Raw genomic sequence first — 456408 nt, 5'->3', positions numbered from 1 at the left:
ATCACCGGCATGTTACTGCCGCCGATCAGCTTGCCCGCCAGATTGCCGGACTCGTAGAAGGCCGGGTCTTGCCCGACGATCACGATGGCCGCCAGGCCCAGCACGCCCACGATCAGGTAGAAAAAGCCGATGAAGCCCGTGGCGACGAACACCGATTTACGCGCCTGCCTGGCGTCCGGCACGGTGAAGAAGCGCATCAGGATATGCGGCAGCCCTGCGGTGCCAAATACCAGTCCCAGCGCCAATGAGATCAGCGACAGCGGGTCGGCCACCAGTTTGCTCGGCAGCAGGATCCGCTCGCCATCACGGTGCGCGGCCACGGCTTTTTCAAACAACAGGTCGAAGGAAAAGCCGAACTTGCTCAGCGCCAGGAATGCCAGCAGCGTCCCGCCCACCAGTAGCAAACCGGCCTTGATGATTTGCACCCAGGTGGTGGCGACCATGCCGCCGAAGGTGACGTAGACCGCCATCAACAGCCCCACGGCAACCACCGCATAGTTGTACGGCAGACCGAACAGCAGTTGGATCAACTGCCCTGCTCCCACCATCTGGACCACCAGGTAAAAGCACACCACCGTCAACGAACCGAAGGCCGTCATCGTGCGGATGCGGTTTTGATCGAGGCGGAATGAAGCGATATCGGAGATGGTGATACGCCCCAGGTTGCGGATGCGCTCGGCGAACAGAAACAACAGCAAGGGCCAGGCAACAAAGAAGCTGATCGAGTACAGCACGCCATCGAAGCCGTTGAAGAAGATCATGCTGGTGACCCCCAGCAACGCCGCCGCCGACATGTAGTCACCGGCCAGTGCCAACCCGTTCTGGAAGCCGCTGATGCCACCGCCGGCGGTGTAGAAATCATCCATGGATCGGGTTTTTGAGGCGGCCCAGTACGTGATGCCGAGGGTTGTCACAACGAAGACCAGGAACATGCTGATGGCGGTGATGTTGATCGGCTGTTTCTCGACGCCCTGGATGACGTCACCGGCCATGGCGCGAGCCGCAAATACACAGAGCAGGACGGGAAGGATGAGGTTCATGAGGAGGCGCTTCATACGATGCCCCCCGCGCGGATTTCTGCGGTCAGGTCATCGAATTCACCATTGGCGCGATGGATGTACAGCCCGGTGAACAACCAGGCCCCGACGATGAACACGGCACCTAAAGGCCAACCGATACTGATGATGCTGGTCGCGGAAAGTTTCGTCGCCAGCAACTGGGGCGCGAAGGCGGCAACGAGGATGAACGTGAAGTACGGGACAAGGGTTGCCGCGGTCAGGCTGGCGACGAACGTTCGCTGCCGCGAGACCAGCTCCTTATACCGGGGATGGTTGCGGATTCTGGCTGATTCGGTTGCATGGTTCACGTTGACTCCGTGTAGCAGTGGTAGCGTTATTGTTGTTCCACAGCCTCAGATTCAGACTCGATCCGCCACTGGCTGCGGTATCTGTGCCCCTTAAACCTATGCCCGGCAGATGATCATGTAAAATGATCATTAATGATCCGGCTGATCGCTTTTGGTGAATTTACTACTTTGGATTCCCGCTTCACTTCTCACCCAGCCATTGATTCCGGCGCACAACACCAGCAGCGCGGCAGTCACCAGGAACACGTGGTGCAACCCGAAATGGGCGCCGATCTGGCCACCGATCAGGGGCCCGATCACCTGCCCGGAGAACTGTGCCGATTGCAGATAGCCAAGGATTCTTCCGCTGTCGTGGTCCTCGACCGATTGCCGGATCAGCTTGGCAATCGCCGGCAGCAGCCCGGCTATGGTCATGCCCATCAGGGCGCGCAACACTGCCAGTTGCCACCACTGCGTAACGAATGCCTGGGGCACCATGACGATGGCCGTCAGCACCAGGCATCCGATGATCACATTCCAGCTGCCGACTCGATCGGCCAGTGCCCCCAGCCTGGCGGCAGTCAGGATGCTGCCCAGCGCCGAACAGGCCATTACCACGCCGGCAATCTGCGCCTGATCATCAAGGGCCACGCCCAGATGACCGATGTAGACAGTGATGATCGGTTCGATCGACATGTTGGCCAGCAGCACCATCATTGCCGTCATCAGCAGTGCGCCAATGATCGGCCATCGAGAACCGGCACCTTCGACCGGGATTTTTTTGGCGCGTCGGGCCCCGTCCGAACTACGATCGAACGACTCACGAATCAGTACGATGGTGGTGATCGCCGCCACGGCGATCATTGCGCCGCCAACAAAAAAAGTGCCACGGATACCTACCCACTGCGGGAGGAATCCACCTACCAGCGGCCCGATCAGGTTGCCGGACAACGCCCCCGTCGACAGCACGCCCAGTGCCCAACCGGCCTTTTCCCGTGGCACCTGGGAACCGATCATCACGATCGAAGCCGAGGCATAACCGCCGATGAGCCCGGCGATCAGGCGCAGCGCCACCAGATCGGTAACGTCCCGCGCCAGCCCGATCAGCGACATCACGATCGCCATGCCGATGGCCGCGCGGACCAGCATCGGTTTACGCCCAAAACGATCAGCCAAGCGGCCCCAGAGCGGTGCAGTGATCGCCGTGCCAAAGAATGTCGCGCCGAACGCTACCGCGGACCACTGCACCACATCGGCCTGCTCAGTGACGCCCAGTTGCTGCACATAGAGCGGCAGGAACGGCAACAGCATGCTCAGGCTCACCAATGTGGTGAACGAGCCGAATACACAAACAGCCAGGTTGCGACGCCAATAGGCAAGATTGCGCTCGGCATAATTCATGGGACCAGGTACTCCGCAGGCGAATGCGGCAGACCTTATCTCGCGTCAATATATCTCGTGAAACGATTTATCAAGATCGATGACATCTGTATTAGAGATGCACGCATTCATTACACGGTGTATCAACTGTAATTCCTTGCCGGTGGTATATCTTCGAACCAGAGCTTTTTACAGTGGTCGATGGCGTTCAAATTCCTTCACTCCACGAGCGAACCTTCATGCCCCACGACTTGAATCATCTTGATGCCGCGCTGGCCGCCTACCCACGGGTCGCACTGCTCGAAGGCCCGACCCCGATACAGAAACTGTCCCGCTTGAGCGACTTGCCCGAACTCAATGGCTGTCAGCTCTACGTCAAGCGCGACGACCTGACCGGTCTTGGCGGCGGTGGCAACAAACTGCGCAAACTGGAGTTCCTGCTCGGCGAAGCCTTGGCCGAAGGCGCCGACACACTGGTGACCTGGGGCGGTTTGCAATCCAATCACGCACGACTGACCGCGGCCGTGGCGGCCCGTCATGGCCTCGCCTGCGAGCTGATCCTGACACCCTCGGCCGTGCGCACCGATGACGACTTTTGCCACAACGGCAATGTGCTGCTGGATGCCTTGTTTGGCGCGAAGGTCCATCGGCTGGCTCGGGGTGTCTTGCCCGATGCCTACGCGACGCAGTTGGTCGACACGCTCAAGGGCCAAGGCAAGAGGCCCTTCGTGATGCCCCTCGGCGGGTCCAGCCCTCGGGGCAGCCTGGGTTATGCCGCCTGCGCAGGCGAGATCCTGCGCCAGGCGGAGGCGCTGGATATGCATTTCGAGCAAATCATCGTGCCCAATGGCAGCGCCGGCACGCATTCAGGGTTATTGGCCGGCGTCACCCTGGCTGGCGCCTCGACGCAAATCCTCGGCTACTCGGTGCTGGCGACGGAGGAACAGGCCACGACCACGACCCTGCAAAAAACCCGACAGGTCCTACAGCTACTTGACCGGTCCACGACGCTGGCCGACCACTCGATTCGCGTGGATGGCAGCCAACGCGGAGATGCCTATGGCGCGCCGACCGAAGCGATGCTCGAAGCGGTACGCCTGCTGGCGTCCCAGGAAGGCTTGCTCACCGATCCCGTCTACGGTGGCAAGGCTTTCGCCGGGATGCTCGCGGCTGTACGTCGGGGTGATTACCCGGCGGGCAGCAATCTGCTGTTTGTGATGACCGGCGGCATGCCTGGTCTGTTTGCCTACCGGAGCGCCTTCGAGTGAGGGTCACGCCGCAGCTATAGGGTTTCGACATTCAGGTACAACCGTAAAAGTCAGGTCGGCTGTCAGGCCGCCTCGCTTTGCTGTTGATCGCGAGCGCCCCGTTAACCACGATGGCCGAACGCAGGCATTGCGCAGTGGGGAAACCGGCAGGACGCCGGTTTAGCCGCGCTGGGCCAGGGACGGCCCATCGCGGCGACCCATGGAGCAATGCCGGAGAGAGGGCATGCCGAGCCCAAGCGAGGCACCGAGTGGTGGGGCACAGCCTTTTGCTTCCTTTTTGCTGGGCCGGCACTCCGGCGTTTGAAAAAGGGAGTCGCTGTAAAAGCGAAACCATAAGCCGCCGTTACCGCGGCAATGGATATGTACTCCGACAATAAATCTCACACATAACTTGCTGTGACGCTTCGCATCACCGTTGCGCACGGCTCAATTAATGCGTCGTCAGCGGAACGCGGAGCGTCCCTGGCGGCATTCCCACGCAGAGCGTGGGAACGATCAATCACCAGCAGGCTCGCTCCCACAGGGGATCCAGGTACACCAGTAAAAGTCAGGTCGGCTTTAAGGCCGCCTCGCTTTGGCTTTTGATCTGGGGCGCCCCGTTAACCACGCTGGCCGAACGCAGGCATTGCGCAGTGGGGAAACCGGCAGGACGCCGGTTTAGCCGCGCTGGGCCAGGGACAGCCCATCGCGGCGACCCACGGAGCAATGCCGGAGAGAGGGCATGCCGAGCCACAGCGAGGCACCGAGTGGTGGGGCAAAGCCTTTTGCTTCCTTTTTGGCGTTTGAAAAAGGGAGTCGCTGTAAAAGCGAAACCATAGGTGGCCGTTACCGCAGCAATGGATATGTACGCAGGCAACCAATTTCACACAGGGCTTCTTGTGACGCTTGCATCACCGTTGCGCACGACTCAATTAATGCGTCGTCAGCGGAATGCGGAGCGTCCCTGGCGGCATTCCTTTGCTGCGCGTGGGAACGATCAATCGCCAGCAGGCTCGCTCCCACAGGGGATCCAGGTGCCCCCGTAAAAGTCAGGTCGGCTGTCAGGTCGCCTTCGCGGGCAAGCCTCACTCATACAGGCTTTGTCCAAGTGACGCACCGCATGGACGAAACCACAAGCCGCCGTTACAGCAGCAATGGATCTGTACACAGAAACCTCCCCAGGAAAATCCCAGGGAGGTTATTGACCGATGCAACTCCCAATCAGCTCTTGGCCTTGCTCATCTGGGTAAACAACTCCGTAGGCACTTTCTTGCCATTGGAGGTGAACTGGTTTGTGCGGAATTTGTAGACTTCGCCTTCGGAGAGGAAACCGTCGTTGTTGGTGTCCATGGCCTTGAACTCCTCGCCGCCCTGCGGGGCAACGGTCAGCAGTTCCTTGAGCGAAACGCGGCCGTCGTGGTCGGTGTCGGTACGGGCGAACGAAGCATCGCCGCACTTGCCTTCACCGCACTTGCCTTCGCCGGCCTTGGTCACTTTGGCGCCGGCTTCTTCAGCGCCACACTTGCCTTCGCCACACTTGCCTTCGCCACATTTGCCTTCACTGGTTTTTTCCGCCGAGGCCAGTTGATACCCCTGAGGCAGCGCGTCTGCGGCAAAGGCGTTCGAAGCGAGGTTGAGGCTGCCGGCCAGTGCAACAGCGATCAGGCCAATACGGGATTTGTTTGACATACGGGACATGGTGATTCTCCGGATACTGTGGGCGGTCGAGCCGCATGGGTCATTGCCAAAAGGGCGATAAGCCGTGGTGCGAGGCGCGGTTGCTTTCTCGCTAAGGCAGGGCTATTTGACGGCAACCGTGTATCCCGGATGTATCCGGTTGCAGGGGCATTTGTAAGCCAGTCTGCGTTCGAGGGGGCTGGATACACAGCGATACACGGGCGCGGGTCTTCCCGTCACAGGAGCGGCTATGTACCATCGGCACCGGGCCAATGCTGCCCGCCGCTCGCTCCCGATGGGAAAGGTGAAAGCATCGCTTTTTCGTGCGAACCCTGTCGTATCTCTTGACGGTCGAGGTTTGGCAACGCGAGCACCAAGGCATCTCGGCTACAGGAGCAATGATGTTTTCAATCGAGCAAGCCAAACAAATGGCCAAACAGTTGCGCGCCTCGCTGGAGGAACGCAATCAGGGCCTGTCTCACTCCACCGCGTTGGAACTGGTCGCGCAGCAACTGGGCTACAAGGACTGGAACACTGCGTCTGCGATGCTTCCCCCCACAGCCACCCAGCCCGTATCCACAGTTACATTCGACAGACCCATTCCCATATTGCGTATGTTCGACGAAGCCAAGGCCCGTGAGTTCTATCTCGATTTCCTGGGCTTCAGCATCGAATTCGAACACCGGTTCGAAGCCGACCTGCCACTGTATCTGGGCATCAGCCGCAACGGCCTGCAACTGCACCTTTCCGAACATCATGGCGACGCCAGCCCGGGCTCGACGGTGTTTGTGCCGATGAACAATATCGAACTGCTTCGCGATGAGTTACTTGCCAAGCGCTACGGCTATGGACGTCCGGATATTGTCCAGCAGGGCTGGGGGCAAGTCCTGGAAGTCTACGATCCGTTCGGCAACCGGATCCGGTTCTGCCAGAGCTGATCGGCGCAATCCCTGATGTAAATTGACCCCGGTTTGAGAGTTGTTGACGGTTATTGATTCGGATTATCCGGCCACGGCAGGCAGTCTGATCGATAACTTTCATCACTTGAGAACAGAACACATGAGCATGTCGAATGGATGGATTGCCGGTATTGCCTTGAGCTGCGTGTTTCAGGTCGGTTGTGTCTCCAAAGTGGCGCAGCCGAATCAATACTCCGGCTTCCTCCCCAATTACGAGGGGCTGCAAGAGCAGACTACACCGAGTGAACAGAAGGTACTGCGCTGGACGGCGCCAGGGTTTGATCCACACGCCTACTCCACTGTGGTGTTCGAGCAGGTAGAGCTGTACCCGGCGCCGAAACCGTCCGAGCGCGTCAACCTGAAAACCCTGCAGGACGTACAGACTGCGGCCAGCAACAGTGTCAAATCTGCCTTGATCCCCTACTACACCATTGTATCAAAGGTGCCGCGGGCACCGGCCGATTCACGGACGCTGATCCTGCAAGCGGCAATCACCCACGTCAGCGCCAACAACGAAGGCATGCATTGGTATGAGGCCGTGCCGATCGCCGCCATTGTCGGGGCGACACAAGCTGCCACCGGCCATCGCGATCAGACCGCCGAACTGTACCTGGAAGCCGACCTGGTAGATGCCAGAACCGGTTTGCCGGTCGCCAAGGTGGTTCGCAAGGTGTTCGGTGAAACCGTGAAAAATGCCAGCCAGCCAATTGTCGCCAACGATTTCAAGGTTGCATTCAAAGACATGACGAACGACATGCAAGCACTGCTGTCCGGCCAGTAACAACTCGCTCGAAACCCCATCGCAACATTGAGTGCCCTGCCATCCAGTGTCACGGGATTGCAATGCGATGCAATCGAGCATGGGGTTTCGCAATACCGTTTAACTCGCGGTAACAGACCTTCCAATACCCCTGCCTTGCATTTTTCGGATAGCGCAGATCGCGCGATTCGAGCATCATCACCGCCCCCGATTGAGCCTCCGTGGATTACCCGCGCTTGCCCGCTCATTGCCGTTCACTCCCCGACAAGAACGCACTGCGTCAAATCCGGCCTGTCAAAACCGTCTCTATACTCAGCCCGAACCACCTGAACGGAGGATACCCATGCGCTACGCCTTCAAATTGAAAAACGGTGCCATGGCCCTTTTCGATCCAGATACCGCTTTGCTTACCATCACTACAACCCATGGAGAAGTTCAAAGCTCTACCATAGGTAGAGCCGAATCGCGTCTACTGGACCTGCTGTTGATGGACCCCGGCCAGACCAAAAGCCGTGAGGAAATCATCGATTACACCTGGAATGACCGCGTCGTCGCCTCCGGCAGTTTGAACCAGGCCGTTTTCTCTCTTAGAAACCTGCTTAATGACAGTCGTGATCACGAAATAGTGATGACGGTTCCGCGAAGAGGTTATTGCTTCAACCGTCTCTATGTAATGGATGCACAGGCCGAGTTGCCGACACCTTCAGATGAAGCGGAACCCGTGCCCGCCCTTGAAGCGTTGGCGCCACAGAAAAAAGATGCTCTGCCGGTGCCTGCAGGGAAAACCGGAGCATCAACTTACATTACAAAATTCCAGTTGATCGGCTATGTCCTGACCTTGGGAGTGTGTGCCTACACCGGCTTCCACTCCGGCTTCGACACACCAAAAGTTGAAGTTTCCAGCGTAAAACACAATGAGTTGTCCATCCATGCCGTAGGCCACAATATTGCGGAGGCAGAGGAACTGAGGGATCTTTCGATCGCACAGATCAAACAACTTTCGCTCAATTTAAAGGGCGACGTTTGGCTAAACCTTTTTAAATCCAACTATTCCGTTTCGTGCATTCGCCCAGATCTCAGCACTGCAAACCTGCAATTGAATAGCGAGCAAAAAGACCTTGCACTGATGATTCGGCAATGCTTGGAAGTCACCCTATGAAGTCAATGACACCTTCGACCGCACATTGGATAGTGCTTGCGATCATCAACGCCGCCTGTATCTTTTCCTTGATGTACTCACCCTCTTACTACATGGAAAATATCAGTTATCAAACCATGACCCGACAATGGCTGGAGGATTCGAATCAGCTCAACACTGAAGAGTATCTGACTATCGGCCATGGTCGACTGACACAAACCACCCTGGAAAGCTTGAACGGAAAAATTCGTAACGCGACTATTTCGGCGCAGGTTATCCGGGAAAGCAATCATCACGTCCAGATAAAAATCAATAACGTCAAACTGAGCCAGGACAACGAATTATTCGCCATCGAAAAAACTCCGGATCTGTTTTTCAGGCGTCAATTCATTCTTCAGGAAGGCACTATCCTGAACTACGAATTACTCCCTACCGCCGACAAAAACAGCGTGTGTTTTTATGTGCATGATGTCGGCCGCCTGCGCTGCATGAATCACTGAGGCACCTCAGCAAATCACACCATAACAAAAATAATAATTAGTGATTTGAATCAAGCACCCTCCCCCCACCAAGATCCCGCCTTTATCGTGTTCGCGAGCCGTCAAATCAATGATGACCAAGATCCTGGCAGTTCTATTTCTAGCCGCCTTACCTTTTCATTCAATGGCGTACAATGAATACGCCATCGGCAGCACGGAAATCGAGTTCTACGAAATAGAACTGAGCCCGAACGAAAAAATAAAGTTGAAACACCTGAAAATCCATTCTGAAAATGAACGTAATCAAGGTGACAGCGCGGTTGATGACCCATTGCCCCCCTCGCAAAACACTGACAACGAGAGCGATGAGCTTTCGCTGACTCCCGTTTGAAAATATGAATTTTTGACTTCAACAAACATCGTCAGCACAGGACTATCCGAAGGCAAAGCCGTGACAGTGATACGGCAGACACACTGCTCTGCCTGAAAAATCATCAACAAGGAAAGCACCTCAATGCTGCTTAAAAACCTCGCAAGCGTATCCTTTGGTGTATTGCTTTCGCTCAAGGCCTGGGCCGACGACAAGGAACACTACAAGGCCAACCTGACGCGCATTGAAAGCAACGAAAACAAGCTGATCGAAGAACAATCAAGTTACAAAATTTGTACCGATTATCGCGTGGATGATTTCTTTGCCTTTAATGCCTCAGACCTCGGCCCGTCAAACCAGTCAGCCATCTTTGGCTCGAAAATAGCGCCGTGCAAACTTCAGAGCCTGGTGGAGTTATCCACGAGCGACACGTACGTTTTTGCTGCGGCACTGGAGCTCATGCGGGAGTCGTCGACGTGATGAGCATCGCCCCCTCAAAGCACGAAGTACGCAATAGTGAGCATAAACTCATGCAGGATTGCAGGCGCCAATGCAGTCGACTGCACTTTGATTCAGCTGTCACGCTAATCGGCTTTGTACCTCATGACTGTGTCACCTTGGCCATATCCCAAACCAGGGTTAGTCGACCCACTGTCAACAACCGTGAATTGCGGCCTAACGAAATAATCGTGTTGTATAGCGGCGAGTTTGTACGCTACACCTGCGAGCCGAATGAAACCCTGTTTACCCTGACCACAAATGTAGAACATTACCAACAGTGCGTCGCAAACCATTCATTGATCGACGTCCTTGCAAATCGACAGGCATACCGCTTCCAGGTTGCCAATTTCAAATTAGTACAATCCGCCATTGACGTCTTCAATGCTTACTTGACCTCCACCCATGAAGCTCCGTTGAAACAGCGCAAACGCCATGAACAATCATGTAATGAAGATGCATTGCTGGTTGCCCTGATACGGGCCCTGACACCCGTTGGCCGCTCCGCACTGAGGCCCCCGACCAGAAGGAAGATCGCGACAGAGGCAATTGAGTACATTCATCAAAACACAAACAAGCCATTGAACATGAAGGTGCTGGTAAAACAACTGCAAACCACCACTCGCAGCTTGCATCATGGTTTCGTTGAAACATTCGGCACTTCGCCAATCGCCTACATCAGAAACCTGAGACTCGCCCATGTCCGCCGAGACTTGATCCGCAACACCTGGCCTACAGTCACTGAAACAGCAATGCATTGGAATTTTCATCATCTGAGCCGATTTTCCAAGGCGTATCAGGACGCTTATGGCGAGACGCCCTCGGAAACGTCCAGGCGCAACCGTGCAATGCTGGCAACGCCAGAAAAATAACAATCAATGATTTTCAACCTACCCACTGAATGGCCAGGATTGCTTAGGTCTACTCAAGGGGATAAGCATGCGCTATCGATTAAGTACGCTGCCACTCAAACAGAAAATCATCCTGTGCCTTGCCGCTTATTTATGTGGCGTCGCGTTGGCCTGGATTATTGACGCTTATTAACGCCCTGCATCACCACCCACAACCCGTATAAGGACCCACCTCACATGCTACTTCGAAATCTTGGCTTCGTATCGCTGCTTTCGTTGCTGTCTTTTCAGGCGCTCGCTGATGACAAAGGTTTATACCTCGGCGCTGGCGTCAGCAATATTGAAACCGATAAAACCCATTTGAGTGATGACGACTCCAGCTACAAGGTTTTCGCAGGTTATCGTCTCAACAGCTATCTGGCCTTTGAGGGCGCCTTCGTGGATCTCGGCCAGTTCGAGGACAAGGAACTTGATTTCGACGGTAAATCCGTCCAAGCCAGTGCCCATGTCGGTTTTCCGCTGGGAGATCGGGTGCGTATCTTTGGCAGTGTCGGTGCTCATGCCTGGGATGCGGACGGCAATGCTGCCGACGATGATACGGGCGTCGACCTGACCTACGGTGCCGGCGTTGAATTCGATGTATTTCGCAATATCGGTATCCGCGCGGAATATGAAGTACTGGAAGTCGGCAACATCAACTTGAATCAAACAACCGCCTCTGCTTTCGTTCTCTTCTAACACCCACTTCAATTGAGCGGCCATGTGGGTCGCTCAACCTTGATGTCATCGAAGGCATTGGTTTCCCAGTACTGGCCGTGCACACGCCACGGGGCTTTTCAAAGGCACTCCTGGGCCGCACGTTCGAGTCGCGATGGCCCGAATGTCGAGGCCAGCAACGTGCGTTCGTACAGGAACACCTTGCCGCCGTTCGAGGCCTTGTACGCCTCGAGCACATCGTCGGCGGCAACTTTGCTCGAAACGACGATTCGATAGCTGCGCTGGGTTTGCGAGATCGTTGCGCTCAGCGCGTTGTTCTGCAGTTTCGGCAAGACACAGTGGGCGTAATCCGCCGGCGCCTTTTTCGTTTGCAGCGTCAGCGTCGGGTCATTGGGGGCTGAGGCGCACCCCGACAGCAGCAAGGAGGCGATCAGCGCCAGTCGAGTCAACATCTTCATCACAGGGTTCCACAAGCGTTCTCAATGCACGCCATGTTCCTTGTTTGCCGGCCACAACAGAACTTGTGATGGATGATGATCACTATCAGTGCAACGAATAGTAAAAGACGTCGCCTTCACTCTGCGGATTTGGCCACCGGCTTGCGCTTCAAGGCCTCGCGTCGTTCCTGGCGCTCCAGGGCATAGGCTGCACTCGGCTCGCTGACCAGTTCGTCGCGCCGCAACAATTCACCGCAATGTTCGCACAGCGGCCCCAGCCCGGCAGGCTGCCCGCAACGCTGGTGGGTGTAGCGCACGGCCAGTCCCTCTTGCGGCGTCTTGCACCAGGTCTCACCCCAGGCACGCAAAGCCAGGACCACGGAATAAAACGCCTGCCCCTTCGCCGTGAGATGGTACTCGTAGCGCGGTGGCCGCTCGCTGTAGGCGCGGCGTTCGACCATTTCGTCAGCCTCCAGGCTCTTCAGGCGAGCCGCGACCATCTGCGGGGTACCGCCCGTCTGCGCCTGGATCTCATCGTAGCGATGATTGCGCATGAACAACTCGCGCAACACCAGCACGGTCCAGCGATCGCCGACGACGTCCTCGGCCCGGGCAATCGGACACAAGGTTTCAGGACTAGTCTTTTTTAGCGCCATACGGGCTTGCCTCATTCCAAGTAACTATGATTATCATATCTACACGCTGCCAAGGCAAGCCCATGGCATCGCTCAGCCTATTTCACTGGAGCATCCATCATGTCCAACACGTCCTACCCCCTGGCTCGAACCGCCTACCTGCTGGTCGATCCCTACAACGATTTTTTGTCGGAAGGCGGCAAGATCTTCCCGCTGCTCGAGCCGATCGCCCGGCAAGTCGGGCTGCTCGACAACCTGCGCGCCCTCGACCGTACGGTCCGCGCACTTGACCTGCCGGTGTTCATCGTACCGCACCGGCGCTGGGAACAAGGCGACTACGAGAACTGGGATCACCCGAGTCCCACCCAATGCAAGATCCAGCACATGCACCATTTCGCACGCGGCGAATGGGGTGGTGAATGGCATCCTGATTTCGCGCCCCAGCCAGGCGACATCGTCGTCCAAGAGCATTGGGGGTCGAGCGGTTTTGCCAATACTGACCTGGACTTTCGCCTGAAACAGAAAGGCATCACCCACGTTATCATCGTCGGTCTACTGGCCAATACCTGTATCGAGGCCACCGCCCGTTACGCCCAGGAACTGGGCTACCACGTCACCCTGGTGCGCGACGCCACCGCCGCTTTCAAACCGGAAATGATGCACGCCGCCCATGAATTGAATGGCCCGACCTTCGCCCATTCGATTGTGACGACCGAGCAACTGATCGCCACCCTCAAGCCGTGAGCACGCACATGAAATTGACTGGAAACCTGTTACTCGGCGCCAACGAAGTCCCCGCCAGCGCAGGGACAATGAAAGCGCTCAACCCTGCCACCCATCAATTGATCGAACCGGATTTCGCCTTCGGTGGCGCGGTCGAAGTGGACAGGGCGGCACAGCTTGCCGACGCCGCCTTTGACCACTACAGCCATACCTCGCTCGCCGAGCGTGCGGCATTGCTGGAGCGCATCGCCGACAATCTTGATGTGGTCGCCCAGCCGCTTGCGGCACGGGCCGCGCTGGAAACCGGCCTGCTTGAAGCCCAGCTGCTGGGTGAAGCGGCCAAGGCCGCCACCCAGTTCCGCCAATTCGCCGAAGTGGTGCGCAGGGGCCGCTTCCTCCAGGTGGCCATTGATCCGGCCCAGCCCGAGCGCCAGCCGCGCCCGCGCATGGATCACCGCCTGCAAAGTATCGCCCTCGGCCCGGTGGCAGTGTTCGGCGCGAGCAATTTCCCCATCAGCTACTCAGTAGCCGGAGGCGACACCGCAGCGGCGTTGGCGGCGGGCGCGACGGTGATCGTCAAGGCCCACAACGCACACCCGGGCGCCTCGGAAATCCAGGCCCGGGCCATCCGCCAGGCGGTGCAGGACAGCGGCCTGCCTGAAGGCGTGTTCTCGATGGTGCGCGGCGCCGGCAACGCGATCGGCGAAGCCCTGGTCGATCATCCATTGATCAAGGCGGTGACCTTCACCGGCTCCGAACAGGGCGGCATGGCGCTGTATCGCCGGGCGCAACTACGCCCTGAGCCGATCCCGGTGTTCACCGAGATGGCCAGCGTCAACCCCACGTTCATCCTGCCCCAGGCACTGGCCGTGCGTGGTGCACAGATCGGCGACGGTTTTGTCGAGCGTATGCTGGTCAACGTCGGGCAAGCGTGTCTAAAACCGGCGATCCTGATTGCCATCGCAGGGCCCGGATTCGAACCCTTGCGCGCTGCCATGATCAATCGTGTGGGGATGGCACCGGCACGTCCGATGCTGACGCCGGGCATCCACGGGTCTTACTTGAACGGTCTCGACAAGCTGCAAGGCGCCGATGCCGCGCCCGTCGCCGAAGGCTTGCCCGCCTCGGCAACCCTTGATGGCCAGGCCGCCTTGCTTGAGGTTGACGGCCAGCGTTTTCTTAGCGAAACAGCCCTGGCCCAGGAGGTATTCGGTCCGGCAGCCCTGCTGGTGAAGGTCGAGGATGAGGCGCAAATGCTCGCGGTCGCCCGTGCACTTCGCGGTCAGCTCAGTGCCGCCATGCACCTTGAAGAGGAGGACCTGGGACTGGCCCGTCGCTTGCTGCCGATACTGGAGCGGCGCACTGGACGGATTGTCGTCAACGCCTTCGCCCATCCGCAGGAGGTGTCTTTCGCCAGCGTGCACGGCGGCCCCTTCCCGGCCTCGTCGGACAGCCGTTTCACCTCGGTGGGCATGACCTCCATCGAACGCTTCCTGCGGCCGGTGTGCTATCAGGGCTTCCCCGATGCATTGCTGCCCGAGGCGCTGCGCGACAGCAACCCGCTCGGCGTGCCGCGTAGCATTGACGGTCTTTAAGTGCTGTCGCGCCTGGCAAAAATCTAATGTTGGAGCGGGCAAACCCGCTCCACCAATACATCGACCGTGTTCCGAATCAATTATTGGCGGCAAACCTCCAGATAGGCCGTCATTCAGAAGATACCGCTGGCACATTATCGGACTTGAAAAAACGTAATAACCTGAAACTTCGTCCAACGATCAAACCATTGATAAGCCCGGACCCCAGTGACGACCAGGCCACCAACCCAATTTCGTTGGCCAATTGCGGATGCACCGCCTCTTGGTATCCGCTGTAGTAACGCCACGCGAAGAAGCACCAATACACAATCAGCACTCTGATTGTGCCATCCAGCACCAGCCCCTCACCCTCACGTTTTACGTTGTGGAACGAGTAAAAACGCAAAGCCAGCAACCAGCCAACCAGTAACCCCATCGCATAAACAGAAAGAGGAACCACAAATCCTTGGGAGATTTTCAGCGAGGCTACGGAAATAGCGACAAATATCGCCGGTGTCAGTAGTAACGATTTTTTCGTTTCACGATTCTTGAAGCAGGCAATGACGCCGTAATACGTCACGATAAAGAAAACTGCGTAAACCCACAGTGGTGTGCCACGCAAAATGTCGAGCATAAAAATCCCTTTCGCATTGCCTGTGCCGAGTTAGCAAATTACAGACGGAAGGCAGCTCTCACAAGCCGGCGAGATCCCAAAAAATTGTGGGAAATGGACTAGGACACTGTAATTTTAACCAGAAGACGTGCAACGAATTCGAGGTATCAGTCTCAGGTCAGGATAAGGTAGTCACGGCCCCAATTTGCAAGGCAAATACCTGATTACGCCCATTACGCTTGGCCTGATACAACCCATCATCGGCGCGTGTCAGCAGGGTTTCCAGGTTGTCACCGGTCTGTGCGAGGGCGACACCGAAGGATGCGGTCACGGTGTCCAGCACGGTGTCGGTGCCACGCGCCTTGATGCGCAAGGACTGGACCTTCAGGCGCAGGTGCTCGGCGAAGGCGCAGGCACTGCCCAGGTCGGCGCAATCGGGCAGGACCACGCAGAACTCTTCGCCACCGTAGCGCGCGGCGAAAGCAGTGGCTGGCAACGCGCCGCGCAGTACCTGGGCGACATGCTGCAGCACCCGGTCGCCCAGCGGGTGACCGTACTGATCATTGAATTGCTTGAAGTGGTCGATATCCAGGATCACCAGGGCCACCCCGCGGGAAGCCTTGCCCAGCGCCTGCTCCAGCAGGCGGGTGAACGCCGTGCGGTTGAGCAGTTCGGTCAAGCCATCGAGGGTCGCGGCCAGTTGCGCGCGTTGCAGTTTGTCGCGCAGGGTCTTGATTTCATCCTGCGCCGAGTGCAGTTGCGCGAGGAAGTGCTCCTGCTGGCTCTGCATCAACCGGGTGCTCTGCTGCAGTTCGCTCAAGATGCCCGGCAGGCGGTCGCTGGCCGGTTCATCGAGCATTTCCAGGCACTGCCCCAGGCGGTTCTGGAAAGTGAGACTGCCCTGCACGCTGCGCGAGACGTCGCGCTCCATGCCATCGACCAGGTTGATGACCTGATGCTGCTCTGCGCGGGCATCCTCGAGTTCGTCACGAATGATGTACTGGCGGAACAGCCGGGTCGCAGCCTCTGGCGGGCAACCGTCAAAGTCTCTGACCACCCGGTCCAGGTGGCGAATGAGTTCCGGGTCCTGGCCCTTGCTGTAGGTGTACCAGAGTGCGTAGTGCACGGGATTGGGCGGGATGTTATGGCGAACCATCAGGGGCACGGCCTGCTTGAGCAGGGCCGCCGCCTCGCGGGAGTCTTCCGGATACAGCGCTAGGATATTCGCACGCGTTTCTGATGAGCTCATGTCGTCACTGTGGTCGTTTATCATTGGCATTTCGGACTGTGCGCTGAGCATACCGATACGCCTGAAAAACGGCTATCCCGGTTTGCCTGCAATCCCGCTTTTGTTCCGATCAGAAACCGCACACCACGGCCCCTCACAGGCCAGTGTTCCCGGTTACCCGCAAGCTGCCTGTCTGAAAAATCCTTCGGCGCGCTCTGTCAGACCGCTCTAATTCGTCAATTCCGGCCGGTAACACCGTGCTTTTCCTGGCTGGTCCAGCACACGATATCAATGTGCCGTGCGCACAGGATGGAGCATAACGCTCAACTTCAATTGCTGACTGGACAAGTCGACTTAGGAATACCGGATTATGGAAAGCTGGAAAATCAGGACTCACCTTCTACTGCTGACTACCGCTTTATTACTGGGATTGTTGTGCGTCGGCGGCCTAGGACTCCTGGGCATGCAATCGGCCGTGCACAGCCTGGAAACCGTCTATCTCGATCGAGTCGTACCCTTGCGGGACCTGAAGAAAATCGCCGACCTGTATGCCGTGAACATCGTCGATGCCACCCACAAGGCGCGCAATGGCAACTTCACCAGGGCGGACTCGATGAGCCGGATCGATCAGGCACAAAAGGAAATCGATCTAACGTGGCAAGCCTACAAGTCGACGCAACTGATTGCCGCAGAAACCCGACTGATCGCGCAGATTGATCCACTGATGGCCGCCACCCGCGGTCCGTTGCAAAGTCTGCTGGGCATGCTGCGCCAGAACGACGACGTGGGTCTGGCACGTTTCTCGATCGAGCAGTTGTACCCGCTGTTCGACCCCTTGTCGGATAAGTTTGCCGAATTAATCGAGGTTCAACTGCTGGAAGCCAGGAACCAGTTTGACCAAAACCATATCGCCTACACCGCCAATCTCCGGCTCTGCTTGTTGATTCTCCTGTTGGCGACGCTGGCTGGCGCGGCCTATTCATGGTTCTTTTCCAGACGGCTGGGCCTGCAGCTCGGTGCCGAGCCTGCTGAGCTGGCCGCTATCAGCTCGAACATCGCCCATGGAAAACTGGCACGCACCCAGGATGATCGGCAGGAACCTTCAACCGGTGTCCTGCATTCCGTCCAGGCGATGCGTCATAGCTTGAGCGACATGATCGGCAAGATCGGCCAGGCCTCCGAACAGATCGAAGTGGCCACGCTACAACTGTCCGCGTCCTCGGAACAAGGTCTGAGCAGTGCCGCCCTGCAGAGTGAAGCTGCTTCATCGATGGCCGCCACGGTGGAAGAGCTTTCCGTGAGTATCAAACACATCGCCGACAATGCCTGCCAGGCCCAGAGCACTGCGCACAAAGCCGGTGAAATCACCGACGAAGGCATGGCCGTGATGCATGCGTCCATCGAGGAAATGCAACAGATTGCCGATCTGGTGACGCAGAGTTCGGTGGACATCGATCAACTGGCGATTCAGTCGAACAATATCAGCCTGATTGTCGGTGTGATTCGCGGCATTGCCGAGCAGACCAATCTCCTCGCCCTCAATGCCGCCATCGAAGCGGCGCGCGCCGGTGAACAGGGTCGCGGCTTCGCCGTGGTCGCCGATGAGGTGCGCAGCCTCGCCGCGCGCACCGCCCAGTCCACCACGGAAATCGTGACCTTGGTCAATGCCATACAAAACGGCATGGTCAAAGCGAAGGACAGCATGGCTGCCGGTTGTGAGCGTGTGACCCAAGGCCAGAAACTGGTCGCAAGCGCCGGGCAATCCATGGGGCGGATCAAGGGGGCGCTGGATGAATCCATTGCAGCCGTGAGCTTCATTTCCCTGTCATTGCAGGAACAGCGCGCAGCGAGTGATCATGTCGCCAGCAATGTGGAAAAGGTCGCGCAAAGCGTGGAAGAGAATGCAACGGGCCAAAGCGCAATCGTGCGAACGACCCAGGAGCTCAAGGCGATGTCCGAAGGACTGGGAGCTATGTTGCAGCGGTTCAGTCTGTAGCTGACGCTGACCTGACCTGACCTGAGTTGTGTTGTGTTGTGTTGTGTTGTGTTGACCGAGTACATATCCATTGCTGCGGTAACGGCCACTTATGGTTTCGCCCTTACGGCGACTCCCTTTTTCAAACGCCAAAAAGGAAGCAAAAGGCTTTGCCCCACCACTCGGTGCCTCGCTAGGGCTCGGCATGCCCTCTCTCCGGCATTGCTCCGTGGGTCGCCGCGATGGGCCATCCTTGGCCCAGCGCGGCTAAACCGGCGTCCTGCCGGTTTCCCCACTGCGCAATGCCTGCGTTCGGCCAGCGTGGTTAACGGGGCGCCCAGATCAAAAACAAAAGCGAGGCGGCCTGACAGCCGACCTGACTTTGACGGGTGTACCTCGATCCCCTGGAGCGAGCATGCTCCGGGCGGCGTTACGACGATGGTCGTCAACGATGACGCGGTGTACCTGTCAGCCCGCGGTGCTCTCAGATTCATCGCGAGCATGCTCGCTCCTACAGAAGGTACGCGTATGGCTTCCAATCAGGCCGACCGGTCGGCCGCCTCGCTTTTGATTGTGATCTGGCTTTTGATTTTCTTGCCCCCTCGAGAGGCCGAGTGGAGGTTCTGCGCAGTGGGTAAACCGGCAAGGATGCCGGTTTAGCCGCGCTGGGCCAGGGATGGCCCATCGCGGCGACCCACGGAGCAGGACCGGAGCGAGGGCATGCCGAGCCTTAGCGAGGCACCGAACGCCAGGGGCAAGAGCCCTTGGTTACTTGGGGCCGGGCGGCGTTCCGTTTTTCCAAGTGACTCGCCGTAAGGGCGAAACCCTAAGTGGCCGTTACCGCAGCAACGGATATGTACACCTGAAAGACAATTATCGCCTGCCAGGACGCCTTCGCCGGCAAGCCTGGCTCCTACAGTTCAAATAACAGGTCCGGCTGTCAGGCCACCTTCGCGAGCAAGCACCCACATCTGAACTGAACACGCGAAATCCCAAGCAAAAAACCCGGCTTTTTCAGCCGGGTTTCTTGATTCATTCATTCAACAACACTTCGGTCCGGACTTGCTGCCGTAACGGGCTTCCTGGCGTTCCCGAAAGAACGCCTCGTAATCCATCACCGGCTTGTCCGGGTGCTTGTTTTGCATATGCTCGACGTAGTTGTCGTAATCGGGCATACCCACCATCAGGCGCGCGGCCTGACCGAGGTATTTGCCCAGGCGACTCAGGTCATTGAACATGATCAGGCATCGGCAGCGCTTGGAACGGTGCTTCCTTGTCCGTTCGTTCCTTGGTGCCCCAGGCGGCGATACCGACCTTGAGTGCGAAGAACAGGATGCTGAACACCACGAACAGGAACAACGCGGTCAGCGTGGCGTTGGTGTAGGCGTTGAAGATCACGTGCTGCATCTGGTCAATGCTCTTGGCCGGCGCCAGCACCTGACCGTTGGCCAGGGCATCGCTGTATTTTTTAGCCAAGGCCAGGAAGCCAATGGCCGGGTTGGCATCGAACAGTTTGATGAAACCGGCGGTGGTGGTGCAGATCAGCAGCCATACCGCTGGCAGCAGAGTCACCCACACATACTGCTGACGCTTCATTTTGATCAGCACCACGGTGCCAAGCATCAGGGCAATACCCGCCAGCATCTGGTTGGAGATGCCGAACAATGGCCACAGGGTGTTGATACCCCCCAGCGGATCGATCACGCCCTGATACAGCAGGTAACCCCACATGGCCACGCAACCGGCGGTGGCGATCAGGTTGGCGGTCCAGGATTCGGTGCGCTTGAGCGATGGTACGAAGGAGCCGAGCAAATCCTGGAGCATGAAACGCCCGGCACGAGTACCGGCGTCCACAGCGGTCAGGATGAACAGTGCTTCGAACAGGATCGCGAAGTGGTACCAGAACGCCATGGTGTTCTCACCCGGCAGCACGTGGTGCAGGATCTGCGCGATACCCACGGCCAGCGTCGGCGCACCGCCGGCACGGGCCAGGATGGTGGTTTCACCGATGTCCTTGGCCACTGCTTGCAGCGCCTCCGGAGTAATCGCAAAGCCCCAGCTGCTGACGGTCTGAGCAACCGAAACAGCATCGGAACCCACAATGGCCGCAGGACTGTTCATGGCGAAGTACACGCCCGGATCGATCACCGAGGCAGCCACCATGGCCATGATCGCCACGAACGATTCCATCAGCATGCCGCCGTAACCGATGTACCGGGCATGACCTTCGCTGGCGAGCAATTTTGGCGTGGTGCCAGAAGCGATCAGCGAGTGGAACCCCGATACCGCGCCACAGGCGATGGTGATGAACAGGAACGGGAACATACCGCCCTTCCACACCGGTCCCGTGCCATCGACGAATTGGGTCAGTGCCGGCATTCTCAGCTCGGGCATGGTCACCAGGATACCGATGGCCAAGGCGACGATGGTGCCGATTTTCAGGAACGTGGAGAGGTAATCACGGGGTGCCAGGATCAGCCAGACCGGCAGAACGGCAGCCACGAACCCGTAACCGATCAGCATCCAGGTGATCTGGATACCGGTGAAGGTAAAGGCCTTGGCCCACACCGGGTCAGCAGCAATCTGCCCACCCAGCCAGATCGAGCCCAGCAGCAGGAACACGCCGATGATCGAGATTTCACCGATGCGGCCCGGACGGATGTAGCGCATGTAGATGCCCATGAACATCGCGATCGGGATGGTCGCCATGACCGTGAACATGCCCCACGGGCTCTCGGCCAGGGCCTTGACCACGATCAGCGCCAGCACCGCGAGGATGATGATCATGATCAGGAAGCAGCCGAACAGCGCGATGGTGCCGGGGATGCGGCCCATTTCTTCGCGGACCATGTCGCCCAGCGAACGGCCGTTGCGGCGGGTGGACATGAACAGGACCATGAAGTCCTGCACGGCACCGGCCAGCACCACGCCGGCAATCAGCCACAGCGTGCCGGGCAAGTAGCCCATCTGCGCCGCCAGTACCGGACCGACCAGCGGCCCCGCGCCGGCGATGGCCGCGAAGTGGTGACCGAAGAGCACGTGCTTGTTGGTCGGCACGAAGTCCAGACCATCGTTGTTGAGCACAGCGGGCGTGGCGCGATTGGGGTCCAGTTGCATCACTTTGTTGGCGATGAACAGGCCGTAGTAGCGGTACGCAACGAGGTAGATGGCGACGGCTGCAACGACGATCCACAGGGCGTTGATCGCTTCGCCGCGGCGCAGGGCCACGACACTCAGCGCAATCGCTCCCAGGACAGCCACGGCAAACCAGGCGAGGTGTTTAGCCAGACGGGGCATAGAGGGTCTCCTGCCGACAGCTCGTGACTGCGGCGGTAATTTTTATAATTGTGTCCGCTGTGCGGAGCTGGGCCAATATCCGCGCATGTCGTCCACAAATAAATCCGCGTTACTACGTACGCGGCGTCTACGTAGTTCTACGTAGACGCCGCCGATCTTTCTGTGTGGCGAGCCTTTGTGGCGAGGGGATTTATCCCCGTTGGGGCGCGCAGCGGCCCCAAAAAATCGAGACTGCTACGCAGTCCAACGGGGATAAATCCCCTCGCAACAAAGGCTTCCACAGATCGTGGATTACCCCCGTCAGTCATTCCGTCCAGCAACGCTACAGGTCTGGCGTATCTTTGGCATATGATGCCGGCCCCTCGCGCGGGCAGGAGCAACCATGCAGCTCAAACACAAGATCGTCGCCCTCGGCATTTTGCCGCTGGTGTTGGCCATTGCCGTCATCTGCGCCCTGGTGATTTCCCTCAATCGCCAACTGGGTGATCAACAGGCGCAGCTGATCGAAGACAGCATCCTGATGAGCAAGCGCGCGGAGCTGAAAAACTACGTCGAAATGGCGAAAAGCCTGATCGAGCCGCTGTACGACAACGGCCAGGGCGACGCTCGCGCCCAGCAACAGGTGCTCGAGGAACTGCGCAAGCTCAGCTTTGGCATCAATGGCTACTTCTTCGTCTACGACCATGAAGGCCGCAGCCTGATGCACGCGCGACAGTCGGAACTGGTGGGCAAATACCTGTGGGACATGAAAGACCCGCACGGCCTGCCGGTGATCCAGGCGCTGCTCAAGAGTGCGCAATCGGGCGAAGGTTTCCAACGCTACGCCTGGAACAAACCCTCCTCCGGCCAGGTGACCGACAAACTGGCCTATGTGGTAATGCTCGATCGCTGGGGCTGGATGCTCGGTACCGGCATTTACCTTGAAGATGTCGAGCGCGCCACCCAGCAAGCACGAGCCGAAGTGGCCCAGGGCATCCGCAAGACCATGGTGGCAATTGCCGTGGTGGCGCTGGTGGCGGTGCTGTTTGTCTTCGCCACCGGCATGACCCTCAATGTCAGCGAACATCGCCTGGCGGACAAGAAACTGCAGCGCCTGACCCAGCGGATTGTCAGCCTGCAGGAGGAAGAGCGCTCGAGGGTGTCCCGCGAGCTGCACGACGGCATCAGCCAGGTGCTGGTCTCGATCAAGTTTCAGTTCGAACTCGCCAGCCACTTGCTGGAAAGCGGGCAAAACCACGACAAGGGCCTGGGCGCGTTGAGGGATGCCACCGCGCGCCTGGGTGATGCGATTGGCGAAGTGCGCAGCCTCTCCCACGACTTGCGCTCATCGTTGCTCGATACCCTCGGCCTGTCGGCGGCAATCGGTCAATTGGCCGCTGAGTTCGAACAGCGCAGCGGCCTTACCGTGACCTATGACGACAATGAGTTCGACTGCCAACTGGTCGACGGCGCAGCGGTCTCGTTGTTTCGCATCGTCCAGGAAGGCCTGACCAATATCGAGCGCCACGCCCGGGCCAGGCACGTATCCATTACGCTGCGCGGCTGCGAACAATCGGTGCGGCTGACGGTGGTCGACGACGGAGTCGGTTTCAACGTCGCCCAGGTCGAACGTCGCCACGTCGGCATTGGCTTGCGTAATATTCGTGAACGCGTCGAACATTTTGGTGGCCGCTTCGAACTGATCTCGACGCCCGGACGCAGTGAGCTGGATGTTCTGCTACCGATGAAGCTGCCTGCCAGCAAACGCTGATGCCCCAAAAACAAGAGTGAAGCCTGCAATGAACCTGCCCTCCCCGATCCGCGTCGCCTTGGTCGACGATCACGCCCTGGTCCGTGACGGAATAAAGGCGCTGCTGTCCGTCATGGCCCCCCTGGAAGTGGTTGGCGAAGCCGAAAGTGGCGCCGAAGCCATCGAGATGGTCGGACGCTGCCAGCCCGACCTGCTGCTGGTCGACATCAGCCTGCCGGACATCAACGGCCTGGAACTGACCCGCGTGCTGCGCAGCCAGTACCCGTCGCTAAAGGTATTGGTGCTGAGCATGTACGATAACTATGAGTACGTGAGTGAATCACTGCGCTCGGGCGCCAGTGGCTACGTGTTGAAGAATGCCCCTTCACGGGAAATCATCGCGGCCATCGAAGCCATCTCCAGCGGCGGGACCTTCTACAGCGCCGACATCGCCCAGCGGCTGATCGCCGACAAAAACACCGACAACGAACTGACCCCCCGTGAAAGCCAGGTTTTGTCGAAGATGGCGCAAGGGCTGAACAACAAGGAAATGGCACGGGAACTGGATATCAGCGTGCGCACGGTGGAGACACACCGCTTGAGCATTCGGCGCAAGCTCAACATCGACAAGCCGGCAGCGCTGGTCAAATACGCGATCGATCACGGGCTCATTTCGCGCTAGCGATCATTGACTGCGTCAATAGTCACCATTAACTCAATGAAGTTCTCTTAAAAATTCCACGGCGTAACATCAGCTCCATACCAACCAACAACACCCCGGAGCACACGATCATGAAACGCCAAACCCTCCTCAGCATCGCTTTCTCGGTTTTCGCAATTAACGCTTTTGCCGCAACCTCTGTTCAGCCTGTCGTGGCGGAAGGTGGCTCGGATCGTCTGATTGAAAGCCGAGTGGCTGAAGGTGGTTCGGATCGTTTGATCGAGAATCGTGTAGCTGAAGGCGGTTCGGATCGCCTGATCGAGAATCGCGTCGCTGCCGATGGTTCGGATCGCCTGCAAGGCAACACTGTCGCCGCCGATGGCTCTGACCGCCTGCAAGGCAACACCGTCGCCGCCGATGGCTCGGATCGCCTGCAAGGCAACACCGTCGCCGCCGATGGCTCTGACCGCCTGCAAGGCAACACCGTCGCTGCCGATGGCTCGGACCGCCTGCAAGGCAACACCGTCGCCTGAACCCATCGCTTCACCGCACCCACAAAAAGCCCGGCCTGATCAGCCGGGCTTTTTTAAGTCTGCGCCGCAGGTATCCCGCGTCATCGTTGACGTCCATCGTCGGAACGCCGCCCGGAGCATGCTCGCTCCTACAGAGAAACCAACTGAATGACACCGAATTTCAGGCAAAAAAAATCCCGGGCAGCTGATGGACGCCCGGGACTTAAAAATGCATAAACCGTGGTGGTGAACGCGGGGCGGATATTACGCAATGTTTCGCCCTGTAACAAGATATTTTGATTAACCGTTCAGTTACTAAAATCTGTAACCTGTTAAATAACCAGATATTTTTTACGGTTAACCTCGAAACAACCTTAACTACAGGAACCAGCGATATTCCCGTGCACTGATGTCGTTCAGGAACGCCAAGTGGTCCTGCCGCTTGTTCTCGCAATACACATCGACGAATTCCGCGCCCAAACCTTCACGCAGTTTTTGATGGCCTTGCATGGCTCGCACGGCGTCGAGCATTTCCAGCGGAAAGTCGATGCCGCTGTTGCGGTCATCGTTGAGTGGGGCGATCGGCTCGCGCTCCTGTTCAAGGCCTTGTTCCAGGCCCACCAGGATCGCGGCGAGCACCAGATACGGGTTGGCATCGGCGCCAGCGAGGCGATGTTCGACCCGCAGGTTCCTGGCGTCAGACTCCGGCACCCGCAGGCATGCGTCTCGATCCTCGAAACCCCAACTGGCGCGCGAGGCGACGTTGACCGTGGCGCTCAAGCGGCGCAACGCGTTGTGGTTTGGCGCGAAAATCGGCATGCAGTGCGGCAACACATCCAGGCAACCGGCCACCGCATGGCGCAACGCGCGTTGCCCGTTCGCCGCCAGCAGGTTGTTGCCGGCCTTGTCGTAAAGACTCACGTGCACATGCATGCCGCTGCCGGGGTGCTGCAGGTAAGGCTTGGCCATGAAACTGGCGCGGTAGTTGTGCTTGAGTGCCACGCCTCGCGTGCTGCGGCAGAACAACGCAGCCCAGTCGGCAGCGCGCAGACCATCGTCCAGATGACCGAAATTGATCTCGAACTGACCGGGGCCCAATTCGGCGGTGATCACCGTCGCATCGATGCCTTGCGCACGCGCGGTCTCGACCATTTCGTCGAGCACCGGGGCAAATCGCGAGAGGCGTTCAATGTGCATGTTCGGCTGATCGTCCGCATCGCCGGTCAGCGGGTCGCGGGCAAACTGCGGCAAGCCATCGCGCAACCGACTGTCGAACAGGTAGAACTCAAGTTCGAACGCCACCACCGGAAAAATGCCTTTGCTTCCAAGCCGCGCCAACACCTGCGCCAGGACTTCACGGGGTTCGAAGACGATCGGTTTTTCCGTGCCATCGGAAGTAATCAACATCTGCCCCAGCGGTTGCTTCTCCCAACTCACCAACTTGAGCGTGCCCGGTACCAGGCGACGCAGCGCGTCCGGATCGCCATCGTTGAAGCAGTAGTCGCCAATCTTGAACAGCCCGCCCTGGGTGCCGAGCAACACGCAGTTTTGCGGCAACTTGAGGGCGCTGCCGGCGGCGACTTTTTCGAGCATTTCGATCGGGTAGCGCTTGCCGTAGAAATGCCCCGGAATGTCCAGGGATATCAGGTCGACGAAGCGCACATCGGGGTAGCGCTGACGAAACCCACGCACTTCGGCCAACAAATCAGAGCACACAGCATCCATCGTTTTGTTCCTTGTTGTTTTTATCAGGTGTAGACCCAAAGTACGCGGGTCATTTGGTCTGAGAGGTTGCCGTAGCGGCAGTGGGCATGACTGGCCAGTTGAAAACTGTCGCCAGCGTGCAGGGTCACCGGTTCGTTCTGGTCGAGCCACAGGGTCAGTTCCCCTTCCAGCACATAGCCGCCCTGCTCCGAGCTGTCCTTCATGTGCCGGTCGCCGCTGCTGGCACCGGGCTCCAGCTGGCTTTCGAGCATGGAAAAGGACGCACGCATCTTTGGCGAGACCATGATGTCGGTGATGCCATCGGCGTAATACAACGTGCGGCGCTCATCCGGCCGGGTCACCCACGGTAGGGCCATGGGTTTGGGCAGGCTATAGAAATAGGTGGTCGGCACGCCGAGGGTCTCGCTGATGGCGGTCAGGTCCGCCACCGTCGGGCGGGACAAGCCGCGTTCGACCTGGGAAAGAAAACCCACGGAGCGGCCGATCTTGTCGGCCAGATCCTTCAAGGTGTACTTCTTGTGCTTGCGCAGGTCCTGGATCAGGATCGCCAGCGCCGAAATCTCTTCTTGCATGTCCATCTAAAGGCTTCCAGAAGTGGCCGATTCAAATGCTGTCGCGCAGCCTGTACCAGGCTTTGCCGATGGCTTCCAGCGGTGCTGCCATGTATTTGCCGCCGGGAAAACTGGGGTTGGTCAAACCCTGGTACAGCCCCAGCTCATCCGGCTGGCCGAGAATAGCGTCAGACACCGCCCGTGCCCCGGCCAGGGTCGGCAGCACGCCGTGCCCGGAATAGCCCTGCAACCAATACAAGTCACCGCGCCGACCGATGTCGGGCGTGCGTTTGAGCGTCAGGTCGATGTGACCGCCCCAGGCAAACTCCAATTCAATGCCTTTCAATTGGGGGAACACCCTTTCCAGGCACGGCCGTGTGGCACCGGCGATGTCCTTGGGCATGCCCCCCAGATAGGTGCAACCGCCGCCGAACAGCAGCCGGTTGTCTGGCGTGCGGCGGAAATAGTCGAGCACGAACTGGTTGTCGGTGACGCAGACATTGCTGGGTAGCAGAGCGGCTGCCTGGGCCTCGGACATCGGCGCCGTGGCCACCTGATAGGTACCAACGGGTAGTACGCAACTCGATAGCTGTGGGTCGAGCCGGTCAAGATAGGCATTGCAGGCCAATACCAGGACATCGGCGCGAATGTGTCCGCGTTCAGTCGTCACCACGTAGCCGTTCGAGTCCTCGCGATAATTCAACGCCATGCTTTGTTCATGAATCACACCACCGGCCTGCTCGATCGCGGCGGCCAGTCCCAGTGCCAGTTTCAGCGGGTTCAAATGCCCGCCTTCGGGGTCGTACAAACCGGCCTGGTAACGCTCGCTGGCCACCCATTCGGGCAACTGGGCGCGCTCGATGAAGCGCAAACCGTCATGCCCCCATTTGTGGCTGGCCTCGTGCTGCCACTCGGTCAACAACCCCACCCGCCGTGGCATCACCGAAGTCCAGAGGTGCCCGGGCCGGTAGTCGCAATCGAAACCATGGCGCCTGGGCAATTCGCGCACCTCTTTTGCCGCCCAGCGCATGCCGTCCCACAACCGCCGCGCGCGCTCATGGCCCAGTGCGGCTTCCAGCGGCGGCATGTCGCAGGACCAACCGAGTATGGCCTGGCCGCCATTACGTCCCGACGCGGCCCAGGCGACCCGGCTGGCCTCCAGCAGTGTCACGCGCTTGCCGGCCAGGGCCAGGCGCAACGCCGTGTGCAAACCGCTGAAGCCGGCACCGATGATCAGCACGTCGGTGTCCTGCTCGCCCTCCAACGCCGCTCGATTGACCAGGCGATCGGCGCATGTATGGGCGTAATAGCTGGCGACATGCTGGGTGGATTGCTGAAACATACCGGCTCCATGAAATTTTATAGTTTTAATTTCATGAAAAAATACAGGTTTAATTTCATGCGCGCAAGCGGTGTGGCCAAGGTGGTTGTGAGGAGCCTGACGCCCCGCGGTGTTCTCGGGTTTTTCGCGAGCATGCTCGCTCCTACAGGGCACGTCGGGTTGCCCAATAAAATTCCCAGCAGTTAAAAAACTTTCACAAAACCTCTGGACGTGCCCCCTGCATTTCCCCTATAAAGCCACTAACAGGAATATATTATTCCTGACAAGAAACCGCGCTCATGGAATGAGCCTCGCTGTCCGCTGACATTTTTTCGCTATGCGATGAGCTGCCGCCATCATCCCGAGGACGTGTCATGCAACACGAAAAAAACCATTTCATCATCAAGATCACCTGTCCCGCGGTGTCCGGCATTGTCGCTGCCGTCACCACCTACCTGGCGGACAACAGTTGCTACATCGGGGAGATGGCGCAATTCGACGACGATTTCAGCGGGCGCTTTTTCATGCGTGCGGTGTTCCGTTTCAACGATGGCCACGCAGGGGATATCCAGCAGATCAAGGACGGTTTCAGCGATGTCGCCCAGGCCTTCGACATGCGCTGGGAACTGCATGACACTCGCGAACCGATGCGCGTGCTGCTGATGGTGAGCAAGTTCGACCACTGCCTGACCGACCTGCTCTACCGCTACCACAAGGGCGAGATGGACATGACCATCACCGCCATCGTCTCCAACCACCTCGACCTGCGGCCCATGGCCGAGCGCGAGGGCATTCGCTTCATCTACTTGCCAGTCACCAAGGACACCAAGGCCCGCCAGGAAGCCGAGCTGATGAAGGTGGTCGACGACACTGGCACCGAGCTGGTGGTGCTGGCGCGCTACATGCAAATCCTCTCCGACGACCTGTGCCGGCAACTGTCCGGTCGGGCAATCAACATCCACCATTCGTTCCTGCCAGGTTTCAAGGGCGCCAAGCCGTATCACCAGGCGTACCAGCGCGGCGTGAAGCTGATCGGCGCCACCGCCCACTATGTCACCAGCGATCTCGATGAGGGGCCGATCATCGAACAGGAGGTGCAGCGCGTCGATCACGTCTACCTGCCGGATGACCTCGTGGCCACCGGGCGTGACACCGAGACCGTGGCCCTGTCCAAGGCGGTCAAGTACCACCTGGAGCACCGGGTTTTCCTCAATCAGGACAGAACGGTGATTTTCCGGTGAACACACCCCGACTGATTGACGGCAAAGCCGCCGCCGCGCGGGTGTTGATCGAGGTTCGCAAGGACGTCGAGCGCCTGCGCGCGCAAGACATCCAGCCGGCCCTGGCGGTGATCCTGGTCGGCAGCGACCCGGCCAGCCAGGTGTATGTGCGCAACAAGATTCTGCGCGCAGAAGAGGTCGGCATCCGCTCCCTGGAACATCGGCTGGGCACAGACACCAGCACCGAACAGCTGCTTGACCTGATCGCCAGGCTGAATGCCGATGGCTCGATCCACGGCATTCTCCTGCAATTGCCGCTACCGGCCCAGGTCGATGAACTGCGGGCACTGCAGGCGATCGTCCCAGGCAAGGACGTCGACGGCTTCCACAGTGAAAACGTAGGTGGCCTCAGCCAGGGACGCACCGTGCTCGCGCCCTGCACACCCAGTGGCTGCCTGTACCTGCTGGAGCAGACCTGCGGCGATCTGCGCGGCAAGCATGCAGTGGTGATCGGCCGATCGAACATCGTCGGCAAACCCATGGCGGCGCTATTGCTCAAGGCCGACTGCTCGGTGACGGTCTTGCATTCGCGCAGCCCCGATCCGCAGGCGCTCTGCCGTCAGGCAGACATCGTGATTGCCGCCGTGGGTCGTCCGCGATTGATCGATGCCAGTTGGCTCAAGCCCGGTGCAGTGGTGATCGATGTCGGCATCAATCGTATCGACGACGCCGGTCGCAGCCGCCTGGTCGGCGATGTCGACTTCGACAGCGCCCTGCCCCAGGTCGCGGCGATCACCCCGGTACCCGGTGGTGTCGGGCCGATGACCATTGCCTTCCTGATGAAAAACACCGTGACCGCAGCCCTTATGCAACAGCACAGCCTATCGGAGGCCGTATGCCATTCAATCTCTTGAAGTACGGGCTGAGTTCCGAGTACCCGGTGGAAGTGGATTTGCCGCCGCCGCGTGAATTGAAATCAAGCTATGACGTGGTGATCATCGGTGCCGGTGGCCATGGCCTGGCCACCGCTTATTACCTCGCCAGGTATCACGGCATCACCAACATCGCCGTGCTGGAAAAGTCCTACCTGGGCGGTGGCAACACCGCGCGCAATACCGCAGTGATCCGCTCCAACTACCTGACCAGCGAAGGCGTGCGTTTCTATGCCGAATCGGTGCGAATGTTCCAGGGCCTGTCCAACGAATTCGACTTCAACATCATGTACTCCGAACGCGGCCAACTGACCCTGGCCCACACCGATGCCACCGTGCGTTCGTTCCGCCAGCGGGCCGAGGTCAACAAGCACTTCGGCGGTCGCACTGAAATGATCGACCGCCAGCAGATCCGCGAACTGGTGCCCAGCCTCAACCTCGACCCCGGCCACCTGCCCGTGATCGCCGGTCTCTGGCACATCGACGGCGCCACCGCGCGCCACGACGCGGTGGCCTGGGGCTACGCCAAGCAAGCGGCCAAGCGCGGGGTGGAAATCCATCAGCTCACCGAGGTGCAGGACCTGATCATCGAGAACGGCGCCATCACCGCCGTGAAGACCAACCGCGGCACCATCAAGTGTGGCTGCGCGGTGCAGGCGATTGCCGGGCACAGCTCACTGCTGATGGCCAAGGCCGGGATTCGCTCGCCGATCCAGACCTTCCCGCTGCAAGCCATGGTCACCCAGCCCTTCAAACCCTTCCTCGATCCGCTGGTGAGCTCGTCGGCGCTGCACTGCTACGTGCAACAGACCAGCCGCGGCGAAGTGGTGTTCGGCGGTGGCTCCGATCCGTACCCGCTGTTCAACACCCGATCGACCCTGGACCTGAAGGAAAGCCTGCTGGCCCACGCCATCGAAATGTTCCCGTTCCTGGCCAACGCCAAGCTGATGCGCCAGTGGGCCGGGATCACCGACATGACCCCGGACTACAGCCCGATCATGGGCCTGTCGCCGGTGAAGAATTACTACCTGGACGCCGGTTGGGGCACCTGGGGCTTCAAGGCGACGCCTGTCTGCGGCAAGACCATGGCTGAACTTGTGGCCAGCGGCGGCAAGGTACCGGAGTTGATCAAGCCCTTCGGCCTGGAGCGCTTCTCGACCTTCCGGCAAGTCAACGAAATGGGCGCCACGGCGGCCAGTCACTGAGGCAGAGCGGACCATGAAAATCATCAATTGCCCGCTCAACGGGCCACGCAATATCAGCGAATTCACTTATGGCGGCGAATTCAAGCCGATGCCCGATGCACTGCGCTGCAGCGATGCCGAGTGGGCCGACTACGTGTTCAACACCGACAACCTCGCCGGCGTGGTGCGCGAATGGTGGATGCACACGCCGTCGAGCTACTGGTTTCTCGCCGAACGCCACACCGTCACCGACGAAATCCTGCGCACTTTCGACCCTAAAGAATTTTTCACTGCCCGCGTCGACTTCAACGCCGCCAAGGAGATCGCCGGATGAACCGCCTACCCGCCCCGATGGGCCTGCTGATCGACCGTAACCAGCCGCTCGATTTCAGTTTCGACGGCCAACCCTATCAGGGCTTGCAGGGCGACAGCATCGCCAGCGCCCTGCTCGCCAACGGACGCTTCCTGATTTCCCGCTCGTTCAAGTACCACCGCCCACGTGGCCCGTTGACCATGGCCGGGCAGGACGCCAACAGCCTGGTGCAATTGCCCCAGGAACCCAACGTACTGGCCGATGCCCATGCGCTGGTTGCCGGCTTGCAGGTGACGGCGCAGAACGTCAACGGCTCACTGGACAACGACCGGGATGCTTATCTGGGCAAGTTCTCCAGATTCATGCCGGTGGGCTTCTATTACCGCTCGTTCTACAAGCCCAGGGGCATGTGGAAAGTCTGGGAACCGATCATTCGCAAGAAGGCCGGCCTGGGCGTACTCGACCTGATGTTCAAGCCCGAATATTACGACAAGGCCTACCTGTTCACCGACCTGGCCGTGATCGGCGCCGGTCCCGCCGGACTGCACGCGGCCCTGACCGCGGCCAATGCCGGGGCCAAGGTATTGCTCATCGAGCAACAGCCGGTCCTCGGCGGTTCGCTAACCTATGCCCGCTTCGACATCGCCGGCATTCGCGCCGACGCCTTGCGCCGCGAATTGCTCGCGGCGGTGCAACAGCACGCCAATATTCGCATCCTCACCGAGGCGACCTGCAACGCCTGGTTCACCGACAATTACCTGCCGGTGATTCAAGGAAAACGCATGTACAAGGTGCGCGCCCGACAGTGCCTGGTGTGCAGCGGGGCGTTCGACCAGCCGGTGGTGTTTCGCAACAACGACTTGCCCGGCGTAATGCTGACCAGCGCCGCGCAGCGCCTGATGAAGCTGTACGCGGTCAAGCCGGGCAAACGCGCGGTGGTGCTGACCGGCAACGATGACGGTTACCTCGCCGCGCTGGACTTGTTTGACCAGGGCGTCGAAGTCGCCGCGGTGGTGGACATGCGCCAAGGCCCGGGCGACGTGGCCCTACTGGGCGCGCTGGCGCAACGCAAGATTGCCTGCCAGCTCAACAGTACCGTGTATGAAGCGCTGCACGAAAAAGGCCTGCGCCATGTCAATGGCGTCGACGTGCGCAAGATCACCGCCCAGGGCCAGGTCGCCGAGAGCGGGCAACGCCTGGATTGCGACCTGTTGTGCATGTCCGCCGGCTACATGCCGGTCTATCAACTGCTGTGCCAGGCAGGCGGCAAGCTGGCCTACGACGATCAGCGCGCCGAGTTCACCCTCAGCGGACTGCCGCAGAACCTTGCGGTCGCAGGCTCGGTGAATGGCCGTCACCGCCTCGACAACGTGATCGCCGACGGCGTCAACGCCGGTGCCGACGCCGCCGCTGCGCTGGGGCTGGCAGTCGGTGTGCACCGGGCGCCCTTGGGCAGCGAGGTACGGGTCAACTTCAACTGGCCGATCTTCCCCCACCCCAAGGGCAAGGACTTCGTCGATTTCGACGAGGACCTGCAAGTGGCGGACATCGTCAATGCCACGCGCATCGGTTATCGCGACGTGCAGCTGGTCAAGCGTTATTCCACCGTGGGCATGGGCCCCTCGCAAGGGCGTCACTCGGCCCTGCCGACCGCGCGCCTGGTGGCCTGGGCGACCCAGCGCAACATCAGCGAAACCGGCGTGACCACCGCGCGCCCGCCCTTTGTCGCGGAAAAACTGGCCCATGTGGCCGGTCGCGCGTTCGATCCGTATCGACAGACACCTATGCATGCCCGGCACCTGCAAGCCGGCGCGAAGATGATGCCGGCCGGCATCTGGCAGCGTCCGGCCTACTACGGCAATGCCCGGGACCGCGAGGCATGCATGCAGGCCGAAGCGCTGCATGTGCGCAACAAGGTCGGGATCATCGACGTCTCAACCTTGGGCGGGCTTGATGTGCGTGGCCCGGACGCCGCCGAACTGCTCAACCGGATGTACACCTTCGCCTTCCTCAAGCAGCCGATCGGTCGCTCCCGCTATGCGCTGATGACCAATGAACACGGAGTGGTGATCGACGATGGCGTCTGCGCACGTTTCGCCGACAATCACTTCTACGTCACCGCCACCACCAGCGGCGTGGATCGCATCTACCAGCAGATGCTCAAGTGGAACGCGCAATGGCGCCTGGACGTGGATGTCGCCAACGTCACGGCGGCGATCTGCGCGGTCAATGTCGCCGGTCCCGACTCGCGCAAAGTGCTGGAGAAGGTCTGCACCGACCTCAAACTTAGCGCTCAAGCGTTTCCCTACCTGGGCGTGCGTCAAGGCACCGTGGCCGGGATCAAGGCGCGGCTGTTGCGAGTCGGTTTTGTCGGCGAACTGGGTTATGAAATCCACGTGCCGGCGCGCCATGGCCTGGCGCTGTGGGACGCGCTGATGGAAGCCGGCAAGGCCCATGACATTCGCCCTTTCGGCGTGGAGACCCAGCGTTTGCTGCGCCTGGAAAAAGGCCATGTGATCATCAGCCAGGACACCGATGGCATGACCCATCCCATGGAAATCGACATGGGCTGGGCCGTCAATCGCAACAAGCCGTTCTTCGTCGGGCGGCGCTCGGTGGACATCCTCGAAGCCCAGCCGCAAACACGCAAATTGGTGGGTTTCACCTTGCCCAAGGGCAGCGCGCAACCGCTGGAAGGTCATCTGGTGCTCAACGGCCCGGACATCAGCGGCAACGTCACGTCCTGCGAGTACTCGGCGAGCCTGGGCAAGATCATTGGCCTGGCGTACGCCGGCATCGACCAAAGCACACCTGGGCAACGGATTGCGATCCGTGTCGAAGGTGGGCGTGTGGTCCATGCCGATGTGGTGCCGTTGCCCTTTTTCGACCCTTCCAACCTGCGCCAGGAGCTTTGAGCCATGACCAGCCTGAGACAACAACACAGCGCCGGGCAGCCGGCCCTCGCCCTCCTGCCCACCTGTGCGCTGACGGATCTGACCGACCTGCCCCGGGTCGGATTTCGCGGCGCCGACAGTGCGCGCTATTTGCAGAGTCGGGACTTCGTGCTGCCAGACGCGCCCAACCACGCCGTCACCCAGGTTGACGGCAGCTACGCCGTGCGTTTGTCCCAGACCGAATACCTGCTGCTGGGCAGTGCGCAAGACCAGGGCCAACGCATCGCCGACGAAGAGGCCCGCTGGGAGTTGGACCATCAAGCCAACTACCTGCTGCCACGCCAGGACAGCCATGCCTGGTTCCAGCTGAGCGGTGAACAATTGCCCGAAGTCATGGCCAAACTCTGCGGCGTCGACATGACCCCCCAGGTGTTCGGCCCCGGTGCCGTGGCGCAAACCTCGGCGGCGCGCATCAACGTGATCGTGGTCAATGCCACGTCGGCGCAACAGCCACGCTTGTTCATACTCTGCGACCGGGCATCGAAGGCGTACTTCCACGCGGCGTTGCTGGATGCCATGGAGGAGTTTTCAGGGTCGCCTGGCGCTGGCGAAATAGGCTGCGAAACATCGCAAACCTGTCATTTGTGTCAGTAGGCCCTCCGATTCATCTCCGATTAAATGGCTGGGGCTTGAGTACCCATCGGGGGTGCTTGAGCCTCACTATTGGAGAAGCATCATGTCGACTCTTACCTCCCCTGCCGGTCATCTGGATCGCAGCTTCGGCACTGACGGCACGACAATCCTGGAAGGATCCGACGTAAAAGCCATCGCCGTCCTGAAAGCCCCCGGCCCTCACCAAGGGAAAATCATTGGCGTGTTGGCGGACGGCAACGACTTCAAACTGTTCCGATTGGAAAAAAACGGCCTGCTCGACACCTCATTCGGTACAGGCGGATATCTGCGTTGGGGGTTCGCAGGCAGCCCAGTCCGGTCCACCCCTACCGGCATCACTGAGCTGAGCGGCGATAAATTGCTGGTGACGGGCTACGTTCAAGAAGGAAGCCCGGCAACCCTCTACTACCCTGCGGTAGCTCGCTTCAACGCTGGCGGCTCCATTGATCTTCTTTTCGGCAATGACGGGGTATATGTTTTCAAGGAACCACTGCCCACCGCGCAACCATCATCGGATATCACCCCACAGCAAACCAGCGATGGGGCTAGCGTCTATGTCGTCGACGCCAACGACGACCGAATTCTCTTTGCCTTCAACAGCGGGACATTTCGCCCCTACGCCAATCAAGGCTTGTTGATTCAACTGACGCCTGCCGGCCAGTTGGACACACGCTTCAACGAACAGGGCTATGTGTTCTTCCAGTTCGATGCGCAAAACACCGCATCCATCGGGCTCGCCGTCCGGCAAAACGGAAATTTCATTGTTGTCGGCACTGCCCCCAATCGTGCCTTTCTCGCCGCGTTCACCCCGACCGGGCAAATCGATTCGTCGTTTGGAACCGACGGTTTTGCCGTGCTTGCACAAGCTGCCGGGCCGGTGACACTCACGCAACTGCTCCTGCAACCGGACGACAAGCCGGTTGCGGTCGGCTGGTTCTCGGTGGCGTCTACCCGCAAGGGCTATGTCACACGCACCTTGGCCGACGGCAAGCCGGACAACACGTTCAACAATGCCCTACCCGTGACCATTGAACGCCCGTTCCAGAGTCTGCACCTCAAAAGCGCCCGACTGGACGCCGAACAGGCCATCGTCGTGGCCGGTGAACTGAACACCCGCGCACTGGGCCTGGTGGGAAGGGTAACGCCCCAGGGTTTAATGGACCGCACATTCGGTATTGATGGACTCTCCGATACCGGCATCGACGGCATCCTCAATTACACCAACAGCATGGCCATTCAAGAAGCGGGCGGGATTGTTGTGGCCGGCAGCAAAAACCCGATGGCCGCGGTATGTCGTTACCACGGCTGACGTCTTGCCATTCATTCTGCACGTTGGCGCCAAAAGCATCTGAGTGCATTGGCGGCTGAAAAAACCGGCAAGACCTCACCTGAAGAAATGACTGGGGGTCTTGCCGAACTGTTTCTTGAACATGCTGGTGAACGCACTGGGGCTGTCGTAGCCCAGTTCCCCGGCAATGTCGATGATCTTCTCGCCCACGGCGATGCGCTCCAGGGCCAGTAGCAACCGCGCCTGCTGGCGCCATTGGCCGAAGGTCATCCCGGTGTCCTTGCGGAACAGGCGCTGGATGGTTTTCTCATCGAGGTCCAGGCGTGCGCTCCAGTGCGCCAGGGTCGAACAATCGCCGGGATCGCGTTGCAACGCTGAACACACCACCTTGATCCGTGGGTCCGAGGGCTGAGGCAGATGCAGCGGCAAGGTGGGCAATATCCTCAGTTCATCGAGGATCAGGCGCATGACCCGGCCTTCGCGCGAATCCGCGTCGTAAGGTGAGGTGATAGCCACCGAGACCTTGATCAACTCACTGAGCAACGCCGAAATACTCACCGCCCTGGGTTCAGTCGGCATGTCCGCAAACGCTTCGGGACGCACGAACAGGCTGCGCATCTTCAACGGGCCGACGCAGCGAATCGAGTGAATGTGCCTGCTCGGCATCCATATCCCGCGGCTGGGCGGTACCGTCCACTGGCTCAATCCCGAGTGCACCACCATCACGCCCTCGATAGCGTAGATCAACTGGTGGGCTTGATGGGAGTGCGCTTCGATCACCCAGTTTTCCGGGTAGTCGGTGGCGCTGCTGCTCACATCGCAGACTCGGTCGTCGATCTCTCTGAGGAATTCTTCCAGCGACTTGATCATGACGCCCTTTTTACGATAGTCGACTCCCGAATTGCGCGAGACAGGCAATTGGACGGTCCCTAGGATAACGCCAAACCCTGAAATGGGCAGCGCTTTTGTGCCTGGCACCGAGCCCCCGTCTTACGTTTTTTCTGGAAGGATCCCATGTCCATCAGTACCACTACTTCCCCCACGGCGACAGCTTCAGTGGCCAGCCAAGCCAGCCCGCTGGTGATGCGCGTCATCGGTGCCTGTGCCCTGGCGCATCTGATCAATGACCTGATCCAGGCCGTGCTGCCGTCGATCTACCCGATGCTCAAGGCCACGTACGGCCTGACCTTCACCCAGGTCGGCCTGATCACCCTGACCTTTCAATTGACCGCCTCGCTGCTGCAACCCTGGGTTGGTTACTACACCGACCGCCACCCCAAGCCGTGGCTGTTGCCGGCCGGTATGGTCTGTACCCTGGTCGGCATCCTGATGCTGGCAATGGTCGGCAGCTTCGGGGCGATTCTCGTGGCCTCGGCGCTGGTGGGCATTGGCTCGTCGACCTTCCACCCGGAGACTTCCCGGGTTGCGCGCCTGGCCTCGGGTGGTCGCTACGGTCTGGCCCAGTCGACCTTCCAGGTCGGGGGTAATGCCGGCAGTGCTTTTGGTCCACTGCTGGCAGCGGCCATCGTCATCCCTTATGGCCAGGGCAACGTCGCCTGGTTCGGGCTGTTCGCAGTATTCGCCATCCTCGTGCAATACGGCCTGAGCCGCTGGTACCGCAACCATCTGAACCTGTTCAAGCTCAAGCAGGGCACCAAGGCAACCCATGGCTTGTCGAGACAACGGGTGAGTTTTGCCCTGGTGGTCCTGGCATTGCTGGTGTTCTCCAAGTACTTCTACATGGCCAGCTTCACCAGCTACTTCACGTTCTACCTGATCGAGAAGTTCGACCTGTCGGTGGCCAGCTCGCAACTGTACCTGTTCCTGTTTCTCGGCGCCGTGGCAGCCGGCACCTTCTTCGGTGGGCCGATCGGTGACCGGATCGGGCGCAAGCAAGTGATCTGGTTCTCGATTCTCGGAGCGGCGCCCTTCACCCTCGCCCTGCCCCATGTCGACCTGTTCTGGACGGGCGTGCTGAGCATGGTCATCGGCTTCATCCTCGCCTCGGCCTTCTCGGCCATCGTGGTCTTCGCCCAGGAACTGGTGCCCGGCAACGTCGGCATGATCGCCGGGGTTTTCTTCGGCCTGATGTTCGGTTTTGGCGGCATCGGCGCCGCGCTGCTCGGGCACCTGGCGGATATCCACGGCATCGAATACGTGTATACGCTGTGTTCGTTCCTGCCGCTGCTGGGCATCCTGACGATCCTGTTGCCGTCCACCAAAGGGGTTTAGTGCGGATCCAGGCATTGCGCCAACGTCAAGGCATTGCCCAGTGCCGCGCCGCTGGCGGTGTTGTCGAAGATGCACCAGGCTGACTGTCCTTCGGCAGTGGCTGTTTGCAGCTCGACCCCCAGGCGTTCCAGGCGTGGCAATTCATAAGGGCTGTAGTAGATGCGCGGCGATCCATGCAGGCGCCAGTATTTGAGCCCCGGCCATCCCCGTGGTGTCGAGTCAGTGCTGATACGCGAAGGGTCCACCGCAACCTGCGCGATGTGATAGTGCACCAACAGTGCCTCGGCACCGGTCCAGGACTCGTGTCGGGGCTCGAGCACCACAGGTCCTGGAAAGCACCGCCTGAGGCTGATGAAAAATGCTTCGACGACCGACTCGTCAAATGCCAGCGACGGCGGTAGCTGCACCAGCAGGCAGCCCAGGCGATCACCCAGGCCGGAGCATTGCAGCACGAACTCATCGAGCGCCAGATCGCAGGCCTGCAGGCGCTGCACATGGCTGATCAGCTTGGGCACCTTGACACTGAAACGAAAGCCGGACGGCACGCTGGCCGCCCAACGCTGGTAGGTTTGCTGGCGATGCGGGCGATAAAACGAGCTGTTGATCTCGGCGCAGTTCAGTCGCGCCGCGTAGCGCTGCAAGTGGGTACCTTCAGCTGTAAAGGCGGCTGAATGCTCCCTGCCCAGGCTCCAGCCGGCACACCCGGTGAAAATCGTCCGTTCGTTCACGCCCATTGCCTCTACCAGTGCTTATGACTAAGGGCGCAGCACAGATGCGGCGGTTCATTTTTTCATCGACGGCACCTGATCGATGGTTGCCCGCCATCGGTGATTACCTTTGTGCACAAACAGTTGCAACCAATGGCCATTGATCCCGGTCGACATCGAAAAGCCAGGTTACGGTGAACCTCCCATGGAGAGCTGCAGATGATAGGAGTGATTGTCCCGGTGCATAACGAGGAACAGCGTCTTGAGGAATGCATCGAGTCGCTGCTGGCGGCGGCTTTTCACCAGGACCTGGACCGTGAAGAAGTCAGGATCCTGATCGTCCTGGATGACTGCACGGACACTTCCCTGGACATTGCCCAGGCCTACGGCGTGTGGACGTTGAGCTGCACCCACCGCAACGTTGGAAAAACCCGTGCGCAAGGCGCCGAACACCTGCTGGCGGCGGATGCACGCTGGCTGGCCTTCACCGATGCCGACAGCGTCGTGCCCGATTCCTGGCTGGTTGAGCAGATCAGGTTCAACGCCGATGCGGTCTGTGGCCTGGTCGAAGTCAACGACTGGTCCGAACATTCGGAGCGAGTGCGCGAGCGCTATCACGCCAATTACCACCCCGTTGAGGGCCATCGGCATATCCATGGGGCCAACCTCGGCGTCTCTTCTGCGGCGTATCGCAAGGCGGGCGGATTCCAGGCCTTGCCCGCCCACGAAGATGTGCAGCTGGTCGCCGACCTGGAACGCAGCGGCGCGCGCATCATGTGGACGGCCGGCAACCCGGTCACCACCAGCGCTCGCCAGCATTGCCGGTGCCGGGAAGGCTTTGGCGACTACCTGAAGTCACTGGCCGGGTAACGACTGGCAGGTTTCGGCAAGGTCGATCGAGGTTGCTGTCCGGCTCCAGTATTCGAGCAGGAAATCCGCTTCCTCATGGCGCACCAGAGGATGCAGGTGCAGGCGTTCGGCAAGCGCCGCATGAACATCGCGACCGTCCTGCGAACAACCTTCGATCGGATGCAACCAGTGACAGGCCAGTACGCCGCCCGCCGGGCCGAGGCTGCGCAAGGTGTTTTCGATGACCTGGTGCCACTCGTCCACATCGAGGAAGTACCCCACTTCGCTGAGCACGATGAGGTCAAAGTCACCGTCCGGCCATTGCCGGGGAATACCCGCCTGCTCGACGTGGACATGATGCAGTCCACTCAAGCGCTGGCGCGCCAGGTCGACCGCCTTCGCGTTCAGGTCCTGGCACAGCAACGCGTCGCAGCGCCCGGCCAACTGTACGCTGAGTTCACCGTTGGCACAGGCTGGCTCGAACACACGTTGATAGCGCTGGCGCGGCAGGCTGGCCAGCGTCAGCTCGCGCTTGCGCTTTTCGTACCAGCGGGTCCGGAAGGACCAGGGGTCATCGCTGGCCCCGAACAGTTGTTCGAAGTAGTCGGGGGATACGCTCATAAAAACACCAGTTCAAAAGGCTGCAGCAATCGTTCGAGGGTTTCACCGCTCAACACCGCGGGTGTCTGACCGTCGCGGCTGACCTGCGACGCATGGGCCGCGATGGCCTGGCGCTTGCGCGCCAACACGTGTGGGGCCAGCAGGTATTTGTGCGCCCGCGCCCAAGGGACTCGGGCATCGTTGGGGCGCGCCCAATGCCATGCCCAGACCGGCACTTCAATCAGGCAAGCCTGGTGGCGGGCTACCGCGCAGGCGGTCGCGCGGCCGGTCGCCTCATGATCGCAGTGTCCGTCCCGGCGCCAGGTGGTGATCACACGATCGCCTGGGCGAATCAATGCCGCCAGCCGCTCGACCAACCAAGCCTCCTGCGTTTCTACAGCGCTGTCGGGCAATTCCAGGCGTTGCCAGTCCAGCAAATCGACATCGAGCCCCATGCGGGCGAGCGCGTGGGTACTTTCTATCGGGCGCTGCCGTCGCAGGCGTGTCGGCGTCCAGTGCCGCGATTGCGGGTGGCTGGCTTCGCCATCAGTGACCGCAATCATCAGGACGTCGGCCTCGTTGCCCTGCATTCCCGCGAGGATGCCGGCGCACCCGAGGACTTCATCGTCAGGATGCGGGGCGACGACGACCAGGCGCCGCCCCGCAGGCACCAGTTGTCGATGAGTGATGGTTGGCACCTGCGCCAACCCGTCACTGGCCTGCCATTCGGCCAGTGTTGTCCCCTTCCCCTGAATCAGGTTTTCTTGAGAAGCCGGCCCGGCGATCACAGCGCCCACCCATCGAGCGGCTGCGCGGCGACCTGCTGCCCAAGCTGCGCCAGGTCCTTTTCGGCATGGCTCTGTCGCAGGAATACCGGCAAGTCGGCGGCGAGCCTGGCGAAGTGACTGTCACGACACAATGGCGTGGCACCCAGCCCGCGTGCGACATGTGCAAGCACGCTGTCGACGGCCGCTTCTACTTGGGCACGCAGTCGGCGGACAGGAAGTTGCGCCGAGCGCCGGGGGTTTTCATCGATCCAGAGGGCCGTTTCCCGAAGCGCAGCCCGGGCGCAGCACAATGCCGCATCGACGGCCCCCAGATGCGCCTGGGCATGGGCGTCGCAGTACGGCTGCGTACAATGTTGGCGAAGGTAATCGGCAAGCGCACAAGCGGCGCCGTACCAACACGCGGCAATCCCGGCGCCACCGTGCCAGAAGCCAGGTCTGTCGACATACTGCCCAGGCGACCCGACACAACGGCCCTGCGCACCCTCGAACAGCACGTCGACGCTGGCCGTACGGCCCATGCCAACCGCTTGCCAGCCATCGTCGAGTAGCCTGATTGCCGGCTGCTGCAACGTGACCGCCACCAACTGCGGTTGCATCTGCTCATCCCACGCTGTCACCAGCGCCCGATCGAGTATCGCCGCGCCGGAACACCAGGCCTTGCGGCCCTGCAAGTACACGGTCCCGGCCTGATGGTCGACAATATTAAGCCGGGCAAAGGCCGGCTCGGCCGCCCAAGTGCCCCAAGTGCCCGCGGCCGGCGGCGCGTCGGGTTCGAGCTCGGCCATGATTGCCAGCGCATCGGTATGACCTTCGAACAGCTTGGCCAGTGCCAGATCGCTGGCCGAGACGGCGGCCAGGGTGCGCCAGCGATCCAGGGTTCGGCCTTGCCCGGGCAGAGGCAGGTCGGTAAATCCATCGCTGACGAGCTGCTGCATCAGCGGTTGCAGTGCAGCGTCCGCGATGCTTTTCGAAGGCCGACAGGCGAACCGTTGCAGCAGACGTTCGAGGGTTAACGCGTTGCTCATGGCCCTTTTTCTCCTTGATCGCGACTCAATGCTCTTGATCTTCAGAGCTTGAAATTCAGCGCTTGAAGTTCTGAGCCGGGCAGCCTCCAGGAGTTCATTGCGCAAGCACCTGCGAGTTTTTAGAACCACCCGTTTCCAGGCAATGTCACTCAACAACAGGTCCCTGCAATAGCCTGCCTTTAAAACGCCGGGCAAAGACGGAGGTCACAGATGAACAGGTCGAAAGCGGATGCTCCCGCGCAACAAATGATGTTCCAACACAATGGCTGGGTGCCGAACAACCCTCGCCTGCCGGTGCTGGTCTATCCCAAGGCCATCGCTGTCAAGGGCGACGATCCGGCGGCCCTGTTCGAACAAACCTTCAGTGCCAACGGCTGGCCACCACAATGGCGCTACGGCATTTATGACTTCCATCACTATCACACCGAAGGCCATGAAGTGCTTGGGATAGCCAGCGGTCATGCCCGCCTGATGTTGGGCGGACCTGGCGGCCACGTGCTGCAGGTCAGTGCCGGGGATGTGCTGTTGTTGCCGGCTGGCACCGGGCATTGCAACCTGGATTGCAGCGACGACTTCCTGGTGGTCGGCGCGTATCCACCGAGCCAGCATGCCGACATTTGCCGAGAAGCGCCGAGCGCTGCGCAGTTGCAAAACATCGAAACGCTGCCATTCCCCGACCAGGATCCGGTGCAGGGTGCACACGGCGCGATCAGCGAGTATTGGTGCAAGGGCTAACTTGCGTCAGGCATGGCTGGTGAAAATCTCGAACTCGTAGCGAAGGCCCCGATCCAATGAGTACACACCGGAGGCCAGTACCATGAACAACGATGACCACATCACCCCTGCCGACACCCCGTCCAACGAAGAGGATGACGCCCTTGCGACCCCTCCCCCCGAAACCACCGAGGAGGAGGCCGAGGACCTCAGGCGCAAAGTTGCCGAGATCGAACGCAAGGTAGCGGATGGCAATTGAACCGGCGGTGCATCAATAGCGCCGGGTGACGGTCAACGCGGCCACGGCAATGCGCTCCACCCGTTCATAGCCGGGCTTTAGCAGTTCTTCGCCGAACACGTCAGGGTCCAGTTCGCGATAGGTCCAGCTGAAATTGTCGTCGCCCAGTAGCGGCTGGATGGATTCGAGAAAAGGATCCGTCCCGGCCACCATCGCCACTCCTGTATACAGCAGCAGGCTGCCGCCTTTGTCCAGGCGCGGCAGCGATTCACGCACGATGCGTACCGACAAGGCTTCCCCCAGCGCCCCACCGCCATGACGATACGCCCGTTGCTGGCTGTCGTTCATGTAGGGCGGGTTGGCGATGATCAGGTCGAACAGCCCTTCGACACTGCCCAGCACGTCGCTGTGGTAAGCGCTCACATTCCTGGCTTGGGCCAGCTCGGCATTCACCGCCGACAAACGCAACGCCCGTGGATTGATATCCACCGCCAGCACGTCGGCGTCCGGGCGGGCGCGGGCGACGACCAGTGCTCCGATACCGCTTCCGCAGCCAATGTCCACCGCGCGCCGCACGGGCTCGGAGCGCTGCTGCAGATGCGCTTCGATCAATTGCGCGAAGCGGTAGCTGTCGGGCCCGAAAAACACCGCGTCACTCTGCATCGTCGGGTACGCCGAGTGGGCAATCAACAAGGGACCAAGGCTTGACCAACGTACCGTGCTCCGCCACAGCGAGCCGTCTTTTTCGACGATGGCCGCCTGCTCCAGGTCAGCCAGTTCCTGCGCTGGAAACAGCGTGTGCTCGAACGGCATCGACCAGCCGAATACGTCACGCCGGTCCTTGGCCAAGGGCGGTTCAACGCGTTGGCATACGCGCTCATGGGTCAAGGGCGTCGGGGTGATGAAACGGTAGTCCTGGGCAGCCAGGCGCTTGCCGAGCTCCAGCAAAGTACGATCGGCAATCTGTTGTTCTGACATGCATGACACTCCTGGAATCAGCGCAAACGGGCCACGCATTCAATAAAGCGACGGGTTGCATAGAGCCCGGCGGGACGACAATGGCGCTGTGCGCAGAGCCAAGGGATCAGCAGTTGCAATTGCTGTCGCGGTGACTGGTCGTGCAGGGCGTCTTGCAAGGCCTTGAGCTCGGTATCGTTCGCCCAGGCGTCATCGGCGAAGGCATCATCGGACGGCACCCGGCGTATCGCCCGTTGCTGTTGCGGCGCTTGCCAGTCACCGGCGATCCAGTCGTGCAGCAGTTGTTTTTCGTAGCCACTGAACACGCCGAACATGGCCGCCGTGTCGCCCTCGATCAACTGCCAGAAGCGGCTTTCCCCGGGTGGGCCATGCCGTTTTATCCAGCCCTTGCGTTGCAGGGCGCCGAGAAAATCTTCGGTCTGGCCAGGGGTTGCCAGCCATTGATTGACGGTCTGGCCTTCGATCTGGCAGTAATCGGAATGCATGTGCTGTCCATAGGTACGTTTGCGCTCGAGCATGGCAATCACTTCCTGCTGCAGATCGAAACCTGCAATCACCGCCGTCGAGCCAGGCCCCAGGTCATTGAGTCGATAGCCGACGGCAACGCGCCGATAGAACTCGTCCCGCCCCTCCTCCATGGGCATCAGTTCGAGCAGCGCTTCAATAGCCTTGCGCCCGTGACCGCTGCTGATGTTGTCGATGGTCACGTGCAGGGTGAAATAGTAAGGATCGATCCCCAGCTCACGCAGTTCATAGGCACTGATCAGCAAGTGCAGTGGCAGTTGTTCATAGCCAAGGTTGTAGCCGATCACCTCCGGCATGAACATCGCGCTGCACTGCCCCAGTGCCAGCTGGATTGCGCCTTGGCGAAAATGTTCGTCGAGCAGCCCCTGCCTGTCGCCACAGTCGTGGGCGGCCAGCAGCTTGCGGTAGATGACCACGTGATTCTGCCGCGCATCGCCGTTACCCAATTCTTCCAGATAGGTGCTCAGCAGCCCGTCATAGCGCATGTCCTGCCAATGCTCCAGCACCCCGGCCAGCCATGCACCGTCGACTTCCTTGGTCGGGGCAACACGTTGCAGGAAACACAGGGCATGGGCCTTGTTCGAGAAATACCGACGCGCCCCGCCCTGCTTGCGCGCCTCGAGATAGAGGGCATAGTCACGCGCCACATCGGCACAATGTTGTTCCGTCCATGACGACAACTGGCCTGGCTCTTCAGGCAGATCACAGGGGAGTTCGGCGGCGAGGGCCAGTTGCTCGCGCAGGAACTGTTCGCCCCGCGTGGCTGCTTGCGGGTCGTTGCTGTACAGCAAACCATAGAGTTCACGGTAAGGGCCATCGACGCCGGCATCCGAAAGCGCCGAAGGCGAACCCGACAAGGGCGTGAATAGTGTCATTGGCTGTTCTCCTGGGCAGTGCATCGGGCTATCGCCGGGCGCCTGCGTTTATCGCCTGTCGTCGGACAAAGGTGTTTGTTCATCTGCCTCGGGAAGTTTCCTGTCGCGCTCATTCCAATCCTGCGCGCCGTCGTCATCTTCGAGGTCGGGCTGGGTCAGGGGATCGTATTTACCCGGATCGTCCGACGCAGGTTTTACAGCGCCCTGTGACTTGTCCGGGTCTTGCCCTTTATCCTGGAAGATCGTTTCGCTGGACATGTTTCACCTCACCACGTAGTTCCGGGTTTTCCGGGCCGTACTGGTTTGAAGGTGTCCAGGGGAAAGTGTGCGTTCGAATAGACGAGCGGCATGTGCACTTGTAGGAGCCAGCGGTGCGGCGATCCGACTTGCCGGCGAAAGCGTCATTGAAAATCGCCTTCGTCGGCATGCCGGGTTCCACCAGGTTTTGCGTTCCCCTGAGCCGCCACAGGCTGCGATGTTTTGATCTTCTATTCCCGGGGATCAATTCGATCCAGCGCGCGGTTCACCGCCAACTCCCCCAGCATGATGACTTGCGCAATACCCAACAGGACATTGCGACTCGCCCCCTGCGTGCGATCCGCCAGATCCAGGGCCATGACATTAGCTGAAGCCAGTGACTCACAGGCGTGGGCCAGGAGGGTTTCGGTCTCGAGTTCAGGGTTGACGATGAACATGGTGCAGGGTTTGCGTGGGGTGGCGTTGATGTCGGCGGCTGAGGAGATGGGGTCGTTGCGATTGTTTAAGTCGGTGGGATCAATACGCGGGGGATCGGGAGTGACCTTGGACATATCTCAGGTTCCTAATGGTATGCCACCCTCCTGCTGCTAAACGAAAAGGGAGGCAGCTGCACGCAGGTTAGCAGACCGGGGAACCTAAGAAGCCGGCGCGCCCAAGGGCGCCCTGCGCACAGCCACCATCAAAATGCAGGCGTAAACCTGACTGATGAAAGCGTCATGCGACTTAGGTTATCGCGGGCTGCTAAACCCGATCACTGATGTGCAGTGACACGAATCAAGTTACCGAGCGACCCCAAGGCGCACAAGCCGGCGGATTCTGGCGTAACCGTAGGCAACGACGCAAGACGCTGTGGCTTTCGGGAACTAGCGTAAGGGCCTTCTTACAAACACTCAGAAGCATCCTACGCGTCCATCAGAAACGTCCTATTTCCACCTCGACCCAACTTCGTGAAGGCTTGCGAGGCTCGCGCGCGGATGCTCATAAAAATCCTTTTGCCCGTGCGTGCGCCAGCCCTCTGAAGCTGACCATTTCGCTGCCTGCTCCCCTTTCGTTACAAGGAACGTACACGCCATGGCAACGCTGCTCGACTGGATTTTTGGCCGTCACTACGATTCAAGCACCCCCAGGGTCTGGCCAACCCCTGCCACCCAACCCACTTCGCCAGCGACGACTCCCGAAGCCGAACGCTTGCCGCCGCTGAAAAACTGGTGCCACCCGTTCAAGGACGCGCGCGACCCGTTACAACAGCTGACCCACCTGGCCAACGCCACCGCCGGTTACTACCCTCTGGGCCGCAATGGCCTGTGGCACGGCGGCGTGCATTTCGACAGCGGTACCGCTGCGGGCCTGAAACAGCAGTCCCATGTGCACTGCTTGGCCGACGGCGAAGTGGTGGCTTACCGCATCGATACGTATTCGCCGAAAACGACCTACTTCGTCAATGAAGAAGTTGAAAAACCCTTCTCGCGCAACTTCGTGCTGGTCCGTCATCACCTGCAGCCGCCGAAGCTTGAGGGCAGCACCGATCAGCCACCGAGCTTGATCTTCTACAGCCTGTACTTGCACCTGCAGGATTGGGTGAAGTATGACGACGATCCGAACTTCGCACGGCCGGGATTCTGGCGCGAAGTGCACCGGGTCAAGGCCACGGCGAACGATCCCGATCCTGACGATCCCGAACAACGCGGCGTGTACGTTTACTACCGCCCCCGGTCCGACAAGGTCGCTGACTTCTTGCCCTGCGGCGCCGAGCTGAGCATCAGCGGCGACGGCGAGTACCGACGTCTGGAAAACCGCCTGGGCCCGGCCAGCCTGAGCAACGCCGATAGCTCGCTACGCGGTTACCTCGCGTCCCGGTTCCTGCAGTCGGTGGTGAACGGCGAGCATCGCATCGAAACGGCTAGAGATGCACTCAAGGTGCGCCCGGAAGCGAGCCTGCACCGCAAGGAAATCAGCGAGTTGCCCAAAGGTACGGTCGTCACCGTCAGCGGTGAAGGCGAATTTCGCAAACTGGAACGGGTCACGCAGTGGGTACAGTTCGCTGCGCTGCAAAGCGTGCTGGAACCACTGGCGACAGATCGGATAATGGTCCTCGACACCCCCGTCGCGATCAAGGCCGGAGACTTGATCGGCCACCTCGGCCTGTATCAGGACTGTGACGCGGATCAGCCGGAACAGAAGCTGCACCTGGAAACGTTCAGCGGTGATGACGTCGAGGCGTTCATCGAAGCCAGCCGGGCTTGGGCGCAGCACCTGCCGGAAAAAGACAGGACCTGGCTGAAGCTCGCCAAGGGCACACCCGTGGTGGCGCCAGAAGGACATACCGCTGCGCAAATGCAGATGGCCAGTGATTCCAGCCCGCGCAGTGCGGCCGACCTGTTGATCCCCAAGAAGCTGCTTGATGACCTGCCGGCGGATCGAAAAATCCAGGTGCCTGCGAACCCGACCCGCAAAGCGCGCACCTGGTATCACCTGGAAAACCTGCTTCACGACGCCGACAACAATCTTCTCGATGGCTGGGTGTGTGAAGAGATTGGCGTAACGCCCTGGGTCAGTCCCTGGGCCTGGGAAGGCTATGACGTCATCATCGACTACAGCCGACCCAAACACTTGATGGCCTCTTTTCTCAGCGCAATCGACAGTTTCAGCGACGCGCATCGCGAGCGTTATCGCCCCTTTGCCGAAAAAGACGATAAAGGCCCGATGAAGAACCGGTTGTACGAGATCATCGATCGCAACCGCGACGGCAAGATGACAGCCACTGAACTGCAAGCGGCCCTTGAGCTGCCAGCGCATGCGCAGTCGATTTCGCAGATGATCCTGTATAAGGAAAGCGAATGGTTTCAGCAGCCGAAGATATGGGACGCACTGGATGAATTGCTCGGCCATAGCGGCTCGACGCCGCACTTGAACTGGCTGGCGGAGAAGCAGCGGATTGCAGAGCTGGGGTGGTGGAGGGACGTCGCGGAAAAGGTGGGGCTGCCTTCATGGGGGAGTGCCTATCACTTTCATCCGGTTGGTTTGATGGGGAGTTTTAGTGGTGACCGATTTAAGTTTTCCCTTGAAACTATGAAAAGCATTTACCCGAAGCTTGGTGAAGATCGAAACGGTGATTTGCAAAAAATCGCTGACGAATTAAACGCAAACCTCGACTTCTTCAAGTTAAATACTCCATTGCGAAGAGCTCACTTTTTTGCACAGATAAAACAAGAAACCGGGGAGGCTTTATCGATAGATGAGAGTTTCGCATATAAATCCAGCACATTGATTGACTTGTTCAGTTACTTTCGGAATAACCCGGAAGAAGCAAGGCGATACGGGTACAAAATCAAGACAGGAAAAATCAAAGAAAATGGTGTCTCTATGGGTCGCGCCGATTATGAGGCTATTGCCAATGGGGCATATGGGGGGCGCACCGAACTCGGCAGCCGAGGAATTTCAAGCGGGGATGGTTGGAGGTATAGAGGGCGAGGTTTAAAACAGCTGACAGGATTGCACAATTACACACTATTTCAACGTTGGCACACAAAGCATTCGGCGCAGTGGCCAAACGATTATGCAGACTTTGTTGTGAATCCTGACTTGTTGTTGGAGGTGAAATATGCGGTTCGGTCGGCTGCGAGTTTTTGGCTGAACAATGAGTTATATAAAATAGCAGATAAAGGTAGCGCTTTGGAGGTTGTGGATTCAATAACCACTGTCGTAAATAAACATACGGCAAGCCACCCAGATAGAAGGGGGCACTTTGTTGATCTATTGAAAAAAGGGAATTTAAATTGAAAAAAATACTGATAGTTTGTTTGGCTATTGGATCTTTTGTGAACCCTAAGTCCTGGGCAAAGGATCGATACGTGGACAAAAATTCAACATTATGTGAAAAGGGTGAGGATGTTTACATTAGCTGTGCATTCAACTCCAGTTTGGATCAAGACAACTACTTGGGGAAGGTTGCTTCCATTTGCGCGAAGAACAATACATCTCCTGACAGTGGCTATGTACAGTATCGTTTTGGAAAACCGTCCTACGGTGTTGGTCCGGCAAGAATAGAACTGCAGTATCCAGAGCAAAAAATACCACCAAAGGGAATATTCACAATTTACAATTCGAGCAACTCTGAAAGTACCGGGGTCGCTCTTCGCTTTGCACGTGGCGAATACCTTTATTCATTCGAAAGCCTTAACTCCTTCGGCTACAACGTTGTTGCCAGAAAACAAGACAAAAAAGTTTTTAATAAAAACTGTGACCTTCCTGGGTTAGACTATTTAACCGACGATGCGTATCAAGGCATACAAACAGTAGAACTTGGCACAACAAAGATATCCGATGCGAATAAATGCAGCAGCATTGGTCTTCGGGAAGCTTATAGCTCTATGGATGTAGAACGGGTGAATGCATGTATTGTCTACACAAAAACGGATTTGCAAGCCAATGCGAAACCAACCCGTAAACCTGATGGAATATCCCTTTATTCAGTTATTCCATCTGAAAGCCCAAAGCTTGTTTATGAATTTCCATACTTGGGTACGGAAGGGGTTATCACTGACGCATTTTTTCTTCCCGTTGATGATGGGGGAGAAGAACTATTGTTCGTCGTACATCGCATGGAAATACCAAGGGCGTGGGATCCGGCAAGCGATATTTACGATGTTAGTGTTTTTAGATTGGAGGCGGACACATTACTTCTGGACAAAAAGCTCACTCGTTTTTTTCATTTGGGTGGAGATGAAGTGGATAAGCAGGGAAGAACAACATATGCGTACCCGTATAAAGACAAAAAAAGTGTTGAGAAAACGGTAAGCTCGCCTTTGTTTCACGCCATCCATACTGGCAAAATTATCACCGGCTCCATTATGGAAAAAGCATATCTTTATGAGGGCGGCTCGGAGCCGTTGCTACAATACGCGCCAAATATGTATTTAATTAAGGGGGACAAAGTTTTAGCGGAGGATTCGTGGGGTGGATGGTGCAGGGTTTCATATAAAACAACAATAAAAAAAATCACGAAATGGACACAGTGCAAGTCAATTAATTTTTCAGAGAGTTAGGTGAAAACATGCCAATCAGACTGGATAAACTCCCTCCTCCCGCACTATGCCCTCAACCACCTCGTTTTTTGCTTTGGCTCAGCCTGTTGTTGCTGTTCTGTTTGCTGGGCACAGGAGGAACGCTGTTGCTCGGCGATGAAACCTTACCTCAACGGCCTACGGAGTTCTGGCGCGCGGCCTTGGTCTTTCCAATCCTGAGTTGGTTTGTACTGGGTTTCGGACGAGCGCTGTTATACGTCGGCGAACACGGTGCCGCCGAAGGTTGGGATGAAGCGCGTGAAGAAGACCTGATCCGCAAGACTCGACAGGGCCGCCGCTCGCAACAGGTGTTGGGCGTGAGTTTGCAGACGGTGCTTCAGCAGCCTGGCGATGAGGCATCAACACAACTGGAAGCTCTCCTGAGTGGGACGACGGCGTTGAAGTCCCAAGCGTCCAGAATGGATGGAGCAATACTTCGCCATAGTTGTTTATCGTGCGATGCCGATGAAAATCCGGAAGCGCTATTGCTGAGTATATGGGCGCAGACGCTCGCCGACCTGGCGCCAACGTTGGCGCAATTGCCTGCTGATCAACCGCTGGCCCTGTTGCTGGACGTCGACAGCGGTTTGCCGGAGAGCCAGTGGCGCCGAGTCTGGCGGCAGGCGTGGCGCGAATCCGGTATTCGCCAGCTCGTTACCCCTGTCGATGGCAGCGGACTGACTGCAATGGACCTGTGGCTCGACCGGCGTATCCGCGATCGGGCGTTGCTGTTGGTGGTGGCTGTGCAGTTTGCACCGCAGCAGCCTGAAGGCAAGGCAGAAGCCGCCGTCGGGTTGTTGTTTGGCAACCGCCTGACGCAAACCACCTTAGCGCCGATAGCTTATCTTCACCGCCCGGAACAGGAGCGCACGCCCTCCTCCGATGACCTGTTTTATGCCACGCGCCAGGCCCTTGATTGGGTGCCGCTTGAATCGACATCGATCGAGCGGGTTTGGCGAGTGGGTATCAACGCGCAACGGGCTGTGGATGTCGCGAGCGTACTGAGTAAAGTCCCCATGCCAGTCAATAAAACGGGATTGTGCGACCTCGATGCGATGTTGGGTCATCCAGGCTGTGCGTCACCTTGGCTAGCCATCGCAACTGGGACGCAGGCGATTGCGCGTGGCGCAGGACCGCAATTCATCTTCAGTGGTGGTGCTGCCGCGGCGGGTCTGTGGGGCACGGTGTTGATGCCAGTATCAGCCCCCTTGAAAGCGTAAGCACCGAAAGTCAAAAGATCGCCGCCTGCGACAGCTGCTACAGAGTGAGCAGGCGGCGATCCAACTTGCCGGCGAAGAACGATAACATGGTGCGGCAGATGCACCGCACCGCCGGCTCCTACAATATTTCCGCGCATTCCAGGTTTCAGGTGTGATGAATCTCCCGATCCTTGGTTTCCGGCAGGAAGAAGGTGCCCAGGATGGCCGTCATCACTGCGATGACGATCGGGTACCACAGCCCATAGTAGATATCGCCGGTGGCCGCGACCATGGCGAAGGCCACGGTCGGCAGGAACCCGCCGAACCAGCCGTTGCCGATGTGATAAGGCAGCGACATCGAGGTGTAGCGAATGCGCGCCGGGAACAGTTCCACCAGCCAGGCGGCGATCGGACCATAGACCATGGTCACGTAGATCACCAGGATGGTCAGCAGCAAAAGCACCATCGGGTAGTTGGTCTTGGCCGGATCGGCCTTCTCGGGGTAGCCGGCGTCCTTGAGGGCGGTGCCGAGGGTCGCGACGAAGGCGTCGTTGCGGGTCTTGAAGTCGGCGGCCGGCATGCCGGTGCCTTCGAAGCTTGGGATGACTTTGTCGCCGATGCGCACCTGCGCGACGGTGCCCGGTTCGGCCTTCTCGTTCTTGTAGGGGATGGCCCTTTTCGCCAGCACGGTCTTGGCCAGGTCGCAGGAGCTGGTGAATTTGGCCTTGCCGACCGGGTCGAACTGGAACGAACACTCGTCGGGATCGGCGACCACCGTGACCGGGTTGTTCTCCTGCGCAACGAACACGTCGGGATTACCGTACTGGGTCAACGCATTGAAGATCGGGAAGTAGGTCACCGCTGCGAGGATGCAGCCAGCCATGATGATGCCCTTGCGTCCGATGCGGTCGGACAGGCTGCCGAAAATGACGAAAAATGGCGTACCGATCAACAGCGAACCGGCAATCAGCAGGTTGGCTGTCTGCGCGTCGATCTTGAGCGTTTGCAGCAGGAAGAACAACGCGTAGAACTGCCCGGTGTACCAGACGACGGCCTGGCCGGCGGTACCGCCGAGCAACGCCATGATCACTATCTTGAGGTTCTCCCAGCGGGCGAAGGATTCAGTCAACGGCGCCTTGGAGGACTTGCCTTCGGCCTTCATCTTCAAGAACACCGGCGACTCGCTGAGCTGCAGGCGGATGTAGACCGAGATGATCAACAGCAGGATCGACAGCAGGAAGGGAATCCGCCAGCCCCAGGCCTCAAATGCTTCGTTGCCGAGGACTGTACGGCAGGCCAGGATCACCAGGAGCGAAAGGAACAGGCCGAGGGTGGCGGTGGTCTGTATCCACGAGGTGAAGTAGCCACGCTTGCCTTTGGGTGCATGTTCGGCCACGTAAGTCGCTGCGCCGCCATACTCGCCACCCAGGGCCAGGCCTTGCAACAGGCGCAGGGTGATCAGGATGATCGGCGCCGCCACGCCAATGGTCGCGTAACCGGGCAAAAAGCCCACGACGGCGGTAGAGATACCCATGATCACAATGGTGATCAGGAAGGTGTGCTTGCGCCCGATCATGTCGCCCAGACGGCCGAACACGATGGCGCCGAAGGGGCGAACGGCGAAGCCTGCGGCGAACGCGAGCAAGGCAAAGATGAAGGACGTTGTCTCGTTGACGCCAGCAAAGAAGTGCTTGGCGATAATCGCGGCAAGAGAGCCGTAGAGATAGAAGTCGTACCATTCGAACACGGTGCCCAGGGACGAGGCGAAAATGACCTTGCGCTCCTCCTTGGTGATCCCGCGGTTGGGCGCGCTGCCCGTGGTTGTGTTGTCGATTGCGGCCATGAGTCTTCTCCGTCTTGCTCTTGTTATAGGCCGGAGTACCCACTGTCTTATAGCCGCACCCAGGCCCTAGGGCTGAAGTCATCGGATTACGGATTGCGCAAAGCATGCACACAGGCTGACGGCCTCGCATCGCTGCAAGGTTTCTAGAAGCATAATCGGCTTCTTGCAGATATCCACTCGTCATCATGGGCAAACGGGATCGAGCGAACGAGCTGTCGTGAGCCTGCGAAGGAGACACTGTGCAGTGGGAAGGTATTTTGTTGCGGGGAGAGGATATTCAGAATGCAATCAGCCGCGCTCGTGCAATGCACGAGCGCGGCTGATCAAAAGATGGCAGGGGCGGCTGGATTCGAACCAACGCATGGCAGGATCAAAACCTGCTGCCTTACCGCTTGGCGACGCCCCTGTAGCGGCTACCTGGAGAGCCGTGGATGGCCCCCTGCAGGAATGGGCGGCAATTTATCAACTTTCTTGCCGCCTGGGAACCCCCCTGCATCATTATTTTATTTTAAAACAGCGACTTACCATCAAGGAACGACCTGTGCCATCAATTCAGGCACCGATTCAGGGCGATTGGCGAACCGCTGGGCCAGCACCGCACAGACCATCAACTGAATCTGGTGGAACAGCATCAGCGGCAGGATCAACACGCCGATGGTGCTGCCGGCGAACAGCACCTGGGCCATCGGCACACCTGTGGCCAGGCTTTTCTTCGAACCACAGAAGAGGATGGTGATGCGGTCTTGCTGGTTGAAACCCAAGGCCTTGCCCAGCACGGTGGACGCCAGCAACACCAACCCCAAGACCACACAGCAGGCGACCACCAGCCCGGCCAGATCGCGCAATGGAATCTGGTGCCAGATGCCTTCGATCACCGCTTCGCTGAAAGCGCCGTACACCACCAGCAGGATCGAGCCCTGATCGACAAATTTAAGCCAGCTCTTGTTACGCGCCACCCAGGCACCGATCCAGCGGCGAGCGATCTGCCCGGCAATGAACGGCAGCAGTAACTGCACACTGATTTTCACGATCGCGTCGAGGGTCGAGCCGCCCTCGCCATGCACGTCCAGCAGCAAGGTCACCAGCAATGGCGTGAGAAAGATCCCGAACAGGCTGGACGCTGCCGCACTGCAAATCGCCGCCGGAATGTTGCCTCGCGCCAACGAGGTAAAGGCAATCGCCGACTGCACGGTGGCTGGCAGCGCGCAGAGGTAGAGCATGCCCATGTACAGGTCGGCGCCGATCATCGGCGACAGCACAGGCTTGAGCGCCAGGCCGAGCAGCGGGAACAGGACGAACGTCAGGCCAAAGACCAGCAAGTGCAAGCGCCAGTGGCCGGCGCCGGCAATGATCGACTCGCGGGACAGCTTTGCGCCGTGCAGGAAAAACAGCAGCGCGATAGCGCTATTGGTCAACCAGCCAAAGCCCACGGCCACCTGGCCACTGGCGGGCAGGAGGCTGGCGAGAAGGACCACGCCGATCAGGGTCAGGGTGAAGTTATCGGGCAAGAAACGGGGGCGGGTCATCGGGATCATCCAGGCGGCCGGGAACGTGCGACCACAATAGCGCGCGCCCTGATTGCCGGCTAACGCTAACAAGCCAGGAGATATCGCCTAACGGACAGGACGACACGCTGATCTTCTGTAGGAGCGAGCATGCTCGCGATGAACCTGAGAGCACCGCTGGGTGTCAGGTTGCCAGCGTTATCGTTGACGTTCATCGCGAGCATGCTCGCTCCTACAAGCCATATCATTTAGCCATCACATCGGCCGGTGCCTTCTCGATCATGCTTGTAGTGCCGTGCGAGCGGGAACGCCGGCAACCAGGACTCGCGCCGCACCGTCCAGCTTTCATAGGTTGGCTGCAACTGGTCAGGGGCATCGAGCGAGCCCAGGTTCACTTCGATTTCGTCGTCGCTGCGGGCAAACACCGACGAGCCACAGCGCGGACAGAAATAGCGCCCGGCGTAGTCGCGCGTTTCGCCCTCGATCGTCACCGCGTCCTCAGGGAAGATCGCCGAGGCGTGAAAGAGCGCCCCGTGGTGTTTGCGGCAATCGAGGCAATGACAGAGGCCAACCCGGTAGGGCTGCCCCGACGCCGTAATCCGCACATTGCCGCACAGGCAGCCGCCAGTAAATCGTTGCATGCCTCGCCTCCTCTTCAAAAGTTTGAAAGTAGCCGTTCAACGACTGTAGAGGCTCACAAACCCTGCGCAGCAAAAACTTGCGAAAAGCGACAGTAGGCTAAGCTTACGTCAGCTTATTGCCTACGATGCTCGCGGCGGCAGTTGTTGGTTTTATCTGGAGAGCGTCTGCAACAGCTATCTCAGACAGGCCCAAACAATTTGCGCAGGATTGCCGTGATGACCGAGCCGTTCCTCAGTTTTGACCAACTCAAGCGTGCTGCCGCCTCTGGCGAGATCGATACCGTACTGGTGTGCATGGTCGACATGCAGGGGCGCCTGGTTGGCAAGCGCTTCCAGGTCGAGTTTTTCATCGACAGCGGCCATGAAGAAACCCACTGCTGCAATTACCTGCTGGCCGACGACATCGACATGGAGCCGGTGCCGGGCTATGCCGCCGCCAGTTGGAGCAAAGGCTACGGCGACTTCGTGCTCAAGCCCGACATGCGCACCTTGCGCAAGGTGCCCTGGCTTGAGTGCACGGCGCTGGTCCTGTGTGACGTGCTGGACCATCACCATCGAGAGGACCTGCCCCACAGCCCGCGGGCGATCCTGAAAAAACAGGTCGAGCGCCTGCGTGAACGCGGCTACACCGGCATGTTCGCTTCAGAACTGGAGTTCTACCTGTTCGACGAGAGCTACGAGGCCATCCACAAGCGCAACTACCACAAGCCGAAAACCGCCGGGCACTACATCGAGGATTACAACATCCTGCAGACCACTCGCGAAGAGCCGGTGCTGCGGGCAATTCGCAAGCATCTGCAGGCCAGCGGCATTCCCGTGGAAAACTCCAAGGGTGAATGGGGCCCGGGCCAGGAAGAAATCAACATCCGTTACGCCGACGCGATGACCATGGCCGACCATCACGTCATCATCAAGCATGCGTGCAAGGAGATCGCTCAACTGCAGGGCAAGGCGATCACCTTCATGGCCAAGTGGCGCTATGACGCCGCCGGCTCCAGCAGCCACATCCACAATTCGCTGTGGGACAAGAACGCCAAGAAGCCGCTGTTCTTCGATGCCAAGGCCGAGTTCGGCATGTCCAAGCTGATGCGTGCCTGGGTGGCTGGGCAGCTCAAGTACGCCAACGACATCACCTGCTTTCTCGCGCCCTATATCAATTCCTACAAGCGCTTCCAGGCCGGCACCTTCGCCCCTACCCGCGCAGTGTGGAGCCGGGACAATCGCACCGCGGGCTTTCGCTTGTGCGCCGAGGGCAGCAAATCGATCCGAATCGAATGTCGCATTGGCGGTGCCGATCTCAATCCTTACCTGGCCTTCGCCGCCTTGATCGCTGCCGGGCTGGCGGGCATCGATGAAAAGCTCGAGCTCGCCGCGCCCTTCGAGGGCGATGCCTACGTAGACGAGCATTTGCCCGAGGTCTCCAAGACTTTGCGTGAGGCCAGTGCCGCATTGCAGAAGTCGAGCATGTTGCGCGAGGCCTTCGGTGACGAGGTCATCGATCACTACGTGCACACCGCCGAATGGGAACAGAAGGAGTACGACCGGCGGATTACCGATTGGGAACTGCAGCGCGGTTTCGAGCGCTATTGAGATTGCCATGACCAAGACGATTCAACTCATCTCCCCGGTCGATGGCCGGGTTTATGCTGAACGTCCCTGCGCCGATACCGGCCAGCTCTATCGGGCACTGGCGGCGGCGGCCGATACCCAGGCGCAGTGGAAACGCCGGCCGCTGAACGAACGTGCGGCCATTTGCAGCGCAGCGGTGGACGCAATGCTGGCCATGAAGGATGACATCGTCCCGGAACTGGCCTGGCAGATGGGTCGACCGGTGCGCTTCGGCGCCGGCGAACTGCGTGGTTTCGAAGAACGTGCGCGGCACATGATCGCCATTGCGCCTGAAGCTCTGGCAGCGGTGGAGCCCGGGCCTGTCGCGGGTTTCAAGCGCTATATCAAGCGCGAACCGCTGGGCACGGTGCTGGTGATCGCCCCGTGGAATTACCCTTATTTGACGGCAGTCAACTCGGTCATTCCGGCGCTGATGGCTGGCAACAGCGTCATCCTCAAACACGCTTCGCAAACCCTGCTGGTGGGTGAGCGTTTCGCCGAAGCTTTTCGTCGGGCGCATCTGCCTGAAGGGTTGTTCCAGAACCTGGTGCTTGACCACGCCTCGACTGCGCTGGCCATCGTCTCCGGCGACATACAGCAGGTGAATTTCACCGGCTCGGTGGAGGCCGGCAAGATCGTCCAGCTGGCGACACTCACAGGCTTCATCGGCACAGGCCTGGAGCTCGGCGGCAAGGACCCTGCCTACGTTCGGGCCGATGCCGACCTCGAACACGCGGTGGAAAACCTGGTGGACGGCAGCTTCTTCAACTCGGGACAAAGTTGTTGCGCCGTGGAGCGCATCTATGTCGATCAGGCAATCTATCCGGCCTTCATCCAGCGTTTCGCCGAATTGACCCGCCAGTACGTGCTGGGCAATCCATTGGACCCCGCCACCACCCTCGGACCGATGGTGAATCCACAAGCGGCCGATTTCGTGCGCGGGCAGATCGCCGAGGCATTGAGTGAGGGCGCCAGGGCGCTGATCGACGCGTTAGCCTTCGCCTCCGATGTGCCCGGCAGCGCCTATCTGGCTCCACAAGTGCTGGTGGATGTGAACCATCAGATGTCGGTGATGCGCGATGAAAGCTTCGGGCCAGTGGTCGGCATCATGCCGGTTGCCGGCGACGACGAGGCCGTCGCCTTGATGAACGACAGTGAGTTCGGGCTCAGCGCGTCCATCTGGACCCGGGACCTGGCCGCCGCCGAACGCTTGGGCGAGCAGATCGAAACCGGCACCCTGTTCATGAATCGCTGCGACTACCTGGACCCGGCCCTGGCCTGGACCGGGGTCAAGAACAGTGGCCGCGGCGTGACCCTTTCCCGCTTGGGATACGAACACCTGACCCGTGCCAAATCCTTCCATCTGCGCCACGAGATCTGAGCCATGAGCCTGACTGGAAACTGGAACTACCCCACGAGCATCCGCTTCGGTGTCGGCCGCATCGCGGAACTGGCCGAGGTCTGTCGCAGCCAGGGTATTCAACGCCCGCTGCTGGTCACCGACAGCGGCCTGGGGCGTGCGTCGATCACCACGGCTGCGCTGGACGCCTTGCGCGATGCAGGGCTGGGCGCCGCGCTGTTCTGCGACCTCAAGCCCAACCCGGTCGAAGCCAACCTGGCAGGCGGGCTCGACGCCTGGCGCGCGGGCAACCACGATGGCGTGGTGGCCTTTGGCGGAGGCAGCGGCCTGGACATGGGCAAGCTCATCGCCTTCATGAGTGGCCAGACCCGCCCGGTCTGGGATTTCGAAGACATCGGCGACTACTGGACCCGCGCCGATGAAAGCCGCATTGCCCCGGTCATCGCGGTGCCGACCACTGCAGGTACGGGCTCGGAAGTGGGTCGCGCCGCGGTGATCATCGACGATCGCACCCACACCAAGCGCATCATCTTCCACCCGAAAATGATGCCGCGCGTGGTCATCAGCGATCCCGCCCTGACCGTCGGCATGCCGGCCAAAGTCACTGCCGGCACGGGCATGGACGCCTTGGCGCACTGCCTGGAGTCCTACTGCGCCCCTGGTTTCCACCCCATGGCCGATGGCATTGCGGTCGAAGGCATGCGCCTGGTGAGCAATGCCCTGGTGCGTGCCGTCCACACCCCTTCGGACCTCGATGCACGCGGGCAAATGCTGGCGGCGGCGGCGATGGGCGCCACTGCATTCCAGAAAGGCCTGGGCGGGATGCACGCCCTCGCGCATCCGATCGGCGCGCTGTACGACACCCACCACGGCATGACCAACGCCACACTGATGCCCTACGTGCTGAAGTTCAATCGTCCGGCCATCGAGGAACGCATCACACGCCTGGCGGCGTACCTGCACCTGCCCTCCCCGGGCTTCGACAGCTTCCTGGCCTTCGTCCTCAAATTGCGCAAGGACATCGCCGTGCCGCATACGCTGTTCGAGCTGGGGGTGGATGACCAGCAAGCCGACCTGATCGCCGACATGGCGGTGGTCGACCCGTCGGCCGGCGGCAACCCGCTGCCCTTGACCCGGGCCGGTGTAGCGGAAATTTTCCAGACGGCCCTCCACGGCCGCCTTCTGTAGGAGCGAGCACGCTCGCGATGGACGCCAACGATTACGCGGGGAACCTGACTGTGGGAGCGAGCCTGCTCGCGATGAACCTCAACGATAACGCGGGGAACCTGACGCCCCGAGTAATCGTTAACCTCCATCGCGAGCAGGCTCGCTCCTACACAAAAGCTGGCAGGTTTCACCGATAGGAAACAGGAGCAGTACGACAAGGGGTTGAAAGCCAATCCATCCGGAGCGCCGGATGGCTGCGTATCAAAACCTGAAGGGGCACACGACAATGAACCCAGCAAGCCAGCCCGGCACCGACGCGCACGACGATGACGTCAAGGTCCTGCACAGCATGGGCTACGCCCAGCAGTTGTCGCGAAGAATGGGGGTTTTCTCCAACTTTGCGATTTCCTTTTCGATCATCTGCATCCTTTCCGGTGGCATCAACTCACTGGCCCAGGGCACCTCGGGCGCCGGCGGTGCGTCGATCGGTATCGGCTGGCCGATTGGTTGCCTGATTTCCGGCGTGTTCGCCCTGGCCATGGCGCAGATTTCCTCGGCCTACCCCACCGCAGGCGGCCTGTATCACTGGGGCTCGATCCTCGGCAACCGTTTTACCGGCTGGCTCACGGCCTGGTTCAACCTGCTGGGGCTGGTCACGGTGCTCGGGGCGATCAACGTCGGCACCTATTACTTCTTTTTCGGCGCCTTTGGCCCCACGCTGGGCATGGAAGACACCACCACGACCCGGGTGATTTTCCTGGCGATCCTCACGGGTCTCCAGGCCCTGTGCAATCACCTGGGGATCGGCCTGACCGCCAGGCTCACCGATTTCTCCGGCTACCTGATCTTCGCCACCGCACTGGCGCTGACCATCGTCTGCTTGATATCAGCCCCCAGCTACGAGTTCTCCCGGCTGGTGACCTTCGGCAACTACTCTGGCGCGGCGGGTGGCGGTGTCTGGCCGGAAGTCTCCAACAGCTGGGTCTTCATGCTCGGCCTGCTGCTGCCGATCTACACCATCACTGGCTACGACGCCTCTGCCCACACCTCGGAGGAGACCCGCAATGCGGCCATGTCGGTGCCGCGGGGAATGGTCATGTCGGTGGTCTGGTCGCTGCTGTTCGGCTGGGTGATGCTCAGCGCATTCGTGCTGATGTTGCCGAGCATGGACGAAGCGGCCAAGCAAGGCTGGAGCGTGTTCTTCTGGGCCATGAATACCCAAGTTAACCCGCTGCTCAAGGACGGCTTGTACGTGGCGATTTTCATCTCGCAGGTGCTCTGTGGCCTGGCGACCGTGACCTCGGTTTCACGCATGATCTTCGCGTTTTCCCGCGACGGCGGCCTGCCTTGCTCCAAAGCCCTGGCCTCGGTTTCGCCAACCTTTCGCAGCCCGGTGGCAGCCATTTGGACCGGTGCCACACTGGCGGTGCTGTTCGTCTGGGGATCGTCGGTGATATCGATCGGAGAAACGCCGGTGTACACCATCGTGGTCTCCTGCACGGTGATCTTCCTGTTCTTCTCCTTCATCATTCCCATCGTACTGGGCCTGTTTGCCTACGGGAGCGCAAAATGGCCGACCATGGGGCCGTGGAACATGGGGCGCTTCTGGTACACGGTGTTCGCCCTGCTCTCGGTCGTGTCGATGGTGATCATTTTCGTCATCGGCATCCAGCCACCGAACGACTGGGCGTTGTACATCACCATCGGCTTCCTGGTGTTGACGGCCATCGTCTGGTTCGGTTTCGAAGCGCGACGCTTCCAGGGACCGCCGGTGGGCGACGTGATCCTCAAGCGCCAGGCTGAAATCGCGGCGGCGGAAGCAGCGTTGAACAAACGCTGAAACAACCGCGACTGCCTACCTGTAGGAGCGAGCATGCTCGCGAAAAACCAGAGGGCGCCGCGGGGCATCTGGTTCAACGTGTTATCGTTCACGACCATCGCGAGCATGCTCGCTCCTACAGTGAACCTTGCGCCTGTTCGACAGTAGGCGCCCTCCCGCAGCGCGACGACATGGACGGTCACCATTTCACGCCAGGCTCGCCCCTGCCGATAAGCCTGTTCCTGGCGCAACAGCAAAATCATCATGTGCTCCGTTCGTTCTTTCATACGTCGCAGACTTCACTGCCCGTATCCCCCTGTCTGGAGTTTTCTCAATGCCCTCGCCCCAATCCCTGTCCGCCGCGTTGCTGGGCCTGGCCCTTGTTTGTCCGGCGATCGCCCAGGGCCAGGGCCTGGAGTTGGGGCAAGTGCTGATCGGGGCCGACAACCCGAGTGACGAGGACCAGGGGATCGAGGACGCCAAGGCGCGGCTCGACCAAGTACCCGGCGGCACCAACGTGGTCGACATGCGCCGCCCCCTGCAGGGCCGGGTAGCGAGCAATCAGGATGTACTGGCTTATCAGCCAGGCATCTATGCCCAGTCGGCAGGCAATGAAGGCGTGAAGATCTCGATCCGCGGGTCGGGCATCAACCGTGCGCCGGGCGCCCATGCCTCGGGCCTGTACGCCATGCTCGACGGCCTGCCGCTGACCGGTCCCGGCGGCACGCCCTATGAGCTGCTGGAGCCGCTATGGCTTGACCATGTGGAGGTGCTGCGCGGCGCCAACGGTTTCGACCGCGGTGCCCTGGCCTTGGGCGGGGCCATCGATTACGTCAGCCATACCGGCTACAACGCACCACGGTTGCAGGTACGCTATGCCACGGGCAGCCACGGTTATCAGCAGCGCCAGGTCAGCTCCGGGAAGGTGCTGGGGGACTTCGACTACTACCTGGCCCTGACCGACGCCCGCGCGGACGGCTATCAGGATCACACCGCCAGCGAGAGCCAGGGCGTCATCGCCAACTTCGGCTATCGCTTCAACCCGAACCTGGAAACGCGCGTCTACCTGCGCTACCGCCAGACCGACAACGACCTCGCCGGCCGGGTCACCAAACACTCCATCGAGCACGACCCGCGCGCGGCCAACCCTGCCTACGTGGCGCGCGACGATCGCCGCGAACAGCCGGGCAGCACCTTTATCGGCAACAAGACCACCTGGTTCATCGATGACGATTCGAGCATCCAGGCCGGCCTTGCCTACCATGACTACCCCATGGACTTGCGCGAAGGCCCCAACCGCCTGAAGGTGGCGTACACGGATGTCAGCGGCACCCTCGACTACAAGCGTCGCGACACCCTCTGGGGCCTGCAAAGCCAGAGCACGCTGGGCCTGCGCGTGACCAAGCACCTGCCCAACGCCGGCGCCAGCGAGCAGGTGCGCATCCCCACCGGCAACACGGCCGGTTATGCGCCAGGCACGCCCATGCGCAACTTCACCTACCAGGGTTCGGACAGCGTCCTGCATGCGGGCAATGACCTGGAGATTGCAGACGACCTATGGCTGACCACGGGCCTGGCAGCCATCTACACCCGCCGGGAAAGCGCGGTGACTTACCCGCAAGGCGGTGGCAAGACCAGTCAGGGCGACTGGGACTATGCCCCGCGCCTGGGGCTGCGCTACCAACTCACACCCGACCTGCAACTGTTCGGCAACCTCAGTCGCTCGGTCGAGGCGCCGCACCCCTGGTCGCTGATCTACAGCTCCAACATCCGCTTCCCGGCAGGCAGCGGCCCCGCTACCGGCACCCAGCGCGACCCAATCGAGCTGCAAAACCAGACCGCGACCACCCTGGAACTGGGCGGGCGCGGCGACAGCGCGATGGGCCAATGGAGCCTGGCCTGGTACTACGCCCAGGTACGCCACGAATTGCTCTCGGTGTTACCGGATGCCAACGCCACCACGCCCTACGAACTCAATGCCAGCCCCACCGTCCACCAAGGCGTGGAAGCCAGCCTGTCGAGCAACCTGTGGTCGGGTAACGATGGCGGTCAACTGAGCCTGCGCCAGAGCTACACCTTCAGTGACTTCCATTACCAGGACGACGAGCGCTTCGGCGACAACCGCCTGCCGGGCCTACCGATGCACTACTACCAGGGCGAACTGCGCTACGACTGGCCCCAGGGATTCTTCGCCGCGCTCAACACGCAATGGATGTCCAAGGTGGCGGTCGACTACGCCAACAGCTACTACGCCGATCCCTACGCACTGTTCGGCGCGACCCTGGGCTACAACGCGCCCAAGGGTGACTGGCAGACCTGGGTGGACATGCGCAACCTGACCGACAAGCACTACGCCGCTACCGTCACGCCGGGCTACGACGACAAAGGGCTGGACGCGGCGCGGTCGACGCCGGGTGAAGGTATGGGGGTGTATGTCGGGGTGTCGTGGAGCCTGCTGTAAGACATAGGCAGGAAATCCGGCACCCATGAGTCAACGCCCTGAGCAGATTTTGTAGGAGCTGGCTTGCCAGCGATGAGGCCAGACAGGTAAATGCAATATTCGAGGTCGCCTTCGCCGGCAAGCCGGGCTCCTACAGGCCAGTGGTGATCACGACGCCTCGCCCGGTGCAAACAAAATACCGAAGGAGCCAGGCTTGCCGGCGAAGAGGGCCGAAAGGTCAGCGCAACATTCTACGCAGCCTTCGCCGGTAATCCGGGCCGTTACAGATCAGGCTAAGAGGTTCTCGCCCCCGGATTCTGCCAGAACGCGGGATCGGCACTCTTGAGCCGCTCGACCGCATTGTTGATGTGGTTGAGCGCGGCATGGCGCGCGCCTTCGGGGTCTCGTGCGGCGATGGCCTCGTACACGGCGGAGTGTTCGACATGCACCGTCCTGGCCAGGTCGTGGCGACGCTCTTCATTGGAGCGGGTGATGCGGATCGCTTCCTTGATGTACTGCGCGATGAACTCGTGCAGTGACGGGTACAGCGGATTGCCCGTTGCCCTGGAAATGGAGTGATGGAACGCCAGGTCTTCCTCGACGCCATCGCGCCCCGCCTGCTCGGCGGCATCGATGGCCTTGAGCGCCTGGTGGATGGCCTCCAGTTGCGCCGGCGAATGCCGCTGTGCCGCCAGTGCCGCAGCCTCCCCTTCTATACCGCGACGCAGTTCGGTGACCCGCAATACCGCCTCGATCGAGCCGCTGACGTCCAGGTCGATGGTGAACGCCTTGATGTGCGCACCTTCGCTGACGACGGTGCCGCTGCCTTGGCGGACCTCGACCAGGCCGGCTGACTTCAGGCGCGAGATCGCCTCGCGGATGACCGTCCTGCTCACCCCGAAACGCTCCGAGAGCACGGGCTCAGTGGGCAGGCGAGCACCCGGCAGTACTTCGCCGTTGGCGATATAGGCCTTCAGGGCCGCCGTCACCTGATCGGACAGCGTGCCCTTGGCGGAGTCCTTCAGAACGGCCAGTGCCTCGGCGGAACAGGGGGATTTGTCAGGAGTGGGCATAGGCATCTCTGGGCTCAAATCGGTGAACGGTACTGCATTTTAGACCCGTCGTCCTCTTTGGATTCTACGCCTTGAATTCGTATGACGTATTATGATAAAAAACCGCTGCTCATGTAAATCCGACAAAAACAACGTCACCCACTACAAAAATAAGGATGGGGGAAACACATGACTGAATCAGTGATTCAAACCGGTGCCATCGCGCCCGCCGATCGCTTCGAGGACCTTGCGTATCGCAAAGCCGCGTGGCGTATCCTGCCGCTGTTACTGCTGTGCTACCTCGTCGCCTATCTGGATCGGGTGAACGTGGGTTTCGCCAAACTGCAGATGTCCGACGATCTGCAGTTTTCCGAAGCCGTCTACGGTCTCGGCGCAGGGATCTTCTTCATTGCCTACTTCCTCGTGGAAATTCCCAGCAACCTGATCCTGCATCGCGTCGGTGCGCGGTTGTGGATCGCACGCATCATGATCACCTGGGGCATCATCTCCTCGGCCATGGCCCTGGTCAGTACGCCGATGTCCTTCTACATCATGCGCTTCCTGCTGGGCATCGCCGAGGCCGGGTTCTACCCGGGTGTCATCCTCTACCTGTCCTACTGGTTCCCGACCCATCGCCGCGGCAAGATGTACGCCCTGTTCGCCACGGCAGTGCCGCTCTCGGGACTGATCGGTGCGCCCCTGTCCGGCTGGATCATGAGCGCCTTCAACGGTGACCACGGGTTTGCTGGCTGGCAATGGCTGTTCTTTCTCGAAGGGTTGCCTTCGATCGCCGTCGGTATCCTGGTGATCTTCTGCCTCAGCGACCGCATCTCCAGTGCCGGCTGGCTCACCCGGGAAGAGAAAACCCTGCTGCAAACCCGCATCGACGCCGAAACTGCAGGCCATCAAACCCACAGCCTCAAAGAGGTGTTCCTGCAGCCGCGCATCTGGCTGCTGACGGCGATCTATTTCTGCATGATCGCCGGCTTCTATACCGTGGGCTTCTGGTTGCCGACGCTGATCCGCCAGGCCGGTGTCAGCGATGTCTTGCAGGTCGGCATGCTCACCGCCATTCCTTATGCCGCCGCCGCAATGACCATGATCCTGGTGTCGCGTAGCGCCGACCGGTTGCGCGAGCGTCGCTGGCACCTGGCGCTGACCGCGGTGCTGGGCGGTATCGGCCTGTTCATCTCCGCCACCTGGAGCGACAACTTCACGATTTCGATGATCGGCCTGACCCTGGGTTCCATGGGGGCCATGAGCACCCTGCCGCTGTTCTGGAGCCTGCCTACCGCCTTCCTCGGTGGCACCGCCGCGGCCGCCGGCATTGCCCTGATCAACTCCTGGGGCAACCTCGCGGGTTTCGTCTCGCCGTACCTGATGGGCTTCCTCAAGGACACGACCCACAGCACCACGATCGGCATGTATGTGATGGCAAGCGCGTTGTTCCTCGGCGCCCTGCTGGTCTTCCGAATTCCCGGAAAACTCGTCAACCGTTGACGTTTGGAGTAACTCATGAAAATTCTCGTGACCGGTGCAGCCGGCTTCCTTGGCCGCCGTCTGATCGAAGCCCTGCTGCTGCGCGGCTCGCTGACCGACCGTGCAGGCCAGCCCCAGCCCATCGGGCAAATCGTCGCCTTCGACAGGGTCGCGCTCGAGGGCATCGATGATCCGCGGGTAACGGTGGTGTGTGGCGATATCGCCAACCCTGAAGTGCTGGACAGCCTGATCGACGCCAGCACCGACAGCATCTTCCATTTGGCTGCGGTGGTTTCCAGCCAGGCGGAGGCCGACTTCGAACTGGGCATGCGCATCAACTTCACCGCGACCCAGAACATGCTCGAACGCATTCGCTTGCTCGGTACCTGCCCAAAATGGGTGATGACCAGCTCCGTCGCGGTATTCGGCGGGCAACTGCCGGAACGCGTGCGCGATGATCAGGTGTGGGCACCGCAGAGTTCCTATGGCACGCAAAAAGCCATGAACGACCTGCTACTCGCCGACTACAGCCGACGCGGTTTTGTCGATGGCCGCAGCCTGCGCATGCCGACCATCGTGGTGCGCCCGGGCAAACCCAACCTGGCCGCTTCCAGCTTCGCCAGCGGGATCATCCGCGAACCGCTCAACGGCCAGCCCAGCGTGTGTCCGGTGCCCCTCGATACGCGGCTCTGGCTGATGTCGCCAGCGCAGGCGATCGCCAACCTGATCCATGGTCATGAGCTGGCCGGCGAGCAGATGACCGAGGGTCGGGTGATCAACATGCCGGGCCTGTCGATTACCGTCGAACAGATGATCGATGCCCTGCGCGAGGTCGCTGGTACGGAAGTGGCCGCGCGGATCAGCCTGGAGCGCAATCCGGCGATCGAGCGCATCGTCGGTTCGTGGCCGGGGTCCTTTTGTGCCACCTATTCCCGGGACCTGGGCTTCACCGCAGATGAAGATTTCCGCGCTGTGATCAAGCAGTACATGACTGATTATCTGCCCGGATGAGGAACCCGACATGTTGAATGCCCCTGCCCGCCCTCTGCTGGGCTGCATCGCTGACGATTTCACCGGTGCCACGGACCTTGCCAACATGCTGGTGCGCGGCGGCATGCGCACCGTGCAAAGCATCGGCATACCCGGCGCCGAGGTTGCCGAACACCTCGACGCCGATGCGATCGTCATCGCCCTGAAGTCTCGCACCGTGCCGGCCGCCGACGCCGTTGAGGCGTCGCTCGAAGCGCTGCGCTGGCTGCGCGAACGTGGCTGCGAACAGATTTTCTTCAAGTACTGCTCGACGTTCGACTCGACCGCTGACGGCAACATCGGCCCGGTGAGCGAAGCCTTGCTGGAAGCGCTGGACAGTGATTTCACCCTGGCCTGCCCCGCCTTCCCGGAGAACGGGCGCACGGTCTTTCGTGGGCATTTGTTCGTGCAGGACCAGTTGCTCAGCGAGTCGGGCATGCAGCATCACCCGCTGACACCGATGACAGACGCGAACCTTGTTCGGGTGCTGCAAGCGCAGAGTCAGGGCAAAGTCGGCCTGCTGCGCCATGACACGGTGTCCAAAGGCGTGGAGAGCATTCGCACGCGCATCACGCAGCTTCGCGCCGAGGGTGTGCGCATGGCGATCGCAGATGCGGTGACCGATGCCGACCTGCATCTGCTGGGCGAAGCTTGCGCCGGTCTTGCGCTACTGACGGGTGGTTCAGGGCTGGCGCTGGGCTTGCCGGATAACTTCCGACGGGCTGGCAAACTTCGCGAGCTGGACGCCACCCTGGTACCAAAAGTCGACGGCGGCGAAGTGGTGCTCGCGGGCAGCGCTTCGCAAGCCACCAATGGGCAAGTGGCGAGCTGGCTGCAGGCCGGTCGCCCAGCCTTTCGGATCGACCCTTTGGCCTTGGCGGCGGGAGCGCCGGTCATCGAACAGGCACTGGCCTTCGTCGCTGACACGGCGGAAACGGTACTGATCTACGCCACCAGCTCCCCGGATGAGGTCAAGGCCGTACAACGTGAACTGGGTACCGAGCGCGCGGGGAATATGGTCGAGCAGGCCATGGGCCGGATTGCCAGCGGGCTACACCAGGCCGGGATACGGCGCTTTGTGGTCGCCGGGGGAGAAACCTCCGGGGCCGTGGTGCAAGCCCTGGATATCCAGCTGTTGCAGATCGGTGCGCAAATTGATCCGGGGGTGCCCGCTTGCGTCAGCACGCCCGGCGAACCACTGGCCCTGGCACTCAAGTCTGGCAACTTCGGTGGCCCTGACTTCTTCGCCAAGGCTCTGAAACACCTGGCGGGAGTTCAAGCATGAGCAACGAAAACGCCCTGCGCGAAGAAATCTGTGACGTCGGCAGCCAGTTGTACAGCCGTGGCTACACGGTAGGCAGTGCCGGCAACATCAGCGCCCGGCTCGACGATGGCTGGTTGATCACACCCACGGACGCCTGCCTGGGCCGTCTGGACCCGGCCGCCATTTCCAAGGTCAACCTGGCCGGGGAATGGGTCAGCGGCGACAAACCGTCGAAGACCCTGGGCTTGCACCGTGAGGTCTATGATCGCAACCCGGGTGTCGGCGGCGTGGTCCATACCCATTCCACGCATTTGGTGGCGTTGACGCTGGCCGGGGTCTGGCAGCAGGATGACATCCTGCCGCCGCTGACGCCCTATCAGGTGATGAAGGTCGGGCATATCCCGTTGATCGGCTATGAACGTCCCGGCTCGCCGAAGGTAGCCGAGCGGGTGGCGCAACTGGCCAACAGCGTGCGCGGGGTGATGCTCGAACGCCTGGGTCCGGTGGTGTGGGAAAGCTCGGTGTCGAAGGCCAGTTATGCCCTGGAAGAGCTGGAAGAAACCGCACGCCTGTGGCTGATGAGCAACCCCAAGCCGGCCCCGCTCGACCAGGCCGCGCTGGATGAGCTGCGCGAAGTTTTTGGCGTGCGGTGGTAACCCCCCGGGCCTTGCGCTAAATGCATTTGTAGGAGCGAGCCTGCTCGCGATGGACGACAACGATAACGCTGGAAGCCTGACACCCTGCAGCGCTCTCAGGCTTTTCGCGAGCAGGCTCGCTCCTACAAGCAATGCTGTTTACTTAAGCTTGACGTTATATGTATGGATTGGATTGGATTGGATTGGGAGCTTATCCGTTTCTTCGGTGATGGCGGCTGGCGGTTTCGCTCTTACAGCGACTCACTTTTCCAAACGCCGGAGTGCCGGCCCAGCAAAAAGTAAGCAAAAGGCTTTGCCCCACCACTCGGTGCCTCGCCAGGGCTCGGCATGTCCTCACTCCGGCATTGCTCCGTGGGTCGCCGCGATGGGCCATCCATGGCCCAGCGCGGCTAAACCGGCGTCCTGCCGGTTTCCCCACTGCGCAATGCCTGCGTTCGGCCATCGTGGTTAACGGGGCGCCCAAATCCAAAGCCAAAGCGAGGCGGCCTGACAGCCGACCTGATCTTTTCCGGATGTCCCCTCAAATCCCCTGTAGGAGCCAGGCTTGCCGGCGAAGAACGATAACGCGGTACAACAGGCACACCGCAGCGCCTGGTTCGCCGGCAAGCCTGGCTCCTACAGGGAATTGCGTAGGGCTCCCGATCAGGTCGGCTGTCAGGCCGCCTCGCTTTGGCTGTTGATTTGGCTTTTGATTTTCTTGCCACATCGAGAGGCCGAGTGGAGGTTCTGCGCAGTGGGTAAACCGGCATGGATGCCGGTTTAGCCGCGCAGGGCCATGGATGGCCCATCGCGGCGACCCACGGAGCAGGACCGGAGCGAGGGCATGCCGAGCCCTAGCGAGGCACCGAACGTCAGGGGCAAGAGCCCTTGGTTACTTAGGGCCGGGCGGCGTTCCGTTTTTCCAAGTGACTCGCCGTAAGGGCGAAACCATAGGTGGCCGTTACCGCAGGAATGGATATGTACGCAGTCAACAAAATCCGCATTGGCCGTCAGGACGCCTTCGCCGGCAAGTCGGATCGCCGCACCGCTGACTCCTACAGGTTTTCCAGGTGACTCGCCGCATGGGCGAAACCCTAGGTGGCCGTTACCGCAGCAATGGATATACACCCAATCCAAATATGCGCCTGCAGCACCCAACTTAAAGTGAACAGCATTACGCATCTACAAGGACTTTTTCGCTTAACTGAACCTACGCTGGTATTTTAATTTCAGGAGTCACCATGCCTCGTTTCGCTGCCAACCTCAGCATGCTCTACCCGGAACACGATTTTCTCGACCGCTTCGCCGCGGCCGCTGCCGATGGATTCCAGGCGGTGGAATACCTGTTCCCCTACGACTACAGCGCGCAACAACTTAAACAGCGGCTGGACGACAACGGCCTGGTCCAGGCCCTGTTCAACGCCCCGCCCGGCAATTGGGCGGCAGGCGAAAGAGGCGTCGTCTCCTTGCCTGGCCGTGAAGCGGAGTTTCGCGAAGGTTTCGACCAGGCCCTGGAATATGCCGCGATCCTGGGCAATGACCGCATCCACGTCATGGCCGGGCTGCTGGCGAGCGAAGCAGCCCGTGCCCGACACCACGCGACTTACCTGGAAAACCTCAGCCACGCGGCGACGCAAGCGGCCAAGGTCGGCGTCACTGTGTTGCTGGAGCCGATCAACACCCGCGACATGCCGGGGTTTTTCCTCAACCAGCAGGATCAGGCCCAGGCCGTCTGCAAAGCTGTCGGCATGGCCAATCTCAAGGTCCAGTTCGACATCTACCATTGTCAGATCGTAGAGGGGGACGTGGCGACGAAGCTGCGCCGGGATTTCGCCGGCATCGGCCATATCCAGATCGCGGGAGTGCCGGATCGTCACGAACCGGACCTGCACAACGAGTTGAATTATCCCTACCTGTTCGAGCTCATCGACCAACTGGGCTACAACGGTTGGGTGGGTTGCGAGTACCGGCCGCGCGGCAACACCAGCGAGGGGTTGCAATGGATGCGCGATTGGCAGGCGCGCTGATCTGGCTTCACTTTTCAATGCGCTGAAATCTGCGAAAAACCGCCCCAGCCTTTACAATCACGCCTTTCACCGCAGATCAGAAAGGTTCTACAGGTTATGGCGCTCGACCCTCCCACGATGTTGACGATTTCGACCGCCCTCGCAGCCGCCGCCGCGCTGTACCTGGCGATCGAATGGCGGAGCATTCGCGAACCCTCGCTGCTGTTCTGGAGCGCGGGTTTCGCCACCATCACCCTGGGGTCGACCCTCGCCTTGCTGCGCGGGGCCGGCCTTTTGCTGGCTGGCATCTGGTTCGCCAATGGCCTGCTGGTGGTGGCCCACTGGTGTTTTCTGCTGGGCGTCGCGCGCTTCACGCAGACGCGGCTGTCGCGTGCCTGGTACCTGATCTTCGTCGCCTGGGTGGCCTTGCTGTTGTTGCCGGACGAGCCGTCGTGGTCGAAGGCCATGCTGCTGGCCAATTCGCTGCTGGTCGCCCTGGTGACACTCAGGGCCAGTTTCCTTTTGCGTCCCCATGGCAAGTCGTTGAGCGTGGGGGCGGTGCAACTGCGCTATGTGCTGTTGGCCCATGGGTTGTTCTATCTTGCCAAGTCAATTACCGCCATCGTTCCCGGCACGCTGATCGACCTTGCCGCGTTTCGTGGCGAGATCATTCAGATTTCCCTGGTCGAAGGCGCGATGGCGATCATGCTGATCGCCCTGTCCATGACCGGTACCGAACGCTACAGGCGTGAGAAACGCATCGCCCGGCTGGCCGCCCGTGATCCGTTGACCGCCCTGTACAACCGCCGCGCCCTAGAAGTGCGAGCAGCGCGCCTGCTCGATAACGTCTCCACGGCAAGACCCGGTGCCTTGCTGTTGATCGATATCGACAATTTCAAACAGGTCAACGACCTCTATGGCCATATGGCTGGCGACCGCCTGCTCGTCACACTGAGCGAGATGATCCGTTCGGTCCTGCCTGAAGGCGCACTGGCGGCGCGGCTGGGCGGTGATGAATTCGTGATCCTGCTGGGCAACGCATCGCATGAGCAAATCGTCGGGCTGGGCAGCGCGCTGCGTGAGCAGTTCCACCACGCTGCCGCGCAAGCGTTCGCCACACCGCAAGCGGTAACCCTGAGCATCGGCGCCAACCTGTTCGACCATCCACCAGCCAGCCTCGCGGCATTGATCGAGCAAGGCGATGCGGCGCTCTACCAGTCCAAGCGTGGCGGACGCGACAGCATACGGTTGGTCGATCTGACCTTTGCCAGCAACGAACCGCTTTGATTTCTGAGGATTGCATTGCGCGGTTCGCGTATGAAACTCCGGGGCTCGCGTGCCAATCCAACTTATCCTCCAGCCATTGGACCAAGCGCCGCGGGGCATCAGGTTTCCTGCGTCATCGTTGACGACCATCGCGAGCAAGCTTGCTCCTACAGGGGCCCGGGCAAGATCGCTGTAAATGCGTTTGCCGCGATTCCAGTAGGAGCGAGCACGCTCGCGAAAAACCCGAGCACGATATCTGCGCATGTCTTTACTGCTTCGGCGGCCATGGTGGGCGTATGCATTACGGTGATCGGTATTTTCCAGGTGGTTACCACGCTGAGAAGTGAAGACTCCCTGGGTGATGACTTTCTCGCGATGAACGCCATCCTGCATTTGATTACCACGCGGCTGTCCTACTGGGCATTGCGTACCAGCAACGTGAACCGCAATCATTTCCTGGAAAAACTGGTCGACGTTCTTTTTCTTATCGCCTTGACCTGTACCACGGCCATTGCAGGTTTCATCACCTGGGCGATCACTGTGCATTAGTGTCTGGAACAAGCGCGCGGACGAATCGGCATTCGACTTCCGGTTCTTCGTTGCTGCGGGGTTGTTCAAGCACGAATCCGCACCGGGACAGTACTTTTTTTGAGCCCACATTTTCCTTGAATACATAAGCCACCAGTTGCGTCAGTTGCCAACGCGCCTGCGCTTGCTCGATCAGATGCCTGAGCGCCTGTGTCGCCAGGCCCTGCCCGCACGCGTCGCGACCGATCCGATAGCCCACCTCCGCACAACCAGTCGATGGGTTTATGTCTTTCAAGTTTGCCCGCCCTACAATTGTTCCGCTGCCGTCCTCAATAACAAACGGATGCCAGGTGCCGATGGCAAAACCGGACAAGTAGCCTTCGATATGTTCGGCGACGCCTTGCGATGAGTAAAAAGAAGGGTCGCGCGCATCAATATGCGATTCGAACCATGCACGGTTGTGGATTTCGAAGGCCAGCAAGGCGTCCGTATCCGTACTTTTCAGCTCGCGAATTCTGAATGCGTTCATGCATCAACTCTCCAGTGCTTGAGGCCCGAGCGTGACCGTCTGTCCGGCGTTCCAGCAACCCAGGTCACTGACAATCGAGGCATCGTCTATTCCTGCCTCCTCGCTCAACTCACGAAGCGCGGCTTCGGCGGGTGTTTCACCTGACTCGATGGTGCCTTTGACCAGTTGCACGCCTGCCAGCGGATGGCGAAACAGAAGGATGCGGGGCCCGGCAGTACTCGAGAGGATGACGGGGCAAGCCTTGTTTGGTGACATGGCGACGTCCTTATCGACAATGAAGCCAGCATCATACGGCGTTTGACATGCATTTGTAGGAGCCGGCTTACCCCGTCGAGAGGCTTCGTTCCGGTTCTGCGCAGTGCGGCGGGCCCTGTAGGAGCGAGCATGCTCCGGGCGGCGTTCCGACGAAAAACCTGAGAGCACCGCGGGGTGTCAGGCTCCCCGCGTCATCGTTGACCTCCATCGCGAGCATGCTCGCTCCTACAGGCTTGTCGCCGTGACGGCGAAACCATAGGTGGCCGTTACCGCAGGAATGGATATGTACACCTGAAAGACAATCATCGGCTATCAGGGCAGGACCCACTTTGTGCCAGAAGTGGACGGCAGCTTCAGTGCAGGCTAAAAAGTAACGTTACCGGCGCTGCGTTGGGAGCATTACCCCGACTTTGCAGAGCGCTCGGCACATCCCCTGATAACCCGGCAAAAAAGGAGTTTTGAACGTGACTGAAGAGACAAAAACGAAAGGACCCGCCTCGTACTTCCCTTCAATCGAAAAAAAGTACGGGCACCCGGTCACCCACTGGTTTGATCTGCTCAAGACCGTCAGCAGCAAGAAGCACATGGAAATGGTCGCCTGGCTCAAGACCGAGCACGGCTTGGGGCATGGCCACGCCAACGCGCTGGTCGCCTATTTCCTGGCCAACGCGAAGAATCAGTGACGGGCCTGGATCGGCTGTCCCCTCACGCCAACTTGATCCTGCCCCCCTGAATCTCATCCCGCGCAATCCGCAAGTCGGTGGCGTCCTGATTGAGCCGATGAATCAGGTTGAGCAAGCGTTGGCGCAACACTTCGTCCTTGAGCTGTTCAGCTGCACGCATCACATCCAACGCCGCGCCTTCATTGTTGGTGGCGACGGCGTCGAGCAGTTTGCGCAGGCTTCTTGATGGCCGATTCATGGGTCGTTCCCTGAGTTTTGGTTGAGCCGGATCATAGGCGCGTTATGTTTCGTCCATGTTGCAGCCACAAAAGGTTTGAACGGCATTTTCTGCAGGGATGCGATTGCATGGGCTAATCTGCCTTCACGCTCGACAGACGTCACCGTCCCTCATCAGCCCGAGGCATCGGCCCTATGATCATTTCGTCCGCATCCGACTATCGCGAGGCAGCGCGTCGCAAGCTGCCGCGTTTTTTGTTCGACTACATCGATGGCGGAGCCTATGCCGAGCATACGCTGAGGGCCAACAGCGCCGACCTGACGCAGGTCAGCCTGCGCCAACGTATCCTCAAGAACGTCGAAGCATTGAGCCTGCAAACCACCCTGTTCGATCAACCACTGTCGATGCCCATCGTGTTGGCGCCGGTAGGCCTGACGGGCATGTTTGCCCGTCGGGGAGAGGTGCAGGCGGTCAAGGCCGCCGAGAAAAAAGGCATCCCGTTGTGCCTGTCCACTGTCTCGGTATGCTCGATCGAAGAAGTCTGCGCCAACACTCAACAGCCGATCTGGTTTCAGTTGTATGTCCTCAAGGACCGGGGCTTCATGAGAAATGCGCTGGAGCGCGCCAAGGCTGCCGGCGTGCAGAACCTGGTGTTTACGGTCGATATGCCCACGCCCGGTGCCCGCTATCGCGATGCCCACTCGGGCATGTCCGGTCCCTACGCATCGTCCCGGCGCATGCTGCAGGCCATGACCCGACCCGACTGGGCCTTCAATGTCGGCCTGCTGGGCCGCCCGCATGACCTGGGTAATGTCTCGAAGTATCTGGGCAAGGCGGTTACGCTCGAGGACTACATCGGCTGGCTGGCCAACAACTTCGATCCCTCGATCAGCTGGAGCGACCTGGAGTGGATTCGCGATTTCTGGAAGGGCCCGATGATCATCAAGGGAATTCTCGACCCCGAGGACGCCAGGGATGCGGTGAGTTTTGGCGCGGACGGCATTGTCGTCTCCAACCACGGCGGCCGCCAGCTGGACGGTGTGCTCTCCACGGCCCAAGCCTTGCCGCCTATCATGCAAGCGGTCGGCGATGACCTCAAGGTGCTGGTCGACTCGGGGATCCGCTCGGGACTGGACGTGGTGCGCATGTTGGCCCTGGGAGCAAAGGGGGTACTCCTGGGACGCTCCATGGCCTATGCGTTAGCGGCCGACGGTCAACGCGGGGTGGAAAACATGCTGGATATTTTCGCCAAGGAAATGCGCGTGGCGATGACCTTGACAGGCGTCACCGCCATCGACCGGATCGACGAATCGATTCTGGTGCGTCATCCTCTCAAGTAACCAGCCGACGACGTTCAATCCTGCCAGGAACCGTTCCATGCGCATCGCCTTGCTTTCCGATATCCACTTGTCCGTAGACGCCATGCCATTCCCGGCTGTGGAGGCCGATATCGTGGTCCTGGCCGGTGACATTTCCCGACCGGCCGCGGCCATCGACTGGGCCAGGTCAAGCCCGGCCCCGGTGTTGTACGTGGCGGGCAATCACGAATTTTATGGCAGTGACCTGAGCTCTACCTACGAGCAGTTGCACAGGTTGTCGCAAGGCACTCCGATCCACGTCCTGGAACGCACCGCATACGTTCATCACGGCGTACGCTTCCTGGGCTGTACCCTGTGGTCAGACTACCGTCTCTTCGATCGAGCGGAAGATCGGGCGCAGGGTATCGACATGGCCACCCGGCTGATCCGCGACTTCAGCCGCATCAAGGTTGCGCCTGACTTCCCAGACCTGTTCACGCCGGCCCTTTCCCAGATGCTGTTCATGCAGACGGTCGCCTGGCTGGAAGAATGTTTTGCCGCCGACCCCGGCATCCCCACGGTAGTGATCTCGCATTTCGCGCCGACCCGGTTGAGCATCAGCCCGGCTTTCGCCGATTCGCCGATCAACGCAAGTTTCGTCTCAGACCTGCAGGAGCGGATCGAGGCGTGGCAGCCCGCGCTTTGGCTGCATGGCCATACCCATGGCAGCTTCGATTACCGGATCGGCGACACCCGGGTCATCTGCAATGCCCGTGGCTATGCCAAAGAGGGCGTCAATGAAAATGCTCGATTCAATGCCGCCCATGTGATCGAGCTGAACCTGTGAAACCCGTTGCCATGCTCGGCTGGCGGCCCCTGCCCGCCTCATACCAAAGCATTACCCTGCTACACCCTTGTCCAGTGGTCGCGAGCAATGTTTACCCCTACATTGCCAATACCTGAAGGGCACAGTGCCATAAACCCTTTGGGCCCTGCTCATGGACTCGGCGCAAAAAGCGTATCGCACCGCGCAATGCTGGATTTAGAATCGATCGTGGCCACCCCACTCGCCCCCTTCGGCAGTTTCGCCAACGGACATAGACCCATGGACATCGCACCCCGTTTCATCATTCATGAAACCGCCCACTGGATCCTCAACCACCATATGTCTTCGGCGCTCCCCGGCTATCTGGTGCTGGGCACCCGGCACAACGCCAATTCGCTGTCCGACCTGCCCGAGCAGGCCCTGGTGGAGATGGGCGTGCTGCTCGCCAGCATCCAGAAAACCCTGCAAGCGGAGTTGAAGCCCAAGTGGCTCTATATCAGCCGCTTCGGCCATGACCCACGCTTCCCCATCCATTTTCATTACATACCGGTCTACCAGTGGGTCGAGGACCAGTTCTGGGAGGATGAGCGCTACCGGCTGCTGGAAAACTTCGGCACCAGCGCCGCCGCGCGTACACTGACCGATGGCGCTGAAATGACCCTGTTCATCTGGCGTGAATTTGGCGAGAACTCGCAACTACCGGCCATTGAAGGGCCTTCGATCGACCAAGTCATCGACCATTTGCGCACCTGTTTCAATCCGGTGAACCAGCGCCTGCGTCTTCAAGTCGATCGCTGACTTCGACGAGCGCGGTGCTAACATGACGGGCGTACCCGGATGCCTCACTCAGCGCATCCCCCATCAACACTCGGCAGTCACCGCATGATCGAAGTCACCGAAGTTTCCATTGCCCAACTGCGCGCTGCGCTCGAATCCGGCCAGACCACTGCCGTTGAGCTGGTCCAGGCTTATCTGGCCAGGATCGATGCCTACGACACGCCCCAGACGCCCACCGCGCTCAACGCGGTGGTGGTGCGCAACCCCGACGCCTTGAAAGAGGCACAGGCCAGCGATGCCCGTCGAGCCAAGGGCCAAACGCTGGGCCCGCTCGATGGCATCCCCTATACGGCCAAGGACAGTTATCTGGTCAAGGGGCTCACCGCCGCCTCCGGCAGTCCGGCTTTCAAAGACCTGATCGCCTATCGCGATGCATTCACCGTTGAGCGCTTGCGTGCTGGCGGTGCCATCTGCCTGGGCAAGACCAATATGCCGCCAATGGCCAACGGCGGCATGCAGCGTGGCGTGTACGGCCGCGCAGAAAGCCCGTACAACGCCGACTACCTCACCGCCCCCTTCGCCTCGGGCTCTTCGAACGGCGCAGGGACGGCCACCGCCGCGAGTTTTGCCGCCTTCGGCCTGGCTGAAGAAACCTGGTCGAGCGGTCGCGGCCCTGCGTCCAACAATGGCTTGTGTGCCTACACGCCGTCACGCGGCGTGATCTCGGTGCGCGGCAACTGGCCGTTGACGCCGACCATGGACGTCGTCGTGCCGTTTGCCAGGACCATGGCCGACCTGCTCGAGGTGCTTGACGTGGTGGTGGCCGAGGACCCCGACACCCGCGGCGACCTGTGGCGCATGCAACCCTGGGTGCCGATTCCGCCCGTCGCCTCGGTCCGCCCCGCGTCTTACCAGGACCTGGCCGCCAATGCCGCGGCACTGGCCGGCAAGCGTCTGGGCGTACCACGCATGTACATCAACGCCGACCCTGAAGCCGGCACCAGTGAAGCCCCTGGCATCGGCGGCCCGACCGGGCAGCGCATCCACACCCGGCCTTCGGTGATCGGGCTCTGGGAACAGGCACGCCAGGCCTTGCAGGCCGCCGGCGCCGAAGTCGTCGAGGTCGATTTTCCCCTCGTCTCCAACTGTGAAGGCGATCGCCCCGGTGCACCAACCGTGTTCAATCGCGGGATCGTGTCCAAGGAATTCCTGCATCACGAGCTGTGGGACCTGACGGCCTGGGCGTTCGACGATTTCCTGCAGGCCAACGGCGATCCGAAATTGAACCGTTTGGTGGATGTCGACGGGCCACTGATTTTCCCGCACGACCCGGGCACCTTGCCCAACCGCGAAGGCGACCTGGCCGCCGGCATGGACGAGTACGTGCGCATGGCCGAGCGCGGCATTACCCCGTGGGACCAAATCCCGACGGTGCCTGATGGCCTGCGCGGCCTGGAACAGACCCGCCAGATCGATCTTGAGCAGTGGATGGATGGGCTGGGGCTCGATGCAGTGATTTTCCCGACGGTCGCCGACGTCGGCCCGGCCAATGCCGACGTTGATCCGGCAGCGGCGGACATCGCCTGGAGCAACGGTGTCTGGGTGGCCAACGGCAACCTCGCGATACGTCACCTGGGTGTGCCGACGGTCACCGTGCCGATGGGGGTCATGCCGGATATCGGCATGCCCGTGGGGCTGACCTTTGCCGGTCGCGCCTATGACGACTCGAGCCTGCTGCGCCTGGCGTCGGCGTTCGAGGCCTGTGGTTCGAAGCGCTTGATTCCACCGCGCACGCCACCGCTGGGCAAGTGATAATGCGGTTGGGACTGGAGCGGAACAGGCGCCAGTCCCGCCACCGCCACCGACTGGTGCACTTGGGTGCACATGGCGCTTTATAAAAGTGCAGGCAACCGGTGCGCACCGTTCATTTGAACCGCTGTTCAACGATTCCCTCCTGCACTCCCCTCGCCGACGATCCGCACAAGACCGCGCTTTTCATCCGGCAAAGCCGTGCGCTCGCAGCCCCGCCCGCCTGCGTATCGACAACGATCGCGACCTCAAGGGCATTTCTGGCGCGTGACTTGCTAGGAACACCTCAACCCTGCAGTCAACGCTGATTGCATGCATACGACAAAGGCGCCGTGTGTCCCCCGTTTTTTCTGACGGTGGGCCGCATGGCGCCTTTTTTGTTTCCGGCATCGGCAACGGCCGGCAAAAGATTCGAGGGACGAGGATGACAAGCAAAACCGTACGCAGTGTATGTCCCTATTGTGGTGTGGGCTGCGGCATCGTCATGCAGGTCGAAAACAACCGCGTGGTCAAGGTCAGCGGCGACAAGGAGCACCCGAGCAACGCCGGCAGGCTCTGCACCAAGGGCACCACCTGCGGCCAGGCCATCGCCGAGTCGGGCCGGATGGAACACGCCTACCTGCGCCAGGAACGCCGCCGCGATCCGGTGCGCATTGCCATGGATAAAGCCATCAGCGAGACGGCCAACCGACTGCGCGACACCCTCGATCGCCACGGCCCCGATGCATTGTCGTTCTACGTGTCCGGGCAAATGTCGCTGGAAGCCCAATACCTGATCAACAAACTGGCCAAGGGTTTTGTTGGAACCGCAAACATAGAGTCCAATTCCCGCCTGTGCATGGCCAGCGCCGGCAGCGGCTACAAGCTCTCCCTCGGTTCTGATGGCCCTCCGGGCTCGTATCAGGACTTCGACCAGGCGGACCTGTTTTTCGTCATCGGCGCCAACATGGCCGACTGTCACCCGATTTTGTTCCTGCGCATGATGGACCGGGTCAAGGCCGGAGCGAAGTTGATCGTGGTCGACCCACGGCGCAGCGCCACCGCGGACAAAGCCGACCTGTTCCTGCCGATCAAGCCGGGCACCGACCTGGCATTGCTCAATGGCTTGCTGCATCTGCTGGTGAAAAACGGTCACACCGACCCGGCGTTCATCGCGGCGTTCACCGAAGGCTGGGAGGCCATGCCGGAATTTCTCGAGGACTATCCGCCGGCCAAGGTCGCACACCTCACCGGTCTGCCCGAGGCGGACATTCGCCAGGCCGCGCAATGGATCGGCGAGGCCGCGCAGTGGATGAGCTGCTGGACCATGGGGTTGAACCAGAGCACCCACGGCACCTGGAACACCAACGCCCTGTGCAATCTGCACCTGGCCACCGGCGCAATTTGCCGGCCGGGCAGCGGGCCGTTTTCCCTGACCGGGCAACCGAACGCCATGGGTGGCCGTGAGATGGGCTATATGGGGCCAGGCCTACCCGGCCAGCGTTCCATGCTGGTGGAGGCGGACCGCGCGTTCATCGAAGATTTGTGGAGCATCCCCCGCGACCGCTTGCCGCGCAGCGCCGGTGGCGGCACCGTGTCGATGTTCGAAGACATGAGCGCAGGACGAATCAAGGCCTGCTGGATCATCTGCACCAACCCGGTGGCGTCAGGCCCCAACCGCCAGAAAGTGATCGACGGCCTGCAGGCGGCAGAGCTGGTCATCACCCAGGACGCCTACCTCGACACCGAGACCAACCGTTACGCCGACATCCTGCTGCCCGGCGCGCTCTGGGCCGAGGCCGAGGGCGTTATGATCAACTCCGAGCGCAACCTGACGCTGATGCAAAAAGCCGTGGAGCCCCCGGGCGAGACGCTGCCCGACTGGCAGATCATCGCGCGGGTGGCCTGCGAGATGGGCTTCGCCGCGGCGTTCACCTACAGCACTGCCGACGCGGTGTTCGAAGAGATCAAGCGCGCCTGGAACCCCAAGACCGGCTATGACATTCGCGGCGCCAGCTACCCGCGCCTGCGCAACAAACCTTTGCAATGGCCCTGCGCCAGCGCTAGCGCGGCGGATCGCAATCCGATTCGCTACCTCAACAATGGCGAGAGTCAGGCACTCAGGGTCGAAGCCGACGGCAGCCAGCCGACGATCGTCTTCCCCACCGAGCGCGGCAAAGGCATCTTTCTCGCCCGTCCGCACATGGCGCCAGCGGAAATGCCCGATGAAACCTTTCCCTTCGTGCTCAACACCGGGCGCTTGCAGCATCAGTGGCACACCCTGACCAAGACCGGCAAGGTGGCGACCCTGAACAAGCTCAATCCGGGCCCCTTCGTCGAGATCCATCCCGAGGATGCCAGCGCCCTGGGCATCAAGGACAAGGACCCGGTCGAGGTACGTTCGGTGCGAGGTCGGGCCGTGCTTCCGGCGGTGGTGAGCGACCGCGTGCGCCAGGGCAACTGTTTTGCGCCTTTTCACTGGAACGATGTGTTTGGCGAGAACCTGGCGATCAATGCCGTGACCAACGATGCCGTCGACCCGATCTCGCAGCAGCCCGAATTCAAATTCTGTGCGGTCGCCCTGCAACGTGTCGAACTGATCGACCATCAGTTCCTGCAAACGCCAGCGCCTGCCACCGTCGACTCATCCCCCTTACCAGAGGAACTCGCCATGTCGAGCATCGAGACCTTTGCCGATCTCGCGGGCATCCGTTGCCTGCCCTCCCCGCCATTGAACGACAGTGAACGCACCTACCTCGCCGGTTTTCTCAGTGGCCTGCAATCGCCAGCAGGGCGCCAGGCGGCTGGGGTGCCGGTGCTGCCGCCCAGCGCGCCGTTGGCCACCGAGACTCGTCTGTGGCTGGACGGACTCCTGGGCGGATTGTTCAGTCGGGTTGATGCGGGTGTAGCTGATCAGGCTGCAACTTTGGCGCCCGCCGTTGCAGAAAATGCCCTCGCGGTGACCTTGCTCTGGGCGTCGCAAACCGGCAATGCCGAAACCCTGGCCGAGCGCCTGGCCGCGCGCCTGCGCGATGACGGCTTCGCCGTGGAGCTGAGCGCGATGGCCGACTTCCCCGCCAGCAAGTTGGCCAGCACGCAGAATCTGGCCTTGATCAGCAGCACCTTCGGCGATGGCGATCCGCCGGACAATGGCGAAGGTTTCTGGCACACCCTCAGCACCGCCCAGACGCGTCTGGAGTCATTGCGCTTTGCCGTGCTGGCCCTGGGTGACCCGGCCTACGACCGATTCTGCCAGCACGGCAAACAGCTCGATCAGCGCCTGCAGGAACTGGGCGCCACCCGCCTGCTGGAACGGGTCGATTGCGACACCGAATTCGAGGAGCGCGCCGATACCTGGCTGGCGCAATTGCAGAAGACCCTCAGGCCCGAAGCTGTGGTCGTCGCGCATAGCCACACTGCCGCCAGCGCTGCCCAGACACCCGGCAAGGCCAAGCCCCATGCTTCGCGGCTGCTGGCCAATCTTCACCTGAACCGCCAGAGCCCGCACAAGGAAACCCGCATGTTTTCCCTGGACCTGGCGGATTCTGGACTGGGTTATGAGGCGGGTGACGCGCTGGGCGTCCATCCGCGCAATTGTCCGGAACTGGTCGACGAGTTGCTCGACTTGACCCGGTTAAATGGCGAGACGGCGGTGAGCGTCGATCAATGCGCCGAGGTGTCGTTACGTCAGGCACTGACCGAACACTTCGAAATCGCTCGGCCCAACAGCGACACCCTGGCTTTCATCGCCGAACGCAGCGCCAATCCCGGTTTGAAACAGTTGCTGGGCACTGAGCATAAGGCTCAGTTGAAAGAATGGTTGTGGGGCCGGCAACTGGCGGACGTGCTGCAGGAATATCCACTGGACTGCTCGGCGAGCGAGCTCCTGGGCACCTTCAAGCGCTTGCAGCCGCGCCTGTATTCCATCGCTTCGAGCGCCAAGGCGCATCCACGGGAAGTCCATCTCACCGTGGCGGCGGTGCGCTACGGCAAGCGCAAGGGCGTATCCTCGACCTTCCTCGCCGACCGCGCGCAGGACGCCGAGGTACCGGTTTTCGTCCAGCCAGCCAGACACTTTCGCGTGCCGAACGAAGGTGATGTGCCGATGATCATGATCGGCCCCGGCACCGGGGTCGCGCCCTTCCGCGCCTTCCTGCAGGAGCGCCGGGCGCGGGGCGACCAGGGCAAGAACTGGCTGTTCTTCGGTGAACAGCACGCCGCCAGCGACTTCTACTACCGCGACGAACTGCAAGGCATGCAGCACGATGGCCTGCTGACGCACCTGAGCCTGGCGTTTTCCCGTGACCAGGCCGAGAAAATCTACGTGCAGGATCGCATCCGCGAACAAGGCGCCGAACTCTGGCGCTGGCTGCAGGACGGCGCCCGGTTGTACATCTGTGGAGACGCCAGCTGCATGGCCAAGGACGTCGACCAGGCCTTGCGCCAGGTCGCCCAGCAACACGGTGGACTGGACTCGCAAGGCGCCGCTGATTACTGGCGGCAGATGAGTGAGCAGAAGCGTTATTTGCGGGATGTTTATTGAGTGGTTGGTGGGTGTCGGTGACAGTGCCGACCTTCATCGGCGCCTCTACCAACATTGATCGATGCCACGTCGAAGTTGTTTGGGGAGTACATATCCATTGCTGCGGTAACGGCGGCTTATGGTTTCGCTTTTACAGCGACTCCCTTTTTCAAACACCAAAAAGGAAGCAAAAGGCTTTGCCCCACCACTTGGTGCCTCGCTAGGGCTCGGCATGCCAGAACGAAGGCATTGCTCCGTGGGTCGCCGCGATGGGCCGTCCCTGGCCCAGCGCGGCTAAACCGGCGTCCTGCCGGTTTCCCCACTGCGCGACGCCTGCGTTCGGCCAGCGTGGTTAACGGGGCGCCCAGATCAAAAACAAAAGCGAGGCGGCCTTAAAGCCGACCTGACTTTGACGGGTGTACCTCGATTGATCGTTCCCACGCTCTGCGTGGGAATGCCGCCAGGGACGCTCTGCGTTCCATTGACGACGCGTTAATTGAGCCGTGCGCAGCAGTGATGCGGGGCGTCACAGGAAGCCCTGTGTGAAATTGGTTGTCGGAGTACATATCCATTGCTGCGGTAACGGCCACCTATGGTTTCGCTTTTACAGCGACTCCCTTTTTCAAACGCCAAAAAGGAAGCAAAAGGCTTTGCCCCACCACTTGGTGCCTCGCTTAGGCTCGGCATGCCAGAACGAAGGCATTGCTCCGTGGGTCGCCGCGATGGGCCGTCCCTGGCCCAGCGCGGCTAAACCGGCGTCCTGCCGGTTTACCCACTGCGCAATGCCTGCGTTCGGCCATCGTGGTTAACGGGGCGCCCGCGATCAACAGCAAAGCGAGGCGGCCTTAAAGCCGACCTTACCTTCGCAGATACATCCAATCCCCTGTAGGAGCGAGCATGCTCCGGGCGGCGTTCCGACGATGGGCGTCAACGATAACGCGGGGCACCTGGTAGCCCGCGGTGCTCTCAGGTTCATCGCGAGCAGGCTCGCTCCTACAGGGGATCCAGGTGCACCCGTAACAGTCAGGCGGCGTTTTTCAAGGTAGTTGTCGCGCCAACTGTTTTGCTATGCCGCTTTCTTACCGGTCTGCTGTACCCGATCCGGGTTCAGCAGCACCGTTCCTATCGGCTCCCAGTTGCGTGTTTTTCCAGACCATCGTTCAGGAGTTTTCTGGCGTGCCCGTTCATACAACTGGTGCCGCAGCACCAGGATCTGATGATCTTGCCCGCGATGGCGCTCTGACGGTGTGACGAAGCGGATCCGGCTGTGCCTGTGTTCGGTGTTATACCAGCGCATAAAATCCCTCACCCAAGTCCGTGCAGCGTCCAAGCTGGCGAAGCCTTCTAAGGGCCATTGCGGGCAGTACTTCAGTGTTCTAAACAGTGATTCCGAGTACGGGTTGTCATTGCTTACGCGCGGCCGACCGCGAGAGGGTGTGATCCCCAGCTCATACATTTTGCTTAACAGCGTCACCGATTTCATCGGCGCTCCGTTATCAGAGTGCAGCACTAACGGCTCACGCAGGCACTTCTCGCTGATCACGCTGCGCTGTAGCAGTGCAGCCGCTTTCTCACCACTTTCTTCTTCATAAACCTCCCAGCCCACCGCCTTGCGGCTGTAAATATCCTCGATCAAATACAGGTAGTAATACTTGCCGCGGATCGGCGATGGAAGATACGTGATGTCCCACGACCACACCTGGTTGGGCTTCTCAGCCGCATGTGTTGTCGGCATTACAACCCGCCGGGGTCGTCGGCTGCGGCCTCTATGGTGCTGTTGGCCGGCTGCTCGCAAGACGCGATAAAACGTAGTTTCCGACGCCAGATATCGCGCCTCGTCGGCCAAGCGCGGAACGATCTGGCTCGGAGGCAAATGGGCGTATGTCGGGCTGTTGCACAGCGCCACGATGGCGTGTCGCTCGATTTCGCTTAACGCATTACGCGGCTTGGGCCGCAAAGTGGTGGTGCGCGCATCGGCTTGCAGCTCCTGCGGCTGGGTCCAGCGCTGCAAGGTTCTGAGCGATAGTCCGACCTCTTGGCAGGCCCGTATTTTTCGGGCTCCCGCTACGATCGCTTCGATCAACCAGCCCACCAACAACTGCCGTTCCGGCAAAGAGGTCAGTTGTCCTCGTCGTCGGTCCCCCAGTAATCGTTGAGCTTTTTTCGCAGCACTAACAACGCTGCGGTTTCGGCCAATGCAGCATCTTTACGGCGCAGTTCACGCTCCAGTTCCAGGATCCGTTTCTTGTCTTTGCGCGTCTGTTCATGATCAGCCATTTTTTGCGCCTGAACAGCTTCTTGACCGCTGATACAGGCCTGACGCCAGGCATTGAGCTGTTCGGGGTAAAGGCCGTTTCGACGGCAATATTCGCCCAACTCAAGCTGAGTCAGACTGGCCGTTTCAAGGACAGCTGCAAACCGGGCTTCAGCAGACCATTTATCAGAAAGCAGTATGTCGTCGGGCACTTTACTTCCTTGGTTGGCCATCTTGCGCCAGAGGTACATCGATACATCGCTGACCCCTTCACGTCGACAAACTTCGGCCACGGTCAGGCTCAGCGGGGGAAGCAACATCTTGAGCAATGCAGCTTTACGTTCGGGTGAATAGTACGTCACAACCTATCTCTTTCCGCCCTCGGTGTGCTTTTTTGGGGGTAAATCCGCAGAGGCGACAACTATCCTGACACCGGGGGGGCTTTTGATGTTCTTGCCCCCTCGAGAGGCTGAGAGGAGGTTCTGCGTAGTGGGTAAACCGGCATGGATGCCGGTTTAGCCGCGCTGGGCCAGGGATGGCCCATCGCGGCGACCCACGGAGCAGGACCGGAGCGAGGGCATGCCGAGCCTTAGCGAGGCACCGAACGCCAGGGGCAAGAGCCCTTGGTTACTTGGGGCTTTTCCAAGTGACTCGCCGTAAGGGCGAAACCCTAAGTAGCCGTTACCGAAGCAATGGATATGTACTCAGTCACAAACCCCCATTGGCCGCCAGGACGCCATCGCCGGCAAGCCTGGCTCCTACAAGGGTTTCATTCCGCCGTGAGTGCGTAACGGGCGTTACAGCAGCGACAGGGTGTAGTTGATGATGAAGCGATTCTGCTCAACATTGCGCCCGGCATCGGTGTTCGACTTGCCATTGCGCACGCTGAAGGCAAGCCCCCTGAGCGAACCCGACTGAATCACATAGTCCAGCGTCATATCACGCTCCCACTCAGACTGGTCCGCAGCGTTTTGCGCCTTGATATCCGTGCCCTTGAGATACGCCACTGACGCCTTCAGGCCCGGGATTCCAAGGGGTGCGAAGTCATAGGTGTATTGACCGAAACGGGTTTGCTCCCCGGCGCGGGCAAAGCTCTGGATCATGCGATCGGTGGGCAAGTAGACGCTGCCACCACCCGCGCCTTTATCCACCAGGCTGCCCTGGTTGGGCTGGACGAAGTTGCTGCCATCGCCCACTTGCTGGTAACCGAGCGCCACGGCATGGCCGCCGTTGGTATAGGTAACCATGGCAGCCCAGGTGTCGTTATCGATTTCACCGTTGTTGTCATCGGTGTAACCCGAGACGCGATAGCCTTGAGCTCTACCTGCGGCGGAGCTGTTGGCACCGCTGGAGGTGGTGCGGAAATAGCGCAGGTCCGTGGTGATGGCGCTTGCACTGTCGATGGCCAGGCTGTGTGTCAGGCCGAGGAAGTTCTGGTTGTAGAAATCTTCCAACTGCGCGAAGTAGTACTGTGCCTTCAGCGCCTTGGTCACCTCGTAGTCGCCCCCGGCGAAATAGAACTTGTTGCTGTCCCGGGTACCACCGGCAACCGACAGGCCGGTTCGATCGGTCGAGGCACGACCGACTGCGTGCTCCAGCAACCCGCCGGTCAGGGTCAGGCCATCGATGTCTTTTGACGTGACCTGGCCGCCGGTGAACGATTGCGGCAGCACGCGGGCATCGTTGGACAGCAGTATCGGCAGCTTCGGCAACAACGTGCCGTAACGCAGTTCGGTCTTGGCGATGCGCATCTTCGCCGTGGGACCGAAGCTGCTCCAGGCATCGGCCGCACCGTCGCCCTTCGAGGGAATCATGCCGCTGCCGACGTGGCGACCGGCGCCGCTGTCCAGGGTAATCCCTTGCAACGCCTGGGCATCAAGCCCGAACCCCAGGGTGCCTTGGGTGAATCCCGACTCATAACGCAGCACAAAACCCTGGGCCGCCTCTTCGGTCTTGGAAGGGTCTGCGCTGCCGTCGCGGTTATCGCTGTTAAAGTACAGGGTACGCATGGAAAGGCTGGCCTTGCTGTCTTCCAGAAAGCCGCGTGCGCCAGGCTCTGCTGCCTGTGCGCCGATCGAACCGCCGAACAACAGGATGGCGGCGGGAATTGCTCGTTTGAACATGCGGTACTCCTCAAGAGGGTCACGTCGAAATATTTGTGAAACTCTTAGAACATTTCGAGGCACGAACTTCAAACGAGATGAAAGTAATTTCCGTAGAGGGATAAGAGTTGTCGCAATGAGGTACGCAACCTCATGGTTTTTGAAAAACGACCAGGGGGATTTTCATCGAAATCGGACGTGCCGAAGGCCCCCTGTAGGAGCGAGCATGCTCGCGATGGTCGTCAACGATGACGCTGGCTACCTGACACCCCGAGGTGCTCTCGGGTTTCTCGCGAGCATGCTCGCTCCTACAGTGGGTTATGCGTCACGGTTGCTCAGACCAGCGCCTGTTCCCGGATCAGCTTCTTGTTGATCTTGCCAACGCTGGTCTTGGGAATCTCAGCCACGAACTTGAACTGCTTGGGAATCGCCCATTTATTGATCCGGCCGATCTCGACGAACCCTTGCAGGTGCGCCTCGAGGATCTTGCGGTCCAGGTACTGTCCCGGCTCGCACACCACCAGGGCCATGGGCCGTTCTCCCCATTGCTCATCGGCAATGCCCACCACCGCGACCGACAGCACCGCCTGGTGTTCGCTGATCAGGCTTTCCAGCTCCAGGGAGCTGATCCACTCCCCGCCGGTCTTGATCACGTCCTTGATGCGATCCTTGATTTCCACACCGCCCAACGGGTCGATGGAAGCCATGTCGCCAGTGTGCAACCAGCCGTCCTGCCACAGCTCGGCGCCTTTTTGCGGCTCCTTCAAGTAGCCTTGTGTCAGCCAGGGCGCGCGCACCACGATCTCGCCCAGGGACTCGCCGTCATGGACCACGTCATTGCCACTGGCATCGATGATTTTCAGGTCGACCATCGGCACCGGGGTACCGGTCTTGATGCGTGTCGGCAGTTGCGCCTGGGCCGATAGCTTGCGGTCTTCATCGCGCAGGTAAGTCAGGCACAGCAGCGGGCAGGTTTCCGACATGCCGTAGCCAGCGTGCACCACCATGCCTTTTGCACTGGCTTCGCTGGCAAGACCCAAGGGCAGCGCACTGCCACCCAGGAGCATTTTCCAGCCGTTGAAATCGGCGGACTTGCCTTGCTCACAGGTGAGGAGCATTTGCAGGATGGTCGGCACACAGTGGGAAAACGTCACCTTCTCCTCCTGATAAAGCCGGACCAGGCTATTGGGTTCGTAGCGGCCGGGGTACACCTGCTTGATGCCCATCAGGGTAGCGACGTAAGGCACGCCCCAGGCATGCACATGGAACATCGGCGTGATCGGCATGTACACGTCATCGGAACGCAGCAGCGGCGTCCCCTGGTAGACGCCCAATGTCCCCACGGCATTCAAGGTGTGCAGGACCAACTGGCGATGGGTGAAATACACGCCCTTGGGGTCGCCGGTGGTGCCGGTGGTGTAGAACAGCGTCGCTACCGAATTCTCGTCGAAATCGGGAAAGTCATACTGGTCCGAACACTGCGACAGCAACTGCTCGTACTCGCCCTGCACGGGTAATGAAGTATCGGATGCCTGGTCATCGGTGAGCTGCACAAAGCCTTTGACCGTGGTCAGCCGCCCCTGGATCTGCTCGACCAGCGGCAGGAAATCGTCATGCACCAGCACCAGGTCATCCTCGGCGTGGTTCATGGTGAACAGCACCTGCTCCGGCGACAGGCGAATGTTCACCGTGTGCAGCACCGCGCCAATCATCGGCACGGCGAAGAAGCATTCCAGGTAGCGGTGGCTGTCCCAGTCAAGCAGGGCCACGGTGTCCCCGGCCTTGACCCCGGCCGCAGTCAACGCATTGGCCAGGCGGCGGATGCGCTGGTTGAGGGTCTGGTAGCTGTAGCGCAGCTTGTCGGCGTAGACGATTTCCCGACCCGGTTCGTAGCGCACCCCGGACAGCAGCAATTGCTTGATCAGCAAGGGATAGGCATAGGCGCCTTCGGCGGGTGGAATTATTTTTGTCGCCATCATGATTAAGGTTCCTTGTCCTTTAGAACTGGTCGGCTTGCAGCTCGTAGAGGCAGTCGCTTCCGGCTTTGGCCGATGCGCTCAACGAGTGGATACGTGGCAGCAACCGGGCGAAGTAGAAACGCGCGGTGGCCAGCTTGCTGGTGTAGAAATCGTCCTCGGCATCGCCGCTGACGACGGCCTTGGCCATGCGCGCCCACATGTAGGCGTACGCGGTGTAGCCAAACACGTGCAGGTACTCGACCGAGGCCGCGCCGATTTCATTTGGGTTGCCCTGTGCCCGATCCAGCAGCCACGCGGTCAGTTCATCGAGGGTGTCCACGGCGGCGTTCAACGGCTGGGTGAACTCATCAAGTTCGGCGCTGGCGTTGGCGGTGAAGTTGCGGATTTCCGAAGCAAACAGGCGGTAGAGCGCCCCGCCGCTGCCGACAATCTTGCGCCCGGCCAGGTCCAGGGACTGGATGCCGTTGGTGCCTTCGTAGATTTGCGTGATGCGCACGTCGCGCACCAGTTGCTCCTGGCCCCACTCGCGAATGTAGCCATGCCCGCCGAAAATCATCTGCCCGTGCAGGGTCGTTTCCAGGCCCATGTCGGTGAGGAATGCCTTCGCCACCGGGGTCAGCAACGACACCAGTTCCTGGGCACGCGTGCGGGTTGTCGGGTCTTCGCTGTATTTGGCGATGTCCAGTTGCAGGGCCACGTAGCTGGAGAACGCACGGCCACCTTCGTTCAGGGCCTTCATGGTCAACAGCATGCGCCGTACGTCAGGGTGGACGATGATCGGGTCGGCGGCCTTGTCTTTGTTCTGTGCGCCGGTAGGTGCACGGCTCTGCAAGCGATCACGAGCATAGGCGACGGCGTTCTGATAGGAACGCTCGCCCTGCGCCAGGCCCTGGATGCCCACGCCCAGGCGCTCGTAGTTCATCATGGTGAACATCGCCGCCAGCCCCTTGTTCGGCGCATCGACGATCCAGCCGGTGGCGCCGTCGAAGTTCATCACGCAGGTGGCCGACGCCTTGATCCCCATCTTGTGTTCGATGGAGCCGCAGGACAGCGCATTGTTTTCACCCAGCGATCCGTCGGCGTTGACCAGCACCTTGGGCACCAGGAACAGCGAGATGCCTTTTGGGCCTGCCGGGGCATCGGGCAGTCGCGCCAGTACCAGGTGGATGATGTTTTCGGTCAGGTCGTGGTCGCCGCCGGTGATGAAAATCTTGCTGCCGCTGACCTTGTAGCTGCCATCGGCCTGGGGCTCGGCGCGAGTGCGGATCATGCCCAGGTCGGTGCCGGCATGGGCCTCGGTCAGGCACATGGAACCGGTCCAGGTGCCGGCGTACATGTTCGGCAGGTAACGCTCCTTGAGTTCTTCACTGGCGTGCGCCTTGATCGACAGGCAGGCGCCGGCGGTCAGCATCGGGTACAGGCCGAACGACAGGCTGGCCGCGTTGACCATCTCTTCGACCTGGGCCGAAATCGCCTTGGGCATGCCCATGCCACCGTACTGCGGATCTCCGCCGACACCGACCCAACCGCCTTCGGCGAAGGCTTGATAGGCCTCGGCAAAACCCTCTGGCGCGGTGACCGAACCATTGCTCCAGGTACAGCCCTGCTCGTCGGTGGCGCGGTTCAAGGGTGCGATGACTTCGCCACTGATCTTGCCGGCTTCTTCGAGGATGGCGGCAGCGGTTTCTTCATCGATCACGTCGGCCAGGCCAGGCAAACTGGCCCACAGCCGGGACACCTGGAAGACCTCGTTGAGGACGAAGCGCATGTCGCGCAGGGGAGCTTTGTAATCAGACATCTTGACTTACTCGGAAGTGGTCACGGCATGGGGCATGCCGGGACGTTCAGTGGATTCAATGATTTCGGCTGCCGCAACAGCACCGGGTTGCGGTGCCCGTTCACGCAGCAGGAAGTACGACAGGGCCGGAATCAGGATCAGCGCGCCGAGCATGTTCCAAAGGAACATGAAGGTCAGCAGGATGCCCATGTCGGCCTGGAACTTGATCGGCGACCAGACCCAGCACACCACGCCGGCGGCCAGTGTGATGCCCACCAGCCCGACCACCCGGCCGGTGAACGACACGGCGTTGCGGTACGCCTGGGACAGCGGCAGGCCCTGACGCTGGAAGTGCAATTGCACGCTGAGCAGATACAGTGCGTAGTCCACACCGATCCCCACACCCAAGGCGATCACCGGCAAGGTCGCGACTTTCACGCCGATGCCCATGACCACCATCAGCGCTTCGCACAGGATCGAAGTCAGCACCAGTGGCAGCAGCGCCACCAGCGTGGCGCGCCAGCTGCGGAAAGTGATCAGGCAGAACAGCGTCACCGCCAGGTAGACGTACAGCAGCATGGTACGGTTGGCCTCGCGCACCACGATGTTGGTGGCCGCTTCGATCCCGGCACTGCCGGCCGCCAACAGGAACTGGCGATCGTCAGTACTGTTTTCCTTGGCGAACTTGTCGGCGATCGCCACCACGGCATCCAGGGTCTCCGCCTTGTGATCCTTGAGGAAGGCAATCACCGGCATCAGCGAGCAGTTGTTGTTGAACAGCTCCGGAGAGTTGACCGAGGCTTGCTGCGCGGCATAGTTCAGCACGTCCTGGTTGCGCTGGATGCTGTTGAGCTTGGGGTTGCCTTCATAGGTGCCGGCGGTGATCTGGCGTACCGCGTTGACCAGTGAGGACGTCGCCTGCACACCCGGATACTGCTGCAGCTCCCAGGCCAGGCGGTCCGCGAGGATCAGGGTCTTGTAGTTCAGGCAGCCTTCCGGCGCGGTCTTGATCATCACCGCGAACAGGTCGCTGGACAGCGCGTAGTGGCTGGTGATGTAGGCGTTGTCGCGGTTGTAGCGCGAGTCGGCGCGCAACTCCGGCGCCCCACTTTCAAGGTCGCCGATCTTCAGTTGCAGGCTGACCATGAAGCCGCCAATGCCCATCAGCACCGCGACCAGCACGGCGCCCGTCGCCCACTTGCGCGTGGTGAAACGATCGAGCAGGTCCCAGAGTTTGCCGAAGCCCTTGTGGTGCTCGGCACGGTTGTCGATTTTCAGCGCACGCTCGGCCGCCTTGCGGCCGACGCCGATGTAGGACAGCGCCACCGGCATCAGCAACAGTGAGGTGAAGATCAGTACCGCGACACCGATGCTGGCGGTGATCGCCAGGTCCTGGATCACCGGAATGTCGATCAGCATCAGCACGGCAAAGCCCACGGCGTCAGCCAGCAATGCAGTGACGCCAGCGATGAACAGGCGGCGGAAGGTGTAGCGCGCGGCAATCAGTTTGTGGGTGCCACGGGCGATGTCCTGCATGATGCCGTTCATCTTCTGCGCGGCGTGTGACACACCGATGGCGAAGATCAGGAACGGTACCAGCACCGAGTACGGGTCGATGGCGTAGCCCAGCCAGGCGACGATGCCCAGTTGCCAGACTACCGCGATCAGCGAGCAGCCGACCACCAACAAGGTGCTGCGCACACAACGGGTGTAGGCGTAGATGATGATCAGCGAGGTGACCACGGCCAGCCCGAAGAACATCATCACCTGGATCAGGCCGTCGATCAGGTCGCCCATCAGCTTGGCGAAACCGATCACCCGCACCTTGTACGGGCCCTTGCCCTCTTCCCCGGATTTACGCGCCGCGCTGTCGCCGGCGAATTCGATCTTGTCGCGCAACTGCTCTTCGAGCATCTGCGAGAACTGATGGTAGTTGATGCGCTGGCCACCTGCGGCGGACTTGTCCAGCAGCGGTACGACGAGCATGCTCGACTTGTAGTCGCTGGCGACCAGGCTGCCGACGATGCCGGCGCGGGAAATGTTCTGGCGCAACTGTTCGATTTGCTCAGGTTTGCCCTCATAGGTATCAGGCATCACCGGGCCACCCTGGAAGCCTTGCTCGGTGACTTCAGTCCAGCGTACCGCCGGGCTCCACAAGGACTTCATCCACGCACGGTCGACGCCTTCAGTGAGGAACAACTGGTCGTTGACCTGCTTGAGTACGTCAAGGTACTGAGGGTCGAAAATGTCACCCTGGGTGTTCTCGACCACCACCCGCACCGAGTTGCCCAGGCCGCGCAGCGACTGGCGGTTCTCCAGGAAATTCTGGATGTAGGGCTGGCTCTGCGGAATCATTTTTTCGAAGCTGGGGCGCAGTTCCAGGCGGGTCACCGCCATGAAGCCCAGGACCACGGTGGCCAAGGCCATCAGCAGCATGAACAGCGGACGGTAGTTGAACACCAGCCGTTCGAGCAGGTTGCCGGAGCGGCGGTCGAAATCACGCAGCTCGCGAATCACCGGCATGGCGTCTTGTTTGATATTGCCCATGTCTGGGTTCTCGCTCTTAGGGTTCGAGGGCTGGATCGGCGGCTAACACCTGGGCGCCACGGCTGCCCGCTACCACCAATGCGCCGTCGGCGGACTGGGTGGCACCGGCAACCGGGGTGCGTGCCGGTTGCTGCACCAGGTGCATGTGCGCACCTGTGCCCTGGCTGACCAGCATCTGCCCGCCCTGGGTGAACAGCCGGTAATGGCCACGGGCATCGACGAGGCCGGCGGTAATGCTGATGTGCAGCCCAGTGTCCAACGGGGTCCAGCTCTGCCCGCCGTCGGTACTGCGCAGCACGTTGCCGCGCAAGCCGTAGACGAGCACTTCGCCAGGCTTGCCGATGACACCGAAGAAGCTGCCCTGATAGGGCGTCTCCACGGCGGCGAAGCGTTGAGCCTGCTCATCCCATTTGAGCAACAGGCCTTGTTCGCCGGCGATGTACAGGCTGTCACCAGTGGAGGCGATGGCATTGAGGTGCAAGCCTTGCGGGTTGTCGGTGCGATCCTGCAACGGCGTCCAGCTCATGCCGCCATCGTCAGTGCGCAGGATCAGGTTGAACACGCCGACCACATAGCCGACTTGGTCATTGGCGAACCACACATCGAGTAGCGGTTTATCGGCACCCTGCTCCAGCAGTCGCTGACCTTCGGCGACCAGCAGCGGCCACTGTTCGTTGCCCGGCTCGGCACTGGCCAGCGCCGTGTAATGCTTGACCAGCAAGTTGCCGATCTGGCGGCCGTCGAGTTGCTTGTTCCAGGTCGCGCCAGCGTCGCTCGTGTGCAACACCACACCGTCATTGCCTACCGCCCAGCCCTGGGTGGGGCCGGAAAAACTCACGGCGGTCAAGTCGGCGCTGACCGGTACGGCAGCCTGCTGCCAGTGCTTGCCAGCGTCATCGGAAAACAGGATATGGCCGCGCTGGCCAACGGCGATCACGCGCTCACCGGCGCGGGCCATGCCGGACAGCGGGCTATTGCTGGCCAAGGCACTGACCCTGGCAGGCAGGTCCAGCACATCAACGTAATCGGCTGCGTGGGTGACGCCCTGCAACAGGCCGAGCGCCAGGCCAAACGCCACGTGCTTGAAATTCTTATACGAACACATACCGCGTCCTCTTCGGAAAACCGCGCCGGGACACACAGCCGTGTGCCCGACGTTCGAACCTGGCGCCCGCGACGATCAGCGTCGACCGCGCGGGCACATTTTTGCGGTTGGCTTAGCGAATGCCGCTGCCGGCCAGGGATTCCGACGACCACTGGGCCTTGGAGAGCGGATCGATGTACTTGATGCCGCCGTAAGGGCCGACTACACCGTTGATGTTGTAGGAGCCACCGACCAGGTCGTAGATCATGAAAGGCGTGGAGTCCGGCACCTGCTTGTCATAGCTCTGGCTGAGGAACGCGAAGGAACCACGATAGAGCTGGCCACGGGCGTCATACTGATCCGAGGCCAAAGCGCTCCAGCTGTCTTCGTCGAGGTAGAAGCGGCGCTTGGCATAGATGTGCCGGGCACCGGCCTTGAGGTTGCCTTCCACGACCCATACGCGGTGTTTTTCCCAGCGCACGAAGTCTGGTGCGAGGTGATTGGCGGTGGTCAGCGACTTCGGATCCTGGGCGTAGGTCAGCTTGTAGGTGTTGTAGGGCACGATCATTTCCTGCTTGCCCACCAGCTTCCAGTCGTAGCGATCCAGCGCACCGTTGAACACGAACACATCGTCATAAGTGCCCGCACCCGCAGTCCCTGGGTTCGGCGTGTCGTACGCCAGGTTAGGCGCCAGCTTCACCCGACGCTGCCCCGGCAGGTATTGCCAGGCGCGGCGTGGTTGCTGCAGCGGGTTGGCCGCGTCCTTGAGCATTACCGCCTCGCCGGCGCGACGTGCCGGGCCGGTGTAGGACAGCTTCATCTGGTAGTACACATCGGCGCTGCTGATCGGCTGCGTCAGGTTCTCGTAGATCGGATAGGAGATGAACGCCTGCCCGGTGGTGGCCAGGCTTGGCACGCCGGCGGAGTCAACGTTCCAGGAGTCGTACTTGGAGTTGATGCTCACGCCCTGATAACGCAAGAGGAAGTTCCACATCGCTTCGTTGCCCGATTGCGGAATCGGGAACGGTACGCCCGGCAGCACGTTGTCGATGGCCAACCCGCCTTCGAGTGACTTGGCGCCGCTGGCGTTCTTCACGCCGTTATCGAGGATGGCTTTTGGCAGCGAAACGGTGCGGTGGGTCGGGAACACGTCGACACGGAAAGTCGGAAAGCGCTTGGCCAGTTCCACCGTGGTGGCGGTGAGCATGCCCTTGTACTGGTCGACGTTCTTGCCATCGATCACCAGCAGCGGTTTTTCACTGGCAAACGGGTCCGGGCGCATGCTGTCACCGGCTTTGAAACTGGCTGGCGGCGTGGTCAGGCCACCGTTGTAGGCCGGAATCGAACCATCGGCATTGCCGGCCTTTTCGGCGCCCACCAGGGTCAGGCTGGTGCCCAGCTTGGCAGCGTCCTGGGTTGAAACAGCGGCCTGTACCTGGGCGGCAAGGACCATGGCCAGCGAAGCGGCCAACACGGTTTTCACGAATTTCATCTTGTTATTCTCCTGCTTGCATTGAGCAAATCAGTGGTGCATCAAAAGGTTGTTTTCATCGTCAGGTACACAGCGCCACGGTCCTCAGTCGTGGCACCACCACCGGAAAAGGACGAATAGCCACCGGCGTAACAGGCGTAGTTTTCGTTGCCGCTGAAGGCATTCGGCGCAGCGCCGTCACCTCCGGTCGGGCCAGTACTCACGCCACTGACATTGCACTTGTCGGCCTTGCCGAAAGAGTCCACGTATTTCAGGTCGACGAAGTATTTGTTGTACACAACGGCGCCGAGGCCGACTGCGTAGTTACCGGTGTCCTTGGCACCGCCACCGGAAACCGGTGAAACGCCATCGAGACCGAGGTTGACGGACATCGGTGCGTTGAGGTCGACACCGGGAAACACCTGGTACCAGGTCGGTGTGAAGTTGACCGCGATGCCCCAGTTGTCACGGGTCGGCTGATCGATACCGTGGTAAGTGTCCTTGCCTTTGTAGAGCGCTTCGTTCTTGCTATCGAGCTTGAGCAAGTTGCTGTAGTACAACTCGGCGAGCAGAGTCGCCGAATCGAACACGGGCGTTTTCGGCATGGTCATCAGACCGTTGACCGTCCAGTGCAGGGTGTCGCCGGTGGCGGCCATGCTGTCGCCCTTTTCCGGGGTGTCATAGATCACGCCGGTTCCGGGTGTGCGCGCCGGCAGCAGGCCGAGCCCCTGGCCCAGGCCCAGGGGACTGGTGGTGCTGACGACGGCTGGAATACTGGCCAGCGGCATGTTGTGCCGGACGTTCAGGTCCGAGCCCACGCTCACCCCGCCCACGTCCTTGGACAGGCTCAGGCCAACGATCTTGATGTTGTCGGCATAGGCCATCTGATAGGTGGCGGTGCTCAGCGAGTTGAGCGTATTGATGACCGCGGGCACCTGGCCGGCTGGCCGGGTTCCGTTCGGGTTGGCCGAACTCAGGCCACGGGCATCGAGCCAGGCTTGCGGGAGGATTTCCGAGGTTTCGCGGTAATAGACGCCGAGGGTGCCGTCCAGCCAGGCGGGTGACCATTTGGCCATGAGGCCCCAGTCGCCGCGCTTGTCCGGGGTCAGGTCGTGCCCGCGACGCACGTTGGTCAAGCCGTTGCACGGCGCCAGGCCGCAACCCAGAGGGCTGCCAGGCACGACAGCATTAGTGTTACCCAGCAGGAACGACTGCGCGCCGAAACCGACCAGGTCGGAACCGCCGTAGTAGGTGCCGGCTTCTGGAAGACGCGCTTCATCCCAGTCGAGGAAGTATTGGGCCGCCAGGGTCAACTCAGGGTTGACGGTGAACGACATCGACAGCTGATTGCGCGGTACGAACAGCTCCTTGGCTTCGGTGCCCGGCGACGCGGCCAGCTTGGCCAGGTCCAGGCCGGACTGGCCGTAGCTGATCGAATGCACCGGATTGAGAATGGTCTCGCCCCAGAACACGTTGTGCTGGCCAGCCTTGAAGCTCAGCATCGACTCCTCGCCCACTTCGGTGCTGTAGAACACGAAGGCGTCGAGGATTTCGCCGGACGGACCCGTGTAGTAACGCTGGGCATAGTTGCTCAGGTGCGGGCTGCCATTGCCGACGTTGTCATTGGTGACCCCGGCCAGGCGCGGGTCGTTGGCGATCAGGCCCGAGGTCGAACCGTTGCCGTTGACGAACGGGTTGGAATTGGAACCGGTGTTCTCGTAGGCCTTGTCGTACCAACCGGCGGCGCTTACGCGAAAGCCCATGTGGTTCTGATAAACCACGTCCATCTCGGTCAACAGGTCGACGCGGTTGGTGATGTTGGTGCCAGACCTACGGAAGTTGTAGTCGCCGTCGTTGTTGTTGGGCGTGCCCAACATACGTTTGTCCGCGCTTTCGGTGCGTACGCCGTAGTTGTACTTGACGGTGTTATCCACGCGAACGTTCCAGTCCGGGTTACCTGTCTCGATCTCGACCGCATGGGCCGTCGGCACCGTTGCCGCGAGAATGGCCGAGGCCAGCAAGGTGTAGCGTGAAGCGGTGAACCCGTGACTCTTGTTGTGGTGCATAGCGTTGTCTCCGCCTTTTTGTATTTGTTTTAAGCGCAGCAGGCCCCGCGTAACCCCTTGTTCCAGGGGTTTACGTTTTTCAGGATAGGGGCGGATACCGGATGGCGCGGGCCAACCGGCGCCTGAACTAGCGATCCAGCTCGAGGATCAGGGCTTCGGCTTGCGGCCAGTGCCCGTACCCGGCAGCAGGATTGAGATGACCGACATCGCCCAGGTTGAGCAGCTCGCTACCCCAGCCTTCGGCCAGGTGCGTAACGGCTTGCAGGCTGGCGAGGTGGTCGTTGGTACTGGCGGCCACGAGGCTGCGAAATGGCAGCGGGCCTTTGGGTAGAGGGTCCCACCCCTGGCTACGCAGGGTTTCAGGCGATGGGTAGCCAGACGGCCAAGGGGCATCGAGGTCAGGTGGAGCGGCCAGCAGCGCGCCCTTGATCGGCCGGCTGTGCTGCGCGGCCCAGTGCGCGACCATCAGGACACCGGCGCTATGGGCGACCAGGATCACCGGCCCGTCGATCTGTTCCAGTGCATGCTGGATCGCTTGCACGCGTTTGTTGCAATCGAGCTTGTCGGCCTCCAGCGGCGGCACGCTACGTACCTTGCTCAGCCTGGCTTCAAGCAACGTCTGCCAATGTTCGGCGACGTGCTCACGCAGGCCCGGTACGATCAGAACGGTTGCGGCAGTTTGCAGTTTGTCCACTTCAACACCTACGCTTTCTCGATGACTCGACTGGCTCTGTCGCCAGGGGCTTTTTGTAGGACTGACATTAAAGAGCGCCCACCCCAGGCGCTTTTCATTGGACGTCAGGCACTTTTCTTTTCATGACAAACGTTTCGGTGATGGCGCGGTGCGACCACCGGTCGAATATCTCTGCAAGTTCCGTGCGGGTCACTGTAATCAATGGGTGAGCCTCGATGAGGCAGGTTCAAGAGTGGTAAATCGGACAGCAATGGGCGGGTGCAATCGCTCTCTTAACAACTGTTGCAATTGCTGATGCGCTGGATATAGTCGCCACGCTCATTTGAATTGCAATCGGCCCAGGAAAGACCTTCGCATGACCAAGCTTGTTCGCGCCGCCGTCTTGACCAACTACCTGGAGGTCACCCAATACCTGGGGTTCAACCCACGCGATTTGCTGGCCAGCGTTGGCTTGTCCAGGGCTTTGCTGCAGGCCCCGGAACATCGCATCCCCATCGATTCCGCCGTGCGCCTGCTGGAGGATTCAGCCTCTGCCAGCGGCTGCCAGACCTTCGGTTTGAGCATGGCCGAATCACGCCAGCTCTCGGACTTCGGCGTGGTCAGCCTGCTGCTCAGCCATCAGCGCACGCTGCGCGATGCCTTGCAGGTGGTGGTGCATTACCGGCACTTGATGAATGACTCGCTGGCCATCTTCATTGAAGAGGCCGGCAAGATGGTGATCATTCGCGAAGAGGTGGTCACCGAATCGCCGATGCCCTGTCGACAGGCCACCGAGCTGGCCATCGGCGTGATGTTCCGCCTGTGCGCCGCCCTGCTCGGCTCACACTGGCACCCCTACAGCGTCAACTTCACCCACCAGGCCCCCGACAACCTTCAACTGCACCGCCGCCTGTTCGGCTGCACCCTGGAGTTCGGCAGTGAGTTCAACGGCATCGTCTGCGCCGGCGCCAGCCTGGACATGACCAACCCCAACGCCGACCCTGCCATGGCGCGCTATGCCCAGAGCTACCTCGATTCGCTGCAAAGCCACCAAGGCACTTCGATGCTGTTCGAAGTGCGCAAGGCCATCTACCTGCTGCTGCCGATGGGCCGTGCCACCATCGAACAGGTCGCGCAGAGCCAGGGCATGAACGTGCGCACGCTGCAACGTCGCCTCAAGGATGATGGATGTGCCTTCAACGATGTGATCAACGACGTGCGCCGCGACCTGGTGCTGCGTTACCTGGACAACCCGAATTACTCGCTCAGTCGCATTGCCGACATGCTTGGCTACTCAATGGCGAGTTCGTTTACGCGCTGGTTCATCAGCCAGTTCGGCATGCCTCCGGCGACGTGGCGCGCGCAAAAGCAGGGTTCGGCAAAAGCCCCGTCGGATGCAGCCCCACCCAAGCCCTCCTGATTATCACGCCTGTTGTGGGAGCGGACTTGCTCGCGAAGGCGGCCTGACAGCCGACCAGTCGCTTGCGGTTGTACCCGATCTACTGTGGGAGCGAGCCTGCTCGCGAAAGCGGCCTGTCAGCGGACCAGTCGCTTGCGGTTGTACCCGATCTACTGTGGGAGCGAGCCTGCTCGCGAAGGCGGCCTGACAGCGGACCAATTTCTTTCAGGTGTACATATCCATTCCTGCGGTAACGGCCACTTAGGGTTTCGCTTTTACAGCGAGTCACTTGCCCCCGGTGTCAGGATAGTTGTCGCCTCTGCGGATTTACCCCCAAAAAAGCACACCGAGGGCGGAAAGAGATAGGTTGTGACGTACTATTCACCCGAACGTAAAGCTGCATTGCTCAAGATGTTGCTTCCCCCGCTGAGCCTGACCGTGGCCGAAGTTTGTCGACGTGAAGGGGTCAGCGATGTATCGATGTACCTCTGGCGCAAGATGGCCAACCAAGGAAGTAAAGTGCCCGACGACATACTGCTTTCTGATAAATGGTCTGCTGAAGCCCGGTTTGCAGCTGTCCTTGAAACGGCCAGTCTGACTCAGCTTGAGTTGGGCGAATATTGCCGTCGAAACGGCCTTTACCCCGAACAGCTCAATGCCTGGCGTCAGGCCTGTATCAGCGGTCAAGAAGCTGTTCAGGCGCAAAAAATGGCTGATCATGAACAGACGCGCAAAGACAAGAAACGGATCCTGGAACTGGAGCGTGAACTGCGCCGTAAAGATGCTGCATTGGCCGAAACCGCAGCGTTGTTAGTGCTGCGAAAAAAGCTCAACGATTACTGGGGGACCGACGACGAGGACAACTGACCTCTTTGCCGGAACGGCAGTTGTTGGTGGGCTGGTTGATCGAAGCGATCGTAGCGGGAGCCCGAAAAATACGGGCCTGCCAAGAGGTCGGACTATCGCTCAGAACCTTGCAGCGCTGGACCCAGCCGCAGGAGCTGCAAGCCGATGCGCGCACCACCACTTTGCGGCCCAAGCCGCGTAATGCGTTAAGCGAAATCGAGCGACACGCCATCGTGGCGCTGTGCAACAGCCCGACATACGCCCATTTGCCTCCGAGCCAGATCGTTCCGCGCTTGGCCGACGAGGCGCGATATCTGGCGTCGGAAACTACGTTTTATCGCGTCTTGCGAGCAGCCGGCCAACAGCACCATAGAGGCCGCAGCCGACGACCCCGGCGGGTTGTAATGCCGACAACACATGCGGCTGAGAAGCCCAACCAGGTGTGGTCGTGGGACATCACGTATCTTCCATCGCCGATCCGCGGCAAGTATTACTACCTGTATTTGATCGAGGATATTTACAGCCGCAAGGCGGTGGGCTGGGAGGTTTATGAAGAAGAAAGTGGTGAGAAAGCGGCTGCACTGCTACAGCGCAGCGTGATCAGCGAGAAGTGCCTGCGTGAGCCGTTAGTGCTGCACTCTGATAACGGAGCGCCGATGAAATCGGTGACGCTGTTAAGCAAAATGTATGAGCTGGGGATCACACCCTCTCGCGGTCGGCCGCGCGTAAGCAATGACAACCCGTACTCGGAATCACTGTTTAGAACACTGAAGTACTGCCCGCAATGGCCCTTAGAAGGCTTCGCCAGCTTGGACGCTGCACGGACTTGGGTGAGGGATTTTATGCGCTGGTATAACACCGAACACAGGCACAGCCGGATCCGCTTCGTCACACCGTCAGAGCGCCATCGCGGGCAAGATCATCAGATCCTGGTGCTGCGGCACCAGTTGTATGAACGGGCACGCCAGAAAACTCCTGAACGATGGTCTGGAAAAACACGCAACTGGGAGCCGATAGGAACGGTGCTGCTGAACCCGGATCGGGTACAGCAGACCGGTAAGAAAGCGGCATAGCAAAACAGTTGGCGCGACAACTACCTTGAAAAACGCCGCTTGGAAGAGCCCCAAGTAACCAAGGGCTCTTGCCCCTGGCGTTCGGTGCCTCGCTAAGGCTCGGCATGCCCTCGCTCCGGTCCTGCTCCGTGGGTCGCCGCGATGGGCCATCCTTGGCCCAGCGCGGCTAAACCGGCATCCATGCCGGTTTACCCACTGCGCAGAACCTCCACTCGGCCTCTCGAGGGGGCAAGAACATCAAAAGCCAGATCACCATCAAAAACGAGGCGGCCTTAAAGCCGACCTGACCGGAAGCCATACGCATACCTTCTGTAGGAGCGAGCATGCTCGCGAAAAACCTGAGAGCACTGCGGGCTACCAGGTGCCCGGCGTTATCGTTGACGACCATCGCGACGGTGCGACGATTCGACATGCTCGCTCCTACATGGGGATCCAGGTTCACCCGTAACAGTCAGGTCGGCTTTAAGGCCGCCTCGCTTTGCTGTTGATCGCGAGCGCCCCGTTAACCACGATGGCCGAACGCAGGCGTTGCGCAGTGGGTAAACCGGCAGGACGCCGGTTTAGCCGCGCTGGGCCAGGGATGGCCCATCGCGGCGACCCACGGAGCAATGCCGGAGTGAGGGCATGCCGAGCTCTAGCGAGGCACCGAGTGGTGGGGCAAAGCCTTTTGCTTCCTTTTTGGCGTTTGAAAAAGGGAGTGGCTGTAAAAGCGAAACCGCCAGCCGCCGTTACCGCAGCAATGGATATGTACCCCGACAACCAATTTCACACAGAGCTTCCTGTTACGCCCCGCATCGCCGTTGCGTACGGCTCAACTAATGCGTCGTCAGCGGAACGCGGAGCGTCCCTGGCGGCATTCCCACGCAGAGCGTGGGAACGATCAACGATGAATCGCGAGCAGGCTCGCTCCTACAGGGGTACGTGCTCACTTGAAATCAGGTCGGCTGTCAGGCCGCCTCGCTTTGGCTTTTGATCTGGGTGCCCCGTTAACCACGATGGCCGAACGCAGGCATTGCGCAGTGGGGAAACCGGCAGGACGCCGGTTTAGCCGCGCTGGGCCAGGGACGGCCCATCGCGGCGACCCACGGAGCAATGCCGGAGTGAGGGCATGCCGAGCCCTAGCGAGGCACCGAGTGGTGGGGCAAAGCCTTTTGCTTCCTTTTTGGCGTTTGAAAAAGGGAGTCGCCGTAAGGGCGAAACCATAGGAGGCCGTTACCGCGGCAATGGATATGCACTCCGACAACCAATTTCACACAGGGCTTCCTGTGACGCTTCGCATCACCGCTGCGCACGGCTCAATTAAGGCGTCGTCAGTGGAACGCGGAGCGTCCCTGGCGGCATTCCCACGCAGAGCGTGGGAACGATCAATCAATGTGCTGCCGCCTTCGCGAGCAGGCTCGCTCCCACCGGGGATCCAGGTGCACCGGTCAAAGTCAGGTCGGCTTTAAGGCCGCCTCGCTTTGCTGTTGATCGCGAGCGCCCCGTTAACCACGATGGCCGAACGCAGGCGTTGCGCAGTGGGTAAACCGGCAGGACGCCGGTTTAGCCGCGCTGGGCCAGGGATGGCCCATCGCGGCGACCCACGGAGCAATGCCGGAGTGAGGGCATGCCGAGCTCTAGCGAGGCACCGAGTGGTGGGGCAAAGCCTTTTGCTTCCTTTTTGGCGTTTGAAAAAGGGAGTCGCTGTAAAAGCGAAACCGCCAGCCGCCGTTACCGCAGCAATGGATATGTACCCCGACAACCAATTTCACACAGAGCTTCCTGTTACGCCCCGCATCGCCGTTGCGTACGGCTCAACTAATGCGTCGTCAGCGGAACGCGGAGCGTCCCTGGCGGCATTCCCACGCAGAGCGTGGGAACGATCAATGTGCTGCCGCCTTCGCGAGCAGGCTCGCTCCCACCGGGGATCCAGGTGCACCGGTCAAAGTCAGGTCGGCTTTAAGGCCGCCTCGCTTTGCTGTTGATCGCGAGCGCCCCGTTAACCACGATGGCCGAACGCAGGCATTGCGCAGTGGGGAAACCGGCAGGACGCCGGTTTAGCCGCGCTGGGCCAAGGATGGCCCATCGCGGCGACCCACGGAGCAATGCCGGAGTGAGGGCATGCCGAGCCCTAGCGAGGCACCGAGTGGTGGGGCAAAGCCTTTTGCTTCCTTTTTGGCGTTTGAAAAAGGGAGTCGCCGTAAGGGCGAAACCATAGGAGGCCGTTACCGCGGCAATGGATATGCACTCCGACAATAAATCTCACATAGCTTCCTGTGACGCCCCGCATCACCGTTGCGCACGGCTCAATTAATGCGTCGTCAGCGGAACGCGGAGCGTCCCTGGCGGCATTCCCACGCAGAGCGTGGGAACGATCAATGTGCTGCCGCCTTCGCGAGCAGGCTCGCTCCCACCGGGGATCCAGGTGCATCGGTCAAAGTCAGGTCGGCTTTAAGGCCGCCTCGCTTTGCTGTTGATCGCGGGCGCCCCGTTAACCACGATGGCTGAACGCAGGCATTGCGCAGTGGGGAAACCGGCAGGACGCCGGTTTAGCCGCGCTGGGCCAAGGATGGCCCATCGCGGCGACCCACGGAGCAATGCCGGAGAGAGGGCATGCCGAACCCAAGCGAGGCACCGAGTGGTGGGGCAAAGCCTTTTGCTTCCTTTTTGCTGGGCCGGCACTCCGGCGTTTGAAAAAGGGAGTCGCCGTAAGGGCGAAACCCTAAGTGGCCGTTACCGCAGCAATGGATATGTACTCCGACAGAAAATTTCAAACAGGCCCACCGGGCAAAAAAAACGGCGACTGCTGGTACAGTCGCCGTGAAAAACCAGTGTCATCGACACCGGTCGAGAACACCACCGCAGCTAGGAGCCAACTGCGGTGCGGTCCTCTGCCAGAAAACGATTTACGTCGGCAGTCATAGGCCCCAGTGCAGCAACAACAGCACCAGCACGACGAGGAACACCGTCTCCCCCACCATCAGCAGGATCGGCTTGATGCCCACCGCCGCCAGCTCCTTGAGCTGGGTCTTCATGCCCAAGGCACTGATGGACACCACCAGGCACCAGCGCGACAGCTCATTGATCGAGCCCTGCACCGCCGGGGCTATCCACCCGGTGCTGTTGATGCACGCCAGAATCAGGAAACCGACAGCGAACCATGGCAGCAACGGTGGCCGCTTGCCGGTCGGATCGGCGCCCTGCATGCGCGTGATCATCGCGGCGGTGACGATCACCGGCAGCAGCATGGCGACGCGCATCAGCTTGACCACTGTCGCCGTGTCACCGGTCTCGGTTGACATGCTGTAGCCGGCACCGACCACCTGCGCCACATCGTGGATGGTCGCTCCAAGAAACACCCCGGCCACTTGCGGCGACAGTTGCAGCCAATTGGCGATCATCGGGTAGACGATCATCGCCAACGTCGACAGCGCCGAGACTCCGATCACCGTGAAAAGGGTCGCGCGTTCTTTCTGCGGGTGATTAGGCAGCGCTGCCGCCAGCGCCAATGCGGCCGATGCACCACAGATCGCGGTAGCCCCACCCGTGAGCATGCCGAACAAACGCTGAAAGCCCAGCGCCTTGGCCGCGATTACCGACACGCCGATGGTCACCACCACCAGGATCACCACCAGGGCCACCGGCTTCCAGCCCAGCGCCGCCATCTGTTCGAGGGTGATGCGCATGCCCAGCAGCGCCACCCCGATTCGCAACACGGTGCGTGCGGTGAACTCGATACCGGCCTTGCAGACGCCGTCACCGGCGAGGAAATTCAGGGCCATGCCCAGCAGCAGGGCAAACAGCATGACGGGCGCACCGTAGTGCTCGGACAAGAACGACGCGGCGGCAGCCACGATCAGACTGACGATGAAGCCCGGGGCCAGTTCGCGCGTGCGACTATGGATGCGGGTAAGAGCGATGGCGCTCATGGCGCGGACTCCTCAGGAACTATGACGATGAACGCCTGGCCGTCGATGATCTCGACCGGGTAGTTGTTGACTTTGACCTGCCTGGAATTGAGCAGGTAGCCGCTGTGCAAATCGAAGCGCAAACCATGGGCGCAACATTGGATCACCCGCCCCTCGAGACGTCCGCCACACAGCGAGGCGCCCTGGTGCGGACAGCTGTCGTCGATGGCAAACAGCTGTCCGTCGACGTTGAACAACGCCAGGCTTTTGTCCTCGAACTCGAACAGCGCCCGGCCACCGGCCTGCGGATGTTTGCCGACAGGTACGGGAATGCGCCGGGTCATGCCGGCTGCCGCTCGTGCTCAGGTTCCTTGAGCGCTTCGTTCATCGCGCTGAGCAGCGCCTGGGCAGGTTGTGCACCGATCACCGTTATGCGCCGGTCGAACTGGAAGCTCGGCACACCACTGGTCGCACCAGGTGATCCTGCAAACGGCGTGGCATCGCCCTTCAGGCAATCGAGCACAGCGTCGCTATCGAAACCGCAGGAGCGGGCGATGGCGAGCAAAGTCTCGTGGCACCCCAGGTTCTCGCGCTTGCGGAAGTAAGCGGCGAACAGCCGCTCGAGCAACATTTCACACTGGGCAGCATTGCCCAATGCGCTGATCCGCTCGAACAGGCGATGGGCATCGGCGGTGTTGGGCATCGTCTCGATCTGGGTCAGGTCGATGTTCAGTCCAACCGCCGCGGCAGCCCGTTGTACCTGGGCCTGACGCATGGTCATGGCGTCGGCATTGCCCAGGCGCTTGCGGTAGAAATCGGCGAAAGGCTCACCTTCTACCGGCAACTGTGGCAGCAACTGCACGCCATGCCACTGCGTGCTGATCTGCACATCCGGGTGGCGACTGCGAAACTGTACCTGCGCATGCTCCAGCTGGCGCTTGCCGATCAGGCACCAGGGGCAGATAAAATCGAAAAACACATCAATCTGTAGACGACGACTCACAACTTCACCTCTAACCCGGCTTGGCTGACGCGGTCAGGCACGGTCTGACCCTGAAGACGGGCAATATCTTTGTGGTAATGACACTTGGCGTAGAAGAACACGGCCGCTGCCGCGAGGCTGACCAGTGGCACCAGTTGAAAAGCGGCATGCAGGCCGATGAGGTCCGACACCCTTCCGGTGATGAACGGTCCTGGCGCCAGTCCCAGCATGTTGTTGGCCAATGTCAGCGTGGCGAAGGCCGTGCCATGGACCGAGTAATGGGTCAGGTTGGCAACCATCGCGCCAGCCGGGCCGGTGGTACCGGTGGCAATCAGCATGCCCAGGCAGATCAGTGCCAGCTGCAACGGCCCTGCCTGTAGCGCGAACGCCGCCGACAGCAACAGGCAACTGCCCAGGCAAAACGCGATGGCCAGGCTGACCTTGCGTTCCGGCGAGTTGCGACACAGGCGATCGCTGAGCATGCCGCACAGGATCATCCCGGTACCACTGCACAGCACGATGATTGCGGCCATGCCGCCAGCCTTGTCCGTGGGCATGTCGTAGTAGCGATTGAGGTAGCTGGGAATCCACACCATTACCGTGCCGCCGACGAACAGCTGCAAGCCGCTGCCGATGTAGGTAGCCACCACCGAACGACTGGACCACAGCGTACGCAGCGGACGCTTGGCCGCGGCTACCTTGTTCGCCAACTGGGCTGCACGCTTGGGCGCAATGCGTGCTTCCTTGACGATGATCGGGTACAGGATTGCCAGCAGCAAACCAAACAGCGCCATGCCAGCGAACGACCAGCGCCAGCCAAGCTTGGCGGCGATAGCACCGCCCAACGCCATGCCCAACACCGAGCCAAACATCCCGCCCGCCATGAACGCGCTGGCCAGGGTCGCCCGCATGTGTTTCGGAAACACCGAAATCACCACCGCGATGCCGACACTGCCGTAGGCGGCTTCGCCGACGCCGACCATGAACCGCGCGATGAACATTTGCTGATAGTCCTGCGCCAACGCGCAACCCAGCGTGGCCAGGCTCCACAGCATCGCCATCAGCGCCAGGCTCTTGACCCGGCCAAAGCGGTCAGCCATCAGCGACAGCGGAAATGTCAGCAGGCCAACCATCAGCGCGACAATGCCACTGAGCAGGCCAAGCTGCCCGTCGCTCAAGGCCCATTCGCCCTTGAGCAGCGGGAACACCGCGTTCAGCACCTGGCGTGACATGTAGTCGGAAATCAACAGGCCGAACGTCAGTGCGAAGACAATCCAGGCATATTTACGCGCAACGTTGACGCAACCAGCGTCGTCATCGTCGGCGATTGGGTGAAAGGCCATGCAGCCTCCTCAAAGCTTTTATTTATTTTTGTTATCAAGCGTTTTGCAGTGCGCACGAGGGGTCACGGCCTCTCGTGCGCACCACGGGTCAGCCGCGTTGCGGCACACCTTTTTGCCCGGCCTTGCGGTTGGGCGACATACCGTTGGCCAGCAGGGTCTGCTCGATGCTGTCGTACTTCACGCCGATGCGATAAATCTCGCGGGCTTCTTTGCCCGTGGCGATTTCGCGACCCAGTTCGTGGGCAATGCGCACGGTTTGCTGGATTTGCGCAACCGAGCCGAAACGCTCGCCCTTGTGATCAATGATAGTGTCTTCGTTGCCAACGCGCGGGTGCAGCCCCATGGACATCGCCATGGTGTTGAACGGCAGCACGTTCTTGAGCAGCGATTCGGAGGTCAGGGTGCAGCCATCCGGAACACGGTGGATGAAATTGAAGAAGTTGAACGGGTTCGGACCATCAAAACCACCGCCGATGCCGATCCAGGTCAGGTTCAGCGGGCCTTTGTAGATGCCCTTGCGCACCAGGCGCTCCAGGGTTTCGTAGGCATGAATGCCGGTCAGCTGGAAGTGCGGCTGGATGTCGTTGTCCATCAGGCGCTTGAGGTGCTCGGCAACCCAGGCTGGGCCGGCCGGTACGGTCATTTCGCTGTAGGCAGCCTGGACCAGCGGGTTGGCCAGGGAAGTGCCTTCCAGGTATTCCGGGTACAGCAGTTCCATGATGTTCATCTGGGTGGTGTTGATCGCCACCGTGACCTGGTCAGGTTTTGGCGTCAGCTCGGCCAGCATGTGGCGAGTGTCGTCGGACAGCCACTTGGCGGCTTCGCCATCGCTTTCCGGGGCGAAGGAAATCGAACCACCCACCTGGATGATCATGTCCGGCACGGCTTCGCGCACACCGGCGATCAGCTCGTTGAACTTCGACAGGCGCTTGGAGCCCTTGCCGTCCAGTTCACGTACATGCAGGTGCAGGACCGTGGCGCCGGCTTCATAGCAATCGACCGCTTTCTGGACTTGCTCGTCCATGGTCAACGGGATGTCTTCCGGGAAGTCTTCCGGCATCCATTCCGGGCCGTACGGGGCCACGGTGATGACCACTTTTTCCATGTTTTCGGGGTGCAGGGAATCGTCGAAGAATTGCATGAGTTACTCCAGTTCTTATGATTGTCCCGCCCACCCGGATGCGTGCCGGGCAGGCGTGTTTACGAGTGCGTATGCAGAAAGGGTCGATCAGTACGTCTTGTCGCCGATGATCCCGGCGCGCTCCATCTTGCGATGGCACGGTGGGTAATCCATGACGGCGTAGTGCTGGGTACTGCGGTTGTCCCAGATGGCGATGCTGTTGGGTTTCCAGCGCCAGCGCACTTGATACTCGGGGATATACGCCTGGCTGATCAGGTAGCGCAGCAAATCGCTCGCGCCGGGGTTGGCGTCCTGGCCGAAGCGCACCCGTTCAGGGGTGTGGTAGTTGCTCAAGTGGGTGGTGAAGGCGTTGACGAACAGCACTTTCTCGCCGGTTTCCGGGTGCGTGCGCACCACCGGATGCTCGGCGTCCGGGTACATGGCCTTGAGCGCCAGGCGTTTCTCGATCGGCATCGCCGCACCGAAGCTCGCTTCGATACTGTGGCGGGCGCGCAAGTCGGCAATCTTCAGCTTTACGTCTTCAGGCAAGCGCGCGTAGGCCTCGACCATGTTGACCCACATGGTGTCGCCACCGACCGGTGGGCATTCCACGCAGCGCAGCACGCAACCCATCGGCGGTGCCTCGCGCCAGGTCGCATCGGTGTGCCAGGCGTTTTCGTAGCGGTCCATCGGCTGGTCCGGGTTCTTGTAGATGCGCACCAGCCCCGGGTGCTCCGGATCGCTGCCGGCCACCGGATGGTCCTCCAGTTCGCCGAAGCGCCGGGCGAAGGCCACGTGTTCGGCGCGAGTGATGTCCTGGTCGCGCAGGAACACCACCCGATGCTTGAGCAACTGGGCACGAATCTCGGCAAACAGACCGTCGTCATGCACCGCGTCGGCGAGGTTCACGCCGATCAGTTCGGCGCCGATGCTATAGGTCAATTGTTCGACTTTCATGGCTGGCCGCTCCTTAAATGACGAAAATCGACGAACCGGTTGTCTTGCGCGACTCAAGGTCACGATGCGCTTGTACCGCATCCTGCAAGGCGTAGTGCTGGTTGATCTCGATCTTGATCCGGCCACTGCCGACGTGATCGAACAACTCACCAGCCAGGGCGGCTTTTTCGGCCGGGTCGCTGATGTAGTTGGCCAGGGCCGGACGGGTCAGGTACAGCGAACCTTTCATCGCCAGCATCACCGGGTCGAACGCCGGGATCGGCCCGGATGCAGTACCCACGCAGACCATCAGGCCACGGGGTTTCAACGAATCCAGCGAACCCATGAAGGTGTTCTTGCCAACACTGTCGAACACCACATTGACGCCCACGCCGTCGGTCAATTCGCGAACGCGTGCAGCGACGTCTTCATGGCTGTAATTGATCGTATGGTCGCAACCGTGAGCCCGGGCGATCTCGGCCTTTTGCTCGGTCGACACCGTGCCGATCACGTTCAGCCCGAGCAACTTGGCCCACTGCGAAACGATCAGGCCGACACCGCCAGCGGCGGCGTGCAGCAGAATGCTGTCACCTTCCTTGAAGTCGTAGATGCGGCGCATCAGGTACGAAGACGTCAGGCCGCGCATGGTCATCGCCGCCGCCGTTTCGAAGCTGATGGTTTCCGGCAGCTTGATCAGCGGCGCGGCCGCAATCAGCCGTTCGGTGCTGTAGGCGCCAAGGGTGTTGAGGAAACCGGTATAGGTGACGCGGTCCCCCACCTGGACGTTGGTCACGCCTTCGCCGATGGCCTGGACCACACCGGACGCCTCGACCCCCATGCCGTTGGGCATCGGGATTGGGTAGGTGCCATTGCGAAAGTAGGTGTCGGCATAGTTCAGGCCGACCGCCACATGACGCAGTCGAACCTGGCCTGGACCGGGATCGCCGACTTCGACATCCTCGTAGCGAAGGACTTCGGGACCACCGGTTTCGTAGAAGCGTACGGCCTTGGCCATTTTTCTTATTCTCCAGTCTGCAATATTGGCTGCTGCGTCGATTTGCGCTGATTGGACTGTAGGATGCTGCCTGGTGAGCCGCTTCTCATCAGACGACAATGGCTTTTCATTTCATGACAGTGCTCGCTGTGGCGATGACGGCGGTGGATGACTTCTCCAGTGTCGCTCGCTACCCTTACGGGGTGCCTGACGGCGTTCCAGGTCAAACACACTCCATCCAGACGAGCATGTAATGAAATCCTCCGCAGGTTTGCTGTTGTCGGGCATCGAGCTGGACCGTGCCAGCGCCATCCCCCTTTACCGCCAACTCTACTTGCAGATTCGCAAACAGATTCTCGGGGGGCGGATTCAGGGAGGCGTGCGCCTGCCATCGACCCGCACCTTGAGCAAGGAGCTGGAACTGTCGCGGATCACCATTCTCAATGCATTCGATCAACTGATTGCCGAGGGCTTTCTGGCGTCGCGGACCGGGGCCGGGACCTACGTCGGCACTGAGTGGGAAAGTCGAGGCATTGCCGAGCAACCGCAGCAGCCCGAGCCCCCTCGTTTGTCCGATCTGAGCCAGTCCATGCTGTCGTTGCGCAGCCGGCATTTTCGTGGCGTTTCCTATACCGGTTGGGCGGCGCAAACGCCCATTTCATTCCTGCCCAGCCACAGCGCCTACGACGCGTTCCCGCAACCGGTCTGGAAACGCCTGATGAACCGCCACCTGCACAAGCCGAGCAAAGCCATGCTCGGCTATGGCGAACTGCAAGGGCTGTTGGCCCTGCGCCAGGCCATTGCCGAATACGTTTTCGACGCCCGTGGCATCGACTGCAGTGTCGAACAGGTGGTGATCGTTTCCGGTGCCCAACAAGCCTTCAACCTGCTGGCCATGCTGTTGCTCAACCCCCAGGACAGCGTGTGGATGGAGGACCCGGGGCATATCGCCGCGCGAATCGCGTTCCAGGCCCAAGGCGGTCAAGTAGTGCCGGTGCGTATCGATGAACAGGGCATCGATGTCGAGCAAGGACTGAGCCGCTGCCCTGAAGCTCGCCTGGCTTTTACCACACCGTCTCGCCAGCATCCCCTGGGCGTAACCATGAGCTATGCGCGGCGTCAGGCACTCATCGATTGGGCTGCACACCACCATAGCTGGATCATCGAAGACGATTGCGACAGTGAGTTTCGCTACAACGGCCGCCCGTTGCCGGCACTCTATGCAATGGATCAACGGGCTCGGGTGATCTACGTCGGTACGTTCAGCAAAGTGCTCTTCCCCTCGTTGCGCCTGGGTTACGTGATACTGCCGCAGGATTTGATCGAGCCCTTCTGCACCCTGCGTGCGGTGATGGATCGCAGCCCCGCCACACTGCTGCAGGCGGTGACCGCGGATTTCATGCGCGAAGGTCACTTTCTCGGCCATATTCGCCGTATGCGCGCGCTGTACCAGGCCCGCCAGCAAGCGCTGGTCGAGCAACTGCAACAACAACTCGGCAACTTCTTGCGAATCACCCCGGTGGACGCCGGCATGCACCTGATCGCCTGGCTGCCTCCCGAGCTCGATGACGACGCCATTGCCAAGCAACTGGCGCAACACAACATCCACACCTACGCCCTCTCCGACTACTGCATCGAGCACATCCTGCCGCCGGCCCTGCTGATCGGCTTTGCCGGCACCCCCGAACACCAGGCCCGGGAGCGCGTCGAGGCGCTGACCCGGGCCCTGGACGCGATGGGGTGCCTGACGCAGGCCACTTGAGCACAACAAGTGGTCTTATCAATTAACTGATAATGGATCTATCGAGAGTTCCTGGCTGGCGCGATAAAGGCTGCGCCGCAAGACCCGGTGTCTGAACCAGGAACGACTCGAATGAACAATAAGATCCAGGAACGATTCAACGCTTTGCTTTGCCACAACGTGGTCGAGGAAGACACGGCGCCCGTGCTGACTGACGCACTGGCCCGGCAATTGCTCGAACGACTGGCGCAACTGCGCCTGTTTGCCCACGCCTATCCGCTGCTGACCAACCTCACCCAGGGTCGCGTCACCCCCGTCGACCTGCTCGATTTCGCCTATCGCCACGAGTTGCAAGGCCTGAGCCTGCACTTGCTCGACGGCGAAGCCAACAGCCTGAGCCAGATGACGCCCGCGCAACTGCAGGTGTTTGCCGACAAGGCCCGCGCCCTGGGACTGGACGTGCATCTGGAAATCAGCAGCACACAGAAGAAAGATGTCGACCAGGTGATCGCCATCGCCCGCGCCCTGGGCGTACGCAACATCCGCGTCTACTCGCGCTACGAGGGAACGCTGTCGCGGGTCATGGACCTGATCGAAACCGATCTGCGCTACTTGGCGCAGCAGGCGGATGAGCACGACCTGTACTTCGACTTCGAGCAGCATGAAGAGCTCAAGAGCAACGAGATCGCGCAACTGCTCAAGCGCCTCGACCACCCTCGCCTGCATGCCCTTTTCGACTTCGGCAACATGATCAATGCCTGCGAACAACCCCTGCAGGCATTGCGCAACCTGGCGCCGCACATCCGCCAGGCGCACCTCAAGGGTGTGCGCATTGTCCCCGAGCAAAACGGCTTCGGCCATTACGGCGTGCTGCAAGGCAGCACCGAAGACGACCTGCCCAGCGCCCGCCTGCTGTTCGAGCTGTTGATGCTGGGCGACACGACCCCGCAGGTGATCGCTTTCATCCTCGAACAGGAAAACCACTACGTGGCGCCGGCGTTCCGCCAGTCCGTCGAGGCGGCCGACCCCTTCATCGCCTATCGAGAAATGAGTGAGACACCGCTGCCCGCGGGCTTCTCGCTGGAGCGAATGCTGGCCGACGAGCACCGCTGGGCGAACAACCAGGTGGCCTATGTACGCGGTGTGCTGGCCGAATTGCGCACCCTGGCCGAGCTGACCCTGGCCTGACCCTGCCCAATAAGACCCAAGCCTGAACCCGACGCTTCGAACCGATTACACCCGGAGAACAATAATGACAACTCAAAACAAGGCCAAATGGCTCAGATTCCTGATACTGATCCTCGGTGGCGGCACCATCTACAAACTGGCCAACCTCAAGGACGCCTTCTATGTGCCCATGCAGCAATTCATGGGCTTGAGCCACACTGAAATCGGCCTGTTGCTGAGCGCCAACGCGATCATCGCCACTGCGCTGTTCGTGGTCGGCGGCCTGCTCGCCGATCGCTACGACACGCGCAAACTGATCCCCCTCGGCCTGATCGGCACCGGTAGCCTTGGGTTGTACCTGGCAACCTTTCCCCCCTTCAACAACCTGTTGATCGTGTTCAGCCTGCTGGCGGTGTGTGCCGACTGCCTCTTCTGGCCCTCGTTGCTCAAGGCCATCCGCAACCTGGGGGATGATCAGGAGCAGGGTCGGCTGTTCGGCCTGCTGGAAGGTGGACGTGGTGTCGTCGATACCCTGGTGGCCTTCTGCGCGCTGGGCGTGTTCGTCGCCATGGGGTCGGGTGAAGCCGGCCTGAAATCGGCGATCCTGTTCTACTCGGTGATCGACATTCTGGCCGGGACCCTGACCTGGTTCCTGCTCAAGAGCGGTGGCACAAAAACGACCGCCAAGCCCGGCAACGGCCTGGCCAACCTGTTCGAAGCCATCAAGGTGCCGGGCATCTGGCTGGTCAGCCTCAACGTGTTCATGGTCTACATCGTCTACTGCGGCCTGACCTACTTCATTCCCTACCTCAAGGAAATGTACGGCCTGCCGGTGGCACTGGTGGGCGCCTACGGCATCATCAACCAGTACTTCCTGAAGATCCTCGGTGGCCCTGCCGGCGGTTTCATCGCCGACAAGCAGTTCAAGAGCACCAGCCGCTACCTGAAGTGGGCGTTCCTCGCGCTGCTGCCGCTGATGGGCATCATCCTGCTGATTCCGAAGAACCCGAGCTTCATCTATGCCGGCATGGCCGCCACCCTGTCCTTCGCGCTGATCGTGTTCTCCATGCGCGGCGTGTTCTGGGCGCCGATGGGTGAAGTCGGCATCCCGCAACACATCACCGGCTCGGCCTTCGGCATCGGCTGCCTGATTGGCTATGCACCGGGCATGTTCGCCTACGTGATCTACGGCGCGATCCTCGACCACTTCCCTGGCGAGCAAGGCTATACCTATGTATTCAGCCTGATGAGCGGGTTGGCGATCATTGGCTTCATGGTGTCCAGCCTGCTGTATCAATCGGTGCGCAGGAAGTCCATGGTCAGTGGTGAGGTAAGCGCAGCGCAGGCTTGATCCGACGCTGTGTATCACTGTGTATCTGGACAACGGCGGGATACAGGTGCTTGCACCGGTCCCGCTCTTCGACACAGGCCAGATACGTCATCGTGCTCAAATGCAGGCAGGGTTTGAAGGGGATCGGCTGGGTCCCCTGGCCAGCGGTTTGCAAGGGAGAGATCACGATGAAAATGGCACAGCAGAACGACAACACCGGTAAACCCCGCCGCAGTCTGATCAGCGCTTCGATCCTCGCGCTGAGTCTGTTCGGCGTCCTGGGAGCCGCTCACGGACAAACCTCCGCTACCCTACAGCCTGCTGCGACAGCGGCTGGCGTCACGCAGGCGGCAGATTTGCCATTTGGCCCGCTCAAGCATGTCAACGCCGGCCTGCTCAACGTGGCGTACGCCGAAACGGGCCCGGCCGATGGCCCGGTGGTGATTCTGCTGCACGGTTGGCCGTACGACATACACAGCTATGACGCAGTCGCGCCCTTGTTGGCGGCCAAGGGTTATCGCGTGTTGATGCCCTATGCCCGCGGCTACGGGGACACGCATTTTCTCTCCGAAAAAACCCTGCGCAACGGCCAGCCGGCCGCCCTGGCCAGCGACGTCATCGACTTCATGGACGCGCTGAAAATCAAGCAAGCCGTGCTCGGTGGCTATGATTGGGGCGCACGCTCGGCCGACATCGTTTCGGCGCTGTGGCCAGAACGGGTCAAGGCACTGGTCTCGGTCAGTGGGTACCTGATCGGCAACCAGGCCGCCGGCAAGAACCCGCTGCCACCCAAGGCCGAGCTGCAGTGGTGGTACCAGTTCTACTTCGCCACCGACCGCGGCCGCGCCGGGTACGAGAAAAACACCCATGACTTCGCCAAGCTGATCTGGCAAACGGCCTCGCCAAAATGGGCCTTCGATGACGCCACCTTCGACCGCAGCGCCAAGGCGCTGGAAAACCCCGACCATGTCGACATCACCGTGTTCAACTACCGCTGGCGCCTAGGCCTGGTCCAGGGCGAGAGCCGCTACGAAGCGCTGGAACAGAAACTGGCCACCGCACCTTCCATCAGCGTGCCGACCATCACCCTGGAAGGCGACGCCAACGGCGCACCGCACCCCGCCCCCGAGGATTACGCCAAGCGCTTTACCGGCAAGTACGAATTCCGCCTGATCAGCGGCGGCATCGGCCACAACTTGCCACAGGAAGATCCGCAGGCGTTCGCCAAGGCGGTGATTGATGCGGATCATCTTTGAGGCCCCTGCGATAGGGGGCTGACAGCCGAGCTGGATTTTGTAGACCGAGTACATATCCATTCCTGCGGTAACGGCCACCTAGGGTTTCGCTCTTACAGCGAGTCACTTGGAAAAGCCCCAAGTAACCAAGGGCTCTTGCCCCTGGCGTTCGGTGCCTCGCTAAGGCTCGGCATACCCTCGCTCCGGCCCTGCTCCGTGGGCCCGCCGCGATGGGCCATCCTTGGCCCAGCGCGGCTAAACCGGCATCCATGCCGGTTTACCCACTGCGCAGAACCTCCACTCGGCCTCTCGAGGGGGCAAGAACATCAAAAGCCAGATCAAGATCAACAACCAAAACGAGGCGGCCTTAAAGCCGACCTGATTGCAGGTCTGCCAGCGATCCCATTGTGGGAGCCAGCCTGCTGGCGATGGACTACCAGGCAATGCGTTCATCCAGACAGGGCGCGTTATCGTTAACGTCCATCGCCAGCAGGCTGGCTCCCACAGGGGATTGGGGGTATCTGTAAAAAGTCAGGTCGGCTTTAAGGCCGCCTCGCTTTGGCTTTTGATCTGGGTGCCCCGTTAACCACGATGGCCGAACGCAGGCATTGCGCAGTGGGGAAACCGGCAGGACGCCGGTTTAGCCGCGCTGGGCCAGGGACGGCCCATCGCGGCGACCCACGGAGCAATGCCGGAGAGAGGGCATGCCGAGCCCAAGCGAGGCACCGAGTGGTGGGGCAAAGCCTTTTGGTTCCTTTTTGGCGTTTGAAAAAGGGACTCGCCGTAAGGGCGAAACCATAGGCGGCCGTTACCGCAGCAATGGATATGTACTCAGTCACCAACATCCTGGTCGGCTGTCAGGCCGCCATCACAAGTGCACTGACAATCAAAAACCAGTGCACTTTGCGCCAAGCCAGCCCCTGGTTCGAGCGCGTAGTTTTGTGTCGTGGGTTAGACGTTCGTCCTGACCTCCACCTGAATAACAACAAGATTTCTGGTGACCCATGAGCACAGTAGATCCGATCACCCTGGCAGTCGTGCGTGGCGCGCTCGAAACCGCGCAACGGGAAATGACCATCACCCTTGAGAAAACCGGTCGTTCAAGCGTTTTCAACCTGGCCCACGATTACTCCAACGCACTCTTCGATCACCTTCCGGAAATGATCCTGCAAGGCCAGGACATCCCGATTCACCTCGGATCGCTGATTCCGGCGATGAAATGCGTGGCCGGTTTCTTCGGCGATGACGTCCAGGAAGGCGATGTGATTTATCACAATGACCCCGCTTACATGGGCAGCCATATTCTCGACTGCTGCATGTACAAACCGGTGTTCTACCAAGGCGAGCTGGTGTTCTGGGCGGTGTGCAAAGGTCACCTGACCGACATCGGCGGACCGGTGCCTGCCGGCTACAACCCGGATGCCAGGGAAATCTACGCCGAAGGCTTGCGGATCCCGCCGGTCAAGCTCTGGTCCCAAGGCAAGCGCCGTGAAGACGTGATCAACCTGCTGCTGACCAACATGCGCGCCCGGGCCTATCAGGAAGGCGATCTCAACGCCCAGTACGGCGCCTGCAATGTGGGTGAACGGCATTTGCTGGAACTGCTCGATCGTTATGGCGTGGCGCAGGTGCGTGCGTGTATCGCCGAATTGAAAGACATGGCGGACCGGCACATGCGGGCCTTGCTGCGAGAAGTACCGGATGGCCTCTACAGCGGCACTGCCGTGCTGGAAGACTCGGGCCATGGGCTGGGTGAACTGTCGATCACCGCGCAAGTGGAAATTCGCGGCGACGAGGCGCACATCCTGATCAAAAGTCCGCCGCAGGTGCCGTACTTCATCAACTCCTACGCCGGCAACTCGGTGTCCGGGGTGTACCTGGGGCTGATGATGTTCGCCCAGGTACCGCCACCGTACAACGAAGGGCTGTACCGCTGCGTGACGGTCGACCTCGGCCCGCCGGGCACCTTGTGCAACGCCCAGGAACCGGCGCCCCACGTCAACAGCACCACCACACCGATGGAAACCCTGGCCGACGCGGTGCGCCAGGCCCTGGAACAAGCGGCCCCCGATCGGGTCACGGCCTCCTGGGGCCACGCCAGCGGGATCAACATTGCCGGCCATGATCCGCGCAATGGCAACGACGAGTACGTGACCATGGTGCTCGCCTCGATCATTTCCGGTGCCGGTGCGAACAAGGCCATGGACGGTTGGCCGGCGTGCGGTCCGTTGTGCTGTTTCGGCGCGTTGATGTCCGGTGATATCGAGTTGCTGGAGTACGCCTACCCGATCCTCATCCATCGCTACAGCCTGATGACTGACAGCGGTGGTGCCGGCGAATTTCGCGGTGGTTCTGGCACGCGAATCGAAATCGAACCGCTGGATCACGCGATGACCGTGGTCGGTTTTGGCGAGGGTCGACAACTGCCGACGTCTGGTGCCGCGGACGCGAACAACGTCCTGCTCGAACCGAAGCTGGGCCGATTGATTCACCGCAAGAACGACGGTGAGGAGCAGTCCTTTATCTACAACGCGCAGCTCATCGCGCAACCGGGCGAACGGGTGATCAACATCAACCCTGGCGGCGGTGGCTATGGCGATCCCCTGCGGCGCCCGGTTGCCAGCGTGGCCGACGACGTACGCAACGGCCTGGTGTCCCGCGAAGGCGCCCGCCTGGAATACGGCGTGGTGATCGACGGCAACGGCCAGGTCGATGACGCCGCGACTCGTGCGTGCCGCGCCACGCATTGATCGCCCCCCTTTGAGCTATCTGGAACCCCTGATCATGAGCAAGCAACAATATCGCCTGGGCATCGACGCCGGCGGCACCTTCACCGATTTCATCCTGGCCGATCGCAGCGGCAACGTGCAGTTGTTCAAGGCACCGTCGACGCCCCAGGACGGCACGATCGCCATCCGCAACGGGCTGGCGCAAATCGCTGACGCCATCGGCCGCACCCCCGCCGAAATCATTGGCGACTGTGACCTGTGCATCAACGGCACCACCGTGGCCCTCAACGCGTTGATCGAGAAAACCGGGGTCAAGGTTGGCCTGCTGTGCACCGAAGGGCATGAGGACAGCCTGGAAATCCGCCTGGGCCACAAGGAAGACGGCCATCGCTACGATGCCAGCTACCCGCCGGCCTACATGCTGGTGCCGCGTCATCTGCGGCGCCCCATCGGCGGCAGGATCCTCAGTGACGGCAGCGAATACGCCGCCCTCGACGAAAACGCGATTGCTGAAGCAATCGAGTATTTCCGCGAACAGGACGTCAAGGCCGTGGCCATCTCGTTCGTCTGGTCGGTGCGCAATCCGAGCCACGAACAACGCGCCGCCGAGAGGGTGCGCGCGGCATTGCCGGGTGTATTCGTCTGCACCGGCAACGAAGTGTTCCCGCAGATCCGCGAATACACCCGCACCTCGACCACCGTGGTCAACGCGTACCTGAGCCCGGTCATGGGCCGCTACATCGAACGCATCGACGCCTTGTTCGAAGAGCTCGGCGCGCAGCAGCCCACGCGCTACTTTCAATCCAACGGTGGCCTGGCACCCGGTGTGGTGATGCGCGAACGCGCGGTGAATGCGATCAACTCAGGGCCCGCGTCCGCGCCGCAAGCCGGGTTGTGCGTGGCGCAGCCATTCGGCATAGACAACGTGATCACGGTGGACATGGGCGGCACTTCGTTCGACATCACCTTGAGCAAGTCAGGACGCACCAACTTCAGCAAGGACACTGACTTCCTGCGCTATCGCATCGGCGTGCCGATGATCCAGGTGGAAACCCTCGGCGCCGGAGGCGGCTCGATCGCCTATCTCGACGATTTCGGCATGCTCCAGGTCGGCCCGCGCAGCGCCGGCGCCAACCCGGGACCGGTGTGCTACGGCAAGGGCGGCACCGAGCCGACCGTGACCGACGCCAACCTGGCCCTGGGTTACCTGGCCGACGGCGCGCTGTTGGGCGGCAGCATCCGGCTCAATCGCCAGGCCGCCATAGAGGCGATCCGGAGCAAAATCGCCGAACCCTTGGGCATCAGCTTCGAACGCGCGGCGATCGGCATCATCACCTTGGTCAACCTGAACATGGTCAGTGGCATTCGCCGGGTGTCGGTCGAACGCGGCTATGACCCACGGGACTTTGCCCTGATCGGCGCGGGCGGTGCGGCGGGCATGCACGTCATGCGCCTGGCCGAAGAAATCGGCAGCAAGGTGGTGCTGATTCCGAAAGTGGCTTCCGGGCTGTGCGCCTACGGGCAGATTCTTTCCGATATCCGCTACGACCAATTGACCACGCTGCCGATGCGCCTCGACGACGAACTGGTCGACCTGCCGTTGCTCAACCAGACCTTGCGTGACCTGCGCGAGCGCGGGATGAAAAACCTGCGCGACGATGGCTTTGGCGCTGGTAATAACGTCCAGTGCCTCTACAACCTGGAGATCCGCTACCTCGGTCAGATTCACGAGTGCAGCGTCGAGCTGACCTGCGATCAGCTGGATCAGTCGGGCCTGGTTGCGTTGCGTGAGGCGTTCCATACCCGGCACAAGGCGCTGTTCTCCTACAGCGAAACCGAGAGCCCGGTAGAACTGGTGAACCTCGAGTGCTCGGTAATTGCGCGCCTGCAACGTCCGCCCATGCCGGAACTACCGCCGGCTATCGATGATGTCGCGCCTAAGGCCACCGATCATCGGTCGATGTTGTTCAGCGCCCAGTCGTCCTGGCAGCAAACGCCGGTGTACAACGGTGACCGCTTGCAATCGGGGCAAACGGTAAAAGGCCCCTGCGTGATCGAAGAGGCGACCACCAACATCGTTGTCCCTCCTGGCTGGCAGGCCACGCTCGCGCCATCGGCCACCTACCGGCTGACACCCGGTGATTGACCGCCCGTAGACATTGGCAAATGATGGCAACCCAACGGTGCCGACGGCTTTTTTTGCGTCGGCACCGTCCTCATAATAAAAAAGATACGAGGGCAGCCATGGCCTACAAACTCTCCACACGCTCCTGGCCAGACAGTCAACGCCAGCCGCTCTGGGCCCAGGCCATTGGCAGTGCCTACTTTCCGCTGTCCCTGGAATTCGCACCTGACCGCCCTTTCAGCGGCAGCCTGCAGATCTGGGAAACCGGCAGCACCGCGCTAACCCTTTCTCGCTTGCGCTCCAGCCAACTGGGCTATTCGCGCAGCAAAGCCCAGGTCAGCGAAGACCACGAAGCCTGCTACCTCGTCACCGTACCGCGGCGCAGCGAAGTGCATTTCGAACAGGACGGCCGCGCCTTGCATTGCCAACCGGGTGGTTTCATCTTCGAACGGGGCGACGCGCCCTACCGCTTTCACTATGCCAGCGACAACGATCTGTGGGTGTTCAAGCTCCCCGAACGCGCGCTGCATGGCCAATTGCGCGGAGCCGAACGCTACACGCGCCTGTGCTTCGACGCCAGGCGCGCACTCGGGCGGGTCTTTGTCGACCAACTGGCGATGTGCGCCGCACGTTTCGACGAGTGCGACGAGGCCGCCCGGCATATGCTGCTGGAGCAGGCCCTTTCGACGTTGTTGATGGCATTGCGTGATGATGAGCGGGTGCTGAGCAGCGAAAGCTCGAACCTGGCCGCCCTGCATTTGCAACGCATAGAGCAATACGTCGACCAGCAACTGGGCAACCCGGACCTGGCGCCGCCAATGATCGCAGAGGCCTGTGGGCTGTCCGTACGCTATGTGCATAAACTCTTCAGCACCACGCCCTACAGCCTCGGGGAATGGATTCGCCTGCGCCGCCTTGAGGCGGTCAACAGAGGCCTGCGCGACCCCAACTGCCACCTGTCGATCGGCGAGCTGGCCATGCGCTGGGGCTTCAGCGACCAGGCGCAATTTACCCGAAGCTTTCGCCAGCACTTTGGGTGTACGGCCAGGGAAGTGCGCAGTGGGTTTCGGTTGGCTGCGTCTTCGAATATTGGTGTCTGAGGCAGGTTTCAGCTCTGACAGCCGAGCCGTTCCCTTGGTGTACATATCCATTCCTGCGGTAACGACCACTCAGGGTTCCGCTTTAACTGTAGGAGCCAGGCTTGCCGGCGAAGGCGTCCTGGCAGGCGATAATTGTCTTTCAGGCGTACATATCCATTGCTGCGGTAACGACCACTTGGGGTTTCGCCCTTACGGCGAGTCACTTGGAAAAACGGAACGCCGCCCGGCCCCAAGTAACCAAGGGCTCTTGCCCCTGGCGTTCGGTGCCTCGCTAAGGCTCGGCATACCCTCGCTCCGGTCCTGCTCCGTGGGCCCGCCGCGATGGGCCATCCTTGGCCCAGCGCGGCTAAACCGGCATCCTTGCCGGTTTACCCACTGCGCAGAACCTCCACTCGGCCTCTCGATGGGGCAAGAAAATCAAAAGCCAGATCACAATCAAAAGCGAGGCGGCCGACCGGCCGGCCTGACCGGAAGCCATACGCATACCCTCTGTAGGAGCGAGCATGCTCGCGATGAACCTGAGAGCACCGCGGGCTACCAGGTGCCCCGCGTCATCGTTGACGACCATCGCGACGGTGCGACGATTCGACATGCTCGCTCCTACAGGGGATCCAGGTACACCCGTCAAAGTCAGGTCGGCTTTAAGGCCGCCTCGCTTTGCTTTTGATCGCGGGCGCCCCGTTAACCACGCTGGCCGAACGCAGGCATTGCGTAGTGGGGAAACCGGCAGGACGCCGGTTTAGCCGCGCTGGGCCATGGATGGCCCATCGCGGCGACCCACGGAGCAATGCCGGAGAGAGGGCATGCCGAGCCCCAGCGAGGCACCGAGTGGTGGGGCAAAGCCTTTTGCTTCCTTTTTGGCGTTTGAAAAAGGGAGTCGCTGTAAAAGCGAAACCATAAGTGGCCGTTATCGCAGCAATGGATATGTACTCCGACAACCCATTTCACACAGGGCTTCCTGTGACGCTTCGCATCACCGTTGCGCACGGCTCAATTAATGCGTCGTCAGCGGAACGCGGAGCGTCCCTGGCGGCATTCCCACGCAGAGCGTGGGAACGATCAATCGTCAGCAGGCTCGCTCCCACAGGGGATCCAGGTGCACCCGTCAAAGTCAGGTCGGCTTTAAGGCCGCCTCGCTTTGCTGTTGATCGCGGGCGCCCCGTTAACCACGATGGCCGAACGCAGGCATTGCGTAGTGGGGAAACCGGCAGGACGCCGGTTTAGCCGCGCTGGGCCAGGGACGGCCCATCGCGGCGACCCACGGAGCAATGCCGGAGAGAGGGCATGCCGAGCCCCAGCGAGGCACCGAGTGGTGGGGCACAGCCTTTTGCTTCCTTTTTGGCGTTTGAAAAAGGGAGTCGCTGTAAAAGCGAAACCATAAGTGGCCGTTATCGCAGCAATGGATATGTACTCCGACAACCCATTTCACACAGGGCTTCCTGTGACGCTTCGCATCACCGTTGCGCACGGCTCAATTAATGCGTCGTCAGCGGAACGCGGAGCGTCCCTGGCGGCATTCCTTTGCTGCGCGTGGGAACGATCAATCGTCAGCAGGCTCGCTCCCACAGGGGATCCAGGTGCACCCGTCAAAGTCAGGTCGGCTTTAAGGCCGCCTCGCTTTGCTGTTGATCGCGGGCGCCCCATTAACCACGATGGCCGAACGCAGGCATTGCGCAGTGGGTAAACCGGCAGGACGCCGGTTTAGCCGCGCTGGGCCAGGGATGGCCCATCGCGGCGACCCACGGAGCAATGCCGGAGTGAGGGCATGCCGAGCCTAAGCGAGGCACCAAGTGGTGGGGCAAAGCCTTTTGCTTCCTTTTTGGTGTTTGAAAAAGGGAGTCGCTGTAAAAGCGAAACCATAGGAGGCCGTTATCGCAGCAATGGATATGTACTCCCTGACAGCCGACCGGATTGCTGGTCTGTCCGCAGTCAACCAAACACAGGTCGGCTGTCAGGCCGCCTTCACGGGTAAGCCTCGCTCCTACAGTTTTCATCACCATCCGACCAGAAACTCCTTTCAGGGTATTGCGCATCCAGTATTATGGTATACCATCATACGCACAGACACTTTTTCACCCTGATACGGAGCAGCTCATGAGTTTCGAAATCCGCAAGATCGTCAGCTATGTCGAAGAAACCTTCATTGAAGGCGGCAAGGCCACCGACAAGCCCGTGACCATGGTCGGGCTGGCCGTGGTGATGAAGAACCCTTGGGTGGGCAACGGCTTCGTTGAAGACCTCAAGCCGCAGATCCGCGCCAACTGCTCCGACCTCGGCGCGCTGATGGTCGAGCGCTTGGTGGGCATCATCGGCGGTGCCGAGAAAATCGAAGCGTACGGCAAGGCCGCCGTGGTCGGCGCCGACGGTGAAATCGAACACGCCTCCGCAGTGATCCACACCCTGCGTTTCGGCAACCACTACCGCGAAGCGGTGAAAGCCAAGAGCTACCTGAGCTTCACCAACAAGCGCGGCGGCCCGGGCACCTCCATCCAGATCCCGATGATGCACAAGGACGACGAAGGCCTGCGTTCGCACTACATCACCCTGGAAATGCAGATCGAAGACGCGCCGCGTGCCGACGAAATCGTCGTGGTCCTGGGTTGCGCCGATGGCGGCCGCCTGCACCCACGCATCGGCAATCGCTACATCGACCTGGAAGAACTGGCCGCCGAAAAAGCCCAGTAAGCCGGTCGGTCACTACAACAAAAAGGTATGCAGGAGCGCTCCATGATTCGGCTCACCGCTGAACGCACCCCGGCTGGCACCAGTTACCTGGCGACCGGCCAAGGCCAGCCCGTGGTCTTGATCCACGGCGTGGGCCTGAACAAAGAAATGTGGGGCGGCCAGATCGTTGGCCTGGCCACCCAATACCGCGTGATCGCCTACGACATGCTCGGTCATGGCGCCAGCCCGCGTCCGGAAAGCGGCACGCCGCTGCTCGGTTACGCCGACCAGTTGCTGGAGCTGCTCGATCATTTGCAATTGCCCAAGGCGGCAGTGATCGGTTTCTCCATGGGCGGCCTGGTGGCGCGGGCTTTTGCCCTGCATTACCCGCAGCGCCTGCAGAGCCTTGTGGTGCTCAACAGTGTGTTCAATCGCACCGCCGAGCAACGCGCCGGTGTCATCGCCCGCACAGCCCAGGCGGCCGAACACGGGCCGGATGCCAACGCCGAAGCCGCACTGTCGCGCTGGTTCAGCCGCGAATACCAGGCAGCCAATCCGGCGCAGATCGCCGCTTTGCGCCAGACGCTCGCGCAGAATGATCCGCAGGGCTACCTGACTACTTATGAATTGTTCGCCACCCAGGACATGTACCGCGCCGATGACCTGGCCAGCATCCAGGTGCCGACGCTGGTCGCTACCGGCGAACTCGATCCGGGGTCGACCCCGGAAATGGCCGAGCAACTGGCCGGGCGCATTCCCGGCGCCAAGGTTGCCGTACTCGGCGAGCAGCGGCATATGATGCCCGTAGAATCGCCGCGCCTGGTCAACCAGCTGTTGCTGGAGTTCCTCGACACGGCGCACGCCCGACCAAACCAGATTAAGGGGATCGTTGCATGACTCTCTCACGCTTCCAGATGTGCATCGGCGGTGAATGGGTCGATGCCCTGTCCGGCAAGACTTTTGAAAGCCTCAATCCAGCCCTGGCCGAACCTTGGGCCGAATTGCCCGATGCCGACGAAGCCGACGTCGAGCGCGCCGTACAGGCGGCGCAGAGCGCCTTCGACAGCCCGGCCTGGCGCGGTCTGACCGCCACCGCACGCGGCAAGTTGCTGCGGCGCCTGGGCGACCTGATCGCGGAAAACAAGGAACAACTGGCGCAGCTGGAAAGCCGCGACAACGGCAAGCTGATCCGCGAGACCCGCGGCCAGGTCGGCTATTTGCCGGAGTTCTTCCACTACACCGCAGGCCTGGCCGACAAACTCGAAGGCGGCACCCTGCCCCTCGACAAGCCGGACCTGTTTGCCTACACCGTGCACGAAGCCATGGGCGTGGTCGCCGCGATCATTCCGTGGAACAGTCCGCTGTACCTGACCGCGATCAAACTGGCGCCGGCCCTCGCGGCAGGCAATACCATCGTGATCAAGCCGTCCGAACACGCCTCGGCGACCATTCTGGAACTGGCGCGCCTGGCGCTGGAAGCCGGGATTCCACCGGGAGTGGTCAATGTCGTCACCGGTTACGGCCCGAGCACCGGCGCCGCCCTGACCCGCCATCCGCTGGTACGCAAGATCGCCTTCACCGGCGGCGCGGCCACGGCCCGGCATGTGGTGCGCAGCAGTGCCGAGAACTTCGCGAAATTGTCCCTGGAACTGGGCGGCAAATCGCCGAACATCATTTTCGCCGACGCCGACCTCGACAGCGCGATCAACGGCGCCATCGCCGGGATCTATGCCGCGTCCGGGCAAAGCTGTGTGTCGGGTTCGCGTCTGTTGGTGCAGGACGAAATCTACGACGAATTCGTCGCTCGCCTGGTGGAACGCGCCCAGCGCATCCGCATCGGCAACCCGCAGGAAGACAGCAGTGAAATGGGCCCGATGGCCACTGCCCAGCAACTGGCCGTGGTGGAAGGCCTGGTGGCGGATGCCATTGCCGAAGGTGCGCGTTTGCGCCTCGGTGGCAAGCGTGTGCAGAACCTGGGCGAAGGCTGGTTCTATGAGCCGACCCTGTTCGAATGCGACCGCAACTCGATGAGGATCATGCAGGAAGAAGTCTTTGGTCCGGTGGCCTCGGTCATCCGTTTCAAGGACGAAGCCGAAGCCCTGGCTATTGCCAACGACTCGCAGTTCGGACTCGCCGCCGGCATCTGGACCCGCGACCTGGGCCGTGCCCATCGCCTGGCCCGGGACGTGCGTTCGGGGATCATCTGGGTCAATACCTACCGCGCCGTGTCGGCCATGGCGCCGATCGGCGGCTTCAAGAACAGTGGCTATGGACGCGAAAGCGGCATCGATTCCGTGCTGGCCTACACCGAGCTGAAAACGGTGTGGATCAATCTTTCCCAGGCACCGATGCCTGATCCGTTTGTGATGCGCTAGGAGTCCTGAGAAATGATCGAACCCGGCATTTACAAAGACGTCATGAGCTCGTTCCCTTCCGGGGTCACGGTGGTCACCACCCTGGACCCGGACGGCGGCATCGTCGGCATCACCGCCAGCGCCTTCAGTGCGCTGTCGATCGATCCGGCACTGGTGCTGTTCTGCCCCAACTACGCCTCTGACACGTACCCGATCCTGCGCGACAGCAAGCAATTCGCAATTCATTTGCTGTCCGCCGACCAGACCACCGAAGCCTATGCGTTCGCCGGCAAGGGCAAGGATAAGGCCAATGGCATCGAGTGGCACCTGAGCGAACTGGGCAACCCGTTGCTGCGCAAAGCCACGGCGATCATCGAGTGCGAACTGTGGCGTGAATACGATGGCGGCGACCACGCCATCATCGTCGGCGCGGTAAAGAACCTGATCCTGCCCGAGCAACCGGTGACGCCGATGATCTACCACAAAGGCAAGCTGGGCCCCCTGCCCGCCCTGGCCTGATGGCTCTACACAATGCCCTGTGGGAGCGGGCTTGCTCGCGAAGGCCGAGTGTCAGTTGACATCAATATTGACTGACCCACCGCTTTCGCGAGCAAGCCCGCTCCCACAGGGGCCCGCGTAGGTCTTTTATGTTTCTCCAGGAGCCGGCATGAGCCCAGCAGCCTCGCAACTGTTCCGCCAGCAGGCCTACATCGATGGCCAGTGGCTGGATGCGCCCGATGGGGCGCGACAGGACATTTTCAATCCCGCCACCGGCGAACTCATCGGTAGCGTGCCGAACCTTGGCGCCGAGCACGCCCGCCAAGCCATCGTTGCCGCCAACAACGCCTGGCCGGCCTGGCGCGCCCTGACCGCCAAGGAGCGCAGCAACACCCTCAAGCGCTGGCACGCGCTGATGCTGGAAAACGCCGAAGCCCTTGCTGAAATCCTGACCCTAGAACAAGGCAAACCGTTGGCCGAAGCCAAGGGTGAAATCCTCTACGCCGCCAGTTTCATCGAATGGTTCGCCGAAGAAGCCAAACGCATCTACGGCGACACGATTCCCAGCCACAAGGGCGATGCGCGCATCGTCGTCAGCAAGGAACCGATCGGTGTCGTCGCGGCCATCACGCCGTGGAACTTCCCCGCAGCGATGATCACCCGCAAGGCCGGCCCGGCGCTGGCCGCCGGTTGTCCGTGCATCGTCAAGCCGGCACCGGAGACGCCATTCTCGGCGCTGGCCATGGCGGCGCTGGCCGAACAGGCCGGTATTCCTGCCGGTATTTTCAACGTGATCACCGGCAATGCCATCGCCATCGGCGCTGAGCTGACGGCAAGCCCGTTGGTGCGCAAACTATCGTTCACCGGCTCCACGGCGATTGGCAAGTTGCTGATGGCGCAGTGCGCGCCGACGCTGAAGAAAGTGTCGCTGGAACTGGGCGGCAACGCACCGTTCATTGTCTTCGACGATGCCGACCTTGAGCGTGCGGTAGAAGGCGCGCTGATTGCCAAGTTTCGCAACGCCGGCCAAACCTGTGTCTGCGTCAATCGCTTCCTGGTGCAGGACGGCATACACGACGCCTTTGTCGCGCGCCTGGCCGAACGGGTGTCGCAGCTCAAGGTGGGCAGCGGTTTCGCTGACGGCGTCACACAGGGTCCGCTGATTAACGAGCGCGCCGTGGCCAAGGTTGAAGACCATGTGCAGGACGCACTGGCGCAAGGTGCCCGGTTGGTTTGCGGCGGCGAACGTCATGCGCTGGGCCACGGCTTTTTCCAGCCTACGGTATTGGCCGGCATCACCACTCAGATGAAAGTTGCCCGGGATGAGACCTTCGGCCCTCTCGCCGCGGTGTTTCGTTTCACCAGCGAGGCGCAGGCCGTGCAGATGGCCAACGACACCGAATTCGGGCTCGCTGCCTACTGCTACACCCGCGACCTGGGCCGCGCCTGGCGCATGAGTGAGGCGCTGGAATACGGCATGGTCGGGATCAACGAAGGACTGATTTCCACCGAAGTCGCGCCGTTTGGCGGGATCAAATCCTCGGGCCTGGGTCGTGAAGGCTCCAAGTACGGCATCGAGGATTATCTGGAACTCAAATACACACTAATGGGCGGGCTCTGAAGTGAGTAACGAAAAGTACGAAAAAGGCTTGAAGATCCGCACCCAGGTGCTGGGCGAAGCCTATGTGAACCGCTCCATCGAAAACGCCGATGACTTCACCCGCCCCCTGCAGGAAATGGTCACCGAGTACTGCTGGGGCCACGTGTGGGGCCGTGAGGGTTTGTCGCTTAAAGAGCGCAGCATGATAAACTTGGCGATGATTTCGGCCCTCAATCGGCCTCACGAACTCAAGCTGCACGTGCGTGGTGCCTTGCGTAACGGGCTGAGTCGTGAACAAATACGCGAAATTCTGCTTCAGGTCGGTATTTATTGCGGTGTCCCCGCGGCCGTGGACAGTTTCCGGCTCGCCCGTGAAGCGTTCGCCGAAGCCGATGCCGAGGCCTCCAGTTAACCCTTGGCTATCTGACTGAACGAGCACTAGGATTATTACGATCAAAGTGCTCTTTTTGCATGGACAGCCACATTCAGAGCGGACCCCATGAAACGCCTGCCACTCGACGACAGCTTCAAGGTCAATCGCAACCCCGTTACCCTGCGCGAAATCGTGCTGGATAAACTGCGAAGCGCCATCATGAACTTCCAGCTTCTGCCGGGAGATCGACTGGTCGAACGCGATCTGTGCGATCGCCTGGGCGTGAGCCGCACTTCGGTGCGCGAAGCGCTGCGTCACCTTGAATCCGAAGGCCTGGTGGAGTTCGCCGATGCCAAGGGCCCTCGGGTAGCGATCATCACCCTGGCCGATGCCGTCGATATCTATGAGCTGCGTTGCGTACTGGAAGGCCTGATCGTTCAACTGTTCACCCTGCGTGCCAAGGCCAAGGACATCAAGGCCCTGGAAAAGGCCCTGGAAGAAAACCGCCAGGCCTTGAAGGAAGGCGAACTGCAACAGGTCATCGACTCCGTGCAAGGTTTCTACGACGTCCTGCTCGAAGGCTCTGGCAACCATGTCGCCGCGACCCAGTTGCGTCAACTGCAGGCGCGCATCAGCTACCTGCGCGCGACTTCGGTGTCCCAGGAAAACCGTCGCGGCGCCAGCAACCAGGAAATGGAACGCATGGTCGAAGCGATCAAGAGCGGCGATCCCCTGGCCGCCCACCAGGCTTGCGTCGACCACGTTCGGGCCGCCGCCACCGTCGCCCTCGATTACCTCAAGCGCAAGCAGGAAGAAACCGGGGCGATCCCCGAGATCACCCAGCCCATCGCCCTCAAAGAACCCCGCATAGGTCGTTGATCATGTTCAGCCCGAGCTATTGTCCAAGGTGCGGCAGCAATGACCTCAAGTCACAGTTGCCACCGGGCGATACGCACGAGCGCCTGATGTGCCGCGGCTGCGGCTACATCCACTACGTCAATCCGAAAATCATTGCCGGCTGCATCATCGAGCAGGACGGCAAGTACTTGCTGTGCCAACGCGCAATCCCTCCGCGCCCCGGCACCTGGACCTTGCCGGCGGGCTTCATGGAAGGTGGTGAGACCACCGAGCAGGCGGCGTTGCGCGAGGTCTGGGAAGAGAGCGGCGTGCGCGCGGAAATCCTCTCGCCCTACTCGATCTTCAGCGTGCCTACAATCTGCGAGGTGTACATCATCTTCCGCGCCATCGCGCTGGAGATCACCGGGCAGTACGGACCGGAAACCCTCGACTACAAATTCTTCGCGCCCGAGGACATTCCCTGGGACAGCATCTACTACCCGGCAATCCGGCAGATTCTCGAACGCTACATCGAGGAGCGGCAGGCCGGGGTCTACGGGATCTACATCGGCAACGACGATAGCGGCAAGATTCACTTCATTCGCTGACAGAACGCGACACAATCACTGTAGGAGCTGCCGCAGGCTGCGATCTTTTGATCTTTGGCGCCCTGAAGGCTGCCCGAAGATCAAGATCAAGATCAAAAGATCGCAGCCTGCGGCAGCTCCTACAGGGTTATGCCGGGGCGATTCCTTCGACAATGATCACCTCAGCCCGCGCCACGCCTTCGCGGTGCCCTTTCGCCTCCTGATACAGATCGGATCGATAGCAGGCCAGCGCCTGTTCGTAGGAATCAAATTCGATCACCACGCTGCGCTGCGGCGTCGACCGACCTTCCATCGCTTCGCTGCGCCCGCCACGCGCCAATATCCGACCACCGTATTGGGCAAACGCCTGGGGTGCCCGCTGGGTGTATTGGCTGTATTGATCGGGGTCGGTGATATCCACGTGAGCAATCCAGTACGCCTTCATAGTGACCTCTCTGCTTGTTTTGTATTATGGTATACCACAATATGTCTCCATCAAACATCGAGAATCCCCAAATGGCCTTCAACAGCATCGAAGAAATCATCGAAGACTACCGCCAAGGCAAGATGGTGCTCCTGGTGGACGACGAGGACCGGGAAAATGAAGGCGACCTGCTGCTGGCCGCCGACCGCTGCAGCGCCGAAGCCATCAGCTTCATGGCCCGTGAAGCGCGCGGCCTGATCTGCCTGACCTTGACCGACGAGCATTGCCAGCGCTTGGGCCTCGAGCAGATGGTGCCCAGCAATGGCAGCGTGTTCAGTACCGCATTCACCGTATCGATCGAAGCGGCTGTTGGCGTGACCACCGGCATCTCCGCCGCCGACCGGGCGCGTACCGTGGCCGCTGCCGTTGCCCATGGCGCGAGTGCCGCCGATATCGTGCAGCCCGGCCACATCTTCCCCCTGCGTGCCCGGGAGGGTGGCGTATTGACCCGCGCCGGCCATACCGAAGCCGGTTGCGACCTGGCGCGCCTGGCCGGTTTTACCCCCGCCTCGGTGATCGTCGAAGTGATGAACGATGACGGCACCATGGCCCGCCGCCCGGACCTGGAAGTGTTCGCGCGAAAACACGGAATCAAGATCGGCACCATCGCCGACCTGATCCACTATCGTTTAAGTACCGAGCACACGGTGGTGCGCATCGGCGAGCGCGAGCTGCCGACGGTGCATGGCACCTTTCGTCTGATCACCTTTGAGGATCGCATCGAAGGCGGTGTCCACATGGCAATGGTCATGGGTGATCTGCGCCGCGAGGAAGCGACGCTGGTGCGCGTGCACGTCATCGACCCGTTGCGCGACCTGGTCGGCGCCGAATACAGCGGCCCTTCGAACTGGACGTTGTGGGCGGCTTTGCAGCGAGTGGCTGAGGAAGGTCGCGGCGTCGTGGTGGTCCTGGCCAACCACGAATCGTCGCAAGCGTTGCTGGAGCGGGTGCCGCAATTGACCCAGGCGCCGCGGCAGTTCAGCCGTTCGCAGTCGCGGATCTATTCGGAAGTCGGCACCGGTGCGCAGATCCTGCAGAACCTCGGCGTGGGCAAGCTGAGGCATCTGGGGCCGCCGCTCAAATATGCAGGTTTGACCGGGTATGACCTGGAAGTGGTGGAAAGCATCCCGTTCACCCAGTGATCCTCGGATTTGTGTAGTCCCCTGTGGGAGCGAGCCTGCTCGCGAAGGCGATGTACCCGGCAACATGTGTGTCAACTGACACGCCCTCTTCGCGAGCAGGCTCGCTCCCACAAGGATTGCGATGTTTGCGCGGTACCGGGTACGCCCCGCAGCTCGAAAAAAATGCATTTTTGGCTGATAGCCGGTAAGGCAAAGTGCTTGCACAAAGTTTGGAATACCATAATATGATATTCCATAGACCGGACGTTTTAGCCAAGCGCACCCGCGAGGGAAAGCACTCACAACAGCCCTTGGCACGGTCGCCTTTCAAGGCCAGATGGACCTACTGCTCCCGATAGGCGGGCATTACCAAGCCCGCTCAAAAACACAACAAATGAGGGCGTGAAAATGGTGTTGAACAAACGTGCATCCGCAGTACTGTTCGCAGGCTTGTTGGCCACGGTCAGTCATGTGGCAACGGCTGCTGAAAGCGTCAACTTCGTCAGCTGGGGCGGTAGCACCCAGGATGCACAGAAGCAGGCTTGGGCCGATCCGTTCAGCAAGGCCAGCGGCATCACCGTGGTCCAGGATGGCCCCACCGACTACGGCAAGCTCAAGGCCATGGTCGAAAGCGGCAACGTGCAGTGGGACGTGGTCGACGTCGAAGCTGACTTCGCCTTGCGCGCGGCCTCCGAAGGCCTGCTCGAACCCCTCGATTTCAAAGTCATCGATCGCGACAAGATCGACCCGCGATTCGTCTCCGATCACGGCGTCGGCTCGTTCTTCTTCTCCTTCGTCCTCGGCTACAACGAAGGCAAGTTGGGTGCCAACAAACCCCAGGACTGGTCCGCGCTGTTCGACACCAAGACCTACCCCGGCAAACGCGCCCTGTATAAATGGCCAAGTCCTGGCGTGCTGGAGCTGGCGCTGCTGGCCGATGGCGTCGCCGCCGACAAGCTCTATCCGCTGGACCTGGACCGCGCCTTCAAGAAGCTCGACACCATCAAGAAAGACATCGTCTGGTGGGGCGGCGGCGCTCAGTCGCAACAGCTGCTGGCCTCCGGTGAAGCGAGCATGGGCCAGTTCTGGAACGGCCGCATTCATGCCCTCCAAGAAGACGGTGCGCCGGTTGGCGTGAGCTGGAAACAGAACCTGGTCATGGCCGACATCCTGGTCATTCCAAAGGGTTCGAAGAACAAGGACGCGGCGATGAAGTTCCTGGCCAATGCCAGCAGTGCCAAAGGCCAGGCCGACTTCTCCAACCTGACCGCCTACGCCCCGGTCAACGTCGACAGCGTGGCGCGCCTGGACTCGACCCTGGCGCCCAACCTGCCGACTGCCTACGCCAAGGATCAAATCACTCTTGATTTCGCGTACTGGGCCAAGAACGGTCCTGCTATCGCGACACGGTGGAACGAATGGCTGGTCAAATGAAAATGACGGTAACCGCGTCCCGTCCATCCACGCCGGTCGGGAGCGCCTCCGGCGCTGCCGGCAAGGCGGCTGCGATGACGCAAACCCCGACCCTGGCGCAACGCTGGCGCGGATCGAGCAACCTGATCCCCGCCCTGCTGTTCCTCGGCCTGTTCTTCCTCGCACCACTGATCGGCTTGCTGCTACGCGGCGTGCTGGAACCGACTCCGGGGCTGGGCAACTACGAGCAGTTGTTCGCCAACTCGGCGTATGCCCGTGTCTTGCTCAACACCTTCTCGGTGGCTGGACTGGTGACGCTGTTCAGCCTGCTATTGGGTTTCCCGCTGGCCTGGGCGATCACGTTGGTGCCCCGTGGCTGGGGTCGCTGGATCCTGAACATCGTGCTGTTGTCGATGTGGACCAGCCTGCTCGCCCGCACCTATTCCTGGCTGGTGTTGCTGCAAGCCTCCGGGGTGATCAACAAGGCGTTGATGGCCATGGGCATCATCGATCAGCCGCTGGAGATGGTGCATAACCTCACCGGCGTGGTGATCGGCATGAGCTACATCATGATCCCGTTCATCGTGCTGCCGCTGCAGGCGACCATGCAGGCCATCGACCCGATGATCCTGCAGGCCGGTTCGATCTGCGGGGCCAGTCCGTGGACCAACTTCTTCCGGGTATTCCTGCCGCTGTGCCGGCCGGGGCTGTTCTCCGGTGGCTTGATGGTGTTCGTGATGTCGCTCGGTTACTACGTCACCCCGGCCCTGCTGGGCGGTGCGCAGAACATGATGCTGCCCGAGTTCATCATCCAGCAGGTGCAGTCGTTCCTCAACTGGGGCCTGGCCAGCGCCGGTGCCGCGTTGCTGATCGTCATCACGCTGGTGCTGTTCTACTTCTACCTGAAGCTTCAGCCGGAATCCCCGGTTGGCGCCAGCAACGCGAGGTAAGCCGTCATGCTCCTGACCCCCAATGCCATGAGCCGCCGGATGCGCCTTGGCCTGTACGCCACCACCGGGCTGATCGGGCTGTTCCTGTTGCTACCGATCGTGTTCATCGTCCTGCTGTCATTCGGCTCATCCCAGTGGCTGGTGTTCCCACCACCGGGCTGGACGCTCAAATGGTACGGCCAGTTCTTCTCCAATGCCGACTGGATGAACGCGGCCATGGCCAGCCTCAAGGTCGCGGTACTGACCACGTTCTTTGCCGTGGCCCTGGGCCTGCCGACCGCTTTCGCCCTGGTACGCGGGCGCTTTCCGGGCCGGGAAATGCTCTACGGCCTGTTTACCCTGCCGATGATCGTGCCGCTGGTGATCATTGCGGTCGCGGTGTACGCGTTGTTCCTGAAACTGGGCTACACCGGAACCATGTTCGCGTTCGTGGTCAGCCACGTCATCGTCGCGTTGCCGTTCACCATCATCTCGATCATCAACTCGCTGAAGCTGTTCGACCAGTCGATCGAGGATGCCGCAGTGATTTGCGGCGCCTCGCGCCTGCAAGCGGTATTCAAGGTGACCTTTCCGGCGATTCGCCCGGGCATGGTGGCCGGCGCCCTCTTCGCCTTCCTTGTCTCGTGGGATGAAGTGGTGCTGAGCGTGATGATGGCAAGCCCGACCCTGCAAACCCTCCCCGTGAAAATGTGGACCACCCTGCGCCAGGACCTGACGCCCGTGATCGCCGTCGCCTCGACGCTGCTGATCGGCCTCTCGGTATTGGTCATGGTGATCGCCGCCGCACTGCGCCGGCGCAATGAAATCAGCGCCTGAGCGCGCAGGAGTACGACATGAGTGCATTGATCAAAGATACCGCGCAGCAAAATGACAAGCCCCTGGTGAGCCTGCGCAATTTGAATAAATACTACGGCGACTTTGCTGCCGTGGACGACATCTCGCTGGACATCAAGGACGGTGAATTCCTGACCTTCCTCGGCTCCAGCGGCTCGGGAAAAAGTACTACGCTGTCGATGCTCGCCGGTTTCGAAACCCCGAGCAGCGGCGAGATCCTGGTCAACGGCCAGTCACTGGTCAATGTGCCGCCGCACAAGCGTGACATCGGTATGGTGTTCCAGCGCTACTCGCTGTTCCCGCACCTGTCGGTGCGCGACAACATTGCCTTCCCGCTGGCCATCCGCAAACTGGCCCCGGCCGAGCGTGATCGCCGGGTCGATGCGATGCTCAAGCTGGTGCAGCTTGAGCAATTCGCCCATCGCCGCCCTTCGCAACTCTCCGGCGGCCAGCAGCAACGGGTCGCCATCGCCCGGGCGCTGGTCTACGAGCCACGCATCCTGCTGATGGATGAACCGCTGGGCGCACTGGACAAGAAACTGCGTGAAGATTTGCAGGACGAACTGCGCCAGCTGCATCGGCGCCTGGGCATCACCATCGTCTACGTGACCCACGACCAGGAAGAAGCCATGCGCCTGTCCCAGCGCATCGCCATCTTCAGCCACGGCAAGATCGTCGGCCTGGGCAGCGGTTACGACCTGTACCAGAATCCGCCGAATGCCTTTGTCGCCTCGTTCCTTGGTAACTCGAACTTCCTCAAGCTCAAGGCCCAGGGCAACGCCGTGGCAACGTTTGAGGGGCAGTCGCTGTCGATCCGCCTGACGGCGGGATTGCAAACCAATCAGGATGTGTTGCTGATGGTACGGCCGGAAAAGGCGCTGGCCTTGAGTATCGAACAAGCCGCTCAAGAGCCGTTGGCCGCCGGTTGGAATGAAGTGACGGCCAAGGTGGTGGAAGTGTTGTTCCTGGGGGAAAGCCAGACGTGCAGCGTGGTGACTTCGGGCGGTACGTCGATGACCGTCAAGGCGCTTTCCGCGGCGGGCATGCCCATGAAGGCGGGGGATCCGGTGCGTGTGCGCTGGGCGACTGCCGATGCCTGTGTTTATACCGAATGGGCTGAGAGTGATTTGAACAAGGCTGCTGGGGCGCACTGATTATTTAAGGCCTATTGCGGTGGGCAGCTAATCAAGAGTCCCCTCGGGCCCTGAGCCTGTTGATTGATCGTTCCCACGCTCTGCGTGGGAATGCCGCCAGGGACGCTCCGCGTTCCGCTGACGACGCATTAGTTGAGCCGTACGCAACGGTGATGCGGGGCGTCACAGGAAGCCCTGTGTGAAATGGGTTGCCTGCGTACATATCCATTGCTGCGGTAACGGCCACTTAGGGTTTCGCTTTTACAGCGACTCCCTTTTCCAAACGCCGAAAAGGAAGCAAAAGGCTTTGCCCCACCACTCGGTGCCTCGCTAGGGCTCGGCATGCCCTCACTCCGGCATTGCTCCGTGGGTCGCCGCGATGGGCCATCCATGGCCCAGCGCGGCTAAACCGGCGTCCTGCCGGTTTACCCACTGCGCAACGCCTGCGTTCGGCCATCGTGGTTAACGGGGCGCCCAGATCAAAAACAAAAGCGAGGCGGCCTTAAAGCCGACCTGACTGTTACGGGTGTTTGATCGTTCCCACGCTCTGCGTGGGAATGCCGCCAGGGACGCTCTGCGTTCCACTGACGACGCGTTAATTGAGCCGTGCGCAACGTTGATGCGAAGCGTCACAGGAAGCCCTGTGTGAAATTGGTTGTCGGAGTACATATCCATTGCTGCGGTAACGGCCTCCTATGGTTTCGCTTTTACAGCGACTCCCTTTTTCAAACGCCAAAAAGGAAGCAAAAGGCTTTGCCCCACCACTCGGTGCCTCGCTTGGGCTCGGCATGCCCTCTCTCCGGCATTGCTCCGTGGGTCGCCGCGAAGGGCCATCCCTGGCCCAGCGCGGCTAAACCGGCGTCCTGCCGGTTTCCCCACTGCGCAACGCCTGCGTTCGGCCATCGTGGTTAACGGGGCGCCCGCGATCAAAAGCAAAGCGAGGCGGCCTGACAGCCGACCTGACTGTTACGGGTGAACCTGGATCCCCATGTAGGAGCGAGCATGCTCCGGGCGGCGTTCCGACGATGGTCGTTAACGATGACGCCGGGCACCTGGTAGCCCGCGGTGCCCTCAGGTTCATCGCGAGCATGCTCGCTCCTACAGGGAGTATGCGTATGGCTTCCGATCAGGCCGGCCGGTCGGCCGCCTTGCTTTTGATTGTGATCTGGCTTTTGATTTTCTTGCCCCCTCGAGAGGCCGAGTGGAGGTTCTGCGCAGTGGGTAAACCGGCATGGATGCCGGTTTAGCCGCGCTGGGCCAAGGATGGCCCATCGCGGCGACCCACGGAGCAGGACCGGAGCGAGGGCATGCCGAGCCTTAGCGAGGCACCGAACGCCAGGGGCAAGAGCGTTTGGTTACTTGGGGCCGGGCGGCGTTCCGTTTTTCCAAGTGACTCGCTGTAAAAGCGAAACCATAGGCGGCCGTTACCGCAGCAATGGATATGTACTCAGTCACAAATCCCCATTGGCCGCCAGGACGCCTTCGCCGGCAAGCCTGCCTCCTACAGTAAAAGCGAAACCCTAAGTGGCTGTTACCGCAGCAATGGATATGTGCTCAGTCAACAAATAACAGGTCGGCTGTCAGGCCGCCTTCGCGAGCAGGCTCGCTCCCACAGTTGATCGGGGACAACCGCGAGCCGTGCGGCAATTCCTAGTAAGGCCGTTTCGCCGGCCCCGACTTGTTCAGCACCGTACCGATCAGATTCGCCCTGCCCAGATGATGCAGACTCTCCTCGATCTCTTTCTTAGTATTCATGCCATTGGCAACCACCAGCAAGACACAGTCGAACTTGGGCAGGATAGTTATCACATCATCCGAACTCAGCACCGGCGGCAAATCGAAGATCACAACTCGAGAGTTGTAGCGTTCGCGCAGATCAACGATCAAATCGCCCACCACCGGCGAAGACAGCACCTCGGTGGAGAGCGGAATCGGTTCGCGCGTCGGCAAGACCACAAAGCGCGGCAAGGTCGGATTGACCAGGACTTCTTGCAGCTCTGCTTCGTTGGTCAGGAATTCATTGAGCGATTTTTCCATCGGCAGCCCCAGGTAGCTACCGACCTTGGGACAACGCAGATCGAAATCCACCAGCAGCGCCGTCTTGGTCGTGTGGTGCGCGATACTCATTGCCAGGTTGATCGCCAACACCGACTTGCCCGCCTCCGGCGTCGGCGAGGTGATGGCGAGCGTGCGCCAGCCATTCTCCTCCATGGCCTTCAAGACCTGGGTACGCAGCAGATCGAACGCCCAGCCCATGTTCGAATTCTTGTTGTAGGCGACAATGCGATGGCGCTCCAGGTGCTCGGCCCGCAACGGTACAACCTTGGTTTGTACGTAACTGAGCGCATTGAGCGGTGCAGGCTGTCCGGATGAAGAGAGCACCAGGCCTGACGAAGGCGATTGTTCGCCCTTACCCAGAGGTGGCTTAATAATTTCCATCGCAATATTCCTTATTCAAACCGCGCCAGAGCCTTGAACATCAGCAGATCCAGTGGCATGTAGAAGAAGTGCAGGAGCACCAGAGAGACCACGATCATCAAGACGCCACAGAGCACCAGTATCGTTCGCCACTGTTTGCGACGAGCCAGTTCCGCCTGGGTATGAATGTAGGGAATGGCAACCAGTACGCGCCTGCCCAGCACACTGGTTAGCGCGTCGACACCCCGTACCCGCTGGCTCAGCATCTCCAGCAACATCACCAGTGCACCCGCCCCTACCGGCGCAAGGACAAAGCCCAGGGCCACGACTTTCTTGCGGTTCGGCCGTACCGGTTTTTCCGGCATCAGCGGCGCTTCGAGCAGCACAAAACGCTCGGCTTTGTTTTCCTGCTCCAGGCTTTCGGTAATCTTCGCACTCATCTCCTTGGTGCGAATTTCTTCGTATTTCTTGCGTGCGTTTTCATGGTCGCGCATCAGCGTGACCAGGCCACGTTCCACTTGCGGCGCCTCGAGAATCTGGCTTTCCAGGGTCGCGATCTTGTCCAACAACTGCTGCTTCTGCGCGGCCAGCGATCGCATGCGCTGTTCCGAGGCGGCAATGCGCGCCTGGACCCTGGCAACGTCCAGGCTGACCGGCGTGACGGAACCGCCGCGACCTTGACTGGCCTGCATGGCGGCGATCTTGCGTTTGACCGTCCGAACATCCGGGTGGGCTTCGGTGTAGATCGTCAGCAGCCGGGCGTACTCGGCCTTGAGGCTGGCCAGATCCTCTACCGGTTCAGCGGCCGCACCTGCCGTGCCCTGCTTGATCGATAGACCGGCATGGGCCGCCGACAGTTCCAGGTCCTGGAAGCGCAAATCCTCGTTGGCCGCCTTGTAGTCACGGTCGATATCCTTGAGCTCGAGTTCAGAGCGCGACAACATGTTCATGCGCAGTTCCTGATGCTCAGGCAACGCGTTGCCATGGGCTTGCTTGAAGTCCGCCAGCTTGTTCTCCAGCACTTCCAGTTCAGTGCGCAGCTTGTTCGCCTCCTGGGTCAGGAACTCCGTGGTTTCACTGGCGCGCTCGGTGCGCTGCTTGATGTTCTCATTGAGGAACAGCGTCACCAGTTCGTTGGCCACTTCGTTCGCGACTTCTGGCTCCCTGTGCTCGAAGGCAAGGCGGAAGGCAATCGTTACCTCGCCTCGCCCCTTCACCGCCGCACTGACCAGGGCGACGGAAATCGCATTGCGCATCTCTTCGATCTTTTCGGTCAGGGTCAGGCGCCGGCTGCCCGTTTCGAAAAGATTGTACTTGTTGATGATCGCCTCCAAGTGCTCACGGGTCATCACACGCTGGCGGATGACTTCGATGCGCTCGTCAGCAAAGGTATTATTGTTCCCCGCCACCAGGTCCGGCGAAATCTGCTGAGATTCCACCAGGATAGTTCCGGACGACTGATAGATCGGTGGCATGGAGGTCGCCACCAATACAGCCGCCCCGATTATCACGGCCCCCGTCACAATCAACAGCCAGGCCCGGTGCTTGATTACTGCAATGTAGTCGTTGACCGACATTTCGTATTCAGAGGACATAAATACCACGCTGCTGAAGGTCAGAAGTCGGGGTGACTATAGATCAAGGTCATCCCTATGATGTTGGCATCGGCATTTGGCAAGCCGTCTCGCTCGCGCTCTTTGTAGGTGAAGGATAGGCGTGCAAGCCAAAAAGGCGAGAGCTCGCGACTCACAAACGCGCCGTATGTGCGAAAGGTACTGGGCGCGTCCCCTTTGGTTTTTTGCCAGGAGCCATCAACACCGACACGACTGGTCTCGTCGAGTAGATAACTCCAGTTACCCCGAAGCTCATCGGACTCGACCAGGCCGTTCTCCCCGTTGGCGATCGTGCTGCGACTGGCTTCGGCATTGGTCTCGACACGCTCACCGGTGTAACGCAGGCTCACGCCACCCTGGCCAGTGGGACCACTGTTGCTGTTGGATACCTTGTTCATACCGCCGTACACAGATCCCGTAAACCGCTCGGAGATCTGGTAGTTCACGCCGACCACCGGGGTGTAGCTGTTCGAGGAGCCCAGGGTGCTGGTGTCGTCCTTGGGCTCATAACGCGTCGCTTCGAATCGGGTGAACAGTTCGACCCGCTCATTCCATTGATAAAGCCAGCTGAGACGGTTGGTCAGCTCATCGTAGTTGGTCAGCGAGGCGGTGTCGTATTCGACATGGGTGAGGTCGATTTCGTCGACCAGGCTGCTGCGCTCGGTCACCGCGGATCGCCAGTTACCGCCGATGTTCGAGAGCTTTTGCGTGCCATCGGTCGAGTCTGTGACACCGGTTTGCTGGACTTCAGTGGAAAGCGTCGAACTCTCGATGTATCTCGCCGTGAGTCCATAGCCACCCTTTTCGGTCTCACGCTGCCAACCAAACGATAGCCTCGGGTCTTCTCGATTGGACACGACGTCGGTATCGGACGAGCGCTCCACATTGACACCGAGGCCAAACTTCCACTGGTCCCGATCAAAATTACCCACCAGCGTGTAATCGGGGGCAATGATCGTTCGCGTGATCGCTTTCTCGTCACTCGTCAAGAGCAATGGATTGCTGTCGTGCTCGACTGTCATGGGCAGCGCAACTGCCGACTGCCAGGCGCCGGCGTAGGTCATGCCGGAACATGGCAAAGTCAATATTGCCATCACCACTCCGGTTGTTTGCAATGAACGCAAGTTAATCCTTAATGCATCGCGCAATGTCAGGGAACGACCAGCGTATCGCCGGCCTGAAGTTCAAAGTTAGTGGACATGTCACGTCCGGCGATCAGATCGTCGTAGTTGACGAGCAGTACTTTCTGTTTTTTCCCTTCGCGCCGCAAGAGCTTGATTTCGTCCTTGTCAGCGAACTTGTCCAACCCGCCAGCCTCGCTCAAGGCTTGCAGCACATCGGTCTCACCGTTCATCTGCACCTTGCCGGGCTTGATTACCTTGCCCTGGACATAGACGACATTGCCCTTGGCCTCGGTTACCACAACGCTGACTACCGGATCGGGATAATATTTCGTGAGTTTTTCAGTGATTATCTTTTCAGCTTGAGCCGTATCAAGCCCTTTGACCTTGACCGGCCCCGCCAGCTTCAAAGTGATGTAGCCATTGGGCAGCACATCTACGCGCTCTATTTTTTCCGCTGGCTCGCCCCAAATGGACACTTCAACCTTGTCTCCAGCGTTCAGGAGATAGGAGTTGTCTTCGGCGGCACGGGCCACGCCGGGCAAGATCGCCAGCGCACACAGTGCAGGTAACATTAAACGCAGCATCTGGAATCCTCCGCCTGGTTAGCTCATCTAATGAGGATCAACCGTTACAATCAGCGTCCTCTTTAGGCCTGTAGCACCCACAAGAAAAACCATTTCGCAAAACTCACACTTAAATCTTGCGCCGATTGGCGACAACGATGAAACCTAATAGTGCGGAAGAGAATAACCATACAACCGCAGAGACCGGGACTGCATTGGGCTGAGTGTCGTGAAACGCCGAATCACCCGCCAGCCCCTTGTCTTGTACTGAATTAATCGCGAACGGCTGCTTGGCAACTTCCGTCATTAAACCGTCGCATGCTGAACTATTGACGGAAGCATTTACTCCCGACTTGGATCCATTATCAGCGTTGGAAATTTTGGCACTTTTGGCATCTAGCGAAGAGCCACCATGGACTGTACCAAGGCTCGTCGACGCCGCAGTCGCAGCTTCGGTCGAAGCCACGGCTGCCTGAGTCCTTGCACCCTCGCAAGCGCTACTTATGCGACTAATTTCATAGGGCAAATTGGCTGCTTGGGCAGTGGCAACGGCTACTCCATTCAGAGTCGCAAATAACACAATCAACTTAATGAAAACTGTCGTCCGCATATAACCGCCTCCCTGCGCTGAGGGTTTGGGATGAGTCGATTGAGGAAATCTGAATCAGGCTAAATGGAGCCTATAAGCAGATAGCCAGTACGTCAATAGCACGTCACAATAATAAATAGAAATATAAAACGGCGGCGGATAACGTCAAAAAAACGCCGTAAGCAGCCTAAGTGAATTGTCAGAGACAGCAAGTGTTTATGCATGCAGTGGCCTCTTATAAAAACGCCGTCAAATCACCCATCGCACAAATAAACCAATGCAACGAAGATGCCGTCGAGCGTCGGCGTAGATCGCCTCCCATCGGACAGCCGATCACTGCCACACAGAGCCACGGAACGGGTCTGGGCGAGCGATATTCAGGGCCGGAAAAAATGGCGTCAGGCGCGTCCTTGGTGCACACCCAAGACTTTTCTGGACTCTCGCGCTAAAACAGGCGCGCGCCCAGTGCAACATACAGTTGGCTGTACTCAGCGACCAATTGCTCAAGGGAAAAGCCACGATTTCGCCCGCTGGGGTTGGGAAGGACCCAGACCGCGGCATTGCCGAATGTCTTCGGCTGCGGTCCCCAGGCAGCGTCGCGCTGATCGGACAAGGCGCAGTACGCCGCCTTACCGAGAAACGCCACGAAACGTGGCGCAATACCGGCGATCTTTTGTTCGAAAGCCGCCGCGGCCGCGACAAATTCATGGGCCGACAGCTGGTCCGCCCGCGCCGTCGGCCGCTGGACCACGGCGGTCAAACCACAGCCATGGCGCAGAATGTCCTGGTCTTGCTCCGGCTGAAGTTGATGTGACGTAAAACCGGCGAGGTGCAATGTGCGCCAAAAACGATTGCCCCGACCGGCAAAATGATGCCCCTGGGCCGCGGCAGTCACGCCTGGGTTGATGCCGCAAAAAACCACGTCCAATTGTGGCGCCAGTATATCGTCGAGCCCTTCACTCACCGCAGATCACACCGACCGCATTACGTGCGAGCGCCGTCAATTCCTCACGCGACTTGCCGGCTCGCGCACGGATCGAAATGCTGTGCAGCAGCGATGAAGCGAGCACCGCCAGGGCTCCTGCATCGACATCGTCTTTTAATTCGCCAGATGCAATGGCCCTGCGCAGGCGCGCCTCCAGATCGGCATCCAACCTGCTCAGGCGATCACTGAGCACCGCTCGGATCTGCGGATCCTCGACAGCCTCGGTGGTCGCCGTGCCAATCGCGAAGCAGCCACGTGGCTGACCGTCGCCCGAAAAGTAGATCGACAACTGTCCCTCGTAGAAACGCATCAGCGCCTGGCACAACGTCAGTTGGTTGTCGGCCAGCGCGGCCTGCATGTCGGCGGCGGCAAACTCCCAGTACTGCTCGAGCGCCTTGATGTACAGCGCATGTTTGTCACCAAAGGCCGCATAGAGGCTGGGGCGATTCATCCCGGCCGCGGTGGCGATGCTGTCCAGGGAGGCGCCGGAATAGCCAGTGCTCCAGAACACACCGAGCGCTTGTTGCAACGCTGTCTGCGGGTCATACGCGCGGGGTCGGCCGCGGCCTTTGCCCGCTGTCACTTTATTTTGTGCCATGTCGTATAAAATCCTTGCAGGAAGGTGGATGCGGGGATATTTTTACACAATCGCACAAAAATAAGGAACCACAAATTCCTTGATTCATGTTTGTTCAAGCGCAGCTCAAACCGGGTGTTGCAGCGACGAAACAGCGGTGCCGGAGCGATCCTCCCAAGCACCTGCGGGTTTGCTTTACCACAACATTCATTGACGTCGGTGCCAGGCGATTGCTGCAGGCCCGCCTTCCCGGTTAAAGGTGCATTCGATCATGACTCAATCCATCGACATCAAGGCTTCGCAGGCCTATGAGGCCCAATCGCCGATCAACAAACCCCTGAAGGAGAAGCTGCGGCCTTGGCTCATGGTGGGCCTGCCTACCCTTTTCGCTGTCATTGGCTATGCGTACTACGTGGCTGGCGAACCCTTCGTTACCACCGATAACGCCTACGCCCGGGTGGCCAAGGCCTCGGTCAATGCACGGATTTCCGGGCAGGTCGTGGACATCGCCGTCCAGGACAACCAGAAGGTCAGCAAGGGCCAAGTGCTGTTTCGCCTCGACCCCAAGCCCCTGCATATCGCAATCGATCGTGCGCAAGCGCAACTGAGTGTCGCGCGGCTGCGCATCGATGGGCTCAAGGCCAGCTACCGTCAACAGCAGGCAGAACTGCAATCGGCCAAAGAGTCAGCGGACTTTGACCAGAAGGAATTCGCCCGCAAGAAAGCGCTGGTTGCGACCGACTTTGTTTCCCGGGCCATTTATGAGCGCGCGGAAACCGACCTGAAGATCGCTCGGCAACGCATCGCCTCGATCGAACAACAGATCGCCAGCACCGTCGTCGCCCTGGACGGCAACCCGAACATCGAGGCCGACAGTCACCCTTCGGTGCGGGAAGCCAAGGCGCAGCTCGATGAAGCGCAGCTGTACCTTTCCTACGCCACGGTCTATGCGCCTGCTGACGGCATAGTTGCCAAGGTCGACGACTTGCAGGTGGGCAACTACCTCAACAGCGGCGCACCCGCCTTCGCGTTGATCAGCGACCATGAGATCTGGGTCGAGGCCAACTTCCGGGAAACCCAGGTCACGCACATGCGAGCAGGTCAGGAAGCGCGCATCAGCATCGACACTTACCCCGGGCACGTGTTCAAGGCCCACGTGACCAGCATGAGCCCTGGCGCCGGGTCGGACTTCGCCCTGCTGCCGCCGGAAAACGCCACCGGTAACTGGGTCAAGGTGGTCCAGCGGGTACCGGTTCGCCTCGAACTGGATGACGCGGACCCTGCCCTGCCACTGTTTTCCGGCACCAGTGCCACGGTCGAGGTCGATACCGGACATCGCACGCCATGGTGGCACCCGCTCAAGTCGCTGCTGACCGCAGGTAACTTCTGATGAACGCCCACGCACAGACATCCGCGGATCCGGGCCGTGCGCACTCGCTTCGATTGGCGGTGCTGCTCGCCACTTACATGCAGTCCGCCAACCTGCCGCTGCCCAATGCGGTGCTGCGGCTGATTCAAGGCACCCTGTCGATGACTGACGACCAGGCCGGATGGATTTTCACGGCGTACCTCGCGGCGAGCGCCATTACCCTGCCGATTGCCCAGTGGCTTGCCGGGCGTCTTGGCCTGAAGCTTGTCTATCAAGCCGCGCTGGCTGTCTTCGTCCTCGGCTTGCTGCTCGCGACGGTGGCCACGACGCCGCTGCAATTTATCGGTGCGCGGATCATCCAGGGCCTGGCCAGTGGCGTGCTGGCGCCCCTGTCGATGGCAATTGCCATGGAGACATTGGCGCCCGAGAAGCGCATGAAATTTGGTGCGACCTGGACCGCCATCGTGCTCCTGGGCATCGTCAGCGGCCCGAGCATCGGTGGCTGGATCGCCGAGCATTTCGATTGGCGCCCGATCTTCTACATCAGCCTGCCGTTGTCGGCGTACATCTTTTTGGTCGTGGCCCTGCTACTGGCCGAGAAAAAACCCGAGAAAGCGCCTTCTTTCGACTTCTTCGGTTTCGGCAGTTTCACCCTGGCCTTGATCGGCCTGCAGATGCTGCTCGACCGCGGCGAACGCCTGGACTGGTTCGATTCGCCGGAAATCTGGATCGAGGCACTGGCCTGTGGGTTGGGGTTGTACTTGTTCATGGTGCACGTATTGACCAGCAAGACGCATTTCCTCAACAAGCGCCTGTTCCGTGATCGCAATTTCGTGCTGTCGACGCTGATCTTTTTCGCCGTGGGTTTCGTGCTGCTGTCGACCATGGCGCTGACCTCGCCGATGCTCGATGAAATTCTCGGCTACCCGCCAGACACCACCGGTGCCCTGACCATCCCGCGTGGCATCGGGCTGGTGGGTGCGTTTGTGCTAATGGGCTGGGTGCCCGAGCGTTTCGATCGCCGGCTGTTCGTGGCGGCAGGCGTGGCCCTGGTGATCTTTGCCAACGGACTGATGCTCGACTATTCGCCCTTGATGGACTGGTCGCCGGTGGCGGTTGCCGGGGCCATCCAGGGCATCGGCATCGGCCTGCTGATGCCGGCACTGACCAAGGTCGCGTTCAGCACCCTTGACCCCGCACTTCGGGCGGAGGGGACCGGCCTGTTCAATCTTTCGCGGGTCTACGGCAGCACCCTGGGCGTAGCGATTGTGCAGATTTTCTTCTTCAACAATACCCAGGCGATGCACCTGGCACTGGCCGCCAATGTGACGTCCTATCGCGCTGCCGCGCAGGGGGGCACGGCGTCGATGTCGTTGCCGGCACTCGAAGGGCTTAACCACATGATCACCCACCAGGCCGCGTTCATCGCCGTTATCGGCCAGTTCAAGATCCTGCTGGTGGCGATGCTGGTGGTCAGCCCGCTGGTGGTCTTTCTACGCAAACCGATACCGGCCAACTAATTTTCGTGGAGTCTGTGCAATGAAATCCAGTCGTCTGTTCCCAACGAAAATCGCGGCAGTGTCGGCAATGGTCTTGCTCTCTGCCTGCACCGTCGGCCCTGACTTCAAGGCCCCGCCGGTGAGCCAGTCGCAACACTACGATCAACAGGCCGAGCAGCGCCTTGGCCAGGGGGGTTCGCAGCGCATTGCCCTGGGCAACAAGGTTACCGGGCAATGGTGGTCCGCCTTTGGCTCGCCCAAGCTCGACCAACTGGTACGCCGGGCCATCGACGGCAATCTGGAGCTGGTCGCTGCCGATGCAACGATACGGCAGGCATCACAATCGGTGGCTGCGGCACGAGGTGCGCTGTATCCGCAGGTCGACTTCGCTGCGGCAGCGGGTCGCCAACGGGTGCATAACGCCAAGGAGCCCTCGGTCTCGAACTTCTATGCGATCGGGCCACGGGTCGGTTTCGACCTCGATGTCTTCGGTGGCAACAAGCGGCTCGTCGAACAGCAGCAAGCCTTTAGCGACTTGCAAAAGCATCGTTACGAAGCCGCGTACCTGACCCTGACCGGTGAGGTCGCCAGCCAGGCGTTGCTGGTGGCTTCTGCCAATGCGCAGATGCAGGCCGTGGAGACTTTGCTGGACAACGACACCCGCAACCTCGAACTGGTGCGCGCGGCCCATGCCAGCGGCAGCACCACCCAGGTCGACGTGTCGCTGGCAGAGACCCGGCTTGCCCAGGACCGCACGTTGCTACCGCCCCTGGCCCAGCAACGGGATGCTGCGCGCCATGCGCTGTCGATCCTGACGGGCAATGGCCCGGCTGACTGGATTGCGCCGGACTTTGACCTCGACGAATTTGCCTTGCCGTCGAACGTGCCGGTCAGCCTGCCCTCGGAAATGGCCCACGACCGTCCGGACGTGCGCCAGGCCGAGGCCGAGCTGCACATCGCCAGCGCCGCGGTCGGCGTGGCGACCGCCAATCTCTATCCGCGGGTGACGTTGTCCGCCTCCCTGGCCCAGGCCGCATCAGGCAATGGCGGCGCCGCACTCTGGGGGTTCGCGGCGGGAATCGCCGGGCCGATCTTCAACGGTGGCACCCTCAAGGCGGAACAACAGGCCGCCGTCGAGGGTTACAACGCCACGCTCGCTGGCTACCAGCAGACCGTCATCAGCTCGTTCGGCCAGGTTGCGGATACGCTGCAAGCAATCAACCACGACGCGCAGGAATTTCGCGCCCAGGAGGATGCATTGCAAGCGGCCGACACCAGCTTGCGTCTGAACCGGCAAGCCTATGCCTTGGGCGAGAACAGCACGCTCCAGGTGCTCGAAGCCGAGCGCGCCTATCAACAGGCGCTGCTGAGCCAGATCCGCGTCAAGACCGCGCAATACCTCGACACCGTGCAGCTGTTTGTAGCCCTCGGCGGCAACTCCGTCGGCGTGTTCGAGCAACGGTTGGCCAGCCGCCAGGCACCACAACGTTCGTATCAGTAGAGGCTGCGGCCTCGGTAATTGGAGTCAAGACATGTCCTACGAAGCCTTTCACGATGAACTGCGAGATACCCGGTTTGCCCTCAATCACGGTTCGGCGCAGATGCCCGCCGTGGGTTTCGGCACCCTGTTCAAGGACCTCGGCGTCACCACCCAGGCGATCACCCACGCGCTGGAAACCGGGTTCCGTCATTTCGATTGCGCCGAGCGTTATCGCAACGAGGAATCGGTCGGCGTTGCCCTGCAAGCTTTCATGGACGCGGGGAAGGCCCGGCGCGAAGACCTGTTCATCACCACCAAGCTGTGGAACACCAACCACCGCCCCGAACGGGTGTTGCCGGCCTTTGAAGCCAGTTGCCGACGGCTGCAGGTGGATTACATCGATTGCTATCTGATCCACACGCCCTTCGCGTTCCAGGCCGGGGACGACCAGGACCCCAGGGATGCCTTCGGCCATGTCCTCTACGACTCTGGTGTAACCCTGATCGACACCTGGCGGGCCCTTGAGCAACTGGTCGATCAAGGTCGTTGCAGGTCCATCGGCCTGTCGGACATCACCTTGGAGGCGCTGAAAGAAATCGTCGCCGTGGCGCGAATCAAACCCGCGGTGGTGCAAGTCGAATCCCACCCGTACCTGCCGGAATGGGAATTGCTGGAGTACTGCAAGGAACACGGGATCATCCTCCTGGCCTTCGCGCCGCTGGGCCACGGCATGGAACCGAACGTGCTGGAGGACGAAGTGATCCTGGGCATCGCCCGGCACTTGCAAAGAACCCCGGCCCAGGTCGCACTGGCCTGGGCGGTACAGCGCGGTGTCGCGTTCCTGACCACCTCGGCGACACCCGCCCATATCCAGGAAAACTTCGATATCACCACCCTGCCCCACAGGGCCATGCTGGAAATTCGCCAGGAGATCACAACGCGGATACGCTTCAATTCCGTGGTGGAAACCGGAGTACCGGGGTTCATCCCGCGCAAACAATGACAGGCCTCGAGGGGACGGTCATGTGCCGTCCTTTTTTTCCAGTTGACCCAAGAGGCGACAACGATGGATGTATTCCAGAGCATGCGATTTTTCCTGGCGGTCGCCCAGAGCGGCAGCTTTACCGCAGCCGCGCATTTGCTGGACACCACCACGACCAACGTTTCCAAGGCGGTCTCCAGTCTCGAGGCCCGCCTGCAAACCCGCCTGATCAACCGTACGACCCGGCGCCTGGCCTTGACCGAAGCCGGCACGCGCTATCTGGAACGCTGCGAGAAGATTCTGGAAGAACTGCGAGATGCGGAGGAGGAAGCAGGCACCGCACAGGTCACCCCCGTGGGCCGCCTGAAGATTCACGCGATGTCGGCCATCGGCAACCACTACGTGATCGACGCCATTGCCAAATACCGCGAGACACACCCCTCGGTCCTGTTTGACCTGGCCTTGACCAATCGGCTGCCCGATCTACTGGAAGAAGGTTATGACATGTCGATCGTGCTGGCGCGCGACCTGCCCGACTCAGGCTTCGTCGCCCAGCGGCTGGGCATCACCTACAGCATTCTCTGCGCATCGCCCACGTACCTTGAAAAACGCGGAATACCCGACACGCCGGGTTCGCTTGGCACACATGATTGCCTGAGAATCGTCAACACGGTAATGCCGGCCGAGCACTGGGTATTCGAGGGGCCCGAAGGCGTGGAGGCCGTCAACACACCGGTGTCGCCGTTTCACGTCAATACCGCCGATGCCATGACCGTCGCCATCACCCGTGGCATGGGCATTGGCATCCAGCCGATCGCGTCCGCCGTGGCCGGCCTCAAGGCAGGCACCCTGGTTCGGGTACTGCCGCAGTACCATTTTGAAGAGTTGAACCTGTTTGCCATCTACCCTTCACGAAAATTCGTCGATGCAAAAATAAAAACCTGGGTGGAGTTTCTCAAGGACTACCTGCCCGGGTTGCTGGCTGACGATGACAAAATTGCCCGTTCATCAAGACGCCCTGCAAACATCTGAGGATGGAGTGTCGACCCTCCACCGTCACCGCCGTACTCAACCGTTCGAGCACCCAGTGCCCATGACTTGATACTGCATGACATGGCGCAGGCCCTGGGAGTCTTCGTAGGTCATCTGCGCCGAAACCGGACCACACTCTGGCGCGACATCGGTCACGGAAATGACCTTCTTGATGTCCAGTCTCGAACCGTAGGTGTAGGTCTCGATCGGTGGCTTATTGGCCGAGATTCTGGCATGGCTTTCTTCGGCAAAGGCCTGGGCACCGATGCAACTAAGTGCAAGCAAAATCGCGATTCTTTTCATGGGGTTCACCGTCTCGTTCAGGGTGGATGAGTACCTCTGGAACCCTTGGCCCAGGTTCCTTCGGTAGAGACGATGCTAGGGGATTGCCCGGGCGCCAAACAGCGCCCTGGCGGATAAACACTGTGAACAGAATGCGTAGGAATGCAGGGATCGAAATCTGCAGGAGGTCATCAAACCGCAACCGTCAGCTGTGTTGGCAGCAGACGGTTGCGGTATGTTCACGCATGCCTCAGCGAGGCTCATCAGGCGGCAGTGGCCGCCAGAGCTTCACGCCCCTCTTGTGAAGAACGCCCCTGCTGCGGCAGGCGATCCAGCGCCGGGGCCCAGGCCGGCACGCTCGGCATCTCCTTGCGCAAGCTGTGGATCAGCGTATAGGACATCACCAGCAGCAACATGGCGATCGGCAAACCGGCCGCGATACTCGCCATCTGAATGGCCTTGAGTCCCCCGGCCAGCAACAACCCTGCGGCAATGGCACCTTCAAGAATGCACCAGAGCAGCCTGATCCAGTTCGGCGGATTGGTGCTGCCCAACGCACACAAGGTGCACAGAACCTGGGTGCCGGCATCCGCGGTGGTGACGAAATGCACACCCAGCAACACGCAAACCAGTATCGACAGCGCGGCACCCATGGCCTGGCCATCGAGCGACTGCAGCAAGGTGAACATGGCCGCGGTGGTTTCTTTCTTGGTGGCGAGCAACACGGTGCCGCCTTCGAACTTCGGCTGCTCCTGGGTCACCACCTGGCTGGCGACGGACGCCTGGTAGGCCTGCCTGTCCTGCTGTTCGTTTTTCAGCGCCGCGCCACCGAACACCGACATCCACAGGATGGTCACCAGGGTCGGCACCACCAGCGCCCCGATCACCAGTTCGCGGATGGTCCGGCCTTTGGAAATGCGCGCGATGAACAGGCCGACAAAAGGCCCCCAGGTCATCCACCATGGCCAGTAGAACGCCGTCCACCAGTTTTGCCATTCGCTGTCTTTTTGCGTGTCCATCCAGAAACTCAGGCCAACTATGTTTTGCACATAGTCGCCGGTGGATTCAAACATCAGGTTGAGAATGTAACGGGTGGGACCAATTGCCAACACGGCCAGCATCAGGATGAATGACAGGTACATATTGAGCGTGGAGATACGCTTCATTCCCTTGGACAGTCCGGCCAACAGCGAAATACAAGCAACGATACTGACAAACAGAATGATCGATAACTGCAAGCCGACACTGACCGGAATACCGAATACCTGATGCAATCCGGTATTGATCTGCACCACACCGAGGCCAAGGGACTGGGACACGCCAAAGGCCGTGATGACCACTCCCATGATATCGACCACATGGCCGATCCAGCCGTAGATACGATCGCCAATCAGCGGATAAAGCAGCGATCGCAGGGCCAGCGGCAAACCTTTACGGTAGGCGAAGTACGCCAGGCTCAAGCCAATCATGGAGAAGATCGCCCATGGATGCAGGCCCCAGTGGAACAGGGTGATGCGCATCGCCAGGGTCGCGGACTCGTCCGTCAAGCCCTTGGAAAACGGGTTGTCGGCGTAGTGCAGCATGGGTTCGGCCACGGACCAGAAAATCAGTCCGATGCCCATTCCCGCGCTGAACAGCATGGCAATCCATGAAGCGAAACTGAACTCGGGAATATCCTGTTCGGTGCCAAGTTTTAAGTTGCCGAAACGGCTGATCGATATATAAAGCAGTACGCCAAGCACGCCACTGATCAGGGCGATGTAATACCATTTGAAGTTATGCAGGATAAACACCGAAGCCATTTCAAAAGCCTTGGCTGCCTGCTCGTCTTTAAATGCACAGAACACGACAAATATGATCACCGCTAATATCGAAGCCACGGTCACATTCGGATTAAGGCCTTTCAACAGGCCGGATTGAGCACGCATTGTTTTCCCCTTTTGTTTTTGTTTAAGGGTTTGGATATGTTCCGCAGTTCGCCTATCGCCTGGAATCGACTGACACCAGGACGGTTTCATCTGCAGGTAAATTCCGGTTTATTACGCCTTTGGCAGCGTCACCAAGATCGTTTAAAGCTGACCAGCGCTCAAACCATTTTTCGTCACCGACTCATGAGAAAAACGCATCAATACGACGCAATCAAGCGCCTGTTTCCAGGGTACTTTCGCAGGCCCCCTGTTCGCTCAAGCGCGTGACTTTCGCCTGCCCTACGAACAGGGCCAGCAACACGGCGCTGCCCCCGAGGAAAAAGTAAAAGCTCGACGCGCCGAAGCCTTCCATCAGCGCCCCCGCAATGAGTGGCCCGATACAGGCGCCGACCCCAAAGGTGATCAACAGCATGCCCGAGAGCGAAACGCGCAAGGATGGCTCCATGTTGTCATTGGCCAACGCCACGCCCAGCGGGTACAGGCAGAACTGCAGAAAACCGATGCCGGCACCGAACCACAGCAATGTCGTGAACGATGGCGCTTGAGCGAACCCCAGCGGCAGGCTGATGAGTACCAGCAATACCGCCACCGCGCGGATCAGGATCGCCCGGGGCAGCCGATCCGACAGCCAGCCCAACGGCAACTGGGCCAATAGCCCGGCACCGATGGTCAACGCCAGGAACTGACCGACCTGCGCCGTGCCCAATCCTTGCTTGCTCGCATAGATCGCAGCCAGGCCGTAGAAGCTGCCATTGAGCATGCCCGACACCAGGATCGTCCCCAATGCCTGTGGAACGCGCCGCAGGAACAAGCGCAGGTCAATCGAGGTCACGGGCACCGCCACGGGATGCGCGCTGCGAGTCAGCGCCACCGGCACGGAACACAGGGCGAACACCATCGCCACCGCCAACAGCGCACGGATGCCCAGCCCCTCGTCGAGACTCAGGGCCAATTGCCCGAGCATCATGCCGACGTAGCTGGCGACCATGTACAGCGCCAGGACTCCGCCGCGTTGCTCGGTCCGGGCCTGATCATTGAGCCAGCTTTCCAGAACCATCAATTGGCACATCATGGCCAGTCCCACCAGCGCCCGCAGTACCAGCCAGAAGGCCAGGGACGTGCTGAACTCATGGGCCAGGACCGCCGCCGCAATCGTTGCCGCGCAAGCCGCGTAGGTGCGAATGTGCCCAACCTGAGCGATCAGGCTGCGCCCGACCCAGCCACCCAGCACCATCCCCAGGGCATTGGCGGCCATCAACGCGCCACCCGCCGTTTCGCTTGCACCCAAAGCATTGAGGCGCAGCGCCAGATAGGTCATCAGCAAGGTCGATCCCAATTGCATCAACAAGCTGGCCAGGTAGAGGGCGCCGAAGGTTCTTGTCAGTGTTATCACCGTACCGACTCCCTGAATAAAGGTGGTTCAAGCCAAACCGTGCAGTTGCTTCCAGTTGCCCGGGTGAACCACATACCCGAACAACGCGTGTCCGCCGTAAACCAGTTCGGTGCCTTCGGGAATCCACAGCAACTGGCCGGGTGTGACGGCAAACAGCTCGTCGCCGACCTGCAACTCGAAGCAGCCTTCGATGACGAAAATCACCTCGTCATACAGCACCGTCCAGGCCACTTGCGCCCCTTCCCAGCGGGCAAAACCCACACCGATGTTCGGCGAGACTTCGTTGCTGAGGGCTCGCGCCACATACGCGGCGCCTGGCGGGCCACCTCGAACGGTAAAGTCCAGGTCCCGATGGTCGATGCGCAGCACCCGGCGGCTGCCTTTATCCGCCGGGCTCATAGCTCGCTCCGGCTGTTCCAGGCCGCCAGGCGAATGCGCGAACGAACGCCAAGGCCAAGGAAGGGTTCTGGCGGGTTGAGCGACGGCATGCCGGTCACCGCACGGATATCGTTGAGCTGGGCAGATTCGGCACCCACCGCGAGATCAGCCAGCATTGTCCCGGAGATGGTGCCCCAGGCGGCACCGACGCCGTTGTCGCACGCCGACGCGTAGACACCGTTTTCCAGTTCGCCAAAGAAGTTGGTGAAGTTACGCGAGATGGCGTAGACGCCGCCCCAGGTATGACTGAAAGGCACCTGCGCCAACTGCGGGAAGCGCGCCATGAAGGCCTTGCGATGCGAATCCTGCACTTTCGAACGCATGGCATCGCTGGTGCTGCGACCGTATTTGGGCACGTGCTTGTAGGTGTTGCGGATAATCAGGCGGCGGTCCTGGGTCATGCGCACGGTGGTGCCGGCGTGATCCGCCGGGGTCAGTCCCCAGTCCAGTTGGCCGCCATAGGTCGCCAGCTCCGCATCGGTCAGGGGACGGGTCCAACTGGCGAAGGTCATGACCGGCAACAGGCGATTGCGCAGGTAGCCGAACTCCTGGGTGAAGATGCTCGTGCCCAGGAGCAACTGCGGGGTACGTATCTGCCCTGCCGTGCCGTGCAAGATCCAGCCGCCACGGCCGTCGCGCTCCAGCCGCTGGATGGGTGATTCTTCCAGCAATTCGACGTTGGCCGGCAAGGTCCGGGCCAGGCCCGTGACAAGCGCCGCCGGTTGCATCAGGTAGCAGCCGGGAGTGTAGATGGCGCCGCGATAATGGCCGGTGCCCAACACCTTGGCCAGCTCCGCGCTATCGGCCCGGCGAAACGGTTCGCCGAGGTCGCTCATCAGGCGTTCGAAATGATCCAGGTAAGCCAGGCCACGCTCGCCGACGGCGCCTTGATATTTACCGGCATGGGACCACTGGCAATCGATCCCACGGGTTTCGACCAGGCCTTGCAGCTGCGCAATCGCGGCGCGGTTGAGCGATAGCAAGCGCTGTTTGTGCGCGGGGTCCGGATGCTCGAGGGCGAACTTGTGCGGCAGGTCGATCACGAATCCCGAGTTGCGCCCCGAGGCCCCATGGGCGACCCGTTGCGCATCCACCAACAGGATACGGGCTTGCGGATGATGCTCGGCCAGGCGACGTGCTGCCGCCAGGCCGGCAAAGCCTGCGCCGATGACGGCGTAGTCGGCACGCTGTTCGCCGGACAAGCGCTTGCAGGCCGGTTGCTCGGGCAATGCTGCATACCAGCCGCAACTCGCATCGTCGTAAGGCAGGTTGATCGTGTTTTTCATGTGTCTGGCCTCAGGCAACTGCCTGCTGAGAGTGCTGACAGGACTGCAGCAATGCGCTGCGTTGCGTTTGCGCTTGGCGACCGAGCAGGACAAAACCATTGAGCTGGCCCCGGGCATCGTAGAAACCGGCGCTCAAGCCATCCTCGGTCGGCGTGCAGCGCCATTCACCTTCGCAGGCGCTGGCAGGCGCCAGCAGACACAGCGGCGCGGCCGGGGTTTTTACCGTGACGGGCATCAAGGGGTAGTCGACGGCGGTCGGTTGGCCGAGCAGGGTTTTGCTCAGGGCCTGGATACCCTGGTTGATCGGCGCCAGGTAAGGCAGCAGTTGTCCCCGGATCTCGATGCAGTCACCCAGGGCATAAATGCCCGGTACTGAAGTTTGCAGTTGGGCGTTGACTTGAATGCCGCGTCCAACCGCCACGCCAGCGCTCTCGGCCAGGCTCAGGTCAGGGCGCAGACCAACGGCGGATAACACCAGGTCCGCCTCGAGGGTGCGGCCATCGGCGAGCGTCAGGCGATAGCCCTGCCCGCTGGCGTCGATGGCCTGCAGCGTATTCTGCAAATGCCACCGCACCCCGAGTTCACCCAGCGTATATTGCAGCATCTGCCCGGCCTCGGCGGGCAACAGGCGCTCCATTGGCCAGCGGCCCAGGCCGATGACATCGACGCTAAACCCGTTATGGGCCAGATCGTTGGCAAACTCGCAGCCGATCAGGCCGTCGCCGAGAATGGCGACACGCCGCACGCCGCCCAGGCGTTCGCGGAAGCCCTGATAGTCGTGCAGGTTATTGACGCTGATCAGCGCCGACGTATCGCCCTCGATCGGCAAGCGAATCGGTTGCGCACCGCTGGCGAGGACCAACTGGCCGTATTCCATCTCACCGAAACTGGTACTCAAGCGACGCGCTGAACTGTCGATGCCCAGCACCTTGCAGTGCGGATAAACCCGCAGGTTCAGACGCTGCTCGATGGCCAGCGGTGTTTCGCCGGACAGGGCCTCGGCGCTCTTGCCCTGGGACAACCCGATCGAAAGCGCAGGCTTGGAGTACAGGTGACCGGACTCCTGGGTCAGCACGCGGATCTCGACCTTGGGGTCGGCCTTGCGCAACGCCTGGGCCAGGCCGTAACCGGCATAACCGCTGCCGATGATGACGATCGGCTGGCGCGGCGACGGTGCGGCAACAGGCAGCGGCGGCGCAGTGACCGGCACCGTGGCGACCGTGGCCGCCTGGGCGTATTCACTGATATCGAGCATCTCGAAATCTGCCTTGCTCACGTGGCATTCAGGGCACATCCAGTCTTCGGGGACATCTTCCCAGCGGGTGCCGGCGACGATGCCGTCCTGCGGCCATCCCAGTGCTTCGTCGTAAATCAGGCCACACACGATGCAAAGCCAAGTCTTGAACATGCTATTCACTCCCCGGCGACCCGGATCGCCACGTTTTTGGTGCGCACGTAGCTGTACAAGGCTTCCTGGCCCTTTTCCCGACCAAAGCCCGACAAACCAACGCCGCCAAAAGGCGTTTCAATGCCACCGGCATACCATTCATTGACGAACACCTGGCCGGATTTCAGGCGGCGCGTGCAGCGCATGGCGCGGCTGATGTCCTGGGTGAACACGCCGGCGACCAGGCCAAATTCAGTGCCATTGGCGATGGCAATCGCCTCTTCTTCGGTGTCGAACGGCAGGATCGCCAGGACCGGCCCGAACACTTCTTCCTGGGCAATGCACATCTGCGGGGTAACGTCGCGGAACACGGTCGGGCGCATGAAATGCCCGGCCCGGTCAGCGAATGCTTCACCGCCGGTAACCGCCACCGCGCCGTCTTCCACTGCGCGGCGGCACAAGGCTTCGATGCCCGCCAGTTGCCCGGCGCTGACCACGGGGGTGAGGTCGGCGTTGTCCTGGCCCAGACCGACGCTGAGCCCCTCGGCCATGGCGACCACGGCCTCGACTACCTCTTCATAAATGTCGCGTTGCACCAGCAGCCGCGACATTGCCGAACAGACCTGGCCGGCGTTGAAGAAAATGCCCGACTGGACGCTGGCCAGCAGTTGCTCGCGGTTTGCATCGGCAAAGGCGATCGCCGCGGACTTGCCGCCCAGCTCCATTACGCTGGGAATCGCATGCTGCGCGGCATCACACAGGATCGACTGGCCCGTTGGTACAGAACCGGTGAACACGATCTGGTCGACAGCGCGATGGCTGACCAGATACGCGCCGACTTCGCGGCCGCGGCCGCAGATCAGGTTGACCGCGCCGTCGGGCAAGCCGGCCTTGGCAATGGCGCGGATCAGCACGCACATGCCCAGCGGTGAAAGCTCGGGGGACTTGATGACCACCGCGTTGCCAGCCGCCAGGGCCGGCGCCAGCGAACGGGCGCAGATCGACACCGGGAAGTTCCACGGAACGATCTGTGCCGAAACGCCCATGGGGTCGTACAGGGTAAAGTCCATGTAGCCGTTGCCCAACGGGATCGACGTGCCCTCGATCTTGTCGGCCATGCCGGCGTAATACTCGAAGTAGCGCGCCGCCTCGATGAACTCGTCCCGGGCATCGCTCAGGCGCTTGCCGTTTTCCTGGCACAGCACCCAGGCGCCCTCATCGGCCACTGCGCGAATTTCCTCGGCAATGCGCAGCAGCCAGGTGACGCGTTGCGCCGGACGCACACGGGTCAATTCACCGCTGTCGGCACAGCGGCGCGCCGCCAGCAGCGCACGCTCGGCATCGTCGACGGTAGCCTGGGCAATGGTCGCGAGCGGCTCGGCCGTACCGGGGTTGTTCACTGTCAGGCGCTGGATGCTGTCGCTCCATTGCCCGTCGATGTAATTGAGCCAGTGGGAGGCTATCGGATACATGGGACAACCTCCTCAGGCAGACGGCGTGGTGGCCAGCAGTTGACGGGCGGCCCACTGATGGAAGAAGTGCGTCGGGATGTCCATTTCCGGAGAGAACGCCCCACCCTTGTAGCCTGGGGAATGACGGCCTTTCTGCATGCCTTCGACCGAGCTGATGTCTTCGGCGAACACCACTTTCCAGGACTCCAGGATCGCTTCGCGGCAAGCGCTGAATTCCTCGCTGGTGGCCGCGTCATCACCCACATAGAACAGGCGCAAATGTTCGATCGTGCGCCCCGGCGAAACCGGCTCAAGCTGCATGGCGAACGCATGGTCAGCCTGGATGCCGAGCAGGACGTTAGGGAAGAACGCGACATACTCGGCGTTGCGCAGGCGATCCAGCGGCCAGGCGGGGAATTTCGGCAGATGCGTACCGGCGACATCCGACAGGTTGTAGGCGTAGCTGCCCTGGCCGGCGAAATGCTGGTCGAAAATGATGTTGTAGTGGTCTTCCAGGCGCGAGTACGAGTTCAGGCTCGGGTGCACCCATGGCAGGTGATAGGCCTCGCAGTAGTTCTCGACCGCCAGTTTCCAGTTGCAGTTGATGTCCAGCGTCGTGGCGTCATGGCCCGGGCGGCGGCGCAGCAGGTTCATGCCGTCCTCGCCGAGAAACTGCGTCCAGCGTTGGGTCAGGGGCGCCAGCATGTCTTCGAGCGGTTGTGCGTCGCCGGACAGGTTGATGAACACCATGTCCATCCAGATCGCACTGCGGATGGCTTTCAGGCCATGTTTTTCACAGGCGAAGCGTTCATCCTTGTGCTGGTCGATGCCGCCGACATGGGGCGTGCCACGCAGGCCGCCGTTGAGGTCGTAGGTCCAGGAATGGTAAGGGCAACGGATGACGCCTTGTACCTCACCGGCCTCCTCCACCAGCTTCATGCCGCGGTGGCTGCAAACGTTATGGAACACCTGCACCAGGCCTTCACGGTTACGCATAAGCAGCAACGGCAACCCCATGAAATCGACAGGCTTGACCGAACCGGCCTTGCCCAGGTCACTGGCGAAACCGACACACGCCCAGGTCTTACCCATGACCTGATCGCGCTCGAGCTCGAAGTAGCGTTGTTCGGTGTAGAACTCGTTGCCGAGGCCAGTCGCTTCATGAATCGGATTAAGGACAGTTTCAAGTTGATGCACAGGAATTTGCTGGATGCTGCTCATTATTGTTCTCCCCTGCTGGGCACGGTATTGAAGGGTCGGCAGGCACATGGGCCAAGGTCCGCTGGCAGCAAGTTTGGGAAAACAGAGGGGGTCTCGACAAACGATATTTCCGGCGCCATTCATGACTTTATGTCATAAATAAACGGGAAGTCAGCGCATGCAATGTGGCCGCTCGGCATTGAAAATACCGAGGGTTCGAGGGATTAAAACTAAAGGTGATTCAGTTCGGCTGACGGTTAGCCATGACCGCTTCGTTACTTCGTGTCCTGCGGCGCTGGAAGTTGATTCATCAGCCAACTGCGAAAGCGTTTTACACTCTGCCGCATACCGCCACGCGCCAAGGGCTCCAGCAAGCAGAACTGCGCATCGGTGCACAAAACCGTGTCGAGCGGTCGCACCAAGGCCCCCGTATGCAGGTAATCGTCGACCAGGTTGGACCAGGCCAGCGCGATACCCTGTCCGCTGATAGCAGACTGGATCAACATCGAGTAGCTATTGATATTGATCCGGCGTTTGGGCTCGACGTTTTTCAGGCCCAGGTTGCGGAACCATTCGGGCCAGCCAATCCAGTCACGCTGCGGGTCGTCGAGGAACAGCCAGGTGCAGGCGGCCAGGTCCTCGGGCTGGTTCAAGGCCGGGTGCTTGGCCAGGTAAGCGGGGCTGCACACCGGGAAGACTTCTTCGGAAAACAACGGTGTGACCTGCATGTCCCTGGGCGGTGTCCGGCAGTAATACAAGGCCAGGTCACAGTCCAGGCGAGAGAAATCCTTGACCTGGTCATGGGCGATGATCCGCAGATCGATCTCTTCGTTCTCCCGTTGAAACTCACTCACTTTCGGCAACAGCCACAGTGAAGCCATCGCGGTACTGGTGGCGACCGTCACTTGCTCGGCGCCCTGCCAATGGCGAATTTCACCGGTGGCCTGGGCAATATGCAGCAATGACGCACGGACCGTTTCATAGTACTGGCTGGCTGCGGGGCTGAGGTGAATCGTGCGGGTGGTGCGTTCGAACAGGACCTTGCCCAGATAATCTTCAAGCAGGCGAACTTGTCGACTGATTGCCCCTTGGGTGACGTTCAATTCTTGCGCGGCCAGGGTAAAACTCAAATGGCGCGCTGCCGCTTCAAACGCGACCAGGCTATTGAGTGGCGGTAAAGGGTGGATTTTCATACGAGGCAGGTCACGTCGTTATTTTGGTTTTATCGCGGCAGTCTAGCCCCTGTCGTTGCAGGTGCACAGCGGCAAAAAACACCCTCACTCAAGGCCTGTGCGCCGGATGCTTTCAGGTCCTGGCGACGATACTCCGCAAAATCTGCCGCCAGGACCGTCTTCACTTCAGCGCCAACGAACCAGGCACTCGCGCGTCACCCAGTCATTGCATGCCGGCAGCCGCCCATTGCGGCGTGACGGTCGTGTTGTGGCGCTTGGCTCGCTGAGTCAGCGCCAGCATCGTCAAGAAGCCGAGCATGATCAGAACCGGGTACGCCATCAACAGATCGGAGAGCGAATATTTCCAGGCCAAGGGACGGCCGACGCCGAGCATGGCGGCATACAGCCACGACACCGCCGATAGTGACCCACAAAACAGGGCAAGCATCCGGGCGCTGAATCCGAGTTCGAGCAAGGAGCCTGCCTTTTGCAGGGCCGGCAATACCAGTCGGTGCAGCAGGACGCCGTTATAGGTCAGCAGCACGACAATGATCACCTTGGCGTGAAGCTTCGGATTCATGAAGTATTCCGTGCCTTTGCCGAGGTAGTCGATGCCGATGATGGCAGTGCCCGTCACCCATAAGCAGATCAATGCCACCACGACAGATTTCTGAAGACTCTCCATGTGTGCATTGTCATGTTCAGTGAACACTTTGCGTTTCAATATATCCCTGACCATTGCAATATCACTGGTCAACACCAAACCTATCGCCACACAACAGGCGAGCAAATGAACGTAAACAACGCCCAGCCGCAAAAACTCCATGAATTCTTTATGTTCGATCAGGCTCATAATTGTATTTATCGTCACGGGTATCTCTCCACCTTATTCGACAGTACAGATCGGTCAGTCAGCAGGCTTTTTCCGCTCGACCTTGCTCATACAGGAAAACCGACCAATAGATTATTATTGATATCCTATTGGATCAGTAAGGGAGTTGATGACATCTTAGTTACTACCTCTCAATTTTCGGGTAAAAAAATCCCCATCTGCATTAATTGCATTTGAGGTTCTAATTCCGCTTCTTTTTTTCGATTGCGAGAGCCGGCCATGGATGCCGTGCTGCAGGATCTGAGGCCTACAGCGCGCAAATGTTCATTTTTTAACCACAGCACCGACAAGCGGTAGCGGCATCGGCGCCACCGACATGGATGATCGGTCATCAACTTACGCGTTTAGGCCCATGACAGCTGAGTTCGTTGGATTACATGAGCATTGACACTTATAATTGGATCCACTAGTTGTCGTGGAGAAAAAAGCGGGGGCAATCGCGAGAGGGCTGATTGATATCGCCCGCCAACAAACAGTCATACTATTTTCAGGGCTTGTCGATTTCAAGCATCCCGGGCACAGGAAGATCCCTGTGCTCTCCGGGTCAACTTAGCCTCCAAACATTGCGACACTAACAACCCATTGTTGATCATTTAATATTTATTGAGTCTTGGCGACATTGCTTCTCCAAGCAGTCGCCAAGCGCGTTTTATATCTCAAATCAGACCAACTTCAATGTCACGTTGATGTTGTTGCGGGTGGCCTTGGAGTACGGGCAATACTTGTGCCCGGTGTCGACCAGTTTCTGTGCGGTTTCGCGATCCAGTCCCGGCAGGCTCACATTCAGCCGGGCCTGCAGAAGATAGCCGCCTTCATTGGTACCCAAGTCCACCTCGGCATCGACGGCCACGTCCTTGGGCAATGCCACTTTCAGTTCTTTGGCAGCCACGCCCATCGCGCCAATGAAGCAGGCTGACCAACCGGCGGCGAACAACTGCTCCGGATTAGTGCCACCGCCGCCTGCGCCCGGCGACGACAGCTTGATGTCCAGGATGCCGTCGGAACTGCGCGAGGCGCCGTCCCGGCCGCCGGTGGTATGGGTTTTTGCGGTGTACAGGACTTTGTCGAGCTGGGTCATGATGATCTCCTGATTGAATTGAGGTTTATGCATTGTCAGGTGAATCAGTCTTCCGGCTTGGTGCCAGGCATTCAATATAGACGGCGGTGCCCGACTCAGCGCCCGTTCCGACAAAGGCCCTCCTGCAACACGCAAACTTTGCAGGCGCGAGCAGGCTCGCGATGAAGGTCCACGATTACGCGGGGAGCTTGACACCCCGCGGTGCTCTAAAGTTTTTCGCGAGCATGCTCGCGCCTACTCGCCAACTTGTACTTCACACAATCATCATAAAAACTCTGCCGGACCGCCGCAGGCTTGAGCCGTGTCGGGCTGTCGTAAGTTTGTTCGGTAATGCCCATTGCCATCATCCGCATCCATGACTTGGCGAACTTGTACGACTGGATTTTTTGCCGTGCCGCATACAGCGAAACTCCGGACAACTTGAGTTCCTGGGCTCTTGCCGCCGTACCCGCGCCCCAACTGCACATATAAGTATCATCGGGCTTCAGTTCCCTGGCCTGGGCAGAAACTGTAAGACCCGCAACGCTGAAAGAGATCAGCGCGACCCAGACATTGCGCATTTGCATTCCACCTAACCGCCTGAAAATAAAGCGATTCTGGCAACAAACGGGAAATCTGGGGGCCACCATAATGCCTTCTATGCATTTGATTGACTCGCGTCAGTAAACGAAAGTCATTTTCTTGCGACATTTCAGAACTTTGCTATAGCTAAGCTCTCACCGCCAACTAATGAGGCAACGGAATGTCAGTCGCAAAGAAAATGAGTGTGGGGCAACTGACGATGTTGACCGCGGTCAACATGTTGGGCTCAGGCATTGTGCTACTACCGTCGAAACTGGCGGAAGTCGGGTCGATTTCAATTCTTTCCTGGTTGATTACAGCCACCGGTTCACTGGCATTGGCCTACGCCTTTGCGCGATGCGGGATGCTCAGTCGAAAAACCGGCGGCATGGGGGGATATGCCGAGTACACCTTCGGCAAGGCCGGAAACTACATCACCAACTACACCTATGGCCTCTCGTTGCTGATTGCCAACGTGGCGATCAGCATTACCGCGGTCGGCTACATCCAGGAACTGTTCCACATTGAACTGGACTCACTGCAAGTGGGCCTGGCGACCATCGCATTACTGTGGATCACCACGTTCGCCAACTTTGGCGGTGCGCGAATTACTGGTCGCATTGGCGCAGTCACCGTATGGGGCGTGATTGCGCCGGTAGTGCTGGTGTCGACCATTGGCTGGTTCTGGTTCGACAGCAGCGTGTATGCCGCCGGCTGGAACCCGCACAACATGGCCTGGTACGACGCCGCGGGGGCCTCGGTGGCGATCACCTTGTGGGCATTCCTGGGCCTTGAGTCAGCATGTGCCAACACCGATGCGGTGGAAAACCCCGAGAAGAACGTACCGATTGCGGTGCTCGGCGGCACCCTGGGTGCGGCAGTGATCTACATCGTTTCCACCAACGTGATTGCCGGCATCGTCGATAACCCGGAACTGGCCGCCTCCACCGCACCGTTCGGCCTGGTCTTCGCGAAGATGTTCACCCCACTGGTTGGCGACATTGTGATGGCAGCGATGGTACTGGCCTGCATCGGCTCGCTGCTGGGTTGGCAGTTCACCATTGCCCAGGTCTACAAGAGCTCGGCGGACACCGGTTACTTCCTGTCGATCTTCGCCAAGGCCAACAAGGCCGGGACGCCCATCGTCGGCATGCTGGTGCTGCTGGCGGCGCAGACGGCCCTGGGTTTCCTCACCATCAGCCCGGACCTCAGTAAACAGTTCGACACCCTGGTCAACCTCGCGGTGGTCACCAACCTGGTGCCGTACATCCTCTCCATGGCCGCGTTGATGACCATGCAAAAGGTCTCCAACGTACCCGCCGGCAAGGCGCTGGCTACCAACATCATTGCCTGGGTGGCGGCGGCCTACAGCTACCTGGCGCTCTACAGTTCCGGCGAACAGGCGCTGATGCTCGGCGGTGTGGCGACCATTTTCGGCTACACCCTGTTCGGTTTCGTCAACAACCGCCTGATTCGCCTTGAAGCACTCAACAACAGCGTGCCGACACAAACAGTCAGCGCGCAGCACATCACTGGCCAACCGGTGCCGGTGAATAGCCTGAAAAAAGCCACTCTGGAGATTCACGCATGACGGAATATAAACACTCACTCGGGATGCTCGCGCTGGTGGTCAGCAACCCAGCGGACAAGCGCACGGTGTTTGGTCGCGCCCTGACTCAATTGGTCAGTGACGTAGAGGGACGTGGCGTCAGCGTACTGGCCTCGGAAAGCCTCAGCGATGCCGCGTCGATCCTGCGTTCGGACCCGGCCGTTCAATGCGTGCTGATCAGCTGGGAAATGGACACCAGCGAAGGTCACGAAGACTGCATCAAATTGCTGGTCAAGCTGCGCGAGCGCAACACGCGCGTGCCGGTGTTCCTGATCAGCGACCGCACTACCGCGTCGAGCATTCCGCTCCTGGTCATGCAACACGCCGACGACTTCATCTGGCTGCCGGAAGACACCAGCCGCTTCCTCAGCGGACGTATCCTGGCGGCCATCGAACGCTATCGCCAGGCCGCCCTGCCGCCCATGTTCGGCGCACTGGTGAAGTTTGCCCGGTCCTATGAATATTCCTGGCACACCCCCGGTCATGCCGGTGGCACGGCATTTCTGAAAAGCACGGCGGGACGGGCGTTCTACGAGTTCTTCGGGGAAAACCTGCTGCGTTCCGACCTGTCGATTTCGGTCGGTGAACTCGGTTCGCTGCTCGATCACAGTGGCCCCATCGGCCAGGGCGAGCGCTATGCGGCCAAGGTGTTCGGTGCCCATCGCACGTATTACGTGACCAACGGTTCGTCGATGTCCAACCGCGTGATCCTCATGGCCAGCGTCACGCGTAACCAGATCGCCCTGTGCGACCGCAATTGCCACAAGTCCGCCGAGCATGCGATGACCCTTTCAGGGGCGCTGCCGACCTATCTGGTCCCGACGCGCAACCGCTACGGCATCATCGGCCCGATCCTCCCGCAAACCCTGAGCGCGGAAGGGGTGAAAGCGGCCATCGCCAACAACCCACTGGTCAAGGAAGGCATCGATCCGACGCCGGTCCACGCGATCATCACCAACTCCACCTACGACGGCCTGACCTACAACGTCACCCGCGTCGAAGAACTGCTGGGCCAGAGTGTCGACCGCCTGCATTTCGACGAAGCCTGGTACGGTTATGCGCGCTTCAACCCGCTGTACCAAGACCGCCACGCCATGCACGGCAGCCCGGACGACCACGATGCTTCGAAGCCGACCGTATTCGCCACCCAGTCGACCCACAAGTTGCTGGCGGCCCTGTCGCAGGCCTCGATGATTCACGTGCGCAACGGCCGTAACCCGATCGAGCACGGACGCTTCAACGAGTCGTACATGATGCACGCCTCGACCTCGCCCAACTACGCGATCATGGCCTCCTGCGATGTCAGCTCGGCGATGATGGAAGCGCCCAGCGGGCAGATCCTCACCAGCGAATCCATAGAAGAGGCCGTGTCTTTCCGCCAGGTCATCTCACGCATGCACCACGAGATGTCGAGCAAGGACGACTGGTTCTTCACCTGCTGGCAGCCACCCACCGTGCAAGTGGGCAATGCCACGGTGCCGTTCCACGAAGTCGATCCGCTGCTGCTCAAGACCGAGCCCAAATGCTGGGTCCTGCACCCCAACGAGGTGTGGCACGGCTTTGGCGACATCGAGGAAGGCTACTGCATGCTCGACCCGATCAAGGTCTCGGTGCTCAGCCCTGGCATGGGCGACGACGGCAACCTGCTGGCCACGGGCATCCCGGCCTGTGTACTGACGGCGTACCTCGGACGCCAGGGCATCGTCGTCGAGAAAACCACCGACTTCACAATCCTGTTCCTGTTCTCCATCGGCATCACCAAGGGCAAATGGGGCACGCTGGTCAACGCGCTGCTGGACTTCAAGCGCGACTATGACGACAACGTCGAACTGGAGCTGTGCCTGCCTGACCTGCTGGCCGGTAACCAGACCCGTTACGCCGGCATGGGCCTGAAGGACCTGGCGGACGAAATCTTCGCCGCCATGAAGTTACACAAGACCACCTCGGCCATGGCCCAGGCGTTCGGCACGCTGCCGCAAGCCGTCTTCAGCCCGGTGGAGGCCTACGAGAAACTGGTGCGCAACGACATCGAACTGGTCACCCTGGAACAAGCCGCCGGGCGCATTGCCGCCACCGGCATCGTGCCGTATCCGCCGGGCATTCCCTTGCTGATGCCGGGTGAGAACGCCGGGGCTGCCGACGGGCCGCTGCTGGCCTATCTCAAGGCACTGGAAGCCTTCGACAGGTCCTTCCCGGGGTTCACCCATGACACCCACGGGATCGAAGCCGAGGCCGGGGTTTATCGGATGCTGGTACTGAAATAACAGGGACCCGCAAACCCCCTGTAGGAGCGAGCATGCTCGCGAATAACGTCCAGACAACGCGGGCATCCAGACAGCCCGCGTCATCGTTGACGTCCATCGCGAGCAGGCTCGCTCCTACAGGGATCACATTACCTATGGGCAAATTCGATCACTGCGCTCTATGATTGAATCCCATGATCACCTCTGCCCCGATCCGCCAACCCTGCCCGCCCGGCGCCTGCGACTGCGGGCGTGACCCGCTGCTGGAAACACCGGGTGCGGACGTGCGCATCCTTTTCCTGACCCGCGCGGAAGAAAAGCGCCTGGTCGAACGCCTGGAAAACCTGCAAAGCCTCCAGGACCTCGAACACCTGCAACGGCGGATGTTCGAGCAGTTGGGCATTCGCGTGAACATCGCTCCCGGTTTCAATGAAGTGCGGACCATGCGCGGCATCGGCATTCACATCGACGAACTGCCAGGGTTGTGCCGCAAGACCCGGGCAGCGATCCCGGCGGCGATTCGCCGGGCCATGGAGAAGCGCCCGCAAATCGCCTTCGAGCTGCTCAACGCCAACGACCTGTTGCGTGACACCTGATCGTCTGTTTCAGCGCTGAGACAGCTGCCATACACCCCCTGTAAAAGAGGATCGGCGGTCGTACGTGAAGTGCGTGGCGCTGCTATGCCTTCTGCAGGGAGCAATCGTTTCAGGCCAGACAGGATGACACTGGCAAGGCAAACGTGACCGAGGTCCCGGCGCCAACCCGGTGCGCGAAGACAGGCAGGTGCCAATCCCTGGAAGGAGGTGGCAGATGTTGTTCATCGTCAGCTGGAAAATCAGTTCGGCCAATCGCAACAGCGCGATCGAGCGCTTTCTCAAGACCGGTGGCGCGCCACCGGAAGGCGTCAAGATGCTCGGACGCTGGCACGCAGTGGGTGGCGCGGCCGGTTTTGGCGTGGCCGAGGCCAATGATCCGGTACTGATCCAAAAGTGGGTGCTGCAATGGAGCGACCTGATGACCATGGAGGTCCAGGCGGCACTGACTGACGAACAGATAGCCCCGTTGCTGGCAACCGCTGCCGGCAGGTAATGGTCTCGAGGCGGCGAGACCTGCTCGCCGCCTCGATTCGAAGCGATGCGGCAGAACGCGTTGAGTCCCCTGGAAGCGCTTCTTGAGCCTTAGCCTGAACTATCGGTTTTAACTCACTAATTACTGGATATTTCACGAGACCTACCTACGCTCTTTCGCGTGGGAAACAAATTTCATGGCAGTCAGTGGACTGCTCTCAGGGGAGTTGACACCGGTCGATGGCGACAGCCACCGGTGTCCGTAATGGGAATGCACAAAGGTGACCCCATGCAGCTGAAAAATTGCGCCCTACCCGCCGTCTCATTGCTCGCTCTGTGCTGCCAGCAGGTACAGGCTGGCGGCATCATGCTTTACGAAGTCGGCACCGATAACGTCGGCCTGGCCAACGCCGGTGCCGCCGCCCGGGCCCAGGGCCCTTCCACCATCGCCAGCAACCCGGCGGGCATGAGCTACTTGCCAGGCACGCAGATCACCGCCGGCTTGCAGGTGCTCTACGGCGATATATCGTTCGATCGCGACGATGGCACCAACGTCTCCGGGAGTGGCAGCGGCAACGCCCTTGATCCGTTGCCCGGTGGCAGTTTTTTCGTCAGCCATGAACTGGACGACCACTGGAGCGTGGGGTTCGGCCAGTACGGCGACTTCGGGTTGGCGGTCAATTACGACAATGACTGGTCGGGGCGCTACTTTTCGCAGAATTCCAGCCTGCTCGGCCTGTCGCTGGTGCCCAGCGTGGCGTACCGCTTCAACGATCAGTGGTCGGTGGGTGTCGGCGTCAAAGCCATGTACGGCATGCTCCAGGCCCAGACCGCGATTGACCGCTCGCCCTTCGGCTTCACCGAACGCGGCGACGGCCAGTTCAAATACAAGGACAAGGATTGGGGCTTCGGCGCCAACGTCGGGGTAATCTACGCCCCGCAACCTGGTACCCGCATTGGCCTGACCTACACCAGCAAGGTCGACCTGGAGTTCGAGGACGGGCTGGACATCAAGGGAAACGGACCGCTACTGCAACGTCTGGATGGTACCAACACCGAACTTGATATCACCGTGCCGCAAACCGTGACCCTGAGCCTGTTCCAGCAACTGGACCGGCAATGGGCGCTGCTGGCCTCGATCAACTGGCAGGACTGGTCGGAATTCGGCGATATCGGCGTCCAGGTCGACACCTCGGCAAACGATGCCCGATCCACCAACATCGACGCCGGTTTCAAGGACACCTGGCACCTGTCACTCGGCGCGCAATACCAGGCCACCGAGCAGTGGCTGTGGAACGTCGGTGTGGCTTACGACAGCAGTGCCGTGTCCGACAGCAAGCGTTCGGTGATCGTGCCCATGGCCGAATCCTGGCGCATTGCGACGGGCGCCACCTATGCGCTGAACAAAGACACCGACGTCAACCTCAGTTGGGCCATGGTCTGGATGGGCGACATGCCGGTTGACCAGAGCAAGGACCTGTCTCGCAATAGAATTTCCGGTCAATTCGACAATACCTGGATTCAAGCCGTGACCGGGAACATGACTTGGCGTTTCTGATTATCTGACTACGCTTAGACGAATTACCCAAGGAGCACACCGCACTATGAACCTGTCCCGTAAATTGCTTGTCGGCACTGCCTTGGCCGGGCTTCTGCTCGGCGGTTGTACCTCGAAAGTCACCGAGCGGGAGCAGTACTCCGGCTACCTGTCCAACTACAACAACCTTCAGGAAGTCGAAACGCCCAGCGGTGGCACGGCGATGCGCTGGGTCAGCCCATCGTGGAACCCCGACGCCTATGACACGGTGGCGTTCAACCGCCTGGAGCTCTACCCGGCCCCCAAGCCCAACGAGCGGGTCAACCAGCAGACCCTCAATGACATCCAGAACTACATGACCAGCAAAGCCAAGTCGACACTGGGGCAGAAGTACCGCGTGGTTTCCAGTCCAAGCGCCGCACCCAAGGGAGCGAAAACCCTGGTCATGCGCGCCGCCATCACCGGTGTGAGCGCTTCCAACGAAGGGATGAAATGGTATGAGGTAGTGCCCATCGCCGCCGTCGTCGGTGCGACACAGGCCGCCACCGGTCATCGGGACCAGGACACCGAACTGTTTATCGAAGCAGAGTTCATCGACGCGAAAAGCAACCAGACCGTGGCCAAGGTGGTGCGCAAGGTGTTCGGCAAACAGCTGTCAAACGAAAGCCAGAAAATCACCGCGCAGGATTTCAAGGCGGCGATCGACAAGTTGGGTAGCGACTTCCAGGCCTTCATAAAATAACGCAAGTGCTGTAGGCGCTGCCGCAGGCTGCGATCTTTTGATTCTGTTTTTTCAAGATCAAAAGATCGCAGCCTGCGGCAGCTCCTACTTCATTCCCACTCGCCGTCGCATCTCGGCTGTAATCGTCTGCCGGGTTTTCTTCAGGTCCGCCCAAGGCTCATCGCCCACTTCGGCCAGGCGTTCATGCGCGTTGTGGATGTTCCACTGGTTGCCGCCCTTGAGCGTAGGGACTTCTTCCCGAAAAATCGGCATCGACACCGGCAATCCTTCGCGGGTACGCACGGCGTAGGCGCAGATGGTCGTGGCGCCCAAGCCATTACGCAGGTAGTCGATGAAGATCCGCCCTACCCGGTTCTTCGGCCCCGAAACAGCAGAAAAACGCTCCGGCAGCATCTTGGCCATGTGGCTGACAATGGCGTGGCTGAAGTCCTTGACCTCATCCCAGCCGTGCTTGCGAGTCAGCGGCACTACCAGGTGGATACCCTTGCCGCCGCTGGTCTTGAGGAACGCCTTGAGCCCCAGTTCGTCGAGCACCGTCAGGGTCAACTGAGTGGCCTCGACCATGCGCTTCCATGGCAGCGCCGGGTCCGGGTCGAGGTCGAGGACGAAGCGGTCGGGTTTGTCGAGGTTGTCGGTGGTGGCGTTCCAGGTGTGCAGCTCGACCGTGCTCATCTGCACCGCACCAATCAAGGCTTCGGCGTTGTTGATCACCATCATCGGCTGGCCTGTGAGTTGCTGGTCGAGGGTAGTGATGCCGGGGATCGCCAGGCGTTCGGCGTTTTTCTGGAAAAACAGTTCGCCAGCGATGCCATCCGGTGCACGCACCAGCGCCACGGGTCGGTCCTTGAGCTGAGGCAGAATCCATTCGGCAACACTGGCGTAGTACTGCGCCAGCTGCACTTTGGTCGCGCCCGTGCTGGCGTCGATCACCCGGTCGGGGTGGGTGATGCGTACCTTGCCCTGCTCAAGACCGACTTGAGAGGGTGCTGGTTCGACTTTCTTCTTCGAGGTCGTCGGTTTGGCGACGGTTTTTTTCGCGGGGGTAGTTTTCACGGCAGTCGGTCGCTCCTCGGTAATGTCTTTGGCGGGCTTGTCATCGCGCAGACCATGGAACACCGCATGGCGCACCGAACCGTCCTTGGTCATTTCGGCAAAGGCCACTTCCGCCAGCAGGCTGGGTTTGAGCCAATGCACAGCCTTGAACTCGGCACCGCTGGGCGGGTTGACCACGGCGGCTTTTTTCGTCTGCAAGGGCTTGAGTTGTTGATGAATGCTGTTGAGCGTTGCCTCGGTGAACCCGGTGCCGACCTTGCCTGCGTATCGCAACTCACCGCTGTCGCGGTCGTGCAACCCCAAGAGCAACGCACCGAAGGCACTGCGTGAACCTTTGGGGTCGGTGAAGCCGACGATGACGAATTCCTGTCGATGCTTGCATTTGAGTTTGACCCAGTCACTGCTGCGCCGCGATACATAGGGCGACCCCAGGCGTTTGCCGATGAGGCCTTCCATTTGCATCTGGCAGGCGCTATTGAGCAGGGCTTCCGGGTCTTCGCCAAAGGCGTCGGAGAAGCGCAGCAATGGGTCTTTGCTGGTTTTGAGCACGGTCGAGAGCGCCGCCCTGCGCTCCTCGACGGGCACTTCGCGCAGGTCCACTCCATTGAGATAGGGCAAATCAAACAGGTAGTAGAGGATATTCCCACTGCGGCCCGCTTCGAAGGCATTTTGCAAGGCCTGGAAATCCGGTACGCCTTGCTCGTCGGCCACCACCATTTCACCGTCGAGCCAGGCCGATTCCAGGCCCAGCCCCGCCAGCGCCTTGGCCTGGTCGGGCAGCTTGTGGGTCCAGTCGTGGCCGTTGCGAGTGAAGAGCTTGACCTCGTCATGGTCGATACGCGCCATGATGCGGTAGCCGTCGAACTTGACTTCATAACTCCACTGTCCGCCCGGGGCCTTTTCCACCAGCGTCGCCAGCTCCGGCTTGATCTGGTCAGGCAGTTCGGCCTTGCGCGCGCCTGTGAGTGGTGCGGATTGTTCTTTGCGTGCAGGCGACGCGGGCTGCTTGATGGACTTGGCTTTGGTGGCCTTGGATGCTTTGGGTGTCTTGGGTGTCTTGGCGACGAGAGTCCGTTCGCTGAGCACGCTGTCGGGTTCGGCGACCACCACGTCGTAATCACTTTCCGGCCGGGCGGCACCGTCCTGGTGCTTGATCAGGAACCACTGCTCCTGCTTGCCCGGCATGTGCGTGCGCACCAGGTTCCACAGGCCGCCGAGCTTCTCGCCTTGCAGTTCGAACTTGAGCCGGCCCTTGGCATAGGCCTTCGCCGGATCGTCCTGGGGAATCCACACGCCACGGTCCCAGACGATGACATCCCCCGCGCCGTAGTGACCTTCGGGGATGCTGCCTTCAAAGGTGGCGTAATCCAGCGGATGATCTTCGACATGTACCGCCAAACGCTTGACCTTGGGGTCCAGCGACGGTCCCTTGGGCACCGCCCAACTCTTGAGCGCACCGTCGAGCTCCAGGCGAAAGTCGTAATGCAGGCGCGAAGCATCGTGCTTCTGGATGCAAAACTGCAAGGCATGATCCTTGGTTTTTTTTCTGCCCTTGGGTTTGACGGCGACGGGTTCCGACGTCGCCGAAAAATCGCGCATGCGGTTGTAGTCATCGAGATTTTTGTTCATGGCTCACCCGCGGTTCGCTGCAGGGCGCTGAATCAGCACGTCCCTCTCTCAGCAGAGCGAGCCTTGGCGAAAAAAATTCCATCGCCGTCGAAATTGCCCGGACGGACGGCCCCGTACCGCGGCTGCCGGCCAGCGTTCAAAGCGCCTACAATCGGCGGATGCTGCCTCATCTGCGGAGAGCCATCATGCGCACGGTTCACGTCCTCCAGTCCCCACCGGCATCGGTCAATGTCGTTGGCGAAAAAATTACTGTCCTCGCTGGCGGTGATCTCAGCAAACCGTTTGAAATGCATATCCAGGAAGGCATTCAAGGTGGCGGCCCGCCCCCGCACTTTCACCCATGGGACGAAGCGTTCTACGTGGTCGACGGTCAGGTCGAAGTGACCGTCGAAGGCACCTCCACCACTGTCTCGGCCGGGGGCTATGTGCATATTCCTGCCGGGTCGATTCATGCCTACAAGAACGTCAGCCCCACGGCAAAGATGATCGGCGTGGTCTCCGATCCGCGAGGCGGGCTTTTTTTTACGGCGATGGACCGGTTCAAGGTACCCGAGGATCTTCCGCGGATATTTGAGGTGGCGGAGCGCTTTGGCGTGACCTTCCTGGTGCCCGAACCGCCGATTTCCTGATCGACCGACCTCGCTCTCTGTAGGAGCTGCCGCAGGCTGCGATCTTTTGATCTTCAGCGATTCTTCAGGCGCAAAAGTCAAAAGATCGCAGCCTGCGGCAGCTCCTACAGAGGCCTTCAGGCTGTGCCGTGGGCCTGCTGTTCCAGATGCACCTGCAAGTCCGGCTCGATGCCCAGCGCCGCCGCCAGTTCATCCAGGTAACTGCGCTCGGCATCCTGTTGATCATCCACCAGCATCACGCTGGCCAGGTACATCTCGGCGGCGATGCCGGGGTCGGTTGCCGATTGTGCCACCTCGGCAGGGTCAAGCGGTTTGGCGGCTTCCTCGTCAAGCCACTGCTGCAACTGCGGATCATCGGTGTGCCGGGCGATTTCGGCATTGATCATTTGTGTCTCGGCGTCGTCGAAGCGGCCATCGGCTTTGGCCGCCGCGATCATCGCCCGCAGGATCGCGTGGCTGTGTTCCTCGACTTCCGGGCCCGCCAGCATGTCCACCGTACGCATCGCCTGCTGCGGCGCCTGCTGTTGCTGCGTGGCCTGGCTGCGTTGCCAGGCCTGAAAGGCCTGGAATGCCATCATCCCCAGCGAAGCCAGCGCAGCATAATTGGTACCACCGGCGGAGCGCGATTGCGGCGCACCGCCCATTGGCGATCCTGCGCCCAGCAAGCCACCGAGCAAGCCGCCCAGGCCACCCATGCCGCCAGCGCCCGAACGGCTGGTGCCACCACCGCCCAACAGGCCGCCGAGCAATCCACCCAAGTCACCCAGGCCACCCTGTGCCGACGCCCCACCGCCGCCCCGTTGCGCCATCGAGCCCTGGCCGGCCCGCAGTAATTGTTCGAGCAGATCGCTGGTGTTCATGACGACGTCCTCATCGATGGGAGTGATCCAGTCAGACAACGATAGCCCTCGCGCGTAAATGTGCTACCACCGTCTGGCTGACACATTACCGATTTATCCGCCGTATTTTTCTACGGCGCAGCTAAGATTCATGGGTGGTGAACCTTATTCCCGGATACCCGGTCGATACTTGCAACCCAACCCGGTTTGCCGCCGCCCGCCAGATGAGGGCGTTGACTGGCTTGCTTCACTTTCTGGAGAACGCCCCCGTGATATCGACCCTACACATCGCCAGGCTCAAAGCCTGGGGCGCCCATGGTTTTACCGCCACCGGCGTGGTCACCGCCTTCCTCGCCACCCTCGCCCTGCTCGATAACCAGCCCACCAGTTGCCTGCTGTGGCTGGGTGTGGCCCTGATCGTCGATGGCCTGGACGGCGCACTGGCGCGCAGGGTCAACGTACAGTCGGTGCTGCCGAGTTTCGACGGCTCGATTCTCGACCTGGTGATCGACTACCTGACCTACGTATTCATTCCGGCACTGTTCATCTATCGCTACATCCCGTTGCCGGACTACACACTGCTGCTGACCGTGTCGCTGATCCTGGTGTCGTCGCTGTTCTGTTTCTGCAACGTCAACATGAAAAGCAAGGACAACTACTTCCAGGGCTTCCCCGCCGCCTGGAACGTGGTCGCCCTGTGCCTCTACATCATCGCGCCGTCACCCTGGATCACCTTCCTCACCGTGATCGGCCTGGCCCTGTTGACGCTCACCCGGATGAAATTCCTGCACCCGTTCCGCGTGCGCCGCTTTATGCCGATCAACATTGCCGTGACGGCGATCTGGCTGCTGTGCAGCCTGTCGCTGGTGATCAACCACCCGGTGATCAATCCCATGGTCATGGGGCTTTGGCTGTTGATGTCGGCGTACTTCCTGGGGATCTGCTTCTGGCGCACGGCGCTTGAGTGGTTCGACGAATCGCGGCTCAAGTAGCGCCATGCCTATTCATATCGTGCGCCTCGGCTCTGCGCGAAAACCCGACGAAGGCTTGCGCCTGGGTACGGTGCGCCGTCCACCCCGTGGCGTACCGAAAGCCGAGTTTGCCAGCCGGGATTTCTATGATGTGTGGCAGCCACTGCTGTCGCCCAGCCCGGAGCTGGTACAACAGGCCCAGGCCGCTGAGGACGACAAGGCCTGGAATGCGTTCAGGCGCAAGTTCAAGGCCGAAATGAACCACCCTGCCCCCAGCCAGTTGCTTGATCTGCTGGCGGCCCTTTCGCATAACACTTCCCTGGCCGTGGGGTGTTACTGCGAGGACGAAGCGCATTGTCATCGCTCGGTGTTGCGTGAGTTGCTTGAGGCGCGGGGGGCGGTGGTTGTCTAGATACTCTCGCGGCTGTACCTGATTTTCTGTGGGAGATTCTATGGTTGAGGGGAAGCCCTCAACTGGTTTTCGGTTGGTATTCACTCTGCCCCTTCAGCAGGGCGAATACGATACGAGCGAGCTTGCGAGCCAGCATCACCAGGGCTTGAGTGGTGCTGAAACCCCGATTTCTTTGTTCTTGGTAAAACCCTTTCCAGGCTTCGGTTCGACTCGCCGACATAGCCGCATTGTGCAGAAGGCGGCGGGCTTCTGGATCGCCTCGCTTGGTCAAACTCCGGCGACCATCTTTTTGCCCTGATTTTGACACCCGCAAGTCCATTCCAAGAAAGGCGATAAAGGCATCTGCGTTTCGGAAGTCTCCGCGCTGGAACGCCGTGAGCAAGCGCGCGCCAGTCAAAAATCCAACCCCTTCAACTTTCAAGCAACGCTTCAACTGCCCCAGCAAACCGGCTTCTTTCAGCTGATCGTTGATCGTCTTTTCGATCAGCGTCTCAAGCTGCTGCATGGACTTTATTTGCTCGGAAAAAGCAGCCTTCAGCAAGGGCTCATTCGACCAGCTTTGCACTAGGCCGACCCTGGCCTGGACCAAGGCCGCCCGGCGGCGAAAAAGACTCAGGAGTTGGCGATACAGCGGTGTCGGCGGCGTCCATGGGTGAAGTTCTTCATGCTCGTTCTTCAGATAGCGAGCAAGCAGTTTGGCATCCAGTGCATCGGTTTTGGCACGGACCTTCACACCTTCTCGGTAATGTTTGAGCTCATAGCCGCCCACCATGTAAATCACGCAGCCGGCCTCAAAGGCCAGGTCAGCGAACTCCAGGTGGTAGATGTTGGTGGCTTCAACAGCAATAGCCACACTCCCCGGCAAGTCCTTTAACCACTTGTTGATGCTGGTTTTGTTGTTGGGAATCTCTTCAAGCAGGTCCAGTTCGGCGTGATAAATCACCAATTCTTTCTTGGCGACATCCACGCCCACGATCGGCTTTGAAACAGAAACCGGCATTGCCATAGGTTTTCCTCCGGGATAAGGTTTTAAGCACTTGAAGGGCTCACCCAGAGGCGCAGGCTTGTTCCTATCGTCGGTCTAGGCCAGATGCATTCTTTATCGGCGCTTGGGTGAAAGGAGGAGGGGCGAACTCTCCCACAGTCTGTACTGCGTCAACAGTCAGAATCGAGCCTTGTCCCTCCTCCTCCCTTCAAGTCCTACCATACAAGCGAGCCTGCTCGCGAAGGCGGCCTGACGGCCGACCTGTTATTTGTTGTCTGAGTACATATCCATTGCTGCGGTAACGGCTGGATTTCGCTTTTTACCGTAGGAGCCAGGCTTGCTGGCGAAGGCGTCCTGGCAGACGGTGATTGTCTTTCAGGTGTACATATCCGTTGCTGCGGTAACGGCCACTTAGGTTTTCGCTTTTACTGTAGGAGCCAGGCTTGCCGGCGAAGGCGTTCTGGCAGACGGTGATTGTCTTTCAGGTGTACATATCCGTTCCTGCGGTAACGGCCACTTATGGTTTCGCTTTTACAGCGAGTCACTTGGAACAGCCCCAAGTAACCAAGGGCTCTTGCCCCTGGCGTTCGGTGCCTCGCTAAGGCTCGGCATGCCCTCGCTCCGGTCCCCCCCGGTGTCAGGATAGTTGTCGCCTCTGCGGATTTACCCCCAAAAAAGCACACCGAGGGCGGAAAGAGATAGGTTGTGACGTACTATTCACCCGAACGTAAAGCTGCATTGCTCAAGATGTTGCTTCCCCCGCTGAGCCTGACCGTGGCCGAAGTTTGTCGACGTGAAGGGGTCAGCGATGTATCGATGTACCTCTGGCGCAAGATGGCCAACCAAGGAAGTAAAGTGCCCGACGACATACTGCTTTCTGATAAATGGTCTGCTGAAGCCCGGTTTGCAGCTGTCCTTGAAACGGCCAGTCTGACTCAGCTTGAGTTGGGCGAATATTGCCGTCGAAACGGCCTTTACCCCGAACAGCTCAATGCCTGGCGTCAGGCCTGTATCAGCGGTCAAGAAGCTGTTCAGGCGCAAAAAATGGCTGATCATGAACAGACGCGCAAAGACAAGAAACGGATCCTGGAACTGGAGCGTGAACTGCGCCGTAAAGATGCTGCATTGGCCGAAACCGCAGCGTTGTTAGTGCTGCGAAAAAAGCTCAACGATTACTGGGGGACCGACGACGAGGACAACTGACCTCTTTGCCGGAACGGCAGTTGTTGGTGGGCTGGTTGATCGAAGCGATCGTAGCGGGAGCCCGAAAAATACGGGCCTGCCAAGAGGTCGGACTATCGCTCAGAACCTTGCAGCGCTGGACCCAGCCGCAGGAGCTGCAAGCCGATGCGCGCACCACCACTTTGCGGCCCAAGCCGCGTAATGCGTTAAGCGAAATCGAGCGACACGCCATCGTGGCGCTGTGCAACAGCCCGACATACGCCCATTTGCCTCCGAGCCAGATCGTTCCGCGCTTGGCCGACGAGGCGCGATATCTGGCGTCGGAAACTACGTTTTATCGCGTCTTGCGAGCAGCCGGCCAACAGCACCATAGAGGCCGCAGCCGACGACCCCGGCGGGTTGTAATGCCGACAACACATGCGGCTGAGAAGCCCAACCAGGTGTGGTCGTGGGACATCACGTATCTTCCATCGCCGATCCGCGGCAAGTATTACTACCTGTATTTGATCGAGGATATTTACAGCCGCAAGGCGGTGGGCTGGGAGGTTTATGAAGAAGAAAGTGGTGAGAAAGCGGCTGCACTGCTACAGCGCAGCGTGATCAGCGAGAAGTGCCTGCGTGAGCCGTTAGTGCTGCACTCTGATAACGGAGCGCCGATGAAATCGGTGACGCTGTTAAGCAAAATGTATGAGCTGGGGATCACACCCTCTCGCGGTCGGCCGCGCGTAAGCAATGACAACCCGTACTCGGAATCACTGTTTAGAACACTGAAGTACTGCCCGCAATGGCCCTTAGAAGGCTTCGCCAGCTTGGACGCTGCACGGACTTGGGTGAGGGATTTTATGCGCTGGTATAACACCGAACACAGGCACAGCCGGATCCGCTTCGTCACACCGTCAGAGCGCCATCGCGGGCAAGATCATCAGATCCTGGTGCTGCGGCACCAGTTGTATGAACGGGCACGCCAGAAAACTCCTGAACGATGGTCTGGAAAAACACGCAACTGGGAGCCGATAGGAACGGTGCTGCTGAACCCGGATCGGGTACAGCAGACCGGTAAGAAAGCGGCATAGCAAAACAGTTGGCGCGACAACTACCTTGAAAAACGCCGGTCCTGCTCCGTGGGCTCGCCGCGATGGGCCATCCTTGGCCCAGCGCGGCTAAACCGGCATCCATGCCGGTTTACCCACTGCGCAGAACCTCCACTCGGCCTCTCGAGGGGGCAAGAACATCAAAAGCCAGATCACAATCAAAAGCGAGGCGGCCGACCGGCCGGCCTGATCGGAAGCCATACGCATACCTCCTGTAGGAGCGAGCATGCTCGCGAAAAACCTGAGAGCACCGCGGGCTACCAGGTGCCCCGTGTTATCGTTAACGACCATCGTCGGAACGCCGCCCGGAGCATGCTCGCTCCTACAGGGGATCCAGGGGTATCCGGAAAAACCAGGTCGGCTTTAAGGCCGCCTCGCTTTGCTGTTGATCGCGGGCGCCCCATTAACCACGATGGCCGAACGCAGGCATTGCGCAGTGGGGAAACCGGCAGGACGCCGGTTTAGCCGCGCTGGGCCAGGGAGGGCCCATCGCGGCGACCCACGGAGCAATGCCGGAGAGAGGGCATGCCGAGCCCCAGCGAGGCACCAAGTGGTGGGGCAAAGCCTTTTGCTTCCTTTTTGGCGTTTGAAAAAGGGAGTCGCCGTAAGGGCGAAACCATAGGAGGCCGTTACCGCAGCAATGGATATGCACTCCGACAATAAATCTCACATAGCTTCCTGTGACGCCCCGCATCACCGTTGCGCACGGCTCGATTAATGCGTCGTCAGCGGAACGCGGAGCGTCCCTGGCGGCATTCCCACGCAGAGCGTGGGAACGATCAATCGAGGTACACCCGTAAAAGTCAGGTCGGCTTTAAGGCCGCCTCGCTTTGCTTTTGATCGCGGGCGCCCCGTTAACCACGATGGCCGAACGCAGGCATTGCGCAGTGGGTAAACCGGCAGGACGCCGGTTTAGCCGCGCTGGGCCAGGGACGGCCCATCGCGGCGACCCACGGAGCAATGCCGGAGTGAGGGCATGCCGAGCCGAAGCGAGGCACCGAGTGGTGGGGCAAAGCCTTTTGCTTCCTTTTTGCTGGGCCGGCACTCCGGCGTTTGAAAAAGGGAGTCGCTGTAAAAGCGAAACCATAAGTGGCCGTTACCGCAGCAATGGATATGTACGCAGGCAACCAATTTCACACAGGGCTTCCTGTGACGCCCCCGCATCAACGTTGCGCACGGCTCAATTAATGCGTCGTCAGTGGAACGCGGAGCGTCCCTGGCGGCATTCCCACGCAGAGCGTGGGAACGATCAAAACACAGGCATCACCAAAAGCAGGTCGGCTTTAAGGCCGCCTCGCTTTGCTTTTGATCGAGGGCGCCCCGTTAACCACGCTGGCCGAACGCAGGCATTGCGCAGTGGGGAAACCGGCAGGACGCCGGTTTAGCCGCGCTGGGCCAGGGAGGGCCCATCGCGGCGACCCACGGAGCAATGCCGGAGAGAGGGCATGCCGAGCCCAAGCGAGGCACCGAGTGGTGGGGCAAAGCCTTTTGCTTCCTTTTTGCTGGGCCGGCACTCCGGCGTTTGAAAAAGGGAGTCGCCGTAAGGGCGAAACCATAAGTGGCCGTTACCGCAGCAACGGATATGTACTCAGACAACAATCTCCCACAGGCGTTGACGGACAAACTCAGGGCGTAAGGACGCAAGAAGATCAAGAGGTCTGTTAACTTGATCCACTACACCCCCACCCATCATGGTCAATACTCAAGGATTGAAGCCAAGCCAAACAACCGTCGTCTCTATCCAACGGGAGGTTTGTCATGTCGGGTCAATCTCGCTTCATGCTGGTGACTTCGCCGCTGATGGAACACAGCCCTGCTTTCGACCGGGCGACCGCGCTGGCCAAGGCGGAGGGCGCGGCGTTGCACATCGTGGCCTTCGACTATCTGGAAGGCCTCGCCACGGCTGGCATGGTCAATGAGAAGGCGCTGGAACAGATGCGCCTGGGTTACGTCGATCGCCACCGTCAGTGGCTGGAAGACCAGGCCCGGCCCTTGCGCAAAATCGGCGTAACCGTCACAACGGAAGTAACGTGGGTGCAAAACCCGCTGGAGGAAATCCTGATTCACCTCAAGGAACAGCCGATGGACGTGCTGATCAAGGCGCTGGAGCACCAGTCGTTGCTATCGCGGCTGATCTTCACCCCGCTGGATGTGCATTTGCTGCGTGAGTGTCCGGTGCCGTTACACTTCGTCAGCCACGCGATCAACGCGCTACCGCGCAAAGTGGTCGCAGCCATCGACCCCTTCCATCGTGATGATCACTACAAGACTTTCAACGACCGCATCCTGCACGAAGCCACGAAACTGGCGACTGCGTGCAACGCCGAACTTGATGTGGTCTACGCCTACGACCTCTCGTCCATCAGTTCGGACGAGTTCGGCTTTGACAACGGCTCGGCGTTTTTTTCCTCGACCAAGCACAAGACGCTGTATGACGCGCAGCTGGAAGCCTTCAACGAACTGGCCCAACGCAATGGCATCGCCGAAGCGCAACGGCACATGATCATGGGCAACCCGGCCAAGGTTTTGACCCGCTTTGCCGATGCGTTCAATGTCGACGTAATCGTCATGGGCCGTCTCGGCCATCGCGGCATGGGGCGCCTGATCGGCAGCACGGTGGAGCATCTGCTATACAAAATGCCCTGCAGTGTGTGGGTGGTGTACACCGAGCGGCTGGATGAATGACCGCCCGGTGTATCGCCCCGTAGGAGCCGGGCAAGCCGGCTCCTGCAGCTTCAACGCCTGGTGATGACCACCTCCAGGTATTCACTGGGCACCACCATCGACCTGTCGCCCGCCCGGTTCAGGCGGTTGAGCAGTTCGGTCAGGTCGTCTTCCAGGGCCTTGGCGCCATCAGGGGGCAGCGCCGCGAAGGCCTTGTGGATCGGACCGTACCAGCTGCGGAAGGTATCGATGAAATGCTCGGCCGAGCGATAGCGGAAGTTGAAGGTCCGGCGCGTCACCTGCACCAGGAAGTCGCGCTCGTCAAAGTGCTTGTGCAGCCAGGCTTCAGTGCCCCACTGCGAGGGCGGTTGCGCACCGGGCGGTGGTGGCATGTGCCGGCCGAGGGTCTTGAACATCTGGCCGACGAAACCTTCCGGCGTCCAGTTGGCCAGGCCGATCCGGCCGCCGGGGCGACACACTCGCGCCAGCTCCGCGGCGGCCTTGACCTGATCGGGTGCAAACATCACACCGAAGGTTGAGAGCACGGCGTCAAAACTGGCATCGGCGAAAGGCAACGCTTCGGCGTCAGCCACCTGGAAGGTCACGTTCAGGCGTTCCGCACGGGCACGGTCTTCGCCACGCTCGAGCAATGCAGCCACATAGTCGGTGGACACCACCCGGCAACCGCGACGCGCGGCGGCAAGGGTCGCATTGCCATTGCCGGCGGCAACGTCCAGCACCTGTTCATCACACAACAGGTCGCAGGCCTCGGCCAGTTGCTCACCGACGATCTGCAAGGTAGTGCCGATCACGGCATAGTCGCCACTGGCCCACGCGGCCATTTGGCGGGTTTTCAAGGCAGTAAGATCAATGGGTGTACTCATGGAGGCAATCTCTGGTTTGGAACAGGATCGGGCACACGCTCACTCAGCCGTGGTGGGGTCGATGATGTTCATGACCTGGGAAATGCGATTAGCCGGGAAACCGCCCTGCCGGGCATGCTCCCTGATGAGTTCCTCGTTTGGCGCGATGTACACGCAATACAGTTTGTCGCCTGTGACATAACTCTGCAGCCATTGCAGGTCTGGCAAATCGCGCAACACCTTGCAGGATTTTTGCGAGACAGCTTTCAAATCCCTTTCTGACAGTGCTCCGGCGCCTGGAATCTCGCGTTCAATGACGAACTTGGGCATGGCAACCTCACTTTTTCTTATTGATGACAGAGCCAGGTGGCCCTGTGTGCAAACTATCTCTCCGTCGCTGATCGGCGTCCTGTCCGATCGTCGGCCAACACTGCCCGATCGTCCGGAGAATTCACCTTGGGCCGTGACGCGCTCACAATCAGAAACTCCCGCACGGGAAAACGCCCATGGACGCCCTGTCACAGACCCTGCGCGTCGTCCGCCTGGTCGGCGCGATTTTCATCAACGCCAGGTTCACCGCCCCCTGGTGCTATCAGTCGCCGAGCGCCGACACGGCGGCACCGTTCCTGGAACCCGGCGCCGAACGGGTGGTGATCTTCCACTTGATCACCGAAGGCGAGTGCTACGTCGAACTGGGCGATGATCCTCCGCTGCTGCTCAACCCCGGCGACGTGGTGATATTCCCCCAGGGCCATGCCCATCGCATGAGTTCCAGACCGGGTTTGACGCCCGCCAGCGGTGCGCGGCTCGACGAGGTGCTGGCGCGGCGCCCGCGGCAGTTGAGTTATGGCGGTGGTGGTGCAGTGACACGCCTGGTGTGCGGCTACCTGGCCTGCGACACGCGTTTGGCCGGCATGTTGCTGGCAGGTCTGCCGCCGGTGGTCAGGGTCAATGTGCGCGGTTCGAACGCCGGCATCTGGCTGGAATCTTCGGTCCGTTATGCCCTGGCCGAAGCGCGATCGCCAAGGCCCGGCGGCGAAGGTGTGCTGGCGAAACTGGCCGAGGTGCTCTTCATCGAAGTACTGCGCCTGTACATGCACGAACATGGCGAGGGGCGGACCGGGTGGCTGGCCGGTGTAAGCGACCGGATCGTCGGCGCGGCCCTCAACGCCTTGCACAAGAAACCCTGCCACGCCTGGACGCTGGATGAGCTGGCGCGCACCGCCGGCACCTCTAGATCGGTCCTGGCAGAACGCTTTGCGCAACTGGTGGGGGTCACGCCGATGCAATACCTGACGCAATGGCGGATGTTGCTGGCGGCCAACCTGTTACGCAGCAGTAACAGCTCGTTGATGCGCATCGCCGAAGAGGTGGGGTACCAGACCGACACGGCATTCAGTCGCGCGTTTCGCCGTGAGTATGGCGCGCCGCCGGCGGCGTGGCGGCGTAGTCAGGGCAATCGATCAATGGCTCACGGTGAGGTGAGCCATTGATATCGCAAAAAGATCGCAGCCTGCGGCAGCTCCTACAGTGAACGCATACTCTGTAGGAGCTGCCGCAGGCTGCGATCTTTTGACTTCAAGCCGCTGGAACAGCGGTCTTCGCCTCTTCAAGCAATTGCTGGATCATCTTCTCCTGAGTGTCATAACTACCTTCACCAAAGTGCGTGTACCGCACCTGGCCCTTCGCATCGATCAGGTAGTGGGCAGGCCAGTACTGGTTGTCGAAGTTGCGCCAGATCGCATAGTTGTTGTCGATCGCTACCGGGTAGGTGATGCCGTATTCCTTCACCTTGTCCCGGACGTTGTCGATGATGCGTTCGAACCCGTACTCCGGGGTGTGCACACCGATAACCACCAGGCCGTCTTTCTCATACTTCTTCGCCCAGTCCTTGACGTACGGCAGGGTGTGCTTGCAGTTGATGCAGTCGAAGGTCCAGAAGTCCACCAGCACCACTTTGCCCTTGAGCGATTCGTTGGTCAGCGCTGGCGAGTTGATCCACTCCACCGCACCGGCCAGCGACGGCATCGCGCCTTGGGCGTTGTCCATGGACTCGGCCTTGACCTTGCTGACGAAGTAATCGACGACTTTCGGCACGGTTTCCAACAAGCCTTTTTCGACGCTGCTGATACCTTGCGACGAGGTGTTGGCCAGCAGCACATCATTTGCTCCGGTGGCAATCACCGCTGCGCCGGCCAACACCGCCACACCGGCACCGCGACGCAACCAGCCAGTGACCGGGATCGACGGTTTCAAGCGATTGACCAGGCCACGACCGGCGAAGATCAAGGTGCCCAACGACAACGCGCTACCCAGGCCGTAGGCCACCAGCAACAGACTGGTCCCGGCGTTCGCGCCCTGCAGCATTGCGCTGGTGAGAATCACCCCGAGGATCGGCCCGGCGCAGGGTGCCCAGAGCAGGCCGGTAGCGACACCAATCATGATCGAACTCAGCGGGCCGGACATTGTGCGGCTGTTGGGGTCGATGCGATTGCCCAGCGCCACGAATGGACGCGCCAACCAGTCGCCGACCCGTGCGGAAATCAGCGACAGGGCGAACACCACCATCACGATCAGTGCCACATGACGGCCGGTGTTGCTGGCCTGGATCACCCATTCACTGCTGACCACCGCCAGACTGGAGATCAGGGCAAACGTCAGGGCCATGCCACCCAGGGTCAGCAGGATCGAGGAACGCGTGCGGTCGGCCCCGGCGAACAGGAAGGGAACGACCGGCAGGATGCACGGGCTGAGGACGGTCAATATGCCGCCCAGGAAAGCGATGAGTAACATGGAGATCACCTTGCAAATAGAGGGGGGCAATTCACACCTGTCCCCTGTGGGAGCGAGCCTGCTCGCGAAGAGGTCAGCACATTCAAAATCGCTGCCGACTGACCCTCAGCCTTCGCTAGCAGGCTCACTCCCACATGGATCGGTGGTGTTCTGGATTCACGCGTTGTGTTCTTCCAGCCACTTGCCCTGAGACGTGTGACTGGCGCCGTTTTCTGCCACCACTTGCCCCTGAGGCGTGCGGTTGTAGCCGTCCTCGGCGAGGAAGGCGTCAGCGCCCTTCTGCGCCACCGGCGTCAGTTGAAAGCAGGTGCTGCTGCCGCAAGCGTTTTGCTCTACTGCGGCGTTGGCATGGGCCGCGGCACCGGCGACGGAAAAGGCAATGGCGGTCAAGAATCGGCTGATGGTGTTCATGGCTGTGTTCCTGTCTTCAAAGGGCAATGGGTGTTCGCCGGACTCAGTTGTCCGAATTGCAGTTGTCAGCCAATTTGCGGTAGTCCAGGACCTGGGTCTTGCTCTGGGAATCCAGGTAGGTCAACTGGGCATTCACCACACCGCAGGAAGGCGCAGAGTCCTGTTTCAGCGACAGCACTTTCTTGATGTCCAGGTGCGAGCCATAGCTGTAGCTCATCGGGGTAACATCAGCTTCGGCGCGGGCCGACAAGGTGCATATGTTCAGGGCGGCAAACAGGCAAGCGGCGTAGATGGCTTTGGTGTTCATGGCGGTTTCCTCAAGGTTCATCGTTTGTGGGTAGAGGCGCTTGGGTTTGCCTCGATGGAACCTATTAGAAGCCTGCGAGGTATCCCGTATGTGTCGGGAACCGGCGCGTGTAAATCGGTAAGTATCTGGACCGCTGCGCGATACAGAGGGATACAAAACCCCTGGAAATGGCCGTTTTTGCCTCGGTATGTATCCGCTGACAGGACAGATACACTGCAATACAAAGGACGGCGGGCGAGCGGGCCAAGGCTCGATAGACTGTGCGATATCCCCCACTGACAGAGGCAAGTCCCCATGGAGCACGTCGATCACATTCTCATCGTTGACGATGACCGCGAGATACGCGAGCTGGTGGGCAACTACCTGAAGAAAAACGGCCTGCGCACCACGGTCGTGGCCGATGGAAGGCAGATGCGCAGCTTCCTTGAATCCACGCCGGTGGACCTGATCGTGCTGGACATCATGATGCCGGGCGACGACGGCCTGATGCTCTGCCGCGAGTTGCGCGCCGGCAAACACAAGGCCACGCCGGTGTTGATGCTCACCGCGCGCAACGACGAAACCGACCGCATCATCGGCCTGGAAATGGGCGCCGACGACTACCTGGTCAAGCCCTTCGCCGCCCGTGAACTGCTGGCGCGGATCAACGCCGTATTGCGCCGCACGCGCATGTTGCCACCGAACCTGGTGGTGACCGAATCCAGCCGCTTGCTGGCCTTCGGTCGCTGGCGCCTGGACACGTCCGCCCGGCACCTGCTCGATGGCGACGGCACCATGGTCGCCCTCAGCGGTGCCGAATATCGGTTGCTGCGGGTGTTCCTCGATCATCCGCAACGGGTGCTCAATCGCGACCAATTGCTCAACCTGACCCAGGGCCGCGACGCCGACCTGTTCGATCGTTCCATCGACCTGCTGGTCAGTCGCCTGCGCCAGCGCCTGTTGGACGACGCCCGCGAGCCGGCCTACATCAAGACCGTACGCAGCGAGGGCTACGTGTTTTCCCTGCCGGTGGAAATCGTCGGGGCGCCAGCATGAACCTGTCGCTGCGCTGGCCCCGCACCCTGGCTTCGCGACTGTCGCTGATCTTCCTGATCGGCCTGATCCTCGCCCAGGCGCTGTCCTTCGGTGCGCAGTACTACGAGCGCTATGAAAGCTCGAAAAACACCATGCTCGGCAACCTGGAAACCGACGTCTCGACCTCCATCGCCATCCTCGACCGCCTGCCGGCGCCAGAGCGTGCGAGTTGGCTGCAGCAACTGGATCGGCGCAATTACCGCTATCTGCTCAATGAAGGTTCACCCGGCACCGCCATGGACACGGACATGCTCGAGGCACCGATTGCCATGACCTCGATCAAGAATTCCATCGGCAAGGACTACCCGATGACCTTCAGCGATATTCCCGGGCCTGCGAAGCACTTCCAGGTGCACCTCAAGCTGTCCGACGGCAGCCCATTGACCATCGATGTGCGGCCCTCGATGGTGCCGCTGTCGCCCTGGCTGCCCATGGTGCTGCTCGGGCAATTGGCGCTGATGATTGCCTGCACCTGGCTGGCCGTGAGGATCGCCATCCGCCCCCTCACCCGCCTCGCAGAAGCCGTGGACACCCTCGACCCCAACACCCACCCGGTGCTGCTGGACGAAAAAGGCCCGACCGAAGTGGCCCACGCCGCCAAGGCCTTCAATGCCATGCAGGCACGCATCGCCGCCTACCTCAAGGAACGCATGCAACTGTTGGCGGCGATTTCCCACGACCTGCAGACACCGATCACCCGGATGAAACTGCGCGCCGAGTTCATGGACGACTCAGTTGAGAAAGACAAGCTGTGGAACGACCTGGGCGAGATGGAACATCTGGTGCGAGAAGGCGTGGCGTACGCCCGCAGCGTCCACGGCGCCACCGAAGAAAGTCGACGCACCGACCTGGACTCGTTCCTCGACAGCCTGGTGTTCGATTACCAGGACATGGGCAAGCAGGTGCAACTGAGCGGCAAAAGCGCCATCGTCATCGACACCCGCCCCCACGCCCTGCGGCGAGTGCTGGTGAACCTGACGGACAACGCGCTCAAATTCGCCGGCGCTGCGGAACTGCTGGTTGAGAAGAAAGCCGATGGCAGCGTGTCGGTGAAGGTCATGGACCGCGGCCCGGGCATCGCCGAAGCGGAACTGGCCCAGGTCATGCAGCCGTTCTACCGCGTAGAAAATTCGCGCAACCGCAGCACTGGCGGTACCGGGTTGGGGTTGGCCATCGCGCAACAGCTGGCGTTGGCGATCGGGGGATCGTTGACCTTGAGCAATCGCGAGGGTGGTGGCTTGTGTGCCGAACTCAAGTTGCGTGGGTGACACCTGCTGATCGTTCCCACGCTCTGCGTGGGAATGCCGCCAGGGACGCTCCGCGTTCCGCTAACAACACAAGGCTGGCGTCCTGCGCAATGGTGACGCGGAGCGTCACGGGATGCATTCCCACGCAGAGCGTCACTAGTGTCCGGTAAACATGTTTCATAGCTGAAGGCTGCCTTGGGCAGCCTTCAGCTTTTCTCGCTCCTGCCTTCGTCGATCCCTCAGTTCTGGAGTAGCGGGCCGTTCGTGCAGGACGTGAGATATGCGAACCGTCAGCTCGAACAACGAACCGGTAAATCCTGAACGACGATGGAAAAGGTGCAGTAACAAGTAGCTGATCAAGGCACTGTAAATCTGCAGGCGCACGGCGTTTTCAGAGAAGGCATAGAAGCGTTTGAGTTTCAGATGTTGCTTGATCCACTTGAAAAACAGCTCGATCTTCCAGCGATCTTTGTACAAGCCCGCGACTTCTTCAGCTGTTCTTGCGAAGTCGTTGGTCACTAGGATTAATGGCGTGGCATGTCCCTCGCGCTCAACCACCACGCGTCTTACCGGCGTTTCTCGGTAGTCATTCAGACGCTTACCGCCCAGATGCTTTTTGCCGAACAGAATGACTTCATCGGTCATGACCGGGCTTTGCTCGGCTACGGTCGAGTGCTTGTGCAGCACTTTGATATTGGCGTTTTTCTTCAGGCGGGTGACGAAAAAAGCGCCTTTGGTCTGCAACTGGTGCCACCAGTTGTAATCGCAATAGCCCTTGTCAAAGACATACGTCATGCCGGCCTGAATCGGCATTTCCAGTGCATCGCTCAGGTCGTTGACGTTGGCAGGAGTGATGTTGACGTACACCGGGGCCAACTGTGCCAAATCTAGCCCGACATGTACTTTCAAGCCCTGCGTAATGCGGGTTTTCGTGGCGGCTGTCCAGCCATCGAAGTGAGGTCCGCGCAAAGTGATCGACGTGGAATCAAGCAGGCTAACCATGGCACCGACTTCTTTGCGCTGCTGGCGGCTGATGCCGCGCAACAGCAACTCGCAAAGGTCCTGGAATGGCCGGTAGTCACGCTTGTTCAAGGCATCCGACAGGGTCGAGCGGGCGACGGGACCCGCTTTAAGATGGTAGCTATGCGGGCTTAGAGTTTCGGAGAAAGTCGCCAAGGACCGCAGGCTTAAGGCTTGGGTTACATGACCGCTGACCAGTGTCACCAGCAATTGCCAGGACGTGCAGCGTTTGACGTAGCGATCAGCCTGGTGCCTTTCGGTGGATTGCCGAAAGAACTGGCGCGGGATCGCACTGAGCAGGTGGGCTAAACGGGTGCTGGTAAACATGAGCCAAAATCGAGTCTGAAAAATCCGATTATGACTGACGGCCGCCAACAGCAAGGGGGAGCAAGCTCCCCCTTCGGTTTTTACCGGACACTAGTGACGCAGAGCGTGGGAACGATCATCAAGCAACGACGCCTACGACGCCCTCCCCGTGCATCTGCCGCAACAACCCCAGCCCACTGTCCATAAACACCGTCGATTCCGTCATCCCCGCCTCCGCCGCCAATCCCTGCAACTGCGCACGTCCGGTCTGCCCGGGAAATTCCTCGATACGCTGCAACAACCGAAACGCCAACGGGCTCAATTCAGAAAACTTCACGCTGAAATCCGGGTCCCGACGCACCAGCAGCAATGTCGGCTGATCCGGTGGCGCATCAGGCTGATGATGCGGCCCGACCAACTGCACTGGCCAGGCATACGCCAAGGGCCAGGCCAATGGCGAAACCTGCAACGGACAATCCAGCAGCCCATCGACATCGCCGCCGGGCAACGGCTCGGCTTCGGATTGTTGCAGGACCATTTCCACCCATTCGTAGTGCGCCAGTTCGACCATGAACGGCGGCCAGGGGCCAGCAGCCAGCGCCGCAGGCTCAGAGGCCAGAAACTCGACAAACTCCTGGGCGATTTCGCCGAATTTCGGCGTGTGGGCTCGGTAGTCGCGCAGGAAAATCCGCACCAGCGCCCGCCATTGCGTGTCGCCGAGAATCTTCACCAATACCGGAAAGGTGCCGCCGATCAATGACGACAAGTTGGCGAACACCAGGTCGCGATATACCTGGGCCCGCGCCGGGTCCATTTCCGGCGGTGGCGCGTAACGCTCGGGGTCGCGCACGTAGCGCCCCAGACTGTTTTGCTGCTCTTGCAGGGTGCGCTTAACCACGGTTGACCCCCTCGGTTTGCAACCGGCGAATGGTCTGCAACTCGGCGACCAGTTCGCAAAACGCCGGAAAGTTGAAATCGCGCTCGAGCAAAGTCGGTTGCGCGCCAAATCGGGAATAGGCCTGGGCCAGCAACGACCACACCGCCGGTTTCACCGAAGCGCCATGGGTGTCGATTTTCAAGGTGTCGGACTCATCGAAATGCCCGGCGATGTGCATGGCCACGACACGATTCGCATCGATCCCGGCCAGGAACGTACGCGGGTCGAAACCATGGTTGATCGAGTTGACGTACACATTGTTGACGTCCAGCAACAGGTCGCAATCGGCTTCACGCAGCACGGCGTTGGTGAACGTCACCTCGTCCATGTCCTGCTGCGGTGCGGCATAGTAGGAGACGTTTTCCACCGCCAGGCGGCGGCCGAGAATGTCCTGGGCCTGACGGATGCGCGCGGCGACGTGATGCACCGCCTCTTCGGTAAAGGGCAACGGCAACAGGTCATACAGGTGACCGTCGTCGCTGCAGTAGCTCAAGTGCTCGCTGTACAGCGGCACGTCGTGGTGATCGAGGAAGACCCGCACCTCTTTCAGGAATTCGACATCCAGCGGCGATGGCCCGCCCAGGGACAGGGACAAGCCGTGGCAGGATAACGGGTAGCGCTCGGCCAGGGTTCGAAACGCCAGGCCATGGGCGCCGCCGATGCCGATCCAGTTTTCCGGCGCGACTTCAAGAAAGTCGAAATGGCCGGCCGGGGCGGCCAGCAGGTCTTTGATCAAACCGCGACGCAGGCCGAGCCCGACGCTGGCCTGTGCTGATGTGACAGGGGTTTGCATGATGTCGATCCCAAGGGTTGTCAGAATGTCATCACAGTTAATCGAAGGGATGTATCGGGCCTGTGTGGCGGGTCGACGGAAAACAGCAACGCTTGTATCGCCAGCGGGTCTGTACACACTCTGGTACAAACCCGCATCCAGGCATTACGCCAGGTCGTACTTCTCGCGCACCAGATGACCGATGCCCATGCGATCGAGCACATCCATCGGGCACAGGAAGGTCACGCGCACAGTGCCTGGCAGGCGACTGATGTCGATGGAGCCGGTGATGGTGGCGCGATTGAGCACTTCGTCATAAGGCAGGCCGGTGACGGTGGCGGCTCGGGTCAAGCCGTTTTCCACCGCCAGATTGAGGTTCTCGCCGCTGCCGATGAAGGTGATCGGGCCACTCTGTTCGATCTCGTGCTGGCCCCAGCGCTCTCCCAGCTCCCGGACTTTAGCGCGCTGCCCGGCATCCATCGGGCGCGCCATCGGTGGCAGATCATCAAGGTTTTGCAGAAGGATCGGCCCTTCCAGCGTCAGGTTTTTCACCACTTGCACCACCACCTCGGTTTCCCCGGAACAGTCGGTTGCGTGGCCGGCGATCTCGCCGTTGCCCTGTTGCGCATGCATGTCGCCCATGTAAACGCCGGCCCCCGGAACTTTCACCGGGCAGATCAACACACAGCCTTCGCGGACCGAATTGGTGTCCATGTGGCCGTCGGTCTTGGCCGCGTGCAGCTCTTCGCGGGTCATGCCGAAACGGTGCGGCGCATTGATCAGGTACTGGCCGAAGTCGGCACAGTTGTGCGAGTCGGGAATGTCTCGGGACGGCAGGGTGCCGATGTTTCCAAGGAACGGCCGCATAGGCGCGGCAACCCCGGGGATATCGGCGCGGGCCAGGGACAGGATTGAATGCTGTGCGGCGAATTCCGGCAGCGCCGACATCTCAGAGGCATTGCCGGCCAATCGGTTGGCGATGTCCTGGTTGACCGTCAGGCTGACCTGATTCTGCGCGTCAAAGACGATCACGTAGCCATGACTGAATCGAAATGCGCTGACCTCGGCATCACAGTGGTTGCAGCGAATCGCGTCCTCGCCAATGCCTTCGACATGGCTGGCCGGATGCTCGGTGCCACATTTGGAGCAGAACTTGGAGACGAACGGATCGCCGTTGTAGCGCCCCTCGACAAAGCTCATGACCCCGGAGGAAGTGGCCAGCGACGTGACGCGCATGCTGTTGATCTTGATCGCCACGGCATCGCCGATTTGCGCCCCGGCGATGGCCACCGGTTGCGTCACTTCATGGCCCCCCTCGAAAGCGGGCGTGATCATCGGCCCCCAGCAACCTGGCGGTGTTCCGGTGACCAGGGTGCCGCCATCGGCCAGCGGGCCGAGCATCGGCTGGCTCGGACCAATGATGCCATTGGTGTAGCGATCGACCCGCAGGCGATCGACCGGCGCGGCGTTGAGAGTGGGTTGAGGCACAAGCGTTGTCATGATGATCCCCATCGGAGTCAGGAGCGAATGGTCCTCACAGTTCAGCGCAGGTTTGTATCTGGTCTGTGTTCGGGGGTGGCCTTGAATTGGCGGGGACTGTATCGAGAAACAGTCTGGATACATTGGGATACATGCATAGGGACTGCCAAACACCCTCTCTGTAGGAGCGAGCCTGCTCGCTCCCACAGGGGGCTGCGTCAATCAGGGACATTGGCTTTCGTCGCTTGGGACGGCGCCACAGCCCCTGAGAACTAAACTTAATCCACACAGGACGAGTTGATCGTCCTGTCCATTCCACGACCACCGCCCAGGGGCGAACGCCTCGATAAACACCGCCACTGGACTCTGATCCTGCAAAAGGAGCACACGTGATGGACGAGGCCAAACTCAACGATTTCATGGGCAAACTGGTAGGCGACATGGGCGGCGCGGCGATGCTGGCTAACGTCATCCTTGGTGAAGAGCTCGGCCTGTACCGGGCCATGGCAGACAGCCAGCCAGTCAAGCCCGAAGCTCTCGCCGAGAAGACCGGCTGCAACCCTCGCCTGGTGCGCGAATGGCTCAGCGCCCACGCAGCTTCTGGCTATATGGAACACAGCGACGGTCAATTCCGCCTGCCCGAAGAACAAGCCCTGGCACTGGCCGTCGAAGACTCGCCGGTCTATGTGGCGGGTGGCATCGGCGTAGTTGCATCGTTTTTTCATGACAAGGACAAACTGGTCAAGGCCATGCGTGGCGATGGCGCCCTGGCGTGGGGCGATCACCACCCGTGCATGTTCAGCGGCACCGAACGTTTCTTCCGGCCCGGCTACAAGGCGCACCTAATCGCCGAGTGGTTACCGGCCCTGGACGGTGTGGTAGCCAAACTGGAGGAAGGCGCCAAGGTCGCCGACATTGGCTGCGGTCACGGCGCGTCGACGGTGATCATGGCCCAGGCGTACCCGAACTCGCGGTTCGTTGGTTTCGATTACCACGCGCCGTCCGTCACCGTCGCCACCCAGCGCGCCGAAGAAGGTGGCGTGTCCGGCCGGGCACGGTTCTTCCAGGGTACGGCCAAGAGCTATCCCGGCAACGACTATGACCTGGTCTGCTACTTCGACTGCCTGCACGACATGGGCGACCCGGTGGGCGCGGCCAAGCACGCGTACGAGTCCTTGAAGCCGGATGGCACGGTATTGCTCGTGGAGCCGTTCGCCAACGACTCGCTGGACGACAACATCACCCCGGTCGGCCGGCTGTTCTATGCCGCCTCCACCTTCATCTGCACGCCCAATTCGCTGTCCCAGGAAGTCGGCCTGGGCCTTGGCGCACAAGCAGGTGAAGCACGGTTGCGCAAGGTGTTCAGTGAGGCGGGATTCAGCACATTCCGACGGGCCACGGAGACACCGTTCAACCTGATTCTGGAGGCACGTAAGTAACACGCCCCCCCCCTGTAGGAGCGAGCATGTTCCGGGCGGCGTTCCGACGATTGAAGACGAAAGACCGCGGGGCGTCAGACCGCCAGTGTTATCGTTGACGTCCATCGCGAGCGTGCTCGCTCCTACAGGTTTGCGGGGTATTGAGATGCTCGATAGCCTTATCCACGAACAACTCGACCAGCTCCAACAGCTCATCGCCGACGAGCCGTTCGCGGTCCTGACCGGTGCCGGTATCAGTACCCCGTCGGGCATTCCGGACTACCGTGACAATCAGGGCGTGCGCCGTGGCCGCCAGCCCATGATGTATCAGGAGTTTCTCTCGGCACCCGAATCCCGGCGGCGCTATTGGGCGCGGGCGATGCTTGGCTGGCCGCGGGTGCGCCAGGCGCAACCGAACGTGGCCCACGACACCCTGGCCCGCTTGCAAAGCACGGGACGGATCGGCGGCTTGATCACGCAGAACGTCGATACCCTGCACGACCAGGCCGGCAGCCATGATGTGATCGAACTTCACGGCAGCCTGCACCGGGTACTGTGCCTGGACTGCGCAAGACGCAGCGAGCGCGATTCGATCCAGCAGCTGATGGAAACCCAAAACCCCTACCTCGCAGGCGTGGACGCAGTGCAGGCGCCGGACGGCGACACCTTGCTCGACCCGGCCTTCGAGGCACGCTTCCAGGTTCCGCTCTGCCCGCATTGCAGTGGCGAACGGTTGAAACCGGACGTGGTTTTTTTCGGTGAGAACGTTGCACAGCACACGGCGGCGAAAGCGCTGGCCACGGTGGAAAAGGCCGCCGGGTTGCTGGTGGTTGGCTCGTCGCTGATGGCGTACTCGGCGTTTCGCCTGTGCCGGGCGGTGGTGGATCAGGGCAAGCCGCTGCTGGCGATCAACCTGGGCAAGACACGGGCGGATGACATGCTGGACCTGAAAATAGAAATGTCCTGCGAGCAACTACTGCCTTTGCTGGCACAGCGCCTTAACCCCTGACACCACCCCATCCCCTGTGGGAGCGAGCAGACTCGCTCCCACAGAGATCGGAGATCACTTCATAACACTGCGAAATCCTGCGCCTTGAGCACATCAAATAATGCCTGCGCCGCCGCCGACAACTCCCCTCCCTGCAAGGTCAGCACGCCAATGGCCCGCTCCAACACCGGGTCACGCAAGGTAATGCAATGCGCTCCGAGTTCACGCATCTGACCCACACACAAGGCCGGAACCACGCTCACGCCCAACCCACTGGCAACCATCCGCCCGACCGTCGCCAGTTGATGGCTTTCAAACTCCACCGGCAGCTTCATGCCCCGGGCCTGCAAATGCTCTTCCAGCATCACCCGCACCGTCGACGGGCGCTGCAAGGTAATGAACGGTTCCTCGAGCAAGGTCTGCCAGTCGATTTCCTCGAGCTCGACCAGCGGTGAGTCTTGAGGCACCACTGCCACGAAGCGATCCATGTAAAGTGGCGTGAATTGCAGCGATGAGCTCATGGTCGGCTCGAACGCCACACCGAGTTCCACCTGGCGGTCGCGAACCATTTCCAGCACCTGCTCGTTGATCACGTCGTTGACCGTGACGTTGACTTTCGGATAGCGGACGCGGAATGTCTTGAGGATCGGCGGCAGCAGGTTGCCGGCAAACGAGGGCATGGCCGCCAGGGTCACTCGACCACGCTGCAAGGTGAAGCGCTGGCGCAACTCATCCTCGGCATTGTCCCAATCGGCGATCAGGCGGCGCGCCAGCGGCACCAGGGTTTCGCCTTCTGCGGTCAACGCCACATTGCGTGTGTTGCGGGTGAACAATCGCCCGCCCAGGCCCTCCTCCAATGCCTTGATGGTCAGGCTCAAGGCCGATTGCGACAGGTGCAGGCGCTCGCAGGCCACGGCAAAACTGAGGCTTTGGGCCACAGCCAGGAAGGCGCGGATCTGCTTGACTGTCATGGTCACTGTCTCCAACGCGTTAGATTGTTGAGTTTTATCCATTAATCAACATTAAAAATCAACTTAACAAATGAATCTTGTCGCGCGACACTCAATCCCATTCGGCTAGCCAGCCGCCCACAAAGAATAAAAGAGGTGCATATGGCAGGTTTCGACAAGCGCGTGAGTTCCTACGAGGAAGCCCTGGCCGGTCTTGAAGACGGTATGACCGTGATCGCCGGCGGCTTCGGCCTGTGCGGGATCCCGGAGAACCTGATCAACGAGATCAAGCGCAAAGGCACTCGCGACCTCACCGTCGTTTCCAACAACTGCGGCGTCGACGGTTTCGGCCTCGGCGTGCTGCTGACCGACCGCCAGATCAGCAAAGTGGTGGCCTCCTACGTCGGCGAAAACAAGCTGTTCGAGGAGCAACTGCTCAAGGGCGAAATCGAAGTCATCCTGACCCCGCAAGGCACCCTCGCTGAAAAAATGCGCGCAGGCGGTGCCGGCATCCCGGCCTTCTTCACCGCCACCGGCGTCGGCACTCCAGTCGCCGACGGCAAGGAAGTGCGCGAATTCCATGGCCGCAAGTACCTGATGGAAGAATCCATCACCGGTGACTTCGCCATCGTCAAAGGCTGGAAAGCCGACCATTTCGGTAACGTGATCTATCGCCACACCGCACAGAACTTCAACCCGCTGGCTGCCACCGCCGGCAAGATCACCGTAGTTGAAGTCGAAGAGATCGTCGAACCCGGCGAGCTGGAGCCGTCGCAGATCCACACCCCTGGCATCTACGTCGACCGGATCATCTGCGGCACGTTCGAGAAGCGCATCGAACAGCGCACCGTACGTAAGTGATCCCCTGCCCCCGGACCGAATGAAGGAATAACAACAATGGCACTTTCCCGCGAACAAATGGCTCAACGCGTCGCCCGCGAAATGCAGGACGGCTTCTACGTGAACCTGGGCATCGGCATTCCGACCCTGGTCGCCAACTACATCCCCGAAGGCATGGAAGTCATGCTGCAGTCGGAAAACGGCCTGCTGGGCATGGGTCCTTTTCCAACTGAAGAAACCATCGATGCCGACATGATCAACGCCGGCAAGCAAACCGTGACCGCCCGTATCGGCGCCTCGATCTTTTCCTCGGCCGAGTCCTTCGCGATGATCCGCGGTGGCCACGTTGACCTGACCGTGCTGGGCGCCTTTGAGGTCGACGTGCAAGGCAACATCGCCTCGTGGATGATCCCCGGCAAGCTGGTCAAGGGCATGGGCGGTGCCATGGACCTGGTGGCTGGCGCAGACAACATCATCGTCATCATGACCCACGCGTCCAAGGACGGTGAGTCCAAGCTGCTGTCCCAATGCAGCCTGCCACTGACAGGCGCCGGTTGCATCAAGCGCGTTCTGACGGACCTGGCTTACCTGGAAATCGAGAATGGCGCATTTGTCCTCAAGGAACGCGCACCTGGCGTCAGCGTTGAAGAAATCGTCGCCAAAACCGCTGGTAAACTGATCGTCCCGGACCACGTTCCGGAAATGCAGTTCGCTGACCAGTGAGGAACCATTCCATGCAAGAAGTCGTCATTGTTGCCGCCACGCGCACCGCGATCGGCAGTTTCCAGGGTTCCCTGGCCAATGTTTCCGCCGTTGACCTGGGCGCGGCGGTGATCCGTCAATTGCTGGCACAAACTGGTCTGGACCCGGCCGAAGTCGATGAAGTGATCATGGGTCAGGTGTTGACCGCCGGTGCCGGGCAAAACCCCGCGCGCCAGGCGTCCATCAAGGCAGGCCTGCCGTTTGCCGTGCCGGCCATGACCCTGAACAAGGTCTGTGGCTCGGGCCTCAAGGCCCTGCACCTGGGCGCCCAGGCGATCCGCTGCGGCGACGCCGAGGTGATCATCGCTGGCGGCCAGGAAAACATGAGCCTGGCCAACTACGTCATGCCCGGTGCCCGCACCGGCCTGCGCATGGGTAACGCACAAATCGTCGACACCATGATCAGCGATGGCCTGTGGGATGCGTTCAACGATTACCACATGGGCATCACCGCTGAGAATCTGGTGCAGAAGTACGACATCAGCCGCGAGCAGCAGGATGCCTTCGCTGCCGCTTCCCAGCAGAAAGCCGTGGCCGCCATCGAAGCCGGGCGTTTCGTCGATGAAATCACCCCGATCCTGATCCCACAGCGCAAGGGCGATCCGCTGTCCTTCGCCACCGACGAGCAGCCACGGGCCGGCACCACCGCCGAGTCCCTGGGCAAGCTCAAGCCGGCCTTCAAGAAGGACGGTTCGGTGACCGCTGGCAACGCTTCGTCGCTCAACGACGGCGCCGCGGCCGTGATCCTGATGAGTGCCGAAAAAGCCAAGGCCCTGGGCTTGCCGGTACTGGCAAAAATTGCTGCTTACGCCAACGCTGGCGTGGACCCGGCAATCATGGGCATCGGCCCGGTGTCGGCCACTCGCCGCTGCCTGGACAAGGCTGGCTGGTCTATCGACCAGCTTGAGCTGATCGAAGCCAACGAAGCCTTCGCCGCACAATCGCTGGCCGTGGCCAAGGACCTGGAATGGGACTTGAACAAGGTCAACGTCAACGGCGGTGCTATCGCCCTCGGCCACCCGATCGGTGCCTCGGGCTGCCGCGTCCTGGTGACCCTGCTGCATGAAATGATCAAGCGAGACGCCAAGAAAGGCCTCGCCACCCTGTGCATCGGTGGTGGTCAGGGCGTGGCCTTGGCGCTCGAACGGGCTTAAGACGACAGCGTTTAACAGACGGCGCGGGGACCCACGAAGATCCGCCGCCGCCTGGCAAAACACCCGGTGCGATTCACGTCGTACCGGGTTTCTTTATTGGCTGAACGGCTCGTCCTCCTTGTAGGAGCCAGCGGGCACTCCATTTTGTATACAAAAATTGTTCAACACTAGAGCAAATCACCCCGCCAGATGCTAACGTTGCCGCCCATACACAGGTCGGAGACGTGCGCGTGTTGATGCTCAAATTGCTGGTCATTCCTGGCTTTCTGCTACTGATCTCCCTGGCGGGCAAACGCTGGGGGCCAAGCGTGGCGGGTTGGTTGTCGGGGTTGCCGGTGGTGGTCGGACCTATCCTGTTGTTCCTTGCCATCGAGCAAGGCCAGGCATTCGCCGCCCAGTCGGCCATGGCCGCACTGTCGGCGATGTTCGCGATGATTGCCTTCTGCGTGACCTATGCGCAGGTCGCGCAACGCGCAAAATGGCCGCTGGCATTGACGATCTCGCTCCTGGTATGGGCCTTGGTTGCCGTGGTCCTGTCGTTGCTCCCACCGTCACTCCCCCTCTCGGTGATTGCCGCCGCCACTGCACTGCTGGCCGCGCCACACTTATTCCCGGCCGTGCAGCCGATCGTTTCAGGCCCGGCGCCAAAGTCCGATAAATTGCTGCTGCGCATGATTGCCGGCGCCTTGCTGACGCTGGCTGTCACGTGGCTCGCGAGCACCGTTGGCGACCGCTGGAGCGGCCTGCTCGCCGTGTTCCCGGTGCTGGGCAGTGTGATGGCGGTGTTCTCCCAGCAAACCCGAGGCCCGGCGTTTACCGCCGCGTTACTGCGGGCAACGGCCACCGGTATGTATTCATTTTCCGCTTTTTGCCTGGTCGTCACGCTGACCTTGCCCAGCATGGGCATGATGGGTTTTGGTGTTGGCGTGGCCGTCTCGGTAGCCATGCTCGGCGTCACCAGGCGGTTGCTGGCGAAACCCGCTCCCCAGGCAACACGTTCAACCATTTCGAACGAGTAGCGCAACATCCTCGTACGTCAATCGAACAGGTTTGCTCCACCATCAGCCTCAGTTCCAAACCAATCCCGACTGAGGCCTACACCATGAAATTCTTTTTCCATCCTTCGCCTAACCCGATGAAAGTCGCCCTGCTGCTCGAAGAACTGCAAACGCCCTATGAGTTGATCGGCGTCGACACCTTCAAGGGCGAGCAACACTTGCCAGCCTTCCTCGCGATCAACCCGAACGCCAAGGTTCCGGCCCTGGTTGATGGCGAAGCGACGGTTTTCGACTCCCAGGCCATCCTGCTGCACCTGGCGCAAAAGCATGAGCGTTTCCTGCCCAGCAGCGCTGCCGGCAACGCCGAGCTGCTGTCGTGGTTGATGTTCATTGCCACCGGCCTGTCGCCGTTCTCCGGCCAGGCCGTGCACTTCCTGCATCACGCCCCAGAGGACCTGCCCTACGCGAAAAATCGCTATCTCAAGGAAATCGAACGCCACTATCGCGTACTCGACCAGCGTCTGGCCGACCATCAGTACCTGGCTGGCGACAGCTACAGCATCGCCGACATGGCACTCTGGGGCTGGGCCAACTATGCGCCGTATATCCTTGGCGAAAACGGCTTGGCGGCCTACCCCAACGTCAAGCGCCTGTTTGACGAAATCAGCGCCCGCCCGGCGGCCCAGCGAGCCCTGGGCCTGAAAGAGAAGCTGGTGCTAAAGGCCGAATTCGACGAAGAGACTCGCCGTAACCTGTTCCCGCAGAACCAGGCCCGGTAAGACGTTCACGACATTCGAAGGTGATGAAAATGAGTGATCACGGCGGGCGCCTGCTCTTTGGAGTGAGTGACCGTCCGTTAGCCCGCACTGGAATGCGTCACGACCTCCATGGGATGATCGCGCCCCCACCGCGCGACCATCCCTGGAGTTTTCGAATGTCACTGTTGAGTAAAAAAGCCGTTGTCCTGTTGCTGGCAGCAGCTGCCAGCCTGGGGGCTTTGACTGTGCAGGCGGCCAAGGCCCCCGCCAAAGAGACGGTGCAGGGGCAGAAGGTCTCGATGCTCGACGGCAAGTTCACCTTCACCCTGCCCAAGGGTTTCATCGCCAACCCGTTGCCAGCCAGCCCCACGGGCGCAAGCGGCACCATGTACGCCAATGAAACCACCAAGACCGTGGTGATCGCTGCGCAAAACAGCCTGCCCGAGGGGGTCAAGGTCAAGGACAACGACGGCGAGTTTCTCGACGGCACCGCGGCCGATTTCGACTCGGCGCAACACCAAGCCCTGCCGGACTACAACAAACTCAGCGAAAAAAGCCTGACCCTGAAGGCAACAGGACTGGGCGTGCGCCAGGTCGACAGCACCGCCACCCAGGGCGGCGGCACGACCCTCAACACCACGTTGATGGCGGCATCGGGCAACCACATGACCGTGATTCAGGTCATCTCCCGCCCCGGCGACATGGCGGCCCACGAAACCCTGATCAAGCAGATCGTCAGCGGCAAATAAGCCTCAGGGATTGAGGCGCTGCAGCCAGGCGCTCAAGTCCTTCAGTTCTTCGGCACTGATGCTGTGGCCAACACCTTGGTAAGCGTGGAACTCGGGCTCCAGTGATACGCTTTGCAACAGGCTGTTGGCTTCGGTGCCATCGCTCAAGGGAAGGCGCTGGTCCGCCGTGCCATGGCCGATGAAAATCGCCAGCGACTGGCGCTTTTCATCCGGTTTGAGCTCGGACTGCAGCACCGGCAGGATCCGCCCGCTCAACGCGGCAATCCCGCCCACCGCCTCGGGATGACGCAGGGCGACTTCGTAGGACATGATCGCACCCTGGCTGAAACCCACCAGGAACACCTTATGCGGTTGTGTGTGATATTTGTTCGTCGCCTGTGCGATGAACTCCAGCAGCAACTGGCCGCTGGACTTCAGGTCATCTGTCTCGCCGTTGTAGGCACCTTCGCCTTTCTTGCGAAACCACTGGTAACTTCCCTCTTGCATCACCATCGGCGCCCGCACCGACAGGTAGTTGTATTCGCTGGGTAAGTCATCCTTGATGCCGAACAGATCCTGCTCGTTACTGCCATAGCCGTGGAGAAAAATCACCAGCGGCTGCCCGCTGGAATCGCGGTTGACCTGTTCCATGTACTTGAGCGGCAGATCGGTTTGCAGGGCGGGTTGAGCGTGGACAGTGGCGGATGCCAGCAGCGTGAACAGAGCGAGAAACTTCAGCATAAACCTTCCTTCACCGTGCGCAGGATTCAGGACAGAGCCTAGCACCTTCGTTGGAGCGACTCCCAACATTGGCACGATTGCGGAATCGGACTACAGCAGACAAGGAAACGTCTGATTTACGCACGACAGCCTCGTAGTGAACCCTGTGCGCGGCACTTTGCCACTCCTCCGTCCCATCGGGAGCAGGAGCAATTTGATCGTCATCAGACAAGGAGTTCAAGCAATGGCAAAGGGATATTTCATTCGCAAGGGTGACAAGACCACCTGTGGTGGCGAGGTGCTGGACGCCGATACCCGCGTCATGATGTTTGGCTTCGCCCATGCTCGCGCAGGGGATCCGGTGTCCTGTGGCAAAAATGATGAAACCTACGAAATCGAGGGTGGCATCGCGTTCTTTGGCAGTCACGGGGGCCTGGTGGCGGGCTCGCTGGACAGCCGCAGCGGCTGTCCCTGCAAGGCTGGGCTCGTCCCCTCGTTTACCACCGCCACCTATGAGTCCCGACAGGGTGCTGCGCCACCAGCCGCGAGAAGTGCCCCTCAACAGGAGGCCACGCCAGTGGCCCCCAGCAACCCGGTGACGCCGCGACAATCCAGTTTCACTTCGGCGCGGGCACCCTCACCGACGCTCAGCGAACGGCCAGGAACGGCCTGCGAAAACCATTGGCGCGGCTACCAGCAGCGGGTCGAAAACGTCGTGGCACCGAACGGCAAGCTGATCGCCGACCCGAAGGCGCGCAACAAGGCGATCAATGCCGCCTATGCCCAGCTGTGGCGCCACGACCCGCGTTTCCAGTGGGCCGGGCTGGCGGCCTTCGCCTCGAAACAGGTGGGTTGTGGATTGCTGCACGCGGCCGACACGATCGAGAAAATTCAGGCGGAAGAGGAAACGATACAGCAACTGAAGGACAGCGCCAGACAAGGATTGAGAGGTTTGCTCAGCCCCAGTGAGCGGGAAAAGCGCGCGACCATTCGCGCGTTTGAGCAGCGCCAACGCGAGTATGAAGAGGCCAACCGGGACAACCCGGTGTGGGGCTTCACCCATTGGGGGGCCGACCTTCCCTTGTCCTACTCGCAACGGATGTACCGGTTTGTGTACGAAATGCTGGCCATGGGGAATACCACGCTGTTTCTGGATGTATATCCGCTGCATGTGTTCTACCGGGAGCGGGGGCTGGAGGCGATGAAGGATTGTCTGGGTTCACGTAGCAACATTTATGGGCATGGCCAACATCCCGTGCTGTGGCCGGTCGGGCAGAAAACTCTAGAGTTCGGGATTGACCATGAGGAAATTCTCCTGGCCTTCGAGGCGATTGAGGCGGGTAACATCGCCGAAAGTGTTGAGCATCTGGCCAAACACGAACAGGTCAATATTCTGCAACCAGCGATGTACAGCGACTGGCGATTCAATTCATTGCTGTACAGTAATCATCTTTCCTACCTGGTCGGTTTTCCGTCCGGTGCCGCCGAAGCCATCGAATTGACGTTGGCCAGTCAGTGCCGCCGCATCGATGATGGACGCACCATTGGTTTCAGCAACACCCCCTTTGCCAACCTGGCCGATATCAATCAGCGCATGGCCTTCGTACTGAGGGCAGCGAAGCAGTTTGATGATCTGCTGCACAGCGACCAGAGCGAGCAGATTGAGCGGTCGATTCGGGATATTGCCCTGGGTGGTGGCGTGCGATGAGCCTGTTGCAACGCGTGGGCTCGCGACGTGGTGCGTTGGTAATGGCGGTCGCCGCCCTCCTGACGCTGGCGGCGATTCAAAAACTTTCGGATGAGCCGGAAATCGCTCTCGTGATTGGCGAGCCGTACGAGGCCATGCGCCAGCGCTCCAGCGCAAGAATCGACCCAGTCATACCAGGGCACTCCTGGTTCAATGTTCCCAAGTCTGATGCCCGTCTGCGCTTCGCAGATCCTGAGTTTGGCTTTGTGACTCCGCTGGCCCGTTTCTTCACGGTAGGTTTTGGACGCGATGAACGGATTGACGGTGTCCGCATGTCTCCGCAAGTCGAGCCGCTATTACTCGACGACACCCTCAAGGTTGTGCTGGATCTGCAGGAGCAATGGCGCAACGCTGGCTGGGTACCCATCCGGGTCAAGGACTTCCCCTCATTCGCCGACACCCCGCAATGGCGTGCCCAATTGCAAGGTGTAAAAAACGTCGAAAAAGCTTACTGGCGAGCAGGTGACAAGTACCAACTGATGCTGGTGGTTGGCCGTTTCAAGGACGTCAAGCACCCCACTGAAGAACGCTACCTCATCACCTTGGGCATCCACCGATCACGAGGCGTGCAATGAATCTCCCCTCAATCGTTAATCAACTTCCCAACACGAATCGGCTTGCGCCCCGCCACTTTCGCCTGCCAGGTGCCCGGTTGCGTATAGCGACCACGATCGATCGCGAACAACACGCCACTGGTGCCCGCGCGCACGGTAGTGAGCTTGTCGTTCAGCGGGTCGACCACTTCAAACAGTGCATCACCCTGCTCCACCCATTCACCGGCATCGCGCAGGAAGCTGACCACGCCGTGATGCGGTGCGAATAGGTATTGAGTGCCTTCAAACGGCATGCCCTCACAGCACTCGCTCGGTGCCACGGGCCAGGTGCCCTTGATGAACCCCTGCTCGGCGAGAAAGCCCAGGATCGCCTCGCAATTGGCCCGGGCCTGATCGACCCGGGTATCGCCCAGGCTGCCAAGCTCCAGCGTGGTTGCCAGGTTGGCCGGTGGGATGGCGGCTTCGGGGAAAGCCCTGGCCAGGCGTAACCAGGGCGAAGAGCAGGATTCGTCGAAGGAACTGCCGCCGGAATCTTCGCACAGCAACGCCACCCCGGCTTTCAGGCGCGCCGCCAGCGATTGCCACTGCGGCCAGTGTTGCGGCAAGGCGTAGAGGTGGATTGCCGCGTCGAAGTCGCAATGCAGATCGAGGGTGATGTCGGCGTCGCAGGCGTGGCGCAGCAACAGGCGGTGCATTGCTTCGAGTTGCGACGCCGGGGCCGGCAGGTCGTCGAGTACCTGGCCCATGGCCTGGCGAATCAAGGCGATGTTAGCCTCGGCATCGCTGCCCAGACGATCACCCACCCGCTGCGCTACCGGTGCGCTGAGTTCGACGAACGAGCGGTTGAAGTTCTTGCCGCTGCCCAGTTCGAAGCGACCCATGTGGCTGCCTTGCAGGTGCTGATCGAGACCGATGGGGTTGGCCACCGGCACCAGTTCGATCAGGCCTTGCAGTTGACCCTGGCTTTCCAGTTCCGCCAGGCGCTGCTTGAGCTCCCAGGCCGTGCGCATGCCTGGCAGTTCATCAGCGTGCAGGCTGGCCTGGATATAGACTTTGCGGGTGCCTGCGCCATATCGAAACACGCTGAGGGTGCGCTCGGTCCCCAGGTGGCTCCAGGGCAGTGAATGGTCGATGCGTTGCATGGGAAGACTCCGATTCTCTGTAGGAGCTGCCGCGGGCTGCGATCTTTTGATTTTGATTTTTTAAAAGCAAGATCAAAAGATCGCAGCCTGCGGCAGCTCCTACAGTGAGCAATGTGATAGGGAGGATAAATCATGAGCATAAAAAAATGGCCACCGCGTCAACGGGGCCATTTTTTTGAACGGCTCGATTACTCGCCGTAAACGTCAAACTTGAAGTACTTGTCCTGAACTTGCTTGTACTTGCCGTTGGCGCGGATCTCGGTAATGGCTTTGTTGAACTGCTCGGCCAAGGCGGTATCGCCCTTGCGCACGGCAATCCCGGCGCCACCGCCGAAGTATTTCGGGTCGTTGTACTCAGGCCCCACGAAAGCGAAACCTTTACCGGCGTCGGTCTTCAGGAAACCGTCGTCGAGGTTGACCGAATCGGCCAGCAGTGCGTCGACGCGACCGGACACCATGTCCAGGTTGGCTTCCTGCTGGGAACCGTAGCGCACCAGGATAATCCCTGCCGGTTGCAGCACTTCGGTGGCAAAACGGTCATGGGTACTGGCACGCAGGACACCGACTTTCTTGCCCTTGAGCTCGGTCAACGGATCTTTGACGTCGGAACCTTCCTTCATCACGAAACGCGCCGGGGTGTGGTAGTACTTGATGGTGAAGTCGACGTTTTTCTTGCGATCGTCGGTGATGGTCATGGACGAGAGGATGGCGTCGATTTTCTTGACCTTCAGCGCAGGAATCAGGCCGTCGAACTCTTGCTCGACCCAAGTGCACTTGACGTTCATCTGCTCGCACAGTGCGTCGCCGATGTCCACGTCGAAACCGGTGAGTTTGCCGTCAGGGGTTTTCATCGAGAACGGCGGGTAACCGGCCTCGATACCGATGCGGATGGGCTTGGTATCCGCGGCCACGGCGGTCAGGGACAACATCGACAGTGCCAGGGCACCGAACATCACTAGCTTTTTCATTTATAACTCCTGTGTGCGGAGACTTTTATTGATAGCTTTCGGTCGGTAGCTTGTGGCCGGGAAACCGAAGTGGCCGGCAGTCTAGAGCGGCCTTCACAGGGTAAATTATTTGGAGGCGACAAATATTTACGGAAAGTGGTCAGCGACGCGCAAGCGAATCCAGCATGCGCTAAAGCGGTGCAACGTCCGATAGAAAACCACCTCGCTCCTACAAAGGACGAGGTTTGCCGAGACGTCGATCCGTGGTCGCCACCGACACGTAGGAGCGAGCATGCTCGCGATGGTCGTCAACGATGACGCGGGGTACCTGACACCCCGCGGCGTTCTCAGGTGCATCGCGAGCATGCTCGCTCCTACAGGGGGTCAGCACGCACAGCCGACAGCGGCACTCGCCGCACTCAACGTGAACCCTTCGTCCAGCCACCCGGTCACGCCGCCGATCATTTCCTTGACCGGGTAACCCAGCGCCGCCAGTTTCACCGCTGCCTTGTTCGCACCGTTGCAGTGGGGGCCGGCGCAATAGACCACGAACAGGCTGGTTTTCGGGTAGTCACGCAAACCATCGGCGGTGAGCAGTCGCCCGGGAATGTTGATCGCGCCGGGTACATGCCCCCGGTCGAACGCCAGCGACCCCCGCACATCCACCAGGACAAAATCGACTTCACCGGCCTGTTGGCTGGCGTAGACGTCGGAACAGTCGGTTTCGAATGTCAGGCGGTTGCTGAAATGCATCAAGGCAATGGCTGAAGGGGCGGCTGGTATTTCGCGCACGAGGCTGGTCATGGGCAGGGCTCCGGAAGGTCAGTGGGTGTGAACAGACTTTATCTACGCGGCGCCAGGGGCTAAAGTGGCGCACAAGACACTCACCGGGAATTTTCCGCCAAATGCATGCTTCTCCAGGGCTGGTCGCGATCCTGGCCTACGACGGCCTGTGTACCTTCGAATTCGGCATCGCCGTGGAGATCTTCGGGCTGGCGCGGCCAGAGTTCGATTTCCCTTGGTACAGCCATCAGATCGCGGCCGTCGATCAAGGCCCGATGCGCGCCATGGGCGGCATCCGAGTACTGGCCGATGGCGGCCTGGAGCTGCTGGAACAAGCCCGGACCGTGATCATTCCCGGCTGGCGCGATCGTCATGCAGCCGTGCCTGAGGCATTGCTGATGGCCCTGCGCCAGGCCCATGCGCGGGGCGCGCGGTTACTGTCGATCTGCTCGGGGGTGTTCGTACTGGCCGCTACCGGTTTGCTCGACGGTCGCGGCGCCACCACTCACTGGCGCTACACTGCGGAACTGGCTGAGCGCTTCCCGAATATCCTGGTGGACCCAGGCGTGCTCTATGTCGACTCGGGTCAGTTGATCACCTCGGCCGGCAGCGCAGCCGGTATCGACGCCTGCCTGCATCTGGTGGCGCGGGACTTCGGTACCCAGGTCGCCAACTCGGTGGCGCGGCGCCTGGTGATGTCACCGCAACGCACCGGGGGCCAGGCACAGTTCATTCCGACGCCGGTCAGTCCTACGCCGCGTAGCAATCTTTCGCGCGTCATGCAGTGGGCACGCGAGCGTTTGCACGAACCGCTGGAGGTTCGCGACCTGGCCAGCGAAGCCGCCATGAGCGAGCGCACGTTCCTGCGCCGTTTCACCGAAGCCAGCGGTCAGTCGCCCAAGACCTGGTTGCAACATGAGCGCCTGGGGCGTGCCCGGGAATTGCTGGAAAGCACCGACCAGCACACCGAGCAAATCGCCCAGCTGTGTGGTTATCGTTCAGTGGAAAGCTTTCGCGTGGCATTTCGCAATGTGGTCGGCCTGCCGCCGTCAGTGTACCGGGAACGGTTTGGGCAAACGGACAAGCGCATCTCCTGAGGGGTGCTTCAGGGCTTGCGCAATAGATAGGTGTCCATGATCCAGCCATTGGCCTGCCGGGCCGCCTTGCGCACCCGCTCGATCTGCTGCGCTACCTCCTCGAGCTTGCCGCTGATGAGGATTTCATCCGGCGTCCCGAGGTAGGCGCCCCAGTAAATCTCTGTCTGCCGATCCTCAACATGCTGATAAGCATCCTGGGCGTCGAGCATCACCACCAGACTGTCGGCATCACTCACCTGCCCCGCGGCCAAGCGCCGGCCGGTGGTAATTTCAACCGAGCGGCCTATTTGATTAAGCGCCACCTTGTGCTGCGCGGCCAGCGCCTGGACGCTGGTGATGCCGGGAATTACCTCGAACTCGAAGGCACAGGTGCCTGAAACCAGGATCGCCTGCAGGATGCGAATGGTGCTGTCGTACAACGCCGGGTCGCCCCACACCAGAAAACCGCCGCACTGGTCATCGGCCAGTTCTTCATTGATCAGCCCCTCGAAGGTTCGCTGCTTGGCCAGGTTCAGCGCATCGACGCTGGTTCTGTAGTCGACGTCGCCACGCTCGCGCTCCGGGCTCGAGGCTTCGACAAAACGGTAGTGCGGATCGGTGATATGGCGCTCGCACAGCTCGCGGCGCAGGTCGATCAGCTTATCCTTGCTCTGGCCCTTGTCCATGATAAAAAAAACATCCACCCGATTCAGCGCCTTCACGGCCTGCAGGGTGATGTAGTCAGGGTTGCCGGCGCCGATGCCGATGACCAGCAGTTTTTTCATCAAGGCATTCTCTCGTTATCGTTGCACGACAGCTGGAGCCGCCAGCAACCATGGAACTGCAGGTCTATCGTCGACAGCGGCTCGACATCGATCAGGTTGAAGGCTGAACCCTGCAGCACGTGCATCAATGCGGCACGCATGACGAATGGATGGGTCACGGCAAGTACATGGCCGGGCTGCGCTTCCAGGGTTTTCAACCAGGTGGCGACGCGTTTGCCGACTTGCGCCACCGACTCGCCACCGTGGGGTGCCGAACGTGGGTCGGCAAGCCAGGCCTGAAGTCGTTCGTCCTGGTTTTTTTGCAGGTCGCTGATTCGCATGCCGCGCCAATGACCAAAGTCGCAATCGCGCAGGGCGTCGACGATTTCCACGGGCGTACCGAACAGCTCGGCGGTCTGTCGTGTACGTAACTCTGGAGCACACAGCAGGCGCGATGCCTGCGAGAATCGAGCGCCCCGAGAGCCACGCGCCGATTGCCAATCCATCTCCAGGGGTTCGTCCAAAGGAAAGCGCGCCAGTTTCTGTGCCTGGGTTCGAGCGTGGCAGATCAAGGTCAAACGGGTTGCCTGCACGAAAAAAATCACTCTTTGGGATAAATAGGAAAATCAGTGCCTGGCCGTCAGTCATTGCACAATTGTGCCGTAAGACAGATCGTCTTGGCCGGAAAACCTGCAAATTCGTCATCATTTCAGACCGGCCCACGTGATAGCCTTCCACTTCTTCGGCGTTGACACTTTTGCTCAAGCCTTTCCATTTCCATTGGTGGAACTCATATGTCCAGGCTTTCTCATCAAGATTTGCGCCGCAATTTTCGCCAACTGTTCGCCTCCAACACTTGCTATCACACCGCGTCGGTCTTCGACCCGATGTCGGCACGCATCGCTGCTGACCTCGGTTTCGAGGTGGGGATCCTTGGTGGGTCGGTCGCGTCTTTGCAGGTCCTGGGCGCCCCGGACTTTGCGTTGATCACCCTCAGCGAATTCGCCGAACAGGCCACCCGTATCGGCCGCGTCGCCCAATTGCCGGTGATTGCCGACGCCGACCACGGTTACGGCAACGCGCTCAATGTCATGCGCACCATCGTTGAGCTGGAACGTGCCGGCGTGGCCGCGCTGACCATCGAAGACACCTTGCTGCCAGCACAATTTGGTCGAAAATCCACGGACCTGATCACGGTCGCCGAAGGAGTCGGCAAGATTCGCGCGGCACTGGAAGCCCGGTGCGACTCGGAAATGGCAATCATCGCCCGCACCCATGCAGGCATCCTGCCGGTCCAGGAAATCATCAGCCGCACCAAGCAATACCAAGCCGCCGGCGCGGACGGCATCTGCATGGTGGGGGTAAAGGATTTCGACCACCTAGAGCAGATCGCCGAACACCTGAGCGTGCCCCTGATGCTGGTGACCTACGGCAATCCGTTGTTGCGTGACGACAAACGCCTCGCCGAACTGGGCGTGCGAGTCGTCATCGACGGCCACGGCGCCTACTTCGCCGCCATCAAGGCGACGTACGACAGCCTGCGCGAACAGCGCCAGATATTTACCCAGGCGGCAGATCTCAGCGCTACCGAACTGACGCATACCTACACCCAGCCAGAGGAATACATCCGTTGGGCGGAGGAGTTCATGCATGTTAAAGAGTAAGGGCTGAAGGGTTGGCTCTGGCCGGCTCTTGCTCTTGCTCTTGCTCTTGCTCTTGATCCACCCGCCCTATATCGGGAGGCCTCGTTCCGGTGTTCATCCGGGGAGTGGCGCGCAGCGCCGTTCGACGCAGTCGAACACGCTGCATGTAGGTGCAGCGAAGCCAACCGGAGGGCGTTTGACAAAAGGGACTCGCCGTAAGGGCGAAACCATAAGCCGTCGTTACCGCAGCAATGGATATGTACACAGTCAACAAAACACAGGTCCGCTCTCAGGCCGCCTTCGCTGCGATGCGGCGGCCCGACAGGCCAGCTCCCACAATAGATCAAGTATAGCCACGAGAGATTGCTCGGTTCTCAGGTCGTCATCGCTGGCAAGCCAGCTCCTACAGGGGGCGGCGCAGAAGGTCAGACCGAGTCAAGCAACTCGTGGTGAGGCCGGTCATTACTGCTACAGATAACACGATTACGCCCCGTGGTCTTGGCCTCATAGAGCGCCTGGTCAGCGTCGTTGAGCCACAGGGTCGCGTCAGCGTGGCGTACGTCGAAGGCTGCCAGGCCGATGCTCAAGCTGACTTTCAGTGACGGGTTTTGCTCGTAGCCCAGGGTCGCGAAGCGGTCGCGCAAGGCGTCCATGGCCGCAGCTGCACTGCCCAGGGGCAGGTCGGGAAGAATCACGCAGAACTCGTCGCCGCCATAACGCCCGGCCACATCGCTCACCCGCAGGTTCTGCTTGAGCATCTTGCTCAGTTGCCGCAGCACGATGTCACCGGCAACGTGGCCGTAGGTGTCATTGATGCTTTTGAAGTGGTCGATGTCGATCAGGGCAATGGCCCCGCCCTGCTGCTGGCGTTGGCAGCGCTGGAATTCAATCTCCAACTGATCCTTCCAGGCGCCGTGATTGAGCAGGCCGGTCAGGCTGTCGGTGCGGCTCAGGGCCAGCAGTTCACGCTTTTTCCTGCCGAGGGTATAGGCCTGGCGATAGCAGATCCAGCCCAGTGCGATGGGATAAAAACACATCAAGGGCAAGCAGGCGTAAAGCTGCAGCTGACTGGTTTCTGGAATGAAGGCCGGGGTGAAGATCAACCAGCCGACGCACACGCCGAGTAGCTGCGCCACACTGCCCACCAGGAGAAAACGCAAACCGCCGATGGCGACGTTGTTCATGGCCATCATTGACAAGGTGGTGGCACTGGGCAGCGGATTAAATTGCATGGCGGCGACCCAGAAGCCGCCCATAAAGGCATCGATCAACAAGTTGCGGTGTTCGGCGTGATAAGCGGCCTTGGCACGTCGCGCCCACAGATAGGCCAGGTGAGGCCAAAGCAAGCCGTTGAACAGCATCACCCCCCATACCCAGGGAGCCGGGTCCAGGGGATACATCGCCACACTCACGCAGATCAAACCTAACACCAGGCCAAGGATGCGCGACGTGTAGAGCCTCTTGGCCAGTGAAAGTCCTTTTCCTCCCGTCTTTCCCATTGGGACCTCTGCACCACAGAACGAACCTGTTCACACCGCGATTGCAGGGTGTGCCCGAAGTCTAACAGGGCAACGGCAAATAGCCATCACCGGCTGGCGGGACGAACTCCCGTCGCCTGCAAATCGTTGAATCTGCAGAAACGGCTATACATGAAGTGAAGGACTGAATCACAACGTTGAACAGGAGGCCCATGCACACCTTCGAAGTGCTGATCATCGGCAGCGGTTTTGGCGGCCAGTGCGCGGCGATCAATTTGCTCAAGGCCGGCATCGACGATTTTCGCCTGCTGGAACGACGGAATTTCTTCGGCGGCACCTGGTGCCAGAATACCTACCCGGGCGCCGCAGTCGACGTGCCCTCGCCACTCTATTCGCTGTCGTTCGCGCCCTACCGTTGGACGCAGATGTTCGCCGAACAGGCTGAACTGCACTGCTACACCCGCTACGTGGTGGAGCACTTCGGCCTGCGGGACAAGGTGGAACTGCAGGCCAATGTCGAGCGTGTCGAATGGGACGAAGAACATAAACGCTGGGCGGTTCACACCACCAAGGGCGCTTTTTATGCACAGTTCCTGATCAATGCCACCGGTCCCTTGAGCCAACCGGTGATCCCACACTTCGAAGGTCAGGAACGCTTTAGCGGCAAATCTTTTCATACCAACAATTGGGATCATTCCTACGACTACCGGCAAAAGCGTGTGGCCATCGTCGGCAGTGGCGCCAGCGCAGCCCAAGTGATTCCGGCGATAGCCCCGGATGTCGAGCACCTGCATGTGTTCCAGCGCACGCCGCATTGGGTACTGCCAAGGGCCGACCGCACCTTTGGCCGCTTCCAGCGCTGGTTGCTCGGCCTCAAACCGGCCTACAAGCTGCTGCGCTGGATGATCTACTGGCAATTCGAAACCCGGGTGATTGCCTTCAAATACTCGAAGCCGGCAATCGGCATGGTGCAGCATCAGGCACTGCGCTTTCTCAAACGCCAAGTGCCGGACGCCGAACTGCGGCGTAAACTGACGCCCGACTATACGATCGGCTGCAAGCGGGTAATTCTGTCGAGCACGCTCTACCCCGCGCTGAGTCGCACCAACGTGACATTGCACAGCCGCGAACAGGGCATCAAGGCCATCGATGAAACCGGCATCCTCATGCAGGACGGCCAGCACATCGACCTTGACCTGATCGTCTGGTCCACCGGTTACGACGCTACCGACGGGGTGATTTCCTACCCCGTCACGGGAAAAAACGGCATCTGCCTCAAGGACGTCTGGGCACAATATCCGCGCGCCTATCTCGGCACCAGCCTGCCGGCCTTCCCCAACCTGTTTATCGTCACCGGGCCGAACACTGGAATCGGCCACACATCAGCACTGTTCATCATCGAATCGCAAATGAACTACATCCTCGATTGCATCCGCACGATAAAAGCACGCGGTTTGCGCAGCATCGAAGTACGCCCCGAGGCAGAACGTACCTACACTGAAATGATCCATAGAGAGATGAAACGCACAGTGTGGAAGTCAGGAGGCTGCCACAGTTGGTATCAAAGCAAGAGCGGTCATGTGATTGCCATGTTTCCCGGGTTCAGTTTCAGCTTTCATCGCTTGACCCGAACCCTGAAACCGGCGGACCACATCGTGTCCTGATCAGATAGAAGGAAGACGCTGATGCTTTTACTGGTTGTCGCTATCGCGGTATTTGCCGCCTGGAGCTGGTTGAGCTACCCGGCCATCGGGTACTGGCTGTACGACTTGAGCGTGGCCGTCGAGGCCAAGTTGTACAAATTGCACAAGATCGTCGTGCCCATCGCCGAAATGACCGTCTCGACCTGGCAAGGCGGACCGTATGAGGCGTCCAGCAACGTGTTGATGCTCCACGGCTTCAGTGCCGACAAGAACCTCTGGCTGCGTTTTGCCCGGCACTTTGTCGGCAACTACCGGGTGATCATCCCCGACATCGCCGGCCATGGCGAAACCGGCTTCAAGGCGGGTGGCGGCTATGACATTCCCTTGCAAGCCAAACGCATGATCCAGCTGCTCGATGTCTGCGGGGTCGATAAGGTCCATGTCATCGGCAACTCGATGGGCGGCTACATCGCGGCCTGGCTGGCGGCCAACTATCCGGAGCGCATTGCCTCGCTCGCCCTGTTCGACCCTGCCGGGGTGACCGCGCCAGAACCCAGTGACCTGGAGCGGCATTTGGCCAGGGGCCACAACCCGTTCCTGATCCACTCACGGGAAGAATTCAAATACTTCTATGGCATGACCATGGCCGAACCACCTTGGGTGCCGCGCGTGGTGCTGGATGCCGTCGCCCATCGCTACCAACAGTCGCGTGACGAACTGGAAGAAATCTTCCGCGACTTTCGCGCCAGCCCGCCAATGGAACCCAGGCTGCCAGCGATCAAGGCGCCGGCACTGTTGCTCTGGGGGCGCAAGGATCGCTTGATCGATGTCAGCAGCGTGGCGATCTGGAGCAAGGGCCTGGCGGACCTGCGGGTGGAAATATGGGAAGGCATCGGGCACATGCCGATGCTCGAAGCACCCGCCGGTTCGGCACGCCTGTATCGGGAGTTTTTGGCATCGCTGCGCTCGGAAAGCCCTCAGGATCAACGACTGCACTGAACTGGCAGTCCTTTGCAGAATGAAGTCCGTCAGAAACTTCGTTTGCCGGCGTCGACGAAGGCTGCGATCTTTTCGCCCATCCTTCTCGTCAACGCGCCAGGAATTTTGTTCATGAGCCAGCCAAGCTTCATCAGCCCCGACCTGATCCGCCAACGCTTCTCCAAAGCGATGTCCGACATGTACCGCGAAGAAGTGCCGCTGTACGGCGCGCTGATGGAACTGGTGGAACAGACCAACCGTCACGTGCTGGACAACGACCCGCAAGTGGCCCAGCAGTTGAACAGCACCGGTGAAATCGAGCGCCTGGACCTGGAGCGCCACGGCGCGATCCGCGTTGGCACCGCGGCTGAACTGGCCACCCTGGCCCGCCTGTTCGCGGTCATGGGCATGCAGCCGGTGGGTTATTACGATTTGACCCCGGCCGGGGTGCCAGTGCATTCCACGGCGTTTCGCGCGGTGCATGAAGCGTCCTTGCAGGTCAGCCCGTTCCGGGTGTTCACCTCGCTGCTGCGCCTGGAATTGATCGAAGACCTGGAGCTGCGGGCCTTTGCCCAGTCGGTGCTGGATCAGCGTTCAATCTTCACCGCCGCCGCGCTTACGCTGATCGAACGCGCCGAATCCCAAGGCGGCCTTAGCGAAAAAGAGGCCGATGAGTTCGTCGACCAGGCCCTGGAAACTTTCCGCTGGCACCACAGCGCCACCGTTACCGCCGAGCAGTATCAGAAACTCAGCGCCCAGCATCGCCTGATTGCCGACGTGGTGGCGTTCAAGGGACCGCACATCAATCACCTGACGCCACGCACCCTGGACATCGACATCGTGCAGGCGCAGATGCCAGTGCACGGCATCACCCCCAAAGCGGTGATCGAAGGCCCGCCCCGCCGCCAGTGCCCAATCCTGCTGCGCCAGACCAGTTTCAAGGCGCTTGACGAGCCCGTTGCCTTCACCGATCAATCCGACACTCGCGGCAGCCACAGCGCCCGGTTCGGTGAAATCGAACAACGCGGTGCCGCACTGACGCCCAAGGGCCGGGCGCTGTACGACCGTTTGCTCAATGCCGCCCGGGACGAGCTCAAGGACTTCCCCAACGAAGCCAATGCCGCCCGCTACAACGATTTGATGGCGCAACACTTCAGCGAGTTTCCCGACACCTATGAGGGCATGCGCCAACAGGAACTGGCGTTCTTTCGCTACTTTGTGACGGAAAAAGGCCTGGCTGCGGCTGAACTGAAAACCTTGACGCTCGAAGGTCTGGTCAGCGGCGGGTATCTGCGCGTTGAACCGCTGGTCTACGAGGATTTCCTGCCGGTAAGCGCGGCCGGGATCTTTCAGTCAAACCTGGGCGATGCGGCGCAAACCCACTACGGCGTGCACTCCAACCAGCAGGCGTTCGAAAAAGCCCTGGGGCGTTCGACGATTGATGAACTGCAGTTGTACGCACAAACGCAACAGCGCTCGATCGAGCAGTGCCTGGCCGCCCTGAGTCACTAAACCAACCTGACGACCCTTGTAGGAGCCGGCTTGCCGGCTAAGGCGTCCTTAAGCATGGCGTTGGCCTATCGGGCGACTTCGCCGGCAAGCCGGGCTCCTACAGGATGTTCATTTCAACTTTGATAGCAAAGCCTCGGCCGCGGCCTGTGAAGACGCTGGATTTTGCCCCGTCAGCAGCAGGCCATCGGTCAGCACGTAGCTCGCCCAATCAGGCCCCTTCGAAAAAATCCCGCCCTTGGCCTTCAGCTCGTCCTCCACCAGGAACGGCACGACCTTGGTCAGTTGCACCGCTTCTTCTTCGCTATTGGTAAACCCTGTCACCTTCTTGCCCTTGACCAGAGGTTGGCCGTCGGCGTCCTTGGCATGGCGCAATACACCGGGCGCATGACAGACAGCCGCGACCGGCTTGCCGGCGTTGTAGAACGCTTCGATGAGGGCGATCGAATCACGGTCTTCCGCCAGGTCCCAGAGCGGGCCATGGCCGCCTGGATAGAAAATTGCGTCGTAGTCACCGGCCTTCACCGTGCCCAGCATGACGGTCGAGGCCAATGCGGATTGAGCCGCCGGGTCCTGGCGAAACCGTCGGGTGGCATCGGTTTGCGCATCCGGCTCGTCGCTTTTGGGGTCCAGCGGGGGCTGGCCGCCCTTGGGCGAGGCCAGGGTCAGTTGCGCGCCGGCGTCCTTGAAAACGTAATAGGGTGCAGCGAATTCTTCCAGCCAGAAGCCGGTTTTCTTGCCGGTGTTACCCAACTGATCGTGGGACGTTAGAACCATCAGGATTTTCATGTCGTCGTCACTCCATCTCGGAACTGCAAGAACAACATATAACACTTAGTTACAAGTTTAAGCCCGCGCCCCTCATTCGATTGAAAGTGCAGTCGTACTTTGAAAAAGTGTTCGCCCAGCGCTATGGCCTCGGCAATCCATGCACTGGTAAAGAACCCTGACACTGGGCGAACGGGGTGTATTTTAATAGATGTTTATGGATATGTCCGTGCTTTAAACATGAAATTTGCCGATACATATTCGATTGGATGTCGATTTAAATTCCATTAAAACCAACAATTTAAACCCACCAGTTCGGCCAAAATTGATTGTTCCCACACAAAAGTTGTATAGGAACAATCAGTGAAAAATCACTCAACTTCCGGACTTGCTGGTCACCTGCAGGATGTCGGTGTAAGTCACGTAAACGCTTTGTCCGACTTTCAGGTCCTTCAACTTGGCTTGAACTTCCGGTTTTTCGACAGTGATGGTTTTGGTCTGCCCCGCCGGGTTTTTAAAGGACACCTGGTTTTTCTTCAGGTCGATGTCGGTGATTTGCAGCTGGACTTGAACCTGACGATAAGCTTCGCCGCCAGGCACGCTACCAGGTGCATTGCGGGCTTCGCCGGCACGCTCCGAGCTGCCCGGCAAACCCTTGTCGACATCGGTGTCGAGGTAGGCCGCGACGGAGCGGGTGACCTTGATATCGACCTGATCGCCGGGTTTCAGCTGGCCGAGGTTTTTTGCCTTTTCGGTCAGTTGCACGTGGACCTGACGACCTTCCGGCCCTTCAAGCACCACTTGATGTTTGGCGGCATCGACCGACACGACTTTGGTGCTGACTTGATCAGCCTCCACGACGGCAGACAACGGGATATCTGCGGCAACGGCGCTGAGGCTGGCAGCGGACAACAAGGTAGCAAGGGTGACAGCTTTGGTCAGTGCATGAAGTTTCATAGGCAGAACATTCCCTGTGATGAATGACGACAAACGGCGCCGAAACAAGATCAAACGCCGTGTGTGGGATGAGCATAGACGCTGATCCGGGAGTGTTCGCAGTTTCTTGTACGGTCGATCCGCCGCTGGCGGTCATGCTTCAGGATCATCCAGTTCCCGGGTTACGTTGATCGCCGGTGAGTCCTTGTGGGATTGCTCCGCCCGGGCCTTGAGCGCCTGCCATTGTTCGAGATCTATGGCGCCCTGCCCCAGCAAATCGTCAGCCAGGCGCTGCAAGTCCATGTAATAGGAGTCAGGAGACTGCTGCCAATAAGCCTCGTCTTCAAACAGGCGCTGCCACGCGTCAAGGTCGGGCGGTGTGAGGTCTTCGCGCATGTCGGACTCCTGCGGGGGTGTTCGTACGGTAGAGAGGTGGACGCCGGGCGGAGTTCCGGTTGATTGCACGCAATGCGATTTCCCATGGGAGCTGGCGCAGGCTGCGATCTTTAGACGCTAATAACCGGTCATTTCCAGATACCCCTGCCCACCATGGCTGCCGCTCAACCGCACCGGCCCCTCCCAATAGGGAATGCGCAGATCCATCCAGGCTTTGGGATTCAGGGCGCTGATGACGATATCAAGGTGTTTGCCGGGGATCCGGATCGACCAGCGCACCGGCATCGTGCGCCCGGCCACCTTGGCGGTGTCCTGTGGAGTGAGAAGGATGTCGTCGGCGCTGAGCATTTGCGCCTGGCCCTGGGCGTCGATCCAGGTTCCGGTCAGGTAAGGTTCGCCGCTTTTTTGCCGCATGCGATAGAGCATCACCTGGTCGCCGCTGTCCAGATGCAGGGAAAACCAGTCCCAGCCACTCTGGTTGGCGGTCAGGGGCTGGCTGCTCCATTCCCGGTCGAGCCACGCGGGGCCACGGACCTGGAAACGCTCGCCGTCGATCTCAAGCAGGCCGCTGGCCTGGAAAAACGGCTGGCTGTAGTAATAGGAAGCCTGGCCCTGTTCGGATTTCTGACTGAATCCCTTGTCCCCTTGCAGCACCAGCGGTCCATTCGAGGTCAGTCGCAGTTGATAGCTGAACGCCTTGTCACGGGCACTGAGTTGCAGATCGGCCAACGGGTCGGCCCCCGTTGCCTGACTGCTGAAACGCCAGTCGTCGATCCACGCATTGAAGGGCGCAAGGCTCACGCCGGCCTGCCCTACGCCGCCGCGGGCATAACGCTCGGCGGCGTGATGCACCGAGGCCGAGGTCACCGCCGCGTGGCCCAGCCAGATCGTCTGGCTCGCCCAGCCAGTCGCCTCGGGTGTCGCTTTCAAGGCACTGCGAAACAGCGTCCACTGCACGCCGAATTCGCGTCCCTGCTCATCCTTGAGGTTGGCGGTGACGTACCACCATTCGATACGAAAGCCGTCATGAGGGCCGTGATCCGCCGGGAAGCTGAACACCCTACCGGGCACCACCGGCGTAAAGGCGGTCGCTTGATTGCCGAGGCCGGCAAAACCCTTCTCGACCGGCGCCGGCTGATCGCAACCAGCGAGCAACGCAACGACCAGCCACGCCCAACGCTTAATCCTCATGGGCAAAGGTCCTCAGCAGGTCCGCCGGTTGTGTGCGATACAGCGAATAAAGCGGCCACGCCGACGCCAGCAAGGTCGCCAACAACGCCAGCCCCATCAGCTGCAGCAATTGCAAGGGAAATACCCGCAGCGGCAGACGCCAGCCAAACGCCTGGACGTTGATCACGGTGTCCAGGCACCAGGCCAACGCAATGCCCAGCGGCAACGCCAGTACCAACGTCAGCACCGCCAGCAGCCAGGTTTGCCCGAGGTTGAGCAGCATCAGTTGGCGGCGCGTCACGCCCAGCGCCCACAACGGCGCCAACTGCCCGAGACGGCTCTGGCTTTGCGTCAACAGGCTGATGAACAACGCCACGCCCGCCACGCAAAGGGTCAGGCTATTGAGCGCGGCGGTGGCGGCGAAGGTGCGCTCGAACACCTGCGTCGACCAGCCCTTGAGCCGGGCCTGGTCGACGATGCGACTGTCCTCCAGGGCAAAACGCGCTTGCAGCGCGGTCACGAACGGCGTGATCAATGCCGGCTCGATACGCAGGTTGAAGCGATTCGGTGTCAGTTGCGGCCAGCCACGCAGCAAGTGATTGACGTTGACCAGCAGATGGCCCTTGGGATTGCCGTAGTCGGCATAGATCCCTACGATGCGTGGCGACCAGGGACCGTTGGGCGTGGCAATCGCCACCTGATCGCCGAGCCTGACCTTCAAGCGCCGCGCCAGTTGCTCGCTGAGCATTATCGCGTCGTCCGCCGCCAGGCTGTCCCAAGGCTTGTCGCCCACGGCCTCAAGCAACGGCCAATGCTGGCGATAGGTCGGATGATCGATCACGCCAAACACATCCGCCGGCCAGCCCTGCAATTGAATCGACACCTGCCAGTTGGGCAACACCGCCGTCAGTTGCGGTTGTTGCTGGAGCCAGCCGTACATCTCCCGGGCCGGGGCCGGGTTTTGCGGATTGAGGTAAAGCTCGGCGGTCAGCCGCTGTTCCAGCCAGTCGCTGAAGGTGTGGCGGAAACCGGCGGTCATGCTGCCGGCACCGATGTTGGCTGCCAGGGCCAGTAACAACGCCATCAGCGCCAGGCTCAACGCCGGCAGTTGCTGGCGACAATCGGCGACAAACCACTGACCGAGTACCGACGAGCTGTGGTGCGTCAGCCCATTGAGCACGGCATTGAGTACCACCGGCAACGCTAACGCGGCGCCCAGCAACAGCGTGGCCATCAGCAAGAATCCGCTGGCCAGGCTGTCACCGCGCAACAACGCCAGCAACGCGATGCCCAAGGCAATCGCCGCGACCCAGCCCTGGCGGCGCAGCCAGCGCGCATGGGCCTGATGCCAGGCCTGGGGGTCGGCCAGGGCCAGCAACGGTAAACGCGCTGCACGCCACAAACTGTTGGCTCCCGCGAGCGCGGCGCCGAGCAGGCCCAGGCCGATACCGCTGAGCCACCACAGCGGGCTCAGGCTCAACTGCCCCGCCACTTCGGCACCGTACAACCCGCGCAGGCTGGCGGCGACATCCGGCAGCAACACGCTGGCCAGCAGGTAACCGCTGACGACACCCGCCACGCCGCCGATCAAGGCCAGAGCACCCAGCTCGACGGCCAGGCAGGCGATCAGCATCCGCGCGCTGACGCCGCACGCGCGCAGGGTCCGCAGCAAACCTCGACGCTGTTCCAACGCCAGCCCGATCGCGGCATGCACGATGAACAGGCCGACCACGAACGATAGAAACCCCAAGGCGTCCAGGTTCAGGTGAAAGCTCTCGGTCAGGCGCGCCAGATTATTTTCTTCGTCGCTGGTCTTAAGCTGAAGTTGGCCCTTGAACGAATCGGGCAGTGTCGCGGTGAAATCCTTGGGCAGCAGCAAGCGCGATAGCTGATCGGGCAAACCGAGTATCTGCTGGGCAAAACCGATATCCACCAGCAGCACACCCGGCGCCATGTCAGCCTCGGCGCGCAGGGGCGGCAATGCCTGGCCGTTCAACGCCTGCGGCCGCTCGCCCGGCGCCAATCCCAACGCCTGCAGGGTCTGCGGCGCGATCCAGGTACTGCCTGGCGGGGTGAAAAACTCCACGACCTGTTCGATGGCCAGTGCCTGCCCCGCCACCTCGGAGCCGGCCGGCAGCGACACGGGCTCGATGCCCATCAGTTGCAGGCGCTGATCCTCGTGGCCCTTGAGCGTCAGCCGTCCTTGCAACACCGGCGACACCGGCCAACCGGCACGGCGCAGGTCAACAAACAGCTGCTGGGAAAAGGTCCCGCCACCGGGTGCACTCAGGCTGGCCTGAGGTTCGCCGCCGATCAGCTGACTGGCCCTGGCATAGCTGTCCCGCGCCTGACTGTTCAGTGCTTGCACACCGGTGAGCAGGCTGGTGGCCAGCCACAACCCGGTCAGCACACTGAAAAACTGCACCGGGTGCTGCCGCCAATGGCTGAGCAGTGCGCGCAGGGTTTCACGAAAAATGCGCATCTCAGCGTTCGTCCACGGGCGCCAGCCGGCCGCCGTGCAGCACCACCTTTTCAGCCATGCGGGCTGCCACGCTGGGGCTGTGCGTGACCATCAGCAGGGTCGTCGGGCTGTCATCGAGCAGCTCCAGCAATAACTTCAGCACTTCGTCGCTGGTGGCTTCATCGAGACTGCCGGTAGGCTCGTCGGCCAGCAGCAGTTTCGGTTGCGACGCCAGTGCGCGGCCCAATGCGACCCGTTGTTGCTGGCCGCCGGAAAGCTGTTCAGGATAACGCCGCAGCAAATCATTCAAGCCCAACCGCTGCACCAGATGCGCCTGCCAGCGTGGATCATGGCGCCCGGCCAGGCGTGCTTGAAACGCCAGGTTATCCTCCACCCGCAAACTGCCGATCAGGTTGAACTGCTGGAACACCAGGCCAATCTCAGTGCGCCGCCAGCTCGCCAGTTGCCCCTCGCTCATCTGCTCCAGGCGATGTTCACCGCTGCGGATGCTGCCGCGATCGACCTTGTCCAGCCCGGCGATCAAATGCAACAAGGTGCTTTTGCCGCTGCCCGACTCACCCATCAACGCCAGGCTGCTGCCGGGCTTGAGGGTCAGGTTGACACCTTGCAGCACCGGCAACGGGCCTTGTGGGGTGGCGTAGCTTTTGAAGACATCCTGGACTTCAAGCATGGCAGAACCCGTTCAATGAGCGTGGGCCAAGGATAGCGGCCCGCAATGGTTTTTGTCCGTTGCCGGTTGCGGCCCTGCGCGGCCGTTTCGAATGAAACCGAACGACGCTTCTCGTCGCAATTACTGAACCCGGGTAGCAAAAGATCATAAACCCGCTATTACGTTAGTGATTGCCCTTCATTCATTGCAAATCGTCACAGGTACGCCCCACGATGCGAAATCCACTCAAGCATTCGAGAGCTCGATCTGTTTTTCTTCTGGGTGTTATCTCAATGGGGCTGACTGCTTGCACCAGCGATGAGAAAGCCGCCAATGAAATAACTCGGCCCCCTATCGATGACAGCGAAACGTCGTCTGTGCGCATCACGACGAGTTGGCTACAACACTCACTTAGCCAAACTGGTTGTCTGCAGCGCGCCAGAGCGGCCCTGACAAAAGCGAGATATTTTGTTGAAGCAGGAGAAAGATCAGTCTATGGGTTGCGTGAAGGCATGACTTTTTCGATTCGCTGCGACTATGAAGGCGTTGCATTTTTTGCAGTGGCTTATCGCAAAAGGCCAAGCACTCAAACCCAGGATCGGATCTTGAATGAAATCACCCGGCTGTTTTAGCCCGAGTGCCTGGTTGCAAGCCTACGAGTCAGTCCCCGCGCAGAATCAGCGCATGCGCCCCCTCCCACTCGGCGAAGATCTTTTGCCCGGAGCGCACGCCAAGCAAGTTGTAATCGGCATGCCGTTTCTGCACCTGCAACTCAATCCCGCCGCAGGCTTCGAGATAGATGTTGACCATCGATCCGATGAACTCTTCACCGACGACGGTGCAGTTCAACCGGTTACGTCGCGTAGGCTGCGCGGTCAAGTCGATATGCTCGGCGCTTACGCAGACCGTAACGCGCTCAGCGGGAACAACCGTTTTACCCTCCGGTAGCCGCGCCAGGAATCCACCGTGCTCGGTATCCAGGCAAACCAGCCCGCAATCGTCGAAGCCAACGACAGTGGCATCAAGGATGTTTTTACCGCCAACGAATTCGGCAACAAAGCGATTGTGAGGCTCAAGGAAAACCTCCTGCGGCGTGCCTATCTGTTCGACCCGACCTCGACTCATGATCATCACACGATCGGCCATTGCGAAGGCTTCGGATTGGCTGTGAGTGACGTAGACAAAGGTGATACCCAGGTCCTTCTGCAGTCCAGTCAGCACGCCTTGCATGCGCACACTCAGATGAGCGTCGAGTGCGCTCAGCGGCTCGTCGAGCAGCAGGATTGGCGGTTCGGTGACCAGCGAGCGCGCCAGCGCCACCCGTTGACGCTGGCCACCGGAGAGCAGGCTGATGTCGCGCGTGGCAAACTCTTGCAATCCCAGTCGCTCAAGCCATTCAAGCGACTTCTTGCGTCGCTCTGCCTTGGCCATTCCTCTCATGCGCAGGCCGAATTCGACATTCTCCAGCACGTTCAGAAACGGGAAGAGTGCGAGGTTTTGCCAGACCAGTGGCGTCTCCCGGTCCCAGGAGTAGAGATCGTTTATGCGCTCACCGTTAAGGCGAATTTCCCCTTCACTGGGCTTATCCAACCCCGCGAGCATGCGCAGAGTCGTGGTCTTGCCACAGCCGCTCGATCCCATGATCGCAACGAACTCACCTTTATGGATTTCCAGGTTCATGCGCTCGACAGCCTGGTAGCTGCCGAAATGCTTGACCACGTTGTCGAATACCACCAGCGGTTGAGTCATGTCTGAATCCTTCGTGTCCGGATGATTTTTCAAGGGTGGTATCAGGCACTCGCGGGCTTGCGCCGACGCATCAACAGCAATTGCGCGAGAATCACCAGGGTCATGGTCGTGATGAACACGATCGTGCCGATCGCGTTGATGGTCGGGCTCACCTGCCCTTGCAAGGTGTTGAGGATGCGCACCGGTACCGTCTCGTTGAGTCCCGATACGAACCAGGCGACAGCGAACTCATCGAAGGAAACGGCCATGGTCACGAACAGCGCGGCGAAAATGCTCGGCGCCGTGAACGGCAAGATTACATAGCGCATGGCCTTCCACTGATTGGCCCCCAGGTTCCAGGCCGCAGCCTCGATGTTGGGGTCCATCTGCGCCAGACGCATCCGGATGACCGCCATTGCGAAGGGGGCACACATCACGATGTGGCTGATCATCACGGCGTAAATCTCGCCGGAAAGCCCGATTCGCGACAGGAATGCCAACATCGCCAGCCCCATGATCACCACCGGAATGGTGGGCGGCAGTAGCGCGAGCGCCATGTAGATCGACTTGCCGAAGAACCCGTAACGAAAGTCCGTGTAAGCCGCAGTGAAGCCGAGCAGGGTCGATATCACCGACACGACCACACCCACCGTGAGGCTGTTCCTGAAGGCCTGCCACACCGCTGGGTCGGAGGCGATCGTCTCGTACCAGTGCAGGCTGAAGCCCCCCAGTGGCAAGGAGGGGAAGCGGTCGATGTTGAACGAGAACACGAAACTGCCGGCAATGGGCATGAAGATGAAGATGAACACCAGTACGACAAAACTGCGCAGCAAGAAATTGATCATCCGATGCTCGTTCATGCACGCCTCCGGTAAGCGAAGCGAACCGCGGCAAAAGCCGAGAGGAGCAACGTCGCGATCATCATCGTTGCGATCACCGCCGCCCGTGGCCATTGCTGGCCGGACTTGGTGGTGTCAGTGATCAGCGTACTCAGGGTTGGCGGCTGACCACCGCCCAGATAAAGCGGGCTTACAAAATCGCCGAACGTCAGTATGAAACAGAACAGCGCCGCGACGACGATACCGATCCGCGCCGACGGCACTACCACCAGCAACACCGTTCGCCATCGTCCGCAGCCGAGGTTGTGCGCGGCCTCGATCAACGAGCGGTCGACGTACATCAGGCTGAACAATTGCAGCAAGATCACCAATGGCAGACATAGCGTGAAATAGCCGACATAGGTGCCGAACGCCGTGTTCAGCATGGCAAAGGGCTCCAGGCCGACCAGGCCAAGCGCGGCGTTGAAGATACCGTTGTCGCTGAGAAACACCTGCCATGAATAGGTGCGCACCAGGTAGCTGGTGAAGAACGGTGTGACCAGCAGCAACACCAGCAACTGCTTTGCCGACTCGCGGAACTTGAAGGCGATTGTATAAGCGCAGGGAAAAGCCACCAGGCTGACCAGAACCGTGGCACCCGCCGCCATTGCAAGGGTGTGGACGTACGCATCCCAGAAGAAGCCACGGCTGAGCATGTAACTCCAGTTCTGCCACTCGAACGTCGGCACCATCCGGAAATTGCGTACCAGCCAAAAGCTGATGGCCACCAGAAACACCAGCGGCAATACGAAGAAAATCAATTGCCAGATCAGGATCGGCATCGAGACACAAAGGCCAAACCACGGTAAGCGCCACCCCCTCTTGCTGGTGGCGCGGCGCGTTTCGGCGCGCGCGTTATCGGAGAGCTCCGACGGCGAAGTCTTCAACTTGTCTGAAATCATGGGGACCACCTCCGCGCGGCTCGTCAAGCACCCTTGTATTGCGACCAAAAGTCGTTCCACTCATCCAGGCTTTGCTGGACCGGGAGTTCGCGGTACTTGATGCGACCATCGCGGATGTCGTCCATGACATTGCGCTGACCGAGCACCATGCCTTGGCGCCTGGCTTCGTCGGGATCGGTGCGGTTGAGCAGCTCCCAGCCTTTTTTGCTCGGGATGAGCGCTGGGTAGGCGGCCATCTTCGCCGACTTGACCTGGCCTTCCGGTGAGGTGATGTACTGGATGAACTTCTTCGCCAGATCCGGGCTGTGTGCTTTCCTGGCGATGCAGTAAGACTCCGTCCATTGCAACCCGCCCTCCTTTGGCAGCACGGTTTTCACCGGTGCGCCGGCGCGTTGTAAAACGCCGGTGATCCAGTCACCTATGCCACACATGGCATGGATCTGCCCGTTCTTGAGCGAAGAAAAAGTCCCGCCATAATCGAAGAAGCCACCGACCTGCGGGCGCAGACTCATCATCTTCTGCTGGACGCTTTGCCAGTGCGCGACATCGATATCGTACGGGCGCGCATTACCGCCCATCAAACTGATCTGCCCGAGGTTAGGCAGGTGCCAGTCGAAGTGGCCGACCTTGCCCTTGAGGCTCTGGTCCCAGAACACGTCATAGCTCTGCACCTTGGCTTCGGGAACCTGTTGGGTGTTGTAGGCGATGCCGAGGAAGCCGAAGCGGATCAGCACCGAGTAGAGCTTGTCCCCCTGCCAATGGCCAGGGAAATGCTGGAACTCCGGGTAGAAGTCATCGAAGGGGTAGTCAGCGGGGTCGAGTGGCTCGATGTATTCGGCGGCATTGAGTTGCTGGACGTATTCGGCGTCGGACAAAATCAGATCGAATGTGCCGGGCGGGGATTGCGAGATCAGCCCCAGCATGTTGTCCCCACCGGTGTAGTACTTGGCCCGGACCTTGACCCCGTACATGCGCTCGAAATCGGCGACGATGTCCGGCTCGGCGTGTCCGGCCCATGCAAGGATGACCAGTTCCTTTTCCGCTGCGGCAATGCTTCTCAAGGGCAGCAAGCCGGACAGCGCTGCGGTGCCAGCCAATAGGCTGGTGGTCTTGAGGAATGCACGGCGTGAAAGGTCGATGCGATTTTTCATTATTGTCTCTCCCGGGTGATGGAAGTGCGCTGTCGATTGCCTGCTATCACTGCCAACCCACTCATCATTTGCTGGCTGAATGCATTGCAGCAGTTCGCCATCACCCATTTTTGTGCGCGCCCGACCTGGACTTTGTCAGATCCGACCTCCATCCCCATCAAAAGCGGCACACCCCTATCCGATAATCGGACATAAATGACAAACCATAGGGTGTTTTGTCATTTACGGGTCGGATTTAGACAATTCGGTGCCCCCACCCTCTGATCGAATTGCTGCATGCACCGCCTTCGATTCCTGCAAGCCAAAGGGCCGCTTTAACGGCAGGTAAACACCCCATCCCGCGGCTAACAACCAGCAAGCCATCAACCACTTTCCAAGGGTCTGTAGATGAACAACAGTGTCGTAATTGGAGAACTCACCTGGCCGGAGTACGCAGAGAAGGTCGCCACTGGCTGCCCTATCTTTCTGCCAGTGGGAGCACTGGAGCAGCATGGACATCACATGTGCATGGAGGTCGATGTACTGCTGCCTACCGCGATCTGCAAGGCAGTCGCGCAACAGGTCAACGGCCTGGTGCTGCCTGCCCTGGCCTACGGCTACAAGTCCCAGCAGAAATCAGGCGGCGGCAACCATTTTCCTGGAACCACCAGCCTCGATGGCGCCACGCTGACCAGTACCGTGCAGGACATCATCCGCGAACTTGCACGCCATGGTGCCCGCAAACTGGTGATGATGAACGGTCACTTCGAAAACTCGATGTTCATTGTCGAGGGCATAGACCTTGCCCTGCGAGAACTGCGCTACGGTGGCATCAGTGACTTCAAGGTAGTCGTACTGTCCTACTGGGACTTCGTCAACGATCCGGCCGTCATCGAAAAGCTCTACCCCGATGGATTCCTCGGCTGGGATATCGAACATGGCGGTGTTTTCGAAACGTCGCTGATGCTGGCCCTTCACCCCGACAAGGTCGATTTGAACCGCGCGGTTGACCACCCTCCCGCCACCTTCCCGCCTTACGACGTCTTCCCCGTCATCCCGGAGCGCACACCCGCCTGCGGAACACTGTCATCTCCCAAAGGCTCCAGTCGCGAGAAAGGCGAGCTGATTCTCGAAGTCTGCGTCTCGGGCATCAGCACCGCTGTGCGCGAAGCTTTTGATTTGGACACCTGACGAACATACGGACGTGCCGAACCAAGTATCCACGGTTAATGCTTCCCCCTCCCCAAGTACAATAAAAAGGGTAAGTCTCATGTCCAGCAGCTCAACCTTGGCCCCAGGCCTCAAGCAGCGTCACGTCACCATGCTGTCCATTGCCGGTGCCATTGGCGCCGGCCTGTTCATCGGTTCAGGACACGCCATCGCCTCGGCGGGCCCCGCCGCCATCCTGGCGTATATTTTTTCCGGCACTTTGGTCGTGCTCGTGATGCGCATGCTCGGCGAGATGGCCGTAGCGTCGCCCGATACAGGATCGTTTTCGACCTACGCCGAGCGGGCGATGGGACGCAGTGCCGGCTTCACCATCGGCTGGCTGTACTGGTGGTTCTGGGTGCTGGTCATTCCGATTGAAGCCATCGCCGCTGCCGCCATCCTGCATGCCTGGTTTCCCTCCATTCAGACCTGGGAGTTCGCGATTGCAGTCACCGGCCTGCTGACGTTGACCAACCTGTTCAGTGTCGCCCGGTACGGAGAGTTCGAGTTCTGGTTCGCCATGCTCAAAGTCATCGCGGTGCTGGGGTTTATCGCGCTTGGCGCGCTTGCCCTGGTGGGCGGATTACCGGATACGACGGTCAGTGGTGTCGTTCAATTAAGCCATGAGTTTGGCGGTTTCATGCCCAATGGCATGACCGCTGTCGTCGGTGCGATGCTCACCACGGTGTTCAGCTTCATGGGCACGGAAATTGTCACCATTGCCGCTGCCGAATCGCAAAACCCCTCAAAACAGATCACCCGCGCGACCAACTCCGTCGTCTGGCGAATGGGTATTTTCTATATCGTCTCGGTGTTCCTCATCATCTCCATTGTCCCCTGGAACGACCCCATGCTCATGGAAGTCGGTTCGTACCAGAGAGCGCTCGAGTTGATGAACATTCCACACGCGAAAATGATCGTCGATATCGTCGTGCTGATTGCTGTAGCCAGCTGCCTCAACTCAGCCATCTATACCGCGTCACGCATGGTCTACTCCCTGAGCAAACGCGGTGATGGCCCGCGAGTACTGCAGAAGACTTCTGCTTCTGGAGTGCCCTTTGTGGCGGTGCTGGCCAGTACGGCGGTAGGTTTCCTGACCACGGCACTCAATTACTTTGCACCCAATGAGGTGTTCTCCTTCCTCCTGGCCAGCTCCGGGGCTGTTGCGCTGTTGGTCTATCTGGTGATTGCCGTTTCGCAACTGGTACTGCGTAAAAAGATGAATGCTTCGGGACAACCGATCGCCTTCAAGATGTGGTTTTTCCCCTGGCTCAGCTACCTGGTCATCGCCTGCATCTTGAGTATCCTGGTGGTCATGCTGATCTTGCCGCAGCACCGCATGGAGGTTATTGCGACGGGTGCGCTGACCCTGTCCATCGTCTGTATGGGTGCAATCTTTAACGCCAGGAAGAAGACCGTGCAGGTCCTCGACATTGCGCAAACCGAAAATGCTTAAGCGCAATCCCCGATAGCAACACTCATCCTCGTTCACCTCTTTCCGGCCGCTCGCCACCACGGAGCGGACCGGTTTTTTTTGTTGATCACCCATGCCTTATTTCCCCACGTTTTCCGCGCCCCCTTCAGACAATCCAGACTCATGGCATCTTGCGTGCATATTTCTTTCGTCACGGCCTGTTGACCGGACACTCGGTGTAAAATCCTGAAGCCTGTAGACAGGGCTTACAATCACAAGAACGAGATGACGTTTCCCGTAACGGCAGCTTGCCGCGGAGCACGTCACTGATGCAGTTGAGGAGCGGTAATAATGGCGAAACTCCAGGTGGCGAAACCCGCCGCAGGACGCTCGGCGAATGAACAACAGCCAGTGAAGACCGTGGGTTTCCTGGTCATCCCCAACTTCACAACCATCGGCTTCGCCGCCGCCGTGGAAACCCTGCGCATGGCCAACCTGGCCGCGCGCAAACCGATGTTTCGTACAGTCATCATCGCCGCCAGCCTGGACCCGGTGGCGGCCAGCAACGGCATGCGCATCCTGCCCGACCACAGCATCACCGATGCACCAAAGCTGGACATGCTTTTCGTTGTCGGATCAAACCCGATCGTCTCCAATCACAGCAGCCGACCACTGCTCAATTGGCTACGCAAGCTGGCGCATGATCAGGTGCCACTGGGTGGGATTTGCACCGGCAGCCACTTGTTGGCCCGCGCCGATCTGCTCAAGGGCTATCGTTGCACGATTCACTGGGAAGACATCGAAGCACTGAAGGAACGCTTCCCGGGGATCATCATTTCCAACCAGCTGTTCGAGCTGGACCGTGATCGCTATACCTGCTCCGGTGGCGTGGCTTCCATGGACATGACCCTGCAGTTGATCGCCCGCGAACCCGGTGGTCGGGACATCGCTGCCCACACCGCCGAGTTGCTTTTGTGTGATCGGATCAGGGGGGCGCAGGAACAACAGCGTGTGCCCCTGCGGCAGAAGCTGGGCACCTCGCAGCCCAAGCTCAGCCAGATAGTGGCGATCATGGAAGCCAATCTTGAGGAGCCGGTGGGCCTTGAGGAGCTCGCACGGTTGAACGAGGTGTCGGTGCGCCAGCTGGAACGTTTGTTTCACAAGCACCTGCAACGCACGCCGAGTCAGTACTACCTGGAGTTGCGCCTTGCACGGGCGCGACAGCTGTTGCTGCGCAGCGAATCGCAGGTACGTGACATCGCCCTCGCCTGCGGCTTCGTTTCGCCGGCGCACTTCTCCAAATGCTACAGCCGATTCTTCGGTGTATCGCCTATTGGTGAGCGCAAGCAGGTGGCTGCGGTGCACTGATTCAATATTGATGTTGGCTGGACTGGCCCCTTCGCGAGCAGGCTCGCTCCCACATTGAACCGCGTCCTCCTGGACAACTCGGTCAACTGTGGGAGCGAGCCTGCTCGCGATGGCTTACTCAAGAACACTCAAGACATCAGTCCTGCAAAGCCTTATGCGCCGTCTCCCGACTCGCCAGCATGGCAATCAACGCCACCGCCGCAGCCGCCAGAAGATACCAGGCAGGGGCCATTTTGTTGCCGGTCAGTTGGATCAGCCAGGTCGCGATAAACGGCGCGGTGCCGCCGAACACCGCGTTGGCGATGTTGAAGCTGAAGGCAAAGCCGCTGAAGCGTACGCGAGTGGGGAATATCTCGGCGAGAAAGCACGGCAAGGTGCCGTCGTTCATCGCCAGGATCGCGCCAAACGCAATCTGGATCATCAGAATTACAATCAGGGGCTGATTCTCCAACATCCCGAACAGCGGAAATGTCAGCGCCAGGAACAATACCGAAGCGGTCACCAGCATGGTCTTGCGGCCGAATCGGTCCGACAGCTTGCCCATCAGGAAAATCAACCCGATATAGGTCGCCAGTGACACCGTCGACGCCAGGAACGAATCACTTTCGCTCATGCCCATTTCGGTGGACAGGTAGGTTGGCATGTAGCTGAGCAACAGGTAAAACGCCACGGCATTCAGGCAGGTAGCGCCGATCCCGATCATAACGCTGCGTCGGTGCACGGTCAGCAATTCGCGAACCGGAGCATGGGTCGCGCACTCCTTCGCTTCAAGGCGTTTTTCCATCTCCAGGAACTTGGGCGTGTCTTGCAAACTCATGCGGATATAGCGCCCCACCAGCCCGAATGGCGCCGCCAGCAGAAAGGGTAGACGCCAGCCCCAGCTGTGCAGGTCCTCGACACTCATCCACGCATGCAGGCCGGCGACAAACACCGCACCAAACAGCAAACCCGCCGCCGTGCTCGCCGGGACAATGCTGGTGTACAAACCGCGCTTGCCCTCGGGCGCATACTCGGCGAGAAAGGCCGAAGCCCCGGCGTACTCACCTGAAGCTGAAAAGCCCTGGAACAAGCGAATCAGCAGCAACAAGGCCGGCGCCCACAAGCCGATATGGTTGTAGGTCGGCAGGATGCCGATGCAAAAGGTCGAGACAGACATGATCAGAATCGACCAGGACAGCGCACTGCGCCGCCCGTATCTGTCACCGAAATGCCCCCAGACCAGTCCCCCCAGCGGGCGGACGATGAACGACAGCGCGAACACTGCAAAAGTCGCCAGTAGCGCGGTCGCCTTGTCGGTTTGCGGAAAAAACGTCAGGGCGATGACGGTTGCCAGGTAGCCGTAGGCCGCATAGTCGAACCACTCGACGAAGTTGCCCATGAAGCTGGCACTGGCTGCGCGCCGCAGGGCCTTGCGTTCGGCCGTTTGTTCAAGTTTTTCTGCCATGGTTGGCGTCAGGCTTGAGGTTTGGGTGCTCATTGTGCACCTCCGGTGGTAGAGGTGCGGTTATCGAAATGAAAGGTCGGGACGTAGGACATGACAAAACCCTCTATTGTTTTACTTGGCAGGGTTAAGGCTCGGTAGATGCTGCGCGTTCTTGGGCACGCATGCGCCATTTTTTTCCGGTTTATCTCAGCCACCGGGAAGATTTTTCGCCAATCGTCAAAGCAAAACGCCGCACAGCTTCACTGTGCGGCGCAGGGCCTTACTTCTTGATGATGTTGTGTTCCGGGCCATACGGGAACTTGGTGATGTTTTCCCCGCCCTGCTCGTTGACGATCAGGATGTCGTGTTCACGATACCCGCCGGCACCTGGAAGGCCCTCGGGCAACATGATCATCGGCTCAATGGAGACCACCATCCCCGGCTCCAGCACGGTGTCGATGTCTTCGCGCAGTTCCAGTCCGGCTTCGCGGCCGTAATAGTGGCTCAGCGTGCCGAAGGAGTGGCCGTAACCGAAGGTGCGGTATTGCAGCAGGTCGTGCTCCAGGAAGATCTCGTTCAATTGCAGCGCGATATCGCAGCAGCGCATGCCCGGCTTGATCAGCTTCAGACCGGCCTCGTGCACTTTGACGTTAACTTCCCACAAGCGCAGATGCTCGTCGGAGCAATGGTCCAGGAACAACGTACGTTCCAGCGCGGTGTAGTAACCGGCGATCATCGGGAAGCAATTGAGGCTGAGAATGTCGCCCTTGTTGACCTTGCGCGATGTCACCGGGTTATGCGCGCCGTCGGTGTTGATGCCGGACTGGAACCAGGTCCAGGTGTCCATCAACTCGGAATCCGGGAAGGTGCGGGCAATTTCTCGCACCATGGCCTGGGTAGCGTGCAGGGCCACTTCGTATTCCGGAACCTGGTCACGCAATGCCTCGACGACGGCGGCACCACCGATGTCCGCGATCCGTGCACCATGACGAATGATCGCGTGTTCTTCAGCGGACTTGATCATGCGCATGCGCATGCACGGTGCGGCGATATCCACCAGTTCAGCCTGCGGATAGCGGCTGGCGAGCTTGTCGCGATTGAGCAAGTTCAGATGGTCGAACTCGATACCGATGCGCCCGGCCTTGGGCAAGGCCTGCTGGATCGCGACGAAGTAGTTATCGCGCTGCCAGTCCGTGTAGACGATATTTTCAGTGCCGACGGTACGGCGCCATGGCTGACCGCCGTCGATGTTGGCGCTGATGGTCACCGCGCTGTCCTGGGTCACGACCAGCGCGTACTGACGCCCGAAGGAGCAGTACAGGAAATCGCTGTAGTAGTTGATGTTGTGATAGGACGTGAAGACGGCCGCGTCGATATTGTTCTGCGCCAGGTAAGCCCGCAATTTGGCTTGGCGGTTGGCATATTCTTGGGCCGAGAACGTCGGACTTACCTTTTCGCCGTTCTTGATCTGGATGGTTTTCGGCATTTGCATGTCATTTATCCTTGTCATTGATTGAGCTACAGGAGGCGCCAATCTGGCGGGCCGCTGAAGATCATTCGAACAGATGCAAGGTGAGGTTTTTTGCGCGAATCCGACCTGTAATTGGTCATATCCGCTGTTTGCGAAAGCGTCCCCTCGGGGTTTTGCGCACAAAAAAGCCCCCGGCAAGCGCGGTAAAAGCCGCTTGGCGGGGGCATTGGCAAATGGGTAGCGCGGTCAGTGAGGGAACGACGGCAGGACGACTGGAACTGCTCGCGATGAGGCCGGCGCATTCAACATTGATGCCCGCTGACTCGGCGCCTTCACCCCCATATGGTCGCGAGGATGCGCACCGAAGTACTGGCGATAGCAGCGAAAGAAATGTTGCAGCGAGACGAAACCGCACGCCCTGGCGACATCCGACAGCGACCGCTCGCCGGCATGCAACAACTGCCGCGCCTGTTGAAGCCGCAAGTCCAAGTAGTGTCGGGATGGCGAACAACCCAGGCTACGCTTGAACAGCCGCTCCAGATGGCGACGGGAAATGCCCATGGTCTCGGCCAGTTCATCGATACCCAGCGTTCGGCTCAAGTGCTCGCTCATCAAAGCCAGGGTTGCCTGAAGTTTTTCCGGGGCATCCTGCACGGGCAGTAGGGGCCGGGCCTGGCGTGCTGCATGCTTTGCCATCCGTAGTATCAAGCCACGACCGTGGTACCTTGCGAGAAGCTCGTGCATCAACCCTTGAACAGCCTGCGGGCCGACACACGTCAGGCGTTGGCGGTCGACGCAGAACGGCGCAGCCACCGGTGTCAACTTGCTGAAAGCGGCAAACTCCAGTGATGCAGCGGGCTTTGGCAAGCTGCAACGGACACCCTCCAGGGCACCAATTTGCGCCAGCAGCCAGCCTGCCTCGCCCAATGCCCCGAGGCTGATCGGTTGCGCCGCCCAGTGGCTCAACTGCTGGCGCATGTCTGGATCAAGACGCAGGTTATCGCCACCACAGAGGATCAACACATCGAACGGTTGCCACTGACCCAGTCGAGCGGCGGCGGTTGCGATGCCGTTACTGGCGTTCAGTTGCTGTCTGTCCAGGCTCAGCATTTGCCACTGGCAAACATCGTACCCTGCCAACTGGTTGGCCAGGCGCAGTGGCTCCAGTGCATTGGCCAAGGTGTACATATCAAAGGCTTCCGTCAACCAGAAGCCAATACGCAGCATCGGCGGTCGTGGCCGTTCGGATTCAGTCAATTGCAGCATGTCCTGCTCTCCCGTCGATCAAGGTCACTCAGCACTCGATGGCGCTGACCGCCAATCCGCCACGGGAGGTCTCTTTGTATTTGTCATGCATGTCGGCACCGGTATCGCGCATGGTGCGGATGACCCGGTCCAGCGAAATGAAATGCGTACCGTCACCGCGCAACGCCATCTGTGCGGCATTGATCGCTTTCACCGCTGCGATGGCGTTGCGCTCGATGCAGGGTACCTGCACCAGGCCACCGACAGGGTCACAGGTCAGCCCAAGGTTGTGTTCCAGACCAATTTCCGCAGCGTTTTCCACCTGCTCGGGACTGGCGCCGAGAATTTCTGCCAGGCCGGCAGCGGCCATCGCGCAAGCCGAACCGACTTCGCCCTGGCAACCCACTTCAGCCCCGGAAATCGAGGCATTGCGTTTGCACAGTATGCCCACCGCGGCAGCGGCGAGTAAGTAGTCCACGACATCGCTGTCCCTGGCCTCGGGGCAGAACTTCATGTAGTACTGCAATACCGCCGGAATAATCCCTGCCGCGCCGTTCGTGGGGGCGGTCACCATGCGCCCGCCGGCCGCGTTTTCTTCATTGACTGCCAAGGCGAACAGATTCACCCACTCCATGGCGCTCAACGTCGAACCTATGACATTCGGCTTGCCGATTTCCAGCAGGCTGCGGTGCAGACGCGCCGCGCGGCGCTTCACATTCAACCCACCGGGCAAGACGCCTTCATGCGTGAGTCCGGCATCCACGCAAGTACGCATGGCCTGCCAGATCTGGCCCAATCCCTCGCGGATGTCTTCTTCGCTGCGCCACACCCGTTCGTTCGCCAGCATCAGTTGGGATATCCGTAGCCCATGGACATTACACTGGTTCAACAATTGCGCAGCCGTGCTGAAATCATAGGGCAGCTCGCTCTTGTCCTGGTCAAGCTCGCCAGTAGCGGCTTGCCGTTGATCAACGACAAAGCCACCGCCGATGGAGTAGTAGGTTTCGCACAACAGGGGTTGGTCATCGGCAAATGCGCTCAACGTCATGGCGTTGGGATGGTATTCCAGGTTTTCTTCCAGCAATCGCATGTCCCTCTGCCAGATAAAAGGCACACGGAACTCGCCGGCCAATAGCAGGTATTGCGTCTCGCGCAGTTCCAGCAAGCGTGGCTCGATCAGCAGCGGGTCGACCTTATCCGGCCATTCCCCCATCAACCCCATGATCACCGCTTTATCGGTGCCATGGCCGATACCCGTGGCCGATAGCGAACCATACAACCGCACTTCGATACGCTTCACTTGTGTCAGCATTTTCCGTTCGCGCAGGGCCTCGACAAACAGAGCCCCCGCACGCATTGGGCCGACGGTATGGGAACTGGAGGGGCCGACTCCAATCTTGAACAAGTCAAAAACACTGATAGCCATCGTCGATCTCCGTGCCGCTTCAGAGGTGTCAGGAATTCACCTGATTGTCGGCGTCAGGAGCCATCAAGATGTGTCAGATATCGACCCCTAAGTGCTCGTCAATACCAAATACGAGCTGGATGTGTTGCTACCAGGCGCTGAAGTGGTCCCCTTTAGTGCTTTCGCATACACCGCGCCAACCCCGGTTCAACGCTTTACTGCCACCCAGGTAAAACACATCGGCAACTGCGCCTCCTGCCCCTGGTAGCGATCATAGAGTTCTTCGCGATTGGAATGCGCATACTCCCTGAAATGGCTGATCTGCAGCCCCGCTTCGATGGCGCCGCTGAAGATCGCGCCCAAGGTGTGGACGAACCAGTAGGACGGGGCGGCCTGCTGCTCGACCTTGCCTTCGTAGACGATTGGCTGGTTCTGGACAAAGGGTTCGCGGCGAAAGTACGAACTGGCCAGGCTGTAGGGATCGGCTGCCTCGGGGTCGAACATTTCCAGGAACGGGTGGGTTTCGTAGATCACCAGGGCGCCACCGGGTTTGAGGGTTTGCGCCGCATGGCGAAAGAACTCGCCGATGTCCGGCATCCAGTTCAACACGCCGATGGTGACCAGGGCCACGTCGAAACGCCCCTGCAGTGTTTGTGGCAGGTGGTGAATGTCGGCCTCGATGAACTCAGGCCCATGGGGCGAGCGTGAAGCCAGTTCCCGCGCCTGTTCGAGAAACGCCGCGGACTGGTCGACCCCCACCACGTGTCGAGCCCCCAGGGCGAACAGCGACAGGCTTTCGCGGCCATTGTTACAGCCCAATTGCACCACGTCCTTGCCTGCGATGCCGACCTGGTTCAGCACCCCGGTCAGGGTTTCATCCAGGCAGGAAAAATCCGCGTGTTCCACAGCGCGCCAGTGCGCCTGCCATTCAGGGCTGTCCTTGTGGTGACGGGCGGAATCATTCCAGGCATCGCGGTTGCTGGCGATGGCTTGGTGTTTTGTCGGCATTTCCATTGCAGGCTCCGGCATTCGTTGTTGAATCGAGTGGCCGAGTCTAGATCACGCCTGCAAACGCCCCCATCGCCGCTGTGTAGCGTTTTTGTAACTCGCGCAGCGCCGACGTTCGCCCACGGGAACGCTATAGTTAGTACCCTTGGGGAAATGCGCGAAAACCGACACCGCAGGTGCTGCCATGAACACAACCGTACCCACGCTATTGCTTGCCCTGTGCCTGGCTGCCAGCTGTGCACAGGCGGACGACAGTGCGATGCAAACCGAAGAATCCAGCAGTGAATTCAATTACTACGGAGCGGACCAGCCCTTTGCCCATCCGGTGCCTCCGACCCTGAGCACGGTACCGCCGGGATCCTACATCCCGACTTCGCCCCAGACATTCACCCCGGTTTCGAGCCAGCACGTGTTTTCCGATTCCCGATTGCCAACGGTGGCCGATACCACCGTTCGCGTGTTCATTCGCACCTATGACGCCGAGCACGGCGTCTATGTGAACCAGGAGGTCCTCGATCCGACGTGCATGCTGGCTTGCCGCAGCGGTCAGAACCCAGCCTTGTAGCAAGGCCGTGCCTGCCCTGCGACTGCTCCTCTACCACGACCGTTTGTCCGGGCGCGCCAGGCCGAGTTTCTCGATCCGGTAACGCAGCATGTCTCGGCTCAGGCCTAAAAGTCGTGCGGACTTGGTGACGTTCCAGTCGGTTTTGTCGAGCATCTTGCGCACCATGTCGCGCTCTACCTCCGGCAGGTTCATCGACTCAGTGCCGTTATGGGACGCGCGAGGTTCGATCGGCTGCAACTCGTGGGTGAACATCGCCGGCTCATCCACCAGGCTCAGGCACACGTTCAACTGGTGCGCAGCAATGGTGTCGTGTTGCGCCAGCAGTACCGTCTGTTCAAGCATGTTGCGCAGTTCACGCACATTACCCGGCCAGGTGTAGTTGAGCAGCAACTCTTCGGCCTGGTCGCTGAAACGCAGGTGCGGCTTGCCGTAGCGTTTGCCATGGGATGCCAGGAAGTGCCGGGCCAGCAGCAGGATGTCCTCGCCACGGGCATACAGGCGCGGCACCTTGATCGAAATAATGCGCAGGCGGAAGAACAGGTCGCGGCGGAACTTGCCCTGCTGGACCATTTGCTCAAGGTTGCAATTGGTCGCGCTGATCACCCGCAGGTCGACCTTGCGCTCCTTCACCGAACCCACCCGGCGGATGGTCCGGTCCTCCAGCAGTTTCAGCAATTTGGCCTGCAGTATCAGGTCCATTTCGCCAATTTCATCGAGAAACAGTGTGCCGCCATCGGCCGCTTCCACCAGCCCCAGGCGACGGTCCTTGGCATCGGTGAAGGCGCCCTTCTCGTGCCCGAACAGCTCCGACTCCACCAGGTTGGAAGGAATCGAAGCGCAGTTGAACTCGATGAACGGCCCTTTGCTGCGCGGCCCGTCGAAATGCAGCGCCCGCGCGACCAGTTCCTTGCCGGTGCCGGTCTCGCCTTCCACCAGCACCGGCGGCAGGTCGCTGTTGGCCATGCGCCGCTCAGCGTCGAGCAACTGGGCGATGGTGCCCTTGAGGTAGACCATCGGCGCCGATTCGCCAATCAAGGCCTGCACCCCGGATTTCTGCGCTTCACGCTCCTGATAGAACGACAGGGTGCGCTCCATCCGGTCGGTGGCCAGGGCCTTGTCCAGCAGCAGCTTGAGCTCCGGCAAGGCCACCGGTTTGGTGACGTAGTGGAACGCGCCCTCTTTCATCGCCACCACGGCGTCTTCGACGTTACCGTAGCCGGTCATCATGATCACTTTCAGATCCGGCGCGCTGATGCGCAGCTTCTGGATCAGGTCGTGACCATTCATGCCCGGCAACGAGTTGTCGGTCAGCACGACATCCGGAACGAAGGTACTCAACTGCGACAGTGCGTCTTCGGCCGAGTGGCAGACGGTCACTTCGAAGTTCTTACGCTCCAGGTAGGTCTGGATATTCTCGGCGAGCAGCTCATCATCCTCGACCAGCAGTATGCTGTGCTCCATATTCCCCTCCCGTTGCCACTTTGAAATTGAGACACACGCGGGTTCCTTCCTGCTCTTGGCTGGTCAACTCGACCGAGCCTTCGAATCGCTCCATTATTCTTTTGACCAGCGCCAGGCCCACGCCCAACCCGCCCTGTTTGGTGGTGAAGAACGGCTTGAAGACCATTTGCTGTTGCTGTTTGGTCATGCCCTTGCCGGTGTCGTTGAGAATCATGCGCACCTGACCGGATGCCGGTGTTTCAACGTCGATACTCAATACGCCGCCCTTGGGCATGGCTTCCAGGGCGTTGGCGAAAAGACTATTGAGAATCTGCGTGAGCAACACCTGCTGGCTGACGACCGGTGGAACCGTCATCGGCGTGAAGCGCACCTCGACGTTCGAACGCTGGATCTGCGGGGCGTAGGCGCTCAAGGTGTCGTCAATGGCGAGCACCAGGTCGACGGTTTCATGGTCGTCGTTAACCGGGCGCAAGGACACCAGTAACTCACGGACCCAGCGCGACATGCGATCGACCTGGCTGATGATGTCGCCGATGTTCTTCTGCGCGGTCTGGCTGGCGATTTCCTGGGCCAGCTCGGCGCTGGAACGAATGTTCGCCAGCGGATTGCGCAGGCTATGGGCGACCGCCGAGGACATTTCCCCCAGGGCGACGAAGGTTTCGTTGGCCACCAGTTGTTTCTGCTGGCTGTGCAGCAGCAGGGCCGCACGCCGCACGATCCAGAACAATCCCAGGTAGATGACCGCTCCGCCGAGCAGGGTGGTCAGCCAGATCGCCCTGAACCCGCGCTGGATACGCTCCACCAGGTCCACCGGCTCCTTGTAGACCTCGACCATGGCGACCACTTTGCTTTTATCGGCGTTGAACATCGGAATGTAGTTCTCGACGAACAGGTATTGCGGTTCATGCAGCAGCCGTTGCTCGGGGCGCTCCTCGTCGATCTCATGGTAGCTGGTGGACACCGCTGCCTTCATTTCAAAGGACTCGTCGAGTTCCTCGTCGTTGTCGATGCGCACCCCGATCAGCTCGGGGTTGGTCGACCAGACCACGGTGCGGTCCAGGGCGTAAACCGTGGCCAGGAGGATGTCTGGCAGGTGTTCGACATGATCGAGGAACTCGATACGGGCAGCCGCGCGAGCGCCCGGATCGACGTCGGGATAGGCCGCGTCAGCGCGTGGGTCAAGCATTTCGCCCATGGTTCGGTTCGGCGAAATCGAGGCGTGGCGAATTTCGGCCGCGCCAATGGCTTGCACGAATTGTGCGGTCAGCATGGAGTCACGCTCGATGCTCTCCTCGACCACAAAGCGCGTGGAAATGTAGCCCAGCCCCAAGGCCACGCCGGCAATGATGAAAAAGCTCGCCAGGGAAAACCAGCGCACCAGGTTGAATGGCGATCGCCAATCCTTGCCCTCTGTCGCCGACGTAACCGGCGCAGGTACTTGTGGTGATTCCAGTATCTGCATGGGAGGTCCCGGTTGCTTGAATCAAGCGTTTTCCAGCCGCATTCCCGATCAGTGTAGGTGGCATTGACCGTCACTGGCTGCCCAATAAAACTATTTCGCCACTACTGCACCCGCGCCTTGTCGGGTGCCGCGATTGCTTGTTGATGTTGCGGTTCCTCGGCGCCGACAGTCAGCGGTGTGAGCAACGGCTGCTGGCGGTCGGTTTCTGCCTGCAGGAACTCGATGATCGACTGTACCGAGCGCTCATCCAGGCGCAGGTTGGGCATCGGGATCTTGTCGAAGCGCTCGAACAACGCCGTGGCAATCGGGTCTTTCTCGGCCAGCATGCGGTCGGGCTCGCGAATCCAGCGGTTCAGCCAGGCGGGATCGCGCTGGCGCGTCACGCCAACCAGATCCGGACCGATGCTGCGCATGCCGATGCCCTGCCCGTCCATCGGACCGAGGCTGTGGCACGAGGCGCAACGGGTGCGGAACAATTCTTCGCCGTTACTCGGCGGGCGGATTTCGGGGGCATTGGCGTAGCTTTCGCCAACGCTCGGCTGTTTCCAGTTATGCAAGGTGTTGGCCAATTGGTCGGCCAGGATCCAGGGGTTCTCGAAGGGTGAGGCTTTCATCCAGCGACCGGTTTGCTGGTTGCCGACAATCAGGCTCAGGTTGTGGTCCTTGGTGCGGCCGTTGTCGACGCCTTCGATGAACAACCCGAGCTTTTGCCGCAACTCGGTGACGTCGGAGAACTCCCCGGTAAGAAACTGCCAGCCTGGCCCCACCTGAAAACGTTGCGCGTAGGCCTTGAGCACGGCGGGTGTATCGCTCAAGGGGTCGATGCTGATGGAGTAGAAGAAGATGTCCTTGCCGACCCGGTCGCCGAGCAGCTTCTGCACCTGGCGCAGGCGCGCGGTTTCCAGCGGGCAAGAGTCGCTGCACGACGTGAAGATGAAATTGATCACCACCACCTTGCCCTTGATCAGGTCATCGAAAAAATGCACCTGCCGACCGTCCTGGTCGGTCAACAAGGTGTTGGGGAAATAGTCGCCACCCCATGGGGTGGCGGATTCGGAAACAGAAGCGGGGGAAACCGCTGCGGGTGTCGACGCTGCCTGGTTGGAGACCACCAGTTGGCTGGCCAGCAACCCGGTGACCAGAATCAGCACCAGGTGCATGCCCAGTGCTTGCGCACGTGCGGTAGGCAATTTCATGTCGACACCCTCGCGGTTCATGGTTTGACCGTCACTTTCGGCCCCAGGCCGTCGCCAGTGCGGAAGGTTGGCAGCGCGGCAGAGTTCACGTAGCGCACTCCGTCCCAACTGGGCAGCGGCGTCGGCATCAGCTGCAATTGCCCCGGCTTCTCAAGGTCCCAACGCAGCAGCATGGAGTTGTCCTCGTGCTGGGTGTTGTGACAGTGCTCCATGTAGGTCCCGGCGAATTCACGGAAGTTGATCGCCATCTCGACGCTGTCCAGCCCATCCTTTTCCGAGCCGATGCGATACACGTCCTTGCGTGCCCATTTTTCCCATTCCGGTGGCGCCTTGCCGCCGCGGCTGAGGATGATCCCCTCCTCGAAGTGCACATGCACCGGGTGGCTCCAGCCCGTGCCGCCGGCCTTGATGTTCCACACTTCCAGGGTGCCGTAGCCCGCGACCCCGGCATCGGTCGGACCGCTGGCCAACTGCGCCGAGGCGTTCAGGCGCCGAGGGTCCATGTGGAAACCGAAGCCGCCATCGGTCTTGACCGTCCAGGGCGCTTCATCGGTGCCGTCGGAGCGGCCGAAGGTGAAGGTGCGATGGCGGGCCTTGGCCAGCAACGCCTTGTCGGTGGCGTTGTCGCGATGAATCTTCAGCGGGATCATCACCAGGCCTTCAGCCTTGCCCGGTTTGGCCGGTTCGTAGGCGGCCGGGTCCATGGCCAGGTCCTGGCCGGTGTACGGCTTGACGTTGAGTTGCAACACCTTGCCCACCGCCGGGTCACCCTTGTCCCACATCGGCCCTTTGCTGGTTTGCTTGATCACCGCCTTGTAGTTTTCGGAGAGCGCGTCCGCCAGCGACACCGGTTCTTTCGGACCCTTGCCATCGTCATGCACCAGCAAGTTGACGAAGAACAGCTTGTCCCCGGGCTTGATGCCGTTCTTCGCGAAGTTGACGATGATGTCGAAGCGCTCGGCAATGCCCTGGGTCGGCAGGATGGCGTTGTGGTTCTGTTTGTCGCCGTCGGCGTCGAGGTCCATGCTGCCGTCGAATGGCACGCTGTGCTCCATGATGTTGCCGTCGTTGGCAATCATGTGGAACGGCACGCGGGCATAGGACACACCCGAACCCTTGGGCCCCTGGAACTCGCCGCCGGTGCCTTTGATTTCACGCACCAGCGCCAGTTTGAAGTAGCGCGACACCGAGCCATTGAGCATACGGAAGCGATAGCTGCGGGCGCGTACATCCAGGGTCGGTTTCCACTGCCAGTTGACCAGCACCTGGTCACCGAGGAAGCCGTCGGTGTTGAACGGGTTGAACCACAGCTGGCCATTGGCGTCCCAGGCCTTGTCGGCGAACACCAGGTTCACGTCATAGTCACGGTTGCCCCAAGGCAAGGCGCTGCCGCTGGGGAAACGCAGGTTGACGCCGTCGTTCACCGACTCGTTGCCACGGTCCAGGGCGCTGTAGTAGTTCATCATCGCCGCGTTGCCCTTGTAGACGTTCTGCGCGGTGAAATCGAGCATGTGGTCGTGGAACCAGTGGGTGCTCATGGTTTCGCGCCAGTCGCCACGGATCTTGATCGTGCCGTTCTCGCAGGTCTTGCGGCCCGGGCTCATGTCATTGGTCCACAGGGTTTCGCCCGGCGAGCAAGGGAACGCCGCGCGCGGGTCATGGGCGTCGGTGTTGATGCTGTCGTAACCGGCCAACTGGATCGGCCAGCGATAGTCGTAGTACTGCCCGGGGAAGAAAAACGCGTTGGCATAACCGTCGCTTTCCGCTGGCGCGTGGCCGTTGTGTTCGTGGGTGCTGATGGTGTGCAGGCCAAAGCCCATGTTGGCCGACGGATCGATCGGCAAGCCGTTGTAGTGGCGCATCAGCAACGGTTGGCCATAGCGCACCATCAGCAGTTTGGGCGGCAGCGTGCCGTCGAAGGTCCAGACCGAGTTGTGGTTCTGCACCGGCATGTTGGGGTGAAAGCGTGTATCGACACCCTTGGCCGTACCGTCCGTGGCCGGTACGCCGGCGACGTTGTGGTACAGGCCACCGGGGCCGAACTCGCCCACGGCGTAGCCGTGCATCTGCCGGGCGTCACGCAAGCCACCGTTGATCCGCGCGCCGGTCTGCACGGTCTTGTAGGCGTTTTGCGGATAGAACTCATTCCAGCGCTGATGTGACCAGCCCTTTCCTGGCGGACGACCTTCAGCGGATGAGCCAATACGGCGATTGAGGAAGTATTCGATCTGCGCCTGCCACGGGTTGCGATCCACCACGTTGGCGTACTGGCTGGGGAACGGGGTCAATCCTGGTTGCCGCAGGAAGGCATCAAGCGCAGGTCCCGGTGGTGCGCTGCGGGCCGCGCTGCTGGGGTCTTGCGCCGGTAACGGGCCGATGGCCGCCGCTGGAAACGGCAAGGGTGCCGCCGGTGTGGTGGGGTCGAGTTTTTCCGGGCCGAATTCTTCGAACAACAACAGTTGCTGGGTGAACGGCTGGGCGTTGAACAGCGGGCTCGGCTTACCGTTGGTGGGGTAGTTGAAACTGGTCTGCATGGCAGGCGGCAGGACGTTTTCCACCCGTTCGGTATCGCGTGAGCCCTTGACCCCGTCGGGCAGATCGAAGGCATCCTCGTTGGCATCGGGCATGGTCAGGATGGCGTTCAACGCCCCTGCCCGGTCTTCCGGTTCATCGTAATAGGCAGAGGGATCAGTCGGCTCCGGCTGTCGCTCATCGTCTATGGGGCTGGCACGCAAGGTCCCTGTGCTGAGTATCATCGCCAAGGCGACGCTCAATGGCGTCAACAGACCAAACCATTTCAAGGGGTGCCGCGCTTTTGTGTCCATCACCAGCCGCCTCGTATATATGAAGGGGGTGATGGGGGTTTTGCAAGGAGTCGGCCAAATTTGTAACTGCTTTATACAAAGGTATTAACACTCAGCAAAACAATGGCTTATCAACATCAATGTGCCATGACCGAAATAAACGACTGGGGAATGGCACCCGCTACCGGGGAAAGTTCCCACCCAATTTCAGGGAACCCGTTTGAAAGTCAGGCTGACGTGGGTGCCCTCGCCCTCACGACTTTCAAGGGCCACCGCCCCGCCAAAGCGCTCCATGATGCGCTTGACCAACACCAGCCCGACACCGAGCCCGCCGCGCTTGGTGGTGAAAAACGGCCGGAACGCCATCAGGCGTTGCTCCTCGGTCATGCCTTTGCCCGTATCGCTGACCACCACGCGAACACGCTGGGCATCGACAGGGGCCATCGTAATGGCCAAGGTACCACCTTCGTCCATGGCCTCCAGCGCATTGGCCAGCAAACTGTTGAGGATTTGCGTCAGCTGCACCTGCTGGCTCAGCACCATGGGCGTGCCTTTGGGTTCGAACAGCACATTGACCCGACCCTTGATGATCTGCTGCTCGAAAGCCATCAGGCTGTCGTGCAGCGCCGCCACCAGGTTGACCGGCTCGACGTCGTCATTGAGCGGACGCAACGATTGCAGCAACTCCCGTACCCACTTCGACATGCGATCGACCTGGCCGATGATGTCGTTGATGTTCTTGTGCGCCGGGCCACTGTCGAACTCCAGTGCCAGTTCGGCGCTTGAGCGAATGGTCGCCAGGGGGTTACGCAAGCTGTGGGCAACGGCCGACGACATCTCGCCCAGGGCGACGAAGGTTTCGTTGACGATCAGTTGCTTCTGTTGCGTGGCCAGCAGGATCGCCGCCCGCCGCACGATCCAGTACAACCCCAGGTAAATCAGGCCGCCGCCCAGGGCCGTGGCCATCCATATCAACACCAGGCCGCGCTCCATCCGGTTGATCAGGTCCTTGGGTTCCTTGTAGATCTCGACCATCGCCGTGACGTTCTTGCCTTCGGCATCGAACAGTGGAATGTAGTTTTCAATGAAGATGTATTCCGGCGGCGCGACGAACTTCTGTTCCATGCGAGCCTTGTCGACATCGTGATAACTGGCCGACACGGGCGTCTTCAATGCAAAGGCCTGGTCCAGGTCTTCGTCGGCGTGAATCGTAGTGCCCATCAGGGCCGGGTTGGTCGACCAGATGATCATGCGGTCGGGGGCATAGATGTTCGCCAGGATCACATCCGGCAAATGTTCGATGTGGTCGAGGAATTCGCCCCGGGCGTTGGCGCGGGCCATCGGGTCGACGTCGGGAAAGTCGCGGTCCTTGCGCGGGTCGAGCAGCTCGCCCATGGTCCGCACATTGGGGATCGACACATGGCGCACCTCGGCGGAGGCAATCGCCTGGATGAATTGCGACGTCAACAGGGCATCGCGCTGCACGCTTTCGGTAATCACGAACTTGGTCGACACCGAACCCAACGCCACCGCCACCGTGCCGATCACCGCCATGCTGATGAGCGAAAACCAGCGCAGCAGATTGAACGGCTGTTTGCGCGAGCTCAAGCGAACTTCACCCTGGTCGGACGCCAGTGTCTTTGCAAGCGTGGTCATGGATAGTGTTCCCGCGAACCCCCTATAGGTTTATAGCGCACCGCTAGCCGTTTGCCCGTCATCGGGGCCATTCCTTCCCCATCCCCCCACTCCCCCTCTGCCCCGATCTACCCCCAAAGCTGGGGAAAGAGGCCCGCCCGATCATTCACCGCTCGATCGACGAGCGCAGCGCAAACGCCTGTGTACCGGGGCCCTGGCCGACATTTTCGGAGGTTGGCATGGGAGTTGCCGAAGTGCTCACAACTGACCCATATCCCAAGGGGCAGGTACTCTGATAGAGGGAATACTCATGCACCCTTTACTGTCCAAAACCGCGATCGCCCTGATCGTGAGTGCTCTGGCCCAAGGCGCTGCCCAGGCCGCGCTGTTTGCTGTAGATCCTGGCCCCTACCTGCCAGACAATGGTGGCTTCGCCTCCTGGTATCAGGACAGCCATGGCCGGACACTCGATTTGTGTCTGTCAAAAGCTGTCAGTTCCAGGGTTCCAAGCGCTCCCGGCGCACCGACCTACATGTGCAACCTGCTGCCGGCTCCCGGCGTTTTCGACGACACGCAGCCGGTGGTTTTCCCGACCAACTTTCCCGATGAAGCGTTCTGGTTCACCGGCGACGGCGCCATCGTCGACGCGGCCCGGGGCATCGACCTGGGGTATGTCAGCGCCGTCGAAGCAGCCTTCGCCGCCGAAGAACCCAAAGAGGGTGACCAGGTCAGTTTCGCCCGTATTCGTATCCGGGTCGACGTGCCCACACCCGGCACCTATGTGATCACCCACCCCTACGGGGTTGATGTGTTCAACGTCGACACCCCCGGGCGTCGCGCAATCAACATGACCCGCGACATCGGCATCGGCTCGCCGAAAACCTACGACGGCGCACTCAAGGGCGACATCGGACCGTTCCTGCGCAGCGTCAACGGTCCCTACACCGAAACCAACCCGGTCACCGGTCAAGCCGAGCAGTTCGTGGGTGATCCGAACCTGTCGGAAGCCTTCACCGGCAGCCCGTTCAACACCAACTACATCCGCATCGAAGGGCCTAACGGACTGGACTTGCGCACGACGGTGATGGCCATTTCCGGCAAGTTGTCGACGGTGGTCCGGCCCACTCCGATGATCTCCGAGCGCAGCACTTATTCGCGCAAAGCCGGGGAAAGCGCACCGGTTGCACAGCAGGATGTATTCGTGATGGCCCCGCCACCACCGGCCACCGTGACCCTGGACAGCAATAGCCCGGTGTTGAACCTGACCGAGGCCAACACCACCGGCCACTGGTACGCGCAATCCTCCACAAACCCGACCTTGCCGAGCAGCTTGCAGGTGACCGCCGACAACCACCTGGCCATCCCCAGCAGCACGCCGACCACCCTGTCCATGCCGTTAACCGACCTGGTGGTGATTTCGCAGGCCCAGTACAGCCTCAACAGCGGCCAACTCACCATCGTGGCCTCGACCAGCGATGAAACCTCGCCCCCCGTACTCACCGCCACTTCCGGAACCGGTGCCGCCATCGGCGCCCTGAGCGGCGATGGCGCCGAGAAAATCCTGTCGACCGGCATCACGCCGATTCCACCGGCCAAGGTTACGGTGACGTCATCCAATGGCGGCACTGACACCGAAGAAGTGGTCATCGTGCAATGAACGCTCTCATGCCCAGATCCGCATCAGGAGGCATCATGAACAAGTGGCCACGCTTCGCGCTCAACGCGCTCGGGCTGACTCTTTCGCTGTCCGGCAGTGCGTTCGCGCAACTCGCTGCCGTCGACCCCGGCCCCTACACCTTTGCCACGGGGAAATTCCCCTTGTGGTATCAGGACAACAATCTGCTGTCGATGGAACTGTGCCAGTCCCGCGCCGTGAGTTCGCGGGTACCGAGCACGCCTGGCGCCCCCTCCTACATGTGCATCCTGCTGCCCGAACCGGGAATCTTTGACGACACCCTGCCGATGGTATTTCCGGATAACTGGCCACCGGAAGCGTTCTGGTTCCTCGCCGAGACGGCCATCCCCGACAACGCCGCAGGCTACGGCGTGGATGCCTACGTGGCCGGGATTGAAGCGGCATTCGCTTCGGAAAACCCTGTCGACGGCGACCAGGCAAGCTTCGCGCGGATTCGTATCCGAGTGAACATCCCCATCGCCGGGACCTACACCATCACCCACCCATACGGCGTGGAAGTCGTCAACGTGACCGCTCCGGGCCGTCGTGCGATCAACATCACCAGAGATATCGGCATCGGCGCACCCGGTAATTTCTCTGGCGCAGTCAATGGTGACATTGGGCCGTTCCTGCGCAGCGTCAACGGTCCCTACACCGAAGTGAATCCGGACACCGGCGCCATCGAGACCTACGTCGGCGACCCGAATCTCACCGAAGCAGTCACCGGCAGCCCCAACAACACCAACTTCCTGCGTATCCAGGGCCCGGCCGGGACCATTGAGACCAGCCTGTTCAACCTGTCCGGCAAAGTCCTCGACAACCGGGCGCAAACCCCTGTGGAGGTCAGCCGCGCCACGTATCGCCGCACCTCATCGGGTCCAGGCACTAGCAGTACCCGGGTAGAAGTCTTCGGCAAGTCGGTCAACGGCTCGAGCCTGTGCTTCCGCGAAACCGTGGCCCTGGTTCCGGGACCACCGCAGACACCGTGCCTAACCAGCATGCTCGGCGACAACACCGGTCTGTTCTTCGGTCACCGCCTGACGGGTACCGCCGTGCCTCCAGTCGTAGTGCTCACCGCTACCGACCCGACTGGTGCCACCCGGCCTACGGCAGTATCGAGCAAAGTCAGCGACGTGGTGAAAGTCCAGACCGCGCGCTACAGCTGGGACAATCACAGCCTGCTGATCGCGGCCACTTCGTCTGACGAAGTGGTGGTACCGGACATGGTCGCCCAAGGCTACGGACGGTTGACCAAGTCCGGCACCCTGCAAACCTTGACGGTTGCCGACCTGCCGCAGCCACCGGCCACCGTCACAATCAAATCCGCCTCCGGCGGCAGTGACACCGAGCCAGTGGTCGTCGTCGGCACTGCACCAGACACCGGCGAGAACAAGGCGCCGATTGCTGTCGCTGACAGCGGCAGCACCAGCTTCGGGATCCCGATTACCCTCAGCCTGCTGACTAACGACAGCGACCCGGACGGCAACACACCGCTGAGCATCACCGAGCTGACCCAACCGGCCACCGGCCAGGGCACCGTGGCGTTGAGTGGAACCACGGCCGTCGTCTATACGCCACCAGCCGTGGTGACCGTGCCGCTGACCACAACCTTCACCTACAAGGCGCAAGACATCAAAGGCCTAGCTTCGACTGCTGCGGCGACCGTCACCATCACCGTTGCGCCTAACCAGCCGCCAACGGCCGTCGCTGACGCTGCCGCGACCCTGGGTGTGTCGATACCGATCAACGTGCTGGCCAACGACACCGATCCAGAAGGCAACGTTCCGCTTGCAGTCGCCAGCTTCACTCAACCTCCGACCGGTCGCGGCAGCGTCACCAGTAACGGTACGGTCCTGACCTACAACCCACCGGCCACCGTCACCACGGCCTTCACCACGACCTTCAACTACTTCGCCCGGGACAGCTTCGGTGCTGTGTCGACGGCGCCGGCCACGGTCACGGTGCAAGTCTCGCCACGGCCTGCTGCGGAAACCTTCGCGGTGACAGCGGCCACGGTGACAGCCCGTTCCAACAACCGCTTCAACTGGGACTTCACAGGGACGTCATCGGTGACCACCGGCAATACCATCACCGTCCAGGTGACCACGCCAACCGGGCTGGTGACGCTCGGTAGCACCACGGTGCCGCTGACCGGACGCTGGAGGCTGACAGTGAGCAACAGCACCACGGTGATTCCGTCGGCCAACCCGACCGCCACCATCACCTCGTCCCAAGGCACCGTGCGCACGGTGCAGGTGATCTCGAACTGAGTCCGTGCCCCATCGACTCGCTGAGTTGATGGGGCAGGCCTCCAGCAAAAGGAGCATGCAATGAAAACGTCGACCGCCGCCCTGCTCTGCCTGCTTCTGCTCTGCAGCAGCGCGGGCGTGCGCGCCGACGACTTGATGGAAAACGACGACATTGCACCCGGTGTCGACCTCGGCGAGCTGCCACCACCGGTGGGCCAGCAAGCCCTGATCGACCAGAACGGCCAGGCCAACGTCGCGCTGTTGCAACAGAACGGCCAGTCGCTGCTCGGCCAGATCGTGCAGTCGGGCAGCAATCAGGAAGCCTACATCCTGCAACAAGGCAGCGACCTGATGGCCTTGATCAACCAGCAAGGTTCCGGCAACGCCGCGTCCATCACCCAAACCGGCAGCCACAACCGCGCGCAGATATCCCAGAACGGCAACAACAACGACGCCAGCATTGTCCAGGCCGGCACGGGGCAGCAAAGCGCTGTGACCCAAGCAGGAAATGGAATGAGCGTATCGGTCACTCAATATCGCTAAAGCACTGCACCACTTGGAGGTTTCATCATGTTCAAATTGACGCCCCTCACCGCCGCCATCCTGGTCATAGTCAGTGCTCAAGCATTGGCCAATGACAGCGTGTCGACCCAGAACCAGTTCGGTGACACCAACATCGCCAATGTAACGCAGACGGCGGCACCGATGAGCTCCGCCACCCAGAACCAGTCCGGCACCGGCAACGACGCGGCTTCCGTACAGGACAACGCCACCAGCACCATCGAGCAGAACCAGAGCGGCAACTACAACGCCGGCTACGCCGAGCAACTGTTCGAAAACAACAGCAGCATCATCCAGAACCAGAGCGGTGACACCAACATCAGCCACGCCAGCCAGTCGATCGGGATCGGCGGTGGCCAGGTCCTGCAACAACAGGAAGGCACCGGTAACTTCTCGTTCATCTACCAGGACAGCCAGGAAAACACCACCGGCAAAACCTACCAGTACGGCGACAGCAACGAAGCCAACATCGAACAGATCCAGGTGGGCACGGCCAACAACGCGGTGATCATCCAGTACGGCACCGCCAACTACGCCACCGCCGAACAGATCAACCACATGAACGGCCAGATCGATATCAACCAGTCCGGTGGCACCAACTATGCCTATGGTGATCAGCGCAATGGCGAAGGCGGTAACCTGACCATCAACCAGTATGGCGACGGCAACGGCAGCGAAGTCTGGCAGGACACCCAGGTCGCCAGCAAAACCACCATCGACCAGAACGGCCAGACCAACGAAGCCATCGTCGACCAGAGCTTCGGCGACCACAACGTTGCCCAGGTGATTCAGGTCGGTGATCTCAACGCAATCTATGCCGACCAGTTCGAGTCCATGGGCTCGACCGTGACCCTCAATCAACAGGGCATCGGCAACATCCACTTCACCTACCAGACCGGCACCGACCATGTGCTCAACGCCACATCCACGGGTAACGACAACAAGGTCTACGCCAGCAACTGGAAAGGCCCGGCCACGCAAATGGGCGGCCAGTTCGGCACCAACCAACGCGCCACCGTCAACCAGAACGGCAACGGCAACGTCGCCAACTTCACCCAGAAAAACACCGGCCACATCATGACCACCAACCAGACCGGCTACGGCAACAAAACCACGGTCACCCAAGCCGATTCCTACAACGAGCTGTACTTCGACCAGAACGGCACCGACAACATCCTCATCGCCGACCAGCGCGGCACCAACAACCTGGCCCAGGGCAGCAGCACCGGCACCCACAACACCACCGACGTCAACCAGGAAGGCAGCAGCAACCAGGCGTTCACCACGCAGCTGTATGGCGAAGACAACATGATCACCATCAAGCAGACCGACACCATGAACGTCGCCTATGTGACCCAGGGCGGGACTGGCAACATTGCCAATGTCGACCAGAGTGGCATGACCCAGATGGCGAACGTGCAGCAGTTTGGTTCGGCTAACAGTGCGACTGTGTTGCAGAAGTAACTGCATGGGGTGAAAAACCGCGGCTCTTGAGGGAGGGTCGCGGTTTTTTTGTGGCTACAGACAGGCGTTCACACCTTCTTTTTTTGGACGTCACAATCTTGTAGGAGCCAGGCTTGCCGACGATGGCGGCCTCAAGCCGACCAATCGCTCGCGGCTATACCCGATCTACTGTGGGAGCTGGCCTGCCGGCGATGGCGGCCTTACAGCCGAGCATTCTCTCGCAACTGTACCCGATCTACTGTAGGAGCTGGCTTGCCGGCGATGGCGGCCTGACAGCCGACCTATTATCTATTGACTGAGTACATATCCATTCCCGCGGTAACGGCCACTTAGGGTTTCGCCCTTACGGCGAGTCACTTGCCCCCGGTGTCAGGATAGTTGTCGCCTCTGCGGATTTACCCCCAAAAAAGCACACCGAGGGCGGAAAGAGATAGGTTGTGACGTACTATTCACCCGAACGTAAAGCTGCATTGCTCAAGATGTTGCTTCCCCCGCTGAGCCTGACCGTGGCCGAAGTTTGTCGACGTGAAGGGGTCAGCGATGTATCGATGTACCTCTGGCGCAAGATGGCCAACCAAGGAAGTAAAGTGCCCGACGACATACTGCTTTCTGATAAATGGTCTGCTGAAGCCCGGTTTGCAGCTGTCCTTGAAACGGCCAGTCTGACTCAGCTTGAGTTGGGCGAATATTGCCGTCGAAACGGCCTTTACCCCGAACAGCTCAATGCCTGGCGTCAGGCCTGTATCAGCGGTCAAGAAGCTGTTCAGGCGCAAAAAATGGCTGATCATGAACAGACGCGCAAAGACAAGAAACGGATCCTGGAACTGGAGCGTGAACTGCGCCGTAAAGATGCTGCATTGGCCGAAACCGCAGCGTTGTTAGTGCTGCGAAAAAAGCTCAACGATTACTGGGGGACCGACGACGAGGACAACTGACCTCTTTGCCGGAACGGCAGTTGTTGGTGGGCTGGTTGATCGAAGCGATCGTAGCGGGAGCCCGAAAAATACGGGCCTGCCAAGAGGTCGGACTATCGCTCAGAACCTTGCAGCGCTGGACCCAGCCGCAGGAGCTGCAAGCCGATGCGCGCACCACCACTTTGCGGCCCAAGCCGCGTAATGCGTTAAGCGAAATCGAGCGACACGCCATCGTGGCGCTGTGCAACAGCCCGACATACGCCCATTTGCCTCCGAGCCAGATCGTTCCGCGCTTGGCCGACGAGGCGCGATATCTGGCGTCGGAAACTACGTTTTATCGCGTCTTGCGAGCAGCCGGCCAACAGCACCATAGAGGCCGCAGCCGACGACCCCGGCGGGTTGTAATGCCGACAACACATGCGGCTGAGAAGCCCAACCAGGTGTGGTCGTGGGACATCACGTATCTTCCATCGCCGATCCGCGGCAAGTATTACTACCTGTATTTGATCGAGGATATTTACAGCCGCAAGGCGGTGGGCTGGGAGGTTTATGAAGAAGAAAGTGGTGAGAAAGCGGCTGCACTGCTACAGCGCAGCGTGATCAGCGAGAAGTGCCTGCGTGAGCCGTTAGTGCTGCACTCTGATAACGGAGCGCCGATGAAATCGGTGACGCTGTTAAGCAAAATGTATGAGCTGGGGATCACACCCTCTCGCGGTCGGCCGCGCGTAAGCAATGACAACCCGTACTCGGAATCACTGTTTAGAACACTGAAGTACTGCCCGCAATGGCCCTTAGAAGGCTTCGCCAGCTTGGACGCTGCACGGACTTGGGTGAGGGATTTTATGCGCTGGTATAACACCGAACACAGGCACAGCCGGATCCGCTTCGTCACACCGTCAGAGCGCCATCGCGGGCAAGATCATCAGATCCTGGTGCTGCGGCACCAGTTGTATGAACGGGCACGCCAGAAAACTCCTGAACGATGGTCTGGAAAAACACGCAACTGGGAGCCGATAGGAACGGTGCTGCTGAACCCGGATCGGGTACAGCAGACCGGTAAGAAAGCGGCATAGCAAAACAGTTGGCGCGACAACTACCTTGAAAAACGCCGCTTGGAAAAGCCCCAAGTAACCAAGGGCTCTTGCCCCTGACGTTCGGTGCCTCGCTAAGGCTCGGCATGCCCTCGCTCCGGTCCTGCTCCGTGGGTCGCCGCGATGGGCCATCCTTGGCCCAGCGCGGCTAAACCGGCATCCATGCCGGTTTACCCACTGCGCAGAACCTCCTTTCGGCCTCTCGATGTGGCAAGAAAATCAAAAGCCAAAGCAGAGCAAAAGCCGAAGCGAGGCGGCCTGACAGCCGACCTGATTACAGGTGTGTCCGCGATCCCACTGTAGGAGCGAGCCTGCTCGCGAAAAACGACCTGACAACGCGATCATCCAGACAGGGCGCGTCATCGTTGACGTCCATCGCCAGCAGGCTGGCTCCCACAAGGAATTGAGGGGTATCTGCAAAAGTCAGGTCGGCTGTCAGGCCGCCTCGCTTTTGCTTTGGATTTGGGTGCCCCGTTAACCACGATGGCCGAACGCAGGTATTGCGCAGTGGGGAAACCGGTAGGACGCCGGTTTAGCCGCACTGGGCCAGGGATGGCCCATCGCGGCGACCCACGGCGCATTGCCTTCGTTACGGCATGCCGAGCCCTAGCGAGGCACCGAGTGGTGGGGCCAAGCCTTTTGCTTACTTTTTGCTGGGCCGGCACTCCGGCGTTTGAAAAAGAAGAAAAAAGGGGACAGATTTATTTTCATGATTTGTTTACATTGCTCGAATATAAATCTGTCCCCTTTTTCCTTTTCCCGAATATAAATCTGTCCCCTTTTTCCCGGTCCCCTTTTTCCCTCTTTTTCCGCTCTTTTTCCGGTTGTCCCCTTTTTCCGGTTCTGCGCAGTGGCTAAATCGGCATGGATGCCGGTTTAGCCGCGCTGGGCCAAGGATGGCCCATCGCGGCGGGCCCTGTAGGAGCGAGCATGCTCGCGAAAAACGCCAGAACAACACGGGCATTCAGATAGCCCTCGTCATCGTTGACGACCATCGTCGGAACGCCGCCCGGAGCATGCTCGCTCCTACAGGCTCTTCCAAGTGACTCGCCGTAAGGACGAAACCCTAGGTGGCCGTTACCGCAGGAATGGATATGTACTCCGTCAACAAAATCCAGGTCGTTTGTCAGGTCGCCTTCGCTGGCAAGCCAGCTCCCACAGTTTGGATCGGGTACATCTGCAGGAGCTGGGTCGGCTGTAAGGCCGCCATCGCTGGCAGGCCAGCTCCCACAGTTGATCGAGTACAGCCGTGAGAGATGGGTCGGCTGTCAGGCCGCCTTCGCCGGCAAGCCTGGCTCCTACGGTTTTGGATCGGGTGCATCTGCAGGAGCCTGGTCGGCTGTCGGCCGCCGGGGCTCACTCATCCTCCCCCTCTCCCTCCGGCACCACCCTGTTCTGCGTCAGGTAGCGATCCAGGGTCTCATTCTGCGCAGGCTGGGAGTTGTCCCCCGCCACCTGCCACAAACGTCGCTCGATCCCCTGCGCCAGCATATGCCCCACCGCCGCCTCGATCGCCGACAACACACACAACTGCGCCGGTTCGTTGGTGGTGTAGCCCACCTCGGCCTCAAGCAATTTCTTGAACTCGATGAACTTGAACACGCCAGCACTACGGGCCACGGAGTAGATGGTCTTGCTGGTCATGACGTTGGACAGCACCTGCCCGCTGCGCACGTCCACCGCCCGCAGGTTCACCGTGACCTGGTCGACGCGATACTCCCGGGCAATGTCGATGCCCAGGTAGCGCGCGCCTTCGCCGCCGCTGCGTACGTTGGTGTCGTAGGCGATGATCCCGCCTTCGAGCATCATGTTCGCTGCTTGCAGCGGTGGCAGCTCACCCTGGATGTTCACCGGGGTATTGGGTTTCTTCTGCGAGGCGCGGATGATCTTGCGCTCGGTCAACAGGTTCTGCAGCCCTTCACGCTCGAGCACCACGAACCAGCCGCTGGCCTGCAAGGCGTCCATCAGCATGCTCGCCGCGCCCTGGGTGACGCTGGTGGAAAACGAGCTGGCCGGGGTCGGCTTGTATTGCCCGGTCTGGTCGCGGAAGCCGTAGACCACCGCCATCAACCGGCCCTTGGGTCGTGGCATGTTGATCAAGTCATAGTAGGTCGAGGCCCTTGGGGTCAGGGTCGGGGTTTTGGAGTCCTGCTCGGCCGGCATCGGCTCGCGCAGACTGCACCCTTGTAATGCCGCCAACATCAGCCCTAGCGCTATTATTTTTTTCATGTCCTTAACTCCCCATTGTCCCGATTCCCCTCAAGGGGCCAGTCCATTCACCTGGATTTCCGAAACTTCGCCCGTGGCCCGGTCGGTCACGTTGATCGTCAGCGCACCGGAGTCGTCGACCACGTCGACGATGAAAGCGTCCGTGGACAGGCTCCCCGTGTTGCCGGTGGAGATGTTGTCCAGCAGTTGACCCAGCAAGCGCGATTGCAACTGGGCGCTGAAGCGCTCCAGGGCTGAGGTCCCGGCCGCCGAGGTACGATCCTTCAAGTCGGGATCGTCGTAGTCGTTTTGCGCCTGGGCGTTGTTGAGCAGCCAGGTACCGTTCAACGGGTTGCCGCCAAACGAAGGGTTGACGGGCGTGTACACCAGTTCCGTGCCCTGGACCATGGCGCAAGCACCCAGGCCGAGCATGCATCCACCGGCGCGCTGCAAAAACGTTTTCGCTTTCATAGTTCGTCCCTCTCAAGGTCCGTGGTGTCCTGCAACAAGGCTTCCAGCTTGCGCTGGACAATCTGCCCGCGTACCCAGTCGGCGGCGGCATAGGCCTCGTCCTTGAGCTCCACGGTGTTCGGCGGCAGGAAGCGCCGGTAAACCAGGCGTTGTTGAAATTCCACGGTCACCAGGCTGCCCCAGCGAGCCGAAGGTCGTTCGCGTACCACCAGGTTGAAATCCATCGGGCTGGTGGCACGCAGGCGTTCACTGAACGAGTAATAAAATTCGTGGCCGATGTGCGAGATCGTGTCGTCGACGATGAAGCCGAGCATCTCGTCCTCTTCAGCGGCCCAGGTCACGCAGGTGCTCAACAGCAGGATCATCGCCAGGCAGAAGCGCTTCATGGCTGCAATCCCTCCGGCACTGCGGACTGGCCTTTGGCAGGGCCCGAGGTGCCATCGAGGAAGGCTTTTTCGGCCACGAATTGCCAGTCCTTGTAGCTGGCCATGCCGTTGAAGTCCGACCACTGGCTGGGGAAGTCCGCCTGCTTGAGCGGCTTGTCGGTGGACGAGCTGCTGATGCCGGTGATGCGTCCGTCGAAGCCGCGCATCAGGAACCATTCACCGCCGCCGATCGGGTCCGGGTACAGCTGGCGTATATGGTGTTTGGCGCTGGGGAAACGCTCGTCCTGCAACAGGTCGGCGAGTTCCTTGGGGTACTGGGCCAGGCCTGGCGAACTGCGGTAATAGCTGCGCAGTGCCTGGGCGTACTGGGTGCCGACCCAGAGCAATTGGCGTTCGCGGTCGCGCCGCGAAGCGGTGGACCACAACTCGCCGGCACTGGCCAGGCCCATGCCCATCACCATGATCAGGAACAGCACACCCAGGTAGGTGAAGCCGCCTTGTGCCGCAGGCTTACCACTCGGAATAAAGGCTGCCATCACGCGCCCTCCCTGTGGCACCACTCTTGATATCGGCGACACCGCCGGCCACGCCGTCAGGCGGTGCAACCAAGACCCAGGCGTCCTTGCGTTCGACAATCGGGTCCATCGGCGGATTGCGCAGGTAGCGCTGTTCAACCAGTTGCTCGATGGAGTCGGGATAGCGTCCGGTGTCACCGTAGTAGTGATCCAGTGCTTCGCGCATCGCCGACAGGCTCTGGCGCAGGGTGGTCTCCTTGGAGGCCTCCAGGCTGTTGAAATAGCGCGGCAAGGCGATGGTCATCAGGGTGGCGATGATTGCCATGACCACCATCAGTTCCAATAGGGTAAAACCCCTTTCCCGACGCATATGCTCACCACTCCCGGTAGGCGATGCCGTTGAGACCCTTGCCCCGGGCCTTGGAGTAGACGTCGAAGACGTCCTGGCCTTCCCGCGGGTTTTGAGCCGTACTGTCGTAGGAGCGCAGGCCCCAGCCACCTTCGTCGTCGCGCTTGACCGGTGCCAGCGGGTCATGGGGTACGCGGCGCAGGAAATAGAACTTGGCACCCTTGGCGCTGCGCACATCGCGCACCCCTTCCACCAGCACCTGCAGGTTCGGCGGGTAGCCGCTGCTGTTGAGCGATTTCTCGATGTACCCGGCGTCGAAAGCACGCTTGTAGGCGTCGATGGCATCGCGGATCTGGTACAGCGCGGTACGCAGTTCCTGCTCTTTGCCCCGGCGCACCACGGTCTCGGTCAGCGGCGCGGCCATGCCGGCCAGCAGGCCGATCAACGACAGCGTCACCACGACTTCAATCAAGGTAAAACCGCGTTGCGAGGCGTTCATGATCAAGGCTTCCCAACAGTAACGGTGGTAGCGATCGGTGCGCCCATGCCATTGGCCTTGACCTCTTCAACCTCGACCTTCGAGCGATCCGGTGCCTGGATGTGCATGCTGGTTTCGGTGCCCGTGGTGAATTCCATGTCCGATGGACTCTGGTACGGCAGGTTGCGCACGATCCGCGGGGTGATCGACAACACCAGCTCGGATTTGCTCACGTCGTCCTTGTTGCTGCCGAACAGGCGGCCGAGGCCAGGAATATCGCCAAGACCGGGAATCTTGTTGCCGGTGCTGCCATGGTCGTTGCGCATCAGGCCGGCGAGAATCTGCGTTTCGCCGTCATGCAGGCGCAGGGTGGTCTGCGCGTTGCGGGTATCGACCTGGACCGGAATCGTGCCCTGGCGGGTCGGTTCCAGTGGCGTGGCGTTGCTGACTTCCAGGGCCACCTTGATCGCCACTTCGTTGTTCAAGTGCACGGTGGGCTGCACTTCCAGTTTCAGACCGACGTCCAGGTAAGTCACGCTTTCGGTGATCACCGGTCCCTGGGTCGACGGCACCGACGTGGCGCTTATGATCGGCACGCGCTGGCCGATGTGGATGCGCGCCTGTTCGCGGTTGCTGACGCGGATCACCGGGCTGGCGAGGGTATTGATGTCCTTGTCCTGGGCATTGATCTTGGCCTGTGGCGAGGGCTGGATGGTGATCCGGCTGGAATTGATGCCCTTGAGCTGATCGAGCAGGGTCACCGCCGAACCGTCGCTGTTGACCACGCCGAAGGTGTTCGGCCATTGCAGGCCCAGGTCGAGAATCCGCTGGGTGGCGACCTCCATCACTTCCACTTCCAGCACCACTTCGGGGTTGGACTGATCCTGCGATTGCAGGAGCTTCTCGGCCATGCGCACGGCGTCACCGGTGTCGCGCATGGTCAGGGTGTTGAGGCGTTCGTCGACGAACACGTCGCGGGTCTTGAGCATGGTCTTGACCATGTTCAGCGCGGTATTGGCATCGATACTGGTCAGGTAGAAGGTGCGCATCACCAGCTCCTGGTAATCCTTGAGCTTCTGCGGCGAGTCCGGGTAGATCAGCAGGGTGTTTTCGTTCACCACTTTCTGGTGCAGCTGGTTCTGTTGCAACAGCAGTGCCACGGCGTCTTCGATGCGCACGTCGCGCACGAAGATGGTGGCTTTCATGTCCGGGCGCAGGTCCTTGTCGAAGATGAAGTTCAGGCCGGCGACCTGGGACAGCACTTCGAAGATGGTCTTGAGATTGGCGTCGCGAAATTCCAGGGTTACCGGCTTGTCCAGCTTGGTGCGCAGTTGCGGATAGGCCACCACGTTGCGGCTCTGCACCAGGCGGATATTGCCTTGCAGTTCCAGGGCGCCTTCGTTGTTGGGGTCCAGTTCGAGAATCTGCCTGACCTGACGCTCGGCGCCGTAGATGTCGCCACGGCGCAGGTCGCCACGGGCCAGTTCGAGTTTTTCATCGAGGCTGCGCATGTGTTCGAGCTGGCGCAAGGCGTCCTGGGCGCGGCGGTTGTTCGGTTCGATGGTCAACACCCGGCCGTACCCCATGCGAGCGGACGCGAAATCACGCTGGGTCCGATCCATGTCGGCCTGGGTCAGCAGCGCCGTGATCGCACGGGCACGAGCGCTGTTGAGGGCAATGTGCAGTTCGGTGTCGCGAGGGTTTTCCCGCAGGCCCTCCTCGATCCGGGCCAGGCCGGCTTCGTACTGGCCCTGTTCGATCAGCTCAGAGGCTTCTTCCTTGGCCACCTGCGCCGAGCTGCAGGCAGCCAGCCCTGCACAGAGGCAGAGGCTCATCAGCAAACGGGACTTGTTCATTGCGCGCTCCCCACAGACAAGGTCTGGGACAAATGCAGAGGCAAATAGACCAGGCTCAGTTCCAGATCGGAAATGCCCTCGATCTTCCATGTTTCGTCAATCACATCCCCTTTACGCACGACGTAGATCTTTTCGCCGTTTTGCAAAAACACTTGCAGGTCGGTGCGATCGTCCATCCGGCCGATGAACTGGAACGGCATGGGCGGTGCAGTGGGGACCTGCACCACCGGTGCAACGTTGACCGGTTGTTCGGTGACGCTGGCCAGGGTGGGTGCGGCCTTCCAGCTGCGCGCGGCGAACAGGTCGCCCGCCGGGCTCAGGTCCTTGATCGCCACGGGCGCAGCAGAGGCCTGCGCGGCTGGCAAGGCGCCGCGTTGCTTGCCTTTGACTGGCGTGGCCACAGCGGCCACTTCGACGTCACTGTCGTCAGCCTGTTTAAAGTATTCGGGCACCCAGGTCAGCGCCGCGGCCACACCGAGGAACGCCACCCAACCCACCGCACGTTTGTTGTTCATCATGACCTCGACAGGTAAAGGGTCATGCGGATCCGCCCGTTCAGGTCGGTGTCGGCGATCTTCTTGCGCGAAAGCTCCAGGTCCTCCACCACCACCGCCGGCAACTGGCCGAGCAAGGCATGCATGAAGCGCCGCAGTTGCGGGTAGCTGCCCCGCACCGGCAGGAGGATCTGATAGCGCGCCAGGTGGGTCTTGGGGTCGATGCCCAGCGAGTATTCGCCCCTGGACAGGGTGATGCGCTCCTGGGCGGCCAGCGCGTAGATCTTGTCGATGGCGACGGTGGCCTGGGGCTGGGTTGGCAATTTGCTGCGGAAGTCATCGAGCTGGCGTTGTGGCACGACCGGAGCGGCGATCGAGCCCTCCTCGACCTTGGCCAGGTATTCGCGGGCGTCCTGGGTCTGCTGGCTCAGGTGCTGCAGCGCCTGCCAGTCCGGCAACAAGCCGAACAGGCCGTAGGCCAGCGCCAGCACCAGCAGGGCCAGCCCTGCCAGGCCCGGGACGCCGAGGCTTTGCAGGTATTCGTGGACGATCAATCTAGGGATTTGCATCGCCAATCTCCCAGGTAGCCGACAAGTTGAATTGCACCGGGTGCTCCGGCACGTTGGCGACGATTTCGTGGCTGAGCAACGACACGTCGGAAAGCTCGTCGCAGGCTTCGAGGCGGCGGTGGAAGTCGAGCATGGCGTCCAGGTCGCGTGCCTCGGCGCTGATCCGCACCTGGCCCTTGCGGGCATCCGGGGTCAGGGTCAGCAAGGCAATGTTGTCGCGCGGCATGGCTTCCAGGGTGGCGAACAGGCGCTCCCAAGGGCGGCGCAACTGCTGCGAGACCTTGCGCATCTCGGCCAGGTTCTGCGCCTGCTCGCGGGTTTCGGCCGGGGTCAGGCTGACCTTGCTGCCGGTGTCGCCAGTAAGTACCCGTTGCGTGGTTTGCAGGTGACCTTGCTGTTGTTCGGCCTCACCACTTACTTGTTGTTGGATGACGATGCAGATCAGCGCCAGCACCACGCCACCGACCAGCAGGCTCCAGCCCAGGGGACTGGAGCGGCGGCGCGGCTGAAAGTCGAGCATCAGGGGGCGCATGTCAGGCCACCGTCCGGGACATGACGTACAGGCTGTCGCGTACGCTGGTCCGGCCTTCTTCGAGGGTGCGCAGCTGTACGCCTGGCACTTCAGGGTGCGAGTCGATACGCGCTGGCGCATGCAGGTAGATGTTCAGTGGCCGCTCACTGATGGAAGCCTGCAATTGGCATTCGCGACCGACCAGCGCGCTCAGTGCGGCATCGCTGTCGCTGCTGCCCACCGAGCGCACTGCCGTCCAGCGACCTTCGCGCGCCAGCAACATCACGCTGCGCACAGGTTCGGCGACCACGAACAGGAAGTCGCCGGCGTCGAAGCTTTTGTCGAAGTGGTTGAACGCCGCCATCAGGTACGGTTGCACCGAACGCAGGCGCAAGCCACGGCCACTGACCAGGGCACGCAGGCGTTCGATCAGGTCTTGCGGCAGCGCGCTGGCGATCCGGTCGTAGCCGGCGGGTTCGGCCGACAGCACCAGGCTCCAGGGTTGGTTGGCCGCCCCGTAGAGGTCTTCGAAGCACAGCTGGGCAAACCCGCGCAGTTCGTCGGGGCTGCTGATCTGCTCGCTCCAGGGCACCAGGCAAAAGCGGCTGAAGTGGCCGGAGACCACCACAGTCAACTCGGCACCGGCGCGGGCATGTTCGCCCAGCAGGCGGTCGAGGGTTTCCAGGGCGACCGTCCAGGCCATGAACCCTTCATCGATGAAGCCGACGCTGCCCAGCCACAGGGTGTCGCCACCCTGGCGTTGACCGAGGCCGACACCACTGGCGCCGAGCACGGCGACATAACGCTCACGAGATAAAAGTGACACGATTGATCTCCTCGAGAGTGGTCCGGCCTTGTTGCACCAGTTCCAGCGCCGATTCGCGCAGCAGGCGCAAACCGCGTTTGCAGGCGTGGGCCTTGATTTTCGAAATGGGTTGGCGCTCGACGATCATTTGCCGCAGCTCGTCGTCCAGGTGCAGCAGCTCGGCAATCGCACTGCGTCCGCGGTAGCCGGTGCCACGGCAATGACCGCAACCCTTGCCATGGACGAAGTGGTAGTGCGCGACCTGATGCGGGTCGAGGCCCGAGCTTTGCAGTTCTTCTTCGGTCGGTGCGTAGGGCGTGCTGCACGCGCTGCAAACCAGGCGGATCAGACGCTGGGCCAGCACCGCATTGAGCGCGGAGACCAGGCTGTAGGGGTCGATTTCCATCTGGGTGAAGCGGCCGATCACGTCGAACACGTTGTTGGCGTGGATGGTGGTGAACACCAGGTGCCCGGTGAGTGCCGATTGCACGGCGATCTGGGCAGTGTCGGGGTCGCGGATCTCGCCGACCATGATCTTGTCCGGGTCGTGGCGCAGGATCGAGCGCAGGCCGCGGGCGAAGGTCAGGCCTTTCTTTTCGTTGACCGGGATCTGCAGTACGCCGGGCAGCTGGTACTCCACCGGGTCTTCGATGGTGATGATCTTGTCCACGCCGTGGTTGATCTCGGTGATCATCGCGTACAGCGTGGTGGTCTTGCCGCTGCCGGTGGGGCCGGTGACCAGCACCATGCCGTAGGGTTCGGCAGCCAGGCGGCGCAGTTGACGCAGGGTTTCCTCTTCAAAGCCCAGGGCCTGCAGCTGCACGCCGCAGACCTTGTCGGCCAGGTCCTGCTTGTCGAGCACCCGCAGCACAGCGTCCTCGCCGAAAATGCTCGGCATGATCGACACCCGGAAGTCGATCTGCCGGCCGCTGATGCCGATCTTGAAGCGACCGTCCTGGGGCACGCGTTTTTCGCCGATGTCCAGTTCGGCCATGACCTTGACCCGGGAAATCACCTGTTCGGCGAACTCGCTGCCCTGGATCTTGCTGATGTTGTTGAGCACGCCATCGATGCGGTACTTGATCACCAGGCCGCTGCCGGTGGTGCCCAGGTGGATATCGCTGGCGTGCATCTTCAGCGCGTCGTAGAGGGTCGAGTTGACCAGCTTGACCACCACGCTCGAGTCTTCGCTGATACTGGTCAGGGACAGGCTCTGCAGGGTGTCGGTCTCGGTGTTGCCATCAGCCTGGGCGTTGAGCGATTCCACTGCGTGGAAGCTCTCTTCGTGGCGTGCCAGGTAGGCTTTCAGGTCGTCGGCATGCACCAGGTACAGCGGCGCGCCGTGCAGGCAGTCGTCGATCCAGGCCAGGCGAGCGCTGTCGAAGGGGTCGGCAAACACGCCGATGACCGCATCGTCGTGACGCAGCAGGATGAATTCGCGCTTGAGGCATTGGGCCAGGGTGACCCGGTCGAACACCGGGGTGGCTTGAAACAGGCTGTCGGTGTCGAGCACCGGGTAGTGCAGGGTCGCGCCCAGGCACTGGATAAAGGGCATGGGAGCCAGTTCGCAGAGCGCCCCGAGGGCTTCGAGCATGCGTTCGCCGGAACTGCCAGCCCGGGAGCGAGCCTGGGCCAATTGCTCACTGGTGAATCGAGTCGGTACACAATCGCGCGTTGGCACATCGACGACAAGGGAAAGACGGTCCATGGCTTGCTCTCCAACACCCGGGGCTTAGAGCCCTGTCGGCGCGGCGAGCAATTGCGGCGGATGCCGTAACCTCTTGTCGCGCCATTACTCCCCGGTGAGCAATCGTTCGTCGTCTGGCGCTGTGGAGGCCGTGTTACTTCGTCGGCGATCTGCAAGCACCCAACTACCGTCGTACAACTGCAGCGGGAAACTCTCGTTCCTGCTCTGGCGTCGTTCGACAAAGCCTTCGCTACTGCTCACACCCGCTTTGGGTTCGCGCTGGCGCCCCAGAAGGTCAAGTACTGCACGCGCCAGTTCCGCCAACGGAAACGGTTTGAACAGGATATGGCTGACTCCCAGTTGCCGGGCCCTTTCGCAAACCTCTGCGGTGGGGTGCCCCGTGATCAGCACAAAATGACACTTCCTGTTCTGGCGGACGGCATCGAGCACCTCAAAGCCTTCCATATCGGGCAAGCGGTAATCGAACACCATCACATCGGGTGCGAAATCGTCAGCTTCTACGATTCCTTGCGCACCGTCGTGAGCAATCCGGACTTCCAGCGCTTGCGCCTGCAGGTAACCCTGGAGGTTTTCCGCCAGCAGCTGTTCGTCATCGACAACCAGTACTTTGTTTAACAAGGTGGACTCCTTGAAACCGCAGATCCGAGTTCCGAACCTGGTGGAGTGCGCGTCCTTGATAGGACTAACGCACACTTCATGCCAGGCTGAGAGCCGGTAATTTTATGTATTCATGTCCTTGAATTTAAAAGCAATGCCTTTGCGTCCACATGCCCCACCCCCCAAAAGCGGGGAAAAGCGAACGGATGTGTATCGACGCTTTCCCCCACTGTTGGGGAAAGCTCATTCGTCGTCAATGCGTTCGATTCGATTGCTTGCGCGCAGCTGAGCCAGCGCCTGTAGACGTGCCTGGACCTGTTTCTGTCGGGTAAGGTAGACCCGAACCATTTCAAGTCCCTGCTCTTCTGGGACATCGGCAGCCTCCAATCGGTTCTGCAGCAAGATCAAATGCCAGCCAACCGTCGTGCGCACCGGCTCGCTGACGGCCCCTGGCTTGAGGGCAAAAGCCGCCGCTTCGAACTCCGGCAGCATGCGCCCACGGGTGAAGTAACCCAGATCGCCGCCGGCACTGGCCGAAGCGTCTTCGGAACCGATACGGGCCACACTGGCAAAATCGGCGCCCTGATCAATCGAGGTACGCATTGCCTGCAATCGTAGTCTCGCGGCTTCGACTGTGGAAGCATCCGCACCCTGAGGGACTTTGATCAGGATATGCCTGACCTGGATTTCCTCGGGCCGATTCATCTCGGCGCGGTGTTCCTCATAAAACGCCCGCACCTGTGTTTCGTCCGGCTGTTGCGCCCTGGTGAGTTCGGCAAACATCTGCTGCGCCGCCAGGTCACGACGGGTGTACTCGATGTAGGCGGCCTCATCGAAACCGGCGTCTTCGAGGCGCCGGGCGAACACCTGTGCGCCCCCCATGGCCTGGCGGGTCCGGGCCACCTGGTCTTGCACCGTGGCATCGCTGACCACCACCCCGCGCTTGACCGCTTCCTGCCAGAGCAGCTCCTTGTCGATCAGGGCGTCCAGCGCCGCCTTGCGCAGCTGTTTGTAGGCGCTGGGACTGCGAATGCTGGCGACCGCCCGGCCCTGATCCTCCAGATATTCGGCGAAATAGCGCTCCAGGCGCAGCTGGGAAATTTCCTCGCCATTGACCCTTGCTACCGCCGGGCCATTACTGGAAAACGCAGCGGGCACCCATAGGATCAATAGCACCAGCACAGTCATGAGTTTCATGTTCGGCCTCCGGATCAGGGCATGGCGGCAATAGGTTTGTAGGGGGCGACCAGATAGAAGCGCTGGTCTGGCAGGTCCACGGTGACCACATGGGCGCCGTTCAGGCCCAGGCGTCGACCCGGCCCGAAACTGATCAGCGGGGTCAGGCCGGTGTCGAAGTCATGCAGGCCTTCCAGGGCACTGATCAGTTTTTCCCGGCTGGCATCGCGTCCCGCCTGTTTCATGCCCTCGCTGAGCAACAGCATTGAACTGTAGGCACCGACCTGCAGCACCGCGTGTTCGCCACCGAGCCTCTGGCGCTCGCGCAGCTGCATCAGGGCGATGCGCCCGGTCATCGTCCAGTCGCTTGGCACGAACGGATACGCCAGGAACACCCGTCGGGAAAAATCACTGGGCACCTGCAGCAGATCCCCTGCCACCTGATTCGAGGCGGCGAACAGGTACGGCACCTGCCCCGCGGTCTGCAGCCGCTCGGCCAGGCGACTGAAACCACCACTGCTGCCCATGTAGAACACCGAGCGCGAGCCCAGTGGCAACTCGTCCTGCGCCGACTCGTAGGGTTGCAGGCGCACTTTCTGCCAGTCGTTGTCCTGCAGGTACTGCGCAAGTTTCTCGGCCGCCAGGCGTTGGCCAGGTTCGTTCGGATAGGCAATCAACGTCGGGCCTTGCAGCACGCGCAGACTGGTGGCGGCATAGTTGGCCAGCGCGATCATCTGTTCGCGCAGCCCCGGCAACGGTTCGAAAATCTGCCGGCTGGCCTGGGCCGTACCTTGCAATGACAGCGCCCCGATCAGGGGCACGCCGGCCTGTTCCAGACGCGGCGCCAGTTCGGCACCCAGCGCCGGCACCAGCGGTGCGACCAGCGCGAAAACCTGTTCCTGCTCGATCAACTGGTCCAGCGCCTGCTCGGCGCTGGCACGGTCGGGACCGGGATCCATGATGGTCAGGCGCAACTGCCGGCCATGAATCCCCCCCGCTTCGTTGATCCGCGCCACGCTGCCCCTGAGCACCGCCGCCACGGTGAGGCCCTCTTCGCCCAGCGACCCGCTGCTCGGCAGCAAGGTGCCCAGGTGCAGGCTGTCGGGGCTCAGGCCCGGATCGCGCTCATCGGCCAGGCGCTTGAGGTAGGCCGTCAGGTTGCGCTGATCGCTCATCGACAGCACGAACCGCGGCATCGCCGCGTCCAGCCGGTTGTTGCCCGGATCGCGTCCCTCCTGGACCGCACGGGCCAAAGTGCCCTCGGTATAGGCCGGGTAGGCACGCCCGTTGACCTGCTGTTGACCGTAGATACTGGTCAGCCGCGACCAGCTCAAATCCGGCGGGCGCACCCCGCCTTCCGGGCGGCCGAGGCCATCGCTGCCGTGGCAGTTGGCGCACGGCAGGCTGGTGGCCGGCAGCAGCATGCCCGCTGCCCCGATCCGGGCCATGATCGGCTCACCACTGGCCGATACTCCCTCGCGGTACAGCCGTTTGCCGGCGCTTTCACTGGGCGTCAGCGTCAACGCCTGGGTGTTCAGGCTGATGCCACCGAGAAGAAGCAGGCTGAGGATCAGGGCGTTTTTCATGGCCCGGACTCAGCGACCGGCCACGGGCATTGCCAGCAGCTGCAAGCGCTGGGCAATGCCCGTGGCCGGGGCATCGGGGCGGATCTTGCTCCAGCGCTTGTTCGCCACGTCACCGACGATCAACTGGGTGGAGTGCTGCTCGGGGGACGGTATGACTTGGCCAATGCGCCCAAGGACCAGGTCCATCTGCGCTTTGTCGCCGGTAAGAAAAAGCCAGTGGGGCTCATCGACGCCCTGCTTCAAGGTGTAAGCCTTGAGTACCGCCGGGGTGTCCCGCAGCGGATCACTGGTAAGGGAGATAAAGGTGATGCCGTCCGCCTTGTCGCCAAGCACTTCGCGCACTTGCTTGAGCTTCTGGGTGATCAACGGGCAGGCGTCCGTGCAACTGGTGAAAATCACATTGAGCAGCACCACGCGGTTGTGCAGCGCGTCGCTGTAGAAACGCAGGGTATTGCCGTTCTGGTCCTGCAACGGCGTGTCGGTGAACCAGGTCCTGGCATCGCGGGTGCCACCGGCCGGTTGCGCGGTGGCGGCCACCGTGTCGGAGGCCGGCGCCGCTTGTTCATGCCCTTCATGGGCCAAGGCCAAGGAGCTGGCGAGGCAGGCGCAGAGGCTCAGGGCGATCCAGTCGAGAAGTCTCATGGCTGATGCTCCATGGCGATGGCGGTGTGTTTGGCGTGGGCGTTGCGTTCACCGCTGAGCTTCTCCACTTGGCGGGTCAAGATGCTCGGGTCGGTGAAGCCGTAGTAGCGGGTCCAGTGGCGGCTATTGCCATCCCCGACGAGGATCAGCGGCGCATGATTCTTGAAGTCGCCACTGAAACTGCCCAGGCCCTTGAGGGTTTCGTTGACCGACTGCGTGGAGCCGGTCAGCCAGCTCCAGCCCGGACCGTTCTGGAAGGAGCGGGCATAATCGTTGAGGCGCTTGGCGTCATCGCGCTGCGGATCGATGCTGATCGACACCAGCTGCACTTCGGTGCCGACCCGTGCCCCCAGCTGTTTCTGCACCTTACCCATGATCGAGGACACCACCGGGCAGACCGTGGTGCAACTGGTGTAGATAAAGCTCATGACCACGATCTTGTCGGCCACCAGGTCTTTTTCCAGGCGCACGGTCTTGCCGTTCTGGTCCACCAGCGCGACGTCGGCGAACTTGACCTGAGCGGTCTCGGAACTGGTGCTTTTGGCGGCCATGTTGTGGCCAGCATGTTCATCGGCCGAATGGGCCAGGGCCTGGCCGATACTGGCAGTCAACAGGCAGAGCGTCAGCAGTCCGTGATGTGCGAGTCGGTTCATGTCGATGTCCTCTTCAATGAGCAATGCCGGGGGTCACCCGAACGCTGGCAAACGTCTGGTCGTCGAAATTCGCGCCCAGGGACGCCGCACGCACGTGCAGGTACCAGGCGCCTTGCTGGTCAAGGGTGACCGGGGCTTCGTAGATGCCATTGCCGACGTCCAGTGCCGCGACGTACTGGGGCCGTGAACTGGGCGCCAGGAAGTAGCGCACCTGCACGTCCTTGACCCCGCTGCGCTGGACCTTCTGTTTGCCCTGGACGATGCGAAAGCGCACGACATAAGGGCTACCCAGGGCGGCCGTGGTTTTGTCGAGCATGAACTCGACTTTCGGGATGCCGGCGACGGGGCCCAGGCTTGCGTTCGGCTCAACCACGGCGCTGAAGCAGTGGATGATGTTGGGCTGGTTGAGCAGGAACGCCACGTCGAAGCGCCCCGCCGCCGGCAGCTTGATCCGCGCGCTGTACAGCCCCGGTTCGACTTCGCGCAGGCTGCGGTCGATGACCAGCGCCGCCCGCGCCACTTGCCCGCGATTGGGGTAGCCGGACATCGGCGCGTTCATGCCTTCGGCGTAGAAGTAGGTGGTGTTGTCCACCGGGTTGACCACAAACACCGCGTTGTCGTCCCGCGACACCGCCAGGCTCGACGCCAGCGGCAAGTCGCCGGCCAGGCGCGGCGGTTGCGGCCCGGCTTCGAAGCCCTGGCTGATCGGCTTGCGGCCTTCACCGAGGGACGCCAGGTTGATCATCGTGACCTTGGGCGAGGCCAGTCCGCGCACGTAGGCATAGGCCTTGGTGAACACCACTTGATAGGGTTCGGCGGACACGTCCAGTTCATGGATCAGCGAATCGGTGGCGGCGTCGATCACCGCGGCCTGGTTCTCCAGGGTATTGAGCACGATGCCGAAACGGCCGTCGGCGCTGAAACCCATCGGGCCGAGGCCCTGCTTGATCTTGATCACCCGCCGCACCGACTGGTTCGCCGCGTCGACCACGGTCACCGTGCCGTCCTTGCCATCGGCCACATAGGCCGCGCCGGACAGTGTCGAGTACACCACCGACAGCGGGTGCGAACCGGTCTTGAGCTGCTTGGCGATGGTCAAGGTGGCGACATCGATGATGCTCAGGGTGCCGTCGTCGCGGTTGGTGACAAAGGCGAAGCGGCTGTCCTTGCTGAAGGCGATTTCGTGGTGGCCACTGCCAGTTGCCAGGTGCTTGAGGGTCTTGAGGCTGGCGGTGTCGATCACCGTGATCCCGGAGAGCTCGGCCGACGGGGCATTGTTGCCGACCCACAGCAGGCGCTCGTCCGGTTGCAAGGCCACGCGCACCGGATTGCTGCCCGCGGCCACCGAGTCGAGCAGCTTGAATTGCTCACTGTCGATCACCGCGACTTCACCCGCCGTGGGCATCGACACGAACACCCGTTTGTTGTCCCTGGGGGTGACCCAATCCATCGGCGGTTGCTTGATATCGATGCGGGTCATAGTGCTGGTGATGCCGCCCACCGAGACCGAGGGGTCGACCACCGAGACGCTGGCATCGCGGTTCATCACCATCAGGAAGTAGCTGTTGAGGTCGAGCAGCGGCCGTGCGCCGATACTTGATTTAAGGAACACCCCGACCCGCGCCTTGCAGCTCTGCTCGCGGCCTTGGGCCTGGTCAGCGGCGACGGTCTCTGGGTCGATCCAGGCGCCGGGGGCAACGCCCGCCAGCGGTTGGCCCGACGCCTTGTCGGTGACATTGAAACGCACATCGGCAAATTCACCCTCGCGCAACACGCCGTCTGCAGCCAGCGGCCGCACTTCGAGGGCCACCGACACGCCGTCACGTTCAAGCGTCTGGCCGGTCCAGGTGTCGGGCAGCGCGATGTCGCCAAGCAGGGTCGGTGGCGACGTGCGCCACACCCCGAGCCAGATCAGCGCAACCCCTACGACCAGGGCAACACTGGCGATTTTGATGGTCCTGTTCATGTCACATCTCCCCTTCAGATCTATGCCTGCTTCACCGCGTCCCCCTGTGGGAGCGAGCCTGCTCGCGAAGAGGCCAGCACATCCAGCATTGATGTGTCTGACACTCCGCCTTCGCGAGCAGGCTCGCTCCCACAGGTATTGCGTTGTTTCCCGCCCTACGGCGCCGGCTCCGGATCGTTGGTCACCCGCAACAGCCCCCACAACCCGGAGGTATTGCCGTAGGCGCCGTAGTCGCGGAACAGGTAGTCACCCGGTATCGCGTTGACACCCCCGGCGCTCGGCAGCATGAAGCTGAAGTGCGCTGCCGGCAGGACGCTCTCGCGGGCGCCGATGTACATCGACATCGGGTTGTAGCCGAACCGCACCGAACCCACCCCTGGCGTACCCATCGGATAACCACCGGTATCGCTCTTCTCTGGCTGGAACGGGTTGGTCGACCAGACGTGACCGTCAAGCTGGAAGATGGTGCCGCGACTGCCCCCGGTAGGCATCAGGATGTGCGTGCGGAACGGTTGTCCCGGTCTGGCGTACAGCACTGGCGTTTGTGGGTCACCGCCCACCAGCGCGTTGCTGTAGGCCATGTGTGCATTCACCATGTCGCCGTAGCCCGCGCCGTCGGCACGGCCGAACGGTGCATCCGGGGCCAGGCCGAAGCGGTACCACATCGGTTCGGTCTTGTAGTTGATGGCCATGCTGGAGTTGTCCTGCGGATCGTTCGGCACGCCGAACCCTTCCGCCGCAATCCCTTCCACCGGCCGACCATTGGCCCAGCGAATGTTCAAGGCTTTCTGCCAGACCATCGCAAAGTCGCGGTAGCTGGTTTGCCCAGGTGCGGTGACGGTGGCATTGACCTTGCGCGTGTCTTCCACCCAGGTGGCGCCCACCGGCAGGATGCTCATCGCCCCGGCCAGGCCTTTTTGCGACTGTTTGATCACGTCCGCCGGGGTGATGTTCAAGCCGCCGAACTCGATCGCCGTGGCGTTGATGTTGTCGACATTACGGCCCAGTTGAGTGATCGGTTTGCCTTCACGCTCCAGGTGGCCGGCGTAGTATTGGTAGGTACGGGTCGGGTAGGCCCCGCTGCTGCCGACACGCGGTGGCACGGTCTGGGTCGGGTTGGCGCCGACGTTGGTGCCGTCGGATTTGGTGATGTCGTACGCCAGCAGTTGCGCGTGCAGCCCCACGTGGCTCGACGGCCGCATCAGGTTGTTGCTGAAGGTGGTCGAACCGCTGCCGCTGTTACGATCGCGTTTGACCATGCCTTGCATCACCGCTGTCTGGGTCAGGTCCGGCATGACGCTCGGCAGCCGGTTTTCCAGGGTGATGTTGATGCAATCACCAGCCGCTGCGCGCAGCACCAGCGGTTCGACAGACACACCGGGCTTGAGCTTGCCGGTGGTTGGGTCGAGGTCGGCCTTGCGTACATACAGGATTGCGGTCGGGTCATGCAGCGGCCCGCTTTGCCCACCGATGGTGATGGTTTCACCGTCTTCAGGGTCGGTGACGGTGACCTGGGGAATGCTCACAGTCCGCGAGTTGAACACCAGGGTGCCACCGGCTGGATTCAGCGGCCCGCCCACATGCTGTCCAAGCCCCGCCGGATCACCAATGGTCAGGCCGAGCGGATTGGTCAGAATGTCGTTGGCCAGCGCCGCGACCACTTCATAATTGCGTTGCGGAGTCGGCCGGGTGCCGATGCCATTGGGGTTGGCGCCATACCTTGGGCAAACGCCGTCGAAGGCCACGGTGTTGCGCATACCCGTCGGCTTCGGATTGGTCGGCAAGGCAAACAGATCGTTGCGCTGGGTGGTGTAGTTGCGCATCACACCCCAGATCCCGCTCCAGTAGCCTTCAATCGAAGCGTCCATCGAGTACAGGTAATCCCCGGTGGTCGCAGCCGAACTGGACAGCATCGAGACCGGCGCAATGAAGCCCATCTGCTCGGAGATGCCGATCATCTGCGACGCGCGCCAGCCGGAGTTGGAGCTGTTGCCGAAACCGGAACCACTTTGCAGCCACTTCACGCCGTGCAGGGTGACGTTATGCTCCTCTTCGTGTCCGCCGGCATGCACCCGCAGCCGCACATTGTCGCCGGTGTAGGTACGCAGCATCGGGGTGAACGGATCGCCAGGTTCGGCGCCGCCCTTGTTGATGTGCGGCGGGAACAGCGTGGTGCCGCCGGTGGGGCCGGTGGCCGAGGTGATCAGGTTCGGCGCCAGGTTCATCGCCGGGATCGCACGGTCGGTACGGCTTTGCATGGCGTACGCCAGGTCGCCGCCGAGGCCGTCGGCCTGCATGCCGCGCTTGCCGTCCGGGCCGACCTTGTTCGGGTCGTATACCCGCAGGGCCAGCGGTTCGTTACGGTAGTTGACGACGAACATGCCAGGGTCATCGACCGAGATGGCTTGCGGGCATGGCCGGCTCGGGCAACCCGGAAGTATCCCGCCCTGCACTTCGATAATACCGTCCAACAGGGTACTGGCGTTGTTGCGCACTGGTGGGTTGATCGCGTAGCGGAAGCTGTCGGCGGTGGCCGGGAAGCTTTGCGCATCGGGTTTACCGTCAGGTCCGGCGCCCACGTACACGCCGGCTTCGTAGGCGTGCTGGAAGTCGCTGTATTCGAGGAAGAACTCACGGAAACTGTCGTTCTTGCCGTCGCCATCGATGTCACCGGTAGAAATCACCGCTTGCCACGAAGTCGGCCCGCCGTCCTGGCGCCCGCCGCTGTACAACGGCTCGCCGGTTTCGGCGTGGAACCAGGTGGAACCGGCAGGTTCGGCCAGCACGGTGGCGTACAGGCCAATCTGTTGGTGCGTCGATGGGCCGAGGTGGTCGTGGGTAAAGATGGTGCCCAGGCCACGGTCGACGCCTTTGGCGTTGACCACAGGGTCGACGAACCAGCGCTGCATCGCCGAACGTGCCCCCACCCAATCGGCCCGTCCAAATTGGCCGAAGTACGGGTGGTTCCTGGCTTTCGGGCAAGCCGGCGTGCCATCACGCGGGTCGCTGCCCTGGCACTGGTTGAACTCGCGGATGGCCTGGATGCGTTCTTGCACCGCGCCTGGAGAGAGTACGCCGTCTTCGTAGTTCCAGCCGTTGGACGAGCCATCGGCAGCCACCAGGTCCCACTTCGGCAGGTGAATGTGCTGGCCGATCACGTCGGTCGGCGTGCGCACCTGATAGTCGTCCATCTCATAGGTGGCCGGCACCAGGTTGGTTTGCTGGTACTGCACGCAGTCGAAGGTGTTCATGCGCATCACCAAAGGTTCTGGCGGACGCTGCTTGGTGATCACCGGCCAGGCGTCTTCCCAGAGCGCCAGGATGCGCGCTTGCGGGAAGTGGTAGCCAACCTTGTTGTACACCGCATCGAACTGGATGTTGGCCGCTTTGTAGATGCGCGGACGGTCGGCGGTGAAGCTCGAGGAGCCGATGAAAGACATGCCGTCGAGCCGCTCGCCGCTGTTGAATTCACCGGTGCCGGCGCTGCTGCTCAGGCGTTTCTGGCGGTCGTCCATGCACGGCTCGTAGAACGGCGCACCGGCCATCGGCAAGGCACCGTTGGTGCGGAAGGCCCGTGCCACGATTTGATTGCCCGGCAGCAGGGCGAAGCTTGGGTGGTCCTTCTTGGCGTGGAATGCCATGGCCGCCTGCTCGACTTCGGTGCCCTCTTCCGGCAGGTAAATCGGCTTGGCGCGGGTCACCGTCTTGGAGAAATCCAGTGACGTGGTAATGGTCTCGGCCTCGCCACCGGCAGACACGCCGTCCAGCGCATGGCGCCCCAAACCACCGTCCCAGCCACCGGACTGCGCCGGGTCAAGGTTGGCCCACAAGGCTTTGCCCGTCGCTTTCAAGGCCTGCGCCGTGGCGGCGTCGAGCATGTCCAGCGGCGGAGTCGGCGGGCGTTGACCGACCGAGCTTTCCATGCCGCCGATCCAGAATGGATAGCCAGGGTTTTTCAGCGTGCCATCGGCATTGCGGTTGGCTTCGCTGCGATCCACCAGCGCCAGGGAACCGATGGCCTGTGCACCACCGCTGCCGCCATGGTGCTCGCCGTCATCGTCGTCTTCTTCATCGTCGTCATCGTCGTTTGCGGCCACCAGGGTCTGGCCGATTTTCGGTACGACCGCAACTTTGCCAGGCATCGGTGCCATGGCTTTGCCGGGCAGCGGCACCACCGCCGGGATCGGCGTGCCGGCAACGATCTCGCCATCGGGCAAGGCGCGCGCGCCAGCAGCGGGTTTACCGCTGCGCAGGGCATAAGGCTCGCTGTGGAAACCGTCGGAGCCTTGATGCGAGACTTCAAGCTTGGTGCCTTCTTCAAACACGTCGTGCACCCGCCACATGGCCCACATGCCCTGGGCGAAGTGCGGGTAAAAGTGGCAGTGATAGATCGCATCGCCCGCTACACGGTTGCGGTTGCCCGAACCGCCGTTGGCAATTTCATAGGTGTAGCCTGCACCCGCGCCGATGCCCTGGGCGTCCACATAGTCGGAATTGTCATCGTTGGGGTTGAACAGCCACTGATGCCCGTGCAGGTGGAAGATGTGCTGTTCATGGCCGTTGTGGGTGTTGCGGAACTTGACGAAGTCACCGATATAGCTGTGGCTGACGTTGGACGGCTCTGATGGATACAGCGCCATGGTCGCCTTGACGCCCACCTGATCGGCGTTCGGTGTCTGGCCGGGGGTAATGCCTTCCAGGCCGGCGTTAGCCGGTACGTCCACCAGCATCGCCACGTCGCCGACGGTGTGGGAACTAAGGAAGAACTCTTCGTAGGCGCAGGACAGGCAATCGTGCATCGGGCCTACGCCGAGACGGTTGGCCACGACTTCTGCACCCATGCCGCCAGAGCCGTAGTTGATCATGAACGAATCGCGGGTCGGCTCCAGCACATGGGCCATCACTGGGTCAGCCCAGTAAGCCGGGAAGGCCTGGGTCGCGGCGGTTTCATCCTGGAACTGCGAGGCGAAATCGCGGAATGGTTCCAGTCGATTGGGAAGCGCCGGGTTGCGTTTGCCCAAGGCTTCCAGTGGATAGGTCGAAGGCGGGAAGCTGCCATCGGCATTGCTGCCCATGACGATCGCGTCACTTTCGCTGGAAATGATTTCATTGCCGTCGACCATATTGATGATCGGCGTGCCGGCCTTGCCTTCACGGATCCACGGCTCGCGCTGCGGGTAACGCGCCTGGTAATCGACGATCGGCTGACCGGCCGGGGTGCGGCCGGTGGTCGCCAGGCGCATTTCTTCTTCGGTCACGGTGTTGCGGTAAGTGCGCCCACCCTTGGGCACCACCACGACCTGGCCGAACAGACCGTTGGCCACGTTGCCGGCCGCACCTTCGCCACCGAAGGTTGCGCCACGGCTGCTGGCGGCGAACACCCCTTCGCGTTCGGCATACAAGGTGTAGGAGCGGCTGGCACCCGGCGCGATCAAGCTGTTGGCATTGCGTCCGGTAAATGAAGCGATGTCATCGATGCTGTTGACTGCTTGCATGCCGTTGACCTGGAAACCGACATGGCGGTCGGCGACCTGTTCGTCGACCTTGAAGTTTTCGTTATTGCCGACCTGGATGCCTTCTTCCTCACCCTCCACTTCCTCGCCACCGTCGTGGGAACCGGGGTTGGCCTGATAGGCCAGCAGGTTCTGCAGGTTGATGGTCAGGCAGTCACCGGCGGCCACCCGCAGCACCAGCGGACGCGGACGCTTGTCGGGACGCAGCGACACCTTGCCCGGCACCGCCGCACCGCCCTGTGCCAGTGAGATGTCATGGTCATCGACCACATCGCGGCGCAGGGCGAACATCATGCCGTTGACGTTCTGCGCACCAAGGCGGTTGAACATCAGCGGCTGGTCCAGCGCCACGACGTTGGCCACCAGGTTGCGTTCACAACGTGCTGCCGCTTCGGCCAGCTCGATGCCGAACATCGATGCGGCCATCAACAGCCATGGAAGGACGGATGGAGCGTGAAAAATGCCGGTCATGATCACGGGCCTCACTGTGGGTGCTCACAGGAATAATTCTCGACAAAATCCTTTGAGCAATCTGTATGCCATAAAAATTCTTTATAACTATCAGTAAGTTAGAACAGCCATTTAATTCATCGGGGGATATTCCCCATTAATTCCCCACTTTTTTGCCGGGGCCACCATCCCCCAATGTTGGGGAAACCATCCCCTGTCTGCGATCACAACGGCGCATCGGCGGCCAGTCCCTGCAGACGCCGGTATTGGTTCAAGACGTTGGGCACATAACGCTGGGTTTCGGCGAATGGCGGGATCACCCCGCCACGGCTGATGACCGCCTGAGGCCCTGCGTTATAGGCGGCCACGGCGAGGGCGATGTCGTTGTCGAACAGGTTCATCAAGCGCTTGAGATATTTGGCCCCGCCCTGGATGTTGGCCTTGGGGTCGTAGACGTTTTTCACGCCCAACTCCCGGGCGGTGTCAGGCATCAGTTGCATCAACCCGCCTGCGCCTTTGGGCGATACGGCACCCGCGTCGTAGTGGGATTCGGCCTGGATCACCGCGTGCAGCAGCGCCGCGGGCAACTGGTTGTCCATGGCGGCCTTGGAGACCAGCTCGGCATAGGGTCGCGCGGCGATCATTTGCGGCTGCCGGTCGAGGCTGACCACCGCCGCCTCGACCTCACGGACCACCCGTTCATATTGGCGGCCGGGGCGATGGACGTTGGACAAGACGTAGTCGCCCTTGGCGTCCCTGGAAACGAAGACATCGGCCTGCGCAACGCCGGCCAGCAGCATCATGCCAAGCAATCCTGTGGTGAGAGTTTTCATTGTTCTACCTCCCCTGACCTGCCCCGAAAAATGGGGGTAATGCCCCAATTGCCGGTCGTGTAGCAGCCATACGCAAGCACTGTGCCGAAAGCGCCAGGGCCCGTGGCACGGGGAGTACAGAAGGATGCCCAAGCCTTTGTCCGCCATGTGCATGGCAATTGCATAAGCCTCTATCGCGACCCTTCTGCCGAATGTGTGAGGTCATCATGAAACAGCGACATGCTTTCGCCCTGCGCACGCAGCGCGGGTTCACATTGCTAGAACTGTTGGTGGTGCTGGTGGTGCTGGGGCTGTTGGCCGGCATCGTCGCGCCGAAGTATTTCGCGCAACTGGGCCGCTCCGAAGTGAAGGTGGCCAAGGCGCAAATAGAAGGCCTGGGCAAGGCCCTGGACCTGTACCGCCTGGAGGTCGGCCACTACCCGTCGACCGAGCAGGGTTTGCAGGCACTGGTCACCGCCCCCAGCGATGAAGCCCGCTGGACCGGCCCGTACTTGCAGAAAAAACTCCCGCAGGACCCGTGGGGCCGTAACTACACCTACCGCTACCCTGGTGAAAACGGCGAGTACGACCTGCTGTCCATGGGCAAGGACGGTCAACCCGGCGGTGAAGGCGAAAACGCCGAAGTCACCAGTTGGCAATGATGGGGAATGGCGACCATGCGTTTTCACCTCAAGGCGGTAGGCAAGGCCGGTGTGGTTTCGATGACGGTCGAAGCGCCGGGCGACAGTGAAGCCCGGCGCATCGCCGAAGACCAAGGCCTGCGGGTGGTCAGCCTGCACGCCGAACGACACTGGCGGGCATTGCGCGTCAAGCAGCGTGAAACCTTCAACCTGGTGTTGTTCAGCCAGGAACTGACCACACTGCTCAATGCCGGCCTGCCGTTGATCGATGCGCTGGAAAGCCTGGCGGAAAAAGAGAATGCGCCGCAAGCCCGCAAGACCTTGAGCGAACTGGTGCGCCTGCTTTATGAAGGCAAATCGTTTTCCCAGGCATTGGCCCAACTGTCGGCGGTGTTCCCGCCGCTGTATGTGGCGTTGGTCCAGTCCAGTGAGAAAACCGGTGCCGTGGGCGATGCGCTGGGTCGATATGTCAGCTATCGCCAGCGCATGGACGAGGTTCGCCAGAAGATCGTCAGCGCGTCGATCTACCCCATGCTGTTGCTGGTGGTGGGCGGTGGCGTGGTGCTGTTCTTGATGGGTTATGTCGTGCCGCGCTTCAGCCTGGTGTTCGAAGGACTGGGGTCGAACCTGCCGTGGCTGTCGCAGATCCTGATGAGCAGCGGGATGTTCCTGCACGCCCACCAGGGCGAATTCTTTGGCTCACTGGCGACGATCGTCATCGCCCTCGCCTTCCTCCAGCGCCAACCGGCCTTTCGTCGAGGCCTGGACCGCCTGATCGAAAAACTCCCGGCGGTGCACCAGCGCATCTTCATGTACGAATTGGCGCGCTTCTACCGTTCCCTGGGGATCCTGCTGCAAGGCGGCATTCCACTCGTCACCGCCATGGGCATGGTCCGCAACCTGCTCACCCCGGCCTCCCGATTGCGCCTGGACCAGGCCTGCGAACGGGTGCGCGAGGGGCAGTCGTTGTCGACGGCGCTGGAACTCAATCACCTGGTGACCCCGGTGTCCCTACGCCTGCTGCGCGCCGGCGAGCAGTCCGGCAACCTCGGACAGATGATGGAGCGCAGCGCCGACTTCTACGACGAAGAAATCAGCCGCTGGATCGAATGGTTCGTGCGCCTGTTCGAACCCTTGCTCATGACCTTCATCGGCCTGTTGATCGGGGTCATCGTGATTTTGATGTACATCCCGATATTCGAGCTGGCTTCCAGCATTCACTGAGCCCTCTGGGACGGGGCCTGGCGGTTTGTTGCAGGATTTATCAACGTTGCACCGAATAAAATTTCAAGTTGAGGTGTTAACCGACGTACCTACTGGATTTTCCCGACCGAACGAAGCAGCACGCGGCATGGTTTATCAACGTTGCAAATGAAAAAAGAAGACGGAGATCGATATGCACATGAACAAGCTTTTGTTGGCTGTGGCTATTGGCGCAGTTCTGTCAGCGTCTACCGTACTGATTCCGGACAACTTGTCGGGGGTTTCGAGCGCTCAAGCTAAAGAAGGCGGTAGTGGTGGCGGCGGCGGTGGCCACGGTGGAGGTGGAGGTGGAGGTGGCGGTCACGGCGGCGGCAGTGGCGGTGGCGGCGGTCACGGTGGAGGCAGTGGTGGCGGCGGCGGCGGTCACGGTGGAGGCAGCGGTGGTGGTGGCGGCGGTCACGGTGGAGGCAGTGGTGGTGGCGGCGGTGGTAATGGCGGTGGCCACGGCGGCAATAGCGCCGGCAGCGGTCATGGCGGCAGTGACCATGCTTCGGGACATTCCGGCAGCACAGCCTCGAACTCCGGCCGCAGCGGCACCCATGCCGAACCGGGTGACGACCATGGCGTTCATCAGGCCGGGCATGACGACAAAGGCGTTCACCGCTCCGGCGAGGTAGGCGACGACCATGGCGTGCACCGTGCCGGCGAAGTCGGCGATGATCGCGGCCTGCATGCCGCCGGCGAGCCAGGTGACGATCGTGGCGTCCACGTCGGTGGCGAACCGGGTGACGACAAACGCGTCAACTGACCTGCTTCACCCCCTGTAGGAGCGAGCATGCTCGCGATAAACGTCCAGACAACGGGTGCATTCAGACAGCCCGCGTCATCGTTGACGTCCATCGCGAGCATGCTCGCTCCTACAAGGGGTCCAGGCGGTCACGCAAAAACTCGATCAACGCCTGCACCGGCCGCGAGGACTGCCGATGCTGCGGATACACCGCGGATAACGTTAGTGGTTGCGGTCGAAACTCATCGAGCACCGGCACCAACCGTCCATCCTTAATCGCCGAACCGACAATGAACGTCGGCAAATAGGTAATCCCCATCCCGGCAATCGCCGCGTCCCTGAGCACCTCGCCATTGTTGACCCGCATGCGCCCGGTGACATTGACCAGCAGCGGCTTGCCCTGCCCTTCGAAGCGCCATTGCACCTGACGCCCGTGGCCATACGGCAGGCAGTCATGATGGTGCAAATCATCGGGTTTGAGCGGCGTGCCGCGCTCCGCCAGGTAAGTCGGACTTGCGCAATAGACACGCTGGACAGAGGCGATGCGCCGCGCGATCAGCGTCGAGTCTTCCAAGACTCCGATGCGCAATGCCAGGTCATAGCCTTCGCCGAGCAGATCCACCGGGCGATCGCTCAAGTCCACCTCCACCGTGACATCCCGATAGCGCTGCAAAAATTGCGGCAGCAGACACCCCAGGTGCGCCAGCGCAAACGACAGCGGCGCACTCACTCGCAGGGTGCCGCGCGGTTCGGTGGTCTGCCCGGCGATACCTTGCTCCACCTGCTCCACTTCACCGAGCAAGCGCAAGGCCGACTCGTAGTAACTCTGTCCCAGCGGCGTGACATCCAGCCGCCGGGTCGAGCGATTGAGCAGGCGCACGCCCAGTCGCTCCTCGAGTTGCATCAAGCGGCGGCTGACAAACTGCTTGGACAACCCCAGTTGATCGGCCGCGGCGGTGAAGCTGCCGGAGTCCATCACCTGGCAAAAAATTCGCATATCTTCGAACGGGTTCATTGTCATGCCTTTGGTTGACAGTCAGGCACTTTATAGCGACTTCTCCCCTTTTTATCACCCTACCGCATAACAATGTGGGAGATTCTATGGTTGAGGGGAAGCCCTCAACTGGTTTTCGGTTGGTATTCACTCTGCCCCTTCAGCAGGGCGAATACGATACGAGCGAGCTTGCGAGCCAGCATCACCAGGGCTTGAGTGGTGCTGAAACCCCGATTTCTTTGTTCTTGGTAAAACCCTTTCCAGGCTTCGGTTCGACTCGCCGACATAGCCGCATTGTGCAGAAGGCGGCGGGCTTCTGGATCGCCTCGCTTGGTCAAACTCCGGCGACCATCTTTTTGCCCTGATTTTGACACCCGCAAGTCCATTCCAAGAAAGGCGATAAAGGCATCTGCGTTTCGGAAGTCTCCGCGCTGGAACGCCGTGAGCAAGCGCGCGCCAGTCAAAAATCCAACCCCTTCAACTTTCAAGCAACGCTTCAACTGCCCCAGCAAACCGGCTTCTTTCAGCTGATCGTTGATCGTCTTTTCGATCAGCGTCTCAAGCTGCTGCATGGACTTTATTTGCTCGGAAAAAGCAGCCTTCAGCAAGGGCTCATTCGACCAGCTTTGCACTAGGCCGACCCTGGCCTGGACCAAGGCCGCCCGGCGGCGAAAAAGACTCAGGAGTTGGCGATACAGCGGTGTCGGCGGCGTCCATGGGTGAAGTTCTTCATGCTCGTTCTTCAGATAGCGAGCAAGCAGTTTGGCATCCAGTGCATCGGTTTTGGCACGGACCTTCACACCTTCTCGGTAATGTTTGAGCTCATAGCCGCCCACCATGTAAATCACGCAGCCGGCCTCAAAGGCCAGGTCAGCGAACTCCAGGTGGTAGATGTTGGTGGCTTCAATAGCAATAGCCACACTCCCCGGCAAGTCCTTTAACCACTTGTTGATGCTGGTTTTGTTGTTGGGAATCTCTTCAAGCAGGTCCAGTTCGGCGTGATAAATCACCAATTCTTTCTTGGCGACATCCACGCCCACGATCGGCTTTGAAACAGAAACCGGCATTGCCATAGGTTTTCCTCCGGGATAAGGTTTTAAGCACTTGAAGGGCTCACCCAGAGGCGCAGGCTTGTTCCTATCGTCGGTCTAGGCCAGATGCATTCTTTATCGGCGCTTGGGTGAAAGGAGGAGGGGCGAACTCTCCCACAGTCTGTACTGCGTCAACAGTCAGAATCGAGCCTTGTCCCTCCTCCTCCCTTCAAGTCCTACCATACAAGCGAGCCTGCTCGCGAAGACGACAGGCCAGACACTGTTGCAGTGTCTGTCAAACCGTTTTCGCGAGCAGGCTTGCTCCCACAAGGTTTAGCGTTTTGGCCGACGTTCTTACTTGGCGGTGAACGTGGTGTAGCTGTTGATCAGGTTGCGGTAGTTCGGCAGACGTTCGGACAGCAGGTTGGCCAGGCCTTCCATGTCGTTGCGCCAGTCGCCTTGCAGCTCGCAGGCCACGGAGAACCAGTTCAGCAGATGAGCACCGGCGGCCGACATACGGGCCCAGGCAGCCTGCTGCACGGTGGTGTTGAAGGTGCCGGAAGCGTCCGTCACCACGAACACTTCAAAACCTTCGGCAATGGCCGACAGGGTCGGGAACGCCACGCACACGTCCGTTACCACGCCGGCGATGATCAGTTGCTTGCGACCGGTGGCCTTCACGGCCTTGACGAAATCTTCGTTGTCCCAGGCGTTGATCTGGCCCGGACGGGCAATGAACGGTGCATCCGGGAACTGCGCCTTGAGCTCCGGCACGATCGGACCGTTAGGCCCTTTATCGAAACTGGTGGTGAGGATGGTCGGCAGCTTGAAGAACTTGGCGATGTCGCCCAGGGCCAGCACATTGTTCTTGAACTCGTTAGGCGAGAAATCCTGCACCAGCGAGATCAGGCCGGTCTGGTGATCGACCAGCAGCACAACAGCGTCGTCTTTGTTCAAGCGAGAGTACGGTACGTTGCTCATGAATAAACTCCTTGGTGGATGGTTGTCGCTTGCTGCGCGCGACCAGGAGGTCGGCGCTTATGGGTATTCGTCAAAAAGCAAAGCACGAGCAGCCGAAGGCGCCCCAGAAACCGGCAAAATCACTGACGGGTGCATTCGACAGACGCGCCCGTTCATGGCTGTGCGAGTGCACCGCACAAGGACCGCTGCACTGGTGAACCTGCGCCTGCAACGGCAAGCTCGGCCGCCAGTGCCCCGGTACTTTGACCACCGGCGACCAGTCCGGCAGCACCGGCACGCTGGCAGGTCCCAGCTTCTCGAAATCCCCGGCGGCATACACCACCTTGCCGCCGACCACGGTCAGTACCGACTCGATCCACTTGATCGCTTCTTCCTCGACGCTGAAAAAGTCCGCGCTCAATGCAGCCACGTCCGCCAGTTGTCCAACCTTGATCTGGCCTTTCTTGCCCTGCTCGGAGGAAAACCAGGCGCTGCCATGGGTGAACAGTTCCAGCGCAGTCTGTCGCGACAAGCCCTCGGCGTGCAACGCCAGGCCACCGACGGTGCGACCGCTGACCATCCAGTACAACGAGGTCCAGGGGTTGTAGCTCGACACCCGCGTCGCGTCGGTACCGGCACCGACCGGCACACCTTCGGCCAACATGCGCTGGATCGGTGGCGTGGCTTCGGCCGCCTTGGCACCGTAGCGCTCGACGAAATATTCGCCCTGGAACGCCATGCGATCCTGGATCGCGATGCCGCCACCCAACGCCCTCACCCGCTCGATGTTGCGGGGGGTGATGGTTTCGGCGTGGTCGAAAAACCACGGCAAACCGTTGAACGGAATGTCACGGTTGACCTTCTCGAACACGTCGAGCATGCGGCTGATGGATTCGTCGTAGGTGGCGTGCAAACGGAACGGCCAGCGCTGCTCGACCAGATGGCGCACCACCGGCTCGAGTTCGTCTTCCATGCTTTGCGGCAGGTCTGGGCGCGGTTCGAGGAAGTCCTCGAAATCCGCCGCCGAAAATACCAGCATTTCCCCGGCGCCGTTGTGCCGCAGGTAGTCGTCGCCCTGATGCAACTTGACGCTGCCGGTCCAGTTCTGGAAATCCGCCAGCTCTTCCTTCGGTTTCTGGGTAAACAGGTTGTAGGCGATGCGAATGGTCAGCTGCTGGTCCTTGGCCAACTGCTCGATCACCTGATAGTCGTCCGGATAATTCTGGAAACCACCGCCGGCATCGATGGCGCTGGTCAGTCCCAGGCGATTGAGTTCGCGCATGAACTGGCGCGTCGAGTTGACCTGATACTCCAGTGGCAACTTCGGCCCCTTGGCCAGCGTCGAGTACAAAATCATCGCGTTGGGGCGCGCCACCAGCATGCCGGTGGGGTTGCCATTGGCGTCGCGCACAATCTCGCCACCCGGCGGGTTCGGCGTATCGCGGGTGTAGCCGGCAACCCGCAGCGCCGCACGGTTGAGCAAGGCGCGGTCGTACAAATGCAGGACGAACACCGGGGTATCGGGCGCGGCCTGGTTAAGCTCTTCGAGCGTCGGCATGCGCTTTTCGGCGAACTGGAATTCATTCCAGCCCCCGACCACCCGCACCCATTGCGGCGTTGGCGTCCGGTCGGCCTGCTCCTTGAGCATGCGCAGTGCATCGGCCAGCGACGGCACACCTTCCCAGCGCAGTTCGAGGTTGTAGTTCAAGCCGCCACGGATCAGGTGCAAGTGCGAGTCGTTGAGCCCGGGAATCACGCAACGGCCCTTGAGGTCGATCACTTGCGTGCCCGAGCCACGCAATGCCATGGCCTCGGCATCGCTCCCCACGGCGACAAAGCGGCCATCACGGATGGCTACCGCACTGGCGTGTGGGTTCTCTCGGTCGACGGTATGAAATTGGCCATTGAACAGAATCAGATCGGCGTTCATCGCGTTTCCTTGGGCGAAGTGGATGAGGACAGCCAGGGCGCGAACAAGCGCGTCGCCATCGGCATGAACAGGTACACCACCGACAGCACGATGGTCAGGGTGATCAGGAATGTCGCGACCACGTATTGGGAGAGAAAAGCGTTGAGTTGCAACAACGGCCCCCAGAGCAACGGCACCAGCAAGGTATGCGGCAGAATCACCAACAGCGTGACCACGGCCTGCTTCCAGCGCGGCGGCGGCGAGCCCGTCTCGGCCTGCGGGGCGAACCAGAATTCGTTGACCGGATTGACCTCGGTCTGGTCGCCGTCGGCCAGCATCGGCGTGGCTTCTTTGACCAACGCCTGGCGTTGCGGCGAATCAAGCCAGCGCTGCATCGCGCCGGGGGAACAAAAACGCAAGACGCAGGTGTACATGTCGAGGCCGGCGTTCTTGCCGCGCATCACATCCACACCCAAGTGCCCTTCCTGCTGTCCGGCGACACTGACAATATTGCGCAGCCAAGCCTCGTAGGGCACTTCAAAACCGGCTTTGACCCGGTGTTTGATAACCAGGGTCACGACCTCCTCGAAAGGCGAGTCGGGCACGTTGGAATCAGGCATGACGCAGGGCTCCGGCGAAACGATAGGGGGGGCGAACAGACAACCACGGGAGCTGATCGCCGCTATTGAGTTGGATAGTGCCGTTGCGGAGAAGAAAAAAATTGAATGTACGTGCTGTCTTTGCGAGGGGACGCGCAGCCACGGGACAACAGGGGTCGTTGTGGTCGCGCGCTTGCTCGCGATGGCGCAGCGTGTCAGTGAATATAGCTGTTGAATGACGAACCGCCTTCGCGAGCAGGCTCGCTCCCACAGAGGGTCCGTGTACATCTGCAGGAAACAGGTCGGCTGAAAGGTCGCCTTCGCTGGCAAGCCAGCTCCCACAGGGGGTGGGTACAACTGCTAGATATATTCCGGCTGGCAGGCCGCCTTCGCGAGCAGGCTCGCTCCCACAGTGGGTACGTGTACATCTGCAGGAAACAGGTCGGCTGTAAGGCCGCCTTCGCTGGCAAGCCAGCTCCTACAGAAAAGCAAAAGCAAAGCGGCGTACACCACCCCGCTCTTCACCACTCATCAGGCCGAGCGTTAGCTCGCCTTCAGCTCTTGATCTTGATCTGCCCGCCCCTATCGGGAGGCCTCGTTCCGGTGTTCATCCGGGGAGTGGCGCGCAGCGCCGTTCGACGCAGTCGAACACGCTGCATGTAGGTGCAGCGAAGCCAACCGGAGGGCAGTGTCCCCGGATGGATACCGGAGCGAAGGAACGCCGAGCCTCAGCGAGGGGCCGGACGCTGGGGCAAGACTTTTTGGTTCCTTTTGTGGCGTTTGACAAAAGGGACTCGCCGTAAGGGCGAAACCCTAAGCGGCCGTTACCGCAGCAACGGATATGTACTCAAACAACCAGCAACCTGGTCGGCTACCAGGCCGCCAAGGTCAAGCCAGAACAGCCAAAGGCTCAGACATGAACTGACTGATGCGCGACCGCAACCAACGCTCCGCCGGATCATTGTCATGCACCCCACTCCACGCCATCGACAACTGCGCCGCTGCAATCTCGAACGGCGGATCTTCAGCGCGCAAGCCACACCCCTCCACCAACGCACAAGCTGCATAATCGGGCACCGTGGCAATCATCTCGGTCCCGGCGAGCAACGCGCGCAAACCACTGAACTGCGGAACCCCCAGCACCACTCGACGGGTACGACCAACCTTCGCCAGATCCAGATCGATATTGCCGCTCAGGTCCCCGGAAAACGAGACCATCGCATGGGGACGCGCACAATACTCATCCAGGGTCAGCGTTCCCGGTCGCTTGTCACCGCGCAGCACTTTGCAGGGAATATCGCGCAGTTTCTTGCGCTTGGCATTGGCCGGCAACTCGGTGGTGTAGCTGACGCCCACGGAAATTTCCCCCGACGCCAGCAAGGCCGGCATCAGCAGGTAATTGGCCCGGCGTACCACCACGACAATGCCCGGTGCTTCTTCCTGCAGCTTGCTCAGCAGTGGCGGGAACAACCCGAACTCGGCATCGTCCGACAGGCCAATGCGAAACACATCGCAACTGGTCGCAGGATCGAATTCCTTGGCGCGACTTACCGCGCCGGAAATGGTATCCATCGCCGGTTGCAACTCCTTGAGAATCGCCAATGCCCGCGCCGTCGGCTCCATGCTTCTACCGTTGCGCAACAGCAAAGGGTCATCGAACAGATCGCGCAACCGTCCCAGGGCCGCGCTCACGGCAGGCTGGCCCATGAACAGTTTTTCCGCGACGCGGGTCAGGTTCTTCTCGAACATCAAGGCTTCGAAAATCACCAGAAGGTTCATGTCGACACGGCGCAGATCGTTACGGTTCATAGGCACGGTTCCTTTTTGTGTTGAGCCAGGCGCGAGGCAGCGATTGTGTCTGACTTTACGCAAGAGTGCCCGTCATGGACGAGGAATTAACAACGTTTAACTCGCAACCCAGAGCCCTGGAGTTCAAGAATGAAGCCTACCGACACGGACATTCGCCATGGCTCAGTTGCAGCAAAGCGCCGCCCGCGCGGCAGTCGCACAAACACAAGGCAAAAGCACCAGCGGCCTCAGTCCGCAGCGCGAGCGGTTGGTCAAACGGCTGATCCTCGAGCGCCTCGGAGAAACCCTGCAAGTGACCGAACTGGCCCAGGCCTGTTCGCTGTCGCGCAGTCATTTTTCCCGGGCGTTCAAGTGCAGCACCGGTTGCTCACCCCAGGAATGGATCCGCCAACAACGCATCGCCCGGGCCAAGCTGCTGATCCAGCACACTGACCTGAGCCTGACGCAAATCAGCCTCGAATGCGGCTTCTGCGACCAGGCGCATTTCTGCCACATGTTCACCCGCAGTGAAGGCATCAATCCGTTTGCCTGGCGTTGCCGCACAGTACGCGCCCTTCCCGCCTCACCCGCACAAACAAACCTGCTGGAGCCGGCGATGGCGACTTCACGGATGCCATCGCCGGCATACATCAACCCTTGAGGAATGCCAGCAGATCGGCGTTGAGCTGATCCTTGTGGGTGTCTGTCAGGCCATGGGGCGCGCCAGGGTAGACCAACAGCCGCGAATTTTTCACCAATCCTGCCGACGCGATACCCGCGGCCTCGATCGGCACCACCTGATCGGCGTCGCCGTGCACCACCAGCGTCGGCACGTCGAATTTCTTCAGGTCTTCGGTGAAATCGGTTTCTGAGAATGCCTTGATGCAGTCGTAGGCGTTCTTGTGGCCGGCGGCCATGCCCTGCATCCAGAACCAGTCGATCATGCCCTGGGACGGGGTGGCGCCTGGCTGGTTAAAGCCGAAGAACGGGCCGCTGGCAAGGTCCTTGTACAGCTGCGAGCGATTCACCAGCGAAGCCTGGCGAATGCCGTCGAACACTTCGATCGGCAGGCCGCCGGGATTGGCATCGGTCTTGAGCATCAGCGGTGGCACCGAGGAAATCAGCCCGGCCTTGGCCACCCGCTCGGTGCCGTGACGACCGATGTAGCGCGCCACTTCACCGCCACCGGTGGAGAAACCGAACAGCACGACGTTGTGCAAGTCCAGGTGTTCGATCAATTGCGCCAGGTCATCGGCGTAGGTGTCCATGTCGTTGCCGAACCATGGCTGGCTGGAACGGCCATGTCCACGGCGGTCGTGGGCAATGACGCGGTAGCCCTGGGTGGCCAGGAACAACATCTGCGATTCCCAGCTGTCGGCATTGAGCGGCCAACCGTGGCTGAAGACGATCGGCTGACCGCTCCCCCAATCCTTGAAATAGATCTCGGTGCCGTCGCGGGTGGTGAACGTACTCATGGGGCGTGTTCCTTACGTGGGGTTGAGGTCAATCAATCGGATGTGCGGCGCATTCGCTCGGCCAGCCGCGCCACGCGCTCGCCCAGGTGTGCCGCGGTGCTGCGGTCCTCGGCGGGCGGTGCGAGGTCGGGGGACTGTTCGACATTCGACTGGGCCATGGCGCCCAACGAACTGCCCAGCCGGTTCATCTGGCCGTCGAACTCGCCCGTGGCGGAGCGTGCGGGCAGCAGGTCGAGGCCAACCCAGATCATCGAATGCTGGGCCGCGAAAACCGCCATCTGCAGCAGGGTGTTGAGCTTGTCGCCGCACAGGCAGCCGGAATTGGTGAAGCCGGCAGCCAGCTTGTCGCGCCAGGGTTGCGCCAGGTAAAACGCCGCCGTAGCCTCCATGAAGGCCTTGAAGGCTGCCGAAGCGCTGCCCATGTAGGTCGGGGCACCGAAAATGATCGCGTCGGCGTGGTGCAAACACGCCCAGTGTTCGTCCACGTCTTCGACGGCAATGAGTCGGCAGGTGCTACCCACGTGCCGTTGCACACCCTGGGCCACGGCTTCGGCCATGACCCGGGTGTGCCCGTAACCGCTGTGATAGACCACCACCACGCTGCTCATCTCCGGCGTCCTCCAGACATGTAGAATCCATTTAGGGTTCGCAGTCTTGGCGTAGACCGGACGCACGACGAGTTAAACGTTGTTAATTTTCCCAGGCACGCCAAAAGCCCCGGCGACCCGGATTTAACGCTGCCTCGACCAATGTTCACGGGACCGCCCGCCATTACCTGATACACGACATTCAATGCGTTTGAGCAACAGTCATCCGCGCAGCGCATTGCAAGGCGGCAAAAACCTGAGGAATATGCTCGAAAAGCGCGTCCCAGACGCATGCATACAGGAGTAAACCGTTGACCCTCGCCCCCGAACAGGCTGTGCATTTCGGCCCCTACAGGATCTACCCCGGACGACGTCTGGCGATGGAATCCGAACGGCCCCTGCGCCTGGGCCGACGTGCCATGGACATCCTGTTGATCCTGCTGGAGCACGCCGGGAAAGTTGTCAGCAAGCAGGACCTGATGGCGCAAGTCTGGCCCGACAGCGTGGTGGAAGAGATCAACCTGCGGGTGCACATGGCAGCCTTGCGCAAAGCCCTTGGCGACGGTCAGGCCGGCCAGCGCTACATTGTCACCGTGGCCCAGCGTGGCTACAGCTTTGTTGCACCGTGCTCGCTGGAGCACAGCGGGCAAGACCTACACAGCGACGCCGGGAAATTGAGTGGCCATAACCTGCCCTTGCGCAGCACCCGTCTGATCGGTCGTCAGGTGCTGGTCGACAACCTGGTGGCGCAGCTGCCACGCCAGCGTTTCATCACCCTCGTAGGCCCCGGCGGTATCGGCAAGACCACCGTCGCCCTGCGCGTTGCCGAGCAACTGATCGGCCGTTACCGAGACGGCATCCGCCTGCTGGACCTGGCACCGATCAACGATCCAGCGATGGTCTGTGGTCACCTGGCGACAGTGCTGGAACTGTCCCTGCACGACAGCGAACCGATGAACAGCCTCGCCACGTTCCTGCGCGAACGGCATATGTTGCTGGTCATCGACAACTGCGAACACTTGATCGACAGCGTGGCATTGCTGTGTGAAAGCCTGCTGCGTGGCGCGCCGCAGGTGCATATCCTGGCCACCAGCCGCGAGAGCCTGCGAGCCGAAGGTGAATACGTGCAGCGCCTGGAATCACTGGACTGCCCTCCGCCCATTGCCGTGCTGGACCATACCCAGGCGCTGGGTTTTTCCGCACTGCAGCTGTTTGTCGAGCGGGCCATGGCCAACCACGACAGCTTTGAGCTGACCGACGCCAAATTGCCGCTGGTGATCGATATCTGCCGGCGCCTGGACGGCATTCCGCTGGCCCTGGAACTGGCGGCCGCGCAGGTCGCGAACCTTGGCCTGCAGGGTTTGCTGACGCAGTTGCAGCAAAGCTTTGGCCGACTGACCCACAGCAACCCGACGACCCTGGGCCGGCACCAGACCCTGCGCACGACGCTGGACTGGAGCTTCAACCTGCTCACTGCCTGCGAACAAACCTGCCTGCGTCGACTGGGCATCTTCCGCGGTGGCTTTACCCTTGAATCGGCGGCGGCGGTGATCGTGGGTGAACACATTGAACCGAGCGAAGTGTTTGGCTCGATCACGCAATTGGTGGCCAAGTCGCTGTTGAACGTGGACGTCGGTGACGAAGCGGTTTTCTACCGCCTGCTCGACACCACCCGCAATTATGCCCTGGAAAAACTCGAACAAAGCGCTGAATTGCCCGCCACCCGCGACCGCCACGCCCAGAGATGCCTGGTACTGATGCAGCAGGCGCAAAACGACTGGGAGCATATTCCCACCGGGCAGTGGATCGAGCGGTATGCCCGCAGCCTCGAAGACCTGCGCGCGGCGCTCGACTGGGGGCTGTCTGCGCCAGGCCCGCATGCGTTGGCGATCCGCCTGACCGCGACATCCACGCCACTGTGGCAGGAACTGTCGCTACTGAACGAGTACGGCGGTTATGTGCGCAAGGCCCTGACGCTGCTCGATGCAGCGCCCGAGCCCTGTCCGCGCTTGAAAATGCTGCTGAAACTGGCTTTGGGCAGTACCAGTTATCACGCCCAGGGCGGCACTGCGCAAACCGTCGAAGCCTTCGTCAGCGCACGGGCCCTGGCCATTCAGTGCAACGATGTGGCCGGTCAGTTGCGCGCCATTTCCGGGCACCTGGCCGTCAACCTCAGTTGCGGCCACTATCAAATGGCCCTGGAACAGAGCGAGCAATTCGACCGACTGGGGCTGCACAATGACGCCGCGCTGTCCTTGAGCACCCATCGCCTGCGCGTGCTGACCCTGCACTTTGCCGGCGACCAGCAACGGGCGCGGATGAACGCCGAAGAGGTGATCCAGCGCATGGCCCACAGCGGTCATCTCAATCGCTTCACCCATGGGTTTGGCGTGCAATACGACCAGAGCGTCGCCGCCCTGACCATCCTGGCCCGCATCCTCTGGATTCAAGGCCACCCCGAACAAGCCTGGCGTACGGCCCGCCAGGCGCTGGACGTTGCGCTGCAGATCAACCATGGCACATCGATCTGCTACACCCTGGCCCTGTCGGGCTGCCTGATCGCCCATTACAACGGCGACAACCAAACCGCTCGCGAACTCTTGCGCCTGCTGCTGGAACAAGCGCAGAAGCACTCGGTGCTGTTGTTCTATACCTGGGCTCGACACTATGCGCAGGTCATCGACAGTGCCGACGCCCAGGCGTCACCTCGTCCGGGTGCGGGTTTGATCAAGGAAATCATGGTTACCCTCGACAGCGGCCTGGTCGATGACGATTTACTGCAACGCGCCGAAACCGGCGCGGCAGGCTGGAGCACCGCGGAGATTCTGCGGGCCAGGGCCAATGCGCTGCTGGCGGCCGATTGCCCGGTGAAAAACTGTACCGCCGAGACCCTGTTGATCAAGGCGCTCAACATAGCAAAAGCCCAGGGTGCCCTGGCCTGGGAGCTGCGTAGCGCCACCTCGCTGGCGCGGCTTTGGCAACGCCAGGGCCGCTACCGACAAGCCCGGGACTTGCTGTCGCCGGTCTACCAGCGGTTTACCGAAGGCCATGCCACCCCGGACCTGGTCGCTGTACAACGGTTACTCGCAGAGTTGCAGGGCCACGTGCCTGGCTGATGGTCGGCGGCTGTGACTGACGTAGCCGGCGTAGCGCATTTCGTAGGTGCGCAAGGCCCCGCTCTGTTCGAGTTTTTCCAGGGCATAGCAGCGGGTCGTATTGAGCAAGCGATAACGGGTCACACCGCGGACTTGCTCCAGCGACACCAGCGATTTGAGCGCCAGACTCTCCATGATGCTGGCCAGACTCGACGGCGGCAGCATTGCGCAACTGATCACCTCCAGCGCCGCGTCGTCAGTAAACGCCGACTTGAACACCGCCAGACGCTGCAACACGGTTTGCTCCATCGGTGCCAGCCGCTCATAGCTCCAGTCCAGGGCCGCTTTCAGGGTCTGGTGCCGCGGGACTGCCGTGCGTCGCCCCTGGGTCAGCATCTGAAAGCAGTTATCCAGTTGCGCCTGCAGTCCCACCAGCGCCAGCGCATCGATCTGCGCGGCGGCAAGCTCGATGGCCAAGGGCAAACCATCGAGTCGCCGACAGATTTCGCGCACAGCCTTGAGGTCCTGCTCGCGCAGGGCAAATCCTTGCTGGCGAGCTCGGGCGCGGCTGACGAACAGCTGCACCGCCGAATAGCTCATGACCTCATCGAGACTGCACAATGCCGACGCAGGGGGTACCAACAGCGGCGGTAAAGGCAGGAGCACTTCGTCGGTGACCCGCAGCGGTTCACGACTGGTGACCAGGATCGACAGCCGAGGTGCCGACGTCAGCAACGTCTCGACCAGCGTCCGGCAGCCTTCCAGCAGGTGTTCGCAATTGTCCAGGACCAGCAATGCATGCCAGCGCCCCAGCGCGTCCACGTCCGCGCCGATGCCCAGCGGCAAGGTGCGCGTCAGATGCTCGACCAGTTGCGCCGGGTCATCGATCAGCGCCAGATCCACCCGCCACACGCCATCGCGATAGTGCTGCAACAGCAATTCAGCGACACGCAGCGCAACGGTGGTCTTGCCGATGCCACAGGGCCCGACCAGTGTCATGCAACGGCGCACCGGCAACTGGCGCACCAGACTGCCGACAACTGCGTCGCGACCAGTAATGGGCGTAAGCCGTGCTGGCAAATTGTGCGCCGGGCTCGCAAAGGCGTCGCAGGGCAAAGGAGTCACCTCCAGCGCCTGTCGCACCGGCGCGACAAAGCTGTAGCCACGCTCAGGAATCGTGGCGATGTAGCAATGCCCGTCCTGTCCGTCACGCCCGCCCTGTCCGTCACGAAAAACCCGACGCAGCGCCGCAATGTGCACGCGCAAGTTGATTTCCTCGACCACCGACCTTGGCCAGACCCGGGCAATCAGTTCGTCTTTGCTGACCACCGAGCCTGCACGCTCGACCAGCACCTGCAAGATATCCAACGCGCGCCCGCCCAGGCGCAACGGCTGATCACCCTCCAGGACCAGTCGCTGCTGGAGGTGGAACGCGTAGGGACCGAAGTGCAACACCGTGTCGCTGGTTACGTTTGTAAGGCTGTTCATCCACTGTCACCCGCTGGAAAACTGCTCGGCACGCGCAACCATCCAGGCGCTGCGTACCTTCATTGCAATGAGCTCAGCGGTATCTTGGCAGGCCCAGGTGACGGTACAACAGCCACGGGGGGAGCGTCACGGCCATTAGGGTGCGCACGACGGACAAGGGCGCTAGCTGAATTGCTCGCGATACTGGGTCGGGGTCAGGCCAAGCTTTTCACCGAACAGGAAACGCATGTGCCGCACGCTGCCGAATCCACTTTTGAACGCTACCGTCTTGAGCGGCAAGTCACCGGATTCCAGCAGGCTCCTGGCGCAGTCGATACGTGCGCTTTGCAGAAACTCCATGGGTGTCATGCTCACTTCCCGGGCGAAGACCCTGGCGAAATGCCGCGGGCTCATATTCGCGAGGCCGGCCATGCGCTCAATGCTGAAAGTTTCGTCCAGATGTTCGAGCACATGGTTCTGCACCCGGGTAATCGCCGTTTCGTGCGGAGCCACTGCCGCCATCAACGGGCTGAACTGCGCCTGGCCACCCTGGCGCTTCATGACCACCAACAACACCTTGGCCACATCCTGGGCGACCTTCTTGCCATGGTCTTGGGCGACCACCGCCAGCGCCAGGTCAATGCCGGCGGTGACGCCGCCGGAAGTGATGAGGTTGCGGTCCTGGACATAAATCTGGTCGGTCTCGACCGTCGCCTTGGGGAATGCCTTGATCAACCGGTCGGTGTAATGCCAGTGGGTGGTCACGCGATAGCCGTCGAGCAAACAGGCGTGTCCCAGCACAAACGCCCCGGTACAGATCGAACCATAGGTTTTCGATCGACTGACGTTGTGCTTGAGCCACTCGAGCAAGGGCGGATATTTTTGGTTGTAGGCACCAGGCCCACCGGGCACCAGCAGCAAATCGAAGCCATCACAGGCCTGATCGACAGGCAAGTCTGCCTGCACCTTCACGCCATTGGACGCCCTCAAGGCGCCGGGCTCGGTGCCAAGGGTCGTCAGTACATAGTGGTCATCGGGTTTCAGATAACGATTGGCAATGGAAAACACCTCCATGGGCCCGGCCATGTCGAGCAGGAGAAAGTCGGGGAACAGCACCATTGCTACGGTTTTCATGGGTTCAACATCACTGGAAAAAAAGGATATGTACTGCGCACAGGCACTTGTGGAAGCGGGCTTGCTCCGGGCAGCGTTCCGACGAATGCGGTTTGTCAGTCACCAAAATTATTGAATGTAACACTGCATTCGCGAGCAAGCCCGCTCCCACAGGGTACCGCGCCCTCAGACGCATTTTTGTCAACTTGAACGAGACAGTATTTCAATTTTCAGCTACTTATTGCATCAATCGATAAACATTAACCTTCTCCTCACTCGGACGAATTGACGTCCCCACAGGAGATTTCATCATGCTGACCCTTCGCAAAGCATCGGATCGTGGCCTGGCTAATCACGGTTGGCTGAAGTCGTTCCATACCTTTTCCTTCGCCAGCTATCGCAACCCGAAAGAACAGGGTTTTTCCGACCTGCTGGTGATCAACGATGACCGCGTGGCAGCCGGCAAGGGTTTCGGCCAGCATCCGCACCGCGACATGGAGATTTTCTCCTACGTGCTCGAGGGTGCGCTGGAACATAAGGATACCTTGGGCACTGGCTCGGTGATCCGTCCCGGCGACGTACAGTTGATGAGTGCCGGCAGCGGCGTGGCGCACAGCGAGTACAACCACTCGGACTCGCGGCCCGTGCACTTCCTGCAAATCTGGATCGTCCCTGACGTCAGCGGAGCCAAACCGCGCTATCAGCAAGAACACTTCAGCACGCAGAAGAAACGCGGTCGCCTGCAATTGATTATCTCCCCCGATGGCGCCCAGGGCTCGCTGAAAGTGCGCCAGGATGCGCGAGTGTATGCCGGCCTGATCGATGGCAAGGAAACTGCGACTCTGGAACTGGCCGCCAATCGCTACGCCTACGTGCATGTGGCTCGCGGTCGCGTCGAACTCAACGGCGTGCCGATGCAGGCAGGCGACGGTGTGCGGGTTCGCGAGGAACAGTTGCTGACCTTGAGCAATGGGGTGGATGCCGAGGTGCTGGTGTTCGACTTGCGCCCGCAAGAACTGCCAGAAATGCCATAACAGGCCTACACCAGCCCCTGTAGGAGCGAGCATGCTCCTACAGGTTCCCGGAAAAACCTTCGACAATCTCATCAATCACCGCACGGACCCTCGCGGTATGCCGAAGGTCCGCGTGGGTCACCAGCCACACGTCATACGGCAACGGCCGCGTGCGCTCCGGCCACAGTCGGACCAGCCCATCTTTCTCCCCCACATACACGGGAATCTCCCCGATCCCGATGCCTGCGGCAATCGAACGCCGCACCAGCAGGCTGGAACTCAGGCTCGCGGCAATCCGCCCGCGCACTACGGGTTCGTTGACCAGTGTCATGTCCTTTCCACCTTGCAAATACGGCTGGTAAACCACCAGGTCATGCCCTTCGAATGCCGATCCTGGCGAGGGAATACCGTGGGCATCCACGTAGGCTTGCGAGGCGAACAGGCCCACCGGCCAACGGGCGATTCGCCGGGCTATGAGGTCCGGGTTGTCCGGCCGGGTATTGCGCACGGCGATATCGGCTTCGCGTTTGGCCAGGCTGAGGATTTGTGTCGAGGCGTCCAGTTGCACCCGCACGTCGGGGTGACGTTGATGCAGGCGGGCGACGGCCGGAATCAGGAAGTCGATGGCCAGGGAGTCGGTGGTGGTCACCCTCACAATGCCCGTCAGCCGGTCGTCGAGGCCCTGGATGCGCCGCTGCAGTTCCAGAGCCGAATGCTCCATTTTCTCAACCGCGCGCATCGCCGCTTCGCCCACGGCTGTCAGCGCATACCCATCGCTGGTGCGCAGGAACAACGTGGCGTTCAATGATTTTTCCAGCGCAGTGATGCGCCGCCCCACCGTGGCCTGATCGACACCCAATACCCGCGCGGCACCGCGCAGTGTTGATTCGCGGCAGACCGCGAGAAACACCCGTGCGTCATCCCAATTCATTGGGTCCTCCATAAGATGCATTTATGCATCACCATAACGCGAATTAGCTGCATTAGTGCATCACAGAAGTTGGTTAAGCTGATCACCAGTAAAAATCTGCAGGAGAGCGTTTATGCTCACTCCCTCGAACACCCCACGCAATGCATTCTGGCTACCGATCCTTGCCGGCCTGTGCGCCAGCCTGGTCAGCATTGGCCTGGCACGTTTTGCCTATACGCCGTTGATTCCCTCGCTGATCCAGGCCCATTGGTTTTCCGCCAGCGACGTGGTGTACCTCGGTGCCGCCAACCTGGTGGGCTACCTGATCGGTGCACTGATCGGCCAGCCGCTGGCACGTCGCACGTCCAACAAAAGCGCACTGCGGCTGATGATGCTGGCGGTCACACTGTCGTTCTTCGCCTGTGCGTTCCCCTTGTCGGTGAGCTGGTTTTTCGGCTGGCGTTTACTCTCGGGTGTCGCCGGCGGCGCGATCATGGTGCTGGTGGCGTCGACGGTGTTGCCGCATGTGCCCGCCTCGCGCAGAGGCCTGGCCAGTGGCGCGATCTTTCTCGGCATAGGGCTGGGCATTGCCGGTTCGGGAACGATCGTTCCGCCGTTGCTGAGCCTGGGCCTGCAGCAAACCTGGCTCGGCCTCGGTTTGCTGGCACTGATCCTGACCGCCATCAGCTGGTTTGGCTGGCCGTCAGTTGCACACCAGGCAATGACGACAGAGACGCACCATGGCGCGCCGACCCGCACCCACCCGGGTGTCTACCTGCTGTTTGCCCAATACGCACTCATGGCGGCGGGGCTGGTGCCGGCCATGGTGTTCCTGGTGGATTACGTGGCTCGCGGCCTCGGCGCCGGGCAACATGTCGGCGCACTGATCTGGGTGATGTACGGCCTCGGCGCGATTGTCGGGCCGGTGAGCTATGGTTTTCTTGCGGATCAGTTGGGCGCCAAGCGCAGTATCCGCATGGTGTTGCTGGTGCAGGCGATTGCCGTGGCTGCGCTGTCGGTATCCAGCGCCTTCGCCTCATTGGCCGTGCTGGCGCTGATCCTCGGATCATTCCCCCCAGGCATCGTGCCGCTGGCACTGGCACGGGTTCACGAACTGGTCCCAGGGCATCATCAGCAACAGGTGGTCTGGAGTCGCGCCACTGTGTCCTTCGCCACCTTCCAGGCCATTTCCGGTTTCGCGTATTCGGCCCTGTTCAATGCCATCGGCGGCCAATATGGGCTGATGTTCGAGATTGCGGCCGGAGCCATTGTGGTGGCGTTGTTGCTGGAGTTGGCGGTGCGTTTGATGAATCGACCTGACCCTGTTGTTCAGGCCAGTTGCCCATGAAGGTCAAAAGATCGCAGCCTGCGGCAGCTCCTACAGGTGTCTGCATTCCCATGTAGGAGCTGCCGCAGGCTGCGATCTTTTGATTTTCCACACAGGTAGGTATATGCAATGAATTTGCCTAAAGACATGACCTTGATTGAAATCACCCAACCCGGCGCTCCTGAAGTCCTGCAACCGCGCCAGGTACCCTTGCCCACGGCGGGCGTCGGTGAAGTGCTGATCCGCGTGCACGCCGCCGGGGTCAATCGCCCCGACGTGATCCAGCGCGCCGGCAAGTACCCGATGAAACCCGGCATGAACCCGATCCCGGGACTGGAAGTGGCCGGTGAAGTGGTCGCCGTTGGCGCGCAAGTCAGTGATTTTATCGTCGGCGACAAGGTCTGTGCGCTGACCAATGGCGGCGGCTATGCGCAGTACTGCGTGGTCCCGGCCAGCCAGGCCCTGCCGATACCCGAAGGCATGGACTGGGTGCACGCGGCGGCGGTCCCGGAGACCTTCTTTACGGTGTGGGCCAATCTGTTGGACATGGGCGGCGCCAGCAAAGGCCAGCGCGCGTTGATCCACGGCGGCACCAGCGGCATCGGCACCACCGCGCTGATGTTGTGCCGCGAGTTCGGCATCAAGGCATTCGCCACGGCGGGCAGTGAGGAAAAGTGTGCGGTAATCCGCCAATTGGGCGCCGAAGCGATCAACTATCGCGATCAGGACTTCGTCCAGGTCATTGCGGAAAAAACCGCCGGCAAAGGCGTCAATGTCATCCTCGACATCATGGGCGGCTCGTACCTGAACCAGAATATCGCGGCATTGGGCATGGAAGGTCGACTGGTGATGCTGGGCTTCCTCGGCGGTGCCTTCGGCAAGGATGTCGATTTGCTGGCGATCATGGCCAAGCGCGCCGTGGTCACCGGTTCGCTGTTGCGTTCGCGCACCCGGGAAGAAAAAGCCTCGATCGCCGAACAGCTGCGCGAATATGTTTGGCCGGTACTTGCGGCCGGGCGTTGCCTGCCGATGATCGACCAGGTTTACGCGCTCACCGAGGCGGCACAAGCCCATACGCGGATGGAAGCCGGCGACCACATCGGCAAAATCGTGCTGCGCGTGGACCTGTAGGAGCCGGCTTGCTGGCGATGGCGGTGTGTCAGACAGCATCAATGTCGACTGTGCCATCGCCTTCGTCGCAGCGCCGCCTGGAGCAACCCCGCTCCCACAAGTCGCATTTTTCCCCACCCCGCGCGCGCATCTGTTAAAACGCGCACTTCATGTCCATACCGGTGAACCACCCGATGGCCACTGCCCTCCTCACTCGCCTGCGCCTGCGCTGGCTGCCGCTGCTGTGCATGGCCGCGCTGGTCGTCGGCCTGCCCGTGGGTTGCGGCGCACTCAAGTACAAAGAGCGCGAGTTGCTGTTTCGCATTGAACCGGGCACGGCCCGCTGGTATCGCGGTTTGCCTGGGGACGTGCAGGAATTCGACATCAAGCCCGTCGAGTTCAAGGCCGGGCAAAACCTGCATGCCTGGTGGTGGCCGGCCGCGCGCCGTGACGCGCCATCGATTCTCTACCTGCACGGCGTACGCTGGAACCTGACCGGCCAGGCCTTTCGCATCGAGCAGTTGCGAGCCATGGGCTACTCGGTGCTGGCGATTGACTATCGCGGATTCGGACAGAGCCAGGGCGACCTGCCGTCGGAAGCCAGCGTTTACGAAGATGCCCGGGCCGCCTGGGATCGTTTCACCGCGATGCAACCGGATGCCAGCAAGCGCTTGATCTACGGCCACTCCCTGGGTGGCGCGGTGGCCATCGACCTGGCGGCAGACCTGACCGCCCAGGCGAAAAAGGCAAAACGCCCGGTCCCGGTGCGCGGCCTGGTGATCGAGTCCACCTTCACCTCCCTGGGCGATGCCGTCACTGAAGTCGCGGGCAACAACCTGCCGGAGAACTGGTTGCCGGTGCGCTGGTTGCTGTCGCAGAAGTTCGACTCCATCGACAAGATCGTCGACATCGACATGCCGTTGCTGGTGGTCCATGGCCTGGCCGATCGGTTCATGCCGTCGCGGTTCAGTCAGCAGTTGTTCAATGCGGCCAATGAACCCAAGCGCTTGTTGCTGATACCCGGCGGCACGCACAACAACAGCATGAGCCTGGGCGGCAGCCAGTATCGCCAGGCGCTCGAAGGCCTGATGCGGGCAAAACCGCAGATAGCCGGGGCTAAGGGTTCACGGGGCATGGTGTCACGGGGTGCCCAGGATTCCTGAGTGTTATCGATAACCCCGGGCCTGCAGGTCGAACAGCTGCGCATAACGCCCCCCGGCCGTGACCAGCGTGGCATGATCGCCACGTTCAAGGATGCTGCCCTGATCCAGCACGATGATGTGATCGGCGTTGCGCACGCTGGAAAAACGGTGGGAAATCAGCAGGGTCATGCGACCTTGGGTGTGCTGGCTGAAATGCTCGAACACCGCCGCTTCCGCCGCCGGATCGAGTGCCGAGGTCGGCTCGTCGAGGATCAGGATATCGGCATCGCGGCGCATGTAGGCGCGCGACAGGGCGATTTTCTGCCATTGCCCACCAGACAGCTCCAGCCCTCCGGCAAACCAGCGCCCCAGTTGCGTGGCATAGCCGCGATCGAGGCGCTCGATGAACGGCGCAGCCATGCCTTCGGCGGCGGCTTGCTGCCAGCGCTGCTCATCCTTGAACGCCAACGTGTCGCCCACGCCGATGTTCTCGCCGACGGAAAACTGGTAGCGGATGTAGTCCTGGAAGATCACCCCAATCCGCCGGCGTAGCGCGTCTTCCTCCCAGGCTTGCAGATCGCTGCCATCCAGCAGGATGCGTCCTTGATCGGGCCGATACAGCCGGGTCAACAATTTGATCAGCGTGGTCTTGCCCGAACCGTTCTCCCCCACCAACGCCACACTGTGCCCCGGCACCAGATGCAGGTCGATGCCTGTCAGCGCGGCGCGACTGGCCCCCGGGTAACGAAAGCCGACGTTCTCGAAGCGCAGGCCGTCGCCAGGCACCGCGCCCACGGTCAGATGACCGGTGTCGGCAACCACGGGTTCGGCCAAGTATTCGTAGAGGCTCGACAGGTAGAGGCCATCCTCGTACAAACCACTGATGGCGCTCAGGCTGCTGCTCACCGCCGCCTGTCCTTGCTTGAACAACACCAGGTACATGGTCATCTGGCCGAGGCTGATACTGCCGTGGACCGCGTCGACCACCACCCAGGCATAGGCCAGGTAGAACGCCGCGGTGCCCAGCAGGCCGAGAGCAAATCCCCAGCCATCGCGACGCAGGGTCAGCCGCCGGTCCTCGGCGTAAAGCCTGGCAAAGGTGTCGCGGTAACGCTGCAACAGCAGCGGCGCGAAACCGAACAGCTTGACCTCCTTGATGTAGCCCTCATGGGAAAGCAACGTCTCGATGTAGTTCTGCTGCCGGCTCTCCGGTGCGCGGCGGGTAAACAGGCGAAAGGCATCGCCGGAAAAGTGCGCCTCGGCAAAAAATACCGGCAACGCACCGACCACCAGCAACACCAGGGCCCAAGGTGAAAAATGCACCAGCAACACACCGAAGCTGATCAGCACGATCAGGTTCTGGATCAGCCCCAGCGACTTCATCACCAACGCCAACGGCCGGGTCGAGGCTTCGCGCCGAACCCGCACCAGCTTGTCGTAGAACTCCGAATTCTCGAATTGCACCAGCGATAACGTCTGGGCCTTTTCCAGAATCATCGTGTTGACCTTCTGCCCCAGCTGCACCCGCAACAGCGACTGCTGTACCGACAGCGCCCGCTGGGTGGCGGACAGCAAGGCCAGCACACCCGCTTCCAACAGCACGTAGCGCAGCACCGGCCACAACGGCGCACTGCCCTGCTGCGCGTGCAATTGCATGGCGAAGACCACGGCGTCGACAATGCGCTGGCCCAGCCATGCCGCCAGCGCCGGAAGTACACCGGCGACCAGCGTTGCCAGCACCAGCCCCAGAAACAGCCCCCGGGATGTACCCCAGACAAGGAGCAAGGCACGGCGTGCCTGGTCGAGAAGCGAGGTGACACGGTCAAACATCGGGCTCACCTGTCAGACTCCGCCGAGGTTTCGAGCCGCCCCTCCTGAAACCGCGCCCGATACCGCCCCGGGCTCTCTCCCGTCCACTTCTTGAAGGCCCGGTGAAATGCACTCGGCTCCTGGAAACCCAGTTGTTCGGCGATATCGCCGATACTGGCCTGGCTCCCGCGCAACTGTTCGAATGCCACCGCGCGTCGCACTTCGTCCTTGATCTCCTGATAGGAGCAGCCTTCGCGTTCGAGTTTTCGGCGAAAGGTGCTGGGGCTCAGGTGTTGTTCGAGGGCAAAGGCCTGCAGGGTCGGCCATTGGCTGTAATGGCTGTTGCGCAAGCGCTGGTGTACCTGCGACGCCAGGCCGTGCTGGTTGCGAAAGCGGATCACCAGCCATTGTGGCGCGGTGCGCAAGAACACTTTGAGCGACGCCAGGTCCTGGACCACCGGCAGGCGCAGGTAATGACTGGCGAACTCGATTTCGGTGCGCTCGGCACCAAAGGTCAGGTTCGGCCCCCAGAGCAAACGGTCATCGCTGAGTGACAGGCGCGCATGGCGAAAGTCCGCGCGGTCGATCGGGATGCGCCTCCCACCCAGCCAGCAGAGCAGGCTGATCATCAACACCAGGAACGTCTCTTCGCCGAATCGGCTGACGTCTTCGTTGGCCGCCTGGCTGTCCAGACTGATGACCGCCCGCTTGCCGCGCACGGTCAGCGTGCCGCGAAAATCCCGGAGGAACAGGGCGAAGTTGGCCAGGCACTGGCGCATGGCCTTGTGCAGGTCCGGCTCCTGGATCAAGGCGCGACAAATCAGGGCGAATGCGCCCGGCGGCATGCCATGGGAATCGAGCCCGAAGAACTCGTCATTCAGCTCGCGGATCTGAATCAGCCACAACGCCGCAAAGGCATTGGCCGACACCCGCGAGGTGGGGTCCTGCATCAGCGCCGGATCGATACCGGCCTGTTCCAGCACAGCCCGCACTCGCTGTGGATCGTCCCCCAGCCCGTGGATCATCGCCTGCACGAAGTAGGCGGCTACCGAGTCCTTTTCCCGCATGCGAACGCTTCGCTCCCCATCACCCGAAATGGCAAAAAACATCAGTGCCGTTGAACAGTTTCGGCATAGGCCAACCACTGCGCCGGCTCTAGACTCGCGGCAATAGTACGCTTTCGGCCATCACGACGGCCAAGGTATCGCAAGGTTTATCGAAAGGACGGCAACATGAATCTGCAAAACATTGGGGTGATCGGCGCCGGCACCATGGGCAATGGTATCGCTCAGGTCTGCGCCCTGGCCGGTTTCAACGTGACCCTGCTGGACATCAGCGAGGTTGCCTTGCAAAAAGCCCTCGCCACCGTCGGCAAGAACCTTGACCGGCAAGTCGCCAAGGAAACCCTGAGCGTCGAGCAAAAAAACGCCGCCCTCGACAAGATCCGCACCAGCACCGACTACAGCAGCCTGCACGATGCGCAACTGGTGATCGAAGCCGCCACCGAGAACCTCGACCTGAAACTGCGGGTGCTGCAACAGATTGCCGCGCAGGTCAGCGCCGAGTGCGTGATCGCTTCCAACACTTCGTCGCTGTCGATCACCCAGCTGGCGGCCAGTGTCAGCCAGCCTGAACGCTTCATCGGCTTGCACTTCTTCAACCCGGTGCCGGTGATGGGCCTGATCGAAGTCATTCGCGGCCTGCAAACCAGCGATGCAACCCACACCCTGGCGCTGGACATGGCGACCCGCCTGGGCAAAACCGCAATCACCGCCGGCAACCGCCCGGGGTTCGTGGTCAACCGGATCCTGGTGCCGATGATCAACGAAGCGATCCTGGTACTGCAGGAAGGCCTGGCCAGCGCCGAGGACATCGACGCCGGCATGCGCCTGGGTTGCAACCAGCCTATCGGCCCGCTGGCCCTGGCGGACCTGATCGGCCTGGATACGCTGCTGGCGATCATGCAAGCCTTCTACGAGGGCTTCAACGACAGCAAATACCGCCCGGCGCCATTGCTCAAGGAAATGGTCGCCGCCGGTTACCTGGGACGCAAGACGGGGCGCGGCTTCCATGCCTATGCCTGAGCGTTGCTCGCGTTTCGCCGAATACCGGGACAAGGTGCTGGAGCTGTTCGCCAGCAAGGGTTTCGGTCAGGTGGGCATGCGCGAGCTCGCGACGTGCCTGGGGCTTTCCCCGGGCTCGCTGTATCACCATTACCCGAGCAAACAGCACCTGTTGCTGGATTTGATCGAAGAGTTCTACGAAGAGCTGCTGGCCACGCTGGGGCGCATCAAGCAACAGGCGCCGGCCAAGCGCGACCGACTCAACAGCCTGATTCGCGCGCACCTGAATTTACATCGCGACTTGCCCTGGCATTATCGCCTGGTGGAGCGAGACAGCAGTTGCCTGAACGAAGAGCAGCAGGCTCGGGTGCAAAAATTGCGCGAGCAATACGAGCGCCAGTTGATGGTCCTGCTCGGCGCTCGTTCGAGGTTCAGTGAATCAGGTCTCCTGGCGGCCGGCCATGCCATCGCCGCCCTGCTTAACAGCGCACCCAGCTGGCTGACCGCCCATTCGCTGGACGAAAGCGAGCACGATGAACTGCTGGAGAACCTGGTCGGCGGTGCCATCGAGCGCGTGCTCGCGCCGAGGCGCACGAGCGAGGCTATAAGCCTGGCGCGCCCTATCGAGAAAATATCTAAAAATACCCAGGCTGCCTCCGCGTTTTAGCGCTTTGCTTGCCCAGTCGATGCCATCGGAATTCGCGCTTGCACCCAGCGTCCAATTCGATGTGTACCTTCCACTGACCGGGAGCGCAATCATGAAAATCAATCCCTACCTGATCTTCAACGGCGACTGCAAAGCCGCATTCACCTTCTATGCCGAAAGCCTCAAGGGCCAGCTCGAAGCCATGCTGACCTTCGGCGAAACACCTGCCGCCGAGCACGTCCCCAAGGATCTGCACAACCTGATCATCCACACCCGGCTGGCCGTGGGGGACCAGGCGATCATGGGCTCGGACACCACTCCCGATCGCCCCACCGATGAGATGAGCGGTTGTTCGATTTCGCTGAATGTCGACAGCATCAAGGAGGCTGAACAGGTGTTTTCAGCCCTGTCCGAAGGTGGCAAGGTGCAAATGCCGCTCGAGGCCACCTTCTGGGCCGCGCGTTTTGGCATGTTGGTCGATCGCTTTGGCGTGTCGTGGATGATCAACTGCGAAAAGGACCAGTAACAGGATCGCGCACAGCGCCGCTGTTCAAGTCTTCGAGCAGCTCCGGCCTGGAACGGTCGGGCACTCTGGCAACTCCCGGGCCGTCTGCTACCGTCAACAAGCCACCCGTGTGACAGCGGCCCTTCGGAGGAAACCACCATGCACACCCATGACCCGTCATGGTCCACCCGTCTAAAACTGTCGCTGCTGGCAGGAGGGCTCGCCGCCGCCCTGCTGGCACTCAGCGGTTGCGCGACAGTCGATGCCCAGACCACCGCCTACGTTGGCGTGGAACATCCCGCACCGACACTGCCCAGTGAAATCGTCGTATTGCGCTCCGAGCCCCTGCGCCCACACGTTCGGCTGGGCGAAATATTGATCGACGCCAGTGTTGACCCGGCCCCGCCCATTACCGAGGTCGAGCAGAAACTGCGCGAAGAAGCCGCCAAGCTCGGTGGCGATGCCGTGGTGGTGGTCTATGACCATATCCAGCCGGTAGGTGCCTATCTCAACGGGCCGCTATGGGCTCGCGACGTACAGACCGTCAATGGCCGCAAACTCAAAGGGATCGTGATCAAGTACAAGTGAACAGCAGGCTTTTTTTTCGCTGAAATTGACAACGCGGGGCGCAGTTTCCCCGCGAGTCAGCGGTCGCATTCGTGTCCGCTTACCACCCCTGTCCCCTCCCCAGATCTAGAAAAAACGGCTATCGACAATCAGGCCCGCCTGCGTGTTTGCACGTGAGACTTGCTTGGGCCTGACCTGCCAATAGTGACAGTGACGCTCCGGCATTTTTCGCCCGGCACTGATATGTTTTTTTTCATTTGTTTGATTTATGAAATTTTATGTGCCATTTATAGCCTCGAAAATCCACGGAGCGGTCCCCTTCGACAGATCGGACGATCGCTGCGCGCAACACCCAAACACCTCATCCAGGGAGTCAACAATATGAACAAGACAGAACTTCTAGGTACTCTGGCACTGTGCGCCGCAAGCTTGCTGGCACATGCCGACGACGACAGCCTGCGCATCGGTATCGAAGCCGCCTACCCGCCCTTCTCCTTCAAGACGCCGGAGGGCAATGTCAGTGGTTTCGATTACGACATCGGCAACGCGCTGTGCGAAGAAATGAAGGTCAGGTGCGAATGGGTCATCCAGGAATTCGACGGCATGATCCCCTCACTGAAAGTGCGCAAGATCGATGCCGTGTTGTCGTCGATGTCGATCACTGAGGACCGCATGAAATCCGTCGACTTCAGCAAAAAGTACTACCACACGCCGGGCAAGTTCGCGATGAAGGCCGGCAACGTGATCAACGACCCGCTGGTCGATCTCAAGGGCAAGAAAGTCGGCGTCCAACGTTCCTCGACCTATGACCGTTTCGCCACCGAGCAGCTTGAGAAAGCCGGCGCCTCGATTGTTCGCTACTCCTCACAGAATGAAGCCTTCCTCGACCTGGCGGCGGGTCGCCTGGACGCCACCCTCGCCGACGTCGTCAACACCAACGAGAGCTTCATCAAGACGCCATTGGGTAATGGTTTTGCCCTGGTCGGACCCGACATCAACGACCCCAAATACTTCGGCAAAGGCGCCGGGATTGCAGTGCGTAAAGGCGACAGCGCGAACGTTGCGCGCCTGAGTGCGGCGATTGACGCCATCCGCAGCAATGGCAAGTACCAGCAAGTGATGGCCAAGTACTTCGCGTTCGATATCTACGGCGAATAAGCCTTTACCCCAGACCCTGGCGCAGGCCTGTGCAGGCGCCACTTGTGGCTTGTCTCGTGCGCCTTGCGGCGCTCGCTTGAGGAACTTCAACATGCTCCACGGCTACGGATCGAGCATTCTCGATGGCGCCTGGCTGACCATCAACCTTGCCCTGACCTCCATGACCCTGGCCATTGCCCTGGGCCTGATCGGCGCCGCCTTCCGGTTGTCGCCGTTCAAATGGCTGGCGGTACTGGGCGAAGGCTATACCACCCTGATCCGCGGGATTCCCGACCTGGTGTTGATCCTGCTGATCTTCTATGGCGGCCAGGATCTGGTGAACCGCCTTGCCCTCGCACTGGGCTACACCCGCTACATCGACATCAATCCGTTTATCGCGGGCGTCTGCACCATGGGCTTCATCTTTGGTGCCTACCTCTCGGAAACCTTTCGTGGCGCCTTCATGGCGATCCCCAAGGGCCAGGGCGAGGCCGGCGCGGCCTATGGCATGAGCGGCCTGCAGGTGTTCTGGCGGATCCTGGTGCCGCAGATGATTCGCTTCGCCATTCCCGGCTTCACCAACAACTGGCTGGTGCTGACCAAATCCACTGCGCTGATCTCGGTGATCGGCTTGCAGGACATGATGTTCAAGGCCAAGAACGCGGCGGACGCCACCCATGAGCCGTTCACGTTTTTCCTCACCGCTGCCGCGCTCTACCTGATGCTGACCAGCGTGTCGTTGCTGGTGCTGCGCTATCTGGAAAAACACTACTCGGTCGGCGTCAAAGCCGCCGAACTGTAACGGGGAGCACAGGCATGATTCTCGACTACAACCTGATCTGGGAAAACCTGCCGCTGTATTTCAATGGCGCGCTGGTGACCCTCAAAGTCCTGCTGATTTCCCTGGCCATTGGCCTGGTGCTGGCGATTCCCATCGCGTTGCTGCGCGTATCCCGTTCGCCGCTGCTCAACTTCCCGGCCTGGCTCTACACCTACGTGATTCGCGGCACGCCGATGCTGGTGCAATTGTTCCTGATCTATTACGGGTTGGCGCAGTTCGAAGCGGTACGCCAAAGCGCGCTCTGGCCGTACCTGTCCAGTGCAACTTTCTGCGCTTGCCTGGCCTTTGCGATCAATACCAGTGCCTACAGCGCCGAACTGTTGGCCGGCAGCCTGAAGGCCACCGCCTACGGCGAGATCGAAGCCGCCAAAGCCATGGGCATGTCGCGCTTGACCCTGTACCGGCGGATTCTCCTGCCGTCGGCCCTGCGCCGGGCGTTGCCGCAGTACAGCAACGAAGTGCTGATGATGCTGCAAACCACCAGCCTGGCGTCGATCGTCACGCTGGTCGATATCACGGGAGCCGCGCGAACGGTCAGTTCACGGTTCTATCTGCCGTTCGAGGCGTTCATTACCGCGGGCCTGATCTATCTGGCCCTGACCTTCATCCTGGTTCGTCTGTTCAAGTTGGCCGAGCGCCGCTGGCTGGCCTACCTGGCACCGCGCAAGCACTAAGGAGTCTCATGCAACACATTCAATACCTGTTGCCGTGGAGTGCCTCGGGCACAGAACGAAAGCTCTCGCTGTTCCGTTTTGGCAGCGGCGCGCGCAAGGCCTACATCCAGGCTTCCCTGCACGCCGATGAATTGCCGGGAATGCGCGTCGCCGTCGAACTCAAGCGCCGCCTGCAGGCGCTGGAAGAGCAAGGTCGCCTGAACGGGGTGATCGAATTGGTGCCAATGGCCAATCCGATCGGTATCGCCCAGATGTTCCAGGCCACGCACCAAGGTCGCTTCGAGTTCTCCAGCGGGAAGAATTTCAATCGCGACTTCCCGGAACTCGGCAAGGAAGTCGCGCAGCGACTGGAAGGTCAATTGGGCGACGATGCCGATGCCAACGTCGCCCTGATCCGCCGCGCCATGGGCGATGCCCTCGCCAACTTGCCGGCAGCGACCTCGGAGCTCGACGGTTTGCGTCGCCTGTTGCTGCAGCATGCCTGCGACGCCGATGTGGTGCTGGACCTGCACTGCGACTTCGAGTCGATCATGCTGTTGTATGCCATGCCGCAAAACTGGCCACGCCTGCGCTCGCTGGCCGCCCGCCTGGACGCCGGCGTTGCCCTGTTGGCCGAGGCTGCGGGCGGCAGCGCATTCGATGAAGCCTGCGCACTCCCCTGGCTGCAACTGGCCAAGCGCTTCCCTGAAGCCAATATTTCGCTGGCATGTGTAGCCACCACTATTGAATTGCGCGGCATGGCTGACACCGAACGCGAGACGTGCGTCGACAGCGCGCAAGCCATTCTCGGCTATCTCGCCGAGCAAGGCCTGATCAGCGGTGACTGGCCTGCGTCGCCACCAAGCAGGTGTGAAGCGACACCGTTCGCCGGTGCGCAGTACGCCTACGCGCCACACCCGGGGGTGGTGAGTTATCTGCAACCGCTGGGGGCCCGGGTCAAGGTCGGCGATCCGCTGTTCGAAGTGATTGATCCGCTCACCGACCAGCACAGCGTGGTGCGTGCCAGTACCGACGGCATTCTTTACGCCCGCGAACGCCTGCGCTTTGCCCAGCCCGGCCTGTGGCTGGCGAAAATTGCCGGCAGTACCCCCATTCGCCAAGGCCGCTTGCTCAGCGACTGATAACAGAGAGTCAGAACCATGTACAAGCTGGAAATAAAGGACCTGCACAAAAGCTACGGCACCCATGAAGTACTCAAGGGCGTGTCCCTGGAGGCGAAAGCCGGTGACGTCATCAGCATCATCGGCTCGAGCGGCTCGGGCAAAAGCACCTTCCTGCGTTGCATCAACCTGCTGGAACAACCCAACGCCGGCGACATCGTGCTCAATGGCGAACAGCTCAAGCTGGTGAGCAACAAGCTCGGCGGGCTCAAGGCTGCCGAACCCAGGCAGCTGCAACGCATGCGTTCGCGGTTATCGATGGTGTTTCAGCACTTCAATCTCTGGTCGCACATGAGTGCCCTCGAAAACGTCATGGAAGCACCGGTGCATGTACTGGGCATCGACAAGAAACAGGCGCGGGAAAAGGCCGAGCACTACCTGGACAAGGTCGGCGTGGCACACCGCATGGACGCCTGGCCGGCGCATATGTCCGGAGGTGAGCAACAGCGCGTGGCGATTGCCCGGGCATTGGCGATGGAACCGGAGGTAATGCTGTTCGACGAGCCCACGTCGGCACTCGACCCCGAACTGGTCGGCGAAGTGTTGAAGGTCATGCAGGACCTGGCGCTGGAAGGCCGGACCATGGTGGTCGTGACCCACGAAATGGGCTTTGCCCGCGAGGTGTCGAACCAGTTGGTATTCCTGCACAAGGGCCAGGTCGAGGAACGTGGCGACCCGCGCGAGGTGCTGGTCAACCCGCAGTCCGAACGCCTCCAGCAGTTCCTGGCTGGCAGCTTGAAATAAGCCTTCCGCGCACACCGACTCTTGGCCCGTCGCTGCACACCGAGGGTCGGCTTCGGAACGCTCCGGCCGGGATGTTGCCCACCCAAAAAGTTCTTCACGGAACCGCCTGAAACATCGGTAATTGTCTTGCTCAAGTAAATAACAAACGAGACGGCTGCTTCGGTTGAGAGCAATGGGCCTTTCAATAACCCGTATGCAGAAAAAATTGGAATGGTCAGCGGCCCGGTAGAAAGAACAATACCCGTGAGGTAGCCGACAAAAGCCCCTGTGATTAAGAGCTGCCAAAGCGAAAGAGTGAAATTTCTTGATTTTGCCCAGTGGCGATAGGGAATCATGAGCAGAAAGAACGTCCCGAGGGCTATATCAATCCAGGTTGCTTTCAGGCTCCAGAGTGTGTGTGCACCAAGAGCCGCTGCGGGTACCCCTGTCACCGAATAGGCTAAAAACGCCTTCCAGTGAATATCCTTTCGCCAAAGAATAACCCTTGAAATATTGCCGACGATTGCTGCCACCGCCATGATCGGCACCGCCTGCTTGGGGCCGAAACAAAGGGCGAGCGCAGGCAGAAGCATGATCGAGGCCCCCGTACCGATTACCCCACTGACGACGCCTGAAATGACCCCGATAAACAAAACGAGTAAGTATTCTGTCATTTGTCTTCCAGAGCGAATGTTGGTTTTTTTACTATTTCAACGCCGCTCCAACACACCGATAACTTCACTAACTTAGTAAGTTAATTTTTTCTCAGGGTGATTGCGGATTCGATAAACCAAGCCACCGTGCCAGGCTTCGATTAATTTTTGTATGTGGATGACTCGAGAGATCTTTCTTTATATTTTGTAGGAGTTTTCGCTGACTTTGTTGCATGGTCGTAGTGAAGCCTGAGTACTGCAGCAACTTCAGGCGCGAGTAGCTTGAAATAAGTCATCTGCGCACAGCGAGGGTCGGCTTCGGATACACTCGCGAGCAAGACCTCTGTAGGAGCATGCTCGCTCCTACGGGTCATTCGCCCCACCCCACCTCCAACCCTCAGGACATGTTGAGCCGGATATGCCAACCCCTTCGAAAGACACCACGGTCTATGCCGCGCCAGTGATGCGCAAACTGGCGGAAATCGTTTCCGACCTGCCGCCGTCACTGCGCAAAGTGGCGGACTTTGTCCTGCGTCACCCGCTCAGGGCCGCGACGTTGACCATCGAAGAAATGGCTCAAGAGACATCCACCTCGCCAGCAGCGGTCAATCGACTGGCCAAGGCGCTGAACCTGGGTGGTTACACCGGCATGAAAGCCGAGCTGGTCGCGACGTTGCAGCAGATGGTGTCGCCGGTCGATAAGTTGCGCAACGAACTGGCCCATCGACCGGGTGGTGCATTTGGCCTGCATGAGCAAATCCACAGCGCCAGCAGCAATCTCGCCACGGCGGCGACCAACAACCATGCCGAGACCTTCGAGGCCTTTGTCACTCGCCTGATCGAGGCGCGGAAAATCTACATCCTCGGGTTTGGCAACAGCGTCTACTTCGCCGGTCTCGCCGCCTCTACTCTGATGCCCTTCTGCGCGGACGCAACCGCCATCAGCATGGAGGGCGGCAACGAAAACGCCGCTTACCGGCTGGCTGCCATCACTGATGAGGACGTACTGCTCGCGATCTCCCTGCCGCGCTACTCCCTCGATACGCTGCAACTTGCACGTTTTGCCAACGCGCGCGGCGCCTCGGTATTGGCGATCACCGACTCACCCGCCTCCCCGCTCACCGCCATTGCCGAACACGTGCTGTTTGCCCCGGCTGACCATCCGGTGTTGACCAGTTCCAACATTGCCGTGCTTGCCCTGATCGAAGGACTGGTGGCAGGCGTGATGGCTCGCAACAAGGAAGCCGTGAAGCTGGCCACCGAACTGACCGAAAGCGTGATGTCTTACCTGCACATCCCCACAAGCAACAAATCGCCGAAAAAGTGATGGTTCCCGGGCGCCCGTTGCAACACTTCGGATCTGCCGCCCGTCTGCCACTGCGCACCTTCCTGTGAGCCGTGCTTCAAATACCGTACATCCCCTTGCACGGAAGACTCAAACGATGAACATCACCATTGTCACTCTCATGCTCACGGGCTTGTTGTCGGCTTCGCCGCTTTACGTGCAGGCCGCCGAGAAAACCACCGAGGATGCAACGATTCCACCTTCGGCACTTCCCGGGCTCAACCAGCCGGAATCCAACGAAGAAAAGGCAGATAAAAAGGGCGAGGAAGCAGCGGGTTCAAACGCCGGTGCCGACGCGCACTCCATAAAAAAAGACGCAGCATCGGAGGACGACGGGGAGAATCAAAGGGGTAGCAAGTCTGGCAGTTGACCAACCTCTACCCCTTTTTCAAAAGCCCCGGATGTATCAGTCGTCCCGGTCGTCACGATCGCGATAACGACGGTTGTCGCGATCATCGTCACGACGATCGTATCGATGGTCATACCCTCGGTCATCATCCCGGTCATAGCCACGGCGATGATCATGATCTTGATATCGACCGTACCTTTCTCCGTCTTCCCAGTGAGGTCCGCAGCCTCCCAGCAAGAGCAGGCTGGAAATGGCCAGGGTCATCATTACTGCGCGATTCATTTGAGCATCCTGAAGGTGGGGGGGGGTGAGAGGGTTTCAGCCGCTGGAAAATCCCGCACGGTGTTGAAACCCTGTCTTTGACCATTCAGTAACTCAATGATTCCGCTGGCAAATAAAACTGGCCGGCACGCCCGTGGCGCGAGCCCCGGTTCGGCGTGGTTTAGCCTGGGAAATGCTGGTTGGCAATCACCACCACATCCTGCTCGGTGATCGGCGCAAGTGCCGCCACCGCCCACAGGTCATAAACCGGATGGGCACGCTGGTGGCCTCAGGCTTCTTCATTGCGGGCTAATGAACTGCTTGAAGCCGTCAGCTCCCACCCCATCGGCTCGAACGAACCGATCTTGAGCCTCTTTTCAACGTGCCGACGAGCAGAAAACGGGTCGGCTGGAAACGGTCATGAACCCACCCGCTCCACGCCCTGAAAAAGTCGCCCTTGGAGCGCTCAGCCAAATTTTCAATCAACATCCCGCAAAACAAAAATTCTTACAATCCAATTATGTACTAAAGTAAGGGGTTGAGTGTTTTAATGGGTCTTGAAATGCCAAAGGCCCAATCATGCGCATCAAATTTTCCGGCATTCCTGCATTCGGCATCTACATTGCCCTTGTTTGCCTGTTCGCGGCTGCATGGATCACCCACCCGGCCCCCGAGCACTCGCCCTTTGCCCTGATCAATCCGGCCTCGGCGGTGGCGGATAAGGACGCTAAACCCATCTATACCAGCCGTTTCGCCTCCTCCGGGCTGGTGGACTTCGTGCATTCGGCGGCGGTCACTGCCTTGCCTGACGGTAGCCTGATGGCGGTCTGGTTCGCCGGCACCCGCGAAGGCGCAGCCGATGTTCAGGTGCGCTCCGCCCGTTTCAACCTGAGTACCGGCGAGTGGGGGGAGGAACAGGTCATGGCGACCCGGGACTCGACCCAGCAAAGCACGCGAAAGTACATCCGCAAACTGGGTAACCCGGTCATTGCCCTCGCGCCGGACAACCGCCTGTGGCTGTTCTACGTTTCCGTGTCCATGGGCGGATGGGCCGGTAGCGCGGTCAATGTGATGGTTTCAGACGATTTTGGCGGGCATTGGTCGGCACCACGCCAATTGATCACTTCACCGTTCCTGAACATCAGCACCCTGGTCCGGTCGGCACCGGTGTTCCATGCCGACGGTTCCATCGGCCTGCCGGTCTACCATGAGTTCCTCGGCAAGTTTGCCGAGTACCTGTACTTGAGCGCAGACGGTGATGTGATCGATAAATTCCGCATCAGCCATGGCAATAATTCATTGCAACCGGCGATCGTTCCGCTGGATGGCCAACGCGGCATCGCCTTGTTGCGTTATGCCGGTGACACCCACCACCGGGTCCTGGCGAGCCGCACGGAAGACGCCGGACAAAGCTGGAGCGAACCTTATCCGCTGGTTCCTTCGAACCCCAACTCCTCGTTGGCAGCTGTTGCGACGCCGGACCGCGGGTTGCTGGTAGCGCTCAATGACCTGCAGGATGGACGCTTCAAGCTGAGCCTGTATGGCACCGATGCGAAAATGGACGATTGGCGCCTGTTGCACGACCTGGACAAATCACCGGATCCAGAGGGCGATCCGTATACCCCTCTGGTCTACAAGGAAATCATCGGCAAACAATTCCGTGGCTCCAGTGGCAAGCTGCGCCAGACGCTGGAGGCGCAATTCCTCGCCAACCTCGACAAACGTGTGTGTAAACGCCAGGAATGTGAGTTTGAATATGAATACCCCTACTTCCTCCGCAGTCCCGACGGGATGTATCACCTGGTCTATTCCTGGAACAACACCTTCATCAAGCACGTCACCTTCAACGATGCCTGGCTGGCCGAGCGTCTCCAATGATTAATCTGTGGCAGGCCCATGCCAGTTTCGCGATGATCCTCTTCCTGTTACTGCCGTCTTTTGGCCTGGGCAGGACCTGGCGCATCGCGCTGCTGCTTGCCTTGCTGGCCGCCAGCTTCATACCGCTGGGCGGGTTGTCGCTGGCCGCTTACCTGCGCAGCCATATCGACGACCTTGCGATCACCTCAATGGTGTTCATGGCCTGGGGATGTTTGCGCAGGCTAGGTCTGCTGCCGCCTGAGCGGCAGGGTCAAACCAGCGTATTGATCCTCTTCGCCGCGCTGGCCCTGGTGCTGTACCCCGCAACCCTGGGCCTGAGTGACCTGGACCCTTACCGGCGGGGCTACAGCCCGCGCCCCCTGTTGTTGTTCGTCGCACTGATGACGCTCGGCCTGTTCTACCTGCGCCATTACCTGGCCGTGGTGATGTTGACCTGTGCGACCCTGGCCTTCCTCGTCGGGATCAAACCCTCCCACAACTATTGGGATTACCTGGTCGATCCGTTGCTGGGCCTGTATTGCTGCGTGGCACTGCTGATGCTGGCGGCGCGTCGGCCGTATCGCCGGCTCATCACCCTGCGCGGCGCTTGAACTTCAATGAAATCTCAATAAGGAAACGGGCATGGGCTGGCTGAAATCGAGACGTCTGCATTACTGGCTGGGTGCAACAGCGATCGCCTTCGTGCTGTTCGCACTACTGCGGGTGGTGTTCTTTTTCGGCTTTTCCGGTTTCGACGCCAAAGCCCTGGGCGACGAACATGTGCTGACAACTCTGGGCATCGGCTTTCGTTTCGACTTGCGCCTGGCCATCCTGATCATGCTGCCGCTGGTATTGCTGGCCTGGATCCCGCGCTGGAACCTTGTCGGCAGCCGCCTCCTGCGCGGCATCGCCCGCCTGTACCTGGTAGCCGCCCTCAGCGTCGCGCTGCTGATCTACATCATCGATTTTGGCCACTACGCCTACCTCGGCGTGAGGATCAACGCCACAGTGCTGCGCTTCATCGAGGATGCGCAAATATCCCGTGACATGGTCTGGCAAACCTACCCGGTCATCTGGATCTCACTGGGTTGGCTGGCAACCGTCGCAATCGCGGCACTGGCCCTGGTGCGTCTGGAGCGCGTCACGCTGGACCGTCCACGCAAAACCATTCACCCGCTCTGCGCGACATGGGGCGGTGCAGTGATGGTGGTGCTGGTGCTGCTGGGTATCCTGGGCCGTGTCGAACACCTGAACATCGAGAACCCCGTGCCGCTGCGCTGGAGCGATGCGTTCTTCTCGGGCAACAACCAGGTCGCCGCACTGGGCCTGAACCCGGTGATTTTTTTCTACGACACCGTCAAGGTCGGCCAGTCACGCTATGACGAGGCACAGGTGCGCGAACATTACGCGGTCATGGCTCACTATCTGGGCGTCGACAAACCTGATCCGCAGGCCCTCGACTTCGTCCGCCACCAGACGCCACAACCTTATAAAATCAATGGCTCGCGACCACCTAACGTGATGTTCGTCATGCTCGAGTCGCTGGGCACCAGCGCCGTCGGAGCCTATGGCAACCCGATCAATCCAACGCCCAACATCGATCGCCTGGCCACGCAGAGCTGGTTCTTCAAGCACTTCTATGTGCCGGTCACGGGAACGGCCAAAACCGTCTGGGCCAGCATTACCGGGGTACCTGACGTCACTCGACAGGAAACCGCGACGCGTAATCCACTTATCACCCGGCAAAACACGCTGGTCAATGCCTTCACCGGCTACGACAAGATCTACACCATTGGCGGCAACTCCGGCTGGGCCAACATGAATGCCCTGATCCGGCAAAGCATCGACGGCGTTCGCCTGTTCGACGAGCGCGACTGGAAATCCCCGGTGGTGGATGTGTGGGGCATTTCGGACCTGGACCTGTTCAAGGAAACCGACCAGATCCTGCAAGCGTTGCCCAAGGACAAACCGTTCTTCGCCTATGTGCAAACGGCGGGCAACCACCGCCCATTCACCATTCCAAAGAGCAATGACGGCTTCGAGGTCAAGCACCCTACCCTGGAGCAAGTCCAGGCCGCCGGCTCGCGTAGCGTCGAGCAATACAACGCCGTACGCCTGCTGGACTTCAACATCGGACGCCTGATGGAAATCGCCAAGGCCGGCGGCTGGTACGAAAACACCATTTTCGTGCTGTTTGGCGATCACAACACCCGTATCGCCCAGATCCCCTTCCTGGCCCCGGCCTACGAGCAACTGGGCCTGGAGAGCAACGCGGTGCCGATGATCATCCACGCGCCAGGCCTGATCGGAACACGCAAGGTCGAGGAAGCTGTCGGCCTGGTGGACCTGCTGCCAACCGTGGCAGGCATGGCCGGCCTGGAGTTTCGCAACAGCGGCATGGGCCGCGATATCCAGCAGCCCGCGCCCGAAGGCGAACGTGTGGTGCCATTGGTGTTGCGTGAAGGCACCTTCCCGCTGATTGCCGGCGTGACGCAACACTACATGGTGCAGATGGAACACGACGGCAGCTCGCCAACCCTGCATGACCTGGCCTCACCGACGCCGCTGGACAACGTGGCCGAGCAAAACCCCGAGGAGTTCAAGCGACTGTCACGGTTGACCCGCGCCATGCACGAAACCTCACGGTTGATGCTGTACCAGAACGTACGCGACTAACCACTCAACAGTTACGGTTTTACCGCGGGACCTGCGCCAGTGTGAGGGGCGACGGATGGCCCCTTCGGCGGAACAGTGAAACTCACTGTCGTATGGGTGAGGATCCTGTGCGTCGGGTCGGCTACTTCAAGCAGAACCTTGTGGGCGCCGGGGGTCAGTCCGACCAGGATGATCGGATCTTCACTGGTGTGCGCCCATGTACCTTTCCAGTCGTCGACAGTCACGTGAAGGTGGCCCAGTCGTGGGGATACATCGGCGGCCGCCTTACCGAATACTGGCATGATCCTGGCATGCTCTGTTCGATACTGGATGATGACGACCCCGCGGGCGAGCGGCTCGGCGAGCGGCGGATAGGCAATGAGCCTTGGCGTCGTCTCGGATTCCAATGGCAATATTGCCGGTGGGTGATCGGTGTCGGCCGCCCCTTGACCGAACGCTGCCGTGCAAGACAACACACTCCAGGCAATGGCCAACAGATTTGCGGAAGCCATGGTGGATTTCTCCTAAAGACCGACTTTGCGCTTGAGTTCGGCTTCGTTCCAAAGGCCGCTGAGCGGGCCGCCCGGCAACCCTTCATTGGCTCGCGCCAGCGGGAAAATAACCGGTAAAAAACCGGCGTCGCGCACCAACCGGGCACCCATGTCCCGGGCCTGGGCGTCGTCGGCGAATACTGCAATCGCCTTGTCTTTGCCCGACTGGTCTTTCATCGATGCATAGCCTATGGCGTTGAACGCACGCACCAGGTGTATTCCGGGCAGATATTGCTGGTCCGCCGAGGCGACACCCATCTCCAGCGCCTTGCGCCCGACCTCTGCGTCACGGCCGCCGAACGGGTTGCTGGTGCTCAACACTACCTTGCCGTCCAACTTGCCCTGGACCTTTTCGGACAGCTCTGGCATCGCGCCATAGGGAACACTCAACACGATCACATCGCCCCATGTGGCGGCATCGCTCACCGAGCCCGCCTGAGCGTTTGGGCCAGCGCTATTGACCAGATCCGTCAGCTCCTCGGGGTGGCGCGAGGAAAACATGACCGAGTGCCCGGCCTTTACCCAGAGCGTACCCAGCGTACCGCCAACGTTACCGGAACCGATGACGCCGATCTTCAGGGGGTCCGCCATAGCCTGGCTGACGCACATGACCATGCCGGCGAACATCAAAAAGAAAATTCTGGACATACGCTGTGCTCCTGCGATGGAAAGCAGTCTCCTCTCCACACGGAAAGCGCCTGCAACACCAAGTTGAAGACTAGCTGATTATTGTTATTGCTGATCCTCGAGAGCGCTGGGTAAAACGCTTACCGACCTGCAGTACAAAAAAAATCCCGGAAACAGACGTCTCCGGGATTTTTTTGTAGAAGCCTGGCCGCTAGAAAGTCGCTTGCCTGGCAGTTTCTGCTCAGTGGGATTTTTTTGGCGCGCCGGCTTTACTCAGTCCCTTCGAGTTGTGATCGCCCGGCGTCGATTCCGAAATGGCCCTGGCCTTGTCCAAGCCGCGCGTATCTTTGGAGTGTGCGATGCCTGAAGTCGTGGTGCCGTGCCCCTTGTCACTATTACGATCACTGCCGTAATGATTGCCACTGATGCCGTGGTCGCGAACGGCCTTGCCCGCATGATCACTGCTCAACCCCTTGCCGTGGCCGTTACTGCCGGAATGACCCGAACCACTGTGGCCGGCACCGTTACCGCCGCCATTACCACCGCCATGGCCACCGCCGTTTCCGCCACCATTTCCGCCGCCGTGGCCACCACCACCACCACCACCACCACCACCACCACCACCACCACCACCACCACCACCACCACCGCCACCTTCTTTCGCATAGGCGGCGTTCATGATGGACAGGTCAGCAGGGAGTAACGGGGCGGCTGCAAGCATCAGGGCGCATGACATTACAGCAACGAGACTCTTGTTTTTTAAAAGCATGATTGCTTCCGTGAGGGTTGATTACGCGTATTTTATGACGCGTAAACCCCCTGACAGTTCAAGTCCCGCGACGGACGGAGGCGCCAGCAAGAATCAATCGAAAGCGCCGTTAAGCACTTCATAGATCAGACCGGTAGCGATCGCCACCAGTATCAAGTCGGTGCCCGCCTGCTGCCATTCATACCCGTCATAATGCGGCAGCCTGCCGATCAGCCGGCCATCGAGCTTCTTGGCAATCCCCGGCGGAAGCGGTTTACCGCGGGCGAGGTTCTTTTGAATGCCGGGTGGTAACGCAGGTCCAGGGGCCCAGTAGTCCCGATACCCGTCCACAATGCCAAGAACGCTTCCCCGATTGATGCTTGGGCCATTATCCCAATCACCGCCCCCTGAATGCTTTCCCTGGTTGCCCTGGTTGCCATGCTCCTGGCTGTCTTGCGAATTGCCCTTTGCGTTTCCTTGCCCCTTGCCATTCCCAGGATCGGCCAATGCCAGCGTCGAGGCACAAACCAATGCAACACAGGCAATAGCGGCAACAAACGAGCGATATCTGAACATATCCGTTCTCTCAGAAAGGAAGTACCCCTGGAATGTATACGCTTCGCGGCGAAGCCATGCCAAATTTTAAACAAACGGTTGTGACACGGCCCACAACCCTGGCGCATGCTTAAGCGGTGATCGACCAGCAACAAAGCAACACGTCCTGCCGTACCGGAGTACCCCATGACCACAACCATCGAGGTGCCGCGCATCCAGCGCTTTGCTGCAAACACTGCGGGTCGGGATTTCGCGGCAGGTGACATTCACGGGCACTTCAGCCGATTGCAAGCCGCGCTGGAAGCGGCTGGTTTCGATCCTGTTGTCGACCGCCTGTTCAGCGTCGGAGACCTGATTGATCGTGGACCTGAATGCCGGGACGCACTGGACTGGCTGGCCAAGCCATGGTTTCACCCCGTGCGCGGCAACCATGACGACTTCGTGGTTCACTTCGATACGTGTGACGTCTTTAGCTGGATCTGCAATGGCGGCTCATGGTTCACCGGTTTATCGCCACCTGAGCAGCAAGCGTTCGCGCTGCAGTTCGCCGAACTACCGATTGCTATCGAGATAGAGACGCCTGGCGGATTGGTCGGGATTATTCACGCCGATTGCCCAGTGTCCTCATGGGACCAACTTCGCGCCGAACTGCAATCGCCTGAAAGTGACAAGCAACTGCGAGCCGTACTGCTGCGCTGCATGTGGTCACGAACCCGGATTCAGGCGGGCGATACCCGCGGCGTCCATGGACTTCGCGCCCTGGTAGTTGGCCATACGCCACTCAGGCAGCCTGCGGTGCTGGGCAATGTGTACCACGTCGACACCGCGGGCTGGCTGGACGGTTATTTCACACTGCTGGATCTCACCACCTTGCAGTGCATCCCGCCAATCGATCCGGAACCCGGTTTCGACCAGGCCTGACGCGCCGTTCGTCCAAAGCCCGGCACTCACGATGCGCCGCTGTCTCTCATGTAAAAGCACGGGCATCCTGCGCCTCAGAACGGAGAGCCAGCATGGACATTGACGAAAATGCAGTTGGCAACATGTCACAGCAGGACGTAACGCGAACAACGGACAACGAAACCGGCCACGATCCCCGCAAAGATCAGCCGCAGGTGCCGCTGCCGCCGAACGATGAAGCGCCTGTCGATGACGATATGACAGATGTGGCGGCCAATAACTCGGTGTCGAGCGAGCATCCGCAAGCAGGCACAAGCGCTCAGGACGAAAATGACCAGGAGGCTCGCGGCTTACCCGCGAGCGACCCTGAATCAGGTGCCTGAATCTGTCAGGTTCATTCCAGTTGCCCGCTCAGTGCGGGCTTTCTTTTTTCTCGAATTTACCTGCCATGATCAGTCGTCTTCTTGATCTATCTGATCTAGATAATCAAGGTCATCATCCTCTTCGTCTTCATCTTCTTCATCGTCAAGAATGCCTTGAGCGTCTTGTTCAACCCATGCTTCTTCATCGTGGAATTCATGATCGAGCAGATGGTCGTGCTCGGGTTCTGGAATATCAATCTCATCGCTCATCTACATTTCCTGCATTGGCTGAACTGCGCATAGGGTACTGTAACTGCAGCGGCGCTTGTAACGGCGCGTTCGATGATCGCCAACCATTGCTCACTTGTATTTGTCAGGTTGATTGCGCACTGTTACTCCATCACTTCAGAAATGTTGAGCATGTCAAAGAAGCAGCAGACAAACACCCCTCCAGCATCCGCTGCGGACATTGAACGATCTATCCAGGCCCTGAACAAAATGGCTGAACGACTATGGGGAGATGGCCGGGAAGCTGAGGCAAAAGCCCTTCTCAATGCCCTGGACGCCTTAAACCGGGCGCTTGACCGGATCAGGATTGGAGAGAGTCGAAAGACGCTCCATTGAGAGAATGCCGGGCTTCACGTGATGGGCACACTCCCGTCACGCCTTCGTAACACTTGGCAAGCACACTGCAGTCAGCCAAAGGGATTTGGCCACGTGATTGGAAAGCCCGACCCAGTGTCGGGCTTTTTCTTCTGCGGTGAGATGATCGTTCCCACGCTTTGCGTGGGAACGCATCCTGTGACGCTCCGCGTCACCGTTGCGCATGGCTCATGTCATGCGTCGTCAGCGGAACGCGGAGCGTCCCCGGCGGCATTCCCACGCCGAGCGTGGGAACGATCAGATCCCGGACAGACCTGCAATCAGGTCGACTGTCAGGCCGCCTCGCTCTGGCTTTTGATTTTCTCCTATTTGATTTCGCCATTGCGCTCCCACTAATTGCCGGTATTGCCAGTGTTCAGTTTCACGTTGTCGCCGCTCACATAGCGGGTTTCAGGGCACCCGCTTACTTGAAACAATATTCATAGAGGCACGTCTCGAACCCATACTTGAGGTCGAACTTGCCATCGAGCACGTTGTTTTCCTTCGCATACTGGTCCCACGCGACCAACATTTCCTTCATTTTTGCCGGCTCGGCCTGGGACAGGTCGCGGCTTTCGGTAGGGTCGGCCTTGAGGTTGTACAGCTGCCAGTTGGCGGTGCCGTAGGGTGGGTTGACCAGGGTGATTTTCCAATCGCCCTTGCGCAGCGCCTTGCGGCCGAACAATTCCCAGCCAATCTGACGTTCGGCCATCGCTTGCCCTTCCAGCAACGGGCGCATGCTCTTGCCACTGATGGTTTGCACCGGACGGCCGTGGAATGTTTTGCCCAGTGCCGGTACGCCGGCGAGGTCCAGCAAGGTCGGCATCAGGTCCATCACATGGACCATGTCTTTATTGACGGTGCCTTGCAGGTGGGCCTTTTTCAGCATTTTCGCGCTGATGATCGCCGGCGCACGAATTCCGCCCTCGTTGGTGAAGCCCTTGAACAGTGGGTACGGAGTGGAACTGACCTGGGCCCACTGAGCACCATAGTCGGCATACGAGCCTTTGTGACCGAGATTCTTCAGGCTGTTATCGAACTCGCTGGCGAACCACTCCTTGTTGCCTGGCAGGTCAAGCGGGCTGTTGCCGTCGGCACCGTTGTCGGAGATAAACACAATGAAGGTGTTATCCAGCTTGCCGGTTTTCTCCAGGTACTGGAGCAGTCGACCGATGTGATAGTCCATGTTGGACACCATCGCCGCATAGATCTCCATGTTGCGCGCCTCACGCTTTCGCTGCTCATCGCTCAACTGGCTCCAGTTTGGAAGACCCTTGGCCATGGGTGTGTTGGGCGTCGTATCCGCCGCGACGATACCCAGCTGTTTCTGGCGCTCCAGGCGTGCCTGGCGGATCGGTTCATAGCCTGCGTCGTATCGGCCCTTGTATTTATCCAGCCAGTCATCCGGAGCATGCAGCGGCCAATGCGGGGCGGTATACGACAAGACGGCCATGAACGGCTTGTTGCTGGCTTTGTCGGCTTCGATGTAGTCAATCAGCCGATTGGTGTAGAACTCACTGGAATAGAACCCCTTGGGCACTTCCACCTGTTTGCCGTCTTCGCGATAAATCGCTTTCGGGTCTTTCGCGATGATGGCGTGCTGGTCATCGAAATGACTGGCGCCGCCTTGTACCAGAATGAAGGAGCGGTCAAAACCACGTGCCTTCGGGCTGGTTTCTTCGGTGCGACCCAGGTGCCACTTACCGGTGGTATAAGTGTTGTAGCCCGCGTCCTGAAGCACTTGTCCGACCGTGACCATGCGTTCGTTCAAGTAACCTTCGTAACCAGGCCTGCCTTGCTGGAACGGCTGAAGCAGCTCGCCCATGTTGCCCAGGCCAGCCACGTGGCTGTCGGTACCGGAGAGCATCATCGCCCGAGTCGGCGAACAGGTGGGGGCCGTATGGAAGTTGCCCAGGCGCACACCGTCCCGGGCAAGCGAGTCGAGGCTCGGGGTGCTGATTTCACCGCCGAAACTGCCCAGGTCGCTGTAACCCAGGTCATCGGCGACAATTATCAGGAAGTTCGGGCGCTCGTCTGCGGCCATGGCTGCGGGGCTGCAAACGGCAACCATCAGGGCAAGCGTCAGATGGGTCATCCAGCTCATACGCGCGGTTCCTCAGTTGTTATTATTGGCTGAGCCACCAGTATGCCGAGAGCCCGACGCCGGCCGCTAACGCGGTTGCGCAAGCGCTTATCCAGCCGCGTCGTTATTTGCCCCGACAGCTGGGGAACCGGTCAGCCATCGTTCATCATCCCTGCCTTGGCGGGGGCACGGGACACCCGCTGTCGAGCCTGTTGTCCATGTACCGCAACAACGACACCGTTGATACAGCACTCATTAACCAGACGGGGCAACCCGGACAAACAAGAATAAAGGTTACGCTGATGAATACACCCTCTATCAGCGGCCCGCCTCCTTCAAGGAGCGAGGCTTGCCCTGCCAGGAACATTCCGTTTGCAGCGGAGCCGTTACTGCGCTCGCGCAATATCGAAGATGCCGAGGCGCTGCTCAACAACCATCTTGAAGAACGTCGGATCAGCCTCGGAAGACGAGGAACCCTGGACATTGCTTTCACCTTGCAGTCCTTGCCGCAGATGAAGTTGTTCGGGGCGCAATGGGGCGGTGAAGTCCGCGTGAGCTCTAGCCCCTTGAACAGCTGGCATGGGATTTTACCCTTGCAAGGTACCATCAGCAGTCGTCCCGACGGCCTGCAAGCCAATGGCGGAGAGCTTCTGGTATTCAGCCCTGGGCATGAGGTGGATGTCATCTGGCATGAGGGGGCCAAGGCAATCGTCATTGCCCTGGATGCTGCATTACTGCTCGATCACCTGGAGCGCCACCATCAGACCCACGAGCTGCGGCTCCCGACCCGGACACTGTTGTTCGATAGCAACCATCGCGCCCTGCAGAGCCTTGGCAGCTTGCTGCGCCTGGTGGACAGCGAAACCGGCAACACCTCGGGGTTGCTGGCCAACCCAACCAGCCAGTCTCATGTGCAGCACCTGTTTTGCGAGAACCTGCTGCAACTGATCCCCAGCTTGCATACGGAGCCACAACGTCGCCTGTTGCCGGGCACCGTGAAACGGGTGGTCGATTTTATTCATGCCCATCTCGACCAACCGCTGGACATCACACAGCTGGTAGCCATCAGCGGTACCAGCCGACGCAGCCTGGAACAGGCGTTTCGCAATGGCCTGGGGACCAGCCCGCAACGCTATATCCAGAGTTGCCGGCTGCAGGCGATACGCAAAATACTGCTAAGCCACCAACCTGGAGACCTGCAGTTATCGGCGCTGGCGTTTCACTGGGGTTTTGCGCAACCCAGCCACTTCACCGCGGCCTACAAGCAGGCCTTTGGTGAGTTGCCATCGCAAACACTGGCCAGGCCGGCTTGAGGTTTTACGTCGACTGCGTCCATACGTAGTCATGGCGGCCAGGTCGCTCCAGGCAGAGCGACCGTCACCATGACCTACCAGAATTTCCAGGTATAGGTGGTCATCACTCGGTTTTCATCATAGTCATTGCCATGCTTGAACTGGGCGTTGATGTTCCGCCATTCCATGCCCACATTCTTCAAGGGCCCACTCTGGATCACATACGCCAAAAACAGATCGCGCTCGCTTTCAGCGCTGTCGCTGAGGTCACCACCGCGATCGATGCCCGTGCCGCGCAGGTAACGGGTGGTCAAGGTCAAGCCGGGCACGCCCATGGCCGCGAAATCATAGTCGTATCGCGCCTGCCAGGAACTCTCGTTGGGTTTGATGAAGGCCACGGCCGACCAGTTCACCAGATAAGGTTGCGGCGCGAAGCCATTCAGGGTCGGGAACGTGCTGTCACCCAACATGCGTTGATAACCCACGCCAACACCGTGCCCACCCTTCCTCAAGGTAATCATGGCGCCATAGGAGTGGTTGTCGATTTCGCCGTACAGGGCCTGACCCGCTTCCTTGTTGTTGAAGTAGCGCAAATCGGTCTTCAGGCGATAGCCGCCACCCAGGTCCGAGTTGAGCGTCAGGCCCAGGTAATGCTGCCGGTAAATGTCCTCCAACTGCCCGTAAAAGTAGCTGGCCGAAAGGTTGGGACCGAAGGCGTAGGTGGCACCGGCAAAGTCCAGTCCGTCGCTGGTGTAGCGCGGCCCGCCAGGTTTGGTGAACAGGTACATCTTTTCCCTGTTGGAGGATTCACGGCTGCTGATCTCGGTGAATCGCCCGCCAGTCAGGGTCAGGTTGTCTATCTCGTTGGACTTGACCAGTACGCCATGGAAGGTCGTCACCAACTGCCGTGAGTCGTCCTGGAAGGCCACCGGCAACGTCGGCCGATGTTCACCGACTTTCAGCTCGGTCTTCGAGAAGCGAACTTTGCCGGTCAGTGCCGCCCGGCCGTAATCCTTGGCCTGCTCCCGGCTGCTTTGGCTATAGGGCAAGACACTGTCCGGGCCACGACCGCCGCCACCGTCAAGGCGATAGGCGTATTGCGCGGCCGCATCGAGACCGAACGCCAGCGGCCCCTGGGTGTAACCGGAGGTAAAGCGCAGGTCAAAGCCCTGGCTCCAACTGCCATCGCGCGAGGTTCTCGGGTTGTCGCCCTTGAAGTCGCGGTCGACATAAAAGTTGCGCAATCCCAGGTTCATCTGGCTGTCTTCGACAAAGTCAGCTTGCGCAGCCAACGGCATCATCACGCCGATCAGCCCCATGGCCTTCAGGTTTTTTGCAGCAGAGTAAGCGGACCGCGGCACAGCCGCGTGCATAGGATTCATGGACACCTCTACACATTTTTATTGTTGTTGTAGAGGTTCAGTATCCGCAGTCAGCCCACAGGCCGTTATCGTCTGCGCGTGACGACTAGCTGCGCAGCGCAGGTATTGCAGGCGTTCTACTCGATAGCTTCGTAGGGCAGCCCGACGTAGTTTTCGGCAATGTTGACCAACCCTGCGTGGGAGTTGAAGAAATACTCGCGGTCGGCCTGCTGCATCTTCTGGTCCCACGCGTCCTTGTGCTCGCCGAAGTCGTGCAACAGGTTGGTCATGAACCAGCTGAAACGCTCGCCCTTCCAGACACGGCGCAGTGCCACTTCGGAGTATTTTTCCAGCAGGTCGGTACGCCCCTCCCGATACACCTTGACCAGGATGCGATACAGGTAGCACACGTCCGAGGCGGCCAGGTTCAAGCCCTTGGCACCGGTTGGCGGCACGATGTGGGCAGCGTCGCCGAGCAGGAACAACTTGCCGTACTGCATCGGCTCGACCACGTAGCTGCGCAGCGGCGCGATGCTCTTCTCCAGCGAAGGGCCGGTCACCAGCTTGTCCGCCACCTCGTGTGGCAGACGTGCCTTGAGTTCACCCCAGAAACGCTCATCGGACCATTCTTCGACCTTGTCGGTTAGCGGCACTTGCAGGTAGTAACGGCTGCGGGTCAGCGAGCGTTGACTGCACAACACGAAACCCCGGTCGTGGTGGGCGTAGATCAACTCGTGGTTGACCGGTGGCGTGTCGGATAGAAGTCCCAGCCAGCCGAAAGGATATACGCGCTCGTAGTGGGTAAGCACTTCGTCAGGAATGCTCTTGCGGGCGACCCCGTGGAAGCCGTCACACCCGGCGATGTAATCGCAGTCGATTCGGTGGGTTTGGCCATCTTTCTCGTAGGTGACGTAGGGGCTGTCGCCCTTCATGTCGTGGGGCTGCACGTTTTCGACCGAATAGATGATCGGGGCACCCAGGGCGCTGCGGGCCTCCATCAGATCGCGCGTGACTTCGGTCTGCCCATAGACCATGACAGTCTTGCCACCGGTCAGTGTCTTGAGATCGACATGAATACGCTTGCCGGCCACCAGCAACTCGACGCCCTCGTGGACCAGGCCTTCGGCATCCATGCGTTCGGATACACCTGCTTCGCGCAGCAGGTCGACGGTGCCTTGCTCCAGCACCCCGGCACGAATTCGGCTGAGGACGTAGTCCGGTGTCTGGCGTTCGACGATGACGTTGTCGATGCCGGCGTTATGCAGTAATTGGCCGAGCAGGAGTCCGGAAGGACCAGCGCCGATAATAGCAACCTGAGTTTTCATTATTTTAATCTCTGATATGCGATTTCCAACCGTTTGCAGATGGCGGCCGGATTATTTTGTTTTATTTACCTCCTGCATTTTTACTGATGAAACTTGCAATAAAAGGTGATTTTTCAGGGTAAAATTGCACTTTTACAAATTTGGTTCGATTATCGAACGACCACACACACTGTACGTTTCCGTCCTCAAGGGTGCCGAACACGATGAAAAAAAGTGTCAATAACATCCCGGTGTTCAAGCTGTATGGTGAAAACAAGGCGTGGTCCACCCCGGACTTGCTGCACTGTGAATCCATACCCAAACGCAGCAGCCTGCACCATTGGGAGATCAAGCCGCACCGTCATGCCGACCTGTTCCAGTTGCTCTATGTGCAACGCGGCCAGGCAGTGGTCGAGATCGAGGGCAAGCGTAGTGACGTGTTGGAAGCGGCCATCCAGGTCATTCCGCCGCTGACCGTGCATGGTTTTCAGTTCTCGGAAAAAATCGAGGGTTATGTGCTCACCCTCGGCGCGCCACTGGTGGCCAAACTGGAGTCGCAATTGGGCGCGCCGTTGACCGTCCTGGCGTCTTGCGGGTGCTACCCGGTTGGGCGCGATCGTCGCTATATCAACACTCTGTTTGCCGCCCTGCTGGAGGAATACGAAAGCAGCGCACCGGCGCGCGACGTGCTGATGCACTCATTGGTCAGTGTGCTGATGGTCTGGACCAGCCGCCACAGTCAACTCAGCACGCCGCCAAGCAATCGTGGCGAACGCGACCAGCACTTGCTCAGCCGCTTCATCAAGTTGGTAGAGCAGCACTACCGCGAGCATCTGTCGGTGGAGGTGTTCGCCCAGCGCATCGGTCTCTCCAGCGTGCACCTGAACACCCTGTGCCGCGAACTGGCCGGGCAAACCGCGCTGCAGATCATTCACCAGCGCCTGCTGCTGGAAGCCAAGCGTAATCTGACTTACACCAACATGAGCATCAATCAGTTGTCCGACAGCCTGGGCTTCAGTGACCCGACCTATTTTTCACGCTTCTTTCGCCGTCTCGCTGGCCAGACACCGAATGCCTTCCGCCACGGCGTCGAGCAAAGCGGCGCGTGAACCGTCACGAACTTTGCGCACTCAGTCGAATTTTCTTAACAAGAAGCGTCACAGGTCGCTGCAACCATTAGCAGGGATAATCCATCTTATTGATTTAAAAGGAATAACAATAAAATCCAAGCTGGCACAATAGTTGAGTAGGACAACCTTGCGCAGGCAACAACTGCGGTCCACCACTCATAACAATAAGGTTGTCCTCCCATGCATCACAGACTCCCCCGCTGCACGCCCCTTTCGCTCAGCGCAGCCCTGTTGTTGGCCGGCAGCGCCTCACTGGCCGAGGCTACCGAAGGCGGTGTGTCGTCCTGGCCATTGGGCATTGAAATCTACGGCATGGGTATCCTGCCGCCGCCTGGCACCTACGGTCAGGTTTTCGTCGGCGACTACCTGGCCGATACCCTTCGCGACAACGCGGGCGACAAGGTGGCCGACATCGACCTGCGCGTCACCACCATTGTGCCTCGGTTCATCTGGGTCACCGAACAGCAGGTCTTGGGTGGCAGCCTGGGTTTCCACGCTTTGCTACCGCTCAATGACATGCGGCTGAACATCAAGAACGGCCCGCACGACCACAAGCGCGGCATCGGCGACGCTCACCTCGGCCCGGTGGTCGGGTTCCACCACAGTGACAAGTTCCACACCGCAGTGGGTATCGACTTCGTTCTGCCCACCGCCAGCGAATATGACAAGAACGACCTGATTAACCTCGGCACCAACTATTACACCGCACAAGCGGTGTATGCCATGACCTACATGGACCCCAAGGGTTTCAACGCCGATGTACGCCTGATGTACGATTACAACTTCGAAAATCAGGACACCCACTATCAGTCCGGCCGCGAACTGCACGCCGACTATACCCTTGGCTGGGGTTTGGGCAATGGCTGGGTCCTCGGCGTCGGTGGCCACGCTTACAAGCAGGTGAGCGATGACCAGTGCAGCGCTTCCAACTGCGCCGCCGCAGCCCAGGTCGATGCCGCCGATGGCAACCGTGGCAGCTCCTTCTCCATCGGCCCGGCGGTGCAATACGCCAGCCGGGACGGCTGGTTCCTCAGCGCCAAATGGCAAGATGAATCCGGTGTTCGCAACCGTACCGATGGCCAGGCCTATTGGCTGAAGTTCACTGTCCCGCTCTGAGCCCTGTCGCCAACAAAAATGCCCCGTGAGCATCGAGCCTCGGGGCATTGGGTTCAACCCGGCGCTAGCTTCCCTTGAGGCGATAGCTGACCTGGGCGCGACTCATGCCAAGCATCTGCGCCGCCGCCGTGATGTTGCCACCGGAGCGTTCCATGGCCAGGCGCACCAGGTGCAATTCGATTTCTGCCAGGGGTGTATTGAGCACCCGTTGGCTCCCGGAAACGAAGGCCTGCAGGCCTTCCAATACCGGCTCGCGAAGTGCGTCTGTGGTACCGCCCTCTTCGATGGGTGACCCTGCCTTGCCGGCCCCCTCATCACGGCGCTCGCCAGCCGACAAGCGCCCCTCTGGCGTCAGGCCGATGGCCATTGCCATCAACGGCGCGCCAATCTCGGCCAGATGCACGATATCAATGACCTCGCCATCACCGGCGGATATCACGCCACGCTCGATCAGGTTCTGCAGTTCACGAATATTGCCGGGAAACCGATAAGTCAGCAGTGCGTTGACCAGTCTGGTGCTGAAGCCCGCCAGCCGACGTCCGTGGCGCTGGCTGAAATGACGCAGGAAGTAGCTCATCAGCAGCGGGATATCTTCGCGGCGCTCGCGCAACGGTGGCAGATGAATAGGGAACACATTCAGTCGGTAAAACAAGTCTTCACGAAAACGTCCCGCCTCAACCTCGCGACGCAGATCCAGGTTAGTCGCGGCGATGACCCGTACATCCACCCGGATCGGCGCCGTGCCACCCACGCGCTCGATTTCACCTTCCTGCAAGGCGCGCAAAATCTTGCTCTGCGCACTGAAGCTCAACGTCGCTATTTCGTCGAGGAACAGCGTCCCGCCATGGGCCCGTTCGAAACGACCGGGACGCGAACGCTCAGCGCCGGTAAAGGCGCCGCGCTCGACCCCGAACAGTTCGGCCTCCACCAGGTTCTCCGGCAAGGTCGCGCAGTTGAGCGCCACCAGCGGCTTGTGCTGCCTCGAACTGGATTGGTACAGCGAGCGGGCGAACAACTCTTTGCCGACCCCTGATTCCCCGGTCAACAACACCGTCGCCTGAGTCGGTGCGACCCTTTGCAGCAATTGAGTGGCAACCACGAACGCCGCCGAAATGCCCACCAGCGGTTTGCCATCGGCCGGCTCCTCCAGCTCGGCAATGGTGGTCTCGGTCCCCGAGGCGTAGGTGCTGCGACTGAGGAAGTCGCTCGGGTCCAGATAGGCCAGGTCGGCATCGATGTCGTCCCACTGATCGGCCGGTTTGCCAACGATACGGCAGGCCGGGTGACCCATCGAGCGGCACTCCTGCTCGCGAAAGACGACCAGCCGGCCGAGCAACGACGAGGCGTACCCGCTGGCATAACCGATCTCCATCCAGCAGGCCGGTTCGCCGCCCAGGCCATAGGCTGCAATGTGCTCGTCGTCTTCGAGTGAGTTGTGCCAAAGGAACTCGGAATAGAAGTGTCCAATGCCAGAGTCGATTTCGAAACGCACCACCTCGACATTGACCATGCCTTCGAGCATGTGCAGCCGTGGTCCGGCGCTGTACAGGCTGGTGTCATCACCCTCCGGCCATTGCTCGCTGACCTGGGCAGCGTCACGCGCGCCGGCTTGCCAGCCGATCCGCGTAAGCAGGCCACGTGCCTTGTCGAACCCCAGCGCCTCGATCAGCTCGCGGCGGATGGCCCCGAACGCAGAACCTTGCAGCAGCATCATGCGCTGGCCACACAACCACACGCTGCCATCTTGAGGAGCGAAGGCCACCGTTTCCGCCAACTGCTCAGCAGTGGGAAAGCCGCTGCTGCCAAACTGGCTGGCGCGGTCGACGATCAGGCGCTTCTGCCGGCCAAGCATCTGCTTGAGAAAATCCTCACCGGCAGAGCGACCAGTCTTGGTGTGCGTAGTACGAGTCATGGGCAGTCAACAAGAGGCAGGTAGGTAACCTGTGAGTATGCCCAGCCCTCCAGCGGGGTCAATCCGCTTGCGATCGACTCCACTGCTCCTTGTCGTCCGCCTGCTCGATAACCGCACAGTTTCTGATGACGCTCACCTGGCGTCGAGCTTTCAACAGCGTGCGATTTTCTCTGCATAAATTTGCGCACAACTGCCTTCCAGTCCGAGCCACAGGCAGGATTCAGCGCGACCACAGTACAACTTAACTTATTGTTTATTAAGGAAATATACCTATTAAACAGACATGGCACGATAAATGTTAACAGGCACCTCTGCACATAAATAAAAAAAGAGGTGACCTCGTCATGACCACTACCCCTTTCGTTCGCCCTGCCTACCAGAACCTTGAATTGCAGCCACTCGCCGGACAATGGCGCGCCGGCAGCGCCGGTCGAACGTTGGACGTGTTCGACCCTTTCACTCAGACACGCTTGCTGCAGATCACCCAGGCCAATCGCGAAGACCTCGATGCCGCCTACCGCAAGGCGCGCGTCACCCAGCTCGATTGGGCCACCAAAGGGCCGGCCGAACGGGGCCAGGTGCTGCTCAACGCGGTGAAAATCTTCGACGAGCGTCGTGAAGAAATCATCGATTGGATCATCCGCGAGTCCGGCAGTACGCGCATCAAGGCGCAGATCGAATGGGGCGCCGCGCGCGCTATCACCCTGGAGTCAGCCAGCCTGCCCAGCCGCGTGCATGGGCGCATTCTTGCCTCCAACATCCCTGGCAAGGAAAGCCGCGTCTACCGCACCCCCCTGGGCGTGATCGGTGTGATCAGCCCGTGGAATTTCCCCTTGCACCTGACCGCACGCTCCCTCGCACCGGCCCTGGCGCTGGGCAACGCCGTAGTGGTCAAGCCGGCCAGTGACACCCCCGTCACCGGCGGCCTGTTGCTGGCGCGCATCTTCGAGGAAGCCGGCTTGCCATCTGGCGTGCTCAGTGTCGTCGTCGGTTCCGGCGCGGAAATCGGCGATGCCTTCGTCGAGCACCCGGTCCCGGCGTTCATCTCCTTCACCGGATCGACCCAGGTCGGCCGCAACATCGGCCGCATCGCCAGCGGCGGTGAGCATCTGAAGCACGTTGCCCTGGAACTGGGTGGAAACAGTCCGTTCGTGGTCCTGGCCGATGCCGACGTCGAACAGGCCGTCAGTGCCGCCGTGGTGGGCAAATTCCTCCACCAGGGGCAAATCTGCATGGCGATCAACCGCATCATCGTCGAACAGCCGCTGCTGGAAACCTTCACCCGGCGATTCGTCGAGCGAGTCAAGGCGCTGCCCTACGGCGACCCGAACAAAGCTGAAACGGTGATAGGCCCGGTGATCAACAGCAAGCAACTGGCGGGCCTGCAAGAGAAGATCGCCACGGCCCAAGCCGAAGGCGCCACGCTGCTGGTTGGCGGTGAAGCCCACGGCAACGTCCTGCCGCCGCACGTGTTCGGCAACGTCACCGCCGACATGGACATCGCCCATGAAGAAATCTTTGGCCCTCTGGTCGGCATTCAGTCTGCCCGTGACGCCGAGCATGCCCTGGAACTGGCCAACAGCAGCGAATACGGACTCTCCAGCGCCGTATTCACCTCCAGCCTGGAGCGCGGCGTGCAGTTCGCCCGACGCATCCACGCCGGTATGACCCACGTCAACGACATCCCGGTCAATGACGAACCCAACGCGCCGTTCGGCGGTGAGAAGAACTCCGGGCTCGGTCGCTTCAACGGCGATTGGGCGATCGACGAGTTCACCACTGACCACTGGATCACCTTGCAACATGCGCCAAGGGCGTATCCGTTCTGAGCTGCATGACGCCTCCCATGAACCCACCTGCCAATAAGAAAATGGAGTACGAAATGTCTTCACTCCTCAACAGCTCAGCTGTGAAACGGACCCTGTCTGCCTGCCTTGCCCTGCCCTTGATCGTGCTGGCTGGGAACGCCGCCGCCGATGGCGACGGCGTCTGGAAAGGCGGGGAAAACGTCTATGCCAAGGTGTGCGGCCACTGCCACGAAAAACAGGTCGGCCCGCAAATCACCGGCCGCCAGCTGCCAGCGCAGTACATCACTGCAATTGTGCGCAATGGATTTCGTGCCATGCCGGCCTTCCCTGCCTCGTTCATCGACGATAACTCGCTGCAACAGGTCGCCGAGTACATTTCCAAAACGCCTGCCCCGGCGGCCAAGCCTTGAGGAGCCTGCCATGAACGTCGAACGTCGCACGGTACTGAAGGGCTTGGCATTGAGCAGCCTGGCCGGCATAGCCGTGACCAGCTCCTGCCTGAGCATGGCCGGTAGTGTTCTGGGCGCTCAAGCCCAGCCTGTCTTGCCGACCCTGGTCCTGGTCAACAATGAGGTGGCCGAGTCGGTCTTCCTCCAGGGCGTCAACGCCAGCCCGGGGGGCAAGCAGGTCAAGGTACAGCGTACCGACCTCAGCCTGGACTTCATCCTGGGTTTTGAAAAACGCCTGCGCAGCGGCCAGCCGCAACGCATCATCGGCCTGGTCGACGATGCCAGCGCCGCATTGATCGTCGACTTGGCACGCAGCGCTGGCGCGCGCGTGCAGTGGCTCGGCCAGCACCGCGCCACGCCCCACGCTTCACAGCACCGTCTGCTCAGCGCCGAAGCCGCCAGCGGCTGCGCCCCCCAACTGGGCCTGAGCCTGAACGCCTGTGGCAGCGGCTTCAGCCTGACCGAACAGCGTATGCACAGCCTGCAAGCGCCGTTGCAAGCGTCTGCCACCGCCCGCAACAGAGACAGCTCAGACCAATGGGCCGCCACGCTGGGCTACACCCTTGCAGCCCTTGGCACCACCAGCGACCGGCAGGCACCACTGATTGCCCGCCGACCCGTGCCGCTTACCGGCAATTTCGTTTCGTTTTCGATCGAGGCTTGAAGGAGCTAATCAAATGACTGAGCAAATCAACAAGACCCTGCTCCCGCGCGGCGTCGACAGCGCAAACTTCGAGCAAGCCATCGCCAAGTTCCGCAAACTGCTGGGCGATGACAACGTCCTGGTCAAAGACGATCAACTGATCCCCTACGCCAAGATCATGATGGCCGTGGACAATGCCGAGCACACGCCATCTGCCGCCGTCACCGCCACCACCGTCGAACAGGTGCAGGGCGTGGTGAAGATCTGCAACGAACACAAGATCCCGGTGTGGACCATCTCCACCGGTCGCAACTTCGGTTACGGCTCGGCAGCACCAGGCCAGCGCGGACAGATCATTCTCGACCTGAAGAAGATGAACAAAATCCTCCACGTCGACCCTGAACTGTGTACCGCCCTGGTCGAGCCGGGCGTGACCTATCAGCAGCTCTACGACTACATCCAGGAACACAACCTGCCCTTGATGCTGTCGTTCTCCGCGCCGTCGGCCATCGCCGGTCCCTTGGGCAACACCATGGATCGCGGCGTGGGTTACACACCCTACGGCGAACACTTCCTGATGCAGTGCGGCATGGAGGTTGTGCTGGCCAACGGCGATGTGTACCGCACCGGCATGGGCGGCGTAAAAGGCGACAACGCCTGGCAGGTATTCAAGTGGGGCTATGGCCCGACCCTGGATGGCATGTTCACCCAGGCCAACTACGGCATCTGCACGAAGATGGGCTTCTGGCTGATGCCAAAACCTCCGGTATTCAAACCGTTCGAGATCAAGTTCGAGAACGAATCGGACATCGCCGAGATCGTCGAATTCATCCGCCCGCTGCGCATTGCCCAAGTCATTCCCAATTCGGTAGTGATCGCTGGCGTACTCTGGGAAGCCTCCACCTGCAACACCCGCCGTTCCGACTACACCAGCGAGCCGGGCGCGACCCCCGACGCGATCCTCAAGCAAATCCAGAAAGACAAGAACCTCGGCGCCTGGAACGTCTACGCCGCGCTGTATGGCACCAAGGAGCAGGTCGACGTCAACTGGAACATCGTCACCGGCGCCCTCAAGCAACTGGGCAAAGGCCGGATCGTCACCCAGGAAGAAGCGGGTGATACCCAGCCGTTCAAGTACCGCGCTCAGTTGATGTCAGGCGTGCCTAACCTGCAGGAATTCGGCCTGTACAACTGGCGTGGTGGCGGCGGCTCGATGTGGTTCGCACCGGTGAGCCAGGCCCGGGGCAGCGAGTGCGACAAACAACAGGCCCTGGCCAAGAAGACCCTCAACAAACACGGCCTGGACTACGTCGGCGAGTTCATCGTCGGCTGGCGCGACATGCACCACGTCATCGACGTTTTATATGACCGCACCAACCCTGAAGAGACACAGCGCGCGAACGCCTGCTTCGCCGAGTTGCTGGATGTGTTCGAGAAGGAAGGCTACGCCGTCTACCGCGTCAACACCGCTTTCCAGGAGCGGGTGGCGCAGAGCTACGGCCCGGTCAAACGCAAGCTTGAACATGCCATCAAGCGGGCGCTGGACCCGAACAACATCCTGGCACCGGGCAAGTCGGGCATCGACCTCGCCAACTCATTCTGATTGTGCTTGAGGCTCCGCCAGGACTGTCCTGGCGGGGCTTTTTATCGACAGGGAACACAATGACCTACACACAATTTCTGGTGGCCGCCGCGCTGGTGCTGGCCGCCCCTCTGACACTGGCCCAAGGCGACGTCGCTCAGGGCCAAGCCCTGTTCAAGACTCAGTGCGGCTTCTGCCACAGCCCCGAAGCGGGCAAGAACCTGATGGGGCCGAGCCTGCACGGCGTATTCGATCGCACCAGTGCCCAGGCTCCAGCCTTTACCTATTCCGCCGCCCTGCAAGGCGCCAGCCTGAAGTGGGACGACGCCAATCTGGACAAGTGGCTGACCAGTCCTGCCAGCCTGGTGCCGGGCAATGTGATGATGTTTGCGGGGCAGGCCGACAGGCAGAGTCGTCAGGATCTTATTGCTTATTTGAAGAGTTTGAGGTGAGTAAATCAAGCGTCGGGTCATACATCTGGGCATTGCGCCCATCCCCGTGTTGGCGTTGTTGGGGAGCCTTCACAAGTGACCTGAGTTTGATTTTGATCAAACTATCCATTGCTTTGCCAGCTAGACTGAAAATCAACACGACGTAATAAGTCGAGGTTGTACTTCATGTACTGGTTCCATCGTCACCGCCGCAGCCTATTGCACCTTACCCTCGCGGTATGGGTGCTGGCTGTGGCCGTGATGGCAATCCAGGGGTGTCTGGTACAGCCGATTCACAATTTGGCCGCCCCACACACTATCGAGCAGTATGTGGTGGATGGTCATGCGCTCCACGCCAATGGTTGCCTTCAAAACTGTGAAGACACTGCCACGGCGATAAAACCTTCATTGCAGACGCCAGCAGCGGATCCTGTCCACTGGGCCGCCCTGTTACTGCTAACAGCGGCAGTCCTGATATTGGTGCTTGATCCTGAGCAAAAATCCTCTCTGGCCACCCTTGTACTAAAACGTCCCGCGCCACCAAAAAGCCCGGTACGGCTGACATTCGTCCGTTTCAACGATTAGCCCCCCCTGTCTCAGAGTGGCAGAGCACAGGTTGCTCTGCCCTGCTGCGGCGCTTTTTCGCGACCAAGCCATTCTACTTATCCCTCACAATCTCAGGAGTTCATCATGCAAGTGCATTCTAAATGGGTTCTGGCTGCCGTCCTGGCTAGCAGTGCATTCATGGTCTCTGCCGAGGATGCCCATCACCCGGCCGACTCAACCGTGAGCACTGCTCCGGCATCGACGGCCGTGAACAATGCCATGACCGAGCAAATGCAAAAAATGCAGGCTGCACATGACAAAGCGGCAGCGGCTGAAACGCCAGCTGAGCGCCAGGCCGCCTTGCAAGAAGGCATGAAAGCGATGAAGGACAGCATGTCCATGATGAGCAAGGAACACAGTGCAATGGGTTGCATGGGCATGTCTGGTGCGAAGGACGGCGCAGGCAAAGGGATGATGGACATGATGATGCAGATGATGGAGCAACAGTCGTCCATGATGGAAATGCCAATGAAAAAGTAAATGTGCGGTAGAGCCGCGGAATGTTCTGGGCCATGGGCGCTTTACAGTTCCTTGCAGCCAATTGAGCTAACAACTCAGGTACAGAGCGCCTTACCCTGCTTGTAACTAGCAGCCTGCCCACTTGTGCAACTGTTTATGCCCCACGACCAAGGTGATCATCAGCAAAGGCACGAACGGTAAACACACCAGGCAAGTGAGGAGTACCAACCATGAGCCATACTGAATCGGCCTACGGTCTCTGGTCGCTGGTCATTATCAACTCATTAGTGTTTATCTTGTTCGCCTTCAGCTTCACCCGGCCCAAGACGCGCCGCGATTGGCGCTCCTTTGGCATGTTCTCGGCGTTCCTGGTGGCACTGTTTACCGAAATGTACGGTTTCCCGCTGACTATCTACCTGTTGATGCCCTGGCTCGCTCGTAACTTCCCTGGCATCGACTTCCTCTCGCACGACGCTGGGCATCTGCTCGAAACACTGATGGGCTGGAAGGTCAATCCGCATTGGGGGCCATTCCACATTTTCAGCAACCTGCTGATCGCTGGCGGCTTCTGGTTATTGGCAGCCGCCTGGCGTGTGCTCTACGAGGCCCAAGGTACTGGGCAGCTAGCGGTCGACGGGCCCTATGCGCGGATCCGTCACCCGCAGTACGTCGGTTTCGTGCTGATCATGTTTGGCTTTTTGTTGCAATGGCCCACGTTGATCACCTTGGTAATGTTCCCAATTCTCCTACTGGTCTACATCAAGCTGGCGAAGCGGGAAGAACAGGAGATGCTTGCACGATTCGGCGATGCCTACCGCACTTACCGTGAACGGACACAGGCATTCCTGCCTTGGTCAGCCCGCCGCAGTCCCTCCCCTACTGGCGCCCCTCCGAACTCAGGAAAACAGCCATGAACGCCCCCTGGAAAACCGGCATTTCCTTGGCCCTGACCATGGCCATTTCCTACAGCATCTGTGCGCTGCTCTATGCGCTATGGCCGGTGCAGGGAATCGCCTTTCTCAACGCCTTGTTCCATGGACTCGACTTCGGTCGCTTGCAAGCTCCGCAAGACTACGGTGTGGCGACTTTCGTCGGGCCGCTGCTGGTCTTGAGTGTATGGGGAGCGATGGTCGGCACCTTGTTTGCGTGGTTGTCCGCCAAGCTCCATGGCAGGCCTTGATAGGCGCTTCGAATCAGGAGGCCGTGATGAACCAATCACACATGCAGCACCAACAGGCGCTGGCATCAGGAAAAATGGCAAAAGATCCGATCTGCGGGATGATGGTGGACAAGACCACCGCGTTGTCACGAGAACGTGGCGGGCGCAGCTATTACTTTTGCAGCGATACCTGCCTGCGCACCTTCGAGTCGCCGGAAAATGAACTGAAGGCGATGAAAACCCGCGTGACTATCGCCCTGACCGGGGTACTGGCCTTGGCACTGCTGCGTGCAGGCGCCTTCATTGCACTCGCCGCTGGTGCCACACTGCTGACTTGGGCGCCGATCCCGGCACTCCCCTGGTTCACATGGGGTATATGGCTATTCCTGCTGGTAACACCGGTGCAGTTCATCGGTGGCTGGGGTTTCTATAAGGGGGCGTGGAACGCCATTCGCACCCTAAACATCAACATGGATTTTCTGATCGCCCTCGGCACGTCCGTCGCCTATTTCTATAGCGTCGCGGTGTTGTTCTTCCCAGACGTCCTGCCGGTCAAGGTGTCCGAACGTGACGTCTATTTCGAGGTGTCGGCGGTCATCATCGCCTTCGTGCTGCTGGGCAGGTACATGGAGGAGATCATCAAGACAAAATCCTCAGCCGCAGTACGACGCCTACTTGATCTCAAGCCTGCGATTGCGCACGTGATTCGTGATGGACAGGAGGTCGACTTGCCCGCTGAAAACGTCATGGTCGGCGAGTTTCTGGTGGTCAAGCCTGGCGAGAAGATCCCCACCGATGGCGATGTCAGTGAGGGTCAGTCAACGGTCGATGAGTCCATGCTGACCGGCGAGTCGATGCCGGTCGACAAACACCCGGGCAGCCCGGTAATCGGAGGTACGCTCAATGGCAGTGGCGTGCTCACTTTCAAGGCGAGCAGGATCGGTGCCGACACCGCACTGGCGCAGATTATCAAGATGGTCGAGGAGGCGCAGACCACTACGGCACAGATCCAGCGGTTGGCTGACCAGGTTACCGGCTACTTTGTGCCAGCAGTGGTGGCGGTCGCGTTGTTGGCCCTTGTCGGCTGGTCTCTTGTGGGGAATTTCCCGCAGGGGTTATTGGCCTTTATCGCGGTCCTGATCATTTCCTGCCCCTGCGCATTGGGCGTGGCGACGCCCGCCGCGTTAATGGTCGGTGTTGGCAAGGGCGCCGATAACGGCATCCTTATCCGTGGCGGTGAAGTATTAGAGCGGGCTGAAAAACTGAGTACGGTAGTGTTCGACAAAACCGGCACCATTACCCGAGGAGAACCCAACGTAACCGATGTGATCTCGCTTGGGACCGCGATGGAAAACGAGGTCTTGATGCTCGCCGCCGCCGTGGAGTCCGGTTCAGAACATCCGCTCGGCGCAGCGATAGTGCGCGCCGCACGGCATCGCGGCATCAGCCTGCCGAAGGCGACCGGCATCAGTGGGATCGCCGGTCACGGCATCGAAGGCAGTATCGACAGTCGCAAAATCTGGCTGGGCAACCGACGTTTGTTCGCCCGCCAAGGCATTTCGACCGAGGCTGCCGAGGAGCACCTCATCGGCCTGGAAGCCGATGGCAAGACCGCGATGCTGGTCGGGGTCGACGACCGCTTGCTCGGGGTAATTGCTGTGGCCGATACCATAAAACCTGAAGCGGCTGAAGCCGTTGCGGCATTGCAGGCCAGCGGCATCAAGGTCGTGCTACTGAGCGGCGACAACCACCGGACTGCCGAAGCGGTCGCGCGGCAGGTCGGCATCGAGCGAGTGATTGCCGAGGTCTTGCCCGACGACAAGGCCGCAATGATCCGTCAATTGCAAAGCGAAGGGCAGGTCGTGGCCATGGTTGGCGACGGTGTCAACGATGCACCTGCCCTGGCCACCGCTGACATCGGCATCGCCATCGGCTCGGGTTCCGATGTCGCCAAGGAAACTGGCGGCATCATCCTGCTCAAGAACGATGTACGCGACGTGGTCACCGCGATCAAGCTGTCGCGCGCAACCATGGTCAAGATTAAACAGAACCTGTTCTGGGCATTCATCTACAACAGTATCGGCATTCCAATTGCGGCCTTTGGCCTGCTTAATCCCATCATCGCTGCCGCCGCTATGGCGCTCAGTTCCTTGTCGGTAATCGCCAACTCCGCGCTGCTGAAACGTGCCCGTATTGGCTTGAGTCAGGAGGTTACATAATGAATCGCGAAGTTCTGATTATCTGCCTCCTGGTGAGTGTTGTGGGCATCGCCACCGTGCTTTACCTGCTGGGGTTGACCGGAAAATCGTTTGTCATAGCAGCGATTTTCCTGCTGTGCCCGGTCGTGGTCGGGGTGCAACTTTTCCGAGGTGTCCGCCAATTCGACAAGGACATGGCCGGGGCCAATCGGCAACTGAAAAGGAAGAATCTGCCTTGATACTTTATGCGACTCACCACCCTGAATTTCCGACGCATTGGACACGTAAACCGATGCTCTGGCTCGCTATGCTCACACCTACGATAGCGCTTCAGCAAAATTGGAAGTGGCCTTGCGTCATGACCCTCTCTCCCGTTCCCTGCAAGGAGTGCCATCATGAATCAACATAACTTGCCCCAGCACCGCGCAAGGGGCACCCACTGGTACTTTTTAGGCTTCCTGGCCATCGCCGGCTATTTCCTGTTTGCCGAGCACAGGGCTCACGTCCTTCCCTATCTGCCATTCCTACTGTTACTGGCCTGTCCACTGATGCATTTTTTCATGCATCGTGGGCATGGCGGACATAAACACGGTGAGAGTAATGAACATGCCAATTGCTGTGGACATCAGCACACCAGCGCTCGCAATGGCCAAGAGGCGCACGATGGTCTACCCGATAATCAGACGAAATATCCCGATCGCCCTGCATGACGATTCAACGTCTGTGCGTAATGCCATGAAGCCAGGTGCGCAGAGCCAGGGCGTCGGCTTGAACGCCTGGTTAGATGCACAATACGAGGCGTGTCCACAGTTCGAAGATCGATTGATGACCTAAGCCCGAACGTTTTAGATAACTGCGAGCACTCCACGAAACGCTTCGGCCTCCATCTCCACGAGACTGGAAGATGTACTGCCCTCATGCTCCAGCAGGAATCGTTTGACGAGCTGAAATCCAAGGGAATAGCCCAACCATCTTGGGAGGTCAGATGCACCGAAGAACCACGCGTCGTGGCCATAATCCTTGCGACTCCAGTAGCTTGCCGCCATTGCGACATGGCGTCGAATGTCAGACACATCGAGGCGCTCCCATGGTTCAGGTAAACCACCACAGACTTCCTGTGCAAAAGCGCCCGCCAGTCCCTCCGAAACAAGCGCTTCACCTAAAGACGATCCATAACCTGGCCCATCCCATCGGGCGGCATGGTGTAGCTCATGTGCAAACATTCGTTCGAGCGACGCTTCTTGGTTGGCTCTGAAAATGTCACTTGCAGGATCTACGGTCAAAAAAATAAGGCCTGGTTCCGGCGTATATCCCAGATGCCCCTTTTCTGGAATGACATGAGTGCCAGCTTTCACGATCACATCAAGTGGGCGCAACGGCATCAACGCACTTGCCTTTGCGTAGGTTGCTAACAGGCGGGTGTGAAGCCAATCACGGTGATCGATAAGCGCGCCGCGCGCGTCGATGAAATGGAAATTTATGGATGTCATTATCATGCCTCCTTGCATAAAGCCTTGGGTAACGCGATAAGTCGTCAACTGGATTGTGCCGATCAGCCATGTTCAGACCGACTGAGTTGAGTTCGTTTATTGATCAGTACGAAAATGCATGACCGCTCCAAACATTAACACTTGGCACCCTTCGCTTCTGCCTACGTTTTGCGCCGGAGAAACTTCATGACTATCGACTGGCTCAACTTCACCCCCTGGTCATCCCTCGCAGGCGGCGCTTTGATCGGCTTGGCGGCCAGTCTGTTCGTGGTCGCCAACGGGCGTATTGCAGGCATCAGCGGTCTGATCGGCAGTCTTTTACAGCGTAGAAGCGAGGGGGTGAGTGAGAAAGCACTGTTTCTCCTGGGCCTGCTCATCGCGCCGCTGCTATGGGGCTTGTTCGCCACGCTGCCGCGAATTGAGTTCCACAGCGGCTGGTTCGGACTGATTATTGCCGGTGCATTGGTGGGCATCGGCACACGGTACGGTTCCGGTTGCACCAGTGGCCATGGAGTGTGCGGCATATCGCGCCTGTCGCGGCGATCGATGGTTGCCACTGCGTGCTTCATGTTCAGTGGCTTCGCCACGGTGTATGTCTTGCGTCATCTGCTGGGGGGCTGAACATGATCAAACTGAGCGCATTCATTGCCGGCTTGCTGTTCGGCTTCGGCCTTCTGTTGGCAGGCATGGCCAACCCGGGAAAAGTATTGGCGTTCCTGGATCTGACCGGTGCCTGGGATCCTTCCCTGGCGCTGGTCATGGTTGGAGCGATTGGCGTCGCCATTGCCCCCCTGACCTGGGCACGCCGACAATCCAGCTCGCTGCTGGGACGGCCAATGCAGCTACCGGTCAAGCGTGAACTGGACCCACGCCTGATTGGCGGCAGCCTGTTATTCGGCATTGGTTGGGGAATCGCCGGGATCTGTCCAGGTCCTGCTGTAGTCATACTGCTGACCGGGCACTGGCAAGCCATCGTATTCATGCTAGCCATGCTGGCTGGCATGCTGTTGTTCACTGCGCTGGAGTCCCGGCGCAGCCATTGATCGGTTGGCTGCCATGAACGGTCGGTGGCGCGACCACTGCTGCAGCGTTGGCCGGCGGGAAGATGCGTTCGCCATAGAACCCCTTCGGTATCTGATAAATATCAAGGTTGTTTTTGACAGCCCTGTTAACTAGTGAAGGGTCACAGGCGATCGTCATGCTGAAATCCGTCATGTTGGCGAATGCGGGCTAACGCAAATTCCGCAATCGGTTAACTCAGAATTGGGTTCAGCTCACCCCCACCCAAGGCAGCCATACATGAAAAATAGCAAATTGGCCGTGCTTTTCTTCGTCGCATCCCTAACCCCCGCATGGGCCCTGGCAGCCGAGCCATCTCAACCGACCCAGACGCAGCAACAAACGCCAAATGTTGCCGAGTTCGATAAACAGATGGCTCAGGCGCAAGACACCTTCAAGAAGATGCAGGCACAGATGGAGAAAATCCAGCAAACCCAGGATCCCCAGCAACGGCAAAAGCTCCTTCAGGAGCATTGGGAAACGATGCAACATGGGATGAGCATGATGAATGGCATGTGGGGGCCGGGAATGATGGGCAAAAAACACATGATGGGTGGCGACCACATGATGGGTGCTGGCCACACGATGGGCTGGCACGACTACTCAAACCTGACCCCGGAGCAAAAGAGTCAACGCCAGTACATGATGGAAAGGTACACCGGGATGCAACAGATGATGATGGATCACATGATGTGGCATCAAAACTACATGCAGGGGCAGCCGCCAGCCAAGCCCGGCCAATAAGAACAGCGCAATTACCGCTGCACCGTCGAACCACTGCATCTCGGTTACCTCGGCCCTGAGCGGTTCGACGGCAGCAACCTCTGGGGTTACGACAAAGCGGGCAGGACGACTGGGCGTGAACAGGCAGTTGCCCTTCCCGTCTTTCGCCGGACTGTCGAAAAAGCAACATGAAGTGAATCTAAACGTCGATCAAGCGAGGTGCCTGGTGCGAATCGATGATTGGAATCATGCCAGATGCCTGATTGTCCGCGATCCACTTCCTGGCCAGCTCCACGTCAAAGTGCCAGCCGTGGACTTTTATCAGCACAAGCGCCGCACCGGTGATTCGATAATGCCCGCACTTCGGACAGGCCCTCTCCAGATAATCTTCATCAGCATCAATTGCCGTTGCAGGCCCGTTGCAAATCAAGCAAGTCATGAGCTTCACCTGTTTGGCTGATTGCTCAAATGTAGCTGAACTCAACACCTGATCCTCACGGCGTCTGTCGTTCATTTTAGGCTACGCCTTGCGTTCAAATGTTCGCCTTGGGGACTGGCTGATGGATGAATGAGTTCCAGGCCTCACAAACATCGCGATGCCTCTGAACGGCCAGATCCCAATCGATCCCCGCCATGTCTCGTGATGAAACCAGCAGCATCATGCTTGTAGTTGAAGCATCCAACTCAAGCAGCAGCTCCGCTCAACTTGCTCTGGCTCAGCTACAAGGAGCCGTAAATTCAGGCAACCTTTAATGAGTCGACATGCACTCTCCCATAAGCCATCAGCTGAAGATACTCTCGCCATTTTTGGAAGGCTTGCTGCTGCCTGGTGGAGGCCGCGATCCACTCTGCGCCACCGATTAGCTCGACCGAGATGGCCATCATCTGCTCAATAGCAAGATCAAGTTCATTTGCGAGCTCACGCCCATTCGGCAAATCGAGGATTAGCGGTCGCATAAGGAACCTTTCTTTTTTTGGGCTACTTCATCGACTTGCCAATTGGCTGATCGTGCGTGAGCCCTGACGAACGGTTAACTCCCCCCTGTTCAACCCAATGCCGACCGCCGTGCGCGGCGTGGAGCATTCAATGAAAAAGAACTCATTAAGATGGCTCGAGGGCTGTCTCGGAAGAACTTGGCAGGGGTCAGCAGTCGAACTTACGTTTCAAAACTGGAACGGGGTCAAAGAGCCCGACTTGACTTGCCTAGTTCCAGCCAAGCCAGGCCCTTAGGTGGCCGGGATAGCTCCGTGCAGGGTCGCAGCTGTCGGCCAAAAGGGGCCAAAAGTGACCTTTTAAAATCAAGTCGACAAGGCAACCCGCCCTATCCCGGCAAACTCGACTTCCACTTGCACCCCGGCCGATGCCCAGTAAATACCGGTCCAGCTACCACAAGCCACCAGGTCACCGGCTCGCAAAGGGTTGCCCAATGCCGCAGCGTGACGCGCCAACCACGGCAGCGAACTCAGCGGCTCACCGAATGGATGGCTGCCAACGCCGACGAACTCAGGCTTCCCGTCTACCCGCAACACCGCCTGTTGTCTTGACCAATCCGGCATTTCCCCCATCGTTTGCGGTGCACCGAGTACCAGCGCGCGGTTGAGTTGCTGGTCGGCCAGCCGAAGCAGTGGCGCGGCCTGAGCGCCCTGCAGCCAGCGCGTACCACACAGTTCGATGCCCGGCATCCAGACATCGACCGCCGCACGTGCCATGGCCAGATCCGTGTGCTGGTCGAGGTCGCGCAACAGGCGCACGATCAGCTCTCCCTCGATCCCGAAACCAAAGGCATCGCCCGGCGGAACCTGCCAACCGCAGGGGTGTATCGCCATTGCAGGTACCCCGGCGGCGCTGATCAGCCCTCCCGGTGCGCCGCCCAGTTTCCAGGCCGCTGGCGGCCCGTCGGCGAACCAGCCGAGGGCATCCGCGACCTGATGCTGCACGGCATAGGCTTGGGCTTCGTTAGCCAGTTCCATGGTTGGCAACGGTTGCTGGCGCCCCTCACGCCAACCACGAATCAGGGTGGCGGCGACCTGCGCGACCGCACTCACAATGGCAACTCAGTCTTGCGACGGCGCACTTGCGCCGGCGCCGGGCGCTCGCACGGCAGAAACCGGCCCCGACCCGCCTCACCGCGTGGCTCGCCGTCCCAGACCACCTCACCGCGAGACAGGGTCATGGCCCGCCAGGCGCTCAGCGTCATGCCGGCGTAAGGCGTGTAATCGACGTTGTGGTGCAGCATTTCGTTGCACAGGTGCACCGACTCTCCTTCGTTCCAGATCACCAGGTCGGCATCGGCACCGATAGCGATGCTGCCCTTGCGTGGATACAACCCATACATCTTGGCGGCATTAGTGGAGGTCAGCGCAACAAAGCTTTGCGGGGTAATGCGCCCACTGCGCACGCCTTCGGACCAGAGCAATGCCATGCGGGTTTCGACACCGGGAATGCCGTTGGCGATCTGGTCGAACGACACTTCTTCACCGTGAGCCTTCTTGCCATCAGGGCCATCGAAGCGAAAGGGTGCGTGGTCTGACGAGAAAATCTCGAACGAACCGTTCTCCAGGCCATCCCAGATCACCTGCTGGTTGGCGGCATCGCGCGGCGGCGGGCTGCAGACGCACTTGGCACCTTCGAAGCTGTCGTCACACCCCAGCGAGGCGGCGGTCAGGAACAGGTACTGCGGGCAGGTTTCGGCGTACACCTTCAACCCCTGACTCTGGGCCCAGCGAATCTGCTCCACGGCCTCGCGACCCGACACATGCACGATCAGGATCGGCACATCCACCAGCTCGGCAAGGGCGATGGCGCGATGGGTCGCTTCGCGCTCCACCAGCATCGGCCGCGACGCGGCGTGATAGCGCGGCGCAGTCAGCCCGGCCGCCAGTAGCCGCTCGGTCAGCCAGGCGATGCAATCGCTGTTCTCGGCGTGGAGCATCACCATGGCGCCCTCGCGGCGCGCGACCGACAACGTCTCGAGAATCTCCCGGTCGCCCAGTTTCAGCGCATCATAGGTCATGTAGATCTTGAACGATGTATAGCCCTCAGCAATCAAGGCCGGCAGTTCTTCACGCAGCACCTGCGGGGTGGGATCGGTGACGATCAGGTGGAAGGCATAATCGATCACCGGCTTGTTCCCCGCCCGACGATGGTAGTCATCGACGGCAGAACGCAAGCTTTCGCCCTTCTGCTGACAGGCGAACGGGATGACGGTGGTGGTGCCACCGCAGGCCGCCGAAACCGTGCCGCTGAAAAAGTCGTCGGCCATCACCGAGCCGTCGCCGGTCGGCTGGTCGAGGTGCACGTGGCTGTCGATGCCACCGGGGGTGACATGCCGGCCTGCCGCGTCGATTTCCTGGTGACCTGGCGGCAGGTCCAGGCCAAGGGAGACGATGCGCCCATCCCGAATGCCGATATCGCTGGTAAACGTGTCCGCGGCGGTTACCACGCGGGCGTTGCGAATCACCGTATCGAAAAATTGCATATCAGGCCGCCTTGAAATGACTGTGGTTGAGCGAGCGTGATTGCCACGCAATCAACCGCGCTCAAGCCAGGCACGGGCGATCTCTTCCCGCGTGGCAAACCAGACACCACCGTGTTGCCTGGCATACTCGATGAATTGCTTGATCGCCCTTACCCGCCCGGGACGGCCTACCATGCGCGGGTGCAGCCCGATCGACATCATCCGTGGCCCTTCAGCGGATTCCTCATACAGGACTTCAAAGCTTTCTTTCATGTACTCGAAAAAGTCCGATGCCTGGGAAAGCCCTGGAGAATTCCAGTAGCGGAAATCGTTCACATCAGCGGTGTAAGGCACCACGAGGTGCCGCTTGCCCTCGACCTCGACGAAGTAGGGAACATCGTCGTTGTAGGCATCGGAATCGTAAAGAAAACCGCCCTCCTCGGCGACCAGGCGCCGTGTGTTGACGCTGGCGCCATAGCGGCAATACCAACCAACAGGACGCTTGCCACAGGTGCGCTCGAAGGACTCGATGGCCAAGCGCATGTGTTCACGTTCCTGCTCTTCAGTCAGGCGAAACACCTCTTCCCAGCGATACCCGTGACTGCAAATTTCGTGACCACCGGCCACTGCAGCGCGAGCAACATCGGGATTCTGCTCAAAGGCGACAGCGCAGGCATGAAACGTTGCTCTTACCGATTGCTGATCGAGAATATCCAGAATCCGCCAGATCCCCACGCGCGAGCCGTACTCATACATGGACTCCATCGCCAGATTGCGTGTGCCGTCGGGTATTGAATAGCTACCCCATTCGGTCATGGACTCCTGGTCCGGGTCGCCCATGGCGAGCGAGCGTTCGGAGCCTTCTTCGTAGTTGATCACCAGGCTGATGGCCAATCGTGCGCCATTCGGCCAGGTGCCTTGCGGGCGTTTTCTACCGTAACCCACTAAATCGCGTGCAGGTGAAACCATCGGGATCGTCTCCTGAAGTGACTGGTTAAAAAGTACGTAGCGAAGGTAGCGACTTAGCAGTCGATCTCTTTCAGTCGGTCATGACTGAAGGTGCTATCCGATTGCCACTCGCTAAAGGCCAGCCCCATGGCCAGGGATTGCGCAATACAGAACGACGCGGTAAGCGAACGAAAGCCCAGCAGTTCAGCGTCGTTAACCTCAATCACGGTATCGGCCATCTGCCCGATGGGGCTCAGAACGCTGTCAGTGATCGCCACCAGCGTCACGCCAGCCTGGCGCGCCTGGCGACAAGCCTCAACGGTGTCATTGGCGTACGGCGGAAAGCTCACAGCTATCAATAAATCATCATCGGCAATGGCGCTGACCTGCTCAGGCAAGGTGCCGCCAGCACCGCTGATGTGCACGGTTCTGCGGCCCACACGACTCAATGCGTAGCTCAGATATGCCGCCACCGGAAAGGCGCGACGCATGCCGATAACGAAGGTGGTTCGCGCCACTTGCAGATGAGCGATGGCCGCTTCGATATTGGCCTGCTCCCCCCCTTCAGCCAGGTGTTCCAGGGAAACGATATTGGCCTGACTGAATTCGCGCAAAATCGCGCCGACGTCACTCGGGTCCTCCAGCAACGTCTCACCGCCGTAGTGTCGAATGCGCTCACTGCGTTCGCTTTGGGAGTCGGCAGCCTGTTGCAGCGGTGCACGGAACAGCCGCTGCAAATCCTTGAAACCTGCAAAGCCAAGGGCCTGAGCCAGCCGGATATAAGCGGTGGGCGCGATACTCGAACGCTTACCCAGTTCGGCTACCGTGTTGAGTGCGATCTCATGCGGGTTGTCGATGAGGAATCGGGCAGCATCGCGCAAGCGACCGGTCAGGTGTTCGTGCTGTGCCGCTATACAGTCACGCAGCTCTGCAAGGGTTTCAGGTAAGGCCATGATGAAGGCTCGTCAAATTAGAAGGGTGTAGGCCTGTCAACGCAACGCATCGATTGCTTGATCCAGCGCAGTGATGAGACGGTCGACTTCTTCCAGCGTGTTGTAATGCGCCAACGACACACGCACTACCCCGCCAAACCGATCAAGCCCAAGGGCTTCGATAAGCCGTCGCGCATAGAAGTCACCAAAGCGAATGCCGATCCGGTGCTCATCGACCCTGCGCACAATGGCCTCCGACTGAACCCCCTCAACCACGAAACTGATCGTAGGTACCCGATTGCGGATATGTGCCTTGCCAATAATGCGAACGCCCTCGCGCTGGCGCAAAAACGCTAGCAAGCGCTCGGCAAGCAAATCTTCCTGCACCTCGAAGGCATCGAACGCGGCCTGCATGCACTTGCGCTCGCTGCCTTGGGCGCCAAGACGGGTGCTGATGTCGAGCAGGTAGTCGGTGATACCGATGCAACCGAATGACAACTCGTAGTTGACGTTGCCCGGCTGCAATTTGTAAGGCACCACGTCCTGGCCGATGAAAAAGTGGTTCAGGCTCGGCAGCTCAAGCAACAAATGACGACGCCCCCAGAGCACGGCAAAGTGCGGGCCGAACGTTTTATAGAAGCTGTAGACGTAGAAATCGGCACCGCTGGCCTGCACATCCACCAGTCGGTGTGGCGCATAAGCGACGGCGTCCACGCACAACCTGGCGCCCACTGCATGGACACGCCGCGCCACTTCGGCAACCGGATTGACTGAACCAAGAATATTCGAGGTGTGGGTCATCGCCACATAGCGGGTGTTGTCATTCAACAAAACCTGCAGGTCATCCAGCTCGAGTTCACAACTGTCGGGATTGACTTGCCACACACGCAAGGTCGCGCCACGGCTTTCGCATAACTTGACCCATGGACCGATGTTCGCTTCGTGATCGCAATTGGTGACGATGATTTCATCGCCCGGGACGATTGACGGGGCGATGGCGCGACACAGGATTTGCAACAAGTGGGTGGTCGATCCGCCCATGATCACTTCTTCGGGATGCTCGGCGTTGATCAATTGCATGACCGAGTGACGTGCCTGCATCACTCGCTCGCCAGCGTCGACGGAAGCCTGGTAGGACGCGCCCAATTGCACACTGTTGTTGAGCAGATAATCGCTGACCCTTTGCGCCACGGAGCTCAGCACCATCGAACCACCGGCGTTATCCATGTAGGCAAAGCCACCGGCCAGACCTGGAAATTGCTTGCGAACGTAATCGATATCGAGAGGATTCACTCTACTTTCTCCAGCCGGATTCAGTGATGCAGGATGGCCTGCAGGAACGCTTGTGTGCGTGTTTCCTTAGGTGCGGTAAAAAACGGTTCAGGGATGTTCTGCTCAACAATGCGTCCGCTTTCCATGAAAATGACTCGATCGGCGACCCGACGGGCAAAGCCCATTTCATGAGTGACCACGACCATCGTGACACCGGAGCGAGCGAGGTTTTGCATGACATCGAGCACCTCGCCAACCATTTCCGGGTCCAGCGCGGAAGTCGGTTCATCGAACAGAATCGCCCGAGGTTCCATAGCCATGGTGCGGGCGATTGCCACACGCTGCTGTTGGCCGCCAGACAATTGGCTGGGGTATTTGTGCGCATGATCGGCCATGCCGACCTTGACCAATAATTCCTTGGCCCGGGCATGAGCATCACGCCGACTCAACCCCCGCACCCGAATCGGCGCCAGCGACACATTGTCGAGAACACTGAGGTGCGGATAGAGGTTGAAACTTTGAAACACCATGCCGACTTCGCTGCGGATGGCGGCCAGTCGGGGTCCGTTTTCGACCCGCTCACCTGCCACACGGATATGGCCTTGCTGATAGTCTTCAAGCAGATTGATGCAGCGGATCAAGGTCGATTTCCCCGAGCCGGACGGGCCAAGAATGACCACCACTTCACCTTCTTCAACCTGCAGGTTGATATCACTCAACGCTTTGAAGCTGCCGTAGTACTTGTCTAGCTTTTCGATGTCGATCAATGTGCTCATGCGGTTTTTCCTCCTGAGGCATTACGGCGCTCAACCCAGCTGACCATTTGCACCAACGGCAACAGCAGCAACAGGTACAGCAAGGCAGCTCCTACCAGCGGTGTCGGGTTGGCAGCCAACGCCTGCGCCTGGGTTGCCTGTTTCAACAAGTCAGGCATTGCGACCACCGAGGCAAGCGCCGTGTCTTTCATGACGTTGATGCAATTGCTCGTCATGGGCGGCATTACGATGCGTATGGCCTGGGGTAAAACGACGTCGCGCATGGTGTTGAAAAAGCTCATGCCTTGAGATGCCGAGGCTTCAAACTGGCCACGGGGAATGGCCTCGATACCCGACCGAAAAATCTCCGCGCTGTAAGCGCAGGACACAAGCGAGAGCGCACTGGCAGCGGCCGCAAAAGACGACAGTCGGATACCCACAAAAGGCAGTGCGTAATAGATCAGTACCAGCAAAACCAGCAATGGAATGGAGCGCATGATATCGATGTAGATACGTGCCAGCGCCCGAACGGGTGCGTAGGAATACAACCTCAACAGCGCCAGCAACAGCCCACCCACGAGGCCCAGGGCAATACTTACCACTCCAAGCAGAATGGTGACGCCCAGACCACGCATCATCAGCGGAAGTGACTCGATGAGCACATTCCAATTAAAAAATGTCTGCAAAAGATCCATGGGATACCTCGGTCAATACAAGTGGCGAACGGGCGTCGCCACTTTCATGCAACAGCAGCAAGGCTTACTTGAGAACAGCGGTCACTTGCAGAGTGCTCGAGTCTTTAGCCGCGTCGGTGCCGAACCATTCTTTGTGGATCTTTCCGAGTGTGCCGTCTTCTTTCATCTTGCTGATGATGTCGTTGACCTGATCGCTCATCGCCCAGCCTTTGGCGTGCATCAGCGAATAGCGCTCACCGGTGGGAATGCGAGCGACGATGGTGTATTGCGGCTTGTCCTTGATGTAATAGAGCACCGCGGGAATGTCGCTGAGGTAGCCATCGATGCGCCCGGAAGCCAAATCAAGCATGGCCGGCGATAGCCCCTCATAACGCGAGACGTCGGCGAACTTGTACTCGTCCATGTGTTGGCCAATCCACATGTCACCGGTCGAACCCGTATCGACGCCAACGACCTTATTGTTCATATCAGCCAGGCTCTTGACCTTGGACGTGGTCAGCGCAGTAAGGGACTGATCGCTGTCGAAATAAGGCTGTGCGAAGGCGACTGACTCAAGGCGTTTAGGGGTGATGGTGATGGAGGAGATAGCGATCTCGACACGCTTGGATTGCACGGCACTGAACAGGCCGTTGAATGGAATATTGATGAACTCGACGCTTTTCCCGGCGCGCTTGGCCACCTCTTTTACAACATCGACCTCGAAGCCGACAAACTCACCCTTGGAATCCTGAAACTCCCAGGGCACGTTGCCAACGTTGGCACCTACCGTCCAGTCCGCGGCCCAGGCCGGCAGTGAAACTGCGGCGGTCATGAACAATCCCAACATCACTTTCGCTTTCATGTTTGCTCCCGATTGTTTGTTTTTTTAGGTGCTAACAGCGGTTGATCTCGTGCAACGTGGGATCGAGAGTAAATCAGTGGATTATTTATTTCAATACCACTTATCTGTGAATTTTTTACTCCATAGCCGTGTTCAGTTTTCTTTTACGGTCACGTCCTAAGGGCTGGTGACGGTCGTAACCGACCAAGGTGGCCACGCGCAGCAGACTTCGCGGCGGGCAAAAAACAGCCAGTTTCTGGTGACAGTCGACCGCCGCCCTTCGCAAGAGCCCGCAATCAGCCAAAAACAGCTTTTCGCCAACCGCCAGGTGGAACGCTGCGAGTTACGAAGTGACGCAATCGGCTCTGTGCAGTCTTGTCATCTACTGCCATTGGCCATGAGGTGAACCATGTTGATGCAATTGACCCTGTGGGATAAAAGACGGGGCAAAAATCAGCTCCGTGAGAAAACGATCAGCCATAAAAAAATCCAGTCACCGCTAAGTGACTGGATTTCTTAAAGAATAAATGGTCGGGACGGAGTGATTCGAACACTCGACCCCTAGCACCCCATGCTCGATCTTAAATCGCCATAAGTCATTGTAATTAAACAATAAAAATCTTAATAACAGATGTCAGAGTTAACGGCTTTTCGTGCATTGGCAAACGATAAATCGTGGTCTCTAGGGTAGGTTTTGCGCAGTTTTTGATATGCCCCCCACCCTAGTCTTTCTTTCCAGATACTCAGAACTGGCAGTGCCGGGTGATCGTCTACTTTCGCCATAAGCAGCAGCCTCTCGAAGATGTCTACGAAGCTGGGGGTATTCATTCGGTCGTATTTCGTTGAGGTGAAATTCAATACTCTGAATGTAGCTCGGGCCGAGGCCACCCATAAAGATTGCGCAGCACGGCGGCGTTTACACAACCAGTCATATGCCGCAAACCATTCGTTCCCGGCCTTATTCATATTCAAGGTTGAAGGTGGCGATGGCGCTGAACGGCCCGCGCTCAATAGCCGTGTTGGCTATTGCATCCGGTTCGCCCTGCACATAAGCCTGCACCGTGAGGGTGTTGTTACCGTTGATCAACCGGACACCTTGGCCAGGCTTATTCAAAGGCAGTTTCTGGCCGGCCGGGGTTTCCATACCAATAGCAATGCCGCTGGCTTGGCTAGCACCATCAATTGCCAGCAACCCGGTCAAATGCGGATTTTCAATACCGCTGAAGGTCACCTTAACCGTTTTACCAAGACTTACATCGCACTCTGTCAGGCGTATATCGAACGGCTGGCCGTGGGTGCGCTGGTTGGTATATAGGTACTTGTCGATCACAGTGCCGAAGTCCAGTGTCACGTTCTCGCCTCCGAGCGCAATGACGCAAGGCTCCGCCACCAAGGCGCCATGCAGCCGAACATTCTCGCCTTGCGCCGAGGGGGTATGCAGCAAAGCCAGCGCCAGAGCCAGTGTATACAGATATCTGTTGCGCCAGTTCATTGGTACACCGCCCGCAGGGTCGCAGTGGCCTCAAACGGCCCTTCTATCAGCGTTGCTCCTGCCCGTTTGACCGGTACGGCCGACAGAACCGGCGGGCTGGCCAGCCTGATGGGGATCGGCTTGTTCAATTCAAAGGGCACGCCGTTTTGCTTGATCTGGATCGCCAGGTCAGTCACGTTGCTGGTCACTGCCGCTGCATCGTAATCCGCGGGGGTACCCATGATTTCCAGGGTCATGTCCCGGGCACTCACACTGGGATCACATTTGATCTGGTAATTCATCACTTGCAGATAGTTAACGCCATCCACTTTTTTCACACCCACCCGGTTGCCAAAATCAACATCCACCTGGCCGTCGTTATTGATGTCGCATTGTGGCGGCTCAATCAGAGTGCCGAAGAATTTCATGTTGTCCGCCGCCATGCCCGGCGCACTCAATGCGCTACTAGCCAGTAACAGCAGCATGCCTGCATAAAGCTTCATCACGTCGCGCCTGTTCACCGGTACTCCACCTTCATGACTGCCCCCGCTGAGAAAACACCACCACTCAGGGTGGCGCCTGGACGCTTGACTGGTACCGCCTCAATTTGCGGCCAGTCCGGGTAGGTGAAGCCCTTCGAGCTGTTGATTGGCAGGGCGGTCCCGTTACTTGATATCGCAATGCCGAAGTCGGTGATGTTGGTCGTCAATACGTCGTGGTTAAACGCCGCGCCCGTGCCTTCTATGCGGATATTCATCGCACTGGGTGCACCAGGCGGGCACTTCACCGTGTACGGCACCGGCATTTTTTTATAGTTGCCGTCTACCAGCGTGGTCAGCACGTCATTGCCGAAGTTGACTTCCATAAGAATGTTGCTGTTGATCTCGCACGGCGCTGCCGTGAGGGTTACCGTAACGTTGATGGTGCTGGATGAGGCCGCCATAGCCGGGTGAGCTGTCGTCCCCAATGCGAGCAGAGCGGCGTACAGGGCAACGTAGAGGACACGCCACGTATACCGGCATGACTTTTCACTGGCCATAGCGCTCCCGTTACTCATATCGCATGCTCAGTCGGGCCATACCAGCCCTCGCTTGCGCGACCCGGGTGGCGTCCATGCTTTCCGGCTGAACAGCCTGGTTTGCCAAGCCCATCTCCAGTGTCCGGGAACTGTCTGTCAACGCACCATACCCACGCAACACGCCGGTACTGCCTTTAGTTTGCTGTTGCATGTCTGGCTCCTTCATCGGGTCATGACACCGTTACGCCGGTTAAAATTCTTTCTTGGCGGGCTCGGCCTTGCATTCAGTTCCGCTACAGGTGAACTGCAGTTGCGGGCGACCGCCGTAGTCATTGACGTAGGTCAGCACCGGGTTCAGGCCCAGCACGGAAACCCCTAGGTTCAGAATCTCTTTTCCCTGTGGCGCCACCATCACGGGCTCAAACCCCACGGCGCCAGCGGGGCCGGGTTTGCTGCCGGCGTCGACTATCGTCACGTAATACGGGGTCGGGTTATTCACCTGGTATTTTTCGCCCTGCTTGCTCAACGTCAGTTGTTCCTGCCAGGGCACCATCCCGATGGTTGCGCCCAGCGCCTTGGGCCGATAAAACAGCTTGATGCGCGTCTGCAGTGCCAGCTGCAAGGTGTTGGGCTTTTCGCTCTTGGGCGGGATTTCACGCAGGTTGAAATAGAACAGCGTCTCGCGGTCCTGCACTAACTGATGGACGGCCGGTAAGGCCTGAATCTTGACCTGGCTTTGTGCCCCCGGCTCCAGACGCTGCAGCGGAGGGAGTACGGTCAACGGGCTGGTAATCTTGTTGCCCTGCGCATCTTCCACCCAGCCTTGTGCCAGGTAAGGCAGTGTCTTGTTGTCGTTGCTGATACTGAGGCTGATGGACTTTTCGCCACCGTTAAACACTGCCCGGGTACGATCCAGCGCCACGGCCGCCTGCACCTGCTGCAGGCCCAGCAGGCCAAACAGCAGGCCGCCAGTCACGCAGAAAAGAGGATTGCTACGAATATTCATCGTTTATTACTCACTGTTTGTATCTCTGTAAAAACTTCAAAGGCGGGCCGCTAAAAAGAAGGTCGCAATGGCCTGCCACAGGGCAACCGGTGTAGTTGTTGCAAGCAGTCAACCCGCTGCTTTCTCTGGCGAATTGCCAGCGGGTATCCGGGTGCACGGCAACACCAGTTCTGCCATGCTGCCCTCGGTAATCTGCGCAGGCATCTGCAGCGCACACCGCGCCTGGCCATTCCAGTGCACGCTCATTTGCTCGCCAGGGTTGATGCCGCTGAGGTAGGCGTTGCCATCGTCACTGACGATGCCCACCTCCTGGTCCTTGTGGTTTTTCACCGTGGCTCCAAACGGAACGCTTGAACCATCGCGCAACTGGATCACCACCATCGCTTTCTCACCGGACACCACCTCGAACCGTCGATAGCCAATAGCCCCTTCGGTCAAGGTGGCTTGCGTCACCGAGCGCCCTACTTCGGCGTTTTCCGGCAACTTGTTAACGTCAATGCTGAGCTGGTTGCGGTGATAACTGTTGACGTCGGTGACCACGGCTTTACCAAACCTGTTGGTGCGGATGGCCGAGCCGTAGCCCGAGATCGGGATGTCCGCGACGCCGTCGGTATCGACCAGGATTCGAGTGCCGCCAACCATGTTCGAGCGGTGCAGCGCAGCGCCTTTCAAGGTGGCCGTTGCCCCGCCTTGCAGCGACATACCCACCGAGGCATACCCCCCCTCCTGGTAGCTGGTGTTGGCATTGACCCGCGCCAGGGTTCCGTCATGGGTGTAGAAACCACTAGCGGTGGTGCCGTTACTATTTCTGCCGCCATTGAGCTGATAGCTGTCGCCATTTGCCAAACGATCGTAGTAGCCCACCTGATGACTGTTGGCATCGCGGTCATAGCTGCCGCTGTAGCTGACGGAACTGCTGCCGCCACCCAGTGGCATTGAGAATGAAACATACATACCGTCATCATTGGCACCGCTGTACTTGTTGCGGTACGCCGTTATCGACAGGCTTATACCCCTGAACTGACCGAAGTTGAGGCTCTTGGACAAGGTAAAGGTGTACCGGTCGTTGGCCTGGGTATCCCAATAAGTCTGGTGGTCGTAGTTGAGGTAGGTGCTCACTCCGCTGTCGCTGAAGTTCTGCCTGAAATTGATGTTGTACAGTTCTTTGCTGTTTTCATTCCGGGTGCCGAAGTTACGGGCATCCAGATAATCGCTCATGGACATGTAGTCCTTCTCCGAGAAGCGATACCCGGCAAAGGTCACCTGACTGTCGTACTTGTCGAAGTTTTTCGAATAGCGCAGCCGGTAAGAAGCACCGCTAAGTGTGTCTTGCGCCAGTTGAGGCAGTCGGGCCCGCGACTGGGTAATGTCAAATGACAATGCCCCAAAGGCCATCAGGTCCCGCCCTACCCCCAGGGCCAAGGCTTTGTAATCACCTCCTTCGACACCGCCGCCGTAAATCGACCAGCCGTTGCTCACCCCCCACGAAGCCTCACCGGTGATAAACATGGGCCCATCGGTACTGTGGCTGAAGTCCGAAGGCCGACCGCTGCTGACCTTGTAACGCACCGCCCCTGGCCGGGTCAGGTAGGGAACGCTGGCAGTATCGACAGTAAATGTCTGCACGCTGCCATCTTGCTCTTCTACCCGTACATCCAGTTGCCCGGAAACGGCATCGTTAATGTCTTGAATACGGAACGGCCCCGAGGCAACCTGGGTTTCATACAGCACCCGGCCCTGCTGGGTGATCACCACTTTGGCGTTGGTTCGTGCCACGCCTGCCACTTCGGGGGCATAACCACGCAGGTTAGGCGGCAGCATGCTGTCATCGGTGATCAGGCTGACGCCGGTAAAGCGAAAGCTGTCAAAGATGTCGGAATACAGGAAGTTTTCACCCAGGGAAAACTGCGCCCCAAGGGTTGGAATAGCCTTGTAGGCGTAGTAGCGGCTCCAGTCCCAGCTATTGCCCGGGCCCTGACCATTGCTCCGATGATCCAGCCGCGTTTGCCAGTCGGCACGCAGCCGCCAGGCGCCCATGTTAGCCCCCACGGTGCCGTTACCGCTCAGGTTGTAAGAGGTACCACCGCCCTGTTCCTGGCGCTGGCTTTGGCCATTCATGTAATAGTCAACGAACAGCCCGGGAATGCCTTCGTCCCAGCGCGACGGCGGATCCCAAGTGTCTACGGCATATTCGAGATAAGCCTGCGGTATGTTTACCATCAGGCTGGAAGTGCCCAATTCAGCACGGGCTGTTGCACCCGGCAGACTGTCCAGTGACAGGCATTGCCCCTGGTGCCACCACGTGAGTTTTTTGCTGATGTCCGGTTTCAAACCAAACTGCTCCACCAGCGTCGGACTGAGACAGGCCGCACTCTCATTTGCAACCTGTTCTGAGGGATAAAAAACCACAGACTGTTCAGGCAGTTCCTGCCTGTTAATACGTACGAGCATCGTGTAGTCGCCCGGCATAATATAAGCGCCACGGGAAAAATGGCCCAAGTCCATATTTTCGCGATCTTTAACATCCAGAACATCAATATTGAATTGCACTTCCTGTGCGCTGGCTTGATACCCGACGCAACTGAATGCACAGGTTATGGAAACGCCCAATATACGCGGACGAAAAGGCGCAAGTGCCCAGTTCGGTGCACTCACAACTGAGGAGCCCATATCATTTATATTCACACCGGAAAGTACGCCAGCCACTTACGAGACATGACGCTCACTCAACCACCACCCACGAAAAAGCACAGGACTTGATTAAACGTCTCAGCTCGTACTTTTTGTTGATTACCGAGTCAATGCCGAGAGTCGCTCAAACACCGCGCCTTCCGCCAAGCCCTGTAGTTGGTAAAGCTCATTATTCAGATCAAAAATGCATGTGGAATGCGCCCACATGCATAGCCAAACCGGGCCCGGGAGCCGGTTAGTTGTAGGTCAGCATGAAGTTGGCCACACTGCTGAACTCACCCGGAATGATGGTCGTAGCATCACCACCGTTACCTTTGAGGTAGGCACTGAAGGCCAGAGTGGCATTGGAGGCCCCGATACTTACCAACTGACCAGCAGTGGCTGTACCCAAGGTGATCGCAGTGCCGTTACCATCGGTCAACGCAATACCCGCACCACGAGCGTCACCGGTAATACCGAGCAAACCACCTTGGCCTGCTGCACCGTTAAAGGTCGTTTTGACCGTGGCTGCAGTATCCAGACTGCATTTTTCCAGGCGAATTTCAAAAGGTTTCGGGGCTGAGTTGCCACCATCAACCAGTAACACGTTAGAGACCGAACCCAACTCGACCGTCTGATCAACAGAGTTCGGATCAATAGAGCAAGGCGCATCAATAATAGAACCGGTAAACCGGACTACGCCATTACCTTCGTCTGCAGCCTGTACCGTTGTGATAGTACCGAGCACCAGCGCGGCTGCCAGAGCGCTTTTTTTAAGTTTCATATTTAAGGATTCCTTTATGACAATTATAAGTTTGCGACCATGCCTCTATTTAAAATCCTTTAATAGACGCAGCACCCCATGAAAGGGACGCAGAATGGTATACGGCTAAAGCCCCCGATATCTCTATATCGTTGAGGTGGGATAACTATAGGGGCTCTAACTGTAAATGTAATCAAGACACCTCTTGAATATGAGCAAGAAATTTCTTGTTCTGTATGGATTACCTCTTAGAAAATTTTTTGTACTTATGACCCCCCTAAGGTGTCACAAGAGAGGTTCCTCGTTAGGGGAACTCAACCATATCAGCTTATAGAGCTCGTTTGAGCGAAGTGGCGCTTGCAAAATACCCCCAAGTGGGACCCCATTGTCTTTTGCCCAGAGAAAAATTTTTTTACATTCTCGGGAGTTCACATCAGCAACTGCAATGATTAAACCGATCCCATTATACTTAACAAGCTTCTTTAAATGATCAGCATGTTTTCTGAAGTCAAATCCGTCGTAGACCAAATACTCGAAACGAATCCCTACCTCCAGTAAGCAAATCACCTCTCCGACGCATGAGCACAAGCTAACTGAGTAATATCCCAGCTTATTGAGAGTCTCTGCATACCCGAAATGTGAACCGGAACTATTGCCGAGCACAACAACACGGCTCCTACCCTTAAGCACATCCTGCTCCTAAAAGAAAAGAAGACCCTAGCGTTCATCCATTAGCTTTTCTACGAGATATTTCCCATTACTTCATAGATTATTCTTGATTATTCCGAGCAACCACCCCCCTCCCAATACAAGAAATTTCTTGCCTTTCTTCTAGAAAATTCGTGCCGTCTGTCAGCATCGAGCTTGTTCCCCTAGGGACAATCTCCTGCAATAATGACTGCAGTGACAGAGAAAAAAGTTTCGGACACCCGGAGAACTCATTAATACTCCACCAAGTGTTGTTCAGGCCGCGTGGGTAGAGCGGTGGCTGTCACTGGCCCTTGCTGTCATCCCGATCCATACCAAAGAGAGCTAAGACTCATGAGTAAAACAGTATTGATCGTCGATGATCATCCGGTGATTTGTTTGGCCATCCGTAAAGCTTTAGAAGAGATTGGATATGAGACCATTGGCGAGACAGCTGATGGGATGGACGCCTTGCAAATGATCGAGGCCCTAACGCCTGATATAGTGATTCTGGATATAGGTCTTGAAAAAATGGACGGCCTTGCAGTGTTACAGCGAATCTCCCGGGATAAGCTCGATACCGAGGTGCTCGTATTCACCTCACAGATGAAAGAAACCTACGCCACACGCTGCTTTCAAGCTGGCGCGAGCGGCTTTGTAAGCAAACACGAACCCATTACCCAATTAATCAAGGCGGTCAAAGCCATCGCCGACGGCTACGTGTTATTCCCAAAGGATTCTATGCCGTTCCTCTCTGGCGCAGCTCAAGACGGGGCATCGGGAGACTTAGATAATCTTACAGATCGCGAGATGCAGATTCTAAAATTGCTGGCTAAAGGGGGCTCCAACCGTGACATCGCTGCTACACTCAGCCTAAGCAGCAAAACAGTCAGCGGCCACAAGATTAAACTTCTGATGAAGCTCGGCGTGACCTCTGTGGTCGAGCTGGCCAACATCGCCAAACAGCACAACATCATTTGACCTTGACGTGAAATCGACAATCTCCCGACTTAGCATTCTCGTTCTGCTCATGAGTTTGTTTTGCGTACCGGTCAGGGCCGATACGAACGATCTTCAGCCCATCGCGCGACAACAACTCGATAGCGTGAAAGTTCAGCCTAACGATATAGAGCGGTCTTGGCTCGACCAAAAGAAAGCGCTGATAGTCGGCGTAACCAGCGACTCTTTGCCGCCGTACCGCATCTTTAGTGAACACAATAGCTTTGAAGGTCTCACCGCGGATTACTTGGCAGCACTGCAGAGGGAACTGACGATTGAGATCAAGGTGCGCCCGCTCACCACGGTCGAAGCAGCCTTTGACGCCCTACGCCAGGGACAGATAGATCTGCTGGCCACCGCCACCCCCCAGGAGGCCAACGATTTTGGCGTGCAACTTACGCCACCTTACGGGCAGTCAGAGCTTGCCCTCTTCGCTGACGGAGGGGATCTTCACGAATACAGCATAAATGATCCCCAATTGCGTATCGCAGTGGCTAACAGGGCTGCGCTCTCGTTGTACAAGAGCAATGGCGGTAAAGGGGCGTTCATCATGTATGACACCCCCCTTGCTGCGATGGCCTCGGTGCTGACCGGCGATAATGACGTTTACCTCGGCGATACGCTCTCCACCTACTACTTGTCAAGCCAGTTATTCAGTATTCACTTTGAAATCAACCAGAGCACACGCCTGCCCAAGGTCGATCTTTCTTTTGCCGTTGCCGCCAATAATCCAATACTAGCTGGCCTCCTGAAGCGTGGACTGGGTAGCATCAAGTACCGCCAGATGACCGACGCCCAGTATTTTTGGGGTGACTTTGAGAGCGGGGAGCTAAGTGATTTTCGCCTCCACCTCACCAACGTGGAACGCACATGGATTAACAATGCCGGGGTCGTCAACCTTGCGATCAGTGAAGATCTTGCCCCCTACGCTTTTTTTAACAGTAATGGTCGCTTGAATGGCATTGCTTCAGATCTATTAGGCATCATTCGGCGAAAGACCGATATTCACCTCAAGATTATCCGTGTTAGCTCGCTGAGCGAAGTCAACGCTTTGCTGGACAATGGCAAGGCAAGTATTGGCATACTGATCGAAGCCAGTCAGTCTTCTCTACCCTATCTGCATACCCGGTCCCTTGCCGTAGCGCCCTACCTTTTCGTGATGCACCAGAACCATAAGGTGCTCTTGGAAGCACAAAGCACGGCATCCGTCGCCGTTGCAAAAGGCTATCTGCAAAATGCGCTGATTACCCGCCAATATCCCCATGTCCGGATCCTGAACACCGAAACCATGGGCGAAGCGTTCAATCTTGTCCGGGACGGTAGAGCGGACTATGTCCTAGCACCTGCCAACGTCGCACGCTATTACCTATCCTACAAATACGAATCAAGCCTAAAAATCGGCGGCATCCTCAATGTTGAGGATGCGAAGATCGTATTCGCAGCTCCTAAAAATCAGCCAGAACTGATCTCGATCTTTAACAAGGCAATGATTGAAATCCCTCCGCGCAAGAACCTACAGATAATAGGACGCTGGCGTGCCAACTCTGCTACCGATGAAAAATACTGGGAAGGAATCGGCTCTACAATATGGCGTTCCTTCGAGGTGTTGGGCGCCCTGCTTTTGGTAGCCGGCCTTCTTATCGTAGTTCAACGCCGGCGCATTGTGAAAAAGCGCCACGACCTTGAGCAGCGGCAATTACTACTGGACGAACTGCAGGTAGCTAAGGAGTCCGCGGAAAAGGCCAGCCGAAGCAAATCCGTGTTTCTGGCCACCATGAGCCACGAAATCCGCACCCCGCTTAATGCGATCATTGGCATGCTGGAACTGGTGCTCACCCGCAAGGGCAACGCTGGACTCAACACACAGTCGGTGCACATCGCCTACGACTCGGCGAACCACTTGTTAGCCCTGATTGGCGATATCCTGGACATATCACGCATCGAGTCAGGCAAGCTGAGCTTGTCGCCCGAACCTACCCGCATCAAGGAGCTACTGGAAACCACTAGCAATATATTTTCTGGCCTGGCACGCCAGAAACGCTTGTACCTGCGCTTGGATATATCCCCACTGGCCACTGAACTGGTTTGGGTGGACGCACTGAAAGTCAAACAAATCATCTCCAACCTTCTGAGCAATGCGATCAAATTCACGGAACAAGGCGGTATAGATATTCGTTGCCACGTAACACCTGCGAGCAAGACTTCTCTGCACGTACTTATCAGTGTTAGTGATACCGGCGCTGGCATCCCCGCAGCGCAGATTGATCAGATTTTCAAACCATTTTTTATTACCCGAGATGCAACCAGCGATCCCAATGCTGGCGCTGGCCTGGGCCTGGCAATCTGTAAGGAGCTAAGCGACTTTATGGGGGGACGCCTGGAGGTGGCGAGCGATACGAAGTTCGGCACTCAGATGACCTTCAGTATCGTGCTTGATTGCGTCAGCACCGAGAGCCACATACTCACTGCTGCTCCAGGAGGAACTGTCGGTCTGAGCCAGGATGTGAAGTTGACCGTATTGATTGCTGAAGACCATCTTCCGAGCCAGTATCTGTTGTACCAGCAGCTCTCTTATCTGGGTCATCGCGTGGTTACCGTCAGCAATGGCCTGGAGGGCCTGGCGACGTGGCAAGAGCATGAAATCGACATTGTGCTCACCGACAGCAATATGCCGCAGATGAGTGGTCTCGAAATGGCCCAAAGCATCCGCCGGCTGGAGCAATCCCGAGGTGTCCGCCCGTGCCTCATCATTGGGCTAACCGCGGATGCACAACGCGAAGCGCTTGAGCGCTGCCTGGCTAGCGGCATGGATCATGCTTTGAGCAAGCCGATCACCCTAGCCGACCTCAACCGCTGGATACCCAAGCTCAATACAGACTACCAACAACTCAAAAGTTCGTCGTCGATGAGCACTATCCATGCATACATGGCCGAGCAGGTGATCGATAGCAATGCCAGTGAACGGGTAGCCTTGGAACTTGCTCTGGAAAAAGAAGACTTGGAGGAAATGGCCCGCGTTGCGCACAAGCTCAAAGGTACCGCGTACCTGCTCAACCAATCAGGGATGCTGGAACAGTGCATCGAGGTGGAGGATTTGTGCGTCGAAGGCATGATGTCCATTAATGTAATTGAAGCGGTTACGATCCTGATCCAGTCACTGGAGACAATCAACGAGTCATTACAGTCGAACTGATTCGACGGGCAAGCGGGCAAGCGGGCAAGCGGGCAAGCGGGCAAGCGGGCAAGGAATTTCTGCACACCTTTCCAGAAAATTCTAAAATAGAATACAGATTCGTCTTTCGTGTTGCCAAGGTGAGTTCACATAAGCTTGTGGGGTATACCAATTCAGGCTACCACCATGCGAATAAACTCCTTGAACGCGCTCTTATCGAACTCTATTTACCAGCAACAGCAACCACAGCTACGGCAACCAGGTAGTTTAAATGTATCGAAAACACTAGTCCAACTACCCAGTACCGATGATGTGCAATGGGGCCTACGACGCAGAGAGTTCATTGCATACCTACAACCCAAATTCGATTTACGTACGGGCCAAGTCAACTCGGCAGAAGTCCTAGCCCGCTGGCATCACCCGCGATGGGGGTGCTAAGCCCAGCAACCTTCATTCCGGTGATGAAACGTGACAAATGTCTCGACATGCTACTATTCGAACTTCTGGAACAGAGCCTTGACTGTCAGCTCAGGCTTTACGAGCAAGGTATACTGGTAGGTATGGCATTTAATTTATCCCTTGCTCAATTGATTAACGGAAAACTCGTCGAACATCTGGAAACCCGCTTGCGCCATCACCCTCTGCCGCTTTCGTCACTAACTTTCGAGATTACCGAGGACGGTCCTATCGGAGCAAGTGCTACCAACATTGAACAGCTGAATCGCCTGCACTTGTTAGGAATACGCCTATCGATTGATGACTTTGGTACTGGCTATTCGTCACTTTTACGTCTATGCCAAGTACCGTTCAGTGAAATAAAACTGGCTGAGGAGTTCACCCAGTTAATTGAAGGACCCGGCCACTATCCTGCAGTCATCCGCAATACTTTGGCGCTGGCTGTCGACCTCGATATGGAATTGGTAGTGGAGGGCATTGAAACAACAGTTCAGCGCGATCACTTGTATAAAATGGGAGTGCAGATTGGCCAAGGTTATCTGTGCGCCCAAGCGATGCCGATCCCAGCGTTTGAAAAATGGGGGCAAAATTTTTGCCCTTACTTCAAATCCAAATCAGTGAGCCGACAAAAAAAAGAAACTTTCACCATGCAATTCGACTGCCCTCCAAGCATAGAACAAAATGCAAATATATTTAACAACGACAATTAAGACGATATGCCGCGACAAGGCAACTACAAACAAACACATCACACTAATTTTTTATTATAAGCCAAGGACACTAATGCGCCTATCAATCTTAGCCACCGCATCAATTATGGTACTACTCGCACCTTTGCAGTCAATAGCAGCCACCATTCAGGTATCGGAGACAGGGCCTGGATGTGGAAAACCAATGAACGGAGGCATATGTACCGGCACCATTTTATCTATAGATATAATGAACGGGGACATCAAAGAACATAACAGTAACAACCCAGTACCTAGCTATCAATTTTTTAGACTTTCGCGCCCCTTCGCGTACTTAGCATGTGATGTAAGTGGCAGCTTGGGTTGCCCTCGCCTTAGCTACGTTTGCCGTAATGAATCCGAGGCAAGATCTATGATTCAACGCCTAGTTGGTGCTTCTATTCGTCGGAGCAGTGCACCTGTAAACACTCGAGAGTCTCTCGACTTCCGCTGCGTAAAACCTGGATACTATGGTTGGTTCGATATCTCATACGATATGGCTACTACCCCTCCCACCCCACCTCCTGTCACATGCTCAGCAACTGCTGCTAACATATACTTGACAGGCACAACCACCGAAGTTAAAGCCGGCGGAGCTTATACTTATATCGAATGCAGCGAAAACACTACTGTTAGTCTAGAGATCCAAAAACAGGGTGAGGTTGATTTGAATGGAGCTGGCACAGTAGTGCTGGGCCTCGCCGGCGAAGGATCTTCTGCAACGTTTGATGTACGCGGTTCCAACCCAGTATGGATAGATGCTTCTTACAAGGGGCTTAAGCCACCCGGCACATATACTGGATCGACAGTACTTCAATTGAGTATTCCTTGATTCACATAGTGGGTGTATCCAAATTAGACCACTCCTTTTATTTCGTACCTGAGACTTCTTTTGCGTAGGCCTGACGGGCCTGCAGCGCGATCAATCCTTGGTCGCCGTCGCCGGTGATTCCGATAATTCGTTGAGCATGCGCTGGGTCAAGTCTGGCTCTATGGGCGCCATAAACCACACCGCTGGTGCAGGTGGTGGTTTGCACTGCGTTACCACCAGTTGTGGCGGCGTCGAGTTGGACTGACAGCCGCAGGTCAGCAGTAGCAAGACGATCACGTAGGCGTGCCTGTTTCGTTTTCTCATCGGTAAGGGCTCGATAATGGGATTGGTCACTGGCTGCCAGCCACTGTTCCAGGGCGAGACGCTTGCCCTGCTCTGCAAGGATTTGCGCGGAGTTGGCATTGGCCAGATGGGTGCGCTCGGTTTGGCGGGCGGTTTCTTGGGCGGCCAACTGCTGACCGTAGGCGTTGACCTGCCACGCCCATGCGGCCCACGCGCTGCCAGCCATCAGGACCAGGATGAACAGCAGCACCCCGCCCCACTTCACCGCATCGATCTTCACGCCAACACCTTGAGCGCCCAGGCGTACAGCGCTTGCCGATCGACCGCGCCGTTCTGGCCGCCGTTGATGCGCCGGGTGATCTTGTCGAACTGGTCTGCGTCAGGGAGGTGGCACCACCCTGGCTGCGCAACGCCATAGACTTGGCGCTGATCACTGCTCAACGTCGCTCCGATATTCTGGACATGCGCTTTGACGGTGTTGGATGGCTTCCTGTACCTGGTACAAAAGAAAACTGCCAAGGCCAGTGATACTGCGTGGATTCGTTTCAAGGTGACTGACGAGCTGCAGACCGTCATAACCCGCTGCCAGGACAACATCGCCTCCCCTTTCCTGATTCATCGCAAGCCGCAACGACCGCTGCAGAAGCAGGCGCAGACTAAAGAGCACTGGACGAAGGTTGAGGATTGCTTTCTAACGCGCTCTTTTAAAGAGGCGCGGGCACTTGCTGGCTGTTATGCGGAATGGAAAGAAGAGGAAATGCCGGGCTTTCACGAAGTGCTGTGAGTTAGCAGCGGATTTAGCACCGACCAGGACCTTGCAAGAGATTCCGAGCTGACCGCCAGAAGCCGCGGCCGACGGATCTTTCGAGGGTTCAGCGGCACTCAATCGGTGCCAACTACCTGCAAAATGGTTTGTCACCAAAACAGCAAAAAGTCGGGTGAATTTGCGGTCTGTTTGGCACTGCGGTTTGCGCCCAAAAACGTCGAATTTGGAGGTATGAGTCAGGCTCGCGGACGCGATGGTTTGATTCCAGATCGGCCCCTGGGCCTTGTAATCAAAGGGCTCGGCCGGCGACTAGAGACCTTCCGCAGACCTGGCGATTGCCCAACCACCCTCCCCGCCTCCCCGCGCCCTGTTCCGTTTCCCTAGCGCACAATCGGAAGTCCCGCTTTCGCTGCTTCCGTTTGTCTTCAAAGGCACGGCCCGCGTGACGTACAGCCGGTTTCGCTGATTTTGGATGGTGACCTTTAAGAACGAAGAATCGGAACTGAGCTTCCAGGGTTTCGCGTCGCGCAGGTGAGGAAAAACGCCCTAATCGCCCGGAAACAGGCCGTTTGGCAAGGCTATCTGACATGCGAAAAAACTGAGAAAGGAAGAAAAATATCAGACAGGACTGGTGCCAAAGGCGGCGCGAAAAAGGGCCAAAAGCGGCGTGAACTCACACCAACGGATGATCTAAATCCTCAGTGGGGCAAAAAGTGGGGCAAAAATCAGCTCCGCGAGAAAACGATCAGCCATAAAAAATCCAGTCACCGCTAAGCGACTGGATTTCTTAAAGAATAAATGGTCGGGACGGAGTGATTCGAACACTCGACCCCTAGCACCCCATGCTTGCAAGGGCGCTAAAAAGCTTTACAGATCAGCCCTTTGGAACGGCGCCCACTGCAATCGATGCCGTACCGTACTTAACCGTGATTTACATTTCCCCGCAAAAGTCCCTACAGGCTTTCGACCAGAAAGCCCCTGCATTTCGGCGTTCTGCCGATCGAGCACAATCCACCTATCGCAGTAGTGAATCACCGATTCAACGCTGGTATTCTCGCCGCCACGTTCGCCAGGCATTAAGGGATGCGGGCGAAAATAGAAGCCCCGGAGTTGCGAACCTTCGGGGCTTTGCTTTTTCTGAGACTTCCTACCCGGCATCCACCCACCCCTCATGATGCTACGCTTACCTCTTCACGGAGGATTCGCGATGCCCAACTCAGACCTACTCCCTTCCCTGCTCTTCAAGATCAATGAAAACCAGCTCGCCCTCGAAGCGGCCATCATGGAGCTTTCCAACTGGGTCGAGCAGCGTGGCGCCGCCGACGTCGCCGATAACGTTCGCGGTGCCTTGGACACGATCGATAAAAATGAAGAGTTCATCAAGCTGACGCTCGCAGTGCTGATGACGCCTGATTGATCTACTTTGCATTCCGTCGCCGCCATTCGCCATCGCGCCCGGGCTCGTTTACTGTATATCCAAACAGTATCCGTAAGGCATAATCGTGGACCTCTACGAAATTGAAGACACAAGCGATTGGCTCGGCAGTCCGACCAGGCTGGAAACCGTCAAGCATTACGCAAGCATGCTCGAGGAAGACGTCCAGGATCTAAAGCGTCAGCTGCAGGCGGCAAAGGTAAATATTTCCACCCTGGTTGAAATGAACGACCAGCTATCGAACGAACTCCAAAAGAAGCTGGCATGGATGGCGAACCTGGAGGCGGAAACCACCGACCAGCTTTTCAAGATCCGACGCCTGACACTGGTCCTGGATCAAAAAGAAAGGATCATTCGCGAGCTGCAAGCAGGCAATCAGAGGAGCTGAACATGTGCTGGCGTCTTTCCCGCATGCCCAACTCTCTGGTCAATAACACCAGTGACCACTCGTTTGACGGTACAACGCCGCCCTTCAAGTATTCCACCATGCCTTTGGCGCGCCGTGTGATCAAGCAATTGATTGCGCTTTCGGCCTAGTCAATATCGGTCAGGCACTTGCGCAGCGCCGCCTGATACGCCGGCGGCAAAACCAGCCCGGGCAGCAGCTCTTTGTCGTTACGCATAACGTCCCACCTGGCTCGCAAGCGAGCCGGCGGCGATCTCGAAGTAATCGCCCGTTTCAGCAACCTCCAGCACCCGGCCGGCAAACACCGTGCCGTCCGACAGCACCAGAGCGGCACGGCGGATGCCTTGCGCCTCGAACAGGGCGGCGCCCAGCTGCCGGTCGACCAGCACCGACACCGGCGCGCCGGCGCTGTGACGGCTAACCACCACGTCGACGCCTCGGCGCTCGACCGTGCAGCCGAGCTCAGACGTCTCGCCGAAGATTAGGGTCAGGTCGGCCAGGCCACGGTAGGACAGGGGTTTGCTCATGCCGCTATCCTCAGCCGGCCACGTTGGGCGGCCTCATCGAACAGGTCACATAGCGACACACACATCGAACTGCTTATTTGCTTGGCGCATGAAAGCCCCTCTGCAAATCCCTTGCCCTGATTCATATGCATATCCAGCTCAGCTTCGGTGGTGGCTTTTAGCATTTCCATCAGATACAGGGCGGCGGTGAACTGGGAGTTGTCCTCCAATCCCAGTGCCTTCAGCGCGCCGACCGAGGGAACAAGTTCTGCCGCTTCTGCGGGATTCAACGAAGGCAACATCTTGGCAAGGTAGTTAGGGCACGAGTCAGGCACAAGCAAAGGCTCCGCATTGCAGTGAGGGGTGGGGGCGTCGAAATTACTTTAGCGGGTTTGGTCGCCCAAATCCGACAATTTGGGTGTCGCGACCTCAAAAAGGACCCCCGCTCCCTGCGATACGGGAGGCATCTATTCAACATAAATCATCTTATCGACAGTGACGCCACTACGCGTCGGCATTCAGCTGGGCGCCCGCCTGCTCAAAGGCCGCCTTGGCCTCGCTGCGAAGCGCGTAGTAGGCATCGGAGTCAATTTTGTCTAGGTGAAAGTACCCGTAAAGCTGGCCGCCGACTTAGCCGTAGTCATGTTGCGACTCGCCCAGGGTCGTGCCGGCGGCGTAGCTTTGGATCAGGTCGCGGAGGTCTTAAATATATTCATTAGTCATCGATTCAGTTCTCTGCATTAGTAGGCCGGGACCTCAATCTTAAGCGGTGGGGGTTCGGTTCGTCACCGCCGCCTGCAATGCCAGCACCGCGGTCGCCTTACCCCAAAGTTTCAGGCGATCCGCCTGCCCGTTGAGCCCGCCATTGATGCGTTGTGTGATCGCTTCGAACTGGCCAGCATCCGCCAATTCATTCAGGCCGTTGCTCGACCAGAACCAGGCGGCAGAAAGCGCAGCATAAGCCGGCTGCTCCAGGAGTTCCGGTTTTGCCAGCAGATCCAGGCTCAGGGCCGAGCCGCACGCCTGATAGTTAACCCAGCCGGTGATCTGAATCAGCCCCCTACCCCGATATCGCCAACCATCGCCTGTCACGGCAGGCCCATTGCCCAGGCGCGAGGCATAGACGATGTTCGCTATCTTCTCGGGCTTGCGAGCAACACTGGTTGCCGTCACCAGGTTGAACCGCTTCGGCCAAGTCCTGATCAAAGCATCAGCGCTGTAGTTCAGGTTTTCGACCAGGGTGCGCAACTGGCCGGACTCATGACCGATCTGCGCCAGGAACGCGGCAACACGCAACCGACCTTGAATATTGAAGCGCGCCATCGCTCCATTTAGCGCGGACACAAAAACGCCGGCAACTGGGCCGGCGTTCGGGAGGATCTGCAGCAGTTGCTGCTGGGTTATGGGCATTCCTTTTCTCCAGGCATGAAAAAGCCCGCGCAGTGGCGGGCATTCTTCAGGCACAAAAAGCCGCTTAAGGCGGCTGGTTGTTGCGGCGGGTCAAATCGAGCTAGGCACTTTGTACGATTGGCCTCCTGTCAGCCTCAATCAGGAAAGCCGATAAGAGAGCATCACGCGGTACTTTGCAGCTGTCGGCGATGCTCCTTGTAGCGTTATCTGCACAACCTTGTTGGCTGGATCGCCAAAGCCGGCGCCTGTCTGCCCTGCACCGGTTGACATTATCAAGGCGATAGTCTTGTCTTGATTCAGAACGGCAGGGACTATTGGCAGTGTTGCCGAAAACGAGCAGGTGCTCCCCGAAGCCAGCGAAACGGACACTACGCCGTCTACATGCACGATATTCCCGTTTCGCGTCCACGCCCAGGTTACTGGCGCTGTGACTGTCGGCGTCCCAGTGCCTGGGGTAAGCCCAGGGCTATATTCTCCAAAGTCCGTGTTCACACCCCTCAGCGCCGGGGTGTCCATGACTCGCCCGTAAATCTCGCGAGTGCCCAGGCTGCTTAGGTGATTCAAACCGTTGCCACCGTAAGGCATCTGCCGCGACGCCGCAGGATTTGGCAGGCCCCACGCCTCTTGCGAGGTAAGCAGTTTTTTGTACAGCTTTGGCAGGCCAACGTTGAGTACCACCGACGTCCACGGCCCAGAAGTCAGGTTGTAGTAACCGGTTCGCGGATACATCTCGCCGCCCGCCGCGATGATGTTGAAGCTGACTCGCGCTATGTCCTCCGAGCCATTGAAGCTCAAGGTCAGTACGTTGCCAACCTTGATCACGTCCAGCGTGAAAGATGTTGTAGGGAATACCACACCGGTAGTGAGCGTCTGGTAAAGGCCGTCGCTGTACAGCTGGACTCTTAGGAAACCCTCAGCGGTTTTTTGGATGTAGGCAATATCCCCCGAGTCCGAGTTCGCGCCGACCGCCCCCGTCTTGACGAAAACAGGGTTGGTGGCGCCAACGAGAAACGCTGCGTCATTGGCCGCGGCGCTCCCGTTGAAATTAAGGCTCATTGAGAAATCAATCGTTGACAGACCGGGGGCGAATCGACCCGATGTAACCGGAATTGATGGAAGGATGCGCATCGACGCATTGTCGAGAATGTCGCGTCCATCCAGCACGATGCCGCCCATACGGTTGGCGTCGATCAGACCCTTCTTGTAATACCGCGCCATACTACGAACCAGACCCGCAGCGTAGTCGCGACCTTCTTGACTGGCGCGTGTTCCGCTCGATGCAAAAGCTGGGTCAGGGTCCGGGCACACTGACGGCTGTGTGAAGAAAACAACATCAGGCGACTTGGCGAACGCAGCCAACTTATCAAGGATGGACTTGATGACGGGGCGCTCTGCCGAAGAGCTGTCGTTACTCCCGCAGATGATGTACACGGTATCTGGCGCAAGATCCGCGATGTACTGAAGCCAGTCTCGCCCGGTGTCCGTGTACCAGGACGGAAAAGACGTTGGCTTGCTATTAAGGGCTGCGAAGGTCTGAGACCCAATGCATCGGTTATAAAAGCTGATGTTTTTTTCTGGATTGTATTTGCCAAGCAATCTTTGCAGCATTGGCGTGACACCGCCTCCAGTGTCGATAGAGTCGGCAGCCCATCCACCTGTAGAGCTTCCGACGATAACCACGGTGGGTGCCGGAGCTGCTGAGAAGGCACGCAGGTGCTGAGCAGGGATCAGATCTTGGAAAGGCTCACGCCCAGTAGGCGCCCATTCTGGCATAACTCTCACTCGATAACAGGAATCCCCTGATAACGATCCAGCCCCAACAAACCGTATATTGGTCCGATTTGTCAGCGCAGTATCGCAGATGTAATCCCTGTCTATGCCTACTTCTGATTTTCCCTCGCGCAGAGCGGCATCAATCGACGCCTGTATTATTGCAGAATCGCTTGCACCTTCGCACCATGCCGCCTGTATTCTTCCATCATAAATCCTTTTATAGCGGCGACCTGCTGCCCCAACAATGACTGTGGACTTGTCATCCGCTGAGACCGTGTCAGAAGGATCTAAAATGAAATTGCCGGAGAAGTTGGCATCGGTGATTTTAAAGCCAGTTGCTGTGCCTGTATAAACCCGCAACGCGGCATAGTCCGCAATCTTCTTAGACAGGCTCATCTGGGCGCCGACAGTCTCTCCGTCCCAGCCAACCTGCGCCGCGCCATTGGCTGGATCGGTGTCGTCCTTGATTGCCGCAATGGCCTCAAGGCTTTCATTCACAATCCAGCCGGACGACTTATAGATGTACTCAGCCTGGTTTTCGGTGTTGACGTAACGATCGCCAAGCTGCAAAGGCGTGCCGTCGTCGCGGATGACCGGAGGCGTAGCAACCGACACTAGGAAGCGAGCGGTTCGTCCCGTAGCAAGATCAGCGGAATCCTCTGCTGCCTGTGCTGCCTCCGTTGCGGATTGCATGGCATCTTGAATTGCCTGCGCCGCCATGGCGCGCTTTCCGGTATCAGTCGCTACGCCGCTGGAGTTCTGCCATACAGCATAAATTTCGTCAGCCTCATCAGACTTCACGAGGAAGATCGCCCCGTTTGTGGTTGCAGCGATGCCGGCGGCGGTCGTCGAGTAAATGGTCGAGGCGAAACTGATCTTTTCCGCGCCACCTTCCTGGATGCTGACGATGACCTGTTTCAGGTTCGGGATGGTGCCCGAGTCCGTAGAGATAGGGTCAGCCGTCACCGCGTCATTCGAAAACCGCGAAAGAATATCGCTGCCGATCTCAGCCTTTACCGTGGCAATATCTAGCCGCTGGGTCTGGTCTGCCATGTGTATTTCCTTGGGGCGAATTTAATGAGCGCGACCAGGTTTGGTCCGCGAAAGATTTCGGTTGGGGTTACAGCCAGTTACTGGAGAAGAATTCGCCGCCATTGCTGATCAACATGTCAGCGACCGCATCGAAGATGGTGTCGACCTGGTCGTCGTGCGCATGGGTATCGTCAGCCGTGAAGGCCGAGGCCTCTGTGAGGAAAGGCGCAACCCAATCGGTGGAGGCTACGATCTCGCCACGGTGGTCGCGAACGTGCTCAATCTTGCAACCCTGATCGTCGTAGATGGCTGGCACGAACACCCGGCCCGACTTGAGCCAGGGCACAGCATCCATGCACCTGGTGACTTTGTTGGCCGCCGGGCCGCGCGGCTGGGCCTCGATCGGTATCCCACCCTTCTTGCTGATGGTTTGGATCAGGCCGGTGCCGCTCGATTTGTCCTCGACACGCATGTAACGCAGAGCTGCCGGACGGAACTGATCCCAATCCTTCCACTTCTGCCAAACGCGCAGAGCTTCGGTCTCAAGGTCGCCAGCATCCCACTTCCCGCGGTACACCTCGATGATGTACAGGTTGCCGTCGACACCCAGGCCGCAATGACTGAAAACCGAGTAGTCGTGTTGCTCGCCGGTCTTCTGCGCGGTATCGACGTACACTCCGCGCCAGACCAGGTAAGGCAATTGCTGGTAGGTCTTGAACCAGTCGGCATCGATCATGCCGCCGCTCAGCGCCACCGGCTCCTGCTGGTACTGGCTGACCATGGTATAAGGGTCGCGATCCCAAAGCGCCATCAGATCGGCGACCGTCTCCTTGGCTGGCCAGTAGGACCAGTATTCGACGCCCCCACGGACGATTGAGGGCCCGCTAAAAACGTCACGTTCAGCGTGTTCGCGGATCTCTGCGGGCAGGCCTTCTATATAGTCGCGGGTGACAAGGGCCGGGACTTTGATGTGGCTGAAGTCCAGGCCCATGCCGCCCTTGAGCAGAAAGCCCGAAACGTCATCCGTGTGCAGGCGCTGCTGGGTGCAGATCACTGGCGTGTCAGGTGAGGCGCGCCGGCTGCGCAGGGTATTGGTGACAATGCGCTGGGCTTTGGCCCGCATGGTCGCGCTGAATGCGCTGTCGGCCTTTTCCGGGTCATCCAGGTTGATGAACCCAGTAAAGCCCTCGGAGATATAGCCGCCACGCACACCAGTGATCTGTCCACCGGTGGAGCGGCTGAAGATCTGGTGTTTGTTGCGCCCGTTCTCGTCGGTGATGATCCAGTTGGCCACGTCGGCCTTGCCCAGTTCGCAGGGCCACAGCTCCTGGTATTCGGAGCTGGTGATGATCGACTTGATGCGGTTGGAGTTCTCTTCGACCAGAGATTTGGAGTAGGACACGCTCAGGTTGCGCGTACGGTCGAACTTGGTCATTACGTAGGCTGGCAGGTGGATCGACCAGTATTCAGTCTTGGTGCCGCCTGGGGGCATATTGAAGACGACGTTTTTGAGCTCGCCGGCCAGAACCTGCTTGGCCGTGTAGTCCATGTAGCGGTGGTGCCAGTTGCAAAGAAACTTCATCCCCTGGTTAATCTGGAAGAAGACGCGCATGAAGGCAAGCGGGGAATGCTCGCTGATCAGTTTTGACGCTTCCTTCTCCTCCCGACTCATTGAATCCCAGTCGAGAAGCGCACTCATAGGCGATCGAGCACAGATTCGAGGGTCTTCTTGTCGACCGTGACGCGGGACTTCGTCTCGATAGCACCGCCATTCTTGCCGGTGATTTCAACGATCTTCTTGTCCAGGCCGAGCAGCTTGGCTTTGCCCATGGTGGCCGAGACGGCGGCCGATGTTTGAGGTGTCTCGGCAGCAAGGGCGGCCGTGCGCGCCTCCTCCAGTTCCGCCAGCAACGTATCGACGGTGATCTGGTGCCTATCCATGACTGCTTCCCTTAGCTCGGCGATCCGGGCCTGAACCTGCGGCTTTTGCAGGACGATCCAGCTCTCTCGAGCAGCCGTCTTGTCCGCCATGTTTGTGACGTTGTAGGAACGACGGTAGGCCTCAGAAGCATTGTTCGTCTCCATGTAGACGAGGCAAAACGCCTCCATCTTGTCGGTGAAGCGGCGCTTGCGAGGTCTTTCCATATCTACACCTACGGGTTGATGAGTTTCCACTTGTAGCCGGCCCACTTCGGCATCTTGCCGCCGGTGAACAATGGTGGTTTGACCTCAGTGGTTCGGGCCGGAAGCAGCCAATTGCCGACCACCACCGGGTCGGCATCGGCCAGCGTCTCGCCCATGTACCAGCCACTGGCGTCGTATTGATAAACCGTCTTTTGGCTCATAGGTATCGAATCCATCGAACTTGCGCGAGGTTGGTTGAGCGGGCTTCGGCGCCGCCATTGGAGCCGATGCTGATCGTGTGACTGTGCGAGCCGGCCGGCTGAACAGCGATCCCGTGAGCGTGATCGCCTACGCCATCCACGGTGATCCCGTGAGCGTGATTGCCCGCCGAGGAGCTAGTGAAGGTATTCGTGCCATCGCTTTCTTGGTCGCCAAACACTGCGTTGCCGCCTGACGGAACAAAGGCTGCCGTAATTCGCTCGCGACTGATTGCGGTGTCGTGCGTGTGCCCTCCAGCTCCAGCGCTACTAGCGCTGTGAGCGTGGCCGCCAGCTCCAGCGCTGCTAGCACTGTGAGCGTGATCACCTACATTCGAGCTGCTGGCTGAGTGCGCGTGCGAAAGGTTCTGGCTGGGCTGCAATGTATTGTTCAGGCCTCTGCCGCCATCGATCCCGCGCCCGTCATCCAGGCAGCGCGGGAAGGCGCCGCGCCAGTCCGGCAGACGGAACTGCGTACTCAGTTCGCCGCCGACGTTGTAGGTTGTTCCAATTTTTGAGAACAACTTCGGGTACGCCGTGCGAAACAGTAGCGCGCCGTTTGACTTGAGCCAGCCAGAGTCGGGTGTTCCGTTGTGCGCAACATCCTTGTACTCGCCGACACTGAAGCTCGAGTACAGCGACTGGCCAAGCTGACGCCAGAAGGCCGAACTGGACAATGGGTTATGGCCGGAATTAAGGTCTGAAAGCGACTCGTAGTAGTAGCCATCATCGGCGTAGCATGGCGCGCCCTTGTCGTATATCGCCTGAGGGTGCCAGGTCATGACACCCCGCCGCTCCAGATCCTGCAGTGCGCTATCGACCCGATTGTGCCACCAGTTTTCCTGGCCGGCCGGCGGCGCATCCTTGTCTTGTCCGCCCTCCCAGCCCGTTGAAAGGCGAACATCGCCAGGAGCCTTGAAAGAGTTAAGGCTGTCCTCGGTTTCCACGCCCTGAGCCCAGCGCGTATTGAAAGGCTGTCTTGCCATCAGGCTAAATCTCCAGGGAGGGTGACGTTTGCGAAGGTGTAAACGCGCAGCGAGGTTTGCTCGATCTCGCTGATGTTGGTCGGCAGGACGAATATCGAGTTGAGGCGCGCGCCTTGCGGGCACGGGATGATGTCGAAGTTGTTCAGCAGGTACTCGGTCGTATTGTCTAGTTCCGAGGCGATGCCTATATCAAATGATTTGTCGCCGTTATCAATCAGCGCTGTCACCTTGACATCGATGATCATCTCGACCAGCTGGATGATGCTGTCTGCGGTGCCGTCGCTGATATTGCGGGCGATCTTGGCCTTGATCAGCTTCCGGTACAGATCGTTGTTCAGCGGCGCGTCAACCATGGCGCCATCGCCGATATAGGGCGAGATGTTGTAGTTGGTGTAGGTATCGTTGCCTGCGTAGCCAAACACGTCATACGCGGCGCCGCGCAGAATTGGCCTGGGCATCCCAACGATTCGCCCGATGATGTCTAGACGCTCGCCCGTTACGGTGTCTACGTCATAGCTGGCGTAGATCTGACTCAGCGGCGACTCAAGGTGCTTATTGGCGATCTCGGGCGTTATCGTTAGCCATCGTTCCATGCGTGGCTTGTCTCGGTATTCGTTGATGATGCGCGACCTGGCTCGCGCGACGTGATCCATGATCATGGCGTCACCGTCACTGCGATATTGCCGGCATCAAAGGTGGCGAGCTGGGCAATCGTAGGTTGAATTGGCGTCAATCCCTGTGCGCCGGCGCTAAGGCCGATTGTCAGCGTGACGATGTAGCTGTCGCCATACTTGCCAAGCACTTTGTTGACCGGCGTATAGAGTCGGCCCACCGGCACCACTTCGCCGATGTCATAGCCGTTTTTGTTGAAGCCGATCGTTGATTCGCCGGAAAACAGCCCTTTCGTAGAGTCGGCCACAATGGCCTGCTGAATCTGCGCGGCGATGTCGCTTGGAAGATCGCCTTTTTTCTTCACGTTGACAGCCACGTAAACCGCCAGGCCGACAGCGCGCTGGAATGTCATAACAGCTCGATTGCCGGTGACCGGAGACGTCACGTCGACCTTGACGCCGCTAGAGCCTGGTGCATCCACCCACGTATTGGTTTTGGTGTTGTAGCGCGGAAACATCGGCGTTCCCGGGTTGTGCTTCTCATACATGGCCAGACCAATGTCAGCATCCGACCCGCCGTTGACGATAACCGCGATGCCGCAATAGGGAACCCCGTCAGCGTCGAATGGGTTGACGCTAGTATTTTGCAGAACTACAACGTCAGTCACTCCGGCCACGTTTGCGATATTGCCGATCATGTTGTCGAGCATGTTGCTGCCGGCCAGGGCAACCGAACGATTGCGACGCGCACGAAACTCCTCGTCCGACTCGGCGTCGTCGCCTGGAGCAGCTTCGGAATTGGTGACCGATGACCAGCCCGGGAACGGCGTGCCGATGATGGTCAGATCGCCGGCCGACGCCAAGACGCGGCCCGGGGTTGAGCAGATGGCAAACCCTGTGGCCGTCATGCCGACGCCGATGACGATAGCGGCCGTGGTCAGCCATACGGTGTTATCGACCCGGCTGCGAACTTGGGAGCCTTGAGGAATCCCGACTCCAGCAGGCCCACCCACGGTGATCGGTGCGACAGAGTAGGTCGCATCACGGATCGGCACGCCAGAGATCTTGCCGATGTCGCGCAGGGCTTCGCCCGTTGCGCTGTCGGGGTCTTTGCTGCGGTAGGCAGCGATGACAGCCTCGTCCAGGTTGGTCAGTAGTTCGGAGTCGATGCCGATGCGCTGACCGTCCGGCGAGTCAGGGTCGATGTTCCAGTTCGGATCAATCGCCAGCGTTCTTGTTTTGATGTCGGCCAGGTACTCGTTGAGCGATCGCCCGGTGATGCCTTGATCGGTGATTTCTGCCATTAGATAACCGCCTGCACATAATTGATTTCGGCGCTGTCGCCTGAGCTGCTGACGATTGAGGCGCTCACGGTGAGTTGCCGCGTAGCAATGTCCGTGGTCATGCTGAAGGCCGTCATGCCAGCGCAGCCTGGGGTCAACAGGATTCGGCGGCGAATCACCGACTCACGCGATGCAAGTGCCGAGCCTTTGCCAAGGACGCTGCCGAACCAGTCGGTACCGTCGGCGGTGTCGAGAAACCACTCGCCCAGGAAGAACTTGAGGCGGGTCAGCACGTTTTGCGCGACCTCTTCGGCGCTGTAGCCGGTCAGGAATTCCTGTGGACCCATGGCCAGGTCACCGTCTGTGTCTAATTTGCGTACCGTCATGGATTCACCGGTCCTGATATGTCGTCGCCAACTTCAACACCGATGTGTTCGTGCTCGAGGCCGATGCTGACGCCCTGGTTGTGAATGGTGGTCTCGGTGGTGACGGCCTGCTCGAAGTTGGTCGGCTGTTCAAAATTGACTGGGCACTTGAAATTTGCCGACACGCCATCGAATTCGAGTGTCTTGTTGTCGTGAATCCAGATGTAGGCCGAGCCGTCATTACTGCGCAGGCGAATGCCGTCGTTGGCAAAATTGGTGATAGCGCCAGGGATCGAGCGGATGCCAGGGATGAAGTAGCAGTCATTGATCGAGAATCGCCGCGGCTCGGACTTGATCGCTACGCCGCCCTGATCGACCCACGAGTCGATGCACTCTTTAGAGAAGAACAGAGCGCCCTCGGTGCCATTGGCAACACGGCATTCCAGCGTCCCACCAGCGGCACCCCAGAACTGCACGGGCACACAGATGATTGGCCGGCGCGCTGCCTGATTGTCTTGGTGATCCTCGATCATCAAGCCTATCTGTACTTCAGCCAGCTGGGTCACTGGGTTGAAGCTCAGGACATGCCCCGGAACGCTGGTGTGCATGTTGTCCTTCAGGTACTCGCCAAAAACGCCGCGCAGCATCTTGGTGAACTCTGCCTGCGTTCTTGAGGCGAGCGGATCAGTCATCGGGTAGCCCTTTGGGAAATACCGGCCTGTGCCGCCGCACTGAGGCGCAGGCAGCTGAGTTGGGCCTCCCACTGATCGCCGTGGGAGTCCCCAGCGAACACCAGTGAGTTGACCTTGTAGAAGCCCTCGCCAATCGTGCGGGGGATGTCGTAGAAGAACGCCCCGGAGAACTCGAAACGGGGCGCCATCGATTCCAGCTTGATGGTGTCGCCGAGCTTGATCTTGGGGTTGAGCGCGTAGCGGATGCCAACTTCGGTATCAGTCACCACGGGCGAACCGATCATCCCGGTGCCGGCGCTGATGACGTACACCTGGTTAGCCAGGGCGAATTCGCGCTTGATAACCTTCAGGGCGCCGTTCTCGACCATCCAGTCGAACTGGAATGCCTCAGCCAGTTCGTTCATGCAGGCGGTGGGGCTGCCTTGCAGGACGGTGCCGCGCGATCGGCGCTTGAGTTCGGAGAAGTCGCCGTAGAACTGGATCTCCGCCCCGAACGGCTCGGCGCAGGCCTCGATGATTTGCACCGGGTCGGTTTCAGGCGACAGGGTGAGGTTGATCAGGTTCTGATCGCGCTCCTTGGCTGACGACTTGCAGAAGAAACGGATGCCTTTAGTGGCACCTCCGTCTTCCAGATGCCGCTGCACGTTGACGATCTGCCCGACAAATACCGCGCCAAACTGGCCGGCATAGCCCGCCTCCAGCGAAATAAACTCGTATTTTTTGGTGACGCCATCGCCGAGCATTTGGCGTTCGGCATAGGCGGACACATTGTAGATGGTGATCTCGGCCACGCTGAGCGCATTGCCGGCGAAGTGAGTGGCCTGAAAGGTGATGCGCAGGCCGTCGTTGTCACCCGGGACAATCTCGCCGGTCCGCATTTCGTAAACTCGCGAACCTGTGACCCGCCCAACCTTCAGCCGGTAGCTGCGCAGAAACAGTTCATCACTCATCGGACCACACCAGTAAGTTGGCGACCCCCAGGTTTTCAGGGGTCGGCTGCTCTCCCTCCAGCGTCAGGGAGCCGTAAGTGATTTCTGGCGGCGGATACAGGCCGGCGAGCAGGTCGACGCCAGGCAGAAGAAAGCGCCCAGCGGTCAGGGTTGAGCCTATGGCGGTCAGGATGTTCACGCGGAACACCTCCAAGCGGGCCATCCATTGCAGTTCAATGGTCAGCGTGTTGGTTCCCAGTCGAGCGCTGAACGTCTGCGCGGGCAATGCCTGGATTGCTACCTTGTATCGGCTCATCGGATCACCTCGACCGAAGCTTCACCGGTGGTGACCATTGGCGCGCCCTGCGTGGTTACGGTGTCGTTTTTCATGAGCTGATCCGCCGAGGTGACGCCCTGGCCGACCTTCGAGCGGACGATGCGTGCCTGCTGAAGCTCGGCAATGAACACCAGGCCGTCTTCATTCTCTGGGCGCGTGCGCTCGTCCAAGCGGATCAGCATCATGTCGCGCATGATTTCCTTGCCAGTGTCCAGGTCGAACTTGGCGCGGGCTTCCAGAATGGCGGTCAGCGATGCCCAGGCCGTCGATGCCCTGGTCTCTTCGCTGCCTGACAGCAAATAGGCAGAGACGGCGCTTATCGCGGCGCCACCAATGCCACCAACCGCAGTGGCCACCGCGCCAACGCCCATCATGCCAATGTCGCTCAGGTCCAGGCCGAGAGGGGTATTTGAGACAGCCCCCGTCAGCAGGTAGCGATTCGGCAGGAGGATCGCGTGGTCGTTCATGTTGGCGCCGAACTCGACCGGAAACTGCGTGAGGTATACCGACTTGCTGGTTACCCCTTCGAGTTTGGCGTCAAACTCCAGCGGTCCGATCTTCGGCAGCGTTTTGGTAAAGATGCTCATCAGGCTCATTTTTCAGGGCTCCTGAAGTCCTGCATCGTTTGCTCGGTGAGTTTGCTCAGTTGCTCGGTGTAGAGCTGCTTGACCTTCTCGGTGTCGGCGCCGTGGATGTTGAACTGGCGGTTGTCGACGTAGGATGGCTGGGCAGTCGGCGCCGCCTGACTTTGCGCCGGAGTGATGGGCGCTTGGGGTGATGATTGAACAACCGCATTCACCGTGTATTCCCGAGGCGCTTCACGCTGGGCTGGATTCCATGCTTCAGCCGCGCCGTATGCCGGCTGGGGTTGAGACGTCTTTCGATGAGACTCAAGCCATGTTTTCGCTTGGTCCAGCATGCTTTCTTGCGGCGCTCCAGACTGCTTCAGCTCCTTCTGGACCCTGGCCCAAACAACGGGGTCGCTTAGATCAACAGCCGGCGCACTGGATGCCTGAGTGTCTTTAGGGGCTGAGCGACCGTAGGTGTCAGCCATTTCACCGCGACGCTCAGCTTCACCTTCGTGATCCGCAGGCCGCTCGTAGTATTTCGATACGACTCCCGCCGCTTCGGAAGGGGTAGAGGTCACCCGGAGCTTTTCACCTGCCGCCTTCTCTTTGCCGCGAGTGAGCTCGTGATTGATAAACTCAAGCTGCTCCGCGCCCGAGGCCTGGCGGATGTCCTTGCCGGAGAACTTGGCAAAGTCCGCCTGACGATCTGGATGCCACTGCGCCAAGCCGTAAGCCTGGCCGCCGTCACCCTCAACGTCATGCTTGAAGCCGCTTTCCTGTTCAATGTTGGCGGTGATGCCCATCGCTTGCTCTTCCGTCCACCCCTTGGACCTGAAGAAGTCAATTGTCGCGCCAGCCGCTTCCGTGCCGCCCTTCTTCAGCTTGTTATTCAGCAGCTCGATGTCTTCGTTCTCGTTGAGCTTGCGGGAATAGAACAGTGCCGCCGCACTGCCACCGGCAACCGCCAGCAGAGAGGCCCCACCCGCCGCCGCGGCAGCACCAGCAGTTGCACCAGAGCCACCCAGTCCGATAAGCGCGCGCAACGCCGCCAAGCCCTTGAGTGCAGCACCGCCACCCAACAACGCCATGGCGATCGATACCAGTTCAATATTGTCGGCCAGGCCGCCAAAGAACTCCTTCAGTCCCGAGTCGACCAGGTCCTTGTTATCGCGGTAGAAGGCGACGAAGTCCTCGGCCATGTCGGCAAAGGCCGGTGCCAGCTCGTCGGCAATGGTGTTGCCGATGTCGGTGAATACCAGGTCCAGTTCACTGCTCACCTTGGTCAGGCGGGCCGAATCGTCGATCTGCTTCTGGGTCATCACGGCAAGCTTCCCGCGTGAATCCAGCTGCTTTTCAACCTCGTCACGGCCGCGCATCAGCAGGCGCACGGTTGAATCATCCAGCCCCAGGGCCTGACCAGCCAGGCGCTGATTAAGCTCGCTCATGTGCTCGAACTCGCCGGCAATGTTGGCCATTGCCTCGGCCGTGTCCTGCGCGCCGATGATGGCGTCGGGATTGAGCCCAAGCTTTGCCACGTCACCAAACCATCCGGTGTTCCCGGTGATTGGCGAGGCCATCAGATCTTGCATCTTCTGCATGGCTGCAAAGGCGTCCGAGGCGCTACCGCCTTGAGCCGTGAGCGCCTGACCGAGTGCCTGCACGTTCTGCGTGCTGAGCCCGGTCAGTTTGTTGAAGTTGTTCAGTTCGGTGCCGGCGTTTTTGAAGTCGCCGACCACTTTGTCGATGGCCAGTTTGCTCGCCAGCACAGCGCCAAGCTGCAGGGCTGATTTGGTCAGGCTGCCAAACGCCGTCTCGCCCGCCTGGAACGACTTTTCGTCGACCTTGAGGCCGAGCGCGATGAGAAACGATTCCAAGACCTTCACGGCCGACTCCTTGAAATAAAAAAGCCCCGCGAGTGCAGGGCTAGTTTTGGCGATTGGCTTCGGCCAGGTGGCGGGCGTAGATCATTTCATCCATGACCAGATTCGCCCGCTTGACCCAGCCGAGCGAATAGGTGCCGTCCTGCAGGTCTTTGTAGGTGCATAGTGGCGGGCACAGGCCGGGGATGCCGGTGCATGGTCGCCACAGCTCCCAGTCGACCGCCGGGTTTAGCCGGGCTCCTGACTCGAACCCACCACCTCGGCTGAATCGGTAGATTTCTGGAAGAGGGTCAGGAGACCGGTAAAATCCTCGAAGACGTTACCGAGAGCCATCACCACCAGGGTGAAGTAGGTCTTCAGTCGGCCCGAGAAGTCTTCCATGGTCACGGGGGTGGCTGAACCTTCCTTGAACAGCTTGCCCAGCATGGAGTCGCAGACGAAGTTGAAGTCATCTTCGGGCATGCGCGACAGCATGGTACCGACGATGCCGCCGGCAACCATGAAGGACGACGCCGCGCCAACCTCGGCCAAGGCCAGCCCGCGAATCATCGGCTCGACGCCGTATTTGCCCAGCCGGAACAGCACGGCGCGCTGCTTCTCTGCACTGGGCATGGCGAAGCGGTAGGTCACGCCGTCATGCTCGATTGAGCGGATATGCGATGCGGCATCACTCATACGATCGCCTCTTTGTTGAACTCGGCGATGAAGGTAGCGTCGTTCATACCTGGACCGCCGCGCGCCATCGACTTGCCGCGAGTGAACACGCCTTCAGCAAATACGGCACCCTCCAGGCCGGCAATCGAGGCATATGAACCAGACGCTTCGGTGCCAGCATTGACCATGGCTTGCAGGGCGATAGCCTGCGGACTCCCCGGCATCAGGTTCAGAGTCAGGCGCAGCCCCGGGTTCTTGCGGGTGAACTTGACCGCATTCCCGCCCAGGCCGCGGCTCAGGGTCGATTTGTCGTCGATCTGCTCCACGGTGAAGGGCGGGTCAGTGCGGCCCCAGTCGTCAATCACGCCGACGGTGGTGATGACGACGATGGTGTTTTCTACAGAAAGATCAGTCAGTGCCATGTTCTAGCGCCCCTTATTCAACGTTGGCCGTCAGGTCGACGGTGTGGATGGCGCCGGCACGGAAGATGCGCATGACGATCGGCGCAGCGCCGCGAGCAGCGCGCTCAGCGTCCGAAATCAGCAGGATGTCGTCAGCCTTGGTCAGGATCTGGTAGCCGCGGCTCAGTTTTTCTTCTCCTGTCTCTTCGTCGATGTACAGGCGCTCGCCGAGGTAACCATTGCCGATGAATTTCTCGCCGACCTGAGCGGCAGCGTCGATCAGGACCTGCTGGCCCGCTGGGGTTTGACGAAGCTTGGTCGGAACCTTGGTCAGCGCGTTGTACAGGGCCACCGTCATGACGTTGGTGAAGGCGTCCAGGTTGAAGACGTCGTCGATGTATTCGCCGTTGGCCGATGTGGTCTTCGAGTTGATGATTCGCCCCGCGTCCCTTTCGCCGCCAGTCTCGACAACGGTGTAGAACACCGCTCCTTTCTGCTTCATGGCACCGTATGCGGTAGGGGTCAGGCTTTCGGCGTCGATGCCCGGCAGCTTTTTGTACTCGCCGGTGATGGCCGAGTTCGCTGCATTGAAATTGACGCGGCTGAACACGGCGGCAATCTCGAAACCTTCATACAGTTCGGTCGCATGGCTGGCCACGAGCATACGGCGCGAGCCCTGGGTCACGGCCTTGCTAACGATGTCGGTAGTGGCCGCAGGATCACGCACCGTCGCCTGATTGGTCGTGTACGCGAAGAACTTGCCAGCGGCATCACCAGCGGCACCCAAGGCCAGCACAACAGCATCGTCAGCACGAATCGATGTCTCGAACTCGTACCAATAGAACCAGATGCCTTTGTTGATCGCGTCATTGAACGATTCGACCGGGGTGTCTTCCTCGATGCGCAGGTAGATGCGCAGGGTCTTGGGCTTCGGTACCGCCGAGAACCATGCCAGCGCTGCGGCGTAAGGGTCGGAGGCGATGTTGAACTGGGCGGCCACCTGAGATGGCGAGCCGTAGTCACGGAACGAGCCTTCAGCAAAGGTCGCGTCACTCGACGAATCGAAGTCGGCAAACACCATTCCCGCGCCGAAGTTGGAGGTCCCAAGCCCGGCTGAGTTGATCAGCGTGGTGATGTTGATGATGCTTTCAGCCGGATAAGCCATTTACTTCCCCTTGCGCAGTGGCGCCAGATTGTTCGGTTTGCGCGGAGAACCCCACGCGATAGATGCGCTGCACACGGTCTTCGGCAATCGATTCGCCGTAGAGGTACAGGGTGAGTTGGGCGCGCTCTTCCATCGCCGCCTGGTAGAGCCCGGTCAGGTTGTTGATCGGTGATACGCGGGACCAGCCCAGCTTTGCGGTTCGCAGGAGGGCCTTTATCGGCTCGCGCTTATTCGCCTCGCAGATCGCTGCGGCGTAACCCATCGCGCCAGAGCGGTAGAAGTTGATGCTGAATCCCAGGGTGAACTGGGTGGCGACCTTGGCGATGATGTCCGTGTATTGCGGGTCATCCTCGGCCGGCACGTTGCGTTGCGAGTTGAGCGCCTGGCCGAACTGTTCGGGGTTTTGCAGGCGTACCGCGCAGTAGCTTCCTGCAGGGGCCGCCGTGTTGTTGTCGGCGAGGATCACCTTGTTGGCCGGAAGGCCTGTCGCAGCTACAACGATGCGACACACAGCCTTCGACAGCGCTTTTTCGTCAAGCATCGGTGTGCGCCTCCAGAGTGGCGATCTCGGCCGGGTCCAGCTTGGCCACCACAGCTCGGCAGAAGTTGTGCCAGGGCCTGAAATCAGTGGCGATGGACTTCCACCAGGTGACCGGCTTGTCTGGCGTCTCGGCGAACACCAGGATGTCGGCAAGCTTGCCTGGGGTCGAAACCTCGATGCCCTTGCCGTCATTGCGGTGGATCACCCGCACGTCGTTGATTCGCTCGGCGCCGATCTGCAGGAATTCGATTTCCTTGTCGCTGACCGGCTGCACGTTCGCGTTGAAGGTGTCGTTGTAGGTCAGGGCCAGGACCGGTTCGAAGTCCACGACCTCGCTGGTGTAGCGATTTAGGACAACGCCCTTGTGCGTCACGAAGGGGCCGCTGACGTGGCCGCGCATGTTCAAGCCCATCACAAGCCCTCTTCGATTGGGTCGCCTGCCTCGGCGATGACGTAGCGAATGGATTGGCGGAAGGCGCCGGTGTCGATCAGCGGGTTGTCGGAACCCTTGCCGGCAATCGTCGATGCTGCGTTGGGCGGATCCTTCAGGTCGGTGATTTCCTGCTTGATGTGCCCCTCGGCAAGCTGCCCCATCTGCTCGAGCAGAATGCTCATGGTCATTTCACCGCTGAGCACCTTGGGAATCATCACCTCGGCCAGCCGCAGGTATTGCGGGGTGCCTTTCTCGATGGCCGGGCCAAGCACGGGGCGCGCAGGGATCTTGCCGTCAGCAGAGCCGAAGTTGTTGACCGCCGCGATAGTCGCCAGGGTCAGACCGTCTTCGTAAGTGCCGGCGCCTTTCGGAACGCCGGCCAGCACGCGAGCATCACCTTCCAGCTTCTTGGCCAGTTGCTTCATCGCTTGCTCGACCTGCTGCTTGCCGATCAGGCTAACGGTCGGCCGAATCATACGCAGACGGCCCCCATACCGGCCCGACCCCGCAGGTGAAGGTACTCGACGCCGTAGGGAGTCAGGGCCAGAGCCGCTTCCCACGTCGTCAGGTTGGCGTTCGCCGCCGGGATGGCGTAGGACACCGATTCGTCACGCACGCCCTTGCTGGCCACCGCGTAGGGTGTCGAGGCGCTGCCGCCTGCCGTAGTGGCGTCGGTCGTTGCCGTGTTCCAGGTCAGGTAATGGGCCGCCAGGGCGAACCATCCGCGCTGCAGGAGCGAATAGGGTTTGTAGTCGCCCCAGCGGCAGGCATCGAGCTCGCCGCGTGCGATGTACAGCGCCTTGGTGATCTTGGAATCAGACCAGGCGGCACTGTCGGAAAATTCTTCGTAGAACGCTCGGAAGTCAGCAATGATCGCCGGCGTCACGTCGATGGTCAGTTCAGCCACGGTGCAACCTCCAGAAAACAACAGCCCCGCACTGGGCGGGGCTATCGGTTTTACTTGGCTTTCGAATCAGGCTTTGGTGCCTGCTCGATCTTCAGCCATTTAGCCTTGACGAACAGGCTGTCTTTCAGCTCTTCAGCGGCCTTGTCGTCGAAGTCTTCGATCACTTCGCCTGGCTGGATCGTCAGATCAGCCAGTACCAGCGGGTGAACGCTGGCATTGGTCAGAGTTGCCATGTAACCCCCTTAGATACCGTCGACGTACAGATGGGATGCCGGTACGCGCAGCTCGGTACCAGCGGTGCGGACCACGCCTGCTGCCTCGAACACCAGACCGCCATGCGCAGGGATCGGCGCATTCAGGGTGTAAGGCATTGGGAGGTGGAACTTGGCGAACTGCGGATTCTTGGTGTAGACCATCATGCGGTTGCCACCACCAGCACCGGCGGTTGCCGCCTGCAGGATTGGCTCGATGGTGATCTTCAGCACGCGCTCCAGGTAGCTCACCAAGGTTTCCGAAGTGTTCGGAATTCGGAAGGTGGTCAGCAGGCCGTACTCGGTCAGCGGCAGCAGGATGTGAGTCGGGCGGAAAATCGAGTTGGTCTGAGTGCTGTAAACACGCAGGATCGCGTTGTTCAGCAGGGTCAGGATCTCGTTTGCTGCAGTCTCACCGCCACCGGCCAGGATGGCCGCAATGGTCTTGTTCGCGCCGCCGAGCAGGGTGCCGGTCGCCACAACAGGAACGCCCGGGTACTTCAGCAGGCCGCCATTGGCCAGCGAAGGCCAGCGAGCATCACCGACCATTGCCACACGATCCAACCATTGCTCGGTCAGGGTGCGGACAGCGATTGGCTTCTCGGCCAAGTAATTGATGGCGCCGCCGAAACCGGTGGCGTTCGCCATTTCCTGAGCCTTGCCCACTTCGATCTGGGTGTACTTGTAACCCAGGCCGCCCTGGATCACGTCCACGCCACCGACCTTGGCTGCGATCTCAGCCAGCGGGAAGTCATGGGAGTTATCACCGATTGGCGCCGGCTCACCCTTGTAGTCGAGCACCTTGAACGCGATGGACTCGGTGTAATCCGGGGCCGAGGTATCCACGTTCAGGATCGACGGGTATTTGATTTCGGGGTACGGCTGGCGCAGGACTTCCTGTTCAACGTAGGTCAGTTGACCAATCAGGAAGCCCAGTTGCGCCTGGGGGGAAGAGTCGAAAGTTCGCATTAGTCAGTCCTTAAGCAGCGAGAGTGGTGGTTGCGACAGCCTTGACCTGAACCAGTACCAGCTCGCCCGCGGCGGCGGCAGTCAGGAAGGTGCAGCCGACCAATTCATGGTTGCCAGCGGTGGCGGCGTTGGTGATCTCGCCGGTGGTTGGCAGGGCATAAACCTTGGCGCCTTTGACGGCACCGGCCAGGGTCTTGACCCAGATGCGGCCATGCGAGAGCAGGCTGACTTCTTCGCCTGCGCGGTAGCCGCCGACGGCGTTGCCGCTATCCGACACTTGACCGGTCAGGTAGCTGCCGCTCACGCCGACTGGCTTGCGCACCGAGATACCGAGAAAGAAACCGGCACCGGCGGCAGGCAGCTTGCCCGAGCGGTCTGCGGTGTCAGAGACAACGGCACGACCGAACGGAATGGCGACCGAGGCGACGGCGGAAGTGACGTCCGCCATAGACAGGTCATTGATCTGGCCCTCGTAGGCCTTGCCGGCGTACTGGCCGAAGGTATCAATTGCTACGCCCATTACTTTTCACCCCGCAGGTATTTGTTGTAAGCGTCGGTACCGTCCTGCGTTGGCTTCAGGCCGCGCTTGGCTGCGTCCTCGGCGAAGCGCTTCAGGCTGTCGTTGACTTTCGACTTGTCGTCGTCCTCGTCTTCGTCCTTGGTTTCCTCTGCTTCGTCAGCAGCGGCGTCGAAGGCGGCCAGCACGTAGGCCTCGGACTTGGTTGCCCAGTCGCGGGTTGGCTTGAGCTGCGCCATAGCGACGCGCTTGATTTCGAGCGGGGACACCAGGCCCTTCGCGTCGAACGACTTCACGACACGGGCCGCCAGGGCGATGGTGTCGAGGGTGGACTTCACGCGAGCGCCGATAGCAGCGTCAGAAGTTTCCTTCTTGGCCTCTTCCAGCTTCTCTTCGGCTTCGTCCTTGGTGGCTTCGGCCTTGTCTGCGCGTTCCGACTCTTCATCAGCGAACTTCTGAAGGGCTGCAACGGCGTCTTCGACTACCAGAGCAACCTCTTCGTCTACTGTGATGGAGCGGCTTTTCTTGGAGTCTAAAAAGACTTTCCGTTGTGCCATTGGTACACCTTTCGGTTTGTGGTCAAAAATGCGGGCGACCTTGCCGCCTCGCGCTGCTTCTACAACGGCGACGTGGTTGATCTGGATGTCGCGTTGCTCGAACTCGTAGGCGGTGCCGGATACCGGGTCGATGCCCGGTGCTTCGACGTACTCGGCGAGGTAGCCGGGGGAGAGCTCAGCCTTGCCGGACTGGATGTCGTCAATGGCTGATTGATCCTTGATGATCAGGTCGACCACCAGGTTGTCGCCGTCCTGCTCGACTCCGCGGACGTGGCCCACGGACACTTCCTTGAACGTGGTCGAGTCGACCAGGTCGTCCGGGTGATCGTTGGTCACATCCTTGTCGGGGAACGTCGCCATCGACTCAGGGGCGAACACTTGAGCCGGCGGGCGGTAGACGTTGACGATGCGCTCTGGCCCGTCGAGGTCCAGCTCAGTCGACACGTACTGATAAACACCGGTACGAGCCGCCACTCCCTTCACGCAAAGGAAGCCTTCAGGCGTGACGGTGCGCGACGTAGGCTTGAAGGCCTCGTCGAGAGACATTTTCTTCATGGGTTACCCGTTTTTGTCGGGGAAATAGTTCACGCCGGGAATCATGGCGATGCCGATGCAGCGACAAAGCGGGTGGTGCTTGCCCGGGTGCAGGTTAGTGACACCCTTCCAGGTCGCCCCTTCCGCCACCTTGTAAACCCCAGGCCCGTAGCCGATGTCCTGCCGAGCAATACCCCAGCAGCTGATCTTCGCGTTGGGGTACTTGCCGGACGGGTTACCGGATACCCGCACGTCGTCAGCATCCTGGACCTTGTAGTGCACGATTCCGGCTGCGGTCTGGCGCTGCCGGGTCAGGTCTGAATTGAGCTGTGACACCTGGTCACGCGCAATCAGCTTTGCCCGGCGCGCACTGACACCGGTCTCTTCCTGAATCTGCTTGGCGATGGTGGTCGGTGCGAGGCCGTCCTTCATGCCCCCCAGCACAATCGTCTCGACCTTCTTGAAGTAGTCGGCCGGGATGGACTTGATCAGGTTGACGTTCTCGGCGGTGGAGGCCTCCAGAAAATCCGTCATGCCCTTGGGCTTGGTGACCAGCTGGAAGTCGATGCCCACTGCCTTGTTGATCGAGTCGCGGAAGTCTTCGGCGTTGTCGGCGTCAGCACGACTGATGGTTGTTGCGGCAACCCGCTGGATTTGCGCCTCGAACAGTGGGGAGGTGAAGCGCTGGGACACGCTGCGAATCGACTTGAGGATTTCGTCGGTCCAACTGCCATCCAGTGTCACGCGACTGTCTGCGATGTAGTCGGGCTTCAGGCGCTTCAGCGCGGGCTCAAGCGAAGCGATCAGATCGGTCGCCATCGCCCTGACCAATGCGCGCATCTGACCGAGGTAGTAGCGCTCAGCGTCCTTGCTGGGCATGACCGGTTTAGGCCCCTTCGGCTTTTTCCGGCGTTTTTCCATCAGCACCTGGTTTGTCGCCGTCAGTTTCGCCAAGGGAGAAACCGGGGAGGTCTTTGCCGTCGTCGCCAAGCCCATTGTCCTGGTCCTTTTCGATCTGCTCTTGAGCCTTGATCTGCTCATCGGTGATGGCGTAGGTGCCTTTACCCTGTGCGCGGCGCATGGCATGGCTTGGGCGGATCACACCGCTCTCGATGTTCACCGCATCCGCCTGAGCGTCGGCAAGGTCTTCTTGAGCCTGCTCATTGCCCGAAGGCAGCGACAGCGGATTCCACTCGAACTCGATGCCGTCCGGGTACCTGCCCAGCGCTGAGCGGATCAGCACCTGGTCCAGCGCCTCAAGGTCGAGACGCATTTGGCCGTCCTGCTTGCCTTTGATAGTGCCGTGGTAGGTCTTCAGGTCGCCCTCACCGGTTGAGCTGAGGCCTGCTGCTGACTGGCCCCACAACTCGGTCACCGGCATTTCAGCGGCGCCTGCCGTCCACACCATGAACTGCTCCATGATCTGGCTGAGGCCGGAGAAGCTGATGCTGTTTCGCTCGTACTTCTCGTTGTCCATGTCCAGCAGGCCGAGGTTCACGATCGACTTGAGCATGCCGAACAGGCGATATCGCTCAGTGACCTGACTGCTCTGCGCGCTGGCCAGGGCCCCTTGCAGGTTCTTCACGCCGATGGTGTCGACATTGGCTTCCAGTACCAGGGAGGCAATTCCGCCCTTGGTGGCCACCACATCGCGCAGGTCCGACATGCAGCGGCGTAGGCGACTATCGCCCCATCCCTGCTCGAACATGCGCATGCGGCGCGGCAGGCGAGCCCCAGTGCGGCGGACGATGTGGCTGTAGTGAATATCCTGGGTGCCATTGACCATCATGTAGCTTTCAGGCTGCATCCAGTTCGGCTTAAGCGGGTCTTCCAGGTTGAATTTAATCGGCTGGATGTCCCAGCGATCGAGGACGACCAGATTCTTCAGGCCGCCCTTCTTGATCTTGTTCAGGTCCAGTGGCTTGCTCAGGTCCTGGCCGGTAACCATCAGCAGCGCCGCACCGCCGTACAGGTCAGCCCAGCAGCAGGTATCCAGATAGGCTTGCTGCACACCGAGGCGACGCTCTTCGGATTCGATCTGCTTGGACTGCTTGCCGCTGAACTTACGCCACTCACGCAATGCATCCTCGTTCGGCTTGTCCACGATCCGGCGGGCGATCCAGTTGGACTGATACGCCGCTTCCAGCTCGAACTGATTGACGAACTCGAAGCCGAAAGAGTTGTGCGTGCGCTTGTCTCGACCGGTCCCGAGATTGGCTACCAGGTTCGAGAGGCTGTCGGTGGTGGGCACCATCACGGCCTTGATCTTAATTCGTGGTTTTGCCTCGGTCATAATTAGGTCCTATTCCGCGACACGTTTTCGCGATGCTTGTTTTGTGTCGCGGGATTGGTTACTTGCTCAGCTTCGGCTGGAGGACCACTCGAGCGATCATCACCAGCAGACCCAACACGCCGTAGGCCACCGGTGGCAGCACTGCCTGAAGTTGCGGCATCAGCTGCTCGGCGATACCCAGGGCAGCGATTGCGCCACCCGCCTGCACGCTGGTCATGCTCAGCGCTTGTTTCCAGTTGTCGATCAGTTGCATGAGTCACTCCTGCCGCTTGGGCAATTTGAAATCGGTGAATCGGTCGGCCAGGGCGGCAACCTTCTTCACGCCGAGGGTGCCGATGCCGGCGCCGACGGCAGCTGCGAGGCTTGATGGGAGGTTGAAGTATTCGAGCAGCGGGAATGCCCCGGCTGTGATCGCTCCACACAGGCAGGACTCAAGCACGGCCTGTCGCCTCCCCCCGCCGCCGTAGATGACTCGTAAGAAGGCGATCCAGCACGACAGCGCCGCGGCATAGAGCATCGGTGAGTTCTGGCTAAGCCAGGCCATGATGATGAGCCAGGTTTCTGGGTTCTTCTCTGGCATATGTGACATCCAGCTTCCTCCCTTGCGGGGAGCGAGATTGGTCTGGCGCTCCACACCATCCTCATCCGCTCAGAGCAAAGACGGGGGCATGGGTGCCAGATACGGGAAGACCACTGCGAATGCAGAGGTCCGAATGAGGGCCTATTGGGGCGAGACGAATTGCCGCTCCATGGCGCGGGGAGAAACTGGAGACGCAAAAAACCCCGCTCGGTGGCGGGGTTCTGGGTCAGTTTCGAGTAAGTTGCCGAAGGCAAAACTCTAACAGTGGCGAAATAATGCCGTCAGCCGTGCGGGAAGTCAAGCGGCCTCTTTCATTTTGTAAATCACCCCTCCGATCGGGCTCAGCGCCTTCGCGTCGATGTCGTAGCACGCGTCGAAGCAGAGCTGCACGAATGGCTCCCAGTCTCGGCCCCAGGCAGCGGATGGAAGCTTGATCCCGTACTCGGCATTCATCCAGGTCCTGAACAGCTCGGGCTTGATCAACGGGTCATCATTTGCCGACTGGCCGCCCTGGTGCATGTAGCGGTAGCGACGGAACACCCCCTTGGCCACGTACTCGGCTCGCTCTCTCTTGTCGGCGGTCATGCGCGGTGCCCGGCTGCATGCCAGATTGAACACCGCCTCTTCCGCCTCTTCCCGGTCATCATCGGTCGGCTCGGCCGCATACATGGCGTTGCCGAATGCGCGGAGTTGGCGGTGAAGGCGCGCGATCGCCGATTGAATCTGGCCAGCCAATGCGCCGTGCACTGCGTGATTCGCTGTTGGCCCGCGCTCAGCGCCCTGGACCACTACACCCAACTCGGCGGCGTCGGAGGTCTGGCCCGGGGCCGGGTTGTACGTGCAGTCATGCCATGCCTGGCGTGCAGAATTGATCTTCATGCTGCTCTCCCTTTCAGCTCTCTGGTCTTTGCCCGGTATTCGGCAGTCATCGCCTTCAGCTCTTCGATGGTGTACTTCTTGGCCTCATGCGGGCCTTCCAGCCACTCGACCGACTCGGCGCCGATCCGCTTCACCAGCTCAATCCGGTAATTGACGATGTTCCCGGAAAGTCGGGTATTGCACGGCGAGCACTGGCGGTGGCAGTTGAGCGGCTCGAAACGCAATGCGGGGTTGCTCCCGACGGTCCGGTAGTGGCCTGCGTCGTACTTACCCTGGTGGTGCCGGCCGCAGCTAACGCACGGCAACTGGGCGTCACGGGCGCGTACCCAAGCGTTGAAGGCGATCTGCGTGTCTTTGAGGTAATCGGCCCGACTCTTCAGCCTCTCCTTACGGACCTTGATCTCTTTGCGCTCGAACTGATCCAGAGCCTTCCGCGCCTTCTCCAAGTTCTTCGGCGCATCCAGAATTGCGCAGGTGGGACTACAAACCGCCTGCCCCAGGCGCGCCGGGACGAATGAGGCCCTGCAGGATTCGACTCGGCATTTCTTCAGATTCGGTGCCTTCTTCTCCTTGATGGCTGCCCTCATGCTGCTACCTCGCCCAGCAGATCCGTGAACACCACGCCGCGCTCCGTGAAGTCGGCAACGATGCGATCGGTGTAGGCGATGCCCTGGGCGCGACTGAACAACCGGGTTACCGGGAATCCGTCCGGACCAAACAGCGAGCAGCCCCCCATCATGTCGAGCTTCTGCGCGTAGGACAGGTGACGCATGGTCTGGTACCAGGCCGCGCGGAAGTCGTCCTCCTCGTTCAGCAGGATCTGGACCCCGAAATGCAGCTTGCAGTACCGGCGTGCATCGTCGACGTCGCCGATCTGCGTCATCGCAGCGATGCGCTGGTAGAGCGAGAACCACAAGGCGTTCTGGTCGAGGGTGCGATCCTTGCCTGGACGCAGCGACACAACGACGAACTTCTTGTCACGGTACATGGTGGTCAGGCTGGTGATGGCCTCGGAAAGCTTGGCCTGGCTGTTGACGCTGATCTTGTCGGTCATGACGTCACCGCCATTGTGATCAGGACGCAGAACACGCCGATGGAGAAGCCAGCCATGGTGCAGGCCAGCGTGGTCATGGTTTTGTTGCTCCTCGGCTTACCCATGGGCATGCCCTCCCCGGTTCTTGCGCAAGTCAGCCAGGGCCTTGTTGCCGATCGCCGCCGTAACGCGACCGTCGACCCGTTCCGGCAGGGCCAACGGAATGTTCCGCAGGCTCTCACCGGCCAGCATCATGTGGATTGTGATGTCGTAGTTGCGGTCAAAAATCTTGCGGCTGACCTCTGCCTTCATCGTGTTCAGCGCGTGGAAGCCACACTGGCTGGCAGCGTGGTACACGGCCTGGTGCGACCACTCCCGGCCGCCTGCCATGCTCGGGTGAGCATTGGCGACGGATTCGGCGTAGGCCGCTTCGTGGGACGGAATGCCCAGCGCTTCTGGGGTCGGTTGGCACATCTGGATGAATTTGCCTACCGACGGCGCGAAGTCGCTTCCGAGCTTGCGGCAGTTCTGCAGGCCGAAACGGATCTGCTCGATCTGTTTGATGCCCTCGGCCATGAACGCCTTCACCCAGGTACGCTTGGCGGTCATCAGGGCTTCATCGGTTGGCCATGCCTGCCGCCACGCAGGGAAGATCGCCTGCAATTCCTTGAACAGCGAGTTCACGACATCCGCGGTACCGGTGTCGACCTTGAGCGGGGCAGCCTCCACGGAAGGCAGGTTACCCAGGGTCTGCATCAGCTGATTCGGGGTCTTCATCACAGTACCCCCAAGTCATCAGCCCAGGTCTTGTCGTCAAAATCTGGGCCATTGGCCTGACGACGCGGGGCGAACTGATGGACATTGCTCGCCAGCGCCGGCGAGGGCACTTCGTCTTCCCAGCGCTGACCGTTGAGCCAAGTGGACGGGTGCGGGATGAACTGGCCGTTGTCCTTGGTCCAGGCAGTCGACACGACTTGCTTGGCAAGGCCGTCGGCGATCAGGGTGAACAGGTCGCCAGTGATCTTGAGTTTCTTCCAGGCCTTCTGCGCGGCTGCCTTCCCGACTTTGTTCGGATAGAGCCTCCAGAACGTGGCGAACAAGTCCTCCCCTTCAGGGGGTAGGGGGTGCTCTTTTCTATTCTTATCTGTATCTGTATCTGTATCTATATGGTTGGCATTCCGTTGCAACGGATCTTCAACGATCGTTGAACGGTCGTTGAGTTCCTGTTGTTTTTTGAGTGCTCTCGCCTTCGCTGAGGCCTTTCCGGCATTCGATGCGGTAACCACCTTGCTGTTGACCGCCTCCAAGTCAGCCTCTACACGGAACTGAACCCAGTGAGTTTCGGTGACATGGAAGAACTCATTCAACGTTTCGGCAACGGAAGGCCAACGCTCGTTGGGAATCCGTGCAACCGTGGCGAGCCGATCAATGCGCAAAGGCTTGCCTGTCTGCCAATAGCTGAACAGTAGGAGCATGTAGGCACCATGCTCCTCCGCAGTGAGGTGCGTGGTATCGGCCAGATAATCGGCGACGTAGAACTGCATGTAAGGGAGCGCGGCCATCATGCGACCTCCTGGAGTTTGTACTGAGCCCACAAGCCAGCTACCCAAGTGACGCCCTTGGGAGTGAATTTGGACTGGTTGAAGGCATGACCGCCGTCAGTGGTGCCGGCCCGGACCTCAAAGCGCCCTGCGTCGATGTGAGACTGGTAGGCCTGCCATTCGCCGCCCATGCGGTACATGATTTTTTTGTCGATCAGGAACTCGCGGAACCGCGACTCGTTGGCCTTTAGAAGTTTGGCTGTCTGGCGAAAGCCCTTGAGCCCCGTCGAATCGACGTACCTCTCAACGAAGGCTATTTTCGGAGCTGCCTCAATCAAGGCCTGATTGGCAGCCTGCTGCAGTTCGAACTGTTCAGCCCAGGCACGAGCGGCGGCGGGATTGGAGAAGTCGGGGAGCGTGGCAATGACTCGCGGCCCCTCGAGCTCCTTCAACTTTTGCAGCACGGATCGGCGAACAGCTTTCGATTCGCGCATGCCGACGAGCATGCATTGATCAAGGGTCAGGTCGTAGCTGGCCATGTCCACGCGGCTTTGCGGGTGTGCAATTGTTTTGCACTCCCCCAACTCATCACCGAGCTCGTCTTGCACTCGAATAATGAACTGGTCGTTCCTGACTTTCGGCTCGCCAGCCTGGCTGCGCGCCTCGTTGACCATGTCGCGAAGTTCGATGCTCGAAATAGTCCGCGACACGTTTTGCGATTGCATAAAACGTGTCGCGACATGGTTCTGGGGATTGCTGGTTTCTATTGAATGGTGCATGATTCGCTCCACAAGCGTTGAAGAGAGCCGGGTCACTACCCCGGCTTTTTTTTGCCTACTGAAAACCTCAGTCCCTCTAAAGGGACCTTTTTCCTCAGTCCCTAATAAGAGACTGAGAGCTCACCTTCGCGGTCCGAACTGGACTACGTTGTCGCCCGCTGCCGGCTTCCCTCTCCGCGAGAGAAACCGACCGGCCTTGCGCAAGATCTGCGATGCCAGCTCATCAGTGCTTAACCCCATCTCCGAGGCCCAAAGTTCCAGGTCCTCGAAGTCGTTCTTCCTAAACTGCGCGACCTCAACCTCACGGATTGGCGTTGCATCGTTTGCTGCTGGCATCAGTCCTCCCATGACCTATTCAGGCCCTGAGCTTTTTCTCGCTAATTAACGGCAGGTAGCCGTGCTCTTTCTTGAATGCCAGGGCGGCGAGGATGATCTCGCGCGCCAGCACGCTGTGTTGCGCCTTGAGCTCATGGGCGTATCCCTTGAGCTCATGGAAGTCTTCGTCATCCAGACGAACCTTGACCTGGTGGTCGTGGCGGTGGGCTTTGTCGTCATAGGCCATCAGGTGTTCCCCTGCTTGCTTCTGTGATCGTGTGGTCTGGATGAGCTTTGCGGTTACGCTTCAGGGCCTGCTCAGTCCCTTCTTCGGAAAGGCTTTACTGCTCCCCGCGGATTTCGGGGTTTTGTCCGTTGAGCCAGCTCTCGACGCATCAACTCGGCTGCAAGTTCTTCGGGGGTTATCCCCCTCTTCTCTGCCTCTCGCTCAAGCTGCTCCATCTCTCGCTGGCCCAACTGGACCTGTTCGATAGGCATGGGGCCTCCTTTGGGCCTTCAAGCCACTTGGTGTTCGTCGGTATTCTCCGAAGCCAATGCAGCAAGCTGCGCTTCCAGCAGCTCACGGCACAAAACCGCTCGCTGAGTGCGGTGAAACTTGGCCAGGGCCTGGATTAACTCGAACGTGTCCTCATCAACCCGGACCTTGATCTCCCGGTCATGTAGGTGCTTGGGATTGGCGTACATGCAGGTCTTGCTCCTTGCGATTGAAATTGATTAGGCGGCAGATTTTTGAGACGGGAACGGACGATGCTCTAGGGCCGACAAGCTGCCGTCATCCCCGAGGGTCACGAACACATCACGACCAACACGGATCGCCTTGCTTAAGGCGCCTTGCGTGCAGCCAAGCATTTGAGCGGCCTTCGTATGGCCATGCTGTTTTGCAAATTCGGAAAGCGGGATACGGCGCATAGCGACGTCCTCTACATAGTTTTCGCGCCAATTATGACCGCCGGTATTATCATCAGTCAATACCGGCGATATTGGTTGAGTGAATACCGCAGGTAATATGATTTGCCGATGACTAAAGACTCTCGAAGACTGCCGCTTGCCGAATGGCAATTGGAAGACAGCGACCGCCTGAAAGAAATTTTTCAGAGGAAACGCGGCGCGCTGAAACTCACCCAGGAGAAGCTCGCTGCAGAGCTTGGTGACGGTGTTACGCAAGGCGCTGTCAGCCACTTCATGAATCGTCGCACCGCGTTGAGTCTGAAGGCTGCTGCGGTTTTTGCGCGCATGCTTGAGGTCCCGGTATCCGACTTCAGTCCTACACTTGCTGAGCAACTAGGAAAACTCAGTTCATCGTTAACCCCTTCACATGAGCAGGGAATGGCGAGAGAGCTTGTAGGTGGTGTCGCCGCCAATACGCCATTTCCCGCTGGCGATGACGTCAATCACAGTCTTGACGACCGATACGCCTTCATTCCTCAATACGATGCTAAAGCTGCAGCAGGCATCGGTCATGAGAACCCGCATGTAGAGGTTCGCTCTACCCTGGCATTCAAGCGCGAGTGGTTGAAGGTTAAGGGGGTTAATCCTAATCAGTTGGTCGTCATCTATGCCGATGGCGAGAGCATGTGGCCCACGATCAACGATCGCGACGTTCTCCTGATCGACAGGTCGAAGATCGATCCGATCGACCGACAAGTCTTTGTACTGGCCAGTGCAGACAAAGGCGCGATTGTGAAGCGACTAATAAAGACGACCTTGGGCGGCTGGATCATCAGAAGCGACAATGAGAACAAAGATGAGCACCCGGACCTGATCCTCTCTCGGAAGGAAATCAACGAGCATCGCATCATCGGCCAGGTCATCTGGCGCGGTGGGGATTTATAGGCGTTGTGGTTTGAGGGTGGATTGAGATGGCGCACTCACTTCAATACCAGATTGGCGATTCCATCCGCATCATTGAGGCCGAGGTAGCTAGATTGCTTGATGTGGTGGACGCTCTAAAAGAAGCTGGAAGTGACGAATTGTCTGAATCTGTCTTGTCTCAGGCACACAAAATTCTTGAGGCTGCGATTGCATTGAGAATCGTTGGGGCGGGCTGAGCCCCACAGGGTCGGCTGGCGTGTTATGCAGATAAGGTGAAGGCGGGAAGGATTGTGCGGGGAAGACCCACTCGGTCGAGTCTGAGCGTCTGCACCAACAAAACCATGTACTACTTTTTTTGACAAACCGAAGGCAAGGAACGCGATCTATGGGTAAAATTGAGGGTTATCAACTCGACCTGGCCATACCGATGAATGAACAAGACGTTTTCCACTTCGACGACTCTCGGCCACATTTCGATGGCCTGTGTCGGAAAAACGGCATCACGTATTGGTATGCCCGTGATTTCATGAAAATGGTTGGTTATCAAACCTTTTCAAGCTTTCAAAAGGCCGTCCAAAAAGCAATTGCATCTTGCACTACCCTCGGCATCGACATCATGGAAAACTTCCAGCAGGTCGATCGAGAAATTGACGGAAAAATTGAGCGAGATTACAAGCTTTCGCGTTTCGCGTGCTATTTGACAGCAATGAATGGTGATGGGAAAAAGCCAGAAGTTGCGCGAGCTCAAGCGTATTTTGCTGCCGTAGCAGAGACGTTCAAGCGCTACATCGATCAGGCAGAGGATGTTGAACGCGTACTGATACGCGATGAGATATCGCTACACGAGAAGTCTTTGAGTGGAGTGGCAAAGCAGGCCGGTGTCACCGAGTACCATTTTTTCCAGAACGCGGGATACCGCGGACTGTATAACATGAATATGTCTGACCTAAAAAATAGAAAAGGCTTGATTGGCAAAGAGTCTAGCCGATCCCTACTGGACTTCATGGGCAAGCAGGAGCTTGCTGCCAACCTTTTCCGGGTTACCCAGACTGAAGCAAAAATGGAGAACGAAGGAATACGCGGCCAAAAAGCTGCTGAGCGAGCTGCAGAAGCGGTCGGTAGGAAGGTACGAGAAACCATGATTGAGATCAGTGGAGATGCACCTGAAAGTCTTCCTCTCGCGCGAGACCTCAAACAAGTTAAGAGCGACCTCAAGGCTTCGAGCAAAGAATTCAAAAAGCTGGACAAATAGCGTTGATGAGGAATAGCCCGGCACAATGCCGGGCCTTTCGTTTCTTGATGAGCTGATCGTTATCAGATTGGTTGGGGCTAGGAAGGATCGAAGATAGCGCTCTCACGAAAAGTCCGATTCCACAGGAAATTGGATATCAAGGAGAAGATCATGGCATTGCCAACCCCAACAGATTTACAGCGAATGGCGCTACCTAAGAAATTTACAGCACTTCTTAGTGTCCTGGGCCTTCACAGGCCTGCGCATGTTGACAGCAAGGAATGGCACCAGCTCTGCCAGCTGTACAAGGTGATGTGGGAAGCGAAACAGGGCGATGGCTTTGAAGCCTTGGCAAAAAGGCTTATTGCGCACATCAGCTACTATCAGAAAACCATTGAGGCCGAGGGTGAGGCGTTCGTATCGATTGCCATATCCAGGAAAAAGCGGCGTAAAGCAAATCGTTGCGGTCTATTTATTGGAAATGCATCATTCTCTGACTCTTCTCAGGAGGCTGCACGAAAAAGAAACTCAACTCCAAAAATAGGCTTAGGGGTGAAAAGTATTCTCGCTCCACCTCAACGGACCCGGCGCGAAGAGCTCAAGATCGATAGTCACACACAATTGCCCGAGAAATCACCCTCATCTCATATTTTATACGTAGCCGGCTGGACATTATCAAGCGAACAAGAGTAGCGGAACCTAGTGCAAGTTCTCTGTTCCGCCCTGTCCACCTTCGTCATCTCCACCCTGCACAATACGGTCAGCCAAAAGGAGTTGGTTACGTGATTGGAAAGCCCGGCCAAATGCCGGGCTTTGTAGTGGTGATAGCACGGGGCCAGAATGGTAGGATTACAATCCCTGATATGGAGATCAATCCTTGGACGCCCCTGACAAGAACTGCCCTTTCTGCGCCGAACCCATCAAGGCGGAAGCGATCCGGTGCAAACACTGCCAGGTGAGCCTGCTCACTGGTACAGCTGACGGCGCCCCGCCACCAAAATCCAAAAAGCCGATCTGGCCATGGATCATCCTGACTCCACTGTTAATCCTTGGGACGCTGATGGTCGTCGGCGCCATGTCAGGGCCGCCTGATGAAAAGACAAAGGCCCGCTCAGCGATTGATCTTTGCTGGAAAGGCGTCGACGATGAGCTCCAATCCCTGAGCACTCGCAGATTCGTTCGCGGCACTTGCCAGATGATGGTCGAAAAGTACGAAACGAAATACGGACGGTCTCCGACGCTACGCCGCGAATAGTCCTAATGACAGATCCAGCCCGCCACTGAGCGGGCTTTTTTGTGGGCGCGATAAAAACATGACCGGAGGTATTGACCTGCATACAATACCGGCGGTATTGTGCAGCCATCGCAACCAAGTCCCCCGAAAGGGACCGCCAGCGCGAAGGGCCTCAAAGGGCCTGACCGCTCTTTAGATCTAACGCTTCACCTTGCCGGATCAACACCGGCCCAGATTGAAAGGCAGCGATGAACCGGCCTCAACGGTTCAGAGGGTTGGCAACTGACCCGGGTGTGCAGCGTAAAGCACCGCAAACAGTTTTCTGGTGGGCTGAGCCGCGACCGGTGGAATAATTTGATATAGCCTGTGCGACGCCAGTAGCGTGCTACGGCAAATATTTGTCACTAGCTGGCCTTGGAGACAGGGCCAAACACCACGTCAACTGAGGGCTTTAGATGAAAATTGTTGAAATCATTGAACACGTCGAGCTTTATTGGTCCAACGACCGCTGGAACCTTTCGCTGAGCGGTAGCGCGGAAGGGTTTGCAAGGATTGCACGGGGGCTGATCTACGATCGGACTGGGAGCTTCTACATTGCTCAAAATGAAGGACTAATTAATTTTTGCTCCGCAGGAAGCGACGGGGCATGTGGCGGCAGCTTCACGATGCGCGATGGCTCCATCGAAAATGTAGTTGGTGCATGGAGCAGCAATTCTGACTCCGTCTTCAAGGCAACCGGCATTGATAGTGTCTCGGCATCCTTTAACAACCAGGTAATTGCCTTATCAATCCCAGCACTTAAGGCAATCGGAGTACGGTTTGGGTTCGTGATTAACGAAGTTACAGATGCATACCGCCACCATATCACCCCGATCCCTCCTGCAACCAGAATGACCTTAGTCGACCGCAGCTGAAAAATTTGAATCGACTCTGAAGTCCTGCGATCTAGTCAACTGCCGTGACATCACCGCCACGGCGGTCGGACCATGCACCAATCCGGTTAAGACACCGGCTGCGCCAGAAGGCGAATACTCCTCCAAATGCAATTCAGTGCCCCTACTCTGTAAGTTCATCCTCACAAAGCCCATCGACCAGTGCAATTGCCATCGTCTCCATAGTTAGGGCGGTAGCGCATTCTGCTCTTTTGGGTTCATAGCAAGCAGCTAAATCTCTTCCCCGACACCACCCGCATGCACTCCCCTCCGCGCCCAACGGCAACCAGCGGAATGGATGAGTGCAGCCGAGTTATGTTGGATCAACACCGCGCCACCCTGGAGGCGACCATGAACGCACTCGCAAGAGCACAAGCTGCATACGACTCAAGGTTGCCTCCGGATGATGGCGACAGCGTCCTTGAGACATCCGAAGCTCAGGAATGGGTGATTGAGGCTACTCAGGGCCTCATCGATGGGCACCCGATTGTTGCACCCAGCCCTTATGGGCGCGGCGCCACCCTCGCGAGCCGAGAGCATCTGGCGCGAGACGTTGACGAGCATCTGCAAGCGACTCCCGACTTCGAGCGGAACGTCGCGCAGATCCTCATCGAGATAGTGAGCTGCGGCGACACCGAAAGCCGGCTCTACAAACTGGCGCACGGGGCCCTGGGTTACAGCGACGATTGTGTGGTGACTCGACTGGCCCGGGAAATGGCCGAGCGTAACGCCGACGCCTACTTCGACGCCAAGTGCGAGCAGGATCGAGCAGAAACGGAGTGCGGGTTTTGAGCCCGCATATCACCATCGATCAGGCGCTTGAAGCCCTGGAGCACCCCGGCAGCCGCGACATCGACGACAGCCTCGCCAACGGGCTGCTCGTAAGACTCTTCACCGCCGGCGACATCACCGTTGAAGAATTTCACCACTACAGCGCTCGCCTGCTGAAGATCAGCCGGAAGCGCAAGGAGTTGTCATGAGCACAGCGCCGGTAAAAACGCTGATCGACGAGCAGCTCGAAGGTATCGAGCAGCGCATCGCCATTCTGAGCTTCGGCTTACCCTTCAACGAGGTGATCGGCCGCAAGCGCGAAGAGTTGGTCGCCAACCTGCCGCAGCGCCTGGCTCCGACCATGAAAGGCGGCCGGATCGCGGTAAGGATTCGGCCTTGACCTCCTATCAGCGCGCCAAGCGCATACACACCTGGCGTGGCTTAGCCGTCGCCCTTCTGCTCTTCACTGCCTGGATGCTGGCAAGCGCCTACTCCGGCCAGCTCACTCAATAACCACTACCTTCAAACGCTGCGAGCATCGCGGCAGGGAATCGTCATGTCCGCAAAAACCGAACTGGCCGTAGTGCCGCCGCAAGAAACCGCCCTCGCCGTCTACAGCGCTGAAAAGGGCCTTGAACCTTGGCTCCAGGTGATCCGCTCCAAGATCGATGGCTTCACGCCGGACATCAGCACCCGCAAGGGCCGCGATGCGATCGCCTCAATGGCTTATGCAGTCGCCCGCTCCAAGACGGCCTTGGACGACGTCGGCAAGAAGCTGGTCGCCGACCTGAAGGAAGTCCCGAAGAAGATCGATGCTGAGCGCAAACGCGTTCGCGACACTTTGGACTCATGGCAGGAAGAGGTTCGCCGCCCGCTGAATGAGTGGCAGGCCGCCGAAGATGCCCGGGTCGATAAGCACAACGACGCGATCGAGCGTATCCGACTGCTGGCCGTGGATCTGGACGGCATCACCGCCGAAGACCTGGCCGACCGAGTCGCACAGCTTGAAGCGGTTGCCCTGGGCGATGTCTGGGAAGAGTTCGAGCCGGAAGCGGCCCGCGCCAAGGACAAGGCTCTGACGGTGCTTCGCGCTGCCCTGACCGCCCGCCAGAAGTATGAAGCTGAGCAAGCGGAATTGGCCAGGCTGCGCGCTGAAGCAGAGGCGCGAGCCAAGGCCGACCATGAAGCAGCAATCGCCCGGGAAGCGGCAGAGAAAGCTCAGCGCGAAGCCGAAGAAAAGGCCCAGGCCGAGCGCGATGCGGCCGCTAAGCGTGAGCAGGCGCTGATTGATCAGGCCGCACAGGCTCAGCGCGACGCCGAACGCAAAGTCCGCGAGGCTGAGGCTGCCGCTGCTAACCAGGCCCTGCAGCTGAAGCTGGCCGCCGAACAGGCCGAGCGCCAGAAGCTGCAAGCCGAGGCGGATCGGGTCGAATCCATTCGCCGCGCCGAGCAGGACCGAATTGCAGCCGAGCAGCGTCAGGCCGCAGCGGTTGAGCAAGCTCGACTTGATGAGATCGCCCGCCAGAACAAAGCCGCAGACGAGATCCTGCGCCAAGAAAAGCTGCGCGAGGCGGACAGGGTTCACAAGGGCGCCATCTACAAGGCTTCGAAAGAGGCATTCATGCAGCACGGAATGACCGAAGACTGCGCTCGACTGGCTGTAATGCTGATCGCCAGCGGCTTCATCCCCGCCATCTCCATCAAGTACTGAGGTCGCCATGAGCAATCTTGCAGTGACAGAAAAAGTCGAGCGCTTGCCGGCCATTCAAACCGAGTCGGCGACCATCATGTCGATCATCCAGCAGGTGGCCATGAGCCCCGACGCAGACATCGACAAGATGGAACGCTTGATGGCGATGCATGAGCGCTTCCAAGCCCAGCAGGCCAAGCAGCAGTACGACGATGCGCTGGCCCAGATGCAGGAAGAAATGCCGGTGATCGGCGAACGCGGCGGCATCAAGGACAAGAGCGGCCGGATCCAGAGCACCTACGCGCTCTGGGAAGACATCAACGAGATGATCAAGCCTGTGATGGCCAAGCATGGCTTTGCCCTCACCTTCCGCACCCCGCGTAACGAGCGAGGTATCGAGGTTGAAGGTGTGCTGAGCCATCGCGCCGGGCACCGAGAAATCACCTCGATCGTCCTGCCTGTCGACGCATCGGGCAGCAAAAACGGCGTGCAGGCCGTGGCATCAAGCGTCAGCTACGGCAAGCGCTACACCGCGGGCCTGCTGCTGAACATCACCACTACTGGCGAAGACGACGACGGCAACGGCCCGGCTGCCAAAATCACACCGCGCGTCACCTCCGCCCAGGCCGCGCAGCTCGCGATGCTGCTGGAGAAGTGCAGCGACAAAGCGAAATCCGCTTTCGCCGGCATCCACGGCACACCGACCTCCGTCGAGAAATCTATGTTTGACCAGGTGCTGGCCATGCTCACCAAGTCAGCCACCCAAAACAGCAAAACCACCGAAGGGAAAGACGATGAAAATCATCAGTAACGTTGAGCAAGGGACTCAAGAGTGGCTGGATCTGCGCCTGGGCATCGTGACCTGTTCGGAGCTGGACACCCTGCTGGTCAACGGCAAGGGTGAAGCAGGCTTCGGCGCCGGCGCATTCACTTACATGAATACGCTGATCGGCGAGCGCATCACCGGTGAAGCTGCCGATCCGTTCCAGGGTAACCGCCACACCGAGCGCGGCCATGAATATGAGGGCATCGCCCGCGGCCTGTACCAGTCGCAACTGGACGTCACCACCGAGCAGGTCGGCATCATCCTGAATCACGGGATCGGCTACTCGCCAGACTCGCTAATCGGCGAAGACGGCCTGTGCGAGATCAAGACCAAGCTGCCGAAGTTTCAGGTGGAAGTGATCCTGTCCGGCGAGATCCCCAAGGAGCATGTCGCGCAGTGCCAGGGCGGCTTGTGGGTGTCGGATCGCGAGTGGATCGACTTCGTCAGCTACTGGCCGGGTATGAAGCTGTTTGTGAAGCGTGCCTACCGCGACGAAGTGATGATTCGCAAGATGAACGAGCGCGTCAAAACCTTCTACGAAATCCTCGACGAGCGCATGAACCGCGTGCTCGGCATCGCCGCTTAAGGACATTCCATGCCAACACTTACCGACGTCGGCCGCATTGGCCGTGACGCTGAACTGCGCTACACCCCGGGCGGCGACGCTGTGGTCAATCTGGCCCTGGCGTGCGACTACGGTCGAAAGGGTCAAGATGGCAAGCGGCCGACTCAGTGGGTCGATGCCACCCTCTGGGGGAAGCAGGCCGAAGCCATGGCGCCCTACCTGCTCAAAGGTCAGCAGGTGTACTTCACCATGGACGACGCTCATATCGAAACCTACACCAAGACCGGCGGCGGTGAAGGCTTCAAGCTGACGGGCAAGATCATCTTGATCAAGTTCGTCGGCTCACCGCCTCAGGCGGCCAATCAACCGCAGCAGCAATCCAGGCCACAACAGTCCCGGCAGCAGGCGGCATCCCGGCCAGCGCAGAACCAGCAGGCTGCACCGCCCGACAGCTTCGACGATGACATCCCTTTCGCGCCCCTCCACTATTTGAACGGTGCCTGACATGGACCAAGCAATTGAAGAAGCCGCAAAGCGGCAATGTGGACTGGAGGCGGCGAAAGCTGCCTTCTTTGCATCCGGGGGTCAGGCGCAGCTGATCCCGACAGGGCTTGGCAAGGACAGCCCTGGTGTCGATCAAATCCCGAAGCCGGCGTACGGCTATCGGAACATCGAGGCGCCAAAGAGCAAGCGCGGGCGACTCATCAGCGACGACGAAAAAGCCGCCCTGGCCGCTCAGTTGGTGGAGTGCAAAGCGGCCGGCATGACACGGTACAAGGCCAGCAAGCACCTCGGCATCAGCGAAACGCTATGCCGCAGGCTGATCGCCGACTACTCGCTCGACTTCCCGGCATCAGCCTGATGCGCAGGATGGCACGCGTGCAACAACGCAAACGACAAGCCTGGCTGACATTACCGGCCAGCGGCATAGAAGAAATAGACCATGGCCAAGAGTCGATAGAAACGACCAGCGAACACCGTTGTAACGAAACGGGCCGGAGAAAAGACAATACTGCGCACAGACAGGCATTACTGCTCTGGTTGAATCAGCATAAGAAACAGGATGAGGACATCTAACTAACCAATTTGGGGGCCGATGGCTCGTGCGCCTTAACCAAACCCTTCCCCACAGATGAATCATACGTGAACTGGTAGGCATACGGCCTTCCCCGAACATTCTTGCAGGATACAGTTATATTGAAACTTACATCCACATCATTTTTTGGAAAATTAACTTGGAATTTTTCTCTAGCCTGCGCTCCGACATACCCTGCCGTCAGCACTTCATATTCTGCACTTCCATCAGACCAACAAACTCTCAGACCATAGGCAGCTGCATTAATAATCAAAAAATTAAAATTGAGCCATTCACCGGAATTAGAAATACCGGAGTTCACATAGGCCACATCAACCCTAGGGCGAATAGACTCTTCAATCTCCAACATCTCCAGCTCATGCTTTGCTTTTGCCAACTCCATCTGACCAGTAGATACTTCCAGGGCTTGCCGCTGTTGACTCACGGAGTTCGAAAGTTCAACACATTGCGCGACAAGAGCTTGAGAGCTAATTTTCAGTTCGCGACCTTGCTGATAGTAACCAAGTACTAGCCAAAGAACAGCGAGCGGCCCAAATACGCCCGCGAGAAAATCGCCAAGCTCATTTAAAGGCAAATTGAAAATTTCATTCGCTCGCAAACTAACGATTATTATTGCAGCGCTAATATATATCGACGTAAACAATCCCGCGAGCTGCTCTGCATTCCCCTGAAATAACTTAAGAATCTTTACACCCAGTTTCAATTGAGAACGACGCATTTACAAAAATCCATACGCTTTTTAAAGATTCTAACAGAACATCTAAATAGCCACTACACCACATCCGCCATTATAACGGCATCTGACAGAGGCTTACGTCGCTGGCAGCATGCCTGGACCAAGCACCCACGAAATTGAAGAGGCAGGCCATGGCCAAGTCGCCAACGGAGAGGAAGCGCGATCAGCGAGAACGCGACAAGTTGACCGAGCAAGAAAGGTTGGCTCGCCTCCTGTCACGAAAGATTGTCACGTTGCTTTATCACAACGATGACGCCGCTCTTATTCGAACAATGGCAAGAACCGGCATCGACGAAGAGCAGGATCTGATTTCACGCTTCATCCATGCTGCCGACCGAATGACCGACGAAGAACTCGGTGCGCACATTAGCATTTCGTGACAACCACGCGTGACAACCAACCAAATCACCTACTGTCGCATCCGGTCACGGAGGGCGGCGCCTACCCGAGGTAATCGCAATGCCTGTTCTCCACAGCATCATCCACAAGATCGATAAGAAGCCCGACGGCAGCCCTGCAGTTCTGCACTACAGCGGCGCCGAATTGGTCGAGAGCCAAGCCCGCGACGAGCTGATCAACCAGTTCAACGAAAGCTACAACGCCAAGGCAGGCAAGGCCTGGGGGCTCTTCCACGCAGAATCCGGCACCTTCCCATTCAGTGGTTGGCTCGGCAAATACCTGGCCGGCAACGATGGTTTCGTTTCTTTCAGCGACAACGCCGTCGAACACCTGACGAAGCTGATGGAAGAGTCGAACCTCTCAGTCGGTGGCAACGCCCTGTTCTGCCACTACCAGCAAGGCCTGACCGATTACCTGATCATCGCCCTGGTGCAAGAAACCGAAGCGGTGGTCATGACCGACGCGCTCACGCTGCTACCCGTTCGGCGCCTGGATCTGGATCACATCCACCTGGCGGCCCGAATCAACCTCAGCGAGTGGAAGAGCAATCCAGCATCACGGCAGTACATATCGTTCATCAAGGGCAAGAACGGCCGAAAGGCAAACGATTACTTCCGCGACTTCATTGGCTGTCAGGAAGGTGTCGACGGCCCGGGCGAAACCCGTACCCTGCTCAAGGCGTTCAGAGACTTCGTGGAAAGCGAAGACCTGGGGGAAGAGTCGGCCCGCGAGAAGACTCACGCCTTGGTCAGTTATTCCATGGCCCACGCCAAGCTGGGTGAGCCGATAACCATCGACGAACTGTCCGAGCTGATCGATGAGGACCAGCCGAAGATGTTCGCCGCCTTCATCCGCGAAAAGGACTACGGCCTGTCGGCAACCATTCCCGCCGACAAGAAGACCCTGAACAAATTCAGGCGTTTCACCGGTCGCATCGATGGCCTGTCGATCAGCTTTGAACAGCACCTCCTCGGCTCGAAAATCGAGTTCGACGAAGCTGGCGGCACCCTGACGCTGCGCAGTCTGCCGACCCAGCTCACTGACCAACTCAAGCGCGCAGCCGCCTGATACTCACCGCTATGCCACGCTCTGGACGGAGGGCGGCGCCTGACTGGAGACAACCGTGCCCCCACAATTCGAAAGTCCAAACGGGCTATGGCGGCGACTGGGCTACGCAGTTGAGCGTGGCCCCCGCGGCGAACGCATGATTCGCCGACCAGACGGTTCAACGGTAAGCATCAATACCGAGCATGGTCGCCACACCGGCGAAGTAGCCGCGGCCAGACAAGAGATCACACGCTTGCCGCATGGCGAACTCGAGTGCAAGGCCGCACAGTTCGCCATCTTCGCCTGACCCGCCTTCACCTGTTGGTTTTAATCCTGTTTGGATTTGACTTCTGTTCTGTGCCAGGTAATTGAGCCGCCTTCCCCTAAGTAACCAATTCGCTGCTCGACCACGCGGTAGTGAGCAACAGTGCTGCCTGCTGCATCCAATTCAGAGAAATTCAGAATGTCTTCCCCTGTCGTAATACCGAAAATCGAGTTACCCGAGAAAAGTTGATTCTGCTTTGGTATGCCCAATAGCCTTTTGTAGAACTCATCGCTCACTTGCTGTCTCTCCCTCCGGCTCCATGCCGGGCTGACACAAATACCCCACTTCAACGAATCACGCCAGCCGGCGAGGATCCTCTATGTCCGCACAACAGAAGAAACACCCCTTCGATTTCAAAACCCAGTATGGACTTGGCTTCAGCTCTCAGGACGATGAGATCGTTGTCGACTTCTTCTGTGGTGGCGGCGGTGCTGGTACCGGGTTGGAAATGGGCCTGGGCCGCGCGGTGAATGTCGCGAAGAACCACAGCCCCCAGGCAATCAGCATGCACACCGTAAATCACCCGGGCGCAGTGCACTACACCACCGATGTATTCGAGGGCAATCCAGACACCGAGTGCGACGGCAAGGCCGTGGGCTGGTTCCACATGTCGCCGGACTGCACGCACCACAGCCAGGCCGCCGGCGGCCAGCCGCGCAAGCGCGAGATACGCAATCTTTCATGGATTGGCCTGAAGTGGGCCGGCAAGAAGAAGCCCCGCGTGATCAGCCTGGAAAACGTGAAGCAGATACTTCAGTGGGGGCCGCTGATCGCCAAGCGTGACAAGTCGACCGGCCGGGTTGTGAAGCTGGGCGGCGGCGTGGCAGAACAGGGCGAGGTGGTTCCAGTGCACCAGCAATTCCTGGTACCGGACCCAAAGCGCCGCGGGCAGACCTGGACTGTGTTTGTTGCCGAGCTGCAGCACCTGGGCTACGTCGTGGAGTGGAGGGTGATCAAGGCGTGTGACTTTGGTGCTCCAACCAGCCGAGAACGCCTGTTCATGATCGCTCGATGCGATGGTCAGCCGATTGTCTGGCCAGCCCCAACACACGCCAAGCACCCGGTGAAAGGCCAGCAGAAGTGGCGCACCGCCGCCGAGTGCATCGACTGGACGATCCCGAGTAAAAGCATCTTTGATCGTCCAAAGCCGCTGGCACCGGCCACCCTGCGGCGGATCGCCAAGGGCATGAAGAAGTTCGTCATCGATGCCGCTGACCCGTTTATTGTGCCGATCGCGAACTGGTCCGGCGACAGTGTGCAGTCAGCGCACGATCCGCTGCGCACAGTGACCTCCTGGCCTCGCGGCGGTTCGTTCGCCATGGCCAGCCCGATCATTGCGCCAGCTACGCACCAGGGCAGCGACCGGATCAACGATCCGCACGCCCCGCTGCCGACGGTAACCTGCGCCAACCGCGGCGAGCTGACGCTAATCAGCCCAGTGATGGTTACCGCGGCACACGGCGAAGGAAAGCCCGGCGGTGTCCAGCGCTGGGGCGATGGCAGCAAGTTTGCCGGTGACCCACTTGGCACGGTGACAGCAAGTGGCGGGCACTCAATTGCCGCTGCGCACCTGGTGAAATTCCGGTTTACGGACGAAGGCAAAGCGCTCGACGAGCCGCTGCCAACCATCACCAGCGGTGGAAACTACCAGCGCCCGGCCGGCGCCGCCCACGCCATGGGCATCTCCACGGTGTTCATGGCTCAGATGAATGGCGGATTCAACACCACGGCCGCCAAGAGCATCGAAGACCCGATGACCACTGTGACGAACACAGGTAGCCAGCAGCAGCTCGTGACCGCGAACCTGGTGCACCTGCGCGGCAACTGCGATGCGCGTGACGCAGCTGACCCACTGCACACGATCAGCGCCGGCGGCACTCACCACGGTCTAGTTACCGCATTCATGGAGCGCCAGTTCGGCGCAAGCGTCGGCAAGGCCGTGAACGAACCGGCACCAACCATCACTGCCGGCGGTGGCGGAAAGAGTTCGCTGGTCGAGCTCCAGCTCTCGCCAGAAGTTGAAGCCGGCGCGTTGAGGGTCGCGGCATTCCTGATCAGCTACTACGGCACCGAGAACATGAGCGCCGCCGACGCGCCCGCACCAACGATCACTACCAAGGACCGCCTCGGCCTGGTCACCGTCACCATCAAGGGCACGCCGTACGTGATCGTCGACATCTGCCTGCGAATGCTGCAACCGGCCGAGCTGTACAAGGCCCAGGGCTTTCCCGCCGACTACATCATCAGCCACGGTGCCGACGGCAAGCCGTTCACGAAGACTCAGCAGGTGCACATGTGCGGCAACAGCGTCAGCCCTCCTCCAATGGCAGCTCTTGCAAGGGCGAATGACCCTTGGCGTGTCTCTGACCGGCAGGCAGAGGCGGCTTAGGTCGATTCCGCGCTCCTTTGTAACTCGTAAAGTGTTCGCGTTTATCCATCGTAATCACAGCCCCACATCCGGATGGAGATTTATTACTGATCTACACTGGATAACGCTTCTGCTCAATCAGGAGTAGGAGCATTACTAGTTTGATCACTATGAGATGAGCAGAAAATGAACGTTATGCACTTCTATACCACTAGTACTACTGAACCTGCTGCCGGCTATGTTTCTGAAGGCATCACAGCCAATGTACTAAATCACCAAACTGAAGACGCTTCGGCTTTCAATCGCTGGCGACACCCTGAAAGTAATCTGCATTTTTACACCACCGACCCTAACGGAGAAGCAGCGCCAGCCGCGGGATATGTCTTTGAAAAAATTGAATGCTATGTACCTAACCCAGGCGTTCCCGGAACAATTCCTCTCTACCGCTGGTATAACCCCAACACGGGTGATCACTTATACACCCTAGATAAGGATGGTGAGCTTGGTCCGGCCTCAGGATATGTGGCAGAAGGAATTTCGTGCTACGTATTTCCACTTGGCTCCGATGGAACTGTGCCGCTTTATAGATGGGTGGCGGGGGATCAGACTTGGTGCATTAGACTTTCCCGCTCCTCCCCTGATGGACATCGATATGTTGTCTTTTCAAAAAACGTGCATGTCAGCACCTATGAAGAAGCAAAAGCACTTGCGCAGATAGTTTATGACCAATACAACTTCCAAAGCCTCCCAGAAATGACAGCTAACTTTATTGAGGAACCCAAACTCGGAGGCTGCTAACAACTGCAATAGAGCTAGCCACCTTTAGCTCTGATTTTGTTAATGATAGAAGATGGAGCCTACCCGCCAAAGTATCTAGGATGGAGTAAAAGTAATACGTTTTCTTGGCGGGTCTAAATTCAGGCCTTTCATTTTATACACTTCCAATAGAACTCCCTCCCCCTTCAAAGTCAGCCGCTATAGCGGCAAGGACGAAGTCATGCCTGCAGAAAAGTTGATTGGCCCGGTAGAAGTCACGCGCGACGCGGACGGGTATTGGTATCACCCGGATATCCCCGAATTCGATGAAGACGCCGAAGCATGGAAAGCGTGGCTCGAAACCCAGGGTCTGAAGGTGATCGGCTGGCACATGGAATCCGATTTGGAAGCCCATCCCTACTGGGATGATGAAGCCTGCCACTGCCTCGGCTGGGAACTAGAGCCGCCGCCCGATGATGGCTGGTTCCTGCTCGGCATTTTCGACACTGATAATGGCCCGTATGTGCAGTGGGCACGTCGCGAGGTGACGCCATGAGCCAGGTAAAAGAACGGCCAATCCTGTTCTCGGCCCCGATGGTGCGCGCCATCGTGGAAGGCCGGAAGACGGTCACTCGGCGTGCAGTGAAGTTCCCGCTCAAAGACAAGGCAACCGGCCGCTGGCTGGCCGGCAACGAAATTGGCCCCGTCGAGGTCCGCGACAACAGTCCGTTTGGCCAACCAGGCGAACGGCTGTGGGTGCGTGAAACTTGGGCGCGAATTGGTATTGCTCAGGCCCCGGATCAAGAATGGGTGGTGTATCGCGAGAGCGATAACCGCACGGACTACGGCGGTCCTTGGAAGCCGGGCATCCACATGTTCCGCCGCGACAGCCGCATCCTGCTAGAGATCACCGCCGTCCGAGTCGAGCGGTTGCAGGACATCAGCGAAGAGCAATGCGCGGCTGAAGGTGTGCGGGCTATGCGTGACGACAGTGGTGCGCTGGTCGGCAGAGAAGGTCCAGGTCGGTACGTGACGCCTTGGCCCACCCGCAAGGAGGCCTTCCGCGATATTTGGGAATCCGTCGGCGGCGACTGGGCCGCCAATCCATGGGTGTGGGTCGTCGAGTTCAAGAAGGTGACGCCATGATCGCCCTCGCCTTGTTCGCCTACGTGTACTGCTACAAGGGGCCGCGGTGATGAAGCCAAAGGCGAGCACTACGCTAACGCAGGCTCGCAAACTTAATTTAAACGCCCAAGAGTCCCGTGGTAACCGTAGAAACAACAGCAGTAATTGCTGTAGGCACCCAGGAATTTTTGAATGAATCAAGGATCTCTGCAACCAATCCCTTATTCGGATTCGCGCTCGTCAGCTGGCGAGAAATTTCCGCCAGCCCCTCAGCCAAACCATTCATTTGGGCGACAACAGCTTTGTCAGCGACACCTTGAGCAATGTCTACAGATGAACCATCAACTCGGACTTGGTTACCAATCGTCGTCGATCCCGCCGCTCCACCGGTGGCGCTAATCACCGCCCCGATACCCCCATTCGTGACAAAGCTCTGACCAACCACCTTCAATTGGATTACAAATTGACCAGGGTTGCTTCGAATGCTTTCAGCCAATGCGTCAATTATTGCAGCACCTTCTTTTGAATCCATTCCCATCTCCTTGATTTCGTCTACGAGCTCCATCTGAGCCGCATCGCAGACTGTAACTCAGAAACAAAATGACAACTCACCCTTTCCCACTTACCAGCCTGCCGGCGACGGCGGGCGAGGATTCGCTATGTCCAATCGCAGCGCGGCCCAGGTCGTGCCCATCCTTCCGCGCTTCATTCGCGCCGGCGAGGCTTACGGCTATCTCGGCATGTGCAGAGATGAATTCAACAAAACCGTCCGGCCCAACGTGCGCGAATTCCCGATCGGGAAACAGGGTATTGGCTTCGACCGGATAGAGCTCGACCAGTGGGCGGATGCCTATATCGAAGCCATGGCAATTGAAAAGGCCGCCAATCAGGACAACAATCAGCCCCGCAGTGGGCGCCAAGGAGTCAATAAATGGCGCGAAAAACAATCTCCGGCCTCTACGAGAGGAACGGAATTTGGCACATCGACAAAGTCGTCCGAGGTCAGCGACTTCAAGAAAGCACTGGAGCAAGCGAAAGGCAGGAAGCGGAGCAGTACCTGATCCACCGTTTGGAAAAGCTCAGGCAGGAAAAGGTTTACGGTGTGCGCCAGGTGCGAACCTGGCGTGAGGCGGCCACCAGGTTTCTGGTGGAGTTCAAAGACCAGGCCTCAATTGGCCTTTCGGCCTCGCACATTGAGCAGTTGGACCCGTACATCGGCGATTTACCGATCACCCACATAGATGACGGGACGCTGGCCACGTTCAAGCGGGACCGGCAGAAGCCAGCCAAAACTGAAAAAGGGAAGGTAAAGCCAGGCGTGTCGAACCGGACGGTGAACATCGCCTTGCAGCGCGTCGTTCGAATCTTGAACCTGTGCCACAGGAAGTGGCGAGACGCAGAGAAACGGCCGTGGCTGGATAGCGTGCCGATGATCTCGATGCTGGAGGAGAGGAAGTCGAGCAGGAAGCCCTACCCCATGTCATGGGCAGAGCAGTCGATGCTGTTCTCGGAAATACCTGACCACCTGTTGAGGATGTCGCTCTACAAAGTGAACACGGGCTGCAGGGAGCAGGAAGTCTGCAAGCTTCAGTGGGATTGGGAAATCCGAGTGCCGGAACTGGGAGCGAGTGTATTCCTGATCCCTGCTGACTTTGGCGGGAGGCATGAGAAGTCTGGCGTGAAGAATGGCGACGAGAGGCTGGTGGTGCTGAACAAGGTGGCGATGTCGGTCATCGACGGGCAGCGCGGGCTGCATTCGAAGTATGTCTTCCCGTATGGGCAGCCGGACGAACACGGTCCGACCCCGATGCACCGGATGAATGACACAGCGTGGAAGAAGGCCAGGGTGCGAGCGGCGGCGAAGTGGGAAGTGGAGCACAAGTCACCGGCACACCCCGGGTTCAGATCGATCAGGATTCACGACCTCAAGCACACCTTTGGCAGAAGGCTACGTGCAGCGGGCGTGACACTGGAGGATCGGAAGGCGCTTCTGGGGCACAAGAATGGCAGCGTTACGAGCCACTATTCTACCGCAGAGCTCGAGCAGTTGATTGAGGCGGCAAACAAAGTATCAGCGACCGATTCGAGAGGACCGGCTCTGACAATCTTGAGGAGGAAAACGGGATGAACCCCCGCAAAAGTCCCTGCACATGAAAAAGCCCAACTCGCGAAAGTTGGGCTAAGTCATTGAATTATATGGTCGGGACGGAGTGATTCGAACACTCGACCCCTAGCACCCCATGCTGGGGACTAAAGCGATCTAAGTGCTTGTTTTATAAGGCTAACTGCCCTCTCCGGTAGCGGCAAAACATCCTCTTTTTTGTGCTTATGCAAACGGAAACACGCGGCCTCCAGAGGAGGTTTTGCGCACAACCCTTACGGCGTTCTGCCGACTGAACACAAACCACCTATCGCAATAGTGAGTCCCCGATTCAACGCTGGTATTCTCGCCGCCACGTTCGCCAGGCATTAAGGGATGCGGGTGAAAATAGAAGCCCCGGAGCCGCGAACCTTCGGGGCTTTGCTTTTTCTGAGCCTTCCTACCCGGCATCCACCCGCACCTTATGATGCTACGCTCACCTCTTCACGGAGGATTCGTAATGCCAAACTCAGACCTGCTCCCTTCCCTGCTCTTTAAGATCAATGAAAACCAGTTCGTCCTAGAAGCTGCCATTTTGGAGTTTTCGAACTGGGGTGAGCATCACGGTGCGGCAGAGGTCGCTAACAACGTGCGCGGATTTTGAGACACCATCGATAAAAAATAAGGAAAAAGAATTGGTATGGGCCTTATCCTCTCCCTGCAATTACTGTCTGGTGCCTGCCTGGCGCTGCATGACAGTAACGCTTATATCAAGCTTGGCAGTGTGCACTTCAACCCTAATATATAACCATGATACGATCATCGTATATCACTGGCGGAAAAAATCTAAATTTTACAACTCTACCCCACTGAGAAATAAAATATGAAACTCAAGAAGGCCTGCCCGTTTTGCAGCAAGTCCCACCCAGACATACATTTCACAAAAGAACATATTCTGAGGGATAAATTCAATTCACTATTCCCGGAAACGCCAAGTCACATTACTTGGGAAAACAAAACTCGGAGATCAGACGGCGGCTTTAATATAAAGCCAATTGTTATTCCTCACGGCCCTTTTGACAGCACGGTAAACTCCGTTTGCAATGAGTGCAATGCTGGATGGATGAACACTCTAGAGAATCATGCAGAATCAAGCCTTGTTGAGCTATTTTATGCGCGACGCAATTTCCCTAGCGACGATAATTTAGAAACATTAGCTTTCTGGGCAGCAAAGACCGCTGCAGTAAATGCTTTGAAGCATCGTGATAATCTACCCGGCTTTCCAATCGACCATTATGCAATAATGAAGACACAACTGAAGCCACCACCACTCACTTACGTATGGTATTGCCACACCGCGTTTAACCAGAATACATATTTTAGATATTACAGAGCAGGTCTCCCAGGAAAGCCTGAGAGTTCATTCCACATAACAACAATAAACATAGGCCATGCTTTATTCTCCATAATCGGATCTTCCACGCATGAAATGAACGAAGAGCTCATGCCCGAAATAGAACTGCGAGATAGATTATACGGGAGAGTTTGGCCAGAAGGAGCCCGCCACTCAAGACCTGCAGTAACGATACAGGACAAGTCCCACCTCATCAAGATTGGCGAACTCATATCGTCACACTATTTGCTCTAAGAACACTTCCATAACACACTCTAAGCATAACTCGACATTATGTGTAAGCGCATACTGATCATTATCCTGCGATCCGACTACGACGCACAGAAAGGTCGAGTAAATCATTCGCCAAACATCACCTGGACGTTTACGTTTTAGTTGCGGCGTCAACATCCGCCTTCGTCGACCGAATATCAGCGCCGTTCAGTGCTACGCTGAAATCTTTTCGGGGAGTTCACGATGTCCAATTCTGATCTACTGCCTTCGCTGCTTTTCAAGATCAACGAAAACCAACTGGCGCTCGAAGCCGCCATCTTAGAGCTTTCTAAGTGGGTTGAGCAGCGCGGCGCGGCCGACGTCGCCGATAACGTGCGTGGCGCCCTGGACACGATCGACAAAAATGAAGAGTTCATCAAGTTAACCCTCGCCGTGCTGATGACCCCGGACTGATTTGCATTCCGTCGCCAGCATTCGCCATAGCGCCCCGTCTCGTTTACTGTATATCCAAACAGTACCCGTAAGGCGTAACCGTGGACCCCTACGAAATCGAAGACACCGGCGAATGGCTCGGCAGCCCGACCAGGCTAGAAACCGTGACGCATTACGCAAGCATGCTTGAGGAAGACGTCCAGGATCTAAAGCGTCAGCTGCAGGCGGCAAAGGAAAATATTTCCACGTTGGTGGAAATGAACGACCAGCTGTCGACCGAACTCCAAAAGAAGCTGGCATGGATGGCGAACCTGGAGGCAGAAACCACCGACCAGCTTTTCAAGATCCGAAGCCTGACACTGGTTCTTGATCAAAAAGAAAGGATCATTTGCGAGCTGCAAGCTGGCATTCAGAGGAGCTGAACATGTGCGGACGACTTTCCCAATACGATGGCATTCACGACTTCGTGGCGGCACTCAGCATGCCCAACCCTCTGGTGAACAACACTGGTGACCGGCCGTTCGAGCGTTACAACGCTGCCCCGACAACCCAGCTCGCCATTTTTCACCAGGAAGGCGAATATCTACACGCTGACATGGTTCGTTGGGGATGGCGCCCGCATTGGGCCAAGGACCGCGTCGCACCGATCAATGCCCGAGTGGAGAAAGTCGCCCACGGCCCGTTCTTCCGTGACATCTGGCCGCACCGGGCAATCATCGCCATCAACAACTGGTTTGAATGGGTGGATGAAGGCGGACCGAAAAAGCAGCCCTACCTCATCCGCCGGCGCGACCGGTCGCCAATCCTGTGCGCAGCGATCGGCCAATACCCGAACGCCGAGCATGAGCCAAGCGTGCACGATGGCTTCGTGATAATCACCGCCGACAGCGCCGGTGGGATGGTCGATATCCACGACCGACGGCCTGTGACGCTATCGCCAGAGCTCGCCCGGGAATGGCTCGACCCGGCCACGCCGAAAGAACGCGCCGAACAGATGGTGATGCATCAGGGAGAGCCAACGGAGGCGTTCGAGTGGTTCAAGGTGGACCGTGCCGTCGGCAACGTGCGCAATCAGGGCCCTGCGCTGATCGATCCGTTGGCAACTCCGTCATAAGCCATCTCGCAAGCCGCTCCCCGGGCTCTGGCTTGGTCAGCAATTGCAGCCAGTTCGCCCGCTCTTTCGTCAGCGCGCTTGAACACGTCGGCAAGCACCATTGCGAAGTGGGCAGTTGCCTGGCCTGCGGCGGCAGTGCAGGAATCGCCGCTGGCTTCACTGGCTGCGAGTCGGTTGGCAAGGGCGTCGGCTGCCCCGCGCAGGCTGTCAGCAGAAGTGCGAGCGGCAGCAGCATCAGCCGTCGCTTGATCGATGATGCGTTGGCCATCTTGAACCGCCTTGTTGATTGATTGTTGGTAGGCCTGCTCTTTGGTGCGCTCAGCTGCCTCATTGAGCGCCCTCGCCGCTGCGTCATGGGTGTCGCGGCTGTTCCATTCGGACTGCCACTTCTCATCCGTGACGGTCACGCCGTGGTGATAGACGCCGAACAGCACGGCCGCCACCAGCAGCACCGCAGCTATATAGGGAAGGATCCTCAGCATCGCCCTCATGCCAGTACCTTCAGCGCCGTGCTGTAGAACGAATGGCGCTCGACCATTCCATTCGTACCGCCATTGATGCGCCGGGTGACACCTACGAAGTCGCCTGCATCGGCCAGAGCGTTAAGGTTGCGTGAATGCCAAAACCACGCCGCCGACTTCGCCGCCCACTCGGCCTGCTCGAGCAACTCCGGTGTTCGCAGCAACCGATCATCTGAGAACAGCGCCTTGCTGCAAGCCAGATAGTTGTCGTGCCCGGTGATCTGAATCAGGCCGCGCCCGCGGTACGTCTGGCCGTCCCCATCTGCCTCGGGCGTATTGCCCAGTCGCTTGGCCAGCGGACCGGTATCGTACTTGCTCAGGTACTGGTCACCGCCAAGTTCGCGCACATATCGGAACTGGCCCGACTCATGCCCGACCTGGGCGATGAAGGCTGCCACCCTCATCCGGGTATTGATCTGAAAGCGGTCCATGGCCAGGTTCAGCGCAGACGCAAAAACGCCGGCTTGTTTGCCGGCGTTCGGGAGGATTTGCAGCAGCTGCTGCTTTGTTATTGGCATAACAGTCTCCAATGGGCATAATTCTTTGATTTGAATTTAAATGGATCATACTCAGATGATGGGCACGCTCAGGTTTTTCATGGCTAGCTGTGTGGTGCTATTCCATTTGACTGAGTCCGTTCCAAATATCGGAATGCTGGCAGTAGTGTTTTTTTACGCTATCAGCGGATACCTAATAACTCTCGTACTAAATGAGACGTACAAATTCCAAGTCAAAGCATTCACTGAAAACAGAGTACTCAGGCTTTATCCCGCCTACCTTGTGACACTAGCCGTAGGATTGGGCATATCCCTCTCTGAGTCCTTCAAATCATTCCATCACGTTTGGACGATAACAGGATCGCCCTTAGATATACTCGGGAATGCCCTGATATTCCCATGGGGATTAGTGTCTGGCACTACAATTCATCAATTTCGGGTAATACCATCTTCTTGGTCTGTAGGTGTCGAGCTATGTTGCTACGCTATACTAGTGCTCTTCACGGCCAGAAACATAAAAACAGCAATGACAACTGCCGCACTCGCTGCCATCTGGTACATCTACATAACATACTACGTTACAGATCAACTTTTAAAATATTTCCCTGTCCCCGCTGCAATGCTACCTTTCTCACTAGGGGCAATAGCTTATTTTATCTCAAGGCACTCCGAAATTCTTAGGCAAATAAGCCAAAACCAAAAACTTCAGGCATCGATATTCGCATCATGTCTCATAACCTTTACGGCAATCTGGTATTACTCAATCACAACTAGCACTTTGATTGTCAACCACTGGTCTTACTATGCAAATATGGCTCTGGCCTTCGCGACAGTTGTAGTTGTGAACAAAGCTCGAATGACAGGATTAATTGGACGAATCGATAAATACCTGGGCGACTTGGCTTATCCAATGTTTCTTGGTCATTTTATTTATGCATTTTTTGTTTGGAGGCTGTTCGGTGGCGAACAACGAGGGTGGGTGATTTTTGCAATCGCATACCCGGTGACCATCCTCGCAAGCGCCCTGATCGTCAAGTTTGTCGACCAGCCAATCAATAAGATCAGAAATCGAGTTCGCGATTCTGCTCGCTCGGAAGTAGACCTGCCAGCGCCAATCCAGACCCCCTGATGACTTCATGACCGTATCTGAAACTACTCAACGACTACGACCTCACGTAGGCACAACTGGCCAGGCAGGACTCTCAATAGTGAGATCAGCCAAATTCAGAGCTCGACAGTACGCCTGCCAGGCTTGGGCTGAAGTAGTTTCAGCGTCCGTCGCATTACCCAGTTGAAGGGATACAAGCAATGGGGTCATTGCCTGTGATGCCTGCGCCATCAGATTGACCTTCGTCTTTTCGTTAACGGCAAGAATTTCTTCAGGTGTCAGCGGGGGATCTTCTGGCGCCGGAGGCGCGATAAATTCACCTTTGACATAGCTGTGTCCAATCTGAGCAGAATCCGATTGGATAGCGATGACGCCTTCTTCAGGCGCCCATTCCGTTTCTCCGTCCCAGATGGCAACGTTTACGACCAGTTCAGTAGAAAGCTCAATCAGAGCATATCGATCCATAACACTCACCATTCAATGATTACGATGCCTTGACCACCTTGACCGCCGACCCCGCCGGCCCCGCCGGAGTTGTATGGACCGGTACCGCCCGAGCCGCCGCCACCAAAATTCCCAGGAATGCCAGGATTACCGCCAGAGTTTCCGGAGCGTTGTGGAGGGCCGCCACCACCAAAAGGCGCACTACCACCTGCACCGGAGGTGGCTGGCCAACCGTTTGCAGTAGCTGCGCTAGAACCAGCACCATCAGTACCTGAACCGCCGTTAGGGTAGCCTGTACCGCCTGCGCCGCCACCTACCGGACCACCTGCAGTAGCGGCACGACCTCGGCCGCCACCGCTACCTCCAATGAGGGTTATTAATGACCCGATCACAGTGTTGCCGCCCGCTCCGCCATCAGTGGCGTTGTCAAAGCCTTGACCTCCCCCACCTCCGGCTGCACCTGCCGCACCGACAGTAATAGCGATGACCTGCCCCGGAGTAACTGTTTGTGGGGTGCGCTGAGTGGACTGACCCGCACCGCCACCACCGCCGTTAGAAGCCGCAGCTCCCGCCGTATTGCTGCTCCCCCCACCGCCACCGCCGCCGCCCGCGGCTACGCCAGAGGTATAAATAGTGGTCACGCCAGGCGGCACAGTAAAAGAACCACTCGCAGTGAATCGTTGTACGCCCTTCAGATTGCGAATAGCTGCAAGAATCTGATTTTGCGTGCCCTTAACCGGCGTGATTCCAGCGACTGTGAGCAGCGTAATAAGCTCCTCCTGCACGTCGTTGAGCCAATCGTCAGTTAATACCGTGGCCTGCACCCCTCCCGTGGGGTCGCCCTCTGTAAACTTTTTGTCTACCGTGGCACCAGGGCCGTCGATACGATGCATGGTTGTTCTCCGTAGTGGATGGTCAAGGCGCAGTCATAGCCTGCAGGCGTTCGTTGCTGAGCCGTTTCGGTGAGTAGGTGATCTGGCGGATGTGGCAGTTGGTCGTTGATGCCCCATTCCGACCCAACAACAGGGATGACACGCTAGGCAGTGAGCCAGACGTATCCGTCCCGATAAGAACCCCGTTGGTGGCGCAGGCGAAGTCATCTGTGGAGTAGGCGAAGGCGACTTTCTGCCCTGGAGCGCCCACTGCTGACTGCATGCTCGCTTGGTTCACCGAGCCGACAATCGTCGCTCCGCCAGTCCCCGCTATTCCCGAAGGCGCTACCGACGTCAGGATTCGATCAGAAAGACTGCCCAGCTGAGCAATGGTGGTACCCGACGGGCCAACGTTTGTCGCTTCGGAATAGAGGGTGCCGCGTGCCGGGCTGAACCAAGGCGTCAGCGTGTTCACCGCCGCTACATCGGCAGAGCGCGTAACCGGTACAGTAGTTGTCGGGATATGGGAAAGCAGTGATGCACTCTCCTGAATGTCCGCCCCCCAAAAATATGCTCCCGAAGTCCCGTCCCCGGCATAGGTTGTCGTGGTTCCGATGGCCAGTTGGACGCGCATTAGCAGTCGCGTCTCCGCAGGAGTATCCACGACGCCAGTAAACCAGCAGCGTAGCCATCCGTTGCCTACGTCCTCCACCCCAGCAGTCGGAATGGCCGGATCCTTCGAGGTGATGGACTTTGTGGCAAGGTTGAAAACAATCTGTCGCCCGCCAGTGCTACCCACGGCGTAATACAGGTTCATCCGGATGGATGACCGCTCTCCGGCCTTTAGAAAGCACGACGCGCAGAAAACCTGCCCGGCGGTGTAGGTCCCGTTAATCTGCTGGTCCGCAGTGTGAGAGGTCGTATTTGTACTTTCCACCATCTTGTCTGCAGTTAAAGTGCCGTCAGGCGCGGCCGTAGCATTGGCCGATACCGTTGTCTCAAACTTGATCCACGCGGCGTTATCGAACTGAGCACTAAACCGCAGTAGGTTTGTACGCGCCTCCTCCATTAGCAGACCTTTAGGTGCCAACGTCAGCGGGTCGTAATCGAACCGGGGCTGATTGATCGGTACCATCTCGAACAGGCCTGCTGCGTTGAAACGCCCGGCAGTCGTCGACCGCGTGAACGTGATCAGGCCAGCGAAAGTTGTGTTATTTGCGCCTGACCGATAGGTGTCCTGCACGAAGTTGAGGTCGAGCGTGGCGTCGCCATAGGCGAAGATCGGGATGGTATGCGCCGGTGCCAGCTGACGGATCTTGCACTCGAGAGTGTCGCTGCCCCAAACACGCAGACGCTCACCGGTAACAGAAAGGCCGGCCCGAAAGGGAATCACCGTCACATCCGGGGCATGTATACGCCAGGCGAAGACCCAGTCGCCATTGCTCAATACATCGCCTGCGACGGAGCTGCCCGCGCGAAATGGGCGGAACACTTCGATCGTCACGGCGTATCCAAGGGATGCTGCAAGCTGAATGAAGTAATCCGCCGATTGCCCGCCGGTGCTGGTAAGTTTTGCCAGCAAGGCGTTGCGCCGTCCCTGCAACGTTTCCTCAAGGGTTCCCGAACATTTGTCTGGAAGACCCGCCACGCGTTCCCAGTCTGGGAGCAATTCCAAGGTCGTATTCGGATTCACTTCTTGCGGTAGCGCGCTGGCACGGTCATCAACACGAGCCAGCTCGAGCGACATCCCATCAAGAAGATCGTGCAGTGTGGTACCAGGGTCGCGGGGGAATGCCTGTCCAGGTGGAAGCAGCGCTTTAAGCTGCTCCCTGTATTCAGCAGCTGTCGACATTGCGCCTCCTAGAAGCTGGAGAAAGTAAGGGTGCCTAGAATTGGCATATGGCCGGTGGCGTGCGCCACGTCAGCAGTTGGTGTGACGATCTGGTTGTTGTTCTCGCCGGCGGCAAGCGACACGGCTTCGCGTAGGCGGCTGATCAGGATCGTCCCACCAGGTGCGGAGTCGCGGTCGATGAGATCCGTCAATTCCGCGCGGACAGCGTTTTGAACGGTTGTAGTGTTCGGTGTGAGCTTGATCGTCAGGTTCAAGGAATCGGCGATTGGCGCTGCGACAAAGACCTCGGCAGTCACTGGCGCACGGGCGTTGATATAGGCCTGCACCTCCGCCACCTTGGCCGGTGTTGCAATGATGTCCGGAAGGTCATCACAGACGAACAGGACCGTTACAGTGCCGGCGCCCATCTGGCGCGGGTATACCCAGACCCGGGTGACACCGGCCACTTCCAAAGCCCACATCTGGTAATCAAAATCTGCGCCGCCGTGTGGAGGCTGCTGAATTCGCGCCAGCAACCTGGCCAACAGCCGTTGATCCGACTCCGTGTCGACACCGTTCTCGATCTTGGTTGCTGTTGTCCCTGTCGACTGGATGCCAGCGATCGGTGACAACAGGAAGATCGGCAACCCTGAGCCAAAATTGCCGGCTTCACCAGCCTCCAGCGCCAGAACCGGCACTACCAATGGCCCACTGCCGAATACGGCGTCACCGAGCACCTTGTACTGGACTCCGTCTTGGCGCTGCACAATGGTCCCATCGAGAATGGTGGAACCGGCAGTACCGGAAAAGGCAACCGAACCACTGGCAAAACCGGCAGTCTTGCGAACGACTTTCCAGATGGCAGCCCAACGTTCGAGGTATTCCGTATCAGCGGTGTCGATAACCGATTGCTTGGCGATCCAGTCCAGGTGGCCGTACAGCATATGCACAGCCCCGGCTTCGGACTGGCCGATGACCCCGAGCAGCGATCGCCGAAGCACCGCACTGTCGACGCCGGTCACCCGACTGCTGATGTCGGTGATCACGCGGTCAATGAGCTCGGTGAGTGTTGGTCGAGCAAATGGCATCAGGCAGGCCTCTTCGCGGCTTGAGCCGCCCATTCGTAATTGAAGCGATAGCGAACCGGCGAACCGGTCGGTCGGAAAATATCGACGAGAATCAGCATCCAGCCTTGGGCAACGAACTCCGCTTTCACCTCAACGCGAGTTGCTACCAGGTCCTCCACCATCCAGGCCAATGCCTCCCGGCAATACTGCTGAGCACGCCCAAGGATCTGCGGAAGTTGCTTTTCTCGCGCCAGCAGCCAGAGCAGCGACCCGGTCTGGTCCGACGGTGTGGCGTTACCGATATCGCCCCAGTAACCACGCAGATCATCCTGCGGCAGCTCCACGGGGAGCTGCTCGGCGCTAGCCCGGCGATCGGTGAAGAGGCTGATGATGACTGCCGTCTCTAGGCCGTCATCTCGCGCCAAATCGAAGCCCGACAACAACAGCTCTCCGCCGTTTTCAGTCATTACCATTGCGGCATCAGCCATCAGATCGGCACTCCTGAGGTTCCACTACCGGCAGTAACCCCGTTGTGTTTATGGGTGCTACCGATGTCCTTACCGTTGTTCTTGATGGTGCCGGTGCTGGTGATGTTGCCGATCACTTCAAGATCGCCCACCAGCTTGATCGTCGGCGCCACTGCTTCCAGGTGCTGAACAGCCGTCACCTTCACCATCTCGCGCAGCAACTCGATCTTGTTGCCCAAGTCGTCGTAGATGGCCACCTCACCGGCGAGCAGAGGGATGCGGTACCGGCGGTCATCGACAACCAGGACAATCCCCTGCTCCCGGTTGCCCCCCAGAAAAGCGACCGCAACATCACCGCCTTTCGGGTGACTGGTGAATCCGTAGTTCTGCATGTGCTCAAGCCCATCGCGGAGTTCATCCTTGAGCAACTCAACCTGCACCTGTTGCCTGGGGCCGGAATCATTGACGCCCCGCAGCACGCCACGGGAGAACATCATCATTACGCGGCTGCCAATCTCGCGGAGCGCTTCCCTCATTTCGGTGGATCCTCTTCGCCGATGGCTTCAGCCCAAATGTTGCGCTGACCCTTTTTGCCGGCCTTTGTTTTTTTCGCTTTCTTACCGTCGGGTGGCTCTGGGTCGAAGGCCTGCGGGCTGACGATCTCAAGCTTGGCCGTGGTCCCGCCTTCGCCGCGCTCGTAAGTGACTTGGCGGATTAGCATCCAACCATCCATGCGAAGCCAGGACGATCGGACGTAGACCAGCATGCCGGGTTCCCACAGCGCTCCGCCTGGGCTTTGCCGCCATCCATAGACTGAAACGCTGGCAGCAGCGGACTTGCCAATTCGGCTGTTCGCCTCCCACGTGGCGCGATCCTGCAGGCTTGCAGTTGTGCCGCCGATCTCGGCGACCAGTAGCATTGGTCGATAACGTTTGATGCCGCTGTCGGTAACGCTGCCTTCGATGTGAGCCTCGGTTTCTCCGGTGCTGTCGGGGCTGTAACTTGCCTGACCTTTCACCTGGTAGTTGCTGAACCGCTGGCTGTGATCAATGGTGCCGCTGGCATTGAGGATGTTTTCACCCTGCACCAGAGCAGTTGTGGCGCGCCGAACGCCTGCACGGGTAATCAACAACCCGCCAGCGCCGTCAGGCATTAACAGCGCCTTGCGTTGCCGGGCGTAGCGCTCAATCGCTTTGAAGGCTGTTTCGCCCTGTTGAAGCTTGCAGACCTGAAACGGCTCACCAACGGCTATATCCGCCTTCACCGTCACCCCGAACGGAGCAGCGAGGATCTGCGCAAACTTGAGCAGGTCGATGTTTTTCCATTCATCCGGCGCGTGCACCGCGCTGCAATCCACCAGGTCGGCAACCTTATCCCGGCCCTGCACGTTGATCGTGTGGTCGTTCGCACTGTAGGACGGTTTGAAAATATCCACGTAGCCGATCACCATCGGAAAGCCGGCTAGCCTGACCTCGCACGCATCACCCGGGAGAATCGGCCAGGGCTCTACTTGTGCCAGCGATCGGTTTCCCGCCTCCCATTTTTCGGTGAGCGATGCCGTGAAGGCCGTGGTTGCCGCATCGATCGCACGGGTGACACCAAGAGAAGTCCAGCCGGCGTACTTCATACCGTTGACCAACAGCTCCAAGTCATCCATCTGCGAGTACCTCGAGCTGTTGTCCGCCCATTAAAAAACCCGGGTGTCGCGCTGAATTGCGGTTCGAGATGTCATCGGCGCGTCCGGCGTCGCCGTAGATCTGATAAGCCACCAGCAAGGAAGGCAGCGTTTCACGCGGCACGTACTGAACAATCCGGGCAAGGTTTTGTTCCGGGTTGGGCACGGCCTGAACCACACTGGTACGCAAATCAGACAGTGCGACGTACACTTCATCGTTCGGCGTGACTTCGCTTTCGGCGTCTATACGGTCGACCAGATCCTCTCGGACTTTGATTGCTGCCTGATAGCTGTCGTAAACGGTTGGAACAGGGAGCGTTTGCGTAACACCAGGCGCCGTCTGCGTTGCTCTTTTCGATCCCTGCGGAATACCCAGTGCCGTCCGAGGTACTCCTGTCGATGCCTGCGTGACAGCCGTCGTCGTAACCACCGGGGTTTGCGTAACGACCGCAGCCTTGGCGGCCTCGGCTACAGCCACCTGGCGCACCAGTGCATTCATCGCAATTGCATTGGTGGCCTGCTGCTGGCGGCTTGGCGTTGCGGTACTGCCTGTATAGGTCCTCGGCGAACGGTCAAACAAACTGGTCAGCATGCTGAAAGCGTTTGCTCCAAAAGCGGAGCGAACCGAACCGATCAAACCGGTGATACGGCTGACCATATTCAATGGCTTCTGGACCAAACTTGAAGCGTCGGAAACAAGCCCACGCGCTTGCAGGTAAAAGTCAGATGCTGCCTTCAAGTCACCGGAGAAATTCAAGCCCGGCGCCGCCATGTACTCACCAAGGCCTGCCAGCCCTGACGCAGCAGATTCCGCCACGTAGGCGGGAAATCCTGTGGTCAGGAAGTCAGACAAAAAGCTTGATTCCGCTGCAGCGGTGACGGTGTTGCCCTTGGCGCTGATCGCATTGACGCTATCAACATTTGCCGATGGGTAGGCCGCCTCCCCCGCTTCCAAAAATGTGAGTGCGATAGTGCACTTTCCACCTTCAGCCGCGGTCTCGCTGATGTTCAGGCCGCGACAAACAACGTTCATTTCCCCGCGATACGGGTGAACCAGAGCACCCGGGCCGGCGACCTCGCAGGCTTTGATCAATTCGTCCCGGTTTAGGTGGTAGTCCTTACCGAGCAGATAGCCGACAACCGAAAACTCACGGGACTTCCGACCCAGGTCTTCGGTGTACGGAGTGTCGCGCTGTGCAGTTTCGTGGACGGCTTGACGCCGACCGTGGCTGCTGTCCGCACTTTCCACAAAAAAGGCCACGCCGCGAAAGGTCGCGGCGCGGTAGGTGTCTCGCCAAGTCATGGAAAACTCCGGTTAGGGGGCCATCATTGAGTAACCGAGGTCGGTGTCGAACGTCGCGCCCTGGCTGCCCTCGGTTTTAACCTTGGTGCCTGGCGGCAGGTTGTTCATGTCGACTTGCACCAACACTTTCTGCGCTGGCTGTTCGACTGCCTGCGCAGCGGTCTGACCAACCTGAGCTGCGCGCTGGCCCAACTCAGTGACTGAACGGCGCGGCCCAAGTGCGGCGTTTGGATCGGTGGCCAAGGCTGCGGCGACGCTGGAGGTTCCAGGATCAGCACCCGTCACGTCACCCATCGAGGCACCGTCAATACCCAGCAGCTTTTTCGCCCAATCGGGTAAACCGTTTTTTAACGCAGCGACGGCATCCGATATTTTCGAACCGAGGATTGCTCCCAGGTCCCATCCGGTCAGATATTTGATCAGCCCGCCGAAGGACTCCATCATCAACTTGACCGGGTTGTGCTCGAGCCAAACGTTCACGATGGCACTGAACTTGGTTCCAAGGATTGCACTAAGGTCCCAGGCACTGAGGAATTGGACCAACCCGTTGAATGCCTCCTGCATCAACGTAACCGGGTTGTATTCGTTCCAAACCTTAACAATGGCGTTGAACTTGGCCCCAATGATTGCACTGAGGTCCCAGCTGGTCAGGTATTGAACCAGCCCGTTGAACGCCACCTGTATCAAGGCGACCGGATTGTATTCGTTCCAAACCTTAACAATAGCGCTGAACTTGGTCCCGATGATTGCACTGAGGTCCCAACTGGTCAGATATTGAACCAGCCCGTTAAAAGCCTCCATCATCAAAGTGACCGGGTTGTACTCAAGCCAAAGCTTCACAATACCGTTGATGATGCCGTCGCTGAACGCCGCTTTCACGCCGGCCCATTTCTCCGTGAAGAATGCGACCAGGCCGTCCCAGTTTTTGTAGATTACGTACGCCGCTGCACCAATCGCTAAAACGGCTAGCAGGAACCAACCCACAGGTGTTGTCAGCAAAGCTACACCGACAGTCTTAATTGCTCCAACCAGGCTCACGAGGCTTACAAGCAATCCGCCGCCGATGTATGCACCTAGCACAGCTAACACGATGTTTGCTCCGCCGAATGTGTCGCTTAGCTCGCCAATCACCTTAATCACTGGTTGGATACCGTCGTAAAGGTCATTAATAAAGCCAGTGACCTTTTCGATGTTGCCGGGCAAGTTTTCAGCAAAGCTGGTCGCGAACGCCTCGATCTGCGGTCGGTACTTGACGATGTTGTCGATCAACTTCGAACCGAGAATGTTCAGTTGTGGCACCAGCGAACTGCCTATTGAGTTGCCAACACCGCTCAGAGCGGTATGGAGCGTGTCCAGCGTGTCACCGAAGGTCTCGCCCTCGCGCACGGCGCTATCGGAGATGACGATACCCAAGCGACGAGCTTCGTCCGCCATGTCCTTGATACCCGCGCCACCGCCACGAATCAGTGGCAGCAGCTCAGTAGCACTCTTGCCGAAGATTTTCACCGCTGCTTCCGCCTGCAACGACGGGTCTTTGATCTTGGAGATTCGGTTAACGAACGTGTCGAACAAAGCATCGGTACTTTTCAGTTTGCCTGAAGAGTCTTTGATATTGATGCCCAGCCCCTTGAACATCTCCTTCAGGTCTTTCGAGCCTGCTGTCGCCTTACCGACGTTGATCTGCATTTTTTGCAGCGCACCGCCCAAGGTCTCGGCAGACGACCCCGTCAGCTTCGCCGCGAAGCTTAGCTCCTGGAACCGCTCGCGGCTGATACCCGTGCGCTCGGCGGTGTCGCCGATCGCGCCAGTGGCATCAGCGAAACCCTGGAAGAACAAGTTCAAGGCGGCACCGGTGATGCCCAGTGTCGCCCCTAACCCCAGGATTTTCTTTGCGCTGGAACTGACGGCAGTACCTATTCCGCCAATAGCGCCACCAACACCCTTAAGGCTGTTCGCGAACACTGGCAGACCAGTACGATCAAGTGCGCCGGTCACACCGGCACTGGCTTGCTTAACCTTGGAGAACATGCCGCGCAATGGAGCGGTGAGCTTGTCGACGGCCTTGATGACGACGTCTAGGGAGTATCCTTTGTTTGCCATCCGACCCATTCCTCAGTGCGTTCAAGCCACCAGTCCAGCTGTTCGAAATCCATTTCCATGACTTCCGTGGGCTGAACGCCCATCACCTTGACGACGACAGTCACTCCTGACTCCCACCCCCGAGGTGCTTCAGTAAAAAATCTCGGGCTTCTTGAATCAGGACCGCCTGATCATCCTCGCTGAGCTCTTCGATCATGGCGGTTGGCTGGCCAACCATCTTGGCCGCGAGGTCAATCAGGGTGGCGAAGTCCATGTCGACGCCGCCGCTGCCCTTACCGTCCGAAGTAATGCGCAGCGCGTGGCCACGCAGGTACTTCAACTTCCGGGTGACGGTGACCTCGGTGAAGGATTGCTTGCCAAACTCGGCAGGCTCGACCAACTGGATTACTTTTTCCTTTGCCATTAGCGAACCTCCTCAGCCGACATGCCTTCGAGACGAAGAGCAATGTTGCCCTCTTCGGTGTTGCCGGTGCCCTCGCCGGCGTACCAGGCTTCACGCAGCATGATGACCTTGCCGTTCGCCAGTTCCAGCGTGGCAGTGGCGTCATCAAGGGTGACCAGGTCTTCCAGATTCAACTCATTGCGGTCGGTGATCTCGCCCTCAATGAAAGGAACCTGCGGCACTTCCTTGTAGCCGTGGACGCGATCGCTACCGACCACACCTTCCTTCTTCGGCTTGCCGAGGTTGTAGGTGAAGTTGCCCTTGGCGAAGTACATGTCGCCGTTGAGCTTCAAGGCGATGATCCCGCCGATGCGGTTTTTGCCTGCCATGTTCTATTTCTCCTGGCTGCCGCCGTTACAGGCGGAACTGAATTTTGTTGGCGACGATCCGCAGTTGATTGACCAGGTCCGGCGGCAAGAGCACATCCATCCGGTTCGGGTCACTGGCATTGCGCTCGGCAATGAGATTGGCCTTGAAGTCGTCGATGTTCTCGACCAGGCCCAAATCCTCCCACTCGCGGAACTTGGCGATGGCTTCGGCCTTCATTACGACCGGGGTGACCACCGCCTGGCCGATGCCGTAACGGGTGCCGTCGTCGGCGAGTTTGTGGCGCGGGTACTTGCGCAGGATGTAGTCGCGCCAGTCGTGGCGGATGTACATCAGGGTGAACAGCGTTTCGCTGTCCAAGTAACTGATATCCGATGCGCCAGCTGCATTGGTTTTGTAGGTGGTGATCAAACGCTCGGCGAGCATCACGCCATCGGAGCTCACCTTCGTGGTCGCGATGCCGTCGAACAGCAGCAGGTTGCGCTCCTGGTTGGTCAACCGATTGGCGGCTGCCGGTGGCAGGCACCACACGTAAGGCAGGTTCTGAATCGGGCGAGCTGGATCAATGGCCGCGTAGTACGCAGCGATCGCCATCGTTTCAGCGGCCTTTTCGTAAGCCGGCATCGGCTCGTCGTTGGCCATCGCGATGACCAGGTGTTCGTTGTTGTGGGATCGCCCCAGAGCACTGAGCGTACCCTGCGTACCGCGTGCAGCCGTAAAGGCATGCGCTTCAATCTCACGACCCCACGCGAAGCGACTATCCAACTCTACTTTGAGCTCGGCCAACGTAGCGGCATCGGAATACGCGACGCCCCAGGCGTGGAACCACTCATCACCGATAGCAGCGAGTGCCGTGGCCAGCGAAGGGTTGCTGGTGCCGCCGGCAAGCCCGGTAATGACAAGCGTCACCCCCGCAGGGAGAGCCTGACCGGAGTAGTAATTCACCCGTGCGTTGATGCTGTTGCCAGCTTCGCCTTTATGACGGCAGGTGAGCGTGACCGTGCCGGTAGCGGCCGCAGCGGTAACCGGCATGTCAGCGGCAGCCGTGATGGCCGCGGCGACGGCAGTGGCAATGATCGCGGCAGTGTTGCCGCTGATCACACCAACGGAGACACGCCGGCCAGCGATCATCAGTTCAATGGTGCCCGACGCGGTGGCGGTACCGGTGAATACCAGGGTACCGGTCGCCGCAACGCCGGCGGCATTATCGACCAATGGCATGACTTGCAGCTCGGTGTAGCTATCAACGGCCAAGGCCGCACGGACCATGCCGGCCAGCATCGACCCCGCACCGAACTGGGTGTCGGCTTGTGCAGCGCTGGTGATACGGATCAAAGCGCCCGCAGGCGCGAGGCCGGCGACGAGCTTTTGCCCGATCAGCAGACGACGATAAGTCACAGCCTGAGGGCCACTCACCGCCTGGCTGTTATCAATCTCGCTGTACACGCCTGGCTTGTGCAGGGCGCCGGGGCCCGGGATTGTGTTAAATCCGATGCTCATTGTTTGTCACCCTTGAGTTTCAGGTCCTGCACGGCAGGCTCGACGATTTCAATGTCACCGGCCGCTTCTTTGCGGAGCCAGTAACTGTTCATTTCAACCAGCTTGCCTTCCACAGGCAGGGCCTCATAAGTATCCGGGTCGCGCACCAGGCAGCCGACGGCGGGTTTAACGTGCTGTTGCGTTGTCATGGGTTCAGGTCCTCGATGATCGTTTTGGCACGATCCGCCGGATTGGGTTGCGCGTTACTCAGGCTGTACTCGGTCGTGACCGTGTTCAGGTCCGGCAAGCTCTGGTTGAACAGGTCGTCAGGGTGACGATCGAAGTACTCGGCCTCGAAGATCAGGCGGCAGGCGCCGGTGAGTTGCTCCGACTGATCGAGCAGCACCATGCGAGAACGCACGTATTGCAGGTCATTCGCGGTGTCGCCGAGGGTGTCGTCCATGAGCAACAAGCGCTCGACCTGCCGGGCCAGCGTATCAAGAGTGTCATCCAGCGCATCGTTGCCTTCGGCGTGGATCTCGACCACCAACTCAACGCGGCGCCGATACTCGCGAGGCGCCTGATTAAAGATCTCGCCCGACTCGTCCATCGTGTAAACGATGATCGCCGGGAGCTCGCTCTGCCAGCCGTTGGAAATGAGCGGCCTCACACGGCTGGCATAAACGCTTGCCCCGACATTGGTAGCGCCCAGCAGCACCGCAACGGCCTGCTTTCGGATCATTTCTCTTGGGTGTGCCATGGTCATGCCTTCCGATATAGGTTGTCCGTTCCTTTCTTCTTCCATACTTCAGCGTCTGGAAGTCAGTTTTATCAAGGAAGGAACATGCACCTGTGGGCTACGAATATGCCTCCCAAGCACGTGATGATTACCCCTTCACTTTCGAGCCCACAGGTGCGCTTGCGCCCTCTAACGAATACTCAGGGAAAGCCCGACACGGCTCTCTATATCGCTTTCGCTGGACGCAAGCATGCATGTCCCTGCATGTACTTTAGCGCCGGTGGAGGTTGTTGATGCAAACGCTCCTGTCTCAGAGATTCACTGCTTATGTCGGAATAGATTGGGCCGATACCAAGCACGACGTGTGTTTGCAGGTCGCGGGGGAATCCCGGCGGCACTTCTCTGTGATCGACCACACGCCCCAGTCGATTGATCGCTGGGCGAAATCGTTATTTGAGCGCTACGGCGCTCCGATTGCGATTGCTCTTGAGCTCAACAAAGGCCCGTTGGTGGCGGCCCTGCAAAAGTACGAGTTCTTTTGCCTGTTCCCCATCAATCCGAGTACCTTGGCCAAACACCGTAAAGCCTTTGTCGGCAGCGGTGCCAAGGATGATCCGACCGATGCGCAATGGGCGCTTGAGTTGTTGCTCACCTATCCCCAACGGTTTGCGCAGCTGATGCCGCAAAGCCCGGCGATGCGTATTTTGGCCAGCCTGACAGAACATCGACGGGCACTGGTTGATGAGCGAGTAAAGGTCAGCAACCGCCTGATCTGTACGCTCAAACAGTACTATCCAGCGGCCCTGGAGCTGTTTAGCAATCATGACAGCGTGGTGTTCTGTGACTTTCTGATGCGCTGGCCCACGCTTGAACACCTCAAGCGCTCTCGCCAGAGTACTTTTCTCAAGTTCTTTAACGAGCACAACGCTCGTCACGCTCAACTCAATCAAACGCGCTGGGAAATCATCACCCAAGCGATGCCCTTGACGCAGGACCCGGGGGTAATACGTCCTTCGCAGTTGTACGCAACAGCCTTGGCGTCGCAACTCAAAGGGCTCATTTGCACCCTCAAGGATTTTGATCGCGAGATTCAAGAAACGGCCAACAGCTTGGCCGATTACCCGATCTTCAAGGCACTCCCTGGCGCCGGCCAACATCTTGCACCGCGTCTGATGGTGGCTTTTGGTGAACAGCGTGATCGATTTAGCGACGCCAATGCAATGCAGCGATATGCCGGAATCGCACCCGTGACCCAGCGTAGCGGCAAGAAGACAGTGGTGTATTGGCGCTACCAATGCTCAACCTTCTTGCGTCAGACCTTTGTGGAATGGGCCGCTCACAGCATCACTCAATCAACGTGGGCCGAGGCTTATTATCGGCAGCAGCGGGCTAAAGGCTGCTCATACCAGGCGACCCTGAGAGCACTCGCTTTCAAGTGGATCAGAATCGTCTATAGGTGCTGGAAAACCAGCACCTACTATGACGAAAAGGCTTACTTGCAGGCTTTGACGGGGCGTGGATCCACGTTGGTAGAGGCGCCGATGGAGGTAGTCTCAGGTTGACGGACAGGCTCAGGGCGTGAAGGGGGATCGTCACGCCGGCCACGCCATCGAACTGCGGTTCATTGATCATGTACAACACACCGCGAGCTCGAACCCGGTCACGGTTTGTTGGGTTGTTTGGTAGATCGACCAGGCGAATGCCAAGGATTGGGTTTTGGCTCGACACCGGCGCACCTGTCTCGGGGTCAACGGAGATGTGTGCGGTATCGAACACGGCTTGGGCCAGAGGCACACCAGGCTCTACCCCATCAGTCAGCCAGTACACAGCGCCCTCAGGGTCGAGGGTCGCTGAAGGTTCGCTGAAGGTGCGGATCGAAACGCCAAGCATGCGCTGGGCCATTGAGGCCCAGCCCATTACACCGGTGCCGGAGCAGATACGCCGTTGAGTCGGCAGGCACCGGTCGCGCTCGGGTTGGCCGCAATCTCGGTGGCCATGCCGACCAGCACCAGGCCGGTGGCAGAGACGTTGGTCAGCACTCGGGAGGTGGTGTTCATGTACAGCAGGTCGCCCACTGCCCAGGCTTGGGCGCTGATTTTGTTCAGGCCAAAAACACCTTCGAGCTTGAGCACCACAGGCGCGCCGGCAACTTCGGTGGTGGCTGCCACGCCGATGACCGAACCAACTTTATAAAGCTCACCGGAGACAGTGCCCCCGGCCGGTGCAATAACGGTGAGGCAGTCGCCGCGCTGGATGAAAGTCTTCATGCAAGGTCCCCTTTCGAGACTGAAACTGGAAAACTAAAATGGCGCCATCTGGCGCCCTTTTAGGTCTGCGTATACGCGGTTAAGCGCCTGGGTTTTTGTACGTCCCGCGCCAGTCGATCCATGCCGCACCGAAGACCAGGCGCGCCTTGATTTCCATACCGTCGACCTCGAAGCCTTCGCGTGTTTCGGTGAAGACGCCCGGCTCACCTTCCAGATAGGCGTATTCAAAGGTGTCAATGAGGCCGGCTTCAGTGAACAGGTACCACTGGTTACCCGTGATACGGCCATCCACGATGACGACCAGCGATGTATTACGACCATCGTTGATGTCGGAGTTCTTAGCCGGAACATATTGAGAGCTGGTGAACTGAAAGGCTTCCAACTCCTTGTCAGGGCCGACTACCAAGTAACGTGGCTCGACATTGAGGAAGGCGCCAGCCTTGGATTTTTGCTTGCGCATTGCGGCGCGAGCGGCACCCAGGGTAGTGGTATTGATCGCGCCACCACTGGCAGCCAAGTTGCCGTGAGCAGCAACATAGATCGGGTTGTTGTCAGTGAAGTTAGGGTTGCTGAGGATCAGGTTCCAAACCAGGTTGGATTCAGTCTCAGCTGCGGCCAGGCCATACGCTCGAGGAATGCGGGTGAGTGCACCCAAGTCATCGTTGATAACCGCTTCCCAGGTGATCGCAATGATCTTGCCGAATTTGGTGACGCGGATCGGTGCGCCTTCTTCTTCGAGCTTGCCGTACTTGTACTCGCCGTGTTCTTTGACCTCTTCCAGTGCAGCGATATCACCCAGGGCAGCCCGGGTTGTAGCACGGAAGTCGGGAACAGTGGTCTGCTGCCCAAGCAGGCGCCAGGTCTGTGGAGCTTGGGCGTATGCGTCGCGAAGGGTTCGAGTGACGCCACCGCCGAGCAGGATCGGGAAGTCGCTGGTGGTTTGCATGCCGGCGGCCCGCATGGCGGTGCGGTCACAACCGAGAGCTGCTCGCGCCACTTCCTGTGGAAGCATGCCGCGCGCATTGCCGCCGACAGTTTCTACACACTCACGCGCCAGATCGAGCAAGCGCATGCCGCGGAACTCGCGGGCGCCATCAATCAGGGCGATGGTTGGGTTGCAACGGTTGAGCAACGCGTTCTGCATCGCTTCGCGTTTAGCAGTCAGAACGGTCTGATCCAAACCACCGACGACGGTAGGCTGACTGTTGCGTGTTTCGGTCTGGCTGCCAGCCTGGCGTTCGGCCACTTTGTCGATCAGGGCAGCACTGGCATCCGCGATCGATACGCCGCGGGCTACCAGGTCATCAGCGACATCGTCACCTAGGCCAACCTTTTTCGCCATCTGGCGAATGGTCAGGCTGCGTTTGCGCTCAGCCTCTTCCGCTTGCCGGCGGATCTGCTCCTCGGCCGCGCGCTTTTCTTCTTCAGTCATCGGGTTTTCCTCGGTGGTGTTGGCCACGGCGGCCGGTTGGTCGGGAGGCTGTGGAGCCTCGCGAACTTCAAAAATGGTGTTGAAGCGTTGGCCCTGGTAATCAGCGGCAGTCTTGGCGCTGCGGAACTTGCCGCCGTCGTCGAAGCCGATCGGAACCAAGGAAATTTCCATGGGCTCCCAATCGACGGCGCGATAGGTCGGCAGCTTGTCGTCGGCGCTTTCGGTCACCTCGTATCGGTGCACCGCATACCCGACGCTAATGTTGCGAAGGATTCCGTCTTGAACATCCTTGAAGATCTTTTCGACGTCATCCCGTTGGCTGAAGCGGATAAGAGCACGCCCTTCAGCGCCCTCGATCCAGGCCTTTTCGACGACACCGATCACGGCGTCCAGCTCATAGGAGTTATGGGCGTTGAGGAACGGTGCACCATTATTAAGGCGATCCAGCCGGACAGCGTCTTCGCTGACCTCTAGCTCTTCCATGTAACTGCCAACATCCCAAGACCAGCGCCGACCTTTTGCGCCAGTAGTCCAGGTAAGTTCGACAGTACGCGCGTCAACGTCTACCGATCCCGCACGAACGGCGGCGCGCAGGCTGAGCATTGGTGTTTCATGCGTCTTGTTTGTCGTCGCCTGATTCGGAGTTGGCATCGTCTGGTTTCTCTTCGTTGGTTGGCGGCTGACTGGGTGAGCCGGCGGCCGCGACTCGGCGCGGGTCGCAATCCAGGACCAGGCCGTATTCGTCGATCATTTCGTTGGCTTTCTGGATTTGCTCTGCGTGCCGTTTCGGGTCTGTGATGCCCAATTCCCGCAAAGCGTCGGGCCAGGTAGTGAGTCCATTGCGAACTCGCGTGATAACGTTTTCGGTTTCCGACTTCGGATCGACCATGTCGCGCCGAGGGGGAACCCAGTAAGCCTTGACGTCATCAGTGACGCCGCCGGGCAGCAGAACTTGAGCCTCCATGAACCAACGCCAGACCTGATCGCATAGCTGAGGGATCAGCATTCGCCACTGCCAGACGTCTACGCGCCGGGCAAAGTTGAGCCACCCCATACGACCGCTGGAAAAGTTGACCCCCTTGAGGTCACCGGTCAGCAGCTCGTAAGGGACGCCAAGGCCGACAGCGATGGCATGAAGCGCTTGCCAGGAATAGGTTGTGTATCCATTGAAGGTGGGCGGCGTACCGAAGCTAACCGCTTCCCCCATCGACAATTCCTGAACAATCCCAGGCTCCATTCGATCAATGAGCGCAGGACCCTTCTTCACACCCGTATGGGTTTCAGGGTCCTTGGTAACGAACGCCGCAAAGCAGGCAGCTATCTTCGCCTGCTCCATGACGGCATCTTCCATCTCGTCGAAGCTACTCATGCGCTGGATCACCGGCGCCAGCCAGGTGTAACCACGGGCCTGGCCTGGCCGCTTGCGCAAGAACACATGAATGACATCTTCGGCGGGAACCCGCGTGGACTGCAGGGAGCCCCATGTCGCATTGGAGCCGGGATGTTTATCGAACAACCAGTAAGCCACTCGGCGACCTAGGGCGTCGAACTCGACCCCCTGAATGACTTCATTCAGGCCAAGGATTGCTGCCTTGTTCTCGTCGAGAAAGTCAGCCTCAAGAACCTGGAGTTGAACCGGGACAGGCAGACCGTCGGAACTGAATCGACGCCGGCGACGGATCAAGCATTCGCCGCTTTCAGCGACGGCCTCCATGATCATGTGTTGCAGGCCGTAGAAATCTTCCAGGCCGTCAGCATCGCAGCAGGTGGTTTCTGCCCAAGCCTTCCACAAGTCCATCAAACGCAGACCATCACGGTCGCGCTTGGCCAATGGCAGCGGCACGATACCGGCGCCTACGGCGTTATCAGCGATGCCGGTGATAGCTCGCTCAGCGAACGGGTTGTTACGGCGCTGGTCGCGCGCTCGATTGCGAAGCTTCGCAAGAGCCGGTGCATTCTCTGCGTTCGCATCGGCGCCAGTGGCACGCCACCTATCGTTTCTGCGACCGCCGGCCGCGCCCTCGAACCGACGCTTAATTAGGTCCATCGTCATCTCGGTGCGCAGCTTTTTCAGTCGCGCGTCCGAGCGCTTCGCGGCGTACCCAGGGAACAAGCTGTCGAGCATGCTCATGGGTAAAATCCTTTCGAGAATGATGTGAAGCGGCGTCCGCCGTCGTTGTTCGCGGATAGCCCGAGATCATTGGCCATCAGCTTTAGAATCCGGATCATCTCGTCGAGTGACCGGTAGGTGACGCTCTTGTCGGCGTAGCGGACGGACAACGCGCCTTCGGCGATGGCCGCTTGCAAGGCCTGGTACTGCTCGATTGTGAAAGCCATAAGTCTCGCTACCAGAAGGTTGATTTCTTCCGCGGCCGTTCTTCAGCGTCCGGTTCATTGCCGCCAGTTACAGCTGCAACCAGCAGATCGAGATCAAGCCCGAACCGCTGCTGGCAGATGCGCAGCGCGGCGAGCGCGTACACGAAGCAGTCGAGAGCCTCGTTTCGGCGGCCGCCGCTGTCCCAGCGCATCACGCGCTTGCCTTTGGATATGGCTGCTTTCTTTTTTTCAGAGGTGAGTTGCTTCACTTCCGATTCGTCGCAGATCGCGTCGTTGGCCGGAAGGTGAACCACCCCGGGCTGAGACATGCCCGCCTGGGACGCAGCCGTATCGACGGGGAGCCCCATCCGGCTGTAGAGCAGCTCTTTGGCGTTGTCGGTACCGACCTCGGTGAGGTAGACCTTGTGCACCTTGTTCTTTGTGCGCGGGAAGTTTGCGATCGGCTTGCCGTAGACAGTCGCGCCACGGATTGGAACAACCCAGTGCACGCCGTGCTTGCGGCTCTCCGCATAGACCTCGTCGGCATAGTGGCCGCCGGCGTCCCAGGTCCAGCGCTCCACCTTCATGATGGTGCCGTCCACGCGGGTGAACTGCCGGTGCAACTCAAGCCCCACCTTGCGGCGTAGTTCTTCGCTGGCCGGGTCGCCCATCAAGATGAAACGATGGACCAACCAGGCTTCCTCGCCGGGACCGAACGCCCATACGCGACCCTCGAAACGGTCGTCCTGCGTATCGATACCACCGACAAGGACCAGACCGAGGGCCGGTACCTGTGGGAAAACTTCGCGGCGACCGTACAGAACTTCCGAGTCAAGCTTCTCGCCCTGGTCGTCGTCCCACGTTTCGCCGCGGGTCGTGTTGATGAAGGTGATGAGCTTCGACACATCGCCTTTGATCTTCAGCCATTCCTCGGCCAGGCTGAGCCAGGTACTCCAGGTGCTGTAGATCGCCCAGATACTGAAGCTGACCGAGCGTGGCGTGCGGATGATTTCGTCATCCGCCCCAAACCAGTCCATGCCGTCGCGGGTCCAGATACCGGTGTGCTCGCAGATCCACCGGCCCGTCTTGGACGCCTCGACCATTTCGTTGTGCCAGATGATGCAAGCCGCGTGTTCGCACACGTACCAGGCTTTCTCGGCCTCACCCAGCGCGTTCTTTTCCCACTTCAGGCCGAACTCGCAATCCTTGCCGCCCCACTTGAGCGTCTGCTCTTGCCGGCAGTGCGGGCAGTCAATGTGAAATTTGAGCAGGTACGGTGACTCTTCGACGGCCTTGGTGATCTGGCAGGAGCCGACACGTTTTGGCGTAGAGCCACGAATCGACTTCGGGTAGATCGCACCGTTGAGTCGCTTGTCGCCCAGCGTGATCGGCGCGCCCTCACCCTCGACGCTTTCGTCAAAGTTCGAGAGCTCGTCGTAGATCACCTCGTCAGCGGATTTCTCACGGTAGTTGCGCGAAGCCTTGCCTCCGCGAATCCAGAGGGTTCGCCGGTTGGCGAATATCTTCTGGTCCAGGGTGTTGTCGCTGTGCTTGCGGCCGAACCAAGGAGCCAAGTCGCCAAGCACAGGAACGTCACGGATCATACCGTTGACGTGGCTTTTGCTGATGTCCTCGGCGTCCGGGTCGGTCGGGCTCCACATCATGACGTTGCGGCGCTTGTGCTGGATCTTGTAGCCGATGTTCGCCATCAACAGCTTGGTGTAACCGATCCGCGCCGACTTGATGAAGTTGACGACGTTGATCAGGTCGTTGCCCATGCTGTTCAGGATCGCAACCTGAAACGGCTCGGTCGTCCACTTGCCCTCGTTGTAGGAGGACTCGGCAGACATGTAGAAATTTGCATCCGCCCACTCGACGGCGGTTTGCGGTGGTTCCTTGTAGAGCGCCTGGAGTCCTAGCTTGATCGACTTACGCAGATCATTCAGCCATGGACTCAACGTACTCATCTAATAATTCCGGAAGTTGCTCACCAAAGCTGGCAGCAATATTTCGAGCAAGCGCAATCTCCCGCTCCACCGACTCGATGATCCGAGGGTCAACCTCCGGGTGACGCCGAGTGACGGTCTTGCCGACGGTGTCCAGTTTCGAGCCGATCTGTGCAGCGATTTTGGCGAGTGCGAATGTGGCGAATGGAACCGGCACCAGTTGCTTATCCAGCACCAGGTTCTTCTTCTCCTGGGCGATCCGTTGGGCAGCGGTCAGGCCTCGACGCTCTTCGAGCAGCTTGTACTCGATCATCGGATCGACACCTTCGGTTCCCTCACCCGCCGGTTGTTGTTTCCGTTGTGAGTGGTCAACGCGATTTTCTACCACGTTTTGCACGGTGTAGAACGCCTCTCGACCGATGCGTGCGACGGGCGCAACTCCCCATTTGTCAAAGGCTTGCGGGGAAATCCCGAGGCTCGAGGCCATCTCGGATTTGTTCAACCACCCGCGCTGTTTGGTTGTTTCGTTTTTGGCCATGATTAAACAACAACCAACCTCTGAAAAAAGGTCATACATATTTGATGGGCGGGGCCCGAATTACCCGCATGGGGCTGGGGGTCCGGGAAGGACCCAAAGGGGGGGTACCCCTCCCCCTGCCGGCCATCATCGGGCTGTGGACAGCGCCTGATCCATCGCGCTGGCGAACTCACGCTCACGGTTCGCCTTCACGATGTTGTCTGCGATCTTGTAGAACGGAACGATCACTCGATACCCAGGCTCACTGTCACTGAAGATGAAGACAGGGCGAACAGCATCACCGAACGCCGTCTTCTTCCTCTCCCAAATACCTTGGGTACCATCGACATCACCAGAGAAGTACTTGTCGGCGTTGCCCTTGCGCTTACTGCGTTTACTGCCAGTAGCGTTGGCCTGCACACCACTCACCGTTTCGGCCGCACCGAGGCCCGACAGGATCTTCATGATCGTGCCGCGCGGGACGTTGCCGAATTGGTTGACTGCCGATGGTGCTGGGATTGCGTACTGCCCCGAGTTCATCAGACCTTTCGCGATAAGGGCTTTCTCGAAACGCTTGTGAGGCCGACGACCACCCTTTACTGCTTGTTGCAGATAGGTGTCAGCAGGAACGCCAGACGTCCATGCATCTTTGAAGAAAGTGCGGGCCTCGGGATTGCCCTTCTTGGCGGCCTTCACATAAAGGCTGTTCAGTGTGGTGGCGGTCGGTCGATCAAGCCTCTCTCTCATTACCGAGAGCTCGCCCTTTTTCACCAGCATGGCCAACTTTGTAGCCATCAGCGCAAATGCGAAAGGCAGTTGCTTGGCGCCCAATGTGCGCAAGGCCTTCGAAAGCTCTTCCACATTGGTGCCGGCATCGATCCTGACCATGTTGCACCTCAGCTTTTATGGCGGTCATCTGGTGCATGGCCTTTATTGCAGCCCAGGCAATGCTCGCAATTCAATGTGCGGCACAGCCAAGCCTTGACTCTCTGCCACCAGATAACCATGAAAACATGCCTTATCCCGGCCAACGCCAGAGACACATGCAGCGTCAGGCCGGCAGTCGTCGGGCCGATGAAGATGTTCTGGTTTCGGGTCATCACCACGAAACCACTGATGGCGATCGCCGAGTAGATCAGCTTCCCGAGGATGCCATCCCTGACCCTGCCACTCAGCACACACCAGGTTGCCCACAGCGCTATCACCCCACAGGCGATGGAGCTGATCAATTCGTAATTCATGGTGGATTACCTCCGCCGAACCTCTGGCGGATGAGCGCCCAAAGATCCGCGGCTTTAATGGCGCGATTGATCGCCGCCAGGAGGGAGCCGCCGAAAGTGCCAAGTAGAAAACCGATGCCGGCGACGATGCTCGGCTCAGTCACACCGAGGTATGCGCTGACCATGCCTGTCAGATACAGAGAGCAGGCCACTCCAGTGACCAAGAATATTGCCCAGGCTCGCCAATCAGTGAGGTCGTCCTTGTGCCACCAACTTGCGACGATGGCACCAATCAGGCCCGCGACCAGCCACTCAGCTTTGTCGAACAGGCGGTGCAGAAGATCCATGCGCTCGACTCCGACTGCATGACAGGATTGAATCAGCCCCAGCGGCACTCCCAGCTCGGAGCAATGGGTGTGGTGGGCCGAAAACGAAAAAGCCCCGGCAAATGCCGAGGCTATGGAAATTTTGACTAAAAAGTGGGCTGGCTCAAATGAGCAACAGCTAAGTACTATCGTCGCCTCTCTATCTCAACCCACAAGGAAGAAGCAATGAAACAACGGCAACAGCAAACAGACGCTTTCAAAGTCAAAACCGAATCGGGAAAGGTCTATGGCATAGCTGAGTTCACGCACCAGATCTACCAAGAATTCCTGAACCCTGCGGACAACGGTTGGGCCAACGGAATGAAGCAATACAAAGTAGCTGGCGGCGGCAATGCGAACAAAAAAAGCGAAACGGAGTACGAAATCGTTGCGACCGGCGAACTCGCTGTTCGGATCTGACGAGTATCAGAAACGAAAAAGCCCGACCTATGAGTCGGGCTTTGCTCGCGGAAAAACCGCAAAGTAACTGAAATCTATAGCTCGCCCCCGGCCCTGTCAAGCGGCCGCACGACGAAAATCTAAAGCACCATCGATCCAGGCAATGCCAGCCTTCCAGAGTTGCCGGGTCTTCTCTTCACCGAAACCCAACTTCTTGCCCACATCGACCAGCGCCTTATCCCGGGCAGTGTAGTACTTCATCAGCACGTTTCCGCATTCGGGGTATCGTTTCAACAAACGACCCATCAGGCCGTCAATCATCAAGGCGTCGTCATCAGTGATCATCGGCGTATGCAGGGTGTTCTCGCGAGAGGCGCAGCAGGATACGCCTGAGCCCAGTACAACCCAGCGACCCCAATGCTCCAGCAGGTCTTCCGATGTGCGCTCGGTGAAGCTCTTCGTTCTGGCCATTGATCAATCCCCTGTGTAATTCGATCCGCCGGCACCGCGACGGTTATTGTGTTCGTACTGCGCTGCCGGGCCGGCCATCAGCGACCCGCTCTTCAACTGTTCGATCTGCTGATCTGCGGCCTGGAGTCGAATGCTCAGCTGCGTTACCAGGATCTCCAGCGGCAGCGACTCACCAGTCTCGGCAGCAATCCAACCGGAGGCGTTGCACTGCACGCAGGCCAAGTCGTGGAAGACACCCTTCACCACTGCCCTACCCTTGCAGACAGGGCAACGAGCCAGATCGAGTTGAGCGGCACGAAACGCTGGACCGTGGTTCTTTTTCATCACCGCCCGCCCCCCGCCATTGCGGCGTCGATGTTTTCGTCGCAGGTGCGCCATGCATCACCCGGAATCATGAAGGACAACCCCAGCATGCCCTTCCCTCGATCATCCCAATCCTTCAGCACTCCTATCAGGCGGCGCTGGAGCCAGCGATACCGCTCGGCGTCCTTGCGGAATACATCATCACCAGCCAGGGCGGCTCCGGCGATGCGCAGCACCGCCCGCGACAGATCGGCATGCCCAGATCCGTCACCGCTCGTAATTTTTCCAAACATCTCCACCGAAAAGTTCACAGCCTTGCGCAGCGCCTCGTTCTCGGCCTGGAGGCGTTCGACCTCAGAAATAAACGCTTTTGCCATGCCGTAATCGGTATCGAACAACCGAACGACCTCTTCGACAAAGCGCCGGCCGTGCTCTTCCGGATCCACCAGACAGCGGCGCTCATCAAGAGCCGGCACAAGTTCGGCGAGCCGTTGCAGTTCGGCGAGGTCCGGAAAATCACCCTGAATCATCATTTTTAAACCTCGCCTATGGTTGATTCTTGATTGGCCTCGCAGCCCTTATGTTCTGCGGCTTCCAGCGCATTACCGGAATCTCCCGTTCTAAAGCCGGTCAATCCGTGAATCAGGGCAAAACCCTTCTGGTCTAGATGGGCGTGCCACTGCTCTAGGGCATCACGCTTGCGACTCATCACGTCCGACTGGATGTACACCTTCACGTTGTGCACCATGGCGTGGTTGATCAGCAGCTCACCAATCAGGTAGTCGATGCCGATGTCTGCCCAACCGGTGCGGGCCACCTTGCGCAGGTCATGGCTGGTCCACTCGCCCTGCCCCAACCGCACGAACACGGCGCTGGCCTGGCCTTCACTCAGGGCCTTGCCGTTGCGCGCCGGGAACAGGAACTGGCCGTCGTAGCCCTTGGCGTACTGGCCTTCGCGATAACTGACGAGCAGCGCGCACACTTGCTCGGTCAATGGCAGGTGATGCTCAACACCGGTTTTGGTGTGTTCGGCTGGAATGAACCACTCACGCTCAGCAAGGCTGATGTGCGACCAGCGCGCCTGCCGGGTTTCGCCGATGCGCGTGCCGTGGCAGAGCATCATCAAGGCGAGCATGGCGTCCAGCGGCGCGGGCTCCATGACAGCGGCCAGCTGCTCCAGCAGCCCCGACAGCTGAACCCCACGCAGGCGCGACGGCTTGATCCCGACCTTGGCCTTCGAGAAGTCGCTGAACTTGATGGTCGCCATCGGGTTGGCCGAGATCAGCCCCAGCTTGAACGCCTGCCGGAAGGCCAGGGCCAACAGCTGAAACACCGAGCGCACGTAGTCGATGGAAATGCTTTCCTGCAGCGGCCACATGAGCTGGCTGTCGAGTGTTGCCTTGTCGATACCGGTCAGTGGAAGCTCGCCCAGGCGTGGAATCAGGTGGCATTTGATCGCCGAGGCGCCGGTCTTCTTGCGCTTGCTCGACAGGTTGCGGTCGCGCGACATGCGCTCGGCGTACCAGGTCAGCAGCTCGCCGACATTGACCCACTTCGACAGATTCGCGCCAGTGCCGGCCTCCAGGCGCAGGCGGATGGCCGGCAGCGCAGCAACCACCTGCTTGGTGTTGAGGTCGGGATAGCTGCCGATCAGGTTCCATTCGCCCTTGGTCACCAAGTACCAGGACGCCCGGGCACGAGCCTTGGTGAAACGCAGGTACAGGCCGCGATTCTCGACGTCGCGCAAATCCCGGACATTGCCGGAAGCCTGCCGTTTGATTTCGGCGTCGGACATCTTCACGGCGGCGCTGGTCATGCGGCCACCACTGTAGGAGCGAGCCGCAGGTAGGCGCGGATCTGCTCCATCGTGTCGAAGTGCCCACGGCACACCACCGCCAGATAACCCTGAGCATTGAGCTTGCGAATGCGTTCGTGCTGGCTGGACGAAATCGCGGCGTCGTTTGGTGGCGTGGCCTTGAATTCGATGTACAGACCGAAGAACCCGCCGCGAGCCATCGGCAGAACCAGATCAGGTATGCCGGCTTTCACACCCTGAGCCTTCAACTTCGCAGCAACGGCTTTCACGCGATGCCCGCCGTTCGGGACGTGAAAGATCAGGTCAGCGACATCCGGCATACGGATCCGCAGCTCGGTCATCAGCGCGGCCTGTTCCTGCCCTTCGCGGTCGATAGACTTGGCGCGTACCGGTTTCTGCTTGAACTGCTTCATTACGACGGGCGTCATTCGCGATTACCCCGCGCGATTCGGGCACGGCGCTCGAGACGGCGGATGCCCCACCAAAGGCCGACGGCGGCGACCGTCATGAACGCGATGTACAGATGAAGCAGGATGTCGTTCATGCCTTCTCTCCTGTGGTGATGTCGATTACTTCGAAAGTGCTCGGCCA

General features: G+C 59.7%; 435 protein-coding genes, 2 tRNA genes and 8 pseudogenes (2 of these 445 running past the window's edge). 198 read left to right on the top strand and 247 right to left on the bottom strand.

The window, feature by feature from the left end; all coding sequences use genetic code 11:
* The 3 genes from HGP31_RS13535 to HGP31_RS13525 form a co-directional block, all read right to left on the bottom strand.
* Window positions 1-1055: the 5' portion of a cation acetate symporter gene (locus HGP31_RS13535; RefSeq protein WP_083348898.1), read on the bottom strand. Its footprint begins 619 nt before the window's first position; 1055 of the gene's 1674 nt are visible here — the first part of the coding sequence; it begins with the start codon at window positions 1053-1055; the stop codon falls past the left edge of the window.
* Complete coding sequence (locus HGP31_RS13530) at window positions 1052-1366, bottom strand: DUF485 domain-containing protein (protein ID WP_020800728.1); 315 nt, start codon at window positions 1364-1366, stop codon at window positions 1052-1054. Before HGP31_RS13530 ends, HGP31_RS13535 begins: the two co-directional genes overlap by 4 nt.
* A 129-nt stretch (window positions 1367-1495) precedes the next feature.
* On the bottom strand, window positions 1496-2746 hold the full coding sequence (locus HGP31_RS13525; protein ID WP_083348897.1) for an MFS transporter: 1251 nt from the start codon (window positions 2744-2746) through the stop codon (window positions 1496-1498).
* 218 nt (window positions 2747-2964) lie between these two features.
* Between HGP31_RS13525 and HGP31_RS13520 the strand changes: the two genes are divergently transcribed.
* The gene (locus tag HGP31_RS13520; RefSeq protein ID WP_168757925.1) at window positions 2965-3993 is read left to right on the top strand and encodes a D-cysteine desulfhydrase family protein; all 1029 of its coding nucleotides are present in this window, start codon (window positions 2965-2967) and stop codon (window positions 3991-3993) included.
* Window positions 3994-5193: 1200 nt separating this feature from the next.
* Here HGP31_RS13520 and HGP31_RS13515 read toward each other — a convergent pair.
* Complete coding sequence (locus HGP31_RS13515) at window positions 5194-5670, bottom strand: HvfA family oxazolone/thioamide-modified RiPP metallophore (RefSeq protein ID WP_020801220.1); 477 nt, start codon at window positions 5668-5670, stop codon at window positions 5194-5196.
* A gap of 380 nt (window positions 5671-6050) precedes the next feature.
* On the opposite strand from HGP31_RS13515, the gene HGP31_RS13510 reads away from it, so the two are divergent.
* From HGP31_RS13510 to HGP31_RS13475, 8 genes are all read left to right on the top strand, one after another.
* Window positions 6051-6587 (top strand): glyoxalase superfamily protein, encoded by a 537-nt coding sequence (locus tag HGP31_RS13510; protein WP_083348895.1) that lies wholly within the window; start codon window positions 6051-6053, stop codon window positions 6585-6587.
* Between the two features lie 121 nt (window positions 6588-6708).
* Complete coding sequence (locus tag HGP31_RS13505) at window positions 6709-7389, top strand: DUF3313 domain-containing protein (RefSeq protein WP_168757924.1); 681 nt, start codon at window positions 6709-6711, stop codon at window positions 7387-7389.
* Between the two features lie 322 nt (window positions 7390-7711).
* Entirely contained in the window at window positions 7712-8527 is an 816-nt protein-coding gene (locus tag HGP31_RS13500; RefSeq protein WP_033044057.1) for a winged helix-turn-helix domain-containing protein, read from the top strand.
* Window positions 8524-9006 (top strand): hypothetical protein, encoded by a 483-nt coding sequence (locus tag HGP31_RS13495; protein ID WP_020801225.1) that lies wholly within the window; start codon window positions 8524-8526, stop codon window positions 9004-9006. Before HGP31_RS13500 ends, HGP31_RS13495 begins: the two co-directional genes overlap by 4 nt.
* A gap of 109 nt (window positions 9007-9115) precedes the next feature.
* A complete protein-coding gene (locus HGP31_RS13490; protein ID WP_020801226.1) occupies window positions 9116-9376 on the top strand; it encodes a hypothetical protein in 261 nt (86 codons plus the stop codon).
* Window positions 9377-9499: 123 nt separating this feature from the next.
* Window positions 9500-9835: a hypothetical protein gene (locus tag HGP31_RS13485; RefSeq protein ID WP_020801227.1), complete on the top strand. Its 336-nt coding sequence runs from the start codon at window positions 9500-9502 to the stop codon at window positions 9833-9835.
* Window positions 9835-10725, top strand: a complete 891-nt coding sequence (locus HGP31_RS13480) for an AraC family transcriptional regulator (protein WP_168757923.1) — start codon at window positions 9835-9837, stop codon at window positions 10723-10725. Before HGP31_RS13485 ends, HGP31_RS13480 begins: the two co-directional genes overlap by 1 nt.
* 216 nt (window positions 10726-10941) lie before the next feature.
* Entirely contained in the window at window positions 10942-11442 is a 501-nt protein-coding gene (locus HGP31_RS13475; RefSeq protein ID WP_020801229.1) for a porin family protein, read from the top strand.
* A 98-nt stretch (window positions 11443-11540) separates the two neighbouring features.
* Here HGP31_RS13475 and HGP31_RS13470 read toward each other — a convergent pair whose 3' ends face one another.
* Complete coding sequence (locus HGP31_RS13470; protein WP_168757922.1) at window positions 11541-11879, bottom strand: hypothetical protein; 339 nt, start codon at window positions 11877-11879, stop codon at window positions 11541-11543.
* 116 nt (window positions 11880-11995) lie between these two features.
* Entirely contained in the window at window positions 11996-12514 is a 519-nt protein-coding gene (locus tag HGP31_RS13465; protein WP_168757921.1) for a winged helix-turn-helix transcriptional regulator, read from the bottom strand.
* 99 nt (window positions 12515-12613) lie between these two features.
* Here HGP31_RS13465 and HGP31_RS13460 point away from each other — a divergent pair, with 99 nt between their 5' ends.
* Both HGP31_RS13460 and HGP31_RS13455 read left to right on the top strand, forming a co-directional pair.
* Window positions 12614-13237: a cysteine hydrolase family protein gene (locus HGP31_RS13460; protein ID WP_033040583.1), complete on the top strand. Its 624-nt coding sequence runs from the start codon at window positions 12614-12616 to the stop codon at window positions 13235-13237.
* Window positions 13238-13245: 8 nt separating this feature from the next.
* A complete protein-coding gene (locus HGP31_RS13455; protein ID WP_168757920.1) occupies window positions 13246-14811 on the top strand; it encodes an aldehyde dehydrogenase (NADP(+)) in 1566 nt (521 codons plus the stop codon).
* A 109-nt stretch (window positions 14812-14920) separates the two neighbouring features.
* On the opposite strand, the gene HGP31_RS13450 is transcribed toward HGP31_RS13455, so the two are convergent.
* Together HGP31_RS13450 and HGP31_RS13445 are read right to left on the bottom strand one after the other, a co-directional pair.
* The gene (locus HGP31_RS13450; RefSeq protein ID WP_168757919.1) at window positions 14921-15424 is read right to left on the bottom strand and encodes a hypothetical protein; all 504 of its coding nucleotides are present in this window, start codon (window positions 15422-15424) and stop codon (window positions 14921-14923) included.
* A 157-nt stretch (window positions 15425-15581) separates the two neighbouring features.
* Window positions 15582-16652 (bottom strand): GGDEF domain-containing protein, encoded by a 1071-nt coding sequence (locus HGP31_RS13445; protein ID WP_168757918.1) that lies wholly within the window; start codon window positions 16650-16652, stop codon window positions 15582-15584.
* Window positions 16653-17001: 349 nt separating this feature from the next.
* Between HGP31_RS13445 and HGP31_RS31100 the strand changes: the two genes are divergently transcribed.
* Window positions 17002-18627 carry a methyl-accepting chemotaxis protein gene (locus HGP31_RS31100; protein WP_168757917.1) on the top strand — a complete coding sequence of 542 codons (1626 nt, stop codon included), beginning with the start codon at window positions 17002-17004 and terminating at the stop codon, window positions 18625-18627.
* A 1019-nt stretch (window positions 18628-19646) separates the two neighbouring features.
* Here the strand turns inward: HGP31_RS31100 and HGP31_RS13435 are convergent.
* Both HGP31_RS13435 and HGP31_RS13430 read right to left on the bottom strand, forming a co-directional pair.
* On the bottom strand, window positions 19647-19844 hold the full coding sequence (locus HGP31_RS13435; RefSeq protein ID WP_020801269.1) for a YbdD/YjiX family protein: 198 nt from the start codon (window positions 19842-19844) through the stop codon (window positions 19647-19649).
* Complete coding sequence (locus HGP31_RS13430) at window positions 19834-21903, bottom strand: carbon starvation CstA family protein (protein WP_168757916.1); 2070 nt, start codon at window positions 21901-21903, stop codon at window positions 19834-19836. Before HGP31_RS13430 ends, HGP31_RS13435 begins: the two co-directional genes overlap by 11 nt.
* A gap of 382 nt (window positions 21904-22285) precedes the next feature.
* Here HGP31_RS13430 and HGP31_RS13425 point away from each other — a divergent pair, with 382 nt between their 5' ends.
* The 3 genes from HGP31_RS13425 (at window position 22286) to HGP31_RS13415 (ending at window position 24826) form a co-directional block, all read left to right on the top strand.
* Window positions 22286-23653 (top strand): cache domain-containing protein, encoded by a 1368-nt coding sequence (locus tag HGP31_RS13425; RefSeq protein WP_020801266.1) that lies wholly within the window; start codon window positions 22286-22288, stop codon window positions 23651-23653.
* 28 nt (window positions 23654-23681) lie between these two features.
* Window positions 23682-24314, top strand: a complete 633-nt coding sequence (locus tag HGP31_RS13420) for a response regulator (RefSeq protein WP_020801265.1) — start codon at window positions 23682-23684, stop codon at window positions 24312-24314.
* Between the two features lie 110 nt (window positions 24315-24424).
* Window positions 24425-24826 carry a hypothetical protein gene (locus HGP31_RS13415; protein WP_083348885.1) on the top strand — a complete coding sequence of 134 codons (402 nt, stop codon included), beginning with the start codon at window positions 24425-24427 and terminating at the stop codon, window positions 24824-24826.
* 357 nt (window positions 24827-25183) lie between these two features.
* On the opposite strand, the gene HGP31_RS13410 is transcribed toward HGP31_RS13415, so the two are convergent.
* From HGP31_RS13410 to HGP31_RS13400, 3 genes are read right to left on the bottom strand one after another with little or no spacing between them, the layout of a single operon-like run.
* Window positions 25184-26530 (bottom strand): glutamine synthetase family protein, encoded by a 1347-nt coding sequence (locus HGP31_RS13410; protein WP_168757915.1) that lies wholly within the window; start codon window positions 26528-26530, stop codon window positions 25184-25186.
* 23 nt (window positions 26531-26553) lie between these two features.
* Window positions 26554-27108, bottom strand: coding sequence for a helix-turn-helix domain-containing protein (locus HGP31_RS13405; protein ID WP_020800970.1), 555 nt, complete (start codon window positions 27106-27108; stop codon window positions 26554-26556).
* A 25-nt stretch (window positions 27109-27133) separates the two neighbouring features.
* Window positions 27134-28423, bottom strand: a complete 1290-nt coding sequence (locus tag HGP31_RS13400) for an NAD(P)/FAD-dependent oxidoreductase (RefSeq protein WP_020800971.1) — start codon at window positions 28421-28423, stop codon at window positions 27134-27136.
* 353 nt (window positions 28424-28776) lie between these two features.
* Between HGP31_RS13400 and purU the strand changes: the two genes are divergently transcribed.
* From purU to HGP31_RS13365, 7 genes are all read left to right on the top strand, one after another.
* Window positions 28777-29643 (top strand): formyltetrahydrofolate deformylase, encoded by an 867-nt coding sequence (purU, locus tag HGP31_RS13395; protein WP_151142470.1) that lies wholly within the window; start codon window positions 28777-28779, stop codon window positions 29641-29643.
* Complete coding sequence (gene folD, locus HGP31_RS13390) at window positions 29640-30536, top strand: bifunctional methylenetetrahydrofolate dehydrogenase/methenyltetrahydrofolate cyclohydrolase FolD (protein WP_020800973.1); 897 nt, start codon at window positions 29640-29642, stop codon at window positions 30534-30536. The genes purU and folD overlap by 4 nt, the downstream gene beginning before the upstream one ends.
* Window positions 30518-31759, top strand: a complete 1242-nt coding sequence (locus tag HGP31_RS13385; protein WP_033042854.1) for an FAD-dependent oxidoreductase — start codon at window positions 30518-30520, stop codon at window positions 31757-31759. The genes folD and HGP31_RS13385 overlap by 19 nt, the downstream gene beginning before the upstream one ends.
* 13 nt (window positions 31760-31772) lie before the next feature.
* Window positions 31773-32072 (top strand): sarcosine oxidase subunit delta, encoded by a 300-nt coding sequence (locus tag HGP31_RS13380; protein WP_033042852.1) that lies wholly within the window; start codon window positions 31773-31775, stop codon window positions 32070-32072.
* On the top strand, window positions 32069-34966 hold the full coding sequence (locus HGP31_RS13375; protein ID WP_020800976.1) for a 2Fe-2S iron-sulfur cluster-binding protein: 2898 nt from the start codon (window positions 32069-32071) through the stop codon (window positions 34964-34966). Before HGP31_RS13380 ends, HGP31_RS13375 begins: the two co-directional genes overlap by 4 nt.
* A 3-nt stretch (window positions 34967-34969) precedes the next feature.
* Entirely contained in the window at window positions 34970-35599 is a 630-nt protein-coding gene (locus tag HGP31_RS13370) for a sarcosine oxidase subunit gamma (protein WP_033042850.1), read from the top strand.
* Between the two features lie 82 nt (window positions 35600-35681).
* Window positions 35682-36926 carry an NHL repeat-containing protein gene (locus tag HGP31_RS13365; protein ID WP_033042847.1) on the top strand — a complete coding sequence of 415 codons (1245 nt, stop codon included), beginning with the start codon at window positions 35682-35684 and terminating at the stop codon, window positions 36924-36926.
* 75 nt (window positions 36927-37001) lie between these two features.
* Here the strand turns inward: HGP31_RS13365 and HGP31_RS13360 are convergent, their stop codons facing one another.
* Window positions 37002-37823 carry an AraC family transcriptional regulator gene (locus tag HGP31_RS13360; protein WP_080725346.1) on the bottom strand — a complete coding sequence of 274 codons (822 nt, stop codon included), beginning with the start codon at window positions 37821-37823 and terminating at the stop codon, window positions 37002-37004.
* A gap of 96 nt (window positions 37824-37919) precedes the next feature.
* Here HGP31_RS13360 and HGP31_RS13355 point away from each other — a divergent pair, with 96 nt between their 5' ends.
* Window positions 37920-39137: an MFS transporter gene (locus HGP31_RS13355; protein WP_168757914.1), complete on the top strand. Its 1218-nt coding sequence runs from the start codon at window positions 37920-37922 to the stop codon at window positions 39135-39137.
* On the opposite strand, the gene HGP31_RS13350 is transcribed toward HGP31_RS13355, so the two are convergent.
* Complete coding sequence (locus HGP31_RS13350) at window positions 39134-39871, bottom strand: DUF72 domain-containing protein (protein ID WP_168757913.1); 738 nt, start codon at window positions 39869-39871, stop codon at window positions 39134-39136. The genes HGP31_RS13355 and HGP31_RS13350 overlap by 4 nt on opposite strands.
* A gap of 192 nt (window positions 39872-40063) precedes the next feature.
* Here HGP31_RS13350 and HGP31_RS13345 point away from each other — a divergent pair, with 192 nt between their 5' ends.
* Window positions 40064-40714, top strand: coding sequence for a glycosyltransferase family 2 protein (locus HGP31_RS13345; RefSeq protein ID WP_168757912.1), 651 nt, complete (start codon window positions 40064-40066; stop codon window positions 40712-40714).
* Here HGP31_RS13345 and HGP31_RS13340 read toward each other — a convergent pair.
* The 3 genes from HGP31_RS13340 to HGP31_RS13330 are packed head-to-tail and all read right to left on the bottom strand — an operon-like array spanning window position 40700 to window position 43106.
* Window positions 40700-41314 carry an SAM-dependent methyltransferase gene (locus HGP31_RS13340; RefSeq protein ID WP_168757911.1) on the bottom strand — a complete coding sequence of 205 codons (615 nt, stop codon included), beginning with the start codon at window positions 41312-41314 and terminating at the stop codon, window positions 40700-40702. The genes HGP31_RS13345 and HGP31_RS13340 overlap by 15 nt on opposite strands.
* Window positions 41311-42081 (bottom strand): PIG-L deacetylase family protein, encoded by a 771-nt coding sequence (locus HGP31_RS13335; protein ID WP_168757910.1) that lies wholly within the window; start codon window positions 42079-42081, stop codon window positions 41311-41313. Before HGP31_RS13335 ends, HGP31_RS13340 begins: the two co-directional genes overlap by 4 nt.
* Entirely contained in the window at window positions 42078-43106 is a 1029-nt protein-coding gene (locus HGP31_RS13330; protein WP_168757909.1) for an acyl-CoA dehydrogenase family protein, read from the bottom strand. The genes HGP31_RS13335 and HGP31_RS13330 overlap by 4 nt, the downstream gene beginning before the upstream one ends.
* Before the next feature lie 210 nt (window positions 43107-43316).
* Between HGP31_RS13330 and HGP31_RS13325 the strand changes: the two genes are divergently transcribed.
* Together HGP31_RS13325 and HGP31_RS13320 are read left to right on the top strand one after the other, a co-directional pair.
* Window positions 43317-43841: a cupin gene (locus tag HGP31_RS13325; protein ID WP_151142477.1), complete on the top strand. Its 525-nt coding sequence runs from the start codon at window positions 43317-43319 to the stop codon at window positions 43839-43841.
* An 82-nt stretch (window positions 43842-43923) separates the two neighbouring features.
* A complete protein-coding gene (locus HGP31_RS13320; protein WP_168757908.1) occupies window positions 43924-44079 on the top strand; it encodes a hypothetical protein in 156 nt (51 codons plus the stop codon).
* A gap of 12 nt (window positions 44080-44091) precedes the next feature.
* On the opposite strand, the gene HGP31_RS13315 is transcribed toward HGP31_RS13320, so the two are convergent.
* From HGP31_RS13315 to HGP31_RS13300, 4 genes are all read right to left on the bottom strand, one after another.
* Complete coding sequence (locus HGP31_RS13315; protein WP_168757907.1) at window positions 44092-45036, bottom strand: methyltransferase; 945 nt, start codon at window positions 45034-45036, stop codon at window positions 44092-44094.
* Window positions 45037-45053: 17 nt separating this feature from the next.
* On the bottom strand, window positions 45054-46436 hold the full coding sequence (locus HGP31_RS13310; RefSeq protein WP_020800990.1) for an iron-containing redox enzyme family protein: 1383 nt from the start codon (window positions 46434-46436) through the stop codon (window positions 45054-45056).
* 48 nt (window positions 46437-46484) lie between these two features.
* Entirely contained in the window at window positions 46485-46694 is a 210-nt protein-coding gene (locus tag HGP31_RS13305; RefSeq protein ID WP_020800991.1) for a hypothetical protein, read from the bottom strand.
* Window positions 46695-46924: 230 nt separating this feature from the next.
* On the bottom strand, window positions 46925-47245 hold the full coding sequence (locus HGP31_RS13300) for a DUF6124 family protein (protein ID WP_020800992.1): 321 nt from the start codon (window positions 47243-47245) through the stop codon (window positions 46925-46927).
* Window positions 47246-47765: 520 nt separating this feature from the next.
* On the opposite strand from HGP31_RS13300, the gene HGP31_RS30495 reads away from it, so the two are divergent.
* From HGP31_RS30495 to HGP31_RS13285, 3 genes are all read left to right on the top strand, one after another.
* Window positions 47766-50474 (top strand): glycoside hydrolase family 19 protein, encoded by a 2709-nt coding sequence (locus tag HGP31_RS30495; RefSeq protein ID WP_240963545.1) that lies wholly within the window; start codon window positions 47766-47768, stop codon window positions 50472-50474.
* 71 nt (window positions 50475-50545) lie between these two features.
* Window positions 50546-51739, top strand: a complete 1194-nt coding sequence (locus tag HGP31_RS13290) for a hypothetical protein (RefSeq protein WP_141195470.1) — start codon at window positions 50546-50548, stop codon at window positions 51737-51739.
* A gap of 125 nt (window positions 51740-51864) precedes the next feature.
* A complete protein-coding gene (locus HGP31_RS13285) occupies window positions 51865-52977 on the top strand; it encodes a hypothetical protein (RefSeq protein WP_240963544.1) in 1113 nt (370 codons plus the stop codon).
* Between the two features lie 145 nt (window positions 52978-53122).
* Here HGP31_RS13285 and HGP31_RS13280 read toward each other — a convergent pair whose 3' ends face one another.
* From HGP31_RS13280 to HGP31_RS13265, 4 genes are all read right to left on the bottom strand, one after another.
* The gene (locus tag HGP31_RS13280) at window positions 53123-54799 is read right to left on the bottom strand and encodes an MFS transporter (RefSeq protein WP_168757906.1); all 1677 of its coding nucleotides are present in this window, start codon (window positions 54797-54799) and stop codon (window positions 53123-53125) included.
* A 331-nt stretch (window positions 54800-55130) separates the two neighbouring features.
* Window positions 55131-55205, bottom strand: a tRNA-Gln gene (locus HGP31_RS13275).
* 121 nt (window positions 55206-55326) lie between these two features.
* Entirely contained in the window at window positions 55327-56325 is a 999-nt protein-coding gene (locus HGP31_RS13270; RefSeq protein WP_168757905.1) for a bile acid:sodium symporter family protein, read from the bottom strand.
* A gap of 227 nt (window positions 56326-56552) precedes the next feature.
* On the bottom strand, window positions 56553-56945 hold the full coding sequence (locus tag HGP31_RS13265; RefSeq protein ID WP_020796415.1) for a GFA family protein: 393 nt from the start codon (window positions 56943-56945) through the stop codon (window positions 56553-56555).
* 216 nt (window positions 56946-57161) lie between these two features.
* Here HGP31_RS13265 and HGP31_RS13260 point away from each other — a divergent pair, with 216 nt between their 5' ends.
* From HGP31_RS13260 to HGP31_RS13240, 5 genes are all read left to right on the top strand, one after another.
* On the top strand, window positions 57162-58535 hold the full coding sequence (locus HGP31_RS13260; RefSeq protein ID WP_020796416.1) for a glutamine synthetase family protein: 1374 nt from the start codon (window positions 57162-57164) through the stop codon (window positions 58533-58535).
* A 7-nt stretch (window positions 58536-58542) separates the two neighbouring features.
* Complete coding sequence (locus HGP31_RS13255) at window positions 58543-59934, top strand: aldehyde dehydrogenase family protein (protein ID WP_168757904.1); 1392 nt, start codon at window positions 58543-58545, stop codon at window positions 59932-59934.
* 3 nt (window positions 59935-59937) lie between these two features.
* Window positions 59938-61101, top strand: coding sequence for an iron-containing alcohol dehydrogenase (locus HGP31_RS13250; RefSeq protein WP_168757903.1), 1164 nt, complete (start codon window positions 59938-59940; stop codon window positions 61099-61101).
* A 265-nt stretch (window positions 61102-61366) separates the two neighbouring features.
* Complete coding sequence (locus HGP31_RS13245) at window positions 61367-62920, top strand: amino acid permease (protein WP_168757902.1); 1554 nt, start codon at window positions 61367-61369, stop codon at window positions 62918-62920.
* Between the two features lie 313 nt (window positions 62921-63233).
* Window positions 63234-65360, top strand: a complete 2127-nt coding sequence (locus HGP31_RS13240; protein WP_168757901.1) for a TonB-dependent receptor family protein — start codon at window positions 63234-63236, stop codon at window positions 65358-65360.
* A gap of 272 nt (window positions 65361-65632) precedes the next feature.
* Here HGP31_RS13240 and HGP31_RS13235 read toward each other — a convergent pair whose 3' ends face one another.
* Entirely contained in the window at window positions 65633-66418 is a 786-nt protein-coding gene (locus HGP31_RS13235) for a FadR/GntR family transcriptional regulator (RefSeq protein ID WP_033043139.1), read from the bottom strand.
* 162 nt (window positions 66419-66580) lie between these two features.
* Between HGP31_RS13235 and HGP31_RS13230 the strand changes: the two genes are divergently transcribed.
* The 7 genes from HGP31_RS13230 to HGP31_RS30490 all read left to right on the top strand — a co-directional run bounded on the left by HGP31_RS13230 (window position 66581) and on the right by HGP31_RS30490 (window position 74619).
* Window positions 66581-67891, top strand: a complete 1311-nt coding sequence (locus HGP31_RS13230; protein WP_020796424.1) for an MFS transporter — start codon at window positions 66581-66583, stop codon at window positions 67889-67891.
* Window positions 67892-67906: 15 nt separating this feature from the next.
* Window positions 67907-68881 (top strand): D-erythronate dehydrogenase, encoded by a 975-nt coding sequence (gene denD / locus HGP31_RS13225; protein ID WP_168757900.1) that lies wholly within the window; start codon window positions 67907-67909, stop codon window positions 68879-68881.
* A 10-nt stretch (window positions 68882-68891) separates the two neighbouring features.
* A complete protein-coding gene (gene otnK, locus HGP31_RS13220; protein ID WP_020796426.1) occupies window positions 68892-70184 on the top strand; it encodes a 3-oxo-tetronate kinase in 1293 nt (430 codons plus the stop codon).
* Complete coding sequence (gene otnC, locus HGP31_RS13215; RefSeq protein ID WP_151142485.1) at window positions 70181-70819, top strand: 3-oxo-tetronate 4-phosphate decarboxylase; 639 nt, start codon at window positions 70181-70183, stop codon at window positions 70817-70819. Before otnK ends, otnC begins: the two co-directional genes overlap by 4 nt.
* A gap of 1220 nt (window positions 70820-72039) precedes the next feature.
* On the top strand, window positions 72040-72825 hold the full coding sequence (otnI, locus tag HGP31_RS13210; RefSeq protein ID WP_033044559.1) for a 2-oxo-tetronate isomerase: 786 nt from the start codon (window positions 72040-72042) through the stop codon (window positions 72823-72825).
* 96 nt (window positions 72826-72921) lie between these two features.
* The gene (locus tag HGP31_RS13205) at window positions 72922-74091 is read left to right on the top strand and encodes a GGDEF domain-containing protein (protein WP_168757899.1); all 1170 of its coding nucleotides are present in this window, start codon (window positions 72922-72924) and stop codon (window positions 74089-74091) included.
* A 30-nt stretch (window positions 74092-74121) separates the two neighbouring features.
* Entirely contained in the window at window positions 74122-74619 is a 498-nt protein-coding gene (locus HGP31_RS30490; protein WP_225441922.1) for a hypothetical protein, read from the top strand.
* On the opposite strand, the gene HGP31_RS13195 is transcribed toward HGP31_RS30490, so the two are convergent.
* Together HGP31_RS13195 and HGP31_RS13190 are read right to left on the bottom strand one after the other, a co-directional pair.
* On the bottom strand, window positions 74606-75127 hold the full coding sequence (locus HGP31_RS13195; RefSeq protein WP_151142489.1) for a GNAT family N-acetyltransferase: 522 nt from the start codon (window positions 75125-75127) through the stop codon (window positions 74606-74608). The two genes, HGP31_RS30490 and HGP31_RS13195, sit on opposite strands and share 14 nt — an antisense overlap.
* Before the next feature lie 45 nt (window positions 75128-75172).
* Window positions 75173-75382 (bottom strand): annotated as a pseudogene (locus HGP31_RS13190) (NUDIX domain-containing protein); the annotation flags it as partial.
* A 464-nt stretch (window positions 75383-75846) separates the two neighbouring features.
* On the opposite strand from HGP31_RS13190, the gene HGP31_RS13185 reads away from it, so the two are divergent.
* Window positions 75847-76065: a DUF4287 domain-containing protein gene (locus HGP31_RS13185; protein WP_020800050.1), complete on the top strand. Its 219-nt coding sequence runs from the start codon at window positions 75847-75849 to the stop codon at window positions 76063-76065.
* A 22-nt stretch (window positions 76066-76087) separates the two neighbouring features.
* Here the strand turns inward: HGP31_RS13185 and HGP31_RS13180 are convergent, their stop codons facing one another.
* Window positions 76088-76303 (bottom strand): hypothetical protein, encoded by a 216-nt coding sequence (locus HGP31_RS13180; RefSeq protein ID WP_083348871.1) that lies wholly within the window; start codon window positions 76301-76303, stop codon window positions 76088-76090.
* A 173-nt stretch (window positions 76304-76476) separates the two neighbouring features.
* On the opposite strand from HGP31_RS13180, the gene lldD reads away from it, so the two are divergent.
* The 5 genes from lldD to HGP31_RS13155 all read left to right on the top strand — a co-directional run bounded on the left by lldD (window position 76477) and on the right by HGP31_RS13155 (window position 85514).
* Window positions 76477-77622 carry an FMN-dependent L-lactate dehydrogenase LldD gene (gene lldD, locus HGP31_RS13175; RefSeq protein ID WP_168757898.1) on the top strand — a complete coding sequence of 382 codons (1146 nt, stop codon included), beginning with the start codon at window positions 76477-76479 and terminating at the stop codon, window positions 77620-77622.
* A 37-nt stretch (window positions 77623-77659) separates the two neighbouring features.
* Window positions 77660-78427, top strand: a complete 768-nt coding sequence (locus HGP31_RS13170; RefSeq protein WP_168757897.1) for a metallophosphoesterase — start codon at window positions 77660-77662, stop codon at window positions 78425-78427.
* A 258-nt stretch (window positions 78428-78685) separates the two neighbouring features.
* Complete coding sequence (locus tag HGP31_RS13165; protein ID WP_020800054.1) at window positions 78686-79204, top strand: hypothetical protein; 519 nt, start codon at window positions 78686-78688, stop codon at window positions 79202-79204.
* Between the two features lie 84 nt (window positions 79205-79288).
* Window positions 79289-80995, top strand: coding sequence for an amidase (locus HGP31_RS13160; protein ID WP_083348868.1), 1707 nt, complete (start codon window positions 79289-79291; stop codon window positions 80993-80995).
* 421 nt (window positions 80996-81416) lie between these two features.
* The gene (locus HGP31_RS13155; protein ID WP_168757896.1) at window positions 81417-85514 is read left to right on the top strand and encodes a bifunctional nitrate reductase/sulfite reductase flavoprotein subunit alpha; all 4098 of its coding nucleotides are present in this window, start codon (window positions 81417-81419) and stop codon (window positions 85512-85514) included.
* 1045 nt (window positions 85515-86559) lie between these two features.
* Here HGP31_RS13155 and HGP31_RS13150 read toward each other — a convergent pair.
* Together HGP31_RS13150 and HGP31_RS13145 are read right to left on the bottom strand one after the other, a co-directional pair.
* Window positions 86560-88109, bottom strand: a protein-coding gene (locus HGP31_RS13150) for an IS3 family transposase (protein WP_116287586.1) whose coding sequence is annotated in 2 segments (ribosomal slippage) — window positions 86560-87650 and window positions 87650-88109 — 1551 coding nt in all. Because the reading frame shifts where the segments join, the coding sequence is not laid out codon by codon here.
* 435 nt (window positions 88110-88544) lie between these two features.
* Window positions 88545-89870 (bottom strand): OprD family porin, encoded by a 1326-nt coding sequence (locus HGP31_RS13145; RefSeq protein WP_020800020.1) that lies wholly within the window; start codon window positions 89868-89870, stop codon window positions 88545-88547.
* Window positions 89871-90075: 205 nt separating this feature from the next.
* On the opposite strand from HGP31_RS13145, the pseudogene HGP31_RS30970 reads away from it, so the two are divergent.
* Window positions 90076-90165 (top strand): annotated as a pseudogene (locus HGP31_RS30970) (outer membrane lipoprotein carrier protein LolA); the annotation flags it as partial.
* A gap of 19 nt (window positions 90166-90184) precedes the next feature.
* On the opposite strand, the gene HGP31_RS13140 reads toward HGP31_RS30970, so the two are convergent.
* From HGP31_RS13140 to HGP31_RS13110, 7 genes are all read right to left on the bottom strand, one after another.
* Entirely contained in the window at window positions 90185-91828 is a 1644-nt protein-coding gene (locus tag HGP31_RS13140; RefSeq protein ID WP_020800021.1) for a fatty acid--CoA ligase, read from the bottom strand.
* A 19-nt stretch (window positions 91829-91847) separates the two neighbouring features.
* Window positions 91848-93626, bottom strand: a complete 1779-nt coding sequence (locus HGP31_RS13135) for an acyl-CoA dehydrogenase C-terminal domain-containing protein (RefSeq protein WP_020800022.1) — start codon at window positions 93624-93626, stop codon at window positions 91848-91850.
* A 6-nt stretch (window positions 93627-93632) separates the two neighbouring features.
* Window positions 93633-96152 (bottom strand): efflux RND transporter permease subunit, encoded by a 2520-nt coding sequence (locus HGP31_RS13130; protein ID WP_020800023.1) that lies wholly within the window; start codon window positions 96150-96152, stop codon window positions 93633-93635.
* A gap of 16 nt (window positions 96153-96168) precedes the next feature.
* Window positions 96169-97257, bottom strand: a complete 1089-nt coding sequence (locus tag HGP31_RS13125; protein ID WP_033044348.1) for a WD40/YVTN/BNR-like repeat-containing protein — start codon at window positions 97255-97257, stop codon at window positions 96169-96171.
* 112 nt (window positions 97258-97369) lie between these two features.
* On the bottom strand, window positions 97370-98728 hold the full coding sequence (locus tag HGP31_RS13120; RefSeq protein WP_020800025.1) for a DUF1329 domain-containing protein: 1359 nt from the start codon (window positions 98726-98728) through the stop codon (window positions 97370-97372).
* 41 nt (window positions 98729-98769) lie between these two features.
* Window positions 98770-100773, bottom strand: coding sequence for a DUF1302 domain-containing protein (locus HGP31_RS13115; RefSeq protein WP_168757895.1), 2004 nt, complete (start codon window positions 100771-100773; stop codon window positions 98770-98772).
* A gap of 127 nt (window positions 100774-100900) precedes the next feature.
* Window positions 100901-101467, bottom strand: coding sequence for an RBBP9/YdeN family alpha/beta hydrolase (locus HGP31_RS13110; protein ID WP_020800027.1), 567 nt, complete (start codon window positions 101465-101467; stop codon window positions 100901-100903).
* A 355-nt stretch (window positions 101468-101822) separates the two neighbouring features.
* On the opposite strand from HGP31_RS13110, the gene HGP31_RS13105 reads away from it, so the two are divergent.
* On the top strand, window positions 101823-102866 hold the full coding sequence (locus HGP31_RS13105; RefSeq protein WP_168757894.1) for an AraC family transcriptional regulator: 1044 nt from the start codon (window positions 101823-101825) through the stop codon (window positions 102864-102866).
* Window positions 102867-103214: 348 nt separating this feature from the next.
* Window positions 103215-104764, top strand: a protein-coding gene (locus HGP31_RS13100; protein ID WP_116287586.1) for an IS3 family transposase whose coding sequence is annotated in 2 segments (ribosomal slippage) — window positions 103215-103674 and window positions 103674-104764 — 1551 coding nt in all. Because the reading frame shifts where the segments join, the coding sequence is not laid out codon by codon here.
* 166 nt (window positions 104765-104930) lie between these two features.
* Here HGP31_RS13100 and HGP31_RS13095 read toward each other — a convergent pair.
* The 8 genes from HGP31_RS13095 to HGP31_RS13060 all read right to left on the bottom strand — a co-directional run bounded on the left by HGP31_RS13095 (window position 104931) and on the right by HGP31_RS13060 (window position 114047).
* Window positions 104931-105176 (bottom strand): hypothetical protein, encoded by a 246-nt coding sequence (locus tag HGP31_RS13095; RefSeq protein ID WP_151141892.1) that lies wholly within the window; start codon window positions 105174-105176, stop codon window positions 104931-104933.
* Window positions 105177-107661: 2485 nt separating this feature from the next.
* Window positions 107662-108672: a YeiH family protein gene (locus tag HGP31_RS13090; RefSeq protein WP_020798538.1), complete on the bottom strand. Its 1011-nt coding sequence runs from the start codon at window positions 108670-108672 to the stop codon at window positions 107662-107664.
* Window positions 108669-108995 carry a Rieske (2Fe-2S) protein gene (locus tag HGP31_RS13085; protein WP_020798539.1) on the bottom strand — a complete coding sequence of 109 codons (327 nt, stop codon included), beginning with the start codon at window positions 108993-108995 and terminating at the stop codon, window positions 108669-108671. The genes HGP31_RS13090 and HGP31_RS13085 overlap by 4 nt, the downstream gene beginning before the upstream one ends.
* On the bottom strand, window positions 108992-109654 hold the full coding sequence (locus tag HGP31_RS13080; protein WP_020798540.1) for a DsbA family oxidoreductase: 663 nt from the start codon (window positions 109652-109654) through the stop codon (window positions 108992-108994). Before HGP31_RS13080 ends, HGP31_RS13085 begins: the two co-directional genes overlap by 4 nt.
* Complete coding sequence (locus tag HGP31_RS13075; RefSeq protein ID WP_020798541.1) at window positions 109651-110976, bottom strand: MFS transporter; 1326 nt, start codon at window positions 110974-110976, stop codon at window positions 109651-109653. Before HGP31_RS13075 ends, HGP31_RS13080 begins: the two co-directional genes overlap by 4 nt.
* Before the next feature lie 88 nt (window positions 110977-111064).
* The gene (locus tag HGP31_RS13070; RefSeq protein ID WP_020798542.1) at window positions 111065-112117 is read right to left on the bottom strand and encodes a beta-keto acid cleavage family enzyme; all 1053 of its coding nucleotides are present in this window, start codon (window positions 112115-112117) and stop codon (window positions 111065-111067) included.
* An 87-nt stretch (window positions 112118-112204) separates the two neighbouring features.
* The gene (locus HGP31_RS13065; protein WP_020798543.1) at window positions 112205-113053 is read right to left on the bottom strand and encodes a TauD/TfdA dioxygenase family protein; all 849 of its coding nucleotides are present in this window, start codon (window positions 113051-113053) and stop codon (window positions 112205-112207) included.
* Window positions 113054-113066: 13 nt separating this feature from the next.
* On the bottom strand, window positions 113067-114047 hold the full coding sequence (locus HGP31_RS13060) for a quinone oxidoreductase family protein (protein ID WP_020798544.1): 981 nt from the start codon (window positions 114045-114047) through the stop codon (window positions 113067-113069).
* A gap of 232 nt (window positions 114048-114279) precedes the next feature.
* Between HGP31_RS13060 and pdxR the strand changes: the two genes are divergently transcribed.
* From pdxR to HGP31_RS12985, 15 genes are all read left to right on the top strand, one after another.
* A complete protein-coding gene (gene pdxR / locus HGP31_RS13055) occupies window positions 114280-115788 on the top strand; it encodes a MocR-like pyridoxine biosynthesis transcription factor PdxR (protein ID WP_168757893.1) in 1509 nt (502 codons plus the stop codon).
* 111 nt (window positions 115789-115899) lie between these two features.
* On the top strand, window positions 115900-116955 hold the full coding sequence (locus HGP31_RS13050; protein ID WP_033043381.1) for a sugar phosphate isomerase/epimerase family protein: 1056 nt from the start codon (window positions 115900-115902) through the stop codon (window positions 116953-116955).
* Between the two features lie 64 nt (window positions 116956-117019).
* Window positions 117020-118285, top strand: coding sequence for an MFS transporter (locus HGP31_RS13045; RefSeq protein ID WP_033043380.1), 1266 nt, complete (start codon window positions 117020-117022; stop codon window positions 118283-118285).
* Window positions 118286-118452: 167 nt separating this feature from the next.
* Window positions 118453-119520 (top strand): alpha/beta fold hydrolase, encoded by a 1068-nt coding sequence (locus HGP31_RS13040; RefSeq protein ID WP_020798549.1) that lies wholly within the window; start codon window positions 118453-118455, stop codon window positions 119518-119520.
* Between the two features lie 983 nt (window positions 119521-120503).
* Entirely contained in the window at window positions 120504-122249 is a 1746-nt protein-coding gene (capB, locus tag HGP31_RS13035; protein WP_168757892.1) for a caprolactamase subunit beta, read from the top strand.
* Between the two features lie 34 nt (window positions 122250-122283).
* On the top strand, window positions 122284-124374 hold the full coding sequence (gene capA / locus HGP31_RS13030) for a caprolactamase subunit alpha (protein ID WP_168757891.1): 2091 nt from the start codon (window positions 122284-122286) through the stop codon (window positions 124372-124374).
* A gap of 98 nt (window positions 124375-124472) precedes the next feature.
* Entirely contained in the window at window positions 124473-125453 is a 981-nt protein-coding gene (locus tag HGP31_RS13025; protein ID WP_168757890.1) for an AraC-like ligand-binding domain-containing protein, read from the top strand.
* A gap of 2094 nt (window positions 125454-127547) precedes the next feature.
* Window positions 127548-128138: an amino acid synthesis family protein gene (locus HGP31_RS13020; protein WP_003225712.1), complete on the top strand. Its 591-nt coding sequence runs from the start codon at window positions 127548-127550 to the stop codon at window positions 128136-128138.
* A gap of 42 nt (window positions 128139-128180) precedes the next feature.
* Complete coding sequence (locus HGP31_RS13015; protein WP_020800931.1) at window positions 128181-129014, top strand: alpha/beta fold hydrolase; 834 nt, start codon at window positions 128181-128183, stop codon at window positions 129012-129014.
* Complete coding sequence (locus HGP31_RS13010; RefSeq protein ID WP_168757889.1) at window positions 129011-130492, top strand: aldehyde dehydrogenase; 1482 nt, start codon at window positions 129011-129013, stop codon at window positions 130490-130492. The genes HGP31_RS13015 and HGP31_RS13010 overlap by 4 nt, the downstream gene beginning before the upstream one ends.
* Before the next feature lie 12 nt (window positions 130493-130504).
* Window positions 130505-130990, top strand: a complete 486-nt coding sequence (locus tag HGP31_RS13005; RefSeq protein WP_168757888.1) for a flavin reductase family protein — start codon at window positions 130505-130507, stop codon at window positions 130988-130990.
* Between the two features lie 148 nt (window positions 130991-131138).
* Entirely contained in the window at window positions 131139-132590 is a 1452-nt protein-coding gene (locus HGP31_RS13000) for an NAD-dependent succinate-semialdehyde dehydrogenase (RefSeq protein ID WP_168757887.1), read from the top strand.
* A gap of 1 nt (window position 132591) precedes the next feature.
* The gene (locus tag HGP31_RS12995) at window positions 132592-132981 is read left to right on the top strand and encodes a carboxymuconolactone decarboxylase family protein (RefSeq protein WP_008059553.1); all 390 of its coding nucleotides are present in this window, start codon (window positions 132592-132594) and stop codon (window positions 132979-132981) included.
* 87 nt (window positions 132982-133068) lie between these two features.
* Entirely contained in the window at window positions 133069-133821 is a 753-nt protein-coding gene (locus HGP31_RS12990) for a GntR family transcriptional regulator (protein ID WP_020800935.1), read from the top strand.
* Window positions 133822-133823: 2 nt separating this feature from the next.
* Window positions 133824-134387 carry an NUDIX hydrolase gene (locus tag HGP31_RS12985; protein WP_033043500.1) on the top strand — a complete coding sequence of 188 codons (564 nt, stop codon included), beginning with the start codon at window positions 133824-133826 and terminating at the stop codon, window positions 134385-134387.
* 127 nt (window positions 134388-134514) lie between these two features.
* On the opposite strand, the gene HGP31_RS12980 is transcribed toward HGP31_RS12985, so the two are convergent.
* Window positions 134515-134811, bottom strand: coding sequence for a DUF1330 domain-containing protein (locus HGP31_RS12980; RefSeq protein WP_168757886.1), 297 nt, complete (start codon window positions 134809-134811; stop codon window positions 134515-134517).
* 71 nt (window positions 134812-134882) lie between these two features.
* On the opposite strand from HGP31_RS12980, the gene ribBA reads away from it, so the two are divergent.
* The 5 genes from ribBA (at window position 134883) to HGP31_RS12955 (ending at window position 140322) form a co-directional block, all read left to right on the top strand.
* Window positions 134883-135992, top strand: a complete 1110-nt coding sequence (gene ribBA, locus HGP31_RS12975; RefSeq protein WP_020800938.1) for a bifunctional 3,4-dihydroxy-2-butanone-4-phosphate synthase/GTP cyclohydrolase II — start codon at window positions 134883-134885, stop codon at window positions 135990-135992.
* 387 nt (window positions 135993-136379) lie between these two features.
* Complete coding sequence (locus HGP31_RS12970; protein WP_168757885.1) at window positions 136380-137405, top strand: ABC transporter substrate-binding protein; 1026 nt, start codon at window positions 136380-136382, stop codon at window positions 137403-137405.
* Window positions 137402-138334, top strand: a complete 933-nt coding sequence (locus tag HGP31_RS12965) for an ABC transporter permease (protein WP_042955897.1) — start codon at window positions 137402-137404, stop codon at window positions 138332-138334. Before HGP31_RS12970 ends, HGP31_RS12965 begins: the two co-directional genes overlap by 4 nt.
* 6 nt (window positions 138335-138340) lie before the next feature.
* Window positions 138341-139150 (top strand): ABC transporter permease, encoded by an 810-nt coding sequence (locus HGP31_RS12960; protein ID WP_008059566.1) that lies wholly within the window; start codon window positions 138341-138343, stop codon window positions 139148-139150.
* A gap of 17 nt (window positions 139151-139167) precedes the next feature.
* Complete coding sequence (locus HGP31_RS12955; protein ID WP_168757884.1) at window positions 139168-140322, top strand: ABC transporter ATP-binding protein; 1155 nt, start codon at window positions 139168-139170, stop codon at window positions 140320-140322.
* Window positions 140323-141951: 1629 nt separating this feature from the next.
* Here the strand turns inward: HGP31_RS12955 and HGP31_RS12950 are convergent.
* From HGP31_RS12950 to HGP31_RS12920, 7 genes are all read right to left on the bottom strand, one after another.
* Window positions 141952-142740: a CpsD/CapB family tyrosine-protein kinase gene (locus tag HGP31_RS12950; protein WP_020798147.1), complete on the bottom strand. Its 789-nt coding sequence runs from the start codon at window positions 142738-142740 to the stop codon at window positions 141952-141954.
* An 11-nt stretch (window positions 142741-142751) separates the two neighbouring features.
* The gene (locus tag HGP31_RS12945) at window positions 142752-144314 is read right to left on the bottom strand and encodes a GumC family protein (protein ID WP_020798148.1); all 1563 of its coding nucleotides are present in this window, start codon (window positions 144312-144314) and stop codon (window positions 142752-142754) included.
* A gap of 20 nt (window positions 144315-144334) precedes the next feature.
* Window positions 144335-145426 carry a hypothetical protein gene (locus HGP31_RS12940; protein ID WP_033043908.1) on the bottom strand — a complete coding sequence of 364 codons (1092 nt, stop codon included), beginning with the start codon at window positions 145424-145426 and terminating at the stop codon, window positions 144335-144337.
* Window positions 145427-145482: 56 nt separating this feature from the next.
* Window positions 145483-146040, bottom strand: a complete 558-nt coding sequence (locus HGP31_RS12935) for a polysaccharide biosynthesis/export family protein (protein WP_020798150.1) — start codon at window positions 146038-146040, stop codon at window positions 145483-145485.
* 109 nt (window positions 146041-146149) lie between these two features.
* Window positions 146150-146485 carry a hypothetical protein gene (locus HGP31_RS12930; protein WP_141195465.1) on the bottom strand — a complete coding sequence of 112 codons (336 nt, stop codon included), beginning with the start codon at window positions 146483-146485 and terminating at the stop codon, window positions 146150-146152.
* Window positions 146486-147053: 568 nt separating this feature from the next.
* Entirely contained in the window at window positions 147054-147572 is a 519-nt protein-coding gene (gene mug, locus HGP31_RS12925; protein WP_168757882.1) for a G/U mismatch-specific DNA glycosylase, read from the bottom strand.
* Entirely contained in the window at window positions 147565-148191 is a 627-nt protein-coding gene (locus HGP31_RS12920) for a TetR/AcrR family transcriptional regulator (protein WP_151141882.1), read from the bottom strand. The genes mug and HGP31_RS12920 overlap by 8 nt, the downstream gene beginning before the upstream one ends.
* Window positions 148192-148441: 250 nt before the next feature.
* Here HGP31_RS12920 and HGP31_RS12915 point away from each other — a divergent pair, with 250 nt between their 5' ends.
* From HGP31_RS12915 to HGP31_RS12895, 5 genes are all read left to right on the top strand, one after another.
* The gene (locus tag HGP31_RS12915) at window positions 148442-149560 is read left to right on the top strand and encodes an HlyD family secretion protein (RefSeq protein ID WP_168757881.1); all 1119 of its coding nucleotides are present in this window, start codon (window positions 148442-148444) and stop codon (window positions 149558-149560) included.
* Entirely contained in the window at window positions 149560-151059 is a 1500-nt protein-coding gene (locus HGP31_RS12910) for a DHA2 family efflux MFS transporter permease subunit (RefSeq protein WP_168757880.1), read from the top strand. Before HGP31_RS12915 ends, HGP31_RS12910 begins: the two co-directional genes overlap by 1 nt.
* 19 nt (window positions 151060-151078) lie before the next feature.
* The gene (locus HGP31_RS12905) at window positions 151079-152539 is read left to right on the top strand and encodes an efflux transporter outer membrane subunit (protein WP_168757879.1); all 1461 of its coding nucleotides are present in this window, start codon (window positions 151079-151081) and stop codon (window positions 152537-152539) included.
* A gap of 31 nt (window positions 152540-152570) precedes the next feature.
* Window positions 152571-153521, top strand: a complete 951-nt coding sequence (locus tag HGP31_RS12900; RefSeq protein ID WP_083348846.1) for an aldo/keto reductase — start codon at window positions 152571-152573, stop codon at window positions 153519-153521.
* 63 nt (window positions 153522-153584) lie between these two features.
* Entirely contained in the window at window positions 153585-154532 is a 948-nt protein-coding gene (locus HGP31_RS12895; RefSeq protein WP_083348845.1) for a LysR family transcriptional regulator, read from the top strand.
* 36 nt (window positions 154533-154568) lie between these two features.
* Here HGP31_RS12895 and HGP31_RS12890 read toward each other — a convergent pair whose 3' ends face one another.
* The 12 genes from HGP31_RS12890 to HGP31_RS12835 all read right to left on the bottom strand — a co-directional run bounded on the left by HGP31_RS12890 (window position 154569) and on the right by HGP31_RS12835 (window position 167599).
* Window positions 154569-154835, bottom strand: coding sequence for a DUF2790 domain-containing protein (locus HGP31_RS12890; protein WP_083348844.1), 267 nt, complete (start codon window positions 154833-154835; stop codon window positions 154569-154571).
* A 242-nt stretch (window positions 154836-155077) separates the two neighbouring features.
* Window positions 155078-156742 (bottom strand): BCCT family transporter, encoded by a 1665-nt coding sequence (locus HGP31_RS12885; protein ID WP_083348843.1) that lies wholly within the window; start codon window positions 156740-156742, stop codon window positions 155078-155080.
* A 211-nt stretch (window positions 156743-156953) separates the two neighbouring features.
* Window positions 156954-158135 carry an MFS transporter gene (locus tag HGP31_RS12880; RefSeq protein ID WP_110752967.1) on the bottom strand — a complete coding sequence of 394 codons (1182 nt, stop codon included), beginning with the start codon at window positions 158133-158135 and terminating at the stop codon, window positions 156954-156956.
* 27 nt (window positions 158136-158162) lie between these two features.
* The gene (locus HGP31_RS12875; protein ID WP_083348842.1) at window positions 158163-158534 is read right to left on the bottom strand and encodes an ethanolamine utilization protein EutQ; all 372 of its coding nucleotides are present in this window, start codon (window positions 158532-158534) and stop codon (window positions 158163-158165) included.
* Entirely contained in the window at window positions 158531-159859 is a 1329-nt protein-coding gene (locus HGP31_RS12870; RefSeq protein WP_168757878.1) for an NAD(P)/FAD-dependent oxidoreductase, read from the bottom strand. The genes HGP31_RS12875 and HGP31_RS12870 overlap by 4 nt, the downstream gene beginning before the upstream one ends.
* Window positions 159860-159869: 10 nt before the next feature.
* Window positions 159870-161267 carry an FAD-dependent oxidoreductase gene (locus tag HGP31_RS12865; protein WP_168757877.1) on the bottom strand — a complete coding sequence of 466 codons (1398 nt, stop codon included), beginning with the start codon at window positions 161265-161267 and terminating at the stop codon, window positions 159870-159872.
* Between the two features lie 5 nt (window positions 161268-161272).
* Window positions 161273-162718, bottom strand: a complete 1446-nt coding sequence (locus tag HGP31_RS12860) for an aldehyde dehydrogenase family protein (protein WP_168757876.1) — start codon at window positions 162716-162718, stop codon at window positions 161273-161275.
* Window positions 162719-162730: 12 nt separating this feature from the next.
* The gene (locus tag HGP31_RS12855; protein WP_177411662.1) at window positions 162731-163918 is read right to left on the bottom strand and encodes an aromatic ring-hydroxylating oxygenase subunit alpha; all 1188 of its coding nucleotides are present in this window, start codon (window positions 163916-163918) and stop codon (window positions 162731-162733) included.
* 254 nt (window positions 163919-164172) lie between these two features.
* Window positions 164173-165090 (bottom strand): LysR substrate-binding domain-containing protein, encoded by a 918-nt coding sequence (locus HGP31_RS12850; RefSeq protein WP_168757875.1) that lies wholly within the window; start codon window positions 165088-165090, stop codon window positions 164173-164175.
* Between the two features lie 202 nt (window positions 165091-165292).
* Entirely contained in the window at window positions 165293-165940 is a 648-nt protein-coding gene (locus HGP31_RS12845) for a hypothetical protein (RefSeq protein ID WP_168757874.1), read from the bottom strand.
* Window positions 165941-166622: 682 nt separating this feature from the next.
* Window positions 166623-167039: an organic hydroperoxide resistance protein gene (locus HGP31_RS12840; protein ID WP_033039169.1), complete on the bottom strand. Its 417-nt coding sequence runs from the start codon at window positions 167037-167039 to the stop codon at window positions 166623-166625.
* 206 nt (window positions 167040-167245) lie between these two features.
* A complete protein-coding gene (locus tag HGP31_RS12835) occupies window positions 167246-167599 on the bottom strand; it encodes a hypothetical protein (protein WP_168757873.1) in 354 nt (117 codons plus the stop codon).
* 182 nt (window positions 167600-167781) lie between these two features.
* Between HGP31_RS12835 and potE the strand changes: the two genes are divergently transcribed.
* From potE to HGP31_RS12805, 6 genes are all read left to right on the top strand, one after another.
* Complete coding sequence (potE, locus tag HGP31_RS12830; RefSeq protein ID WP_020798171.1) at window positions 167782-169191, top strand: putrescine-ornithine antiporter; 1410 nt, start codon at window positions 167782-167784, stop codon at window positions 169189-169191.
* On the top strand, window positions 169188-171473 hold the full coding sequence (locus HGP31_RS12825; protein ID WP_168757872.1) for an Orn/Lys/Arg family decarboxylase: 2286 nt from the start codon (window positions 169188-169190) through the stop codon (window positions 171471-171473). The genes potE and HGP31_RS12825 overlap by 4 nt, the downstream gene beginning before the upstream one ends.
* Window positions 171474-171646: 173 nt before the next feature.
* A complete protein-coding gene (locus HGP31_RS12820) occupies window positions 171647-172048 on the top strand; it encodes a hypothetical protein (RefSeq protein ID WP_020798173.1) in 402 nt (133 codons plus the stop codon).
* Between the two features lie 214 nt (window positions 172049-172262).
* Window positions 172263-172541: a DUF3303 domain-containing protein gene (locus HGP31_RS12815; RefSeq protein WP_168757871.1), complete on the top strand. Its 279-nt coding sequence runs from the start codon at window positions 172263-172265 to the stop codon at window positions 172539-172541.
* Window positions 172542-172808: 267 nt separating this feature from the next.
* The gene (locus HGP31_RS12810; RefSeq protein WP_151141862.1) at window positions 172809-174077 is read left to right on the top strand and encodes an OmpP1/FadL family transporter; all 1269 of its coding nucleotides are present in this window, start codon (window positions 172809-172811) and stop codon (window positions 174075-174077) included.
* Between the two features lie 46 nt (window positions 174078-174123).
* A complete protein-coding gene (locus HGP31_RS12805) occupies window positions 174124-174798 on the top strand; it encodes a DUF3313 domain-containing protein (protein WP_020798175.1) in 675 nt (224 codons plus the stop codon).
* 84 nt (window positions 174799-174882) lie between these two features.
* Here HGP31_RS12805 and ligD read toward each other — a convergent pair whose 3' ends face one another.
* Complete coding sequence (gene ligD, locus HGP31_RS12800) at window positions 174883-177480, bottom strand: DNA ligase D (protein WP_168757870.1); 2598 nt, start codon at window positions 177478-177480, stop codon at window positions 174883-174885.
* A 185-nt stretch (window positions 177481-177665) separates the two neighbouring features.
* On the opposite strand from ligD, the gene HGP31_RS12795 reads away from it, so the two are divergent.
* Window positions 177666-178109, top strand: coding sequence for a cupin domain-containing protein (locus HGP31_RS12795; protein ID WP_033041414.1), 444 nt, complete (start codon window positions 177666-177668; stop codon window positions 178107-178109).
* Between the two features lie 116 nt (window positions 178110-178225).
* On the opposite strand, the gene HGP31_RS12790 is transcribed toward HGP31_RS12795, so the two are convergent.
* Window positions 178226-178969, bottom strand: a complete 744-nt coding sequence (locus HGP31_RS12790) for a tellurite resistance TerB family protein (protein WP_168757869.1) — start codon at window positions 178967-178969, stop codon at window positions 178226-178228.
* Window positions 178970-179217: 248 nt separating this feature from the next.
* On the opposite strand from HGP31_RS12790, the gene pcsA reads away from it, so the two are divergent.
* Window positions 179218-179940 (top strand): phosphatidylcholine synthase, encoded by a 723-nt coding sequence (pcsA, locus tag HGP31_RS12785; protein WP_020798292.1) that lies wholly within the window; start codon window positions 179218-179220, stop codon window positions 179938-179940.
* Between the two features lie 4 nt (window positions 179941-179944).
* Entirely contained in the window at window positions 179945-180331 is a 387-nt protein-coding gene (locus tag HGP31_RS12780) for a DUF488 domain-containing protein (protein WP_168757868.1), read from the top strand.
* A gap of 58 nt (window positions 180332-180389) precedes the next feature.
* Here the strand turns inward: HGP31_RS12780 and HGP31_RS12775 are convergent, their stop codons facing one another.
* Window positions 180390-181337 (bottom strand): IS110 family RNA-guided transposase, encoded by a 948-nt coding sequence (locus tag HGP31_RS12775; RefSeq protein WP_168757435.1) that lies wholly within the window; start codon window positions 181335-181337, stop codon window positions 180390-180392.
* A 684-nt stretch (window positions 181338-182021) separates the two neighbouring features.
* Between HGP31_RS12775 and HGP31_RS12770 the strand changes: the two genes are divergently transcribed.
* Window positions 182022-183571 (top strand): IS3 family transposase gene (locus HGP31_RS12770; RefSeq protein ID WP_116287586.1). Its coding sequence is split into 2 segments (ribosomal slippage): window positions 182022-182481 and window positions 182481-183571, totalling 1551 coding nucleotides; the frame shifts between segments, so codons are not numbered across the junction.
* 1776 nt (window positions 183572-185347) lie between these two features.
* Window positions 185348-186274: a universal stress protein gene (locus tag HGP31_RS12765; RefSeq protein WP_020801339.1), complete on the top strand. Its 927-nt coding sequence runs from the start codon at window positions 185348-185350 to the stop codon at window positions 186272-186274.
* Window positions 186275-186324: 50 nt separating this feature from the next.
* On the opposite strand, the gene HGP31_RS12760 is transcribed toward HGP31_RS12765, so the two are convergent.
* Window positions 186325-187137: a class I SAM-dependent methyltransferase gene (locus HGP31_RS12760; protein WP_020801340.1), complete on the bottom strand. Its 813-nt coding sequence runs from the start codon at window positions 187135-187137 to the stop codon at window positions 186325-186327.
* A gap of 39 nt (window positions 187138-187176) precedes the next feature.
* Window positions 187177-187446, bottom strand: a complete 270-nt coding sequence (locus tag HGP31_RS12755) for a DUF4242 domain-containing protein (protein ID WP_020801341.1) — start codon at window positions 187444-187446, stop codon at window positions 187177-187179.
* 176 nt (window positions 187447-187622) lie between these two features.
* On the opposite strand from HGP31_RS12755, the gene HGP31_RS12750 reads away from it, so the two are divergent.
* Entirely contained in the window at window positions 187623-188609 is a 987-nt protein-coding gene (locus tag HGP31_RS12750) for an AraC family transcriptional regulator (protein WP_020801342.1), read from the top strand.
* A gap of 85 nt (window positions 188610-188694) precedes the next feature.
* Here HGP31_RS12750 and HGP31_RS12745 read toward each other — a convergent pair whose 3' ends face one another.
* The 3 genes from HGP31_RS12745 to HGP31_RS12735 all read right to left on the bottom strand — a co-directional run bounded on the left by HGP31_RS12745 (window position 188695) and on the right by HGP31_RS12735 (window position 190627).
* The gene (locus HGP31_RS12745) at window positions 188695-189909 is read right to left on the bottom strand and encodes a cytochrome c biogenesis protein DipZ (RefSeq protein ID WP_020801343.1); all 1215 of its coding nucleotides are present in this window, start codon (window positions 189907-189909) and stop codon (window positions 188695-188697) included.
* 156 nt (window positions 189910-190065) lie between these two features.
* A complete protein-coding gene (locus tag HGP31_RS12740; protein ID WP_020801344.1) occupies window positions 190066-190320 on the bottom strand; it encodes a hypothetical protein in 255 nt (84 codons plus the stop codon).
* A 43-nt stretch (window positions 190321-190363) separates the two neighbouring features.
* On the bottom strand, window positions 190364-190627 hold the full coding sequence (locus tag HGP31_RS12735; protein ID WP_033045036.1) for a DUF2790 domain-containing protein: 264 nt from the start codon (window positions 190625-190627) through the stop codon (window positions 190364-190366).
* A 294-nt stretch (window positions 190628-190921) separates the two neighbouring features.
* Here HGP31_RS12735 and HGP31_RS12730 point away from each other — a divergent pair, with 294 nt between their 5' ends.
* Both HGP31_RS12730 and HGP31_RS12725 read left to right on the top strand, forming a co-directional pair.
* Window positions 190922-191662: a response regulator gene (locus HGP31_RS12730; protein WP_008063067.1), complete on the top strand. Its 741-nt coding sequence runs from the start codon at window positions 190922-190924 to the stop codon at window positions 191660-191662.
* Window positions 191659-192969 carry an ATP-binding protein gene (locus HGP31_RS12725; RefSeq protein ID WP_168757867.1) on the top strand — a complete coding sequence of 437 codons (1311 nt, stop codon included), beginning with the start codon at window positions 191659-191661 and terminating at the stop codon, window positions 192967-192969. Before HGP31_RS12730 ends, HGP31_RS12725 begins: the two co-directional genes overlap by 4 nt.
* Window positions 192970-193125: 156 nt before the next feature.
* Here the strand turns inward: HGP31_RS12725 and HGP31_RS12720 are convergent, their stop codons facing one another.
* From HGP31_RS12720 to HGP31_RS12705, 4 genes are all read right to left on the bottom strand, one after another.
* Window positions 193126-194295, bottom strand: a complete 1170-nt coding sequence (locus HGP31_RS12720) for an IS4 family transposase (protein ID WP_168757130.1) — start codon at window positions 194293-194295, stop codon at window positions 193126-193128.
* Window positions 194296-194413: 118 nt separating this feature from the next.
* Window positions 194414-195172 (bottom strand): HvfC family RiPP maturation protein, encoded by a 759-nt coding sequence (locus HGP31_RS12715; protein WP_020800019.1) that lies wholly within the window; start codon window positions 195170-195172, stop codon window positions 194414-194416.
* A complete protein-coding gene (locus tag HGP31_RS12710) occupies window positions 195165-196004 on the bottom strand; it encodes an HvfB family MNIO-type RiPP peptide maturase (protein ID WP_083348815.1) in 840 nt (279 codons plus the stop codon). The genes HGP31_RS12715 and HGP31_RS12710 overlap by 8 nt, the downstream gene beginning before the upstream one ends.
* A 144-nt stretch (window positions 196005-196148) precedes the next feature.
* Window positions 196149-197483, bottom strand: coding sequence for an acetamidase/formamidase family protein (locus tag HGP31_RS12705; protein WP_052024732.1), 1335 nt, complete (start codon window positions 197481-197483; stop codon window positions 196149-196151).
* A 371-nt stretch (window positions 197484-197854) separates the two neighbouring features.
* Here HGP31_RS12705 and HGP31_RS12700 point away from each other — a divergent pair, with 371 nt between their 5' ends.
* A complete protein-coding gene (locus tag HGP31_RS12700) occupies window positions 197855-198901 on the top strand; it encodes a class I SAM-dependent methyltransferase (protein ID WP_033042194.1) in 1047 nt (348 codons plus the stop codon).
* A 145-nt stretch (window positions 198902-199046) separates the two neighbouring features.
* Window positions 199047-199889: an NAD-dependent protein deacetylase gene (locus HGP31_RS12695; RefSeq protein ID WP_151141848.1), complete on the top strand. Its 843-nt coding sequence runs from the start codon at window positions 199047-199049 to the stop codon at window positions 199887-199889.
* Window positions 199890-199948: 59 nt separating this feature from the next.
* On the opposite strand, the gene HGP31_RS12690 is transcribed toward HGP31_RS12695, so the two are convergent.
* Complete coding sequence (locus tag HGP31_RS12690) at window positions 199949-200839, bottom strand: LysR family transcriptional regulator (protein ID WP_083348813.1); 891 nt, start codon at window positions 200837-200839, stop codon at window positions 199949-199951.
* A gap of 141 nt (window positions 200840-200980) precedes the next feature.
* On the opposite strand from HGP31_RS12690, the gene HGP31_RS12685 reads away from it, so the two are divergent.
* The 6 genes from HGP31_RS12685 to HGP31_RS12660 all read left to right on the top strand — a co-directional run bounded on the left by HGP31_RS12685 (window position 200981) and on the right by HGP31_RS12660 (window position 206079).
* Window positions 200981-201679 carry a CoA transferase subunit A gene (locus HGP31_RS12685; protein ID WP_020800013.1) on the top strand — a complete coding sequence of 233 codons (699 nt, stop codon included), beginning with the start codon at window positions 200981-200983 and terminating at the stop codon, window positions 201677-201679.
* 36 nt (window positions 201680-201715) lie between these two features.
* Window positions 201716-202381 carry a CoA transferase subunit B gene (locus HGP31_RS12680; RefSeq protein ID WP_033042175.1) on the top strand — a complete coding sequence of 222 codons (666 nt, stop codon included), beginning with the start codon at window positions 201716-201718 and terminating at the stop codon, window positions 202379-202381.
* 11 nt (window positions 202382-202392) lie between these two features.
* A complete protein-coding gene (locus HGP31_RS12675; RefSeq protein WP_033042172.1) occupies window positions 202393-203574 on the top strand; it encodes an acetyl-CoA C-acetyltransferase in 1182 nt (393 codons plus the stop codon).
* Window positions 203575-203804: 230 nt separating this feature from the next.
* Window positions 203805-204593: a hypothetical protein gene (locus HGP31_RS12670; RefSeq protein WP_020800010.1), complete on the top strand. Its 789-nt coding sequence runs from the start codon at window positions 203805-203807 to the stop codon at window positions 204591-204593.
* A gap of 83 nt (window positions 204594-204676) precedes the next feature.
* Entirely contained in the window at window positions 204677-205351 is a 675-nt protein-coding gene (locus tag HGP31_RS12665; RefSeq protein ID WP_033042167.1) for a glutathione S-transferase family protein, read from the top strand.
* A gap of 155 nt (window positions 205352-205506) precedes the next feature.
* Window positions 205507-206079, top strand: a complete 573-nt coding sequence (locus tag HGP31_RS12660; protein ID WP_033042166.1) for a DcrB/PsbP domain-containing protein — start codon at window positions 205507-205509, stop codon at window positions 206077-206079.
* Window positions 206080-206082: 3 nt separating this feature from the next.
* On the opposite strand, the gene HGP31_RS12655 is transcribed toward HGP31_RS12660, so the two are convergent.
* Window positions 206083-206799 (bottom strand): alpha/beta hydrolase, encoded by a 717-nt coding sequence (locus tag HGP31_RS12655; protein WP_033042163.1) that lies wholly within the window; start codon window positions 206797-206799, stop codon window positions 206083-206085.
* 223 nt (window positions 206800-207022) lie between these two features.
* Between HGP31_RS12655 and HGP31_RS12650 the strand changes: the two genes are divergently transcribed.
* Complete coding sequence (locus HGP31_RS12650) at window positions 207023-208486, top strand: PAAR domain-containing protein (protein WP_168759167.1); 1464 nt, start codon at window positions 207023-207025, stop codon at window positions 208484-208486.
* Window positions 208483-209100, top strand: coding sequence for a hypothetical protein (locus HGP31_RS12645; RefSeq protein WP_033042159.1), 618 nt, complete (start codon window positions 208483-208485; stop codon window positions 209098-209100). Before HGP31_RS12650 ends, HGP31_RS12645 begins: the two co-directional genes overlap by 4 nt.
* Window positions 209101-209108: 8 nt before the next feature.
* Here the strand turns inward: HGP31_RS12645 and HGP31_RS12640 are convergent, their stop codons facing one another.
* The 3 genes from HGP31_RS12640 to HGP31_RS12630 all read right to left on the bottom strand — a co-directional run bounded on the left by HGP31_RS12640 (window position 209109) and on the right by HGP31_RS12630 (window position 211972).
* Entirely contained in the window at window positions 209109-210221 is a 1113-nt protein-coding gene (locus HGP31_RS12640) for a succinylglutamate desuccinylase/aspartoacylase family protein (protein ID WP_168757866.1), read from the bottom strand.
* Between the two features lie 188 nt (window positions 210222-210409).
* Window positions 210410-211189, bottom strand: coding sequence for an ABC transporter substrate-binding protein (locus HGP31_RS12635; protein ID WP_020800005.1), 780 nt, complete (start codon window positions 211187-211189; stop codon window positions 210410-210412).
* Between the two features lie 363 nt (window positions 211190-211552).
* Window positions 211553-211972, bottom strand: coding sequence for a rhodanese-like domain-containing protein (locus HGP31_RS12630; protein WP_168757865.1), 420 nt, complete (start codon window positions 211970-211972; stop codon window positions 211553-211555).
* 101 nt (window positions 211973-212073) lie between these two features.
* On the opposite strand from HGP31_RS12630, the gene ftrA reads away from it, so the two are divergent.
* Entirely contained in the window at window positions 212074-213048 is a 975-nt protein-coding gene (gene ftrA / locus HGP31_RS12625) for a transcriptional regulator FtrA (RefSeq protein WP_168757864.1), read from the top strand.
* A gap of 8 nt (window positions 213049-213056) precedes the next feature.
* Here the strand turns inward: ftrA and cobF are convergent, their stop codons facing one another.
* The gene (gene cobF, locus HGP31_RS12620; protein ID WP_168757863.1) at window positions 213057-213812 is read right to left on the bottom strand and encodes a precorrin-6A synthase (deacetylating); all 756 of its coding nucleotides are present in this window, start codon (window positions 213810-213812) and stop codon (window positions 213057-213059) included.
* Window positions 213812-214384: a histidine phosphatase family protein gene (locus HGP31_RS12615; RefSeq protein WP_168757862.1), complete on the bottom strand. Its 573-nt coding sequence runs from the start codon at window positions 214382-214384 to the stop codon at window positions 213812-213814. The genes cobF and HGP31_RS12615 overlap by 1 nt, the downstream gene beginning before the upstream one ends.
* 201 nt (window positions 214385-214585) lie before the next feature.
* Here HGP31_RS12615 and HGP31_RS12610 point away from each other — a divergent pair, with 201 nt between their 5' ends.
* Window positions 214586-215455, top strand: a complete 870-nt coding sequence (locus tag HGP31_RS12610) for an isocitrate lyase/PEP mutase family protein (RefSeq protein WP_020800000.1) — start codon at window positions 214586-214588, stop codon at window positions 215453-215455.
* A 404-nt stretch (window positions 215456-215859) separates the two neighbouring features.
* Here HGP31_RS12610 and HGP31_RS12605 read toward each other — a convergent pair whose 3' ends face one another.
* Entirely contained in the window at window positions 215860-216933 is a 1074-nt protein-coding gene (locus HGP31_RS12605) for a diguanylate cyclase (RefSeq protein ID WP_020796266.1), read from the bottom strand.
* Between the two features lie 191 nt (window positions 216934-217124).
* Between HGP31_RS12605 and HGP31_RS12600 the strand changes: the two genes are divergently transcribed.
* From HGP31_RS12600 to hglS, 3 genes are all read left to right on the top strand, one after another.
* Window positions 217125-218576, top strand: a complete 1452-nt coding sequence (locus HGP31_RS12600; RefSeq protein ID WP_168757861.1) for a flavin-containing monooxygenase — start codon at window positions 217125-217127, stop codon at window positions 218574-218576.
* A gap of 21 nt (window positions 218577-218597) precedes the next feature.
* On the top strand, window positions 218598-219554 hold the full coding sequence (locus tag HGP31_RS12595; RefSeq protein ID WP_020796264.1) for an alpha/beta fold hydrolase: 957 nt from the start codon (window positions 218598-218600) through the stop codon (window positions 219552-219554).
* 111 nt (window positions 219555-219665) lie between these two features.
* On the top strand, window positions 219666-221045 hold the full coding sequence (gene hglS, locus HGP31_RS12590) for a 2-oxoadipate dioxygenase/decarboxylase HglS (RefSeq protein ID WP_033044855.1): 1380 nt from the start codon (window positions 219666-219668) through the stop codon (window positions 221043-221045).
* Between the two features lie 108 nt (window positions 221046-221153).
* Here hglS and HGP31_RS12585 read toward each other — a convergent pair whose 3' ends face one another.
* The 6 genes from HGP31_RS12585 to HGP31_RS12560 form a co-directional block, all read right to left on the bottom strand.
* On the bottom strand, window positions 221154-221831 hold the full coding sequence (locus tag HGP31_RS12585; RefSeq protein WP_033044854.1) for a type 1 glutamine amidotransferase domain-containing protein: 678 nt from the start codon (window positions 221829-221831) through the stop codon (window positions 221154-221156).
* A gap of 354 nt (window positions 221832-222185) precedes the next feature.
* Complete coding sequence (locus HGP31_RS12580) at window positions 222186-222767, bottom strand: hypothetical protein (RefSeq protein WP_033044852.1); 582 nt, start codon at window positions 222765-222767, stop codon at window positions 222186-222188.
* 132 nt (window positions 222768-222899) lie between these two features.
* Entirely contained in the window at window positions 222900-223142 is a 243-nt protein-coding gene (locus tag HGP31_RS12575) for a hypothetical protein (protein ID WP_033044851.1), read from the bottom strand.
* Between the two features lie 117 nt (window positions 223143-223259).
* Window positions 223260-224333, bottom strand: coding sequence for a lipocalin-like domain-containing protein (locus HGP31_RS12570; protein ID WP_020796259.1), 1074 nt, complete (start codon window positions 224331-224333; stop codon window positions 223260-223262).
* Window positions 224323-226794: an ABC transporter permease gene (locus tag HGP31_RS12565; protein WP_168757860.1), complete on the bottom strand. Its 2472-nt coding sequence runs from the start codon at window positions 226792-226794 to the stop codon at window positions 224323-224325. The genes HGP31_RS12570 and HGP31_RS12565 overlap by 11 nt, the downstream gene beginning before the upstream one ends.
* Window position 226795: 1 nt before the next feature.
* A complete protein-coding gene (locus HGP31_RS12560) occupies window positions 226796-227464 on the bottom strand; it encodes an ABC transporter ATP-binding protein (protein ID WP_020796257.1) in 669 nt (222 codons plus the stop codon).
* Window positions 227465-227676: 212 nt separating this feature from the next.
* Here HGP31_RS12560 and HGP31_RS12555 point away from each other — a divergent pair, with 212 nt between their 5' ends.
* Complete coding sequence (locus HGP31_RS12555) at window positions 227677-228075, top strand: hypothetical protein (RefSeq protein ID WP_141195463.1); 399 nt, start codon at window positions 227677-227679, stop codon at window positions 228073-228075.
* Window positions 228076-228103: 28 nt separating this feature from the next.
* On the opposite strand, the gene HGP31_RS12550 is transcribed toward HGP31_RS12555, so the two are convergent.
* From HGP31_RS12550 to HGP31_RS12535, 4 genes are read right to left on the bottom strand one after another with little or no spacing between them, the layout of a single operon-like run.
* On the bottom strand, window positions 228104-229192 hold the full coding sequence (locus HGP31_RS12550) for an ABC transporter ATP-binding protein (protein ID WP_168757859.1): 1089 nt from the start codon (window positions 229190-229192) through the stop codon (window positions 228104-228106).
* Between the two features lie 41 nt (window positions 229193-229233).
* Complete coding sequence (locus HGP31_RS12545) at window positions 229234-230031, bottom strand: ABC transporter permease (protein ID WP_168757858.1); 798 nt, start codon at window positions 230029-230031, stop codon at window positions 229234-229236.
* Window positions 230028-230951: an ABC transporter permease gene (locus tag HGP31_RS12540; protein ID WP_042955250.1), complete on the bottom strand. Its 924-nt coding sequence runs from the start codon at window positions 230949-230951 to the stop codon at window positions 230028-230030. The genes HGP31_RS12545 and HGP31_RS12540 overlap by 4 nt, the downstream gene beginning before the upstream one ends.
* Window positions 230952-230974: 23 nt before the next feature.
* Window positions 230975-232102: an extracellular solute-binding protein gene (locus HGP31_RS12535; RefSeq protein ID WP_168757857.1), complete on the bottom strand. Its 1128-nt coding sequence runs from the start codon at window positions 232100-232102 to the stop codon at window positions 230975-230977.
* A gap of 387 nt (window positions 232103-232489) precedes the next feature.
* Here HGP31_RS12535 and HGP31_RS12530 point away from each other — a divergent pair, with 387 nt between their 5' ends.
* The 3 genes from HGP31_RS12530 to HGP31_RS12520 all read left to right on the top strand — a co-directional run bounded on the left by HGP31_RS12530 (window position 232490) and on the right by HGP31_RS12520 (window position 236072).
* On the top strand, window positions 232490-233272 hold the full coding sequence (locus HGP31_RS12530; protein WP_020796250.1) for a creatininase: 783 nt from the start codon (window positions 232490-232492) through the stop codon (window positions 233270-233272).
* A 79-nt stretch (window positions 233273-233351) separates the two neighbouring features.
* On the top strand, window positions 233352-234746 hold the full coding sequence (gene gabP, locus HGP31_RS12525; RefSeq protein ID WP_168757856.1) for a GABA permease: 1395 nt from the start codon (window positions 233352-233354) through the stop codon (window positions 234744-234746).
* A 309-nt stretch (window positions 234747-235055) separates the two neighbouring features.
* Window positions 235056-236072 carry a GlxA family transcriptional regulator gene (locus tag HGP31_RS12520; protein WP_020796248.1) on the top strand — a complete coding sequence of 339 codons (1017 nt, stop codon included), beginning with the start codon at window positions 235056-235058 and terminating at the stop codon, window positions 236070-236072.
* 136 nt (window positions 236073-236208) lie between these two features.
* Here HGP31_RS12520 and HGP31_RS12515 read toward each other — a convergent pair whose 3' ends face one another.
* The 5 genes from HGP31_RS12515 to HGP31_RS12495 form a co-directional block, all read right to left on the bottom strand.
* On the bottom strand, window positions 236209-237549 hold the full coding sequence (locus tag HGP31_RS12515) for an MFS transporter (RefSeq protein WP_020796247.1): 1341 nt from the start codon (window positions 237547-237549) through the stop codon (window positions 236209-236211).
* A 226-nt stretch (window positions 237550-237775) separates the two neighbouring features.
* Window positions 237776-238987 carry a M24 family metallopeptidase gene (locus HGP31_RS12510; RefSeq protein WP_020796246.1) on the bottom strand — a complete coding sequence of 404 codons (1212 nt, stop codon included), beginning with the start codon at window positions 238985-238987 and terminating at the stop codon, window positions 237776-237778.
* Between the two features lie 225 nt (window positions 238988-239212).
* Window positions 239213-240232 (bottom strand): GlxA family transcriptional regulator, encoded by a 1020-nt coding sequence (locus HGP31_RS12505; RefSeq protein ID WP_083348806.1) that lies wholly within the window; start codon window positions 240230-240232, stop codon window positions 239213-239215.
* Window positions 240233-240260: 28 nt separating this feature from the next.
* Window positions 240261-241637: an L-serine ammonia-lyase gene (locus tag HGP31_RS12500; RefSeq protein WP_168757855.1), complete on the bottom strand. Its 1377-nt coding sequence runs from the start codon at window positions 241635-241637 to the stop codon at window positions 240261-240263.
* A gap of 186 nt (window positions 241638-241823) precedes the next feature.
* Window positions 241824-242630, bottom strand: a complete 807-nt coding sequence (locus HGP31_RS12495) for a class I SAM-dependent methyltransferase (RefSeq protein ID WP_151141820.1) — start codon at window positions 242628-242630, stop codon at window positions 241824-241826.
* Between the two features lie 178 nt (window positions 242631-242808).
* Between HGP31_RS12495 and HGP31_RS12490 the strand changes: the two genes are divergently transcribed.
* The gene (locus HGP31_RS12490) at window positions 242809-243189 is read left to right on the top strand and encodes a hypothetical protein (RefSeq protein ID WP_168757854.1); all 381 of its coding nucleotides are present in this window, start codon (window positions 242809-242811) and stop codon (window positions 243187-243189) included.
* A 30-nt stretch (window positions 243190-243219) separates the two neighbouring features.
* On the opposite strand, the gene HGP31_RS12485 is transcribed toward HGP31_RS12490, so the two are convergent.
* From HGP31_RS12485 to HGP31_RS12465, 5 genes are all read right to left on the bottom strand, one after another.
* Complete coding sequence (locus HGP31_RS12485) at window positions 243220-244650, bottom strand: sigma-54-dependent transcriptional regulator (RefSeq protein WP_168757853.1); 1431 nt, start codon at window positions 244648-244650, stop codon at window positions 243220-243222.
* The gene (locus tag HGP31_RS12480; protein ID WP_168757852.1) at window positions 244619-246112 is read right to left on the bottom strand and encodes a sensor histidine kinase; all 1494 of its coding nucleotides are present in this window, start codon (window positions 246110-246112) and stop codon (window positions 244619-244621) included. Before HGP31_RS12480 ends, HGP31_RS12485 begins: the two co-directional genes overlap by 32 nt.
* Before the next feature lie 101 nt (window positions 246113-246213).
* Complete coding sequence (locus HGP31_RS12475; protein WP_240963543.1) at window positions 246214-247308, bottom strand: SCO family protein; 1095 nt, start codon at window positions 247306-247308, stop codon at window positions 246214-246216.
* Window positions 247309-247325: 17 nt separating this feature from the next.
* Window positions 247326-250133 (bottom strand): multicopper oxidase domain-containing protein, encoded by a 2808-nt coding sequence (locus HGP31_RS12470; protein WP_168757850.1) that lies wholly within the window; start codon window positions 250131-250133, stop codon window positions 247326-247328.
* A 186-nt stretch (window positions 250134-250319) separates the two neighbouring features.
* The gene (locus HGP31_RS12465; protein WP_168757849.1) at window positions 250320-251768 is read right to left on the bottom strand and encodes a sensor histidine kinase; all 1449 of its coding nucleotides are present in this window, start codon (window positions 251766-251768) and stop codon (window positions 250320-250322) included.
* A 289-nt stretch (window positions 251769-252057) separates the two neighbouring features.
* Between HGP31_RS12465 and HGP31_RS12460 the strand changes: the two genes are divergently transcribed.
* The 5 genes from HGP31_RS12460 (at window position 252058) to HGP31_RS12440 (ending at window position 259683) form a co-directional block, all read left to right on the top strand.
* Window positions 252058-253404 carry a hypothetical protein gene (locus tag HGP31_RS12460; protein WP_168757848.1) on the top strand — a complete coding sequence of 449 codons (1347 nt, stop codon included), beginning with the start codon at window positions 252058-252060 and terminating at the stop codon, window positions 253402-253404.
* A gap of 35 nt (window positions 253405-253439) precedes the next feature.
* A complete protein-coding gene (locus tag HGP31_RS12455; RefSeq protein WP_168757847.1) occupies window positions 253440-255692 on the top strand; it encodes an Ig-like domain-containing protein in 2253 nt (750 codons plus the stop codon).
* A gap of 60 nt (window positions 255693-255752) precedes the next feature.
* Window positions 255753-256214: a hypothetical protein gene (locus HGP31_RS12450; protein WP_020796234.1), complete on the top strand. Its 462-nt coding sequence runs from the start codon at window positions 255753-255755 to the stop codon at window positions 256212-256214.
* Window positions 256215-256241: 27 nt separating this feature from the next.
* Entirely contained in the window at window positions 256242-257696 is a 1455-nt protein-coding gene (locus HGP31_RS12445) for a curlin (protein WP_168757846.1), read from the top strand.
* 437 nt (window positions 257697-258133) lie between these two features.
* Window positions 258134-259683 (top strand): IS3 family transposase gene (locus HGP31_RS12440; protein ID WP_116287586.1). Its coding sequence is split into 2 segments (ribosomal slippage): window positions 258134-258593 and window positions 258593-259683, totalling 1551 coding nucleotides; the frame shifts between segments, so codons are not numbered across the junction.
* A 1374-nt stretch (window positions 259684-261057) separates the two neighbouring features.
* Here the strand turns inward: HGP31_RS12440 and HGP31_RS12435 are convergent.
* The 20 genes from HGP31_RS12435 to HGP31_RS12340 form a co-directional block, all read right to left on the bottom strand.
* Window positions 261058-261930 (bottom strand): CsgG/HfaB family protein, encoded by an 873-nt coding sequence (locus HGP31_RS12435; RefSeq protein ID WP_020796393.1) that lies wholly within the window; start codon window positions 261928-261930, stop codon window positions 261058-261060.
* A 30-nt stretch (window positions 261931-261960) separates the two neighbouring features.
* Window positions 261961-262380: a curli assembly protein CsgF gene (locus tag HGP31_RS12430; RefSeq protein WP_083348794.1), complete on the bottom strand. Its 420-nt coding sequence runs from the start codon at window positions 262378-262380 to the stop codon at window positions 261961-261963.
* Window positions 262377-262766: a curli production assembly/transport protein CsgE gene (gene csgE / locus HGP31_RS12425; RefSeq protein WP_020796391.1), complete on the bottom strand. Its 390-nt coding sequence runs from the start codon at window positions 262764-262766 to the stop codon at window positions 262377-262379. The genes HGP31_RS12430 and csgE overlap by 4 nt, the downstream gene beginning before the upstream one ends.
* Window positions 262763-263302 (bottom strand): type II secretion system protein, encoded by a 540-nt coding sequence (locus tag HGP31_RS12420; protein ID WP_020796390.1) that lies wholly within the window; start codon window positions 263300-263302, stop codon window positions 262763-262765. The genes csgE and HGP31_RS12420 overlap by 4 nt, the downstream gene beginning before the upstream one ends.
* The gene (locus tag HGP31_RS12415) at window positions 263277-263651 is read right to left on the bottom strand and encodes a type II secretion system protein (protein ID WP_033042927.1); all 375 of its coding nucleotides are present in this window, start codon (window positions 263649-263651) and stop codon (window positions 263277-263279) included. Before HGP31_RS12415 ends, HGP31_RS12420 begins: the two co-directional genes overlap by 26 nt.
* Window positions 263652-263655: 4 nt before the next feature.
* The gene (locus HGP31_RS12410) at window positions 263656-264129 is read right to left on the bottom strand and encodes a type II secretion system protein (protein ID WP_020796388.1); all 474 of its coding nucleotides are present in this window, start codon (window positions 264127-264129) and stop codon (window positions 263656-263658) included.
* 2 nt (window positions 264130-264131) lie between these two features.
* Window positions 264132-265964: a secretin N-terminal domain-containing protein gene (locus tag HGP31_RS12405; RefSeq protein ID WP_168757845.1), complete on the bottom strand. Its 1833-nt coding sequence runs from the start codon at window positions 265962-265964 to the stop codon at window positions 264132-264134.
* A complete protein-coding gene (locus HGP31_RS12400; RefSeq protein WP_020796386.1) occupies window positions 265961-266479 on the bottom strand; it encodes a hypothetical protein in 519 nt (172 codons plus the stop codon). The genes HGP31_RS12405 and HGP31_RS12400 overlap by 4 nt, the downstream gene beginning before the upstream one ends.
* Window positions 266479-267027, bottom strand: coding sequence for a GspMb/PilO family protein (locus tag HGP31_RS12395; RefSeq protein WP_020796385.1), 549 nt, complete (start codon window positions 267025-267027; stop codon window positions 266479-266481). Before HGP31_RS12395 ends, HGP31_RS12400 begins: the two co-directional genes overlap by 1 nt.
* A complete protein-coding gene (locus HGP31_RS12390; RefSeq protein ID WP_168757844.1) occupies window positions 267014-267559 on the bottom strand; it encodes a pilus assembly protein in 546 nt (181 codons plus the stop codon). Before HGP31_RS12390 ends, HGP31_RS12395 begins: the two co-directional genes overlap by 14 nt.
* Window position 267560: 1 nt before the next feature.
* Window positions 267561-268364 (bottom strand): hypothetical protein, encoded by an 804-nt coding sequence (locus tag HGP31_RS12385; protein WP_033042924.1) that lies wholly within the window; start codon window positions 268362-268364, stop codon window positions 267561-267563.
* Window positions 268345-270051, bottom strand: a complete 1707-nt coding sequence (locus HGP31_RS12380; protein WP_168757843.1) for a GspE/PulE family protein — start codon at window positions 270049-270051, stop codon at window positions 268345-268347. The genes HGP31_RS12385 and HGP31_RS12380 overlap by 20 nt, the downstream gene beginning before the upstream one ends.
* Window positions 270052-270135: 84 nt before the next feature.
* The gene (locus tag HGP31_RS12375; protein ID WP_042955259.1) at window positions 270136-270669 is read right to left on the bottom strand and encodes a response regulator; all 534 of its coding nucleotides are present in this window, start codon (window positions 270667-270669) and stop codon (window positions 270136-270138) included.
* 222 nt (window positions 270670-270891) lie between these two features.
* A complete protein-coding gene (locus tag HGP31_RS12370) occupies window positions 270892-271845 on the bottom strand; it encodes a peptidylprolyl isomerase (protein WP_168757842.1) in 954 nt (317 codons plus the stop codon).
* A 14-nt stretch (window positions 271846-271859) separates the two neighbouring features.
* Window positions 271860-273410 carry a cytochrome c/ABC transporter substrate-binding protein gene (locus HGP31_RS12365; RefSeq protein WP_168757841.1) on the bottom strand — a complete coding sequence of 517 codons (1551 nt, stop codon included), beginning with the start codon at window positions 273408-273410 and terminating at the stop codon, window positions 271860-271862.
* A gap of 9 nt (window positions 273411-273419) precedes the next feature.
* The gene (locus tag HGP31_RS12360; protein ID WP_168757840.1) at window positions 273420-274052 is read right to left on the bottom strand and encodes an SCO family protein; all 633 of its coding nucleotides are present in this window, start codon (window positions 274050-274052) and stop codon (window positions 273420-273422) included.
* Window positions 274049-274705 carry an SCO family protein gene (locus HGP31_RS12355; protein ID WP_083348787.1) on the bottom strand — a complete coding sequence of 219 codons (657 nt, stop codon included), beginning with the start codon at window positions 274703-274705 and terminating at the stop codon, window positions 274049-274051. The genes HGP31_RS12360 and HGP31_RS12355 overlap by 4 nt, the downstream gene beginning before the upstream one ends.
* A 13-nt stretch (window positions 274706-274718) precedes the next feature.
* A complete protein-coding gene (locus tag HGP31_RS12350) occupies window positions 274719-276671 on the bottom strand; it encodes a YncE family protein (RefSeq protein ID WP_168757839.1) in 1953 nt (650 codons plus the stop codon).
* A 155-nt stretch (window positions 276672-276826) separates the two neighbouring features.
* Window positions 276827-282655, bottom strand: a complete 5829-nt coding sequence (mnxG, locus tag HGP31_RS12345) for a manganese-oxidizing multicopper oxidase MnxG (RefSeq protein ID WP_168757838.1) — start codon at window positions 282653-282655, stop codon at window positions 276827-276829.
* A gap of 203 nt (window positions 282656-282858) precedes the next feature.
* The gene (locus HGP31_RS12340) at window positions 282859-283467 is read right to left on the bottom strand and encodes a lytic transglycosylase domain-containing protein (protein ID WP_033044659.1); all 609 of its coding nucleotides are present in this window, start codon (window positions 283465-283467) and stop codon (window positions 282859-282861) included.
* Between the two features lie 206 nt (window positions 283468-283673).
* Here HGP31_RS12340 and gspG point away from each other — a divergent pair, with 206 nt between their 5' ends.
* From gspG to HGP31_RS12325, 3 genes are all read left to right on the top strand, one after another.
* Window positions 283674-284108: a type II secretion system major pseudopilin GspG gene (gene gspG / locus HGP31_RS12335; protein WP_020796371.1), complete on the top strand. Its 435-nt coding sequence runs from the start codon at window positions 283674-283676 to the stop codon at window positions 284106-284108.
* A gap of 15 nt (window positions 284109-284123) precedes the next feature.
* A complete protein-coding gene (locus tag HGP31_RS12330) occupies window positions 284124-285311 on the top strand; it encodes a type II secretion system F family protein (protein WP_083350142.1) in 1188 nt (395 codons plus the stop codon).
* A 172-nt stretch (window positions 285312-285483) separates the two neighbouring features.
* A complete protein-coding gene (locus HGP31_RS12325) occupies window positions 285484-286098 on the top strand; it encodes a hypothetical protein (RefSeq protein WP_168757837.1) in 615 nt (204 codons plus the stop codon).
* Between the two features lie 109 nt (window positions 286099-286207).
* Here the strand turns inward: HGP31_RS12325 and HGP31_RS12320 are convergent, their stop codons facing one another.
* From HGP31_RS12320 to HGP31_RS12295, 6 genes are all read right to left on the bottom strand, one after another.
* Window positions 286208-287092 (bottom strand): LysR family transcriptional regulator, encoded by an 885-nt coding sequence (locus HGP31_RS12320; RefSeq protein ID WP_168757836.1) that lies wholly within the window; start codon window positions 287090-287092, stop codon window positions 286208-286210.
* A 104-nt stretch (window positions 287093-287196) separates the two neighbouring features.
* Complete coding sequence (locus tag HGP31_RS12315; protein ID WP_168757207.1) at window positions 287197-288144, bottom strand: IS110 family RNA-guided transposase; 948 nt, start codon at window positions 288142-288144, stop codon at window positions 287197-287199.
* A gap of 312 nt (window positions 288145-288456) precedes the next feature.
* Window positions 288457-289083 (bottom strand): isochorismate family cysteine hydrolase YcaC, encoded by a 627-nt coding sequence (ycaC, locus tag HGP31_RS12310; protein ID WP_020796367.1) that lies wholly within the window; start codon window positions 289081-289083, stop codon window positions 288457-288459.
* Window positions 289084-289153: 70 nt separating this feature from the next.
* Entirely contained in the window at window positions 289154-290992 is a 1839-nt protein-coding gene (locus tag HGP31_RS12305) for an amidohydrolase (RefSeq protein ID WP_168757835.1), read from the bottom strand.
* Complete coding sequence (locus tag HGP31_RS12300; protein ID WP_110753730.1) at window positions 290989-291591, bottom strand: antibiotic biosynthesis monooxygenase; 603 nt, start codon at window positions 291589-291591, stop codon at window positions 290989-290991. The genes HGP31_RS12305 and HGP31_RS12300 overlap by 4 nt, the downstream gene beginning before the upstream one ends.
* 867 nt (window positions 291592-292458) lie before the next feature.
* Window positions 292459-293379 (bottom strand): LysR family transcriptional regulator, encoded by a 921-nt coding sequence (locus HGP31_RS12295; protein ID WP_020800188.1) that lies wholly within the window; start codon window positions 293377-293379, stop codon window positions 292459-292461.
* A gap of 157 nt (window positions 293380-293536) precedes the next feature.
* On the opposite strand from HGP31_RS12295, the gene HGP31_RS12290 reads away from it, so the two are divergent.
* Window positions 293537-294019, top strand: coding sequence for a helix-turn-helix domain-containing protein (locus tag HGP31_RS12290; RefSeq protein WP_168757834.1), 483 nt, complete (start codon window positions 293537-293539; stop codon window positions 294017-294019).
* Here the strand turns inward: HGP31_RS12290 and HGP31_RS12285 are convergent.
* Window positions 294009-294833 carry an alpha/beta fold hydrolase gene (locus tag HGP31_RS12285; protein WP_020800190.1) on the bottom strand — a complete coding sequence of 275 codons (825 nt, stop codon included), beginning with the start codon at window positions 294831-294833 and terminating at the stop codon, window positions 294009-294011. The two genes, HGP31_RS12290 and HGP31_RS12285, sit on opposite strands and share 11 nt — an antisense overlap.
* Before the next feature lie 32 nt (window positions 294834-294865).
* The gene (locus tag HGP31_RS12280; RefSeq protein ID WP_168757833.1) at window positions 294866-295441 is read right to left on the bottom strand and encodes a flavodoxin family protein; all 576 of its coding nucleotides are present in this window, start codon (window positions 295439-295441) and stop codon (window positions 294866-294868) included.
* A gap of 290 nt (window positions 295442-295731) precedes the next feature.
* On the opposite strand from HGP31_RS12280, the gene HGP31_RS12275 reads away from it, so the two are divergent.
* The gene (locus tag HGP31_RS12275) at window positions 295732-298536 is read left to right on the top strand and encodes an ATP-binding protein (RefSeq protein ID WP_168757832.1); all 2805 of its coding nucleotides are present in this window, start codon (window positions 295732-295734) and stop codon (window positions 298534-298536) included.
* Here the strand turns inward: HGP31_RS12275 and HGP31_RS12270 are convergent.
* Window positions 298501-300003, bottom strand: a complete 1503-nt coding sequence (locus HGP31_RS12270; RefSeq protein ID WP_083348780.1) for an ATP-binding protein — start codon at window positions 300001-300003, stop codon at window positions 298501-298503. The genes HGP31_RS12275 and HGP31_RS12270 overlap by 36 nt on opposite strands.
* Before the next feature lie 162 nt (window positions 300004-300165).
* The gene (locus HGP31_RS12265; protein WP_033045225.1) at window positions 300166-301116 is read right to left on the bottom strand and encodes a GlxA family transcriptional regulator; all 951 of its coding nucleotides are present in this window, start codon (window positions 301114-301116) and stop codon (window positions 300166-300168) included.
* A 290-nt stretch (window positions 301117-301406) separates the two neighbouring features.
* On the opposite strand from HGP31_RS12265, the gene HGP31_RS12260 reads away from it, so the two are divergent.
* Window positions 301407-302129 (top strand): pirin family protein, encoded by a 723-nt coding sequence (locus tag HGP31_RS12260; protein WP_020800196.1) that lies wholly within the window; start codon window positions 301407-301409, stop codon window positions 302127-302129.
* A gap of 37 nt (window positions 302130-302166) precedes the next feature.
* Here HGP31_RS12260 and HGP31_RS12255 read toward each other — a convergent pair whose 3' ends face one another.
* Window positions 302167-303039 (bottom strand): LysR family transcriptional regulator, encoded by an 873-nt coding sequence (locus tag HGP31_RS12255; RefSeq protein ID WP_083348778.1) that lies wholly within the window; start codon window positions 303037-303039, stop codon window positions 302167-302169.
* 112 nt (window positions 303040-303151) lie between these two features.
* On the opposite strand from HGP31_RS12255, the gene HGP31_RS12250 reads away from it, so the two are divergent.
* From HGP31_RS12250 to HGP31_RS12240, 3 genes are all read left to right on the top strand, one after another.
* Entirely contained in the window at window positions 303152-304366 is a 1215-nt protein-coding gene (locus HGP31_RS12250; RefSeq protein WP_168757831.1) for a YbfB/YjiJ family MFS transporter, read from the top strand.
* A 108-nt stretch (window positions 304367-304474) separates the two neighbouring features.
* A complete protein-coding gene (locus HGP31_RS12245; protein WP_168757830.1) occupies window positions 304475-305476 on the top strand; it encodes an NAD(P)H-quinone oxidoreductase in 1002 nt (333 codons plus the stop codon).
* Between the two features lie 173 nt (window positions 305477-305649).
* Window positions 305650-306618: an alpha/beta hydrolase gene (locus HGP31_RS12240; RefSeq protein ID WP_168757829.1), complete on the top strand. Its 969-nt coding sequence runs from the start codon at window positions 305650-305652 to the stop codon at window positions 306616-306618.
* Between the two features lie 3 nt (window positions 306619-306621).
* Here the strand turns inward: HGP31_RS12240 and HGP31_RS12235 are convergent, their stop codons facing one another.
* A complete protein-coding gene (locus tag HGP31_RS12235; RefSeq protein WP_020800202.1) occupies window positions 306622-308427 on the bottom strand; it encodes an ABC transporter ATP-binding protein in 1806 nt (601 codons plus the stop codon).
* A 5-nt stretch (window positions 308428-308432) separates the two neighbouring features.
* On the bottom strand, window positions 308433-309473 hold the full coding sequence (locus tag HGP31_RS12230) for an AraC family transcriptional regulator (RefSeq protein WP_020800203.1): 1041 nt from the start codon (window positions 309471-309473) through the stop codon (window positions 308433-308435).
* Between the two features lie 165 nt (window positions 309474-309638).
* On the opposite strand from HGP31_RS12230, the gene HGP31_RS12225 reads away from it, so the two are divergent.
* The 9 genes from HGP31_RS12225 to HGP31_RS12185 all read left to right on the top strand — a co-directional run bounded on the left by HGP31_RS12225 (window position 309639) and on the right by HGP31_RS12185 (window position 316743).
* Entirely contained in the window at window positions 309639-310490 is an 852-nt protein-coding gene (locus HGP31_RS12225) for a 3-hydroxybutyryl-CoA dehydrogenase (RefSeq protein ID WP_020800204.1), read from the top strand.
* Complete coding sequence (locus HGP31_RS12220; protein ID WP_042955777.1) at window positions 310477-311136, top strand: TetR/AcrR family transcriptional regulator; 660 nt, start codon at window positions 310477-310479, stop codon at window positions 311134-311136. The genes HGP31_RS12225 and HGP31_RS12220 overlap by 14 nt, the downstream gene beginning before the upstream one ends.
* Window positions 311137-311227: 91 nt before the next feature.
* A complete protein-coding gene (locus tag HGP31_RS12215) occupies window positions 311228-311641 on the top strand; it encodes a VOC family protein (RefSeq protein WP_168757828.1) in 414 nt (137 codons plus the stop codon).
* 138 nt (window positions 311642-311779) lie between these two features.
* Window positions 311780-312208 (top strand): hypothetical protein, encoded by a 429-nt coding sequence (locus HGP31_RS12210; RefSeq protein ID WP_168757827.1) that lies wholly within the window; start codon window positions 311780-311782, stop codon window positions 312206-312208.
* A 360-nt stretch (window positions 312209-312568) separates the two neighbouring features.
* Window positions 312569-313345 carry an ABC transporter substrate-binding protein gene (locus HGP31_RS12205; RefSeq protein WP_168757826.1) on the top strand — a complete coding sequence of 259 codons (777 nt, stop codon included), beginning with the start codon at window positions 312569-312571 and terminating at the stop codon, window positions 313343-313345.
* A 91-nt stretch (window positions 313346-313436) separates the two neighbouring features.
* The gene (locus tag HGP31_RS12200) at window positions 313437-314126 is read left to right on the top strand and encodes an ABC transporter permease (protein WP_020800209.1); all 690 of its coding nucleotides are present in this window, start codon (window positions 313437-313439) and stop codon (window positions 314124-314126) included.
* Window positions 314127-314140: 14 nt separating this feature from the next.
* Window positions 314141-314839 (top strand): ABC transporter permease, encoded by a 699-nt coding sequence (locus tag HGP31_RS12195; protein ID WP_033045212.1) that lies wholly within the window; start codon window positions 314141-314143, stop codon window positions 314837-314839.
* An 8-nt stretch (window positions 314840-314847) separates the two neighbouring features.
* On the top strand, window positions 314848-315960 hold the full coding sequence (locus HGP31_RS12190) for a succinylglutamate desuccinylase/aspartoacylase family protein (protein WP_168757825.1): 1113 nt from the start codon (window positions 314848-314850) through the stop codon (window positions 315958-315960).
* 18 nt (window positions 315961-315978) lie between these two features.
* The gene (locus HGP31_RS12185; protein WP_110753784.1) at window positions 315979-316743 is read left to right on the top strand and encodes an ABC transporter ATP-binding protein; all 765 of its coding nucleotides are present in this window, start codon (window positions 315979-315981) and stop codon (window positions 316741-316743) included.
* 101 nt (window positions 316744-316844) lie between these two features.
* On the opposite strand, the pseudogene HGP31_RS30965 reads toward HGP31_RS12185, so the two are convergent.
* Window positions 316845-317396, bottom strand: a pseudogene (locus HGP31_RS30965) (sulfite exporter TauE/SafE family protein); the annotation flags it as partial.
* A gap of 397 nt (window positions 317397-317793) precedes the next feature.
* Here HGP31_RS30965 and HGP31_RS12175 point away from each other — a divergent pair.
* The gene (locus HGP31_RS12175) at window positions 317794-318702 is read left to right on the top strand and encodes a MurR/RpiR family transcriptional regulator (protein WP_020800213.1); all 909 of its coding nucleotides are present in this window, start codon (window positions 317794-317796) and stop codon (window positions 318700-318702) included.
* A 115-nt stretch (window positions 318703-318817) separates the two neighbouring features.
* On the top strand, window positions 318818-319090 hold the full coding sequence (locus HGP31_RS12170; protein ID WP_020800214.1) for a hypothetical protein: 273 nt from the start codon (window positions 318818-318820) through the stop codon (window positions 319088-319090).
* A 36-nt stretch (window positions 319091-319126) separates the two neighbouring features.
* On the opposite strand, the gene HGP31_RS12165 is transcribed toward HGP31_RS12170, so the two are convergent.
* Entirely contained in the window at window positions 319127-319351 is a 225-nt protein-coding gene (locus HGP31_RS12165) for a hypothetical protein (protein WP_020800215.1), read from the bottom strand.
* 558 nt (window positions 319352-319909) lie between these two features.
* Here HGP31_RS12165 and HGP31_RS12160 point away from each other — a divergent pair.
* The 3 genes from HGP31_RS12160 to HGP31_RS12150 are packed head-to-tail and all read left to right on the top strand — an operon-like array spanning window position 319910 to window position 323863.
* Window positions 319910-321208 (top strand): sialidase family protein, encoded by a 1299-nt coding sequence (locus tag HGP31_RS12160; RefSeq protein ID WP_020800216.1) that lies wholly within the window; start codon window positions 319910-319912, stop codon window positions 321206-321208.
* Window positions 321205-321798 (top strand): hypothetical protein, encoded by a 594-nt coding sequence (locus HGP31_RS12155; RefSeq protein WP_020800217.1) that lies wholly within the window; start codon window positions 321205-321207, stop codon window positions 321796-321798. Before HGP31_RS12160 ends, HGP31_RS12155 begins: the two co-directional genes overlap by 4 nt.
* Before the next feature lie 31 nt (window positions 321799-321829).
* Window positions 321830-323863, top strand: a complete 2034-nt coding sequence (locus HGP31_RS12150) for an LTA synthase family protein (protein ID WP_168757824.1) — start codon at window positions 321830-321832, stop codon at window positions 323861-323863.
* 11 nt (window positions 323864-323874) lie between these two features.
* On the opposite strand, the gene HGP31_RS12145 is transcribed toward HGP31_RS12150, so the two are convergent.
* The 4 genes from HGP31_RS12145 to HGP31_RS12130 form a co-directional block, all read right to left on the bottom strand.
* Window positions 323875-324354 carry a DUF6130 family protein gene (locus HGP31_RS12145; RefSeq protein ID WP_033039422.1) on the bottom strand — a complete coding sequence of 160 codons (480 nt, stop codon included), beginning with the start codon at window positions 324352-324354 and terminating at the stop codon, window positions 323875-323877.
* Window positions 324355-324366: 12 nt separating this feature from the next.
* Window positions 324367-325041, bottom strand: a complete 675-nt coding sequence (locus HGP31_RS12140; protein ID WP_020800219.1) for an NADPH-dependent F420 reductase — start codon at window positions 325039-325041, stop codon at window positions 324367-324369.
* A gap of 220 nt (window positions 325042-325261) precedes the next feature.
* Complete coding sequence (locus tag HGP31_RS12135) at window positions 325262-325789, bottom strand: hypothetical protein (RefSeq protein ID WP_168757823.1); 528 nt, start codon at window positions 325787-325789, stop codon at window positions 325262-325264.
* A 93-nt stretch (window positions 325790-325882) separates the two neighbouring features.
* A complete protein-coding gene (locus HGP31_RS12130) occupies window positions 325883-326344 on the bottom strand; it encodes an anti-virulence regulator CigR family protein (protein ID WP_168757822.1) in 462 nt (153 codons plus the stop codon).
* A 165-nt stretch (window positions 326345-326509) separates the two neighbouring features.
* Here HGP31_RS12130 and HGP31_RS12125 point away from each other — a divergent pair, with 165 nt between their 5' ends.
* Window positions 326510-327244 (top strand): metallophosphoesterase, encoded by a 735-nt coding sequence (locus tag HGP31_RS12125; RefSeq protein ID WP_033044640.1) that lies wholly within the window; start codon window positions 326510-326512, stop codon window positions 327242-327244.
* Window positions 327245-327336: 92 nt separating this feature from the next.
* Window positions 327337-327606, top strand: a complete 270-nt coding sequence (locus tag HGP31_RS12120; RefSeq protein WP_033044639.1) for a hypothetical protein — start codon at window positions 327337-327339, stop codon at window positions 327604-327606.
* 69 nt (window positions 327607-327675) lie between these two features.
* On the opposite strand, the gene HGP31_RS12115 is transcribed toward HGP31_RS12120, so the two are convergent.
* Entirely contained in the window at window positions 327676-327855 is a 180-nt protein-coding gene (locus HGP31_RS12115) for a hypothetical protein (protein ID WP_020800225.1), read from the bottom strand.
* A gap of 150 nt (window positions 327856-328005) precedes the next feature.
* Here HGP31_RS12115 and HGP31_RS30480 point away from each other — a divergent pair, with 150 nt between their 5' ends.
* Window positions 328006-328209 (top strand): hypothetical protein, encoded by a 204-nt coding sequence (locus HGP31_RS30480; RefSeq protein ID WP_042955784.1) that lies wholly within the window; start codon window positions 328006-328008, stop codon window positions 328207-328209.
* A 442-nt stretch (window positions 328210-328651) separates the two neighbouring features.
* Here HGP31_RS30480 and HGP31_RS12105 read toward each other — a convergent pair whose 3' ends face one another.
* A complete protein-coding gene (locus HGP31_RS12105; protein WP_168757821.1) occupies window positions 328652-330331 on the bottom strand; it encodes an arylsulfatase in 1680 nt (559 codons plus the stop codon).
* Between the two features lie 281 nt (window positions 330332-330612).
* Here HGP31_RS12105 and HGP31_RS12100 point away from each other — a divergent pair, with 281 nt between their 5' ends.
* Window positions 330613-331623: a helix-turn-helix transcriptional regulator gene (locus HGP31_RS12100; protein WP_240963542.1), complete on the top strand. Its 1011-nt coding sequence runs from the start codon at window positions 330613-330615 to the stop codon at window positions 331621-331623.
* 74 nt (window positions 331624-331697) lie between these two features.
* On the opposite strand, the gene HGP31_RS12095 is transcribed toward HGP31_RS12100, so the two are convergent.
* The gene (locus HGP31_RS12095) at window positions 331698-332975 is read right to left on the bottom strand and encodes an OprD family porin (protein ID WP_151144049.1); all 1278 of its coding nucleotides are present in this window, start codon (window positions 332973-332975) and stop codon (window positions 331698-331700) included.
* A 125-nt stretch (window positions 332976-333100) separates the two neighbouring features.
* Window positions 333101-334288, bottom strand: coding sequence for a 4-hydroxybenzoate 3-monooxygenase (pobA, locus tag HGP31_RS12090; protein WP_020800229.1), 1188 nt, complete (start codon window positions 334286-334288; stop codon window positions 333101-333103).
* A 203-nt stretch (window positions 334289-334491) separates the two neighbouring features.
* Between pobA and HGP31_RS12085 the strand changes: the two genes are divergently transcribed.
* Both HGP31_RS12085 and HGP31_RS12080 read left to right on the top strand, forming a co-directional pair.
* Window positions 334492-335376: a helix-turn-helix domain-containing protein gene (locus tag HGP31_RS12085; RefSeq protein ID WP_020800230.1), complete on the top strand. Its 885-nt coding sequence runs from the start codon at window positions 334492-334494 to the stop codon at window positions 335374-335376.
* A 201-nt stretch (window positions 335377-335577) separates the two neighbouring features.
* Window positions 335578-336513 (top strand): SphA family protein, encoded by a 936-nt coding sequence (locus tag HGP31_RS12080; protein WP_168757819.1) that lies wholly within the window; start codon window positions 335578-335580, stop codon window positions 336511-336513.
* 64 nt (window positions 336514-336577) lie between these two features.
* On the opposite strand, the gene HGP31_RS12075 is transcribed toward HGP31_RS12080, so the two are convergent.
* On the bottom strand, window positions 336578-338425 hold the full coding sequence (locus tag HGP31_RS12075; RefSeq protein WP_083348767.1) for a sigma-54-dependent Fis family transcriptional regulator: 1848 nt from the start codon (window positions 338423-338425) through the stop codon (window positions 336578-336580).
* A 344-nt stretch (window positions 338426-338769) separates the two neighbouring features.
* On the opposite strand from HGP31_RS12075, the gene pchA reads away from it, so the two are divergent.
* The 13 genes and pseudogenes from pchA to HGP31_RS12010 all read left to right on the top strand — a co-directional run bounded on the left by pchA (window position 338770) and on the right by HGP31_RS12010 (window position 348470).
* Window positions 338770-340254 carry a 4-hydroxybenzaldehyde dehydrogenase gene (gene pchA / locus HGP31_RS12070; RefSeq protein ID WP_083348766.1) on the top strand — a complete coding sequence of 495 codons (1485 nt, stop codon included), beginning with the start codon at window positions 338770-338772 and terminating at the stop codon, window positions 340252-340254.
* 53 nt (window positions 340255-340307) lie between these two features.
* Window positions 340308-340643: a c-type cytochrome gene (locus HGP31_RS12065; protein ID WP_020800235.1), complete on the top strand. Its 336-nt coding sequence runs from the start codon at window positions 340308-340310 to the stop codon at window positions 340641-340643.
* A gap of 10 nt (window positions 340644-340653) precedes the next feature.
* Window positions 340654-341346 (top strand): hypothetical protein, encoded by a 693-nt coding sequence (locus HGP31_RS12060; RefSeq protein WP_168757818.1) that lies wholly within the window; start codon window positions 340654-340656, stop codon window positions 341344-341346.
* 13 nt (window positions 341347-341359) lie between these two features.
* Window positions 341360-342928 carry an FAD-binding oxidoreductase gene (locus tag HGP31_RS12055; RefSeq protein WP_168757817.1) on the top strand — a complete coding sequence of 523 codons (1569 nt, stop codon included), beginning with the start codon at window positions 341360-341362 and terminating at the stop codon, window positions 342926-342928.
* A gap of 59 nt (window positions 342929-342987) precedes the next feature.
* Entirely contained in the window at window positions 342988-343359 is a 372-nt protein-coding gene (locus HGP31_RS12050) for a c-type cytochrome (protein WP_020800238.1), read from the top strand.
* A 165-nt stretch (window positions 343360-343524) separates the two neighbouring features.
* Window positions 343525-343923, top strand: coding sequence for a hypothetical protein (locus HGP31_RS12045; protein ID WP_033039548.1), 399 nt, complete (start codon window positions 343525-343527; stop codon window positions 343921-343923).
* A 105-nt stretch (window positions 343924-344028) separates the two neighbouring features.
* Window positions 344029-344424, top strand: a complete 396-nt coding sequence (locus HGP31_RS12040; RefSeq protein WP_168757816.1) for a hypothetical protein — start codon at window positions 344029-344031, stop codon at window positions 344422-344424.
* Window positions 344425-344535: 111 nt separating this feature from the next.
* Window positions 344536-344604 (top strand): annotated as a pseudogene (locus HGP31_RS30960) (DUF2933 domain-containing protein); the annotation flags it as partial.
* 29 nt (window positions 344605-344633) lie between these two features.
* Window positions 344634-345317 carry a methyltransferase family protein gene (locus tag HGP31_RS12030; protein ID WP_020800241.1) on the top strand — a complete coding sequence of 228 codons (684 nt, stop codon included), beginning with the start codon at window positions 344634-344636 and terminating at the stop codon, window positions 345315-345317.
* The gene (locus HGP31_RS12025; protein ID WP_020800242.1) at window positions 345314-345583 is read left to right on the top strand and encodes a DUF5676 family membrane protein; all 270 of its coding nucleotides are present in this window, start codon (window positions 345314-345316) and stop codon (window positions 345581-345583) included. The genes HGP31_RS12030 and HGP31_RS12025 overlap by 4 nt, the downstream gene beginning before the upstream one ends.
* 26 nt (window positions 345584-345609) lie before the next feature.
* Complete coding sequence (locus HGP31_RS12020) at window positions 345610-347781, top strand: heavy metal translocating P-type ATPase (RefSeq protein WP_168757815.1); 2172 nt, start codon at window positions 345610-345612, stop codon at window positions 347779-347781.
* On the top strand, window positions 347781-347999 hold the full coding sequence (locus HGP31_RS12015) for a hypothetical protein (RefSeq protein ID WP_020798990.1): 219 nt from the start codon (window positions 347781-347783) through the stop codon (window positions 347997-347999). The genes HGP31_RS12020 and HGP31_RS12015 overlap by 1 nt, the downstream gene beginning before the upstream one ends.
* Before the next feature lie 156 nt (window positions 348000-348155).
* Complete coding sequence (locus HGP31_RS12010; RefSeq protein WP_080725277.1) at window positions 348156-348470, top strand: DUF2933 domain-containing protein; 315 nt, start codon at window positions 348156-348158, stop codon at window positions 348468-348470.
* A gap of 135 nt (window positions 348471-348605) precedes the next feature.
* Here the strand turns inward: HGP31_RS12010 and HGP31_RS12005 are convergent, their stop codons facing one another.
* A complete protein-coding gene (locus HGP31_RS12005; protein WP_110753841.1) occupies window positions 348606-349250 on the bottom strand; it encodes a DUF2268 domain-containing putative Zn-dependent protease in 645 nt (214 codons plus the stop codon).
* A gap of 186 nt (window positions 349251-349436) precedes the next feature.
* On the opposite strand from HGP31_RS12005, the gene HGP31_RS12000 reads away from it, so the two are divergent.
* From HGP31_RS12000 to HGP31_RS11990, 3 genes are all read left to right on the top strand, one after another.
* Window positions 349437-349871, top strand: coding sequence for a YeeE/YedE family protein (locus tag HGP31_RS12000; RefSeq protein WP_168757814.1), 435 nt, complete (start codon window positions 349437-349439; stop codon window positions 349869-349871).
* 2 nt (window positions 349872-349873) lie between these two features.
* Window positions 349874-350293: a DUF6691 family protein gene (locus tag HGP31_RS11995; RefSeq protein ID WP_168757813.1), complete on the top strand. Its 420-nt coding sequence runs from the start codon at window positions 349874-349876 to the stop codon at window positions 350291-350293.
* Window positions 350294-350549: 256 nt separating this feature from the next.
* Entirely contained in the window at window positions 350550-351053 is a 504-nt protein-coding gene (locus tag HGP31_RS11990; RefSeq protein ID WP_168757812.1) for a hypothetical protein, read from the top strand.
* A gap of 178 nt (window positions 351054-351231) precedes the next feature.
* Here the strand turns inward: HGP31_RS11990 and HGP31_RS11985 are convergent, their stop codons facing one another.
* The 17 genes from HGP31_RS11985 to HGP31_RS11905 form a co-directional block, all read right to left on the bottom strand.
* The gene (locus HGP31_RS11985) at window positions 351232-351546 is read right to left on the bottom strand and encodes a hypothetical protein (RefSeq protein ID WP_080725278.1); all 315 of its coding nucleotides are present in this window, start codon (window positions 351544-351546) and stop codon (window positions 351232-351234) included.
* 224 nt (window positions 351547-351770) lie between these two features.
* A complete protein-coding gene (locus HGP31_RS11980; protein ID WP_020798998.1) occupies window positions 351771-351989 on the bottom strand; it encodes a hypothetical protein in 219 nt (72 codons plus the stop codon).
* 342 nt (window positions 351990-352331) lie between these two features.
* Window positions 352332-353078: a fumarylacetoacetate hydrolase family protein gene (locus tag HGP31_RS11975; RefSeq protein WP_168757811.1), complete on the bottom strand. Its 747-nt coding sequence runs from the start codon at window positions 353076-353078 to the stop codon at window positions 352332-352334.
* Window positions 353075-354511 (bottom strand): dihydropyrimidinase, encoded by a 1437-nt coding sequence (gene hydA, locus HGP31_RS11970; RefSeq protein WP_168757810.1) that lies wholly within the window; start codon window positions 354509-354511, stop codon window positions 353075-353077. Before hydA ends, HGP31_RS11975 begins: the two co-directional genes overlap by 4 nt.
* Before the next feature lie 51 nt (window positions 354512-354562).
* Complete coding sequence (locus tag HGP31_RS11965; protein WP_020799001.1) at window positions 354563-355459, bottom strand: allantoinase PuuE; 897 nt, start codon at window positions 355457-355459, stop codon at window positions 354563-354565.
* Between the two features lie 53 nt (window positions 355460-355512).
* Window positions 355513-356391 (bottom strand): MurR/RpiR family transcriptional regulator, encoded by an 879-nt coding sequence (locus HGP31_RS11960; RefSeq protein WP_033040878.1) that lies wholly within the window; start codon window positions 356389-356391, stop codon window positions 355513-355515.
* A 36-nt stretch (window positions 356392-356427) separates the two neighbouring features.
* Window positions 356428-357663: a cysteine desulfurase-like protein gene (locus tag HGP31_RS11955; protein WP_033040880.1), complete on the bottom strand. Its 1236-nt coding sequence runs from the start codon at window positions 357661-357663 to the stop codon at window positions 356428-356430.
* Window positions 357664-357683: 20 nt separating this feature from the next.
* Complete coding sequence (locus tag HGP31_RS11950) at window positions 357684-358418, bottom strand: amino acid ABC transporter ATP-binding protein (protein WP_020799004.1); 735 nt, start codon at window positions 358416-358418, stop codon at window positions 357684-357686.
* Window positions 358415-359092 (bottom strand): amino acid ABC transporter permease, encoded by a 678-nt coding sequence (locus tag HGP31_RS11945; RefSeq protein ID WP_020799005.1) that lies wholly within the window; start codon window positions 359090-359092, stop codon window positions 358415-358417. Before HGP31_RS11945 ends, HGP31_RS11950 begins: the two co-directional genes overlap by 4 nt.
* Before the next feature lie 64 nt (window positions 359093-359156).
* Window positions 359157-359933, bottom strand: coding sequence for a transporter substrate-binding domain-containing protein (locus HGP31_RS11940; RefSeq protein ID WP_168757809.1), 777 nt, complete (start codon window positions 359931-359933; stop codon window positions 359157-359159).
* A 937-nt stretch (window positions 359934-360870) separates the two neighbouring features.
* Entirely contained in the window at window positions 360871-361404 is a 534-nt protein-coding gene (locus HGP31_RS11935; RefSeq protein ID WP_168757808.1) for a fimbrial protein, read from the bottom strand.
* Entirely contained in the window at window positions 361401-361886 is a 486-nt protein-coding gene (locus HGP31_RS11930) for a fimbrial protein (protein ID WP_168757807.1), read from the bottom strand. The genes HGP31_RS11935 and HGP31_RS11930 overlap by 4 nt, the downstream gene beginning before the upstream one ends.
* Before the next feature lie 14 nt (window positions 361887-361900).
* On the bottom strand, window positions 361901-362422 hold the full coding sequence (locus HGP31_RS11925; RefSeq protein ID WP_168757806.1) for a fimbrial protein: 522 nt from the start codon (window positions 362420-362422) through the stop codon (window positions 361901-361903).
* A gap of 10 nt (window positions 362423-362432) precedes the next feature.
* Window positions 362433-362612 (bottom strand): hypothetical protein, encoded by a 180-nt coding sequence (locus tag HGP31_RS11920; protein ID WP_168757805.1) that lies wholly within the window; start codon window positions 362610-362612, stop codon window positions 362433-362435.
* Between the two features lie 39 nt (window positions 362613-362651).
* Window positions 362652-363407 (bottom strand): fimbria/pilus periplasmic chaperone, encoded by a 756-nt coding sequence (locus HGP31_RS11915; protein ID WP_240963541.1) that lies wholly within the window; start codon window positions 363405-363407, stop codon window positions 362652-362654.
* 108 nt (window positions 363408-363515) lie between these two features.
* Complete coding sequence (locus tag HGP31_RS11910) at window positions 363516-366077, bottom strand: outer membrane usher protein (RefSeq protein ID WP_168757804.1); 2562 nt, start codon at window positions 366075-366077, stop codon at window positions 363516-363518.
* A gap of 256 nt (window positions 366078-366333) precedes the next feature.
* Window positions 366334-366861 carry a fimbrial protein gene (locus tag HGP31_RS11905; RefSeq protein ID WP_168757803.1) on the bottom strand — a complete coding sequence of 176 codons (528 nt, stop codon included), beginning with the start codon at window positions 366859-366861 and terminating at the stop codon, window positions 366334-366336.
* Between the two features lie 1020 nt (window positions 366862-367881).
* Between HGP31_RS11905 and HGP31_RS11900 the strand changes: the two genes are divergently transcribed.
* The 3 genes and pseudogenes from HGP31_RS11900 to HGP31_RS11890 all read left to right on the top strand — a co-directional run bounded on the left by HGP31_RS11900 (window position 367882) and on the right by HGP31_RS11890 (window position 372864).
* The gene (locus HGP31_RS11900) at window positions 367882-368508 is read left to right on the top strand and encodes a response regulator transcription factor (protein WP_168757802.1); all 627 of its coding nucleotides are present in this window, start codon (window positions 367882-367884) and stop codon (window positions 368506-368508) included.
* A gap of 7 nt (window positions 368509-368515) precedes the next feature.
* On the top strand, window positions 368516-371719 hold the full coding sequence (locus HGP31_RS11895; RefSeq protein ID WP_240963540.1) for an ATP-binding protein: 3204 nt from the start codon (window positions 368516-368518) through the stop codon (window positions 371717-371719).
* A gap of 165 nt (window positions 371720-371884) precedes the next feature.
* Window positions 371885-372864, top strand: a pseudogene (locus HGP31_RS11890) (EAL domain-containing protein).
* Between the two features lie 887 nt (window positions 372865-373751).
* Here the strand turns inward: HGP31_RS11890 and HGP31_RS11885 are convergent.
* Both HGP31_RS11885 and HGP31_RS11880 read right to left on the bottom strand, forming a co-directional pair.
* Window positions 373752-374276, bottom strand: coding sequence for a lysis system spanin subunit (locus HGP31_RS11885; protein WP_205896197.1), 525 nt, complete (start codon window positions 374274-374276; stop codon window positions 373752-373754).
* Window positions 374273-374377 (bottom strand): annotated as a pseudogene (locus HGP31_RS11880) (glycoside hydrolase family 19 protein); the annotation flags it as partial. The pseudogene HGP31_RS11880 and the gene HGP31_RS11885, both read right to left, overlap by 4 nt.
* Here HGP31_RS11880 and HGP31_RS11875 point away from each other — a divergent pair.
* From HGP31_RS11875 to HGP31_RS11860, 4 genes and pseudogenes are all read left to right on the top strand, one after another.
* Window positions 374366-374774 (top strand): annotated as a pseudogene (locus HGP31_RS11875) (site-specific integrase); the annotation flags it as partial. The pseudogenes HGP31_RS11880 and HGP31_RS11875 overlap by 12 nt on opposite strands.
* Window positions 374775-375969: 1195 nt before the next feature.
* Window positions 375970-376179, top strand: a complete 210-nt coding sequence (locus tag HGP31_RS11870) for a hypothetical protein (protein ID WP_168757801.1) — start codon at window positions 375970-375972, stop codon at window positions 376177-376179.
* Between the two features lie 85 nt (window positions 376180-376264).
* A complete protein-coding gene (locus tag HGP31_RS11865; protein WP_168757800.1) occupies window positions 376265-376585 on the top strand; it encodes a hypothetical protein in 321 nt (106 codons plus the stop codon).
* Window positions 376586-376587: 2 nt separating this feature from the next.
* Window positions 376588-376734: a hypothetical protein gene (locus tag HGP31_RS11860; RefSeq protein ID WP_168757799.1), complete on the top strand. Its 147-nt coding sequence runs from the start codon at window positions 376588-376590 to the stop codon at window positions 376732-376734.
* Between the two features lie 78 nt (window positions 376735-376812).
* Here HGP31_RS11860 and HGP31_RS11855 read toward each other — a convergent pair whose 3' ends face one another.
* From HGP31_RS11855 to HGP31_RS11660, 40 genes are all read right to left on the bottom strand, one after another.
* On the bottom strand, window positions 376813-377130 hold the full coding sequence (locus HGP31_RS11855) for a hypothetical protein (protein ID WP_168757798.1): 318 nt from the start codon (window positions 377128-377130) through the stop codon (window positions 376813-376815).
* Window positions 377127-377444 carry a hypothetical protein gene (locus HGP31_RS11850; RefSeq protein ID WP_168757797.1) on the bottom strand — a complete coding sequence of 106 codons (318 nt, stop codon included), beginning with the start codon at window positions 377442-377444 and terminating at the stop codon, window positions 377127-377129. Before HGP31_RS11850 ends, HGP31_RS11855 begins: the two co-directional genes overlap by 4 nt.
* Before the next feature lie 427 nt (window positions 377445-377871).
* The gene (locus HGP31_RS11845; protein WP_168759163.1) at window positions 377872-378519 is read right to left on the bottom strand and encodes a glycoside hydrolase family 19 protein; all 648 of its coding nucleotides are present in this window, start codon (window positions 378517-378519) and stop codon (window positions 377872-377874) included.
* Window positions 378520-378657: 138 nt separating this feature from the next.
* The gene (locus HGP31_RS11840) at window positions 378658-381345 is read right to left on the bottom strand and encodes an SGNH/GDSL hydrolase family protein (protein WP_168757796.1); all 2688 of its coding nucleotides are present in this window, start codon (window positions 381343-381345) and stop codon (window positions 378658-378660) included.
* Between the two features lie 67 nt (window positions 381346-381412).
* A complete protein-coding gene (gene terL, locus HGP31_RS11835) occupies window positions 381413-383023 on the bottom strand; it encodes a phage terminase large subunit (RefSeq protein WP_168757795.1) in 1611 nt (536 codons plus the stop codon).
* A complete protein-coding gene (locus tag HGP31_RS11830) occupies window positions 383020-383469 on the bottom strand; it encodes a terminase small subunit (RefSeq protein ID WP_168757794.1) in 450 nt (149 codons plus the stop codon). The genes terL and HGP31_RS11830 overlap by 4 nt, the downstream gene beginning before the upstream one ends.
* Before the next feature lie 8 nt (window positions 383470-383477).
* Complete coding sequence (locus HGP31_RS11825; protein WP_168757793.1) at window positions 383478-383669, bottom strand: hypothetical protein; 192 nt, start codon at window positions 383667-383669, stop codon at window positions 383478-383480.
* Complete coding sequence (locus tag HGP31_RS11820) at window positions 383666-384691, bottom strand: phage tail protein (RefSeq protein WP_168757792.1); 1026 nt, start codon at window positions 384689-384691, stop codon at window positions 383666-383668. Before HGP31_RS11820 ends, HGP31_RS11825 begins: the two co-directional genes overlap by 4 nt.
* Complete coding sequence (locus HGP31_RS11815) at window positions 384691-385350, bottom strand: baseplate wedge 1 family protein (protein WP_168757791.1); 660 nt, start codon at window positions 385348-385350, stop codon at window positions 384691-384693. Before HGP31_RS11815 ends, HGP31_RS11820 begins: the two co-directional genes overlap by 1 nt.
* On the bottom strand, window positions 385347-386606 hold the full coding sequence (locus HGP31_RS11810; RefSeq protein WP_168757790.1) for a baseplate J/gp47 family protein: 1260 nt from the start codon (window positions 386604-386606) through the stop codon (window positions 385347-385349). The genes HGP31_RS11815 and HGP31_RS11810 overlap by 4 nt, the downstream gene beginning before the upstream one ends.
* Entirely contained in the window at window positions 386606-386971 is a 366-nt protein-coding gene (locus tag HGP31_RS11805) for a contractile injection system sheath initiator (RefSeq protein ID WP_168757789.1), read from the bottom strand. The genes HGP31_RS11810 and HGP31_RS11805 overlap by 1 nt, the downstream gene beginning before the upstream one ends.
* Window positions 386968-387642 (bottom strand): Gp138 family membrane-puncturing spike protein, encoded by a 675-nt coding sequence (locus tag HGP31_RS11800; protein WP_168757788.1) that lies wholly within the window; start codon window positions 387640-387642, stop codon window positions 386968-386970. Before HGP31_RS11800 ends, HGP31_RS11805 begins: the two co-directional genes overlap by 4 nt.
* Window positions 387639-388592, bottom strand: a complete 954-nt coding sequence (locus HGP31_RS11795; RefSeq protein WP_168757787.1) for a baseplate hub protein — start codon at window positions 388590-388592, stop codon at window positions 387639-387641. Before HGP31_RS11795 ends, HGP31_RS11800 begins: the two co-directional genes overlap by 4 nt.
* Window positions 388585-388887: a phage baseplate plug family protein gene (locus HGP31_RS11790; protein WP_168757786.1), complete on the bottom strand. Its 303-nt coding sequence runs from the start codon at window positions 388885-388887 to the stop codon at window positions 388585-388587. The genes HGP31_RS11795 and HGP31_RS11790 overlap by 8 nt, the downstream gene beginning before the upstream one ends.
* The gene (locus HGP31_RS11785; protein ID WP_168757785.1) at window positions 388884-389504 is read right to left on the bottom strand and encodes a phage baseplate protein; all 621 of its coding nucleotides are present in this window, start codon (window positions 389502-389504) and stop codon (window positions 388884-388886) included. Before HGP31_RS11785 ends, HGP31_RS11790 begins: the two co-directional genes overlap by 4 nt.
* The gene (locus HGP31_RS11780) at window positions 389501-391360 is read right to left on the bottom strand and encodes a phage tail tip lysozyme (RefSeq protein ID WP_240963539.1); all 1860 of its coding nucleotides are present in this window, start codon (window positions 391358-391360) and stop codon (window positions 389501-389503) included. The genes HGP31_RS11785 and HGP31_RS11780 overlap by 4 nt, the downstream gene beginning before the upstream one ends.
* 225 nt (window positions 391361-391585) lie before the next feature.
* Window positions 391586-392032 (bottom strand): phage tail assembly chaperone, encoded by a 447-nt coding sequence (locus tag HGP31_RS11775; protein WP_168757784.1) that lies wholly within the window; start codon window positions 392030-392032, stop codon window positions 391586-391588.
* Window positions 392029-392433, bottom strand: a complete 405-nt coding sequence (locus tag HGP31_RS11770) for a hypothetical protein (RefSeq protein WP_168757783.1) — start codon at window positions 392431-392433, stop codon at window positions 392029-392031. The genes HGP31_RS11775 and HGP31_RS11770 overlap by 4 nt, the downstream gene beginning before the upstream one ends.
* Before the next feature lie 13 nt (window positions 392434-392446).
* Window positions 392447-393577 carry a DUF3383 family protein gene (locus HGP31_RS11765; RefSeq protein WP_168757782.1) on the bottom strand — a complete coding sequence of 377 codons (1131 nt, stop codon included), beginning with the start codon at window positions 393575-393577 and terminating at the stop codon, window positions 392447-392449.
* On the bottom strand, window positions 393561-394118 hold the full coding sequence (locus HGP31_RS11760; RefSeq protein ID WP_168757781.1) for a phage neck terminator protein: 558 nt from the start codon (window positions 394116-394118) through the stop codon (window positions 393561-393563). The genes HGP31_RS11765 and HGP31_RS11760 overlap by 17 nt, the downstream gene beginning before the upstream one ends.
* A complete protein-coding gene (locus tag HGP31_RS11755; RefSeq protein WP_168757780.1) occupies window positions 394111-394530 on the bottom strand; it encodes a hypothetical protein in 420 nt (139 codons plus the stop codon). Before HGP31_RS11755 ends, HGP31_RS11760 begins: the two co-directional genes overlap by 8 nt.
* Window positions 394530-395027, bottom strand: a complete 498-nt coding sequence (locus HGP31_RS11750; RefSeq protein WP_168757779.1) for a hypothetical protein — start codon at window positions 395025-395027, stop codon at window positions 394530-394532. The genes HGP31_RS11755 and HGP31_RS11750 overlap by 1 nt, the downstream gene beginning before the upstream one ends.
* A complete protein-coding gene (locus HGP31_RS11745) occupies window positions 395024-395458 on the bottom strand; it encodes a DUF4054 domain-containing protein (protein ID WP_168757778.1) in 435 nt (144 codons plus the stop codon). Before HGP31_RS11745 ends, HGP31_RS11750 begins: the two co-directional genes overlap by 4 nt.
* 50 nt (window positions 395459-395508) lie before the next feature.
* Complete coding sequence (locus tag HGP31_RS11740) at window positions 395509-395691, bottom strand: hypothetical protein (protein WP_168757777.1); 183 nt, start codon at window positions 395689-395691, stop codon at window positions 395509-395511.
* A gap of 9 nt (window positions 395692-395700) precedes the next feature.
* Complete coding sequence (locus HGP31_RS11735; RefSeq protein WP_168757776.1) at window positions 395701-396678, bottom strand: major capsid family protein; 978 nt, start codon at window positions 396676-396678, stop codon at window positions 395701-395703.
* 10 nt (window positions 396679-396688) lie between these two features.
* Window positions 396689-397198: a structural cement protein Gp24 gene (locus HGP31_RS11730; RefSeq protein WP_168757775.1), complete on the bottom strand. Its 510-nt coding sequence runs from the start codon at window positions 397196-397198 to the stop codon at window positions 396689-396691.
* Window positions 397198-398307 carry a DUF2213 domain-containing protein gene (locus tag HGP31_RS11725; RefSeq protein WP_168757774.1) on the bottom strand — a complete coding sequence of 370 codons (1110 nt, stop codon included), beginning with the start codon at window positions 398305-398307 and terminating at the stop codon, window positions 397198-397200. Before HGP31_RS11725 ends, HGP31_RS11730 begins: the two co-directional genes overlap by 1 nt.
* A gap of 3 nt (window positions 398308-398310) precedes the next feature.
* Complete coding sequence (locus HGP31_RS11720) at window positions 398311-399165, bottom strand: phage head morphogenesis protein (protein ID WP_240963538.1); 855 nt, start codon at window positions 399163-399165, stop codon at window positions 398311-398313.
* Window positions 399166-399172: 7 nt separating this feature from the next.
* Complete coding sequence (locus HGP31_RS11715) at window positions 399173-400579, bottom strand: DUF1073 domain-containing protein (RefSeq protein ID WP_168757773.1); 1407 nt, start codon at window positions 400577-400579, stop codon at window positions 399173-399175.
* Window positions 400580-400637: 58 nt separating this feature from the next.
* The gene (locus tag HGP31_RS11710; RefSeq protein WP_168757772.1) at window positions 400638-400832 is read right to left on the bottom strand and encodes a DUF7940 domain-containing protein; all 195 of its coding nucleotides are present in this window, start codon (window positions 400830-400832) and stop codon (window positions 400638-400640) included.
* A gap of 3 nt (window positions 400833-400835) precedes the next feature.
* Window positions 400836-401168 carry a phage holin, lambda family gene (locus HGP31_RS11705; protein WP_168759160.1) on the bottom strand — a complete coding sequence of 111 codons (333 nt, stop codon included), beginning with the start codon at window positions 401166-401168 and terminating at the stop codon, window positions 400836-400838.
* 288 nt (window positions 401169-401456) lie between these two features.
* A complete protein-coding gene (locus tag HGP31_RS11700) occupies window positions 401457-402038 on the bottom strand; it encodes a hypothetical protein (RefSeq protein WP_168757771.1) in 582 nt (193 codons plus the stop codon).
* Complete coding sequence (locus tag HGP31_RS11695; RefSeq protein ID WP_168757770.1) at window positions 402035-402625, bottom strand: recombination protein NinG; 591 nt, start codon at window positions 402623-402625, stop codon at window positions 402035-402037. Before HGP31_RS11695 ends, HGP31_RS11700 begins: the two co-directional genes overlap by 4 nt.
* Window positions 402622-403092 (bottom strand): hypothetical protein, encoded by a 471-nt coding sequence (locus HGP31_RS11690; RefSeq protein WP_168757769.1) that lies wholly within the window; start codon window positions 403090-403092, stop codon window positions 402622-402624. Before HGP31_RS11690 ends, HGP31_RS11695 begins: the two co-directional genes overlap by 4 nt.
* Before the next feature lie 96 nt (window positions 403093-403188).
* Window positions 403189-403848 (bottom strand): replication protein P, encoded by a 660-nt coding sequence (locus HGP31_RS11685; RefSeq protein WP_168757768.1) that lies wholly within the window; start codon window positions 403846-403848, stop codon window positions 403189-403191.
* Window positions 403848-404636, bottom strand: a complete 789-nt coding sequence (locus HGP31_RS11680; protein ID WP_168757767.1) for a YdaU family protein — start codon at window positions 404634-404636, stop codon at window positions 403848-403850. Before HGP31_RS11680 ends, HGP31_RS11685 begins: the two co-directional genes overlap by 1 nt.
* Window positions 404633-405427, bottom strand: coding sequence for a phage antirepressor KilAC domain-containing protein (locus HGP31_RS11675; protein ID WP_338106383.1), 795 nt, complete (start codon window positions 405425-405427; stop codon window positions 404633-404635). The genes HGP31_RS11680 and HGP31_RS11675 overlap by 4 nt, the downstream gene beginning before the upstream one ends.
* Before the next feature lie 319 nt (window positions 405428-405746).
* Window positions 405747-405953 carry a hypothetical protein gene (locus tag HGP31_RS11670; RefSeq protein WP_168757766.1) on the bottom strand — a complete coding sequence of 69 codons (207 nt, stop codon included), beginning with the start codon at window positions 405951-405953 and terminating at the stop codon, window positions 405747-405749.
* 269 nt (window positions 405954-406222) lie between these two features.
* Window positions 406223-406411 (bottom strand): hypothetical protein, encoded by a 189-nt coding sequence (locus HGP31_RS11665; RefSeq protein WP_168757765.1) that lies wholly within the window; start codon window positions 406409-406411, stop codon window positions 406223-406225.
* A 30-nt stretch (window positions 406412-406441) separates the two neighbouring features.
* Window positions 406442-406636 carry a Cro/CI family transcriptional regulator gene (locus tag HGP31_RS11660; RefSeq protein ID WP_168757764.1) on the bottom strand — a complete coding sequence of 65 codons (195 nt, stop codon included), beginning with the start codon at window positions 406634-406636 and terminating at the stop codon, window positions 406442-406444.
* A gap of 108 nt (window positions 406637-406744) precedes the next feature.
* On the opposite strand from HGP31_RS11660, the gene HGP31_RS11655 reads away from it, so the two are divergent.
* The 15 genes from HGP31_RS11655 (at window position 406745) to HGP31_RS11585 (ending at window position 415865) form a co-directional block, all read left to right on the top strand.
* Complete coding sequence (locus HGP31_RS11655; protein ID WP_168757763.1) at window positions 406745-407560, top strand: LexA family transcriptional regulator; 816 nt, start codon at window positions 406745-406747, stop codon at window positions 407558-407560.
* 26 nt (window positions 407561-407586) lie between these two features.
* Complete coding sequence (locus tag HGP31_RS11650; RefSeq protein WP_168757762.1) at window positions 407587-407775, top strand: hypothetical protein; 189 nt, start codon at window positions 407587-407589, stop codon at window positions 407773-407775.
* Between the two features lie 149 nt (window positions 407776-407924).
* On the top strand, window positions 407925-408791 hold the full coding sequence (locus HGP31_RS11645; protein WP_168757761.1) for a BRO family protein: 867 nt from the start codon (window positions 407925-407927) through the stop codon (window positions 408789-408791).
* A gap of 150 nt (window positions 408792-408941) precedes the next feature.
* Window positions 408942-409463, top strand: coding sequence for a hypothetical protein (locus HGP31_RS11640; protein WP_168757760.1), 522 nt, complete (start codon window positions 408942-408944; stop codon window positions 409461-409463).
* Between the two features lie 184 nt (window positions 409464-409647).
* Complete coding sequence (locus HGP31_RS11635; RefSeq protein ID WP_168757759.1) at window positions 409648-410025, top strand: hypothetical protein; 378 nt, start codon at window positions 409648-409650, stop codon at window positions 410023-410025.
* 434 nt (window positions 410026-410459) lie between these two features.
* Entirely contained in the window at window positions 410460-410918 is a 459-nt protein-coding gene (locus tag HGP31_RS11630; protein WP_168757758.1) for a hypothetical protein, read from the top strand.
* A gap of 369 nt (window positions 410919-411287) precedes the next feature.
* On the top strand, window positions 411288-411728 hold the full coding sequence (locus tag HGP31_RS11625) for a hypothetical protein (RefSeq protein WP_168757757.1): 441 nt from the start codon (window positions 411288-411290) through the stop codon (window positions 411726-411728).
* Entirely contained in the window at window positions 411716-411916 is a 201-nt protein-coding gene (locus HGP31_RS11620; protein ID WP_168757756.1) for a hypothetical protein, read from the top strand. The genes HGP31_RS11625 and HGP31_RS11620 overlap by 13 nt, the downstream gene beginning before the upstream one ends.
* A complete protein-coding gene (locus HGP31_RS11615) occupies window positions 411913-412107 on the top strand; it encodes a hypothetical protein (protein WP_168757755.1) in 195 nt (64 codons plus the stop codon). Before HGP31_RS11620 ends, HGP31_RS11615 begins: the two co-directional genes overlap by 4 nt.
* Window positions 412108-412263: 156 nt before the next feature.
* Window positions 412264-413418 (top strand): coiled-coil domain-containing protein, encoded by a 1155-nt coding sequence (locus HGP31_RS11610; RefSeq protein WP_168757754.1) that lies wholly within the window; start codon window positions 412264-412266, stop codon window positions 413416-413418.
* Window positions 413419-413425: 7 nt separating this feature from the next.
* Window positions 413426-414208, top strand: a complete 783-nt coding sequence (locus HGP31_RS11605; RefSeq protein WP_168757753.1) for an ERF family protein — start codon at window positions 413426-413428, stop codon at window positions 414206-414208.
* Entirely contained in the window at window positions 414192-414809 is a 618-nt protein-coding gene (locus tag HGP31_RS11600) for a lambda exonuclease family protein (RefSeq protein WP_168757752.1), read from the top strand. Before HGP31_RS11605 ends, HGP31_RS11600 begins: the two co-directional genes overlap by 17 nt.
* Before the next feature lie 9 nt (window positions 414810-414818).
* Window positions 414819-415292 (top strand): single-stranded DNA-binding protein, encoded by a 474-nt coding sequence (gene ssb, locus HGP31_RS11595; protein ID WP_168757751.1) that lies wholly within the window; start codon window positions 414819-414821, stop codon window positions 415290-415292.
* Window position 415293: 1 nt separating this feature from the next.
* A complete protein-coding gene (locus tag HGP31_RS11590) occupies window positions 415294-415650 on the top strand; it encodes a hypothetical protein (RefSeq protein ID WP_168757750.1) in 357 nt (118 codons plus the stop codon).
* Window positions 415651-415667: 17 nt separating this feature from the next.
* Window positions 415668-415865, top strand: a complete 198-nt coding sequence (locus HGP31_RS11585) for a hypothetical protein (RefSeq protein ID WP_168757749.1) — start codon at window positions 415668-415670, stop codon at window positions 415863-415865.
* Here the strand turns inward: HGP31_RS11585 and HGP31_RS11580 are convergent.
* Window positions 415862-416602 (bottom strand): hypothetical protein, encoded by a 741-nt coding sequence (locus HGP31_RS11580; RefSeq protein WP_168757748.1) that lies wholly within the window; start codon window positions 416600-416602, stop codon window positions 415862-415864. The genes HGP31_RS11585 and HGP31_RS11580 overlap by 4 nt on opposite strands.
* Before the next feature lie 149 nt (window positions 416603-416751).
* Between HGP31_RS11580 and HGP31_RS11575 the strand changes: the two genes are divergently transcribed.
* The 3 genes from HGP31_RS11575 to HGP31_RS11565 all read left to right on the top strand — a co-directional run bounded on the left by HGP31_RS11575 (window position 416752) and on the right by HGP31_RS11565 (window position 418373).
* Complete coding sequence (locus HGP31_RS11575; protein ID WP_168757747.1) at window positions 416752-417000, top strand: hypothetical protein; 249 nt, start codon at window positions 416752-416754, stop codon at window positions 416998-417000.
* A 79-nt stretch (window positions 417001-417079) separates the two neighbouring features.
* Window positions 417080-418087: a nucleoid-associated protein YejK gene (yejK, locus tag HGP31_RS11570; RefSeq protein WP_168757746.1), complete on the top strand. Its 1008-nt coding sequence runs from the start codon at window positions 417080-417082 to the stop codon at window positions 418085-418087.
* A 136-nt stretch (window positions 418088-418223) separates the two neighbouring features.
* On the top strand, window positions 418224-418373 hold the full coding sequence (locus HGP31_RS11565) for a hypothetical protein (RefSeq protein WP_168757745.1): 150 nt from the start codon (window positions 418224-418226) through the stop codon (window positions 418371-418373).
* A 20-nt stretch (window positions 418374-418393) separates the two neighbouring features.
* Here the strand turns inward: HGP31_RS11565 and HGP31_RS11560 are convergent, their stop codons facing one another.
* Window positions 418394-418627: a hypothetical protein gene (locus HGP31_RS11560; protein WP_168757744.1), complete on the bottom strand. Its 234-nt coding sequence runs from the start codon at window positions 418625-418627 to the stop codon at window positions 418394-418396.
* 83 nt (window positions 418628-418710) lie between these two features.
* Here HGP31_RS11560 and HGP31_RS11555 point away from each other — a divergent pair, with 83 nt between their 5' ends.
* The 4 genes from HGP31_RS11555 (at window position 418711) to HGP31_RS11540 (ending at window position 422661) form a co-directional block, all read left to right on the top strand.
* Window positions 418711-420780 carry a DNA cytosine methyltransferase gene (locus tag HGP31_RS11555; RefSeq protein ID WP_168757743.1) on the top strand — a complete coding sequence of 690 codons (2070 nt, stop codon included), beginning with the start codon at window positions 418711-418713 and terminating at the stop codon, window positions 420778-420780.
* A gap of 165 nt (window positions 420781-420945) precedes the next feature.
* The gene (locus tag HGP31_RS11550; RefSeq protein WP_168757742.1) at window positions 420946-421557 is read left to right on the top strand and encodes a hypothetical protein; all 612 of its coding nucleotides are present in this window, start codon (window positions 420946-420948) and stop codon (window positions 421555-421557) included.
* Window positions 421558-421756: 199 nt separating this feature from the next.
* Entirely contained in the window at window positions 421757-422071 is a 315-nt protein-coding gene (locus tag HGP31_RS11545) for a hypothetical protein (RefSeq protein ID WP_168757741.1), read from the top strand.
* Entirely contained in the window at window positions 422068-422661 is a 594-nt protein-coding gene (locus HGP31_RS11540; RefSeq protein ID WP_168757740.1) for a morphogenetic protein, read from the top strand. Before HGP31_RS11545 ends, HGP31_RS11540 begins: the two co-directional genes overlap by 4 nt.
* A gap of 97 nt (window positions 422662-422758) precedes the next feature.
* On the opposite strand, the gene HGP31_RS11535 is transcribed toward HGP31_RS11540, so the two are convergent.
* The gene (locus HGP31_RS11535; protein WP_168757739.1) at window positions 422759-423172 is read right to left on the bottom strand and encodes a hypothetical protein; all 414 of its coding nucleotides are present in this window, start codon (window positions 423170-423172) and stop codon (window positions 422759-422761) included.
* Window positions 423173-423299: 127 nt separating this feature from the next.
* Between HGP31_RS11535 and HGP31_RS30475 the strand changes: the two genes are divergently transcribed.
* Together HGP31_RS30475 and HGP31_RS11530 are read left to right on the top strand one after the other, a co-directional pair.
* Window positions 423300-423701: a hypothetical protein gene (locus HGP31_RS30475; RefSeq protein ID WP_240963537.1), complete on the top strand. Its 402-nt coding sequence runs from the start codon at window positions 423300-423302 to the stop codon at window positions 423699-423701.
* A complete protein-coding gene (locus tag HGP31_RS11530) occupies window positions 423587-424768 on the top strand; it encodes a tyrosine-type recombinase/integrase (RefSeq protein ID WP_240963557.1) in 1182 nt (393 codons plus the stop codon). Before HGP31_RS30475 ends, HGP31_RS11530 begins: the two co-directional genes overlap by 115 nt.
* Window positions 424769-424837: 69 nt before the next feature.
* Here HGP31_RS11530 and HGP31_RS11525 read toward each other — a convergent pair.
* A tRNA-OTHER gene (locus HGP31_RS11525) sits at window positions 424838-424956 on the bottom strand.
* 284 nt (window positions 424957-425240) lie between these two features.
* Between HGP31_RS11525 and HGP31_RS11520 the strand changes: the two genes are divergently transcribed.
* The 5 genes from HGP31_RS11520 (at window position 425241) to HGP31_RS11500 (ending at window position 427893) form a co-directional block, all read left to right on the top strand.
* Window positions 425241-425384, top strand: coding sequence for a hypothetical protein (locus HGP31_RS11520; RefSeq protein ID WP_168756983.1), 144 nt, complete (start codon window positions 425241-425243; stop codon window positions 425382-425384).
* A 219-nt stretch (window positions 425385-425603) separates the two neighbouring features.
* Window positions 425604-426368, top strand: coding sequence for a hypothetical protein (locus HGP31_RS11515; RefSeq protein ID WP_168757737.1), 765 nt, complete (start codon window positions 425604-425606; stop codon window positions 426366-426368).
* 222 nt (window positions 426369-426590) lie between these two features.
* Window positions 426591-426800 carry a hypothetical protein gene (locus tag HGP31_RS11510; RefSeq protein WP_168757736.1) on the top strand — a complete coding sequence of 70 codons (210 nt, stop codon included), beginning with the start codon at window positions 426591-426593 and terminating at the stop codon, window positions 426798-426800.
* 80 nt (window positions 426801-426880) lie between these two features.
* Window positions 426881-427201 (top strand): hypothetical protein, encoded by a 321-nt coding sequence (locus HGP31_RS11505; protein ID WP_168757735.1) that lies wholly within the window; start codon window positions 426881-426883, stop codon window positions 427199-427201.
* A 2-nt stretch (window positions 427202-427203) separates the two neighbouring features.
* Window positions 427204-427893, top strand: a complete 690-nt coding sequence (locus HGP31_RS11500; protein WP_168757734.1) for an SOS response-associated peptidase family protein — start codon at window positions 427204-427206, stop codon at window positions 427891-427893.
* Here the strand turns inward: HGP31_RS11500 and HGP31_RS11495 are convergent.
* Entirely contained in the window at window positions 427851-428384 is a 534-nt protein-coding gene (locus tag HGP31_RS11495) for a DUF2514 family protein (RefSeq protein ID WP_168757733.1), read from the bottom strand. The genes HGP31_RS11500 and HGP31_RS11495 overlap by 43 nt on opposite strands.
* Entirely contained in the window at window positions 428381-428932 is a 552-nt protein-coding gene (locus HGP31_RS11490; RefSeq protein ID WP_168757732.1) for a glycoside hydrolase family 19 protein, read from the bottom strand. Before HGP31_RS11490 ends, HGP31_RS11495 begins: the two co-directional genes overlap by 4 nt.
* Before the next feature lie 55 nt (window positions 428933-428987).
* Here HGP31_RS11490 and HGP31_RS11485 point away from each other — a divergent pair, with 55 nt between their 5' ends.
* Window positions 428988-430040, top strand: a complete 1053-nt coding sequence (locus tag HGP31_RS11485) for an acyltransferase family protein (RefSeq protein ID WP_168757731.1) — start codon at window positions 428988-428990, stop codon at window positions 430038-430040.
* A gap of 42 nt (window positions 430041-430082) precedes the next feature.
* On the opposite strand, the gene HGP31_RS11480 is transcribed toward HGP31_RS11485, so the two are convergent.
* The 14 genes from HGP31_RS11480 to HGP31_RS11415 all read right to left on the bottom strand — a co-directional run bounded on the left by HGP31_RS11480 (window position 430083) and on the right by HGP31_RS11415 (window position 442786).
* Window positions 430083-430484 (bottom strand): tail fiber assembly protein, encoded by a 402-nt coding sequence (locus HGP31_RS11480; protein ID WP_168757730.1) that lies wholly within the window; start codon window positions 430482-430484, stop codon window positions 430083-430085.
* Window positions 430485-430489: 5 nt separating this feature from the next.
* The gene (locus HGP31_RS31095) at window positions 430490-431356 is read right to left on the bottom strand and encodes a glycine-rich domain-containing protein (RefSeq protein ID WP_476748416.1); all 867 of its coding nucleotides are present in this window, start codon (window positions 431354-431356) and stop codon (window positions 430490-430492) included.
* A gap of 22 nt (window positions 431357-431378) precedes the next feature.
* Complete coding sequence (locus HGP31_RS11470) at window positions 431379-433187, bottom strand: YmfQ family protein (RefSeq protein WP_168757728.1); 1809 nt, start codon at window positions 433185-433187, stop codon at window positions 431379-431381.
* 8 nt (window positions 433188-433195) lie between these two features.
* Window positions 433196-434254, bottom strand: coding sequence for a baseplate J/gp47 family protein (locus HGP31_RS11465; RefSeq protein ID WP_168757727.1), 1059 nt, complete (start codon window positions 434252-434254; stop codon window positions 433196-433198).
* A complete protein-coding gene (locus tag HGP31_RS11460) occupies window positions 434254-434721 on the bottom strand; it encodes a phage GP46 family protein (RefSeq protein ID WP_168757726.1) in 468 nt (155 codons plus the stop codon). Before HGP31_RS11460 ends, HGP31_RS11465 begins: the two co-directional genes overlap by 1 nt.
* Complete coding sequence (locus HGP31_RS11455) at window positions 434721-435236, bottom strand: phage baseplate assembly protein V (protein WP_168757725.1); 516 nt, start codon at window positions 435234-435236, stop codon at window positions 434721-434723. Before HGP31_RS11455 ends, HGP31_RS11460 begins: the two co-directional genes overlap by 1 nt.
* Complete coding sequence (locus HGP31_RS11450; protein ID WP_168757724.1) at window positions 435233-436357, bottom strand: phage baseplate assembly protein; 1125 nt, start codon at window positions 436355-436357, stop codon at window positions 435233-435235. Before HGP31_RS11450 ends, HGP31_RS11455 begins: the two co-directional genes overlap by 4 nt.
* On the bottom strand, window positions 436350-437678 hold the full coding sequence (locus HGP31_RS11445; RefSeq protein ID WP_168757723.1) for a DNA circularization protein: 1329 nt from the start codon (window positions 437676-437678) through the stop codon (window positions 436350-436352). Before HGP31_RS11445 ends, HGP31_RS11450 begins: the two co-directional genes overlap by 8 nt.
* Before the next feature lie 12 nt (window positions 437679-437690).
* Window positions 437691-439778 (bottom strand): phage tail tape measure protein, encoded by a 2088-nt coding sequence (locus HGP31_RS11440; protein ID WP_168757722.1) that lies wholly within the window; start codon window positions 439776-439778, stop codon window positions 437691-437693.
* A 100-nt stretch (window positions 439779-439878) separates the two neighbouring features.
* Window positions 439879-440181 (bottom strand): hypothetical protein, encoded by a 303-nt coding sequence (locus tag HGP31_RS11435; RefSeq protein ID WP_168757721.1) that lies wholly within the window; start codon window positions 440179-440181, stop codon window positions 439879-439881.
* On the bottom strand, window positions 440181-440549 hold the full coding sequence (locus tag HGP31_RS11430; RefSeq protein ID WP_168757720.1) for a phage tail tube protein: 369 nt from the start codon (window positions 440547-440549) through the stop codon (window positions 440181-440183). Before HGP31_RS11430 ends, HGP31_RS11435 begins: the two co-directional genes overlap by 1 nt.
* A gap of 25 nt (window positions 440550-440574) precedes the next feature.
* The gene (locus HGP31_RS11425; protein WP_168757719.1) at window positions 440575-442047 is read right to left on the bottom strand and encodes a phage tail sheath C-terminal domain-containing protein; all 1473 of its coding nucleotides are present in this window, start codon (window positions 442045-442047) and stop codon (window positions 440575-440577) included.
* A complete protein-coding gene (locus tag HGP31_RS11420) occupies window positions 442044-442235 on the bottom strand; it encodes a DUF2635 domain-containing protein (RefSeq protein WP_168757718.1) in 192 nt (63 codons plus the stop codon). The genes HGP31_RS11425 and HGP31_RS11420 overlap by 4 nt, the downstream gene beginning before the upstream one ends.
* Window positions 442232-442786, bottom strand: coding sequence for a hypothetical protein (locus tag HGP31_RS11415; protein WP_168757717.1), 555 nt, complete (start codon window positions 442784-442786; stop codon window positions 442232-442234). The genes HGP31_RS11420 and HGP31_RS11415 overlap by 4 nt, the downstream gene beginning before the upstream one ends.
* A 272-nt stretch (window positions 442787-443058) precedes the next feature.
* Between HGP31_RS11415 and HGP31_RS11410 the strand changes: the two genes are divergently transcribed.
* Entirely contained in the window at window positions 443059-444327 is a 1269-nt protein-coding gene (locus tag HGP31_RS11410) for an IS110 family RNA-guided transposase (protein WP_042955929.1), read from the top strand.
* 49 nt (window positions 444328-444376) lie between these two features.
* Here HGP31_RS11410 and HGP31_RS30955 read toward each other — a convergent pair.
* The 10 genes and pseudogenes from HGP31_RS30955 to HGP31_RS11365 all read right to left on the bottom strand — a co-directional run.
* Window positions 444377-444655: pseudogene (locus HGP31_RS30955) on the bottom strand (head-tail joining protein); the annotation flags it as partial.
* A 26-nt stretch (window positions 444656-444681) separates the two neighbouring features.
* The gene (locus HGP31_RS11405; protein WP_168757716.1) at window positions 444682-445032 is read right to left on the bottom strand and encodes a DUF2190 family protein; all 351 of its coding nucleotides are present in this window, start codon (window positions 445030-445032) and stop codon (window positions 444682-444684) included.
* 79 nt (window positions 445033-445111) lie between these two features.
* Complete coding sequence (locus tag HGP31_RS11400; protein ID WP_168757715.1) at window positions 445112-447067, bottom strand: prohead protease/major capsid protein fusion protein; 1956 nt, start codon at window positions 447065-447067, stop codon at window positions 445112-445114.
* Between the two features lie 7 nt (window positions 447068-447074).
* Complete coding sequence (locus tag HGP31_RS11395) at window positions 447075-448595, bottom strand: phage portal protein (RefSeq protein ID WP_168757714.1); 1521 nt, start codon at window positions 448593-448595, stop codon at window positions 447075-447077.
* Complete coding sequence (locus HGP31_RS11390) at window positions 448592-448801, bottom strand: phage head-tail joining protein (RefSeq protein ID WP_168757713.1); 210 nt, start codon at window positions 448799-448801, stop codon at window positions 448592-448594. The genes HGP31_RS11395 and HGP31_RS11390 overlap by 4 nt, the downstream gene beginning before the upstream one ends.
* Window positions 448802-448809: 8 nt before the next feature.
* On the bottom strand, window positions 448810-450747 hold the full coding sequence (locus tag HGP31_RS11385) for a phage terminase large subunit family protein (RefSeq protein WP_168757712.1): 1938 nt from the start codon (window positions 450745-450747) through the stop codon (window positions 448810-448812).
* Window positions 450719-451264: a terminase small subunit gene (locus HGP31_RS11380; protein WP_168757711.1), complete on the bottom strand. Its 546-nt coding sequence runs from the start codon at window positions 451262-451264 to the stop codon at window positions 450719-450721. Before HGP31_RS11380 ends, HGP31_RS11385 begins: the two co-directional genes overlap by 29 nt.
* A gap of 126 nt (window positions 451265-451390) precedes the next feature.
* Window positions 451391-452131 (bottom strand): hypothetical protein, encoded by a 741-nt coding sequence (locus tag HGP31_RS11375; RefSeq protein WP_168757710.1) that lies wholly within the window; start codon window positions 452129-452131, stop codon window positions 451391-451393.
* Between the two features lie 8 nt (window positions 452132-452139).
* Window positions 452140-452484, bottom strand: coding sequence for a hypothetical protein (locus HGP31_RS11370; RefSeq protein WP_168757709.1), 345 nt, complete (start codon window positions 452482-452484; stop codon window positions 452140-452142).
* Window positions 452481-452810 (bottom strand): MFS transporter, encoded by a 330-nt coding sequence (locus tag HGP31_RS11365; protein WP_168757708.1) that lies wholly within the window; start codon window positions 452808-452810, stop codon window positions 452481-452483. The genes HGP31_RS11370 and HGP31_RS11365 overlap by 4 nt, the downstream gene beginning before the upstream one ends.
* A 204-nt stretch (window positions 452811-453014) precedes the next feature.
* Here HGP31_RS11365 and HGP31_RS11360 point away from each other — a divergent pair, with 204 nt between their 5' ends.
* Window positions 453015-453248 (top strand): hypothetical protein, encoded by a 234-nt coding sequence (locus tag HGP31_RS11360; protein WP_168757707.1) that lies wholly within the window; start codon window positions 453015-453017, stop codon window positions 453246-453248.
* A gap of 96 nt (window positions 453249-453344) precedes the next feature.
* Here HGP31_RS11360 and HGP31_RS11355 read toward each other — a convergent pair whose 3' ends face one another.
* The 6 genes from HGP31_RS11355 to HGP31_RS11330 form a co-directional block, all read right to left on the bottom strand.
* Window positions 453345-453698: an antiterminator Q family protein gene (locus HGP31_RS11355; protein ID WP_168757706.1), complete on the bottom strand. Its 354-nt coding sequence runs from the start codon at window positions 453696-453698 to the stop codon at window positions 453345-453347.
* Window positions 453699-453701: 3 nt separating this feature from the next.
* Window positions 453702-454022, bottom strand: a complete 321-nt coding sequence (locus HGP31_RS11350) for a hypothetical protein (RefSeq protein WP_168757705.1) — start codon at window positions 454020-454022, stop codon at window positions 453702-453704.
* On the bottom strand, window positions 454022-454534 hold the full coding sequence (locus HGP31_RS11345; protein ID WP_168757704.1) for a hypothetical protein: 513 nt from the start codon (window positions 454532-454534) through the stop codon (window positions 454022-454024). The genes HGP31_RS11350 and HGP31_RS11345 overlap by 1 nt, the downstream gene beginning before the upstream one ends.
* Before the next feature lie 2 nt (window positions 454535-454536).
* Complete coding sequence (locus HGP31_RS11340; protein ID WP_168757703.1) at window positions 454537-455817, bottom strand: tyrosine-type recombinase/integrase; 1281 nt, start codon at window positions 455815-455817, stop codon at window positions 454537-454539.
* Entirely contained in the window at window positions 455814-456245 is a 432-nt protein-coding gene (locus HGP31_RS11335) for a VRR-NUC domain-containing protein (RefSeq protein ID WP_168757702.1), read from the bottom strand. Before HGP31_RS11335 ends, HGP31_RS11340 begins: the two co-directional genes overlap by 4 nt.
* A 112-nt stretch (window positions 456246-456357) precedes the next feature.
* Window positions 456358-456408: the end of a hypothetical protein gene (locus HGP31_RS11330; RefSeq protein WP_168757701.1), read on the bottom strand. 153 nt of this gene lie beyond the right edge of the window; 51 of the gene's 204 nt are visible here — the last part of the coding sequence; its start codon lies beyond the right edge, outside the window — the gene reads right to left on this strand; the stop codon is at window positions 456358-456360.

Origin of the sequence: Pseudomonas umsongensis (assembly GCF_012647205.1) — a bacterium.
Taxonomy (GTDB): domain Bacteria; phylum Pseudomonadota; class Gammaproteobacteria; order Pseudomonadales; family Pseudomonadaceae; genus Aquipseudomonas; species Aquipseudomonas umsongensis.
Note: the sequence above shows the minus strand (reverse complement) of the source record. Positions and strands in the feature narration are given on the sequence as shown.

Excerpts from the sequence above, each read along its gene's own strand:
- HGP31_RS13000 (WP_168757887.1), top strand. The coding sequence starts at position 131,139 with ATGAGCCCAGCAGCCTCGCAACTGTTCCGCCAGCAGGCCTACATCGAT.
- HGP31_RS11815 (WP_168757791.1), bottom strand. The coding sequence starts at position 385,350 with ATGATCATGGATCACGTCGCGCGAGCCAGGTCGCGCATCATCAACGAA.
- HGP31_RS13325 (WP_151142477.1), top strand. The coding sequence starts at position 43,317 with ATGAACAGGTCGAAAGCGGATGCTCCCGCGCAACAAATGATGTTCCAA.
- HGP31_RS12235 (WP_020800202.1), bottom strand. The coding sequence starts at position 308,427 with ATGTTTGACCGTGTCACCTCGCTTCTCGACCAGGCACGCCGTGCCTTG.
- HGP31_RS12105 (WP_168757821.1), bottom strand. The coding sequence starts at position 330,331 with ATGAGCTGGATGACCCATCTGACGCTTGCCCTGATGGTTGCCGTTTGC.
- HGP31_RS12950 (WP_020798147.1), bottom strand. The coding sequence starts at position 142,740 with ATGGAAATTATTAAGCCACCTCTGGGTAAGGGCGAACAATCGCCTTCG.
- HGP31_RS12935 (WP_020798150.1), bottom strand. The coding sequence starts at position 146,040 with ATGCTGCGTTTAATGTTACCTGCACTGTGTGCGCTGGCGATCTTGCCC.
- HGP31_RS12875 (WP_083348842.1), bottom strand. The coding sequence starts at position 158,534 with ATGAGCCCGGCGGATAAAGGCAGCCGCCGGGTGCTGCGCATCGACCAT.
- HGP31_RS12480 (WP_168757852.1), bottom strand. The coding sequence starts at position 246,112 with ATGCAGATACTGGAATCACCACAAGTACCTGCGCCGGTTACGTCGGCG.
- HGP31_RS12585 (WP_033044854.1), bottom strand. The coding sequence starts at position 221,831 with ATGAAAATCCTGATGGTTCTAACGTCCCACGATCAGTTGGGTAACACC.
- HGP31_RS13125 (WP_033044348.1), bottom strand. The coding sequence starts at position 97,257 with ATGTGTTCGTATAAGAATTTCAAGCACGTGGCGTTTGGCCTGGCGCTC.
- HGP31_RS12225 (WP_020800204.1), top strand. The coding sequence starts at position 309,639 with ATGAATCTGCAAAACATTGGGGTGATCGGCGCCGGCACCATGGGCAAT.
- HGP31_RS13525 (WP_083348897.1), bottom strand. The coding sequence starts at position 2,746 with ATGAATTATGCCGAGCGCAATCTTGCCTATTGGCGTCGCAACCTGGCT.
- HGP31_RS11600 (WP_168757752.1), top strand. The coding sequence starts at position 414,192 with ATGAAAATCATCAGTAACGTTGAGCAAGGGACTCAAGAGTGGCTGGAT.
- HGP31_RS12265 (WP_033045225.1), bottom strand. The coding sequence starts at position 301,116 with ATGAAAACCGTAGCAATGGTGCTGTTCCCCGACTTTCTCCTGCTCGAC.
- HGP31_RS12040 (WP_168757816.1), top strand. The coding sequence starts at position 344,029 with ATGCAAGTGCATTCTAAATGGGTTCTGGCTGCCGTCCTGGCTAGCAGT.
- HGP31_RS11690 (WP_168757769.1), bottom strand. The coding sequence starts at position 403,092 with ATGACCGACAAGATCAGCGTCAACAGCCAGGCCAAGCTTTCCGAGGCC.
- HGP31_RS12540 (WP_042955250.1), bottom strand. The coding sequence starts at position 230,951 with ATGATTTCAGACAAGTTGAAGACTTCGCCGTCGGAGCTCTCCGATAAC.
- HGP31_RS11990 (WP_168757812.1), top strand. The coding sequence starts at position 350,550 with ATGAAAAATAGCAAATTGGCCGTGCTTTTCTTCGTCGCATCCCTAACC.
- ycaC (WP_020796367.1), bottom strand. The coding sequence starts at position 289,083 with ATGAGCAACGTACCGTACTCTCGCTTGAACAAAGACGACGCTGTTGTG.
- HGP31_RS12510 (WP_020796246.1), bottom strand. The coding sequence starts at position 238,987 with ATGCAAATGCCGAAAACCATCCAGATCAAGAACGGCGAAAAGGTAAGT.
- HGP31_RS11700 (WP_168757771.1), bottom strand. The coding sequence starts at position 402,038 with ATGAAGATCAATTCTGCACGCCAGGCATGGCATGACTGCACGTACAAC.
- HGP31_RS13365 (WP_033042847.1), top strand. The coding sequence starts at position 35,682 with ATGTCGACTCTTACCTCCCCTGCCGGTCATCTGGATCGCAGCTTCGGC.
- HGP31_RS11775 (WP_168757784.1), bottom strand. The coding sequence starts at position 392,032 with ATGAGTGATGCCGCATCGCATATCCGCTCAATCGAGCATGACGGCGTG.
- HGP31_RS12195 (WP_033045212.1), top strand. The coding sequence starts at position 314,141 with ATGATTCTCGACTACAACCTGATCTGGGAAAACCTGCCGCTGTATTTC.
- HGP31_RS30480 (WP_042955784.1), top strand. The coding sequence starts at position 328,006 with ATGTCAAAGAAGCAGCAGACAAACACCCCTCCAGCATCCGCTGCGGAC.
- HGP31_RS13485 (WP_020801227.1), top strand. The coding sequence starts at position 9,500 with ATGCTGCTTAAAAACCTCGCAAGCGTATCCTTTGGTGTATTGCTTTCG.
- HGP31_RS11575 (WP_168757747.1), top strand. The coding sequence starts at position 416,752 with ATGGCCAAGTCGCCAACGGAGAGGAAGCGCGATCAGCGAGAACGCGAC.
- HGP31_RS12140 (WP_020800219.1), bottom strand. The coding sequence starts at position 325,041 with ATGTCCAGAATTTTCTTTTTGATGTTCGCCGGCATGGTCATGTGCGTC.
- HGP31_RS12595 (WP_020796264.1), top strand. The coding sequence starts at position 218,598 with ATGCTTTTACTGGTTGTCGCTATCGCGGTATTTGCCGCCTGGAGCTGG.
- HGP31_RS12605 (WP_020796266.1), bottom strand. The coding sequence starts at position 216,933 with ATGGGAAAGACGGGAGGAAAAGGACTTTCACTGGCCAAGAGGCTCTAC.
- HGP31_RS12020 (WP_168757815.1), top strand. The coding sequence starts at position 345,610 with ATGAACCAATCACACATGCAGCACCAACAGGCGCTGGCATCAGGAAAA.
- HGP31_RS11555 (WP_168757743.1), top strand. The coding sequence starts at position 418,711 with ATGTCCGCACAACAGAAGAAACACCCCTTCGATTTCAAAACCCAGTAT.
- HGP31_RS13105 (WP_168757894.1), top strand. The coding sequence starts at position 101,823 with ATGACCAAGCTTGTTCGCGCCGCCGTCTTGACCAACTACCTGGAGGTC.
- HGP31_RS11905 (WP_168757803.1), bottom strand. The coding sequence starts at position 366,861 with ATGAAACTTAAAAAAAGCGCTCTGGCAGCCGCGCTGGTGCTCGGTACT.
- HGP31_RS13265 (WP_020796415.1), bottom strand. The coding sequence starts at position 56,945 with ATGCAACGATTTACTGGCGGCTGCCTGTGCGGCAATGTGCGGATTACG.
- HGP31_RS13435 (WP_020801269.1), bottom strand. The coding sequence starts at position 19,844 with ATGTTCAATGACCTGAGTCGCCTGGGCAAATACCTCGGTCAGGCCGCG.
- HGP31_RS12005 (WP_110753841.1), bottom strand. The coding sequence starts at position 349,250 with ATGACATCCATAAATTTCCATTTCATCGACGCGCGCGGCGCGCTTATC.
- HGP31_RS31100 (WP_168757917.1), top strand. The coding sequence starts at position 17,002 with ATGGAAAGCTGGAAAATCAGGACTCACCTTCTACTGCTGACTACCGCT.
- HGP31_RS13145 (WP_020800020.1), bottom strand. The coding sequence starts at position 89,870 with ATGTTCAAACGAGCAATTCCCGCCGCCATCCTGTTGTTCGGCGGTTCG.
- HGP31_RS11415 (WP_168757717.1), bottom strand. The coding sequence starts at position 442,786 with ATGGCACACCCAAGAGAAATGATCCGAAAGCAGGCCGTTGCGGTGCTG.
- HGP31_RS11755 (WP_168757780.1), bottom strand. The coding sequence starts at position 394,530 with ATGGGCTTGAACATGCGCGGCCACGTCAGCGGCCCCTTCGTGACGCAC.
- HGP31_RS12835 (WP_168757873.1), bottom strand. The coding sequence starts at position 167,599 with ATGCGCAATGTCTGGGTCGCGCTGATCTCTTTCAGCGTTGCGGGTCTT.
- HGP31_RS11375 (WP_168757710.1), bottom strand. The coding sequence starts at position 452,131 with ATGGTCAGGATCGATGCCGGCACCAATGTGGAAGAGCTTTCGAAGGCC.
- HGP31_RS13415 (WP_083348885.1), top strand. The coding sequence starts at position 24,425 with ATGAAACGCCAAACCCTCCTCAGCATCGCTTTCTCGGTTTTCGCAATT.
- HGP31_RS11545 (WP_168757741.1), top strand. The coding sequence starts at position 421,757 with ATGCCTGCAGAAAAGTTGATTGGCCCGGTAGAAGTCACGCGCGACGCG.
- HGP31_RS11995 (WP_168757813.1), top strand. The coding sequence starts at position 349,874 with ATGATCAAACTGAGCGCATTCATTGCCGGCTTGCTGTTCGGCTTCGGC.
- HGP31_RS12210 (WP_168757827.1), top strand. The coding sequence starts at position 311,780 with ATGCACACCCATGACCCGTCATGGTCCACCCGTCTAAAACTGTCGCTG.
- HGP31_RS11605 (WP_168757753.1), top strand. The coding sequence starts at position 413,426 with ATGAGCAATCTTGCAGTGACAGAAAAAGTCGAGCGCTTGCCGGCCATT.
- HGP31_RS11640 (WP_168757760.1), top strand. The coding sequence starts at position 408,942 with ATGGCATTGCCAACCCCAACAGATTTACAGCGAATGGCGCTACCTAAG.
- ribBA (WP_020800938.1), top strand. The coding sequence starts at position 134,883 with ATGGCCTTCAACAGCATCGAAGAAATCATCGAAGACTACCGCCAAGGC.
- HGP31_RS30475 (WP_240963537.1), top strand. The coding sequence starts at position 423,300 with ATGTCCAATCGCAGCGCGGCCCAGGTCGTGCCCATCCTTCCGCGCTTC.
- HGP31_RS12030 (WP_020800241.1), top strand. The coding sequence starts at position 344,634 with ATGAGCCATACTGAATCGGCCTACGGTCTCTGGTCGCTGGTCATTATC.
- HGP31_RS13205 (WP_168757899.1), top strand. The coding sequence starts at position 72,922 with ATGGCGCTCGACCCTCCCACGATGTTGACGATTTCGACCGCCCTCGCA.
- HGP31_RS12965 (WP_042955897.1), top strand. The coding sequence starts at position 137,402 with ATGAAAATGACGGTAACCGCGTCCCGTCCATCCACGCCGGTCGGGAGC.
- otnC (WP_151142485.1), top strand. The coding sequence starts at position 70,181 with ATGAGCAACGAAAACGCCCTGCGCGAAGAAATCTGTGACGTCGGCAGC.
- HGP31_RS13350 (WP_168757913.1), bottom strand. The coding sequence starts at position 39,871 with ATGGGCGTGAACGAACGGACGATTTTCACCGGGTGTGCCGGCTGGAGC.
- HGP31_RS12490 (WP_168757854.1), top strand. The coding sequence starts at position 242,809 with ATGAACACAACCGTACCCACGCTATTGCTTGCCCTGTGCCTGGCTGCC.
- HGP31_RS12015 (WP_020798990.1), top strand. The coding sequence starts at position 347,781 with ATGAATCGCGAAGTTCTGATTATCTGCCTCCTGGTGAGTGTTGTGGGC.
- HGP31_RS12255 (WP_083348778.1), bottom strand. The coding sequence starts at position 303,039 with ATGAATTGGGATGACGCACGGGTGTTTCTCGCGGTCTGCCGCGAATCA.
- HGP31_RS12860 (WP_168757876.1), bottom strand. The coding sequence starts at position 162,718 with ATGTATCCGATAGCCTCCCACTGGCTCAATTACATCGACGGGCAATGG.
- HGP31_RS12780 (WP_168757868.1), top strand. The coding sequence starts at position 179,945 with ATGCCTATTCATATCGTGCGCCTCGGCTCTGCGCGAAAACCCGACGAA.
- HGP31_RS12905 (WP_168757879.1), top strand. The coding sequence starts at position 151,079 with ATGAAATCCAGTCGTCTGTTCCCAACGAAAATCGCGGCAGTGTCGGCA.
- HGP31_RS11535 (WP_168757739.1), bottom strand. The coding sequence starts at position 423,172 with ATGGATTCAAAAGAAGGTGCTGCAATAATTGACGCATTGGCTGAAAGC.
- HGP31_RS13230 (WP_020796424.1), top strand. The coding sequence starts at position 66,581 with ATGACTGAATCAGTGATTCAAACCGGTGCCATCGCGCCCGCCGATCGC.
- HGP31_RS13315 (WP_168757907.1), bottom strand. The coding sequence starts at position 45,036 with ATGTCAGAACAACAGATTGCCGATCGTACTTTGCTGGAGCTCGGCAAG.
- HGP31_RS13135 (WP_020800022.1), bottom strand. The coding sequence starts at position 93,626 with ATGTCTGATTACAAAGCTCCCCTGCGCGACATGCGCTTCGTCCTCAAC.
- HGP31_RS12060 (WP_168757818.1), top strand. The coding sequence starts at position 340,654 with ATGAACGTCGAACGTCGCACGGTACTGAAGGGCTTGGCATTGAGCAGC.
- HGP31_RS13015 (WP_020800931.1), top strand. The coding sequence starts at position 128,181 with ATGATTCGGCTCACCGCTGAACGCACCCCGGCTGGCACCAGTTACCTG.
- HGP31_RS12420 (WP_020796390.1), bottom strand. The coding sequence starts at position 263,302 with ATGGCAGCCTTTATTCCGAGTGGTAAGCCTGCGGCACAAGGCGGCTTC.
- HGP31_RS11610 (WP_168757754.1), top strand. The coding sequence starts at position 412,264 with ATGTCCGCAAAAACCGAACTGGCCGTAGTGCCGCCGCAAGAAACCGCC.
- HGP31_RS12300 (WP_110753730.1), bottom strand. The coding sequence starts at position 291,591 with ATGCCTGATTCCAACGTGCCCGACTCGCCTTTCGAGGAGGTCGTGACC.
- HGP31_RS11480 (WP_168757730.1), bottom strand. The coding sequence starts at position 430,484 with ATGGATCGATATGCTCTGATTGAGCTTTCTACTGAACTGGTCGTAAAC.
- HGP31_RS12960 (WP_008059566.1), top strand. The coding sequence starts at position 138,341 with ATGCTCCTGACCCCCAATGCCATGAGCCGCCGGATGCGCCTTGGCCTG.
- HGP31_RS12325 (WP_168757837.1), top strand. The coding sequence starts at position 285,484 with ATGCACATGAACAAGCTTTTGTTGGCTGTGGCTATTGGCGCAGTTCTG.
- HGP31_RS12370 (WP_168757842.1), bottom strand. The coding sequence starts at position 271,845 with ATGAAACTCATGACTGTGCTGGTGCTATTGATCCTATGGGTGCCCGCT.
- HGP31_RS11650 (WP_168757762.1), top strand. The coding sequence starts at position 407,587 with ATGGCGCACTCACTTCAATACCAGATTGGCGATTCCATCCGCATCATT.
- HGP31_RS11435 (WP_168757721.1), bottom strand. The coding sequence starts at position 440,181 with ATGGCAAAGGAAAAAGTAATCCAGTTGGTCGAGCCTGCCGAGTTTGGC.
- HGP31_RS12010 (WP_080725277.1), top strand. The coding sequence starts at position 348,156 with ATGAATCAACATAACTTGCCCCAGCACCGCGCAAGGGGCACCCACTGG.
- HGP31_RS11335 (WP_168757702.1), bottom strand. The coding sequence starts at position 456,245 with ATGACGCCCGTCGTAATGAAGCAGTTCAAGCAGAAACCGGTACGCGCC.
- HGP31_RS13510 (WP_083348895.1), top strand. The coding sequence starts at position 6,051 with ATGTTTTCAATCGAGCAAGCCAAACAAATGGCCAAACAGTTGCGCGCC.
- HGP31_RS11385 (WP_168757712.1), bottom strand. The coding sequence starts at position 450,747 with ATGAGTACGTTGAGTCCATGGCTGAATGATCTGCGTAAGTCGATCAAG.
- HGP31_RS12470 (WP_168757850.1), bottom strand. The coding sequence starts at position 250,133 with ATGGACACAAAAGCGCGGCACCCCTTGAAATGGTTTGGTCTGTTGACG.
- HGP31_RS11980 (WP_020798998.1), bottom strand. The coding sequence starts at position 351,989 with ATGCGACCGCTAATCCTCGATTTGCCGAATGGGCGTGAGCTCGCAAAT.
- HGP31_RS13155 (WP_168757896.1), top strand. The coding sequence starts at position 81,417 with ATGACAAGCAAAACCGTACGCAGTGTATGTCCCTATTGTGGTGTGGGC.
- HGP31_RS12270 (WP_083348780.1), bottom strand. The coding sequence starts at position 300,003 with ATGAACAGCCTTACAAACGTAACCAGCGACACGGTGTTGCACTTCGGT.
- HGP31_RS13460 (WP_033040583.1), top strand. The coding sequence starts at position 12,614 with ATGTCCAACACGTCCTACCCCCTGGCTCGAACCGCCTACCTGCTGGTC.
- HGP31_RS12745 (WP_020801343.1), bottom strand. The coding sequence starts at position 189,909 with ATGTTACTCATCGCTTTCCTGGGCGGCATATTGACCGTCCTCAGCCCG.
- HGP31_RS11735 (WP_168757776.1), bottom strand. The coding sequence starts at position 396,678 with ATGCGAACTTTCGACTCTTCCCCCCAGGCGCAACTGGGCTTCCTGATT.
- HGP31_RS11740 (WP_168757777.1), bottom strand. The coding sequence starts at position 395,691 with ATGGCAACTCTGACCAATGCCAGCGTTCACCCGCTGGTACTGGCTGAT.
- HGP31_RS13240 (WP_168757901.1), top strand. The coding sequence starts at position 63,234 with ATGCCCTCGCCCCAATCCCTGTCCGCCGCGTTGCTGGGCCTGGCCCTT.
- HGP31_RS11965 (WP_020799001.1), bottom strand. The coding sequence starts at position 355,459 with ATGGTTTCACCTGCACGCGATTTAGTGGGTTACGGTAGAAAACGCCCG.
- HGP31_RS13520 (WP_168757925.1), top strand. The coding sequence starts at position 2,965 with ATGCCCCACGACTTGAATCATCTTGATGCCGCGCTGGCCGCCTACCCA.
- ssb (WP_168757751.1), top strand. The coding sequence starts at position 414,819 with ATGCCAACACTTACCGACGTCGGCCGCATTGGCCGTGACGCTGAACTG.
- HGP31_RS13405 (WP_020800970.1), bottom strand. The coding sequence starts at position 27,108 with ATGGACATGCAAGAAGAGATTTCGGCGCTGGCGATCCTGATCCAGGAC.
- HGP31_RS12855 (WP_177411662.1), bottom strand. The coding sequence starts at position 163,918 with ATGAGCAGCATCCAGCAAATTCCTGTGCATCAACTTGAAACTGTCCTT.
- HGP31_RS13430 (WP_168757916.1), bottom strand. The coding sequence starts at position 21,903 with ATGCCCCGTCTGGCTAAACACCTCGCCTGGTTTGCCGTGGCTGTCCTG.
- HGP31_RS12170 (WP_020800214.1), top strand. The coding sequence starts at position 318,818 with ATGAACATCACCATTGTCACTCTCATGCTCACGGGCTTGTTGTCGGCT.
- pchA (WP_083348766.1), top strand. The coding sequence starts at position 338,770 with ATGACCACTACCCCTTTCGTTCGCCCTGCCTACCAGAACCTTGAATTG.
- HGP31_RS12515 (WP_020796247.1), bottom strand. The coding sequence starts at position 237,549 with ATGAGCACCCAAACCTCAAGCCTGACGCCAACCATGGCAGAAAAACTT.
- HGP31_RS11665 (WP_168757765.1), bottom strand. The coding sequence starts at position 406,411 with ATGTACGCCAATCCCAAGCACCTACATGACCGGGAGATCAAGGTCCGG.
- HGP31_RS13050 (WP_033043381.1), top strand. The coding sequence starts at position 115,900 with ATGAACAATAAGATCCAGGAACGATTCAACGCTTTGCTTTGCCACAAC.
- HGP31_RS13445 (WP_168757918.1), bottom strand. The coding sequence starts at position 16,652 with ATGAGCTCATCAGAAACGCGTGCGAATATCCTAGCGCTGTATCCGGAA.
- HGP31_RS12330 (WP_083350142.1), top strand. The coding sequence starts at position 284,124 with ATGCGTTTTCACCTCAAGGCGGTAGGCAAGGCCGGTGTGGTTTCGATG.
- HGP31_RS12215 (WP_168757828.1), top strand. The coding sequence starts at position 311,228 with ATGAAAATCAATCCCTACCTGATCTTCAACGGCGACTGCAAAGCCGCA.
- HGP31_RS12245 (WP_168757830.1), top strand. The coding sequence starts at position 304,475 with ATGAATTTGCCTAAAGACATGACCTTGATTGAAATCACCCAACCCGGC.
- HGP31_RS11715 (WP_168757773.1), bottom strand. The coding sequence starts at position 400,579 with ATGACCGAGGCAAAACCACGAATTAAGATCAAGGCCGTGATGGTGCCC.
- HGP31_RS13340 (WP_168757911.1), bottom strand. The coding sequence starts at position 41,314 with ATGAGCGTATCCCCCGACTACTTCGAACAACTGTTCGGGGCCAGCGAT.
- HGP31_RS11580 (WP_168757748.1), bottom strand. The coding sequence starts at position 416,602 with ATGCGTCGTTCTCAATTGAAACTGGGTGTAAAGATTCTTAAGTTATTT.
- HGP31_RS11565 (WP_168757745.1), top strand. The coding sequence starts at position 418,224 with ATGATTCGCCGACCAGACGGTTCAACGGTAAGCATCAATACCGAGCAT.
- HGP31_RS12870 (WP_168757878.1), bottom strand. The coding sequence starts at position 159,859 with ATGAAAAACACGATCAACCTGCCTTACGACGATGCGAGTTGCGGCTGG.
- HGP31_RS13170 (WP_168757897.1), top strand. The coding sequence starts at position 77,660 with ATGCGCATCGCCTTGCTTTCCGATATCCACTTGTCCGTAGACGCCATG.
- HGP31_RS11750 (WP_168757779.1), bottom strand. The coding sequence starts at position 395,027 with ATGATTCGGCCGACCGTTAGCCTGATCGGCAAGCAGCAGGTCGAGCAA.
- HGP31_RS13455 (WP_168757920.1), top strand. The coding sequence starts at position 13,246 with ATGAAATTGACTGGAAACCTGTTACTCGGCGCCAACGAAGTCCCCGCC.
- HGP31_RS12580 (WP_033044852.1), bottom strand. The coding sequence starts at position 222,767 with ATGAAACTTCATGCACTGACCAAAGCTGTCACCCTTGCTACCTTGTTG.
- HGP31_RS12970 (WP_168757885.1), top strand. The coding sequence starts at position 136,380 with ATGGTGTTGAACAAACGTGCATCCGCAGTACTGTTCGCAGGCTTGTTG.
- HGP31_RS12915 (WP_168757881.1), top strand. The coding sequence starts at position 148,442 with ATGACTCAATCCATCGACATCAAGGCTTCGCAGGCCTATGAGGCCCAA.
- HGP31_RS12305 (WP_168757835.1), bottom strand. The coding sequence starts at position 290,992 with ATGAACGCCGATCTGATTCTGTTCAATGGCCAATTTCATACCGTCGAC.
- HGP31_RS13300 (WP_020800992.1), bottom strand. The coding sequence starts at position 47,245 with ATGTCCAAGGTCACTCCCGATCCCCCGCGTATTGATCCCACCGACTTA.
- HGP31_RS12290 (WP_168757834.1), top strand. The coding sequence starts at position 293,537 with ATGGCTCAGTTGCAGCAAAGCGCCGCCCGCGCGGCAGTCGCACAAACA.
- HGP31_RS12560 (WP_020796257.1), bottom strand. The coding sequence starts at position 227,464 with ATGCTTGAAGTCCAGGATGTCTTCAAAAGCTACGCCACCCCACAAGGC.
- HGP31_RS12685 (WP_020800013.1), top strand. The coding sequence starts at position 200,981 with ATGGCAGGTTTCGACAAGCGCGTGAGTTCCTACGAGGAAGCCCTGGCC.
- HGP31_RS13420 (WP_020801265.1), top strand. The coding sequence starts at position 23,682 with ATGAACCTGCCCTCCCCGATCCGCGTCGCCTTGGTCGACGATCACGCC.
- HGP31_RS12360 (WP_168757840.1), bottom strand. The coding sequence starts at position 274,052 with ATGAGACTTCTCGACTGGATCGCCCTGAGCCTCTGCGCCTGCCTCGCC.
- HGP31_RS12130 (WP_168757822.1), bottom strand. The coding sequence starts at position 326,344 with ATGTTCAGATATCGCTCGTTTGTTGCCGCTATTGCCTGTGTTGCATTG.
- HGP31_RS12650 (WP_168759167.1), top strand. The coding sequence starts at position 207,023 with ATGGCAAAGGGATATTTCATTCGCAAGGGTGACAAGACCACCTGTGGT.
- HGP31_RS13040 (WP_020798549.1), top strand. The coding sequence starts at position 118,453 with ATGAAAATGGCACAGCAGAACGACAACACCGGTAAACCCCGCCGCAGT.
- HGP31_RS12660 (WP_033042166.1), top strand. The coding sequence starts at position 205,507 with ATGTCACTGTTGAGTAAAAAAGCCGTTGTCCTGTTGCTGGCAGCAGCT.
- HGP31_RS11730 (WP_168757775.1), bottom strand. The coding sequence starts at position 397,198 with ATGGGCGTAGCAATTGATACCTTCGGCCAGTACGCCGGCAAGGCCTAC.
- ftrA (WP_168757864.1), top strand. The coding sequence starts at position 212,074 with ATGCATGCTTCTCCAGGGCTGGTCGCGATCCTGGCCTACGACGGCCTG.
- HGP31_RS11625 (WP_168757757.1), top strand. The coding sequence starts at position 411,288 with ATGAACGCACTCGCAAGAGCACAAGCTGCATACGACTCAAGGTTGCCT.
- HGP31_RS11350 (WP_168757705.1), bottom strand. The coding sequence starts at position 454,022 with ATGAAAAAGAACCACGGTCCAGCGTTTCGTGCCGCTCAACTCGATCTG.
- HGP31_RS12150 (WP_168757824.1), top strand. The coding sequence starts at position 321,830 with ATGGGCTGGCTGAAATCGAGACGTCTGCATTACTGGCTGGGTGCAACA.
- HGP31_RS11355 (WP_168757706.1), bottom strand. The coding sequence starts at position 453,698 with ATGGCCAGAACGAAGAGCTTCACCGAGCGCACATCGGAAGACCTGCTG.
- HGP31_RS12575 (WP_033044851.1), bottom strand. The coding sequence starts at position 223,142 with ATGCGCGAAGACCTCACACCGCCCGACCTTGACGCGTGGCAGCGCCTG.
- HGP31_RS12220 (WP_042955777.1), top strand. The coding sequence starts at position 310,477 with ATGCCTATGCCTGAGCGTTGCTCGCGTTTCGCCGAATACCGGGACAAG.
- csgE (WP_020796391.1), bottom strand. The coding sequence starts at position 262,766 with ATGAAGCGCTTCTGCCTGGCGATGATCCTGCTGTTGAGCACCTGCGTG.
- HGP31_RS11825 (WP_168757793.1), bottom strand. The coding sequence starts at position 383,669 with ATGAGCCAAAAGACGGTTTATCAATACGACGCCAGTGGCTGGTACATG.
- HGP31_RS12920 (WP_151141882.1), bottom strand. The coding sequence starts at position 148,191 with ATGGCACAAAATAAAGTGACAGCGGGCAAAGGCCGCGGCCGACCCCGC.
- HGP31_RS30495 (WP_240963545.1), top strand. The coding sequence starts at position 47,766 with ATGGCAACGCTGCTCGACTGGATTTTTGGCCGTCACTACGATTCAAGC.
- HGP31_RS13160 (WP_083348868.1), top strand. The coding sequence starts at position 79,289 with ATGATCGAAGTCACCGAAGTTTCCATTGCCCAACTGCGCGCTGCGCTC.
- HGP31_RS12460 (WP_168757848.1), top strand. The coding sequence starts at position 252,058 with ATGCACCCTTTACTGTCCAAAACCGCGATCGCCCTGATCGTGAGTGCT.
- HGP31_RS12395 (WP_020796385.1), bottom strand. The coding sequence starts at position 267,027 with ATGCAAATCCCTAGATTGATCGTCCACGAATACCTGCAAAGCCTCGGC.
- HGP31_RS12085 (WP_020800230.1), top strand. The coding sequence starts at position 334,492 with ATGAAAAAAAGTGTCAATAACATCCCGGTGTTCAAGCTGTATGGTGAA.
- HGP31_RS12065 (WP_020800235.1), top strand. The coding sequence starts at position 340,308 with ATGTCTTCACTCCTCAACAGCTCAGCTGTGAAACGGACCCTGTCTGCC.
- HGP31_RS12165 (WP_020800215.1), bottom strand. The coding sequence starts at position 319,351 with ATGAATCGCGCAGTAATGATGACCCTGGCCATTTCCAGCCTGCTCTTG.
- HGP31_RS12730 (WP_008063067.1), top strand. The coding sequence starts at position 190,922 with ATGGAGCACGTCGATCACATTCTCATCGTTGACGATGACCGCGAGATA.
- HGP31_RS12080 (WP_168757819.1), top strand. The coding sequence starts at position 335,578 with ATGCATCACAGACTCCCCCGCTGCACGCCCCTTTCGCTCAGCGCAGCC.
- HGP31_RS12630 (WP_168757865.1), bottom strand. The coding sequence starts at position 211,972 with ATGACCAGCCTCGTGCGCGAAATACCAGCCGCCCCTTCAGCCATTGCC.
- HGP31_RS11920 (WP_168757805.1), bottom strand. The coding sequence starts at position 362,612 with ATGCAACAGCAAACTAAAGGCAGTACCGGCGTGTTGCGTGGGTATGGT.
- HGP31_RS11455 (WP_168757725.1), bottom strand. The coding sequence starts at position 435,236 with ATGAGGGAAGCGCTCCGCGAGATTGGCAGCCGCGTAATGATGATGTTC.
- HGP31_RS11960 (WP_033040878.1), bottom strand. The coding sequence starts at position 356,391 with ATGGCCTTACCTGAAACCCTTGCAGAGCTGCGTGACTGTATAGCGGCA.
- HGP31_RS11720 (WP_240963538.1), bottom strand. The coding sequence starts at position 399,165 with ATGCCCAGCAAGGACGCTGAGCGCTACTACCTCGGTCAGATGCGCGCA.
- HGP31_RS12465 (WP_168757849.1), bottom strand. The coding sequence starts at position 251,768 with ATGACCACGCTTGCAAAGACACTGGCGTCCGACCAGGGTGAAGTTCGC.
- HGP31_RS12665 (WP_033042167.1), top strand. The coding sequence starts at position 204,677 with ATGAAATTCTTTTTCCATCCTTCGCCTAACCCGATGAAAGTCGCCCTG.
- HGP31_RS11340 (WP_168757703.1), bottom strand. The coding sequence starts at position 455,817 with ATGACCAGCGCCGCCGTGAAGATGTCCGACGCCGAAATCAAACGGCAG.
- HGP31_RS11445 (WP_168757723.1), bottom strand. The coding sequence starts at position 437,678 with ATGACTTGGCGAGACACCTACCGCGCCGCGACCTTTCGCGGCGTGGCC.
- HGP31_RS12250 (WP_168757831.1), top strand. The coding sequence starts at position 303,152 with ATGCTCACTCCCTCGAACACCCCACGCAATGCATTCTGGCTACCGATC.
- HGP31_RS11405 (WP_168757716.1), bottom strand. The coding sequence starts at position 445,032 with ATGAAGACTTTCATCCAGCGCGGCGACTGCCTCACCGTTATTGCACCG.
- HGP31_RS11800 (WP_168757788.1), bottom strand. The coding sequence starts at position 387,642 with ATGACTGATCCGCTCGCCTCAAGAACGCAGGCAGAGTTCACCAAGATG.
- HGP31_RS13370 (WP_033042850.1), top strand. The coding sequence starts at position 34,970 with ATGACCAGCCTGAGACAACAACACAGCGCCGGGCAGCCGGCCCTCGCC.
- HGP31_RS12075 (WP_083348767.1), bottom strand. The coding sequence starts at position 338,425 with ATGACTCGTACTACGCACACCAAGACTGGTCGCTCTGCCGGTGAGGAT.
- HGP31_RS12155 (WP_020800217.1), top strand. The coding sequence starts at position 321,205 with ATGATTAATCTGTGGCAGGCCCATGCCAGTTTCGCGATGATCCTCTTC.
- HGP31_RS13235 (WP_033043139.1), bottom strand. The coding sequence starts at position 66,418 with ATGCCTATGCCCACTCCTGACAAATCCCCCTGTTCCGCCGAGGCACTG.
- HGP31_RS11515 (WP_168757737.1), top strand. The coding sequence starts at position 425,604 with ATGAAACTCAAGAAGGCCTGCCCGTTTTGCAGCAAGTCCCACCCAGAC.
- HGP31_RS13465 (WP_168757921.1), bottom strand. The coding sequence starts at position 12,514 with ATGGCGCTAAAAAAGACTAGTCCTGAAACCTTGTGTCCGATTGCCCGG.
- HGP31_RS11540 (WP_168757740.1), top strand. The coding sequence starts at position 422,068 with ATGAGCCAGGTAAAAGAACGGCCAATCCTGTTCTCGGCCCCGATGGTG.
- HGP31_RS13075 (WP_020798541.1), bottom strand. The coding sequence starts at position 110,976 with ATGGCCTTTCACCCAATCGCCGACGATGACGACGCTGGTTGCGTCAAC.
- HGP31_RS12350 (WP_168757839.1), bottom strand. The coding sequence starts at position 276,671 with ATGAACAGGACCATCAAAATCGCCAGTGTTGCCCTGGTCGTAGGGGTT.
- capB (WP_168757892.1), top strand. The coding sequence starts at position 120,504 with ATGAGCACAGTAGATCCGATCACCCTGGCAGTCGTGCGTGGCGCGCTC.
- HGP31_RS11510 (WP_168757736.1), top strand. The coding sequence starts at position 426,591 with ATGTCCAATTCTGATCTACTGCCTTCGCTGCTTTTCAAGATCAACGAA.
- HGP31_RS11490 (WP_168757732.1), bottom strand. The coding sequence starts at position 428,932 with ATGCCAATAACAAAGCAGCAGCTGCTGCAAATCCTCCCGAACGCCGGC.
- HGP31_RS11810 (WP_168757790.1), bottom strand. The coding sequence starts at position 386,606 with ATGGCAGAAATCACCGATCAAGGCATCACCGGGCGATCGCTCAACGAG.
- HGP31_RS11925 (WP_168757806.1), bottom strand. The coding sequence starts at position 362,422 with ATGGCCAGTGAAAAGTCATGCCGGTATACGTGGCGTGTCCTCTACGTT.
- HGP31_RS11870 (WP_168757801.1), top strand. The coding sequence starts at position 375,970 with ATGCCCAACTCAGACCTACTCCCTTCCCTGCTCTTCAAGATCAATGAA.
- HGP31_RS12435 (WP_020796393.1), bottom strand. The coding sequence starts at position 261,930 with ATGAAAAAAATAATAGCGCTAGGGCTGATGTTGGCGGCATTACAAGGG.
- denD (WP_168757900.1), top strand. The coding sequence starts at position 67,907 with ATGAAAATTCTCGTGACCGGTGCAGCCGGCTTCCTTGGCCGCCGTCTG.
- HGP31_RS12355 (WP_083348787.1), bottom strand. The coding sequence starts at position 274,705 with ATGAACCGACTCGCACATCACGGACTGCTGACGCTCTGCCTGTTGACT.
- HGP31_RS13475 (WP_020801229.1), top strand. The coding sequence starts at position 10,942 with ATGCTACTTCGAAATCTTGGCTTCGTATCGCTGCTTTCGTTGCTGTCT.
- HGP31_RS12645 (WP_033042159.1), top strand. The coding sequence starts at position 208,483 with ATGAGCCTGTTGCAACGCGTGGGCTCGCGACGTGGTGCGTTGGTAATG.
- HGP31_RS12570 (WP_020796259.1), bottom strand. The coding sequence starts at position 224,333 with ATGAGGATTAAGCGTTGGGCGTGGCTGGTCGTTGCGTTGCTCGCTGGT.
- HGP31_RS13260 (WP_020796416.1), top strand. The coding sequence starts at position 57,162 with ATGACCGAGCCGTTCCTCAGTTTTGACCAACTCAAGCGTGCTGCCGCC.
- HGP31_RS12390 (WP_168757844.1), bottom strand. The coding sequence starts at position 267,559 with ATGCGCCCCCTGATGCTCGACTTTCAGCCGCGCCGCCGCTCCAGTCCC.
- otnI (WP_033044559.1), top strand. The coding sequence starts at position 72,040 with ATGCCTCGTTTCGCTGCCAACCTCAGCATGCTCTACCCGGAACACGAT.
- HGP31_RS11805 (WP_168757789.1), bottom strand. The coding sequence starts at position 386,971 with ATGACGGTACGCAAATTAGACACAGACGGTGACCTGGCCATGGGTCCA.
- HGP31_RS11430 (WP_168757720.1), bottom strand. The coding sequence starts at position 440,549 with ATGGCAGGCAAAAACCGCATCGGCGGGATCATCGCCTTGAAGCTCAAC.
- HGP31_RS12690 (WP_083348813.1), bottom strand. The coding sequence starts at position 200,839 with ATGACAGTCAAGCAGATCCGCGCCTTCCTGGCTGTGGCCCAAAGCCTC.
- HGP31_RS11935 (WP_168757808.1), bottom strand. The coding sequence starts at position 361,404 with ATGAACTGGCGCAACAGATATCTGTATACACTGGCTCTGGCGCTGGCT.
- HGP31_RS12285 (WP_020800190.1), bottom strand. The coding sequence starts at position 294,833 with ATGAGTACGTTCACCACCCGCGACGGCACCGAGATCTATTTCAAGGAT.
- HGP31_RS11940 (WP_168757809.1), bottom strand. The coding sequence starts at position 359,933 with ATGAAAGCGAAAGTGATGTTGGGATTGTTCATGACCGCCGCAGTTTCA.
- HGP31_RS12850 (WP_168757875.1), bottom strand. The coding sequence starts at position 165,090 with ATGAAAATCCACCCTTTACCGCCACTCAATAGCCTGGTCGCGTTTGAA.
- HGP31_RS13165 (WP_020800054.1), top strand. The coding sequence starts at position 78,686 with ATGGACATCGCACCCCGTTTCATCATTCATGAAACCGCCCACTGGATC.
- pobA (WP_020800229.1), bottom strand. The coding sequence starts at position 334,288 with ATGAAAACTCAGGTTGCTATTATCGGCGCTGGTCCTTCCGGACTCCTG.
- HGP31_RS13400 (WP_020800971.1), bottom strand. The coding sequence starts at position 28,423 with ATGTTTCAGCAATCCACCCAGCATGTCGCCAGCTATTACGCCCATACA.
- HGP31_RS11365 (WP_168757708.1), bottom strand. The coding sequence starts at position 452,810 with ATGGATCTTCTGCACCGCCTGTTCGACAAAGCTGAGTGGCTGGTCGCG.
- gspG (WP_020796371.1), top strand. The coding sequence starts at position 283,674 with ATGAAACAGCGACATGCTTTCGCCCTGCGCACGCAGCGCGGGTTCACA.
- HGP31_RS12190 (WP_168757825.1), top strand. The coding sequence starts at position 314,848 with ATGCAACACATTCAATACCTGTTGCCGTGGAGTGCCTCGGGCACAGAA.
- HGP31_RS11710 (WP_168757772.1), bottom strand. The coding sequence starts at position 400,832 with ATGCAACTGATCGACAACTGGAAACAAGCGCTGAGCATGACCAGCGTG.
- HGP31_RS12555 (WP_141195463.1), top strand. The coding sequence starts at position 227,677 with ATGCGAAATCCACTCAAGCATTCGAGAGCTCGATCTGTTTTTCTTCTG.
- HGP31_RS11985 (WP_080725278.1), bottom strand. The coding sequence starts at position 351,546 with ATGAACGACAGACGCCGTGAGGATCAGGTGTTGAGTTCAGCTACATTT.
- HGP31_RS13380 (WP_033042852.1), top strand. The coding sequence starts at position 31,773 with ATGAAAATCATCAATTGCCCGCTCAACGGGCCACGCAATATCAGCGAA.
- HGP31_RS11680 (WP_168757767.1), bottom strand. The coding sequence starts at position 404,636 with ATGATGGCCGCGCTCCCTTACATGCAGTTCTACGTCGCCGATTATCTG.
- HGP31_RS12695 (WP_151141848.1), top strand. The coding sequence starts at position 199,047 with ATGCTCGATAGCCTTATCCACGAACAACTCGACCAGCTCCAACAGCTC.
- HGP31_RS11900 (WP_168757802.1), top strand. The coding sequence starts at position 367,882 with ATGAGTAAAACAGTATTGATCGTCGATGATCATCCGGTGATTTGTTTG.
- HGP31_RS12500 (WP_168757855.1), bottom strand. The coding sequence starts at position 241,637 with ATGGCTATCAGTGTTTTTGACTTGTTCAAGATTGGAGTCGGCCCCTCC.
- HGP31_RS11465 (WP_168757727.1), bottom strand. The coding sequence starts at position 434,254 with ATGCCATTTGCTCGACCAACACTCACCGAGCTCATTGACCGCGTGATC.
- HGP31_RS12725 (WP_168757867.1), top strand. The coding sequence starts at position 191,659 with ATGAACCTGTCGCTGCGCTGGCCCCGCACCCTGGCTTCGCGACTGTCG.
- HGP31_RS13060 (WP_020798544.1), bottom strand. The coding sequence starts at position 114,047 with ATGGCCAAGGCCGTACGCTTCTACGAAACCGGTGGTCCCGAAGTCCTT.
- HGP31_RS12025 (WP_020800242.1), top strand. The coding sequence starts at position 345,314 with ATGAACGCCCCCTGGAAAACCGGCATTTCCTTGGCCCTGACCATGGCC.
- HGP31_RS12775 (WP_168757435.1), bottom strand. The coding sequence starts at position 181,337 with ATGGCAATGCCGGTTTCTGTTTCAAAGCCGATCGTGGGCGTGGATGTC.
- HGP31_RS12940 (WP_033043908.1), bottom strand. The coding sequence starts at position 145,426 with ATGGCAATATTGACTTTGCCATGTTCCGGCATGACCTACGCCGGCGCC.
- HGP31_RS13330 (WP_168757909.1), bottom strand. The coding sequence starts at position 43,106 with ATGAGCAACGCGTTAACCCTCGAACGTCTGCTGCAACGGTTCGCCTGT.
- HGP31_RS11390 (WP_168757713.1), bottom strand. The coding sequence starts at position 448,801 with ATGGCTTTCACAATCGAGCAGTACCAGGCCTTGCAAGCGGCCATCGCC.
- HGP31_RS13305 (WP_020800991.1), bottom strand. The coding sequence starts at position 46,694 with ATGTCCAGCGAAACGATCTTCCAGGATAAAGGGCAAGACCCGGACAAG.
- HGP31_RS11765 (WP_168757782.1), bottom strand. The coding sequence starts at position 393,577 with ATGGCTTATCCGGCTGAAAGCATCATCAACATCACCACGCTGATCAAC.
- HGP31_RS13270 (WP_168757905.1), bottom strand. The coding sequence starts at position 56,325 with ATGACCCGCCCCCGTTTCTTGCCCGATAACTTCACCCTGACCCTGATC.
- HGP31_RS12865 (WP_168757877.1), bottom strand. The coding sequence starts at position 161,267 with ATGTTCAAGACTTGGCTTTGCATCGTGTGTGGCCTGATTTACGACGAA.
- HGP31_RS12115 (WP_020800225.1), bottom strand. The coding sequence starts at position 327,855 with ATGAGCGATGAGATTGATATTCCAGAACCCGAGCACGACCATCTGCTC.
- HGP31_RS12000 (WP_168757814.1), top strand. The coding sequence starts at position 349,437 with ATGACTATCGACTGGCTCAACTTCACCCCCTGGTCATCCCTCGCAGGC.
- HGP31_RS12550 (WP_168757859.1), bottom strand. The coding sequence starts at position 229,192 with ATGACTCAACCGCTGGTGGTATTCGACAACGTGGTCAAGCATTTCGGC.
- HGP31_RS12045 (WP_033039548.1), top strand. The coding sequence starts at position 343,525 with ATGTACTGGTTCCATCGTCACCGCCGCAGCCTATTGCACCTTACCCTC.
- HGP31_RS13245 (WP_168757902.1), top strand. The coding sequence starts at position 61,367 with ATGAACCCAGCAAGCCAGCCCGGCACCGACGCGCACGACGATGACGTC.
- HGP31_RS12205 (WP_168757826.1), top strand. The coding sequence starts at position 312,569 with ATGAACAAGACAGAACTTCTAGGTACTCTGGCACTGTGCGCCGCAAGC.
- yejK (WP_168757746.1), top strand. The coding sequence starts at position 417,080 with ATGCCTGTTCTCCACAGCATCATCCACAAGATCGATAAGAAGCCCGAC.
- HGP31_RS11345 (WP_168757704.1), bottom strand. The coding sequence starts at position 454,534 with ATGATGATTCAGGGTGATTTTCCGGACCTCGCCGAACTGCAACGGCTC.
- HGP31_RS12530 (WP_020796250.1), top strand. The coding sequence starts at position 232,490 with ATGAACAACAGTGTCGTAATTGGAGAACTCACCTGGCCGGAGTACGCA.
- HGP31_RS13095 (WP_151141892.1), bottom strand. The coding sequence starts at position 105,176 with ATGTCGAATCGTCGCACCGTCGCGATGGTCGTCAACGATAACGCCGGG.
- HGP31_RS12755 (WP_020801341.1), bottom strand. The coding sequence starts at position 187,446 with ATGCCCAAGTTCGTCATTGAACGCGAGATTCCAGGCGCCGGAGCACTG.
- HGP31_RS11855 (WP_168757798.1), bottom strand. The coding sequence starts at position 377,130 with ATGAGCAAACCCCTGTCCTACCGTGGCCTGGCCGACCTGACCCTAATC.
- terL (WP_168757795.1), bottom strand. The coding sequence starts at position 383,023 with ATGAGTGCGCTTCTCGACTGGGATTCAATGAGTCGGGAGGAGAAGGAA.
- HGP31_RS11705 (WP_168759160.1), bottom strand. The coding sequence starts at position 401,168 with ATGTCACATATGCCAGAGAAGAACCCAGAAACCTGGCTCATCATCATG.
- HGP31_RS12450 (WP_020796234.1), top strand. The coding sequence starts at position 255,753 with ATGAAAACGTCGACCGCCGCCCTGCTCTGCCTGCTTCTGCTCTGCAGC.
- HGP31_RS12495 (WP_151141820.1), bottom strand. The coding sequence starts at position 242,630 with ATGGAAATGCCGACAAAACACCAAGCCATCGCCAGCAACCGCGATGCC.
- HGP31_RS11910 (WP_168757804.1), bottom strand. The coding sequence starts at position 366,077 with ATGGGCTCCTCAGTTGTGAGTGCACCGAACTGGGCACTTGCGCCTTTT.
- HGP31_RS13085 (WP_020798539.1), bottom strand. The coding sequence starts at position 108,995 with ATGACCCGGCGCATTCCCGTACCTGTCGGCAAACATCCGCAGGCCGGT.
- lldD (WP_168757898.1), top strand. The coding sequence starts at position 76,477 with ATGATCATTTCGTCCGCATCCGACTATCGCGAGGCAGCGCGTCGCAAG.
- HGP31_RS13045 (WP_033043380.1), top strand. The coding sequence starts at position 117,020 with ATGACAACTCAAAACAAGGCCAAATGGCTCAGATTCCTGATACTGATC.
- HGP31_RS12700 (WP_033042194.1), top strand. The coding sequence starts at position 197,855 with ATGGACGAGGCCAAACTCAACGATTTCATGGGCAAACTGGTAGGCGAC.
- HGP31_RS12635 (WP_020800005.1), bottom strand. The coding sequence starts at position 211,189 with ATGAAAAAGCTAGTGATGTTCGGTGCCCTGGCACTGTCGATGTTGTCC.
- HGP31_RS12815 (WP_168757871.1), top strand. The coding sequence starts at position 172,263 with ATGTTGTTCATCGTCAGCTGGAAAATCAGTTCGGCCAATCGCAACAGC.
- HGP31_RS12410 (WP_020796388.1), bottom strand. The coding sequence starts at position 264,129 with ATGAACGCCTCGCAACGCGGTTTTACCTTGATTGAAGTCGTGGTGACG.
- HGP31_RS12890 (WP_083348844.1), bottom strand. The coding sequence starts at position 154,835 with ATGAAAAGAATCGCGATTTTGCTTGCACTTAGTTGCATCGGTGCCCAG.
- HGP31_RS13345 (WP_168757912.1), top strand. The coding sequence starts at position 40,064 with ATGATAGGAGTGATTGTCCCGGTGCATAACGAGGAACAGCGTCTTGAG.
- HGP31_RS31095 (WP_476748416.1), bottom strand. The coding sequence starts at position 431,356 with ATGCATCGTATCGACGGCCCTGGTGCCACGGTAGACAAAAAGTTTACA.
- HGP31_RS11550 (WP_168757742.1), top strand. The coding sequence starts at position 420,946 with ATGAACGTTATGCACTTCTATACCACTAGTACTACTGAACCTGCTGCC.
- HGP31_RS11845 (WP_168759163.1), bottom strand. The coding sequence starts at position 378,519 with ATGCCCATAACCCAGCAGCAACTGCTGCAGATCCTCCCGAACGCCGGC.
- HGP31_RS12400 (WP_020796386.1), bottom strand. The coding sequence starts at position 266,479 with ATGAACAACAAACGTGCGGTGGGTTGGGTGGCGTTCCTCGGTGTGGCC.
- HGP31_RS12840 (WP_033039169.1), bottom strand. The coding sequence starts at position 167,039 with ATGACCCAGCTCGACAAAGTCCTGTACACCGCAAAAACCCATACCACC.
- HGP31_RS12545 (WP_168757858.1), bottom strand. The coding sequence starts at position 230,031 with ATGAACGAGCATCGGATGATCAATTTCTTGCTGCGCAGTTTTGTCGTA.
- HGP31_RS12280 (WP_168757833.1), bottom strand. The coding sequence starts at position 295,441 with ATGAGCAGCGTGGTGGTGGTCTATCACAGCGGTTACGGGCACACCCGG.
- HGP31_RS13410 (WP_168757915.1), bottom strand. The coding sequence starts at position 26,530 with ATGGATGCTGTGTGCTCTGATTTGTTGGCCGAAGTGCGTGGGTTTCGT.
- HGP31_RS13120 (WP_020800025.1), bottom strand. The coding sequence starts at position 98,728 with ATGAAATTCGTGAAAACCGTGTTGGCCGCTTCGCTGGCCATGGTCCTT.
- HGP31_RS12985 (WP_033043500.1), top strand. The coding sequence starts at position 133,824 with ATGTTCAGCCCGAGCTATTGTCCAAGGTGCGGCAGCAATGACCTCAAG.
- HGP31_RS12100 (WP_240963542.1), top strand. The coding sequence starts at position 330,613 with ATGAATACACCCTCTATCAGCGGCCCGCCTCCTTCAAGGAGCGAGGCT.
- HGP31_RS11500 (WP_168757734.1), top strand. The coding sequence starts at position 427,204 with ATGTGCGGACGACTTTCCCAATACGATGGCATTCACGACTTCGTGGCG.
- HGP31_RS11860 (WP_168757799.1), top strand. The coding sequence starts at position 376,588 with ATGTGCTGGCGTCTTTCCCGCATGCCCAACTCTCTGGTCAATAACACC.
- potE (WP_020798171.1), top strand. The coding sequence starts at position 167,782 with ATGTCAGTCGCAAAGAAAATGAGTGTGGGGCAACTGACGATGTTGACC.
- HGP31_RS13130 (WP_020800023.1), bottom strand. The coding sequence starts at position 96,152 with ATGGGCAATATCAAACAAGACGCCATGCCGGTGATTCGCGAGCTGCGT.
- HGP31_RS12710 (WP_083348815.1), bottom strand. The coding sequence starts at position 196,004 with ATGCAAACCCCTGTCACATCAGCACAGGCCAGCGTCGGGCTCGGCCTG.
- HGP31_RS12200 (WP_020800209.1), top strand. The coding sequence starts at position 313,437 with ATGCTCCACGGCTACGGATCGAGCATTCTCGATGGCGCCTGGCTGACC.
- HGP31_RS11410 (WP_042955929.1), top strand. The coding sequence starts at position 443,059 with ATGCAAACGCTCCTGTCTCAGAGATTCACTGCTTATGTCGGAATAGAT.
- HGP31_RS12765 (WP_020801339.1), top strand. The coding sequence starts at position 185,348 with ATGTCGGGTCAATCTCGCTTCATGCTGGTGACTTCGCCGCTGATGGAA.
- HGP31_RS12095 (WP_151144049.1), bottom strand. The coding sequence starts at position 332,975 with ATGCACGCGGCTGTGCCGCGGTCCGCTTACTCTGCTGCAAAAAACCTG.
- HGP31_RS12895 (WP_083348845.1), top strand. The coding sequence starts at position 153,585 with ATGGATGTATTCCAGAGCATGCGATTTTTCCTGGCGGTCGCCCAGAGC.
- HGP31_RS12125 (WP_033044640.1), top strand. The coding sequence starts at position 326,510 with ATGACCACAACCATCGAGGTGCCGCGCATCCAGCGCTTTGCTGCAAAC.
- HGP31_RS12240 (WP_168757829.1), top strand. The coding sequence starts at position 305,650 with ATGGCCACTGCCCTCCTCACTCGCCTGCGCCTGCGCTGGCTGCCGCTG.
- HGP31_RS11830 (WP_168757794.1), bottom strand. The coding sequence starts at position 383,469 with ATGGAAAGACCTCGCAAGCGCCGCTTCACCGACAAGATGGAGGCGTTT.
- HGP31_RS12680 (WP_033042175.1), top strand. The coding sequence starts at position 201,716 with ATGGCACTTTCCCGCGAACAAATGGCTCAACGCGTCGCCCGCGAAATG.
- HGP31_RS12050 (WP_020800238.1), top strand. The coding sequence starts at position 342,988 with ATGACCTACACACAATTTCTGGTGGCCGCCGCGCTGGTGCTGGCCGCC.
- HGP31_RS12945 (WP_020798148.1), bottom strand. The coding sequence starts at position 144,314 with ATGTCCTCTGAATACGAAATGTCGGTCAACGACTACATTGCAGTAATC.
- HGP31_RS12455 (WP_168757847.1), top strand. The coding sequence starts at position 253,440 with ATGAACAAGTGGCCACGCTTCGCGCTCAACGCGCTCGGGCTGACTCTT.
- HGP31_RS12340 (WP_033044659.1), bottom strand. The coding sequence starts at position 283,467 with ATGAAAACTCTCACCACAGGATTGCTTGGCATGATGCTGCTGGCCGGC.
- HGP31_RS12740 (WP_020801344.1), bottom strand. The coding sequence starts at position 190,320 with ATGAACACCATCAGCCGATTCTTGACCGCCATTGCCTTTTCCGTCGCC.
- HGP31_RS13320 (WP_168757908.1), top strand. The coding sequence starts at position 43,924 with ATGAACAACGATGACCACATCACCCCTGCCGACACCCCGTCCAACGAA.
- HGP31_RS12230 (WP_020800203.1), bottom strand. The coding sequence starts at position 309,473 with ATGCGGGAAAAGGACTCGGTAGCCGCCTACTTCGTGCAGGCGATGATC.
- HGP31_RS12990 (WP_020800935.1), top strand. The coding sequence starts at position 133,069 with ATGAAACGCCTGCCACTCGACGACAGCTTCAAGGTCAATCGCAACCCC.
- HGP31_RS11685 (WP_168757768.1), bottom strand. The coding sequence starts at position 403,848 with ATGAAGACCCCGAATCAGCTGATGCAGACCCTGGGTAACCTGCCTTCC.
- HGP31_RS12820 (WP_020798173.1), top strand. The coding sequence starts at position 171,647 with ATGATCACCTCTGCCCCGATCCGCCAACCCTGCCCGCCCGGCGCCTGC.
- ligD (WP_168757870.1), bottom strand. The coding sequence starts at position 177,480 with ATGAACAAAAATCTCGATGACTACAACCGCATGCGCGATTTTTCGGCG.
- HGP31_RS11470 (WP_168757728.1), bottom strand. The coding sequence starts at position 433,187 with ATGTCGACAGCTGCTGAATACAGGGAGCAGCTTAAAGCGCTGCTTCCA.
- HGP31_RS11655 (WP_168757763.1), top strand. The coding sequence starts at position 406,745 with ATGACTAAAGACTCTCGAAGACTGCCGCTTGCCGAATGGCAATTGGAA.
- HGP31_RS13450 (WP_168757919.1), bottom strand. The coding sequence starts at position 15,424 with ATGCTCGACATTTTGCGTGGCACACCACTGTGGGTTTACGCAGTTTTC.
- HGP31_RS11790 (WP_168757786.1), bottom strand. The coding sequence starts at position 388,887 with ATGAGCCGATACAAGGTAGCAATCCAGGCATTGCCCGCGCAGACGTTC.
- HGP31_RS11670 (WP_168757766.1), bottom strand. The coding sequence starts at position 405,953 with ATGGCCTATGACGACAAAGCCCACCGCCACGACCACCAGGTCAAGGTT.
- HGP31_RS12655 (WP_033042163.1), bottom strand. The coding sequence starts at position 206,799 with ATGCTGAAGTTTCTCGCTCTGTTCACGCTGCTGGCATCCGCCACTGTC.
- HGP31_RS13140 (WP_020800021.1), bottom strand. The coding sequence starts at position 91,828 with ATGATGGCGACAAAAATAATTCCACCCGCCGAAGGCGCCTATGCCTAT.
- HGP31_RS11785 (WP_168757785.1), bottom strand. The coding sequence starts at position 389,504 with ATGAGCCTGATGAGCATCTTTACCAAAACGCTGCCGAAGATCGGACCG.
- HGP31_RS12810 (WP_151141862.1), top strand. The coding sequence starts at position 172,809 with ATGCAGCTGAAAAATTGCGCCCTACCCGCCGTCTCATTGCTCGCTCTG.
- HGP31_RS12675 (WP_033042172.1), top strand. The coding sequence starts at position 202,393 with ATGCAAGAAGTCGTCATTGTTGCCGCCACGCGCACCGCGATCGGCAGT.
- HGP31_RS12055 (WP_168757817.1), top strand. The coding sequence starts at position 341,360 with ATGACTGAGCAAATCAACAAGACCCTGCTCCCGCGCGGCGTCGACAGC.
- HGP31_RS12145 (WP_033039422.1), bottom strand. The coding sequence starts at position 324,354 with ATGGCTTCCGCAAATCTGTTGGCCATTGCCTGGAGTGTGTTGTCTTGC.
- HGP31_RS13020 (WP_003225712.1), top strand. The coding sequence starts at position 127,548 with ATGAGTTTCGAAATCCGCAAGATCGTCAGCTATGTCGAAGAAACCTTC.
- HGP31_RS12135 (WP_168757823.1), bottom strand. The coding sequence starts at position 325,789 with ATGCTTTTAAAAAACAAGAGTCTCGTTGCTGTAATGTCATGCGCCCTG.
- HGP31_RS11380 (WP_168757711.1), bottom strand. The coding sequence starts at position 451,264 with ATGGCCAAAAACGAAACAACCAAACAGCGCGGGTGGTTGAACAAATCC.
- HGP31_RS12315 (WP_168757207.1), bottom strand. The coding sequence starts at position 288,144 with ATGGCAATGCCGGTTTCTGTTTCAAAGCCGATCGTGGGCGTGGATGTC.
- hglS (WP_033044855.1), top strand. The coding sequence starts at position 219,666 with ATGAGCCAGCCAAGCTTCATCAGCCCCGACCTGATCCGCCAACGCTTC.
- HGP31_RS11485 (WP_168757731.1), top strand. The coding sequence starts at position 428,988 with ATGATGGGCACGCTCAGGTTTTTCATGGCTAGCTGTGTGGTGCTATTC.
- otnK (WP_020796426.1), top strand. The coding sequence starts at position 68,892 with ATGTTGAATGCCCCTGCCCGCCCTCTGCTGGGCTGCATCGCTGACGAT.
- purU (WP_151142470.1), top strand. The coding sequence starts at position 28,777 with ATGCAACACGAAAAAAACCATTTCATCATCAAGATCACCTGTCCCGCG.
- HGP31_RS12160 (WP_020800216.1), top strand. The coding sequence starts at position 319,910 with ATGCGCATCAAATTTTCCGGCATTCCTGCATTCGGCATCTACATTGCC.
- HGP31_RS11420 (WP_168757718.1), bottom strand. The coding sequence starts at position 442,235 with ATGACAACGCAACAGCACGTTAAACCCGCCGTCGGCTGCCTGGTGCGC.
- HGP31_RS12365 (WP_168757841.1), bottom strand. The coding sequence starts at position 273,410 with ATGAAAAACGCCCTGATCCTCAGCCTGCTTCTTCTCGGTGGCATCAGC.
- HGP31_RS12955 (WP_168757884.1), top strand. The coding sequence starts at position 139,168 with ATGAGTGCATTGATCAAAGATACCGCGCAGCAAAATGACAAGCCCCTG.
- HGP31_RS12750 (WP_020801342.1), top strand. The coding sequence starts at position 187,623 with ATGGACGCCCTGTCACAGACCCTGCGCGTCGTCCGCCTGGTCGGCGCG.
- HGP31_RS12405 (WP_168757845.1), bottom strand. The coding sequence starts at position 265,964 with ATGAACAAGTCCCGTTTGCTGATGAGCCTCTGCCTCTGTGCAGGGCTG.
- HGP31_RS13065 (WP_020798543.1), bottom strand. The coding sequence starts at position 113,053 with ATGAAAGTCGAACAATTGACCTATAGCATCGGCGCCGAACTGATCGGC.
- HGP31_RS11425 (WP_168757719.1), bottom strand. The coding sequence starts at position 442,047 with ATGAGCATCGGATTTAACACAATCCCGGGCCCCGGCGCCCTGCACAAG.
- HGP31_RS12705 (WP_052024732.1), bottom strand. The coding sequence starts at position 197,483 with ATGACAACGCTTGTGCCTCAACCCACTCTCAACGCCGCGCCGGTCGAT.
- HGP31_RS12790 (WP_168757869.1), bottom strand. The coding sequence starts at position 178,969 with ATGAACACCAGCGATCTGCTCGAACAATTACTGCGGGCCGGCCAGGGC.
- HGP31_RS12720 (WP_168757130.1), bottom strand. The coding sequence starts at position 194,295 with ATGTTTACCAGCACCCGTTTAGCCCACCTGCTCAGTGCGATCCCGCGC.
- capA (WP_168757891.1), top strand. The coding sequence starts at position 122,284 with ATGAGCAAGCAACAATATCGCCTGGGCATCGACGCCGGCGGCACCTTC.
- HGP31_RS13505 (WP_168757924.1), top strand. The coding sequence starts at position 6,709 with ATGAGCATGTCGAATGGATGGATTGCCGGTATTGCCTTGAGCTGCGTG.
- HGP31_RS11450 (WP_168757724.1), bottom strand. The coding sequence starts at position 436,357 with ATGGATGACTTGGAGCTGTTGGTCAACGGTATGAAGTACGCCGGCTGG.
- pdxR (WP_168757893.1), top strand. The coding sequence starts at position 114,280 with ATGAAATCCTCCGCAGGTTTGCTGTTGTCGGGCATCGAGCTGGACCGT.
- HGP31_RS11400 (WP_168757715.1), bottom strand. The coding sequence starts at position 447,067 with ATGCTCAGCCTGCGCGCCGCCGTTCGTGCGGGATCGGTAGACGTTGAC.
- HGP31_RS13180 (WP_083348871.1), bottom strand. The coding sequence starts at position 76,303 with ATGAATCGGCCATCAAGAAGCCTGCGCAAACTGCTCGACGCCGTCGCC.
- HGP31_RS12260 (WP_020800196.1), top strand. The coding sequence starts at position 301,407 with ATGCTGACCCTTCGCAAAGCATCGGATCGTGGCCTGGCTAATCACGGT.
- HGP31_RS11950 (WP_020799004.1), bottom strand. The coding sequence starts at position 358,418 with ATGAGCACATTGATCGACATCGAAAAGCTAGACAAGTACTACGGCAGC.
- HGP31_RS11590 (WP_168757750.1), top strand. The coding sequence starts at position 415,294 with ATGGACCAAGCAATTGAAGAAGCCGCAAAGCGGCAATGTGGACTGGAG.
- HGP31_RS13355 (WP_168757914.1), top strand. The coding sequence starts at position 37,920 with ATGTCCATCAGTACCACTACTTCCCCCACGGCGACAGCTTCAGTGGCC.
- HGP31_RS12805 (WP_020798175.1), top strand. The coding sequence starts at position 174,124 with ATGAACCTGTCCCGTAAATTGCTTGTCGGCACTGCCTTGGCCGGGCTT.
- HGP31_RS12485 (WP_168757853.1), bottom strand. The coding sequence starts at position 244,650 with ATGGAGCACAGCATACTGCTGGTCGAGGATGATGAGCTGCTCGCCGAG.
- HGP31_RS12415 (WP_033042927.1), bottom strand. The coding sequence starts at position 263,651 with ATGCGTCGGGAAAGGGGTTTTACCCTATTGGAACTGATGGTGGTCATG.
- HGP31_RS13500 (WP_033044057.1), top strand. The coding sequence starts at position 7,712 with ATGCGCTACGCCTTCAAATTGAAAAACGGTGCCATGGCCCTTTTCGAT.
- HGP31_RS12445 (WP_168757846.1), top strand. The coding sequence starts at position 256,242 with ATGTTCAAATTGACGCCCCTCACCGCCGCCATCCTGGTCATAGTCAGT.
- HGP31_RS12640 (WP_168757866.1), bottom strand. The coding sequence starts at position 210,221 with ATGCAACGCATCGACCATTCACTGCCCTGGAGCCACCTGGGGACCGAG.
- HGP31_RS11645 (WP_168757761.1), top strand. The coding sequence starts at position 407,925 with ATGGGTAAAATTGAGGGTTATCAACTCGACCTGGCCATACCGATGAAT.
- HGP31_RS11630 (WP_168757758.1), top strand. The coding sequence starts at position 410,460 with ATGAAAATTGTTGAAATCATTGAACACGTCGAGCTTTATTGGTCCAAC.
- HGP31_RS12735 (WP_033045036.1), bottom strand. The coding sequence starts at position 190,627 with ATGAACACCAAAGCCATCTACGCCGCTTGCCTGTTTGCCGCCCTGAAC.
- HGP31_RS12185 (WP_110753784.1), top strand. The coding sequence starts at position 315,979 with ATGTACAAGCTGGAAATAAAGGACCTGCACAAAAGCTACGGCACCCAT.
- HGP31_RS11725 (WP_168757774.1), bottom strand. The coding sequence starts at position 398,307 with ATGAAGAAAATGTCTCTCGACGAGGCCTTCAAGCCTACGTCGCGCACC.
- HGP31_RS13375 (WP_020800976.1), top strand. The coding sequence starts at position 32,069 with ATGAACCGCCTACCCGCCCCGATGGGCCTGCTGATCGACCGTAACCAG.
- HGP31_RS12900 (WP_083348846.1), top strand. The coding sequence starts at position 152,571 with ATGTCCTACGAAGCCTTTCACGATGAACTGCGAGATACCCGGTTTGCC.
- HGP31_RS11760 (WP_168757781.1), bottom strand. The coding sequence starts at position 394,118 with ATGCTTGACGAAAAAGCGCTGTCGAAGGCTGTGTGTCGCATCGTTGTA.
- HGP31_RS11945 (WP_020799005.1), bottom strand. The coding sequence starts at position 359,092 with ATGGATCTTTTGCAGACATTTTTTAATTGGAATGTGCTCATCGAGTCA.
- cobF (WP_168757863.1), bottom strand. The coding sequence starts at position 213,812 with ATGAAAAAACTGCTGGTCATCGGCATCGGCGCCGGCAACCCTGACTAC.
- HGP31_RS12825 (WP_168757872.1), top strand. The coding sequence starts at position 169,188 with ATGACGGAATATAAACACTCACTCGGGATGCTCGCGCTGGTGGTCAGC.
- HGP31_RS12565 (WP_168757860.1), bottom strand. The coding sequence starts at position 226,794 with ATGCGCATTTTTCGTGAAACCCTGCGCGCACTGCTCAGCCATTGGCGG.
- HGP31_RS11770 (WP_168757783.1), bottom strand. The coding sequence starts at position 392,433 with ATGGCACTGACTGATCTTTCTGTAGAAAACACCATCGTCGTCATCACC.
- HGP31_RS13195 (WP_151142489.1), bottom strand. The coding sequence starts at position 75,127 with ATGAACGCATTCAGAATTCGCGAGCTGAAAAGTACGGATACGGACGCC.
- HGP31_RS12175 (WP_020800213.1), top strand. The coding sequence starts at position 317,794 with ATGCCAACCCCTTCGAAAGACACCACGGTCTATGCCGCGCCAGTGATG.
- HGP31_RS13115 (WP_168757895.1), bottom strand. The coding sequence starts at position 100,773 with ATGCACCACAACAAGAGTCACGGGTTCACCGCTTCACGCTACACCTTG.
- HGP31_RS11495 (WP_168757733.1), bottom strand. The coding sequence starts at position 428,384 with ATGAGGGCGATGCTGAGGATCCTTCCCTATATAGCTGCGGTGCTGCTG.
- HGP31_RS12610 (WP_020800000.1), top strand. The coding sequence starts at position 214,586 with ATGTCCAGGCTTTCTCATCAAGATTTGCGCCGCAATTTTCGCCAACTG.
- gabP (WP_168757856.1), top strand. The coding sequence starts at position 233,352 with ATGTCCAGCAGCTCAACCTTGGCCCCAGGCCTCAAGCAGCGTCACGTC.
- HGP31_RS13250 (WP_168757903.1), top strand. The coding sequence starts at position 59,938 with ATGAGCCTGACTGGAAACTGGAACTACCCCACGAGCATCCGCTTCGGT.
- HGP31_RS12600 (WP_168757861.1), top strand. The coding sequence starts at position 217,125 with ATGCACACCTTCGAAGTGCTGATCATCGGCAGCGGTTTTGGCGGCCAG.
- HGP31_RS11460 (WP_168757726.1), bottom strand. The coding sequence starts at position 434,721 with ATGGCTGATGCCGCAATGGTAATGACTGAAAACGGCGGAGAGCTGTTG.
- HGP31_RS11795 (WP_168757787.1), bottom strand. The coding sequence starts at position 388,592 with ATGAGTGATGAACTGTTTCTGCGCAGCTACCGGCTGAAGGTTGGGCGG.
- HGP31_RS12295 (WP_020800188.1), bottom strand. The coding sequence starts at position 293,379 with ATGAACCGTAACGATCTGCGCCGTGTCGACATGAACCTTCTGGTGATT.
- HGP31_RS11840 (WP_168757796.1), bottom strand. The coding sequence starts at position 381,345 with ATGGCAGACCAGACCCAGCGGCTAGATATTGCCACGGTAAAGGCTGAG.
- mnxG (WP_168757838.1), bottom strand. The coding sequence starts at position 282,655 with ATGACCGGCATTTTTCACGCTCCATCCGTCCTTCCATGGCTGTTGATG.
- HGP31_RS12535 (WP_168757857.1), bottom strand. The coding sequence starts at position 232,102 with ATGAAAAATCGCATCGACCTTTCACGCCGTGCATTCCTCAAGACCACC.
- hydA (WP_168757810.1), bottom strand. The coding sequence starts at position 354,511 with ATGCAATTTTTCGATACGGTGATTCGCAACGCCCGCGTGGTAACCGCC.
- HGP31_RS13480 (WP_168757923.1), top strand. The coding sequence starts at position 9,835 with ATGAGCATCGCCCCCTCAAAGCACGAAGTACGCAATAGTGAGCATAAA.
- HGP31_RS12885 (WP_083348843.1), bottom strand. The coding sequence starts at position 156,742 with ATGCGTGCTCAATCCGGCCTGTTGAAAGGCCTTAATCCGAATGTGACC.
- HGP31_RS12760 (WP_020801340.1), bottom strand. The coding sequence starts at position 187,137 with ATGAGTACACCCATTGATCTTACTGCCTTGAAAACCCGCCAAATGGCC.
- HGP31_RS13515 (WP_020801220.1), bottom strand. The coding sequence starts at position 5,670 with ATGTCCCGTATGTCAAACAAATCCCGTATTGGCCTGATCGCTGTTGCA.
- HGP31_RS13005 (WP_168757888.1), top strand. The coding sequence starts at position 130,505 with ATGATCGAACCCGGCATTTACAAAGACGTCATGAGCTCGTTCCCTTCC.
- HGP31_RS13470 (WP_168757922.1), bottom strand. The coding sequence starts at position 11,879 with ATGAAGATGTTGACTCGACTGGCGCTGATCGCCTCCTTGCTGCTGTCG.
- HGP31_RS13490 (WP_020801226.1), top strand. The coding sequence starts at position 9,116 with ATGATGACCAAGATCCTGGCAGTTCTATTTCTAGCCGCCTTACCTTTT.
- HGP31_RS11370 (WP_168757709.1), bottom strand. The coding sequence starts at position 452,484 with ATGAATTACGAATTGATCAGCTCCATCGCCTGTGGGGTGATAGCGCTG.
- HGP31_RS13255 (WP_168757904.1), top strand. The coding sequence starts at position 58,543 with ATGACCAAGACGATTCAACTCATCTCCCCGGTCGATGGCCGGGTTTAT.
- HGP31_RS13310 (WP_020800990.1), bottom strand. The coding sequence starts at position 46,436 with ATGACACTATTCACGCCCTTGTCGGGTTCGCCTTCGGCGCTTTCGGAT.
- HGP31_RS13280 (WP_168757906.1), bottom strand. The coding sequence starts at position 54,799 with ATGGCCGCAATCGACAACACAACCACGGGCAGCGCGCCCAACCGCGGG.
- HGP31_RS13070 (WP_020798542.1), bottom strand. The coding sequence starts at position 112,117 with ATGCAATTCTTCGACGATTCCCTGCACCCCGAAAACATGGAAAAAGTG.
- HGP31_RS12910 (WP_168757880.1), top strand. The coding sequence starts at position 149,560 with ATGAACGCCCACGCACAGACATCCGCGGATCCGGGCCGTGCGCACTCG.
- HGP31_RS13425 (WP_020801266.1), top strand. The coding sequence starts at position 22,286 with ATGCAGCTCAAACACAAGATCGTCGCCCTCGGCATTTTGCCGCTGGTG.
- HGP31_RS11520 (WP_168756983.1), top strand. The coding sequence starts at position 425,241 with ATGCCAAACTCAGACCTGCTCCCTTCCCTGCTCTTTAAGATCAATGAA.
- HGP31_RS11395 (WP_168757714.1), bottom strand. The coding sequence starts at position 448,595 with ATGAGCATGCTCGACAGCTTGTTCCCTGGGTACGCCGCGAAGCGCTCG.
- HGP31_RS11440 (WP_168757722.1), bottom strand. The coding sequence starts at position 439,778 with ATGGCAAACAAAGGATACTCCCTAGACGTCGTCATCAAGGCCGTCGAC.
- HGP31_RS11660 (WP_168757764.1), bottom strand. The coding sequence starts at position 406,636 with ATGCGCCGTATCCCGCTTTCCGAATTTGCAAAACAGCATGGCCATACG.
- HGP31_RS12520 (WP_020796248.1), top strand. The coding sequence starts at position 235,056 with ATGGCGAAACTCCAGGTGGCGAAACCCGCCGCAGGACGCTCGGCGAAT.
- HGP31_RS12320 (WP_168757836.1), bottom strand. The coding sequence starts at position 287,092 with ATGAACCCGTTCGAAGATATGCGAATTTTTTGCCAGGTGATGGACTCC.
- HGP31_RS12120 (WP_033044639.1), top strand. The coding sequence starts at position 327,337 with ATGGACATTGACGAAAATGCAGTTGGCAACATGTCACAGCAGGACGTA.
- HGP31_RS12505 (WP_083348806.1), bottom strand. The coding sequence starts at position 240,232 with ATGCTGCAATTGACTGAATCCGAACGGCCACGACCGCCGATGCTGCGT.
- HGP31_RS12430 (WP_083348794.1), bottom strand. The coding sequence starts at position 262,380 with ATGAAAGCGAAAACGTTTTTGCAGCGCGCCGGTGGATGCATGCTCGGC.
- HGP31_RS12475 (WP_240963543.1), bottom strand. The coding sequence starts at position 247,308 with ATGAAATTGCCTACCGCACGTGCGCAAGCACTGGGCATGCACCTGGTG.
- HGP31_RS13385 (WP_033042854.1), top strand. The coding sequence starts at position 30,518 with ATGCCATTCAATCTCTTGAAGTACGGGCTGAGTTCCGAGTACCCGGTG.
- HGP31_RS11615 (WP_168757755.1), top strand. The coding sequence starts at position 411,913 with ATGAGCACAGCGCCGGTAAAAACGCTGATCGACGAGCAGCTCGAAGGT.
- HGP31_RS11695 (WP_168757770.1), bottom strand. The coding sequence starts at position 402,625 with ATGAGGGCAGCCATCAAGGAGAAGAAGGCACCGAATCTGAAGAAATGC.
- HGP31_RS12795 (WP_033041414.1), top strand. The coding sequence starts at position 177,666 with ATGCGCACGGTTCACGTCCTCCAGTCCCCACCGGCATCGGTCAATGTC.
- HGP31_RS13495 (WP_020801225.1), top strand. The coding sequence starts at position 8,524 with ATGAAGTCAATGACACCTTCGACCGCACATTGGATAGTGCTTGCGATC.
- HGP31_RS13010 (WP_168757889.1), top strand. The coding sequence starts at position 129,011 with ATGACTCTCTCACGCTTCCAGATGTGCATCGGCGGTGAATGGGTCGAT.
- HGP31_RS13090 (WP_020798538.1), bottom strand. The coding sequence starts at position 108,672 with ATGAGCGCCATCGCTCTTACCCGCATCCATAGTCGCACGCGCGAACTG.
- HGP31_RS12980 (WP_168757886.1), bottom strand. The coding sequence starts at position 134,811 with ATGAAGGCGTACTGGATTGCTCACGTGGATATCACCGACCCCGATCAA.
- HGP31_RS11360 (WP_168757707.1), top strand. The coding sequence starts at position 453,015 with ATGAAACAACGGCAACAGCAAACAGACGCTTTCAAAGTCAAAACCGAA.
- HGP31_RS12380 (WP_168757843.1), bottom strand. The coding sequence starts at position 270,051 with ATGGACCGTCTTTCCCTTGTCGTCGATGTGCCAACGCGCGATTGTGTA.
- HGP31_RS30490 (WP_225441922.1), top strand. The coding sequence starts at position 74,122 with ATGAAACTCCGGGGCTCGCGTGCCAATCCAACTTATCCTCCAGCCATT.
- HGP31_RS11820 (WP_168757792.1), bottom strand. The coding sequence starts at position 384,691 with ATGGCAAGACAGCCTTTCAATACGCGCTGGGCTCAGGGCGTGGAAACC.
- HGP31_RS11915 (WP_240963541.1), bottom strand. The coding sequence starts at position 363,407 with ATGAATATTCGTAGCAATCCTCTTTTCTGCGTGACTGGCGGCCTGCTG.
- HGP31_RS11930 (WP_168757807.1), bottom strand. The coding sequence starts at position 361,886 with ATGAAGCTTTATGCAGGCATGCTGCTGTTACTGGCTAGTAGCGCATTG.
- HGP31_RS13025 (WP_168757890.1), top strand. The coding sequence starts at position 124,473 with ATGGCCTACAAACTCTCCACACGCTCCTGGCCAGACAGTCAACGCCAG.